Here is a 448,337-nt window from a genome sequence, read left to right as displayed (position 1 = left end):
CGCGGCGGCCTTGGACATGCCGCCCTCCTGGGCCACGATCCAGAAGTAGTACAGGTGGCGGTAGCTGTAGGTGAGGCTCATGTTCAGCTTGGTTCGATGCGAGATTGCCCGATATTCTGCTTTATTGCGCGCCCCAAAGGCCCTAGACTGCAAGCTCCCTTCAACTGGCCCCAAGGAGCCTTGCATGAAATGCCCCAACTGTGTGGATGTGGAACTGCTGCTGAGCGATCGCCAGGGTGTGGAGATCGACTACTGCCCGCAATGCCGCGGCGTCTGGCTGGACCGTGGCGAGCTCGACAAGCTGATCGAGCGCAGCCTGAGTCCGTCGCCCGGGCGCGCGCGCCATCAAGACGCCCCGCTGCGCCAGCCCGATTTCCAAGACTCCGACTTTCGCAAGCGCAGCGGCGGCGCTGCGCCGGGGGGACTGGGCGCCAAACTCGGCGGCTTGGCCGGGCTGGGTGGCCTCGGTGGTGGCCTGCCGGGTGGCTTTGCGGCTGGAAGCAAGCAGAAAAAGAAAAAATCGTGGCTCAGCGATATTTTTGACTGAAGCCCGGCCCTGTCTAGCCCATAGCCGGGACGGGGCCGACGAAAAAAAACCTGGCTCTAAAGGAGCCAGGTTTGAAAGCCTTTTTGCTGTCACACACAAAGGCACCCGCTCAGGGAGGAAAAGCGGGGAGCCGGGATTAACCAGCCCAGCGCAAGTGTAAACCAAGTTCAGCACAAGCATCAACTCGGGCTGCCAAAAATCCCCTATTGCGGAAATATGTATGCGCTATTGAGGGGGCTGGCTTTCGGGGCGGGTGCCGGCGCCGGCGCGGGGCGTGCGTGCGCTGCCCGCCACGAGGTCGAAACGAAACAGGCGGCACTCGATCGGGCCGTTCCACAGCGGCACCCGGCGCGAGGGTTTGAGCCGCATCTGTCCCGGCAGCTGCGGGTCGGGGGTCAGCAGCCAGGCGGTCCAGCCGGCGTAGTGTTTTTTCCAGTGGCTGGCCAGTTGCGCGAAAAAATCGGCGTTCTCCTGCCCATCGGCGTGGCGCGCGCTTTCGCGGCCTGCACCCTGGGCGGGGCCCGGGGGCGAACCCGGTTGCGCTCGCGCCCGCTCCTGTGCCGGCTGGCCGGCCACCCCGGCGGCAGCGATGCGCTCGCCATAGGGCGGGTTGAGCAGCATCACCCCGGGCGTGGGGCATGGCGGCAGGCGCTCGAGGGCGTCGCCGCCGCGCCACTCGATGGCATGCGCCACGCCAGCGCGTTCGGCGTTGCGGCGCGCAAAATCGACCATGCGAAAGGCCACGTCGGAGCCAAACACCAAGGGCTGGCCACCGGGCAGGGGGCGCTCGGCGGCCTCGGCTTGCTGGCGCAGCGCCTGCCAGCGTTCGGGCCGGTGTGGCAGCAGGCGCTCGAAACCAAAGCGGCGCAGTTTGCCCGGCGCGATCTGCAAGGCGCGCTGGGCGGCCTCGATGGCCACCGTGCCGCTGCCGCAGCAGGGGTCGTAGAGCGGCTGCGGCTGACCTTGGGCGTCCAGGCCAGTCCAGCCGCTGGCGGCGATCATCGCGGCGGCCAGCGTTTCTTTGAGCGGCGCATCGCCCGTGTCGCTGCGCCAGCCGCGCTTGAACAGCGGCTCGCCCGAGGAATCGATGTAGAGCCAGACCTGATCCGGCCCCAGGTGGGCGTGCAGGCGCACCTGGGGTTGCACGGTATCGACGCTGGGGCGCTGGCCAAAGCGCTCGCGCATGCGGTCGCAGACCGCGTCTTTGATGCGCAGGGCGGCAAAGTTCAGGCTCTGGAACGGGCACTGGTGGGCCGTGAGCTCGACCTTGAAGGTCTGCGCGGGCGTGAACCACAGCTCCCACAGCACCTGGTGGGCGGCTTGGTAGAGCGCGTCTTCGTGCGGGCAAGGTTGCAGCGCCAGCCGCACCAGCACGCGCTGGGCCAGCCGGCTGTGCAGGTTGAGCCGCAGCACATCGTCCCAGGTGCCGGTGAGCTCGACGCCGCCGCGCTGGCGCTGCGCGCTGGCGGCCGCCGCTGGGCAGATGGCTTGCACTTCGGCCAGCAGGAAGTCTTCCACCCCGGCGGGGCAGGGCAGGAACAGGGTCAGGTTGTGCATGGTGGGCTGGGGCCGTTCAGAGCGCGCGGCGCAGATGGGTGGGGGCGATGCGCAGCGCCTCGCGGTATTTGGCCACGGTGCGGCGCGCGCAGGCGATGCCTTGGGCCTTGAGCAGGTCGGCGATCTGGTTGTCGCTCAGGGGTTGCTGGGGGTTTTCGGCGGCGATGAGCTGCTGAATCAGGGCGCGCACGGCGGTGCTGGAGGTGTGGGCGCCGGCCTCGGTGGCCAGCGCGGAGCCAAAAAAGTATTTGAATTCGAAGGTGCCTTGCGGCGTGGCCATGAACTTGGCGCTGGTCACGCGGCTGATGGTGGATTCGTGCAGCCCGACCTCGTCAGCGATTTCGCGCAGCACCAGCGGCCGCATGGCCAAGTCGCCGTGGCGGAAAAACTGGTGCTGGCGTTCGACGATGGCCGTGGCCACGCGCAAGATGGTGTCGAAGCGCTGCTGCACGTTTTTGATGAACCAGCGCGCCTCTTGCAGCCGCTGCTGCAGGCCGGCGTGGGCCTCGCCGCCCCGGCCTTGGCGCAGGGCCAGCGCGTAGGCGTCTTGCAGGCGCAGCCGCGGCAGCACCTCGGGGTTGAGCGCGACCTTGAAGCCGCTGCCTTGCACCGTCACGATCACGTCGGGGCGCAGCTGGTGCGGCTCGAGCACGGCAAAGCGACGGCCGGGCTTGGGTTCGAGGCGGGCGATGAGGCCAAAGGCGGCGCGCACCAGCGCTTCGCTGCAGCGGCACAGCTGCGCCAGGCGGCGGCTGTCGCGCCGCGCCAGCAAATCGAGCGGCTGCTGGCAGATGGCCAGCGCGGTGCGGCTCTCGGGGCTGTTGCGCAGCTCCAGTATCTGCAGCTGCAAGCACTCGGCCAAGTGGCGCGCGCCCACACCGGTGGGCTCCATTTGCTGCAGATGCTCGAGGGCCTGCTGCAGCGCGTGCAGCCAGTGTGTGAGCCGCGGGTCTGGCGCTGGTGGGTCGGGCGGCCCAGCGCGGTTGCTGGTGGCGGGTGCGCTTGCAATGAGGGATTTGCTGGCCTTGATCGCCTCAAAGGCGCGCTCCTGGGCGCACAGCGCCGCAGCCAATTCGTCGAGCGCATCGGCCAGGTAGCCGTTGTCGTCGAGCGATTCGATCAGCGCGTGCAGCGCCAGCGCCACGCTGGGCTCGAGCCGCAGCGCCCCGGCTTGTTGGTGCAGGTGCTGCGCCAGCGACTCGGGCGCGCGCGCCCAATCGGGGCCCGAACCGTCGTCGGCGTCGGGCGCGGCGCCGTTGCGCAGCGCGCCCGGTTCGCCCCAATCGAGGCCCTCGCCCTGCGCTCCCAGCTCGCCCGGTTCGCCGGCCTCGGCTTGCGCGCCCATTCCCAGCGCCGCTGCCTCGCCATCCCAGGCGGCTTCGAAGGCGGTGTCGAGCGCCGGCATTTCGTGGGCTGATACCTCGTGGGCCGATACCTCGTAGGCCACAGCCGAATCCATGCCGGATTGCGCATCCGCTTCGGGGCTGGCTGCGGCCCAAGGCGGCTCGGGCGGAGCGAGCGCGCTGGCTTCGGGCGCGCCGCCTAGGCCGTCATCGGAGGTGGAAGCTAGGCCACGGTCGGGGCTGCCATCGAGGCTGCCATCGAGGGAGTCGCTTGGCGTGTCGTCCGAGGTATCGCGCTCCAAAAAGGGGTTGTCGTCGAGCATCTGCCCCAGCTCTTGCTCCAGCTCCAGCGTGCTCAGCTGCAGCAGGCGGATCGATTGCTGCAGCTGCGGCGTGAGCGCCAGGCTCTGGCTCAAGCGCAGCGACAGTCCTTGCTTCATGGCGGCAGCGTGCTCAAAGGCGGAAGTGCTCGCCCAGATAGACCCGGCGCACCTCGGGGTTGGCCACGATCTCGGCCGGGGTGCCTTGGGCCAACACGCGGCCGTCGCTGATGATGCAGGCGTGGTCGCAGATGCCCAGCGTTTCGCGCACGTTGTGGTCGGTGATCAGCACGCCGATGCCGCGCTCTTTCAAGTAGCCGATGATGCGCTGGATCTCGATCACGGCGATCGGGTCGATGCCGGCAAAGGGCTCGTCGAGTAGGATGAAGCGCGGGTCGGTGGCCAGGGCGCGGGCGATCTCGACCCGGCGCCGCTCGCCACCCGACAGCGCCGGCGCGGGGGCATCGCGCAAATGGCCCACGTGCAACTCGTCGAGCAAGGCCTCGAGGCGCTGCTCGATGCGCTGCGGCGACAGCGGCCGGCCGTCGGGGTCGCGCTGCAATTCCAGCACCGCACGCACGTTCTCGGCCACCGTGAGCTTGCGAAAAATCGAGGCCTCTTGGGGCAGGTAGCCCAAGCCCATTTGGGCGCGGCGGTGGATGGGCAAGCCGTGGATCGCCTGTCCGTCCAGAAAGATGGTGCCGGCGTCGGGCCGAATCAGCCCCACGATGAGGTAGAACGAGGTCGTCTTGCCGGCGCCGTTGGGGCCCAGCAGGCCCACCACCTCGCCGCTGGCCACGCGCAGCGACACGTCTTTGACGACTTGGCGGCGGCCGTAGCTTTTTTGCAGCCCGCGCACGTCCAGGCTGCTGCGCGCTGCATCCGCCTTCACCGGCGCGGCTCCAGTTGCGGGCTGGGTTGCAGCGGCGGGGCGGGTGCGCGAGGTGTGGTGGCGGGTGTGGTGGCGGGTGTGGTGGCGGGTGTGGTGGCGGGTGGTGCCTCCGGCCGGGGCGTGATCACGGCACGCACGCGCCCCAAGGGGTTGTCGGGGGTGCGCGCCGCCGTACCGCCCTCGACCGAGAAGCGCTCGGTTTGGCGGTTGATGACGATCAGGCTGCCGCTGGCTTGGTCGCTTAGCGCGCCAGCGCGCAGTCGGCGCAGCACCGCCTGGTCGATCAGGCGCAGCACACCGGTGGCGCTGTCGTACTCGATGCGCAGCGCCTCGCCTTCGAGCAGTTCGTTCAGGCCCGGGCGCTGCTGGCGAAAAAACGCGCGTTGGCCTGCGGCGCCTTGCAGCACCCCGGACTGGTTGCCTTGGGCATCCTGGCGCAACTCGGCGCGTTGCCCGCGCAGCAGCAGCGTGCCTTGGGTGATGACCACGTTGCCGGTGAACACACTGACCATCCCGGCTTGATCGTGGTTGAGGGCATCGGCCTCGATCAGCATGGGTTGCGCCGGTTGTGCGCCCTGTGCCGGCTGCGCGTGCAAGCCGGGGGCCAGACCCAGCGCCAAGGCGGCGCTCAAGGTCAAGCGCGCCAGCACTTGGCGCAGTGGCATGAGGCGATTGGAAGCGCAAAAGGGGCGCGGCACGGAAATTGCATAAGCCATAGCCAGCATTGTAGCCACGCCTGCGCTACTTGGCTTAGTCGGCAGATTTGCACTGCCGCAGCGCGCAGGGCCAAGGCTGGCCGTGGCTGAAGGCGGCGGTACTCAGATCACAGGCGGTAGCCAGAGCCAAAGCCCGACTTATTAAGCCCGACTCCTTGAGCCCAACCCGTTGTGCCCGCCGCCAAACTTAAGACCGCCCTTGGCCCGCCCGCACCCGAGCGATCAGGGCGTCGGCAATCTGCACCGTGCGCTGGGCTTGGCCCGGGATGTAAAAGCGCCCGGCTATGCCCAGCGCCGGGGTGCCCTCGACCTGGTAGGCGTCTTGCAACTGGGTGGCGCGGCGCACCCGCCCGACCACGGCGAAGGAGTTGTAGGTTTGGGTGAACTGGGCCCGATCGAGCCCGGCGCTGGCCGCCCATTGGGCGATGGCTTCGGCGTTGTGCAGGCGCTGGCGCTGCGGGCCGTGGACGGCTTGGAACACGCGCTCGTGGTGGCTGTCGAGGCGGCCCATGGCTTCGAGGGTGTAATACAGGCGCTGCAGCGGCTCAAAATCGGGCGTAAAGCCCACCGGCACATGCCGCACCAGCACATCGGCGGGCACGGTCTGCTTCCAAGCCTTGAAGACCGGCACGAAGTTGTAGCAGTGGATGCAGGTGTAGGCGAAAAACTCCAGCACCTCGATGCGCCCAGCCGGGGCATCGACCGGCGCCGGCTGGCGCAAGCGGCGGTAGTGCGTGCCTTCACGAAAAGCCCCGGCAGTGGGTGCAGACACCGTTTGGGCGGCAAGGGGCAAAGCGCTGCCGGCGGTGGCAAGGCCGCCCAAGCCCATCAGGGCTTGAGAAAAGAGTCGTCTGTGCATGGTGCGTCCTCGGTTTGGATAGGGCACAAAAAAAGGGCTGCGCGGTCGTGCTCTGATTGGGGGTTGGACTGGGCCCTTGAAGTTCCGCGGTTTTACCAGCTGTTGCAAACCTGGGGGCAGGCTTTAGCGCGCCACGCGCACCAGCGCGGTTTCCACGTTTTGCGCTTGTAGGCGCTGGCCGATGGCGTCGGCTTCGGCTTGGGTGGCAAAGGGGCCCAGCCGCACCCGGAACATGGTGCGGCCATTTTGTTGGCGCTCGCTCACGCTGGCATCAAGGCCCAGCATGGCGAGTCGGGCGCGTTGGGCCTGCGCCTCTTCGGCGCTGCCAAAGGCGCCGGCTTGGACGAAGTAGCTGATGCCGGCGGCGGCAGCAGTTGCGGGAGTGGCGGCGGCAGCAGCGGTGCGTTGCTCGATCAACTGAGCCAGCGGGTCGGCAGCGGGCGCGGGTGCGGCGGCAGCGGGAGTGGGTGCGGCGGCAGCGGGAGTGGGTGCAGGTGCCGCGGGAGGGGCCGCAGCCGCATCCGGGGATTGCAGCGCAGCCGGCGCGGCCGGCCGGGTCGAGAGCCCGGCGTTGGGGTTCCAGTTGCGGTTTTGTTCGGCCTCCAGTGCCGCAGACCCGGCCGGCCGCTGCGTGTTGCGGTCCTCAAGCGGCGTTTCCGAGCGTGTGACGTAGAGCGCCACCAACAGCGCCAGCGCCAGCCCCAGCATCAGGCCAGCGGCGAAAGCAAGGAGACTGCCGCCGCGATGGCGGGAACGGAGCGCGGTGTACATCGGGCGATTTGCGGTGCGAGAGGGGTGGGTGGAGGCGGGTTTCACATCTTCGTGGGCGCGCTCACACCGAGCAGCGCCAAGCCATTGTGCAACACTTGCGCGGTCGCCGCCACCAGCGCCAGCCGGGCGTGTTTGAGCAGCGGGTCATCGACCAAAATCCGCTCGACGTCGTAGTAGCTGTGGTACATGGCGGCCAGTTCGCGCAGGTAAAAGCTCAGGTCGTGCGGGGCAAAATCGGCGGCGGCGTTGCTCAGCATCTCGGGGTAGCGCGCCAGCAGGCGCAGCAGCGCTTGCGCTTGCGGGCTTTGCAGCGGGCTCAGGTCGGCCGCTTGCAGCTGCTCGGGCGCACCGCCCCAAGCCGCCAGCACCGAGCAGATGCGCGCGTGCGCGTACTGCACGTAATAGACCGGGTTGTCGTTGTTTTGTTGCAGCGCCAGATCGACGTCGAAGGTGTATTCGGTGTCGGGCTTGCGCGAGAGCAGGAAAAAACGCACGGCGTCGCGGCTGGTCCACTCGATCAGGTCGCGCAGCGTCACGTAGCTGCCGGCGCGCTTCGATATTTTGACCTCTTGCCCGCCGCGCAGCACGCGCACCATGGTGTGCAGCACGTAGTCGGGGTAGCCGCTCGGGATGCCGACCCCGGCCGCTTGCAGCCCGGCGCGCACGCGCGCGATGGTGCCGTGGTGGTCGCTGCCTTGGATGTTGATGGCGCGCGCAAAACCGCGTTCCCACTTGCTGATGTGGTAGGCCACGTCGGGCACGAAGTAGGTGTAGCCGCCCTCGGTGCGGCTGCCGTCGGCGCCAATGGTGGCGGACTTGCGCATGACCCGGTCTTTGTCGTCGCCAAAATCGGTGCTGCGCAGCCACAGGGCGCCGTCTTGCTCGTAGGTGTGGCCCGATTCGACCAGGCGCTGCACGGTTTGCGCCACGCGGCCGCTGCTGTAAAGGCTGGACTCGAGGTAGTAGTGGTCGAAGCGCACCGCCAGCGCCTGCAAGTCCAGGTCTTGCTCATGGCGCAGCCAAGCCACGGCAAATTCGCGCATGCCGTCGAGGTCGGATGGGTCGCCGCTGGCGCTGTAGCTGCGGTCGTCGGCGCGCACGCTCTGGCGCGCCAGAAAACCGGCGGCGATGTCGGCGATGTAGTCGCCGTTGTAGGCGGCCTCGGGCCAGTCGGGGTCGCCCGGCTTCAGCCCCTGGGCGCGCAACTGCACGCTGCGCGCCAGCGTCTCGATCTGCACCCCAGCGTCGTTGTAATAAAACTCGCGCTGCACCTGCCAGCCTTGGGTTTGCAGCAGGTTGCAGATGGCGTCGCCCAGCGCCGCTTGGCGCGCGTGGCCGACATGCAGCGGCCCGGTCGGGTTGGCCGAGACGAACTCGACCAGCACGCGCTGGCCGTGCTCGGGCTGGTAACCAAAGCGCGCCCCGGCTTGCAGCACCTCGCGCACCACCTGCTGCTGCGCCGCCGGCTGCAAGCGCAGGTTGATGAAGCCCGGGCCGGCGATTTCGAGCGCCTGCACCCAGCGCGCAAAAGCCGCCGTGCCTTGCAAGGCCGCAACCAACTGCTGCGCCAGCTGGCGCGGCTGGGTTTTGAGCTGCTTGGCCAGCGGCATGGCGGCGGTGCAGGCCCAGTCGCCGTGCGCGGCGAGCTTGGGCGATTCGAAGCGCGCCAAGCTGGCGGCACCGGGGGCGAGGCGTTCCAGCTCGAGCGCCAAGGCGGCGAGCAGTTCGGATTTGACACTGAGCATAACCCTTGATTTTAGGCCTTCGGCGCCGTTGTACCTAAAAATGTGCCTCAAAATGCACCGAAGCCAGCGGCTGGCCGCAGCCCCTTTGCTTCATGGCTGAAATCGGCGTTCACTACGCGTTCATCAAACACCTGCATGTGCTCAGCGTGGCCTGCAGTCTGGCGCTTTTTGCGGCCCGATGGCTGGGGGGTGTTGCGGCAGGCGCCTTGGCCCATGCGCCCAAGGGTGCGCGGCCTGAGCGTGGCCATCGACACGCTGCTGCTCGTGGCCGGGCTGGCGTTGTTGCTGGGCCATGTCAGCCCTTGAGCATCCGCCCCCTCAGCCGCTCAGCCCCTCAGCGCTCGAACATCGGAAAGAGCACGTTGTTTTCCAGATGGATGTGGTGCATCAGATCGTCCACCAAACGCTCGGTGCCGGCGTACAGCGCGCGCCAGGTGGTGCAGGCGCCGGGCGGCGGGGTGTGGTTGCAGGTCAGCTCGGCGAGGCGCTCGAGCCTGGCACCGTGTTCGAGGTGCTCGTGGCGCATGACCGCAATCGGGCCCCGAATCGGCGCCTGGCCACTGCGGCGCAGCAGCGGAAACAAAATCTGCTCCTCTTTGGCCATGTGGTTTTCGAGCTCGGCTTGCATCTGCTCCAGAAAATCGGCCAGCCCGACGGGCACCGCAGGATGCGTCTGGTGCACGGCCTCGACCCGGCGCGCCATCCGCGCCAGTTCGGGCAATTGTTGCCGGTGGGTGTCGTGGTAGCGCTCCAGAATGCGGTCGATCAACTGCGCCGGGTCGCTGCAGGGGGCCAGCGGCGCGCTCTGGCGCTGCAGCGCTTCGAGCTGCTCGAGCAGGGCCGGCAACTCGTGGGTGCGCTCGGCGCAGGCCAAGGCCAAGGTGCGTTCGCCTTGGCAACAGAAATCCAGCTTGTGCTGGCGCAACAAGGCCGTGGCCCCGGGTATGGCCAGCGCGATCTGGCCCAAGGTTTGCTGCAGCAGCGGGTGCGCGATCGATGGGGTGTGCATGATGTTCCTTGCTTGAATAACCAAGCTTTATTGTCGGGAAAAAACCTGCATCCAGGGGGCGTAGGCCCTATCCTCCCAAAGTCGTATCGGCCCCTTCCGGAGCTCAGCCTCTCAGCCCGCGCGCCAAGGCGGCGAGCAGTTCGGATTTGACACTGTGCATGGGGGGATTTTAGGGCTTGTCGGGTGCGGCCGCGCCGGTGGCCGCCTCGGTGGCTGTACCGGGCTTTGGCAGCGCCGCCGCCGCTGCGGCCTTGACGGCCTCGGTCAGGCGCTGCGCGCTGAGCGGCTCGTGCGCCCAGTGGTGCCAGTACAAGGCCACCGCCACGCTGGCCCCGGGCAGCAGGTCCACCAGCGGCACCGCCGTGGCCGCCCGGCGCAGCAGGTGCAGCTCGGGCACCATGCCCCAGCCCAGCCCGAGGTCGATCGCTGCCTCGAAGGCGTCGATGGCCGGGGCGAAGTGGCGCGGGTAGTGCGCTTGGTGCAGGCCGAAGTGTTGCGCCAGAAAGCGGTCTTGCAGCGCGTCTTTGCGGTTGAAGATCACCGCCGGCCACTCCAGCAGGCGGTGCACCGACACCGCCCCTGCGGGGCTGCGGCTGCGCTGCGCTACCTCGGGCGTGGCCACGCAGCGGTAGCGCATGGTGCCCAGCGGCTCGGCCATGCAGCCGCGCATGGCCTGCGCCAGCGTGCTGACGCAGCCGATCACCTCGCCGCTGTGCAGCGCGTCGTGGGTGTGGTCCTGGTCGTCGATCCAGACATCGAGCAGCAGGCGCTGCTGCAGCAACAGGGGCGCGACCCCGGGCAGGAACCAGCTCGCCACCGAGTCGGCGTTGACGGCTACCGACAGGCTGTGCCAGTGCGTGCGCCGCTGCGGCTCGGGGGCCGCACCGGCGATCGCGTTCAGCAAGTCGGCCTCCATCAGCTGCACCCGTTTGGCGTGCGCCAGCAGGGTCTGGCCGGCGGCGGTGGCGCGCACCTGCTTGCCGCGCACCAGTAGGCGCTGGCCGAGCGCATCTTCGAGCGCCTTGAGGCGCAACGACACCGCTGCCACCGAGAGCGACAGGCTGCGCGCCGCAGCGGCAAAGCTGCGCTGCTCCACCACGGCGCTCAGGGCTTGCAGTTGGCGTGGGTCGAGCATGGGCGGTTGGGCTGGGAGTAGCAAAGGAGGTAGGCGCGTGGCGCAGCGCGGAGCCGGTGCACCGCGTTAAGTGTAATTTAAGCGAATCAATTTAATTTAAAACCCTTAAATTGCGCTGCGGCTTGCGGCACACTGCAAGGCAACCCAGCCGGCGTTGCGCGCGCCAGCCGCCCCCGATTTGTAGGAGTGCCGTCTTGACCCTGACCCTGTCCACCCCGGCTTTTTTTGCCGGCCTGCTGCTGAGCCTGTCGCTGATCATGGCGATCGGGCCGCAGAACGCCCACGTGCTGCGCATGGGGCTGCAGCGCCAGCACGTGGGCCTGACGGTGGCGGTGTGCGTGCTGGCCGACTTGGTGCTGATCGCGCTCGGGGTGCTGGGGCTGGCGCAGTTGGGTGGCTTGTCGGACAGGCTGCACGGGGCGCTGGTGGGCGCCGGCGTGGTGTTTTTGCTCATTTACGGCTGGTTGGCCTTCCAGCGCTGCCGGCAACCGCTCGGCGCGGCGGCGCCTGTGGCCGCATCAGGGGCCACGGTTGCGACCGATGCGGGCACGGGCTTGGTAGCGGGTCAGGCCAACGCAGCGGCCCCGATCACGCGCCGCCAAGCGGTGCTGGCGGCCTTGGTTTTTTCATGGCTCAACCCGCACGCCTGGCTGGACACGGCGGTGCTGATCGGCACCGCCTCGCTAGCTTGGGGGGCTGCCGGCACCGACTTTGGCTTGGGTGCGGCCACCGGCTCGGTCCTGTGGTTTTTGGTGCTGGGCGGGGCGGCATTTTGGCTGGGGCAGCGCCTGCAGTCGCTGCGCCTGTGGCGCGCCCTCGATGGGCTGGTGGCGCTGATGATGTGGGGCATGGCGGCGCTGCTGCTCTACAGCCTGTTTTGAGCGATTACACTTAAATGTTGCGGCCGCCGCCAGACGGGGCGTGCCCATTCGTTCTTATTGGAGCCCTAACCCCATGTCCACCGCCCGCACCGCCGTCGGCCGCCTGCACGTAGCCAGCGCCTTGTACGAATTTGTCAACCAGCAGGTGCTGCCCGGCACTGGCGTCGATCCGGTGGCCTTTTGGGCCGGTTTCGATGCCATCGTCGCCGATCTGGCGCCCAAAAACGCCGCCCTGCTGGCCGAGCGCGAGCGCCTGCAGGCCGAGCTGGACCGCTGGCACCGCGCGCACCCCGGCCCCATCGCCGACCTGCCCGCCTACCGCCAGTTCCTCGAGGGCATCGGCTACCTGGTGGCGCCGCCGGTGGGCGTGCGCGCTAGCACCGCCAATGTGGACGCCGAACTGGCCCTGCAAGCCGGGCCGCAGCTGGTGGTGCCGATCCTGAACGCGCGCTACGCGCTCAACGCCGCCAACGCGCGCTGGGGCTCGCTCTACGACGCGCTCTACGGCACCGACGCCATTTCTGAGGCCGGCGGCTGCGAGCGCGGGCGCAGCTACAACCCGCTGCGCGGCGCGCGCGTGATCGCGTTCGCGCGCGACTTCCTCGACCAAGCGGCGCCGCTGGCGATCGAATCGCACAAAGACGCGCGCAGCTACCGCGTGCAAGGCGGCCAGTTGCAAGTGGCGCTCGACGACGGCGCGCACACCGGCCTGCGCCACCCCGGCCAGCTGCTGGGCTACCGCGGCCAGCCCGAGGCCCCCAGCGCCCTGCTGTTGCAGCACCACGGGCTGCACTTTGAGATCGTGCTCGATCGCAGCACCGCCATCGGCGCCACCGACCCGGCCGGCATCGCCGACGTGGTGCTCGAAGCCGCGCTGTCCACCATCCTCGACCTCGAGGACTCGGTGGCCGCCGTCGATGCCGAAGACAAAATCTTGGGCTACCGCAACTGGCTCGGCATCCTGCAAGGCACGCTCACCGAAAGCTTTGACAAAGGCGGGCGCACGCTCACGCGCGGCCTCAACCCCGACCGCTACTACACCCGCGCCGATGGCAGCGGCGAGCTGCGCCTGCACGGGCGCTCGCTGCTGTTCGTGCGCAACGTCGGGCACCTGATGACCAATCCGGCCGTGCTCTACACCGACGCCCAAGGCGTGCAGCGCGAAATCCCCGAGGGCATCCTCGACGCCGTGCTCACCACCACCATCGCCTTGCACGACCTGCAAGGCCACGGCCGCCTGCCCAGCGGCGAGGCGGTGCGCAACAGCCGCAGCGGCAGCGTCTATATCGTCAAACCCAAGATGCACGGCCCGCACGAAGTGGCTTTTGCCGCCGAGATCTTTGGCCGCGTCGAGCGCCTGCTGGGCCTGCCCGACAGCACCGTCAAGCTCGGCATCATGGACGAAGAGCGGCGCACCTCGGTCAACCTCAAGGCCTGCATCGCCGCCGCAGCCAGCCGCGTGGCCTTCATCAACACCGGCTTTCTGGACCGCACCGGCGACGAGATGCACAGCGCCATGCAGGCCGGCCCCATGGTGCGCAAGGGCGAGATGAAAGCCAGCGCCTGGATCACCGCCTACGAGCGCAACAACGTGCTCGTGGGGCTGGGCATGGGCCTGCGCGGGCGGGCGCAGATCGGCAAGGGCATGTGGGCCATGCCGGACCTGATGGCGGCGATGCTGGAACAAAAAATCGCCCACCCCAAGGCCGGCGCCAACACCGCTTGGGTGCCCAGCCCGACTGCAGCCACCCTGCACGCGCTGCACTACCACCAGGTCGATGTGGCCCAGGTGCAGCAGCAGCTCGAGCGCACCGACGCCGACGCCGAGCGCGACACCCTGCTCACCGGTTTGCTCACCGTGCCCGTGGCCACCAGCCCGAACTGGAGCGCCGCCGAACGCCAGCAGGAGCTGGACAACAACATCCAAGGCATACTGGGCTACGTGGTGCGCTGGGTGGACCAAGGCGTGGGCTGCTCCAAGGTGCCCGACATCAACGACATCGGCCTGATGGAAGACCGCGCCACGCTGCGCATCAGCAGCCAGCACGTGGCCAACTGGCTGTTGCACGGCATCGTGACCGAAGCCGAGGTGCGCGCCAGCTTTGCCCGCATGGCGGCCAAGGTCGATGCGCAAAACGCCGCCGACCCGGCCTACCGCAGCCTGCTGGCCCACCCCGACGGCGCCGCCTACCAAGCCGCGCTCGACCTGGTGTTCAAAGGCTGCGCCCAGCCCAGCGGCTACACCGAGCCGCTGCTGCACGCTTGGCGCTTGAAAGTGAAGGCGGGTTGAGCTTGTAGGCTCCGGTTCGCGCCGGGTGGATCTGGGCGCTTCTGAGCGAATAGTTGGCCACCGCTTGGGACCTGTCGAGCTGAACCAGCCTCAGTCCACCCAAGCCCCCCACACCGACAGCGCCAGCAGCGCGCCCATGCTGCGGTTGAACCACAACCGCCGCTGCCCTTCGGTGAGCCAGCGGCTGAGTCGGTCTCCCGCCAGTGCCCAGGCGCCCACGCAGGGCAGGTTCACGGCGCTGAACAGCAGGCACAGCAGCACCACACCGGCCACGCCTGCGCCCGTCGGCACGTAGGCGCTGAAGAATCCCAGCACCATCACCCAGACCTTGGGGTTGACCCACTGGAACGCGGCCGCACCCCAGAAGCCGAGCGGTCGCGGGGCCTTGCCGGATTCGCTTGCAGCCGCCACCGCCCCGCTGTGGCTGGTGGCCACCCGCCACGCCAGATAAAGCAGGTAGGCCGAGCCCAGCCATTTCATGGCTTCGTGCCACTGCGGGTGCGCCACCATCCATTGCTTTAGGCCCGCGCTGGCCAGCAGCAGAATGACCAAAAGCCCCACGGACACGCCCAGCAGGTGCGGCAGCGTGCGCCGGAAGCCAAAGTTCACCCCGGAGGCCAGCAGCATGGTGTTATTGGGTCCCGGCGTGATGGAGGTGGCCAAGGCAAACAGCGCGGTGGCGGTGAGGGCGGACAGGGTGAGGTCGAACATGGTGTGGCTTCTGTGTGGAAGGAGCCAGTGGAAGGAGTGCCAGTATCCGGCAGCACATTAGTACAATCAAAAAATTGTCCTATATACAAGCCGCCCCCCACCTTAAAGGCACACCATGCCCGCCGCCCCCCACCGCCAGCAAGGTGTACCGCGAGTTGGAACGCCGCGGCTTGGTGGTGGGCGAAACCGGACGCGGCACCTTCGTGCGCGAATGGCAGGCCGATGCCGAGCGCCACGCCCTGACCGAGCGCCGGCTTGAAGCTGCCATGCCGCGCCCAGCTCCTATCGACCTGGCCTTCAACTACCCCGACACGCCCAACGCAGGTGCCTTGCTAGATGCCGCGCTGCAGGCCCTGCGCCAACTGGGCCAGATGCCCCGCCTCATGGAGCCGCAAGCCGTCGGCGGTGGCCTGCCCGAGCGGGTCGCCGTGGCGCGTCACCTGGCCGAGGTCGGCGTGGCCGTGCCAGCCGAACAGGTGCTGCTGGTGGGTGGCGCCCAGCAGGGCTTGGCATGCGCCGTCATGGCGCTCCTGCAGCCCGGCGATGTGGTGGTGGTGGACGAGCTCACCTACCCCGGCTTCACCAGCCTGGCGCAGACCCAGGCGCTGGAACTGCAGCCGCTGCGCTGGACCGATGCTGGCCCCGACCTCGACCACTTGGCGCGCGTGTTGCAGCAGCGCCCAGTGAAGCTGGTGTTCACCATGCCCACGTTGCACAACCCCACCGGCTGGGTCATGGACTTGGCCAGCCGCGAGCGTCTCGTGACACTGGCGCGTGCCCACAAGGTGTGGTTGCTGGAAGATGCCTCCTACGCTTTTCTGGCCAGCGCCGCGCCGCCGCCGCTGGCCGCACTGGCGCCCGAGCGCACCGTGTATGTGTCCAGCCTGAGCAAGAGCGTGGGCGGTGGCGTGCGGCTGGGCTATGTGGCCTTGCCGGCGCAGTTGGTGGCACGCTGTGAACGCACGCTGCGCGCCATTGCCTGGAGCCAGCCTACGCTCATGTCGGCCCTTGGGGCGCACTGGCTCGATACCGGCTGCGTGCGCCGACTGGAACAGGACAAGCGCAGCGCCGCCCGCGCCAAGCAGCAATTGGCGTTGCGCTGTCTGGCGGGGCTTAAACTGCAGTCGCATCCCGATTCGTTTTTCGTGTGGGTGCGCCTGCCCGAAGCGGTGCGCGCCGAGCCGCTCACCATGCGGTTGGCTGAGCTGGGCATTGCGGTCACGCCGTCGTCAGCATTTGCGGTGGCGGTCAGCTATCCGCACGCCATTCGGCTGAACCTAGGTGCTGCCAGCTTGGAGGTGTTGGCGTGTGCCCTGCCGGTGGTGCGCGATACCATAGAAGCCATGGAGCTGGCCTGAAAACAGGCCCTGTGGCTGCACGTACTAGAGGGCCAGCACGGTGCGGCGGAACAGCGCGCTCAGCTCAACGCCCTCGTCGGTGGCGCGGCGCTGCAGCTCGATGCCGCCGTCGGTAGCCGCGAGTTGGCGCAGCAGCAGCCATTCGATCGCGTCGTGCAGCAGGCGCTCGGCGTCCACGGCCTGGCCGCTGTCGCGCGTGCGCACCCGCAGCAGCGCGCAAGCCTGAACCGGGTCGCGCTCTAGGCACAGCTCGAGGTGCTCGCCAAAGCGTTGCGCCCAGTCCACCATCGCGTGGCACAGGCTGTAGCCCAGCGTCGGGTCGATCAACAGCTCCACCGGCTGCAGCTGCAGCTGCAGCGTCAGCCCTTGGGCCACCCATTCGTCGCGCCGGTCGTCCAGCGCGGCCTCGATCACTTGCGCCAGATCGATTTTTTCGTGGGTTTGCCGCGCCTGCCCGCTTTGCAGGCGCAGAATCTGTTGCGCCTGCTTGGCGCATTGCTGCAGCCGCAGGGCCGGGGTGGCCAGCACGCGCATTTCGGCGGCACTCAGGCGCTCGCGCTGGCGCAGCAGCTCGAGCCCGCGCAGCACCCGGTCCGCCGCTTCGGCGGCTTGGGTGCTCAATGCTGCGCTGAGCTCGGGCCAGTGCTCGGCCATGCGCCACACCGGGCCTGGCGCAGCGGGCGGCGGCTCGCTGGCGCTCGGGCTTCGGGTGGTGGGCGCTGCGTCTGAATCGGATAAGGTCATGGGGACGCACTTCGGGGGCGGTTAGGCTGGGGCAAGCTGGGGCAAGCTGGGGCAACCTAGGACGAGGCGTACGGGCCCCAGCGCACCCTTGCAGCAGAGTTTGCCACAATACGCCCATGAGCCTGTCCCCCGCCCCCTACCCCCTGTCACGCCCGCGCCGCCTGCGCCGCGACGCCTTCAGCCGCGACTTGGTGCGCGAACACCACCTGACGGCGCACGACCTGATCTACCCGGTGTTCCTGCTCGACGGTGCCAACCGCTGCGAGCCGGTGGCTTCCATGCCTGGTGTGGAGCGGCTGAGCCTCGACCGGCTGCTGCCGGTGGCCGAAGAATGCGTCGCGCTGGGCATTCCGGCGCTGGCGCTGTTTCCGGTGATCGACCCGGCGCTCAAAACCCCCGACGGGCGCGAAGCCCTCAACCCCGACGGGCTGGTGCCGCGCGCGGTAGCGGCGCTAAAAAGCCGCTTTCCGGCGCTGGGCCTGCTCACCGACGTGGCGCTGGACCCCTACACCAGCCACGGCCAAGACGGCTTGCTCGACGACAGCGGCTACATCGTCAACGACGCCACGGTGCAGGTGCTGGTGCAGCAGGCGCTGTGCCAAGCGGCGGCCGGGGTCGATATCGTGGCCCCGAGCGACATGATGGACGGGCGCATCGGCGCCATCCGCCAGGCGCTGGAGGCGCAAGGGCACGTACACACGCGCATCATGGCCTACAGTGCCAAATACGCCAGTGCCTTTTATGGCCCCTTTCGCGACGCCGTGGGCAGTGCCGCCAACCTTGGGCGCGCCGACAAAAAGGTCTATCAGATGGACCCCGGCAACAGCGACGAGTCGCTGCGCGAAGTGGCGCTCGACTTGGCCGAAGGGGCCGATATGGTGATGGTCAAACCCGGCATGCCCTACCTCGACATCGTGCGCCGGGTGAAAGACGAATTCCGCGTCCCAACCTTTGCCTACCAGGTGAGCGGCGAATACGCCATGCTCAAGGCGGCGGCGCAAAACGGCTGGCTGGCGCACGACGCCGTGATGCTCGAGAGCCTGCTGGCCTTCAAGCGCGCCGGCGCCGACGGCGTTCTGAGCTACTTTGCGCGCGAGGCGGCGCGGCTGCTGCAGCGACAATAAGGCCATGCAACACCTCTTACCCCGCCAAGCTTGGGAATGGCTGCAAGCACGCCGCGCGGCAGATGCGGAGCCGCTGTTCGTCGATGTGCGCATGGAGGTCGAGTCGCTCTACGTCGGGCGCCCGCCCGGGGTGGTGCAGGTGCCGTGGTACGAGTACCCCGAGCTCAAGCCCGACGCGCAGCGCTTCGTGCAGCAGGTGGAGCGCGAAGCCGGCAGCAAAGAGCGCCCGCTGTTGCTGATCTGCCGCAGCGGCAAACGCACGCTCGAAGCCGGGGCGGCGCTGGAAGCGGCCGGCTTTAGCGAGGTGGCGCACGTGTTGCACGGCTTTGAGGGCGACCTCGACGCCCATTTTCACCGCTCCACGCGCAACGGCTGGCGCTTCGACGGCCTGCCGTGGGAGCAAATGTGAAGCCGGTTTTGACCGCGTTGACTGCGCTCCGTGGCTGAAGCGGCGCTGGCACCCTTGGGGGCGCTGCAGCCAGAGCCCGGCCTTGGCTTGGCGCCAGCGGCACCAGAGCCGGGCGCGCTGGCGGCGCCTGCCGCTCCTGCCGCCCAATCTGCCACGGCAAACCGCTGCCTGCAGGTGCTGCAAGAAGTGTTTGGCTACCCCGCCTTCCGGGGCGCGCAAGCCGAGATCGTGGCGCATTTGAGCGACGGCGGCGACGCGCTGGTGCTCATGCCCACCGGCGGCGGCAAATCGCTGTGTTACCAGGTGCCGGCAATCGTGCGCCAGCGCGCCGGGCTGGGGCTGACGGTGGTGGTCTCGCCGCTGATCGCGCTCATGCACGACCAAGTGGGCGCGCTGCTCGAGGCCGGTGTGGAAGCGGCTTACCTCAACTCCAGCCTGAGCCCGCAGCAAGCCAGCGAAGTCGAGCGGCGCATGCTCAGCGGGGAGCTCACGCTGCTCTACGCCGCCCCCGAGCGCTTGGCCACGGCGCGCTGCATGGCGCAGCTGCAAGCGCTGTACGAGCGCGGCGCATTGAGCCTGTTCGCCATCGACGAGGCGCACTGCGTGAGCCAATGGGGGCACGATTTCCGGCCCGACTACCGCGGGCTGGTGGCGCTGCACGAGCGCTTTCCCGGCGTGCCGCGCATCGCCCTCACCGCCACCGCCGACGCGCTCACGCGCGCCGACATCGTCGAGCAGCTGCGCTTGCAACAGGCGCGCGCCTTCGTGAGCAGCTTCGACCGACCCAACATCCGCTACCGCATCGTCGAGAAAAAGGACAGCCTGCAGCAGCTGCTGCGCTTCATCGAGCGCGAGCACAGCAGCGTGGTCAACGGCCAGCGCCAGCACGACGCGGGCGTGGTCTATTGCCAGTCGCGGCGCAAGGTCGAAGACGTGGCGGCGCAGCTGGCGGCGCACGGCCTGCAGGCGCTGCCCTACCACGCCGGGCTCGATGCGGCCATGCGCCAGCGGCACCAAGACCGCTTTTTGCGCGAAGACGGGCTGATCATGGTCGCCACCATCGCCTTTGGCATGGGCATCGACAAGCCCGACGTGCGCTTCGTCGCCCACCTCGATTTGCCCAAAAATATCGAGGGCTACTACCAAGAGACCGGCCGCGCCGGCCGCGACGGTGTGGCCGCCAACGCCTGGATGGCCTACGGCCTGCAAGACGTGATCCAGCAGCGCAGCCTGATCGACGCCAGCCCGGCCGCCGACGAGTTCAAGCAGGTCATGCGCGGCAAGCTCGACGCCCTGCTGGCCTTGGCCGAGGCCAGCGACTGCCGCCGCGTGCGCCTGCTGGGCTATTTTGGCCAAGGCGCGCAGCCCTGCCACAACTGCGACAACTGCCTCGCGCCGCCCCAGACCTGGGACGCCAGCGAGGCGGCGCGCAAGCTGCTATCGTGCATCTTCAGGGTGCAGCAGGCCAGCGGCGGTGCCTTCGGGGCCGGGCACCTGATCGACATCCTGCGCGGCAAGCTCACCGAGAAGGTGCAGCAGCACGGGCACCAGCGCCTGAGCACCTTTGGCATCGGGGCCGAGTTGGGCGAGAGCGAATGGCGCAGCCTGCTGCGCCAGTTGATCGCGCGCACGGCGGTGTGGGTCGATGGCGCGCACTTCAACACCTTGCGCTTGGGCGAGGGCGCGCGCGCCGTGCTCAAAGGCGAGCAAAGCGTGAGCCTCAAGCTGCAAACCCACACCCGCACCGCCCCGGCCAGCACGGCGCGCGCGCGCAGCGCCGCCCACACGCTGCCGCTGGCGGCGCGCGAAACGCTGGCCGCGCTCAAAGCCTGGCGCGCCGAAGTGGCGCGCGAGCACAACCTGCCCGCCTACGTGATCTTCCACGACGCCACGCTCGAGGCGCTGGCGCAGCGCCTGCCGCGCACCTTGGCCGACCTGCAAGGCATCCCCGGCCTAGGGCAGAAAAAACTGCAAGCCTACGGCGAGGAAGTGCTGCGCGTGCTCGAGCGCCGGCTTTGAAGGCGGTCACGCTGGGTGCTTCGCGCGGCACCACTGGCGGCAACCCCAAGCCCGCCCAAGGTGCGCGGACTTTTGCGGTTCATAATAAAATTCCGAGAATTTCACACGCTTTTCATTAAATTCATGTTGCGCTTACAGGCCGCCCGTAAGGCCCACTCCCACACAGCCCAAAAAACAGATTTGGAAAGGCCCCTAAGCGGGGTTTTTCCACATTTGTTTTTTAGTCTTAGGAGTTGATAGCATGAACGCACCTGCGCCACCGGGCTTGGCCCTGAACGCACCCGATTGGGTCCAGCACACCCGCCTGCAGGCTTGGGTGGCCGAAATCGCCGCCCTGTGCCAGCCCGAGCGCATCGAGTGGTGCGACGGCTCCGAGGCCGAATACGACCGCTTGTGTCAGCAGATGGTCGCGGCCGGCACCCTCGAGCGTCTGAATCCTGCCAAGCGCCCCAACTCCTACCTCGCCCGCACCGACCCCTCCGACGTGGCGCGGGTCGAAGACCGCACCTACATCTGCTCCGAACGTCCCGAAGACGCCGGCCCGACCAACAACTGGATGGCCCCGGCGCAGATGCGCGCCACCTTGCAACCGCTCTTTGCCGGTTGCATGCGCGGGCGCACGCTGTACGTGATCGCTTTTTCCATGGGGCCGCTGGGCTCGCCGATCTCGCACATCGGCGTCGAGCTTTCCGACAGCCCCTACGTGGTCGTCAACATGCGCCACATGACGCGCATGGGCCGCGCCGTGTACCAGGTGCTGGGCCGCGACGGCGAGTTCGTGCCCTGTGTACACACCGTCGGCGCGCCGCTGCAGCCGGGGCAGGCCGATGGGGTCTGGCCCTGCAACCCGGCCACCAAGTACATCGTGCACTACCCCGAGACGCGCGAAATCTGGTCCTATGGCTCCGGCTACGGCGGCAACGCGCTGCTGGGCAAAAAGTGCTTAGCGCTGCGCATCGCCTCGACCATGGGGCGCGCCGCCGCGCAAGGCAGCGGCAGCAACCCCGGCTGGCTGGCCGAGCACATGCTGATTTTGGGCGTGACCAACCCGCAAGGCAAAAAGTACCACGTCGCCGCCGCCTTCCCCAGTGCCTGCGGCAAAACCAACTTCGCCATGCTGATCCCGCCCAAGGCCTTCGAGGGCTGGCAGGTGAGCACCGTGGGTGACGACATCGCTTGGATTAAGCCCGGCGCCGATGGGCGGCTGTACGCCATCAACCCCGAGGCCGGCTACTTTGGCGTCGCCCCTGGCACCAACACGCTCACCAACCCCAACTGCATGCGCAGCCTCGAGCGCGACGTGATTTTTACCAACGTTGCGCGCACCGACGACGGCGACGTCTGGTGGGAGGGCATGGGCCCAGCCCCGGCGCATGCCATCGACTGGCAGGGGCGCGACTGGACGCCGCAAGGGGCCCAAGCCAGCGGCACCAAGGCGGCGCACCCGAATGCGCGCTTCACCGTGTCGGCCACCAACAACCCGGCGCTCGACGCCGCTTGGGACGACCCGGCCGGGGTGCCGATCGACGCCTTTATCTTTGGCGGCCGGCGCAGCGACACGGTGCCGCTGGTGACGCAGGCGCGCGACTGGAACGAGGGCGTGTACATGGCCGCCACCATGGGCTCCGAAACCACTGCCGCCGCCTTTGGCGCCCAAGGCGTGGTGCGGCGCGACCCCTTTGCCATGCTGCCCTTTTGCGGCTACCACATGGGCGACTACTTCCAGCACTGGATCGACCTCGGGGCCAAGCTGAGCGCCAGCGGCGCCAAGCTGCCGGCGATTTTCTGTGTCAACTGGTTCCGCAAAGGCGCCGACGGAAAGTTCGTCTGGCCCGGCTTTGGCGACAACATGCGCGTGCTGCACTGGATGCTGCAGCGCCTCGAAGGCCAGGCGCAAGGGCAGGAACACGCCTTTGGCACCAGCCCGCGCTACACCGATTTGAACTGGGACGGGCTGGCTTTCAGCGCGCAGCAGTACGAGGCCGTGAGCGCCGTCGATGCACAGCAGTGGCGGCAAGAGCTGGCCAACCACGCCGAGCACTTCGACAAACTGGCGCAGCGCCTGCCGCCCGAGCTGTGGGCAGTCAAGGAGCGGCTGGAGCAGCGCCTAGAGGCCGAGGCGGTGGCTTAATTTCTTGGGCCCACGAAACCCGCTCAGCCCGCTGCGGCGGATTGCCGATCCTGTTGCATGCGCAATTCAGCCTGCAAGCGGGCGTCGTGTTGTGCCAGCGCCAGGAAGCGGGCGTCGGCGCGGGCCAGAGCGCGACGACGCGCCCACTGGTTCAAGGCCCAGGCAACGCGCTGGCTCATGCGGCCTGTGGTGCCGGACAGCACCAAGCAGCCGACAAACAGCAGCGCCCACAAAGCCATCCACGCCCACAGCAGGAACCCGTCTGCTTCGGTGTTCAGCCACCTTGAGCTGGCCAGCGCCAGCAAGGCCACGCCCGCCGCGAGCCCCAGCACCGCCAGCGGGCGCAACCAAAAGCGCTGTGACACGGTGTGCTGTACAGCAGGGTTTGGTGTTGCTGTGGCGGGCGCCGTTGCCGACAGGCGCGCCGAATCGTTGGTCGATGAAGACATCGTCACACTCCTTTTGCTGCAATGCAGCATAAACAGGCCCCGATATTAGGGTAAACCCTAGATGTCTGCCAAGCCTTTTTGCAAATCCTTACAGCTTGATTCCGATTGGCGGCTCTGGCACGGGAGCGGGCCGTATCCGGGTGGCCCCCGATGGGGGCAGAGGCCTACCTTATGCAAATCCAGCTGTTGAGCGATTTGCACCTCGAGGTCCAGCCCGCCTGGCAAGCCCGCCCGGCCCGTGGTGCCGATGTGTTGGTGCTGGCCGGTGACATCGGTTCTTACCAGCGCGCTCCAGTGTCCCCAGCCGTGCCTGCGGGCGCAGCCGCGGAAACCGTTGCCCATGCGCCGCCCCTGCCGTGTGCGCTGGCGGCTCCGCCCCGGATGCGCGAACCCGATTGGGGGTTGCGCCGCTTCTCACCCTTGCCGCAATACGCCGGCTGGCCCACGCCGGTGCTGTTTTGCCCTGGCAACCACGAATACGATGGGCTCGATTTCGACGCCACCCACGAGGCGCTGCGCGCCTGCTGCGAGCGCCTCGGCATCGTCTGGCTGGAGCGCGAGCAGTGGTTTTACCAGGGCGTGCGCTTTGTCGGCACCACCTTGTGGAGCGACTTTGACGCGCTGGCCGAACTGCCCCCCAGCGGCCGCGGCCTGCCCGCCGACCCGTTGGCGCGGCGCCTCAAACTGCGCGAACGCGCCTACCGCGCCGCCAACCACTACCTGCGCAAAATGCACACGCTGCGCCACGGCCAGGGTTTTGACGCCGCCGCCATGCGCGAGCAGGCGCTGCGCTGTCAAGACTGGCTGCGCGCCGCCTTGGCGCAGCCGCACGCGGGGCCGACGGTGGTGGTGACACACTTTGCCCCCAGCCTGCGCAGCCACGACCCGCGCTATGGCATCAACCCAGGCACCGCTGGTTTTTGCAACACGCTCGACGAACTGCTGCCGCTGGCCGACCTGTGGCTGCACGGGCACCTGCACTGCGCCCAGGACTACCGGGTGGGGCGCTGCCGGGTGGTGGCCAACCCGCTGGGGTATGCGGAAAAAAACGAACAGGCTGGGTTTTTGCCTGAGCATCTGATCGAGTGCCCCATGCCGCACCCCGTTGCCGACAGAGCTTAGCGCCTGCCGGCGCCCAGTTTGCGCGCCTCGCTTGGCCGGGAGCGGGAATGGGGCAAAATCGGCCGATCAACGGGTCTGGAACGGCCCACGAAAGGAGCCTGAATGCGTGTCGTGGTCCTTGGGGCGGGCATCATCGGTACCTGCAGCGCTTGGCATTTGCTGCAAGCCGGGCACGAGGTCACGCTGGTGGACCGGCAAAGCGATGCCGCGCTGGAAACTAGCTTTGCCAACGCGGCCCAAATCTCGGTCGGCTACAGCGTGCCCTGGGCCCACCCCGATACCCCCTTGAAGGCGCTGGGCTGGATGCTGCAGAACCAAGCGCCGTTGTTGTTGCGGCCGCAGTGGGATCGGGCCCAGTGGTCGTGGCTGTTGCGTTTTTTGCGCCAGTGCACGCACGGCGCCTTTGCCCACAATCTGCGGCAACTGGTGGCGCTGGCGCGCTACAGCCAGCAAGCGCTGCAAGACATTTGCGCGCAAACCGGCATCGAGTACGCGCGCAGCCAGCGCGGCATTGCGCTCTATTGCACCGATGCCGCCAGCCTGCAGGGCGCCGAGCGGGTGAGCGCCATGGTGCGTGCGCTCGGGGTGCCACGGCGCGCGCTCAACCGCGACGAGCTGCTGCAACTCGAGCCGGCGCTGCAGCCCTTTGCCGAGCGCTTGGTGGGTGGCTGCTACACGCCCACCGACGAACACGGCGATGCCCGGGTTTTCACCCAGGCGCTGGCGGCGCGTTGTCAGGGCGCAGGCGCGCAGCTGCTGTACGAGCAGCACATCGAACACCTGGCGCTCGAAGGCGGCGTGCTCAAGCGCGCGGTGCTCAAGCACCAGCACACCGGCGTGACCCGGGTGCTGCAGGCCGACGCCTTTGTGCTGGCTTGTGGCAGCGATTCGGTGGCGCTGGCGCAGCCGCTGGGTTTGAAGTTGCCGGTCTATCCGTGCAAAGGCTACAGCGCCACGCTGGCGCTGCTGCAACCCGAGCGCGCGCCCAACATTAGCCTGATCGACGATGAATGCAAAATCGCCGTCTCGCGCCTCGGGGACCAGTTGCGGGTGGCGGGCACGCTCGAGCTGGCGGGCATGGACCGCGCGCTCGATACGCCGTTGGCGCGGGCCCGCTGCGCCCGTCTGTTGCAGCGCATCGAAACGGTGTTTCCTGGGGTGGCCGACACGCGCTTGCCCGAGGCCGGTGGCCAGCCGCAGTTTTGGTGCGGTCTGCGCCCCACCACCCCCAGCAATGTGCCGCTGATCGGCCCCAGCCGCATCCCGGGGCTGTGGCTCAACGTCGGGCACGGCACCCTGGGCTGGACGCTCGGCCCCGGCTCGGGCCGCGCGCTGGCGCTGCGCATGAGCGGCCAAAATCCAAACATAAATTGGGTAAGCGGATTAAATGGTTGATCTTACCTTTGCATGAGAGTGAGACAGACCGGCATCTCATCGGATTATCTGGTTGATGCTTCACCTACTGCTGGTGCATGTTTCCTTCGCTAATTCCAGCAAGAACCCCACACGCCTCAACTTCCCGGTCATCGTTGCAACTCGCTCTCAGTGAAACGAGTTGTTTCTCAAGCGCTTGCAGAGCGGTTATCTGCGACCGCACATGAGAGATGTGATCATCGAGCAAGGCGTTGACGGCGGTACAAGGCTGATGAGGGTCGTCCTGATAGCTCTGTAGTTCGTGAATCTCAGCCAGTGACAGGCCCAGGATTCTGCAGCGACGGATGAAGGCCAGCCGCTCAACGTGTTTCTCGGTATAGACACGGTAACCGTTCTCCTGCCGACCAGGCGGCGGCAACAAGCCCTGCCGTTCGTAGAAGCGGATCGTCTGTGTATCTACCCCTACTGACTGTGCCAACTGACCAATACGCATCGGGTTCCTCCGCAACGGATTCTCTACGCTATTGACATTATAGCTACTATATAGTTTTAAATGAAAACCCGATCACATTCAAGTGGAGTCATATCATGAGTAAAAACTGCGGAGGCCCCTGTGGCGACCATGCAAGGCCTGCGGCGGATACCGATATACAGGCCTCCTCCGAGGCGCCAGGGAGATGGGTCAGTGTTTATGCCGTGCCGAAGATGGACTGTCCATCAGAAGAACGAATGATTCGCCTAGCCCTGAACGGCTTTGAGGAGATTCGGGCGCTGTCCTTCGACTTGTCGAACCGCCGGCTGAAGGTCGTGCATGACGGCGAGGTCGAGCCCGTCACCTCGAAACTGAAGACCTTGGGGCTAGGCGCCTCGCTTCAGGAAACCGTCGCTGCAAATCCGGAGACCATCAAGGCCGCCGAGTTTTCGGCAGCTTCTGCTAAGCAAGAATCCGGGACCCTGCGCTGGTTGCTCGGCATCAATGCACTTCTGTTCGTGGTGGAAATGACTGCCGGTCTGATGGCTCAGTCAACTGGCCTCATTGCAGAGTCCCTGGACAATTTTGCTGATGCGGCAGTGTACGGACTCGCTCTTTATGCGGTTGGGCATAGCGTGAAAAGGCAGGTCCGTGTTGCGCACGTTGCTGGTGTGGTCCAACTGGTTTTGGCTGTTGGCGTACTCGTAGAGGTCGTGAGGCGCTTTGTATTCGGTAGTGAGCCTGAATGGCTGGTGATGATAGCCATCGCATTCGTCGCATTGATTGCCAATACCGCCTGTCTGCTGATGGTATCCAAACATCGAGGGGGCGGAGCTCATATGAAGGCTAGCTGGATATTTTCGGTCAACGACGTGGTGATCAACCTGGGGGTCATCACCGCCGGCGCCCTGGTCGCGTGGACCGGGTCCAATTATCCGGATCTGATTATCGGCACCATCGCGGGGGTCATTGTACTTAACGGTGCCAGACGCATTCTGGCGTTGAAGGGTTAAATAATGTTCATTATTGGCAAAAAGCTCTCGCCGTATGCCCTATTGTCCATATCGGGCCTGCTGGCAGCGTCTGATCAGGCTGTAAAGTGGCTGGTGCAGCAATCAATGGCCTATGGCGAGTATGTTTCGGTGACCCCGTTCTTTAACTGGGTGCACCTATGGAACACCGGTGCCGCATTCAGTCTTTTTGCGAATGGTGGAGGCTGGCAGCGCTACTTTTTTATCGGAATCGCGGTAGTGGTCTCGATTTTTCTGATCAAGCTGATCCTTGAAAATCGTCATAAAGGAGAAGCCATCGCTTACAGTCTTATCCTCGGTGGCGCCATGGGCAACCTGATTGACCGGGTCTTTCGCGGCTATGTTGTGGATTCCTTTGATTTCTATTGGCGAGACTGGCATTGGCCGGCCTTCAACCTGGCTGATATTGCAATTGTCCTCGGTGCCTTACTTTTAGTTTCCAGCAGCTTGTTGGGTAAAAAAGCAAACACCAATGCCGAGCCGGATGGATCTGACTGACACCTACGCCTATACAACACCATGACCGAACTTCCCGACAACATCCTTCACCTGCCGCAATACCAAGTACTGGGCTGCAAATCAACCGACGACGAAATGCACTTCCAGGTGGACGTGCCCGATCCCATCGCCTGCGAGGAATGCGGCGTGCAGGGTGAGTTCGTACGGTTCGGCAAGCGTGACGTTCCCTATCGTGATCTGCCCATCCACGGCAAGCGGGTCACTCTCTGGGTGGTCCGCCGCCGATACACCTGCCGGGCCTGCAAGACAACATTCAGGCCCCAGCTACCGGAGATGGTGGACGGATTCCGTATGACACTGCGGCTGCATGAGTACGTGGAGAAGGAATCCTTCAGCCACCCCTACACCTTTGTGGCGGCACAGACCGGCCTGGACGAGAAGACGGTGCGCGACATCTTCAACGCCCGCGCCGAGTTCCTGGGGCGCTGGCACCGCTTCGAGACGCCCCGCATCCTGGGCATTGACGAGCTATACCTGAACAAGCGCTACCGCTGCATTCTGACCAACATTGAGGAGCGAACCCTGCTCGACCTGCTGGCCACCCGCCGCCAGGACGTGGTGACCAACTACCTGATGAAGCTGAAAGACCGGCAGAAGGTCGAGATCGTCAGCATGGACATGTGGAACCCCTACCGGGCAGCGGTCAAGGCTGTGCTGCCCCAGGCCCGTATCGTGGTCGATAAGTTCCATGTGGTGCGCATGGCCAACGATGCCCTAGAGAGAGTGCGCAAGGGCCTCAGAAAGGAGCTGAAACCGTCCCAGAGCCGGACTCTCAAGGGAGACCGGAAAATCCTGCTGAAACGCGCTCACGAAGTCTCAGACCGGGAGCGCCTCATCATGGAGACCTGGACAGGCGCGTTCCCGCAACTGCTGGCCGCCTACGAGCACAAGGAGCGCTTCTACGGCATCTGGGACGCCACCACACGGCTCCAGGCAGAAGCCGCCCTGGACGAGTGGATAGCCACCATCCCGAAGGGCCAAAAGGAAGTCTGGAGCGATCTGGTCAGGGCAGTGGGAAACTGGCGCGAAGAGACCATCACCTACTTCGAGACGGACATGCCCGTCACCAACGCTTACACGGAGTCCATCAACCGACTGGCCAAGGACAAGAACCGTGAAGGGCGCGGTTACTCCTTCGAGGTGATGCGGGCACGAATGCTCTACACCACGAAGCACAAGAAGAAGGCACCGACTGCGAAGGTCTCTCCTTTCTACAAGAAAACCATCGGTTACGGACTGCCGGACTTCGCAGAGGAACTCAACTACGGAGTCGATCTATCAACCATCTGAGGGTGGTATCAGATTGATGGGGTGAAGGTGCCCCATCAACCATTAAATCCGTATACCCCATAAATTTTTCGTTTTTAGGGCTTGATTGACGCCTTGGGGTGGCGCACAATGAAAAGATTTGCCGGATAGCTTAAAATAAACGTTCAAGGAGTGACAGGGTGGCCAAACGGTTTTTAATCGTGGATGACAGTCGCGTCTCGCGCATGATCATCAAAAGCAAAGTGGCCTCACTTGGTGTGGACTGGGAGCTGCAGGAGGCCGTTTCGGGTGACGCCGCACTGGAGCAGGCGCTACACTGGCAGCCCGATTTCGTCACCATGGATGTAAACATGCCTGGCCTGAGTGGTTTTGACGCTGCACAGCGACTGCGCGAGCTCTATCCCCAAGTGGCCGTGGTCTTGCTCACAGCCAATGTCCAAGAAAGCAGCCGCGAACGCGCCAATCTGCTGGGGGTGCATTTTGTCTCCAAGCCGGTGACCGAAGCCGCTATAGAGCAGGTGGTGCGGCATTTTCAGGCGGCGGCATGAAGCTGAGCGAACTTGAACACGATGCCTTGGTCGAGGTCTTCAACCTCGGTGTCGGGCAAGCGGCCAGTGCCCTGAGCCAACTGGCCGGTGAGCCGGTGCTGTTGACGGTGCCCAAAGTCGAGCTGTTAAGCAAGCAGGCCGTGCTGGACCAGTTCAGCTCCGACCCGGGTGCACGCATCAGCGCTGTGCGCCAAACCTTCGAAGGCGAGCTGTGCACCGAGGCCCTGCTCATGTTCCCGGCTGCGCAGAGCTTGCGCCTGGTGCAGATCATGGTCGGCGAAAACCTGCCGCTCGAAGACTTGGGCGAAATGGAGCAGGAGGCGTTGGCCGAAATCGGCAACATCTTGCTCAACTCGGTGCTGGCCAGTGTGTCGGACCAGCTTGAGCTGGTGCTCGAGGGCTCCTTGCCCGAGGTGGAGCTGGGGGTGGTTTCTGACGTCTTGCTGACCGAGCACGACCACAGCCGGCCGTTTCTGAGCCTGCAGGTACGCTTCGAGATCGCTTCCAGGCGCATCGAGGGTTACCTGGTGTTTGTGCTCGACGTCTGCTCTGCTGCGTTGCTCGAGCGGAAATTGGCTGCGCTGATCAAGCGCTTGCAGTGCGAATGATGAGCAAGATTGCCGCGCCTTCCACATTGGGCTTCGAGTGGGTTTTGGGCAACGTTCAGCTCGGCGTGCTGGTGCTGGACACTGCGCTCCAGGTGCGTTTTGCCAATCCTTGGCTCCTGCGACGGGCACGCTTGCCAGCGAACCAGGTTGTAGGGCGCGAGCTGTACGAAGTCTTTCCGGGCTTGCGTGGCAGCCACTTCGCGTCGCGCCTGCAGCACTGCCTTAACACAGGTTTTCCGGTCTTGCTCTCGGAATCCTTGAATCCAGCCGAGCTGCCTCTGTATGCCACCACAGGCCCAGCGACGCCCGAAAAGCGGCTCAAGCAATCCATCCAGATCATGCCCATGCCCGCCGAAGTGGCGCAGGCGGCGGGCGAGCGCCTGGTTTTAATCCAGGTCAGCGACGTGACGCCGGCGGTGGCGCGCGAACGCCTGCTCAAGCAGCAGGCTGAGCGCATGCACGCCATGGCGCACCTCGATGCGCTCACCGACATCGGCAATCGGCGCCATTTCGACCTCATGTACGCCCGTGAGTGGCGCCAAGCGCTGCGTGCGCGCAGGCCGCTGTCATTGGTGTTGTTCGATGTCGATCACTTCAAAAGCTACAACGACCATTACGGCCATGTGCAGGGCGATGCTTGTCTCAAGGCTGTGGCGGGCGTGATCGAGTCCTTGGCCATCCGACCGCTCGACGTGGTGTGCCGCTACGGTGGCGAAGAAATCGCCATGCTGCTGCCGGAAACCGATTTGTACGGAGCGCTGCAGCAGGCGCAACTGGCCCTAGACAGGGTGCGCGAGCGCGCCTTGGAGCATGCAGGCTGCGAGCGCGGTGTGCTCACTTTGAGCGCAGGCGTGGCGTGCGAATTGCCTGAGCCCGGCCAAGCTGCAGACACCTTGTTGCTCATGGCCGACCGGGCGCTGTACCAAGCCAAAAGGCAGGGGCGCGACCGGGTATGTACTTTGCAACTGGCTGACATCCTCCAAACCTGATGCGGTGCAGCCAAGCTCTGCGTTAAACAATGCATGTACCCACTCCTGACACCGTGCGCGCCGCGCTGGGGCGTTTTGCCACCGGCGTGACGATCGTTACCACCCGCTCCAGCACCGGCCAACCGCTGGGGCTGACGGTGAACTCCTTCAACTCGGTGTCGCTGCAGCCGCCGCTGGTGCTCTGGAGCTTGGGGCTGCGCTCTGGTGCCCTGCCGGTGTTTATGCAGGCCCAGCACTACGCCATCCATGTGCTGAGCGCGCAGCAGCGCGATTTGGCGTTGCGTTTCGCGGCGCAGGGGGTGGATCGTTGGCAGGGGGTGGAGTTTGCGGAAGGCTTGGGTGGCGTGCCCTTGCTGCCCGGGGTGGTGGCCAGCTTTGAATGCCGCAGCCGCAGCCGCTACGAAGAGGGCGACCACGTGATTTTTGTGGGCGAAGTCGAGCGCTGTCAGCACCGCCTCGAGGTGCGCCCCCTGCTCTACCACGGCGGGCGGTTTTACACCGAGCACCCGCTGTAGCGCGCCACCCGGGCGGCGGCCATGGCCACGGCGGCGCTGGCGAGCAAAAAAAAGCCAGCTCGAGGCTGGCTGGGTGCTTGCGCTGCAGGGTGCTCTTGGTGGCGCCTTGGTGCGAACCGGCTGATGCGCCGGAATGGAAGTCCAAGCTTCGAATTGTGATGGGTACGACGCGTCTCTTCTGCCCTTTGTTGCCCGCAGATTTGGTTGCTGCGGGCAACGAACCAATTGATTTTATGCGTGCGCACCACGATTGTGCATAGGGACTTACCCGGGGCGGGCGTCCACATCAGGGTCGTCGTCGCGCAGCGCAAACTCGCCACGCAACCAGGCTTGACGAATCGCCTCGGCCTCGGCCCAGCGCCGCTGCGGCACCATGACGCGCGCCGGAATCGCCTGCGCCAGCAGGGAGTAAGTCTGCACCATCTGGTCGTCGGCCACTAGGGTGGGCACGCCGCAGGCTTGCAGCCGGCCTTGCAGCAGCCACGCCTCGGTGGCCACGGCAAAGGTGGTGAGCGTTTGCCAGTCGCCTTGTTCGGGGTCGTAGGGGCTGTTGTCGGGCATGGGGCGCTGCTGGGGTTAGAGTGGATTGTGCGCTAGCATGGAGGCCATGATATCCGCCCCCCCAAGCGATGCCTTCGACTACCTGATCGTGGGCGGCGGCTCGGCCGGCTGCGTGCTGGCCGCGCGCCTGAGCGAAGACCCGGGAGTGACTGTGGCGCTGCTGGAGGCCGGCGGCGAGGGCCGCGACCTGGCCATCCGCCTGCCCGCCGGGGTGGTGGCGCTGCTGCCTGCACGCCCCTGCAAATACAACAACTGGGCGTTCGAGACCGTGCCCCAGCCGGGCTTGCTCGGGCGCTGTGGCTACCAGCCGCGCGGCAAGGCGCTCGGCGGTTCGTCGGCCATCAACGCCATGCTGTATGCACGCGGCCACCGCAGCGACTACGACGACTGGGCCGCCGCCGGGGCAGCGGGCTGGTCGCACGCCGAGGTGCTGCCCTTTTTCATGCGCAGCGAGCACAACCAGCGCGGCCCCAACGGCTGGCGCGGCGTCGGCGGACCGCTGCATGTGGCCGATCAGGTCAGCCCACGGCCGATCACGCACGCATTTGTCGAGGCCTGCGCGCAGCACGGCATTGCGCCCAACCCGGACTACAACGGCGAGCGGCAGGATGGGGCTTTCTTGTTTCAGGTCACGCAGTTTCACGACGCGGTCCGGCGCGGCCAGCGCTGCTCGGCGGCGGCCTTTGTGCACCCGGTGCTGCAGCGCCCCAACCTGACGCTGCTCACCCGCACCCACGCCACCCGCGTGCTGTTCGAGGGCCGGCGCGCCGTAGGGGTGCAGGCGCGCCAGCGCGGCCGCAGTGTGAGCTTGCGCGCGCGGCGCGAGGTGGTTTTGTGTGCCGGCGCCTTGCAAACGCCGCAGTTGCTGCTGCTCTCGGGCGTCGGGCCGGCGGAGGAATTGCTGCGGCACGGCATCCCGCTGCTGCACCGCCTGCCCGGGGTCGGGCAGAACCTGCAAGACCACCTAGACCTGACGCTCTCGTACCGCAGCGACCGCACCGATCTGTTTGGCATCGGCCTAGGGGCCGCTTGGCAGCACTTGACGGCTTGGCGGCAGTGGCGCCGCGACGGCAGCGGGCCGCTGAGTTCGCCCAGCGCCGAGGGCGGTGCCTTCTGGCGCTCACAGCCCGAGCTGGACCGCCCCGATCTGCAGCTGCACTTTTGCGTCGGCATCGTGGACGATCACGCGCGCAAGCTGCACTGGGGCTACGGCTTTAGCTGCCACGTCTGCGTGCTGCGGCCCCATTCGCGCGGCCGGGTGGGCCTGCACAGCGCCGACCCGCTGGCCGCGCCGCTGATCGACCCGGCCTACCTGTCCGATGCGCGCGATCTGCAACTGCTGGTGCAAGGCGCGCAACAGATGCGCGAGATTTTGCTGCGCAGCCCCTTGCAGCCGTGGCGCGGTACGCCGCTGTTCGACGAGCAGTTGCAGGGCCAAGCGGCGTGGGAGCAGCTGGTGCGCAGCCGCGCCGACACCATCTACCACCCGGTGGGCACCTGCCGCATGGGGGCCGACGAGGGTGCGGTGGTGGATGCGCAGCTGCGCGTGCACGGCCTTGCGGGGCTGCGCGTGGCCGATGCCTCGATCATGCCCACGCTCGTCGGCGGCAACACCAACGCGCCCTCGATCATGATCGGCGAGCGCGCGGCGGCGTGGCTGCGGGCAGAATGCGGTGCCTGAGTGCGTTCGCTGCCGCGTGCATCGGCGCAAGGCAGGCCATTGGGGCTGTGTCACCGATCAGGTGCGCAAAATGCGCGCACGCAATCAAATTTATTTGATGTAGCGCAAACAGGCCCCCTGCGCTTTTGGCTAGCATACGCTCCCTGAGCCCGCTCATGGGGGCTCGGATTCGACCCATGGAGACACTTTGATGACCGCCCCTACCCGCCGCCGCATCTGGGCCCAACTGTTGCTCACCATCGCCGTGGCCTTGATGCTGGTCTGGACGGCGGTGATCGTCTGGCAGGGCCATGTGGCGCGCCAAGCGGCGATCGAGCAGGCGCGGGTGTTCACCGCCAGCCTGCACGACGCCACCATGGCCGGCCTGACCAGCATGATGATGACTGGCACCATCGACCAGCGCCATCTGTTCCTCGAGCAGCTCAACGCGCTCGGCAGCATCGAGGACGTGCGGGTGGTGCGCGGGCCCGGGGTGGCGGCGACTTTCGGCCCCGGCACCGACGCCGACCTGCGCCCCGACGCTGCCGAGCAGTGGGTGATCGAGACCGGGCAGGAGTACGCCGAGGTGCTGCAAGACGAACGCGGCGAATTTCTGCGCGTGATCCGGCCCACGCTCAACTCCACCAACTACTTGGGCAAAAACTGCATGACTTGCCACGCCGTGCCCGAAAACGCGGTGCTGGGCACGGTGAGCATGCGCGTGCCGCTGGCCGAAGTGAACCAGCAAATGGACACCCAGCGCTGGCAATCGATCCTGCTGGCGCTGCTGACCAGCATCCCGGTGCTGCTGCTGATCTACCCGTTCATCAACCACATGGTGACCAAGCCGCTGCGCCGTTCGGTCGCTTTGGCGCAAGACATCGCTGGCGGCGATCTGTCGCAAGAGGTGGTGGTGGACTCGCGCAACGAAATCGGCCTGCTGCAGACGGGTTTGCGCGACATGACGCTGAGCCTGCGCAAGCTGGTCGGGCGCGTGCAAGCGGGCACCGATTCGATCCTCGCGGCTTCCGGCGACATCGCCAGCGGCAACAACGACCTGTCGCAGCGCACCGCCTTGCAGGCCGACTCGACCGAGCAGATCGTGGGCGCGCTGGAGCAGCTGGCCGAGGTGGTGGGCCAAAACGCGGCGCACGCGCGCTCGGCCGATGCGCTGGCGCAGTCGGCCTCGGCGGTGGTCGGGCGCGGCGGCGAGTCGGTGCGGCAGGTGGTGCAGACCATGGAGGCGATCGAGGCCTCTTCGCGCAAGGTCGCCGACATCATCGCCGTGATCGACACCATTGCCTTTCAAACCAACATCCTGGCGCTCAACGCCGCAGTCGAGGCGGCGCGTGCGGGCGAACAGGGGCGTGGCTTTGCGGTGGTGGCCGCCGAGGTGCGCGCGCTGGCGCAGCGTTCGGCGCAGGCGGCGCGCGAGATCAAGGCGCTGATCGACGCCTCGGTGCAGCAGACGTCGGCCGGCACCGCGCAGGTGCACCGCGCCGGGCAGGACATGGCCGAGGTGGTGCGCTCGATCCAGGCGGTGACGCAGCTGATCAGCGACATGGCCTCTGCCGGCGCGCAGCAGGCGCAGGGCATCGAGGGCGTCAAGCGCTCGGTGTCCGAGATCAGCGACGTGACGCAGCAAAACGCGGCGCTGGTCGAGCAGGCGGCGGCGGCGGCCAGTTCCTTGCGGGAGCAAGCGGCCGAACTCGATCAGCTGGTGGCCACCTTCAAGCGCTGAGGAGGGGCTGAGGGGCTTTTTTGCCGCTGCTTGGCTGCTGCTTGGCTGCTGCTTGGTGCTGTCTAGCCGCGCCAGAAAAACAGCGCGCTCATCACCAGCCCGGTGCACACCACCACCGCGCGCACGGTGCGCATAGACAAGCGCCGGGCGTGGCGCGCCCCCACATAGCCGCCCAAGGTGGCGGTGGCCATCATCAGCAGCGCCGGGCCCCAAGCGATCACGCCGGCCAGCACGAAGGTGAGCACCGACAGCAGCGACAGCACCAGCGAGTTGAGGTTTTTGAGCGCGTTGGCGGTGTGCAGGTTTTTTTCGCCGCTGGCGCTGTAGAGCGCCATCAGCAAGATGCCCAGCCCGCCGTTGAAATAGCCGCCGTAGGTGGCCACCGCCAGCAGCCCGGGGTTGCGCCAGCGCGGCTCTGCACTGGCCGACGCCGCAACTAGGTGGCGCGCCAACCAGGGGCCAAGCAGAAACAGCGCGGTGGCAAAGAGCAGCAGCCACGGGATCAGGCCGCGAAACACCTCGGCCGGTGTGACCAGCAACAGCAGCGCCCCCAACACGCCGCCGGCGGCCGAGAGCAGGGTTTCGCGCAGCAGCCGCCGGCGCGGCAGTTGCGCCAGTTCGGCCCTGAAGCCCAGCGTGCTGCCCAAATAGCCCGGGCTCACGGCCAGGGCGCTGGTGGCGTTGGCCACGATCGGCGGCAGCCCGGCCACCAGCAGCGCCGGCAGGGTCAAAAAACTGCCGCCGCCGGCGATGGCGTTGAGTGCGCCAGCGGCAAAACCGGCGCCGGCGAGCAACAGGGCGATGCTGAGGGTGTCCATGGGTTGATTGTGCCTAGCGCTGCCTGCGAGCTCAGCCTCTCAGCCAAAGCGGCCTAGGCGAGGGCCGCTGGCTGGTGATGCGGATTGTGGCAGGGGCGGTGCTGGGGCGGTGAGTGCGGTTTAAGGCAGCGGCTCGACCGCAACCGGTACCCGCGCGGCCAGCGCGCACATCAGCTCGTAGCCCAAGGTGCCGGCGGCGTGCGCCACCTCGTCGATCGGCAGCAGCGCGCCGCAGCGGCTGCGGCCCCAGAGCGTGACTTCATCGCCCGCGTGGCACGGTCCCAGCTGCGCCTCGACCGGGCCCAGATCGACCGCCAGCATGTCCATGCTCACGCGCCCGACCAAGCGCGTGCGCACGCCGCGCACCAGCACCGGGCCGCCGTGGGCGTTGTGGCCGGGCGCATGGCGCGGGTAGCCGTCGGCGTAGCCGCAGGCCACGATGCCGATGCGCATGGCGCCGGGGGCGGTGTAGGTGGAGCCGTAGCCGACGGTTTCGCCGGCGGCCAGCTCTTGCACCGCGATCAGCTGGCTGGCCAGCGTCATGGCGGGTTCAAGCGCCCAGTGCGCGGCGCTGTGGGTGGGGAAGTCGGGCGAGCTGCCATAGAGCGCGATGCCGGGCCGGGTCCAGTCGGCGGCCAGCGGCTGTGCCTCGGGGCCGCTGCCCAGCCGCAGTGCCAGCCCGTGGCGCAGCAGGGCGGCGCTGTTGCACAGGCTGCGCTCGCCGGGCAGGTCGTGGCTGGCGCGCACAAAGGCCTCGAGCTGGTGCTGCACGCCCATCTGGCCGGCGCGCTGGCCGTCGGCGTCGCTGAAGTGCGTCATCAGACTGATTTCTTCGACCTGGGGCAGGTGGCTCAGGCGCGTGTAGGCGGCGCGAAAGGCCTCGGGGCGCAGGCCGAGCCGGTTCATGCCCGAGTTCATTTTTAGGAACACGCGCTGCGGTGTTTCGCACTTGTGCGCCGCCAGCCAGTCGATCTGCTCGCTGCGGTGCACCACGTGCCACAGCTGCAGCCGCGAGCAGGTTTCGAGGTCGCGGGGCTCAAAGGCGCCCTCGAGCAACAAAATGGGGCCGCGCCAGCCCAAGGCGCGCAGCCGCTCGGCCTCGCCCAGGTCCAGCAGCGCCAAGCCGTCGGCGGCGCGCAGCGCGTCAAACACGCGCTCGATGCCGTGGCCGTAGGCGTTGGCCTTGAGCACCGCCCACACCCGGGCCGAGCCACCGGCGCGGCGGCAGCGTTGTAGGTTGTGCTGCAGCGCAGGCAGGTGGATGGTGGCGAGGATGGGGCGCGGCATGGTGGGGCTGCAATCAGGCCATAGAGGCTTCGGAGGCCTCGGCGGTCTCGGCGGCGGCGCTGAGGGCCTCGTCGAGCGCCTCGACCCAATGCCGCACCGGCGTCTGGGTGCCGCTTTGCAGGTGCGTGATGCAGCCGATGTTGGCCGACACGATCTGGTCGGCCCCCAGCTCGCCCAAGTGCCCGAGCTTGCGCTCGCGCAGCTGGCCCGACAAAGCGGCTTGCAGCACCGCATAGGTGCCGGCTGAGCCGCAGCACAGGTGCGCCTCGGTGCGCGCCGTGTGCACCTCAAAGCCGAGTGCGCGCAAGCCCTGCTCGACGCCGCCGCGCAGTTGCTGCCCGTGCTGCAGGGTGCAGGGCGGGTGGTAGGCCAGCTTGGGGCGTGGCCGTGCGGTGGCGGGCACGTGGGCCAGTTTGCGTTGCAGCGCCGGCACCAGATCGGGCAGCAGCTCGCTCAAGTCGCGCGCCAAGGCGCTCACCCGCTGCGCCTTGGCGGCGTAGGCCGGGTCGTGGCGCAGTTGGTGGCCGTAGTCTTTAAGCAGCACGCCGCAGCCCGAGGCGTTGCTGACGATGGCCTCCACCGGTTGCGTGCTGTCGGGGCGCACGTAGGGCCACCAGGCGTCGATGTTGGCGCGCATGTGGACCAAGGCACCGCTGTGGTCATCTAGGTGCAGCCGCAGCGCGCCGCAGCAGCCGCCTGCGGGCAGGCGCAGCACCTGCACCCCGGCGGCGTCGAGCACGCGCGCGCTGGCGTGGTTGATGCTGGGCAGCATGGCCGGCTGCACGCAGCCTTCGGGCAGCAGCACGCGGCGCGGATGCGCCCGCTGTGGCCACGCACCTGCGGGCAGGCGCTGCGGCACCTTGGCGCGCAGCGCCGCCGGCAACAGGGGGCGCATGGCTTGGCCTAGGCGCATGGCCGGCGCAAACCAGCGCGACGTCAGCCCCTCTTTGAGCAGCCAGCGCAGGGCGCGCTGGGGGCTGCTGCGCGGCACCTGCGCGGCCACCACCTTGCGCCCGACGTCGAGCAGCTTACCGTATTCGACCCCGCTCGGGCAGGTGCTTTCGCAGTTGCGGCAGGTCAGGCAGCGGTCTAGGTGCTGCTGCGTGCGCTCGGTTGGGGTTTCGCCTTCGAGCACCTGCTTGATGAGGTAGATGCGGCCGCGTGGGCCATCGAGCTCGTCGCCCAGCAGCTGGTAGGTGGGGCAGGTGGCGGTGCAAAAGCCGCAGTGCACGCACTTGCGCAAGATCTCCTGCGCTGTCAGACCGTCGGGGGTGCCTTGGTAGGGCGGAGCGAGTTGGGTTTGCATCGCGGGCGGGGCGGGCTAATAAGGGGGTGGAAAAGGCGCGATGGCGCTCAAAGGGTTAAGCACGCGGGGATCACAAACCCCAGCCCCACTGGCCGGGGTTGAGCAGGCCGTCCGGGTCGAATTCGGCCTTGAGGCGCTGGTGGATGGCTTGCAAGGCCGGGGCCGGGGGGGTGAGGCGCATGGCCGCCTGTGTGGCAGCGGCATTGTGGTCGGCGTCAGCCACCGCTGCGCTTTGTGGGCTGCGCCACAGGGTGGCGTGGCCACCTTGGGCCTGTGCCCAGGCGCGCAAGGGGGCGGCCTGGTTCAGCGGGGCCCAGACCCAGCGCAGCCCGCCGTGCCACTCGATCAGGGTCGGCCAAGGGGCATCCAGTGTGGCGCTGGTGGGGGCCACGCTCAGGCGCCACAGGGCGGCGTCGGGCGCGGGGGGGTGGGTGAAAAAAGGCAGGGTCTGCTCGCGGCAGGCCTGCCAGTCGGTGGCACAGGCGGCGGGGTCGAGCTGCTCGCCGCGGGCCGCGGCCAGCATCTGCGGGCAGGCCGCGGCCACGGCGGCTGCGGCGCCGCGCAGGCGCACGTAGAGGTGTTCGGGGGCGTGCGCGGCGCTGAGGTCGCGCACCCAGCAGCTGGCGTTGAGCGGCAGCGGCAGGGCGCGCCAGCGCGCCAGCTGCTCGAGCGCCGCCGCCTGGGTCAGCTCGAAGCGCAAGGTGGCCTCGGCCGGCGCCAGCGGCAGCACCTTGAGCGAGACCTGGGCCAGCACCCCCAGGCTGCCCCAGCTGCCCGCGAGCAGGCGGCTGAGGTCGTAGCCGGCCACGTTTTTCATCACCTGGCCACCAAACTCGAGGTACTGGCCACGCCCGTTGAGCACATGCACCCCAAGCACGAAATCGCGCAGCGCCCCGGCACTGGCACGCGCTGGGCCGCTCAAGCCAGCCGCCACGGCACCGCCAAGCGTGGCCCCAGGGCCAAAGTGCGGCGGCTCAAAAGCCAGGCACTGACCCTGCGTGGCCAGCAGCGCTTCGATCTCGGCCAGTGGCGTGCCGGCGCGCGCCGTGAGCACCAGCTCCGAGGGTTCGTAGGCCACGATGCCGCGGTGAGCGCCGGTGTGCAGCGCGAGTGCATTGGGCGCCGGGGGCAGGCACAGAAAGGCCTTGCTGCCACCGCCGACGAGGCGCACGGGCCGGCTTTCTAGGCGCGCCGCCTGCAGGATGTCAATCCAACTTTGGAGCGCGGGGGCCAAGGCGCTGGCGGCGGTCTCTGGGGGGGCTTGCATGGGCGCAATGGTAACGGGCCGCAAACGCCCGCCGTGTGATATTTTTTAATGCCCGGCATCAGTCCCAGTACAGCGCTGCGGGCAGGCCTGGGGTGTCGACGCGGCGCGCAAACACCGCCCCCGATTGGGGATGGCGCTCAATCTCAGCGACGCTGCGGCCCGAACGCATGGAGGTGACAAACAGGGTGTGCCCATCGTGTCCACCCAGGCACACGCCGGTGGGGTACAGCGCCGGCACGGGCAGATCGAGCACGGTGCGCCCGTTGCCGTCCAGGCGCCGCACCCGGCCAGAAGCGATCAGGGTCACCCAATAGTGGCCGGTTTGGTCGAGGACGCCGCAGCGGGGCAGGCCCTCGAAGGGCGCGGTATCGGGGCTGGGCGGGGCGCTCGATGGGTCGGGCGGCATGGCGTAGCGAGTCAGCGGCATCGGGGTGCTCAGTTCGGGTGGCCAGCGACCAGGCAGCGACAACGCCGCTTGCACCACTTCACCGCGGCGGGTGTTGCACCAGGTCACGCTGCGGCCATCTGGGGCCCAGCACAAGCCGAGGCCGTCGCCCACTTGGTGCCGAATCGGCTCCAACGGCGGCGGATTGGAGCTGCGCGCGCGCAGGCAGTACAGGGTGCTGGAGTGCGCCGCGCGATGGGTGGCGTCGCGGGTTTGCGCCACCAGCCACAGGCGGCCCCAGGGGTCGCAGGTGCCAGCGCGCCACAAGGCCTCGGCACCGACCGAAGGCAGCACAGCCAGCAAAGTGGGGATGTCGAGCCAAGAGTGGGCGTGGTAGACGCCATCGGCCAGCAGCAGCAGAAAGCCGCCACTGCGGCAAGGCGTCAGCCCAGTGATCGGGCTCGCAAACCCCCAGTGCTCTGTACGGCCGCTGGGCACGTGCAGCCGCCAGGCGCGCTTGAGCGGCGGGTCGATCCAGTACAGGCGCTCCTCGCGGGCGCTCCAGAAAGGCGCTTCGCCCGCGGCGCACAGCACATCGCTCACCACTTGCCAGTCGGTGCCGCTGGTGTCGGCCATGCTTTGCATCCTTTCCCTTGTTTGAGCTACGGGCTACACTAGCCCCATGTTGTGGGTCAAAGCCTTTCATATTATCTTCGTAGCCAGTTGGTTTGCGGGCCTTTTTTATTTGCCGCGCATTTTTGTCAACTTGGCGCTCGTTGAGCCCGACAGCGTGGCCGAGCGCGATCGCCTGCTGCTGATGGCGCGCAAGCTGCTGCGCTTCATGACACTGCTGGCGCTGCCGGCCTTGGGGTTGGGGCTGTGGTTGTGGGTCGGGTATGGCATAGGTTGGGGTCCGGGCAACGGTTGGATGCACGCCAAATTGCTGGTGGTGGTCGTGCTGTTGGCCTACCATGGCTATTGTGCCCAGCTGCTGCGCGATTTCGAGGCGGGCCGCAACCGCCGCAGCCACGTCTGGTACCGCTGGTTCAACGAAGCGCCGGTGCTGTTGCTGGTGGCGGGCGTGTTGCTGGTGGTGCTCAAGCCTTTTTGAAGCCGGTGGCACAAGCGCCTGCTGCTTTGGTTTGCCCAACGGCCTGACCCAACGCGCCCGATGAACACCCTCGGCTCCCTGTCGTCGGCCTCTAGGCCCTACCCGTTGGCGCTGGTGTTGGTGCTGCTGTACGCGGCGCTGGTGGTTTACGCCAGCCTCTACCCATTCAGTGGCTGGCGCTACCAGGGGGTGGCGCTGTGGGCGTTTTTGTTTGCCCCTTGGCCGGCCCACTGGACGGGTTTTGATGTGGCTGCCAACCTGCTGGCCTACGTGCCGCTGGGGCTTTTGCTGACCCTGGCCGTTGCGCGCAGCGGCAGCGCGCGCCTGGCGGCCAGCGTGGGCTTGCTGCTGCCGTGCCTGTTGTCGCTGGCACTCGAGAGTGCCCAAGGGCTGCTGGTGCAGCACCGGGTGCCTTCGCAAGTGGATTGGATCCTGAACACGGTGGGTGCGGCCTTGGGGGTGGGGCTGGCGCTGTGGCTGTTGCGTTCGCGCTGGCCGGCGCGCTGGAACGCCTTTCGCCAGACCGGACTGATGCCGCAGACCCACGGTGCGCCGGCGCTGTTGGCGCTGTGGCCGCTGGCCTTGGTCTACCCGACTTCGGTGCCCTTTGGTCTGGGTCAGGTCTGGTACCGGCTCGAGGGCACGCTTTACGCGTGGGCCGAGGGCAGTTTTTTGCAACCTTGGCTGCCTGTGCCTTTGCCCGAGCCGCCCCTGAGCCCGCTCACCGAGGCGATTGTGGTGGCCTTGTGCGTCTGGGCGCCGCTGCTGCTGGGCTATGCGGTGCTGCGCCGGGTTGGGCAGCGTTTGCTGTTTATGCTGCTGGCGCTGGCGCTGGTGCTGGGGGCGTTGTTGCTGTCTGCCAGCCTGACGTGGGGGCCAGCGCACGCCTGGGCCTGGCTCACGCCGTCGGCGTCTTTGGGGTTGAGTTTTGCTGTGGCGCTGGCGTTTTTGAGCCTGGCTTTGGGACACCGGGCTGCGGCCGTTTTGTCGCTGCTGGCCTGGGTGTTGGCGCTGACCTTGCTCAACCGCGCGCCCGCTGAGCCGTATTTCGCCCAGTCGCTGCAGCTGTGGGAGTGGGGCCGCTTCATCCAGTTGCACGGCCTGACGCAGTGGCTGGGGGCGCTGTGGCCCTTTGCGGCGCTGTGGGTGGGCTTGCGGCTGGCCTTGCGGGCCGCGCCAAGGCAGGTCTACAATCGCCGCGCATGAACCCCGCCACACCCGCGCCAAGCTATTATGAGCGCCATATTTTCTTTTGCCTCAACCAGCGCGACAACGGCCAAGCCTGCTGCGCCGCGCTCGGCGCCCAGCAAGCCTTTGACCACTGCAAGGCGCGCGTCAAGGCCTTGGGCCTAGACGGCCCGGGCCGGGTGCGGGTCAACAAGGCCGGTTGCCTAGACCGCTGCGCCGGCGGGCCGGTGGCGGTGGTCTATCCGCAAGGCACGTGGTACACCTACCTAGACCGCGCCGATCTGGATGAGATCATCGACTCGCATCTGTGCGACGGCGTGCCGGTGCAGCGCCTGTTGCTCGATCCCGAGGTCGGGCGCTGAGAAGCCCAGCGCTGCAGCCCGCATGAACGCGCACACCCAGACCCGTCTGCTCCCGGGCCCGCAAGGGGCGCTGGAGGTGGCGATCGACGAGCCGGCGCAGCCCCGTTCCGGTGGCGGACTCGCGCTGATCGCGCACCCACACCCGCTGTTTGGCGGCACGCTGCACAACAAAGTGGTGCAGACGCTGGCGCGGGCGCACGTGCAGCAGGGCTGGCGGGTGTTGCGCTTCAATTTTCGCGGTGTTGGGGCCAGCGCCGGTGTCCACGACCACGGCGTGGGCGAGACCGACGACCTGCTGGCGCTGCTGCAACTCGAGGCCGCGCACGGGCCGCTGGCGTTGGCCGGCTTTTCTTTTGGCGCCTACGTGGTGCTGCGCGCGCTCGAGCGCTTGCCGGCGCAGCGCTTGCCGCAATCGGTGCTGCTGGTGGGGGCGGCGGCCAGCCGCTTCGAGCTGCCCGTGCTGGCGGCTGAACTTCACGAGCGCACGGCGCTCATACACGGCGAGACCGATGACACGGTGCCCTTGGCCGCCGTGCTCGACTGGGCGCGGCCGCAAAGCCTGCCGGTCACCGTGGTGCCCGGGGTCGAGCATTTTTTTCACGGCCGCCTCGGCTTGCTCAAAGCGCTGACGCTGCGGCATTTGCGCGCCTGCGAGCCAGCTTTCTGATAAGCCATGTGGCCGATAGCGGCCACGACGGCGCTCCTCGCGCCTCTAGGCCGATCACAACCGAACCGACTATTTGCCCACCGCCTCACCATGACGCTGCCCTTACTGAATCGCGTGTTCCTTTACGTTCTGCTGTGCGTGGGCTGGCTGCTGGGCGCGGCCAGCCCGGCTTGGGCCAGCAGCCCGCAGCCGCCCGAAATCGCGGCGCGCGCGTTTGTGTTGCTCGACGCCACCAGCGGCCAGGTATTGGCCGAGCGGGAAGCCGACCGCGAGGTCGAGCCGGCCTCGCTGACCAAGCTGATGAGCGCCTATCTGGTGTTCGAGGCGCTGCGCGCCGGCCGCATCGAGCGCACGCAAACGCTCACCGTGAGCGAGCGCGCCTGGCGCATGCCGGGCTCGCGCCTGTTTGCGCCCCAAGGCGCGCAAGTGCCCGTCGAAGCCTTGCTCAAGGGCATGATCGTGCTCTCGGCCAACGACGCCACCGTCGCCTTGGCCGAGGGCGTGGCGGGTTCGGTGGAGCGCTTTGTCGAGCGCATGAACCAGCAGGCGCAGGCGCTGGGCCTGACGCGCACGCGCTTTGTCAACCCCGAGGGCATGAGCGCCCCCGGCCACCGCAGCACGGCGCGCGACCTGGCGCAGCTGGCGGCGCGCCTGAGCCGCGACTTCCCCGAGTTCATGCCCTACTTTGCCATCCAGCGCTACCACTACCCCGGCGCGCCGGCGGTCAACGTCAACAACCGCAACCTGCTGCTGCTGCGCGACCCCACCGTCGATGGCATGAAAACTGGCCACACCGAGGCCGCGGGTTACGGCATCGTGGCCAGCGCGCAGCGCCCCTTTGCCGCGCTCGGCCCCGGGGATGCCGGGCAGCGCCGGCTGATCGCCGTGGTGCTGGGGGCCAACAGCGAAAACGCCCGCGCCGCGCAGAGCCAGACCCTGCTCAACTGGGGCTACGCGGCCTTTGAGGCGGTGCGCCTGTTTGCGCCCGGCCAAGTGGTGTCGCAGCCGCCGGTGTGGCAGGGCCGCGCTTCCACGGTGCCGCTCGGTCGCCCTGAGGGCGTGGTGGTCACGGTGCCGGCCGGGCAAGCGGCGGGTTTGCGCACCGAGCTGCTGCGGCCCGAGCCGCTGCTGGCGCCGCTGCTCAAAGACCAGCCGCTGGGCACGCTGCGGGTGCGCAACGCCCGTGGCGACGTGGTGGCCGAAGTGCCGCTGTTCGTGCTCGAGGCGGTGCCGCAAGCCGGCCTGCTGGGGCGCTTCTGGGGCGCGCTGCGGCTCTGGATCCAGTAGCCGAGCGTGTCAGTAGCCGAGCAACGCGCTCGGGTACGCGCTGGTCAAGCGCCGCGTTTCGTGGCAGACTGGGGCCGTACACGTGGCAGCGCTGAAGGCGGGGTCGAGCCTTGGCGGCTGGGCGCGTGTGGTGCCCACAACCCCAAGGAGCAAGCATGACTGCCATGATGAAAGCCGCCATCTTCGTCGAACCCGGCCGCATCGAGCTGGCCGACAAACCCATCCCCGCGGTGGGGCCCAACGATGCCTTGGTGCGCATCACCACCACCACCATCTGCGGCACCGACGTGCACATCCTCAAAGGCGAGTACCCGGTCGCCAAGGGGCTCACGGTGGGTCACGAGCCGGTGGGCGTGATCGAAAAACTCGGTTCGGCCGTGATCGGCTACCAAGAGGGCCAGCGCGTGATCGCCGGCGCCATCTGCCCCAACTTCAACTCCTACGCCGCCCAGGACGGGGCGCCGTCGCAAGACGGCAGCTACTTGGTGCCGTCGGGGCGCTGCGGCTGTCACGGCTACAAGGCCACCGCCGGCTGGCGCTTTGGCAACATGATCGACGGCACCCAAGCCGAGTACGTGCTGGTGCCCGACGCCCAAGCCAACCTGGCCCCGGTGCCCGAGGGCCTGAGCGACGAGCAGGTGCTGATGTGCCCCGACATCATGTCCACCGGCTTCAAGGGGGCCGAGAACGCCAACATCAAAATCGGCGACACCGTGGTCGTGTTCGCCCAAGGCCCCATCGGCCTGTGCGCCACCGCCGGGGCGCGTTTATTAGGGGCGAGTACCATCATCGGCGTCGATGGCAACGACCACCGGCTGGCGATCGCGCGCCAGCTGGGGGCCGACATCACGCTCAACTTCAAGCAGTGCGACGTGGTGGCCGAGGTCATGCGCCTCACTGGCGGCAAGGGTGCCGACTCATCCATCGAGGCGCTGGGCCTGCAAGCGACCTTCGAGGCCGCGCTGCGCGTGCTCAAACCCGGCGGCACGCTGTCGAGCTTGGGGGTGTACTCCGAAGACCTGAAGATTCCGCTCTCGGCCTTTGCCGCTGGGCTGGGGGACCACCGCATCGTCACCGCGCTGTGCCCGGGCGGCAAGGAGCGCATGCGCCGGCTGATGAACGTGGTCGCCAGCGGCCGCCTCGATCTGGGCCTGCTGGTGACGCACCACTACCGGCTCGACGACATCGTCGCCGCCTACGACTTGTTTGCCAACCAGCGCGACGGCGTGCTCAAGGTGGCGATCAAACCCTGAGAGGCTGCGCAGAGCGGGCCGCTTTTGATGCGCTGCAACAACGGTCGCGGATTTTCGTTATAGTGCGGCACGGAACTTGGGGCGGCTGCGCGGCCTCCTAGGTTGTGCTCATTATTTTGAAAGCTCTGCGTGAAACTACTGCTTTGGGTCGTGACCCTTCTCGTTCTGGCTCTCTGGACCGGCACCATCTGGGTCTTAACCGGCTTGGCCGACTGGCTGGCGGCGCAAGTCGCCACCGGCGAGGCCGCCAACTTGGCCGACATCATCGCGCAGTGGCCGGTGCCGCCCGAGTTGGCGCCGTGGATCGGCGAAGCGTTTTTGCTGCCGCTGCGCGACCTGTTCGCTTGGACCGTGGGGGTGCTGGAGTCGCTGCTGCCCTTCCTGCCGGGCTTGGTGGGGATTTTGTCGGTGATTTTGTGGATCGTCTGGTTCATCGTCACCGGCCTGATCGTGGTGCTGGCTTTGCTAGGCCATTGGGCGCTGAGCAAGGCACAGCGCTTGCGCACCAACCTGCGCACCACCTGAAGTTGCCCGCTCCGCCCGCATACCTGCCCGCGTTTGGCGCCAAACCCCGCTTTTCGCCTTTAGCCACGCTGCTGCCCGCATGAACCACGGCCCCGAAAACTGCCCGCGCACTTGGGCGCAGCGTTGTCGTGCTTGGGCCGAAGGCTTGGGGGCGGGGGGGCTGGGCGCTGCGGCATCGGGCCCGGCAGAGGCGCCGGGCGCACCAGCTGCAGTGGGTGCTGAAGCTTCTGCGCGGGGCGCGCCGGGCATCAGCATCGCCGAGTTGGTCGATCTGCACGGCCATGGCGGCTCGCGGCCCTTGTTGCTCATGCTGCTGGCGTGCCTATGCCTGCCTCCCATCATGGGCTTGGGCACCGCCATGAGTGTGGCCATCATCGCCATTGCTTGGCAGTGGGGGCAGCCCACGGCAGCGGCGTTGCCACAGCGGCTGGCGCGCGCGCGCCTGAGCCCCGCCTGGAGCCGGCGCACGCTGCACGCGCTGGCCTGGTTGCACGACTGCGCTGCGGCTTGGATACGCCCGCGCCTGACGTGGTTGGCGCACCACAGCTTGAGCGGCCTGTGGGCGCTGTGGATCGTCTGGATGGCGCTGCTGATCTTTATACCGTTGCCTTTGGGCAACATCTTGCCCGGCCTGAGCCTGATCGCGCTCTGCTTGGGCTGGATGCACCGCGACGGCCTGCTGCTGCTGCTGTCGCTGCTCGTGGGCGCCATCGGCAGCGCCTATGCCTCAGGCATCGTGGCGGTGGCCGTGCTGGCGGCTTGGCGTGCTTGGGGGTCGGTCTATCCACCTTTGGCTTGACCGCTGCGCGCCTTTCGTGCTACATTCACGGGCTTTTCGGCATTTGGCCGAGAGGGTCAGCCGTTTTTCAAACGTTTAGGGACGTTTTTTTCAATGCCAACCATTAATCAACTCGTGCGCCAGGGCCGGGAGGTCGAACAGACCAAATCCAAAAGCCCGGCCATGGAAAACTGCCCGCAGCGCCGTGGCGTCTGCACCCGCGTCTACACCACGACGCCCAAAAAGCCGAACTCGGCCTTGCGCAAAGTCGCCAAAGTGCGCCTGACCAATGGCTTTGAGGTGATTTCGTACATCGGCGGCGAAGGCCACAACCTGCAAGAGCACAGCGTGGTGCTGGTGCGCGGCGGCCGGGTCAAAGACTTGCCCGGCGTGCGCTACCACATCGTGCGCGGCTCGCTCGACTTGCAAGGCGTGAAAGACCGCAAGCAGTCGCGCTCCAAATACGGCGCCAAACGGCCCAAAGCCAAATAAGCCGCAGCCCAGAGGCTGTAGCTTGTGTTTCGTTGCCCAAGGCCAGCGCGCAGCGCGTGTGTCTTGAGCGTCTAGGCCCCAAACGCACGCCGTGTGCGCGGGTCAAGTAAGTGGGAGCCGCGCATGGCTCTCGCGGCAGCACCCAAGGGTGCGGCCAACTGAAGTTTTTAAGGTGTAAAAATGCCACGTCGTCGCGAAGTCCCTAAACGTGAAATCCTGCCGGACCCCAAGTACGGCAATGTCGAGCTGTCCAAGTTCATGAACGTGATCATGGAAGGCGGCAAAAAAGCGGTCGCCGAGCGCATCATTTACGGCGCGCTCGAGACCATGGAGAAAAAATCCGGCAAAGACCCGCTGGAGCTGTTCACCACCGCCATCAACAACGTCAAGCCGATGGTCGAGGTCAAGTCGCGCCGCGTCGGCGGTGCCAACTACCAGGTGCCGGTCGAAGTGCGCCCGGTGCGCCGGCTGGCGCTGTCGATGCGCTGGATCAAGCAGGCCGCACGCAAGCGCGGCGAAAAATCGATGGCCTTGCGTCTGGCCAACGAGCTGCTCGAGGCCAACGAAGGCCGTGGCGGCGCCATGAAGCGCCGCGACGAGGTGCACCGCATGGCCGAGGCCAACAAGGCCTTCAGCCACTTCCGCTTCTAAGCCACGCCGGCCTGCTGCCGTCCGTCTCGCAAGCGGCGCACCTTTCAGGCCCCCTGCTTATCGCCCACCCCCAAAGCCCGCCGCACTCGACCACCCGAGTGGGCGGGCTTGGCCCGTATCTTTCGGAGATTTTTTCATGCCCCGCACCACGCCCATCGAGCGTTACCGCAACATCGGTATCTCGGCCCACATCGACGCCGGCAAGACCACCACCACCGAGCGCATCCTGTTTTACACCGGGGTCAACCACAAAATCGGCGAGGTCCACGACGGTGCGGCCACCATGGACTGGATGGAGCAAGAGCAAGAGCGCGGCATCACCATCACCTCGGCAGCCACCACCTGCTACTGGAAGGGCATGGACCTGTCCTACCCCGAGCACCGCTTCAACATCATCGACACCCCGGGTCACGTGGACTTCACGATCGAAGTCGAGCGCAGCATGCGCGTGCTCGACGGTGCCTGCATGGTCTATTGCGCCGTGGGCGGCGTGCAGCCGCAGTCCGAAACCGTTTGGCGCCAGGCCACCAAGTACAAAGTGCCGCGCTTGGCCTTTGTGAACAAAATGGACCGCACCGGCGCCAACTTCTTCAAGGTCTACGACCAAATGCGCCTGCGCCTGAAGGCCAACCCGGTGCCGGTGGTGATCCCGATCGGGGCCGAAGAGCACTTCAAGGGCGTGATCGATCTGCTCAAGATGAAGGCCATCATCTGGGACGAAGCCTCGCAAGGCATGAAGTTCGAGTACCAAGATATCCCCGCCGAGCTCGCCGCCAGCGCCACCGAATGGCGCGAAAAAATGGTCGAAGCCGCCGCCGAGGCCAGCGAAGAGCTGATGAACAAGTACCTCGAAGAAGGCGACTTGAGCGAGGACGAAATCAAGCTCGGCATCCGCACCCGCGCCATCGCCTGCGAAATCCAGCCCATGCTGTGCGGCACCGCGTTCAAGAACAAAGGCGTGCAGCGCATGCTCGACGCCGTGATCGACTTCCTGCCCTCGCCAGTCGATATTCCACCGGTGGTGGGCAGCGACGAAAAAGACCAGCCCATCAGCCGCAAGGCCGACGACGGCGAGAAGCTCTCGGCGCTGGCCTTCAAGCTCATGACCGACCCCTTCGTCGGCCAACTGACCTTTGTGCGCGTCTATTCGGGCGTGATCAAAAAAGGCGACACGGTCTATAACCCGGTCAAGGGCAAAAAAGAGCGCATCGGGCGCATCGTGCAGATGCACGCCAACAACCGCAACGAGGTCGAAGAAATCCGCGCCGGCGACATCGCCGCCTGCGTCGGCCTCAAAGAAGTGACCACCGGCGAGACCCTGTGCGACCCGGCGGCCGTGATCACGCTGGTGAAAATGGTGTTCCCCGAGCCCGTGATCGCCCAAGCAGTCGAGCCCAAAACCAAGGCCGACCAAGAGAAAATGGGCATCGCCCTGAGCCGCTTGGCGTCCGAAGACCCGTCGTTTCGCGTCAAGACCGACGAGGAATCGGGCCAGACCATCATCGCCGGCATGGGCGAGCTGCACCTCGAGATCATCGTCGATCGCATGAAGCGCGAGTTCGGCGTCGAGGCCAACGTCGGCAAGCCGCAGGTCGCTTACCGCGAAACCATCCGCGGCACGATCGAGGACAGCGAAGGCAAGTTCGTGCGCCAGTCGGGCGGCAAGGGCCAGTACGGCCACGTGGTGCTCAAGATCGAACCGCAAGAGCCGGGCAAGGGCTTCGAGTTCGTCGATGCCATCAAGGGCGGCGTGGTGCCGCGCGAGTTCATCCCGGCGGTGGAAAAGGGCGTGGTCGAAGCGCTCAACACCGGCGTGCTGGCCGGCTACCCGGTGGTCGATGTCAAGGTGACGCTGCATTTCGGCTCCTACCACGACGTGGACTCGTCGGAGCAGGCGTTCAAAATGGCGGCGATTTTCGGCTTCAAAGAAGGCTGCCGCAAGGCCCAGCCGGTGATCCTCGAGCCCATGATGGCGGTCGAGGTCGAGACGCCCGAAGACTACGCTGGCAACGTCATGGGCGACTTGTCCAGCCGGCGCGGCATGGTGCAGGGCATGGACGATATGGTCGGTGGCGGCAAGGTGATCAAGGCCGAAGTGCCGCTGTCCGAGATGTTTGGTTACTCGACCACGCTGCGCTCGATGTCGCAGGGCCGCGCCACCTACACCATGGAGTTCAAGCACTACTCCGAAGCGCCGCGCAACGTGCAAGAGGCCATCATTTCGGCGCGCGCCAAGTAAGTTGTCGCCAAGCGGCGCTGCCCCCTCTGCTTGGGCGGCGGCGCCCTTGGCCCCGGTCTGAGTTGCCCCTTTGGGTGAGGCGGCGTTGCCCGTGACGCCGCCGCCAGCGCAGACCTTAAACCCGCACGGGCTTTGTTCTTTTTTGATTGAAGGATTTTTGCATCATGGCAAAGGAAAAATTCCAGCGGACCAAGCCGCACGTCAACGTGGGCACCATCGGTCACGTGGACCACGGCAAAACCACGCTCACGGCGGCCATCACCACCGTGCTGGCGGCCAAGTTTGGCGGACAGGCCAAGGCCTACGACCAAATCGACGCCGCTCCTGAAGAAAAAGCGCGCGGCATCACCATCAACACCGCGCACGTCGAATACGAGACCGCCAGCCGCCACTATGCCCACGTGGATTGCCCCGGCCACGCCGACTACGTCAAAAACATGATCACCGGTGCCGCCCAGATGGACGGCGCCATTCTGGTCTGCTCCGCCGCCGACGGCCCCATGCCCCAAACCCGCGAGCACATCCTGCTCGCGCGCCAAGTCGGCGTGCCCTACATCATCGTCTTCCTCAACAAGTGCGACATGGTGGACGACGCCGAGCTGCTCGAACTCGTCGAGATGGAAGTGCGCGAGCTGCTCGACAAATACGACTTCCCCGGCGACCAGACCCCGATCGTGCACGGCTCGGCCAAACTCGCCCTCGAAGGCGACAAAGGCGTGCTGGGCGAGCAAGCCATCATGAAACTGGCCGACGCCCTCGACACCTACATCCCGCAGCCCGAGCGCGCCGTCGATGGTGCCTTCCTGATGCCGGTCGAAGACGTGTTCTCCATCTCCGGCCGCGGCACCGTGGTCACCGGGCGCATCGAGCGCGGCATCATCAAAGTCGGCGAAGAGATCGAAATCGTCGGCATCGCCACCACCCAGAAAACCACCTGCACCGGCGTCGAGATGTTCCGCAAGCTGCTCGACCAAGGCCAAGCGGGCGACAACGTCGGCATCCTGCTGCGCGGCACCAAGCGCGAAGACGTGCAGCGCGGCCAAGTGCTGTGCAAGCCCGGCAGCATCAAGCCCCACACCCACTTCACCGGTGAGGTCTATGTGCTCTCCAAAGACGAAGGCGGGCGCCACACCCCGTTCTTCAACAACTACCGGCCGCAGTTCTACTTCCGCACCACCGACGTGACCGGCTCGATCGAGCTGCCCGAAGGCAAAGAGATGGTCATGCCGGGCGACAACGTCAGCATCACCGTCAAACTCATCGCCCCGATCGCCATGGAAGAAGGCCTGCGCTTTGCCATCCGCGAAGGCGGCCGCACCGTGGGCGCCGGCGTGGTGGCGAAGATTTTGGATTGATGCGAACCCGGACGAACCTAGCAGGAAACACCGACCATGAGCAAGCAAAAAATCCGCATTCGCCTCAAAGCCTTTGACTACAAGCTGATCGACACCTCGGCGGCCGAGATCGTCGAAACCGCCAAGCGCACCGGGGCCATCGTCAAGGGCCCCGTGCCCCTGCCCACGCGCATGAAGCGCTTCGACATCCTGCGCTCGCCGCACGTCAACAAAACCAGCCGCGACCAGTTCGAGATCCGCACCCACCAGCGCCTGATGGACATCGTGGACCCAACCGACAAAACCGTCGATGCGCTGATGAAGCTCGACCTGCCGGCCGGCGTCGATGTGGAGATCAAGTTGCAATAAGGCAACGCACACAGGGTCTGTGGCAGCGGGGTTGGGCAGCCACCCACGCCGCAGGCCTTGTGTGAAATTTTTCAGCGGGTTATAATTCAAGGCTTCGCTCGTGTTTGGGTGGCCGCAGCTGTGCGGCCATGTGAAACAAGGGCGGGGTTTTTAAATCGTTTGCACCGGCAAAGGCGCCTTCAAGGGCGCTGCGCTGGTTTCTAAGCTCCGGCCAATTGCAGTCGGACACGCGCACAACGCGGAAATGGAGAAAAAATGAGTCTGAGCAACTCCCTGGGGTTGTTGGGCCGCAAGGTGGGCATGATGCGCCTATTCACCGACGATGGGGACGCCGTTCCTGTCACGGTGGTGGATGTGTCGAACAACCGCGTGGCACAAGTCAAAACCCAAGCCAACGATGGCTACGATGCCTTGCAACTGGCCTACGGCAAGCGGCGCGCCTCGCGCGTGAGCAGGCCCGCCGCTGGGCACTTGGCCAAAGCCGGCGTCGAAGCCGGTGAAATCCTGCAAGAGTTCCGCGTCAGCGCCGAACTGGCCGGCAAATACGCCGCCGGTGCCGTGCTGCCCGTGGCCGAGCTCTTTGCCGCCGGCCAAAAGGTCGATGTGCAGGGCACCTCGATCGGTAAAGGCTTTGCCGGCACCATCAAACGCCACAACTTTGCCTCGCAGGGCGCCTCGCACGGCAACAGCCGTTCGCACAACGTGCCGGGCTCGATCTCGATGGCGCAAGACCCCGGTCGCGTGTTCCCCGGCAAAAAAATGACCGGCCACATGGGCGACGAGACCGTGACCACGCAGAATTTGGACGTGGTGCGCGTTGATGTCGAGCGCCAGCTGCTGCTCATCAAGGGCGCAGTGCCGGGTTCCAAAGGCGGCTTCGTGACCGTGCGTCCGGCCGTCAAAGCAGCGCCCAAAGGAGGCAACTGATGCAAGTCGAACTCCTCAATGAGCAAGGCCAAGCCGCTTCGCACGTCGATGTGCCCGAAACCGTGTTCGGCCGCGACTACAACGAAGCGCTGATCCACCAGCTGGTGGTGGCTTACCAGGCCAACGCGCGCCAAGGCACGCGGGCGCAAAAAGACCGCGCCATGGTCAAGCACAGCACGCGCAAGCCGTTCAAGCAAAAAGGCACCGGCAACGCCCGTGCCGGCATGACCTCCTCGCCGCTGTGGCGTGGGGGCGGCCGCATCTTCCCGAACAGCCCGGACGAAAACTTCGGCCAAAAGCTCAACAAGAAGATGTACCGCGCCGGCATGGCCTCGATCCTGTCGCAGCTGGTGCGCGAAGGCCGTCTGGCCGTGGTCGATTCGATCACCCTCGAAGCGCCCAAAACCAAGCTGCTGGCCGCCAAGTTCAAGGCCATGAACCTGCAATCGGTGCTGCTGATCGCCGATCAGGTCGATGACAACCTCTATCTGGCTGCGCGCAACCTGCCCCACGTGCTGGTGATGGAGCCGCGCTACGCCGATCCGCTCTCGTTGGTGCACTACAAAAAGGTGATCGTCACCAAAGGTGCCATCGACCAACTCAAGGAGATGTTCGCATGAGCAACATCCAGTTTGACGAAGGCCGCCTGATGCAGGTGCTGGTGGCGCCGATCGTGTCGGAAAAAGCCACCGCCACGGCCGAAAAAACCAATGCGGTGCTGTTCAAGGTGCTGCAAAACGCCACCAAGACCGAAATCAAGGCGGCGGTGGAGCAGATGTTCAACGTCAAGGTCAAGGCCGTCAACGTGCTCAACCAAAAAGGCAAGAGCAAGCGCTTTGGCAAAACCATCGGTCGCCGCGACCACGTGCGCAAAGCCTACGTGACGCTGCAAGCCGGACAAGAAATCAGCTTTGGTGGGGAGGCAGTCTGATCATGGCCGTCATCAAGATGAAACCGACCTCCCCCGGCCGCCGGGGCATGGTCAAAGTCACGCGCGAAACCCTGCACAAGGGCGAGGGCTACGCACCGCTGCTGGAGCCCAAGTTCCAAAAAGCCGGGCGCAACAACAACGGCCACATCACCGTGCGCCACCGGGGGGGCGGCAACCGCCACCACTACCGCGTGGTCGATTTTGTGCGCAACAAAGACGCCATTCCGGCCAAGGTCGAGCGCCTCGAGTACGACCCCAACCGCAGCGCCCACATCGCCCTGCTGTGCTACGCCGACGGCGAGCGCCGCTACGTGATCGCCGCGCGCGGCGTGGCCGTGGGTGCGACGCTGCTGTCGGGACCCGAGTCGCCGATTCGCGTCGGCAACACGCTGCCGATCCGCAACATCCCGGTGGGTTCGACCATCCATTGCATCGAGATGCTGCCGGGTAAGGGCGCGCAGATCGCGCGTTCGGCCGGCGCCTCGGCGGTGCTGCTGGCGCGCGAAGGCATCTATGCCCAAGTGCGCGTGCGCTCGGGCGAAGTGCGCAAGGTGCACGTGGACTGCCGCGCCACCATCGGCGAAGTCTCGAACCCCGAGCACAGCCTGCGCCAACTCGGCAAGGCCGGCGTCAAGCGCCACATGGGCATCCGCCCGACCGTGCGCGGCGTCGCCATGAACCCGATCGACCACCCGCACGGCGGGGGCGAAGGCCGCACCGGCACCGGTATGCCGCCGGTTGATCCGTGGGGCAACCTGACCAAAGGTTACCGCACCCGCAACAACCGTCGCACGCAGACCATGATCGTCTCGCGGCGCAAGAAGTAAGGAGCTGACGACATGACGCGTTCACTCAAAAAAGGCCCCTTCGTTGACCATCACCTGATGGCCAAGGTCGAAAAGGCCGTCGCTACCAAAGACAAAAAGCCGGTCAAGACCTGGTCGCGCCGCTCCATGATCCTGCCCGACTTCATCGGGCTGACGATCGCCGTGCACAACGGCAAGCAGCACGTGCCGGTCTATATCACCGACCAGATGGTGGGCCACAAACTGGGCGAGTTCTCGCTCACGCGCACCTTCAAGGGCCACCCCGGCGACAAGAAAGCCAAGAAGTAAGGACACGCACCATGGAAACACGCGCAATCGCTCGCGGCGTCCGCCTCTCGGTGGACAAGGGCCGCCTGGTGGCCGACCTGATTCGAGGCAAAAAAGTCGATCAGGCGCTGCACATTCTGAACTTCACGCAAAAGAAGGCCGCTGGCATCGTCAAGAAGGCGCTGGAGTCGGCCATTGCCAACGCCGAGCACAACGACGGCGCCGACATCGACGAACTGAAGGTGAAAATCATCCACGTCGAGCAAGGCACCACGCTCAAGCGTTTCTCGGCTCGCGCCAAGGGCCGCGGCAACCGCATCAGCAAACCGACCTGTCACATCTACGTGACGGTGGGCACCTAAACCGACAGGAAACGCCATGGGACAAAAAATCCATCCGACCGGTTTTCGCCTTTCGGTGAGCCGCAACTGGGCCAGCCGCTGGTACGCCAGCGAACGCGACTTCGCCGGCATGCTGGCCGAAGACATCAAGGTGCGTGAGTACCTCAAAGCCAAGCTGAAAAACGCCGCTGTGTCGCGCGTCGTGATCGAGCGCCCGGCCAAAAATGCCCGCATCACCATCTACTCGGCGCGTCCGGGCGTGGTCATCGGCAAAAAAGGCGAGGACATCGAGAAGCTGAAAAAAGACCTGGCCGCCAAGCTGGGCGTGCCGGTGGCGGTGAACATCGAAGAAGTGCGCAAGCCTGAAGTCGATGCCAAACTCATCGCCGACTCGATCACGCAGCAGCTCGAAAAGCGCATCATGTTCCGCCGCGCCATGAAGCGCGCGATGCAAAACGCCATGCGTCTGGGCGCCCAAGGCATCAAGATCATGTCGGCTGGGCGCCTGAACGGCATCGAGATCGCACGCACCGAGTGGTACCGCGAAGGCCGGGTGCCGCTGCACACGCTGCGCGCCGACATCGACTACGGCACCTCGGAAGCCAAAACCACTTACGGCGTCATCGGCGTCAAGGTCTGGGTCTATAAGGGCGACAACTTGGGCCGCAGCGATGCGCCCACGCTCGACAGCACCCCGCGCCCCGACGACGAGCGCCGCCCCCCGCGTGGCCCGCGCCGCGATGGCCGCGGTGACAACCGCCCCGACGGCCGTGGCCGCCCAGGCGCTGGCGCCGGTGCGCCGCGCCGTGCCAGTGGCACCGCAGCCGATGGCGCTGCCAAACCGCAGGCCTAAGGAGAAATAACACATGTTGCAACCTGCACGCCGTAAATACCGTAAAGAGCAAAAAGGCCGCAACACGGGCGTCGCCACCAGTGGCGCCACCGTGGCCTTTGGCGATTTCGGCCTGAAGTCCACAGACCGTGGCCGTCTGACGGCTCGCCAGATCGAGTCAGCCCGCCGGGCCATTTCGCGCCACGTCAAACGCGGTGGCCGCATCTGGATCCGCGTCTTCCCCGACAAGCCGATCTCCAAAAAGCCAGCCGAAGTCCGGATGGGCAACGGCAAAGGGGCGGTCGAGTACTACGTGGCCGAAATCCAGCCCGGCAAGGTGCTCTACGAAATCGTCGGTGTACCCGAGCAACTGGCGCGCGAGGCTTTCGAGCTGGCTGCCGCCAAGCTGCCGCTGCGCACCACCTTTGTGACCCGCATGTTGGGTCAGTAAACCGGAGCACCGCATGAACACCGCCGAACTGCGTCAAAAAGACGAAACCGCCCTGCTAGCCGAGGTCAAGTCGCTGCAAAAAGCGCACTTCAACCTGCGCATGCAAAAAGCCACCCAGCAGCTCAACAACAGCGCCACGCTGGGCGAAACCCGGCGCGCCATTGCCCGCGCCAAGACCATCTTGGCACAGAAACGCGCTGCCGCCCAACAAGGAGCGAAACCATGAGTGAAGCCACAACGGGTGCCGCACCGGCCCTCAAGCGCACCCTGATCGGTAAAGTGGTGAGCGACAAGCGCGCCAAGACCGTGACCGTGCTGGTCGAGCGCCGCGTCAAGCACGAGCTCTACGACAAAATCGTGATCAAGTCGAGCAAGTACCACGCGCACGACGAAGAAGGCGCCTACCACATGGGCGACGTGATCGAAATCACCGAGAGCCGGCCGCTGTCCAAAACCAAAAACTGGGTCGTGACCCGCTTGGTGCAAAAAGCCGGCTTGGTCTAAGCCCAGCCTGGTTTAAGCCCGGTTTGCTTTAAGCCTATTGGGTCGCTTCGGGCCAGCCCGAGCAGAAACCAACCGACAATCTCGGTTGGTTTTTTTGTTTCAACTCACCGGAGCGCCACCATGATCCAAGTCGGAGACCGACTGCCCGCCCTCACCTTGATGGAATACCACGAGCGCGAGGGCGAGGGTTGCAGCATAGGCCCCAACAAGGTCGAGCTCGCCAGCGCCACGGCGGGCAAGACCATCGCCCTGTTCGCGGTGCCCGGGGCCTTCACCCCGACCTGTTCGGTCAGCCACCTGCCGGGCTACCTGCAGCGCGGCGCCGAGTTCAAGGCCGCAGGCGTCGATGAAATCTGGTGCGTGAGCGTCAACGACGCCTTTGTCATGGGGGCTTGGGCGCGCGATCAGGGCACCGAAGGCAAAATCCGCTTGCTCGCCGACGGCGACGCCGCGCTGGCCAAGGCCACCGGCCTCACGCTCGACTTGAGCGGCCGTGGGCTTGGGCTGCGCAGCCAGCGCTACTCTATGCTGCTGCAAGACGGCGTGGTCAAGGTGCTCAACGTCGAGGGCGCGGGCAAGCTCGAGGTCTCGGACGCCGACACACTGCTGGCGCAACTGCGCGCGCTTTGAAGCCTGCCTAAGCGCTGGTCTGCACCGGGCGGGCTGGCGGGACTGGCCGTGGCGCGGTCGCTCGCCCTCCGGCCACACTTTCTGCCCGGATTACACCAGAGGCCAGTTGACCAGTGCGTAGCTCAAACCGGCTGCCACCGCGTAGCAGCCCGCAGCGAGCGCCCACTGCGCCGAGCCGTCTGGGCTCGCGGGCTGTGCCTGAGGCAGCACTTTGTCGCCCGTGACCATGGCCGCCACCAGCGCCTCGCGCTTGACCAGCTTGTAGTACACCAGTGCCAGCAGGTGCAGGGCGACCAAGCCGATCAGCAGCAGCTTGCCAACCTCATCGTGGTAGTTGCTGGCCACATCGACCCACTCGGGGCTGGCCCAGGCCACCCACGGGCCAGAGTAAAAGATGGCGTCGTCGGTGAGCAGGCCGCTAAACACCTGCAACAGCAGCACCAGCAGCAGCGCAAACACCGACAGCGCACCCAGGGGGTTGTGGCCGACTCGGTGCTCGAGTGGGCTGCGTCCGCTCAGATAAGCCCAAAGCGAGCCCGGCGTATAGATGAAGCTCGCAAAGCGCGACCAGCGCCCGCCCACAAAACCCCAGAGCAGGCGAAACAGCAGCAGCGAGAGCACGAAGTAGCCCAGCCACAGGTGCCACTCCATCCACAGCCCGCCTACGTTACCGGTGACGATCAATCCCACCACCGTCAAGGTCAAAGACCAATGAAACAGCCTTGTCGGCCCATCCCAAACGCGAACCCGATGCATCGGTTTGACCCACTAAAAACCAGAGAAAATCAGTCGGAAAATGCCGCTGTCACAAAAGCGTGACGATGCTAGCATAGACTTATTGCATCTTGTGACGTTGCTTGCAACCCGTCTCACGCCACCTATCACCAGAAGGTCCCATGAAGCCCAAGCTGTACGCCACCGCCTTTTTAGCTGCCGCCCTGCTCGCTACCGCTGGTTTTGCACAAGCCCAATTCCGCACCCCGCAAGGCGCCATCGACTATCGGCAAGGGGCGTTTGAGGTCATGGGCCACCATTTTGGCCGCGTGGGCGCCATGGCCAACGGTCGCGTGCCTTTTGACGCCGCTGTGGTGCAGCAAAACATGGCCATTATCATGACGCTGTCGCGCCTGCCTTGGGCCGGTTTTACCCCCGAAACCCAAGGCCTGCCCAGCAGGGCCAAGCCCGTGGTGTGGACCGAGCGCGCGCGCTTCGATGCCGCTGCTCAAGACACCGCACGCGCGCTCACCGCCTTGAACGCCGCTTCCATGACCAACGACCTGGCCGCCGTGCGCCGTGCCTTTGGCGAAACCGCCGCCTCGTGCAAGGCTTGCCACGACAATTTCCGCGATTAAACCCATCAAGGACGCTGGGTGGGCTTTAGCGCTGGGCCAACAAGCCTTCCACAAAGGCGTTGAGCGCAGTGGCATCGGTGGGCCCCAAATAGCGCTTAACGATGCGCGCCTGCCGGTCGAGCACAAAGGTGGTGGGCGTCAGTCGCACCTCGCCCCAGTCGCGCGCCAAGGCGCCGTTGTGGTCGAGCGCCACCTTAAACGGCAGCTGCCGTGTGCGCGCAAAGTTGGCGACCCATTCCGGCGGGTCGTGGCTCATGGCCACCGCGATGGTGTCAAAGCCGCGCTCGCGGTGCCGTTGGTACAAGGCCACCAGATCGGGCATTTTTTGCACACAAGTTACGCAGGTCGTGGCCCAGAAGTTGACCAGAGTGACTTGGCCGCGCAAATCGGCATCGGTGACCGTGCTGCCGTCGAGCAGCAAAAAGCGCGAAGCCGGTGCCGCATTGCTGGCGCCGCAGCCACTCAAGGTGAGCGCTGCAGCGGCTGCCAAACCCCATTGAAACTGGCGCCGGTTCAGGCGCGGTGTAAGCGTGTGCATGGTGCGTATCCTGTGGTCAACGAGCCGGCGCCGCAGCGGAGCGGGCTCATGTTTAGAGCCGTACTGTAGCGCCATAGCCACTTGGGTGACGCCGCAGGTGCAAAAGTTCGACGCACGCACTGGTGCAAGCCCACGACGCAAGCAGCGGCGCATCGCATAATCGCCCCCATGAACGGCATCATCGTCATCGCCCACGCGCCGCTGGCATCGGCCTTGCGCGAGTGCGTGCTGCACGTGTTCCCCGATGCCGCGCCATGCCTGCAGGCGCTCGACATTCCCGCGCAGCAAACGCCCGAGGCCAGCCTGGAGCAGCTGCGCGCGCTGCTGCGCGAATCCGGCGCCAGCGATCACCTGTTGCTGACCGACCTGGTGGGGGCCACGCCGTGCAACGTGGCCAGCCAGTCCACCGACGGCGTGCACACGCGGCTGCTGGCCGGGGTCAACCTGCCCATGTTGCTGCGCGCGGTCTCGTACCGCCATGAAGCGCTGGACACCCTGTGCGAGCGCGCCCAGCAAGGGGGCACCCTGGGCGTGCTGATGTTGCCAGGCATCCCCGCGCAAGCGCAGCAACGATCCCATACCAGCCCGACCCATGCTCAAAACCAGCGCGACCATCAGCAATAAACTCGGGCTGCACGCCCGCGCCTCGGCCAAGCTCACCAAGCTGGCCGGGCAGTACGCTTGCGAGGTCTGGATGAGTCGGGGTGGGCGGCGCATCAATGCCAAGAGCATCATGGGTGTGATGATGTTGGCCGCGGGCTTGGGGTCGCAGGTGGAAATCGAAACCGATGGCCCCGACGAGCAAGAGGCCATGCAGGCGCTGTTGGCCTTGATCGACGACAAATTCGGAGAGGGGGAATGACTTTCAGCGTGCATGGACAAGCGGTTTCGCGTGGCGTGGCGATCGGCCGCGCGGTGCTGGTGACCTCCAGCCGCATCGACGTGGCGCACTATTTTGTGGCGCCCGAGCAGATGCGCGCCGAGCTGGAGCGCTTGCGCGAGGCGCGCGATGCGGTGATCGCCGAAATCGAGCGCGTGCAGCGCAGCCTGCACGAGAGCGCCACCCTCGAGGCGCACCCCGAACTCACGGCCTTGCTCGATGTGCACCTGATGCTGCTGCAAGACGTGCAGTTGCAAGAAGGCGTGGCGCACTGGGTGCAAGAGCGGCGCTACAACGCCGAATGGGCGCTGACGGCGCAGCTGGAACTGGTGGTCAAGCAGTTTGACGAGATGCAAGACCCCTACCTGCGCGAGCGCAAGGCCGACTTTGAGCAGTTGGTCGAGCGCATGCTGCAGCACATGCGCGGTTCGGTCTCGCCGATGGCGGTGGGGCTGCCTGCCACGGCGGCGCAGATGGTCAGCCAAAACACCAAAGACCCGCTGGTGCTGGTGGCGCACGACCTCTCGCCGGCCGACACGCTGCAGTTCAAGCACAGCGTGTTTGTGGGCTTCGTCACCGATGTCGGGGGCAAGACCAGCCACACGGCGATCGTGGCGCGCAGCATGGATATTCCGGCGGTGGTAGGCGCGCGCGGCGCCAGCCAGATGGTGCGCCAGGACGACTGGGTGGTGATCGACGGCGACGCCGGGGTGCTGATCGTCAACCCCTCCGACATCGTGCTGGCCGAGTACGGCTTCAAGCAGCGCCAGGGCGAAGTCGAGCGCCAGCGGCTGGCGCGCATCAAAAACACCCCAGCCGTGACGCTCGACGGCGAGCGCGTGGAATTGCTGGCCAACATCGAGCAGCCCTCGGACACGCTGCCGGCGCTGGCCGTGAGCGCCGTGGGCGTGGGGCTGTTTCGCACCGAATTTTTGTTCATGGGTCGCGCCCACGGCAAGCTGCCCGACGAAGACGAGCAGTACGAGGCCTACCGCGCCGCCGTCGAGGGCATGCACGGGCTGCCGGTGACCATTCGCAGCGTGGATGTGGGGGCCGACAAACCGCTCGACCGCAGCCGCGTCGACGAGCACCTCAACCCGGCGCTGGGGCTGCGCGCGATCCGCTGGAGCCTGTCGGAGCCGGCCATGTTTCTGACGCAAGTGCGCGCGGTGCTGCGCGCGGCCGCCCACGGCAAGGTCAATTTGCTGATCCCGATGCTGGCGCACCTGCGCGAGGTGCAGCAGGTCAAGGCGCTGCTGGCCAAGGCGCGGGCGCAGCTCGACGCCAGCGCGGCCGTGCATGGGCCGGTGCGCTTGGGCGCGATGATCGAAATCCCGGCTGCGGCCTTGGCGCTGCGGCTGTTCATGAAGCACTTCGATTTTTTCTCGATCGGCACCAACGACCTGATCCAGTACACGCTGGCCATCGACCGCGTCGATGAAAGCGTGGCGCACCTGTACGACCCGCTGCACCCGGCGGTGCTGCAGCTGGTGGCGGGCGCGATCGCGGAATGCCGCGACCAGGGCAAACCGGTGAGCGTGTGCGGCGAAATGGCCGGCGACCCCACCATGACACGGCTGCTGCTGGGCTTGGGGCTGCGCAGTTTTTCCATGCACCCGAGCCAGATTTTGGCCGTCAAGCAACAGGTTTTGCGTGCCGACACGCGCAAGTTGCGGCTCTGGGCGCAGCAGGTTATCGAGAGCGAAGACCCGGCCGTGCAGATGGCCAACTGAGGTCGGTTGCTTTAGGCTGTGGCCTGCAACGGTTTTGGCTCAATAGACCAGATTGCGTTTTTATCAATCGACTCCGTTTTGCGCTACACTGCAGCTCGATTGAAGTCAAGGACTGCAGGCTTCGCGGCGGTCGGCGTCAGGGATGCCGATATGCCAAAGCCCTCACGGAGTGGAAATGACCCCAGACACCGCCCTGCCGCTGCCAGATCAGCAGGCAGCGCCTGAACGCGACGATTTGTTGCACTGCCTGATCGTGCTGGCGCGCCTACACGGGCAGGCGCTGACGCGCGACGGCGCCTTGGCTGGCTTGCCCACCCCAGACGGGCGGCTGACGCCATCGCTGTTTGAGCGCGCCGCGCACCGCGCTGGCCTGAGCAGCAAGCTGGTGCGCCAGCCCATCGCCAAACTGCGCGCCGAGCTGCTGCCGGTGGTGCTGCTGCTCGATGAGCAGTCGGCCTGCGTGTTGCTCGAGCGCAGCGCCGACGGGGCCAGCGTGCGCGTGATTTTCCCCGAGCTGGGCGAGGCCGCGGTCGATCTGCCCACGGCTCAGCTCGAGGCCCGCTACAGCGGCCGCGCCCTCTACGCCCGGCCGCGCACCCGCTACGACGCGCGCACCCCAGCGGTCAAAGCGGTGCGCGGCGAACACTGGTTTTGGGGCGTGATCGCCGAAAACCGGCGCCTGTACCGCGACGTGCTGCTGGCGGCGTTCTTGACCAATCTGTTCGCGGTGGCGATGCCGCTGTTCATGATGAACGTCTATGACCGCGTGGTGCCCAACCAGGCCTTTGACACCCTGTGGGTGCTCTCGGCCGGCATCGCCATCATCGTGCTGGGCGACCTGATGCTCAAGGTCATGCGCAGCCGCTTCGTGGACTTGGCCAGCAGCCGCGCCGACGTCAAGCTGTCGGCCTTCATCATGGAGCGCGTGCTGGGCATGCGCATGGAGCAGCGCCCGGCCTCGGCCGGCTCCTTCGCCGCCAATTTGCGCGCCTTCGAGTCGGTGCGCGACTTCATCGGCTCGGCCACCGTGGTGGCTTTTATCGACCTGCCCTTTGCGCTGATCTTCTTCCTCGTGATCGGCTGGATCGCGCCCATGATGCTGATCCCCTTGTTCATCGGCGCGGCGGTGTTGCTGCTCTACGCGCTGGCCGTGCAAGGGCGCATGCACACCCTCACCGAAACCACCTACCGCGCCAGTGCGCAGCGCAATGCCACCCTGATCGAGGGCTTGGTCGGTTTCGAGACCCTCAAAGCACTGGCCGCCGAAGCCCCGATCCAGCGCAAATGGGAACAAAGCGCCGCCCTGCTGGCGCGGGTTGGGGCGCAGCTGCGGCTGCTCTCGGCCAGTTCCGGCCACACGGCGGCCTTTGTGCAAGGGTCGGTCACGATCGCCATCGTCATCCTGGGGGTCTATCTGATCGGTGCGCGCGAGCTCACCATGGGCGGGCTCATCGCCTGCTCGATGCTGGCCTCGCGCGCCATGGCGCCCATCGGCCAGGTGGCCGGATTGCTGGTGCAGTACCACACCGCTTCCACCGCCCTGAGCTCGCTCGAAGAGGTGATGCAGCGCGAAGTGGAGCGCCCCGACGGCGCCAACTTCATCACCCGCGGCCGAATTGAGGGCGCGATCGAGTTCAAAGACGTCTCGTTCAACTACCCCGGCCAGAGCAACGCCTCGCTGCGCAACGTCAGTTTTCGCATCAAAGCCGGCGAGCGCGTGGCCATTCTGGGGCGCATCGGCTCGGGCAAAACGACGCTGGAAAAGCTCATCCTCGGCCTGTACCGGCCCACCAGCGGCGCGGTGCTGATCGACGGCATCGACTTGCGCCAGCTCGACCCGGCCGAGCTGCGCCGGCACATCGGCTACGTGCAGCAAGACGTGATGCTGTTTTACGGCAGCTTGCGCGACAACATCACGCTGGGCGCGCCGCTGGCCGACGACGCCGACGTGCTCAAGGCCGCCACCCTCAGCGGCATCGTGGAGCTGGTCAACCAGCAACCCGAGGGTTTCGACATGCTCGTCGGGGAACGTGGCGAATCGCTCTCGGGCGGCCAGCGCCAAGGGGTGGCGATCGCCCGCGCGGTGATCAACGACCCGTCCATTTTGCTGCTCGATGAGCCCACCTCCTCGATGGACCACTCGAGCGAGGAGGACATCAAAAAACGCCTGCAGCAGTTTGTACCCGGCAAGACCGTGGTGCTGGTGAGCCACCGAACTTCTTTGCTCGATCTGGTTGAACGCATCATCGTCATGGACGCAGGCCGCATCGTCGCCGATGGCCCCAAAGAGCAGGTGATTCAGGCGCTGCGCCAAGGCCGGATCGGAAAGGCGGCGTGATGAGCGACCTCGAGCAAAAAACCTTTGAGCGCATCGGTCAAGCGACCAAGGCCGGTGAGCGTGTGGGCAACCCCTTGTTTGGCAAGGTGGCGCAGCGGCTGGCGCGCGACGATGCGCCCGCTGGCGACGCGCTCGACTGGGCCGCAGACGCCGATTGGGCCCAGTTGCAACAAGAACCCCTGCGCGCGCGCCGCCTGTTGCGCTGGAGCGCCGTGCTGGTGCTGCTGCTGGTGTTGTGGGCTTCGGTGGCCAAGGTCGATCAGGTGACCCGCGGCGAAGGCCGGGTGGTGCCCAGCCAGCAGGTGCAGATCGTGCAAAGCGTCGATGGCGGGGTGGTGAACGAAATCCTGGTGCGCGAAGGCCAGGTGGTGGAGGCCGATCAGGTGCTCATGCGCGTGGATCCGACGCGCTTTGCGGCCAACTTGGGCGAAACCCGGGTTTCGCAAATGGCGCTCGAAGCCCGGGCCGAGCGCTTGCGGGCGCTCATTCAAGGCCGCGGCTTCAACCCGGCCGTGGAGCTGGAGCGCGAGGCACCGGCCATCGTGGCCCAAGAGCGCAGCCTGTTCGAGTCGCGCCGGGCCGAGATCAGCGCCCAGATTTCGATCACCCAAAGCCAGTTGCTGCAGCGCCGGCAAGAGCTCACCGAGGCCCAGTCGCGGCGCGACTCGGCCGCCAGCAGCCTGAGCCTTGTGCAGCGCGAGCTGACCGCCACGCGCCCGCTGGTGGGCAGCGGCGCGGTGTCCGAAGTCGAGGTGCTGCGCCTGGAGCAGCAGGTCTCGCGTCTGGTGGGCGAGCGCGACCAAGCGGCGGCGCAGATCTCGCGCGTGCAGGCGGCCATCACCGAGGCCCAGCGGCGCATCGAAGAAGTGCAGCTCACGGCGCGGAACCAGATGAGCGCCGAACTCTCCGACACCATGAGCCGCCTGTCCACTCTGGCTGAAGGCGGGCGCGCGCTCGAAGACCGGGTGGTGCGGGCCGACATCCGCTCGCCCCTGCGCGGCACGGTCAGCCGCCTGCACGTCAACACCTTGGGCGCGGTGGTGCAACCCGGGCGCGAGGTGGTGGAAATCGTGCCGCTGGATGACGCCCTGATTCTGGAAGCGCGCATCGCACCGCGCGACATCGGCTTTCTGCGCCCCGGCCTCGAGGCGATGGTCAAGTTCACCGCCTACGACTTCGCCATTTATGGCGGCCTGCAAGCCGATGTTGTGCACATCGGCGCCGACACCGTGATCGACGAGCAGGGCAACGCCTTTTTCGTCGTGCGCTTGCGCACCCGCCAAGCGACGCTGGGCGAGGGCCTGCCGATCATCCCCGGCATGGTGGCGCAAGTCGATATCCTGACCGGCAAACGCACGATTCTGAGCTATCTGCTCAAGCCCGTGTTGCGGGCCAAAGAAAACGCCCTCTCCGAACGCTGACACCATACGCCAGGGATCCGCATGAGCCAAGCCTATTTTTTGGTCCATTCCGCTGCCGCCAATCAGGCCTTGCCGACCCCATCCGAGCGCTGGGTGCAGGCCTTTGCCGAGGGGCGGTGGGTGACTTGGAGCCATTTGCTGGCGCTGGTGCGTCCGGGCGATACGGTCTGGATGCCGGTGAGCCAGCCGCAGTGGCCGGCGCGCATCGCCGAATTGCTGGTGCAGCGCCCCGGCTGCTTGGTGGTGGTGCTCAGCAGCGTGCCCGAAGACGCTGAAGGCTTGCGCGCGCTCGATGCCGGTGCCCGCGGCTACTGCCATTTGCAGGCCGTGCCCGAGCTGCTGCGCGAAGTCGAGCAGGTGGTGGTGCACGGCGGGCTGTGGGTCGGGCCCAGCCTGGTGCAGCGCCTGGTGGCCGCGACGCGCGAGCTGGTGCAGCGCCACCCGGGTTCGGGCAGCGGCGCGGGTTGCGACTTGTCGGCCCTGTCTGAGCGCGAGGCGCAAGTGGCGCGCGCCGTGGCCTTGGGCAAGAGCAACAAAGAAGTGGCCGAGCAGTTGTTCATCTCGGAGCGCACCGTCAAGGCCCACTTGGGGGCCATTTTTGACAAACTGGGCGTGCGCGACCGCGTGCAATTGGTGCTTCGGCTGCAAAGCAGCTTGCCGGCCGACGTGCCCGGGGTACGCCCATGAGCCCGCATCCCGCGCTGCAGCCCGATGAGGGCCCGGTGCCGCCGCAGCCGGCAGACCAGCAGGGCCAGCGCGAGCTGGCCGATTCGGACAGCGGCTTGGCGCGCGTCACCGAAGACCTGATCGACATCCTGATTCTGCGCGGCCTGATCCAGTTCACCGACTTTCCGCCCGCCGCGCAGGCCAAGCTGTTGTCGCGCCGCCAGACCCGCGCCACCCTCAGCCGTCGGCTGCGCTTGCTCGACGAACACGGCGACGAGACGCTCTGAGGCAATCGGGCTCCGCTGCAGTCTGTGCCAGCGTGCCGCGTTAAGATCGACGCATGGTGTGGCTGGAGCAATTTTTCGCGCTGCTGGCGGGCTTGGCTCGCGGGCTCGGGCGTTGGTGCCTGAACTGGTGGCGCATCATCCACTTGGGGGCGGTGATTTTGGTGTTGGCGCTGTCGCCCTCGAGCTACAGCCGGCAGCGCTGGCCGGTGCTTGCCACGCACGTTTACCAAGCCACGGCGCCGGTGCTGCTGTGGTTCATCGCCTTGTCGGCGCTGTTTGGCGTGGTGCTGATCCGCATCGTGGTCGTCACGGCCACCGGCATGGGGCTGTCGCAGTACGCGGTCGAGATGGTGGTGCGGGTGCTGGTGCTCGAGCTCATCCCGCTGGCGGCGGCCTTGTTCGTGGCCTTGCGCTGCAGCATCGGGCAGGCCGAGGAAATTCTGAACTTGCGCCGCCAAGGGGTGTTCGAGCAATTGCAAGCCGAAGGCAAAGACGCCCTGCACTGGCTGGTGTTGCCGCGGGCGCTGGCTGGTATCTTTGCCGTGTTTACGCTTGTGGCCTTGAGCGCGCTGGTGTCGCTGCTGTTGGCTTATCTGAACATCTACGGCCTCAGCCCCTGGGCCCTCGACGCGTACCTGCACCTGGTCGGGCGCGTGTTCAGCCCCGAGGTGACGCTGATCTTCGCCTTCAAAACTTTTTTCTTTGCCCTCACGGTGGCACTGGTGCCGCTGGCTTCGAGCCTGTACGATCCGGTCGATCCCGGGCAGCGGGCCAGCACCGAACTGCAGCTCCTGATGCGCCTGTTCATGGCCTTGCTGCTGATTCAGTTGGTTTCGCTGCTGGGCAACTACGCCTGAGAGGCTGACGGAAACCATGAGCACCGAAGACACCGACACCGTCGAACGCACCATCCGCCAGGCGCGCGTGCAGCACGTCGAGTTCAAGGCTGCGGTGCTGCTGGCGCTGCTGCTGGCGCTGTTGCTGGGATCGGCCGCGTTTTTGCTGTACGCACGCGGTGCCTTCGAGCCCACCCAAGAGCTGGTGCTGATCGCCGACGACTCCGAGGGGGTGACGATCGGCATGGACCTGACCTTCTCGGGCTTTCCGATCGGGCGCGTGCGCCGCGTCGGGCTGGGCGACGACGGCAGCGTGCGCATCTGGGTCGATGTGCGCAGCAGCGAGGCGCGCTGGTTGCGCGAAAGCAGCGTCTTCACCCTCGAGCGCAGCCTCGTGGGCGCGACCCGTTTGCGCGCCTTCACCGGCATGATGGAAGACCCGCCGCTGCCCGACGGCGCCGAGCGCACGGTGCTCAAGGGCGACGCCATGGCCGATTTGCCCCGCATCGTGATCCAAGTTCGCGATCTGATGCACAACCTTCAGGGCATGACCGCCGAGCAGGCGCCGCTCAACGCCAGCTTGCGCAACGTGCAGCGGGCCAGCGAAACGCTCACCGGGCCGCAAGGCGCGCTGGGGCTGCTGGTGGGCAACCCCGAGGACCGCGCGCGCTTCATGCAGGTGATCGACGAGAGCAACGCCTTGCTGCGCCGCCTCGAGGCGGTGGCCGCACGCGCCGAGTCGCTGGTGGGCAACGCCGACCAGCGCGTGTTCGGCGCCGACGGTCTGATGACCGACACCCAAGCGGCGGTGCGCCAGATCGAGGGGCTGTTGGCCGATGCCCGCCAGTCGCTGCAAAAGGTCGATGCGGTGCTGGTCGAGGCCCAAGGCATCGCGCAAAACACGCGCGCCGCCACCGTCGATCTGGACCAGTTGCGCGTCGAGGTGGAGGCCAATTTGCGCCGCATCGACGCCTTGCTCAGCGACCTCAACCGCCGCTGGCCGCTGGCCCGCGACACCGAGTTGAGGGTGCCCTGAGAGGCTCAGAGGCAATCGTTCATGCCCGCCTTGACGCACCCAAACACCGCCTGAGCCCCTGATGTTTACACACGTTTTAACCATTGCAGACCAAGCCCGCGCCGTGGGCCGAAGGTTCGGTCTGTGGGCCGTGCTGGGGTTGCTGGTGGGGCTGCTGGCGGGCTGTGCCGCCGGGCCGCGCGTGCCCGATTGGCAGATTGAAGCCCACGGGGCGCAGCAGCGCGCCATTCGGGCCGAGCTTGAGGGCCGCCAGCGGGTGGCCGAACTGGAGTGGCAGCGCGCCCGCGAGGCCGCCCAGCGCACCGCGCGCGCCGACCAGATGGCGCGCTTGGCCCTGAGCCGCTGTGCCGTGGCCCAGGCAGCCCTCGATCTGGCCGAGCGCTGCGAGGCGGCGCAGCCCGTGCTGCCCCGCGCCGGCGCGGCCGAGCAAGCCTACGCCCGCTACCTGCTCGGGCAGGCGCAGGCCGCCGACCTTGAGTGGCTACCGAGCGCCCACCGGCCGACGGCGCGGCGCTTGCTCGAGCCTGCCGCCGCCGGCGAAGCCGTGGCGCTGTTGCGCGCCATCGACGACCCGCTGGCGCGCTTGGTGGCGGCCAGCGTGTGGCTGCGCGCGCAGCGGCTCGACCCCGAGGCGCTGGCGCTGGCGGTGCAGACGGCCTCCGAGCAAGGCTGGCGCCGGCCCCTGCTGGCGTGGCTGCGCGTGCAGGTGGACATGGCGCAGCGCCGTGGCGAGGCCGAGCTGGCCGCAGCAGCGCAGCAGCGCATCGAGTGGCTGTTGGCTGCCCCCGCCGCACCAGCCACCCTCGCACCAGCCACCCCAGCGCGCAGCGGCCCCTGAACGCCATCCGCGCGCGGTTGCGGAACCTTTAGCCCGCTTTCGTGCCAAAATCACAGGGCTGATGCCCAAGCGGATGGCCCGATCCGGGCCTATTTACTTTATTGCATTAACTGGGCCGCTATGAAAACCAAATTTCACTTAAACAAAAGGCCGTCGATGCGCCCTGCATACGGTGCCGGCGCCAGAGCCGAGCTCGGCGTGGCGGTGGCGCTCATCGACGAACGCTACCTGCTCTGGTTGGCCAAGCAGCAGCCCAACCCACCCAGCGAGGCGCTCCATCGGGGCTTGTACCAAGCGGTGTTTTCGCAACTGGCGCGGCACTGTGGCGCCGAAGCGGCCGTGTTGCGCAGCTACCTCTACACCGACCAGCAACCCAGCGAGCTGTGCGACGACCTGGTGGTGCGCATGGTGCCGGCCCACGCCAGCGACGGCGGCGCCGCGCTGGTGCGCGCGTTGGGTTTGGAGCTGACGCAACTGGCCAGCCGCGGCGGCTGCGCCATGGCGCTGCTGGCCAGCGACGACGAACGCCTCATCCCCTACATCGACGAAGCGCAGTGGCGCGGCCTCAAGGTGGTGATGGTGACCGACGCCTCGGCGCAGGACTTCGGCCTGCTGATGGGCCAGGACCCGAGCTGGGCACGGCTGCTGATGCAAGCCGATCGCCGCGTCAGCCTCAACGAGGCCGCTTGGGCGGCCCTGAGCCACGGGCAGTCTGAGGGCTTGGGCTATGTGCCCAACCGCGCGCCGCCAGCCGACCGGCGCGAGTTCGAGCGCGAATCTGAACACGAACACGAGCCCGAGCACGGCTTCGCCTTGGCCGAGCCGGCCCATGCCGACCAGCAGCCCGATGGCGCGTGGCTCGAGCAGGTGCAGCAGGTGATCGACGAATGGTGGCGCGAAGAGACCCCGCATGCGCGGCTCGACCTGTACGAAGAAATGCAAAACAGCCACGGCGTGCCGCCCGAGACCGACCGCCATCTGCTGCTGCGCGTGCGCCGCGGGCTGGGTCGCACGCTGAGCTTTCCCGAGAAAAAAGCGATGCGCGAAATGATCCGTGCGGCCGTGCTGGCGCAGTCGCCCGTGGCCGATGAAGCCGTTGACCTCTGACCCAACGCCGCCATCGGTCGCATCGGATGCCGACGGCCAGCAGCTGGCCGCGTGGCTGGCGAGCGTGGCCGGGCGCTACTTGCTGGCGTGGGAGCAGGAGCGCTTTGATGAAGCGGTGACCGACTGCTTCGGCTACCACGCCCTGCAGTTGGGCTTGCCGCAGCTCGATGCCTTGCGCGCCAACCGCATGCCCAAGCGCTGGCTGGCGGTGCTCGAGCCGTCGATGGCCACGGCGTGGCAGCGCCGGTCTGATCGGGACCATGAGGGCGCCCCGCTGCCACCCTGCAGCGCACGCGTGGCGCTGGTGACACACGCGGCGGCGCTGCCCTTTGCAGAAAACACGCTCGATTTGGTCGTTTTGCCGCACACGCTCGAGTTCAGCGCCGACCCGCACGCCGTGCTGCGCGAGGTGCAGCGGGTCTTGCTGCCCGAGGGCCGCTTGGTGGTCTGTGGCCTGAACCCGTGGAGCCTGTGGGGCTGGGGCCAGCTGCGGGCGCGCCTGTTGGCGCGCGTCGGGCTCAAGCGCTCGCGCTGGGCGCGGCCGTTCCTGCCCGAAGCCGGCGAGTTCATCGGCCACCGCCGGTTGCGCGACTGGCTGCAACTGCTGGGGCTGGAAGTCGAGTCGTGCCGCATGGGCTGTTACCGGCCGGCGCTGCAGTCTGAGCTCTGGTTGCAGCGTTGCAGTTGGATGGAGCGGGCCGGGGCGCGCTACTGGCCCATTTTGGGCAACGCCTACTGCATGGTGGCCGTCAAGCGGGTGCGTGGGCTGCGTTTGCTGGGGCCGGCCTGGAGGCCCAAGCGGGTCGCGGCCGAGCAGGTGGCGGTGGCCCGTCAGGCCAGCGCCGCCCAGCTGGATGGCGAAGGCCAATCGCCCGCATGAACAGCGTGGTCATCTACACCGATGGGGCCTGCAAGGGCAACCCCGGCCCGGGTGGCTGGGGCGTGCTGCTGCGCAGCGAGGCCGCGGTCAAAGAGCTGTACGGCGGTGAAGCGCAGACCACCAACAACCGCATGGAGCTCACCGCCGTGATCCAAGCCTTGCAAGCCCTCAAGCGCCCCTGCCGCGTCACCCTGTGGCTGGACAGCGAGTACGTGCGCAAAGGCATCACCGAATGGCTGCCGGGCTGGAAGGCCAAGGGCTGGAAGACGGCGGCGCGCCAACCGGTCAAAAACGTCGATCTGTGGCAGCAGCTCGACGCCTTGGTGCAGCAAGGTGGGCATGCAATCGACTGGCGCTGGGTTAAAGGCCATGCCGGCGACCCCGGCAACGAGCGCGCCGATGCCTTGGCCAACTTGGGCGTGGCGCAGGCGCGCGCAGCGGCCCGTTAGCTGGCTTTGCGCAGCGCGGTGGGCTCGAGCGGCAGCAGCACCGGTTTGCAGAGCATTTCGATCAGCACCAGCACCCGGCGTTCGCCCTCGGCGATTTGGTACACCCCCTCGAGGCCGACAAAAGGCCCTTGGGTGACGCGCACCCGTTCGCCGGTTTGGAACAAAGGCACCACTTGGCCGCGCAGATGGCTTTCGTGCAGCCGCAGCTGCTCGACCAGCGCGCCGGGCACCTTGGCCGGCTCGCCGCCAAAGGTCACCAAGCGGCTCACGCCCACGGTGGAGCGGATGGGGCCCCAGCTGCGGGATTGCAAATCGGTATCGAGCTCGATGAACAGGTAGCGGGGAAACAAGGGCTCGTCGCAGGTGTCGAGCTTGGCGCGGCGCAGCTTTTCGGTGCGCAGCAGCGGCAGGTAGCAGCAAAAACCCTGGCGCTCAAGATGCTCCAGCGCACACAGTTCCCTGCGTGGCTTGGTGTGTACAAGATACCAGTGCAATGCCAACCCTCCGAAAGCCGTTTTATGCGCCAGATTTTAGCTGGGCAAGCCTGACGCCGCAACGAAAGACCCCGCAACCAAGACCCTGCATCGCCCAAGTAAAATGCGGGAATTGTGCTCGGCTTGTGCGCCGGTGCATCGGCTCGATGGGTTCCCTCGCCCCCATCTCGAAAAAAAAGGACTGTCATGACTTTGCTCCTATCGGGTGCGCCCAACGGGCGGCCCTTCCCTGTGCCCGCCTTGTCCGTTCCATCCGCTCCATCCGCTTCGGTTGCGGCGCTGCAGCCATGACGGCGGCGCTACCCAAGGCGGTGGTGCTGCTCAGCGGTGGGCTCGATTCGGCCACCGTGCTGGCCCTGGCGCGCGAACGCGGCTTTGCCACCTGCGCCCTGAGCTTCGACTACGGCCAGCGCCACGCCCACGAGCTGGACTTGGCGCGGGCGCAAGCGCGGGCCCAAGGGGCGCACCAGCACGTCACGCTGCCGGTCGATCTGCGCGCCTTTGGTGGCTCGGCCCTGACCGAAGCCGCCCTCGAGGTGCCCAAGCACCGCTCGCTGGCGGCGCTGGCGCAGGGCATCCCCAGCACCTATGTGCCGGCGCGCAACACGGTGTTTCTGAGCCTGGCGCTGGCCTGGGCCGAAACCCTGGGCAGTACAGACATCTTCATCGGCGTCAACGCGCTCGATTACTCCGGCTACCCAGACTGTCGCCCGGCCTTCATCCAGGCCTTCGAGGCCATGGCCAATTTGGCCACCCGGGCCGGGGTAGAGGGTGCGCAAAGGGTGCGCATCCACGCCCCCTTGCAGCACCTGGGCAAAGCCGAGATCGTGCGCGAGGCGTTACGCCTAGGCGTTGACATGGCGCAGACTTGTAGCTGCTACGACCCGGGGCCACAGGGCCTGCCCTGCGGCGCCTGCGACGCCTGTCTGCTGCGCGCCAAGGGTTTTGCCGAGGCGGGCTGCCCCGACCCTTTGCTGCAGCGCTTTGGCGCGCACCCGTGAAGCGGTTGGCCTTATGCTGAATCTCCAACACTGCGCTCAAGCCGGCTTCGAGGCCGCCCGGCAGTTGCATGGCCGCCCAGCGCAGCACCCGCAGGCGCGCCTGCATGGCCACAGCTTCGTGGCGCGGCTGCGCGCCCACGCCGCGCCCGGCTGGGCGCTGTGCCCGGGCACCGAAGTCGAACAGCTGCAGCAGCACCTGGAGGCGGTGACGGCGGTGCTGGACCACCGCCTGCTCAACGACTGCCTGCCCGAGCCCGACGACGCCGCGCTGGCGCGCTGGCTGCAGCAGCGCTTGCACCATGATGGCTTGCAAGGGGCCCAGATCGGGCTGCAGAGCACGCCGCGCAGCGGCTGCACGCTCGACGCCACCGGCCACGTGCACATCTGGCGGCGCTACCGCTTCGAGGCCGCGCACCAGTTGCCCCGCGTACCCGCTGGCCACAAGTGCGGCCGCATGCACGGGCACGGCTTCGAGGCGCTGCTCCATGTGCGGGCAGATGGGGGCGAGGCGGTGGCGGCCGATGCCATCGAGCGCGCCTGGGCGCCGCTGCAGCAGCGCCTGCACCGGCAGTGCCTGAACGACATCGCCGGGCTGGAAAACCCCACCAGCGAGGTGCTGTCGGCGTGGTTGTGGCAGCAGCTCGTGCCGGCGCTGCCGGCCTTGAGCCGGGTCACGGTATACGAGACTGCCTCGTGCGGCGCCCGCTACGACGGGCAGCGCTACCGCATCTGGAAAGACCTGACGCTCGACAGCGCGCGGCGGCTGCGCCAGGCCCCGGCCGAGCACCCTTTGGCTGCCCTGTACGGGCACACCTACACGCTGCGCCTGCATCTGGGCGGTGAGCTCGATGCGGTGCAGGGCTGGACGCTGGATTTTGGCGACGTCAAGCGCCTGTTCGACCCGATCTTCAAGGCCCTCGACCACCAGCCTTTGCACGAGTTGGCCGAGCGCGCCGCGTTGCCCGACTGCGATTGCGCGAGCCTTGCCGGCTGGATTTTGCAGCAGGGGCGGCGCGAGCTGGCGGCGTTGGAGCGGGTCGATCTGTACCAGACGCCTGGCTGCGGCGCACAGGTGCGGCTGCCATGAGCTACAGCGTCAAAGAGATTTTTTACACCCTGCAAGGCGAAGGGGCGCAGAGCGGCCGCGCCGCGGTGTTTTGCCGCTTTGCCGGCTGCAACCTGTGGAGCGGGCGCGAGGCCGACCGCGCCAGCGCCCAGTGCCGCTTTTGCGACACCGATTTTGTGGGCACCGACGGCGCCGGCGGTGGCCGGTTTGCCAGCGCGCAGGCGTTGGCGCAGGCGGTGCGCAGCCACTGGCGCGGCGGCAGCGGCGCAGGAGCGGGGCGGCCGCTGGTGGTGTGCACCGGGGGCGAGCCTTTGCTGCAGCTCGACGCCGCGCTGATCGAGGCGCTGCACAACGAGGGCTTTGAGATTGCGCTCGAGACCAATGGCACGCTGGACCTGCCCGCGGGCCTGGACTGGGTCTGCGTCAGCCCCAAAGCCGGCACCGAGCTGCGCGTGCGGCGCGGCGACGAGCTCAAGCTGGTCTATCCGCAGCCCGGGGCCGAGCCCGAGCGCTTTGCGGCGCTGGATTTTGCCCATTTCTTTTTGCAGCCGCTCGACGGCCCGCAGCGCGCCCAGCACACCCAGCAAGCGATCGATTACTGCATGGCGCAGCCGCAGTGGCGCCTGTCGCTGCAAACGCACAAGTGGCTGGGTATCCCCTGAGAGCCTCTGAGGCTGGGGCTACTTTAGGGCGGGGGGCAGTTCTGCGGGGGCGGGCGGCGGGCGGGCTGGGTGCGCTCTTGCTTAGGCGTCCTTCGGCCGCAATGGCGCTGCGAGCGCACCCAGCCCACCCGCCGCCCTTGGGTGTGGCCAGAGCCGTCCGCCGCCTACCGCCCTTGGGTGTGGCCTGCCGCCCGCCGCCGGCCGCACTTGGGTGTGGCCGTGCTGGCGCTGGCCGTTAAACTCTGAGCCCACCCCGCGCGGCGCACGATGGCAGCCGGGGCCGTTGCCGCCCACCCCCCTTCCCGCCCAGAAAGCCCCATTTTGTACGCCCTGTTTGACGAAGCCGGCAAGTTGCTCACCGGCCGCATCCTGTCTGAATCCGATGCCGCGCTGCAAGTCGAGCTTGAATCGGGCAAGCGCGTCAAGGTCAAGGCCGCCTTGGTGCTGCTGCGCTTTGCGCAACCCGAGCCGGCGGCGTTGCTGCAGGCGGCCGAGGCCCTGCGGCCCCAGATCGAGCTCGAGCTGGCGTGGGAGTTTGCCCCCGAGGCCGAGTTCGGCTTTGCCGAACTGGCGGCCGAGTATTTTCAAGACCCGCCCACGCTGGCGCAGCAGCTCGCGGCCTTGCTGCGCCTGAGCGAGGCCCCGCATTACTTTAGGCGCGCCGGCAAAGGCCGCTACAAAAAAGCCCCGGCCGAGGTGGTGCAGCAGGCGCTGGCGGCGATCGAGAAGAAAAAGCAGATTCAGGCCCAGACCGAGGCCTGGGCAGCCGATCTGGCTGCGGGCCAGTGCCCGCCGGCGGTGGCCCAGCAGCTCTACAAGATCCTGTTCCGGCCCGATAAAAACGCGCCCGAGTACAAGGCCGTGGTGCACGCCGCGCGCAGCACCCACACCGCCCCGCTGCTGCTGCTGCAGCGCGCCGGCGCCATCCGCAACGCCTACGAATTCCATTGGCAGCGCTTTTTGTTCGACCAGTTCCCCAAGGGCGTGGGGTTTGGGCCGCTGCCGCCCTTGCCGCCGCTGCCCGAGGGCTTGCCGCTGGCGGCGGTGCAGGCGTTTTCGATCGACGACTCGGGCACCACCGAGATCGACGACGCCCTGAGCCTGCAGGGCCTGGGCAGCGCCGTGGTCACGCTGGGCATCCACATTGCGGCGCCGGGGCTGGCGATCGAGCCCGGCAGCGCGCTCGACGAGGTGGCGCGCCAGCGGCTGTCCACGGTCTATATGCCGGGGCACAAAATCACCATGCTGCCCGATGCCGTGGTGCAGGCCTACACGCTGGATGCCGGGGGCGCGCGCCCGGCGCTGTCGTTGTATCTGCGCCTCGATGCCGCCACGCTCGAGCTGCAGGGTTTCGAGACGCGCATCGAGCAAGTGCCGATTGCGCACAACCTGCGCCACGACCAGATCGACCAAGGCGTGACCGCCGCTTGGCTGCAAGACCCCGAGGCCGAGGCCGGCGCGCCGCTGCCGCAGGAGGTGCTGGCGTTGCGAGCCGAATTGGCTTTTTTGTACCGGCTGGCGCTGCACTGCAAAGCCCGGCGCGAGCTGGTGCGCGGCAAACCCGAGACCTTCACCCGGCCCGACTACACCTTTGAGCTGCAAGATGTGCCGCCCGAGGGCCCGACGGGTGAGGAGCGCGTGCAGATCGGCACCCGCAGCCGCGGCGCACCGCTGGACTTGATGGTGGCCGAGGCCATGATCTTGGCCAACAGCACTTGGGGCCAGTGGCTTGCCGACTGCGGCGTGCCCGCCATTTACCGCAGCCAAGCCAGCTTGGCGCCGGGCATCAAGGTGCGCATGGGGGCCAAGGCGCTGCCGCACGCCGGCTTGGGGGTGGCTTGCTACGCCTGGAGCAGCTCGCCGCTGCGCCGCTACACCGATCTGGTCAACCAGTGGCAGCTGCTGGCCTGCGCGCGCCACGGCAAGGCGGCCGCGCTGGCGGCGCCGTTCAAGCCGCGCGACACCGCTTTGCTGGCCATCATCAGCGCCTTCGATGCCACCTACACCAGCTACGCGCAGTTTCAAAACGCCATGGAGCGCTACTGGACGCTGCGCTACGTGCAGCAGCAGCAGATCGGCGAACTGAGCGCCAGCGTCATCAAAGACGGCTTGGTGCGCGCCGACACCCTGCCGCTGGTGCTGCCTGCTGCCGGCAGCGCCGGCCTGGAGCGCGGCACCCCGGTGCGGGTGCGGCTGGGCAGCATCGACCTGATCGGGCTCGAGCTCTCGGCCAGCGTGATCGAGCAGCTGGCGCGCACCGCGCCGGGCAGCCCCGAGGCCGATGCGCTGGAAGAGGACGGCGAGGACGGCGCGCCCGAGCTGGCACCGGCGCTGGCGCTGGCGCTCGACCTCGACGAGGGTGCCGAGCCCGAGGCCGAGGCGCAGCCCGAGGCCGAACCCGAGGTACTGCCCGAGCCCGCTGCCTCTGCGCCCCTCAGGCGTAGCTGACCCAGGCGGCCTGCTCGGGCTGCGTCAGGTGGGGCAGGGTGTTAAAGCTCACCAGCGTATGGCGCTTGGGGTTGAAATCGAACTCGGTGAGCGCGGTGTTGCGCAGCCGCAGGTTGAGCTCGATCGCGGTCTCGGGCGTGGTGCCCAGCACCTGACCGACGGCGGTGGCGATCGGGCCGCCGCTGCTGACGATCAGCACCCGACCCGTGTGCAGGGTGCGCACCCGCTCCAGCACGGCGTTGACGCCAGCGACGAAATCCGCGTGGCTGCCCATGCCGCGCGGCGTCAGCACGCCGGCCGACCACTGGCGCAGCGCGTCGCGCAGCAGCCGAAAATGCTCGCGGTAGCCCTGCGGGGTGTGCGCCGGGGCGCTGGGGTGGGCGTGCAGGGCCTCGATCAGGGCGGCGCTGTCGTACTCGTTCAGCTCGGGCCACTCATGCGGCTCGAGGCTGCTGCCCAGCCCCTGCGCGATGCCCGCCCAGGTTTGGCGATGGCGCAGCAGGGTGCCGGTGTAAACGGCGTCGAAATGCAGGCCGTGCGCGCGCCAGTGCTCGCCTAGGCGCTGGCTTTGGTGCTGCCCGAGCGGACTGAGGCGGTCGTAGTCGTCGCTGCCAAACGAGGCTTGGCCGTGGCGCACCAGGTAGAGGGTTCCCATGGGGGCGATTGTGGTGCTTTATGGCGCCGCCAGTTGACGCCTGATGCCTCCAGCGCGTCGCCGAGGCGACCGGGCCCCGTCAGCCCGGCTGGCCCAGCGCCTCCCAGCGCTCCAGCGCCTGCAGCAACTCCTCGTCGATGGCGGCGTGGCGCTGGGCCAGGGCGGCGGCGCGGTCTGGGTGGCGCGCGTAGAGCAGGCCATCGCCCAGCTCGGCGGCTATGGCTTTTTGCTCGGCCTCCAGCGCCTCGATGCGCGCCGGCAGGGCTTCGAGCTCGCGCTGCTCTTTGTAACTGAGCTTGCGCCGGGCAGGGGCGGGGTTGGCTGCTGGCTGGGGCGCGCTGCGGGCCGGCGAGGGGGCGGCCGTGGGGCTGGATGCAGGGGGGGCTTGGGGGGAGCCTTGTGCCGGCCCTGCAGCGCGGGCCGCACTGGCGCTGCCAAGGCCGCTGCTGCCCGCCAGGCTCGACGTGCCCATGCCGGCCGCACCGCTGCGGCCCCAGACCGGCGCGGCGCCGTGCACGCGCATCGATTGCGCGATCCAGTCCTCGACCCCGCCCTCGTACTCGCGCCACTGGCCCGCGCCCTCATAGACGATGGTGCTGGTGACCACGTTGTCGAGAAAGCGCCGGTCGTGGCTGACCAAAAACACGGTGCCGTCGAACTCGGTCAGGAGCTGTTCGAGCAGCTCCAGGGTTTCGATGTCGAGGTCGTTGGTCGGTTCGTCGAGCACCAGCACGTTGGCCGGGCGCGCAAACAGCCGCGCCAGCAGCAGCCGGTTGCGCTCGCCACCCGACAGGGCGCTGATGGGCGCACGGGCGCGCGCCGGGGCAAACAAAAAGTCGCCCAAGTAGCTGCGCACGTGGATGCGGCGCGTGCCGATCTCGATCCACTCGCTGCCCGGGCTGATGAAGTCTTCGAGCGTGGCGTTGAGATCCAGCGCGTCGCGCATCTGGTCGAAGTAGGCCACTTCGATCCGGCTGCCGCTGCGCACTTGGCCGCTGTCGGGGGCGAGCTGGCCCAAAATCAGCTTGAGCAGGGTGGTTTTGCCGGCGCCGTTGGGGCCGATCAGCCCCACTTTGTCACCGCGCAGCACGGTGGTGGAAAAGTTGTCGATGATGCAGCGGCGCTCGGGGCCATCGCCAAAGTATTTGCTCACGCCCTCGAGCTCGGCCACCAAGCGGCCACTGCCCGGCCCGCTGTTCACATCCAGCCGCACCTGCCCGACGGCAGCGCGGCGCTGGGCGTGCTGGGCGCGCAGCACCTGCAAGCGTTCGATGCGCGCCTGGGCGCGGGTGCGCCGCGCCTCGACGCCTTTGCGGATCCACTGCTCCTCTTGCGCCAGCAGCTTGTCGGCGCGGGCGTTGAGCAGCGCCTCTTGTGCCAAGCGCTGCGCTTTGAGGCGCTCAAAGGCGCTGTAGGCGCCGTCGTAGCTGTGCAGCAGGCCGCGGTCGAGCTCCACCGTGCGCGTGCAGACGCGGTCCAGAAAGTCGCGGTCGTGGCTGATGAGCAGCAAGGCGCCACGAAAATCGCGCAGCAGCTCGGCCAGCCAGCCGATGGCGTCGAGGTCGAGGTGGTTGGTGGGTTCGTCGAGCAGCAGCAAATCGGGCAGCGCCACCAGCGCCTGCGCCAGCGCCACGCGCTTGCGCACGCCACCCGAGAGGCTGCCGACGCGCTCATCGGCCTGCAAGCCGAGCCGGCTCAGGGTTTGGGCTACGCGCTGCTCCCAGTTCCAGCCGTCTAGGGTTTCGATTTCGGTTTGCAGCGCGTCGAGGTCGCAGCCGCTCTCGTGCGCCAGATAGCGCTGCAGCAGCTCTTGCACGCGCTGCAGGCCCACGCTCACGGCCTCGAACACGCTGGCCTCGGGGTCGAGCTCGGGCTCTTGCGGCACGTAGGCCACGCGCAGCCCGTTTTGGCGCTGTATCTGGCCGTCGTCGGCGCGCTCGAGGCCGGCGATGATTTTGAGCAGCGACGATTTGCCGCTACCGTTGCGCCCCACCAGTCCGACGCGCTCGCCGGCTTGGAGCGAAAAATCGACCCGGTTGAGCAAGGGCAGGTGGCCGTAGGCGAGGCTGAGGCCGTTGAGGGTGATCCAGGTCATGGGGCGGTGGGCTTGAGGGAGGCGTGGTCAGGGGGGCTTGAGGGTAACAGTTTGCCGCCGCTCAGTGGCGGTGCTGGTGGTGGGTGTCGGGGTAGTGCGGGTGGCGGTGCGTGAGGGGCTCGTGGCGGTGCCAGTGCCGGTGCCCGAGCAGGCCGGGGTTTGCGCTGGTGCTGGCGCTATCGTGCGTGTGGTCGTGGTGAGCGTCGTGCAGGTGCCAGTGTTCGTGTTCCTGCGCCTCATGCTGGTGCCGGTGCGCGTGGCGTTCGCCCAGGTGCAGCCAGACGCCGACGGCCATGAGCAGTCCGGCGCCCCAGAACAGCCACGTGGTCGCCTCGCCCAGCAGCAGCAGCGCCACCGCCACGCCGATGAAGGGGGCGGTGGCAAAGTAGGCGCTGGCGCGCGCCGTGCCCAGGTCGCGCAGCGCAAGCACGAACAGCACCAGGCTCACGCCGTAGCCCAGCAGCCCCACCAGCATGGCGGCCAGCGCAGCGCCCACAGGCGGCCACGGCGCCCCCAGCGCCAGCGCCCCGGCCGTGCTTACCAAACCGGCCACCAGCCCGCGGCTGCCGGCGATGAACACGGCGTCGGCGGCCGCGACCTTGCGCGTCAGGTTGTTGTCGATGGCCCAGCACAGGCAGGCCACAGACACCAGCAGCGGCCCCAGCCAGGCGCTAGCGGCCCCAGCGCTTGGGCCGTTGCTCAGGGCTGCTGCGGCGGCGCTGGGTTCGGCCGGCCAAGCCAGCAGCAGCCCGCCGGCGACGATGGCCAACATGCCGGTGACCACGCGCGCGCTGGCGTGCTCGCGAAACACCAGCCAGGCCAGCAGCGCGGTGTACACCGCCTCAAGGTTGAGCAGCAGCGAGGCGCTGGCGGCGCTGGTGTGCTGCAGGCCAAACATGAGCGTGGCGGTGCCGATGACGCCGCCGATGGCGATGGCGCCGCCCAGCCAGCCCCAGTCGCGCCCATGCAGGCCTGGGTGCCGCCAGCCGCGGTCGCGCAGCAGCCGGTACAGCAGCAGACCCAGCCCAGCCCCGAGGTAGAGCAAGCCGCCGAGCAGCAGCGGCGGCAGGGTGTCGAGCAGCTGCTTGGCCAGCGGTGTGCTGGCGCCAAACAGCAGCGCCGAACCGAGCGCGTAGGCAATGGCGCGGTTCATCGGGCGTTGGGTGGCTCAGAGGCTGAAAGGCAATCGGGCATGACCGGGTTTGACTCTTGGTTTTCACTCAAGCGCAGCAGGCGCCCGCTGTGGGTGAGGAACACCGCCAACTGCACCGGCAGGGCGTCGTCGTAGAGGGCGCGGTAACGCTGCAACTGGGCGCGCCAAGTATCCAGATCGCCGTTGCGCTGTGCGCTGGGCTCGTGCTCGGTGGTTTTGTAGTCGACGATCCAGCGCCTGCCTTGGTGCACGAACGTGCGATCGATCACGTGCAGGGGGTGGGGGCTGTGGCCGCTGCTCGGGGGCTGTTCATTGCCCGGTTCAGGGCCGGGTTCGAAGGCGGGTGCTGGGGGCGGTACTGGGGTGAGGTGGACAACGCTGCCGATGGCGCATTCGCTGGCCGCGTCGGTGTGGGCCGAGAGCAGCCAACGGCCGTCGGCGCTGCTCAGGGTGGTGTGCAGGTGCCGCTGCACCCGATCCGCTGCCGCCGTGGCCTCGGGCGCGCTCAGGCCTTGGGCACGCAAGCTCTGCTGCATCGCGCCGTGCAGCGGTGGCAAGCGCGTGCTGGGCCATGCCTCGGGCCCATCGTGGGCGATCAGCTCTAGGTAGCGGTGCACCAACGTGCCGATGGCGGAGGCTGTGTCTGGGCTGGCTGACGCCGGACGCCGGGGTAGGGTGGCGGCTGTGGGGGCTGTGGGGGCTGTGGGGGCTTCGGTTGCCGGGGTTTGGGGCGCCGCGGCAAGGGCTGGCCCTGCAGTGGTGTTTGACGTGGAGGGGTGCGCCAAGGCTGCAGGCCAGCCGGGCTGCTTCAACCGCTGCAGTCGGTGCGCGTACTCGGCCAAGGTGGGTCGCGCCGGGCCGCTGGCTGCTGCCGCATCCGCATCGGCATCCGCCTTTGGGCTCGCCCCAGCATCCGCATTCGTATCGGTGCCATTCCCGACGCTGGCATCAGAACCGCACGGCTGCAGTCCCGAGCGCCAGGCGCGCACGAACTCGCTTTCGGCCACTGGCCACAGCAGCGCCAGCAGGCTATCGGGTGCGGGCTTGCCCAAGGCATCGCCTTTGGGGTTGGGGGTGGCGCTGCCGAGCAGGTGCAGCTGGCGCCGGGCGCGTGTGGCGCCGACGTAGAGCAGGCGCTTGGCCTCGTTGCGCTGGCGCTCGTTTTCCAGCGCCAGCAGGTAGTCGTAGATCGAGGGGCCGTCGTGCCCGGCCTCGGGCTGGGTGGCCAAGAGCAGGCGCTCGTGGCCTTGGTCGTCGAGCACCTGGTCCCACAGGAGCAGCGCGCGGTCGGCGCCCTGGGCTTTGCGCTGCAGCCCGGGCAGGATCACGGTGTCGAACTCCAGCCCCTTGGCTTTGTGCAGCGTCATGAGCTGCAGCGCGGCGCCGTCGGGGTCGGGCGCGGCGTAGAGCCGCTCCAGTTCGGCCTCGATGCGCTCGAGCTCCAGCACGCCGTGGCGGGTGCAGCGATCGAGCACCTCGAAGTAGGCTTGGGTGTCGTTCAGATCGGCTTCCTGCGCCAAGGTGAGCGGCCCCCCCAGCGCCTGCCACACGCCCTCGACCCAGCGCCGCGGCCGCTGCTGGCCTTGGTGCGCCAAGGCCAGCCCGAGCACCTCGCGCAGGTGCGCCAGCCGCTGCTGCCCGTCGGCGCTCAAGCGCGCGCAGCGCACTCCGTCTTGCAGCAGGTGCCAGACGCTGTGGCGTGGCGCGTCGGCGGCCAGCAGGTGCAAATCGGCCAGGGTCAGGCCGCACCAAGGCGCGCGCAGCAGCGCCAGCCAGTGCACGCGGTCGGCCAGGTGGTGCAGCGCGCGCGTGAGGATGAGCAGGTCTTGAATCGGTTGGCGCTCGGCCAGCGCTTCGATCTCGACCGCCTGAAAGGCCAGCCGCTGCGGCAGCGCGCGCAGCGCCGGCACCAGCGCCTCGAGGTGGCGGCGCGCGCGCACCAGCACCGCGATGCTGCCGTCGGGGTCGTCGGCGCGCGCTTGCGCGATCAGCGCCAGCACCTGCTGCGCTTCGCGCTCGGCGCTGCTGCCGGGTTCGTCGTCGGGTTGCGGTTCGCCTTCCCCCTCGTTGGCCTGCGCGCTGGTGGCGCGGTTTTCGATCAGCGGGTGCCACTGCACGCGCGCCAGCGGGTGCCCGGTGCGGGTGGGACTGGCCGGGGCGAAGCGCACGGCGCCACGGCGGTGGTCGTCGTGAGGGCCAAAGACGTGGGCAAAGGTCTGGTTGACCCAGCGCACCAGCGGCGGCTGCGAGCGGTTGTTGCGGTACAGGTGCAGCGGCTGCGGCTGGATGGCGCCCAAGCCGTGCGCGCGCACCTGCAAAAACAGCCCGACTTCGGCTTTGCGAAAGCGGTAGATCGACTGCATCGGGTCGCCCACCAGAAATAGGGTGCGGCCGTCGCCGGCTTGCCAGCCGGCCGTCAGGCGCTCGAGCAGCTCGACTTGCAGCGGGCTGGTGTCTTGGAACTCGTCGATCAGCAGGTGGCTGATGCGGTGGTCGAGCTGCAGTTGCAGCTCACTGGGTTCCTCGGCGCGGCCCAGGGCGTGCAGCGCCTGCAGGGCGATTTCGGCGAAATCCACTTCGCGCGCCTGCTGAAACACCAGCCAGAGCTGTGCTGCCGCCACCTTGAGCACGGCCAGCAGGTCGGCGATGAAGGCGCGGTCGTTGCCGCCGTAGTGCGGCTCGGGCAAGCGCCGCACCCGCGCAAGCGCCGCCGCCGCCGCTTCGGGCAGCGCCTCGAGGCCGCACTTGAAGGCCGCCGCCAGCGCCTTGTTGCCGGCGCCGCTCAAGCCGTAGGCGGCCGGGATTTTCTGGCGCGGGCCGCCTTTTTGCGTCAGCAGCAGCTCGGCTAGGCCACGCCACAGCGGCAGCTCGGCGCTGTCACCGCGCAGCGGCTGCTGCCAGTCGGCCACGGCTTGCAGCGGTTGCTGGGCAGCTGGATTGGGCGCCTCGGTTGGGGCCGCGTCTGCGTCTGGGGTGCTGCGCTGTTGCAGCGCGTGCGCGGCGGCCCAACGCGCAGCCGTTTGCAGCGCCGCTTGCCAGCCGGCGGGCAGCAGCGCCACGAGGCGGCGCAGTTCGTCGTCGATCAGGTCGCGCAGCGCGGCCTCGGCCTGCTGCAGGTCGGCGCCTTGGTGGCACAGCGCCAGCCAGGCTTCGCGCCGCGCCAGCATGGCTTGCAACAACTCGCCCAAGCGCGCGGGTTGGTGGTCGAAGCGCTCGAGCACGCGCTCTAGGCAATCAGCCAGCGGCCCATCGGCATCGAGCAGGCGCAGCGTTTCTTGCGCGGCACGGCGGTAGTGCGGCTGGGCGTCGGCGGCGATGCCGGGCTGGCTGCCCAGGCGCGACAGCAGCGGCATCTGGCGCGCCAGCTGGCCGCACAGCGCATCCAGGGTGGTGATGCGCAGCCGCGCCGGCTGCTGCAGCAGGCCCCACTGGCGCTGGCGCTCGTGCTGCAGCACCTGAAGCCCGAGCTCGTAGGTGCGTTGGCGGTGCGCCTCGGTGGGCGGATGGCCCAAGGCGGCCAGCTCGAGGCTGCCCACGATGCGTTCGCGCATCTCCGCCGCCGCCTTGTGGGTGAAGGTCAGGGCGACGATCTGCTCGGGTTCCTCGACGTGCTGCAGCAGCGCCAAGAAGCGCTGCGTCAGCAGCTCGGTTTTGCCGGCCCCGGCCGGGGCTTCGACGATGAAGCTGCAGCTGGGGTCGATGGCCCGTTGGCGGTTGGCCTTGTCCAGCTCCAGCAGAGCGGCGTCGTCTGGCACAGCGGGATCAGCGGGTGTGCCGGTGTCTGGCCGGGCCTCGGATGTGGAAGTGGGCAGCGGCGCGGGTGCGGCGGGGTTCATGGCTGGGGCGTGGGCCTAGGGCGGGTGGTTCGGCGGTCTGGGTTGGGCTGCGGCTGCGGGCGTGGTTGCAGCTACGCCATGGGCGCGCCTGCGGTAGCTTGGGCCTGCAGCGCCAGCCACTGGCTGCGGCGCTCGCTCAGGCGCAGCAGCGGCAAGACCTCGCAGTGGCGCAGCTGCGCCGGGTCGGCCAAGCGCACAGCGGCGTCGCCGGCGCGCACTTCGGCGGCCAGCGCCTGCAGCCGCTCGCGCCAGTGCTGCAGCACCGCTTCCCAGCCGGGGAAGCGCGTGGGTGGGTAGCGCGCGCGGTTGCGGCTGCTGTCCCAGCGCAGGGTGCTTTGGGCGCTGGGCTGGGGGTGGGCGGCGTCGTCGGCCACCAGACCGGCCCAGCCGGGGTCGGCGGGCCGCACCTTGGCAAACAGGGCGCCAGCCACCTGCCCTGGGGGCAGCGTGGCGCAGGTGGCGTAGAGCGGCAGTTGCGGTTCGCTCAGGCGCTGGCTGGACCAGTTGCGGGTGTCGATGCTTGGGCTGCTTTTGTAGTCGATCACCAGCAGCCGGCCGTCGTCGAGCTGGTCGATGCGGTCGATTTGCAGCTTGAGCTGCAAGCTGCACAGCTCCACGGTCTCGTTTTTTTCGATGCCCACCACCGCAAAGCCGCTGCCCCGGGTGCGCTCGATCTCGAGCCAGCGCTGCAGCAGCCGCTCCAAGCGGCGCTGCTCCAGGGCGCGCCGCCGCGCCGACAACGGCGGCTGGTCGGGTTTGGCTAGGTAGTCCTCGAGGGCACCGCAGCAGGCTTGCTCGATGGCGGCTTGGCACGCGGCCGCGCTCAGGTCGTGCAGGGTGGTGGAGTCGCGCAGCGCCTGCCACAACCGCGCCAGCGCGGCGTGCATCAGGCTGCCGCGCTGGCGTGCGTCGAGGTCTTCGGCGGCATCGGGCAGGCCCAGCGCCGCGAGCCGGTATTGGTAATAGGCCCAAGCCGGGCACAGGGCTTGGGCCCGCAGCAAGGCGCTGCCGCCACGCGCCGCTTCCTCGGCGCTCATGGGCGGTGCCCAGGCATCGTCTAGGGTGGTGTGCGCCGCCAGCGCTTGGCCGCTGCGCAGCGCCTGCGCGCTCCAGTGCGGGTTTGGCGCTGCCTCGCAGGTGCTGGCGCTGGGCAGATCCGCCAACAAGGGGCTGGGCTGGCACGGGGCCGCCTCGGCGCTGCGCGGCCACGACAGCCACAGCGCCGGCGCGGTACACAGCAGCCGCTGCTGCACCTGCTGCGCAAAGGCGTATTGCACGGCGGCACTGGCGTTGGGGCTGGCGGCGCGGCGCTGGGCGGCATAGGGCAGCAAAGGGTTGGGCTGCGGCGGCGGCGGCCACGCGGCGGCGTGCAAGCCCAGCACCCAGACCGCGTCGAAGCGCAAGCCGCTGGCTTCGAGCGCGCCCAGCACCTGCAAGCGCGGCTGGCCCACGCTTTGTGGCTGAAAAATGCGCTCGCGGCACAAGGCTTGCAGGCGCTGCACGCAGCCCCCCAGGCGCAAGGGGCCGCAGCAGGCGTCGAGGCGGCCCAGTTCGGCCAGCGCCTCTTGCCACGCCTGCAGCGCCTGGAACTCGGGGCTCGAGAGGCTGCGCCGGTGCAGCCAGCCGGCCTGCTCCAGCCAGCCGGGCAGCAGCTCCGCCCAGTGCGAGGGCGGGTGGCTTTGGCCAGCGGCACGGGCGGCGAGCTGCTGCAGGTGCTGCAGGTGCTGCAGGCACAGCGCTGGTGCGGGCTGGGCGCTGGGCCATGGGGCAGGCGCGTTGGGCTGATCGAGTTGATTGGGCTGGGTGGGCTCCGATGGCGCTGGGTCGGGACCCTGCCAGCGCCCCCGCTGGGCCGTGGCCCAAGCCAGCACCTGCCCCAGCGCCACCCGTGCCGGCAGCGCGCTGCGCAGCCGCGCATCGAGCTGCGCGCGCACCAGCGCCTCGTCGGGCGCCGACCAGTAGGGGTGGCGCAGCAGCGCGCCGACGTCGTTCAGGCTGAGCTCGTCGGGCCGCGCCAGGCACTGCAGCAGCGCCAGCGCCCCCCCCACCAGCGCCTGCTCGGCCAGCGGCGCGCCCAGCGACAGGTTGAAGGGCGGCGCGGCTTGGGCGCGCTGCGGGTGCAGCAGCTCGGGGGCCAATACGTCTTGCAGCGTGTCGTGCAGCTGCAAGCGCAGCGCGCGCAGATCGGGCGCGACGATGGCGATGCGCCGCTGCGCATCGAGCGCCAGCTGCGCCTGCGCCCACTGCGCGGCGGCCAGGCACTCGGCGGCGGCGTCGGGGTAGCTGCGCAGCTCGATGCGCTCGGCAGCGGGCTCATCGGCCAGCTGTTGCACCTGCAGCCCCAGCCGCTGCAGTTGCTGCAGCAGCGCTTGCAACAAAGGGCTCAGGCGCGGAAAGCCCGCCAGCAGCAGGCGCTGAGGCCAGCCCGGCCCGGCAGGCGCTTGATCTAGGCTGGCCAGCGCGTCCACGGTGGCGCGGTCGAGCTGCTCGGTGGTGGCACAGCCCTGCGCCGCGCACTCGGCCCAAAAATCGCTGCGCCACAGCAGGTACTGCTGCGCTTCGGCCGCCAGCGGCGGCGCGCCCACCTCAACGTCCCAGACGAGCTGCAAAGCCAGCGCCTGCTGCGCCGACTGCGCCAGCGCGGGCAAGTCAAACAGATACGGCGCTTCGGGGCCTAGGCGCTGCGCGATCAGGCGCTGCCAGAGCTCGCGCTCCTGCCAAGCGCTCAAGGGGGTGCGTGCCAACTCGGGGATGGGCGGCGTGCTGCGCAGCAACCACTGTTGACGCAGCGCCGCCAGCCACTGGCCCAGGGTGCGGCAATCCAGCGCCTGCCAACTGCGCTGCCCTTTGGCGGCCTGCCATTGGCCATGGCGCTGGCGCAGTTCGGTGGCCAAGCGCGTGGTGGCGCACAGCACCAAGGACGAATCGGTGCAAAGCGTTTGCAACCAAGCGGGGCACGGCTCCGCTGGCCTTGCGGATGAAGTGGCTGCGGTGGATTGATGGGTGCTCATGGGGGCGCTGCAGCTGGGTGCCAAGGCCTAGAGGCCTTGTGGCTGAAGGCAGTGTAGCGTCTGCGGATGCACGCGTTAGCACTCGGCAGGGCATCGATTGAAACGAGTTGGCCTATTGATCGGGGTTGGCAGTGGCGGGCATAGGGGGAAAGAACCGAGTGAGGCATTTTGGGCCTGAATTTAAAGCGGACAACAGACTTGCACTTGGGCTGCTCGGGTGCAAAGCATTCTTGCCGCTTGTGCCCACTGTGTGCGCACACCGGCGCGCTGTGCTGTTGCAGAATGGCGGGAAATCAACGGCACGGTGCGTTGTTCCTAGGGTTTACACCCGTTTTGCAAAAAATGGCCTGGCGTTTGCTTGGATCCTTGCATCCCTAGCCTGTGCCCACAAATTTTTAGGAGACAACTACCATGCAAGCAAAAATCATTCGAACTGCAGTGTTGCTCGGCGGCCTGCTGGCTGCCGGGGCTGCCGCAGCCCATCCTGGCCACGGCGGCCACACGCTGACAGACGGTCTGGCGCACGCTTTTGCGCTCGATCACCTGTTGGCGGTGCTGGCCGTGGGGCTGTGGGCCGTGCTGGCGCTGCCGGTCGGCAGAGCCTGGCAAGGCCCGACGCTGTTTTTGCTGGCGCTGCCGCTGGCGGCGCTGCTCGGACTGACGGGTTTCATGCTGCCCTTCATGCAGTGGGCGCTGGCGCTTTCGGTGTTGTTGTTCGGGGTGTTGCTGCTGCTGGCCGCCACGCGCCAGCGCCTGCCGCTGGGTGTGGGGCTGACCTTGGTGCTTTTGGCTGGGCTGTTGCACGGTTTGTCGCACGGTTTTGCAGCGCCTGGCGCCGGCCTGGCTGCTTATGCCTTGGGTATCGTGGCGGCCACCGCAGCGTTGCACGGCGCGGGTATGTTGTTGGGCCTGGGCGTGCAGCGCTGGTTGTCCGAGCGCAGCCGCCAAATAGCGGTCACGGGTTTGGGCGGGGCCATGCTGGCTGGTGGCGGCTTGCTGTTGGCGGGCCATTTGGCGGCCTAAATCAACTGTGTGCCAAGGCATGCGCCATGCATGAAGCCAGCCTCGCCGGGGGCGTGTTGCAACTGGTCGATGACTGCGCGCAGCGCGAGGGCTTTGCCCGTGTGCTTGAATTGCGCCTCGAGGTTGGGCAACTGGCTGGGGTCGATGTGGCGGCGCTGCGCTTTGCCCTCGACTGCATCGCGCCGGGTACGCGGCTCGACGGCGCACGCATCGAACTGATCGAGACCCCGGGGCAGGCTTGGTGTTTGGGTTGCAACTCGCGTGTGCCGATCGCCCAGCGCGGCGACCCCTGCCCGGCCTGCTCGAGTTACTTGCTCGAGCCCACCGGGGGCATGGAATTGCGCGTGCTCGACTTGCAAGTGAGCGATGATTGACCTTGCGGGTCTGCGCGGTCCACCCCTTTGATGAGATATTGTGCCCGCCAATCGCCCCCAACCCAGGAGATTTGAACCATGTGTGTCGTATGTGGATGCAGCCAGACCCGGCGCAACGAAGCGTCCGCGCAACTGAACAAGCCGCTGACACAAGCGGGCACCCAAACCACGTCCGCCGCCGTCGATGCCCCTGTGCCCGAAACGGGTCCGCGCATCGACCCGCGCAGTGGCGACCTCGACTACGGCGCCGGTGCGGCCAGGGTCTCGGTGCCTGGTCTGAGCCAAGCGCGGGCGATCAAGCTCGAGCACGACATTCTGGGCGCCAACGACCGCATCGCCGCGCACAACCGGGAGCACTTTGCGGCCCACGGGGTGCTGGCGTTGAACCTGGTGTCCAGCCCCGGATCGGGCAAAACCACCTTGCTCTGCGCCACCATCGAGGCGCTGCGCCAGCGCCACCCGGCGCTGCCGGTGGCGGTGATCGAAGGCGACCAGCAGACCGCCTTCGACGCCGAGCGCATCCGCGCCACCGGCGCGCCCGCGATCCAGATCAACACCGGCAAGGGCTGCCACCTCGACGCGCCCATGGTGGCGGCGGCTTTTGCGCAACTGCACAAGCACAGCCATGAGCAACGCCATGCCCATGTTCATGAACACGGCCACGATCATGGCCACCAGCACGCGCACGGCGTCAGGCACAGCCATGCACACGCCCACGGCCACGAACACACCGCTCCCAGCCTGCTGTTCATCGAAAATGTCGGCAACCTGGTCTGCCCGGCGCTGTGGGATCTGGGTGAGCGCGCCAAGGTGGCGATCCTGTCCGTCACCGAGGGCGAGGACAAGCCGCTCAAGTACCCCGACATGTTCGCCGCCGCCCGGCTCATGATCCTGAACAAGATCGACCTGTTGCCGCATGTGCAGTTCGACGTGGCGCGCTGCATCGAGCTGGCGCGGCGCGTCAACCCCAGCATCGAGGTGCTGCAGGTGTCGGCCACCACCGGCGCCGGCCTTGACGACTGGTTGCACTGGCTTGAGCACGAGCTGGGCCACGACCACGACCACGAGCACGGGCACGGGCACGGGCATGAACGCGGCGCGGGCCACAGTCACGCCTCTGAGCAGGCCCTACGCGAGCGCGTGGCGCAGCTCGAAGCCGAATTGGCGCAGTTGCGTCACACGGCGGCGGCACCCGGGTGAATCGCCTAGGCGCCCAGCGCTTGAGCATCTGACCTTTCATGCCCACCCCGATGAGCCGCACCGCCACCCCTGCCCCCTCAGCTGCCACCGTGCTGGCACTGGGGGCGTGGCTGAAAAACAGCGCCTGTCTGTGCCAAGGTGGCCGGGTGCAGTGGACGGCGGTGCACGGTGACCTGAGCGACCCCCAATCCTGTATGGCGCTGCGCGCCTCCGCGCTGGCGCTGATACGGCAGGCACGCGCCAGCGGCGGCCCCCCCTTGGCGGCGCTGGCGCACGACTTGCACCCCGACTTTTACAGCAGCCAACTGGCGCAGGAGCTGGCGGCCGAACTCGGTCTGCCGGCGGTGGCCGTGCAGCACCACCGGGCCCACATCGGCGCCGTCATGGCCGCGCACGGCTTGGACGAACCGGTGCTCGGGCTGGCGCTGGACGGCTTTGGGCTGGGCAGCGACGGCGGCGCCTGGGGTGGCGAGCTGCTCTGGCTTGAGGGCGCCCAGTGGAAGCGCCTGGGCCACCTGCACCCACTGGCGCTGCCCGGGGGCGACCAGGCGGCGCGCCAGCCTTGGCGCATGGCGGCCAGCGCCTTGCACGCCTGCGGCCTAGGCGCACAGATCGGCGCGCACTGGGGCGCTCGTGTGGGCGCCAGTCGCGCCGCCACGGTGCAACAGATGCTGGCGCGCGGCCTGAACTGTCCGCTCAGCAGCAGCGCCGGGCGTTGGTTCGACGCCGCTGCGGCCGCGCTCGGCCTGTGCCTAGAGCAAGACGACGAAGCCCAAGCCGCCGTGGCCTTGGAGCAGGCAGCGGCACGGGCGCTGGAGCGCGGCACGCCCCTGCCCGATCTGCCTTTGCCCGGTCTGCTGCCCGGAGCCGCAACGCAATCGGCAACCGGCGTCGGAACCGGCTTCGACGCCACCGCCACACCCCTGACATCCTCGCAGATCCTCGATCTGCGCCCGCTCTGGCTGGCGCTGCACGAAGCGGCCGCACCCTTGCGGCTCGGGCGCACCGCCAATGCCACCCTGCCCACTGCTCCTGATAGGGCCGCTGCCCCGCCCAGCGCCCATACCGCCCCCGCCCCCTCCATCGCCGCCCAAGCCGCCCTCGCCGCCGCCTTCCACCTGCGCCTGGCCGACGGCCTGGCCGACTGGGTGCTGGCCGCCGCCCGCGCACGCCAGACCCGCAGCGTGGCGCTGGCTGGTGGCTGTTTTTACAACCGCATCTTGCGCCAGCGCCTGCAAGCGCGCCTAATCGAGGCCGGCCAGCACGTGTATCTGCAAACCGCACAAGGCTGCGGCGACGCCGGGCTGGCGCTGGGCCAAGCCTGGGTGGCCGCGCAAGAGCTGGCCGCTGCCCCTTGCCCTGCATCCTTTTACCAGGAGAACCCCCTATGTGTCTAGCCATCCCCGCCTTGCTGGTCGAGCGCCTGAGCGACGACCAAGGCCTGATCGACCTCGGCGGCATCCGCAAGAGCGTCTCGCTCGCGCTGGTGCCCGAAGCCGTGGTGGGCGACTACGTCATCGTCCACGTCGGCCACGCCATCGGCTTGCTCGACCCCGAAGAAGCGCAGCAAACGCTGGCCATTTTTGCCGAACTCGAGCGCAGCGCCGACAACACCGACGCCGCCGTCGCCCGCGGCCGGCTGGTGCCCGCGCCATGAAATACATCGACGAGTTTCGCGACGGCGCGCTGGCGCGTCAGATCGCGGCGCGCATCAGCGCCGAAGCCGACCCGCTCCACAGCTACCGCTTCATGGAGTTTTGCGGTGGCCACACGCACGCCATTTCGCGCTACGGTGTGCTCGATCTGCTGCCGCCCAATCTGCGCATGATCCACGGCCCCGGCTGCCCGGTGTGCGTGCTGCCCATCGGGCGCCTCGACATGGCCATCGACTTGGCGCTGCGCCAGCCCATCACCCTGTGCACCTACGGCGACACCCTGCGCGTGCCGGCCTCTGAGGGCGCCTCGCTGCTCAAGGCCAAGGCGCGCGGCGCCGACATCCGCATGGTCTATTCGGCCGCCGACGCGCTCGAACTGGCGCGCCAGCAGCCCGAGCGCGAGGTGGTGTTTTTTGCCATCGGCTTTGAGACCACCACCCCGCCCACGGCGCTGGTGCTCGATCAGGCCGAGCGCACCGGCTTGCGCAACTTCAGCGTCATGTGCAACCACGTGCTCACGCCGCCGGCCATCCGCGCCATCCTCGACGGTGCCCACGCCGACGAGGGCGCCACGGCCGAGATCGAAGGCTTTGTCGGTCCGGCGCACGTCAGCATCGTCATCGGCTCCGAGCCCTATGCCCGCTTTGCGCGCGACTACCGCAAGCCGGTGGTGATCGCCGGCTTTGAGCCACTTGACGTGCTGCAAGCCATTTTGATGCTGGTGCGCCAGGTCAACCAGGGCCGGGCCGAAGTCGAAAACGAGTTCACGCGCGCCGTCACTCCCACCGGCAACCTGCGCGCCCAAGCGCTGATGGAACAGGTGTTTGAGCTGCGCCCGAGCTTCGAGTGGCGCGGGCTGGGCAGCTTGGCGCACTCGGCTTTGCAAATTCGGCCGCGCTACAGCGCCTACGACGCCGAGCAACGCTATGGCCTGCAATACCGCAGCGTGGCCGACAACAAGGCCTGCGAATGCGGCGCCATTTTGCGCGGCGTCAAAGAGCCGCGCGAGTGCAAGATTTTCGGCACCGTCTGCACCCCCGAAAACCCCATCGGCTCGTGCATGGTCTCGAGCGAAGGCGCGTGCGCGGCGCACTACACCTACGGACGTTTTCGCGACATCCCCATTGTGGCCGCCGTGCCCACCCAAGCCGACGAGGTGCCAGCTTGAGCGCCCCCCCCGATACCCCAGATACCCCCGACAACGCCGCGCGCAAACCCTACCAGCGGCCACTGGACATCAAGCGCGGCCGCATCGACATGGGGCACGGCGCCGGCGGCAAGGCGGCGGCGCAGTTGATCGAAGAGCTGTTTTTGGCCGAGCTCGACAACCCGTACTTGCGCCAGGGCGACGACGGCGCCAGCCTGCCCCTGCCCGGCTTTGACCCTGCCGCTGGGCGCTTGGTCATGGCTTGCGATGGCCATGTGGTGTCGCCGATCTTTTTTCCGGGGGGCGATCTGGGCAGCTTGGCGGTGCACGGCACCATCAACGACGTGGCCATGCTGGGCGCGCAGCCGCTGTACCTGAGCGCTTGCTTCATTATCGAAGAAGGCTACCCGCTGGCCGATTTGCAGCGCATCGTGCGCTCCATGGGTGCGGCCGCGCGCGCTGCCGGCGTGCCGGTGGTCTGCGGCGACACCAAGGTGGTGGAGCGCGGCAAGGGCGACGGCGTCTTTATCAGCACCACCGGCGTGGGTGTGGTGCCAGCTGGCGTGTCGATCAGCGGCCGCCAGGCGCGCCCAGGCGACGCGGTGCTGCTCTCGGGCCCCATCGGCGCGCATGGCGTGGCGGTGCTGTCGCAGCGCGAATCGCTGGCTTTTGCCACCAGCGTGCAGAGCGACAGCGCCGCCTTGCACACCCTAGTGGCCGCAGTGCTCGCCGCTGCGCCGGGCGCCGTGCGCGTGCTGCGCGACCCCACCCGCGGCGGCCTGGCCACCACGCTCAACGAGATCGCGCGCCAATCGGGCGTGGGCATGGTGCTCGACGAAGCCGCGATTGCGGTGCTGCCCGAAGTCGATGCCGCGTGCGAGCTGCTCGGGCTCGACCCGCTCTACGTCGCCAACGAAGGCAAGCTGGTGGCCATCTGCGACCCGGCCGCCGCACCGGTGGTGCTGGCCGCCATGCGCGCGCACCCGCTGGCGCGCGAGGCCGCGCAGATCGGCAGCGTGCAGGCCGACGCGCAGCAGTTTGTGCAGATGCGCACCCGGTTTGGCGGGCGCCGCGTCGTCGATTGGCTCAGCGGCGAGCAGTTGCCACGCATCTGCTGAAGGGCTTAAGGGCACGCCTCATTGCCTCACCGGGACTGGGCTTGGGCATTGTGGCGGCTGCCGTACCGCCTATGTTTTGGTATCGGTAGCGGCCAGCGCAGCACCGCGCCGCTGCGGCGCACTCGCTGGCAGCGCCGGCATGCCCCAGGCCAGCAGCAGCCACAGCAGCGTCAGGGCGGTGCAGGCCAAAAACAGGCCGTCGATGCCCCACAGCGCCAGCAGCGCCCCACCGGCCACCCCGCCGACAAAAAACCCAAGCGATTGCAAGGTGTTATAGACCCCGAGCGCGGCCCCGCGCTGGCTTGCGCTGGCCAGGCGCGACACCAAGCTGGGCTGGCTGGCTTCGAGCGTGTTGAAGCCTATGAAAAACAAGAACAGCAGCAGCGCCAGCAGCGCCAGCGGCGGCGCGCCCAGGCTGGCGCTCCACCACAGACCCAACTGCGCCAGCGCGATCAGTCCGATGGCGCCCAGAAACACCGCGCGCAGATAGCCGCGGCGCTCGAGCCTAAACAGCAGCGCGCCCATGACGCCAAACGCCGCCAGCACCGCCAGCAGATAGACCCAGCCGTGCTTGGCCGCCTCGAGCCCGGCTTGCAGCAGCAGCGCCGGCAGCGCCACCCACAGCGCCAGTTGCACCGCGTGCAGCATGAACACGCCCAGGTTCAGGCGCGCCAGCCGGTGGTCGAGCAGCACCGTGCGCAGGCTGGCGCGCGCCGCTGTCGGCAGCCGCGGTGGCTCGGGCGGCACCACCCGCGCCACCACCCACATGCCCAGCACCGCCAGCACAGCCGTGAGTGCAAACAAGCCGCCCAAGCCCACGGCGGCCACCAGCGGCGGTGCCACCACCAGCGACAGGGCAAAAGTGAGCGCGATGCTGATGCCCACCAGCGCCATGGCCTTGGTGCGAACGGCGTCGCGCGTCAGGTCGGCGAGCAGGGCGGTGACGGCGGCCGAGATCGCGCCGGCACCTTGCAGCGCCCGCCCCAGCGTCAGCCACTCCAGCGTCGGCGCCCAAGCCGCCACCAGGCTGCCGATGGCAAACAGCGCCAAGCCGGCTTGGATGATGCGCTTGCGGCCCCAGCGGTCGCTGGCCATGCCCAGGGGGATCTGCAGCAGCGCCTGCGTCAGGCCATAGATGCCCAGCGCCAGCCCGACGCGCAGCGGGTTGTCGCCACCGGGGTAGTGCACGGCCTCGAGCGCAAACACTGGCAGCAGCAGAAACAGCCCCAGCATGCGCAGCGCAAAAATCGCCGCCAGCGCCGCGCTGGCGCGGCGCTCAGGTGCCGTCATGCGGCTCGACAGCTCGGGCGAATCTGCAGGGTCGGCGGTGTCGGCGGGAGCTGAGGCGGTTGGCAAAGGGCTAGGGTATGGGTGTCAGCCGGATTGGAGCGCGCTGCGGTAGGCGCCGCAGCCAATCAGCAAGTCGTCGCTGAGCGGCAGCACAAAAGACGATTTGCCGCGCACGTCGCCGGTCAAGGGGTTGACGATATTGTATTCAACCCAGCCGCCACCCTCTTCGGCTTGGGTCCAGATGTCGCGCATGAAGCGTTCGGCGTCTATGCCCGGCGCATCGTGCACCCGGGTGCCGGTCTTGGCGCGGTTGGCGCCCATGACGCGGTACACCCCGGCGCGGTCGAGCACAAAGATGTAGAGGTCGCGGTCGATGAAAGTGCCGTCTGGACGGTAAAAGTCTTCGCTGGCGCGGGCATAACCCACCTGCTGCACGTGGGCATACGCGCGCTCCACCAGCTGGCGCGCCAAGTCGGCGGTGCCTTGGGTCAGGTGCAGGTGCTGAACCGCTTGCTCGAGGTCGGTGGTGTGCGACTGCAAATCGGCGGCGTGGTGCGCGCTGCGCTCGACCATGGCGGCGTTGTCGTTGGTCACGCTGTCGAGCTGCGTCATGGCTTGCGCCACCTCTTTGAGGGCCGCCGCCTGCTGGTTGCTGGCCACGGCCATGGCGTCGATGCGTTGGGTGATGTCGCGGATGCCGCGCACCAGCTGCTCCATTTCGGCGTTGACGCCGTTGATTTCGGTCACCGAAGTTTGCACGCGGCTGGTGGATTCGGCGATCAGTTGGCGCACCTCGCCGGCTGCGGTCTGGCTGCGCTGGGCCAGCGAGCGCACTTCGGAGGCTACCACGGCAAAACCGCGCCCGGCCTCGCCGGCGCGCGCGGCCTCGACCGCCGCATTGAGCGCCAGGATGTTGGTCTGAAAAGCGATGCTGTCGATCACGCCGATGATCTCGTTCATGCGCTTGGAGGTGTGTTGCAGCGTGCCCATGCCTTTCACGGTCTGGTGCATGAGGCCGCTGGCGTGTTCGGTTTGTTGGTGCAAACTGGAGCTGACGCGGCTGACTTCAAGCACGCCTTCGCTATTGCGGGCGACGGTTTCGGTGGCCTCGCGGATGTTGGCGCTGGCTTGCTCCAGGCTGGCCGCTTGCGACTGGGTGCGGTCCGACAAGCTGCTGGCATCTTTGACCAAGCGCTCGCCCATGTGGTTGAGCACGGCCGCCACGCTGCGCACGTCGGCTACGATCGCCGACAAGGTGTCGAGCATGCGCTTGAACTGCTGCGCCATGTGTGCTATTTCGTCTTGGCCGCCGATTTGCATGCTGCCGGTCAGGTCGCCGCGGGCGGCGCGCTCAGACACGCCGGTGAGCTGGCGCAAGCCGTCGAGCGTGGCCATATACAGCGACGCCATGCCGTAAACCAGCGCCAGCAGCACCAGCACACTGGCCAGCACCAAGCCTGCCAGCTGCCACAGCAGCCGGCTTTGGCGCAGCTCGAGCTGCTCTTGCAGTTGTGCAGTCAGCTGGCGGTTCAAGTCCATTTGTGCCACCAGCAACAGGCCGCCTTGCTCCAGGAGTGGCTGCGCTGGGCCATCAAGTGTCCCGGTGCCTATGCCCGCGCGCACGCGTGCGCTGTAGTCGGTAGCGGCGGCTTGCAGGGTTGGCCAAGCGGCCGGTACGGGCTGCCCGAGGGAGCGCAAGGTAGCCAGGCGCTGTTCGATCTGGCCCAAAACAAGGTTGATGTTTTCAGTCTGTACCCCCAGTCGCATGGCGCGCGCGATCAGCTCGGCGTTTACCCCCTGGGCCTCATGCTGCAGCAGCAGCGCAGCGCCTTCGTGGCGCACATGCGCGCTGGCTTGCAGCAGCGGCAACTGGCGCTGCACCAAGGCATCGACGAGGAAGAACACGGCGCGCTCGCCGTCGAGCAGCAGGGCCGAGATTTCGCCGTTGAGCAAGGCAAAATCGTGCAAGCGCTCCATTGCGCTTTGGTGTGCGCTGTACCAGTCGCTGGCACTGCGCGCGGTGGGCGTGAGGTTGATCAGAGTTTGGATATCGTCGCGCAGCGGCTGCCACTTTTGTATTAGATCGGCAGCGCCATGGCGTTGCACCTGCTGCTCCAATGCCTGCAATGCGGGGCGCAGTTGCGTGCGCGCGGCATCGAGCGCGGCCGTGGCAGGCGCATGGCCGGCCAGCAGCAGATACCCCTGACCTTGCTGTTCGAGCAAGGGCCGCGCCAACCCCATCAGGCTTTGTTGCAGTTCCAGCCCTTGCAGTTGGCGTTGCGTGTAGCTGCGCTCGCCCCAGAGGTTGTAAATGATGAATGCCCCCGCTAGCGCGAGCGGCACCAGCAGCACCGCGGCCATCACCAGCAGCTTAAAGCCCATGGGCAGGCGCTGCATCACCCACACACCGGGACGCAGCACAGACGGAAAACGCAGGAGAGCAGACATAAAGCGAGGCCTGATCAAAATAGACTGATCGCTATTTGATCACAAAACCCTAGATTCGGGCGCTGGTATCAAATGACTTCGGGTTTGTCCGCAGTGCGCGCTGGTTTTTGGGGTGCCCGAGCCCGATCCGAAGCCCGTCTTTAGGCCAGCGCAGCGCGCATCTGCGCGATCACGGCGGCATAGTCGCGCTGGCCAAAAATGGCGCTGCCGGCGACAAAGGTGTCGGCGCCGGCGTCGGCCACGCGGCGGATGTTGCTGGCCTTGATGCCGCCATCGACCTCGAGCCGGATGTCGCGCCCGCTGGCCTCGATGCGCCGGCGCGCCAGCTCGACCTTGCGCAGCGCCGAATCAATGAAGCCTTGGCCGCCAAAGCCGGGGTTGACGCTCATGATCAAAATCAGATCCAGGTCGTCGATCACCCAGTCGAGCACGTCCAGCGGCGTGGCCGGGTTGAACACCAGCCCGGCCTTGCAGCCGCGCGCCTTGATGGCTTGCACGCTGCGGTGCACGTGGGTGCTGGCGTCGGGGTGGAAGCTGACCAGATCGGCCCCGGCGTCGATGAAGGCGCCGGCCAGCGCATCCACCGGTTGCACCATCAGGTGCACATCGATCGGCACCGGGGTGCCGTCGGGCTTTTGCGCGTGGGGCTTGAGCGCCTGGCAGACCATGGGGCCAAAGGTCAGGTTTGGCACGTAGTGGTTGTCCATGACGTCGAAGTGGATCCAGTCGGCGCCAGCGGCGATGACGCTGCGCACCTCCTCGCCCAAGCGGGCAAAGTCGGCCGACAAAATGGAAGGGGCGATGCGGTAGGTGCTCATGGCTGGGGCGGCGGCTGGTGGGAGGGCGAGGTGGGTAGGGCGAGCTGGGCAGGACGAAAGCAGCGCAATGTCAAACTGAAATGGCGTAAACGTTTTATTGTCGCACGAGCCTGCTCGGCCTGCTGGCGTGCATGGATTTGTGCCACCACTTGGCCACAGATCGGTGCATGAAGGCACAATCAGGGCATGTCACGCTATCAATTCACTTGCGAAGTCGAGCCCGAGTACGTGCCGGAGCAATCCGACCCGGCCGCGCCGCTGTACCTGTTTGCCTACACCGTGACCATCCGCAACAGCGGCGAGGTGGCGGCGCAGCTGGTGGCGCGCCACTGGGAGATCGAGGACGCGCGCGGCCAGACCCAGACCGTCGATGGCTTGGGCGTGGTCGGGCAGCAGCCGCTGCTGCAACCCGGCGCGGCCTTTCGCTACAGCAGCAGCGTGCCGCTGCGCACGCCCATGGGGCTGATGAGCGGGCACTTCTTTTGTGTCGCGGTCGATGGCCAGCGCTTCGAGGTTCCGGTGGCGGCCTTTGTGCTGCGCGCCGAGGGCGTGGCCGGCTCGTCGTCGCTCCACTGAAGTTTGCAAGGCTGAGGGGGACGCATGGCGCTGGGCGAATTCGAGCTGATCCGGCGCTATTTTCAGCACCCCTTGGCGCAGCCCGGCGCGCACGCTGGGGTGCGGCTGGGCAATGGCGACGACTGCGCGCTGCTGCAGCCTAGCCCGGGCCAGGTGTTGGCGGTCTCGACCGACATGCTGGTGGCGGGGCGGCATTTCTTCCCCGATGTGGCGCCGCGCGCGCTTGGCCACAAGGCGCTGGCGGTGAACCTGAGCGACCTGGCGGCCATGGGCGCGCGGCCGCTGGCTTTTGCGCTGGCGCTGGCGCTGCCCAAAATCGACGAACCGTGGGTGCAGGAGTTTGCCGCCGGCCTGCTGGCTTTGGCCGACGCGCACGGCTGCGCGCTGGTGGGAGGCGACACCTGCGCTGGGCCGCTCAACGTGTGCATCACGGTGTTTGGCGAACTGCCACCGGGGCTGGCGCTGCGCCGCAACGCCGCTTTGGCGGGCGACGACCTGTACGTGAGCGGCAGTTTGGGCCAAGCGCGGCTGGCGCTGGAGGCTTTGCGCGGGCGTTGGCGCCTGCCCGAGGCGGCGCTGGCGCGTTGCCGCCAGCGGCTGGAGTGGCCCGAGCCCCGGCTGGCGCTCGGGCAGGGCTTGCGCGGGTTGGCGCACGCCGCGATCGACTTGAGCGATGGCCTGCTGGCCGACCTCGGGCATGTGCTGCGTGCCTCGGGAGTGGCGGCGCAGCTCGATGTGCCCGCCCTGCTGGCCAGCCCCGCCGTGGGCCCCGACGTGCGCGCGCTCGCTTTGGTGCAGCCCGCGCTGGCGCTCACCTGCTTGCTGGCTGGGGGCGACGACTACGAGCTGCTGTGCACCGCGCCGGTGGCGGCGCGCCCGGCGCTGGAGCGCCTCGGGCGCGAGCTCGGGCTGGAGTTGAGCCGCATCGGCCGCATCGTGGCGGCCAGCGACGCGGGGCCGCAGTGCAGCTTGGTGGATGCGCGCCTGCAGCCCTACGCGCTGCCGCCCGGGGTCGAGCTCCAGGGTTTCGATCACTTTGCTTGAGCGGCGGGACTTGGCTGTGCCTGTGCTTGGCCCTCGCCCAGCGCGCTCAAGCGGCCAGGCGGCCAGGCGGCCAGGCGGCCAAGCCGCAAGGGGGCTGCCATATTCGGAGACTGCGGCGTGTTGTGCCCAGCGACGCAGACTGGTGCCGCTGACGGTGCCACAATGGCGCCATGAGCCCGAGCACAGCCCGCCCCCAAGCCGCCCCTGCCCCGGATGAGGAGGAAACCCGGCCGCCGCGCGCTTCGGCTTCGGTGCTGTTGCTGCGCGAGGGTTGCGATGGGCTGCAGGTGCTGCTGCTGCGCCGCCACTCCGGCACCGAGGTCTTGGGCGGCTACTACGTGTTTCCGGGCGGCAAGCTCGATGCGGCCGATTGCACGCCCGACTGGCTGCCGGTGCTCGACCAGCCCGAGGCCGATTTTGCCCACCAGCTCAACGAGCCGCACACGCCCAGCGCACAGGCACGCGGGCTGCATCTGGCGGCGCTGCGCGAGCTGCACGAGGAGGCCGGGGTGCTGCTGGCGGCGCCTGCGGAAAGGGCACGCTCCCTGGGGTGCTGGCCACCCCTGGATTTGCAGAAGCGCCTTGAACCAGGCCTGCCTTGGCCCGAGGCGCTGCACGCGCACGGCTTGCAGGCCCACACGGCGGCCTTGCGCCCGTGGTCGCGTTGGATCACGCCGCGCAGCCCGGTGGTGGGCACGGCGCGCTTTGACACCCGGTTTTTCCTCGCCCTGCTGCCACCGGGGCAGCAGGCGCAGCCCGATCAGCGCGAGGCGGTGGAGGCCCTCTGGCTGGCCCCGCGCGAGGCCCTGCAGCGCCACTGGGCACACGAGCTGGAGCTGATCGCGCCGCAGCTGATGGCGCTGGCCGAGCTGGCGCGCTTCGACAGCGCGGCGGCGGCGTGGCAGCAGGCACTGGCGCGGCGCGCCCCGTGCATCGAGCCCGCCCCCTTTGCCGAAGGCGCGCTGCGCGGCCTGTGCTACCCCGGCGACCCCTGCCACCCGCAGCCCGAGCGCCTGCTGCCGGGCCCCACCAGGCTGCGCGTGCTGGGCCGGCGCTTTGAGCCGGTGGATGGCTTTGAGGGCTGGTTTGCATGAATCCCGAGCCCCATTCTCCGGAGCCTGTGGCGCAACCCGCCCCGCCCAGCCCACCCCCGCACCCCGCACAGCCCACCACGGTGTCCGAGGCTGCCATCGAGCCTCTGCGCCCGCCGGGGCTGCGTTTCATGTTGGCGCATCCGGCGCACGCGCTGGCGCTGGGCTTTGGTGCCGGTCTGAGCCCGCGTGCGCCCGGCACCGTCGGCACCTTGCTGGCGTGGGCGCTGTTCGTGTGGGTCAGTCTGCTGTGGCAGCCGCCCGCTTGGGCCTGGGGGCTGATGATTGCGGCCGCGCTGCTGCTGGGCTGGTGGGCCACGGCCATCACGCTGCGCCAAAGCGGTGCCAACGATCCGGGCTACATCGTGATCGACGAGATCGTGGCCTTTTGGCTGGTGCTGTGGCTGATCGCGCCGGCTGGCTGGCTGGGGCAGTTGCTGGCGTTTGCGCTGTTTCGATTTTTTGACGCCGTCAAGCCCGAACCGGTGGCTTGGGCCGACCGCGCCTTTAAGGGCCGCGGCTGGGGCGGGGCTTGGGGGGTGATGTTCGACGATCTGGTGGCGGCTTTTTGCACGCTGCTGGTGTTGGCTTTGTGGCGGTTTTTGTTTTTTTGATGCCGGTTGAGTTTGAGGGGGACGCATGAACACGCTGGAGCCGCAACTGATTGACGTGTGCCAACAATTGGGGGCGGCGCTGCGCGCGCGCGGCTGGCGCATGGCCAGTGCCGAGAGCTGCACCGGCGGCCTGATCGCGGCCACCTGCACGGGCCTGAGTGGCGCCAGCGATTGGTTTGAATGCGGTTTTGTCTGCTATTCCAATGCCGCCAAGAGCGCGCACTTGGGCGTGAGCCCAGCGCTGATCGAGCAGCACGGCGCTGTGAGCGAGCCGGTGGTGCGCGCCCTGGCCGAAGGGGCGTTGTGGCACTCGCTGGCGCAGGTGAGCGTGGCGGTGAGCGGCATCGCTGGGCCGTTGGGCGGCAGCGCTGGCAAGCCGGTAGGCACGGTGTGTTTGGGCTGGGCCACCCCGGCTGGGGTGCGCAGCCAGACGCTGCACTTCGAGGGCGATCGCGCGGCGGTGCGTGCGGCGGCGGTGCGCTGTGCGCTGCAGGGGTTGTTGGAGCAGGTTGCCGGTGGTTGATTTCTGCGGCGGAGGCGGTGGATTGGGGTGGTAGGGCTTGGCTGGCTGCGGCGGGGCGCTGCGGCCGGCGGGGGCATTATTTGCTCAGGCGCCGTGGCACTTCTTGAATTTTTTGCCGCTGCCGCAGTGGCAGGGGTCGTTGCGGCCGGGTTGTTCGGTTTTGCGCTGTGGCGACACGCGCGGGCCTAGGGTGAGCGCGATTTCGCGCAGGTCGTAGGCGGCCCACAGGGCGGCGCCGTAGGCGTCCATGCGCTGCTGGCTGACGCTGGGCGGGGCGTTGTCGTCGAGGGGGCTCAGGGTGGGTGGGTCGAGGTCGTCGCCGCTGAGGGCTTCGATGCAGTCCAGCGCTTCCTCCATCCACTCGGCCAGTTCGCGGTCGCGCGGTGGCTGCCATTCTTCGGGCCAGGTCTGCACCACGGCCATGAAGCCCATGGCCCACAGCTGCGCGAAGGCGGGGATGTGTTGCTCTTCGCCGAGGTCGGCGCAGAATTCGGCGCGTTCTTCGGGGCTGAGTGATTGCACGACGGCGCGCAGGTCGATCAGCTCGGGCGCGTAGGCGAGTGGGTCGTCGAGGGCATCGACGGGCGCATCCAGCGCAGCCTGCACCTGCTCCCAGCGGCGCTGCCACAGCTGCAGGAAACGCTGGTGCTGCGCCGGGCTCTGGAACAGCTTTGGCCCGAAGTAGCCGCTGTCGGGGTCGGCCAGCACGGCGGGCAAGTACTCGTCGGCTTCGATGCGGCGACGGCAGCACAGCAGCCCGGCCATGTAGCCCTCTAGGAATTCCCACGAGGGCCCGCCGTCGTTGCACTGGCTGAGGTGCATCAAAATCTCGTCGAGTTCGTCGAGATCTTGTGGGCTGAGATCGGTTTGGGTGTCGCTGTTGGTATCGCTGGCGTGGGCTGGGGCCCAATCTGTGGCTGGCTGGCCGTCGGCGGCTGCGGCATCCGGCGCGTTTGCGGCTGGCGCAAGGGGGGCTTCGGTGGGGCGGAGGGTGTTCATGGGGGGCCGGGTGGCTTGGGCTTGTAGGCAACCAGTGTAGCCGCTGGGCTCGTTTATCGGCCCATTCTGCCTCGCCCCTTTGCGCCCCAACATTCCCGCCTTTGCGCCGCATGCACCCAAACCGAACCGAGGGTGCGCCCAATCGAGCCTCTGGCTTCAGTCGCGCATCAGCGCCTCGATGGCGTCTGGCGCTACGGGCACGGCGCGCGTGATCAGCTCGCAGCCGTGTTCGGTGACCACGGCATCGTCCTCGATGCGTATGCCGATATTCCAAAACGCTGGCGGCACGTCGTCGGCGGGGCGCACGTACAGGCCCGGTTCGAGCGTGAGCACCATGCCGGGGCGCAGGATGCGGCTGGGGCGGTCTTTGATGGTTTCGCCGCTGAGCGGGTCGGTGCGCTCGCTGACCTGGCCGATCTCGCCCGGTTCGACGTAGCGGCCCACGTCGTGCACGTCGAGCCCGAGCCAGTGGCCGGTGCGGTGCATGTAAAAACGAAAGTAGTGGCGCTGCTCGATCACGTCGTCGAGCGTGCCCACTTTGGTGCCATCGAGCAGGCCCAGATCCAGCATGCCTTGCGCCAGCACGCGCACGCTGGCCTGGTGCGGGTCGGTGAAGCGCTGCCCGGGCCGGGTGGCGGCGACGGCGGCTTCTTGCGCCGCCAGCACCAGTTGGTAGGCGTCGCGCTGCGGCCCGCTGAAGCGGCCGTTGGCGGGGAAGGTGCGGGTGATGTCGCTGGCGTAGCCGTCGAGCTCGCAGCCGGCGTCGATCAGCACCAGCTCGCCGGGGCGCACCGGCGCGGCGTCGGCGCGGTAGTGCAGCACGCAGGCGTTGGCGCCGGCGGCGACGATGCTGCCGTAGGCCGGGCCTTGGGCGCCGTGGCGGCGAAATTCGTGCAGCAGTTCGGCCTCGAGGTGGTATTCGCGCAGCGCCCGGCCGCCACGCAGCCAGCGGGCGCATTGCTGCATGGCGCGCACGTGGGCGCCGGCGCTGATCTGCGCGGCGCGGCGCATGAGTTCGAGTTCGTGCGCGTCTTTGAACAGGCGCATCTCGTCGAGCAAGGCGCACAGGTCGCGCTGGGTGTCGGGGCACAGGGCGCCGTAGCGCGCGCGCGCACGCACTTTGTGCAGCCAGCCGTCGATGCGGCCTTCGAGGCCGGGGTGGGTGGCGAAGGGGTAGCACAGGCTGCTGCGGTTTTCGAGCAGCGCGGGCAGGCGGGCGTCGAGCTCGTCGATCGAGTGGGCGGCGCTGACGCCGAGCGCGGCCGGGGCCGCTTCGGGCCCTAGGCGGTAGCCGTCCCAGATCTCGCGCTGCAGGTCTTTGGGCTGGCAAAACAGGGTGCTGTGGCCGTGCTCGTCGAGCAGCAGCCAGGCGTTGGGCTCGGTGAAGCCGGTGAGGTAGTAAAAATAGCTGTCGAAGCGGTAGGGGTGCTCGTTGTCGCGGTTGCGCTTGCGCTCGGGCGCGGTGGGGATGAGGGCGATGCCGCCGGGGCCCAGCTGGGCCGCCAAGCGAGCGCGGCGCGCGGCATAGGCGCCAACGTGGGCGACTGGGGCGTAGGCCGGGGTGGATGCTGCGGGGGCAGCCGGGTCAGCATCGGGGCTGGTAGCGGGGTTGTCAACGGGATCGATGGCTTGGGGGTGGGTGGCGTTCATGTGCGGGGTTGTGCTTCGAGGGCGGCCAGGCGCTCCGGGGTGCCGACGTCGGCCCAGGGGTCGAGGTACAGCTCGGCGCTCACCAGGCCATTGTCCATGGCCCGGCGCAACAGCGGTGCCAGGGCGGCACGAATGCCCTGCGGGTTGCCGGATTCGATGGCGAGCCAAGGCGGGGCAAAGAGCGCGCGCCGGTACAGCGCCAGCCCGCTGAAGGTGTGGCGCGCCCCGGGGTGCGTGGGTGGCAGGTTGAGCGCCAGCGGGTGGCTGCAAGGGTCGGGGTTGGGCCCGAGGCCGAAGTCGCCGCCCGGGTGCTGCGGCGGGTTGGGCACCAGCCACAGGTGCGCCAGCCGGCCGCTGGCGGCAAAGCGCTGCAAGGCCGCGGGGTCGAAGGCAAAGCGGGGCGCGTAGGCGTCGGCGGCCACGGCCCAGAAGCAGTCGGCCAGCGCGGGCAGCGCGCGCGCGATGCCGCCGGCGGTTTCGAGCGCGCCGCCAAAGTCGCGCCCTTCGTGCGAATAGCTCAGGGCTAGTCCAGCGCCCGGATCGGGCGCTTGGGGGTGGCCGGCGCTTTGGGCCGCAGCAGGCAGATCTGCTGTGGCCAAAGCGGGTGCGGGGCAACGCCAGACCTGGCCCAAGCGCTGCGGCAGCTGCTCGCCCAACCAGGCGGTGTTGATGACGGCGTGGCGCACGCCAGCGCGCGCCAGCGCGTCCAGGTGCCAGGCGATCAGCGGCTGGCCGTGCAGGGCCAGCAGCGGCTTGGGGGTGCGGTCGGTGAGTGGGCGCATGCGCTCGCCGCGGCCAGCGGCCAGCAGCAGCGCGGTGGCTGGCGCGGGCGCAATGGGGGCGGGCTGCGGTATCGTCATTGGGGCTCTGGTTGAAAGAACTCAAAGCGGTTGCGGCCTGCATTTTTGGCGCGGTACATGGCTTGGTCGGCCTCTTGCAGCATCTGCTCGACACTGCCGTTGTCGGCGCGCAGCCGCGTGACGCCCATGCTGGCCCCCACCTGCAGCCGCAGGCCGTTGATCTGCATCGGCTCTTGCAGCGTTTGCAGCACGCGCTCGAGCGGCAGCGGCCCGTGGTTTTCGCGAAACAGCAGCACGAATTCGTCGCCGCCCAAACGAGCCACGGTTTCGTCGGCGCGCACCACCTGGCGCAGCCGCAGCGCCACCTCGGCCAGCAGCTTGTCGCCCACCGCATGGCCGTGCACGTCGTTGACCGGCTTGAAGCCATCGAGGTCGAGCATGGCCAGCGCCAGACCGCTGCCGTTGCGCTGGCTGTAAGCGATGGCCTGCTGCAGCCGGTCGCGCAGCAAGCGCCGGTTGGGCAGGCCGGTGAGCATGTCGTGGTTGGCCAGGTGGTCGAGCTGCTGCTCGTGCGCCTTCAGGCCAGAAATGTCAGAAAAAACGGCCAGATAGTGCGTGATTTCGCCCGCCGCGTTGCGGATGCACGACGCCGCCAACCATTGCGCATACAACTCGCTCGAGCGGCGCCGGTTCCAGACCTCGCCTTGCCAGCGCCCGACCTGCGCCAGCGTGTCGAGCATGCGGGCAAAAAATTGCGGTTCGTGCTGGCCAGAGCCGAGCAATTTGGGCGAACGGCCTAGCACCTCTTCAGGTGGATAGCCGGTGATGGCGGAAAAAGCGGGGTTGACCTTGACCAGGCGGCGGCGCGCATCGGTGACAAAAATACCGCTTTCGCTGGCATCAAACACCCTATCAGCAAGGCGCAGCCATTCTTGATCGCTGTGGGTGCGCGTGACATCGTGGGCGTAGCCGTGCCACAGCAGGCTGCTGTCGGGTTGGCGGTGCGGCTGCGCGGTGACTTCGATCCAGCGCAAGCCGCGCTCGGGGTGCGGCAGCCTGAAGGTGGTGTGCAGGGTCTCGAGCTGGCGTTCGGATTCGGCCATGTCACGCAGCAGCTGCACCCGGTCGCGGGTGCGCAAGCGTGCCATCAAATGGGCGATGTCGGTTTGCAGCTGATCGCGCGCCAGGCCGCACACGGCCTCGACACGCTGGCTCAGGTAGTGGCAGTGGGGACGGCCGTCGGCGTCGTGGCGGTAGGTGAACAGCACCCCGGGAACGTTCGCCGCCAGGTCGCTCAGTTGGCGCACCAGGGTTGCGCGCTCGGCTTGGGCGCGTTCGCGTTCGGCGATTTCTTGCTGCATTTGCGCGCTGGCGGCCTGCAGTTGCTGGTGATCGTGCGCCAGTTGGGCGCGGGCCTGTTCGAGCTCGGTGGTGCGCGCGAGCAGTGCGCGGTGCGGCGCCCGGACGGTTTCTGCAAACAGGGCCTGATAGAGAAAGCCGTAGGCCAGCAGCATGAAGGCGTAGCCGCTGATCAAGTAAGGGTCGGTCGAGCCGGTGCCGTGCAACAGCAGGGCACTGTTGGCCAGCAGCGCCAGCGTCGCGCCCAGAAAGCCGCTGGCATTGAACCGGCGGGGTTGGCGCAGCAAGCTGAGCAGGCGCAAGGCACCCAGCACCAGCAGGACGAGCAGCAGCCCAAGCACCCAGCGCTGGTGCATCGCTGGGCCGATGGCATCGGCGCCTTGCTCTAAAAACGCAGGCCAGCGCAACCCGGTGCCAAAGAGCAGCACCAAGCCCAACATCGCCACCGAGCTCGCCAAAGCCAGCATCGCGGCATGCCAGCGCGCTTTGCGCGAGGGCGGGCGCGCGGACCAAGGCTGCCAAACTGCATAAATTATGGCCAGCGCAGCCACTAGGCGCGAGGCCAGCGAAAAATCCAAGGCGTATAGGTTGGCGGAGTCGTAACCGGGCACCGTGGCGGTGAGCAACAAGTGCAACCCGTCGAGCAGCGCCACGCCCAAAAAGGCGCTGGCCAACAGCTGGGCGCCGCGTGGTGCGCTGCCCGCCGGTGCCGACCAGACAATGGCAAAGATCAAGGCAGCCAAACACACCGCGACCATGTCGAGGGTCAGTCTGAACTTGAGATCGAACTGCGGCCAATCGGCAAACTGCGGCAGAGGCAGCCAAAACAAGGCAAGGCATGCAGCACCCAACAGCACCAGCGCACGCAAGGCGGCGCGCGTTTCGGAGCGGTGAGAGGGGTGAATGGTCGGCATGATTTCAAAATACTACAGAAATGGACCAGATTTTTTGAGTTTTTTGCTGCTTTTATTAGCATTTTACTGCTCAAAGTTGGTTTTTTTATAATGTTTTAGTGCGATTCGGGGGCTTTTGGGTGGCTTGGGTTGTGGCGGCGGCCACGGGCGTGGGGGTGCGCGCAGGCGGCTTTTAGGGGCACGGCTGCAGCGCGTTGGGCGGCCAGATGGCCTTGGCTTCGAGCTGGCGGCGCTCGGCGGCGCTGATGGGGTTGAGCACCAGCGTGTGCACGATCGATTCGGGCCGTTCTTGCAGCACGCGGGCGTCGGTGACGCCGCGCGCGCGCAGTTGCGCCAAGGCGCGTTCGGCGCCCTCGCGTGCGCTGAAGGTGCCCAGCGCCAGTCCGGGCGCCAGTGGCGCGGCCAGGCTGCGGTGCTCGATCTGGGCCAGTGTCAATTCGGCCCGGCGCTGCTGCAAGGCGCGCTCGTTTGCCAGCGGTCCGACATAAACCAGCCAGCGCGGCGCGATGCGCACCTCGTTCAAGCTCCAGCGGCCTTGCAGGTCGGCGCGTTCGCTCAGGGCGGCGCGAATCAGCGCCGCCTGCCCGCTGCTCAAGCGCCTGACTTGCCAGCAAGCGTTGCCCGCGGTCGGCACCGTGGTGGCGGGAGCCGGAGGAGGCGGCGGAGCAGGGGCCGGGGTAGGGGTAGGAGGGGCAAGAACGGGTGCTGGCGCTGGTTCGGGCGCGGGCGCGAGTGCGGTTTCTACGCCGGGCAGTATCAAGGTCTCGGTGGGCTCGGCGGTGGCTTGTGCAACAGCAGCTGGAGCAAGCAAGGGCTCGGGCAAGGGCTCTGGCGCGGGTGCGGGTGCGGCCGCGGTCAGCGCGGCCGCGGGCACAGAGGCATTGAGCACGCGCAGCGCCTGCGGCTCCACCTGCTGCGCCAGCCGCTCGGGTTCGCGCGCTTGGTGCGGGGTCAGCCCGAGCGGCGCCAGATGGCCTTGGCCATAGGCCCAGAGCAACAGGTTGCCCAGCAGCAGCCACAGGGCCAGGGCTCTCAGCACGGGCGCACGCTCACTTCGTGTTGCCAGACCGCGCTGCGCTCGCTGGCCGTGGCCAGCCACAGCGCTCCGTCGGCGCGTACGCCGTCGGCCACGCCTTCGCGGCCGTCGGAGAGGCGCACCGGGCGCCCCATCAAGGCATCGCGGGCGGCGTAACGCGGCACCAGGTGGGCAAAACCCTGGGCCTCAAAATCCAGCGCGTGGCGCAGCAGCGGCGGCGCCACGCGGCGCAGCCAGTGGCCCACGCCCTTGGGGGCGTCGGGCATCAAATCGAGCAAGCCCGCAGCGGGCAGGGCCGGCATGCCGGGGCCAAGCACCGCATCGGGCGGAAGCGCCGGCGCCACCAGGTTCAGGCCCACGCCGATCACCGCGTAGCGCTGCACGCCCAAGGACACGGTCTCGACCAGCACACCGCCGAGCTTGCGGCCTTGCCAGCACAGGTCGTTGGGCCACTTGATCTGCACCTGCGGGTGCAGCGCCTCGGCCAGCGCCACCCCCACCGCCAGCGACAGGCCCGACCATTCGGCGGGCTGCAGCGGCAAGCCGAGCGAGAAGGTGAGCGCCGCGCCGGGCTGACCGAGCCATTGGCGCCCCTGGCGGCCCCGGCCCGCGCTTTGCTCGGCCGCCACCAGCAGCAGCGGGTGCAGCGCGCCGTCGCGGGCGCGGCGCATGAGCTCGGAGTTGGTGGAGTCGATGCGCGGCAGCACCTCGACCGCAAAGCCCGGACACAGCGGCACCACGTCTTGCCACACCGATTCGGCGGCGGCGTGCAGATCGGCCAGAAGGCGGGCGTCGGTCATGGGAGCAAGGGCGCGGGCGGGTCGTGAAGGGCGGGCTGAGCGAGATGAACGGGCAGGTGAGCGGGCAGGAGATCGGTCGGCGGCGCAAGATTTGGGCGCTTCATGGAAAAGGGCCAAAATTTTGCTAAGGTTAACTCATGCATGGGCGCGCGTGCGCGCATGAGAACGGATTGTAGAGATGATGACCACGAGCAACAGCCACAAAACCCTGGTAATCGCCGAAAAACCCTCGGTCGCACAAGACTTGGTGCGCGCCCTGACGCCGCTGGCGGGCAAGTTCGACAAGCACGACGAGCACTACGAGAACGAGCGCTACCTTGTCACCTCGGCGGTGGGGCACTTGGTGGAGATCGCCGCCCCCGAGACCCACGAGGTCAAGCGCGGCAAGTGGAGCTTTGCCCACCTGCCGGTGATCCCGCCGCAGTTCGACTTGCGGCCGATCGAAAAAACCAAGTCGCGCCTCAACGCCGTGGTCAAGCTGGCCAAGCGCAAAGACGTGACGGCGCTGATCAACGCCTGCGACGCCGGGCGCGAGGGCGAGCTGATCTTCAGGCTGATCGAGCAGTACGCTGGCGGCGCCAAGGGGCTGGGCAAGCCGGTGCAGCGGCTGTGGTTGCAGTCGATGACGCCGCAGGCCATCCGCGACGGCTTTGGCGCCTTGCGCAGCGACGCGCAGATGCGCCCGCTGGCCGACGCCGCGCGCAGCCGCTCCGAGGCCGACTGGCTGGTGGGCATCAACGGCACCCGCGCCCTGACCGCCTTCAACAGCCGCGACGGCGGTTTTTTCCTCACCACCGTGGGCCGGGTGCAGACGCCGACGCTGGCGGTGGTGGTCGAGCGCGAAGAAAAAATCCGCGCCTTCAAGAGCCGCGACTACTGGGAGCTGCACGCCAGCTTTGATGCCCAAGCCGGCAGCTACCCCGGCAAGTGGTTTGACCCGGGCTTCAAAAAACCCGCTGGCGACGCCGCCGACCCCGAGCTCAAGGCCGACCGCCTCTGGAACGCCGCCGCCGCCGAGGCCATCGCCGCCGCCGTGCGCGGCCAGCCGGCGCAAGTGAGCGAAGAATCCAAGCCCAGCACCCAGGCCTGCGGGCTGCTCTACGACCTCACCAGCTTGCAGCGCGAGGCCAACGGGCGCTTTGGCTTCAGCGCCAAAACCACGCTGGCGCTGGCGCAGAGCCTGTACGAACGGCACAAGGCCCTGACCTACCCGCGCACCGACAGCCGCGCCCTGCCCGAAGACTACCTGAGCACGGTGCAGCAAACCGTGGCCATGCTCGCCGCCAGCCACCTGTCGCACCTGGCGCCGCACGCGCGCACCGCACTCGACCAGGGCTACATCCGGCCCAGCAAGCGCGTGTTCGACAACAGCAAGGTGAGCGACCACTTTGCCATCATCCCCACCCTGCAGGCGCCCAGCGGCCTGAGCGAAGCCGAGCAAAAACTCTACGACCTGGTGGCGCGGCGCTTTCTGGCGGTGTTCTTCCCGCCAGCCGAGTTCCAGCTCACGACCCGCATCAGCACCGTGCATCTGGCGGCGGCCAGCCACGCCTTCAAGACCGAGGGCAAGGTGCTGCTCAAGCCGGGCTGGATGGCGGTCTATGGCAAAGAGGCCGCGGACGAGGCCGATGGCGCCCAAGCCGGCGACAAGGGCCAGCGCCTGGTGCCGGTGCAGCCCGGCGAAACGGTGCAGACCGCCGAGGCCGCGGTCAAGGCGCTGCAAACCCGGCCCCCGGCGCGCTACAACGAAGCCACCCTGCTCGGGGCCATGGAAGGCGCAGGCAAGCTGCTCGACGACGAGGAGCTGCGCAGTGCCATGGCCGACAAGGGGCTGGGCACCCCGGCCACGCGCGCCGCCATCATCGAGGGCCTGCTGAGCGAAAACTACCTGCTGCGCGAGGGCCGCGAGATCATTCCCACCGCCAAGGCGTTCCAGCTCATGACGCTGCTGCGCGGCCTGCAGGTGCAAGAGCTGTGCAAGCCCGAGCTCACCGGCCAATGGGAGCACAAGCTGGCGCTGATGGAGCGCGGGCAGCTGAGCCGCGCCGACTTTATGCGCCAGATCGCCGAACTGACCGAGCGCATGGTGCGCCAGGCCAAAGAGTACGACCGCGACAGCGTGCCCGGCGACTACGCCACCCTGCGCACCCTCTGCCCCAACTGCGGCGGCGTGGTGCGCGAAAACTACCGCCGCTACGCCTGCACCGGGCCCGGCGCGGCCGAGGGCGCGACCGAAGCCGCTGCCGAGTCCGGCCAGGGCTGCGGTTTTTCTTTTGGCAAGTCGCCCGCCGGGCGCACCTTTGAGCTGGCCGAGGCCGAAGCCCTGTTGCGCGACCGGCGCATCGGGCCGCTGCAGGGCTTTCGCTCCAAGGCCGGTTGGCCCTTCGTCGCCGAGTTGGCGCTGGCCTTCGACGCCGAGGGGCAAAACTGGAAGTTGGAATTCGACTTTGGCGACGACAAAAAGGCCGAAGGTAGCGGCGAGCTGGCCGACTTCAGCGCCGCCGAGCCGCTCGGGCCCTGCCCCAAGTGCGCCAGCCCGGTCTATGCCCACGGCAGCCAGTACGTGTGCAGCCACGCCGTGCCCAGCACGCTGCAGGCCGAGCCGAACTGCGACTTCAAGAGCGGGGCCGTGATCTTGCAGCAGGTGATCGAGCCGGCGCAGATGAGCAAGCTGCTGCACAGCGGCAAGACCGATTTGTTGCAGCGCTTCGTCTCGAACAAAACCCGGCGCGCCTTCAAAGCCTATCTGGTGTGGGACGCGGCCGCGGGCAAGGTGGGCTTCGAGTTCGAGCCCCGCCCTGCCGGCAAAACAGCGGCGCGCAAGCCAGCGGCGGCCAAGCCCACCCCAGCAGCCAAGGCCGAACCGGGGACGGCGGCCGTGCCTGCCAAGGCGGCTGCGGCGGCCAAAGGCACCCGTGCGGTCAAGCCCGCCGCTGCGCGCAAAACAACGGTGCGCAAGTCGGCGGTGCGCAACAGCACAGGCTCAGCAAACTGAAAAAAGCGGTCGGGTTTTAGGCCGCCTTTCATCGAAGCTCAATATACTCGGTGCAGTTGTTGCACCGCAGCGTGCAACGCCTGAAACAGCATGGGCCGCTGGAGGCCACGCAGCGGCCACAAACTGGAGTTTACGCTTTGGATCTCGCTACCCTCATCGGACTCATCGGCGCGATGGCCATCGTTATGGCCGCCATCATTTTGGGCGCCGACCCCGGCGGCTTTCTCGATCCGGCTTCGGTGCTGATTGTGATCGGTGGCAGCGTGTTCGTGGTGCTGTCCAAGTTTAGCCTGCAGCAGTTTTTGGGGCCTTCAAGGTTGCCGTCAAGGCTTTCAAGTTCAAGCTGCCCGCCACCGACGCCCTGATCGAAGAGATTCTCGAAGTCTCGCGCATCGCGCGCAAAGACGGTTTTTTGGCGCTCGACGGCCACGACACCGAGGTCACGTTTTTCAAAATGGGCATCCAGATGATGGTCGATGGCCACGCGCCCGAGGTCGTGCGCTCCAAGCTGGAAAAAGAGCGCCTGCTGACGCTGGACCGGCACCGCTGGGGTGCCAAGGTGTTCTCGGCCATGGGCGACGTGGCCCCGGCCATGGGCATGATCAGGCACCCTGATCGGCCTCGTGCAGATGCTGGCCAACATGGAAGACCCGGCCTCGATCGGCCCGGCGATGGCGGTGGCTTTGCTGACCACGCTCTACGGCGCCATTTTGGCGACCATGATTTTTCTGCCACTGGCCGACAAGCTCAACCTGCGCATGACCGAAGAGGCGCGCATGAACGCGATGCTGATCGACGCCGTCACCGCCATACAAAGCGGCAGCAACCCGCGCGTGGTCGAGCAGCTCGTGAACAGCTACCTGCCGCCCAAGCAGCGCAAGGCCGAGGACTGAGCCGTGGCCATGGAGGAACCCGAAGAGGAAAAGCGCTCCATGCCGGCTTGGGTCATGACCTTTGCCGACCTGATGTCGCTGCTGATGTGCTTTTTTGTGCTGCTGCTCTCCTTTGCCGAGATCGACGCCACCAAATTCAAGCAGATCGCCGAATCGCTGGAGCAAGCCTTTGGCGTGCAGCGCGAGGTGCCGGCAATGGAGATCCCCATGGGCACGAGCCCGGTGTTCGACCATTTCTCGCCGGGCCGCCCCGAGCCCACGCTGCTCGACGAGGTGCGCCAGCAAACCCAGCAAGATGACCCGCGCCTCAAAACCCACACCGCCCAGGTGTTGGCGCAGCTCGAGCAAGCCACGCAGCAGCAAGTTGCACGCACGGCACAGCAGCTGGCGCAAGCGCTGGAGCAAGAAATACAGGCCGGAAAGCTGCAGCTGTTGCAGGAAGAAAACCGGCTCATCATCCGCATCGAGGAGCGCGGCTCCTTTGGTTCCGGCTCGTCGCAGTTGTCAGGTGAGTTTCAGGGCATTTTGGGCGATATTGGCGATTCGCTGGCGCAAGTGCCGGGCCGGATTTCGATCGAGGGCCACACCGACAACATCCCGATGCGCTCGGCGCGCTATGCCTCGAACTGGGATCTGTCGGCGGCGCGCGCGGCCTCGGTGGCCAACGCCTTGCTGGCCAAGGGCGCGGTGGCGATGGATCGCCTGCGCATCAGTGGGTTGGCCGAAACGCGGCCGGTGCAGGACAACCTCACGCCCGAAAACCGGGCACAGAACCGGCGCGTCGAGATCGTGGTCGATCTGGAGCAGCCCATTGCCCAGTACCAAGCCAAGGTGCTGAGTTTGCTCGAGCAGGGGCGCGCCGAGGAGGCGTTCCAGGTCGGCTGGCAGTAGGCTGGCAGAGAGCGGGGCCGGCAGCGCTTGGGCCGCTGGTTGCGGCCGGTTTAGCGCCCTTGCGAGTCGGCAAACACGGTTTGGCTCTTTTGCACCCGCATCAGGCGCGTGAGCTCGTCGCCAAAGTGGCGCACCAGCAGCTTGAACCCGGCATATTGCACCGGGTCGAGGTCGTCGCCGGCGGCACCACCGTCGGCCCACAACACGCCGACCGAGCGCTGGTTCACGTGCACCGCCCCCCACAGCGCGCCGCTGTCGAGCAGCTCGGGGCGCAGCTTTTCGGGCAGCAGGGCGCGCAGCCCGGCCACGCGGCCGCGTTCGGCCATGTAAAAGCCGTTGGGCTGTGAAAATACCTTGGCGATCAGGTTGTGCCCATCCAGCGCCAGGCTGTAGCGGCGCGGCTCGATCTCGGAGCCAAAACCGCGCGCCAGAAAACACACCAGTTTGTCGCCCTGCGCCATCTTCAAAAACAGCGCGTAGCGCTCCAAACCCAAGCCGTCGGCCAGGCTGAGCTTGAAGGCGCGAAAGAAAGTGCTCAGGTCGGCGTGGCGGCCGCTGCGGCAGTCTTCTACGAACAGGTCGATCAGGTTGCGGGCGCGGCTGCCGGGCTCGATGGAGCTGGGGTGCTGGAGCGGGGGCTTTGGGTGTGGCTCGGGCGCTGGGGCTGGGCTGGGGGCTTTGAGGTGAGCCGGCTGTGGCACGCGAGCCGTTGGCTCAAGTGGCGCGGGCTTGCGCACGGACTCGGCCGCTGGAGCGGCGGCGCGCACGCGGCGCTGGCGGGGTTTGGGTGGCCACAGCAGACGCGCGGCCGGGGCGGCGCAAAAGGCCCACAAATGCGGTTCCTGGCTGGCTTGCACGGCGGCGCGCCGGGTCGCGTACAGCACCTGGTCGAGCTTAAGGTGGCGGTGCGCCGAGAGCGCCTTAAACAGGAGGGTGCTGCGTCGGCTGTACCAGTCGTGCATGAGCTCGTGCGCCAGCATTTGCAGCAGCGAAGGCAGGGTGCTGGGCCGGTGCAGCCAGCGCCCGATTTCGGGCAGGATTTCAGGCGGGTTGGTGCCCATCCAAGCCAGCCGGGCAGCGCGGCCGAGCAGCGCTGGCTCTACCGCATGCAGCAAGGTCGCGCTGTCGGCCTGAAACAGACCCAGATCCACGGCTACGGCGGCGCTGAGCTGCGTCAGCGTGCAGCCCAGCAGCTCCTGCTCGACCCGTGCCGGGCGTTCGTTGTCCTGCACCCGCTGCGCCAAGGTGTCGGCCAAGGCGGGCGCCGCCACTGCCAGCAGCCACTCGGCCACGTTTTGTGCCTGCACCGCGCCCATGCGCGCCAAGCCGGTGTTGCCCGGCTCGATCTGGGCAAACTGCAGTGCCAAATGCCCAGCTAGGCGGCTGGTTTGCAACGCTTCGGCCAAGCGCAGATGGCCCGGTTTGTCCAGCTGCAAGCGCTGCTGGCCCAGGGTGTCGATCAGCTTGTAGAGGCGCGTGAGGCCCAGTATGCCCACAGCGTGAGCCAGGTCGCTGACGCGCTGGCCCTTGGGCATTGCACTCTGCGCATGGCGCATCACCGCCAAGCCCAGCGGCAGGTCGCGGTTCAGGGCCTCGAGCAAGCGCGGACTGGGCAAGTCTGGGTCCTGCAGCGCCTTGAGCACCTCGGGCGGGCTGACCAAGGGCAGCTGCACCGCCGCTAGGCGTTTGCGCCAGGCGGACAATCCCAGCGGGGCTGCAGGGGCGGGTGGGGTGTGTGGGCTGCTCATCTTGGGGCGGCATTGGGCTGCCGGCTACTGTAAGCCATTGTGCGCCCGGTTTATGATGCGTCGCGACCTACAACCTGTTTTTTGGAGATGCGCATGAGCCTCAAGCTGTATTTTTCGCCCGGAGCCTGTTCTTTCGTGGCACACGCCGCGCTCGAGTTGGCTGGCGCCACCTTCGAGCCGGTGTTGCTCAAGCTGCACCGCGGCGAGCAGCGCAGCCCCGAGTTTCTGGCCCTCAACCCGCACGGTCAGGTGCCGGTGTTGGTCGATGGCTCCGACGCCATCAGCCAGATCGTGGCCATCGTGTTGCACCTGGACCAGCGCTTTCCCCAGGCGCAACTGTTGCCGCCTGCGGGCTTGGCGCGCACCCGGGCGTTGGAAAAGCTGCTGTGGATGAACAACACCGTGCACCCGACCTTTGGGCGCTTTTTTGCCCCCCAAAAGTTCAGCGACGACGCCGCCTGCCAGGCTTTGATCAAGGCGCACGCGCCGGCGCAGTACCGCCGGGAATTGGCCGACATCGAGCAGTGGGTGGCGCACAAAGCCACGCCGTGGCTCGGCGGTGAGCAGCCCGGCGCGCTCGACGCCTATGCGCTCACGCTGCTGCGCTGGGGCGGGCTGGCGGGGATCGACCCGCAAAGCCTGCCCGCCACTTGGGCGCTGGTGCAAGACTTTGCTGCCCTGCCGGCGGTGGCGCGGGTGATCGAGCGCGAGCGCCTGACGCTCAATCTGTATCAGTCTCAGTCGTAACGGCGGGCGTCCTCGATCACCTTGCCGTCGTTGGGCAGGGTGCCGGGGGCCAGCAGCTCGACTTGGCCGCGCAGCTTGGTGACTTCACGCAGGCTGTGCGCCAACGCCTCGGCCAAGTCTGCAGATGCGGCAGCAAAGTCCGGCCGCAGCTCGGCGCGCAGCAGCATCAGGTCGTCGGCCATCTGGCCGCTGACCACCAAGCGCCCTTTGTGCAGCTCGGGGTGGCGGCGTAGCACCTCGGCCACTTGCCCCGGGTGCACGAACATGCCCTTGATCTTGGTGGTCTGGTCGGCGCGGCCCAGCCAGCCTTTGATGCGCACGTTGCTGCGTCCGCTGGGGCACGGACCGGGAAGAATAGCCGACAGGTCGCCGGTGCCAAAGCGCAGCAGCGGGTAGTCGGGGTTGAACACCGTGACCACCACCTCGCCTACCTCGCCATCGGGCACGGGTTCGGCGGTGCCCGGGCGCACGATCTCGAGCAGCACCTGCTCGTCGAGCACCAGGCCTTGGCGCGCAGCCGTTTCGTAGGCGATCACGCCAGCGTCGGCGGTGGCGTAGCACTGGTAGGCGGCAATGCCGCGTTCTTGCAACCAGTCTCGCAGCGACGGCGGAAAGGCCTCGCCCGAGACCAAGGCTTTGCTGATCGACAGCTTTTGCCCGGCTTGCTCGGCTTTTTCAACCAAGATGCGCAAAAAACTCGGGGTGCCGGTGTAGGCGCTGGGGCGCAGGTCGGCAAGCGCTACCAGTTGCTGCTCGGTGTTGCCCACGCCACCCGGGATCACGGCGCAGCCCAGCGCCTGGGCGCCGCTTTCCATCATCCAAGCGCCGGGTGTGAGGTGGTAGCTAAAGCAGTTGTGCACCAGCTCACCGGGCTCGAAGCCCGCCGCCACCAGCGCCCGCGCCACGCGCCAGTAGTCGGGCGCCAAGCCTTCGGGTTCGTAGATCGGGCCGGGCGACTGATAGACGCGCCGCGCGGTGGCCGCTTGGCGCAGGCCCAGCCAGCCGATGGTGGAAAAACCGCCGAAGGGGTCGCCACCGGCGGCCCGGCTGGCTTGCTGGCGCGCCAGCAGCTCGCTCTTGCGCAGCAGCGGCAGTTGCGCCAAGGCGCTGCGGCTGCAAATCGCCTCGGGGCTGACGCCGGCCAGCAAATCAGCATAAGCCGCGCTGTGGGTCTGCGCATGGCGCACGTGCGCCGGCAAAGCCGCCAGCAAAGCGGCCTCGCGCTCGGCTGGGGCGCGGGTTTCCAAGGCGTCGTAGTGTGCAGGCATGGCGGCAGGGCTTTCTGTGTCGTTTTGATCGCTCGGGCCGGGGCTCAAGCCAGCCAGCGCTTGCGCCGTTTGTAGCTTTTCACATCTTTGAAGCTCTTGCGCTCGGTGCCGCCCATGCCGAGGTAGAACTCTTTCACGTCTTCGTTGTTGCGCAGGTCGTCGGCCTTGCCGTCCATGACGATGCGCCCGCTCTCCATGATGTAGCCGTAGTCGGCGTAGCGCAGCGCCATGTTGGTGTTTTGCTCGGCGATCAAAAAGGTGACGCGCTCTTTCTGGTTCAGGTCTTTGACGATCTCGAACACCTCTTCGACGATCTGCGGCGCCAGCCCCATGGAGGGTTCGTCGAGCAGCAGCACGCTGGGGTTGGCCATCAGGGCGCGGCCGATGGCGCACATCTGCTGCTCGCCACCCGAGGTGTAGGCGGCTTGGCTGGTGCGCCGGGTCTTGAGGCGCGGAAAGTAGTTATAGACCTTCTCGAGGCTGGCCGCGATCTCGGCCTTGCCGCTGCGGGTGTAGGCGCCGGTGAGCAGGTTTTCTTCGATCGTCAGGTGGGCAAAGCAGTGGCGCCCTTCCATCACTTGCACCACGCCGCGTTTGACCAGGTCGGAGGTGCTCAGGATGTCGATGCGCTCGCCGCGCAGCTCCACGCTGCCCTTGGTGACTTCGCCGCGCTCGGCTTTGAGCAGGTTGGAGATCGAGCGCAGGGTGGTGGTCTTGCCGGCGCCGTTGCCGCCCAGAATGGCGGCGATCTGGCCGTCGGCCACTTGCAGCGAGACGCCCTTGAGCACCAAGATCACGTGGTTGTAGATGACCTCGATGCCGTTGACGTTGATGACGATGGAAGGCGTGCTCATGGGTAAACCTCGACAGGGGGGAAACGGTTGGCGGTAGGGCAGTCGGCTGGCCGCAGCGCTCCAATCAGAGCGGGTCGGCCAAGCGACTGCGGGCTGCCTAGGTGCACGGCCAGAGCACCCGCCATGGCAACCCGGCAGCCCCCGCGCTGCGCTGCCAACCCAAAGGCGACAGCGGCAGCGAGGGGCAGCCGGCTTAGCAGCCCGGCTCGGTGCGGCGCGTGATGTTGTTGTCGCGCGCAAAGGCCTCGGCCGAAGCCGTGATCATGGGGTTGATGACGGTCATGTCGGCTTGCAGCCAGTCCGAAGACCAGTCAAAGCCGGTGCCGTTCCAGGTGTGGATGCGCATCAGAGCCGTGCCCACGTGGTTGCGGCACGAGGTCACGATCGGGCCGCGCAGCACCCCGGCAAAGCCGAGCTGGTCCAGCCGCGCTTGGGTGATGTTGAGGTTCTCGTAGCCCCAGCGCGCTTGCTCGCCGGTGACGTGGCGGCCACGGCCAAAACGCTCTTGGGCGCGGAACACGCCTTCGACCGCCAGCATGGCGCCGACCACGCCGCGCATGTAGAGCACGTCGCCGACTTCGGCGCGCGGGCCGGTGCCTTGGCCACGGTCGTGCACCTGGGCCAGAATCTGGCGCACCACTTCGGAGTCACGCGCTTGGCCGTGCTGCATCATGACGGCGCTGAAGCCGCGGGCGTCGGCGCCGATGTCGCGCAGATCGGGCTCAGCCCCGCTCCACCAGAGGCCAAACATGCGGTCGCGCGGAAAACCGGTGGCCACCGATTGGCGGATCGCGGTCGTGGTCATCACGCCCCAAGTCTGCAGGATCACGAAGTCGGGCCGCTGCTGGCGGATTTGCAGCCAGATCGCGCGCTGCTCCACGCCGGGAGGCGGCACCGGCAGCGCCAGCACCGTGAAGCCGTGCATTTCGGCGCGGCGGTTGATGATCGGCAGCACCTCGCGCCCAAACGGGCTGTCGTGATAGACCACGGCGATGGTCTTGCCGCGCAGGCGGTCCCAACCACCAGACCGGTTGGCGATGTGTTGCAACACCACGTCGCCAGCGATCCAGTAGTGGCCCAGCAACGGGAACACCCACGGGAAAATGGCGCCGTCAGCGGTGTCGCTGCGACCGTAACCCGAGGTGATCATGGGGATCCTGTCAACCGCCAAGCGCGGCATGAGCGCGAAGGTGATGCCGGTCGAGAGCGGCTGGAACACCGTGGCACCGCCGTGGCGGGCCTTGAGGCGCTCGTAGCACTCCACGCCGCGGTCGGTGGCGTAGGCGGTTTCGCATTCTTCGACCAGCGTTTGCACGCCATTGATGCCGCCGCGCGCGTTGACCAGCTTCATGTAGTCGGCGAAGCCGTTGGCAAACGGCGCCGCGTTCGGGGCCACGGCGCCGGTGCGGCCGGTCAGGCTGGGGAAGAACTGCACCGGCGCTTGGGCCATGGCCAAGCTGGTGGTGAGGGCACTGGTCAGCGCGGCCACTGCCACCACGGCCGATAGTGCGAGTTGTCGCAATCTCATGGAATGTCTCCTTAAACCAACACCTAACTCACACAAGGACGAGGGCGGCGGGCGAGGTGTCGGGCGCCAGCCACCAAAGGAAGCAACTCAATGTGGGAACGGCCACAGACGCAGTTTGTGGCGCGCCATGCTCCAGTACTTGGCCAAGCCGTGCGGTTCTTTGATCAGAAACCAGACGATCAGGGCGCCAAGGATCATGAACTCGGCGTGGCCCACCATGGCGGTCGAGATTTCGACCCCGAACAGGCGGCCGATCCAGGGCAGCAGCTGGTTGAGCACGATCGGCGTGATGACGATGAAGGCGGCGCCAAAGAAGCAGCCCATGATCGATCCCAGGCCGCCGATGATGACGATGAACAGCAGTTGGAACGAGCGGTTGATGTCAAACGACAGCGGCTCCCAAGAACCCAGGTGGACGAAGGCCCACAGCGCCCCAGCGACGCCGATGATGAAGGAGCTGACGGCAAAGGCGGTGAGCTTGGCGTACATCGGGCGGATGCCGATCACCGAAGCGGCCACATCCATGTCGCGGATCGCCATCCACTCGCGCCCGATCGGGCCGCGCACCAGGTTTTTGGCCAGCAAGGCAAACACCACCACGAAGCCGAGCACGAACAGGTACTTGTCCATCGGCGTGGCAATCTGCCAGCCGAACACGCTCAGGTTGCTGACTTCGGCGGTGCCGGCCGGGCTGTCGAGGGTGAACCAGCGCACACGCACAAACAGCCAGTCAAAGAAGAACTGCGCCGCCAGCGTGGCCACGGCCAAGTACAAGCCCTTGACGCGCAGGCTGGGGATGCCAAAGATGATGCCCGCCAGCATGGCGAAAAAGCCGCCCGAGAGCAAGGCCACGATCAGCGGCATGTCCTCGACACGCATGAAGACGTTGTAGGCCATGTAGGCGCCCACGGCCATGAAGGCGCCGGAGCCGAGCGAGATCTGGCCGCAATAACCCACCAGAATATTGACCCCGATGGCGGCCAGCGCCAGAATCAGAAACGGCACCAAGATGGCGCGAAACAGGTACTCGTCGGCCAGCATCGGCACGCCGATGAAGGCGAAGGCGATGATGGCGATGATGGCGATGCGGTCTTGCTTGACGGCAAAAATCTGCTGGTCGGATTTGTAGGTGGTCTTGAACTGACCGTTTTCGCGGTAAAACATGATGGTTCCGTTCTTCCTGAGCGAGTTTTATACGCGGTCGATGATTTTTTCGCCAAACAGGCCCTGCGGTCTAAACAGCAGCACCACCATCGCCAGCACGTAGGCAAACCAGATCTGGATGCCACCGCCGACCATCGGCCCGATATAGACCTCGGCCAACTGCTCGCTCACGCCGATGATCAGGCCGGCCACGATCGCGCCCGGGACTGAAGTCAGGCCGCCCAAGATGATCACCGGCAGCGCCTTGAGCGCCACGAAGGTGAGGGCGAACTGCACCCCCATCTTCTCGCCCCAGATCATGCCGGCCACCAGCGCCGTCAAGCCAGCCATGAACCAGACGATGACCCACATCCGGCCCAGCGGAATGCCGACCGACTGCGCCGCTTGGTGGTCATCGGCCACGGCGCGCAGGGCGCGTCCGGTGCCGGTTTTCTGGAAAAACAGCGTCAGCAGCGCGACCATGGCCATCGCCATCAGGGCCGTGACGAGGTCGTCTTGGTTGATCAGCAAGCCGCCGGGGAACAGGCCTTCGAGGATGAAGATCGGCTCGGCCGGCAGACCAAGGTCGATGGCGTAGATGTCGCTGCCAAAGATGGTCTGGCCAAAACCGTCGATGAAGAAGGTGATGCCCAGCGTCGCCATGAGCAACACCACCCCTTCTTGGTTCACCAGGTGGCGCAGCACGAAGCGCTCGACCGCCCAAGCAAAAATCAGCATCAGGAACGCGGCGATGGCAAAAGCCAAGACGTTGGCCAACAGCAGGCTCTCAAAGCCCAGCCACTCGGGCAGCCATTCGGCAAAGCGCGCCATGGCCAGCGCGGCAAACAGCACCATCGCGCCTTGGGCAAAGTTGAACACGCCCGAGGCCTTGAAGATCAACACAAAGCCCAGCGCCACCAGCGAGTAGAGCACGCCGTTCATCAGCCCGGCGATGATGGTTTCGAGGAAAAATCCCATGTCTGGTCTCCTGTTTTAATGGCTGGTGCCGAGGTAAGCGCTGATCACGTCGGGGTTGGCGCGCACCTCGTCGGGCACACCGTCGCCGATCTTTTTGCCGTAGTCGAGCACCACCACGCGGTCGGAGATGTCCATCACCACGCTCATGTCGTGCTCGATGAGCACGATGGTGGTGCCAAACTCGTCGTTGACGTCGAGCACAAAGCGGCACATGTCTTGTTTTTCTTCGACGTTCATGCCCGCCATGGGCTCGTCGAGCAGCAGCACCTGCGGCTCCATGGCCAGCGCGCGCCCGAGGTCCACGCGCTTTTGCAGCCCGTAGGGCAGCTGCCCGACCGGGGTTTTGCGGTGGGCCTGGATTTCGAGGAAGTCGATGATGCGCTCGACCTTCTCACGGTGCTCGCTTTCCTCGCGCTCGGCCGGGCCCCAGCGCAGCGCTTGCAGAAGCAGGTTGCTTTTGATGCGCAGGTTGCGCCCGGTCATGAGGTTGTCGATCACGCTCATGCCCTTGAACAGCGCCAGGTTCTGGAAGGTGCGCGCCACCCCCAGTTCGGCCACTTGGCGGCTGTTCATGTGCTTGAAGGTCTGGCCGCGGAAGGTGATCGAGCCCTCTTGCGGCTTGTAGACGCCGTTGATGCAGTTGAGCATCGAGCTCTTGCCGGCACCGTTGGGGCCGATGATGGCGCGGATTTCGTGCTCGCGCACGTCGAACGAGATGTCGCTCAGCGCCTTCACGCCACCGAAGCGCAGGCTGATGTTGTGGACGTCGAGGATGACGTCGCCGATTTTTTTCTTGCTCATGCCAAACTCCGTAGTCCCCGTGCCCAGTGCAGGATGGTGTGCTTCATGCGGCCGCCTTGACGTTTGCGTAGGTCTGCACGTCGAGCAGTTTGAGCGTGGCGCTCACTTTGCCGGTGCGCCCGTCCTCGAACTTGACCTGGGTTTCGATGAACTGCTCGGCCTTGCCGCCGTAGAGCGCATCGACCAGTACGCCGTATTTCTCGCCGATGAAGCCGCGTCGCACCTTGTTGGTGCGGGTGAGCTCGCCGTCGTCGGGGTCGAGCTCTTTGTGCAGCACCAAAAAGCGGTGGATCTGGCTGCCCGCCAGCAGCGCGTCGCGGCTCAGGTCGGCGTTGACTTGCTCGACGCAGCCCTTGATGAGCTGCAGCACTTCGGGCTTGCCGGCCAGGTCGGTGTAGCCGGCGTAGGGCAGGTTGCGGCGCTCGGCCCAGTTGCCCACGGCCTCGAGGTCGATGTTGATGAACACGCACACGCGCTCGCGCCCGTCGCCGTAGGCAACCGCCTCTTTGATGTAGGGGAAGAACTTGAGCTTGTTCTCGACGTATTTGGGTGCGAACAGGGCGCCGTCGTTGGCCCCGCCCTTGATGCGGCCCACGTCTTTGACGCGGTCGATGATTTTCAGGTGCCCGCTGGCGTCGATGAAGCCGGCGTCGCTGGTGTGGTACCAGCCGTCGGGGGTGAGCACCTCGCGCGTGGCTTTTTCGTTTTTGTAGTATTCCTTGAGCAACCCCGGCGATTTGACCAAGATTTCGCCGTTGTCGGCCAGCTTGATCTCGACGCCGTCGATCGGCACGCCCACGGTGTCGGCGCGCACCTCGTGGTCGGGCTGCAAGCAGACGAACACCGCCGTTTCGGTGGAGCCGTAGAGCTGCTTGAGGTTGATGCCGATCGAGCGGTAAAAGGTGAACAGATCGGGGCCGATGGCCTCGCCGGCGGTGTAGGCCACGCGCACGCGTGAAAACCCGAGCGTGTTGCGCAGCGGCCCATAGACCATCAGGTTGCCCAGCGCGTACAGCAGCCGGTCGGCGGCGCCGATGCTTTTGCCGTCCATCAGCGCCGGGCCGACCTTTTTGGCGTGCTCCATGAAGCCGTTGTAGAGCTTGCGCTTGAGCGCGCCGGCGTCTTCCATTCGAATGGTGACGTTGGTGAGCAGGCCCTCAAACACCCGCGGCGGCGCAAAGTAATAGGTGGGGCCGATTTCTTTGAGGTCGATGGTCACGGTGGCGGTCGATTCGGGGCAGTTGACCACGTAGCCGCACGCCAGCCACTGGGCGTAGCTGAAAATGTTTTGCCCGATCCAGGCCGGCGGCAGGTAGGCCAGCACCTCTTCGGTTTCGGTGAGTTTGTCAAAGCGCGCCCCGGCGACGGCGCGATCGAGCAGCGAGGCGTGGGTGTGCACTACGCCCTTGGGGTTGCCGGTGGTGCCCGAGGTGTAGAACATCGCCGCCACATCTTCAGCGCGGGCCTGCTCGGCTTCGTTTTTGAAAAACTCGGGGTGCTGCTGCACAAACACGGCCCCGGCGGCGATCACTTCTTGCAAGCCGGCCAAGCCGGGTTCGTCGTAGTTGCGCAAACCCCGTGGGTCGTCGTACAAAATGTGCTCGAGCAGCGGGCACTGCGAGCGGATTTCGAGCATTTTGTCCACCTGCTCCTGGTCTTCGACGACCACGAAGCGCACCTCGGTGTTGGTGATTGGGAACACGCATTCGCCCGCCACCGCGTCTTGGTACAGCGGCACCGGCACCGCACCCAGGGCCTGCGCCGCCAGCATGGAGGCGTACAGGCGCGGCCGGTTGGCCCCGATGACGATCAGGTGTTCGCCGCGGCGCAAGCCCAACTGGTGCAGGCCGGCGGCGATGTGGCTGGTCAAGTCGGCCATGCCGCGCCAGTCGATGCTCTGCCAGATGCCGTATTCTTTTTCGCGCATCGCCGGCGCGGTAGGGCGCTTGGCGGCGTGCTCCAGCAACAAACGCGGGAAGGTGGTCTGCATGTCGTCTCCTCTAATCTGGCGGCCCGGCCCATGAGCGGGCTTCATATCGGCTTGAATCTGTTGCGCACTGTACGCCAGGGTTTGACGCCATGTTGTCCTTGCGACGACAATCTAGGGTGCGGCCCTGCTAGGACTTACCCTAGGGTGTGTGGCGCGACTGGAGGCAGCGATGGTTTATCGGGATGCTTTGCGGCAACGGGCGCGGACTTTGAGCGATGCGGAGTTCGCGGCGATCGTCTGGGTGCCGCGCCTGAGCGCGGATGAACGCGAGCGCGTGCGCAGCGAACTGATGGTGACGCTGGCGCAGCCGGGCGACTCGATTTGCCGCGTCGGGCGACCGGTGACGTTCTGGTTCGGGCTGGTCGAGGGCTTGCTCAAGATGAGCAACGACGACAGCCTGGGCCCGATCATGACCTTTGCCGGCTTGGCCCCCGGGGGCTGGTTTGGCGAGGGCACGGCGCTCAAGCGCGAGCCCTACCGCTACAACGTGCAGGCGCTGCGCAAGAGCTTGGTGGCGGGGCTGCCGGTCGAGACCTTTCACTGGCTGCTGGATCATTCGATCGGCTTCAACCGCTTTGTCATGTGCCAGCTCAACGAGCGCTTGGGGCAGTTCATCGCCGCGCGCGAGATCGACCGCCTGAGCGAGCCTGAGGTGCGGGTGGCGCGCAGCTTGGCCAATCTGTTTCACCCTGGGCTGTTTCCGGGTGTGGGGCAGCTGTTGCGCATCACGCAGCAGGAGCTGGCTTATTTGGTCGGGCTGTCGCGTCAGCGCGTGAACCTGGCGCTGGCGACACTGCACGAGCAGGGCCTGATCGAGGTCACGTATGGCGGTTTGCGGGTGCTCGACCTTGCGGCGCTGCGCGCCTACGCCCTGCCCAGCGAGGGTTGATCGGCACGGTTCGGGCCGGTGCGGTGTGAACCGGTGCGCCGGCGCACTACACTCGCTGCCATGCAAGAGAGTGTGCGCATCAACAAACGGCTGGCCGAAATGGGCCTGTGTTCGCGGCGCGAGGCCGACGAATGGGTGGCGCGCGGCTGGGTGACGGTCAACGGCCAACCGGCCCAGACCGGGCAGGCGGTGACGGCGGCCGACCAGATTGAGGTGGCCCCGGCGGCGCGCCAGCAGCAAGACGAGCGCGTGACGATCGTGCTGCACAAGCCGGTGGGCTACGTGAGCGGCCTGCCCGAAGACGGGCACCAGAGCGCCGCCGTGCTGGTGCAGCCCGGCACGCGCTGGCGCGAGGACCGCAGCCCGCGCCGCTTTGCGCCCAGCCACACGCGCGGACTGGCGCCAGCGGGCCGGCTGGATATCGATTCCACCGGCCTGCTGGTGCTGACGCAAGACGGGCGCGTGGCCAAGGCGCTGATCGGGGCCGATTCCGGGGTGGAAAAAGAATACCTGGTGCGCGTGCAATGGGCCCCCAACGGCCCGCAGGGGCCGGGGGTGGTGGCGCAAAACGTGCAAGCGGTGTTTGCCCCGGAGCTGCTGCAGCGCCTGCGCCACGGGCTGCAGATCGATGGCCGGGTGCTAAAAGCCGCGCAGGTGCAGTGGCAAAACCCGGAGCAGCTGCGCTTCGTGCTGCGCGAGGGCATGAAGCGCCAAATCCGGCGCATGTGCGAGCAAGTCGGGCTGCACGTGGTGGGCCTCAAGCGCGTGCGCATTGGGCGCGTGCAACTGGGGCAGTTGCCGCTGGGGCAGTGGCGCTATCTGGGGCCGAACGAGCGGTTTTGATCGTCGGGTTGGGCGGCGTGGGAGCGGGGCGGGTGCTCTGGGTAGGCGCTGGGGCGCTGGGGGCAGCCGGCCTCATACCGTCCGCTGCGCGGCCAGAAATCGGCCAACTTCCCCCAGCGCCCCAGCGCCCCAGCGCCATGGGAGTGGCTGGTTTACTGCTCCAAGATCGCTTCTTCCGTGTAAATCTGGTCGGGCTCGAGGACGGGCGGCGGGGTGCGAGGCTGGTAGTGCAGGGCCTGCGCCACCCAAGGGCCGCTGGTCATCGCGGGGCGCAGGTCCACCAGTTGCTGCTGGATCATGAAGAAAGCCAAGATGGCAAACATCAGGTGATTGAAGGCGGCGGCGGGGTTTTGCAGGTGTGCGCGCTTGAGGCGTCGCAGAGAGAGTGTCGGGGCCATGGCAGCTTCCTTTGGGCGTATGCGCTGGATGCTACTGTGCTTAAGGCGTTCGGACAAGTTTAAGGTTAATGCGTGGGTGATGTGGGGGCGGCGGTGGCAAGACGTGCATGGCTTTTGGTTGCATGTAACGTCGCCGTTGTGTATAGTGGCAAGACCACTTGAATGAGGGCTTTCACATGGGAACCGCGCATGTCAATGCACGCGTCCAAAAGCACCGCGACGCGATGCCCATGGCGGGCTTGCGCCCGGTGCAAATCTGGGTGCCCGAAACACGCCGCCCCGACTTTGCGCAGGAATGCCGCCGCCAAAGCTAGCCTTGCTCAAGCGTGCGCGGTTGGGCTGTGGATAGGCTGCACCGCGAGGCGCAAGCCCATGGTCTTGAGTATCGCCGACAGGCTGCGAAGCTCCGGATTGCCCTTGGCCGACAGCGTGCGGTAAATGTGCGTAGTGTTGAGCTGCGCTTGCTCGGCCACTTTCGAGGCGCCGCCAAACGCTTTCGTCATCTGGCGCAGCGCGATCAACAGCTCGCCTTGGTCGCCGTCCTCGAGGATGCTGTTCAGCAGTTCGACCGCATAGGCCGGGTCTTGGCGAAAGGCTTCAGCCATCGCGTCGTCATGTGCTCGATCTTTCATCGCCTTTTCTCCTGCTTCAAGTTGCTTCGCTGCCAGTCCTTCCAGTATGCGCACGCCTGTGCTATGTCGGCGTCCTGCGAACGCTTGCTGCCGCCGCAAAGCAGCAAGACCACAGTTTTCCCGGCTTGCGCGTAATAGACGCGGTAGCCTGGCCCTACGTCGATACGAAGCTCCCACACACCATCTCTGCATGGCTTGTGGTCGCCGAAATTGCCCAGCTCGAGGCGGTACACGCGTCGGTCAATGGCGATCATTGCCTTGATGTCCTTCACCTCGTCGCGCCAGTCTGCGTACACGTCGCGGCCGTCGTCGGTGATGTAGTGCCTGATCTCGAACATGGCTGATTGTCGCTTAAAAGCGAAACACGGTCAAGCTGTTTGGGCTATCCACAACCGTGGGGCGACCATGACTTCGAAAGCGGGGTGGGGGTTGGGGCGCTGGGGGCAGCCGGCCTCATGCCGTTTAGCTGCGCGGCCAAAAATCGGCCAAAGCCCCCAGCGGCCCCAACTCATGATATCGACCGGCCGCCTTGGGCGCCCCACGCCCAGCTAAGCCTGACATCAGGCACATAGTCTGCCCCCGATTTTCCTGCTGCAAAATGGGCGCAACGTGCAGGACACTTGGTTGCATGTAACGTCGCCGTTGTGCATAGGGCCCGGCAAAACCTAGCGCCGCAACATCGCCACGCTGCGCTGGGCGCGTGCCAAGTTACGCCGCCAACAGGGGACACCTTTGTATGGCGGCCAGCTCCTTTTGCAGGGACTGTTTGGCAATGGCGGTGTCGTAGGCGGCTTGGCCGCGCAACCACCAGCCGTCGCTCAAGCCAAAGTAGCGGCAAAGCCGAAGGTCTGTGTCGGCCGTGACGGCGCGTTTTCCCGCCACGATTTCGCCGATCCGCTGTGCAGGCACGCCGATGTCTTTGGCTAGGCGGTACTTCGTAAGGCCGAGGGGCTTGAGAAACTCTTCTTCAAGCATCTCGCCGGGCGTAACGGGCGGCACGGTGCGCATGGTGTTTCCTTCAGTGGTAATCGATGATCTCAACATCTGCGGCCCCATCCGCGGTCCAAACGAAGCACAGGCGCCACTGCTGATTGATTCGTATGCTGTGCTGTCCTTGACGATCGTCTTTCAGCGCTTCCAACCGGTTGCCGGGCTGCACCTTCAGATCGTCCAGCACCGCAGACCAGTCCAGCTGCGCAAGCTTGCGCAGGGCAGGCCGCTCAATGTTCACCCAGCGCTTGACGCGCTCGCCCTCAAAGAGGGCTTGCGTGTCTTTGCACTTGAAGTTTTTGATAGGCACGGGTGCCGATATTAACGCGGAGCGTGAGTAGTGTCAAGACCGAGCTGCGCACGCCACATGGAATCAGGGTGCGTTGCGTACTAGGCCGAGCCGTGCCATGTGCCAGAAAATCGTTCTCCGACCACGGTGAACCTCCGTGGGGGTAAGGGCTGGGGCGCTGGGGGCAGTCGGCCTCATACCGTCCGCTGCGCAGCCAAAAATCGGCCAACCGCCCCCAGCGCCCCAGCCCCGCGCGCATCGTTGCCTGCCCCAATTTCGACCTCCATTATGATCGTCAGGGATGTGGCAGCTAACAATCCAAGGACGCGACCTTTCTCGGTGATTGGTCTCTCTGACTTGCTCTCCATCGAAGACCAGATCATAGGCAATGGCTTCGTACCGAAGGGATACGTCGGGTTTTTGGATCATCTTTCCGTTCTTAAGGACACTCTGAAAAACTCAAAATCAGGTCAGCCAGCAGGCTGATGCATTCCACCAGCTGAGATTTCGAGCGATTTAAGCCAGCTTGATTCCAGCCTCGCCTTCAAAAAACGCTGTTTTTATCTTTTCTGTGCCATTTCTCCAGTTTTTGGACGCACTCATGCCTGCGCACCCATCAGCTTGTGTCGCGCCATCCACAGATTGGAGAGCGCAAACAGCGTCTTGATCTGCAAGGTGTTCTTCATCAAGCCCCGATAGCGCACCTGCTTGAAGCCAAACTGGCACTTGATGACCCGAAACGGGTGCTCCACCTTGGCGCGTATCTTGGCCTTGATCTGCTCGACTTTGTCGATCAGCGCATCCACCAGCTTATTCTCTGTGTCCAACTGCTTGCGCTTGCCGGGGCGCATGGCGATGTGCCACTTGCAGCCGGCCTTGGCTTCAGGGCGCTGGTCTGCGCCTTGGTAGCCTGCATCCCCGTATGCGTCCGTCTCTTGGCCGTGCAACAGGCTGTTGCCTTGGGTGACATCGGAGACGTTGCCCGAGGTGCCACAGACGGTGTGCACCAGACCCGAGTCGGCATCGACGCCGATGTGGGCCTTCATGCCAAGGTGCCACTCGTTGCCCTTCTTGCTCGAATGCATCTGAGGATCACGCGCTCGGTCTTTGTTCTTGGTCGAGCTCGGCGTGGCGATGAGGGTGGCATCGACGGCGGTGCCGGCTTTGAGCAGCAGGCCGCGTTGTTCGAGCAGTTCGTTGACGGTGGCCAAGATGCGCTCGGCCAGCTGGTGCTGCTCCAGCCGGTGACGCTGACTTGGGGTTTTGCCAAAGCGAAGAATGGTGCTCTCATCGGGCAGTCGGCCAAAGGGGCTCAACTGGGCAAACTCGCGGTACAGCGGGGTGTCGAAGAAGGCTTCTTCCATGGCCGGATCGGACAGGCTGAACCACTGCTGCATGAAGTGTACGCGCAGCATGGTCTCGAGGACACGCGCTGTAAAGGGTCGCAAAGAGGGCTGGGGCTGGCAGGGGCTGTTGGCCGATTTTTGGCCGCGCAGCGGACGGTATGAGGCCGGCAGCCCCTGCCAGCCCGGGCCCTAGCCAACCAACCCCACCCGCCCCAACGCACCCCAAGCCAACCAGCGTCCCGAGCCATACCCAAGCCAACGCCCCCCAGCAACTTGAAATCCCCCCACCAGCCCCAAACTAGCAAACCGTTGCGCCCAGCGCACACCCAGTCCCTCGAATCCTTTCACTGCTACCAAAACCCCATCCGCACCCCATGAGCACCCATCACGCATTCCAGACCGAAGTGGCCCAGTTGCTGCATCTGGTCACGCATTCGCTGTATTCCAACAAAGACATCTTCTTGCGCGAGCTCATCTCCAACGCCTCCGACGCCTGCGACCGGCTGCGCTTTGAGGCGCTCGACCACGCGGCGCTGTTTGAGGACGCACCGACGCTGGAAGTGCGCGTGGGCTTTGACGCCGAGGCCAAAACCCTCACCATCAGCGACAACGGCATCGGCATGAGCGAGGCCGAGGCGATCGAGCACCTGGGCACCATCGCCAAGAGCGGCACCAAGGCCTTCATGAGCCGCCTGAGCGGCGACCAGCAAAAAGACGCGCAACTGATCGGCCAGTTTGGCGTCGGTTTTTATTCCGGCTTCATCGTCGCCGACCGCATCACGGTCGAGAGCCGCCGCGCCGGCTTGCCACCCGAGCAAGGGGTGCGCTGGGTCAGCGCGGGCACGGGCGAGTTTGAGACCGAAGCCATCACCCGCGCTGAGCGCGGCACCTGCATCACCTTGCACCTGCGCGACGACGCCAGCGAATACCTCACGCGCTGGAAGCTCAAGGGCATCATCGCCAAATACTCGGACCATATCAGCCTGCCGATCCTGATGCGCAAAGAGGAGTGGGACGCCGACAAAGGTGAATCGGTGCTGCGCGACGAGTGGGAGCAGGTCAACGCCGCCAGCGCGCTCTGGACGCGGCCCAAAAAAGACCTGAGCGAACAGCAGTACAGCGATTTTTACCAAGCCATCAGCCACGACTACGAAGCGCCGCTGGCCTGGAGCCACAACCGCGTCGAGGGCACAACCGAGTACACGCAGCTGCTCTACATCCCGGCCAAGGCCCCGCACGACCTCTGGAACCGCGACAAAAAACCCGGCGTCAAGCTCTACGTGCGGCGCGTGTTCATCATGGACGAGGCCGAGGCGCTGCTGCCCAGCTACCTGCGCTGGGTCAAAGGGGTGATCGATTCGGCCGACTTGCCGCTCAACGTCAGCCGCGAGCTGCTGCAAGAGAGCCGCGACGTCAAAGCCATACGCGAGGGCAACACCCGGCGCGTGCTGGCGCTGCTCGAAGACTTGGCGCAGCAGGGGGTGGAGCCCGCCGCCGCCGATGCAACCGACGCCACGGCTGATGCCGAGGCCGCGCCATCCAACGACAAATACCGTCGCTTTTACGCCGAGTTTGGCGCCGTGCTCAAAGAAGGGCTGGGCGAGGACTTCGGCAACCGCGAGCGCATCGCGCGCCTGCTGCGCTTTGCCTCCACCCAAAGCGACGCCGTGGCCGTGAGCCTGGCCGACTACAAAGCGCGCATGAAAGCGGGCCAGAAAGCGATCTACTACCTCACGGCCGACAACCTAGACGCGGCCAAGAGCAGCCCGCAGCTCGAGCTGTTTCGCAAAAAGGGCATCGAGGTGCTGCTGATGACCGATCGGGTCGATGAGTGGGCGCTGTCGTTTTTGCACGATTTCGACGGCACCGCGCTGCAGAGCGTGGCCAAGGGCGCGGTGGATTTGGGTCAGCTGCAAGACGAAGCCGAAAAGCAGGCCACCGAGGCCGCCGCCGAGCAGTACAAGCCCTTGCTCGAGCGCCTGAAAACGGTGCTGGCCGACAAGGCGTCCGACGTGCGCATGACCGCGCGCTTGGTCGATTCACCCGCTTGCCTGGTGGTGGGCGAGGGCGAGCTGTCGAACCAGCTCACGCGCATGCTCAAGGCGGCCGGGCAAAAAGCCCCCGATGCCAAGCCGATACTGGAGCTCAACCCGGCGCACGCGCTGGTGCAAAAGCTCGAGCAGTCGGCGCAGTTCGACGACTTGGCGCACATTTTGTTTGACCAGGCGCTGCTGGCCGAAGGCGGGCTGCCGCAAGACCCGGCCGGCTACGTGCGCCGCGTCAACGCCTTGCTGGTCTAGGGGAGGCTGGGGGCCGCCCGCTCAGCCTCTTACTCCAAGGTCGCCGCGTACTCGATGATGGCGCGGTGATCTGGGGCCAGCAGCTTGTAGCGGATGCCGTCGTTGGCGAGCAGGGTGCGCATCTGGCTGTCGATCTCGCGCGCTTGGGTTTCGTCCTGCAGGCGGCCGCTGCGGATGTATTTTTTGTCCAGGTCGCGCTGCACAAAGATGTTGATGTTGTCAAACTGCCGGTACCAAGCCATGATCTGGGCGTGGGTTTTTTTTACGTCGCAGATGTTGTCGGCGTAGGTCTGGTTGTAGTACAACAGTTGCGGCAGCGAGCCCTCGGTGACCAGGTACTGCACTTGGCCGTTGAGCACCTCGAGCATTTGAAACTGCTCCAGCGCCAAGGCGTACTGGTTGCGCAGCGCGGCGAAATCGCGCTGCCAGACGCGGATTTTGGCGATCTCGGGCACCATTTCCACCGTTTTACCCATCAGGTGCAGCTTGAGCACGATGCTGGATGAAAACAGCGATTTGTCGCAGCTCGGCCCGCCGATGATGTTGATCACCTTGGTGCGGTACAGGCGCATCTTGTTCTCGGGCTGGATCGGGTCGACGTAGGTGACGCTGGTGCTCATGTGTGTCTCCGGTAAAAGGGGGAAACTGAGTGCACAGGTGCCAAGCCCGACGCCTGCGCAAGTGAGGGGCCGCAAAACGCGCATCCTACCACTGGGCGCGCTGGGGTGCGCGCCGCCTTTGCTACACTTGATCGGCCGCAAACCCTACCCCGCCGCGCCCGCGCCAGAGCAGCGCGCTAAGGAAGCCCCTCGACGTGATCACCGAACCCGAATTCCAGCACCTGGCGGCCCAGGGCTACAACCGCATCGCCCTGAGCGCCGAGACGCTGGCCGACCTCGAAACCCCGCTCTCGCTCTACCTCAAACTGGCGCACGGTGGCCCCGAGGCTGGGCGCTACAGCTTTTTGCTCGAATCGGTGGTGGGTGGCGAGCGCTTCGGGCGCTACAGCTTCATCGGCCTGCCGGCGCGCACGGTGTTGCGCGCCAGCGGTTTCGGGGCCGCAGCGCGCACCGAGGTGCTGCACGACGGGGTGTTGGTCGAACAGGCCAGCGGCAACCCGCTCGATTTCATCGCCGCCTACCAGCAGCGCTTCAAGGTCGCCCTGCCGCCGGGCTGGCCGCGCTTTTGCGGCGGGCTGGCCGGTTACTTTGGTTACGACACGGTGCGCCACATCGAGCACAAGCTCTTGCACAGCTGCCCGCCAGACCCCTTGGGCTGCCCCGACATCTTGCTGCTGCAGTGCGAACAGCTGGCAGTGATCGACAACCTCTCGGGCCGCTTGCACCTGATCGTCTATGCCGACCCGGCCCAGCCCGAGGCCTACGCCTTGGCGCGCCAGCGCCTGCAAGCGCTGCTGGCGGCGCTGCAACGCCCAGTAGCCGCGCCGGCGCTGCAGCCCAGCCCGGTGCAGCCGCCCGAGCGCGCCTTTGCCCGCGCCGACTACCTAGCCGCCGTGGCGCGGGCCAAAGAGCTGATCGCCGCCGGCGACTTCATGCAGGTGCAGGTCGGGCAGCGCATCAGCCAGCGCTACGAACAAAGCCCGCTGAGCCTGTACCGCGCCCTGCGCTCGCTCAACCCCAGCCCCTACATGTATTACTACGATTTTGGCGACTTCCAGGTGGCGGGCGCTTCGCCCGAAATTCTGGTGCGCCAAGAGCGCGTGCCCGAGGGTTGCAAGGTCACCATCCGGCCGCTGGCCGGCACGCGCCCGCGCGGGGCCACGCCGGAGCTGGACCGCGCCGCCGAACAGGAACTGTTGGCCGACCCCAAAGAGCGCGCCGAACACGTGATGCTGATCGACCTTGCGCGCAACGACATCGGGCGCATCGCCCAGACCGGCAGCGTGCGGGTGAGCGACGCCTTTGTGATCGAGCGCTACAGCCACGTGATGCACATCGTGAGCAACGTCGAGGGCCTGCTGCAGCCGGGGTTGAGCAACATGGACGTGCTCAAAGCCACCTTCCCCGCCGGCACCCTCACCGGCGCGCCCAAGGTGCACGCGATGGAGCTGATTGACCAGCTCGAGCCCGTCAAGCGCGGCCTCTACGGCGGCGCCTGCGGCTACCTGAGCTATGCCGGCGACATGGATTTGGCCATCGCCATCCGCACCGGCATCGTCAAAGACGGGCAGCTGCACGTGCAGGCGGCGGCTGGGGTGGTGGCCGATTCGGTGCCCGAGCTCGAGTGGAGCGAGACCGAACACAAGGCGCGCGCGCTGCTGCGTGCGGCCGAAATGGTGCAGGAGGGATTTGAATGAGCCAGACCCACGCCAGCGCGCCGGTTTATTGCTCCCACATGGCCGAGGTGCGCGCGCACATCGACGCCCTTGACGCGCAGATCGTGCCCCTGCTGGCGCTGCGCTGTGGCTACGTGGCGCAAGCTGGGCGCATCAAGCAAGACCCGAACCTGATTTACGACCAAGAGCGCATCGACGCCATCCTTGAGCGCGTGCAGGCGCAGGCCAGCGCGCTCGGGGCCCCGGCGCAGGTGCTGGAGGCGGCCTACCGGGCCTTGATCGCGGCCAGCATCGAGTTCGAGCGCGCCGAATTTGCGCGTTTGCGCGCCCAACCGGCACAACCCTAGGATGGCTGCTTCATGCTGCTGATGATCGACAACTACGACAGCTTCACCTACAACCTGGTGCAGTATTTGGGCGAGCTCGGGGCCCAGGTGCTGGTGCGGCGCAACGACGAGATCGGGCTCGAGGAGCTCGAGCAGCGCGTGGCAGCGGGCGAGATCGAGCGCTTGGTGGTCTCGCCCGGCCCCTGCTCGCCGGCCGAGGCGGGGGTGTCGGTGGCGGCCATCCAAGCGCTGGCCGGGCGCGTGCCCATTTTGGGCGTCTGCCTGGGGCACCAGGCCATCGGGGCGGCTTTTGGCGGGCGCATCGTGCGCGCGCAGCAGCTCATGCACGGCAAAACCAGCCTGATCCACACCACCCAAGAGGGCGTGTTCGCTGGCTTGCCGGCGCAGTTCACCGTCAACCGCTACCACTCGTTGGCGATCGAGCGCGCCACCCTGCCCGAGTGCCTGGCCATCAGCGCCTGGAGCGACGACGGCGAGATCATGGGCGTGCGCCATCGCAGTCTGGCCATCGAAGGCGTGCAGTTTCACCCCGAGAGCATTTTGAGCGAGCACGGCCACGCCTTGCTGCAAAACTTTCTGGCGCAGCGCTGAAGACCTGAAGCCCTGCGCAACCCTTTCCCTTCCAGATTGCATCCACCATGGACACCGTGCTCCCCGCCCTCACGCCGCAGCAGGCGCTGCAGCGCGTCCTTGAACGGCGCGAGCTTTTGCCCGCAGAAATGCGCCAGCTCATGCAGCAGATCATGCAGGGCGCCGTGGCGCCGGTGCCGCTGGCGGCGCTGCTGACCGGGCTGCGCATGAAGGGCGAGAGCAGCGGCGAAATTGCTGCCGCCGCACGGGTGATGCGCGAATTCGTCACCCCGGTCGAGCTGGCCGATCGGCGCCATCTGGTGGACATCGTCGGTACCGGCGGCGACGGCGCACAGACCTTCAACATCTCCACCTGCGCCATGTTTGTGGCCGCCGCCGCCGGCGCGCGCGTGAGCAAGCATGGCGGGCGCAGCGTCAGCAGCCAATCGGGCAGCGCCGACGTGCTGGAGGCGCTGGGCGCGCAGATCAACCTGAACCCGCCGCAGATCGCACGCTGCGTCGAGCAGACCGGCGTCGGCTTCATGTTTGCGCCCAACCACCACCCGGCCATGAAGCACGTGGCCCCGGTGCGGCGCGAGCTCGGCGTGCGCACGCTGTTCAACATCTTGGGGCCGCTCACCAACCCGGCCGGCGCGCCCAACATCCTGCTGGGCGTGTTTGCCCCCGAGCTGGTGGGCGTGCTGTTGCGGGTGCTGCAAGACCTGGGCGCGCAGCACGCGCTGGTGGTCTATGGGCAAGATGGGCTGGACGAAATCAGCCTCGGGGCCGCGACCCGCGTCGGCGAGCTGCGCCACGGCGCCCTCCGCGAATACGAGCTGCACCCAGATGATTTTGGCTTGGCCATGGCCAGCCACCGAAGCTTGCGCGTGCAAGGTCCGGCGCAGTCGCTGGCCCTGCTGCGCGCGGTGCTCGACGACCAACCCGGCGCAGCGCGCGACATCGTGGCCCTCAACGCCGGGGCCGCGCTCTACGCTGCCGACGTGGCCGAATCGATTGCCGACGGTTTGCAGCGCGCCCGCGCCGCGCTGGCCAGTGGCGCCGCCCGCGCCAAGCTCGAGCAGTTCCTCGCCACCACCGGCGCGCTGGCCGCCGGCACCTGAAAGCTGGAGCCCCTACTCATGAACGACATTTTGCAGCGCATCGTCGCTACCAAGCGCGAAGAAATCGCACAGGCGCAGGCGCGTCACCCCTTGGCCGTGGTGCGTGCCGACGCCGAAAGCCGCCTGCTCACGCGCGACTTCACCGGCGCCTTGCGCGCCAAGCTGCGCGCCGGCCAGCCGGCGGTGATCGCCGAAATCAAAAAAGCCAGCCCCTCCAAGGGCGTGCTGCGCGAGCCCTTTGAGCCGGCCGACATCGCGCAGAGCTACGCCGCCAACGGCGCCGCCTGTCTGTCGGTGCTCACCGACCGCGACTACTTTCAGGGCAGCCCAGACTACCTCAAGCAAGCGCGTGCCTCCTGCCATTTGCCGGTGCTGCGCAAAGACTTTCTGATCGACCCCTACCAAGTGTACGAATCGCGCGTGCTCGGCGCCGACGCCGTGCTGCTCATCGCCGCCTGCCTGTCCGACGAGCAGATGGCCGAACTCGAGGCGCTGGCGCACAGCCTGCACATGGCGGTGCTGGTGGAGGTGCACGACGCGCCCGAGCTCGAGCGCGCGCTGCGCCTGCGCACGCCGCTGATCGGCATCAACAACCGCGACCTGCGCAGCTTCGAGGTTCGGCTCGAGACCACGCTCGAGCTGCGCCCCCACGTGCCGCCGCAGCGGCTGCTGGTGAGCGAGAGCGGCATCGGCACCCGCGCCGACGTGCTGCGGCTGCGCGACGGCGGCGTTTCGGCCTTTTTGGTCGGTGAAGCCTTCATGCGCGCCCCCGATCCGGGGCAGGCGCTGGCCGAGCTGTTCGACCCCGGGCCGTGAGCGCGCTTGGCAGCGCAAACTCGGCACAGCCGCAGGGATCGCTGAGCGCTTGGGCGCCGCAAGATTGGTCCCTCGCTCCCGACTGGCAGCCGCTGTGGCAGGCATTCCTCGCCAGCCCGCATGGGCAGCAGCTGGGCCAGCGCCTGCAAGAGCAGATCGATGCCGGGTTGCAGCTTTATCCGGCGCATCCCTTGCGCGCGCTGGCACTCACGCCGCTGGAACAGGTGCGGGTCGTGATCTTGGGCCAAGACCCCTACCACGGGCCGGGTCAGGCCGAAGGGCTGGCCTTCTCGGTGCCAGCGGGTCAGCGGCCGCCGCCTTCGCTGCGCAACATTTGGGTCGAATTGAAGCGCGAAGCGGCGTGCTGCCAACCCGCTGACCAGCCGGTGCACCAAGGCAGCCCGCAGCTGGGCAGCAGCCTCGAGCCGTGGGCGCGCCAAGGCGTGCTGCTGCTCAACACCACCCTCACGGTGCAGGCCGGGCTGGCCGGCAGCCACGCCGGCTGGGGCTGGGAGCGCTTCACGCACGCCGTGCTGCAGGCTTGCGCCGCCCACGGCCGGCCCAAGGCGTTCCTGCTCTGGGGCCGCCACGCCCAAGCCGCCGCAGAAAGCGCGGCCCTCGACCGCCAGCCGCACCTGTGCCTGCGCGCCAACCACCCCTCGCCGCTGGCGGCGCGGCGGCCGCCGCAGCCCTTCATCGGCTGCGGCCATTTTGGCGCCGTGAACCGCTGGTTGTTGCAACGCGGCGAAAAAAGCATAGACTGGTGCTGAAAACGCTTTGGCACCGTGGCATAATGCGGGGCTTGCTGGAGGGGTGCCCGAGTGGCTAAAGGGGGCAGACTGTAAATCTGTTGGCTTACGCCTACGCTGGTTCGAATCCAGCCTCCTCCACCAGCAAAGCCGATGCGGCAAACCGGAGCTCGAGCAGACTGTGGCTGCTGCGTCCGGCCCAAGCGGGGCTCGATGCGGGAGTAGTTCAATGGTAGAACCCCAGCCTTCCAAGCTGATGACGCGGGTTCGATTCCCGTCTCCCGCTCCAGCGCCGGTGCTGTATAGGCTGATGTTTTTTGTGGGTGGCCGCAAGGCCGCTACGCCCATGTGGCTCAGTGGCAGAGCACTCCCTTGGTAAGGGAGAGGTCGGCAGTTCGATTCTGCCCATGGGCACCAAGTCTTTGGTGTGTTTTTAATCATTTCGGCATTCTTCAATTCGGAGCTGTAGCATGGCAAAGGAAAAATTCCAGCGGACCAAGCCGCACGTCAACGTGGGCACCATCGGTCACGTGGACCACGGCAAAACCACGCTCACGGCGGCCATCACCACCGTGCTGGCAGCCAAGTTTGGCGGACAGGCCAAGGCCTACGACCAGATCGACGCCGCCCCTGAAGAAAAAGCGCGCGGCATCACCATCAACACCGCGCACGTCGAATACGAAACCGCCAGCCGCCACTACGCCCACGTGGATTGCCCCGGTCACGCCGACTACGTTAAGAACATGATCACCGGTGCCGCGCAGATGGACGGCGCCATTCTGGTCTGCTCCGCCGCCGACGGCCCGATGCCGCAAACCCGCGAGCACATCCTGCTCGCGCGCCAAGTCGGCGTGCCCTACATCATCGTCTTCCTCAACAAGTGCGACATGGTGGACGACGCCGAGCTGCTCGAACTCGTCGAGATGGAAGTGCGCGAGCTGCTCGACAAATACGACTTCCCCGGCGACCAGACCCCGATCGTGCACGGCTCGGCCAAACTCGCCCTCGAAGGCGACAAAGGCCCGCTGGGCGAACAAGCCATCATGAAACTGGCCGATGCGCTCGACAGCTACATCCCGCAGCCCGAGCGCGCCGTCGATGGCGCCTTCCTGATGCCGGTTGAAGACGTGTTCTCCATCTCCGGCCGCGGCACCGTGGTCACCGGGCGCATCGAGCGCGGCATCATCAAAGTCGGCGAAGAGATCGAAATCGTCGGCATCGCCACCACCCAGAAAACCACCTGCACCGGCGTCGAGATGTTCCGCAAGCTGCTCGACCAAGGCCAAGCGGGCGACAACGTCGGCATCCTGCTGCGCGGCACCAAGCGCGAAGACGTGCAGCGCGGCCAAGTGCTGTGCAAACCCGGCAGCATCAAGCCCCACACCCACTTCACCGGTGAGGTCTATGTGCTCTCCAAAGACGAAGGCGGGCGCCACACCCCGTTCTTCAACAACTACCGGCCGCAGTTCTACTTCCGCACCACCGACGTGACCGGCTCGATCGAGCTGCCCGAAGGCAAAGAGATGGTCATGCCGGGCGACAACGTCAGCATCACCGTCAAACTCATCGCCCCGATCGCCATGGAAGAAGGCCTGCGCTTTGCCATCCGCGAAGGCGGCCGCACCGTGGGCGCCGGCGTGGTGGCGAAGATTTTGGATTGATCTGGATTGATTGCGCATAGGGGTATAGCTCAATTGGCAGAGCGTCGGTCTCCAAAACCGAAGGTTGTAGGTTCGATTCCTACTGCCCCTGCCACCTGACCGGCGTGCGGTCGGAGTTGGTTTTACAAAGCCCGCCGAAGTCGCAAGACCTCTGGTGGGCTTGCGTTTCTGCAAAGAACGCATTTTTAGGACTGGATTTCATGGCATCCCCCGAAGTAGAGACCGTCAGCAGTGGCGCCGACAAGGCCAAGCTGGGTGCTGCCGCCGCGCTGGCCGTGGCCGGCTTTGCGGCCTTTTTCTGGCTCGAAACCCAAGGCGCCTGGGTGCAGTGGGCGGCGCTGCTGTTCGGGCTGGCCGCCGGCGCGGTGGTGTTCTTCATTTCCGAGCCCGGACGGCAGTTGATCGGCTACGGCCAAGACTCGTGGCGTGAAACGCAAAAAGTGGTCTGGCCGGCGCGGCGCGAAGCGATCCAGATGACCGCCTACGTGTTCGCTTTCGTTGTCGTCATCGCGCTCTTTCTCTGGCTGGCCGACAGCCTGATCAGCTGGGTGCTGTACGACCTGATCCTGGGCTGGAGATAAGCCATGAACGCTGCCGAAACTCCCATTCTCCCCGATCCATCCTACAGCGCCGCGCCTGCCGAAGGCATGCGCTGGTACGTGGTGCACGCCTATTCCGGCATGGAAAAGGCGGCCGAGCGCAACATCCTCGAGCGCGTGCAGCGCGCCGGGATGCAGAGCAAGTTTGGCCGCATTTTGGTGCCCACCGAAGAGGTGGTGGAGATCAAAAACGGCGTCAAGCGCACCACCGAGCGCAAGTTTTTCCCTGGCTACGTGCTAGTCGAAATGGTGCTCGACGACGACACCTGGCACTTGGTCAAGAACACCGCCAAGGTCACCGGTTTCGTGGGCGGCGCCCGCACCCGCCCAACCCCGATCTCAGAAGCCGAGGTGCAAAAGATCATCGGCCAGATGCAAGAGGGCTCCGACAAGCCACGCCACAAGGTCGAGTTTGTCACCGGCGAATACGTGCGTGTCAAAGACGGCCCCTTCACCGACTTCAACGGCACGGTCGAAGACGTCAACTACGACAAAAACAAGGTGCGGGTCTCGGTCACCATCTTTGGCCGCGCGACCCCGGTCGAACTCGAGTTCAACCAGATCGAAAAAGCCTGAGTCGACTCGGGGTCAGTTGCCCCGTGGAGGTTTAAGGCAGCGTTGGAACTCGAGGGCTTTGCTGGGGTCGAAGCCCAGTCGCAGGCAGCGGTGCCTTACACTGTGCCTGCTTGCCCCTAGCCGATCCCAAGGAGTTTAACCCCGATGAAACGTGTAATGCTGCTGATTCTGACCAACGTGGCCGTGATGGTCGTGCTGCTGGTCATGACGCGACTGCTGGGCTTGGATCAATTCCTGACCGCGCAGGGCCTGGACCTGTTTGCGCTGGCTGGGTTTTCGCTGGTGATCGGTTTTGGTGGCGCCTTCATCTCGCTGCTGATCAGCAAGCCGATGGCCAAATTCAGCACCAAGTGCCAAGTGATCAAACAGCCGCGCAACGCCGACGAGGCCTGGCTGGTGCACACGGTGCAAAAATTTGCCGACAAGGCCGGCATCGGTATGCCCGAAGTGGCCATCTACCAGGGTGCGCCCAACGCCTTTGCCACCGGGGCCTTCAAGAATTCGGCGCTGGTCGCGGTTTCCACCGGCTTGCTGCAAAGCATGACGCGCGACGAAGTCGAAGCCGTGCTCGGACACGAGGTGGCGCACATCGCCAATGGTGACATGGTCACGCTCACGCTCATTCAAGGCGTGATGAATACCTTCGTGGTGTTCCTGAGCCGCGTGATCGGCTACATCGTCGATCGCGTGGTGCTGCGCAACCAGAGCGAGGCCCCCGGCATTGGCTACTGGGTGACGACGATCGTGATGGACATCGTGCTGGGTATCTTGGCGGCGATCATCGTTTCGTGGTTCAGCCGCCAGCGCGAGTTCCGCGCCGACGCCGGCGCCGCGCAACTGATGGGGCGCAAACAGCCCATGATCAACGCCTTGGCGCGCTTGGGCGGGCTGCAGCCAGGCCAGCTTCCCAAAGAGATGCAGGCCATGGGCATCAGCGGCGGCGGCATGCGCAAGTGGTTCTCGAGCCACCCGCCGATTGCCGAGCGCATCGCGGCGCTGCAACAACAACAAGGTTAAAACCGAGGCGGCTTTGCCTTTGCGCAAAAGCGCCAAGCCGCAGGCGCTTGGCCTTCGGCTGCAAGCTCTCAGATTCTGAAACCGCAGGCGCTAGACCAGCCCTCTGCTGGTGTTCATCCATAGGTTACCGCCTCGCGCCGCGCACCCCGGTCGGGTGCTGGCGCCGGCTGTCCCAGCGCGTGGCAGGCCAACGCTTCGGCCACGCGGATACCGTCCACCGCCGCCGACAATATCCCGCCCGCGTAGCCCGCCCCTTCGCCGGCCGGGTACAGGCCGCGCACGTTCAGGCTTTGGTAGTCGTCGCCGCGCGGGATGCGCAGCGGCGACGAGGTGCGGGTTTCCACACCCGTGAGCACGGCGTCGGGCAGGTCAAAGCCACGGATCTGCTTGCCAAAGGCCGGCAGGGCTTCGCGCAGCGCCTGCAGCACGCAGTCGGGCAGCACATGGGCGAGGTCGGTGGGGTGCACGCCCGGCTGGTACGAGGGCTGCACGCTGCCAAAGGCGCTGCTGGGGCGCTGGGCCAGCAGGTCGTCCACGCGCTGCCCCGGAGCGCAGTAGTTGCTGCCGCCGGCCACAAAGGCCCGCGCCTCTAGGTCGCGCTGCAGCACCACGCCGGCCAAGGGGTGCACTTGGCTGCGCTCGGCCAGCGCTTTTGCCTGCTGCGCGTACAGTGCACCGCGCTCGGGGCCAAAAGCGGCAGCCCAAGCCGCGCTGTCGGCAGGAAATGCTTGCGGAAAATCGCGCGGCTCGATCGCCACCACCAAACCGGCGTTGGCGTTGCGCTCCTGGCGCGAATATTGGCTCATGCCGTTGGTGACCACGCGCCCGGTCTCGCTGGTGGCGGCGACCACGGTGCCGCCCGGGCACATGCAAAAGCTGTACACCGCGCGCCCGTTGCGCGCGTGGTGCACCAACTTGTAGTCAGCCGCACCGAGCAGCGGGTGGCCGGCGTGCCGGCCCCAGCGCGCGCGGTCGATCAGGTTTTGCGGGTGCTCGATGCGCACCCCGATCGAAAACGCCTTGGCCTGCAGCACCACGCCTGCGTCGTGCAGCATGGCAAAGGTGTCGCGCGCGCTGTGCCCCAGCGCCAGCACCAGGCGCTCACAGGGCAGCTCGGTTTCGGCGCCCGTGGCCTGATCGTGCACGCGCACGCCGCGCAGCCGCAGGGCTTGGAGTGCGAGTGCGTCGGCAACTGGTGGCAGGCTCCCCGGCGTGGCACGGTCGGGTTCATCGGGAAAATCGGGCGAATCGGGCTCCAGCAGCAAGGCGCTCACGCGCTGCTCGAAACGGATCTCGCCGCCCAAGGCGATGATCTGCTCGCGCAGCGCCTGCACCACCTTGACCAGCCTGAAGGTGCCGATGTGCGGGTGCGCTTGGTACAGGATCTCGGGCGGTGCGCCGGCGGCCACGAACTCCTGCAGCACCTTGCGCCCGAGCCAGCGCGGGTCTTTGATCTGGCTGTAGAGCTTGCCGTCTGAAAACAGGCCCGCGCCGCCTTCGCCAAACTGCACGTTCGATTCGGGCTGCAGCTGCTGTTTGCGCCACAGCCCCCAAGTGTCGGCGGTGCGTTGGCGCACCGGGCGGCCGCGCTCGAGCACCAGCGGTTTGAGCCCCATCTGCGCCAGCGCCAGCGCCGCAAACAGGCCGCAGGGGCCAAAGCCCAGCACCACCGGGCGCCGCTCGGGGCGTGTGGGCCAGCCAGCCGGGGCGCAGGCCGGGGCGTGCCAGCGCATGTCCGGGCTGGGCTGGATGTGGGGGCGGCCGGCGAGGCGCTGCAGCAGTTCGGCCTCCTGCGAGGGGTCGGCCAAGGCCAGATCGACCACATAGACCACGCGCAGCTGCACCGAGCGGGCATCGAAGCTGCGCTTGTGCACCTGCAAGTGCGCGATCTGTGGCTCGGGCACACCCAAGGTCTGCGCCGCCAGCGCGCGCAGCGCCGCCAGTGGGTGCACCGCGTCCGGGTTGGACTCTGTGGGCACAGGCAGGGCGGACAAATCCAGTTTGAGTTCAGACAGGCGCAGCATGGCGGGCTCGTTTTGATCAAGCAACGGGATCGGGATCATACGCCGGCTCGAGGCGGCTGGTCTATGTGGAGGGTACAAGTGGTGGGCACAATCCGGGATAATCAAGCCCGTGAAGCCTGCCAGACCGCCGCTGGCGCAAGGCCCGAAAGGGCGCGCTGGAGGAACGTCCGGACTGCACAGGACGGCGCAGCAGCTAACGGCTGCCCACCGCGAGGTGAGGATCAGAGCAACAGAGACGAGTCCCCAAGAACCATCCGCTGCGGCGGCCGGAGCCTGGGGGGTGAAACGGGCAATCTCTGCGCGCAGCAACACCAAGTAGGCCAGCGTTGACGTGGTTCCGCGGAGCTGGCGGGTAGGTGGCACCGAGCCGTGTGGGCGACCCACGGCCCAGAGAAATGGCGGTCACGCGGCGGGCAACCGCCGCGCACAGAATCCGGCGTATCGGCAGGCTTCACACTTTTTTCAGGCGGGTTGCGGCAGCGTCGAGCGCTCCGGCGGGACCGGTGCATCGGCCGCAAACACCTGCCCCTTGCGGCTGGCCTTGGCGTTGTACATGGCCAGATCGGCAGCGCGCAGCAAGCCGTACAGTTCGCTGCCGTCATCGGGCGTGAGCGCCACGCCGGCAGAAGCCGACACCTGCAAACGCTGGGCCCCGTAATCGATCGGTGCTTCGAGCCCATGGCGCAACCGCTCGACCATGGCGTCGAGCTCGGGCCGCGCCGGGCACTGGGCGAGCAGCACCACGAATTCGTCGCCACCCAAACGCACGGCCAAATCGCGCTCGCGCGTGTGCAGGCGCAGGCGCAGACCGATTTCACGCAGCACCTGGTCACCCGCCTCGTGGCCTAGGGTGTCGTTGATGGGCTTGAAGCGGTCGAGGTCGAACAACACCAGCGCGTGGCGACCGGGGCGGCGCAACAGGGCGTTGCCGATCTCATCCAGCCCGCTCCGGTTGTAGAGGCCGGTGAGCGTGTCGGTCAGGGCGGCCTTTGCCAGGTGCAGGCTGCGCTGTTCAAGCTGGGTGTTTTGCTGCTGCACGAAGCGGATGCGGGCGCTCAGGGCCGCCGCAAACACCAGCGACTGCGCCACGATGCCGATCTCGAGGCTGTTGTACAACCAAAACAGCTGCTCCGACCAACCCCAGTTGACCGCCACCACCGTGCCCACGGCCATGAAGGGCAACAGGCTGCCGGCGAGGTACCAGCGCGCGGGGCGGTAGCCACGTTGCCACTGGCGCGCCGCGATCAGCGTCAGGCACACGCTGCCCACCACCGCCACGGCCTCGTTGAGGTGCTGCGCCCACACGGTATGCCCCAGCACACCCAGCAGCAAGGCCAAGCCGCAAAGGCAAACGAAGCCCAGCAAGAAGCCGTCGATGCGCCGCTCCTTGCCGTGGCTGTTCAAAAAACCGCGGGCAAAGGCGGCGCAGGCGGCCAGCCAGAGGGCCGGAAAAATCACGTAGCTGTGCTCGATCCACCACGGGTTGGCAGGCCACAGATACTGGGCGGCGTGGCCGTTGAAGCTCAACAGAGATAGGCCGGCGAACGCGGTCATGAAACCGAAAGCCAGCAAAACCGGGTCGCGCAAAGCCAAGTAGAGCGCCAGCATCGCCGCCAGCAGGGTGAGCAGCATGCCGTAGATGACGCCGTCGAACAGGCGCTGGTGCTGGCGGCTCAGGTGGTAATCGTCCGCGTCCCACAGCGTGGGGGTCATGTACTGGGGGATGCTCGATTGCACCCGCAGGTACAGCGTGTAGGTGCCGGGCTGCGGCAGGGCCACTGGAAAAACGGCGCGCTCGCTGCCCAGAACCCGGCTGGAAAACGGGTGGATCAAGCCGGTGGTGAGCGGCGCCGCCAAGCGCTCGCCGGTGGCCGTGAGCGGCCCGTAAAAAGTGACGTCGCGCAAGGCGGTGGTGGGCAGTTCGAGCAGCCAGTGGCCGTCGGGGCTGGGTTGCACCACGTCGATGCGCAACCACCACACGGTCGGGCCGTGGGCACGCAACAACTGCTCTGGGTAGTGCCAGGACGCAGCTAGCGCCGGCTGGCGCACCTGCTCAAGGCTCAAGGCACCGGTGGGGTCGGCCAACAAGGCCACGCGCCCTTGCAGGTGCAGGCCGTTTGGCAGGCGCTCGAGCACCACGGCGGTAGCGGGCGGCCCTGATGCTCCAGGCGTTTGTGCCAAGACCGGCGTGCCGATCAGCAGGCCAGCTGCCAGCGCCAGCAGACCAGCGGCCAGCGCCAGCAGAGCAGCGGTATGGGCCAGCAGCGCATTGCTGCGCGCCAGCAGCCCCGCGCCCAGCGCAAACAGCCAGCCCAGCGGGCGCACACCCACGCAGCGGCGCGCTGGGCGCGGCCCGCTGTGTTTGGGTTGTAGGATGGCGCTCATGCTTAACCGCGCAATGTACCGCTTTCAAAGGCTGCAGGGAAGCGAATTTTGCCACCTAAGCTGGCATGGCCGCCCTAGGCAGGCAGCCCACGATACTGCCTACACTTCGGAGTATGATGAAGCCGAAAAACAACAAGAGGTGGTGAGTTGGGACGATCGAACGCGTTGTGGGCCGTCTGCTCGGTGTGGGCAGGCAGGCGTTGCGTGCTGTGGCTGTTGCTTGGGTGCTTGGTTTGGGGATCGGGCACCGCTTGGGCGCAGCCCGGTCTGAATGGGGCCAGCGCTGCGGTGGCCGATGCGCGGCCGCTGCTCACGCTGGGGGTGTTTGCCTACCGGCCCAAGCCCATCATGCTCCAGCGTTTCACCGCCTTGGGCGATTTTTTGAGCGCCAAGGTGCCGGGCTACCGTTTCGAGGTGCAGGCCTTGAACGGAGACGAACTGGAGCAAGAGATCGAGGCCGGGCGGGTCGATTTCGTGCTCACCAACCCGGTGCATTTTCACCTGTTGCGCGAAGGCGGTCGCTTGTCGGGTTCGCTGGCCTCGATGGTGCTGCGCCACGGCGACACCCCCGTGCACGGCATCGGCGGGGTGATCGTGCGCCTGCCCGATCGCACCGATTTGGCCACGCTGACCGATCTGCGCGGGCGCCGCATCGCGGTCTCGGGGCGCGAGAGCCTGGGGTCGTACATGGCCCCGGCGGCCGAGTTGCTGCAAGCCGGGGTGCCGCTGCATGAGTTACACATCGTCGAAACCGGACAGCCGGTGGATCGGGTGGTCGAAGCGGTGCTGCAGCGCGAGGTCGATGCCGGCTTTGTGCGCACCAGCGTGCTGGAAGACTTGGAGCGCGAGGGCAAGCTGCAGCCAGGGCAATTGGTGCACATGAACCCGCAGCAGGTACCGGGTTTTGCGTTGCGTCTTTCGACCAATCTGTACCCGGAATGGCCCTTCTTGGCCGCTGTGCATGTGCCGCCCGAACTCTCGCACCAGGTGGCGCTGGCGTTGATGGACTTGCGCCCCCACGACCCGGCTGCACTGCAGGCTGGGCTGTACGGCTTTAGCATCCCGGCCGACTACGCTGCGGTGGAGCGGGTGATGCGCGAGCTGCGCATGCCGCCTTTTGATCAACTGCCGACGGTGACCTGGGCCGACGTCTGGCTGCGCTATCAGCTCTGGATCGTGGCTTTGGGTCTGAGTGGCAGCTTGGTGCTGCTGCTGGCGCTGGGGCTGGGGTTCAATACCCGGCGCCTGGTGCGCATCAGGCGCGAACTGCAGGCGGATCGGGCCTTGCTGCAGCAGCAGCGCGAGGCGCTGGACCGGCTGGCGCACTACGACCCCCTGACCGGGGTGCCGAACCGGCGCCTGCTCGAAGACCGGATGCAGGTGGCGCTGGCGCGCGCGCGCCGTCAGGACAGCCGCTTGGCGGTGTGCTACCTCGATCTGGACAATTTCAAACCGATCAACGACCTGCTCGGCCACGCCGCCGGGGATCGGTTCCTGATCGAGATCACGCGCCGCTTGCAGCAAGGTTTGCGCGCCGCCGATACCCTGGCCCGGCTGGGCGGCGACGAATTCGTGCTGCTGTTGGCCGATTTGAGCCACGAAGACGAGTGGCAGCCGGTGTTGCAGCGCATGCTGGAGGCGCTGCGGCAGCCGGTGCAGATCGATGGCCACGCGGTGGCCTCGAGCGCCAGCGTGGGGGTGGTGCTGTTTCCGGCCGCGCCCGACGACCCGGCCGACCCCGATACCCTGCTGCGCCACGCCGATCAAGCCATGTACCAAGCCAAGCAAGAGGGGCGCGACCGCTACCGGGTGTTCGATCTCAAGGCTTGAACAGCCCCAGCGCATCGATGCGCTGCAGGTGCGCCAGCAGCGAGCGCCGCGCCACCGGCCACAGGTGCGCAGGCACATCGGCATAGACCACGGGCAGCCAGTCGTCGACTTGGCCCTTGGGCAGCGCCCGCATGGCCGACAGCACCCGCGCCTCTCGCTGCAGGCGGTGCCGGCGCAGCCGCTCGATGGCTTGCAAGGGTTGCGTCAGCGCATGGCCGTGTGCGGGCAGGATGTGGGTCACGCCCGCGTCCAGGCACAGCGCCGCCAGGCTATCGAGCGCATCGAGGTACGCGCTCATGTCGCCGTCGGGCGGTTCGATCACCGTGGTGCTGCCCTCGAGGATGTGGTCGCCGCTGAACAACAGGCCGTCGCCTTCGAGCAGCAGGCACAGGTGGTTGGCGGCGTGGCCGGGCGTGTGCAGGACGCGCAGCCGCAGCGGCGCCGAGCGCCCGTCGGGGTGGGGCAACTCCAGCACCTCGCCATCGTGCAGGGTGCGGTCGGGGCGGAAAAAACTGTGCTCACGCGCCGTGGGGGCGCTGGGCAGGCCCAAGATCGGCGCGACTGGCGCAGAAGGGTGCGCTGGGCGCTGCGTCGAGGGGCCTTGGCGGCACAGCGCCTGCAGCGGCACGGCGGCGGGCGAGTGGTCGGGGTGCGAGTGCGTGCAGACGATGGCGCAAATCTGGCCGGCGGTGGCATGCCACAGGCGCTGCACGTGGCTGGCATCCAGCGGGCCGGGGTCGATCACCCAGTAGCCGCTGGTGGGCGCGCCGATCAGGTAGCTGTTGGTGCCGGGGCCGGTCATCAACCCGGCGTTGGGGGCCGTCAGGCGCAGCACATGCGGCCGCAGCGCCACCGGCTGTTCGTGTTGCCAGTCGGGCGGGTCGTGCAAGGGCAGGGGGTGGGTCATGGTCGGATCAGGGAATGGTGCGCGGTTTGTGCGGGTGGCGCGGCAACAAGTGAAGGGCGGCAATGGGTGGCAAAGGTGTGCAATCGTAAGGGCTGTAAATTTGGGTCTGGCGGCTAGGCAGCGCGGCACCATAAGGCTGATAATGACACCATTGTCAACTGCCAAGGAAAAACCATGCGCTTCGTCCCTTATGCCGCCTACACCGCTTTGGCCGCCGCTGTGGTGCTCACGGCCGGCTGCGCCACCATGACCGAAACCCAGCAAGGCGCCGCTCGCGGCGCCGCCATCGGTGCCGTGGCCGGTACCGTGATCGGCGCCGCCGCCGACGGCCGCGACGGTGCGCTGCGCGGGGCCGTGATCGGCGCCGGCGTGGGCGCCATCGGTGGCCACATTTGGTCCACGCGCATGGAAGAGCAGCGCCGCGCCATGGAGGAAAGCACGCGCGGCACCGGGGTCGAGGTCACGCAGACGGCCGACAACCAGCTCAAGCTCCACATCCCGAGCGATGTCTCGTTTGCCGTCGGCCGCGCCGACATCCAGCCCAACTTCCGCCCGATCCTCGACACCTTTGCCCAGGGCATGCTGCGCAACCCGCAAGCGCGCGTGCGCATCATCGGCCACACCGACAGCACCGGCACCGACGCCATCAACAACCCGCTGTCGATCAACCGCGCCGCCAGCGTGCGCGACTACTTGGTGGCGCGCGGTGTGCCGATGGGCGCGATCAGCATCGACGGCCGTGGCGCGCGCGAGCCGGTGGCCAGCAACGACACCGCGGCCGGCCGGGCGCAAAACCGCCGCGTCGAGATGTTCATGGCAGAGGCCGCGCGCTAAGGCGCAGTCGCAGCCCGCAGCGGCCGGCAAAGGCCCGAGTGGGGGTCCCAAGTTGGGCGGCGGCTGGCCGATAATGCGCCCATGCGCATTCCGTTCACCAAAATGCAGGGTGCGGGCAACGACTTTGTCGTGCTCGACGAGACCCGTGGCCGCTTGGGCCTCACGCCGGCGCAGTACCGCCTGCTGGCCGACCGGCACTTTGGCGTCGGGGCCGACCAGATTTTGAGCGTGCGCGCCGCGCCGCACGCGGGCGTCGATTTCGCCTACGCGATCCACAACGCCGACGGCGGCGAAGTGGAAAACTGCGGCAACGGCGCGCGCTGCTTTGCGCGCTACGTGCACGAGCGCGGCCTGAGCCCGCGCCCCACGCTGCGGGTGCAAGCCGCCGCCGGGGTGCTGGAGTTGCGCTTGGGCAGCGACGGCCGGGTCGGGGTCGATATGGGGGCGCCGGTGTTCGAGCTCGAGCGCATCCCTTTCGACGCTGCGGGTTTGCAGCCGCGTGCGCAGGGTGGCTGGCAGGTGTGGCCGCTGGCGCTGCCGGCCGATCTGTCCCCGACCCCTCAACAGGAGCAGGTCGAGCTGTCGGTGCTGTCGATGGGCAACCCGCATGCGTTGCTGCGCGTGGCCTCGGTGGCCGAGGCGCCGGTGGCGCAGTGGGGGCCTTGGCTCGAAAACCATCCCCGCTTCCCGCGCCGCGTCAACGTCGGCTTTTTGCAAGTGCTGGGGCGCCAGCAGGCGCGCTTGCGGGTTTATGAACGCGGGGTGGGCGAAACGTTGGCTTGCGGCACCGGAGCCTGTGCGGCGGTGGTTGCCGGCATCCGGCATGGCTGGTTCGACGAAGCCGTCGAGGTGCAGTTGCCCGGCGGCACTCTGCGCATCGAATGGCCGCTGTCGCGCCACGGCCTGGCTGCTTCCGTGCAGTTGATCGGCCCGGCTGAGACGGTGTACGAGGGGGTGATCGATCTGCCGGACCTGCCCGAGCGGCCTTGAACGGTCTTGCAGGTCTTGACAGGCCTGCAGCGGCTGGGCGCTTGGCGGAAAATCGCGTCTTTATGCCTTGACGCGCCATCCTCCACCGCCCAGGGCGTTGCCAAGGCGCGCCCGGTTTTATCATCAAAGGAAATTGCCTGTGCAGCCCGTACCCCCCATCACCGAAGACGACATCGCTCAGTTTCTGCTCAACACGCCCGATTTTTTTGAGCGCCATGCCGAGGTGCTGGCGCACGTGCAGCTCACCAGTCCGCACAGCCAGCGCGCTGTCAGCTTGCAAGAGCGTCAGGCCGAGCTGCTGCGCGAAAAGATCCGCCACCTCGAACTCAAGGCGGCCGACATGATTCGCCATGGCTCCGAGAACGCGCGCATCGAGGGCTTGTTGCACCACTGGACGCGCCGCCTGCTGGCGGTGCCCAATGCCCCCGATCTGCCCGAGGCGTTGCAAAACGGCTTGCTGGCCGATTTTGCCTTGCCCCAGGTGGCACTGCGCCTGTGGGATTTGAGCCAGACCCATGCCGGGGCACCGTACTGCCTCGGGGTGACACCCGCGGCGCGGGCCTTGGCCGATTCGCTGCAGCAACCCTACTGCGGCCCGAACCGGGATTTTGAGGTGACGCAGTGGCTGCTCCCCACGCAAGCGGCGGCTTCGTTGGCCCTGTTGCCTTTGCGCACCGCTGCCAGCCAGCCTTGCTTTGGCCTGCTGCTGCTGGCCTCCGACGACCCCTTGCGCTTCCAAAACGATATGGGCACCGATTTCCTGCAGCGCATCGCCGAGCTGGCGGCAGCGGCCCTGAGCCGCCTGCGTGCGCCGATCGGCACCGCCTGAGAGACACTGCGGCACGAGAGGGCATCGTGGCGCGCCAGCCCCCCATGCGCAACCCGAAACAGGCGCCAGCAGGCGCGGCGCTTCCGTGCGGATCGATTGGTCCCGAATCGGCCCCCAACTTGAACTCGACCGATGCCGACTGGCTGGCGCGCTACCTGCTGCACATCCGGGTCGAAAAACGGCTCGCGCCCCGCACCCAAGCGCTCTACGCCACCCACTTGCAAGGGTTGGCGCAGCGCTGTGCAGCCGAGGGTTTGGGTTGGGCCAGCGTCAGCCCAGCCCATGCGCGGCGCTGGGCGGCGCAGTTGCGCGCCAGCGGTCGGCAGCCGCGCGGCATCGCGCTGGTGCTATCGTGCTGGCGCGGCTTTTTTACCTGGCTGGGCCGCCAAGAGGTGATCGCGGCGCACCCGCTGCAGGCGGTGCGCGCGCCCAAGGCGGCGCAGCCCTTGCCCAAGGCATTGGACGTACACGACGCGCTGCGCTTGGCCGCGCACCTGCCGCAGTCTGCCGGCCCTGCCCGCAAAGAGGGCCGCGCTGAAGGCACAGAAAGCGAAGCAGCCGCTGGCCCAACGGTGGCCGCCACGGCACCTGACTGGCAGGTGCTGCAAATCCACTGCCTGGTGGAGTTGCTCTACGGCAGCGGCTTGCGCATCGCCGAAGCGCTGGGGCTCGACGTGCGCCCGAGCAGCGCCGCACTGGGCTGGGTCGATGCCCAAGCGGGCGAGGTGCAGGTGCTGGGCAAGGGCGGCAAGTGGCGCACGGTGCCGGTGGGCGCCGCTGCCTTGCAGGCGCTGGCGCAGTGGCTGGCGGCGCGTGCGCAGGCGGGGCTGGACGCAGGTGCGGCGGCCTTGTTCGTGGGTGCGCGCGGCGCGCGGCTCACGCCCCAGGTGGCGCGGCGCAAGCTGCAAGCGCTCGCCGCCAGCGCGGGCTTGGCGGGCCGGGTGCACCCGCACATGCTGCGCCACAGCTTCGCCAGCCACGTGCTGCAATCGAGCGCCGACCTGCGCGCCGTGCAAGAGCTGCTCGGGCACGCCAGCATCGCCAGCACCCAGATCTACACCCGGCTCGATTTTCAGCACCTGAGCCGCGCCTACGAGGCGGCCCATCCGCGCGCGCGCAAAACTGCGCCAAAAAGCTGAAACTGCACTACACTGACCGGTTGATCGGTCTGGTGCCTGGCGCTTGGTGCCAGCCCCGATCCATCCCGTCCGATATAGGCTGGGCCTTGTCGGCCCCTGTTTTGCTGCTGTGAGCCATCCATGTCCTTGATTCCCGCCACCATCCTGACCGGCTTTCTGGGCTCGGGCAAGACCACCCTGCTGCAGCGCCTGCTCACCGAGGCGCATGGGCAAAAAATCGCCGTGATCGAAAACGAATTTGGCGCCGAAAACATCGACGCCGAGATTCTGGTCTCCGACACGACCGAGCAGATCATCCAGATGAGCAACGGCTGCATCTGCTGCACCATCCGCGAAGACCTGCGCAGCACCCTGAGCGACCTAGCCGAGAAAAAGCGCCGGGGTGAGCTCGATTTCGAGCGCGTGGTGATCGAGACCACCGGCTTGGCCGACCCGGGGCCGGTGGCGCAAACCTTCTTTATGGACGACGAGGTGGCCGAGAGCTACCTGCTCGACGCCGTGATCACGCTGGTGGATGCGGTGCACGCCGGGGCGCAGCTCGACGCCCACCAGCAGGCGCGGCGCCAGGTGGGTTTTGCCGACCAGATCTTCATCAGCAAGGCCGAGCTGGTGAGCCCGGGGGCGCTGGCGGCCCTGCAGCACCGGCTCAAACACATGAACCCGCGGGCCCCGATGGAGGCGGTGCATTTCGGCCAGGTGGCGCTGAGCAAAGTGCTCGACCTGCGCGGCTTCAACCTTAACGCCAAGCTCGAGATCGACCCCGATTTTCTGCGCAGCACCGAGCCAAGCGAGCATCAGCCCGAGCCGCACGATCACGTGCACGGCCCCGACTGCGACCACGAACACGGTCACGAACACGGCCCCGACTGCGATCATCCCTCGCACCGACACGAAGCCTCGCACGGCCATCACCACCACCACGATGACGACGTGCAGAGTTTCGTCTATCGGGCGCAGCGGCCCTTTGACCCGGCGCGGCTCGAGGATTTCCTCGGCGCCATCGTGCAGGTCTATGGGCCCAATATGTTGCGCTACAAAGGCGTGCTGCACATGCAAGGCACCCAGCGCAAGGTGATTTTTCAGGGCGTGCACCAGCTCATGGGCTCCGACCTGGGGCCCGAGTGGAAGCCCGACGAAGTGCGCCAGAGCAAGATGGTGTTCATCGGCATCGACTTGCCGCGCGACATTTTGGTGCAAGGGCTGGAGCAAGCATTGGTTTGAACACCACCGGGCACCGCAGGAGACCGCCGCCATGAATCCGAGCAACCGCTACGCCAATTGGCCCTACGCCGCTGCAGCGGCTCCGGTGCCGACGGCCCAGGCCACACCTGTAGCTGCAGCCGCATCCGGCGCCAAAACCGCCCCAGAGCCAAGACCCAAAGCCGCCCCTGGTCTGGCCGTACAATCCGGGGCTTTTGTCGCCCCTGCCCCCGGTCCAGCGCCGGCTGCGGTGCCTGCTGGCGCTGCTGGGGGCCCAAAACGCGCATCGGCCGCCATCGCGGCCCCAGAGAGGAAACCTGTAGTGAAAGACCCCGCCCCGATTGCAGAGGCAGTGGAGACAGCTGCCGCCGCGCCTGCCAAGCGCCCCACCAAGACTGGCCTCAAGGCCGGTGTCAAAACCGACCAACCGGCCGCCCCCGATGAGGTGCTCAAGGCCGGCAGCGAAGTGCGGCAACCGTCGGTCAACAAGCGCGCCACCCAGGCCGCCATGCAGGCCCAGATGAGCCAAACGGTGGAGCCCTCGCACGACCCGGGGGCCGCCAAAGCGGTGTTCAGCCCCAGCCCCGAGCGCGTGCTGGTGGCCATCACCCCCACGACGCCGAAAAAAAACCCCAAGCTGAGCAACAACTGGAAAACCGTGCCGCTCGAGCAGCTCACCGACGCCGACGTGCTGGCCATGCCCGATGCCGAGTACATGAACGAGGTGCAGCTGGCCTACTTTAAGCGCAAGCTGCAGCAGCTCAAGCACGACATCCTGGTCAACGCCGGTGAAACCACCGAGCACCTGCGCGAAGACACCTCGGTGGTACCCGACCCGGCCGACCGCGCCACCATTGAGGAAGAGCATGCGCTCGAGCTGCGCACCCGTGACCGCGAGCGCAAGCTATTGAAGAAAATCGAGCAGTCGATCGCTCGCATCGACTCGGGTGACTACGGCTACTGCGACGAAACCGGTGAGCCGATCGGCGTCGGCCGGCTGTTGGCGCGCCCCACAGCCAGCTTGTCGATCGAGGCGCAGCAGCGCCGCGAGCTCAAGCAAAAGCTGTTTGGCGATTAAAGACGGCGCTGGCAAAGCGGGCGCAGTGACCGGGCCGCCATGAGTCAGAATGCCCCACCTCCGCGAAGCTGGTTGGATCGCGTCGGCGCGATCGTTCGGCCTTCGACGCCGCCCAGCGCGTTGCCCGAGCCATCTGCTGCCGCAGGGGGTGATTCCGAACGCCAATTGCTCAAGGCCGCCGTGGCGCGCAAGCGCCGCAACGATGCGGTGCGCAACGACGAACTCAACCACTTGCGCGAGCTCATGCGTGCGCGCTGGGCGGCGCACGAGCGGGACGGTTTGCCAGCCCCGAGCTCGGGCTTGAGCGACCTGTCAACTCTGTCCCCTTTGTCGTCCTCGCTGCAGCTCGATGTCGGGCCGGGTGCGTTCAGAAACCGTACCATCAACGAGATCGCGCGCATCGAGTCGCAAATGTCGCAGCACTGGTTGCAGCGCGGTCTGGGGCCGGAGGCTGGCGGCGCACGCATAGTCTCCACCCGCCTAGCGCAAACCCTTGAGCGCGATTTGTCGCAGTCAAAGCATTTGCGCGCACGCGCCAAGCCAGCTGCGGCATTGCCGATCGATGTCGTAACCGAGGATCAGCCGTTCACGGTGCAGGAATTGTCAGCCGCCCTGAGCGAGCCCGAGCTGACGCAGGCGGCGCAGGCCTTTGCACTAGGCAAGGATGCTGCGGTGGAGCGCGCCCTGCGCGCCCTGATGGTGCAAAAACCGCTATCACTTGCGGCGCGGGTGGCCGCGATGGCTTTACTGGATTTTTTCCATGCGCGCGGCGAGGTTGAGCCCTTTGATGAACTGGCTGCAGAGTTTGCCGATCGCTTTGGTACCCCGGTGCCACGCTGGCCCACCGAGGCCGGGCGTGTGCTGCAACCGTCCACGCAAACGGAGCCATCAGGCACGCAGGACGGCAGCTGGGTGTGCCCGTTGTTTCTCGATCTTCAGGCCGTGGCGGCACTGGAGCAAACCATGGCCGCTCCGGGTTCGCCCAAGTGGTTGGACTGGACCGGTTTGCTCTCGGCCGACCTGCCAGCGGCCCGGGCTCTGCTGGTGCTGGTGCAGGGGTGGCTGCAGCGCCCGCTCGATCTGCGCATGGTCGGGGCGGCGGTGTTGCGCCGTCGCCTCAAAGCCAGCACGCCCTCTGGCCGCAGCGAAAACGATGCCGTGTGGTGGCAGTTGCGGCTGGCGCTGCTGTGCCTGATGCGCCGGCGCGACGAATTCGATTTGGCCGCACTCGACTACTGCGTCACCTACGGCGTGTTGCCGCCGGAGTGGGGGCAGCCCCAGTGCCGCTGCGTGCCTGCCGACAGCTTGCCGGCTGCAGCCGCCGCCCCGGCCCGCGCGGGAGCAGTGCCCCCGCTGTCGCCGTCGGCGGCTGCAACGGGTGCCGCCGAGCCCCTGGCATGGCCCGATCTGCCAGCAGAGCGGGCCAACGCACAAGCCGAATTTGGCCTCACGCACCATGCCGATTGGCCCGCCGCCTTGACCCTGTTGTCGCAAGCCGCGCCCACCCTGTCGGGCCAGCTGGGTGCGGGCAACGCCGATCTGCTGGGCGCGCTCGACGCTGCGCTGGTGCAACACCCGCCCGGTACGCCCTTCATACTCGACTGCCGAGGCCTCCTGCGCGTCGATCTGGTGGCCGCCAGCGCCCTGATGCAGTGCCTGCTCACGGCGCGCCAGCGCGGCGTGGCGGTGGAGCTGCATGGGCTCTCAAGGCTGTTGGCCGCTTATTTGCACACGGTGGGCATCAATGAAGTCGCCACTTTGCGCTTGAGACAATATTAAAGCCTTGTACATGAACACTCCATCCCACGACCCCGCCCTGCTCTACGGCACCACCATCGTCTGCGTGCGCCGCCTCACCCCGGCTGGGGTGCAGGTGGCGATCGGCGGCGATGGCCAGGTCACGCTCGGCCACATCGTGGTCAAGGGCACGGCGCGCAAGGTGCGCAAGCTCTACCGCGACCAGGTGCTGGCCGGTTTTGCCGGCGCCACCGCCGACGCCTTCACGCTGTTCGAGCGCTTCGAGGCCAAGCTGGAAAAGCACCAAGGCCACTTGCAGCGCGCCGCCATCGAGCTCACGCGCGACTGGCGCACCGACCGCGTGCTGCGCCGCCTCGAAGCCATGCTGGCCGTGGCCGACCGCAGCGCCAGCCTGATCATCACCGGCAACGGCGACGTGCTCGAGCCCGAACACGGCATCGTGGCCATCGGCTCGGGCGGCGCCTATGCCCAAGCGGCAGCGCGCGCGCTGCTGGCGCACACCGAGCTGGGCGCCGAAGCGATCGTGCGCGAGTCGCTGCAGGTGGCGGGCGAGCTGTGCATCTACACCAACCTGAACCACACCGTCGAGGTGCTCTAAGCCATGTCCTTTGCCATGACCCCGCAGGAGATCGTCTCCGAGCTCGACGCGCACATCATTGGCCAAACCGCCGCCAAGCGCGCCGTGGCCATCGCGCTGCGCAACCGCTGGCGCCGCCAGCAAGTCGAGCCCAAGCTGCGGCCCGAGATCACGCCCAAAAACATCCTGATGATCGGCCCCACCGGCGTGGGCAAGACCGAGATCGCGCGCCGGCTGGCGCGGCTGGCCGGGGCGCCATTCATCAAGGTCGAGGCCACCAAGTTCACCGAAGTCGGCTACGTCGGCAAAGACGTGGACAGCATCGTGCGCGATCTGGTGGACATCGCCGTCAAGCAAGCGCGCGAGCAGGCCGCGCTCAAGGTGCGCGCCCGCGCCGAAGACAACGCCGAAGAGCGCCTGCTCGATGCGCTGCTGCCTGCGCCGCGGCACGAGGGCCCGTTGTCGAGCGAACCCGAGCGCGACAACGCCACGCGCCAGGTGTTGCGCAAAAAGCTGCGCGAGGGCTCGCTCGATGAGCGCGAGATCGAGATCGAGCTCGCCGCCACGCAGCCGCAGCTCGAGGTCATGACGCCGCCGGGCATGGAGGAAATGGCCGAGCAGTTGCGCGGCGTGTTCTCGCAACTGGGCGCCCACAAGCGCAAGACGCGCAAGCTCAAAATCGCCGAAGCGCGCCGCCTGCTGATCGACGAAGAGGCCGGGCGGCTGCTCAACGAAGAAGAGATCAAGCTGCAAGCGATCCAGAGCGCCGAGCAAAACGGCATCGTGTTCATCGACGAGATCGACAAGGTCACCAGCCGCAGCGACGGCCAGTCGAGCGCCGAAGTCTCGCGCCAAGGCGTGCAGCGCGACCTGTTGCCGCTGGTTGAGGGCTGCACGGTGTCGACCAAATACGGCCCGATCAAGACCGACCACATCCTGTTCATCGCCAGCGGCGCCTTCCATCTGAGCAAGCCCAGCGACCTGATCCCCGAGCTGCAAGGGCGCCTGCCCATCCGGGTCGAGCTGCAGTCGCTCACCGTGGCCGACTTCGAGGCCATCCTCACCCAGACCCACGCCAGCCTGGTGCGCCAGTACCAGGCGCTGCTGGCGACCGAGGGCGTGACGCTGGTCTTTGGCCCGGACGCGATCACGCGGCTGGCGCAGATCGCCTTTGATGTCAACGAGCGCACCGAAAACATCGGCGCGCGCCGCTTGGCGACGGTGATGGAGCACCTGCTCGACGAGGTGAGCTTCGACGCCACGCGCCTGAGCGGCACCGAGGTCGTGGTCGATGCCGCCATGGTCGATGCGCGGCTGGCGGCCTTGAGCCGCAACGAGGACTTGTCGCGTTATATTTTGTAGCGTGCGGCGCCGCTTGGGCGTAACATGGGGGCATGGAGACCAGCCTCAGGCGCTGCGGCCGCAGCCATTGCCCACCCGGTGCCGTGCCGCCGGAGTGCTTGCTGCGCCAGACGCGGCTGCAGGCCGTGCGCGCGACCCTGCTGATCCCGCTGGTGGCGCGCGCCCACGGCGCCCGCTGCTACCCTTGGCTCGACTGCCACGACGCCGACGCGGAGCATCTTTTAAGCTGCCTGCAAAGCGACGCCGAAACGCTGCTGCAAGATCGGCTGGTGGTACTCAATGTGCTGTGGCGCACGCACGTGCTCAAGGCTTGGGGGCGCGAATTTTTTGCCCGCCATCCGCATGCGGCCGGCGTGAACTTGGGTTGCGGTCTGTCGAACCATTTTCAGTGGTTCGACAACGGCCACAACCGCTGGCTCGATGCCGATTTGCCCGAGGTGCTGGCGCTGCGCGAGCAGCTGCTGCCTGGGCAGGGCGAGCACCACCACAACGCCGGCATCGACCTCTCCGGCGATGGCTGGTGGGACGCGCTGGAATTGGACCGCTGGGCCGCCGGCGCCCCGCTGTGGCTGCTGTGCGAGGGGGTGCTGATGTACCTGCCGCCCGAGCGGGTGCGCGCGCTGCTGCGCGAGTTTGCCCAGCGTGCCCCGCCCGACTCGGTGCTGGTGCTCGACGCCATGTCGCACCGGGGGATCGGGCAGTCGCACTGGAGCGCCAGCGTAGGGCCCACGGGGGCCGAGTTCCGCTGGGGCCTGCAGCATGGGGGCGAGCTGCTGCAAGCGCATCCGCGCCTGCGCCAGGCCGGGATGCGCAGCGTCTCGGAATGCTACGGCGCCGCCGGTGCGGCCTTCGAGGCGCTGTGCCTGCCCTGGACCGGCGCGCCCCTGTACGCGATGCACGCGCTGCGCGTTTGAGCCCGAGGGCGCGGCTTGGCAGGCGCCGCGCGGCCACCGCCTCAGCCGCAAGCGCGGCATGGGCCCCGTGGCCGGCCAAAAGCTTCATAAAAAACTTTTGATGTTTCGTGTAAGCCTTTAATTAGGCTCGATTTTTGCTGCCTATTGGTATCTCGGTCTGGTGCTAGGCGATTGATTTCATTTGAAAAAATTGTAACGCCGGCTAGGCGTGGGCGGAATTTGGTGCTACAGTGGTGAAAAGTGTGTTTTTGTGGTGATAAGTGGGTCATAAGGCCATTCCGCTGTGTTCCAAGGTGCTTCCTCTCTCAGTCTCGACGCCAAGGGTCGCTTGGCGGTGCCCACGCGGCACCGCGAGGTGCTGGGCGCGTGCGCCGCTGGGCAGCTCACCATCACCAAACACCCGCACGGCTGCCTGATGCTGTTTCCGCGCCCGCAGTGGGAGCAGTTTCGCGAGCGCATCGCCGCGCTGCCGATGTCGGCGCAGTGGTGGAAGCGCATTTTTTTGGGCAACGCCATGGACTGCGAGCTCGACAGCGCCGGGCGCGTGCTGATTGCGCCCGAGCTGCGCGCCGCTGCCGGCCTGCACAAAGAGGCGGTGCTGCTGGGCATGGGCAACCACTTCGAGCTCTGGGACGCCCAAGCCTACGCGGCCCAGGAGGCGCAGGCGATGCAGGGCGAGTTGCCCGAGGCCCTGAAGGACTTTTCTTTCTAAGGGGCCGCTGGTGCAACCGCCCCTAGCCCATTGCACCGTCTTGTTGAACGAAGCAGTCCAAGGGCTGCACGTGCAAGCAGACGGTTGCTACATCGACGCCACCTTTGGCCGCGGCGGCCATGCGCGGGCGATTTTGGCGCGTCTGTCGGCGGCTGGGCGGTTGGCGGTGTACGACAAAGACCCGCAGGCGATCGCCGCGGCGCAGCAGCTGGCGGCCAGCGACGCCCGGCTGCACGCGGTGCACCACCAAGGTTTTGCCGCGCTGGCCGAGCAGCCCGAGGCCAGCGCCGACGGCATCTTGATGGATCTGGGGGTGAGTTCACCCCAGCTCGACGACCCCACCCGGGGTTTTTCTTTCCGCCACGACGGCCCCTTGGACATGCGCATGGACCCCACCCGGGGCCAGAGCGCGGCCGAGTGGCTGGCCACGGCAGAAGTCACAGAAATAGCAGAGGTGATACGTGAATACGGCGAAGAACGGTTTGCTCAATCGATTGCAAAGGCGCTTGATCGTCGCCGACAGGAACGGGGCCCTATTGGAACCACCGCCGAGCTGGCCCAAATCGTGGCTGGCGCGGTCAAAACCCGCCAGCCGGGCAAGGACCCTGCAACGCGCACATTTCAGGCTATTCGGATTTTCATCAACGCCGAGCTTGAGGAGCTGCAACACGCGCTGAAGGCGGCGCTGCGCGTGCTCAAGCCCGGCGGTTGGCTGGTGGTGATCAGCTTTCATTCGCTCGAAGACCGGCTGGTGAAGCAGTTCATGGCCCAGCACGCCAAAGACGCCTACGACCGGCGCCAGCCGCTGGCCGCGCCCAAGGCCTTGGCGCTGGCGCAGGTGCAGCGCGTGCTGCCCAGCGCCGCCGAGGTGGCGGCGAATCCGCGCGCGCGCAGCGCCGTGTTGCGCCTGGCCCAGCGAAGCGCGCTGGCGTGGGAGGCGTTGCCGTGACGCGCCTCAACCTCGTGCTGCTGCTGGTGCTGCTGGCCAGTGCCCTCAGTTTGGTGCATCAGCAGTACGAAGCGCGCCGCCTGTTCGTGGCGCTGGAGCGCGCCAACGCCGCCGCCGACCGCTTGGCCTCGGAGCACGAGCAGCTGCAGGTGCAAAAGCGCACCCTGGCGGCCCCGGCGCGGGTGCAGCAGTTGGCCAGTGAGCGCCTGCAGATGCGTCCGATCCACCCCGGCATCACCGAGGTGCTGGCCCTGCCCGTGGCGGGTGCGGCAGGCGGCGCCGCCGGGCCGGTTCAGCGCCTGCTCGGGCCGGTGACGGCGCCCGCCACTCCCTTGGCCCAGCCGGAGCCGCGGCCATGAAGCGCGCCATCGCCTACGGCTCCAGCCCCTTGCTCACCAGCGCCACCCCGGTCTGGCGCAGCCGCCTGATCGTGGCCGGCTTTGCGCTCGTCTTTTTGGGCTTGGGCGCACGCGCCGCTTACGTGCAGGTGTTTGGCAACGAATTTTTCCAGCGCCAGGGCGAGATCCGCTTCGAGCGCACGCTGGAGCTGCCGCCCAACCGCGGCCGGGTGCTGGACCGCAACGGCCTGATTCTGGCCACCAGCGTGGTGGCGCAAAGCGTCTGGGCCATTCCAGAAAACATCGACCGCCAGCACCCCAAGCTGCCTGAGCTGGCGCGGCTGCTGGAGCTGCCGCCGGCCGAACTGCAGCGCCGACTCGACCGGCACCCGACCTTCGTCTGGCTGCGGCGCCAGCTCGACGAAGCGCGGGCGGCGCAGGTGCGCGCGCTGGGGATCGAGGGCATCCACTTTCGCAAAGAGTACCGGCGCCAGTACCCAGAGGGCGAGGCGCTGGCGCACGTGGTGGGCTTTACCAACGTCGAAGACGTGGGCCAAGAGGGGGTCGAGCTGGCCTTCAACGCCCACCTGTCGGGGCAGCCGGGCTCGCGCCGCGTGCTGCGCGACCGCTTTGGGCGCGTGGTCGAAGACGTGCGCGAAGTCATCCCCCCGGTCGATGGCCGTGACCTGCAGCTGTCGATCGACAGCCGGATTCAGTTTTTTGCCTTCCAGCGCCTGCGCGAGGCGGTGCAACAGCACCAGGCGCGCGGCGGCAGCATCGTGGTGCTCGATGCCCAAAGCGGCGAGGTGCTGGCGCTGGCCAACTACCCGAGCTTCAACCCGAACCAGCGCCGCAACCTGAGCGGCGAGCAGGTGCGCAACCGCGCCCTGACCGACACCTTCGAGCCGGGTTCGACCGTCAAGCCTTTCATGGCTGCGCTGGCGCTGGAGAGCGGGCTGGCGCGCCCCGACACCCTGATCGACACCGGTGAAGGCCGCCTGACCATGGGTCGCTTCACCATCCGCGACATCCGGGGCTTGGGCGTGGTCACGCTCAACGAGGCCATGAAGGCCTCGAGCAACGTGGCCATGGTCAAGCTGGCGCAGCAGATGCAGCCGCGCCAGATGTGGGAGGCCTACACGCGCATCGGTTTTGGGCAGCGGCCGCAGTTGCCGTTTCCGGGTGCCGTGAGCGGTCGCCTGCGCGCCTACGAGAGCTGGCGCCCGATCGAGCAGGCCACCATGAGCTACGGCTACGGCCTGTCCACCTCCTTGTTCCAGCTCGCGCAGGCCTACACCGTGTTTGCCACCGACGGCAAGCTGCTGCCCGTGACCTTGCTCAAAAGCCAGCAGCCGGCGCAGGGCGTGCCGGTGATGAGCGCGGCGAGCGCGCAGGCGGTGCGCCACATGCTGGCGCTCAGCGCCGGACCCGGCGGCACCGCGCAGCGCGCCCAGACGGTGGGCTTTTCGGTCGGCGGCAAGACCGGCACCTCGCGCGTGCAAGAGGGCGCGGGCTACGCCGCCAACCGGCACCGCAGCTTCTTTGTCGGGCTGGCCCCGGCGCAACAGCCGCGGGTGGTGGTGGCGGTGATGATCGACGAGCCGACCGAGGGCGGTTTCTTTGGCGGCGTGGTGGCGGCGCCGGTGTTTTCGGCCACCGTGCAGCAGACCCTGCGCGTGCTGGGGGTGGCACCAGATGTGGACGTGCGGCCGCACATCGTGGCCGATTTGGTGCAGGAGCCGGGATGATTCAACAATTTAAGCAGGCGAGCGAGGCCGTGGCTTGGTTGCAGGCCCTAGGGGCGCAGCGCTTGGTGAGCGACAGCCGCCAGGTCCAGCCCGGCGACGCCTTTGTGGCATGGCCCGGCAGTGGCCACGATGGCCGCCAGTTCGTGGCCGCGGCGCTGCAGGCCGGGGCCGTGGCCTGCTTGGTCGAAGCCCAAGGGCTGGAGGCGTGGGACTGGAGCGATGCGCGCATCGCCGCGCTGCCCGGGCTCAAGGCCGCCGCCGGTCCGGTGGCGCACCACTTCTACGGTGCCCCCAGCGAGCGCCTGCGCGTGGTGGCCATCACCGGCACCAACGGCAAGACCTCGAGCGCCTGGTGGTGCAGCCAATGGTTGCAGGCGGTGGGCGAATCGGCAGCGCTGATCGGCACCCTGGGCACCGGCATGGCGGGCACTGAACTCACCAGCACCGGCTTCACCACGCCGGACCCAATGACGCTGCAAACCCTGCTGCGCCGCTACGCCGACCAAGGGCTGCACACGGTGGTGATGGAGGCCTCGTCGATCGGCCTGGACGAAGGCCGGCTCAACGGCGCTAGGCTGCACACCGCAGTGTTCACCAATTTGAGCCAAGACCATCTCGACTACCACGGCACCATGGAGGCCTACTGGGCCGCCAAGCGCGCGCTGTTCGACTGGCCCGGCTTGCAGGTGGCGGTGGTGAATATCGACGACGCGCACGGGCGCGAACTGGCGGCCGATCTGGCGCAGCGCCCCGGGCTCGATCTGTGGACCGTATCCACCGAGCCCGCAGCGCAGCGCCCGGCGCGCCTGCGCCTGCTGGAACGGCGCTGGAGCACGACCGGCATCGACTTCGTGGTGCAAGAGGTGAAGGTGGGGCAGGAGGGTCGGCCGGTCGAGGCACCGGAGCCGGGCGCTGAGCGCATCAGTCTGTCGCTCGATGTGGTGGGCGACTACAACCTGAGCAACCTGCTGTGCGCGCTGGCGGTGCTGCGCGCCAGCGGCCACACGCTGGCCGCTGCGGCCCAAGCCAGCGCCGCGCTGCAGCCGGTGCCCGGCCGGATGCAGGCCGCTTGGACCGACGGCCCGGCCAGCTTGCCGCTGCTGCTGGTCGATTACGCCCATACCCCGGACGCGGTAGAAAAAGCCTTGCAGGCGCTGCAGCCGCTGGCCGAGCACCGCGGCGGGCGCCTGTGGTGCGTGCTGGGCTGCGGCGGCGAGCGCGACCGCAGCAAGCGCCCACTCATGGCCGCAGCCGCCGAGCGCGAAGCGGCGCGGCTGGTGCTCACCAGCGACAACCCGCGCGGCGAAGACCCGCTGCAGATTTTGCTCGAGATGCAAGCCGGCCTGACCGAGCCGGTTCGCGCCATCGTCGAGCCAGACCGCGCCGAAGCCATCCAGGAGGCGGTGGACATGGCCGACGCGCGCGACATCATCTTGCTGGCCGGCAAGGGCCACGAGGATTACCAAGAGATCGCCGGCGTGCGCCACCCGTTTTCAGACGTGGTGCAGGGCCGGCTGGCGCTGCAGCGGCGCTGGCAAAACGAGCAAGGCGAACAGGGCGAGCAGGGCGCGCCCGAAGGGAGCCCGGCGTGAACGGTTTGGCTGAATTGCTGCTGCAACTGCGCGGTGCGCGCGCGGTGGGCGCCGTGACGCAGCCGGTGCTGCGCGTGCACACCGACAGCCGCACCCTGCGCCCCGGCGATCTATTCGTGGCTTTGCGCGGCGAGCGCTTCGACGGCCACGACTGGCTGGCGCAGGCGCGCGCCGCCGGGGCCGTGGCTGCTGTGGCCGAGCGCGGGCTGGCGCAAGCCGGCCTGGCCGGCGTCGAAGTGCCCGACGCTCGCGCCGCCTTGGGCGAGCTGGCGCAGCGCTGGCGCGCGCGCTTCGATCTGCCGCTGATCGCCGTCACCGGCAGCAATGGCAAGACCACGGTGACGCAGCTCATCGCCGCCATGCTGCGCGCTGCCGTGGGCGAGGCGGCGCTGGCCACCGAGGGCAATTTCAACAACGACATCGGCGTGCCGCTGACGCTGCTGCGCCTGCGCCCCACGCACCGGCTGGCGGTGCTGGAGCTGGGCATGAACCACCACGGCGAGATCGCCGCGCTGGCGACGCTGGCCCAGCCCACGGTGGCGCTGGTCAACAATGCCCAGCGCGAGCACCAGGAGTTCATGCACGGCGTCGAGGCGGTGGCGCGCGAGAACGCCAGCGCGCTGGCCGCCCTGCCGCCCGACGGGGTGGCGGTGTTCCCGGCCCACGACGCCTACACGCCGCTGTGGCAGCAGATCGCGGGTGCGCGCCGGGTGGTGTGCTTTGCCGATGGGCTGGGGGGGCTGGCTGGGGCTGGGCTGGGCCGGGGTTCGTCAGTCGCAGGCTCTGATTCCTCACCCCAGCCCAGCCCAACCCCAGCCAGCACGAGCCACAGCTTGCGCCCACCCGAGGTGCAGGTCCAGGCGCAGTGGGCCGACGGAGCTTGGGCGCTTGACATTCACACCCCCGCCGGACCTTTGCAGGCGCGCTTGCGGCTGGCTGGGCGGCACAACGTGCACAACGCGCTCGCGGCCACGGCCTGCGCCCTCGCTGCCGGGGTGCCGCTGGCGGCGATCCAAGCCGGGCTCGAGGGCTTTGAGCCCGTGGCCGGGCGCTCGCGCGCGCTCACGCTGCGCTGGGGCGCACAGGCCCAGACGCTGATCGACGACAGCTACAACGCCAACCCCGACTCGGTGCGCGCCGCCATCGACCTGCTGGCCGAGCTGCCCGGGCCGCGCCTGCTGCTGCTGGGCGATATGGGCGAGGTGGGGGCGCAGGCGCTGGCCTTTCACGACGAGGTGCTGCGCCACGCGCTGGCGCGCGGCATCGAGCAGGTGTTGGTGACTGGCGACTGGATGCAGCGCGCCGCTGCCGCCTTGGATCCGCAGCACACAAACACCGCGGCCGCTGCGGGCCTTGAAGTCACATCGCCCTCAAGCGCTGCGGCCAGCACCATGCCCTTGCCCCACAAGCGCCTGCAGGCCTTTGGCCACTACGAGGCGCTGCAGGCCGCCGCGCTGAGCGCGGCAGCGCAAGCCGCCAGCGTGCTCGTCAAAGGCTCGCGTTTCATGCGCATGGAGCGGCTGGTGCAGGCGCTGCAAGCCGCCAGCCAGGCGCAGGACAGCGTGCAGCCCAGCGCGCAGACGCAAACGTCACCGCAGACACCAAAAACCACCACGGAGGGCGCACCCCATGTTGCCTAGTCTGGCCCTCTGGTTGCAGGGCCTGAGCCCCGACCTCGATTTCTTGCGCGTGTTCCAGTTTCAGACCTTTCGCGCCGTCATGGCCGCCATCACCGCCATGTTGGTCGGGTTGGCGGCCGGGCCGATGTTCATCCGGCGCCTGACCGAGCTCAAAATCGGCCAGCCCATCCGCGGCTACGCCATGCAGAGCCACCTGAGCAAAAGCGGCACCCCGACCATGGGCGGCGTGCTGATCCTGTTTGCCATCACGGTCTCGACCCTGCTCTGGTTCGACCCCAGCAACCGCTTCGTCTGGATCGTGCTCGGCGTCACGCTCGGCTTTGGCGCCATAGGCTGGATCGACGACTGGCGCAAAGTGGTGCACAAAGACCCCGAAGGCATGCGCGCGCGCACCAAGTACTTCTGGCAGTCGGTGATCGGGCTGGTGGCGGCGTTCTACCTCGTGTTTGCCATCTCCGAGGGCAGCAACCAGCGCGTCTTTGAGCTCTTCATCGGCTGGGTGGCCTCGGGCTTCACCATCGACCTGCCGCACCAAGCCGGGCTGATGGTGCCCTTTTTCAAGCAAATCAGCTATCCGCTGGGCGTGGCCGGTTTCGTGCTGCTCACCTATTTGGTGATCGTCGGCGCCAGCAACGCCGTCAACCTCACCGACGGGCTCGACGGGCTGGCCATCATGCCGGTGGTGATGGTCGGTGGCGTGCTCGGCATCTTTGCCTACGTCACCGGGCACGCGGTGTTTGCCAACTACCTGCTGCTGCCGCACATACCGGGCACCGGCGAGGTGCTGATCTTTTGCGCCGCCATGGGCGGGGCCGGGCTGGCCTTTCTGTGGTTCAACACCTACCCGGCGCAGGTGTTCATGGGCGACGTCGGCGCGTTGGCGCTTGGGGCGGCGCTGGGCACCATCGCCGTGATCGTGCGCCAAGAGATCGTGCTGGCCATCATCGGCGGCGTGTTCGTGGCCTCGGCGCTGTCGGTGATGCTGCAGGTGAGCTGGTTCAAGTACACCAAATGGCGCTACGGCCAAGGCCGACGCCTGTTCAAGATGGCGCCGCTGCACCACCACTTCGAAAAATCCGGCTGGCGCGAAACCCAGGTGGTGACGCGCTTTTGGATCATCACCATGCTGCTGTGCCTGATTGGCCTCTCAACCCTGAAGCTGCGATGAACCCCCCTGTGCCCACCCCTGCCACCCCGGCCACGTCCGCCAGCGCCCCAGCGCATGCGGGGCTGGAGCCGCTGCGCCCGCCAGTGGGCGCGGCCACGCCGTGGTTGCAGCGCGCCTTGGCACCGGCCACGCAAGCGCTGGCCGGCCGCCCGGTGCTGGTGCTGGGCTTGGGCGCATCCGGTCTGGCGCTGGCGCGCTGGTGCGCGCTGGCCGGGGCCCAAGTGACGGTGGCCGACAGCCGCCCCAGCGCCCCCCAAGCCGCCACGCTGGCGGCCGAGCTGCCGGATGCGCAACTGCGGCTGGGCACGCGCTTCGATGCCACCCTGTTTGCCTCTGCCCCTTGGGCAATGGTCTGCCGCAGCCCCGGCATTTTGCCCAGCGACATGGCCGAACTGAGCGCCGCCGCCCAAAGCGCCGGCACCGCCATCGTCGGCGAGCTGTGCCTGTTTGGCCAAGCGCTAGCAGCGCTGGGCGGCGCTGCAGAGGTGGCCGAAGCGGCTGCAACCGCCCATGTGGTGCGGGTTGGACAAGGCCGGGGTGAGGAATCGGAACGTGCAGCAGACCAAGGCGGCACTGAAATGGCTGCAACCGCCCATGTGGCGCGGGTTGGGCAGGGGCGGGGTGAGGAATCAGAGCCTGCGACTGACGAACCCCGCCCCTGCCCAGCCCGCGCCACAACCCCAACAAGCGCAAACCACAACTACCGCCCCTACCTGCTGGCCATCACCGGCACCAACGGCAAAACCACCACCACCGCGCTCACCGCGCACCTGCTGCAAGCCGCCGGCTGGGACGTGGCCGTGGCCGGCAACATCGGCCCCAACCTGCTCGACGTGCTGCGCCAGCGCCTGCAAGCGCAACACCTGCACGAGCTGCCTCAGGCCTGGGTGCTCGAACTCTCCAGCTTCCAGCTCGACGCCGTAGAGGGCTTCGAAGCCAGCGTCGCCACCGTGCTCAACCTGAGCGAAGACCACCTCGACTGGCACGGCACCATGGCCGCCTACGGCGCCGCCAAAGCGCGCATCTACGGCCAGCGCGCCCTGATGCTGCTCAACCGCGACGACGCCACCGTCATGAGCTGGTGCCCGGTACCAGCCCACGCCGCCAGCGCCAGCCCAGCCCCAGCCAGCCGCCGCCGCACCCCAGCGCCGCCGCTACGCCCCTACCAAAGCTTCGGCACCGACGCGCCACAACGCCCCGGCGACTGGGGGCTGCAGAGCGTCAACGGCCTCACCTGGCTGGTGCGCGCGCTGGCCGACGACGAGAACGCCATCGCACCCCGCCGCCGCACCAGCGCCAACGCAAAAGCCAACGCAAAAGCCAACGCAAAAGCCAACGCAAAAGCCGATGCGAACGCGGATGCGAACGCACACCCCGCCGCCACCCCGCGCCTGCAACTGCTCATGCCCGCCGACGCCCTGCGCATCCGCGGCCGCCACAACGCCAGCAACGCCTTGGCCGCCTTGGCCTTGGCCAGCGCCGCCGGCGCCGAACTCGCGCCGCTGCTGCACGGCCTGCGCGACTACCGGGGCGAGCCGCACCGGGTCGAGCCGGTCGGGATCGTGGCCGAAGTCGAATACATCGACGACAGCAAAGGCACCAACGTCGGCGCCACCTTGGCAGCCCTCAACGGCCTCGGGGTCGAGCGCAAACTGGTGCTCATTTTGGGCGGCGACGGCAAAGGCCAGCACTTCGCCCCGCTGGCTGCAGCCGTGGCGCGCTACGCCCGCGCCGTGGCGCTGATCGGGCGCGATGCCGCCACCATCGAAGCGGAACTGGCCGATTGCGGCGTGCCACTGCAGCGCTGCGCCAGCTTGCCCGAAGCGGTGCGCTGGTGCGCCGCGCAGGCCCGGCCCGGCGACGCGGTGCTGCTCTCGCCCGCCTGCGCCAGCTTGGATATGTTTCGCGACTACGCCCACCGTGCCCAGGTGTTCGTGGCCACGGTGCGCGAGCTGCAGCAAGAGGAGGGCACACCCGCATGAGCCGACAACCCTCGGCTGCGGCCAGCGCAGCGCGCAACGCCCCCCATGCCGGCTGGCAAGGCTGGCTGGGCTGGTGGCGCGCCGACACCACCGCCGGCGAGCTGCCGGTGCGGCTGGCCAGCGTCGATCACGCCCGCAGTCGTCACCACACCGCCGTGCGCGAGCTCGGCTTCGACCAGGTGCTGCTGTGGGTCGTGGTGGCGCTGCTGTGCTGGGGTTTGGTGATGGTCTATTCGTCCACCATCGCCATGCCCGACAACCCGCGCTTTCGCAACCTCGAGCACGAGCATTTTTTGATCCGCCACCTGATCGCCCTCGGGGTGGCCACGGTGGCGGCGCTGTTGGCCTTTCAGGTGCCCATGAAGCGCTGGCAGGAATGGTCGCCTTGGTTGCTGGCGGGCACGGTGGTGCTGCTGATCGCGGTGCTCATTCCCTTCATCGGGCGCGAGGTCAACGGCGCGCGGCGCTGGATTCCGCTCGGACTCATGAACTTCCAGCCCTCCGAGCTCGCCAAGCTCACCATCGCGATGTACGCCGCCGGCTACATGGTGCGGCGCATGGAGGTCAAGGAGCGCTTTTTCCGCGCCGTCCTGCCCATGTGCGTGGCGCTGGGCCTGCTCGGGGTGCTGCTGCTGATGCAGCCCGATATGGGCGCCTTCATGGTGATCGCCGTGATCGCCATGGGCATTTTGTTTCTCGGCGGCGTCAGCGCGCGCATGTTCTTCCTCGTCTCGGGCCTGCTGGTGGGCGTGTTTGCGCTGCTGATCGTGAGCTCGCCGTGGCGGCGCGAGCGCGTCTTTGCCTACCTCGACCCCTTCAGCGTCGAACACGCGCTGGGCAAGGGCTACCAGCTCACGCACTCGCTCATCGCCTTTGGCCGCGGCGAGTGGTTTGGCGTCGGTCTCGGGGCCAGCATCGAAAAGCTGCACTGGCTGCCCGAAGCGCACACCGATTTTTTGCTGGCCGTGATCGGCGAAGAGCTGGGCTTGGTCGGGGTGCTGCTGCTGATCGCGGTGTTTTGGTGGCTGGTGCGGCGCCTGATGCAGATCGGTCGCCAGTCGATCGCGCTCGAGCAGGTGTTTGCCGGCTTGATGGTGCAGGGCATCGCGCTGTGGATCGGCTTTCAGGCCTTCATCCACATCGGCGTCAACCTCGGCGCGCTGCCTACCAAGGGCCTGACGCTGCCCTTCATGAGCTTTGGCGGTTCAGCCATTTTGCTGAACCTGATCGCCATCGCCATCGTGCTGCGCGCCGACCACGAAAACCGCAAACTCATGCACGGAGGCCGGCTGTGAACCGCGCCCCCTGCGCCCTGATCATGGCCGGCGGCACCGGTGGCCACATCTTCCCCGGCTTGGCCGTGGCCGAAGCGCTGCGCGCCCAAGGCTGGCGCGTGCACTGGCTGGGCGCGCCCGACAGCATGGAGTCGCGGCTGGTGCCCGAACGCGGCTTTGCCTTCGAGCCGGTGCAGTTTGGCGGCGTGCGCGGCAAAGGGGCGCTCACGCTGGCTTTGCTGCCGCTGCGCCTGCAGCGCGCCTTTTGGCAGAGTTGGCGCGTGATGCGCCGGCTGCGCCCCGACGTGGTGCTGGGGCTGGGCGGCTACATCAGCTTTCCCGGCGGCATGATGAGCGTGCTGGCCGGCGCCCCCTTGCTGCTGCACGAGCAAAATTCCGTCGCCGGCATGGCCAACCGCGTGCTGGCGCAGGTGGCCGACCGCGTCTTTACCGCCTACCCCAAGGCCTTGGCCAAGGGCGAGTGGATCGGCAACCCGTTGCGCGCCGCTTTCACTCAGCAGCCGGCCCCAGCGCAGCGCTTTGCCGGCCGCAGCGGGCCGCTGCAGCTGCTGGTGGTGGGGGGCAGCCTCGGGGCCAAGGCGCTCAACGAGGTCGTGCCGCAGGCGCTGGCGCGCATCGTGCCCGAGCTGCGCCCGCAGGTCACGCACCAGAGCGGCGCCACACAGATCGAGGCCCTGCGCGCCGCCTACGCCAGCGCCGGTGTGCAGGCCACGCTCACGCCCTTCATCGACGACACCGCCAGCGCCTTTGCCGCCGCCGACCTGGTGCTGGCGCGCGCCGGCGCCAGCACGGTGACCGAACTGGCGGCGGTGGGCGCGGCCTCGATCTTGGTGCCCTTTCCCCACGCCGTCGATGACCACCAGACCCACAACGCGCGCTTTTTGGTCGATGCCGGCGCCGCTTGGCTGCTGCCGCAAGCGCAACTGCAAGCCGAAGACCTGGCGCAGCGCCTGCAACACCTGAACCGCACCGAGCTGCAGCAGCGCGCCGAGCGCGCCCACGCCCAAGCGCGCACCGGCGCCGTGGCGGCGTTGTTGCAGGCCTGCCAGCAATACGCCCCCCACACACCATGAAACACGCCATCCGTCACATCCACTTCGTCGGCATCGGCGGCTCGGGCATGAGCGGCATCGCCGAGGTGCTGCTCAACCAGGGCTACGCCGTCTCGGGCTCCGACCTGGCCGCCAGCGCCAGCACCGAGCGCCTGCAGCGTCTGGGCGCGCGTGTGCACATCGGCCACGCCGCCGAGCAGATTGCCGGCGCCGACTGCATCGTCACCTCCACCGCCGTCAAGCCCGACAACCCCGAGGTGCAGGCAGCACACGAGCGCCTGCTGCCGGTGGTGCCGCGCGCGCTCATGCTGGCCGAACTCATGCGCATGCAAAAAGGCATCGCCATCGCCGGCACCCACGGCAAAACCACCACCACCAGCTTGGTCACGAGCGTGCTGGCCGCCGCCGAGCTGGACCCGACCTTCGTCATTGGCGGGCGCCTCAACAGCGCCGGCGCCAACGCCCGCCTCGGGGCTGGCGAATACATCGTGGTCGAGGCCGACGAGTCCGACGCCTCGTTTCTCAACCTGTTGCCGGTGCTGGCCGTGGTCACCAACATCGACGCCGACCACATGGAAACCTACGGCCACGACTTCGGTCGCCTCAAGCAGGCTTTCGTCGATTTTCTACACCGCATGCCGTTCTACGGCGCGGCCATCGTCTGCATCGACGACCCGCACCTGCGCGCTCTGCTGAGCCAGATTCAGCGCCCGATCACCAGCTACGGCCTGAGCCCCGACGCCCAGGTGCGCGCCGTGGATGTGCGCGCCGTCGGCGCCCAGATGCACTTCAGGGTGCAGCGGCGCAACGGCGTCGAGCTGCCCGATCTGGAGGTGGTGCTGAACCTGCCGGGGCAGCACAACGTGCTCAACGCGCTGGCGGCGATCGCGCTGGCGGCCGAGCTCGACCTGCCCGACGCCGCCCTGCTGCAGGCGCTGGCGCAGTTCAAAGGCGTGGGCCGGCGCTTCCAGCGCTACGGCGAAGCGCTGCTGCCCAGCGGCGGCACGGCGACGCTGATCGACGACTACGGCCACCACCCGGTGGAAATGGCGGCCACGCTGGCGGCGGCGCGCGGCGCCTTTCCGGGCCGGCGCCTGCTGCTGGCGTTTCAGCCGCACCGCTACAGCCGCACGCGCGACTGCTTCGAAGACTTTGTTCGCGTCATGGGCGCGGCCGACGCGGTGCTGCTGACCGAGGTCTATGCCGCCGGCGAAGCGCCGATCGTCGCCGCCGACGGCCGTGCGCTGGCGCGGGCGCTGCGGGTGGCGGGCAAGTTCGAGCCGCTGTTCGTGCCCGAAGTCGGGGCGCTGGCGCAAGCCATTTTGGACAACGCCCGCGACGGCGACGTGGTGCTGTGCATGGGCGCAGGCTCCATCGGCGCGGTGGCGGCGCAGGTGCGCGCGCTGGCCGATGCAGCCCCAACCACGCCCCCCGGCACGGTCCAACCCAACACACAGCAGGAGCCCGCATGACGACCCCGAACCCCACCCCAATCGACCCACGCGCGCTGGGCAAAGTGGCGGTGCTGCTGGGCGGCTTTTCGGCCGAGCGCGAAGTCTCGCTGATGTCGGGCCAAGGCGTGCTCGCCGCCTTGCGGCACAGCGGCGTTGACGCCCACGCCTTTGACTTGGCCGGGCACGAGCTGTCCGAGCTCAAGCGCGCCGGCTTTGCGCGCGCCTTCATCGCCCTGCACGGGCGCTTTGGCGAAGACGGCACGGTGCAAGGCGCGCTCGAACTCATGGGCATTCCCTACACCGGGCCGGGCGTGCTGGCCTCGAGTCTGAGCATGGACAAGCTCATGAGCAAGCGCCTGTGGCGTGCCGAAGGCTTGCCCACGCCCAACTGGCGCCAGGTGCGCAGCGCCGCCCAAACCGAGGCCGCGCTGGCGGCGCTGGGCGCGCCCATGATCGTCAAACCGGCGCGCGAGGGCTCCACCATCGGCCTGAGCAAGATCAGCCACCCGAGCGAGTGCGCCGCCGCCTACGCGCTGGCCGCGCAGTGCGACCCCGAGGTGCTGTGCGAGCAGTACATCGCCGGCGACGAGGTCACGGTGGCGCTGCTGGGCCAAGGCGAGGCGGTGCAGGCGCTGCCTTTGATCCGCATCGTCGTGCCCGGCGGCAACTACGACTACGAGCACAAATACTTCAGCGACGAAACCCAGTACCTGGTGCCCAGCGGGCTGCCCGCAGCCGAAGAAGCGGCGATCCAGCAGCTGGCCGTGCAGGCCTACCAGAGCCTAGACTGCCGCGGCTGGTCGCGCGTCGATGTGATGATCGACGCCGCCAGCCGCCGCCCCTACCTGCTGGAGCTCAACTCCTCGCCCGGCATGACCGGGCACTCGCTGGTGCCCATGGCGGCGCAGGCGGTGGGCATCAGCTACGAAGCGCTGTGCCTGCAGCTGCTGGCCAGCGCCAGCCTCGACAACCCCTTGCCCGCCGCCGCAGCCCTGACCGCAGCCCAGTCTGCCGCGCAGTAAAGCCATGAACCCGACCCCCGCCCCGCCGCTCGACGTGCGCCTGATGGACGGCGCCGCGACCGCCCTGTTGCTGCTCGCCGCCGTGCTGGCGCTGGTGGCGCTGGGCGGCTGGCTGCTGCGCCAGCCGCTCTGGAGCCTGAACACCGTGGTGGTGCAAGGCCAGGTGCAGCACCAGCGCGCCGCCGCCTTGCAGGCGCACCTGGCCGGGCGGGTGCAGGGCAATTTGCTCACGATCGATTTGCAGCAGGTGCAGCAGCTGTTGCAGGGCGCGCCGTGGGTGCGCCACGCCGTGGTGCAGCGGCAGTTGCCCAACCGCCTGCGCGTGACCATCGAAGAGCACCAGCCCGTGGCTTGGTGGGGGCAGGCTGGGGGCACGCGCTTGCTCAACGAGCACGGCGAGGTATTCGAGGCCGAACCCGATGAGGCGCAGGGCCTAAATTGGAGCGTCTTGTCTGGCCCGGCCGAGCGCGCCCCGCAGGTGCTCGAGTTCTACCGCGCCGTGCAGCCCGTGCTCGCACGCCAGGGCTGGGGCATCGCGCAGCTGGCGCTCGACGAGCGCGGCAGTTGGCGCGCCGTGCTCGACGACGGCGTGCGCATCGAGATCGGACGCGGCAGCGCCGCACAGCTGCTGCAGCGCTTCGAGCAATACGCCCAGACCGTGCCGGCGCTGCTGCAGCACTACGGCGGGCGGCCGCTGGAAAGCGCCGATCTGCGCCACCCCGACGGCTACGCCCTGCGCATCCGGGGCGTGAGCACGCTGGCCGAACTGCAGCTGCCGCCGATCCAAGCCGCTGTCAGAGCGGAACCCGCGGTGCGCCCCGCAGCCCCCACCCCTTAAAAAATAGACCGCTATGCCCAAAGAATACAAAGACATCGTCGTCGGACTCGACATCGGCACCGCCAAGATCATGGTCGCGGTGGCCGAGGTGTTGCCCGATGGGGCGCTCAAACTGGCCGGCTTTGGCGTGGCCCCCAGCAACGGCCTCAAGCGCGGCGTGGTGGTGAACATCGACGCCACCGTGCAGAGCATCCAGCAGGCGCTCAAAGAGGCCGAACTGATGGCCGACTGCCGCATCGCCCGCGTCTATACCGGCATCACCGGCAGCCACATCCGCGGTCTGAATTCCAGCGGCATGGTGGCGATCCGCGAGCGCGAAGTCACGCCCGCCGACGTGGCGCGCGTGCTCGACACCGCCAAGGCCATCCACATCTCCACCGACCAGCGCCTGCTGCTGGTCGAGCCGCAAGAGTTCGTGATCGACGGCCAAGAGGTCAAAGAGCCGATCGGCATGAGCGGCATCCGGCTCGAGTCGCGCGTGCACATCGTCACCGGCGCCCAGAGCGCGGCCGAAAACATCCTCAAATGCGTGCGCCGCTGCGGGCTCGAGGTCGAGCAGCTGCTGCTCAATCCGCTCGCCTCCAGCCTGTCGGCGCTCACCAACGACGAAAAAGAACTCGGCGTGGCGTTGCTCGACATCGGCGCCGGCACCACCGACGTGGCGATCTTTGCCGGCGGCGCCATCCGCCACACCGCCGTGATCCCGATCGCCGGTGACCTGATCACCAACGACATCGCCATGGCCCTGCGCACCCCGACCAAGGACGCCGAGGACATCAAGGTCGAGAGCGGTTGCGCCAAGCAGCTGCTGGCCGACCCCGAGCAGCAAGTCGAGGTGCCGGGCTTGGGCGACCGCGGCCCGCGCCTGCTCAGCCGCCAGGCGCTGGCCGGCGTGATCGAGCCCCGGGTGGAAGAGATTTTCGCGCTGGCGCTGCAAGTCATCCGCGAATCGGGGCACGAGGAGCTGCTCTCGAGCGGCATCGTGCTCGTCGGCGGCAGCGCCGCCATGCCGGGCATGGTCGAGCTCGGTGAAGACGTGTTCCTCAAGCCGGTGCGCCGGGGCAGCCCCAGCTACCGCGGGGCCTTGAGCGACATGGTGGCGCAGCCGCGCGCCGCCACCGTCATGGGTTTGCTCGAAGAGGCGCGGCTGGCGCGGCTGCGCGGGCACAAGGTGGCGCAAAAAAGCGGCTCCATGGGCAATGCCATGGGCCGCATCAAAGACTGGTTTGTAGGCAATTTCTGATTTTTTGGGCGTTTTTCCTGGACAAGCAAGGAGTAAAGCAATGAGCATTGAAATGATCGAAGTCGAAGAGTTCAACCGCGGCACCCAGATCAAGGTGATCGGCGTCGGCGGCGGCGGCGGCAACGCGGTCGAGCACATGATCCGCTGCCGCGTGCAGGGGGTGGAGTTCATCTGCGCCAACACCGACGCGCAGGCGCTGAGCAAAACCGCCGCGCACCGCGTGATCCAGCTCGGCCAAACCGGTCTGGGCGCGGGCAGCAAACCCGACAAAGGCCGCACCGCCGCCGAGCAGGCCGAGGCCACGATCCGCGAGGCCATCGAGGGCGCGCACATGCTGTTCATCACCGCCGGTCTGGGCGGCGGCACCGGCACCGGCGCGGCGCCGATCATCGCCAAGGTCGCCAAAGAGATGGGCGTGCTTACCGTGGGCGTGGTCACCAAGCCCTTTGACTGGGAGGGCGATCGGCGCACGAAAAACGCCGATGCCGGGCTGATCGAGCTCGAAGCGCACGTCGATTCGCTGATCGTGGTGCTCAACGACAAGCTGCAAGAGGTGCTGGGCGATGACATCACCCAAGACGAAGCCTTCGCCGAAGCCAACGACGTGCTCAAAAACGCCGTCGGTGGCATCGCCGAGATCATCAACGTCGAAGCGCTGGTGAACGTGGACTTCGAGGACGTGCGCACCGTCATGGGCGAGCCCGGCAAAGCGATGATGGGCACGGCCGTGGTCAGCGGCCCGGACCGGGCGCGCATCGCCGCCGAGCAGGCCGTGGCCTGCCCGTTGCTCGAAGGGGTGGACATGAAGGGCGCCAAAGGGGTGCTGGTGCTGATCAGCGCCGCCAAGGGCTCGCTCAAGCTCAACGAATCCAAGTTGGCCATGAACACCATCCGCGCCTTTGCCGCCAGCGATGCCAACGTGATCTACGGCACCGCCTACGACGAGTCGTTGGGCGACGCCATCCGCGTCACGGTGGTGGCCACGGGCCTGAACCGCGCCGGTGCGCGCCAGCCGCTGACCGTGGTGCAGACGCCCACCCGCGGCCTGCGCACCGGCACCGACGACGTGCCCTTCATCCCCACCCTGACGACGCCGGTGGGCGGCAGCGGCTTTGGCAACGCGGCGCGCGGCACGGTGCACACGCGCGCCGGCAACGCCGAAGTGCCCAAGGTCTGGCAGCGCCCGCACGACCGCAGCTCGGCCGCTGCGCGCGTCGAGGCGCTCTCGCTCGGCGGCATGGAAGACCACGACATCCCGGCTTTTCTGCGCCGTCAAGCCGATTAAAAGCGCAGCTTGCGTTTGCTTACCGCTGTAACAAAGGGCTTGCGCCGCTGCGGGCGGCTTGGGCGCGCAAAAAATTTACAATGCGCCCAATGATCTTTCAGCGCACCCTCAAAACCCTGACACGCGCCGTGGGCGTCGGACTGCACAGCGGCGAGCGTGTCGAACTCACGCTGCGCCCGGCCGCGCCCGACACCGGCATCGTGTTTCGGCGCACCGACCTCAACGAACCGGTCACCGTCCCGGCGCGCGCGACCTCGGTTTGCGACACCCGGCGCGCCTCCACGCTGGCCAGCGGCGGCGTGCGGGTGAGCACGGTCGAGCACCTGATGAGCGCCTGCTGCGGCCTAGGGGTCGATAACCTGATGGTGGACATCACCGCCGAAGAGGTGCCGATCCTCGACGGCTCGGCGGCTTCGTTCGTCTATCTGCTGCAAAGCGCGGGCATCGTGGCCCAGGCAGCACCGCGGCGCTTTTTGCGCGTGCGCCGCCCGGTCGAGGTGCGTCAGGGCGAAGGGCGGCACCTCAAATGGGCGCGGCTCGAGCCCTACCACGGCTACAAGCTGAGTTTCGAGATCGAGTTCGAGCACCCGGCCGTAAACGCCAGCGCGCAGCAGGTCGAGTTCGAGCTCGGGCGCGACCCCTACGCGCGCGAAATCGCCCGCGCCCGCACCTTTGGTTTTGCGCGCGATGTCGAGGCGCTGCGCGGGCAGGGGCTGGCGCTCGGTGGCGGGCTCGACAACGCCATCGTCATGGACGACGTGAAGGTGCTCAACGCCGACGGGCTGCGCTGCGCCGACGAGTTTGCCAAACACAAGATTCTCGACGCCATGGGCGACCTGTACCTGGTGGGGCAGCCCATGCTGGCCGCCTACAGCGCCTACCGCAGCGGGCACGAGCTCAACAACCGCCTGCTGCGCGAGTTGTTGGCGCAACCCGATAGCTACGAGCTGCTGAGCTTTGAGAGCGAGCGCAGCGCGCCGCGCGGCTTTGCGCAGCTGGCACCGGCCTGGTGAGGACCGACCCGCCATGATGGTCGTGCGCATTCTGATTTTTATGCTGCTCGGTGCCAGCGCACTGAGCTTCGTGCTCTACCTCATCACCGGCCAGATCAAGTACCGGCGCTGGGGCTTTGCCCTGTTCAAGTGGACCATGCTGGCGATCGTGGTCTTCTTTGGCGTGCTGTTCGTGTCGCAGTTCGACTGGTCCTTGAGCGGCTAGGTGGGCGGCCAGGCCGCTCGCACCGCTTTTTTAGTAGCTGCGGCCGCCCTTGTAGCTGGCGTGCGCCCGCGCCTGCAGCGGGCTCACGCGCGCGATCGCCGCCTGCGTGCGCGCCACTTGGGCGTGCGTGATGCACAGCCCGAGCGCGTCGGCGGCGTCGGGGCCGGGCAGGCTGGGCAGCTGCAGCAGGCGGCGCACCATCTCTTGCACCTGCGGCTTGGCCGCCTTGCCGTGGCCGACCACGGCTTTTTTGAGCTGCAAGGCGGTGTATTCGCTCACCGGCAGGCCGGCGGCCACCAGCGCCGTCAGACAGCAGCCGCGCGCCTGCCCCAGCAGCAGCGTGGCCTGCGGGTTGACGTTGACAAACACGATCTCGCACACCGCCGCCGTGGGCTGGTAGCGCTGCACCACCTCTTGGATGCCGGCAAACAACACCCCCAGCCGCTGCGGCAGCAGGGCGCCCGCGCCGCCTTGGGTGCGGATGGTGCCGCTGGCCACGTAGAGCAAGTCGCTGCCGTGGGCGTCGAGCACGCCAAAGCCGGTGGCCTGCAAGCCGGGGTCGATGCCGAGGATGCGCATGGGGGGCTTGGTGCCACGCAGCCGCTCAGGGCAGCTGCACATCGCCCATGCGCGCCAGCACGGTGGCGCTGCGCTGGTCGATGAAGCCGGCGCGAAACTGGCGCTGGAAGCGCTTGGGGGCGGGCAACAACACCGCCAGCCGCGCCGCTTCGTGGGCGCTCAGCCGCGCCGCCGGCTTGCGAAAGTAATGCCGCGCCGCCGCTTCGGCCCCAAAGATGCCCTCGCCCCACTCCACGCTGTTGAGGTAGATTTCTAGAATGCGCTCCTTGCTCAGCAGCAGCTCGAGCATTTTGGTCAGCACCAGCTCCTGGCCTTTGCGCAGCAGCGTGCGCTCGCCCGAGAGCAGCAGGTTTTTGGCCAGCTGCTGCGTGATGGTCGAGCCACCCACCAGGCGCGCGTTGCGTCCGCGCGCCTCGGCCGCGGCCTGACGGCGCAGGTTGAGCTCCCAGGCCGCTTGCAGCGCCTGCCAATCGACGCCGAAATGGGTTGCAAATTCGGCGTCCTCAGAGGCGATCACGGCGCGCTTGAGGTGCGGCGAGATGGCCGCGTAAGGCACCCACTGCTGCGCCCAGCGCAGCTCGCCGTCCTGCTGCGCCAGGCGCCAAGCTTCCGAGCGCTGAAAGGTGGTGCTCACCGGGTCGATCAGCACCATGGTGGCGATGCGCAGCAAAAAAAACACCTGCAGCGCCAGCGCCGCCAGCAGCAGCCACAGCAGCCAGCGCAGCGCAAAGCGCTTCCAAGTGGGGCGGGTAGTCATTGGCTACCGACCCGGGTTTGCACGGTTTCATCGCGGCTGAAACGAAAGCGCGACACCACCACGATCTGGTCCGCCTGGCGGCGCATGGCGCTGGTGAAGGAGCCAAACGAGAGACTGTGCACGATGGCTTCGGCGCGGCTGTCCAAGGCCGGCTGGCCCGAACCTTGCACCACTTCGGTGTCCAGCACGCGCCCGTCGTGGTTCACGGTGATCGCCATGGTCAGCTCGCCAAATAGCTTGTGCCCTTGGAGCTGCGGAAAGTTGGCGGTGCCGTGGTCTTCGATGCGGCGGCGCAACTGGTCGTAATAAATGGCATAGACCGCCTCGCGCGTGGCGGGGCCGAGGTAGCGCTTGCGCGGGCGCTCGTTTTGTTCGTTGACGCGCTGCTCGATTTCGGCCAAGGCCTTGAGCAAAGCCAGCCGGCGCTCTTCTTGGGCCAGCGCCTGTGGGTCGGCTTGCGCCTGCGCGGCGTTCAAGGGGGCGAGGGTGGCCACTTGCTGGCGCAATTGGGCCAGCATCCGGGTCTGTTGCACTTGCATGTCTTGCAGGCGGCGTTGTTGCTCTTGCAGCGCGTCGCCGCTGCGCTCGATCACGGCCGGTGGCAGCGGGGAGGTGGCACGCCCGGCGTCGGCCTCGCCACCACCGGCCAGGTTGGCTTGGGCAATGGCCTGCGCCCGCTCGGGGGCTTGCGGCGCGCGCGCATTGACCAGCACCACATCGAGCGGCGTGTCGTGCCAGACCCGTTGCAGGCCCTGCGGGTGCACGATCTGCACCGTCAGCACGGCCGCGTGCGCCAGCAGCGAGACCGCCAGCGCCAAATGCAAGGTGCTGATCGAGCCCAAAAAACGCCACAGCTTCACGGTGCCGGCGCTCCTTGTGCGAACGCAGGCAGCGGCAGCTGACACAGCTCGCGCAGCAGCGCCGCCAACGAGCGGCCAGCGGCGTGCAGCAGCTCGTGCCCCAAGGCGGCGTCGGCGGCGGCGGCGTTGCCCACCGCGCCTTCGGGGTGGTAGTCTTGCATCTGCCAGCCCAGCTTGGCGCTGCGGCCGTTGCCCAGAATGGGCCAGCGCTGTGCCCGTTCTTGCGAGCTGGAGGGGAAGTGGCGCGCCTGCTGCATGCGCACCAGCTGCGGGCGCAGCGCCAGCATCATCGAGGTCTCGAGCTGGCCGGCGTGGATGCCAAAGCGGCGCTCATCGGCGCTAAAGTGCAGCAGCAGGTCTTGCCCCTGCGCGTCGAGCAAGGGCAGGTTGAACCAGCTGGCGCCATAGACCAGCAGCCCGCACTGGCCGCGCAGCTCGCGTGCCGCCACCTCCAGCAAGCCGTTGTGGCCGCCGTGGCCGTTGAACAGCAGCAGCTTGCGCACCCCGGCGCGGGCCACCGATTGCCCCAGCTCCAGCCACAGACGCAGCACGGTGTCGGGCTGCAAAGTCAGGGTGCCGGCAAAGCGCTGGTGCTCGCTGCTGTAGCCCACCGCCTGCGTGGGCAGCACATAGACCGGCCAGAGCGGCTCCCAATGCGCCGCCGCCGCCGCCAGCACGCCTTCGACCAAGTCGGCATCGACCGACAGCGGCAGGTGCGGGCCATGCTGCTCGATCGCCGCCACGGGCAGCAGCGCGACCGTGCGCGCCGGATCCAGCGCGGCGAAGTCGGGGCTGCACAAATCGGCCCAGCGCGGCAGATGGGGGGCGGTGCTCATGGCGGCATCTTAACGCGCCTTAGGCTGGGCGAGGCCCGAGCGAAGCCCAATCCCGAGCCCAGCGAACCTTATGTCTCCAGCAACTGCTGCACATGCGCGCGCAAGGGGCGTGGCCGGGCGATGCCAAAGCCTTGCACAAAATCGACGCCGTACGCGGCGAGCAGGTGTTTTTGCGATTCGCGCTCTACGCACTCGGCGATGGTCAGCAGGCGCATGGTTTTGCAGACCTCACAGATCGAGCGCACGATCTGCTGATCGACCCGGCTGGTTTCGATGTCGCGCACAAAAGAGCCGTCGATCTTGAGGTAGTCGGCCTCCAGCGCCTTGAGGTAGTCAAAGGTGGCCAAGCCGGTGCCAAAATCGTCCAGCGAGGTGCTGGCGCCATGCTGGCGCAGGCGCTGGAACAGCTCCACCGCCTGCGGGCGCTGCGCGATGCCAGCGGTTTCGGTGATTTCAAAACACCATTGGCGCGGGCTCAGGCCGCTGGCTTCAATGGCGGCGACGATGTCGTCGAACAAGCCGGGGTCCGAGACCGATGCGCCCGACAGGTTGACCGACAGCTTCCAGTTTTTGTTGCGCTGCTGGGCCAGCGGGCGCACCTGCGCGGCAGCCTCGATGAGCACCCAACGATCGAGTGCCGCCGCCAGCCCGTGGCGCTCGGCCATCGGGAAAAACGCGGCCGGCGACATCGGGCTGCCGTCGGGCAGGGTCCAGCGCAGCAGCACCTCGGCCCCCGCTTCTTCTTGCTCGCCCAGGGCGCGCCGGATCGGCTGGCAGGCCAGCCACAGGCCCGTGGTGGCGCCCTCTTGCGGCTGGCGCAGCAGCTCGCGCAGGTGGTCGAGGCACTCGAGCTGCTGGCGGCGCAGGCGCAGCAGGTTTTCGGGCCGGGCCGGGTTGCGGGTGGCGGCGGTGCTGCCGTTCCAGCCCACATGCGTGGCTTGGGCCAGCAAGGCCAGCCGCTGCTCGGGCTGCAAGGGCTGCCCATCGTCGTCGAGCCGGCCGATCGCCAGTTGCAGCCGGGTCGATTCCCCCGCCACCCCGTAGCGTTTGCCGTCCAGAGCCTGCTGTATGCCCTCCACCAAGCCCTTGCTGGCCCAACCGGGCCGTAGGCACAGCACAAAGAAGCCCTCTTTCATGCGGCTGATCTGGCTGCCGCTGGGCGCCAGTTGCCCCAAGGCGATCGAGATGTCGCGCTCGACCGAGCGCGCCAGCGCCAGATCAAAGCGGTCTTCGATCTGGCTCAGGTTGCAGGCCTCCACGCCCAGCAGGTCGGGGTGCGGGGCGCTTCGGCGCAGGTGCTCGAGCAGCCCGGTTTCGTTCAGCCGCCCGGTCACCGGGTCGGTGTGCGCCGAGCGCCGCAGGGCGCGTTCGAGCAGACGGCGCTGCGCCATCACGGCCGAGACCAGAAAACCCACGGCGGCCAAAAATATCAGCAGCACGGTCTGGTCGATGATCCAAGTGAGGGCGTACGCCTCCGCTGCCGGGTAGTTTGGGGCCAGCGCCACCATGGTCACCGAAGCCGCAGCCGTGGCCCAGTGCACCAGCAGCGGGCGGGCACCAAAGGCGGCCCACGCCACCAGCCCCAAAAATAGGTAGCGCATCGCTTCGGCCGAGCCCAGGTTGGCGCGGTCGGCCACATGGGCCAGTAGCCCAAACGACACGAACAGGCTGCACCACAGCACGGTCTGGCGGTCTAGCAGGCGGCGCCATGGGTAGGCGCGGTGCTTGAGGGCGTTGAGCGACAGTTGGGTGGCGCGCCCAAACATCAGCAGGCCAAACACCTGCGACAGCGCCATCAGGATCATGACCTCGTAATCGGCCCAGGCGGGGGTGTCGAGCAGCAGAAACTGCCAACTGCCCAGCAAGGTGAGCACGGCGCTGGCAGGCAGCACCGCCAGCAGGTGAAAGCTGGCGGTGCGCAGCAACGGGTTGTGGCTTTGGATGCGCGGGTAGAGCAGGCGCAGCGCAACCCAAGCCAGCAGCAGCGCCAGCACCAAGGCACCGACGCCGATCAGCGACTCGAGCGTGCCGATGCCGTGCCAGCCGTGCCAAGCCGCCACCCCCAGCGCAAGGGCCGGGATCATGGCCGGTCCGTAGGCGAGCACCGCACCCAGCGCCACGCCGTTGGCGGGCCAGATCAGGCTCATCCCGAGCCCTTCAATGGCGAAGTGGAGCGACAGCTCGGCCACCAGCATCCACAGCAAGGCGCACAGCAGGCCGCGTTGCAATGTCTTGGCCTGCGCCGCCCAGCGCCCCGCAGCCGGGTGCCCGATGGCGCTGGGGCGGGCGGTGTCGTCAGGGCGGGTGGCGGTCATGCGCAAAAAAATAGCGTTGAAGTTGCCATTTAAGCATATTCAGGCCGCAGGCGCGTGACAGGAGGGCCGCGGCGCAAAGCGTTTAGCATAGCCCCCATGAACCGCCCCGCCGCGCCCGCCCGACCTGCCAGCGCCCGCTCTGCCGCTGCCGCCACGCCATCGCTGGCCCGTCCGGCTGTGCCCGCCATGGCGGCGGGTGCGGCCTTGCAGTGGCTCGAGCCGGCCAGCGTGCAGCAGCTGCGCGCCCTGTTTGGGCCGGGGGCGGCGCTGCGCATGCCGCTGCTGGACAGCCGCACGCCGGCCGGCTTCCCCTCGCCGGCGGCCGATTTTCAGCACGAGCGCGTCGATCTGCTCGAACACTTGGCGCTCGACCGGCCCTACACCTTCATGGCGCGCGTGCGCGGCGTTTCGATGAGCGGCCGGGGCATCGACGACGGCGACCTGATCGTCGTCAACCGCCAGCTCACGCCGAGCCATGGCCACATCGTGGTCGCCTTGGTGGACAACGAGCTCACCGTCAAGACGCTGCAGCGCCAGTCTGGCAGCACCCGGCTGGTGGCGGCGCACCCGGACTACCCCGACATCGTGCTCAGCGAGGGCCAGACGCTGGAGGTGTGGGGTGTGGTCACGGCCACCATCAAAAAAATGGATTACTGAGCGCAGCGCTCTGAGTGCCGACCTTGCCTATGTCCACCCAAGCCGCTGCCCCAGTTGCCGCCCCCCCGGCACGCCAGCACCCCGGCGCCTTTGCGCTGGTCGATGGCAACAACTTCTATGCCTCGTGCGAGCGGGTGTTCGAGCCGCGCCTGATCGGCCGCCCGCTGGTGGTGCTGTCCAACAACGACGGCTGCGCCATCGCCCGCTCCGAAGAGGCCAAGGCGCTGGGCATCGCCATGGGCGCGCCGTGGTTTCGCATCCGCCACCTCGAGCAGCAGGCCGGTCTGGTGGCGCTGTCGGCCAATTTTTCTCTCTACGGCGACATGAGCCAGCGCCTGATGGAGGTGGCCGCCGCACTGGGCTGCGGGCAGGAGATCTATTCGATCGACGAGTGCTTCATCGACCTCGCCGGCGTGCCCGACGCCAGCGCCCGCGCGCGCCAGACGCGCGAGCGCATCCAGCGCTGGCTCGGCTTGCCGACCTGCATCGGCATCGGCGCCACCAAAACGCTGGCCAAACTCGCCAACCACATCGCCAAGAGCGCCGAGCGCAAACCCGGCAGCTACCCGGCGCGGCTGGCCCAGGTCTGCAACCTGCTCGAGCTCAGCGCGCGCCAGCGCGACTGGCTGCTGCAGCGCACGCCGGTGGCCGAGGTCTGGGGCGTGGGGCCGCGCTGGGCGGCGCAGCTGCAGGCCCACGGGGTGCAGACGGCGCTGCAACTGCAGCGGCTCGACCCGGCGCTGGTGCGCCAGCGCTGGTCGGTGGTGCTCGAGCGCACCGTGCGCGAGCTGGGCGGGCTGGCTTGCATCGGGCTCGAGCAAGCGCCGGCGCCCAAGCAGCAGATCGCCTGCACCCGCAGCTTTGGGCAGCCGGTGACCGAGCTCGACGACCTGCGCCAGGCCCTGAGCCACTTCTGCAGCCGCGCCGCCCTCAAGCTGCGCCAGCAAGGCAGCCGCGCCGGCGCGCTGCTGGTGTTCATCCGCACCAGCCCTTTCAGGCCCCAAGACGCACCCTACGCGCGCTCGCTGGTGCTGCCGCTCAGCCCGCCCAGCGACGACACCGTGCGCTTGGTCGGTGCCGCTTTGCAGGCGCTGCAGGCGCTGTACCGGCCCGGTTACCGCTACGCCAAGGCCGGGGTGATGCTGCTCGATCTGCAAGCGGCGCCGCCGCAGGCCACGCTCGACTGGGGTGCGCCAGATGAGGACGGCGGGGACGGCGAGGGCAGTGGGCGCAGCCAGCGCCTGATGCAGGCGCTCGATACCGTCAACGCCCGCTTTGGTGCGCAGGCCCTGCGGCTGGGTTCCTCGGGTGGGGGTGGCGGCCCGCCGGCGCCGGGCTGCGCCGAGCCTGCCGCGCGCCCCTGGCAGATGCGCCAGCAGCGCCGTTCGCCGCGCTACACCACGCGCTGGGACGAGCTGTGGCAGGTGCGGGCCTGAACTGTCATCCACACGGTGTAGGCTGACAGCCGTTTGATGCACGCCACGCCGCCACTCCCCATGACCCCAGACACCGCCGCCCCCGCCCCCGACCGCCACCCATGGGCGGTGTTTTTGGTTTTTTTGCGCCTCGGGCTTACGTCCTTTGGCGGCCCGATCGCGCATCTGGCCTATTTCCGCACCGAATTTGTGCAACGGCGGCGCTGGCTCGACGAGCACGAGTACGCCAGCCTGGTGGCGCTGTGCCAGTTTTTGCCCGGGCCGGCCAGCAGCCAGGTGGGTTTTGCGCTGGGCTGGTCGCGCGCCGGGTATCGCGGCGCCTTGGCGGCGTGGTGTGGCTTCACCTTGCCTTCGGCGCTGCTGCTGGTGGCTTTTGCGTTTCTGCTGCTGCACCACGGGCAGGGGCTGCCCGAGGGCCTGTTGCCGGGCTTGGTGGTGGCGGCGCTGGCGGTGGTGGCGCAAGCCGTCTGGGGCATGGGGCGCAGCCTGTGCCCCGATGCGCCCCGGCGCGCGCTGGCCCTGCTGGCGGCGCTGGCGGTGTTGCTGTGGCCCAGCGCCTGGACGCTGATGGGCGTGATCGTGCTGGGCGCAGCGGCCGGCCGTTGGGTGCTGGCGCCAGACCCCAGCGCGACGGCAGCAGAAGGCACACAAGGCCTGCAGATCGCGCTCGGCCGCCGCACGACTTGGGTTTGCCTCGCCTTGTTTGCGCTGATTCTGCTGGCCTTGCCGCTGGGGGCTTGGGCCAGCGGCAGCTTTTGGGTGGCGCTGGCCGAGGTGTTTTACCGCAGCGGTGCGCTGGTGTTTGGCGGCGGCCACGTGGTGATGCCGATGCTGCAAGCCGAGGTGGTGCCCAAAGGCTGGGTCGATCTGCAGACCTTTTTGGCCGGTTACGCGGCGGCGCAGGCGGTGCCCGGGCCGTTGTTTACCTTTGCCGCTTTCCTAGGTGCAGCGGCGGGCGGCTGGCTGGGCGCCGTGCTGGCGCTGCTGGCGGTGTTTGCGCCGGGCATGCTGGTGCTGCTGGCGGCGCTGCCGCACTGGCAGCGTCTGCGCCAGAGCGCGCAGGCGCAAAACGCCATCGCTGGCGTCAGCGCTGCCGTGGTCGGGCTGCTGCTGGCGGCGCTGCTGCAGCCGCTGCTGGCCGGGGTGGTGGCCAGCGCTCAAGATGCAGCCCTGCTGGCGCTGGCCGCGCTGGCGCTGCTGTGGGGCAAGTGGCCGGCGTGGTTGGTGGTGCTGGGCAGCGGCGCACTCGGGGCGCTGACGGCGGCTGCGTTTTAGCCCGGCGGCACGCTGTCGGCAAAGCTCGGGCGCTGCATCAGTTTGGCCTGCAACCGGGCCAGGTTGGGGTGGGCGGCGCGCCAGTCGATGTGCGCAAAGCGAAAATCCAAGTAGGCCAGCGCGCAACCCGTGGCCACATCGGCCAGCGTAAAGTGCTGGCCGTGGCAAAAAGGCTGCTCGCCCAAGCGCGCGCTCATGGCGCGCAGGCCGTGCGCGATCTTGCCCAGCTGGCGCTCGATCCAAGCGGGGCTGCGCTGCGCGGCCGTGCGGCCTTCCCAGTGCCCCTCCATGCGCGCGGCAAAGGCGGCGTCGCTCACGCCGTCGGCCAGCACCTCCCATACTTTTACTTCCAGTCGCTCGCGCCCGTTGGCCGGAATCAGCTTGCCCACCGGCGAGAGCGTGTCGAGGTATTCGACGATCACGCGCGAGTCGTACACCGCCGTGCCGTCGTCAAGCAGCAGACACGGCACCTTGCCCAGCGGGTTGTGCTGGTGGATGCGGGTGTCGGCGGCCCAGACGTTTTCGTCGGCCCAAGCGCAGTCGAGCTTTTTTTCGGCCAGCACCACGCGCACCTTGCGCACGTAGGGGCTGGTCAGCGATCCGATGAGTTGCATGGGTACTCCTTGAAGGTTCGAGATGGGCACGGGGCACGGGGCTGAGGCGGTGGCGCCAGCGCCCGTGGTTAGAATGATTATCGGCCTGCTGCCGGGTTTTGCCCCTTACAGCCTGGCTTTTTGCCCTTGCCCCACTGGAGTTTGCCTGCAACATGAAAAGCGTGCCTGAAACACCCTGGCACCGCCTGCCGCCCGACGAGGTGCTCGGGCGGCTGGATGCAAACCCGCAGCAGGGCCTCGAGGCACCCGAGGTGCAGGCGCGCCAGCGCAGCCACGGCCCCAATGCGCTGCCGCCACCCAAGGGGCGTGGCCCGCTGCTGCGCTTTTTGCTGCAATTTCACCAGGTGCTGGTGCACATCCTACTGGTGGCCACGGTCATCAAGCTCGCCGTGGGCGCTTATACCGACGCGGCGGTGATCTTTGGCGTGATCTTCCTCAACGCCGTGATCGGCTTCGTGCAGGAGGGCAAGGCGCTGGGCGCGCTCGAGGCGCTGGCGCGGGCGCTGACCACCGAGGCCACGGTGCTGCGCGGCGGGCAGCGCCAGCGCATCGACGCGCGCGCGCTGGTGCCCGGCGACATCGTGCTGCTGGCCTCGGGCGACAAGGTGCCCGCCGACCTGCGCTTGCTCGGGGTGCGCGAGCTGCGCGTGGCCGAGGCCGCGCTCACCGGCGAGTCGCTGCCGGTCGAAAAAAGCGCCGAGCCGCTGGCCGCCGACACGGTGCTGGCCGACCGCCGCAACATGGCCTATTCCTCGACCCTGGTGCACTACGGCACGGCCACCGGCGTGGTGGTGGCCACCGGCACCGGCACCGAGATCGGTCGCATCTCGCAGCTGCTGGCGCAGACCGACGTGCTGGCCACGCCGCTGACGCAGCGCATCGCGCGCTTCAGCCACTGGCTGATGTGGGCCATCCTGTCGCTGGCGGCGCTCACCTTTGCCGTCGGCACCTTCGTGCACGGCAAGCCGCTGGTCGATATGTTCATGGCGGCGGTGGCGCTGGCGGTGGCCATGATCCCCGAGGGGCTGGTGGTGGTGCTCACGGTCACGCTGGCCATCGGTGTCAGCCGCATGGCCCGCCGCCACGCGATCATCCGCCACCTGCCAGCGGTCGAGACGCTGGGCAGCACGACCGTGATCTGCTCCGACAAAACCGGCACCCTCACGCGCAACGAGATGACCGTGCAGCGTCTGTGGGCCGGCGGCGCCGGTGCCGAGGTCAGCGGCGTGGGCTACGCGCCGCAGGGCGCGCTCAGCCGCGACGGCCAGCCGCTGCCGGTGCTGCCGCCGGCGCTGCATGAGCTGCTGCGCGCCGGCCTGCTGTGCAACGACGCCGTGCTGCGCGAGGATGACGGCGGCTGGCGCATCGACGGCGACCCGACCGAGGGCGCGCTGATCGTGGCCGCGCGCAAGGCCGGCCTGCTCGAGGCCGCCGAGGCGGCGGCGCACCCGCGGCTCGACGCGCTGCCCTTCGAGTCGCAGCACCAGTACATGGCCACGCTGCACGGCGGCGCGCCGCCGCAGCTCTACCTCAAGGGCGCGGTCGAGGCGGTGCTGGCGCGCTGCAGCCACGCGCTGGCCGCCGACGGCAGCCTGCAGCCGCTCGACCCCGACGCCGTGCACGCCCAAGTCGAGGCCATGGCCCGGCTGGGCCTGCGCGTGCTGGCTTTTGCGCGCCGCAGCGGCCAAGGCTTGGCGCACATCGGCCACGATGATGTGGCCGGCGGCCTCGAGTTCATCGGCCTGCAAGGCATGATCGACCCGCCGCGCGCGGAGGCGGTGCGCGCGGTGCAGGCCTGCCACACCGCCGGCATCCGCGTGAAGATGATCACCGGCGACCACGCGGTCACGGCCGCGGCCATCGCCGCCGAGATCGGGCTCGATCCGCACGCCAGCCGCGAGCACCCGCCGCGCGCACTCAGCGGCCGCCAGCTCGAGGCGCTGGACGCCGCCGCGTTCGAGGCCGCAGCCGCCGACACCGCCGTGTTTGCGCGCGTCACCCCGGAGCAGAAGCTGCGCCTGGTGCAGGCGCTGCAGGCGCGCGGCGAGGTCGTGGCCATGACCGGCGACGGCGTCAACGACGCCCCGGCGCTCAAGCGCGCCGACATCGGCGTGGCCATGGGCATCACCGGCACCGAAGTCTCGAAAGAGGCCGCAGCGATGGTGCTGACCGACGACAACTTTGCCAGCATCGAGGCCGCGGTCGAAGAGGGTCGCGGCGTGTTCGACAACATCGTCAAGTTCATCAGCTGGATTTTGCCCACCAACGCCGGGCAGGGGCTGGTGATCATCGCCGCCATTTTGGCCGCGCAGCCGCTGCCCATCCTGCCGGTGCAGGCGCTGTGGATCAACATGACCACCGCCGTGCTGCTGGGCCTGACGCTGTGCTTCGAGCCGCGCGAGGCCGGCATCATGCGGCGCCCGCCGCGGCGGCCCGAGGCGCCGATCCTCAACCTCGAGCTGGTGCTGCGCATCGTGCTCGTCGGTGTGATGCTGATGATCGGCGCGACCGTGCTGTTCCACCACGCCATCGCGCGCGGGCTGTCCGAGTCCGAGGCGCGCACGATCGCGCTGGCGGTGTTCGCGGTCGGGCAGTCGTTCTACCTGCTCAACATGCGTTCGCTGCGGCTGTCGATGTGGCAACTCGGGCTCATGAGCAACCCTTGGATTTGGGTCGGCATCGCGGCGATGATGGGCTCGCAGCTGCTGCTCACCTACGTGCCGCTGATGAACACGCTGTTCCACACCGCGCCGATCGCGGCCGCGGAATGGCTGCCGGTGCTGGCCGTGGGCCTGACGATCTATGCCGTGATCGGTGCCGAAAAACTGCTGCGCAAGACGCTGGAAGCGCGCGCCGCGAGAGGCTGAAGGCGCGCGCCGCAATGAGCGCAGGAAGCGCCTGCGAACCCACCTGTTGCAAAATACCCATCCGTGGCCCACGCCGCCCCCCAAGGAGCCTGTCATGCAAATTGTTGTCGATGTGCCCACTCACTACCTGGACGCCATGCACCGCGCCCCCGACGACTTTGCCCTAGAGGCCAAATTGGCCATGGCGGCGAAATTGTTCGAGATGAAGCGGCTGTCTTCCGGCATGGCGGCGCAGTTGATCGGTATGGACCGTGTGAGCTTTCTGGCGCAACTGCACCGCTGCGGCGTGCCCCTGATAGACCTGAGCGTTGACGAACTGGCCTCGGACGTGGATCATGCCTGAGCGCCAAGGCACGGTGGTCACCAACACCACGCCCTTGATCGCCTTGGCCGCCGCCACCGGCAGCTTAGACGTGCTGCGCTGTCTGTACCACCGGATCGTCGTGCCTTTGGAAGTGGCCGAGGAGGTGCGCGCTGGTGGTCGGCACGCTTTTGGGGCCGGTGCATTCATCAACGCGAGTTGGCTCGACATACAGGCTGCGCCGGTCAAATTGCTGCCCCTGTTGCAAAACTCACTGGACTGCGGTGAGGCTGCAGTCATACAGACCGCGCTGAACTTGGAGCTGCCGCTGGTGTGCATTGATGAAGCCGTGGGGCGCCGGGTGGCGCGGCTGTGCAACTTGACCCTTACCGGGTCGATAGGCATCTTGCTCAAGGCCAAGCAGCAAGGCTACGAGGTGGACATGGCCGCCGCCCTGCAGCGCATGCGCACCCAAGGCATCTGGCTTAGCGACCGAGTGGTGCAGTTTGCACTGACGCATTGAAGCGTCTTGTGGTTGTGTGGCAGGCTTGCGGCCTTGACGCGGCTGGCGGGGATCGAAACCACAACCCTCAGCTTCGAAGGCCGGCACACTGGCCACTGAGCCACAGCAGCCCATGTCAGCCCCAAGCCGCGCTTTTACAATCGCCAGCACCATGCAAGCCACACCCCCCCTCGAATTTTCGCCCCTCACCGCCCTGTCGCCGCTCGACGGGCGCTACCAGCCCAAGCTCGACGCGCTGCGCCCGATTTTGAGCGAATACGGCTTCATGCGCTGCCGCGTGCAGGTCGAACTGGTCTGGCTCGAGCAACTGTGCGACGCCGGATTGGCCGGCACGGCGCCGCTCAGCCCCGAGGCGCGCGCGCACCTGCGCGCCATCGTCGCGCGCTTTGGCCCGGCCGACGCCGCCGCCATCAAGGCGATCGAAAAAACCACCAACCACGACGTGAAGGCGGTCGAATACTGGATCCGCGGCAACCCCGATCTCGGCGTGGCCGGCGCCTTTGCCGGCTGGCCGCAGCTGCAGGCGCTGGGCGAGTTCGTGCACTTTGCCTGCACCAGCGAAGACATCAACAACACCAGCCACGCCCTGCAGCTGCAAGCGGCGCGCGAGCAGGTGCTGCTGCCCGGGCTCGATGCCATCGTGGCGCAGTTGCGCGACCTGGCGCAGCGCTGGGCCGCAGTGCCCATGCTCAGCCGCACCCACGGCCAGAGCGCCAGCCCCACGACGGTGGGCAAAGAGCTGGCCAACGTGCTGCAGCGCCTGCAAAGCGCGCGCCAGCGCATCGCCGCCGTGCCCCTGCTGGCCAAGCTCAACGGCGCCGTGGGCAACTACAACGCCCACCTCGCCGCTTGGCCCGATTTCGACTGGGAAGCCTTTGCCCGCCGGGTGGTCGAAACCCCCGCCGCCAGCGCCGACACCGCAAGCGCGCCAAATGCCCCAAATGCCGCCATCGGCTTGGGCCTGAGCTTTCAGCCCTACAGCACCCAGATCGAGCCGCACGACTACATGGCCGAGCTGTTCGACGCCGTGGCGCGCAGCAACACCATCCTCATCGACCTTGCGCGCGACCTCTGGGGCTACATCAGCTTGGGCTACTTCAAGCAAAGGCTCAAGGCGGGCGAGATCGGCTCCTCCACCATGCCGCACAAGGTCAACCCGATCGACTTTGAAAACGCCGAGGGCAACCTCGGGCTGGCCAATGCGCTGCTGCGCCACTTGAGTGAAAAACTGCCCATCAGCCGCTGGCAGCGCGATTTGAGCGACTCCACCGTGCTGCGCAACATGGGCGTGGCGCTGGGCCATGCGGTGCTGGCGCAGCAGTCGCTGCGCGTTGGGCTGGCCAAGCTCGAGCTCAACCCCGCTGCCGTAGCCGCCGACCTAGACGAGGCTTGGGAGGTGCTGGCCGAGCCCATCCAGACCGTGATGCGCCGCCACGGCATAAGTGGCGCCTACGAAAAACTCAAGAGCGCCACCCGCGGCCAAGCGGTCACGCGCGCCGCCTTGCACGAGCTGATCGAATCGCTCGAGCTGCCGCCCGACGACAAAGCGCGCCTGCTAGCCCTCACCCCGGCCGGCTACACCGGCATGGCCGAGGCGCTGGCGCGGCGGGTGTGATTGGGTTTTGGCGGGCTTTGAGTGTGGCGCGGCTGGCGGGGATCGAACCCACGACCCTCGGCTTCGGAGGCCGATACTCTATCCACTGAGCTACAGCCGCGCAGAGCCTTCCATTCTAGCAGCCTAGCGCACCCCCAAAGACACCCCCAAAGACACACGCCCAAAGCCCCACCTAGATCCAAGGCAAGCTGGGTGGTCAAAACGCAGCCCCGCGCGCATAAAAGGCCCGATGGGCTGTGCTAGAATTACGGTTGTGGCCCGGTAGCTCAGTTGGTAGAGCAGCGGACTGAAAATCCGCGTGTCGGCAGTTCGATTCTGCCCCAGGCCACCAATAATGAAACCCCAACCTCTCTCGGTTGGGGTTTTTTCTTATGTACTCCCGCCAGACCCCGCGAACACGCGCGGAACGCTGAGTAAGTTTGCGGACTTCGACAGTCCTGCTGCCTGCCTACCTCTGGCCACATGGCGCTCTCTCCGGGCCAGTCCTCTCTCCTTTCTAGCCAGCTAAAAACTGCCCGAAGTCCGCAGGCGTCACGCCTTCGACCTTTGTAAATCAACGGGTTGCGCGTTGATTGATCAAGCGGTTGTTTTTTGGCATTGGTAAGCAATCGGTGATTTCGCCCTTGGCTGGCACGTTCATGCGCTCAACTATCGTTTGCAGTTTGTCAGAAGTCGATATACAATTCTGACAAACGGAGTCTGACCATGAGCCATCTTGCTGAAACCATCTTGTCTGCTGCACAAGCCTTGCCCGAAGGCGGCTTGCTGTCGGCCAAAGAGTTCCTGCATCTGGCCTCCAGAGCTGCGGTGGATCAGACCCTCACCCGTTTGACACGCGAAGGCAAGCTGATGCGCGTTGGGCGAGGCGCCTACGCCGCACCGGTGATCAGCCGCTTTGGTGCGCGCCCCCCTTCGACCGAAGCCGTGGTCAAGGCCATTGAGTCCGCCAGCGGCGAGGTGATCGTTGCCAACGGAGCCACCGAAGCCAACGCACTGGGTTTGACCACCCAGGTGCCGACCCGTGAGGTATTCCTGACATCGGGGCGCTCACGCAAATTGCAGCTCGGCAACCGAACCGTTGAACTCAAGCATGGCAATCGGTGGCAGCTGGTTCTGGGTGCGCGTCCGGCCGGCATGGCGATCCGTGCTCTTTCCTGGCTGGGCCCGGAGCAAGCATCCTCGGCACTGAAGATGCTGCACACCAAGCTACCACCAGCGGAATGGGCAGCGATGCGCTCTGCCCGAGCCGTCCTGCCCAGTTGGATGGCGCGTGCGGTGAGCGAGATCAGCGAACATGCCTGAATCCTGGTTTGAACTCAGTTCCGCTGACCAGTCCGAAGCCCTTGAGGTGGCCGCAGGTCGGAGTGGCAGGCCAGCACACCTGCTTGAAAAAGACATCTGGGTCGTCTGGGCTTTGTCTGCAATTTACAACTCGCCGCTGGGCAACACACTGACCTTCAAGGGCGGCACATCGCTGTCCAAGGTGTACAAGGTCATCGACCGTTTCTCTGAAGACATCGATCTGACTTACGACATCCGCGAGCTGGTGCCGGATCTGTTGCGCGATGGCAATCCCATTCCGGCGTCAGCGAGCCAGGAGAAAAAGATCACCAGTGCGGTGCGCAGCCGCTTGCCGCAATGGATCGAACAAACTGTTCAACCCGTTATTGAGCAGGCGTTGGTGGCCAGCGGGCTGCAAGCCGAGCTGAGCCTGGCCGGCAAGGACAGTGACAAGCTCATCATCACTTATCCGGCAACCAAGAAGGGAACAGGTTACGCCGCAGCCACGATCCAGTTGGAGTTTGGTGCGCGAGCCACCGGTGAACCCCATCAGCGACATCACGTGGCCTGCGACATCACCCCGCTCATTGACGGGGTGAGATTTCCGACAGCGCAGCCTCTGGTGATGGCGGCAGAGCGTACCTTTTGGGAGAAGGCGACGGCGGCTCATGTGTACTGCCTGCAAGGGCGGCTGCGAGGAGATCGCTATTCACGCCACTGGTATGACCTCGCCGCTTTGGCCAAAACGACGCACTTCGCTTCAGCGGCCAGCGATCACGAGCTGGCGCGGCAGGTGGCCGAACACAAGTCCATGTTCTTCGCTGAGAAAGATGTCGACGGCGGAAAGGTCGATTATTTCCAGGCGACCTCGGGGGATCTCCGGTTGATCCCGCAGGGGCCGTCACTGGACGCGCTGGCGAAGGACTACGCAGCCATGCTGGAAGATGGACTGCTGGCTTTTGAACAGCCCACCTTTGAAACAGTCATGGCGAGCTGCGCATCGATTCAAGATGAGATTAATCGTCTGGCTCGGCGAGACTGACAACGCGGCACACGGACTGAGTCTGCGCCCGCTGCTCATCCCATAACAGCGGCGTCCCCGACGCGAGATCAAACAGCGTCACCTCTGACGGCAGCGTTTCATCCAGGATGGCGGCCACGATGTCCGGCGCCAGCGTGGTGAGGTTAACCATCCGGCTCACGTAAGCCCGATCCATACCCTCGCGCTCGGCAACCTCCGTCAGGTTTTCTGCTTCCCCAGACTCCAGCATCGCCAACCAGCGGTGACCACGCGCCAGCGCCATTTGGATGGGTGTCGGTTTGTCGTTGATGGGCCTGGGCTTCAAGGTATTGCCAGTTCGATGGCGTGTTCGACCAGCAGGTCACCGTCTGGGAGGCACTGACCCGGGTCGCCCGCTGTGGCCGGGCGGTGCCTTTCCTGCAAGGTGGCATCGTGCGTCTGGTGCGTGACGAAGCCCGGCTCTTGCCGGTGGCGCTCTTCAGTCCCCGCAACATCGTCAAGAACAGCCTCAAGATCCAGTACGTAATGCCGGGTGAGGAAACCGCCGACGCGGTGACGGTGGAGTTTTTCAGCAGCCGCACCTGGAAGCCCGATGAAGTGACGGTGAGCCTGGCTGGCTCCAGCAGCACCAATCCGGCCAAGCTGCGGCTCTTTGGTTGCACCACCGAGGCCCATGCCGTTCGCGAGGGGCTGTATCTGGCGGCGGCCAACCGCTACCGCCGGCGCATCATCACCTTGCGCACCGAGCTCGAAGGGCTGATCCCCACCTATGGTGATTTGATCGCCATTGCCCATGACATGCCCAGTTGGGGCGCGGGCGGCGAAATCGTCGCCTGGGATGCCGACACCCACACCGCCACGCTGTCCGAGCCTGTCCATTTCACGGATGGTCAGCCGCACACACCACACGTGATGGCATTGCGCCGTCGCGATGGCGGGGTCAGCGGCCCCCATGCGGTGATGCCGGGCAGTGATGCACATCAGGTGCTCTTTACAGACCTGCCCGACATCCCCATCGAAACCGGCCTGTCGGCCGAGCGCACCCATTTTGCCTTCGGGGTGGCCGAGCAATGGAGCCTGCTGGCCCGGGTGATCGCGGTGCGCCCGCGTGGCGAGCAGGTGGAAATCACCTGTGTGGCCGAGCACCCGGCAGTGCATAGCGCCGATGGCGGTGTCGACAGCAGCACCGATCCAATCTGAAAGGAATGAAGATGAACGAACCCCACCTGATGGATGGCATGGTGGTCATGCCCCATGACGAATTTGAAACCCTGCTGGAACGTGCCGCCGAGCGTGGGGCGCGTCACGCCTTGTCCGATGTCGGCTTGGATGGCCCCGATGCCGCAAACGACATCCGTGAGCTCAGGAATCTGCTCGACGCCTTCAACGAGGCCAAGAAAACCGCCGGTCTCACGCTGGTCAAGATGCTGGTCACCGGTCTGGTGCTGGCGCTCCTGGCCGGCACCATCGTCAAAATCAAACTCTTCGGAGGCCCGCAATGAGCCCAATCTTCACCACCTTGGCCCCCGGCGTCTTTGAAGCCGGTGCCAAACTGATCGATCGCCTGATCCCCGATCCGGCCCAGCGCGAGCAGGCCAAGCTCGCCTTGTTCCAGGCCGAAGGTCAGCAGGCCTTGCAGGAAATGCAGGTCAGCCTCTCGGCCATCCTGGACGAAGCCAACTCAGCCGACCCGTGGACCAGTCGGGCACGCCCGACCTTTCTGTACGTGATCTACGGCGTGATCCTGCTGTCGGTGATCTGCAGCATCATCGGCATCTGGTGGCCCGCCGAGGTGTTTCAGGCCGCTGAAAACCTGTCCAAGCTGCTCAACGCCGTGCCGGAAAGCTTGTGGTGGCTCTTCGGTGCCGGCTACCTTGGCTACACCAGCGCGCGCAGTTTCGACAAGTGGCGTGGTGTGCCCAGGTAGGCATACCGATAGGCGATTGATCGCCAGCGCCTGCAAACGTAAATCATTGACCCCGTCTTCATTGGCTGCCCTCTTGGGTGGCTGGTGAAGGCGGGGTCTTTTGTCGTTTGTGCGCCAGAAATCTGCACAACACCCGCCAGATGGCCTTGGCTTTGTTCGCGAACAGCGCCTTCATGGAGGCATGTTCACCTTGCCCCACGCTCCATGGCCTCGCGCCTGCTGACCTCGCCACAAGCCGCCGAGCGTCTCGGCCTGCCCGTGCAGGCGCTCTACAAGTTGCGCGATGCCGACGAGGGTCTGGCCATCACCCAGACCGGCCTGCAGGTCGGCTACCAACTCGAAGACATTGCGGCTTACGAGCGCCGCGAAATGCAGGCCCTGGTCGAGCAGGTGCTGGCCACGGCAAGGCCGCTGCCGCTCATCCGTGCCATGGCGCAGTTGCTGCGATCGCCGCCGCCAGAAGAGGGGCTGCCGGCCCCTGCGCCCAATCCGCGGCCATCCCATAAGCCCCTCACGTCCGCCGCGCCTACCACGGCGCCCCCAAATACGCCCGCCGTTTCGCCGCCAACCCCTCAAAAACCCACACTTGCTACACCAGTTACACCAGCCACATCGGCCTGGTTCCTGGTGCGCAGCAAACCCCGGCAGGAATCGGTGGCACTCACTCACCTGGCACGCCAGGGCTATGAGTCCTACCTCCCGCTGTTCGCCACCGAAAAACTCGTCCGCCGCAAATCCACTGTTGTGCAAGAGCCGATGTTTGCGCGCTACTTGTTTGTGCGGCTCGACACATCAGGTCACGAAAGGGGACGGGGCCAGAGCTGGAGCCCGATCCGCTCCACCGTGGGCGTGAGCGAATTGGTGTGCTTCGGCAGCCGACCCGCGCGGGTCGATGACGCCCTGATCGCCACCCTGCGCGAGCGCGAGATCGCACAGCAAGCCAGCCCGACCACCTTGTTCGCCCATGGCGACAGCGTGCGCATCACCGAAGGCGCCTTTGCCGGACTGGAAGCGATCTACCAGATGAACGACGCTGAAGGCCGCGCCATGGTCCTGCTGGATCTATTGAGCAAACCCGTTGCCATGACCATCGACGCAGTCGGTCTGCGCAAGGTGGGGTGAGGCATGACCGCCCATTGCCTGCCTGCGCGACTTTATCTGGACGATCTGCGCCGCATGACCTTGATACGGCTTGGCCTTCGAAGCAAACATGACTGAAACAAAAAAGCTCCGAGAGATCATGACCTTGACTGAAAACCAAACCTTCCGCGCCGCCCAGTACGTGCGCATGTCCACCGAACACCAGCAGTACTCCACGCTCAATCAGGCCGACAAGATCCGCGAGTACGCCGACAAGCGCGGCATTGAGATCGTGCGCACCTATGCCGACGACGGCAAAAGCGGTCTCTCCATCGGTGGCCGTGCCTCCCTGCAAAAGCTGATCGCCGATGTCGAATCGGGCAACACCGATTTCAACCTGATCCTGGTCTACGACGTCAGCCGCTGGGGCCGGTTTCAGGACGCGGACGAATCCGCCTATTACGAGTACATCTGCAAACGCCAGGGCATCAGCGTCGCCTACGTCGCCGAGCAGTTTGAGAACGATGGCTCCCCCGTCTCCACGATCGTCAAGGGTGTCAAGCGCGCCATGGCCGGCGAATACAGCCGCGAACTCTCGGCCAAGGTATTTGCTGGTCAGTGCCGCCTGATCGAGCTGGGCTTTCGCCAGGGTGGCCCGGCCGGGTTTGGCTTGCGCCGGGTGCTAATCGACCAGAGCGGCACCATCAAGGCCACCTTGAAACCGGGCGAGCACAAAAGCCTGCAAACCGACCGGGTGATCCTGGTGCCGGGCCCGGCGCAGGAAGTGGCCACGGTCCACCAGATCTACCGCTGGCTGGTCGAGGATGACCTGCCCCTGTCTGAAATCGCCCAGCGCCTCAACGACATCCCCATCTACACCGATCGTGATTGCCCCTGGACCTACAGTACGGTGCGTCAGGTGCTGACCAACGAGAAGTACATCGGCAACAACGTCTACAACCGCCACTCCTTCAAGCTCAAGAAAAAGCACGTCGACAACCCGCCCGAAATGTGGATCCGCAAGGAGGGCGCATTTGAAGGCATCGTGCCCCTGGATACCTTTCTGGCCGCACAGGAGGTGCTGACTGAACGCAGCAAACGGCTGACGGACGAGGAATTGCTCAACCACTTGAAGGCGCTCTACGCCGAGTGCGGTCGCCTGTCGGGCTTCATCATCGACCAGGTGGCCAACGGCCCCTCGGCCAGTTTGTACACCTCCCGCTTTGGCAGCCTCATTCGCGCCTACGAATTGATTGGCTACCGCCCACCGGGTGGTACTGAGCATCTGGAGATCATCCTGGGCGAAACCCACATCCCGGCCCTGGTGGTCGACGTCAGCGATGAAGACGCCTTCATCATGAGCCTGGCGGAGAACATCGCCCGGCGTGGCCACCGGCCCCTGGAAATCCTGGCCGACATCGAAATCCTGCGCAAGAGGGGCTACGACGCCGACACCATCATCCACAAAACCGGCCTCTCGCCCAAGTACGTCAAAGACATCGTCTTCCTGCTCGACCAGGGCGAAGAGCGCCTGATCGAAGGCGTGCAGCGCGGCGCCATTCCGCTCACCACCGCCCTTGAAATCGCCCGCGCCAAGGATGATGACGAAAACCTGGGCGAAATGCTTCAGGAAGCCTATGAGAATGGCCAGCTCAACCGGCGCCAGATCATCGAGACCAAGCGCCTCGTCGAAAAACGCCAGGCCTACGGCCCCGGCTCCCCCGATCCTGCCCAGATCAAACCGCCCGCCTCCAGCTACAGCCTGGTGCGCACTTACCAGCGCGAGGTGGAACGGCAACGCAAGATGGTGCTCAAGGCCGAGCACGCGCACCAGCGCCTTCTGCTGGTCGTCCAGGGCCTCAAAAAGCTCTTCGCTGACGAGCATTTCGTCAACCTGCTGCGCGCCGAGGGACTGGACACTTTGCCCAAGTATCTGGCCGAGCGCATCGACAACCTGAATGGAGCCACCGCATGAGCCCCGCTATGAATGCACAACCCAACATCACGCCGATGTACCCCGGCATCCACCAGGCCGACGAAACCGAAGAGGGGCCGAACTTGCCGAAGGCCCCGCTCAACACCTTGCTCGGCTTCGATCTGGAGACTTACCAGATCCCGTTGGACACCCTCATGCCCAGCAAGCGGATTCAAGATGGGGTGATGAGCACCCGTAAGTACAAACAGGTCGTTTCCTCCATCCATGAAATCGGGCTGATCGAACCCTTGTCGGTCATCCAGCATGACCCGGCCAAACCGGAATTCATCCTGCTTGATGGCCACTTGCGGGTGCTGGCACTGAAGGATCTCGGTGTCCACGAGGCCCCCTGCCTGATCGCCAAGGACGACGAGACCTACACCTACAACCACCGCATCAACCGGCTCTCCACCATCCAGGAGCACTACATGATCCGCCGCGCCATCGATCGTGGCGTCAGCAAGGAACGCCTGGCCCGTGCCTTTGGCGTGAACCTGAGCTCCATCAATCGGCGCATCAACCTGCTCGAAGGCATCTGCCCTGAAGCGATTGCCCGCCTGCAGGACAAGCAGTTCACGCCCGACGTGACCCGGGTACTGCGCAATATGAAAGCCGCACGGCAGGTGGAGGCGGTGGAACTGATGGTCGCCAGCAACACCATCACCGTGGCGCATGCCGATGCCTTGCTCAAAGCCACGCCACCCGAGCAGCGCACCGACTTCAAGCCCACCGAGCGCGACAAGCAACGGGCGCCCATCGAGCAGATCGTCAAACTGGAAAAGGAAATGAGCCAGGTCCAGACCCAGTACAAGGACGCCGAAGAAAACTACGGTCATTGCCGCACCGCAATACCGAAGGGTAAAATGCTGACATTAAAAATAACCTTCGGAGGTGGTCATGCACTGGTATCTCGTCCATACCAAGCCCAGGCAGGAAAAGTGCGCCCTGGAAAACCTCCAGCGCCAAGGGTTTCAGTGCTATCTGCCCACCCTTCCGTCCGAAAAGCTCCGCCAGGGTGTGCTGACGGTTGCTGACGAACCCCTGTTTCCGCGCTACCTGTTCATCCGCCTGGGCCAGGGCGACTCAGCGCCAAGCTGGGCGCCTATCCGTTCGACCAAAGGCGTCAGTCGGCTCGTCAGCTTCGGGGTAGAGCCGGCCAAGGTGGCCGACTCGATGGTCGAAGCCCTTCGTGCGCAAGAAGCTTCCGTCCAGGCCGAGCCCGAGCGCCTCTTCAAGCCGGGCGAGCGCGTGCGCCTGACGGAAGCACCGTTTGCAGGTATCGAAGGCATCTACCAAATGGCCGATGGCGAGCGACGCGTCATGGTGTTGATCGAACTGCTCTCCAAGCAAGTCCGGGTGCGGGTTGCGCCGGCCCATCTGCGCAAGGTCGGCTGAAGCGCTGCCGAAACATTTCTCAAAGTCATGACGGTGTGGCATAATGCAGCCATCCGTTAGGATTTTTGCAGCACTCCGCTGCTTATAAAAAGCCTCGGATTCCCCCTGTTGGATCTCGCAGACCGCGCTTGCTGATCGTGAAACGGCATGGCGGTAGCGTGCCTAAAGCGCATTGAGCCACATCTCCCATAGCCTGAATTTTGCCGGTCTTGCAGCTGGGACTGGCTGCTGCCGTCTGGGCGGGCGCATTTTTAGTCTGATGCGATGTATTGGCGCAGACTATCTGGATAGTCAGTTCCCCATTAAATCCATGCGAATTTTTCGAGTTCGACCATGATTCAAGCAAAGCCAGTAATTCTTTGCGGCGGCTCCGGCACCCGGCTTTGGCCGCTTTCTCGAGCTGGTTTTCCGAAACAGTTTCTTTGCTTGACCGGGAATGAAAGTTTGTTCCAAGACGCGACAAAACGCTTGATGGCCCTTTCCTGCGAGGATGTTGACATTTGCGCGCCTTTGATTGTCACCAACGAAGAACACCGATTTCTGGCATTGGAGCAGTTGCTTGAGATCGGCGTTGAGCTTGGTGCGGCTTTATTGGAACCGATAGCCAAAAACACCGCCCCAGCGTTGACTCTGGCCGCACTGGCCGCTGTGGAGAACGGTGATGACCCCGTGCTGGTCGTCACCCCCGCAGACCAGACTGTGGCAGACGCTGAAGCGTTCAATTGCGCCATGCACGACGCAATACGTCAGGCGGCAGAGGGCGCCATCGTGATCCTGGGCGTCACCCCCGACCGCCCCGAAACCGGTTACGGCTACATCCAGGCCGTTGTTCCGTCCACGTCCACCTTGGTGGTCGAACGCTTTGTCGAAAAACCTGATGAAGCCACCGCCAGGCAGTACCTGGCAGAGGGTGGCTATTACTGGAACGCCGGCATGTTCGTGCTCAAGGCGTCCGTCTGGCTCCAGGCCATCGAAAGCTTCCGGCCCGACATCGCGGCCACCACCCGTGCCGCCTGGGCTCTGCGCAGCAGCGATGCCGCATTCGTAAGGCCTGGCAAGGCCGAGTTTGCCGACATTCCCAGTGACTCCGTTGACTACGCCGTCATGGAGCGCTGCCCGGGAAGCCGCTTCCCCATCCTCATGGCCCCGCTCAACGCCGGCTGGAGTGACCTTGGCGCTTGGGACGCGGTGTGGAGCGTATTGCCCAAAGACGAAAAGGGCAATGCCCATGTGGGCGACGTGCTGGCCACAGATAGCAGCAACACCCTGGTGCATGCCACCAACCGCCTGGTGGCTTTGGTGGGTGTGAAAAATCTGGTGGTGGTGGAAACGCCCGATGCCGTGCTGGTGGCTGACCGGTCGCGCAGCCAGGATGTGAAGCACATCGTCAACGCCCTTCAGCAGCAACAGCGCGAAGAGCACACACTGCACCGCAAGGTGCACCGCCCCTGGGGCTGGTACGACAGCATTGACGAGGGCGGCCGCTTCAAGGTCAAGCGCATCCAGGTCAAGCCCGGTGCAAGCCTCAGCCTGCAGAAACACCATCACCGCGCCGAGCACTGGGTGGTCGTCAGCGGCACGGCCGAAATCACCTGCGGCGACAGAAAACTGCTGCTCACCGAAAATCAGTCGACCTACATCCCGTTGGGCGAATTGCATCGCCTAGTTAACCCCGGCACCATTCCGTTGGAAATTATCGAGGTGCAGTCGGGCAGTTACTTGGGAGAAGACGATATTATCCGATTTACAGACGACTATGGCAGGGCTTGAGCATTAACCCCTGTCACTACTAATATGACAAAGACCATGACAAACTCTATAAAGACTGCTCTCATCACAGGGGTCACTGGGCAGGATGGTGCCTACCTTGCCGAATTCTTGCTGGGCAAGGGCTACATCGTGCACGGCATCAAGCGCCGCACATCGCTCTTCAATACCGACCGGATCGACCACCTCTTCCAGGATCCTCATGAAGCCAATCAGCGTTTTATGCTGCACCACGGGGACATGACTGACTCTTCAAGCCTCACTCGCATCATTCAACAGACCCAGCCCGACGAGATATATAACTTGGCGGCCCAGAGCCATGTGGCTGTCAGCTTCGAGGAACCCGAATATACTGCCAACAGCGACGCCCTAGGCGCTTTGCGTATTCTTGAAGCCATGCGCATTCTGGGCTTGGAAAAAACCACCCGTTTTTACCAGGCCTCCACCTCGGAGTTGTACGGTCTAGTTCAGGAAATTCCGCAGAAGGAAACGACCCCCTTCTATCCTCGCAGTCCATATGCCGTAGCCAAACTCTATGCTTATTGGATCACCGTCAACTATCGTGAAGCCTATGGTATCTACGCCTGTAATGGAATCCTGTTTAACCACGAAAGCCCGATTCGTGGCGAAACCTTTGTAACCCGCAAGATCACCCGTGCCTTGGCTCGTATCAAGCTGGGCATTCAAGATTGCCTCTACCTCGGCAACCTCGATTCCAAGCGTGACTGGGGCCACGCTAAAGACTATGTTGAGATGCAGTGGCTGATGCTGCAGCAGGACAAACCCGAAGACTTTGTGATCGCAACCGGCGTGCAGTACACAGTGCGCGAGTTTGTCGATGCCGCTGCCCAAGAGTTTGGCATGCAAATTCGATGGGAAGGAACCGGTGAAAACGAAAGAGGCTATGACTCTGTAACGGGTCAGTGCACAGTGGCTGTCGATCCACGCTACTTCCGGCCGACAGAGGTCGAAACTCTGCTTGGCGATGCCACAAAGGCGCGCCAGAAGCTCGGCTGGGTGCCCAAGATTACTTTTGCTGAACTGGTCAGCGAAATGGCCCGTTCCGACATGCTGCAGGCTGAGTTTGACCTGAAGGTCAAGGCACACGGCCACAAAGCGCTACGCAACCAGGGCTGATCGCGGTGGCCAAAGCGCGCATTCTGCTCACCGGCGGCCGTGGCATGGTCGGCTGCAATATCTTGGAGCACCCGCTAGCTGCTCAGTGGGACTTCATTGCACCCGGCAGCCACGAGCTGGACCTCACCGACTTTGCCGCCACGTGTCGCTTCATGGCGGACGTCAAACCCGATGCCGTGATTCATTCAGCCGGTCGGGTTGGAGGGATCCAGGCGAATATGGCGTATCCGGTCGACTTTCTAGTGACCAATGTGGACCTGGGTCGTAACGTAATCATTGCTGCCCGCGAAGCTGGCGTTAGCAAGCTGCTTAACCTTGCCAGTTCGTGCATGTATCCACGAAATGCAACCAACCCGCTGGGCGAAGACCTCATTCTCAAGGGCGAACTCGAACCCACCAACGAAGGCTATGCGATTGCCAAGATATTCGCCACACGTCTCTGCCAGTACATCAGCCGTGAAAACCCAAATTTTCAGTACAAGACGCTGATTCCCTGCAATCTTTATGGCCGACACGACAAGTTCTCACCTACGAATTCACACCTGATTCCTGCCATCATTCACAAGGTTCATCAGGCGAAACTGAAGGGCCTAACTGCGGTTGAAATCTGGGGCGATGGCACGGCGCGCCGTGAATTTATGTACGCTGGCGATTTGGCGGATGCTGTGCTGCATGGCCTCGCCAGCTTTGAAAAGATGCCGGATCTGATGAACATTGGCTTAGGTCATGACTTCAGCATCAACGAGTACTACGCCGCCATTGCCGAAGTCATTGGCTGGCAGGGAGGCTTCGTTCACGATCTGTCCAAGCCCGTCGGCATGAAACAAAAACTGGTTCGCATCGACAGGCAGCGCAACTGGGGCTGGATGCCGACCACCAGTCTGCATGAAGGCATCCGTAAAGCATATCAATATTATCTCCAGGAAAGCATCCATGAGCTTTAAGTACCCACTCGCCACTGCCACTTGGGACCAGGCTGAATACGACGCTCTGCAGCGGATCATCACCTCGGGCATGTTCACTATGGGGCCGAACGTGTTCGAATTCGAAAAGCAATTCGCCAACTACCTGGGCGTCAAGCACTGTGTGATGGTCAACTCGGGCTCGTCGGCCAACCTGCTGATGGTGGCAGCACTCTTCTACTCGAAGAACCCCGACCTTGCGATTAAGGCAGGAGATGAGGTGATTGTGCCCGCCGTGTCGTGGAGCACCACCTACTACCCACTGTACCAGTATGGACTGAAGATCAAGTTCGTGGACATTGACCTCGAAACACTGAACTTCGACCTCGACGCACTGCAAAATGCCGTGACCGACAAGACGCGGCTAATCATGGCGGTCAACCTGCTGGGCAATCCCAATGATTTCGCGCGCATCAAGTCCATCATTGGGTCGCGCAAGATCACGCTTATCGAAGACAACTGCGAATCCCTCGGAGCGTACTTCGAGGGCAAGCAGGCCGGCACCTTTGGTGTGATGGGTAGTTATAGTTCCTTCTTTTCCCACCACATTTCAACAATGGAAGGTGGGCTCATCAGCACCGATGATGATGAGCTCCATCACATCCTGCTGTCTTTGCGCGCCCATGGCTGGACCCGCAACCTGCCCAAGTTCAACCATGTCTGCGGCGAGAAGAGCGACGACCCGTTCAAGGAGTCCTTCCGTTTTGTATTGCCCGGCTACAACGTCAGGCCACTGGAAATGTCTGGCGCGCTGGGTATCGAGCAGGTCAAAAAACTGCCGATGCTGGTTAGAGGGCGTCGCAAGAATGCGGCATTGCTGCAAGACGCCATTGGTAATCATCCGCGGGTGATGATTCAAAAAGAGATTGGTGAAAGCAGTTGGTTTGGTTTCAGCTTGGTCATTCGCCCGGGTGCGGATATGACACGACAGCAACTGGTAAATCGCTTGAACCAGCTGGGATTTGAAGTTCGCCCCATCGTCGCTGGTAACTTCGCGAAAAACGAAGTAGTCAAGTATTTCAATTCAACAGTAGCAGGGCCCCTCGTCAATGCAGAGCACATTGACAAAAATGGACTTTTTGTAGGCAATCACTACTACTCCATTGCAGAAGCTATTGCCCAACTCAAGAGTCTATAAATATGAAAGCAGTCATTCTGGCCGGTGGTTTGGGAACCCGGATTTCCGAGGAAACGAATGTCCGCCCCAAGCCCATGATTGAAATCGGCGGCAAGCCGATTCTGTGGCATATCATGAAGATCTACTCAGCCCACGGCGTGAATGATTTCATCATATGCTGTGGATACAAGGGCTATATGATCAAGGAGTACTTCGCCAATTATTTTCTGCACATGTCGGACGTCACCTTTGACATGAGCAAGAACAGCATGGAAGTGCACCAGCGTAGCGCCGAGCCCTGGCGTGTCACCCTTGTCGACACCGGCGAGGAAACCATGACCGGTGGACGGCTCAAACGCGTAGCTCCTTATTTGCAGGACGAAGATGCCTTTTGCTTTACGTATGGCGATGGCGTAGGCGATGTAGATATCGCCGAATCGATCGCCTTTCACAAAAAACAAAAAGTTAAGGCAACGCTAACTGCCACCTTGCCGCCAGGCCGCTTTGGGGCTCTTGACTTTGACGGCGACAAAGTCCGCAGCTTCAAAGAAAAACCAAAGGGCGACGGAGCGATGATCAACTGTGGCTTCTTTGTACTGTCCCCGGAAGTAATTTCTTACATCGAAGGAGACAGCACCAGCTGGGAACGTTATCCGCTAGAAAATCTAGCTGAACAGGGGCAACTGGCCGCGTACAAGCACGAAGGTTTCTGGCAGCCCATGGACACGCTGCGCGACAAGAACCTTCTGGAAGAGTTGTGGAATAGTGGCAAGGCGCCCTGGAAAGTCTGGAAATAGGTCTCGTAGCCAACAAGTCAGGAACTCAATATGAATCAAGTCAAAGAAATGAAGTCATGCGAAGTATGCGGGAACACCGCGATTCGCTCCGTGCTGAATCTCGGGATGCATCCGCTCTGTGACGATTTGGTAGCCATCGGTGATAGCCGTGTCTGCAAAGAGTATTCGATCGAGATCTTGTATTGCGAGCAGTGCGGTACGGCGCATCAGCGTTTCCAGGTTCCAAAGCAGGAACTGTTCCCCAAGACCTATCACTACCGCTCCCGCTTCACTGCTGATGTGCTCAACGGCATGTCCGCGCTAGTGGACACTATAGAGCAACGCTTGGGTGGACTGGATGGCAAAGTCGTGTTCGACGTTGGCTGCAACGATGGCAGTCTGCTTGATTTCTTCCAGGCCAAAGGCGCTACAACCATTGGCTTGGAACCAACCGATGCCTACTCTGACGGGCTGAACAAAGGGCACGAACTCTACAACGATTTTCTGACGGTGGAGTCCGCGCAAAAGATTCACGCCAAGTATCCGAAGATCGACGTGATTACCTTTACCAATGTATTCGCCCATATTGAGGATTTACGCAGCTTGATTGTTGCACTGAAGGTGCTGATGACGGACAAGACCCTGCTGGTCATTGAAAATCATTATCTGGGTGCAGTGCTTGACCGGCATCAGTTCGATACTTTTTATCACGAGCATCCCCGTACCTACAGCCTTCGCTCTTTCATGCAAATAGCGAAGAATCTTGGTGCAGTGCTCAGTGGTTTCGAGTTTCCAGCGCGCTACGGTGGCAACATTCGCATCTTCATGAACGGGCCGGCGCAGAATCAGGACAAGAGTGCTATTGATGCAGTTATTCAAAAGGAAGCGCAGTATGGAGTCCGGTTTGCCCAGCTGGCAGCCAACATAGAGGAGTGGAAATCCCTGACCCGGACTCGAATCCAGAAACTGGTGGCGCAGCACGGCCCGTTGACGGCCAAGGCATTTCCAGGGAGGTCGGCGATTATGGTGAAGCTGCTGGGCATCGACAAAGAGGCGATAGCTACAGTCTATGAAAAACCGGGCTCAATGAAAATCGGTCACTATGTTCCGGGAACACGCATACCGATCAAATCCGACGAAGACCTATTTGGAACCGGTGCTTTCCCGCCGGTTATCGTGAACCTTGCATGGCACATCGGAACGGAGATTACTAGCTATCTTCGGAAGACCGGATTTCAGGGTGAAGTCTTCAATATTCTTGACCCCAAAGATTTTCCCTAGACCACGCAACGATGTTGACGATCGCAGGCTCTGGCTTTGGTCTTTATGGCTATCTGCCCGCAGTGATTCGGACCCTCGGCGGTCCGGTCTTGCTGCCCAAGCGCTATGAGGAAAAAGTCCGCAGTCGGCCAGAGCTGAACTCCTGTTTGAGTGACATTCGCTGGATCGCAGACAGTGAGGAAGCCCTCAAGCAGGCCACTGGCGCTGTGCTTGCAACCGTTCCAGCGCATCAGGGGAAACTGCTGCTGGATATCGGCAAATTGCCGAATCTTCGTACGCTGGTGCTGGAAAAGCCGGTCGCCATCAGTCCACTGCTCGCAGGTCAGATACTGCAGACACTGTCCCGCGAAGGCCGGCGCTATCGGATCGGATACACATTTTTGCATGTGCGGTGGGCAGAAGATCTGGAGTTCGAGAAAAAATCAGACCCATTGGCCGAGATCACGATCAACTGGGAATTCATGGCACACCATTTTCGCAATGGCCTAGAAAACTGGAAGCGTTCACACAGTGAAGGGGGCGGAGTATTGCGTTTCTATGGGATCCATCTTCTTGCATTGCTTGCAAGCTATGGCTATGACAGCATACAGCATTCGGAGCTTTCAGGCGAGAGTCCGACACAACCCGAAAGATGGGAGGCGCTGGTTTCAGGGCCCGGGCTGGCGCGATGCCATATCACGGTCGACAGCCGATCCCCTACAAGTCGTTTCAGCGTTGTCAAAACTACCTTGGAGCAAAAAAAAACACTGGTCGATCTGGTCGATCCGTTTCAACTTGAGACGCAAGTAGACAATGCGGGAGCCGACTCACGCGTTGGAGTACTGGTACGACTGCTGGACTCTTTCCAGACTCCGGATGGTATCTACCGAAATTTCGCCGAAAGCGTCAACCGGCTCTGGCATGACGCCGAGATTGCCGCGCAGGTATGAAGGCTATGACAAGCGAACAAGCCTCTAGCACCTGGCGTACGATGCTGGTTCAGCTGGGCACGATTTCCGGTGTGCGTTCACTGGTGATCATCCTGCAACTTGTCAACATCAAGCTCTACGCAAGCTATCTGACGGCGGAACAGCTCGGGATCTACTTTTTTCTGCTGACGGTGTCGTATGCGGCCAATGCTGTGCTTTTTGTTCCGCTGGATTACTTTCAGCAGGCGCGTCTGAAAAAAGTGATGGAGGAAACAGGCGGTGTTCGTGCGCTGCTGCGGCTGAACCTGCAAGTAACAAAAGCCTACGGGCTGCTTGCGCTGGCAATTTGCATCTTCTGTTATCTATTCAGGGTCGAGTACTTTTTCTACACCATCATCGCTGTCTGTATAGCGTGGACGCTGTATGCCGTTCAGGGTTTGCGCAACACACTGAACAATCTGGGGCACATCCAAAGTGTGTTAGCCAATGTTGTGCTAGAGGCGCTGCTTCGGGTCGTATTCTTTCTCGCGCTGACACAGTTCTTGCAGGCCGATGCGTTGGCACTGAGCCTAGCATGGATCGCATCGCTGATCATCGCAGCGCTGCACCTTGCCGCGAAAGCCGGCGGTCTCGGACTGACCAGAGGAGATCAGGGCGAGCTATTTCATCTTGCCGACATTCTGCGGGTTTCTGCGCCAATATCAGTCCTTGCCGTCTGCAACTGGCTGCAGCTGCAGGGCTACCGTCTGGTGCTGGTGCCGCTCGGATTCGTGGAGGAGGTCGGAATATTCGCCACCCTTTCCAGCATCGGCGGTGCAGCCGTGGGTGCACTCAATCAGATATACAGTCAGCAATTCACGCCGCGCCTGTATCAGACGTCGGGCACTTTCCTCAACCGATATCTCTTGGGGGCGGGTGTTGTGCTCGGTGCAGTAGCGCTGGTTGTTTTATTGCTGGGTGCGTTCGCCGCAGAAAATCTGACTACCGCCCAGATTGCAGGCCACTGGCCGCTGATGCTGTTTGGCATTTTCACCGAAGGCAGCAATCTCTTCACCAGCGCGCTAGTGGTGTGCATTACGCTGACCGAACGCACGACGAGCATACTTCGGCCATCGGTATTGGGGCTGGGCGCAACCGTGCTCGGTTTCGGACTTTTGCTCAGCAGCGGACACCTGAGCATGTATTCCATCGGCTTGCCCCTGCTGATGTCACAGTGGATTGCCGTCTTCTACATGTACACAAGTTACCGGAAAGCTGCGAAGCCATGAGGAAATCTAATGTCACCGTTGTACTGCAGGTCTATAACGAAGCAGAACGGCTGGAGGCCTGTCTTAAGAACTTTACATGGGCCGAAGAGCTCATTGTGCTGGTGAAAGAGTCAACTGACCGGACTCTGGAGATAGCGCAGAAACATGCAACCGAAGTGATCAGATTGCCATTCAGTTCCACTAGTGAAGACTACGCCAAGAATTTTTCAAATCGCGGAACCTGTGACTGGTTGCTGTTCCCGACGGCCTCCAGCCTTATCCATCCTGAACTGGTCGAAGAAATCGTCAAACTGACCTGTGACAAGCAGTTTCCTTACGACGTAATCGGCCTGCCCTACGGGATTTACTGTATGGGTATTCGCAGTGAGCGTTCCCCCTGGTTTGATTTGCACAAATACACGCTGATACGGCGCTCCGTGCTTACATTGAGCAACGAAATGCACCGAGAAGTCGGCTATCGCAGCGACCGCATTTATGACATGCCCCTGATGGCGCCTGATCAAATTTTTTATCACTGTACCAACAAAGACCCGGACGATCTTTTCCTGCGGCATCTTCGTTACACAAAATACGAGGCACAAAGCAACAAAACGGAAGGACGTGGCCAGGCACTGCGGCGCGCGTTCTATGAACTCATCAAGTCGGTTTTCAACGGCTTGTTCAGGCGCAGAACATTTATGCTGGGGTGGGATGGCATCGCGCTGTCATTGGCGTACATCAGCTATTTCCTGATGAAGTTTGTCTATGTTTGGGACTCTTATCGCGAAAACGGTAGTAAGACATATCCACGGCTCAGCCAGGAGGTTCAAGCCCTTTGGGAAGCACAGGTGGGGTCTCCAGCGAGCCACGGGAAAGCTGTCAAATGAACGCCACCAGATCCGTTGCAAGCACGTCTGAAGCATCCGTACCGACGATCACCGTGATCGTGGCAGTATTTAACGGTATCCCAACTCTCCAGAAATGTTTCGACAGCATTCGCGGACAAACCTATTCGCATGTTCAAACCGTGGTGATTGATGGCGGATCGAATGACGGCACGGTGGAGTTGTTGCGTGAAAATGAAGCCAACTTCTCATACTGGATTTCCGAGAAAGACAAGGGCATATACGACGCGCTCAACAAAGGCGTCCGTCAGGCTCTAGGCGACTGGATTTGCATTCTGGGTGCGGATGACTTCTTTTATGCACCCGACGTGCTGGAAAAAATGGCCGCGCAGCTGCGAAAGTTGCCACCAAAAATCCGGGTTGCCTATGGCCAGATCATGCTGCTGGACGAGTCCGGGCATGAGTTGTTTGCGATTGGAGAACCTTGGACTCAGGCAAAAAGGGATTTGCGCCAAATCATGCCGCTGCCTTACGTTGGGCTGATGCATCGGAAGGAGCTTTTTGTCGAACATGGCGAGTTTGATCTTTCCTTCCGGATTGCCGGTGACTACGAATTGCTTCTGCGCGAACTGATTCAAAATGACGCGCACTTTGCGCCGAACCTGATCATGGTGGGTATGAAGCAGGGTGGCATCAGCAGCAAACCCAGAAACGGGTTTTATGCAATGCTGGAAGGCCGGCGTGCTCAGAAAATGCATGGCATCCGCTGGCCGGGACCCAAATGGCTCTTGGCCATGTTCAAGATTTTCTGCCGCATGCTGCTGTGGGAAATTCTTGGCGGCAAACTGACGAACAAACTGGTTGTAATGAGTCGCAGTCTCAGAAAAAAACTGTGACGCTGACTTTCAAATTGAAATAGCCCGAGGTTTCCATTCATGACTTCAATACAAGTAAAACATCTGCACACCGCACAGGACGTGGTACATGCAGACCTTGATTACATTTGCACTGGCCTCGCGGCGGAATTTGGCGTCATGTCCGGAAAGCGGGTGCTAATTACCGGGGGGGCTGGCTTTCTGGGGTATTACCTCCTGCAGGCAGCGCTGCACTGGAACAGATTGAATCCCGCAAGAGCGCCGGTCCATCTCACGATTTATGAAAACTTTATTCGCGGCGTACCAGCTTGGCTGACTGCGTTATCTGGGAATCCGCAGCTAGCGGTCGTCCGTCACGATATTACGCACCCCTTGCCCACGGACATGGGTGACTTTGAGTTCATCATTCATTCGGCTTCGATTGCGTCACCAATTTTTTATCGCAAATACCCGATCGAGACGATGGACGCGAATGTGGGTGGCCTGCGTTCCCTGCTGGATTACTGCATGAAGCAGAAGGCCAGAGGCAAACCCGTGGAGGGTTTTCTGTTCTATTCGACCAGCGAAATATACGGCGACCCGACGTCGGAAAATATCCCGACACCGGAAACTTATCGTGGCAACGTGTCCTGCACCGGTCCACGCGCCTGCTACGACGAATCCAAGCGCTATGGAGAAACCCTTTGTGTGAATTTTGCCCAGCAGCACCAATTGCCAATCAAGATCGCCAGACCGTTCAATAACTACGGGCCAGGGTTGAAAATCACTGACCGGCGCGTATTGCCGGACTTTGCGCGCGACGTACTCAACAGCCGCGACATCGTCATGCTGTCCGACGGTTCACCTACCCGAACCTTCTGCTACGTCGCGGACGCCATCGTTGGCTACTACAAGATTCTTATCAACGGCAGAGCCGGTGAGGCCTACAACATTGGTGTGGAGGCACCAGAGATATCCATGCTGGACCTCGCGGACCGTGTGGTCGAAATGGCCAGTGAGCTCTTCGGGTACAAGGGCAAAGTGGTCCGCCAATCCAGCACTGATCAGAACTATTTGGTTGACAACCCCAGTCGTCGCTGCCCAATGATTGGCAAGGCGCGCCGGGAAATTGGATACGACCCAAAAATCGATATCGACAACGGCCTGAGGCGCACCATGGTCTGGTACGGTGGCAATCGTGAAGCAGAGGATGCATGATGAAACTTTCAGTAGTGGGTACGGGTTATGTGGGCCTGATTTCTGGTATTTGTCTGGCCGACAAAGGCCATCAGGTGACTTGCGTCGATGTTGACCAAGCAAAAGTCGATAAGATCAATACGGGAGTTGCCCCGATCTATGAGGCAGGGCTTGAAGAGCTCATGAAGCGCAACGTGGGGCAGCGTTTCGGCGCCACGTCCAATTTGCGGCAAGCAGTTCTGGATTCACAGATTTCCATCATTGCAGTCGGTACACCGTTCAATGGCGATGAAATCGACTTGATTTATATTGAAACGGTGGCGCGCCAGATCGGCGAAGTGCTGAAAGACAAGAACAGCTATCACCTGGTGCTGGTCAAGAGCACAGTGGTGCCGGGTACGACCGATAACGTGGTACTGAAAATCCTGGAGCAGGCTTCCAGCAAGAAAGCCGGTAAGGATTTTGGCGTTGGCATGAATCCGGAATTCCTCCGTGAGGGTGAGGCCATCTCCGATTTCATGAATCCTGACCGCATTATTCTGGGTGGTATAGACGAGAAAAGTATCGCCCTGCAGCGCGAGCTGTACGCCGTGTTCGAGAGTGTGGACAAACTGGAAACCAACTGCAAGACGGCGGAGATGATCAAGTACACCGCCAACTCGCTGCTAGCAACCATGATCTCGTTTTCCAACGAGATTGCGAACCTGTGTACCAAGGTTGGCGACATCGATGTGACTGAAGTGACAAAGGGCGTGCATCTAGACCGCCGTCTCTCACCCATTGTGGAAGGCAAGCGAATAACTCCGGTCTTTACCACCTATATCGAGGCGGGCTGTGGTTTTGGCGGAAGCTGTTTCCCGAAAGATGTGAAAGCGCTGGTGTCCTATGGCGCCCAGCGTGGCAGCCCGATGCAGTTGCTCAAAGCCGTCATTGACATCAACAATGTCCAGTATCAGCAGATCAACAACATACTGAAAAAGAATTTCCCCGAGCTCAAGGGTACGCGGGTGGCCGTGCTGGGTCTGGCCTTCAAGCCGGGGACGGACGACATCCGCGAATCACCCTCGATTCCAGTTATCAACTACCTGCTCAAGGCGGCTGCCAGCGTCAAGGCGTTCGACCCAATTGCGACCCATGAGGCGCAGAAGCAGTTCAGGAACGCACCGATCCACTACTGCAATACGTTGGCAGAGACCATTGAAGACGTGGATGTGGTCATCCTGATGACGCGTTGGTCTGATTTTAAGGCTTTGCCTGATATGATTAACTGCCTGAGGAAACCGCCACTGCTGATAGACGGACGGCGCATGTTGAGCAAAAAATCGGTTCCGCGCTATGAAGGGATCGGTCTGTAATGAATCTGCCATTCGCAACCTATGAATCGGGCGAATATCTGTCAAAAAATCCAAGCTGGGATATTGAGGACAGCGCTTGGAAAGCGAGTGCGGTAGAAAAGATTCTCAGGTCAAACCACCTCAAGCCGGGCAGTGTGGTGGAGGTGGGTTGTGGCGCGGGTGGGATTCTGGCTGCTATGCAAGCATCTATGCCTCAAGCACAGTACTTTGGTTATGAAATCGCGCCTTCGGCTGCCGGCTTCTGGGAAGCCTACAAAAGCAAGCCGATTGTCTTCAAGGTTGAGGATTTTCTGACCGCAACCACCCGCCACTTCGACGCGCTGCTGTTGCTTGATGTGGTTGAGCACCTGCCCAATCCATTTGAATTTTTGACAGCGCTCAAGAACCGTGCCGATTATTTCGTATTTCATTTTCCCCTCGATCTCAGCGCCTTGAGTGTGTTGCGTGAAAAGCCGCTGCTTCATGTGCGCGACAAGGTGGGGCATATCCATTACTTCACCAAGGGCCTGGTGCTTTCCTTGTTGAGCGAGTGTGGCTATCAGGTCATGGACTGGAGTTACACCGGTGCGGCTTTCAACGCCCCGCAGAGCAACTGGAAAACCAGAGTGGCCCGCTTGCCGAGGCGGATTGCTTTCGCACTGAACCGGGACTGGGGTGTGCGGCTGCTCGGCGGGGATACGCTGATGGTGCTTGCACGGCCCGCCTGAAGATGCTCTACATCCACGCAACAAACGTTCATGCCGGTGGAGGGCGGGTGTTGCTGAATGCGTTGCTGCAGTCTTTACCAGCTGGTTTGCCGGTGATCGCCCTGTTGGATGAGCGGATGAAGCTGGCCGAGGGCTTGCCCTCCGGTCTGAGTGTCCGGCGTGTGGTGCCGACAGTGTGGCGGCGACTGGTATCAGAACGGTGGCTTAACCGCAATGCGCAAGCCGATGACACGGTACTTTGCTTTGGCAATCTGCCACCGCTATTCAAGCTGCGGAGTCGGGTGTTTGTCTTTGTCCAGAACCGCTATCTGATAGAACAGTCCAGTCTTCGAAATTTTGGCTGGCGGGTGCGTCTTCGCCTTCTGCTAGAACGGTTTTTGTTGTCGGCGGGGGCTCAGCATGTCAGCGGCTACATAGTGCAGAGCACCAGCATGGAGCGCTTGCTGACAAAGCGCCTCCTGCTTGGCATGGTCAGTGTGCAGGTTTGGCCCTTTGTTGCCGACAGCACAGGCTATCGGCGCACGATTAGCCCAACAGCCACAGGTTCGGGGAAAACGGCTTCGACCCAGTGGGACTTTGTTTATGTAGCCTCCGGCGAGCCGCATAAGAACCACCGGAGACTGGTAGAGGCGTGGACTCTACTGGCTGAGCAGGGTCATTTCCCTTCACTGGCTCTGACGCTGGATCCGCAGGCCGACCCGGTGCTGTGTGACTGGATCAGAGCACGTACCGAAGAGCGGGGCCTGCAAATCCGGATTCTCGGGACAATTTCGCCCGATGCAGTACTTAGTCTCTACCGAGACTCTGGCGCATTGATATTTCCTTCCCTGCTGGAATCTTTCGGGCTGCCGCTCATCGAGGCCCGGCAGGCTGGGCTGGCGGTGTTGGCTTCGGAGCTTGACTATGTGCGTGATGTGCTGGACCCGGAGGAGAGTTTTGATCCGCTGTCCCCGACATCAATAGCGCGTGCCGTCGGCAGGTTTCTCGGGAAACCAGCGCAAGAATTGCCGCTGATGAATGCGCAGGAGTTTCTGCAAAAAATTCTGGAAATGGGCAAATAAATTGAGGCTTCTAGTACTCAGCCAGTATTTTCGCCCCGAGACATTCCGGATCAATCAGGTGGTGGACACGCTGGCTATGCGGGGTTGCGACGTGACCGTGCTGACAGGGCAACCAAATTACCCGGGCGGGAAAATCTTTCCAGGATACACCGCTTGGCGCGCATCCGTCTCGGCCACTGATGGCAGTGGTACCGTTGTCCGGGTTCCACTGATACCGCGCAGTGTGATACCGAAGCTGGGGCTGGCGCTCAACTATCTTTCGTTTGTACTGAGTGCTTCGGTTGTCGGTTCCTGGTTGGTGCGACGAAAAAAGTTCGATGTGATTTTTGTCTATGCGCCTTCGCCGATTCTGCAAGCCCTGCCTGCGCTCCTAATCGGCTGGCTCAAAGGCTGTCCGGTTGTGCTCTGGATTCAGGATCTTTGGCCTCAGAGTCTGTCGGCGACCGGCCATGTCAAAAACCGGCTGATCCTCTGGCTGGTTGAAAAAGTTGTTCGCTTTATTTACCGGCGTTGCGACCTGCTTTTGGTGCAGTCCCGTGGATTTATCGGGCCGGTTCGAGCCTTGTCTGGTGCAACGCCAGTGAAATATTTCCCGAACTCCGCAGACTTCAGCCCTGCTTCCGCAACCGGTATGCCAGACATTACAAACCTGAAAGAAGGCTTCTGCGTGGTGTTCGCGGGCAATATTGGGTCAGCGCAGGCAGTTGATGTGATTGTGGAGGCTGCAGCTCTGCTGCGTGACCGGCCTGAAATCCAGATTCTGGTGGTGGGTGACGGCAGTTTGCGACCTTGGATGCTGGAGCAGCAGGAAGCTCGAGGACTTCAGAACCTGTTGCTGCCCGGAAGATTTCAAGTGGAAGCCATGCCAGCGCTGATGCGGCGAGCCTCGGTGTTGCTCGTTACGCTGAAGAAAGATGAAATCTTTGCTGCCACCATACCGAGCAAGGTGCAGGCCTATTTGTCAGCGGGCAGGCCGGTGCTGGCCTGTCTGGACGGTGAGGGTGCGAAGCTGATTCAGGACGCGGGTGCCGGGCTGACCGTGCCGGCGCAAGACGCGGCCGGGTTGGCAAAAGCCATATTGCAGCTTTACCAGATGACACCACGAGAACTCGACACGCTGGGCGAAAACGGGCAAAAATATTTCATGACGCACTTTGAACACAATAAGCTGATGGATGAACTGCTGGCGATACTGAATTCACCCAGCACACAAGGGAGTGACGCATGAAAGTCTTGGTACTGGGTGCCAGCGGCATGCTAGGCAATGCGGTTTTTCGTTTTCTGGCTGGGAGCGAAAACATTTCGGTCACTGGGACTGTGCGCTCCGTTGCCAGCGTCGAGCTGTTCAAGCCGGAACTGCAAGAGCATCTGGAATCTGGCGTGGATGTTGAGCGTGAGGAGGTATTGGCGCGGCTGTTTGAACGGGTGATGCCGGATGTCGTCATCAACAGCATCGGGCTGGTCAAACAACTGGCTGATGCGGATGATCCATTGAGCGCCCTGCCTATCAATGCCATGCTGCCGCACCGGCTGGCGCGGTTATGCCAGACCGGGAATGTGCGGCTAATCCAGATCAGCACTGACTGTGTATTTTCTGGTTCAAAAGGAATGTACCGGGAGGAAGATTTCCCCGATGCTAGTGATTTGTATGGACGCACCAAGTATCTGGGGGAAGTGGATTACCCACATGCGATTACGCTGCGCACCTCCATCATCGGCCACGAGCTGCATAACGCTCATGGCTTGGTCGAATGGTTTCTGTCGCAACAGGCGAGAGTCAAGGGCTACACCGAAGCGGTCTTTTCCGGCTTGCCGACCTTTGAGCTGGCCCGGGTGATTCGCGAATTCGTCATCCCGCATCCCAGCCTACACGGCGTCTACCACGTAGCCGCCGAGCCTATATCAAAACACGATTTGCTTAATATCATTAATCGTGAGTATGGCAAAAATCTACAGATCGAGCCTGATAACCAAGTCAAAATCAATCGATCTCTGGATGCCTCACGTTTCAGGGAAGCCACGGGTTATGTGGCGCCTGCATGGCCAGATTTGATCGCGAAAATGCGCGAGTTCCGGTGAAAGGAAAGACATTGTTCAACAACAAAACCCTTATGATCACTGGTGGCACCGGTTCCTTTGGACAGACGGTGCTAAAGCGTTTTCTGGATACGGATGTCAAAGAGATCCGCATTTTCAGCCGGGATGAAAAAAAACAGGAGGACATGCGCATTGTTCTAAATCACCCCAAGCTGCGGTTTTACATCGGCGATGTGCGCGACGAGACAAGCTTGCGGCAGGCCATGAAGGGTGTGAACTACGTTTTCCATGCGGCGGCATTGAAGCAAGTTCCGTCCTGCGAGTTCTACCCGATGGAGGCCTTGCGCACCAACGTAATGGGCACTGAAAACGTGCTGAATGCAGCGACTGATGCGGGTGTTGAGCGTGTGGTGGTCTTGTCCACCGACAAGGCGGTCTATCCAATCAACGCCATGGGTATTTCCAAGGCGATGGCCGAGAAGGTGATGGTCGCCAAAGCCCGGCTGCAGCAACTTGGAGAGACCGTCTTTTGCGCCACGCGCTACGGCAACGTGATGGCTTCGCGTGGATCTGTCATTCCGCTTTTTGTATCGCAACTCAAGGAGGGGCGGCCGCTGACAGTCACCGACCCGAACATGACCCGTTTCCTGATGTCATTGGAAGACTCTGTGGACCTGGTGCTGTATGCCTTCACCCATGGTCAGCAAGGTGACATTTTTGTGCAGAAGGCGCCTGCCTCAACCGTGGGAGACCTTGCACAAGCACTGAAAGAACTGTTTGGCCATCCCGAAAAGCAGACGCAGGTGATTGGAACGCGGCACGGTGAGAAGCTTTACGAATCGCTGATATCGCGTGAGGAGATGGCGCACGCCATCGACATGGGTGGTTACTACCGCATTCCTGCCGACAACCGCGACCTGAACTATGCCAAGTACTTCAGCGAGGGTGAGACCGATATTTCCACGCTGGACGATTACACCTCGCACAACACCAAGCGTCTGAACGTTGAAGAGGTCAAGTCCTTGCTGCTGACTCTGGACTACATCAAGGACGAGTTGCATGCTTAAAGTCATGACCATCGTCGGCACCCGGCCAGAACTCATCAAGATGAGTCGGGTGATCGCCGAATTCGACCGCCACACCCAGCATGTGCTGGTACACACCGGCCAAAACTACGACTACGAACTGAATCAGGTTTTCTTTGACGATCTGGAAATCCGTAAACCTGACCACTTTCTGGAAGCTGTGGGAGACAACGCGGCGCAAACCATTGCAAGGGTGATCGAGAAAGCCGACGAGGTGTTGGCCACTGAGCAGCCGGACGCTGTGATGCTGTATGGCGATACCAACTCCTGCTTGGCGGTAATTGCGGCAAAACGGCGGAAGGTACCGGTGTTCCATATGGAGGCAGGTAACCGGTGTTTCGACCAGCGCGTACCCGAGGAACTCAATCGCAAGGTGCTAGACCACCTGAGCGACATCAACTTGGTGCTGACCGAGCATGCGCGGCGCTATTTGATAGCGGAGGGCATCCGACCTGAAACGATCATCAAGACCGGATCGCACATGCGTGAAGTCTTGGATCACTACATGCCCAAGATCCAGGCCTCTGACGTACTCCAGCGTATGCAACTTGAGCAAGGGCGTTACTTCATCGTCAGTGCGCACAGGGAAGAAAATGTGGACTCGGAGGAGAACCTTCGGGACTTGCTGGTTACCCTGAACGCACTGGCAGAAACCTACGATGTGCCTGTGATCGTCTCGACCCATCCCAGAACCCGCAAGAGGCTCGACGCCCTGTCGGGAGTGGAACCTGATGCCAGAATTCAATTCATGAAGCCATTTGGCTTCTGTGACTACATTCGGCTGCAGATGGAGTCGTTATGCGTGATTTCCGACAGCGGAACGATCACAGAAGAAGCGTCTTTGTTGAATCTGCCTGCCATCACGATTCGCAATGCACACGAGCGCCCTGAAGGGATGGATGCCGGTACCCTGATCATGGCGGGCCTGACAAAAGACCGTGTCCTGGATGCGGTTCGAATCACAGTGGCGCAACACACTCGTGAGAAAGCCGCTGCACGCCCCGTGCAGGACTACGAAAACCCTTCGGTTTCCAAGCAAGTGCTTCGCATCGTGGAAAGCTACACCGATTACGTGAACCGAACGGTGTGGCACAAGGCCTTGTGAACCCATGACAACGTTGGTGACGGGCGCGAACGGGTTTGTTGGTTCTGCGCTTTGCGCAAGATTACGTAAAGACGGTACGCCTGTGCGAGGAGCCGTGAGATCGTCGAATGCGCGGCCCGGTGGAACTGAGGGCGTCACGATTGACGGCCTCGCTTCGGACACCGACTGGTCGGAAGCCCTGAAAAACGTGGAACAGGTCGTGCACTTGGCCGCTCGCGTGCACGTCATGAGCGACAAGAGCTCGGACCCATTGGCAGAGTTTCGTCGCGTGAATGTCGAAGGCACAGCTGCTCTTGCACGCCAGGCAGCGGTCGCGGGGGTGAGGCGCTTTGTTTATCTAAGCTCAGTCAAGGTGAACGGTGAATTCACGGAAGCGGGGCATCCGTTCACTGCAGATGATGCGCCTGCACCAGAAGACCCCTACGGCGTCTCCAAGCACGAGGCCGAGCAGCTGCTCCGACAGATTGCCGCTGAAACGGGCATGGAGGTAGTGATCATTCGGCCGCCTCTGGTGTATGGACCGGGCGTGAAAGCCAACTTCGAGTCCATGATGCGTTGGTTGGCGCTCGGTGTGCCGCTGCCACTGGCTGCTGTGACACGCAACCGCCGCAGCCTGGTGGCGCTGGACAACCTGGTGAACTTGATCGTGACGTGCTTGCACCACCCTGCAGCAGCCAACCAGACATTCCTGGTGAGTGACGGTGAAGACCTTTCAACGGCACAGCTGCTCAAGCGTATGGGTTCCGCGATGGGGCACCCGGCACGTCTGTTTTACCTGCCACCTGCACTGTTGCAGCTGGGGGCGACCGTATTGAATAAGCCGGGTATATACCAGCGCCTTTGCGGCTCATTGCAGCTAGACATTACCAAAACCCGCCAGCTGTTGGACTGGACTCCACCGGTGTCGGTGGATGAAGGGCTGCGGCGTGCCGCTGAAGGCTTTCCCCCATGAAGCGTTTATTTGACTTGATTGTGGCGTTGGCGGCGGCAGTGTTTCTTGCACTGCCGATCATGATGACGGCACTGGCCGTTCGTCTGACTTCGCCAGGACCCGCTCTTTACTGGAGCGACCGTGTGGGCCGCCACAACCGAATTTTCATAATGCCCAAGTTCCGCAGCATGCGCATCGACACACCAGCGGTGGCCACGCACTTGCTGCAGAACCCTGAACAGTGGCTCACACCCATCGGCTCTTTTTTGCGCAAATCCAGTCTGGACGAATTGCCCCAGTTGTGGAGCATCCTGAAAGGCGACATGAGCTTCGTAGGCCCCCGCCCGGCGCTGTTCAACCAAGATGACCTAATTGCGCTGCGCACAGAAAAGGGCGTGCACGAACTGGTGCCCGGCCTGACCGGGTGGGCGCAAGTCAATGGAAGGGATGAACTGCCGATTCCTCAGAAGGTGCAGCTGGATGTGGAGTATCTGGAGCGCGGATCGTTGCTTTTCGATATGAAGATACTTTGGTTGACAGCGTTGAAGGTTCTGGCAAGGGATGGAGTGTCACATTGAAGAAAAACACAGATCATCTTGAGGACTCAGGACTCAGGACTCAGGACTCAGGACTCAGGACTCAGGACCCAGGGGGATGGACGCCATGAAACAGCCTCTGTTTAAGCTGGCCGTCCCCATCCTGGCCTTGCCACGAGCAGCGAAGCGATTCGTCGCTTTGTCGGTCGATCTGGGCCTCTGCGTCCTGACCGTTTGGTTGGCTTTCTATCTGCGGCTGGGGGAGTTCGTTGCCTTGTCTGGCACCGCGTTGTGGGCGGTGGCTGCCTCAGTAGGCATAGCCCTACCCATCTTTGTGGTGTCTGGCCTGTACCGCGCCATCTTCCGCTACAGCGGCTGGCCAGCCTTGCTGGCTGTTGCCCGCGCAGTGGGCATTTACGGCTTGCTCTATGCCTCCATCTTTATGGCCATTGGCGTGGCCGGGGTGCCCCGCACGGTGGGCATCATCCAGCCGATTCTGTTGCTGTTGTTCGTGGGTGCATCGCGTGCGCTGGCCCGGGTCTGGCTGGGTGATCAGTATCTGAGCATCCTCAAGCGTGCTTCCCGCCCCAAGGTGCTGATCTACGGCGCAGGCACCACCGGCCGCCAGTTGGCTGCTGCCATGGCCAACAGCCACGAAATGCAGGTGGCGGGGTTCTTGGATGACGACGACCGCCTGCATGGCCACGTACTCAACGGCCAGCCCATTTACAACCCGGCCGACCTGGACAACCTGGCCACCACGCTCAATATCAGCGACGTGCTGCTGGCCATGCCCAGCTTGAGCCGCAAGCGCCGCAACGAGATCCTGAGCCAGATCCGAAGTGCTCACGTGGCCGTGCGTACCCTGCCCAGCGTGACCGACCTGGCCCAGGGAAAGGTCAGCATCTCGGATTTGCGGGAACTGGACATTGACGACTTGCTCGGCCGCGAACCTGTAACGCCCAATCACATCCTGCTGGTCAAGAACATCGTGGGCAAGGTGGTGTTGGTGACGGGCGCGGGCGGCTCCATTGGCAGCGAACTGTGCCGCCAGATCCTGGCGGTGAACCCCGCCAAGCTGCTGCTGATCGAGCAGAGCGAATTCGCCCTGTACGCCATTCACCAGGAACTGGAAGAGAAGCTAGCTGGGCTGGACGGCGTTACGCCACCCGTTCTGGTGCCTCTGCTGGCCTCGGTGCAGGACGATGACCGCATGCGCGAGATCATGTCCACCTGGCACCCGGACACGGTCTACCACGCCGCCGCCTACAAGCACGTACCGTTGGTGGAGCACAACCCGGCCGCAGGCATCAAGAACAACGTGTTGGGCACACTGCGTACCGCCCAGGCCGCGGCGGAAAACGGCGTGGCCGACTTCGTGCTGATCAGCACCGACAAGGCCGTGCGCCCCACCAACGTGATGGGGGCCAGCAAGCGCTTGGCCGAAATGGCGCTGCAGGCGCTGGCGGCCCACCAGGCGGGCAAACCAAGTGGTACCAAGTTCAGCATGGTCCGCTTTGGCAACGTGCTGGGCTCGTCGGGTTCGGTGGTGCCAAAGTTCCGCCAGCAGATACGCGACGGCGGGCCCATCACCCTCACGCACCCAGAAGTCACGCGCTACTTCATGACCATCCCGGAAGCGGCTCAGCTCGTCATCCAGGCCGGCGCCATGGCCAAGGGGGGTGATGTGTTTGTGCTGGACATGGGCCAGCCCGTGAAGATCATGGACCTGGCCCGGCGGATGGTGGAACTCTCGGGCCTGACGGTGAAAGACGAACAGAACCCCGAGGGCGACATCGAGATCGCCGTGACCGGCCTGCGCCCCGGCGAGAAGCTCTACGAAGAACTACTGATCGGCGACAACCCCAAGCCCACCGTGCACCCCCGCATCATGAAGGCCCACGAAGAGTTCATCCCCTGGGCCGAATTCGAGGCCAAGCTCACCGCCCTGGAAATGGCTCTGAACGTGAACGACGTGGGCGTGATCCGCCTGATGATGCAGCAACTGGTGGCCGGATACATCCCCAGCGACGACATTGTCGACTGGGTGTACTTGGAGCAAGAGGCTGAAGCAAAGGCGATTGCATGAAGACCAATGTTCATCACTTGGTTGGTTGGAAGTTGTTTTGCGCGAAGTGTCGCGAGGGGGAGGACAGGTTTTGCCCGGTGGCCACTAGACGGCAACTGAACCGCTTCTACGCAAGGTATCGCTTGGCTACACACTTTGAAGCCGTGCATGCACATGGGTACAGCGAAAAGGCACTGCGCGGCTACACCGCTGGACTGCGTTTGCTTGCGGCTTACAGTGCCGCCGAACTGCTTGGCGAAGCCATTGGGAGCAACGTTACATCTTGGAAGATCCCCGATTCCGCCTTGGCGGCAGCGTTACGAAAAGTTCTGTTTCGACCTTCTGCGGATTCCAAAGGACTGTTCGCACAAGAAGGATTGCGAAAAAAGCTCCAGCTGTTCATGGACGGTGATATTGATATCCGCATTCCTGCTACAGCTTTACGTGTCATGGTGGCCCACGGAAGCTTCACGCCGACAGGAACGGACTCCCTGACAAAGGCGGGTGCCGAAGCGCTACAGCGACTGTCTGATGTTTTACTGCAGGAGTGCGAGCGGCGTTTTGGCGCCTGGTTGCATGAGATGCTGGCGCAGCGTGATGAGGCCGCATGACTCCGCGCGCTTCCGCACCAACCCGCAGGCGTTATTGAGGAAAGTTCGATGGAGTGCTAAACTCCACCACCAAAATTCAACGCCCAACTGTTCTCAGTTGGGCTTTTTTGTTGCCGGATTTCGCGACGCCACGCGGGTCAGAACAACCGGTGTTGGTCACCCGCATGGGTTCTGATGCGAGCAGGTCAGAGTCAAACTGACTTGCCCTCATTGACGGCAGCGGTGTGGCGACACCTGGGAAAGTTGGCGCAGCCGAGGAAGGGGCGTCCTGCGTTGGGGCCTGATTTGGCTGTGCGCTGAATCAGTGCCCCGCCGCATTTCGGACAGGTGGTGGTGCTGCTGTGGCGCTGTTGCAACGACGCGATGTGGGCGTTTCGGGTAGCCCAAGTCTTGGGCAGCATCCCGGTACGAAGCGCCTCGATCAACTGGGCCACTTCCTCATCCGAGAACAGCACGGTCTGCTTGCTCTGGATGTAGGTCGCGTAGCCCTCGGTCATCACATTGGGTGGCATCTGGGTTTTGAGCTGCGCCTCGCCCCAGAACATCACGACCGAATGCAGCTTGTCGTGGTCGACGCCCAGAAACTCGGCCAAGACTTTGGTGTGCCGATAGTTCTGGTGCAACGGGTTTTGAAACTGGTGCTTTTTGTCGTAGAGGCTCTGGGTCCACTGCTTGCCGTGCTCGTCGCCAAAGATCCAGCCGTTCATGTTTTTGGCCTCGACGACAAAAAGACCGAAGCGCGAGACGATGACGTGGTCGATTTGCGTGCTGCCGTTGGCCGTCGGAATCGTCACGTTGTTGATCGGGTGATAGATCTTGTCGTCTAGGAACAGCCGGTGCGCCAGCGCCCCCTGCGCTTCTCCCAGCCAGCCTTTGAACACCGACAGCAATGACATCTGCACTCCTTTGGGGTCTTGTGACGGCATCGATGATGCCAAACGATCCAGTTCAGGCCATCTTTACTCGTCGATGGCACCAGCGGGGTTGGGCTTGGTGGCTGCGCCAGCCTGCAAGCCAGCAAAAGCGCGCGCCACGGCTTGCACGATGGACGGCCAGATGCCGGGTTCGGCCAGCAAGGGCAGCTCCTTGGCCAGCACATTCGACAACTGGCCTTGATTGGCCTCGATCGAGCGAATGACGCGATCGATCTGCGCGTCAGGCATCTCGACGATGTCCTTGATCGCCGCCCGGGCCCGGGTGTGGCTGCGCAGGTAGCGCGACTGATTGCGCATGTCCACCCGGATGGTGCGCGCCAGCACATCGGCCAGATAGACCACGTGGGGCGTCAAATCCAGGTAGCGCCAGACCGGCCGCGCCACCGCCTCACCCGTGAACACGAAATTCGATCGAATGCCGTCGGGGTAAAGCGTCTGTTGCGGGCCAAACGCGTATGCCCCAGACAGAGCGCCCATCAGCGGGCTCGAGACCGTATCGAGGATGCGGTCGTATGCGCGCCGCTCTGCAGCGTCGCTGGTGATCAGCGACGAGAGCGGCAGGATCATCGGCTCTTTGACGACCCCGTCGCGGCGCAAGGCGTCGTTGACCAAAAACCGATGCACGCGCCCGTTGCCATCGGCCAGCGGGTGGATATAGACAAAACCAAAAGCCAGCACGGCACTGCGCAGCAGCGCCGACTGGCCCTGGGTGCGCTGCCAAAAGGCGCTGAGCCCGTCGAGCATGGCCCGTACCTCGTCTGCCGGCGGGGCCACGTAGTGCACCAGCTCTTGGTAACGGTGCACCTCACCCACAAACACCGGCGACTGGCGGATGCCGCAGCGCTGCAGCGTGGTGCGCTGGCCCAGAATCTCGGACTGCAGCTGCGCCAACGCGGCCTCGTCGAGTGGCAAGGCCCCCTGTCCGGTGCGCCGCGCCAGCACATCGGCAAAGCGCTGGATGCGATCGGCTTGATTGGCCTCACCCTCGATGGCAAAGCTCGATTTGCTTTCGCGCAGCGTCATCCAGACCGCCGAGCGCACGAGCAGATCTTCCCCAAACTCGAGTTCGAGCTCGTGCAGCAAGTGCGCAATATCGATCGCCAGCGCTGCCGCAAAAGCCCCGGTCTTGCGCACGATGGGGCAAAAGGCGGGCGTTCCGGGCAGGTTGTCGCGCACGCGCCAGCGGCGGTTGGGTGCAGAGCACTCGGGGGTTGCGGCCACCAGTTTGCGCGCATCGAGCACGTCCACATAGGGGCCGGCGATGGGCAGGCGCACATCCAGTTGACGCCCGGTGAGCCATTCGTACAAAAAACCCGCCTTCCTAGCGTATAGGCCACTGGGTTCGGCCTCAATCCAGCGCACCAGTTCGCCTGCATCGACCTGCGCGCACAAGCGCCAGAGCAGTTCCAGGTGCAAGACCTCGTGCTTGAGGTGGAAGGTCAGATGCCCACGCAAATCCGCGCTGGGCCGCATGGTTTCGACAAAGGTCTCGGTCTGGGTGCCATCGGCCAACTGCACCGTGGTGCGCCGGCCTCCGATGCGGCTGTGCAGCGCCAAGGGCATGACGAGCTCGAGGCCATATCGAGCCACCAACCAAGCGCCCCCGAGCAGGTTTTGCGTTTCCATGGCCGATTATGCGCAAAAAGGTGCTTGGGCGCTCAAAAACATGTTTACAAGCAGGAAGTCGCTCAAAAATATTACAGTGGCCGCTGGGGGGGGAGTCGGCACATGTCAACCATGGTGTAAACTGTCAACCAAGTCGTCAACCAAGCAATGATCGGAGTCTAGCAGTGAGCCAGAGGATGTCGAACGCGCCGGTGTACTACGCGCTCGCGCAGGCGCGCTTCAACCCTGTTGCCGCGATGTCCAAGTACGTGGATCAGATCCAGGATCGTCTGCGGCGCGAGGGCTATCCGTTGTTCGAGTCGCAACAGGTCACGCACTTGGTTGTGCCGGGGCCCGGCCTAGCGCTGCAAGCAGAGCCGCAGGTTGCGCAGGCGCCTCAGTGGCTCCTCACCCGCGGTGATCGAACGGCTGGGTTCATTCTCGCACCGTCGGCCATCACCTACCACACCACCCACTACGATACGCACAATGTGTTCATCCCGGAGTTGCTGCGCGGCTTGGCGGCCGTGCATGAGGTGGCAACCCTCGAGCACGTCAGTCGGTTGGGCCTTCGCTACCTAGATGCCGTGTGGCCTCGCGCCGGTGAGAGCCTGGAGCAGTATCTCGTCAGCGGATTGCATGGGTTCGAGTTCAATGCCGAGCTGCGCTACGGACTGACGGAAGCCGTCTTTGGCACGGACTCTGGCCCACTGGTGCAGACCGGGACGCTCGTGACCCGGGTGCACAGGATGGCTGCTCCCTTGGGGTTCCCGCCGGACATGCAGCCCAACGGCTTGATGATCGATCCGAAATTCGATCTGAAAGAGCCTTGGGCGCACGCGGTCATCGATACAGACCATTTTGTCGAAGGCCGCATGCCGATCGATCTGGACAAGCTGGGTGAGCAGTTGCTCTCGCTGCATGCGACCATCAAGTCTGCCTTCGGAGCGACGACGACGGATCATGCACGCGCCGCGTGGGCCTGAACCAGACTAAACAGACGCCATGTACACCTCGACCCCGTCTTCCAATCGAACGGTGCCGCTCGCCTCGCCTATCGGGGCCGCTGCCACAGCCTTTGCGCTGATCGGCTTTGCAGCGGGTGGCAGTGGCAGCGTTTTCGATATCTCTCACGCTAGGGAATGGCGCAGGATGTTGGAGGCGCGCGTTCCCATCCACATCGATGTGGGGATGACTGACGACAGCCAAGAGCAACGCCCTGACCTGCGGTCTGCCTCTGAGCACCTCGGCAACATCCGCCAGGTGTTGAACTCGGCCATCGCCGATCTGGCCACGGTGTTCGGCGTATCCAGGCAAGCGGTCTACAAGTGGATCGGCGGCGAGGCAACACCCGAGCCTGACAAGTTCGAGCGGATTCGCGCCCTCAGTCATGCCGCCGACGCTTTCCGAGACGCCCGAGTCGCCCGTGCGCCTTCCATGCTGAAGATGAAGGCCTTTGAGGGCCGGTCCCTGATGGATCTCGCTGCTGCCGGGCAGCTCTTACCATCGCACATCCAGTCGCTGATCGCCGAAGCCCAGGCTATGGATGCGGCCTACGACCGATCAGGCTTGGCGAAGTCGAAAGCGCAGCCCTCGGATGATTGGCGTACCGAGATGTCCATTCCCGGGTCCCTCGAGCGATAGGATTGGGGGGCGATGGATGCTGCCGCGCGATACCGACTGGCGACAGGGCGATCTTCTAAGCTGCGAGGCCGCTGCTGCATTGGAACTGGTCAGCGCGAACGACCAAGGGCGCCGCGTCATCGTCATCACCCATGATTGCGACTTTTGGAGCAAGGTTTATGGGAAGCGTTTTAGCCTTCCTGCGCAGAAGTGGGGCGAACGGGCAGAAATTGCCACGAAATTGCCACCAGGCTGCACTGGAAATGAAAGAGCACCCGCTTGATGATCTCTTAATCAATTGATTTGCAGGGAAATTTCTGGTCGGGGTGAGAGGATTCGAACCTCCGGCCTCTACGTCCCGAACGTAGCGCTCTACCAGGCTAAGCTACACCCCGTGTGTGGACTGTGCACCTTGCAACGCACCCCGTGCCTAGGCGGCGGTTTGTGCTAAGAGCGGCGCTCCAGCAGTGCAGCCGCCCATTGTATCAAAGCCTCGCGGCCGGGGCTGGTCGGTAGGGTTTGGGCGGCGGCGATGGCGCGCTGGGCTTGGGCTTGGGCAGCCAAGCGCGCGTCGGCCAAGCCGCCGCTGCGGCGCACGATTTGGATGATCTCGGGCAGCTGGGCGCTGTTGCCTTGCTCGATGGCGGCGCGGATCAGGGCCGCTTCGCTGGGGCTGCAGCGTTGCAGGGTGCAGATCAGGGGCAGCGTGACCTTGCCTTCGCGCAGGTCGTCGCCCAGGCTTTTACCCATTTCATCGACTTCGCCTTCGTAGTCGAGCACGTCGTCGATGACTTGGAAGGCGGCGCCGAGCGACTGCCCGTAGTCGGCGCAGTGGGCTTCGGTGGCGGCGTCGCTCTGGGCCAGGATGGCGGCTAGGCGGGCGCTGGCTTCAAACAGTTTGGCGGTCTTGGCGCGGATCACGCGCAGGTAGGCGGCTTCGTCGAGCGCGGCGTCGTGCATCTGCATCAGCTGCAACACCTCGCCCTCGGCGATCACGTTGGTGGCGTCGGCGAGCACGTCCATGACGCGCATCAGCCCGGCTTGCACCATCATCTGGAAGGCGCGCGAGTACAAAAAATCGCCCACCAGCACGCTGGCGGCGTTGCCAAACAGGTGGTTGGCGGTGTCGCGGCCGCGGCGCAGGGCCGACTCATCGACCACGTCGTCGTGCAGCAAGGTGGCGGTGTGGATGAACTCGACCACCGCCGCTAGGCTGTGGCGGCGGGCGTCGGTGCAGCCCAGCGCTTGGCACATCAGCAGCAGCAGCGCCGGGCGCACCCGTTTGCCGCCGGCGCCGATGATGTATTCGGCCACCTGGCCCACCAGCAACACCTCGCTGCCCAGCTGTTGGCGGATCACGCCATCGACCACTTGCATGTCATCCGCGACCAGCGCCAGGGCAGGAGCAGGGGAGGCGGTGGCAGGGGTGTGGGTGGCGGAAGGGGGCACGGCGCTCAATGAATCGGGTGCTTTGCGTAGCGATGAAAATATAGTCAGGATTATAAAGAGGCCCTCAGGCCTGATTGAACGGTGCGGCTAAAGCCGATCTGTGCTATCATGGCGGTCTTTGCCAAAAACAGCTGCCTGCGGGTGGTGTTGCTTTGGCTGCTGGCGCTTTAGGTCCGTAGCCAGCGGGGTGGATGCAGCTTTGGGCTGCAGTCGGCTCAAAAGACGAATCATGGACCGGGTTTGCGAGGAGGCTGGGCGCCCGTGCCGGGTGCTTGGCCGTTTGAACTCGATGGAGTAATTCTACATGGCGAAGAAAATCGTCGGCTTCATCAAGCTGCAGGTGCCAGCTTGTAAGGCCAACCCCTCCCCCCCGATCGGTCCGGCGCTGGGTCAGCGCGGGCTCAACATCATGGAGTTCTGCAAGGCCTTCAATGCCCAAACCCAGGGCATGGAGCCGGGCTTGCCGCTGCCGGTGGTCATCACCGCGTTTGCCGACAAGAGCTTCACCTTCATCATCAAAACCCCGCCGGCCACGACGCTGATCAAAAAATCGATCAAGCTCGACAAAGGCTCGCCGGTGCCGAGCAAGCAAAAGGTCGGCAAGATCACCCGGGCCCAGCTCGAAGAGATCGCCAAGACCAAGATGAAAGACATGAACGCGGCCAGCATCGATGCCGCTGTGCGCACCATCGCCGGCTCGGCCCGCTCGATGGGCGTGATCGTGGAGGGCGTGTGAGATGGCAAAGCTGAGCAAAAAACAAAAAGCGCTGCAAGGCGTGGTTGACTCCACCAAGCTGTACCCGGTAGCCACCGCGCTGGGCATGGTCAAGCAGCACGCCACGGCCAAGTTCGATGAGTCCATCGACGTGGCGGTGCAGCTGGGCGTGGACGCCAAAAAATCCGACCAAGTGGTGCGCGGCGCCGTGGTGCTGCCCAACGGCACCGGCAAGACCAAGCGCGTGGCGGTGTTCGCCCAAGGCGCCAAGGCCGACGAAGCGCGCGCCGCGGGCGCCGACGTGGTGGGTTTTGACGACCTCGCCGCCGACGTCAAGGCCGGCAAGCTGGACTTCGACGTGGTGATCGCCTCGCCCGACGCCATGCGCGTGGTGGGTGCGCTGGGCCAGATTCTGGGTCCGCGCGGCCTGATGCCCAACCCCAAGGTCGGCACCGTGACGCCCGACGTGGCCACGGCGGTGCGCAACGCCAAGGCCGGGCAGGTACAGTTCCGGGTTGACAAAGCCGGCATCGTGCACGGCACCATCGGCCGGCGCTCTTTCGACGACGCCAAGTTGCTGGGCAACCTGCAAGCCCTGCTCGAGGCCCTGAACAAGGCCAAGCCGGCTTCGTCCAAGGGTCAGTACCTGCGCAAGGTGGCGATTTCGTCCACCATGGGCCTGGGGGTGCGGGTCGAGGTGCCCTCGATCGCGGCGGTGCAAGCGGCCTAAATCCGGGCGGCTGTGCCGACACAAAATTCCCGGTTGCTGCGGCGCCCCCTCGGGGGTGCGGCGGTGGCCGTGGGTGGTGGGTCTGGGGGCGCGCAACGCACCGCCAGAGTCATCCAGGACCGCTGGTGCGCGGCCGGGCTTGCCCGGGTTGCGCTTAATTTCTGCACCGAAGCCAGCGCAGATGGCGATCCCGCCGCGAACGGAAAATTTTTTCCCGCAACGGTTGGTCGCTGCAATCAGGTGCATGGCCAAGGGCGCAAAGCCCGCAACCATGCTTTTTTGAGGAGTTGACCTTGAGTTTGAACCGCAGTGAGAAGCAGGCCGTCATCGACGAGGTGGCGGCGCTCGCAGCAAAAGCTCAAACGCTCGTGATGGCGGAATACCGTGGCATCAAGGTCGCCGACCTGACCCAGTTGCGTGTCAAAGCCCGCAGCGAAGGTGTGTTTCTGGGGGTTCTCAAGAACACCCTGGCACGCCGCGCAGTGGCTGGCACCGGCTTTGAGGCAGGCGCCGACCAGATGTCCGGGCCGCTGATCTATGGCTTTTCCCAAGACGCCGTGGCCGCCGCCAAAGTGGTGGCCGACTTCGCCAAGACCAACGACAAGTTGGTCATTCGCGGTGGCGTGTTTGCCGGCAAAGCCCTGGACGTCAATGGCGTGAAGCAACTGGCCAGCATTCCCCCCAAGGAAGTGCTGTTGGCGCAGTTGCTGGGCTTGATGCAATCCCCGATCTCGCGCACTGCGCGCGTACTGGCCGCCGTGGCCGAGAAAAAAGGCGAGGCCGTGGCGGCCTAAGCGCCCCCTTAGCCCGACCCCAACCGTTTGTTAGGAAATTTGAAAATGGCATTCGATAAAGACGCATTTCTGACCGCTCTCGACAGCATGACGGTCATGGAACTCAACGAGCTGGTGAAAGCCATCGAAGAGAAGTTTGGTGTGAGCGCTGCCGCCATGGCCGCTCCCGCTGCGGGCGGTGGCGCTGCCACGGCCGCCGTGGCCGAAGAGAAAACCGATTTCGACGTGGTGCTCAAAGAAGCTGGCGCCAACAAGGTGTCGGTCATCAAGGCGGTGCGCGAAATCACCGGCTTGGGCCTGAAAGAAGCCAAAGACCTGGTCGATGGCGCGCCCAAGACGGTCAAGGAAGCCATGCCCAAGGCCGACGCCGAAGCCGCCAAGAAAAAGCTCGAAGACGCGGGCGCCAAGGCCGAGCTCAAGTAAGCCGTTGCCTTCAAAGGCTGGAGAGCCCCTCAGTGGGCTTTCCAGCCTTTTTGCGCTCGAGGTGGTTGCGGTGGTCGGCACCGCCCTCGAGCGTCAGAGCGCACAGCCAAGGCCGCCGCCCCAGCGGTTTTGGCTGTGTCTTCTCAAGCCCGGAGATCTCATGGCTCAAACGTACTCATTCACCGAACGCAAACGCATCCGCAAAAGCTTCGGCAGCCGCGAAAACGTGCTGGAAATCCCCTACCTGTTGCAGATGCAGAAGGACGCCTACACCGCCTTTTTGCAGGTGGACCAGCACCCACGCAAGCGCGCCCCCGAGGGCTTGCAAGCGGCATTCGAGTCGGCGTTCCCGATCGTCTCGCACAACGGCTACGTCGAGATGAAGTTCGTCGAGTACAACCTGGCCCGGCCGGTGTTCGACGTGCGCGAGTGCCAAACGCGCGGCCTGACCTATGCGTCGGCGGTGCGCGCGCGCGTGCAGCTCATCATCTACGACCGCGAATCGTCCACCAGCCAGTCCAAGGTGGTCAAAGAGGTCAAGGAGCAAGAGGTTTACATGGGCGAAGTGCCGCTCATGACCGACAAGGGCTCGTTCATCGTCAACGGCACCGAGCGCGTGATCGTCTCGCAGCTGCACCGCTCGCCGGGCGTGTTTTTTGAGCACGACAAGGGCAAGACCCACAGCTCGGGCAAACTGCTGTTTTCGGCCCGCATCATCCCCTACCGCGGCTCGTGGCTCGACTTTGAGTTCGACCCCAAAGACCTGCTGTTTTTCCGCGTTGACCGCCGGCGCAAGATGCCGGTCACCATTTTGCTCAAGGCCATTGGCCTGAACCCCGAGCAGATTTTGGCCAACTTCTTCGTCAACGACCACTTCCGCCTGATGGAAAGCGGCGCCCAGATGGCGCTGGTGACCGAGCGCCTGCGCGGCGAGGTGGCGCGCTTTGACCTCACCGACCCCAGCGGCAAGGTGGTGGTGGCCAAAGACAAGCGCATCACGGCGCGGCACACGCGCGAACTCGAGCAGGCCAAGGTCACGCACATCAGCGTGCCCGAAGACTTTTTGCTCGGGCGCGTGGTGGCGCGCAACATCATCGACCCCGAAAGCGGCGAACTGCTGGCGCGGGCCAACGACGAACTCACCGAGACCTTGCTGAAAAAACTGCGCAGCGCCGGCATCACCGATCTGGCGTGCATTTTCACCAACGAGCTCGACCAAGGCGCCTACATCAGCCAGACCCTGCGCAGCGACGAAACCGCCGACGAGTTCGCCGCCCGGGTGGCGATCTACCGCATGATGCGCCCCGGCGAGCCGCCGACCGAAGACGCGGTGCAGGCGCTGTTTCACCGCCTGTTCTACAACCCCGACACCTACGACCTGTCGCGCGTCGGGCGCATGAAGTTCAACGCCCGCGTCGGGCGCCCGAGCAGCACCGGTGCCATGGTGCTGTCGAACGAGGACATCCTCGACGTGGTCAAAATTCTGGTCGATCTGCGCAACGGCAAGGGCGAAGTCGATGACATCGACCACTTGGGCAACCGGCGCGTGCGCTGCGTGGGCGAGCTGGCCGAAAACCAGTACCGCACCGGCTTGGCGCGGATCGAAAAAGCGGTGAAAGAGCGCCTCGGCCAAGCCGAGCAAGAGCCGCTGATGCCGCACGACCTGATCAACTCCAAGCCGATTTCGGCCGCGCTCAAAGAGTTCTTTGGCGCCTCGCAGCTGAGCCAGTTCATGGATCAGACCAACCCGCTGGCCGAGATCACGCACAAGCGCCGCGTGTCGGCGTTGGGCCCGGGCGGCCTGACGCGCGAGCGCGCCGGCTTCGAGGTGCGCGACGTGCACGTGACGCACTACGGCCGCGTGTGCCCGATCGAAACCCCAGAAGGCCCGAACATTGGCCTGATCAACTCGCTGGCGCTGTATGCGCGCCTGAACGAGTACGGCTTCATCGAAACCCCCTACCGCCGCGTAGTGGATGCCAAGGTGACCAAGCAGATCGACTACCTGTCGGCGATCGAAGAAGGCAAGTACGTGATCGCGCAGGCCAACGCCGCGCTGGACGCCGAAGGCCGCCTGAGCGACGAGCTGGTGAGCGCACGTGAAAAGGGCGAGTCGATCCTGACGCCGCCCGAAACCGTGCAGTACATGGACGTGTCGCCGGCGCAGATCGTGTCGGTGGCGGCCTCGCTGGTGCCGTTCCTCGAGCACGACGACGCCAACCGCGCGCTCATGGGCGCCAACATGTCGCGCCAAGCGGTGCCGACGCTGCGGCCCGAAAAACCGCTGGTGGGCACCGGCATCGAGCGCGTGGCGGCGATCGACTCGGGCACCGTGGTGGTGGCCAAGCGCGGCGGGCGTGTCGATTACGTCGATGCCTCGCGCATCGTGGTGCGCGTGGCCGACGCCGAGGCCGTGGCCGGTGAGGTCGGGGTCGATATCTACAACCTGATCAAGTACCAGCGCAGCAACCAGAACACCAACATCCACCAGCGCCCGATCGTGAAAAAGGGCGACCTGATCCACGCCGGCGCGGTGATCGCCGACGGCGCCTCGACCGACCTGGGTGAGATCTCGATCGGCCAGAACATGCTGATCGCCTTCATGCCCTGGAACGGCTACAACTTCGAGGACTCGATCCTGATCAGCGAGCGCGTGGTGGCCGAAGACCGCTACACCAGCATCCACATCGAAGAACTGGTGGTGATGGCGCGCGACACCAAGCTCGGGGCCGAAGACATCACGCGCGACATCCCCAACCTGGCCGAGCAGCAGATCAACCGGCTCGACGAATCCGGCATCATCTACGTCGGCGCCGAGGTGCTGCCCGGCGACGTGCTGGTGGGCAAGGTCACGCCCAAGGGCGAAACCACGCTCACGCCCGAAGAAAAACTGCTGCGCGCCATTTTTGGCGAAAAAGCCTCGGACGTCAAAGACACCTCGCTGCGCGTCGATCAAGGCTCGCAGGGCACGGTGATCGACGTGCAGGTGTTCACGCGCGAAGGCATCCAGCGCGACAAGCGTGCGCAGCAGATCATCGACGACGAGCTCAAGCGCTTCCGCCTCGACCTCAACGACCGCTTGCGCATCGTTGAGGCCGACGCCTATGACCGGATCGAAAAGCTGCTGCTGGGCAAAACCGCCAACGGCGGCCCCAAGCGCTTGGCCAAAGGCGCCAAGATCGAGCGCGCCTACTTGGCCGAGGTGGACAAGTTCCATTGGTTCGACATCCGCCCCGCCGACGACCAGGTGGCGGCACAGCTCGAGTCGATCAAAAACGCGCTCGACTCCACGCGCCACAGCTTCGATTTGGCCTTTGAAGAAAAGCGCAAGAAGCTCACCCAAGGCGACGAGCTGCCGGCGGGCGTGCTCAAGATGGTCAAGGTCTATTTGGCTGTCAAACGCCGCTTGCAGCCCGGCGACAAAATGGCCGGCCGCCACGGCAACAAGGGTGTGGTCTCCAAGATCACCCCGGTCGAAGACATGCCCTACATGGCCGACGGCACGCCGGTCGATATCGTGCTCAACCCGCTGGGCGTGCCCTCGCGCATGAACATCGGCCAGGTGCTCGAGGTGCACTTGGGCTGGGCCGCCAAGGGGCTGGGCCAGCGCTTGGGCGATATGTTGCAGCGCCAGGCCGCCGCCGCCGAGGTGCGCCAGTATCTTGAGCAGATCTACAACCGCACTGGGCGCAAGGAAAACCTGGCCGACCTGAGCGACGACGAAGTGCGCGCCATGGCGGCCGAGCTGAGCAAGGGCGTGCCCTTTGCCTCGCCGGTGTTCGACGGCGCCTCCGAGGCCGAGATCTTCGACATGCTCAAGCTCGCCTACCCCGACGACGTGGCCAAGGCCAAGGGCCTCACCCCCACCCGCACCCAGGCGCAGCTGTACGATGGCCGCACCGGCGACGCCTTCGAGCGCGTGACCACCGTGGGCTACATGCACTACCTCAAGCTGCACCACTTGGTCGATGACAAGATGCACGCGCGCTCCACCGGCCCGTACTCGCTCGTCACCCAGCAGCCGCTGGGCGGCAAGGCGCAGTTCGGCGGCCAGCGTTTCGGTGAGATGGAGGTCTGGGCGCTCGAAGCCTACGGCGCCAGCTACGTGCTGCAAGAGATGCTCACCGTCAAGTCCGACGACGTGCAGGGCCGCACCAAGGTCTATGAGAGCATCGTCAAGGGCGAGCACGCCATCGACGCCGGCATGCCGGAGTCGTTCAACGTGCTGGTCAAGGAAATCCGATCCCTCGGCATCGACATCGAGCTCGAGCGCGGCTGAACCCTGAACCCGTAAAGGAAACCCGGATATGAAACACTTCCTCGACCTGTTCAAGCAGATCACCCCCGACGAGCATTTCGATGCCATCAAGATCGGGCTGGCCTCGCCCGAGAAAATCCGCTCCTGGTCTTTTGGCGAAGTCAAAAAGCCCGAGACCATCAACTACCGCACCTTCAAGCCCGAGCGCGACGGCCTGTTCTGCGCCAAGATCTTTGGCCCGATCAAAGACTACGAGTGCCTGTGCGGCAAGTACAAGCGCCTCAAGCACCGCGGCGTGATCTGCGAGAAGTGCGGCGTCGAAGTCACGCAGACCAAGGTGCGCCGCGAGCGCATGGGCCACATCGATTTGGCCGCGCCCTGCGCCCACATCTGGTTCCTCAAGAGCCTGCCCAGCCGCCTCGGCATGGTGCTCGACATGACGCTGCGCGACATCGAGCGCGTGCTCTACTTTGAAGCCTACGTGGTGGTCGATCCGGGCATGACGCCCCTGAAAAAATTCGCCATCATGAGCGAAGACGACTTCGACGCCAAAGAGCGCGAGTACGGCGACGAGTTCGTGGCCAAAATGGGCGCCGAGGGCATCCAAGAGCTGCTGGCCAGCATCGACATCGACGGCGAGATCGAGCGCCTGCGCAACGACCTCACCGGCTCCGAGCTCAAGGTCAAGAAAAACGCCAAGCGCCTCAAGGTGCTGGAGGCCTTCAAAAAATCGGACATCAAACCCGAGTGGATGGTGCTCGACGTGCTGCCGGTGCTGCCGCCCGACCTGCGCCCGCTGGTGCCGCTCGACGGCGGCCGCTTTGCCACCTCCGACCTCAACGACCTGTACCGGCGCGTGATCAACCGCAACAGCCGCCTCAAGCGCCTGCTCGAGCTCAAAGCGCCCGAGATCATCGCGCGCAACGAAAAGCGCATGTTGCAAGAGGCAGTCGATAGCCTGCTCGACAACGGCCGCCGCGGCAAGGCCATGACCGGCGCCAACAAGCGCGCCCTCAAGTCGCTGGCCGACATGATCAAGGGCAAGGGCGGGCGCTTCCGCCAAAACTTGCTCGGCAAGCGGGTCGATTACTCGGGCCGCTCGGTCATCACCGTGGGCCCCACGCTCAAGCTGCACCAGTGCGGTCTGCCCAAGCTGATGGCGCTGGAACTGTTCAAGCCCTTCATCTTTGCGCGCCTCGAGCAGATGGGCATCGCCACCACCATCAAGGCGGCCAAAAAAGAAGTCGAAGCCGGCACGCCGGTGGTCTGGGACATCCTCGAAGAGGTGATCCGCGAGCACCCGGTGCTGCTCAACCGCGCCCCGACGCTGCACCGCCTCGGCATCCAAGCCTTTGAGCCGCTGCTGATCGAGGGCAAGGCGATCCAGTTGCACCCGCTGGTGTGTTCGGCCTTCAACGCCGACTTCGACGGCGACCAAATGGCGGTGCACATTCCGCTGTCGGTCGAGGCGCAGATGGAAGCGCGCACGCTCATGTTGTCGTCCAACAACGTGCTGTTCCCGGCCAACGGCGAGCCCTCGATCGTGCCCTCGCAAGACGTGGTGCTGGGCCTGTACTACACCACCCGCGAGCGCATCAACGGCCGCGGCGAAGGCATGGTCTTTGCCGACATCGCCGAGGTGCAGCGCGCGCTCGACGCCGGCGTGGTCGAGCTGACGGCGCGCGTCAGGGTGCGCCTGACCGAGCACCTGAAAAACAAAGAAGACGGCCAGCTGGTGCCGGTCACCAAGCTGGTGCAGACCACCGTGGGCCGTGCCCTGCTGAGCGAGATTTTGCCGCGTGGCCTGCCCTTCGAGCTCATCAACAAGGCGCTCAAGAAGAAGGAAATCTCCAAGCTCATCAACGCCTCGTTTCGCAAATGCGGCCTCAAAGAGACGGTGGTGTTTGCCGACAAGCTGCTGCAAAACGGCTTCAGGTTGGCCACCCGCGCCGGCATCTCGATCGCCATCGACGACATGCTGGTGCCGACCGAAAAGCACACCATCATCGCCCGCGCCGAGTCCGAGGTCAAAGAGATCGCGCAGCAGTATTCGTCGGGTCTGGTGACTGCGGGCGAGCGCTACAACAAGGTGGTGGACATCTGGGGCAAGGCCGGTGACGACATCTCCAAGGTGATGATGGAGCGCCTGAAAAAGGAAAAAACCATCGACCGCCACGGCAACGAGGTCGATCAGGAGTCGTTCAACTCGATCTATATGATGGCCGACTCGGGCGCGCGCGGTTCGGCGGCGCAGATCCGCCAGCTCGCCGGCATGCGCGGCCTGATGGCCAAGCCCGACGGCTCGATCATCGAAACCCCGATCACGGCCAACTTCCGCGAAGGCCTGAACGTGCTGCAGTACTTCATCAGCACCCACGGCGCGCGCAAGGGGCTGGCCGACACGGCGCTGAAAACCGCCAACTCGGGCTACCTGACGCGGCGTTTGGTTGACGTGACGCAAGACCTGGTGGTGACCGAAGACGACTGCGGCACCGGCAACGGCACCCTGATGCGCGCCATCGTCGAGGGCGGCGAGGTGATCGAGTCGCTGCGCGACCGCATTTTGGGCCGCACGGCGGCCGACGACGTGCTCAACCCCGAAACCCAGCAGGTGGTGATCGCGGCCGGCCAGATCGTCGATGAAGACGGCTGCGACCTGATCGACTCGCTGGGCATCGACGAGGTGCGCGTGCGCACGGCCCTGACCTGCGAAACCCGCTTTGGCCTGTGCGCCAAGTGCTACGGCCGCGACCTCGGCCGCGGCGGCCCGGTGAACATCGGCGAAGCGGTGGGCGTGATCGCCGCGCAGTCGATCGGCGAGCCGGGTACGCAGCTCACCATGCGCACCTTCCACATCGGCGGCGCGGCCTCGCGCGCGGCGGTGGCGTCCAGCGTCGAAGCCAAGTCCAGCGGCAGCGTCGGCTTCAACGCCACCATGCGCTACGTCACCAACTCCAAGGGCGAGCTGGCGGTGATCGCGCGCTCGGGCGAAATCGTGATCCACGACGAAAACGGGCTGGTGCGCGAGCGCCACAAAGTGCCCTACGGTGCAATTTTGGCGGTGCGCGCCGACCAAGCCATCAAGGCCGGCACCATCTTGGCCAACTGGGACCCGCTCACGCGCCCGATCATCACCGAGTTCGCCGGCACGGTGAAGTTCGAGAACGTGCAAGAGGGCATGACGGTGGCCAAGCAGGTCGATGACGTGACCGGCCTGAGCACGCTGGTGGTGATCGACCCCAAACGGCGCGGCGCCACCAAGGTGGTGCGGCCGCAGGTCAAGCTGATCGACGCCAGCGGCAACGAGGTCAAGATTCCGGGCACCGACCACTCGGTGACCATCGGCTTCCAAGTCGGCGCCCTGATCCAGGTGCGCGACGGCCAAGACGTGGGCCCCGGCGAGGTGCTGGCGCGCATTCCCGTTGAGGGCCAGAAAACGCGCGACATCACCGGCGGTCTGCCGCGCGTGGCCGAGCTGTTCGAGGCGCGCTCGCCCAAAGACAAGGGCATCTTGGCTGAAATCACCGGCACCGTGAGCTTTGGCAAAGAGACCAAAGGCAAGGTGCGGCTGCAGATCACCGACCCCGACGGCAAGGTGGCCGAAGAGCTGGTGCCCAAAGAGAAAAACATCCTGGTGCACGAAGGCCAGGTGGTGAACAAGGGCGAATCGATCGTCGATGGCCCGGCCGACCCGCAAGACATTCTGCGCCTGCTGGGCATCGAGGAGCTGTCGCGCTACATCGTCGATGAGGTGCAAGACGTCTATCGCTTGCAGGGCGTGAAGATCAACGACAAGCACATCGAGGTGATCGTGCGCCAGATGCTGCGCCGCGTGGTGGTGAGCAACCCGGGCGACTCGAACTACATCGGCGGCGAGCAGGTCGAGCGCTCCGAGATCCTCAACACCAACGACGCGTTGATGAAAGAAGGCAAGACCCCGGCGAGCTACACCAACGTGTTGCTGGGCATCACCAAGGCCTCGCTGTCGACCGACTCGTTTATCTCGGCGGCCTCGTTCCAAGAGACCACGCGCGTGCTCACCGAAGCCGCGATCATGGGCAAGACCGACGAGCTGCGCGGCCTGAAAGAGAACGTGATCGTCGGGCGCCTGATTCCGGCCGGCACCGGCATGGCCTTCCACCAAGCGCGCCACGCCAAAGAGCGCATGGACGACGAAGAGCGCCGCGCCATCGCCGAGGCCGATGCGGTGGCGTTGGCCACCAGCTTGGCCGAGGCCGACGGCGACAGCCGCGCGGAGTGAAGCCGGCGCTGGCCGACCAGCTGGCTGCTGCCGCCCGCCTGCTGGCGGCGGTGGCCGCTGGCCAGTCGCTCAGCACCGCCTTGCCGGCGCTGCCCCCCAGCCTGCGGCCGGGGGTGCAGGCGCTGGTGTTTGATGCGCTGCGCCATTGGGGCCTGTCGATGGCGCTGCGGCGGCTGCTGTGCCGCCAGGCGCCGCCGCCTTTGGCCGCGGCCTTGCTCGAGCTCACGCTGGGCTTGCTGGATGCGGCGGCTGAGGCGGCAGAGGCCAGCGCGGTGGCGGGTGCAGATGCCGCCATTCCTGACACTGCTACAGCCGCAGCAATCGCTGTCAATCAAGCCCTCCCGCGCCATGCAGCCGCAGCACCCCAGCGCCAGCCCCTAGGGGCGCCGGCGCGGCCGCTGTACCCTGCCCACACGCTGGTCGATCAGGCCGTGGCCGCCTTGCACCCGCTGCGCCTGCCGCCGGCGCTCAAGGGGCTCATCAACGCTTGCCTGCGCCGCTTCGTGCGCGAACGCGCCGCGCTGCGCGCGCAAGCCCTGCACGACCCGGTGGCGCGCTGGAACCACCCGTTGTGGTGGCTCGAGCGGCTGCAGCGCGACCACCCCCAGCACTGGGAACAGATCGTGGCCGCCAACCAGCGCGCTGCGCCGATGGTGCTGCGCGTCAACCGGCGCCGCTGCAGCCGCGCCGACTATCTGCAGCACCTGCAGCAGGCAGGCCAAGAGGCCACGCCATGGGGCGCCGACGGCGTGCAACTGGCGCAACCGCTGCCCGTGGAGCAGCTGCCGGGCTGGGCGCAGGGTTGGGTGTCGGTGCAAGACGGCGCCGCGCAACTGGCGGCGCCCTTGCTGCTGGGGGCGGTGGACGCAGCGGCACTGGGAGCGCCCAGCCAGCCAGAGCCGAGCGCGCAAGCAGTGGCATCTGCAGGGCTGGGGGCGACCACACCCCGGCTGCGCATTTTGGATGCCTGCGCCGCGCCGGGCGGCAAGACCGCGCACCTGCTCGAAGCCGCCGACGCCGAGCTGTGGGCGCTCGACCTCGACCCACAGCGCTGCGAGCGCATCGCGCACAACCTGCAGCGCTTGGGGCTGCAGGCGCAGGTGCGCTGTGGCGACGCCGCCGACCCCGGCCCATGGTGGGACGGCCAGCCCTTTGACGCCATTTTGCTCGACGCCCCGTGCAGCGCCAGCGGCATCGTGCGCCGTCACCCCGATGTGCTCTGGCTGCGCCGCCCCAGCGACATCGCGCAGCTGGCGGCACAACAGCGTCGCCTGCTCGAGGCCCTGTGGCCGCTGCTGCGCCCCGGCGGGCACTTGCTCTACGCCACCTGTTCGGTGTTTGTGCCCGAGAGCGAGGGCGTGGTGCAAGCCTTTGTACAACAGCACAGCGATGCCCAGCGCCTGCCGGCGCCGGGGCAGCTGCTGCCCGGCTGTGGTGCCAGCGCCACAGCCGGCGCCAACGCAGCAGCGCACGCCAGCGGGTCGATCGGTGACAATCTGGCGCGTGAAACCGATGGATTTTTCTACGCCCTGTTGCGCAAACGCGCCTGAGGCCGCCCGTCCTGCGGCGGCGCGGGGGGCGTTGCCTTGCGTACGCCCGGTGCCGGCTTGGCCTGTCCGCACACGGCGCGCCGTGCTGCACTGGCTGCTGGCCCTGTGCTGCCTGAGTTTGGCTGGCACCAGCTGGGCCAGTGCGCCGCTGCCGGTGCAGCTGCTGCGCGATGCCGAGGGCCTGAGCTTGAGCGCGCGCCTGGCGCCCGAGCTGCCGACCGACCTCGAGGCGGTGTTGCTGCGCGGGGTGCCGGTGCACTTTGTCTGGCAGGCCGAGGTGCGCCAGCCGCGCTGGTACTGGACTGCGCGCTACTTGGGCTCGGTGCAGCGCGTGGTGCGCGTGGCCTACCAGCCCCTGACGGGGCGCTGGCGCGTGAGCGTCAACTCCGGTCCGGTGGGCGAGGCCGCCTTGGGTACCGCGTTGCACCAGAACCTCGACAGCTTTGCCGACGCGATGGCTGCAGCCACCGCAGTCTCGCGCTGGCGTTTGCTGGGTGCCGCCGAGCTGCCCGCCAGCGGCGCGCTGCGGGTCGATTTCGAGTTCCGGCTCGACGACCGGCTGCTGCCGCGCCCGTTCCAGCTCGTGGCGCCACAGAATGAAGGTTGGTCGGTGCTCTACCGCCATACCCTGCGCTTGGATGCAGGCGGAAACTGAACCCCGCCCTCGGCCGATGCCACACCCATCCAGCGCATGAACGCCACCTCCATCCGACCTCTGGGCGCCGCCGCCCGGCGCTGGTTGGCGGCGTTGCTGCTCATTTTGGTTGGCGGCGTGGTGATGGTGTTGTTTTTCATGCTCACCGTGGCCACCGACCACCGCGCCTTCGAGGCCGACGGCTACGTCTATCTGGTCTGGCTCAACGTGGGGGTGGCGGGCCTGCTGGGCGTGCTGCTGCTGTGGCTGGCCTACAAACTGGCCAGCCGCTGGCGGCGCAAGCGCTTTGGCAGTCGCTTGCAGGTCAAGCTGGCGGCCATTTTTGCCTTGGTCGGTTTCCTGCCCGGTTTGCTGATCTACGTGGTCTCGTACCAGTTCGTGTCGCGCTCGATCGAGACCTGGTTCGACGTGCGCGTTGAAGCCGCGCTCAGCGCCGGCCTCAACTTGGGGCGCACCACGATCGAGACCTTGGCCGCCGATCTGGCCTCCAAAGCGCGTGGTGCCGCCCTGAGGCTGGGCGAGCAAAGCGACGTGGCGGCCGCACTCAGCCTCGAGGGCCTGCGCGTCCAGATGCAGGCCCACGACATGGTGCTGTGGAGCGCCACCGGGCGCGCCATCGGCTCGGCGGGTGAATCGCGCTTCGAATTGTTGCCTGCAGCGCCCGCGCCCGAGCTGTTGCGGCTGGTGCGCGCCCAGCGCTCGATCACCCGCATCGAAGGTCTGGAAGAGCTCGAAACGCTGGAAGAGCCGCAGCAGGTGCTGCAGTTGCCGGCCGCGCAGCTGCCGCGCATCCGCGTGCTGGTGCTGGTCGAGCCGCACGGCTTTGGCATCGGCCTAGAGCCGCGTTTTTTGCAAGTGGTGTCCATCTTGCCCGCGGCCTTGGTGGCCGACGCCTTGTCGGTGCAACTGGCCAACCGCGAATACCAGGAGCGGGCGCTGGCGCGCGAGGGCTTGCGCAGCATGTACATCGGCACCCTCACGCTGGCGCTCTTTTTGGCCACCTTTGGGGCCGTGCTGCTGGCCTTGCTGCTGGGCCAGCAGCTCATGCGACCGCTGCTGGTGCTGGCCGAAGGCATGCGCGATGTGGCGCGCGGCGACCTCACGCCCAAACAAGCCCTGCCCACCAAAGACGAACTGGCGGGCCTGACGCGCAGCTTTGCCCACATGACGCAAGAGCTGCTGGAGGCGCGCCAAGCGGTGCAGCGCAGCATCGGGCAAGTGGATGCCGCGCGCGCCAACCTGCAAACCCTGCTCGACAACCTGAGCGCGGGCGTGGTGGTGCTCGACGCGCAGCAGCGCCTGCTGAGCGCCAACCCGGGTGCCATGCGCATCTTGCGCGTGCCGCTGAACGCGCACTTGGGGCAGGGCCTGCACGCCGTGCCCGGCTTGCGCGGTTTTGCCGATTTTGTGCAGCAGCAGTTCGACCGTTTTCTGGCCGACTCGGTGCAGCACGAAGGCCAGCACTGGCAGCAACCGGTCGATCTGCAACCCGGAAACGAGGCCAACGCCGCGCAAGAGGGCCAGCGCCAGGCGCTTACGCTGATCGCCCGCGGCGCCTTGCTGCCCAGCGGCGAGCAACTGCTGGTGTTCGATGACGTGTCCGAAATCATCTCGGCCCAGCGTGCCCAGGCTTGGGCCGAGGTGGCGCGGCGGCTGGCGCACGAGATCAAAAACCCCTTGACGCCGATCCAGCTCGCCGCCGAGCGGCTGGCCATGAAGCTGCAGCCCAAGCTCGAGGGCGCCGAGTTGGTGCTGCTGGACAAATCGGTCAAGACCATCGTCGATCAGGTCGACGCCATGAAGCGGCTGGTGAACGAATTCCGCGACTACGCCCGTCTGCCCGCCGCGCAGCTGGAGCCGCTGGACCTGAATGCCCAGTTGCGCGACATCGTGGCCCTCTACGAAGCCGCCGACGTGCCGGTGCGGCTCGATTTGCAAGCCGGCCTGCCGCCGGTGTTGGCCGACGCCCAGCAAGTGCGCCAGGTGGTACACAATCTGGTGCAAAACGCGCAGGACGCCACCCCGCCCGGCGCCCCCGCCGTGCTGTTGCGCACCCGTGCCTCCGACGGTGGGCGCTGGGTGCGGCTGCAGGTGCTGGATCACGGGCCGGGCTTTGCCGAGGCCATCCTCAAGCGCGCCTTCGAGCCCTACGTCACCAGCAAGGCCAAAGGTACCGGGCTGGGGCTGGCGGTGGTAAAAAAAATCATCGACGAACACGGTGGCCGCATCGACATCGGGCACTGGCAAGACGATGAGGGGCAGGGCGGGGCGCAAGTCTCGCTATCATTGCGGGTTGCAACTCTGCAACAAAATTGAGCATTGCACGGGAAGGCAAGCGGGCAGCATGGCAAACATCTTGGTGGTTGATGACGAACTCGGCATACGCGAGCTGTTGTTCGAAATTTTGAACGACGAGGGGCACGCGGTCGAGCTGGCCGAAAACGCCGCGCGGGCGCGCGAGTTGCGGTTGGCTGCCCGCCCCGATCTGGTGTTGCTCGACATCTGGATGCCCGACACCGACGGCGTCAGCCTGCTCAAGGAATGGGCCGCTGGCGGGCTGCTGACCATGCCGGTGATCATGATGAGCGGGCACGCGACCATCGAAACCGCGGTCGAGGCCACCCGCATCGGGGCCATGGCCTTTTTGGAAAAGCCCATCACCCTGCAAAAACTGCTGCAGACGGTGCAAAAGGGCCTGACCCGGGTGGTGGCGCGCCCGGCCGCGACGACCACTCGGCCAGACCCCGCGTTGCCCACCGCCAGCGAGCCCTTGCTCGAGGCCGCACCGCGCCTCGTGGGAGCGCGCACGGCCGATGACGAATCGGGCACGCAGCGCTTTGATTTCGATGCGCCCTTGCGCGAGGCCCGCGACGCCTTCGAGAAAGCCTACTTCGAATTTCACCTGAGCCAAGAAAACGGCTCCATGACCCGGGTGGCCGAAAAAACCGGGCTCGAGCGCACCCACCTGTACCGCAAGCTCAAGCAGCTCGGGGTGGATTTGAACAAATCCAAGCGCGTGGGCGAGTAGCGCCCGCTGCACCGTGGGCGTAAGCGCTGCCGAGCTGCGCGGTGCAACGGGGCGAACCGAGCAGTCTATGGCTCAAGCTCCTGGGGGTACGGGAACTATGCCCCCAAGGCTGCGCTCCCATGCGGCCAGCGTTTACATTAGTCTGCATGTTCAAGTCTTTAACTGTTTTGCTGCTCGGGCTCTGCCTTGGGTGGGGTGCATGGGCGCAAGCGCCTGCGGCGCCGCTGTGGGCTGGCGCGACCGCCGGCGCGAACTTGTCCGGCGCGCTGGTTTCGGCGCCGGTGGTCACGCCCGAGTCGCGCACCGCGCTGCTGGTGCACGCGCCGCAGGGGGTGGCGGCGGGGCAGCCGCTGTGGCTGGGTTTGCAGATCGAGCACGCGCCGGGCTGGCACAGCTACTGGAAAAACCCGGGCGACTCCGGCCTGCCCACCGAATTTGAGTGGACGCTGCCCGCCCACGTGGTGCCCGGCGCCATCGCTTGGCCTACGCCGCGCAAGTTCCCCATCGGTGAGCTGGCCAACTACGGCTACAAAGACACGGTGTTGCTGCCGATCCCGCTCGAGGTGCGCCCCGGCTTTGCGGCCGACTCGTTGGCGCTCGAGGTGCTGGCCACGTGGCTGATCTGCCGCGAAGAATGCATCCCGCAAGAGGCGCGCTTTCAGGTCCGCATTCCGGCGCAAATGGCCACGGTGGCGCATGCGGCCGCCTTCGAGGCCGCTTGGGCCGCGGGGCCGGTGGCGCTGCCCGCCGGGTCCAGCCAGTTGGCCGTAACCGAACAAGCGCTGCAAGCCACGGTGCACGGGCTGCCCGCCGCGTGGCAGGGGCGCGCGCTCGAGTTTTTCCCCGAAATCGGGGCCCTGATCCAGCCTGGTGCCGCTTGGCAGCAGCGTTGGGAGGGCGCGGTCTGGCACGCCAGCATCCCGCTCAACCCCTTTCGCTCCGCTTCGCCCGCAGCCCTGCCGGTGGTGCTGGCGCTGGCCGACGCGCCGCCGGGTGCGGCTGGGGTGCGGCTGGAGCTGGCGGTGCCCGGCGGCTGGCCGGCCGTGGCGGCGCCGGCCGGCGTCTCGGACGCGTTGGCTGCCGCGCTGGCCGCCGAAGCTGCGCGCGCCACAGCCCCAGCAGCCCCCGGCCTGACGCTGTGGGCGGCGTTGCTCGGGGCCTTGATCGGCGGCATGATCCTCAACCTCATGCCCTGCGTGTTCCCGGTGCTGGCGCTCAAGGTGTTGTCGTTTTCGCAGCACGCCGATGACCGGCGCCGCCTGCGCCTGGGCGGGCTGGCCTACACCGCCGGCGTGGTGTTGTCGTTCTTGGCGCTGGGGGCGCTGTTGCTGGGGCTGCGCGCCGCCGGCGAGCAGCTGGGCTGGGGCTTTCAGCTGCAAAACCCAGCCGTGGTGGCGGCGCTGGCGGCGCTCTTCACCCTGATCGGGCTCAACCTCGCCGGCCTGTTCCAGTTTGGCCCCATGCTGCCCAGCGCGCTCGCCAGCTTGCGGGTGCGCAACCCCAACGCCGACTCCTTCCTCACCGGCGTGCTGGCTACGGCGGTGGCCTCGCCCTGCACAGCACCCTTCATGGGGGCCGCGCTCGGGCTGGCCGTGACGCTGGCCCCGGCGCAGGCGCTGGCGGTGTTTGCGGCGTTGGGTTTAGGGATGGCGCTGCCCTACTTGGCTGCCACTTGGGTGCCGGCGCTGGTGCGCGCCCTGCCGCGCCCCGGGCCGTGGATGGAGACCCTGCGCCAGTGGCTGGCCTTCCCGATGCTGGCGACCGTGGTCTGGCTGCTGTGGGTGCTGGGCCATCAGGGCGGCATCAACGCCGCCGCCGGCCTGCTCATGCTGCTGCTGCTGCTGGCTTGGATGCTGTGGGCGCTGGGCCGCGGTGGGCTGATGCGGCGCTGGATGGCCCCACTGGCGTTGCTGGGCCTGCTGGGCGGCCTGTGGCTGCTGGGCCCGCAGTTGCAGTCACAGCCCGGCGCCACCGCTGGCGTGGCCAGCGCCGCCCAAGCTGTGCGCAGCACCCCGACTGCCGTCGAAGGCGTGTACTGGCAGGCCTGGAGCCCGCAGCGCGAGGCCGAGTTGCTGGCCCAAGGGCGCACAGTGTTCGTCGATTACACCGCCGCTTGGTGCGTGAGCTGCCTCTACAACAAGCACAATGCGCTCGCCGACGAGTCGTTTTTGCGTGACGTGGCGGCGCGCAATGTGGTGCTGTTGCGCGCCGACTGGACGCGGCTCGACCCCGCCGTGACGCAATCGCTGGCCCGGCTCGGGCGCAACAGCATCCCGGTCTATGTGCTGCACGCCCCGGGGCGCCAGCCCTTGCTGCTGTCGGAGATTTTGACTGTGCAAGAATTGCGAGACGCCTTGGCGCAACTGTGACCGGATGCACCCCATGCGCCCCTTATCCCCCTACTCAAAGCGGCATTGGCTGCCCTGACCATCATGCTCTTTAGCGCCTGCTCCCCCGCCAACCCCTCCCTGCAAGTGAGCCTCGACGAAGGCCGGGCGCTGCTCGAATCGGGCGGTGCGGTGCTGGTCGACATCCGCGAACCCTCCGAGCACGCCCACGGCGTGGCCCCGGGCATGGTGCTGCTGCCGATGTCGCAGCTGCCCGCGCGCCTCAACGAACTGCCGCGCGACCCCGCCAAGCCGCTGCTCTTGATCTGCAACACGCAAAACCGCTCGGCGCGCGTGGCCGAGCAGCTGCACGCCGCCGGCCTGACGCACGTGCGCTTCGTCGATGGCGGCATGAGCGGCTGGGCGCGGCGCGGCTGGCCGATGGTGCGCCCGGGCAGCGGCGGCTGAGCGATTAAGGGAGCGGGCATGAACGACACCGAACTGATCGCCCTGCTGCGCCGCAGCCACACCATTGCCGTGGTGGGCCTGTCGCCACAAGCCGAGCGGCCCAGCCACCGGGTGGCGCAATACCTGCTACTGCAGGGCTACCGCGTGCTGCCGGTGAACCCGATGGCCGCCGGGCAGCTGATTTTGGGCCAGCCCTGCCACGCCAGCCTCGAGCAAGCCGCCGCCGCCTTGGCGGCCGAGGGGCTGCGCCTAGACATCGTCGACGTGTTTCGCCAAAGCGCCGAGGTGCCGCCACTGGTCGAGGCGGCGATCGCGCTCGGGGCGGCAGCGCTGTGGCTGCAGATCGGCGTGACGCACGCCGAATCGGAGGCCCGCGCCGCCGCCGCTGGGATGCAGGTGGTGAGCGATCGCTGCCTGAAAATCGAGCATCAGCGCTTGCTCGCGCCGGGCTAGGCGGGCACCGCTGCGGCCAGCCGACTAGCCAGCGCGCCGGCAAAATTTCGGAAAATCAGATATACCTTGATCGCGAGCTGGCTTGGGCAGCATGGTTTCAGTTGCGTCGCGAAGGCCAGCGCTTGACCAAACTGGCCGTGGCGGCAGCGGTGGCCCAAGCCCAGGCCGCCGACTACGAGGGCGAGGACGAGCGCGCCTTTGTCCAAGGCATCGCCACCCTCGTGAGCCTGCAGGCGCAGCGGCTGACGCAGCTTGTGGCCGACGCTGCGCGCTGGAAAGATGAGTATCTTTAATCGATGCCGACCCTTGTCATTGCGCGACAATCGTCGCCATGAACACGCCCTACGCCCCTTTGCAAAACGATACCTTTTTGCGCGCTTGCCTGCGCCAAGCCACAGAGCACACCCCGATCTGGCTCATGCGCCAAGCCGGGCGCTACCTGCCAGAGTACCGCGCCTCGCGCGCGCGCGCCGGCAGCTTCATGGGCTTGGCCACCAACCCAGACTACGCCACCGAGGTCACGCTGCAGCCGCTCGAGCGCTATGCGCTGGATGCGGCGATCTTGTTCAGCGACATCCTCACCGTGCCCGACGCCATGGGGCTGGGCCTGAGCTTCACCCAGGGCGAGGGGCCCAAGTTTGAGCGCCCGCTGCGCACCGAGGCCGACGTGGCGGCGCTGGCGCTGCCCGACCTCGAGCGGCTGCGCTATGTGTTTGACGCCGTGACCTCGATCCGGCGTGCGCTGGCGGGCCGGGTGCCGCTGATCGGCTTTAGCGGCAGCCCTTGGACGCTGGCCTGCTACATGGTCGAAGGCGGCGGCAGCGACGACTACCGCCTCGTCAAGACCATGCTCTACCGCCGCCCCGATTTGCTCGAGCGCGTGCTGGACCTCAACGCCGACGCGGTCGCAGCCTATTTGCGCGCGCAGATCGAGGCCGGGGCCCAGGCGGTGATGATTTTCGACAGCTGGGGCGGGGTGCTGGCCGATGGCGCCTTTCAGCGCTTCAGCCTGGCCTACACCGCGCGCGTGCTGGCGCAACTGCCGCGCGAGCACGCCGGGCAGCGCATCCCGCGCATCGTCTTTACCAAAGGCGGCGGCCTGTGGCTCGAGCAGATGGCGGCGCTGGACTGCGAGGTGCTGGGGCTGGACTGGACCGTGAACCTGGGGGCGGCGCGCGCGGCAGTGGGCGGGCAAGCCGGGGCGCCGGGCAAGGCGCTGCAAGGCAACCTGGACCCGAACGTGCTGTTTGCCGCGCCCGAGCAGGTGGCGGCCGAGGCGGTGCGGGTGCTGGAGCAGTTTGGTGCCCCGCACACCGACCCCAACCAGCCCGGGCCCACGCACATCTTCAACCTTGGGCACGGCATCAGCCAGCACACCCCGCCCGAGAGCGTGCAGGCGCTGGTCGAGGCGGTGCACGGGCATTCGCGCCAGATGCGCCAGCGCGCTTGAGGCCGGTTGGTTCATTTCGCACAACGGTGGCGCTGTTTGGGTGCAAGCCGCGCAAGGGCGGACATTGGGCGCCCTTCATCTTGGGCTGCGGCCCAAGCGGTGGAGGCAAAAACGGTGACGCAGGAGGCGGTTCGGCTAGCACAAAAAGGGCCATGAGTCCGCCCGATTGCGTGCCTTATGCACAAATACCGCATCGGCACCCAGACCTGAGCACAAACCCCAATACCCTCCCTGTGTCTCTGGGGGCGCGATGCAAGTTGTTGATATGATTGGTTCTTGAGCGGCTGCCCGTTTTCTGGGCAGCGCAGACAAGGCTTTGATTTGCAAGGTCTTGGCGGCCCGATCCAAGGGCTATCCACAAAGTTATCCACAGATGCGTTGAGCAACTGCCGCAACCCCAGACGAATCAGCCACTTGGGCCCATTTTCAACACCATGACTGAACAGTTAGCGCCAACTGCAGCCTGCTGGGTCGAGGTGGTGTTGGCCACCCCGGCCCACAGCGGGTTGGGCGACAGCCTGAGCTACTGGAGCAGCGAGCCGTTGCAGCCGGGGGCGCTGGTGCGGGTGCCGCTGGGGGTGCGCGAGGTCTTGGGCATCGTCTGGCAGGTGCACGAGCAGCCGCCGGATGGCCTGAGCGCCGACAGCTTGAAGCCGGTGCGCGAATCTTTTGCCGCTCTGCCACCGTTGCAGGCCAACTGGCGCGCCTTGATCGCGTTTGCGGCGCGCTACTACCAGCGCGGCTTGGGCGAGGTGGCGCTGGCGGCGCTGCCGCCGCAACTGCGCGAGCTCGACGGCGCGGCCTTGCTGCGCCGCCTAAAGAAACTCGATGCCGCAGCCTTGGGCGCAGGCGTGGTTGCCGGTGCCGGTGCCGGTGCCGATGCGCAAGAGCGTGCCGGCACCCAAGAGCCGGGGCTAGACCCGGCAGCGGCGGTGCCAGCCCCCAGCCCCGAGCAAGCCGCCGTGCTCGATGCGCTGGCGCAGAGCACGCAGCCGGTGCTGCTGTTTGGGGCTACCGGCAGCGGCAAGACCGAGGTCTATTTGCGTGCAGCGCAGGCGCTGCTGCAGCAAGACCCGCAGGCGCAGGCGCTGGTGTTGGTGCCCGAGATCAACCTGACGCCGCAACTGGAGGCGCGCTTTTGCGAGCGCTTTGGCGCGCACGGGGTGGTGGCGCTGCACAGCGGCCTGAGCCCGGCGCAGCGCTTGCGCCACTGGTTGGCGGCGCACCGTGGCCAGGCGCGCATCGTGCTGGGCACGCGCATGGCGATCTTTGCCAGCCTGCCGCGCCTGCGCCTGATCGTGGTCGATGAAGAACACGACCCGAGCTACAAAAGCCAAGACGGCGCACGCTATTCGGCGCGCGATCTGGCGGTGTACCGCGCCCGGCTGGAATCGGGCACGGCGCGCTGCCAAGTCATTTTGGGTTCGGCCACGCCCGCGCTCGAGAGCTGGCACGCGGCCGAGCAGGGGCGCTACCAGCGGCTGCAGATGCCCGGGCGCATCGCCGGGGCGGCGCTGCCGCGCTTGCGCCTGCTGGACCTGAACCAGCAGCCCAAGCAGTGCCTGATCGCCCCGCCGCTGCTGGCGCAACTGGCCGCGCGCGCCGCCCGCGGCGAGCAAAGCCTGGTGCTGCTGAATCGGCGCGGCTACGCCCCGGTGCTGGCCTGCCACGCCTGCGGCTGGAAAAGCGACTGCCCGCACTGCAGCGCGCACGCCGTGTTTCACAAGCTCGACCGCAGCCTGCGCTGCCACCACTGCGGCCACGCCACCCCAGTGCCGCGCGCCTGCCCGGCATGCGGCAACCTCGACATCGCGCCGGTCGGGCGCGGCACCGAGCAGGTCGAGGAACACTTGGGCGCGCTGCTGGCCGAGGCGCGCCGCCCCGACGGCAGCCCGGTGCGGGTGGCGCGGCTGGACGCCGACAGCACGCGCGCCAAAGGCAGCCTGCACAGCCGCTTGGCGGCGATGCACGAGGGCGAGGTCGATGTGCTGGTGGGCACCCAGATGGTGGCCAAAGGGCACGACTTTCGCCGCATCACGCTGGTGGCGGGCCTGAACGTGGACAGCGGCTTGTTTTCAAGTGACTACCGCGCCCCCGAGCGCCTGTTTGCGCTGCTGCTGCAAGCCGCGGGCCGCGCCGGGCGCGACGCCGCCTTTGTGGCCGCGCAGCAGGCCGAGGTCGAGCTCTGGGTGCAGACCTGGTACCCGCAGCACCCGCTGTTTGCCGCGCTGGCGCGCCACGACTACCCGGCCTTTGCGGCGCAGCAGCTGCGCGAGCGCGCCAGCGCGCAGATGCCACCGTTCAGCTTTCAGGCGCTGCTGCGCGCCGAAGCCCGCAGCCAGGCCACGGCACAGGGGTGGCTGCAAGCCGCTGCTGACGCTGCCCGCAGCGCCAGCCTGCCCGGTTTGGCGCAGAGCACGCTGTACCCGCCGCTGCCGCTCACGGTGCAGCGCGTGGCGGGCGTTGAGCGCGCGCAGATGCTGGTCGAGAGCCCCTCGCGCCCGGCGCTGCAGGCCTTTTTGGCAGCTTGGCAGCCGCTGCTGCACGCGTTGCGCCGCCAGCCGCCCGGGCGCGGTCTGCTGCGCTGGGCCATCGATGTGGACCCGGTCAGCCTGTAGCCGCAACCGGCCCCAGCCACGCCACCGCCGCCGCAAAGCTCAGAAACGACAGCGCGGTCGAGTACAAAATGATGCGCGCGATGCGCCCGCTGTCGGCGCCGAAGCGCTCGGCCAGCAGCACCACGTTGCTGGCGCTGGGCAGCGCGGCCACCAGCACCATCACCGTCAGGGCAAAGGGATCGAGCCCCAGCCCGAGCGCCATCGCCCCGGTGCCCGCCAGCCACACCAGCAGCGGGTGCAGCAGCAGCTTGAACAGCGCCAACTGCAGCGGTTCGAGCAGCGCGGGCTGAGGCTTTGGTGTTTGCAGGGGCTGAGCTTGCTCACCCTGCGCCGGCGCAGAGGCTTGCAGTTGCGCGCGCGCCAGCACGGCGCCCAGGGTGAACAGTGCCACCGGTGCCGCCGCGTCGGCCAGCAGCCACACCGTCTGCTGCAGCGGCCCCGGCAGCTGCAGGCTGTAGGCCGAGGCCAGCGCGCCGAGCACGATCGCCCACGGCATCGGGTTGGCCAGCACGCCGCGCAGCGCCTGCCCGGCCGCCGCCAGCGCCCCGCCGGCCTGACCGCCCAGGCGCGAGAGCGCAATGCACAGCGAGCTGGTGATCACCATATCGACCACGATCAGCCCCATCACCGTGCCCACGCTGTGCGGTCCCAGCAGCGCCGCCAGCAAGGGCACGCCCATAAAGCCGGTGTTGGGGAAGGCCACCACCAGCGCGCCAAAGGCGGCATCGTTCCAGCCCAAGCCGCGCCGCCTAGAGAGCGCCACCACCAGCCCCACCAGCAGCAGCGCCACCAGCAGATAGACAACCAACACCGCCGCGTCCAGCAGCTGCCCGATCGGCGTCGTGGAGCCGAAGCGAAACAGCATCGCCGGCAGGGCAAAGTAGAGCACGAAGGCGTTGAGCCCTGGAATCGCGCTCAGGGCCAGCCAGCCCCGGCGCGTGGCCGCGTAACCGGCCAGCACGAGCGCGAAAAAGGGAAAGGTGACGAGCAGGATGTCAAACACGGCGCGCTATTGTCGCTGCAAGCGGCCCTGGGGGCAGCGGTGGGCAAGCTGCGCGGGCTGTGGCGCTGGGGGCGGTTGGCCGATTTTTGGCCGCGCAGCGGACGGTATGAGGCCGACTGCCCCCAGTGCCACAGCCCCTCCCCCCACGAAAGCTCACCATGTGCGGACACAGAGAACGGCCCGAACTTGTGCGCCACGCACCCTGATTCCACGCGCATTGGGATCAACCGAGTGCCATGAGGGGCTTAGGCTTAAGGCAAAGGCAGGCGGCAGGCAGCGCCGGGCGCATATGATCGCCCCTTGGCCAAAACCGCGCAGCACAACCCAGCCCCCCAGCCCCCCAGCCCCCCAGCCCCCAGCCCCCATGTCCTCCGGCCTCAACCCCGCCCAGCTCCAGGCCGTCGCGCACCAAGGCGGGCCGTGCTTGGTGCTGGCCGGAGCCGGCTCGGGCAAGACGCGCGTGATCACGCACAAGATCGCGCGCCTGCTGCAGCAGGGCATGGCGCCCGAGCGCATCGCCGCCATCACCTTCACCAACAAGGCGGCGGCCGAAATGCGCGAGCGCGCCCGCGCGCTGGCGGGCCGCGCCGCGCAGCAGGTGCTGATCTGCACCTTTCACGCCCTCGGCGTGCGCCTGTTGCGACTGGACGGCGCGGCGCTGGGCCTCAAACCGCAGTTCTCGATCCTCGACAGCGACGACGTGGCCTCGCTGCTCAAAGACTGCGGCGCCAGCACCGATTCGGTCACGGCGCGCCATTGGCAGTGGACCATCAGCGGCTGGAAAAACGCCGGCCTCGACGCCGCGCAGGCGCTGGCGCAGGCCGGCGACGAGGCGCAGCGCCAGATCGCCCTTGTCATGGCCAAGTACCAAGAGCGGCTGGCGGCCTACCAGAGCGTGGATTTCGACGACCTGATCGGCCTGCCGCTGGCGCTGCTGCAGCGCCACCCCGAGGTGCGCGCGCGCTGGCAGGCGCAGCTCGGTCACGTGCTGATCGACGAATACCAAGACACCAACGCCACCCAGTACGAGCTGCTCAAGCTGCTGGTGGGCGCGCGCGCCCAGTTCACCGCCGTGGGCGACGATGACCAGTCGATCTACGGCTGGCGCGGCGCCACGCTGGACAACCTCAAGCGCCTGCCGCAGGATTTTCCCGCTCTGCAGGTGATCAAGCTGGAGCAGAACTACCGCTCCACCGGCGCCATTTTGCGCGCCGCCAACCACGTCATCGCCCCCAACCCCAAACTCTACCCCAAGCAGCTGTGGAGCGATCTGGGCGAGGGCGAGCCGGTGCGCCTGCAAGCCTGCGACCACGAGGAGCACGAGGCCGAGCGCGTGGTGGCGCGCATCCAGAGCCTGCGCGGCCCGGCCTCGGGCAGCGCGCACAAGGCCTACAAAGATTTTGCCGTGCTCTACCGCGCCAACCACCAGTCGCGCCCGCTCGAAACCGCGCTGCGCAAGGCGCAGATTCCGTACCAGGTCTCGGGCGGCACCGGGTTTTTTGAGCGCGCCGAGATCAAAGACCTGTGCGCTTGGCTGCGCCTGCTGGCCAACCCGGACGACGACCCGGCCTTCCTGCGCGCCGCCACCGCCCCTAAGCGCGGCATCGGGCACCAGACGCTGCAGCAGCTGGGTGCCTTTGCCAGCCAGTACAAACTCAGCCTCTACGAGGCCCTGTTTGCGCATTCCCTGAGCGCAGCCGTGCCAGCGCGCGCCCTCGCCACCCTGCACGAGTTTGGGCGCAGCCTGAATGACTTGCAGTACCGCGCCCGCCACTGCCGCGGCCAGGAAGCGGCGGCGGCCTTTTTGGCCGACTGGCTGCAAGGCATCGGCTACCAGCAGCACCTGCTCGACCACGCCGACAGCGCCCAGCAAGGCAGCGCCCGCTGGAGCAACGTGCTCGATTTTTGCGACTGGATGGCGCAGCGCTGCGCCGACCCAGCCGCGGGCGACGCGGCGGCGCCGGGGCGCGCACCGCAGACCATGCTCGATGTGGCGCAGACGGTGGCCCTGATCACCACCTTGCAAGACCGCCAGCAAGAGCAGGACGTGGTCACGCTCTCAACCCTGCACGCCGCCAAGGGGCTGGAGTGGCCGCATGTGCAGCTGGTGGGCGTCAACGAGGGCCTGCTGCCCATGCGCCCCGACGACGAAGACGCCGCCGCGCTGGCGCAGCGCCTGCAAGAGGAGCGGCGGCTGATGTACGTGGGCATCACACGGGCCCAGCACACGCTGGTGGTGAGCTGGCTCAAGCGGCGCAAAAAAGGGCGCGAGACGGTGCCGGCGCAGCCCAGCCGTTTCATTGCCGACATGCAGCTCGACAGCGCCCCGGTGCGCGAAGACCCGCGCGCCAAGCTGCGCGCGCTGCGCGCCGAATTTGCCCAGCGCGTCCAAACGCCACCCGGAGCCGGTACAGCCCCGCCGGTTTCGCCCTAGTGGAAACAACCGATGGCCAGCGCAAATAAGATTCACTAGAATAAACGAACCCCATTTCGCGCACACGCCATGAAAGTTTTTATCACCTATTGCTTTCGAGTTTGTGCGGGCCTCGGTCTAGCGGGCTTTGGCTTGGGCTTGCTGGCTGCCGCTGCCCTGCCGGCGCAGGCCCTCGAGCGGCCGCGCGAGCGCGTGGTGCTCACCGTCACCGGCCAGATCGGCGCGACCAATCAGGGCTCGGCGGCGGTGTTCGATATGGCCATGCTCGAAGCCTTGCCACAGCACCGTTTTGCCACCCGCACGCCGTGGGAGCAGGGCGTGGTGCGCTTCAGCGGCCCGCTGCTGCGCGACGTGCTGGCGCTGGTGCAGGCGCGCGGCCAGCGGCTGCACGCCACCGCGCTCAACGACTACCGCATCACCATCCCCATACAAGACGCGCGCGACTTCGATGTCATCATCGCCACGCGCATGAACGAGCAGCCGATGCCGGTGCGCACGCGCGGCCCCTTGTTCGTGATCTACCCCTTCGACTCCGACCCCCGCTTGCAAAATGCGCGTTTTTATGAGCGCTCGATCTGGCAATTGCGATCGATCGAAGTGATCGAATGAGCCTTGCAGTCGGCACAGTCCCATCCACCGGCGGCCGCCGTTTCGGTTTTTGGCTGGCGCTCACCACCTTCGTCATGGCGCTGGGCTTGAGCGTCATGATGGTGGCTTTTGTGCGCCAGACGCAAGCGGTGGCAGACACGGCGCGCCTGCAGGCCGACTCCATCACCGCCCTCACGTTTCAGCTCGAGCGCGAGTTTTTGCGGCTGCGCCACCAGCTCCATCTGAGCCTCGTGCAACCCGACCAGACCGACTGGGCGCAGCTGCAGGTGCGCCACGAGATTTTTGCCAGCCGCGTAGGCCTGCTGCGCGATGGCGCCACGATCGCGGTGTTGCGCCAGCGCCCCGAGTTCGACGCCATCGCACCCAAAATCAAAGCCTTGCTCGAGCGCGCCGACCCCTTGCTGGCCGACCCCGAGCGCCACCAGCCAGCCTTGCAGCAGGTGCTGCAAGAAATGGAGGTGCTGGGGCCCGAGGTGCAGGCGCTGAGCCTGGCGGCCAACAGCCTGATGACGCACCTGATGCACGACAAGCTCGAGCAGGTGCGCACGCAGCAGCGCTGGATCAACCTGCTCATGGCCTTTCAGGTGCTGCTGCTGCTGCTGGCCGCCGCCGCCTTGTGGGGGTGGCACCGGCGCCAGCAGCGCGAGCGCGCGCAGCTCGAAGCGCTCAATGACGCGCTGCAGCAGGCCAAGACCGCCGCCGAGCAGGCCAACCGCGCCAAAAGTCAGTTTGTGGCCAACATGAGCCACGAATTGCGCACGCCGCTCAATGGGGTGCTGGGCATGCTCGATTTGTTGCTCGACAGCCCGCTGCCGCCGGCGCAGCGCGAGCAGTTGCGCACGGCGCAGCAGTCGTCGGCGCATCTGTTGTCGATTTTGAACGATCTGCTGGACCTGTCGGCGCTCGATACCGGGCAGATCAGGCTGCAGCCGGAACCGGTCGATGTGGCCGCTCTGGTGCGGCAGTGCCACGGCTCGCTGCGCGCGCTTGGCGAAGGCAAAAATCTGCACCTGCCGCTGAGCATAGGCCCCGATCTGCCGCCCTGCGTGCTGACCGACCCCAAGCGCGTGCGCCAAGTGGTGCTCAACCTGCTGGGCAACGCCATCAAGTTCACACCCAGCGGCAGCGTGGCCGTGGCGCTGGACTGCCGGCAGCACAGGGGCTTGGCGCATTGGACGCTGACGGTGCGCGATACCGGGATCGGCATCGACCCAGCGCTGCATGAACAGATTTTTCAGCGCTTCGCCCAGGCCGACCGCAGCAGCACCCGGACCCAAGGCGGCAATGGGCTGGGGCTGGAGATTTCGCGCACGCTGGCGCAGTTGCTCGGGGGCGACATCGCGCTGCGCAGCGCGCCGGGGCAGGGCTCGGTGTTCAGCTTCACTTGGGTGGCACCCCTGTGTGCCGACGCTGCGCTCCCACAGGCGCCTGAGCCCCAAACGACGGCCCTGCCCGCACGGATGCAGCAACCGACTGCCTTTGTGTCCGAGACGCCACCCCCAGAGGGCAGGGGCCGGCGCGTGCTGGTGGCCGAAGACCACCCGGTGAATCGCAAGTTTCTGGCCCTGTTGCTCGAGCGCATGGGCTTGCAGCCGACCTTTGCCGAAAACGGTCTGCAGGCGCTCGATCTGGCGGCGCGCCACGATTTTGATTGGGTGCTGATGGACATCCACATGCCCGAGATGGACGGTCTGGCTTGCGCCCGCGCCATTCGCCAGTTGCCCGGCGCGCGCGGCCGCGTGCCGATCATCGCTGTTACCGCCGACGTCATGAACGAGGCCGGCGAGCAGGCGCGGGCGGCGGGCATGGACGCTTTTTTGAGCAAACCGCTGCAGCGCTTGGCGCTGGAGCAGGCCCTGAACCGCCTGAGCGCCAGCCGGATGCAGACGAGCGCGGCCTAAACCGCGGCCGCCTTCACCAGCCCAGCCCCAAGCGCAGCGGCAAGAACACCGCCATGCCGCAGACGATGGTGCCCAGCACGCCGCCACGCCAAAAAAACCAAGCCACCCCGGCGGCGGTGGCAAACAGGCGCGCATCCTGCCAGGTGTCGATCAACTGGCCTTCCAGCAGCAGCACTTCGGGCGCCACCACGGCCGCCAAGGCGGCGATCGGGGCGTAGAGCAGGCCGCGTTCGGCCCAGTGCGGCAGCTTCCAGTCGCGCTCGCTGATAAAGAAAAAGCTGCGCGTGATCACCGTCACCACCGTCAAGGCGGCGATGGCCAGCAGGGTGGGCCAGTCGAAATCGCTCATGGTGCGCTCGGTGGGTTGGGTGGGATAGGCGGCTGCGGGCGCAGCGCGCGCGGGCCGTGGGCCTCGATCAACAAGCAAAAAGCCACTGCGGCGGCGATGGCCACCACGATGTGCAGCTTGAGCGGCAAGGCAAAAGCGGCCACCGCCGCCGCCCCCGCGACCCCGGCCGCCACCACTCGCAGCGTCGATGTGGCGAGCGAGCAGCCGACCCCGATCAAAGCAAGAATGCCGGCAAAGCCCAGCCCCCAAGCCACCGGTATGGTGTGCGCCAGCGCCACCCCGAGCAAACTGGCGCCCATCCAGCTGAAGTAATTGACGCAGCAGTGGCCGGCCAAGTAGGCCATCTGGCGCTGTTTGGCTTCGAGCGTGGCGCCGACGGCGTGGTAGCGGCGCACAAAAAACACATAGCTCATGTCGCCCGTCAGGTAGCCGGTGACCAGGCGCTGGCGCAGCGGCTGGTGCATCATGTAGGGCCGCAAATGGGCCGAAAACACCACGAAGCGCAAATTGACGCAAAACGCCGCCGCCAGCACCACCCACAGCGGCGCGCCCGCCGTCAGCAGCGGCAGCACCGCCAACTGGGCGCTGCCGGCAAACACCAGCAGCGTCATCAGCACCGCCTCGAGCTGGCTCAGGCCCGCCGCCACCATTGCCACCCCGGTCATCAGCCCCCAGGCCGCGACCCCGGCGGTGACGGTGGTCTGCTCGCGCACGCCCTCAGCGAACTCGGGCCAGCGGCGGATGTCGGTGCGCCAGAACATTTCAGCCAGCGCCGCCAGCGCCGCCCAGCACGGTGCCCACCGCCAGCGCGTGCCCGGCCAGAAAAGGGGCCGCCGCCAAGCGCTTGCCGCCGGCGCGTTGCAGTTCGGTCAGCACCAGCACGCCGGCGCCGGTCTGCACCTGCACGCCGCTGGCGTCGGCGGCCAGCACGGTGCCGGGTGCGGCCGCTTGGGGGCCGGTCGGGGCCGTTGGCAGCGCGTGCGCGCCCCAGACCTTGAGCGTGGCGCCCCCGAGCAGGGTGCTGGCCCCGGGCGCCGGATCGAAGGCGCGCACCCGGCGCGCGATCTGCGCTGCCTCGTGCCGCCAGTCGATCAGGGCTTCGGCCTTGTCGATTTTGTGCGCGTAGCTCACGCCCACTTCGGGCTGCGGCTGCGGCTGCAAGCGGCCGGCCTCGGCCTGCTGCAAGGCTTGCAGCACCAGCTGCGCGCCCAGCTGCGCCAGCCGGTCGTGCAGGCTGGCCGCGGTGTCGTGGGCGGTGATCGGCAGCGCCTGGCGCAGCAGCATGGGGCCGGTGTCGAGCCCGGCGTCCATCTGCATGATGGTGATGCCGCTCTCAAGGTCGCCGGCTTCGAGCGCGCGCTGGATCGGGGCGGCGCCGCGCCAGCGCGGCAGCAGCGAAGCGTGGATGTTCAGGCAGCCCAGACGCGGCAGCGCCAGCACCCAGGGCGGCAGCAGCAGCCCATAGGCGGCCACCACCGCCACGTCGGCCGCGGCTTGTTGCATGGCGCTGCGCGCCTGCGCGGCGTCATCGGGGTATTTGCCGTCCAGCCGCAAGCTGCGCGGCTGCGCCAGCGCCAAGCCGTGTGCCAGCGCCACCTGCTTGACGGCCGAGGCCTGGGGTTTGAGGCCACGCCCGGCCGGGCGGTCGGGTTGCGTGAGCACCAGCGGCACCTCATACCCGGCGGCCAGCACGGCGCGCAAGGCCAGCGCGGCAAATTCCGGCGTACCGGCAAACAACACACGCATGCGGCTCCTAGGATTCAGAGCGGCACCGCACGGCGGCCCGTGCGTGCGCTGGGGCGCTCGGCTTCGCCTTCGCCGTCGCGCCCGGCTTTGAGCAGCTTGGCCTTGATGCGGGTGCGCTTGAGCAGCGACAGGTATTCGACAAACACCTTGCCCTGCAAATGGTCCATCTCGTGCTGGATGCACACCGCCAGCAGCCCCTCAGCCTCGAGCTCGCGGCTGTGCCCGTGGGCGTCGAGCGCGCGTACGCGCACCGCCAGCGCGCGCTCGACGCCGTCGTACACGCCCGGCACCGACAGGCAGCCTTCGTCGCCCTTGCGGGTTTCGGGGCTGGCCCATAGCAGCTCGGGGTTGATCAGCACCAGCGGCTGGTCGCGCGCCTCGCTCACGTCGATGACAATGACGCGCTCGTGCACATCCACTTGGGTGGCGGCCAGCCCGATGCCGTTGGCCTCGTACATGGTGGCAAACATGCGCTCGAGCAGGGTGCGCACGCGCTCGTCCACCGCCGCCACCGGCTGCGCCACGCGCAGCAGCCGTGGGTCGGGGTACTTGAGGATGGGTAAAAGTTCGGCTGGGTTCATCGTGGAATGGGGCGCGGGGCCGCTAACAGGGGCCACAAAATATCGTTATTTTCGCCACTTTTGGCGGTCGCTGCACGCGACATGCGGCTATTATGATTGCTTCATGGGCTAAGGCTGAACCAGCGTGCTTAAAGCACAATCGGTCCTAGTCGTTTCCTGCCATTATCACCACCCAACGGTCGCAGCATTCGGCGCTGGCGGACCATGGGTAGCCAACGGGGCTCCAGACATGCAAGCCACACCTGCACCTGCCGCTTTACATCGCACCGTCAACTGCAGCCGGACCGTGCCCGCGCTTGCCTTGCTGCTGGCCAGTGCGTGGGCAGGCGCGCAAACTTTTCCCAACCTGCCCATCAGCCCGGCCCAGCGCGACACCGCGCAGCAAGTGGCCCAAGCCGGGGTGCCGCTGTCGGCGTTGGCGCCCAATGCGCCCGAGCGCCACACCGTGCGCCGCGGCGACACGTTGTGGGACATCTCGGCCCTGTTTTTGCGCCAGCCCTGGCGCTGGCCCGAACTGTGGGGCATGAACCTCGAGCAAATTCGCAACCCACACCTGATTTTTCCCGGTCAGGTGCTGGTGCTCACGCGCGTGGGCGACCGCGCCTTCTTGGCCATCGACGCCGGCGCAGCGCCGCCTACGGTGCGTTTGTCGCCTCGGATTCGTGCCGAGGCTTTGGGCGAGGCCGCCCTGCCCGCCATTCCCGCGCAGGTGATCGCTCCGTTCCTCAACGACTCGCTGCTCTTGAGTGCGGACACCCACGCCCGCGCTCCGCGCATCGTAGCCGCCCTAGAGGGCCGTACCCTGCTCAGCCAGGGCGATCGGGCCTACGCCCGGGGACAGTTTGGTGCGCTCGACGCGCTCGAGGGCGCGCCGTTGTTGCTCACCGAGCCCAACCCGGTGCAACGCATCTACCGCAACGCCGAGCCCCTGATCGATCCCGATAACGGTGAAAAACTGGGTTACGAAGCGCAACTCATCGGTACGGCGCAGCTGCTGGGCAGCGAAACCGTGCGCATGCACACGCGTGCCGATGGCCAGACCGAACAACGGGTGGAGCCGGCCGCGCTCGACATCACCGCCGCCCTGACCGAAATCCGCATCGGCGACCGGCTGGTACCCACACCAGCGCAGACCACCCCCACCAGCTACGTGCCCCGTGCACCACAGATGCAGCTGGCTGGGCGCATTGTGCGCACCCACGCCCACGCGCAGCGCTTGGCCGGCCAACACCAAGTGGTGGTGCTCAACCGCGGTAGCCGCGATGGGCTTGAGGTGGGCCACGTGCTGGCCCTGCAGCGCAACGCCGCGCCCGTGGTCGACCGCACCGACAGCGCACGCGCCACGCTGCAGCTGCCGGTCGAGCGCAACGGCCTGATGATGGTGTTTCGCACCTTCGACCGCGTCTCCTACGCGCTGGTGTTGCAGGTGAGCGATGCGGTGCGCAACGGCGACCACTTCGCTACACCCTAAAAACCCATGACTGCCCAGCCCGCAGCCGATCCAGCCACCGCAGACACGGCTGCCGAACTGGCCGCCTGGCTGCGCCTGACCACCACCGCCGGGGTGGGCGCGGCCACCGCGCGCAAGCTGCTGGCGGCCTTGGGCTCACCCCAAGCGGTGTTTGCGGCCGAGGCGCAGGCGCTGCAGGTGCTGGTGGGCGAACGGCTGGCCGCTGCCTTGCGCAGCCCACCGGTGCACGGCAGCCGCATGCTCGAGCAAACCTTGGCCTGGCTGGCCGGCGCGCCCAACCGCTACTGCCTCGGCTTGGGGCACCCGCACTACCCGGCGGCGCTGCTGCAGACCCCCGACCCCCCGGTGCTGCTGTACGTACAAGGCCAATTGAGCGCGCTGGCGCAGCCCTGCACCCTGGCCGTGGTCGGCAGCCGCAACCCCACGCCGCAGGGGGCCAGCAACGCCCATGCCTTTGCCAAGCAGTTGGGGGCGCAGGGGTTTTGCATCGCCTCCGGGCTGGCGCTGGGCGTGGACGGCGCGGCGCACTTGGGCGCGCTCGAAGCCGGTGCGCCCACGGTGGCGGTGGTGGGCACCGGGCTGGACCGGGTCTATCCGCGGCAGCACCGCGAACTGGCGCAGCGCATCGCCGACCACGGCGCGCTGTTGAGCGAGTACCCGCTGGGCACGCCGCCGCTGGCACCCAATTTTCCGCAGCGCAACCGCCTGATTGCCGGCCTGAGCCTGGGCACGCTGGTGGTGGAGGCGGCGTTGGAGTCGGGCTCGCTCATCACCGCCGAACTGGCGGCGCAGTACGGCCGCGAGGTGTTTGCCATTCCGGGCTCAATCCACGCGCCGCAATCGCGTGGCTGCCACGCCCTGCTCCGCCAAGGGGCCAAACTGGTCGAGACGGTGCAAGACGTGCTCGACGAACTGCGGCCGCAGCGCATCCCGACCCAACCCACGCAGGGCGTATTGGCCTTGGGCGCGCGCGAGCCAGCAAAGCCCACAGCGCCAGCCGGCGCAGCTAGGGCGGGCAAAGCGGCGCCGGGAACTGCGGGGCAGCCGGTCGAGGCCGAAAACGCGCTCTTGCAAGCGCTGGGCTACGACCCAGTCGGGCTCGACGCCCTGCAGGCGCGCTGCGGCTTGCCCACGGCCGAGCTGCAAGCGCAGTTGCTCGAACTCGAGCTGTGCGGGGTGGTCAGGCGCCTGCCCGGCGGCCTGTTTCAGCGCCAAGCGCTGGCTTGAGGTGCCAACTTAAATTTGCGCCCCGGCGTTCGGGTCGTCCGGGTTTTCCACCGTCTGCGCCACGGGCTTGATCAAATCCTCGCGCTTGATGCCCAGCGCCATGGCCACGCCGGTGGCCACAAAGATCGACGAGTAGATGCCGAACAAAATGCCGATGGTCAGCGCGAGCGCAAAGTAGTGCAGCACCGGGCCACCAAACAGCAGCATCGAGATCACCATCGCCTCGGTGGTGCCGTGCGTGATGATGGTGCGGCTCATGGTGCTGGTGATGGCGTGGTCGATCACCTCGCGCGTGCTCATCTTGCGCTGGCGCTTGAAGGTTTCGCGGATGCGGTCGAAAATCACCACCGACTCGTTGACCGAGTAACCCAGCACGGCCAGCACGGCGGCCAGCACGGCGAGCGAAAACTCCCACTGGAAGAAAGCAAAAAAGCCCAAGATGATGACCACATCGTGCAAGTTGGCGACGATGGCGGCGATCGAGAACTTCCACTCGAAGCGAAAAGCCAGATAGACCGTGATGCCGATGATCACGAACAGCAGCGCCAGCATGCCGTCGGTGACCAGTTCCTGCCCCACCTGGGGCCCGACGAATTCGGTGCGGCGCAGCTCCACGGTGGGGTCGTGTGCGCGCAGCGCCTGCAGCACCGACTGGCTTTGCTCACCCGCGCCCACGCCGGGCAACGGCGGCAGGCGCATCAGCACCTCGCGCGCGCTGCCGTAGTGCTGCACCAAGACCTCTTCGTAGCCCAAGCCGGCGAGCGCACCGCGCACCACCTCGAGGTCGGCGGGCTGCTGGTAGGCCACTTCGACCACCGTGCCGCCGGTGAACTCGACCGACAGGTTGAGCCCGCGCGTGACCAAGAAAAACACCGCCAGCGCAAACAGGGTGAGTGAGATCGCGTTCAGCAGCAGCGCATGGCGCATGAACGGGATGTCTTTTTTGACGCGGAAAAATTCCATTTCTTGCAACCTCTGGCGGTTTAGTCGGCGGCTGCAGAGCCGGGTTTGGGCGCGCCCGGTGCCGGCGGCTGCCAGACCGTGCCGATCGAGATGGTTTTGAGCTTTTTCTTGCTCCCGTACCAAGCGTTGACCAGCCCGCGCGAGAAAAACACCGACGAGAACATGCTCGTCAGGATGCCGATGCAGTGCACCACCGCAAAGCCGCGCACCGGTCCAGAGCCAAAGGCCAACAGTGCCAACCCGGCCAGCAGCGAGGTGACGTTGGAGTCCAAAATGGTGCCCCAGGCGCTGTCGTAGCCGTTGTTGATCGCCATCTGTGGCGAGGCGCCGCGGCGCAGCTCTTCGCGGATGCGCTCGTTGATGAGCACGTTGGAGTCGATCGCCATGCCCAAGGCCAGCGCCATCGCCGCCATGCCCGGCAGCGTCAGGGTGGCTTGCAGCATCGACAGCACCGAGACCAGCAGCACCAGGTTGAAGGTCAGGGCAATGCTCGAGAAAGCGCCGAACAGGCGGTAATAGAGCACCATGAAAATGAGCACCACTAGGAAGCCGTAGAGCACGCTCTCGAAGCCCATGCGGATGTTCTCGGCCCCTAGGCTCGGGCCGACGGTGCGCTCCTCGATGATCTCCATCGGCGCCGCCAGCGCGCCCGCGCGCAGCAGCAAGGCCACGCTCTGCGCCTCGAGCGAGGTCATCTGACCCGAGATCTGCACCCGGCCGCCGCCGATCTCGGTGCGGATCACGGGCGCCGTGACGACTTCGCCGCGGCCGCGCTCGAACAGCAAAATCGCCATGCGGTTGCCGACGTTGGCGCGCGTGACGTCGCGGAAGATGCGCGACCCGGCGGCGTCGAGCGACAGGTGCACCGCCGGCTCTTGGGTCTGGCCATCGAAGCCGGCTTGGGCGTCGGTCAGGTTTTCACCGGTGAGCACGACTTCGCGCAGCGTGATCACGGCGCGCCCCTCGCGGTCGAGGTGGCGCTCGGAGCCCAGCGGCACCGGCCCCTCGCCGCGTTCGGCGGCGCGCCCGGCCGGGCTTTCATCGACCATGCGCAGCTGCAGCGTGGCGGTGCGGCCCAAGATGTCTTTGGCGCGCGCGGTGTCGAGCACACCGGGCAGCTGCACCACGATCCGGTCTGCCCCTTGCTGCTGAATCACCGGCTCGGCCACCCCAAGCTCGTTGATGCGGTTGCGCAGCGTCAGGATGTTTTGCTGGATCGCCTTGGCCTGGATGGCGCTGCTGGCATCGGCGCTCAGGGTGCCGATCAGCTTGATCTGGCCATCGACCAGCTGACGCTCGAAGCTCAGGTCGGCGAAGTTTTCGCGCAGGGTTGGCAGCGCCGCTTCCAGCGCCGCCTCGTCGCGAAAGCGCAAGGTCACCGCCAGGCCTTCGCGGCTGATGCCGGTGTGGCGGATGTTTTGCTCACGCAGCGTGGTGCGCAGGTCGCGCGCCAGCGACTCGGCGCGCTGCTCGAGGGCCCCGGGCATGTCAACCTGCATCAGAAAATGCACGCCGCCGCGCAAATCCAAGCCTAGGTACATGGGTTGCGCGTTGAACAGCTGCAGCCAGCGTGGGGTTTGCGGCACCAGATTCAGCGCCGCCACGTGCGTGGGCTGGGCCGGGTCGGGGTTGAGGGCGCGGTCGATGGCGTCGCGCGCCTGCAACTGGGTTTCGGCGCTGTCGAACAAGGCCTGGATGGTCTGGTCTTGGAGCACCAGCGAGCGGGCGCTGATCTGGCGCTCGGTCAGCGCCTGCTCGATGCGCGTCAGGGTGGCGGCGTCGATGCGCACGCCGTGCTGGCCAGAGGAAACCTGCACCCCCGGGGCTTCGCCGTACAGGTTGGGCAGCGCGTACAAAAGGGCGATCAGCAGCGCCACCACGATGGTGACGTACTTCCACAGCGGGTATCGGTTCATGAGCGGGCGGCCCCGTTAAAGCCCAAAAGCCGGGCGCACGGGCCCAGCCTTTGGATGAAAAAACACGGCAAGGCCGTTTACTGAACCGTGCCCTTGGGCATCAACTGCATCACAGCGCTGCGCTGGATTTGGACTTCGACGCCGGTGGTCAGTTCCAAGGTGACGAAATCGTCGCCCAGTTTGGTGATGCGGCCCAGCATGCCGCCCGCAGTCACGACTTCGTCGCCCTTGGCCAGCGCGGCGACCATGGCCTTGTGCTCTTTGGTGCGTTTCATTTGCGGCCGGATCATGATGAAGTACAGCACCACGAACATCAGCACCAGCGGCAGCAGGCTGACCAAAGTGCTGGTGGTGTCGCCGGCGGCGGCCTGGGCGTAGGCGGGAGAAATAAACACGGTGGCTTTCCTGTGTGAAAGGGGTGGGGGTTGCGGGCGGGCCACGTGGGGCCCGTGTCAACCGCGCATTCTAAACCCCCAGCGCAAATGAGCGCTCAGCTTTTGCTGACGCCGTGGCGTTGCGGGCGCAACGAAGCGTATCCGGCCGCTGCCTGGCCTGCTCTAGACCGCTGCCGGGCGCACCGCCGGCACCGGCCGGATGCGCAGCGCCAGCCACACCCCCAGCAACAACAACACCATGCCGGCCACCGTCAGGCCCTGCGGCCACTCGCCGCGCCACCAGAAAATGTAGATCAGCGCCGCCACGGTCTCGAACACGATCAGCTGCCCGGCTAGGGCGGTGGGCAGGCGCTTGCTGGCCTGGTTCCAGCACAGAATGCCGCACCACGAGGCAAACAGCCCCAGCGCCAGCATGAGCCAGAGGAAAAACAGCGGATCCGGCCCTAGGGGCATGGGGAAGGTGCTGCCGCTGAGCGACATCCAGCCCCAGACCAGCGCAAAACCGACCAGGGCCATGGGCAACGTGGCCAGGCCCTGCGCCGTGGCCCAGACGCGCGGGTTGCGCTCCGGGTGCTGGCGCAGCCAATCGGCGTTGCGCAGCGGGTACCAGGTCCAGCACGCCAGCGCGCCCAGCGCCAGCAGCGCCCCCAGCGTGTAGGCGCTGAGCGAGGCGTCGGGCTGTTGCAGCAGGCGCGTCATCTCGGCCTGATTGACCAGCGCAATGCCCAGCAGCATGATGCCCAGCGGCAGCAGCAGGCGCCGCCAAGGCAGCAAGCCGTCGCGCGCGGCGTTGCGCTGGTTGGCGGCAATGGCGATCACCACCGGCAGCGTGCCGATGATGAGCGTGGTCAGCGGCCCACCGGTGCCCTGGATCGAGCTGGCAAGCAAGGTGTAGTAGGCTAGATTGCCCACGGCGGCCAGCTTGGCCGCTGCCAACCAATCGGCGCGCGTCAGGCGGCGCAGCGCGCCCCAGTCGAGCCAAGCCAGCGGCAGGCACAGCAGCCCAAACGCCAAGTAGCGCGCCATGGCCAGCAAGGCGGCCGGGTACTCGGGCAGCAAAAGCGGCACCAGAAACACCAAGCCCCACAACATCCCCGCCAGCAAGGCGAAGGCCACCCCGAGCCCCATAAGGCCTCCCGTTAAACCAAAGCAGCAAGTGTAAGGGGCGCTGGACGCCAAACAGCGGGCGTGGCGCGTTCAGCGCCGGGTGGAGGCGCCGGGTGCGGGCGCATCGGGTGGCAGCTGCCCGGCAGCGCGCCACTGCGCCAGCAACTCGCTCCAGCGCAGGCGCACGGCGGCCAAGTGTCGCGCCTTGACGTGGCCAAAACCCTTGATGCCTTCGGGCAGCGCCGCCAGTTGCAGCGCCAGCGCCTTGCGCGCGGGGTTCAGATTCGGCAGCAGTTCTTCGATCAGCTCTTGGTACTGGCCGATCAGGGCGCGTTCCTCGCGCCGCTCGGCGCTGCGGCCAAAGGGGTCGAAGGCCGTGCCGCGTAGGCCCTTGAGGCGCGCCAAGCCCTTGAAGGCGGTGAGCATCCACGGCCCGAAGGCACGCTTGATCGGCAGGCCGCGCTCATCGCGGCGCGCCCACAGCGGCGGCGCGAGGTGAAAGCGCAGCGCAAAATCGCCCTCGAACTGGGCCCCGATCTGGCGCAAAAACGCGGGGTCGCTGTGCAGGCGCGCCACCTCGTATTCGTCTTTGTAGGCCATGAGCTTGAACAGGTTGTGCGCCACCGCCTCGCTCAGGGCGCTTGTGCCCGCACCCAGCGCCGCGGCCTCGGCCTGCTGCACCCGGCGCACGAAGTCGCTGTAGCGCTGCGCGTAGGCCGGGTTCTGGTAGGCGCGCAAAAATTCGCTGCGCCGCTGCAGCAGCGCCTCGAGGCCGGGGCGCGGGTGCAGCGCGATGGCTTGCGCCGGCGCCAGCAGCGCCTGCAGCCGCGCGCCGTCGTGCGCCGCCCAGCGGCCCCATTCGAACGCGGCCAGGTTTTTGGCCACTGCCACGTCGTTGAGCTCGATCGCCCGCCGCAGCGACTCGCGCCGCAGAGGCAGCCAGCCTTTTTGCCAAGCAAAACCCAGCAACAGCGGGTTGAGGTAGAGCGCGTCGCCCAGCAGCCGCGTGGCCAAGGCCTCGGCGTCGAGCGGCGCCACGGCCTCGGGGCCGAGCAGGCGCTCAAGCGTGGCTTGGCACTGGCTGGCCGGGTTGTGCCAGTCGGGTTGGCGCACAAAGGCCGCCGTCGGGCTCACGTGGCCGTTCAGGGCCACCCGCGTGCGCCCCGGCCCCACGCGGGCCAGGCTTTCTTTGCTGACGGCGACGATGGCGTCGCAGCCCAGAATCAAATCGGCCGCGCCGCTGCCGACGCGGGTGGTGCAGATGTCGCTCTGCTGCACAGCCAGCAGCACATGGCTCCAGGTGGCGCCGCCCTTTTGCGCCAGGCCGGCGGCGTCTTGCGTGACCACGCCTTTGCCCTCGAGGTGCGCCGCCACCCCCAGCAACTGGCCGATGGTGATGACCCCGGTGCCGCCGACCCCGGCCACCACGATGCCATAGACGCTGCCCGGCCCGGCGGCATCAAAGGCTGGCAGCGGCGGCTCAGGCACATCCCCCAGCGCTTCGGGCGCCGGCAGCGCACCCGCCGGGGCGCTTTTGCGCAGTTGCCCGCCCTCGACCGTGACGAAGCTCGGGCAAAAGCCCTTGAGGCAGGAAAAATCCTTGTTGCAGCTGCTCTGGTTGATCTGGCGCTTGCGCCCGAATTCGGTCTGCAGCGGCTCTATGCTCAGGCAGTTGCTCTGCACGCCGCAATCGCCGCAGCCCTCGCACACGGCCGGGTTGATGAGCACGCGCCGCGCCGGGTCGGCCAAGGTGCCGCGCTTGCGCCGGCGCCGCTTTTCGGTGGCGCAGGTCTGGTCGTACAAGATCACGGTGGTGCCGGGCAGCTGGCGGAATTCGCGCTGGATGCGGTCGAGCTGGTCGCGGTGCTCCACCGCCACCCCGGCCGGCAGCCGCAGCGTGCTGCCGCCCACGGTGGTGTGCAGGGCGCCGCGGTATTTCTCGGGCTCGTCGGTGACCACGGTCAGGCGCGCCACCCCTTCGGCTTGCAGGCTGTGCGCGATCTGCAGCACGTGGTGGCCTTCGGCGCGCTCACCCAGCGGCTGGCCGCCGGTCATGGCCACGGCGTCGTTGTAGAGCAGCTTGAAGGTGATGTTGACATTGGCGGCGATGCACTGGCGGATCGCCAGCAGGCCGCTGTGACAGTAGGTGCCGTCGCCCAAGTTGGCAAAGACGTGCGACTCGTGGCTGAAGGGCTGCTGCCCGACCCACGGCACGCCCTCGCCCCCCATCTGCGTAAAGCCGATGGTGGAGCGGTCCATCCAGATGGTCATGAAGTGGCAGCCGATGCCGGCCATGGCGCGCGAACCCTCGGGCACCCGGGTGCTGGTGTTGTGCGGGCAGCCGGAGCAAAACCAGGGCTGGCGCTCGGCCAGCGGCGTGTCGGCATGGAGCACCTGCAAGGCGCGCGCCTGGCCCTGCAGGCGCTCGAGCTGCGCCTGCACCCGCGCCGCCACTTCGCTGCCCTCGGGCAGCAGGCCGTGGCGCGCCAAGCGCCGCGCCAGCGCTTGGGCGATCAGCGCCGGCGTCAGGTCGGCGTTGGCGCGCAGCAGCTGGTTGGCGCTCGGGTTGGGCATCGACCACTCGCCGCCGCTGTGGTCGGCCCCGACTTCGTCGAACTTGCCCAGCACGTCGGGGCGTACGTCGGGGCGCCAGTTGTAGAGCTCTTCTTTGAGCTGGTATTCGATCACTTGGCGCTTTTCTTCCACCACCAGAATCTCGCGCAGCCCGGTGGCAAACTCGCGCGTGGTCTGCGCCTCCAGCGGCCAGACCACGCCCACCTTGTGCAGCCGCAGCCCGATGCGGCGGCAGGTGGCGTCGTCGAGCCCGAGGTCGCGCAGCGCCTGCCGGGTGTCGTTGTAGGCCTTGCCGCTGGCGATGAGGCCGTAGCGGTCGTGCGGGCCCTCGATCGCGTTGTGGTTGAGCCGGTTGGCGCGCACATAGGCCAGCGCGGCGTACCACTTGGTGTCCATCAGGCGCGCTTCCTGCTCCAGCGCCGCGTCGGGCCAGCGGATGTGCACGCCGCCGGGGGGCAGCTCGAACTCGGGCGCCACGATGCGCACCCGATCCGGGTCGATCTCGGCCACGGCGCTCGACTCAACGATCTCTTGGATGGTTTTCATGCCGGCCCAGACGCCGGCAAAGCGGCTCATGGCCCAGGCGTGCAGCCCGAAGTCGAGGATTTCTTGCACGCTGGCGGGGAAGAACACCGGCAGCCCACAGGCCTTGAAGATGTGGTCGCTCTGGTGCGCGGCGGTCGAGCTTTTGGCGACGTGGTCGTCACCGGCCACCGCGATCACGCCGCCCCAAGGCGTGGTGCCGGCCAGGTTGGCGTGCTTGAAGACGTCGGCGCTGCGGTCCACCCCTGGGCCTTTTCCGTACCACAGGCCAAACACGCCGTCGTGGCGCTGGCTGCCGGGCGGTGCAAACCCGAGCTGCTGCGTGCCCCAGACCGCGGTGGCGGCCAGTTCTTCGTTGACGCCGGGCTGAAACACGATCTGCTGCGCGGCTAGGTGCGCCTTGGCTTTCCACAGCGCCTGGTCGTAGCCGCCCAGCGGCGAGCCGCGGTAGCCGCTGATGAAGCCGGCGGTGTTGCGGCCCAGTTGCCAATCGCGCTGGCGCTGCAGCATGGGCAGCCGCACCAGCGCTTGCACCCCGCTCATGAAGGCACGCCCGTGGTCCAGCGTGTATTTGTCGTCTAGGCTGACGCTGGCAAGGGCGCGCCGAACCGCTTCGGGCAAGGGTGCGTTCATGGGTTTGTCTCCTGTCGCCAAGGCCGGCCGGGTAGGCCGCCAGTTACCGTTCACCCGCCGCCGTGGTGGGTGCGCTGCGGAAACCCCCAGGATCGCTGGTGGCTGCCGGTTGGCTCAGATTGTCGCCAAAAAAACCGCCCTACGGGCGGCTCGGGCTTAGGCGTTTACCCTTGACCCATGGGGATTAGCCCAGATGCTGCGCCAAAAAAGCCAGCGTGCGCTCGCGTGCCAGTTCGGCCGAAGGGGCGTGGTGGGCGCCGCGTTGGTCGCAATTGAAGCCGTGGTGGGCGTCGTAGGTGTGCACCTCCACCTGGGGATGGCGCGCCTTGAAGGCCTGCACGGTGTCGAGCGGAATCCAGCTGTCTTGCTTGGCAAAGTGCGCCAGCATCGGGCAGCGGGGTTGCAGCTCGGCGTCGGCGCCTACCGTCATGCCGCCGCCGTAGTAGGGCACGGCAGCCGCCAGGCCGTTGAGCTGGCAGGCGCTGCGCCAGGTGAGCAGCCCACCCCAGCAGTAGCCCACGATGCCCACTTTCAAGCCCGTGGCCAGCACCAAGGTGTCGATGGCGGCTTGGATGTCGGCCATCACGCCCGGTGCGGGCAGGGCATCGACCTGCAGCTTGAGGGCAAAGCCGGCCTGCATGTCGGCGTCGGTGTAGCCCAGTTCCACCCCCGCTTGCACCCGGTGAAAGGTCGATGGCGCCAAGGCCACGTAGCCGGCGGCTGCGTAGCTGTCGGCCACCGCGCGGATGTGTGAATTGACGCCGAAGATCTCTTGCAGCACCACCACCGCACCGCGCGGGGCGCCCGCGGGCTGCGCCATGTAGGCGGGGCAGACAAAACCGTCGGCGGCTTTCAGATCGACGAATGCGCTCATGCGGGTCTCCTGGGCTGGGGTTGAGGTTGCATCATGGGTGGGGAGCGCAAAGCTCATTCGCCCCCCGAGGCGGAGGCGGATTAGGAGTCGGAATCGGGCTCGGAATCGGACTCGGGTTGGGCGGCGTGCTTGACGAAAGTCACCGGCACCGGGGCGTGCTGCAGCATCTGCTGCGACACCGAGCCCAGCAAGGTGCGCCCGAGCAGCCCGCGGCCGTGGCTGCCCATGATCACGCCATCGCAGCCTTCCTCTTCCAGCACCTCGAGCAGCAGCGCCACCGGCTCGCCCATGCGCACGTGGGTGCTGTAGGGCAGTTGCGCGGCGCGCACTTGGGCTTCGGCTGCAGCCAGCAGATCTTGCCCGGCGGCCTCGGCCAGGCGCTCGATGGCCTCGGCGTCGTGCAAGGTCACCAGTTCATAAAAAGTGGCCGGCTCTTGCACGTTGACCAGCACCAGCTCGCAGGCCAGCCCGGCCTGCGCCATGCGCACGGCGTAGGCCACCGCCTCGAACGACAACTCGGAACCATCCACCGGGATCAGCCATTTCATGCCATGCACTCCATATGATTGTTTGGCCTCAACTGTAGCGCATCGCTGGCCGCCTTCTGGCGGTTGTGCTGCGTCGCGCAAATTGCAGCGTGTGGCGGCGCGTTGTGCGCGGTGCAGCGACAATGCAGCCGATGCCCGACTCCTCTGCACCCAGCGCCCGCCCGCCTTTGGGTTTGGCCGCCTTGGCCCCGTTGCAGCAGCGCCCCTTCGCTCTGCTGTGGATCACTTGGCTGACGGCCAACATCAGCCTGTGGATGAACGACGTGGCCGCCGCTTGGCTCATGACCACGCTCACCACCTCGCCTGCGTGGGTGGCGCTGGTGCAGACCGCCGCCACGCTGCCGGTGCTGCTGCTCGGGTTGCCCAGCGGCGTGCTAGCCGATGCCCTTGAGCGCCGCCGCTTGCTGCTGCTGACGCAGGTTTGGGCGGCGCTGGTGGCGCTGCTGCTGGTGCTGACCGTCAAGCTCGAGGCGCTCACGCCGGCGCTGCTGCTGGCGCTGGTGTTTGCCAATGGCATCGGGCTGGCGCTGCGCTGGCCGGTATATGCCGCCCTGATGCCGCACCTGGTGCCGCGCGCCCAACTGCCCGCTGCGCTGGCGCTCAATGGGGTGTCGATGAACGTCTCGCGCATCGTCGGCCCGCTGCTGGCCGGGTTGATCATTGCGGCGCTGGGCAGCGAGTGGGTGTTTGCGCTCAATGCGCTGCTGGCGGTGGGCTGCGCCGCCCTGATCTGGCGCTGGCGCAGCCCCGTGTGCCCCAAGCCGGCGCCGCGCGAGCCTTTCTGGAGCGCGCTGCGCGTTGGGGTGCGCTTCGTCGCCGAATCGCCGCGTTTACGGCTGGCTTATCTGCAAGTGGGGCTGTTTTTTTTCCATTCGGCGGCGCTGATCGGGCTGCTGCCGCTGCTGGCGCTGCGCTTTGAGGGCGCCAGCGCCAGCACCTTTACCTGGCTGCTGGCGGCCATGGGCAGTGGCGCTATTTTGTCGGCGCTGTACCTGCCGCGCCTGCGCCGGGGGCACAGCCGCGCGTTCATGGTCTGGGCCGGCATGGCGCTGCAGGCGCTGGCGATGCTGGTGGTGACCTGGGCACCGGGGCTGTGGGCGGCGCTGCTGGCCATGTTCGTGGCCGGCATGGCGTGGATCGCGGTGGCCAACACGCTCAACGTGGCGGCCCAGTTTGCGATGCCCGACTGGGTGCGCGCGCGCGCCATTTCGGTCTATCAAATGGCCCTCATGGGCGGCGCCGCCTTGGGCGCGGCGGCGTGGGGCAAGCTGGCGCACTGGGTGGGGGTGCCGCTGTCGGTGTCGCTGGCGGCGCTGTCGGCGCTGTGCTTGGCCACCCTGACCTTGCGCTGGAGCCAGCGCTCGCGCCTGCTCGAAGACCCGGGGCCCGAGGGCGCTGACCGGGAGGCGGAGCCGCCGCTGCAATAGCGCTGCTGCCACCACGGCCTGCTAGAGCGTGTCGAAATCCTGCGGCGCGCCAAAGTCGCCCACCACCACGGTGTGGGTAAGCAGGCGCTGGCCGTGCCAGCGGTGCAGCAGGTAGCCGGGCGGCTCCAGCCGGTAGCGCGCGGGTTGGTCGGCGCGCAGGTCGAGTGCGATCTGGTGCGCCGTCGAGGGTGCGCTGATGGCCAGCGTGTGCGCCACCCGCGTGACCGTGACGCGGTGCAGGTGGCCGCACAGCAGCGCCTGCACCTGCGGGTGTTGCCACAGCAGCGCTTCGAGCGCATCCGCGCCTTGGCGCAACGCCATGTCGTCCATCTCGGCCAGCCCGGTGGCGTAGGGTGGGTGATGCAGCAGCAGCAAGGTGGGCTGGGGGCTGGCCGCCAGCGCCTGCTCCAGCCAGTGCAGCCGCTGCGCGCACAGTTCGCCGTGCGCGCAGCCTTCGGCCACGGTGTCGAGCGCCACCAGGCGCAGCGCCGGGTGCTCCCACACGTACTGCACAAAGGTGGGGTGCAGGCGCTGGCAGGCCTGCAGCCAGTCGGCGCAGGCTAGGCGCAGCGCCGCGCGCTGGTCGTGGTTGCCCAGCAGCGGCAAAACGGGCACGCCCAGCGTGCGCAGCGGCTGCACCAGCTGGCGCAGCAAGGCGTAGTCGGCGGCGCTGCCGCTGTCGCTCAGGTCGCCGCTGAGCAGCAGCAGATCGGGGGTGGGCTGGCGCGCGCACAGGTCGTGCACGCAAGCGCGCAGCAGCGCGGCGGTGTCCACGCGCGCGCCTACGGGCGGCGCGGCGCGCAGGTGCAGGTCGGAGAGCTGGGCGATCAGCATGGGGCTTTGGCGGCGATGCTTTTATCCGCCCTGCCAGTCTATCAGCGCGCGAAGCGTTTGCGCGTGAGCGCCAGCGCAATCCAGAACGCGGCCACGGCGTAGAGGGCCAGCACGGCCAAGTGCAGCGCGGCGTCGCTGGGCCATTGGTTCAGGAACAAGGGCCGCACCAGCGCCACGCCGTGGGTCAGCGGCAGCAGCTCGGAGATGGCATACACCACGGCGGGCAGTTGCTCGCGCGGAAAAAACACGCCGCTCAAAAACATCATCGGCGTCAGAAAGAGCGTGAAGTAGTAGGTGAAAAAATCGTAGCCCTGCGCCAGCGCATTGAAGATCAGCGCCAAGCAGCTGAAGGCGATGCCCAGCAGCAGCAGCACCGGCAGCGCCAGCCAGAGCTTGGGGGCCTGGCTGATGCCCAGCAGCAGAATCACGCCCAAAATGGCGCAGACGGTGAACAGCGCCTTGAACGCCGCCCAGAGCATTTCGGCCAGCACGATGTCGTCGAGCGTGACCGGCGCGTTCAAAATGCCGTCCCAGGTTTTTTGCACCTGCATGCGCGAGTAGGCCGAGTACAGGGCCTCGAAGCTGGCGGCGTTCATGGCGCTCATGCAAATCGCGCCGCTGGCCAGAAACAGCAGGTAAGGCACGGCCAGCGGCAGCCCGTCGGGGCCGCTGACGGTGACCTGCCCCACCAGCATCCCCATGCCGTAGCCAAAGGCCAGCAGCCAGATCAGCGGTTCGGCGATGTTGCCCACCAGGCTGGGCAGCGCCAGCTTGCGCCAGACCAGCAGGTTGCGCTGGAACACGGGCCAAAAGCGCCATGACAGCTGCGGGGCGCGCCAGTGGCTGCGGTTGCGAGCGGGCAGGGCGCTCATCCTTGCTGCCGGGTTTGGGGTGTGCGCCGTGACAGGGTGTTTGAGGTGGGTTGTAGCGGCATCGGAAGTTGGGTTCACGAAATCGGGGGGTGGGTCACAACTTATTGGGTCACAACTTTGCACTTGGCCGGACTGAGGGGTGGGTTTTATTTTATGGGTTTCGCTCGTCGGCAAGGGGGTGGGGTAAGGGCTGGGGCTGGGGCGCTGGGGGCGGCCGGCCTCATGCCGTCCGCTGCGCGGCCAAAAATCGGCCGACCGCCCCCAGCGCCCCAGCCCCATCAGAGCATGGGCGTGAAAATCGCGTTGTGAGCATTGCTTGCAATGCATGCATCGACTACACTGCTCGTAGCGCTGCTTCAGAACCCGCCATGCCTACGCTCACCATCCGCAATCTCGACGACCGCCTCAAGCAGCGCTTGCGCCTGCGCGCGGCGCAGCACGGGTGGTCTATGGAGCAAGAAGCGCGTGTGATCTTGGCTCAAGTCTTGGAAACGCCCGCACAGAACGACGGCGCGGCTTGGTTGCAGCGTGTGCGCCAGCGCTTCCAAGGTGTGGCTGGAGACGATTGGCAGCCGAGCGATCGGCGCGAAGGCACCGAGCGCGAACTCCCCCACTTTGACCCATGACGGCGCGCTACCTGCTGGACACCAACGTGCTGTCGGAGCTGATGCGCCCTCAACCCGATGCCGCCGTGCTTGCTTGGATGGAGCGCCAGACGCCAGCCGGTCTGTACACCAGCGCCATCACCATGGCCGAAATTGAGGCTGGGCTGGCACTCATGCCCTCAGGGCAACGCCAACGTGCGTTGCAGGCGGCGGCCGCCACCATGTTTGAGCAGGACTTTGCCGGCCGCTTGTGGGCCTTCGATGCCGCTGCCGCGCAGGGCTACGCGCAGGTCAAAGCGCAGCGCCACCGGGCGGGCCGTCCCATCGGCCACGCCGATGCGCAAATAGCCGCCTTGGCGCTGATTCACGAGGCCACCCTTGTGACCCGCAACCTGACCGACTTTGCTGGCATTGAAGGCCTCGGCGTTCTCAACCCTTGGGCAAGCAGCTGCGCATAAAGAAAATCGGTGTCAGGCCACAGGACGCAGCCCGAGAAAGACCTCGGCGCCGGTGTCGCTGTATGCGCTGTGCTCAAAGGGCAGCGCCAGCGGCTCGAAACCGGCGGCGGCGATCAGCTGCAACCACACGGCTCTGGGGAACAGCCCCATCCAGTGCCGGTCGTGCACGGCTTGGGTGGCGCCGTTTTCGTCTCGCAGCAGGTAGGCCATGTCGGCGACGTAGCGCTCGGCGTGCGCGTCGGGCATCCAGCGCCATTCGAGGTAGCGCAAGCCGCGTCCGTTGCCGTCGCTGCCGCCGCTTTCGGTGCCGGGGGTGAAGGTCTCGAGCACAAAATCCGGCTGCAACAGCGCCACCCCACCGGGGGCGGTGTGGGCATAAGCCGTGGCGATGACACTGGCCAGATCGGCGCGCGTGCTCATGTAGCTGATGGCGTCGTGCACCAGCACGCAATCAAAGACGCGCCCGAGCCGCAGCGTGCGCATATCGCCCTGAATGTGCGTGCACTCCGGGTTCAGGCGGCGGCTCAAAGCGAGCATGGTCGGCTCCAGATCGACGAGCGTGCAGGCCAGCGCCGCCTTCAAGTGGGCGGCATTGTGGCCACCGCCGCTGCCCAAATCGAGCAGGGTTTGAGGGCGCCGCTGGCAGTGGGCCTCGAACAAACGCCGGTAAAAGGCGGCCTCTTCGAGGTAGTCGGCCACCGGCGTCAAGAGCGGATACCAAGGCGCCAGTTCGCGGTAGAGCTTGGGCATCTGAATGGGGCTGGTCGGGTGTGGCTCAGACATAACCCCGCTTTATACACAGACTTGGGCCATGCATTTTGAGCTTAACCGAGTGTCATGAGGGTATGCACCCGATTTGCCCGCAGCCGATCAAGGTTGGGTGCCATCTTGGGTAGCCGGTTGCCGGGCTGCGAAAGTTGGTTGGTGCGTAGGTGCTCCGGCAGGGCGCCAGCAACGCCGCTGCATCAGTGGCGGTAAACCGCTTTGCGGTCGCCGATGCGCAGCACAAGGATGCGCAGTGCTCCGTCCTCGATGTGGGCGATGATGCGCCAGTCGCTCATCCTTCTTGCCGGATCTGGCGCCCGGTGAGCTTGAGGAACAGGTCTTCGAGGTTGGCGGGGCGGTGCAGGGTGTGCAGCTGCGGCCAGTCGTTGAGGGCGGCCAGCAGCGGGCGCGCGTCGAGGGTGTAGAAAAACACCGTCTCGCCGCTCACCTCCACCCGCTGCGCCAGCCGCGCCAGCGCCGACTGCGCCAGCGCCTGCACCTCGTGGTTTTGCTGGGCGTAGACCTCGACCACATCGGGTTCGAGGTGCTGCGCGATCAGCTCGCGCGGGCGCCCTTCGGCGATTTTGCGCCCTTGGTCGATGACCACCAGGCGCTGGCACAGGCGCTCGGCCTCGTCCATGAAGTGGGTGGTGAGCAGGATGCTCTTGCCCTGCTTGAGCAGCTGCTGCAGCCGCTCCCACATCAGGTGCCGCGCCTGCGGGTCGAGCCCGGTGGTGGGCTCGTCGAGCAGCAGCAGGCGCGGGTCGTTGATGAGCGCGCGCGCCAGCGACAGGCGTCGCTTCATGCCGCCCGAGAGCTCGCCCGGCTTGGCATCGGCCTTGTGCGATAGCGCGGCAAAATCGAGCAGCGCCGGGATGCGCGCCGCCAGCGTGGCCCGGTCGAGGCCGAAGTAGCGCCCAAAGACGCGCAGGTTTTCGGCGCAGGTGAAGTCCGGGTCCAGCGTGTCGAACTGGCTCACCACGCCCATCTGCGCCTTGATGGCTTGGGCGTGCTCGGGCATGGTCAAGCCAAAGGCCTCGACGCGGCCGCTGTCGGCGTGGGTCAGGCCGAGGCTGATGCGCAAGGTGGTGGTTTTGCCGGCGCCGTTGGGGCCGATCAGCCCCAAGCACTCGCCGGGCTCAATCGCAAACGAGAGCTCATCGACCACCGCCGCGCCGCCGTAGCGCTTGCAGAGACCATCGACAGTGAACAGGGCAGTCATAGTGCGAGCATTGTGCCGCTTTTGCTTCGCCTTGCCAGCAGGAACACCCGCAACCACTTTTCTGTGATTGCGCCACCTCATGCCCGCACCTGGTACAGGCACAAGCCCAAACCACCTTCGACTCCTTGCTTGTCTAGGCCTTCGCGCTGGTCTGTAGGGCCGCGTCAGGTCAGGTCGGCCTTTGGGGGCTGCGCCAACTGCGCCAACTGCGCCAGCTTGTCGCGCCAGACTTTGCGCACAAAGGGGTCGGCCACGGTGTATTTGCCGTGCGTTGGGCGCAGGATCAGGTTGGCGCTGACCATCTTGTCCACGATGTTTTGCACCTGCGAGGTTTCCACGACGCTGCTGGTGCGGTCGGCGTAGGCGGCCAGGGCGTCGACGCCGAAGAGGCCGGTGGCGCCGTCTTCCGGGCCGGTGGCAATGCGCTCGAACACGGCTTTGCCGAGTTCGCCGAATTCCTCCACCGCCTTGAGTTCCACGTCGGCCGCTGCGTCGGCTAGGGTGGCGCAGATGATGCGCAAGGCGGTGTCCGGGTCGGTGCCGTGGGCTTGCTGTAGCTGCCGCAGTGCCTTGAGCAGCTCTTCGGGCCGGTGGCCCATGGTCTGGAAGCCTTGCCAGGCGGTGTCTAGGCTGGGCAGCACCACGCCGGGGGTGGCTGCGATGCGCTGCAACTGCCACTGCACAAATTCGCGGTCCAGCACCAGGTAAGACACCAAGTGAGCGCCGGCAAAGGGCTGGGCGCGGCGCGAGGTCATGTCGGCGAGCAGCGATTTGTGCGAACCGGTGCCGATGAAGAGTAAACGACCCGGCATGCCGGGCCTGGCGTTGACGGCGTCGCGCGCGGCCTTGAGCGCGTGCAGTAGGGCAAAGCCTTCTTCTGTCCCAAGGGTCTGCTGCACTTCGTCCACGATCAGCACGACGTTAATATGGGCGGTGTTGACCAGCTCTTCAAAGGCTTGGGCTAGCGTGGCGCCACCGGGCTGGCCGACGTCGTCGAGCTGGAAACCAAAACTGAAACCCGCCGCACCCAGGTTGAGTCCCTTGAAGCGTTGCAGCAGACCGGAGCCCGGCGTCTGCAGTTGGCGCAGCGTGTTGCGCACGGCTTCGTGAACCAGGGCCGACGGGTTTTTGGTGCGGTCGACCCAGAGGTCCACGTAGATGACCAGCGCGCCCCGGGTTTCGAGCGCGGGGATGAGGTCTTGCCTCAAAAAGGTGGTCTTGCCCACCCGGCGGATGCCCGAGAGAAAAACGCCCGAGCGGGTGCTTTCGTCCAGCGGGCCGGGGTTGAGCAACTGCTCGGCCATTTGGGCGGCGTAGGTCTCTCGATGGAAAAGGCCGGTGGTGTCGGACATGTTATCTCCAAGGTTGATTGCCGGATAATTATCCGCCATGGATAATTAGATGTAAAGCCCGCGATTGTACGGATGGAGCCACCGCTTGGGCGGTAGGTGTCCCCCTGCCTTCTTGGCCGGGCTTAGAATTCCGTCCTTTGACCCTGAGCGCCCCATGCCCAATCCCCATGCCCAGCCCGGCCAACTGCAAGCGGCACTGGCCCCGCACCACGCATGGCTGCAGTACGCCTTGCCCAAGCAGGCCCTGACCGAACTGGCCGGCGCCTTGGCGCGGCGCCCACTCGGTGCCGCCACGCAGTGGGCGATGCGCCGCTTTGCCGCGCGCTACCGCGTGGACATGAGCGAGGCGCTGCAGCCCGACTTTGGCGCCTACGCCACCTTCAACGACTTTTTCACCCGCGCCCTCAAGCCCGGGGTGCGGCCGCTGGCCGAATCGGGGCTGTTGTGCCCGGTCGATGGCGCCGTGAGCCAGCTGGGCCGTATCGAGGGCGACCGCATCTTCCAGGCCAAGGGTCAGCACTACCGCAGCATCGCGCTGCTGGGCGGCGACGCGCAGCTGGCGGCCGGCTTCGAGCACGGCGAGTTCGCCACCCTGTACCTGAGCCCGCGCGACTACCACCGCATCCACATGCCCTGCGCCGGGCGCCTGAAACGCATGATCCATGTGCCGGGAGCGCTGTTTTCAGTCAACCCGGCCACGGCGCGCACCGTGCCGGGCCTGTTTGCGCGCAACGAGCGCGTGGTCTGCGTGTTCGAGGGCGCGCACGCCGGGCGGCGCTTCGACTTTGCGCTGGTGCTGGTGGGGGCCACCATCGTCGGCAGCATGGCCACCGCTTGGCACGGCGTGGTCAACCCGCCGCGCCCGGGCCTGCTGCAAGACTGGCGCTACGAGGAGCGCGCGATCGAGCTCGAGCGTGGCGCCGAGATGGGGCGCTTTTTGCTGGGCTCGACCGTGGTGCTGCTGTTCCCGCCCGGCTTGTTGCGCTGGAACCCAAGCTGGGCGGCCGACCAGCCGGTGCGGCTGGGGCAGCAGATGGCCGATTGGGTTGTATGAGGGCGCGCCTAGGGCAGCGCTTTAGATGCACCCAGGGGTACGAAGGCCACTATAATGGGCCGCTCTCGACCCCGTCGGCGCAGCGGGGTCACACCAACAATCGGGATGCCATGACTGCCTACACGCTACGGGCCGCGTTGCTCAGCTTGACGACCCTCGTTTTTTTGACGGCCTGCCAAGGCCCCGCTGCGCCCGCTGCCGAAGCCCCACCGCCGTGGGTGAAAACGGTGCCGATCGAGGCCTCGGCACCGGGCGAGCGCCAGTTTTCGGGCACGCTGCGGGCGCGCCACGAAACGCCGCTGGCTTTGCAGGTGGGCGGCCGGGTGCTGACGCGGCCGGTGCAGGCCGGCCAACACGTGAGCGCCGGCCAGACCCTGCTGACGCTGGACGCGCACGACCTGCTGGCCAACGAAGCCAGCGCGGCGGCGCAACTGGCCAGCGCCGAAGCGGCGCAGCGCCATGCCGAGCGCGAGCTGGAGCGCCAGCGCCAGCTCGTGGCGCAAGGCTTTGTGAGCGCGCAAACCCTAGAGCGCTTCGAGCTGGCGCTGCGCGAGGCCGTTGCCCGCGTGCAGGCGGCGCGCAGCCAGACGGCGGTGGCGCGCAACCTGCGCCAGCACACGCAGTTGCGCGCCCCGGCGGCCGGGGTGCTGCTCGACCTCAGCGCCGAACCCGGCCAAGTGCTGGCTGCTGGCCAGAGCGTGGGCACGCTGGCGCACGCGGGTGAGCGCGAGATCGAGCTGTTTTTGCCCCAAGGCCTGAACGCGCCGCGCACGGGTTATGCCGTGTTGCCCGACGGCGCGCGCCAGCCGCTGCAGTTGCGTGAAGTGGCCGGCGCGGCCGACCCGCTCAGCCGCACCTGGCGCGCGCGCTACCGCATCGTGGGCGCGCTCGACCCGGCGGTTTGGCCCTTGGGGGCGGTGGTGCGCGTGGCGCTGCAGCCCGAAGGCCACGCGGCCACCGCCGAGGCGGCGCTGCAGCGCGTGCCGCTGGGGGCGCTGGACGAACGCGGCGGCGGTGCGCAGCTGTGGCGCGTGGCCGAGGGCCGGGCGCAGCCGGTGCCGGTGCGCGTGCACCGCATCGACGCCACCCACGCCCACGTCAGCAGCCCGCTGGCGGCCGGTGAGGCGGTGGTGGCGCTGGGCACGCACCGCCTCAGCCCGGGGCTGGCGGTGCGGGAGTTGCCACGGTGAGCTTTCCCAACCTGTCGGCGCTGGCGGTGCGCGAACGCGCCGTCACGCTGTTTTTCATCCTGATCGCGGTGCTGGGCGGCCTCTACGCCTTCCTCTCGCTCGGGCGCGCCGAGGACCCCTCGTTCACGGTGCGCACCATGATGGTTTCGGCGCTCTGGCCCGGTGCCACGGCCGAAGAGATGCGATCCCAAGTGGCCGACCGGCTCGAAAAACGCATCCAGGAAGTGCAGAACCTGTACCGCATCGAGAGCACCATCCGGCCCGGGCGGGTCGATCTGCAGGTCGAGTTCCAAGACTACACCCCGAGTGCGCTGGTGCCCGAGCTGTTCGACGAGGTGCGCCAGCGCATGAGCGACGAAGCGCCCCGGCTGCCGCGCGGGGTCGTCGGCCCGTTGATCAACGACGATTTCGGCGACGTGTATTTCGCCCTGATCGCGCTCAGCGCCCCCGGGCTGCCCCTGCCTGAACTCGCACGCAGCGCCGACACCTTGCGCGACCGCCTGCAGGCCTTGCCGGGCCTGCAAAAGGCGCTGCTGCTGGGCGAGCGGCCGCAGCGCGTGTTCATCGATTTCGACCTCGCGCGCCTGCACCAACTCGGCCTGGCGCCGCAGGCGGTATTCGAGGCCATCGACGCCCAGCTGCAGTTGCTGCCGGCGGGCGCGCTGGAGCTGCAGGGCGCGCGCGTGCTGCTGCGCCTGCCCGCCGAGCTGACCGATGCGCAGCAGCTCGAACGCGTGCCGCTGCGCGTGGGCGGGCGGCTGCTGCAATTGCAGGACGTGGCGCAGGTGCGCCTAGGCCACGAGGAGCCGCCCAGCTACCTGGTGCGCGCCCACGGGCAGGATGCCGTGCTGCTGGGCGTGGTGATGCAAAAAGGCGAAAACGGGCTGGCTTTCGGCGCCCGCCTGGCCGACTTTGTGCGCCTGCAGCAGGCCGAGCTGCCGCTGGGCATGGAGCTGCGCGTGCTCACCAACCAGACCGACGCCATCACGCAGGCGGTCGATCTGTTCCAGAAAAAATTTCTGGCCGCCATGGCGGTGGTGATGGTGGTGAGCATGCTGGCGATCGGCTGGCGCGCCGGGCTGGTGGTGGGGATTGCGATCCCGCTGACGCTGGGCCTGACCTTTATGCTGATGAAGTTCACCGGCATCAACCTAGACCGCATCACGCTTGGGGCCCTGATCATTGCGCTGGGGCTGTTGGTCGATGACGCCATCATCGCCATCGAGATGATGATCGTCAAAATGGAGCAGGGCTGGGATCGCGTGCGCGCCGCCACCCACGCCTGGAACGCCACCGCCGCCCCGATGCTGTTTGGCACCCTGGTGACGGTGGCCGGTTTCGTGCCGATCGGCTTTGCCCAGTCGGGGGTGGGCGAGTACGCCGGCAACATCTTTTGGGTGCTGGCCTACGCGCTGCTGGCTTCGTGGCTGGTGGCGGTGGTGTTCACACCCTACCTAGGCATCAAGCTGTTGGCGCAAGCCCAGCCCCATGGCGGCCCGGGTGGCCCGGGCGGCGGCCACGGCGGCAGCGCGCACTACCAGAGCCGCGGTTACCAGCGCCTGCGTGCGCTCATCACGGCCTGTGTGAGCTGGCGCAAGAGCGTGGTCGCGGTTACGCTTTTGCTGCTGTTGCTCAGCGCCTGGGCCATGGCGAACCTGGTGCAAAAGCAGTTTTTTCCCGGCTCCGACCGGCCCGAGGTGCTGATCAGCGTGCAACTGCCCCAAGGCAGCCCGATCGCCCAGACCGACGCCACCGTGCGCCGCCTCGAAGCGCTGCTGGTCAACCACCCCGACGTGCGTTCGCTCTCGGCCTACGTGGGGGCCGGTGCGCCGCGGTTTTTCATCTCCGCCAACCCCGAGCAGCCCAACCCGGCCTTTGCCAAGCTGCTGGCCATCGGGGCCGATGCGGCGGCGCGCGAGCGCATCATGGCCGATCTGCAGGCGCGCATCGAGGCCGGCGAGTTTCCCGAGGCGCGGCTGCGCGTGTCGCGGCTGCTGTTTGGCCCCCCGGTGCCGTGGCCGGTGAGCTTTCGCATCGTCGGGCCAGAGCCACAGCAACTGCGCGCCATCGCACAGCAGGTGCAGGGCATCATGCAGGCGCACCCGCACACCCTCAACACCCAGCTCGACTGGGATGAGCGCGCCTTGGTGCTGCAGCTCGAACTCGACGCGCAGCGCCTGCGCCTGCTCGGCCTGACGCCGCGCGAGCTCAAGCAACAGCTCCAGTTCCAGCTCGATGGCGTGGTGGTGAGCGAACTGCGGCTGGGCACGCGCACGGTGCAGGTGCAGGCCCGCGGCGCCCGCGACGGCAGCCCCTTGTTGCCCGAGCAGATCGAAATCCGCAGCCTCGACGGCCGCTTGGTGCCGCTGGCGCAGATCGGCCGCTTCGAGCTGCGCCACGAGGAACCGCTGCTGCGCCGGCTCAACCGCGAGCCCTTCCTGGCGGTGCAGGCCGACGTGCGCGGGGCGCAACCGCCGACCGTCACCGAAGAGTTGTGGCAGCAAATGGCCGCGCTGCGCGCCGAATTGCCGCCGGGCTACCGCATCGACATCGGCGGTTCGGTGGAGCGCGCCGGGCTGGCCAACCAGTCGATCCAGCAACTGTTCCCGCTCATGGTGGCGCTGATGCTGATCTTCATCATGCTGCAGATGCGCTCTTTTTCCGGCACCTTCGTGGTCGTGGCCACGGCCCCGCTGGGGCTGGTGGGGGCGGTGCTGGCGCTGCTGCTGTTTGCGCAGCCCTTTGGCTTCGTGGCGCTGCTGGGGCTGATCGGGCTGGCGGGCATTTTGATGCGCAACACCATGATCCTGACGCAGCAGGTGCAGGACAACTTCCACGACGGACTCGAGGCCGAGGCGGCGGTGGTGGAAGCCGCGGTGCAGCGCGCGCGCCCGGTGATCCTGACCGCGCTCGCTGCCGCGCTGGCCTTCGTGCCCCTGACCTTCGACAGCTTCTGGGGCCCGCTGGCCTACGTGCTGATCGGCGGCGTGGCGGTGGGCACCGCCATCACCTTGCTCTACGTGCCCGCGCTGTACGCGCTATGGCTGCGCATCGGCCACGCGCCGCCGCCGTCTGCGGCGCCGGTTGCGAAGGCTTAGACGTTAAACAAAAAATTCATCACGTCGCCGTCGCGCACGAGGTAGTCTTTGCCTTCGGCGCGCATTTTGCCGGCGTCTTTGGCGCCTTGCTCGCCGTTGCAGGCCAGGTAGTCGTCGAAGGCGATGGTCTGGGCGCGGATGAAGCCGCGCTCGAAGTCGCCGTGGATCACGCCCGCTGCCTGCGGTGCCGTGGCGCCGATGCGCACGGTCCAGGCGCGCACCTCTTTGGGGCCGGCGGTGAAGTAGGTCTGCAGGCCCAGCAGTTTGAAGCCGGCGCGGATGAGCCGGTTCAGGCCCGGTTCGTCTTGCCCCATTTCTTGCAGAAAGACGAGGCGGTCGGCGGGCTCCATCTCGGCCAGTTCGGCCTCGATCTTGGCGCAAATGGCCACCACCGGCGCGTTTTGCGTCGCGGCGTAGGCTTGCAGCTTGGCCAGCAAGGGGTTGTTTTCGAAGCCGTCGTCGGATACGTTGCCCACGAACATGGCCGGTTTGGCGGTGATCAGGCACAGCGGCTTGAGCAGCGCCTGGTCGTCGGCGCTCAGCGCCAGCGCGCGCACCGGCTGGCCTTGGTTGAGTGCGGCCTGCACCGGGCCCAGCAGCGCCAGCAGCCGGGCGGCGTCTTTGTCGTTGCCGCTGCGGGCGGCTTTGCTGGCGCGCTGCAGCGCTTTGTCCACCGTGCCCAGGTCGGCCAGGCAGAGCTCGGTCTGGATGACTTCGATGTCGGCCACCGGATCGACGCGGCCGGCGACGTGGATCACGTTCGGGTCTTCGAAGCAGCGCACCACGTTGACCAAGGCATCGGTCTCGCGGATGTGGGCCAGAAACTGGTTGCCCAAGCCCTCGCCTTGGCTGGCGCCGGCCACCAGACCGGCGATGTCCACGAATTCGACGATCGCCGGCACGATGCGCTCGGGCTTGACGATGGCCGCCAGCTGCTGCAGGCGCGCGTCGGGCACCTCGACCACGCCGACGTTGGGCTCGATGGTGCAAAAAGGGTAGTTCTCGGCCGCGATGCCGGCCTGCGTCAGGGCGTTGAAGAGGGTGGATTTGCCGACGTTGGGCAAACCGACGATGCCGCACTTGAGACTCATGGAAGCCCTAAAATGACAAAAAACAGAAGCCGCCGATTTTACCGGTGCCGCCAGCCTGCCAGACTCCCTCTGTCCCCGCTGCCCCGCTTTTTCCTTTACCGGGATTTTTTTGCGCCATGCCGCTCGACCCGCACGACCCCAGCCTCTGGGAGCTGCCCGCTGCCCTGGAGCCGATGCTGCCCGATGTGCGCCTGCAGATCGACCCAGACCCGGTCGAGGCCATGCCGGCGCTGCGCCGGCGGCTGGCGGCGCTGCTGCTCGAGGGCGCGCAGGCGCATGATTTCGCGCGCCGCTTGACCTTCATCGAAACCGGGCTGCGCCTGACGCTGCAAAACCGGCCCGACGACAGCCTGCTGGTGCTGGTGCAAATGCTCTCGGATCGGCAATACGGCTACTGCGCCACCCACGCCTTGCTCGCAGCCAGCGCCTGTCTGCTGGTGGCGCCGCTGCTGCCGATCGAGGAGCCGCAGCGCGGCGCGCTGCTGCGCGCGGCCCTGACCATGAACATCGCCATGGCCGAGCTGCAAGACCTGCTGGCCACCCAGGCACAGCAGACCACGGCCTACCAGCGCGAAAAAATCAGCGCCCACCCGAGCGACTCGGCGGCCCTGCTGCGCGCCTTGGGCGTGACCGACGCCGACTGGTTGCGCTGGGTGCAAGACCACCACGAAGCGCCCGACGGCAGCGGTTACCCGAGCCAGAAAACCGAGCTCGATCTGGGGCAGCAGTTGCTGCGCCTGAGCGATCTGTTCGTGGCGCGCATCAGCCCGCGCAGCACCCGGCGCGGCATGTGGCCCAAGGTGGTGGTGGGCAACCTGTACCTCGAGGCTGAAGCCAGCGCCAGCCCGCTGGGTGCTTGCTTTGTGAAGCAGTTCGGCATGTACCCGCCCGGTACCTTGGTGCGGCTCAAAACCGGTGAGACGGCGCTGGTGGTGCGGCGCGGGGCCAAGGTCAACGCCCCGCTCGCGTTGGCCATCACCGGGCCCGACGGCATGCTGCTGAGCATCCCGGTCAAGCGCGACACCCAACTGCCCCTGTACGCCATCACGGCCCCGGTGGCGCCCGAGGATCTGCGCATCCGGCTCGATCTGGCGCGCCTGCTCAAGCGCATTTGAACGCTGGGGTGGTTGGGGTGTGGTTGGGGTGTGGCTGGGGTGTGGCTGGGGTGTGGCTGGGGTGGCCGCAGGGCCGGCCGCTTACTGCCACGCGCCCCAGCGCCCGTAGCCGGGCATGCCCTCGTGCAACGTCAAGCCCGCGCCCTGGCGCACGATCGCGTTCATGCCAAAGGTGACCGCGCCCAGCAGCCGCCGGTCTTGGCGGTAGCTGTGCAACAGGCTGCTCACCGCGTCGCCTTGCTCGATGCCGGTGGCCGGATCGACGTCGGGGATGGAGCAGCGCGCGCAGGGCTTTACCGGTTGCAGCCAGACTTCGGCTGTTTCGCTGCTTGTTGCGCTGGCGGTGCCCACGCCGGCGCGGGTCGCCACAGGAAAACGCAGTTCGGCCAGCCGGTCTTCGTCGTGCGCCTGCAAGCCGCCCAGCAGCAGGTTGGGGCGAAAGCGCTCCACCCCCAGCGCTTCTTGCCCGAGCAGGCGCCGGCGCTGGTTGAGTTCGTCCAGCGCCGCCGCGCTCAGCAGCAGCAGCGGGTGGCCGTCGCTGAAGGTGTTGGGGGCCTGAATGCCGCCGGTCCAGCGCACATCCGAAGGCCGCACGCAATCCGGGTCGAAGCGCACCAGCCGCAACCGAAGCCCGAGCTGGGGCCGATCGGCGAGCAAAAAATCGCTGAACCACTGCGCCGCCACGTCGCCCATGTCGTAGGCGTCGAGTTCGTCGTCCCAGACCCGCACCCTGCACGGCGCTTCGGCCGCATCCAGCGCCAGATGGAGCGACAACATGCCCGGCGCCTGCAGCTCGAGCTGCCCGAGCCTGAAGCGCGGCCGCACCAGCGCCAGCCGCGGCAGCTCGCGTTGCGACAGGAATTCGCCGCGCTGATCGACCACCATCCAGGTGCGGTCCCAGAGCAGCCCGGTGGGCAGCAGCTCGGCTTGCGCCAGCCGCACCCCGGCACAGGATTTGATGGGATAGACCCAGAGCTGTTCGATCGTCAGGGGCAGCGGCGTTTCGGTGTAGGGGGGCTGGGTCATGGGCGTAGCTCGCTAAAGTGCAACATTGTCCAATAGCCGACAATAGCCGGCAATATGCATCCTCACACTTTGTTGGAATTGGGCAGCGCACTGCTGAGCCGCGTGCTGCGTTTTGAACACCCGGCCGACGCCACCGTGGCCGAGTTTTTTCGCCAGCAAGGCGCGCTGGGCAGCCGCGAGCGCGCCCTGCTGGCCGACGCGGTGTTTGCCGTGCTGCGCGACCGCCCGCGCCTGCAGTGGCTGGCGGCGAGCCACCCGGGGCGCACGCCGCAGCAGGAGCGCCCGGCGCGCCCGCAGCGCCCCAACCACGCCGCGCAGCCGCAAGGCACGGCGCAAACGCGCGCGCTGCTGCTGCTGGCTTGGACCGGCCCGCCCGAGCGCCTGCAAGCCGCCTGCACGCTCGAAGAGTGGGATTGGCGCACGCAGGCGCTGGCGCGCCAGCTCGATGCCAGCGCACCGCCCGCCTGCCGCCACGGCCTGCCCGATTGGCTGGCCGAGGCGCTGCGCGCGGAACTGCGGCTGCAGCGCGCGGGTGCGGTGCTGGGCCAGCCCGAATCCGAGGCGGCAGTGGAGCCAGAGGCAGAGGCAGAGGCAGCAGAAGCAGAAGCAGAAGCAGAAGCAGAAGCAGAAGCAGAATTCCAAGCCGCCGCACAGGCCTTGCGCCAGCCGGCGACGCTGGACGTGCGCGTCAACCTGCTCAAAGCCAAGCGCCCCGCCGTGCTGGCGCTGCTGCAAGAGGCCGGCTTGCAGGCCACCGCCACGCCGCACTCGCCCTGGGGCATCCGGCTGGAGGGCAAGCCCGCGCTGCAGCGGCTGGCGGCTTGGAGCGAGGGCCAAATCGAGGTGCAAGACGAGGGCGCGCAGCTGCTGGCGCTGCTGCTCGAGCCCAAGCGCCTCGAGACGGTGATCGACTTTTGCGCCGGCGCCGGCGGCAAGACGCTGGCCCTAGGCGCCTTGCTGCGCAACACCGGCCGCCTGTACGCCTTCGACACCTCGGCGCACCGGCTCGATGCCCTCAAGCCGCGGTTGGCGCGCAGCGGCATCGACGCCGTGCACACGCTGGCGCTGGCCCACGAGCACGACCAGCGCTTGCAGCGGCTGGCGGGCAAGGCCGACCGGGTGCTGGTGGATGCGCCCTGCACCGGCTTGGGCACGCTGCGGCGCCAGCCCGATCTGATGTGGCGCCAGAGCCCGTCCGACGTGGCGCGGCTGGCCGAGTTGCAAGGCCGCATCTTGGCGGCGGCGGCGCGTCTGCTCAAGCCCGGCGGGCGGCTGGTCTATGCCACCTGCAGCCTGCTGCGCGCCGAAAACGAAGCCGTTGCGGCGGCTTTCAGCCAAGCCGAACCCGGCTTCGAGGCCCTGCCGGCGGCGCCCATCTTGGCGCGCTGCGGCGTGGAAGGTGCGCAGCAGCTCTGCCGCGGCCCCTACTTGCGCCTGTGGCCGCACCGGCACGGCTGCGACGGTTTTTTTGCCGCCGTCTGGCAGCGCCGGGATTAAACAAAATATCCGGGGAACGCCGGCGCGGGTTCTAGAATCCTACACTTGGTCCGGCTGGGCCATCGCGTGCGCTGGCCAGCTGTGCTGGCGCAGAGTGGGCTGTTTCTGTCTGGTGTACGGGCGGTGTGTTGGTGGCCGTTGTTTGAAAGGTTTGCGGTGTCGATTGAATCGTTTTGGGGCGCGTCCTTGCATTTTCTGGTCCATGGCCTCACCGGGGCGGCGTGGTGGCAGGCGCTGCTGCTGGGCTTGGTGTGCACGCACCTGACCATCGTCAGCGTCACCTTGTACCTGCACCGCCACTCGGCGCACCGCGCCCTCGACCTGCATCCGGCGCTGGCGCATGGTTTTCGCTTCTGGCTCTGGCTCAGCACCGGCATGAAAACCAAAGACTGGACCGCCATCCACCGCAAGCACCACGCCAAATGCGAGCAGGTGGGCGACCCGCACAGCCCGGTGGTGTTCGGCATCAAAAAGGTGTTCTGGCAAGGGGCTGAGCTGTACCGCGCCGAAGCGCAAAACCCCGACACGCTGGCGCGCTACGGCCACGGCACCCCAGACGACTGGATCGAGCGCCGGCTCTACAGCCGCTGGCCGCAGGTCGGCATCGTGCTCATGCTGCTGCTCTACGTGTCGCTGTTCGGGGCGCTGGGGCTGGCGCTGTGGGCCATGCAGATGGTCTGGATTCCGTTCTGGGCCGCTGGCGTGGTCAACGGCATCGGCCACTACTGGGGCTACCGCAATTTTGAGTCGCCCGACGCCAGCGCCAACGTCTCGCCGTGGGGCATTGTGATCGGCGGCGAGGAGCTGCACAACAACCACCACACCTATCCAACGTCGGCCAAGTTCTCGGTCAAGCCCTACGAGTTCGACCTCGGCTGGGCCTACATCCGCGCGCTGTCGGCGCTGGGCTTGGCCCGGGCGCGCAAGACGCCGCCCAAGCCGGCCTTTGGTGCCGTGCGGCCCGTGGCCGACGCCGACACGCTCGAAGCCCTGATCGCGCACCGCTACGAGGTCATGGCCGCCTACGCGCAGCAGATGCGCGCCGCTGTGGCGGCCGAGCTCGCCGGCCTGCAAGCCCGGCGCTCCGACGCCTCGGCGCTGCGCGCGGTGCGGCGCTGGCTGCACCGCGACGACGCGCAGGTGCCGCCGCAGCACCAAGCCCAGGTGCAGCAGGTGCGCGCCCAGCACCCGACGCTGGCGCAGATGCACGCCATGCGCGAAGAACTGCGCTTGCTCTGGAACAACACCGCGCGCTCGCGCGAGCAGCTGGCGCAGGATTTGCACGCTTGGTGCCAGCGCGCCGAGGCCAGCGGCATAGCGGCGCTGCGCGAGTTCTCCGAGCGCTTGCGCGCCCTGCATCCCGCGCCCGCGCTGGCCGCTTGAGGCTGCACGCCGCACACCGCACTGAAGGAGTCGATGCAATGGGTTTTCCGTGGCTGCTGGCCTTGAAACTGGTGCCTTGGGGCGACGTGATCGAGCACGCGCCCAAGGTGCTCGCCGGCGCGCGCCGTTTTCTGGACAAAAGCCGCTCGGGCTCCAGCGCGGCCAGCGTCAACCCCGTGCCCACGGGCAACGGCACGCCGCACGAGCGCCTGCAGGTGCTCGAGGAGCTGTTTCACCAAATGCAAGCCGATCAGGCCCAACTGGCACAGACCAACGCCGATTTGGCCGAACAAAACGCGCGCCTGATCGATCAAGTCGAGCGCTTGCGCAAGCGCAGCCGCTGGCTGGTGGCCGGCGGCGGCTTGCTCACGCTGGGGCTGGTGATGCTGGCTTGGCAGGCTTACTGAGGCGGGTTGAGGGGTTCAAACGTGGCATCGCAGCCGCTGCCGGCAGCGATCCAGCGCCGCGCCAAGCGGTTCCACAGGCGCGCCCACAGGCTCAGGGGGGCTGCGCTGGCTTGGTCTGACTGGGTGTGGTCGTGCCCGGCGCTGCTGGCCAAGATGGCGCCGCAGCGGTAGCGCTGCTGCCCCGCTTCCCAGCGCAACAAGCGGCAGGCGCCGCGCACGCGCAAGCTGAGCACCATGCCCAGCGGACACGGCTCAGCCAGGCAACACAGGCCGCAGCCGTTGCAGGGCTGGCCTAGGGCAGGCTTGGCCGGTGCCTGCGGTTCGACCTGCAGCAGCTGCCAGTGCTTGGGCATGGGCGGTGGCCTTTGGTGCGCTGCGGGCTCAGGGCTTGGAGCTTGGAGCTCAGGCCGTGGCCCGCGGAGGTGGCGCCGCGCCGCGCGCCAGCACCGGCGCCAAGGCGATGCCGGTGTGGCTGCCTTGGCACACCAGGTCTTCTGGGGTGCCTTGCGCCACCAAGCGGCCGCCATCTTGCCCGCCTTCGGGGCCGAGGTCCAGCACCCAGTCGGCTTCGGCGATCAGGTCCAGGTCGTGCTCGATCACCAGCACGCTATGGCCGCCATCCACCAGCCGGTGCAGCACGCGGATCAGGCGCTCCACATCGGCCATGTGCAGCCCCACCGTGGGTTCGTCGAGCACGTACAGGGTGTGCGGGATTTTGAGGCCGCGGCGCGTCAGATCGTGGCGCACCTTGCTCAGCTCGGTCACCAGCTTGAGCCGCTGCGCCTCGCCACCCGAGAGCGTGGGCGAGGGCTGGCCCAGCGTCAGGTAGCCCAGCCCCACGTCGTGCAGCAGTTGCAGCGGCTGGGCGATGGCCGGCATGGCGGCAAAGAAATCCAGCGCCTGATCGACCTCCATGCGCAGCACCTCGGCGATGCTGCGGCCGCGCCAGCTCACGGCCAGCGTGTCGGGGTTGAAGCGCGCGCCGTGGCAGACCTCGCACGGCAGCTTCACGTCGGGCAAAAAGCTCATGGCGATGGTGCGCAAGCCTTGCCCCTCGCAGTGCGGGCAGCGGCCGGCGCCGGTGTTGAAGGAAAAGCGCGCCGGCCCGTAGCCGCGCGCCCGCGCTTCCAGCGTGTCGGCGTAGAGCTTGCGGATGGTGTCCCAAAAGCCGATGTAGGTCGCGGGGCAGGAGCGCGGCGTTTTGCCGATCGGGGTTTGATCGACTTCGAGCACGCGCTCGATGCTTTCGCAGCCGATCAGCGCCTGGCAGCCCTGCCAAGCCGGGCGCTCGCCCGCGTCCCAAGCGCGCCGCCCGGCCTGCGTGCTGCGCAGCTGCACCGCGCTGGCGGCGTTGGCCAGCAAGACCTCGCGCGCCAGCGTGGACTTGCCAGACCCACTCACCCCCGTGACCGCCACCAGCCGCCGCAGCGGCAGCTGCAGCGTGAGCTGCTGCAGGTTGTGGCGCTGCGCCCCCTTGACCAGCAGCCAGTCGGTGGCCGGCAAGGAATCAGCGTGCGCGGTGAGGCCGCCTGTTGCGCCGGGTGGGCTGGGGGTGGGGGCCGGCAAGGAATCGGAACGTGTGACTGAGGCCACCCACCGCCGCGCCTGCAGCGGATGGCGCATGGCGTGTAGCAGGTAGCGCCCGGTTTGCGAATCGGGGGCGGCCATCAGGTCGGCCACGGTGCCTTGGGCCACCACCTGGCCGCCGCGCACCCCGGCGCCCGGGCCGATGTCGATCAGGTGCTCGGCGCGGCGTATGGTGTCCTCGTCGTGCTCCACCACCACCAGCGTGTTGCCTTGGCGGCCGAGCTGTTGCAGGGCATCGAGCAAAATTCGGTTGTCGCGCGGGTGTAGGCCGATGGTCGGCTCATCCAGCACATAACACACCCCTTGCAGACTGGAGCCGAGCTGTGCCGCCAGCCGGATGCGCTGCGCCTCGCCACCGCTCAGCGTTGGTGCGCCGCGCTCCAGCGCCAGGTAGCCCAGCCCGACTTGCTGCAAAAACCGCAGGCGGCCCAAAATTTCGGGCAGCAGATCGCGCGCGATCTGCGCCTCCCGCGCCGACAGGGTTCCGCCCTCGGGCAGTGCCTGCACCCAGGCGTGCAGCGCGTGCACGCTCAACCGCGCCAGCTCGGTGATGGTTCGGCCTTGGAACTTCACGGCGCGCGCCACCGGGTTCAGACGGCTGCCGCCGCAAGTGCCGCAGGGCTGGTCGCTCAGGTCGTCGAAGTCGGGTTCGCTCAGGCTTTGCTCGCGGCCCTGGCCGTCGTCGGGCGGGCGGCTGTCGTCGAACGCCGCGCGCTGCTGGCGGTTCAGCTGCACCCCGGTGCCGACGCAATCCGGGCACCAGCCGTGCTTGCTGTTGTAGGAAAACAGGCGCGGATCCAGCTCGGCGTAGCTGCTGCTGCACAGCGGGCAGGCGCGCAGGGTCGAGTAGCCCTCGATCTGCCCCACGCCGGCGCCGCTTCCCCCGGCCGCCAGCGCGTGCGCCAAGCTGCCCGGGCGGGCGGCATCGTCTGGGCCGCCGATGCCGCTGAGCACTTGCAGCACGCCCTTGCCGTGTTCGAGCGCGCACTCGATCAGCTCGCGCAGCGCGGCCTCGTGCTCGGGCTGCACCTCGAGGCTGCCCACCGGCAGCTCGATCTGGTGCTCGCGAAAGCGCTCCAGCTTGGGGAAGCCCTGCGTGGGCACGAACTCGCCATCGACGCGCAGGTGGCTGTAGCCGCGCTGGCGCGCCCAGTCGGCCAGCTCGGTGTAGAGGCCCTTGCGCCCGCGCACCAGCGGCGCCAGCAAGCCGATGTGCTGGCCACGAAAGCGGCCCATCAGCTGCCCTAGGATCGCCGCCGGGCTCTGCGGCTGCACCGGGCTGTCGTCGTGGACGCAGTGCTGGGTGCCCAGCTTGACGTAGAGCAGGCGCAGGTAGTGCCAGACTTCGGTCACCGTGCCGACGCTGGACTTGCGCCCGCCGCGCGACAGCCGCTGCTCGATCGCCACCGTGGGCGGGATGCCGTGCACGGCATCGACTTCGGGCCGCCCGGCCGGTTGCACGATGCTGCGCGCGTAGGCGTTGAGGCTTTCGAGGTAGCGGCGCTGGCCCTCGTTGAACAAGATGTCGAAGGCCAGCGTCGATTTGCCAGAGCCGCTCACGCCGGTGATGACGCTGAAGCGCCCGCGCGGAATGGCCAGCGAGAGGTTCTTCAGGTTGTGCTCTTTGGCGTTGACGATCTGGATCGACGGGGCGTGGTCGCGAGTTGCGGCGGCTGGTGTGAGGTTTGGTAGCCACGGTGGCGGGGGCTCTTGTGCGCGCAAGCCCTCAGCCTCGGCGTAGGCGCGCAGGGCGGCGGCGGTGTGGCTGCTGGGGTGCAGGCGCACCTCTTCGGGGGGGCCTTGGGCCACCACCAGGCCGCCGTCGGCACCGGCGTCGGGCCCGAGGTCGATCAGCCAGTCGCTGGCGCGGATCACGTCGAGGTTGTGCTCGATCACGATCAGCGAATGGCCCGCGTCCACCAGCTTACGCAGGGCGCGCATGAGCTTGGCGATGTCGTCGAAATGCAGCCCGGTGGTGGGCTCGTCGAACAGCAGCAACTGCCCCAGCGGCGGTGGGATTTTGGTGCGCGCTGTCGCGGTGCTTGCGGCTGCGGAGCTTGCGGTCGCGGAGCTTGCGGCCGCGGTGTGCGCGGCCGGGCTGGCGGGCTGCTGGGTGGCCGCGCCCGGCCGGGCAGGGCGGCGCCGGGCGGCAGCGGCGGTAGCTGCGTCGGTCTGCGCCGCGATCGCTAGGTGCGCCGCTAGCTTGAGGCGCTGCGCCTCGCCACCGCTGAGGGTGGGCACGGGTTGACCGAGTTTGAGGTACTCCAGTCCCACATCCACCAAGGGCTGCAGGGCGGCGCAAAAGGCGCGCTCCAGCTTGGCTTGGGCCGGATCAACGGCAGGGGGGCTGTGGCGGCTCGGGTCGCTGGATTGGTTTGCGGGCTGGGCGGCGATTTGGTCGGCTGCTTGGTCAGTGGCTTGGTCAGTGGCTTGGTCGGCCTGCGGCTCGGTGCTGTGGTCTGTACCCACACCCACACCTAAGCCAGAGCCAGAGCCAGAGCCAGAGCCAGAGCCAGAGCCAGAGCCAGAGCCAGCACCCGCACCAAACAGTTGCAGCGCCTCGCTCACCGTGAGCTCGAGCAGGTCGGCGGCGTTCAGGCTGCGGCCGCCGCGCTGCAGGCAGACTTCCAGCACCTCGGGCCGGTAGCGCTTGCCCAAGCAATCGGGGCAGCGCAGATAGACGTCGCTCAAAAACTGCATCTCGACGCGCTCGAAACCGCTGCCGCCGCAGCCCGGGCAGCGCCCGTCGCCGCCGTTGAAGCTGAACTTGGCGGCGGTGTAGCCGCGCTGGCGCGCCAGCGGTTGCGCCGCCAGCAGCGCGCGCAGGGCGCCCCAAGCGCCAAGGTAGCTGGCGGGGTTGGAGCGCGCCGTCTTGCCGATCGGCGACTGGTCGATGAACACCACCGCGCTCAAGCGCTCGGCCCCCAGCAGGGCATCGTGCGCCAGCGGCGCATCGGTGGGCTGGCCAAAATGGCGCTGCAGCGCAGGCGCCAGCACGTCCTGAATCAGGGTCGATTTGCCGCTGCCGCTCACGCCCGTGACGCAGACCAGGCGCTGCAGCGGAAAATCGACGTCGATCGCCTGCAAATTGTGGGCGCGCACGCCGCGCAGCTGCAACCGCGGCGTGCTGGCCGTGACCATGCGCTTGAAGCCAAAACCCACCTGCTTGCGCCCGCCCAAGTAGGCGCCGGTGAGGGTGTCGGCGTGGCCCAGGGCGCTGGGCGGGCCGTCAAACACAATCTGGCCGCCGCGCGCGCCGGGGCCGGGGCCCATGTCGATGACGCGGTCGGCGGCGAGCATGAGCGCCGGGTCGTGCTCCACCACCACCAGGGTGTTGCCGGCGTCGCGCAGGCGCTGCATGGCTTGCAGAATGCGCCCCATGTCGCGTGGGTGCAGCCCGATGCTGGGCTCGTCGAGAACGAACAGGGTGTTGACCAGCGAGGAGCCCAGCGCCGTGGTCAGGTTGATGCGCTGCACCTCGCCGCCGCTCAGGGTGCGGCTTTGCCGATCCAGCGTCAGGTAGCCCAGCCCGACCTCGCACAGGTATTGCAGCCGGGTGCAAATTTCGTCGAGCAGCAGCTTGAGCGCGGGCGCGCCATGAGGCGCTGCCGCAGCCGGGGAGGAAGCGGCAGAGGAATCGGAACCAGAAGTAAACGAGCCCGCCGCCCCGAGGATGGGCGCTTCCGTGGCTGGGGGGGTGGCGGGTGAGGAATCGGAGCCTGCGACTGACGAACCCGCCACCCCCCCAGTCGCGGCAGCGCCCCCACCCGCAACAAAGCCAGTCCGCGACCCCGCCAGCCGCGCAAAAAACACCCGCAAACGCTGCAGCGGCAGGCGCATCAGGTCGTGCAGACACAGCCCCGGCAGGGCTTCGAGTTGGGCGCGGCTCCAGGCCACGCCGGGCGGCATGAAACGCTGTTCGGGTGGCAATACCGCGTCGGCGTCGGCTTGGCTGCCCAGGCGCCACAGCAGGCCCTCGGGCTTGAGGCGCGCCCCTTGGCAGGCCGGGCATTCGGTGTAGCTGCGGTATTTCGACAGCAGCACCCGAATGTGCATCTTGTAGGCCTTGCTCTCGAGGTAGTCGAAAAAGCGCCGGATGCCGTACCACTGGCGCTTCCAGTCGCCGCGCCAGCCGGGGTCGCCTTCGAGCACCCAGTGGCGCTGCGCCGGGCTCAGGTGCATCCAAGGCGTGTCGCGCGGGATGCCGGCCGCCTCGGCGTGGAGCAGCAGCTCGTCTTGGCATTCTTGGTAGGCCGGGGTCTGGATCGGTTTGATGGCGCCGGCGCGCAGGGTGCGTTTTTCGTCCGGGATCACCAGCCCCCAGTCGATGCCAATGACGCGGCCAAAACCGCGGCAGCTGGGGCAGGCGCCCAGCGCCGAGTTGAAAGAAAAATGCGCCGGCAGCGGCTCGGCGTAGCGCAAATCGCTCTCGGGGCAGTGCAGCCCCGTGGAAAAACGCCACACCGTGGGCGCAGCGGATGCGTCCGAAAGGGTGGGCGAGTCCGCGGCCGAGTCCGAGGCAGAGGCTCTAGGTGCCAAAGGCGCGCTGTCTGCACTCGGGGCATCTTGCAGATAGACGTTCAAGCGCCCGGCGCCGTGCTGCAGGCAGCGCTCGATGGCCTCGAGCACGCGCGCGCGCTCGGCGCGGCTGAGCAGCAGCCGGTCGGCCACCACGTCGAGCACCTGCACCGGCGCGCTGTCGGGGTCGCTGCCGGCCTGCTGGCGCTGCCCCAGCACCCGGGTGTAGCCGCTGGCGCTGAGCCACTGCTCCACCTCTTGCGCGCTGCTGCTGGCCGGCAGCTGCACCGGGAAAGTGAGCAGCAGGCGCGGCTCTTGCCCCGTGCGGGCGTGCTCTTGCGCGCTGCGGCGCAGCAGCTCGGCGTAGAGGGTGTCGGGGTGGTCGGCGCGCACCGGCAGCGCCGTCTGGCGGTCGTAAAGCTGCGCTGCGCGCGCATAGAGCAGCTTGAGGTGGTCGTTGAGCTCGCTCATCGTGCCCACGGTGGAGCGCGAGTTGCGCACCGGGTTGCTCTGGTCGATGGCGATGGCCGGCGGCACGCCCTCGACCCGATCGACCGCCGGGCGGTCCATGCGGTCGAGGAACTGGCGCGCGTAGGCGCTGAAGGTCTCGACGTAGCGGCGCTGCCCCTCGGCGTACAGGGTGTCGAACACCAGGCTGGATTTGCCCGACCCGCTCGGCCCGGTGACCACCGTCAGCTCGCCGGTGCGCAGATCGAGGTCGAGGTTTTTGAGGTTGTGCTGGCGCGCCCCGCGAATGCGGATCAGCCCTTCGGGCGCGGGCGGCACGGGTTCGGGCGGCAGCAAGGGCCTTGCAAGCGCTTAGGGCTTGACGATCAGCACCGGCACCTTGGCGTAGGTGAGCACTTTTTGCGCCACGCTGCCCAGTATCAGCGCCTTGACGCCGGTGCGGCCGTGCGAGCCCATGACGATCAGGTCGCAGCCTTCGTCTTGCGCGGTTTCCAAGATGCCTTCGTAGGTGCTGTTGCGCTCGATGGTGTCGGCGGCAAACGCCACGCCCTGCGCTTCGCAGCAGCTCTGAATATCGCCCAGCGCGCGGTCGGCGGCGGCTTGCGCTTCGCCCATGTAGGCTTGCAGGCCGGCGGCCGAGGCGTCGCCGATGCCGATGTAGGGGAAGGGGTCGATCACGTACAGCCCGACCACCGAGGCCCCGTGCACCTTGGCCAGAGCGGCGGCAAATTCGGCCGCACCATGCGCCAGTTTGGAGCCATCAGAGGGCACCAGGATTTTTTTGAACATCGCGACTCCATGCGTTGAGCCGTTTGCACGGCGGGGCCATCATCTTAACCAAGCTGGGGCGGTGCTGGGCTGGTTGCCGGGTCGCTGGCTGATTGCGCCAGGCGCTGCCCGATGCGTTGCCAGCACACCAGCTGCTCGGCGGCGCTGGCCGTGCCCCAGCGCGCGATTTCGTCCAGCGTGCGCCAGCAGCCCAGGCACAGGCCGCTGGCGGCGTCCATGCGGCAGACGCCGACGCAAGGCGAGGGCAGGCCGTGGCCGGCGCGGGCCGCGCGCAGCGCCGCAGCCAGATCGGGGCGGCGCGGCGCGGTGGCGGTGGCCGATGGGGAGGCAGGATCGGTGGCTGGGTCGGTGGCTGGGTCGGTGGCGGGGTCGCAGGCGGGGGCGGTGGCGGGGGCGCTCATGGGCGCATGGTAGCGCCAAGCACCCGCCTAGGCGCAGAGGGGGTATTTGGCCCTAGGCACTGCCCGCTGCGCGCCGCGCCAGCAGCGCCCGTGCCACCCGCGAGCCGCTGGGGCGCCCGAGTGCGGCGCTGATGTACGCGCCGGCATCGACCAGCGCCTCGAGATCGACGCCGGTGTGCACCCCCATGCCGTGCAGCAGATAGACCAGGTCTTCGGTGGCCACGTTGCCGCTGGCCCCGCGGGCGTAGGGGCAGCCGCCCAAGCCGGCCACCGAGGCATCGAACTGCGCCACCCCCAGCTGCAGCGCCGCCAGCGTGTTGGCCAGCGCCTGACCGTAGGTGTCGTGGAAGTGGCCGCTCACCTCGTGCAGCGCGTAATGCTGCAAGGTGGCCTCGAAGGCGCGCTGCACCTTGAGCGGCGTGCCCACGCCGGTGGTGTCGGCCACGCCCACGTGCTGCACCCCGATGCTTTTCATCAAGCGCGCCAGCTGTCCCACCTGCTGCGGCGCCACCTCGCCCTCGTAGGGGCAGCCCACGGTGCAGCTCATGGCGCCGCGCACAAAAATGCCGGCGGCGCGCGCGGCTTGCACCACCGGCGCAAAGCGCTCGATGCTCTCGGCCACGCTGCAGTTGATGTTTTTCTGGCTAAAGGCTTCGCTGGCCGAGCCAAAAACCACGATCTCGTCGGGCCGGTCGGGCAGCGCCGCCTCTAGGCCCTTGAGGTTGGGCACCAGCACGGCGTAGCGCACGCCGCTCTGGCGCACCAGGCCGGCCATCACGGCGTGGTTGTCGGCCATCTGCGGCACCCACTTGGGGCTGACGTAGCTGGTGACTTCGATGTGGCGCAAACCGGCCGCCTGCAGCCGCTGCACCAGCTCGATCTTGACCGCAGCGGGCAGCGCTTGGGCCTCGTTTTGCAGCCCGTCGCGCGGCCCGACTTCGACCAGATGCACTTTGGGGGGGAGGTTCATGCGCGGCTCCGATAAGGGTGGATGCAGCTCAGGCGGGCACGAAGCGCAGCAGCTCGGCCCCTTCGCTCACCTGGTCGCCGGGGGCGTAGAGCAGTTCGGCCACGGTGCCGTCGGCGGGGGCGGATAGGGTGTGCTCCATTTTCATGGCCTCCATCAGCGCCAGCGGCTGCCCTTTTTTGACCGCTTCGCCTGCGCTCACGCAAAACGACAGCACCTTGCCCGGCATCGGGGCGCTCAGGCGGCCGCCCTCGGGGGCGTGGTCGCCGGCGTGGGCGAGCCGGTCGATCTCCACGATCTGGGCCGCGCCCTGAGGCATAAAAATGTGCACCTGCTCGCCCAGCATATAGACGCTGGCGCGGCTGCTGTGCCCGCCAAAGCCCAGCTCCAGCGCCCACGGGCTGCCAGCGGGCAGTGCATGAAAGCGCAGTGGGCCTGCGCAGTCCGCTGCAGCGGCTGCGGGCGCAACCGCCGCAGCGGCCTCGGCATCAGCCTGCGCCGCCTGCACCGCCGGCGGCTCCAGGCACAGCTGCACGCTGGCGTCGCGCGCATAGACCAAGCTGGCCGCCACCGGCTGGCCCCGGTACTCGAAGGCCAGGCGGCGCCGGGCGGCGTCGGCGCTGGGGTGGCTGCACCAGCCGTCGCGGCGGCTGAAGGGGTCGGGGGTTTCTAGGGCGCGCTCGTCGAGCAGGGTTTGCGCCGTGGCCGCGGCCACGGCCAGCGGCAGGCCGACCGGGTCTTGGTCAAAAAGCCGCGCGGCCTCGCGCGGGATCAAGGCGGTGTCGAGCCGGGCTTGGGCAAACGATGGGCTGCGCACCACGTGGCGCAAAAATTGCACGTTGGTCGCCAGCCCGACGATGTGCGTCTGCGCCAGCGCCGCGTCCAGCCGCGCCAGCGCCTGCTCGCGGGTGTCGGCGTGCACGATCAGCTTGGCGATCATCGAATCGTAAAACGGGCTGATGGCGTCGCCCTCGCGCACGCCGTCGTCGAAGCGCAGCGGGCCGCGCTCAAAGGCGCAGTGTGCCGGTTTGCGGTACACCGCCAGCGTGCCGGTCGCTGGCAGGAACTGCTGGTCGGGGTTTTCGGCGCAGATGCGCGCCTCGATGGCGTGGCCCTGCAGACGCAGCTCGTGCTGCTGCAGCAGCAGCGCCTCGCCGGCGGCCACGCGCAGCTGCCACTCCACCAGATCGACGCCGGTGATGGCCTCGGTCACCGGGTGCTCCACTTGCAGGCGCGTGTTCATCTCCATGAAGTAAAAACGCATCGCCTCGGGCTGCGCGTAGTCGGCCTGCTCGACGATGAACTCCACCGTGCCCGCGCCCACGTAGCCCACCGCCTGCGCCGCTGCCACCGCAGCCTGCCCCATTTGCTGGCGCAAGGTGGGGGTGAGGCCCGGCGCCGGGGCTTCTTCGAGCACCTTCTGGTGCCGGCGCTGCACCGAACAGTCGCGCTCGTGCAGATAGACGCAGTGGCCGTGTGGGTCGGCAAACACCTGGATTTCGATGTGGCGCGGGCGCTGCACGTATTTTTCGATCAGCACCGCGTCGTCGCCAAAGCTGCTGCGCGCCTCGCGTTGGCAACTGGCGAGCGCGGCGGCAAAGTCGGCGCTGGACTCGACCGCGCGCATGCCCTTGCCGCCCCCGCCGGCGCTGGCCTTGATCAGCACCGGGTAGCCGATGCGGTCGGCTTCGCGCTGCAGCAGCGCCGGGTCTTGCGCGGCGCCGTGGTAGCCCGGCACCAGCGGCACGCCGGCTTGCTCCATCAGGCGCTTGGACTCGGCCTTGAGCCCCATGGCCTCGATCGCGGCCGCCGGCGGCCCGATGAACACCACGCCCGCCGCGGCGCAGGCGCGGGCAAAGTCGGCGTTTTCGCTCAAAAAACCGTAGCCGGGGTGGATGGCTTGGGCGCCCGTGGCTTGGGCGGCGGCGATGATGCGCGCCCATTGCAGGTAGCTGTCTTTGGGCGCCGAGCCGCCGATGTGGATCGCCTCGTCGCAGGCGGCTACGTGCTTGGCTTGCGCGTCGGCGTCGGAATATACGGCCACCGTCTGCACACCGAGGCGGCGCGCAGTGGCGGCCACGCGGCAGGCGATTTCGCCGCGGTTGGCGATCAGGATTTTCTTGAACATGCTGCGTGTCCTCAGTCCAACCAATTGGGCTTGCGTTTTTGTAGGAACGACTGCACGCCCTCGCGCCCTTCGGCGCTGGCGCGGATGTCGGCGATGGCCTCGACCGTGCGCGCCACCAGCGCCTCGTCCAGCGGCGCTTGGGCAATGTCGTGCAGCAGCCGCTTGCAGGCACGCACGGCGGCCGGGCCGTTGGCGCACAGGGCGCCCACGAGCTCATCGACGCGCGCATCCAGCGCCTCGGGCGCCACCACGGCGTGCACAAAGCCGATGCGCAGCGCCTCGGCGGCATCGAAGCGTTCGGCGCTCAAAAAGTAGCGCTGCGCCGCGCGCGCGCCCATGGCGCGCTGCACGTAGGGGCCGATGGTGGCCGGAATCAGGCCCAGCTTGACTTCGCTCAGGCAAAAATGGGCGCCCTGTGCCGCCACCGCCATGTCGCAGGCCGCCACCAGCCCCATCCCGCCGGCGTACACGTCGCCCTGCACCCGCGCCACGGTGGGCTTGGGGCAGTCGTGTATGGCGCGCAGCATGGCCGCCAGCCGCCCGGCGTCGGCCAGGTTTTCCTCGTGCGTGTAGTCGGCCATGCGGCGCATCCAGTGCAGATCGGCCCCGGCGCAAAAGGCCGGCCCCTCGGCCGCCAGCACGATGGCGCGCACGTCGTCGCGCGCGCCCAGGGTTTGAAAAGCGGCGCTGAGCTCGGCGATCAGCTCCTCGTTGAAGGCGTTGCGCAGCTCGGGCCGCGTCAGCACCACGGTGGCGCGCGCACCGCGCACCGTCACCTGCAAGTGGGCCATGCTCTGCGCCCCCTTACATGCGAAACACGCCAAAGCGCGTGTCGGCTATGGGTGCGTTGAGCGCTGCCGACAGCCCCAGCGCCAGCACCCGGCGCGTGTCGGCGGGGTCGATCACGCCGTCGTCCCACAGGCGCGCGCTGGCGTAGTAGGGGTGGCCTTGGGTTTCGTACTGCTGGCGCAGCGGGGCTTTGAAGGCCTCTTCGTCCTCGAGCGTCCATTGGCCGCCCTTGGCCTCGATGGCGTCGCGCTTGAGCGTGGCCAGCACGCTGGCGGCCTGCTCGCCGCCCATGACGCTGATGCGCGCATTGGGCCACATCCACAAAAAGCGCGGGCCAAAAGCGCGCCCGCACATGCCGTAGTTGCCGGCGCCAAAGCTGCCGCCGATGATCACCGTGAACTTGGGCACCGCCGCCGTGGCCACCGCCGTCACCATCTTGGCGCCGTGGCGCGCGATGCCTTCGTTTTCCACCTTGCGCCCCACCATGAAGCCGGTGATGTTTTGCAAAAACACCAGCGGCACCTTGCGCTGGCAGCACAGTTCGATGAAGTGCGCGCCCTTTTGCGCCGATTCGCTGAACAAGATGCCGTTGTTGGCCACGATGCCCACCGGCATGCCCTCGATGTGGGCAAAGCCGCAGACCAGCGTGCTGCCGTACAGGGCCTTGAATTCGTGGAATTCGGAGCCGTCCACAAGGCGGGCGATGATCTCGCGCACATCAAAGGGCTTGCGCGTGTCGGTGGGCACGATGCCGTGCAGATCGGTGGCCGGGTAGCGCGGCGGCTGCGGCGTGCGCAGCACCGCCTCGGGTTGCTTGCGCCGCCCCAGGTGCGCCACCGCTTGCCGCGCCAGCGCCAGCGCGTGCAGATCGTTTTGCGCCAGGTGGTCGGCCACGCCCGACAGGCGTGCGTGCACGTCGCCGCCGCCCAAGTCTTCGGCGCTCACCACCTCGCCGGTGGCGGCCTTCACCAGCGGCGGCCCGCCCAAAAAGATGGTGCCCTGGTTTTGCACGATGATGGATTCGTCGCTCATCGCCGGCACGTAGGCGCCGCCGGCGGTGCACGAGCCCATCACCACCGCGATCTGCGCGATGCCCTGCGCGCTCATCTGCGCCTGGTTGTAGAAAATGCGGCCAAAGTGGTCCCGGTCTGGGAACACCTCGTCTTGGTTGGGCAGGTTGGCGCCGCCCGAATCCACCAGATAGATGCAGGGCAGGCGGTTTTGCTGTGCGATTTCTTGCGCGCGCAGGTGTTTTTTGACCGTCAGCGGGTAGTAGGTGCCGCCCTTGACGGTGGCGTCGTTGCACACCACCATGCACTCGATGCCGGCCACGCGGCCGATGCCGGTGATCAGGCCGGCGCAGGGGGCGTCGTTGTCATAGACATCGAGCGCGGCCAGCGGCGCCAGCTCCAGAAACGGGGTGCCGGGGTCGAGCAGGGTTTGCACGCGCTCGCGTGGCAGCAGCTTGCCGCGGGCGGTGTGCTTGGCGCGCGCCGCCGCGCCGCCGCCCTGCGCGATCTGCTCCAGCCGCTGGCGCAAATCGGCCACCAGGGCGAGCATGGATTCTTGATTGGCCAAAAACTCGGCGCTGCGGTTTTTGAGCCTAGTCTCCAAAACGGTCATCGGGGCGTCTCCTAACTTTTTAAGCCCCCATTGTGCACCGAGAGGCTGGGAGGCTGGGAGGCGATTGTTCCTGCCCGTCTTGCACAGCCAAACACCCCCTGCGGCGTTGCGCGGCGTTGCACATGTGCGCCGCAACTCGCGGCTTATCGCCCCAAAAACCGCTGCGCGTCCAGTGCCGCCATGCAGCCAGTGCCGGCGCTGGTGATGGCTTGGCGGTAGATGTGGTCTTGCACGTCGCCCGCGGCGAACACGCCGGGCACGCTGGTCTGGGTGGCAAAGCCGTTTTGCCCGCTTTGGGTCACGATGTAGCCGTCTTTGAGCTCGAGCTGGCCTTTGAACAGTTCGGTGTTGGGACTGTGGCCGATGGCGATGAAGCAGCCGTGCAGCGCGATGTCCTGGGTCTGCCCGGTCTGCACCTGCTTGATGCGCACCCCATTCACGCCGCGCTCGTCACCCAGCACCTCGTCAAGGACATAAAAAAGCTTGAGCTCGATGCGGCCCTCGGCCACTTTGGCCATGAGCTTGTCCACCAAGATCGGTTCGGCGCGAAAAGCGTCGCGCCGGTGCACCAGCGTTACCTTGCTGGCGATGTTGGACAGGTACAGCGCCTCTTCCACCGCCGCGCTGCCGCCACCCACCACGCACACCTCTTGGTCGCGGTAAAAAAAGCCGTCGCAGGTGGCGCAGCCGCTCACGCCGCGGCCCATGAAGGCTTGCTCCGAGGGCAGGCCGAGGTATTTGGCCGAGGCCCCGGTGGCGATGATCAGGCTGTCGCAGCTGTACTGGCCGCTGTCGCCTTGGAGGCGAAACGGGCGCTGGCTCAGGTCCACGCTCTGGATGTGGTCGAACACGATCTCGGTCTGGAAGCGCTCGGCGTGGGCCTGAAAGCGCTGCATCAGTTCCGGGCCCTGCACCCCTTGGGCGTCGGCGGGCCAGTTGTCCACGTCGGTGGTGGTCATGAGCTGGCCGCCTTGGGCCATGCCGGTGATCAAGAGCGGTTTGAGGTTGGCGCGCGCGGCATAGACGGCGGCGGTGTAGCCGGCCGGGCCGGAACCGAGGATCAGGACTTGGGCGTGGCGGGGGTTCATGGTGTGGGCTCTCCGGGTGCAGTGGGCTAAAGGTGAGTGTATCGTAGCAGCAAACTCAAATGCAGGTGGGGGTATGTATTTTTGACCAGCGGGCGGCCTCGGTTAAGCTAGCGCCTGCACATGAGTACCCCTGTCAACACCCTCAACAAAGACGCAGCGCGCAGCGCGGCCCGCGGCATTCGGCGCTTCACGCAGGAGTTTGCCCTGCTGCTGGGAGCGGCCGGGCTGCTGTTTTGGTGGCTCGCGCTGCTGAGCTACAGCCCCGGCGATGCCGCTTGGTCCACCTCGGGCGTGGCCTCGGCCAGCGTCAACTGGGGCGGGCGCGCCGGCGCCTGGCTGGCCGATTTCAGCTACCTTTTGCTGGGGGCGTCGGTGTGGTGGTTGGTGCTGGCAGCCTCGCATATCTGGCTGATGGGGTTGGCGCGCTGGTTGCGCGTGCCTGCTGCTGCCGGGCCCAGCAGATCTGTGGCGCGGCCCGATACACCGCTGGCCGCTTTGCGTGCTCGCTTGCAGCAGCCGCCGTGGCCTGGGGTAGCGTTTGGCGCCGGGCTGTTGTTGCTGCTGGCGACCAGCACGGTGCTGGAGTGGAGTCGGCTGCACCGCTGGGATGCGTGGCTGCCGGGTGAGTCCGGTGGCCTGTTGGGCAGCCTGCTGGGGCCGCCAGCGCAGCTGTGGCTGGGGCAGACTGGGTCGGCCTTGCTCGCCATCTGCCTGTTGCTGGTGGCTATGGCGGGGGTGTTTCGGTTTTCTTGGGCCGAGGCGGCCGAGGGTTTGGGACGCTGGGTTGACGACGCGGTGCAGCGCTGGCGCCTGCGCCGCGAGGCCAAAGAAGACCTGCGCATCGGCCGCCAAGCCCTGCGCCAGCGCAGCCTCGAGGAATCGGAATACGAGCAGTTGCACCCGGCGCACCCGTTGAGCGTGCAAGGGGATGAGCGAGCCGCCGTTGACCCAAGCTTTGGCAGTGGCCTCAGCCCCGGCGCGCAAGACGACGATACCGACGCCGAGCCGTTGTTGGAGCCGCCTCTACACAAGCCAGCCGCCGCTGCGGGGGCCAAACCCGCCGCCAAACCCGCGGCCAAGGCGTTGCAGATCGAACCCGTGCTCACCGAAGTGCCACCCAGCAGCCGCGTGGTCAAAGAGCGCCAGCAGCCGCTGTTCCACGATTTGAGCGACACCAAGCTGCCGCAGATCGACCTGCTCGACGCCGCCACGCGCCAGTCGGCCAGCGTGGCCCCCGAAACGCTGGAGATGACCAGCCGCCTGATCGAGAAAAAGCTGGGCGACTTTGGCGTGCAGGTGCAGGTGGTGGCGGCGCTGCCCGGGCCGGTGATCACGCGCTACGAGATCGAGCCGGCCACCGGCGTCAAGGGCTCGCAGGTGGTGAATCTGGCGCGCGATCTGGCGCGCTCGCTGTCGCTGGTGAGCATCCGCGTGATCGAAACCATCCCCGGCAAAAACCTGATGGCGCTCGAGCTGCCCAACGCCCGGCGCCAGACCATCCGCCTGAGCGAGATTCTGGGCTCGCAGGTCTATCACGACGCCAAAAGCCTGCTCACCATGGGGCTGGGCAAAGACATCGGCGGGCACCCGGTGGTGGTCGATCTGGCCAAAATGCCGCATTGCTTGGTGGCCGGCACCACCGGTTCGGGCAAGTCGGTGGGCATCAACGCCATGATCCTGAGCCTGCTCTACAAGGCCGACCCGCGCGACGTGCGCCTGCTGCTGATCGACCCCAAGATGCTCGAGCTCAGCGTCTATGAGGGCATCGCGCACCTGCTGGCGCCGGTGGTCACCGACATGAAGCAAGCCGCCAACGCGCTCAATTGGTGCGTGGCCGAGATGGACAAGCGCTACCGCCTGTTGAGCAAGCTCGGGGTGCGCAACCTGGCCGGCTACAACGCCAAAATCGCCGAGGCCGCAGCGCGCGGCGAGCCCATCGGCAACCCCTTTAGCCTCACGCCCGAGCAGCCCGAGCCCTTGCAGCGCCTGCCACACATCGTGGTGGTGATCGACGAACTGGCCGATCTGATGATGGTGGTGGGCAAAAAAATCGAGGAGCTCATCGCCCGCTTGGCGCAAAAAGCGCGCGCCGCCGGCATCCACCTGATTTTGGCCACCCAGCGCCCCAGTGTCGATGTGATCACCGGCCTGATCAAGGCCAACATCCCGACGCGCATCAGCTTTCAGGTCAGCAGCAAGATCGACAGCCGCACCATTTTGGACCAGATGGGTGCCGAGGCCCTGCTGGGCATGGGCGACATGCTCTACATGCCCAGCGGCAGCGGCTACCCCAGCCGCGTTCATGGCGCCTTTGTCAGCGACGACGAGGTGCACCGCGTGGTGGCTTGGCTCAAGGCGCAGTGCGGCGAGCCCGATTACATCGACGGCGTGCTGGAAGCTCAGACCGACGCCGAAGGCGGCAGCGGCAGCGAGGGCGAGGGCGACGCCAGCGCGGGCGGCGAAACCGACCCGCTGTACGACCAAGCGGTGGCGATCGTGCTGCAAGACCGCAAGGCCAGCATCAGCTACGTGCAGCGCAAGCTCAAGATCGGCTACAACCGCGCCGCGCGCCTGCTCGAAGACATGGAGCGCGCCGGGCTGGTGAGCGCCCTGACCAGCAGCGGCCAGCGCGACATTCTGGTGGGCGGGCGCAGCGCCGATTGAGCGGCTACAGAGGCTGCGGCCACAACTCCTTACACCTGCGCCGCCGCTGTCTGCAACCGCTGCGCCGGCTTTGCATCAAAATGGGTACCATGCACCGACACCCCTTTACGCTCCCCGGCCTGGCTCGCGCCATGGCCACATGGGCCACGCTGGCGGCCTTGGCCACCCTGCCCGTTGCGGCGGTGGCAACCCCAGCGGCCAGCAGCCCGGCCACCCCGGCAGCCACCACCGCCGCCACCCCCGGCACCGCCTTGGGCGACTTGCAAGCCTTTTTGCAGCAGACCCAGCAAGGCCGCAGCGCCTTCACCCAGACCGTGACCGGCCCGCGCCCGGCGCCCGCTCCCGACGCCTTGGCGGCCGCCGCCGCCCCGGCCGCGCGGGTGCAAATCAGCCACGGGGTGTTCGAGTTTCAGCGCCCGAACCGCTTTCGCTTTCATTACCAGCGGCCGTTTGAGCAGCTCATCGTCGCCGATGGCCAAACCCTGTGGCTCTACGACCCCGATCTGGCCCAAGTCACGGCGCGGGCGCAGCGCGAGGTGCTGGGCCAAACCCCGGCCGCCCTGCTGGCCTCCGGGGCCGACCTGCGCACCCTGCAGCAGGCCTTCAGCCTGAGCAACGCCCCCGACGCCGACGGCCTGCGCTGGGTGCAGGCGTTGCCCAAGGGCGCCGACGCGCCGCTGCAAGCGGTGCGCATCGGCTTTCGCGGCGGCCAGTTGGCGGTGCTCGAGATTCTGGACCGCTTCGGCCAGCGCTCGCACATCGCCTTCGAGCGGCTCGACACCCGAAGCGCGTTCCGGCCCGGCCACTTCAGCTTCAGCGTGCCGCCCGGTGCGGCGCTGATCCGGCCCGAATGAAGCCCCGGCCACGCTGAGTTCTATGCAGGCCGGCACCCGCCCACTAGCAGAGCGGCTGCGCCCGCAGACCTTGGCCGACGTGATCGGCCAAGCGCACCTGCTCGGGCCCGGCAAGCCGCTGCGCGTGGCTTTCGAGACCGGGCAGCCGCACAGCTGCATCCTGTGGGGGCCGCCGGGGGTCGGTAAAACCACGCTGGCGCGGCTCATGGCGCAGGCCTTCGAGGCCGAATTCATCGCCATCAGCGCCGTGCTGGGGGGCGTGCGCGACATCCGCGACGCCGTCGAGCGCGCCCAGCAGGCGCGTGTCGGCCAGCCGCCGCGCGCCACGCTGGTGTTCGTCGATGAGGTGCACCGCTTCAACAAAAGCCAGCAAGACGCCTTTTTGCCGCACGTCGAAAGCGGGCTCTTTACCTTCATCGGTGCCAGCACCGAAAACCCGAGCTTCGAAGTCAATTCGGCCCTGCTCTCGCGCGCTACCGTCTATGTGTTGCAGCCCTTGAGCGAGGCCGAGCTCGAGCAACTGCTCGAGCGCGCCCAAGCCCACACTGGCCTGCCGGCGATCGATCCGGCCGCGCGCCAGCTCCTCATCGGCCACGCCGACGGCGACGCCCGGCGCTTGCTCAACACCCTCGAGACCGTGGCCGTGGCCGCCGGCGCGCAACGGCTGCCGGCCATAAACGCCGACTGGCTGCTGGGCCTGCTGGGCCAGCAGCTGCGCCGCTTCGACAAGGGCGGCGACGCCTTCTACGACAGCATCAGCGCCCTGCACAAAAGCGTGCGCGGCTCCGACCCCGACGCCGCCCTATACTGGCTGGTGCGCATGCTCGACGGCGGCGCCGACCCGCGCTACCTCGCGCGGCGGCTGATCCGCATGGCCAGCGAAGACATCGGCCTGGCCGACCCGCGCGCGCTGCGCATCGCGCTCGACGCCGCCGAAGTCTATGAGCGCTTGGGCAGCCCCGAAGGCGAGCTGACGCTGGCCCAAGCCACGCTCTACCTCGCCGTGGCCCCCAAGAGCAACGCCGCCTACAGCGCCTACAAAAGCGCGCGCGCCTTGGTGCAGCGCGACGGCAGCCGGCCGGTGCCGCTGCGCCTGCGCAACGCCCCCACGGCGCTCATGCGCACGCTCGAGCACGGCCAAGGCTACCGCTACGCGCACGACGAACCCGACGCCTTCGCTGCCGGCGAAAACTACTTCCCCGACGGCCTGCACCCGCCCCCCCTGTACGAACCGGTGCCACGCGGCCTCGAGATCCGTATCGGCGACAAGCTGCGCGAGCTGCGTGCGCGCAATGCGGCCGCTTCCAAGCCCTGAGCCAGCAAGCCCGCGCCGTTTTACAGCAGCAGCCGCATGCTGCGCGCCGTTTCCTGCAACACCGGCAGCACGCGCTTGAGGGCCGTCTCTTGGCTTTCGTTGTTGATGGGCATGGTCACGCTCAAAGCGCCCAGCAGCTGGTCTTTGTGGTCGTACAGCGCCACCGAAACGCCACGAAAATTCACCTCGAGCTGCTGATCCGAAATGAACCAGCCTTGCAGTCGCGCCTGCTCGAAACAGGCGCGCAGCCGATCCTTGTCGCTTAAGGTGTGAACCGTGTAGGGGCGCAGGGTTTGCCGCTCCAGCCACGGGTTCCAGTGCGCGGGCCCGAGCATGCCCAGAATCACGATCCCGGCCGCTGTCACGTGCGCCTGCACCCGCGAGCCCAGCATATAGCCCGAATGGGTGTGGCGCAGGGTGCCGCTGCGTGCCAGATAGACCACGTCGTTTTCATCCAGCACCGCCACATACGAGGATTCCCCAGTGCCCGCCGTGACGCGCTGCAAATAGGGCTGCACGGCGCGCGGCAGCCGGGCCGAATCCAGGTAGGCGTGCGACAGGCGCAGCACGCGCGGCGTGAGCCAAAACAGCTTGCCGTCGGTGGCCACATAGCCCAGATGCACCAGCGTGAGCAAGTGGCGGCGGGCAGCGGTGCGTGTCAGGCCGCAGCGCTGACCCGCTTGGCTGGCCGTCAGGCGCGGGTGCTCGGAGTCGAACACCTGCATGATCGACAGGCCTTTTTCCAGTCCGGCGATCCAGTCCCGGCGCTCGAGGGTTGCGGCTGCGGTGTGGGGTTGCATGGCGGGTGGTGTTTCGCTCGTGGGGTATGGTGGCACGAGTTTTGATCGATGATCGTTCGATTATGAGCGATCAGCGCAAATGGCGAGCGCTCGGGGTGGTCACTTGCCCAGCAAACTCGCTTACAGTGCCAAATATACAGAGGAGCACCGCCCATGAACGAAATCAGCAGCCTGGCCACCGGGATGCGCGAACCCTTGCTGGCCTTTAGCAGCGACGAAGCCAACCCGATCGGGCTCGATGGCATCGAGTTCATCGAATACGCCACCAGCAAACCGCAGGCCTTGGGGCAGGTGCTGGAGATGATGGGTTTCAAGCCCGTCTCGCGCCACCGCTCGCGCGAGGTGTTGCTGTACCGCCAAGGCGGGCTCAATGTGGTGGTCAATGCGCACACGACGCAGGGCCGCGACGGCCGCTTGCCCGACACCTCGGGCGTTGCCAGCCTGTCAGCCATTGCCTTGCGCGTGCGCGATGCGCGCGCCGCCTACCGCTACGTGCAAGACAAAGGCGCTTGGCCGGTGCCCACCCACGCCGAAGTGATGGAGCTCAACATCCCGGCCATTCACGGGGTGGGCGGGAGCCGGATTTATTTTGTCGATCGCTACCGCGAGTTTTCGATTTACGACGTCGATTTCATCCCGGTGCCCGGGGTCGAGCAACACCCGCCGGCCACCGCCGGGATTCATTTTTTTGGCGTCGTTCAGTACATTGGGCCCGAGCGCAGCAACGACTGGATCGAGTTTTATACCGAACTGCTCGGGGCACGCCTGATTCCCGACGAGGAGCGCTTTGGTATTTTGCCCAAAGGCAAGCTCATGCGCCTGCCCGCCATCCACCCCGGGGCGGAATTTTTGTTGCAGCTGATCGAGCCCGAGCCCAATGTGATCGATGTCGATGAGCGCCTGCAACGCATAGGCTTGGGCGTACCCGATGTGTTGCAGGCGGTGCAGCAGTTGCGCCGCAATGGGGTCGAGTTTGTGGAGACCGAGGCCGCGCACAGCGAGGCGCGCGGGGCCATCAGCAAAACCTATCTCGGCGCGGTGGTGTTCGAGCTCGTCAAAAGCACGCCGGGGGTGCAGCCATGAGCGCTGCCCAAGCTGCGCGGCAGGTGCCCACCGCCTTTGGCATGGACACCATCACGCTGCCGGGCACCCTAGAGGCCAAGCTCGAAGCCATGCAGCGCGCCGGTTTTGAGCAGGTGATGCTCAAAGCCAACGACTTGGTGGGGCACCCGGGCGGGGTCGAGGCGGCGGTGCGGGCGGTCAAGGCCAGTGGCTTGCGCGTGACCGGTTTTCAGGTGCTGCGCGATTTCGAAGGCTTGTCGGGCCATTTGCACGATTACAAGGTCGAGGTAGCCAAAAGCATGCTCGAACTGTGTGCCACGCTCGAGAGCCGCTTGCTGCTGGTGTGCTCATCCACTTCGGTGCACGCCAGCCACGACCTCGACCATTTGGCCGCCGATTTGCGCAAGCTCTCGATGCTGGCGCTGCCCTTGGGCATCAAAATCGCCTACGAGGCGCTGTCGTGGGGGCGGGTGGTGAACCAGTTCACCACCGCGTGGGACGTGGTGTGCCGCGCCGATGCGCCCAATCTGGGGCTGGGCATCGATTCGTTCCACATTTTTGCCGCCGGCACGCCGATCGAAGAAATCGACTACATCGACCCGGAAAAAATCCTGCTGGTGCAACTGTCCGATTTCATGTGGCAAGAGACCAAAACCTTTGCCGAGCGCATAGCCACGGCGCGCACCTTCAGGGTGTTCCCGGGCGAGGGGGTGCACAGCCAGCAATTGGTCGATCTGGTGCTGCGCCTGAATGCCCTGCGCTACACGGGCGATTACAGCTTCGAGGTCTTCAACGAAGACTACCTGCAAATGCCCTTGCCCAACGTGGTGCAGCAAGCCAAGCGGTCGTCGCTCTGGCTGGCCGACGATGTGCTGCGCAGCTCGGTGCCTTTTCCCAACAGCCTGCGCTTGCGCGCCTGATCGGCCTTTTTTACGGATTTTGAAGCGGGGCTGTATTCAGGCTTCGAGTTGCGCCAACGAGCGCAGGGTCTGGGCGTCGGTGCTGGGGTAGCCAAAATACTCCAGATAGACCGGAATTTGCTCAAACAGCATGTCGGTGCCGATCTGGATCGGGCAGCCCCGTTGCTGTGCAGCCGCCAGCAGCGGCGTCAGGGTTTGCGCCATCACCACATCGCCCACCAGCGTCTGCGGGGCCAGACGCTGCACATCCAGCGGCAGCGGGTCGTCTGGGTTCATGCCCAGCGGGCTGGCGTTGATGACGGTGTCCATCCCGGCCGGGTCGTTGTCGGTGACTGCAACCCGCGTGGCCGGGAAATAGGTTTGCAGGCGCTGCGCCAGCGCGTGCGCGCTCTCGGCCTGGCGGTCGTGCAGGCGCAGCATGGCCGGCTGGTGTGCCGCCAGCGCGGCCGCAATGGCGCTGCCCACGCCGCCGCAGCCCACGATCAGCACCTTGCTGCCCTTGATCGGGTGTCCTTTGCGCAACAGGGCGCGGCTGAAGCCCTCGCCGTCAAACATATCGCCCAGCAGGCGTCCATCGGCCCCCTTTTTGACCGCGTTGCAAGCCCCGGCCACCATGGCAGCCGGGCTGGCGACATCGACCAGATTGAGCGTGGTCATCTTGTGCGGCATCGTCACCAAGGCGCCGCGGATGTTGCGCAGCGCAAAAATGGCGCGCAAAAACTGCGGATAGTCCCGCGCTTCGCAGGCCAGCGGCACCACCACCGAGTTTTCACCGATCGAGCGAAAGTAGGGGTTGTAGATCTGCGGCGACTTGAAGCTGTGCGTGGGAAAGCCAATGTGGGCGATGATTTCAGTGTGGCCGTTGATCATGAAATGGGTCTCCTCGGGCTTTTCATTCTATGCACGACGCTGGCGCCCACGGGGAGCAACGGGCGGCAAACGTACGAAGATCGCGCTGAATCGGATGAAGATCGCTCGAAATGGGTGTTAACCCTTATTTTCGAGAGTGGATCAAAGTCGGAACCCCTCAAAAAATGGGCGAAAAATCTAGGGTATTCCATGATTTCGATCGATAGTCGTTCGCCAAAGTATGCTCACCGATCGGCGCTTTCTGGCGGCACCTTCCTAGGCTATGCGGCATCGCATAGAGTACCCTACAAGACTTGGGGCAAGCCATCGAGTGGGTGCCGGCAGGTCTGAGTCACCGCGTCCCTTGTCGGTTTATTCGGTTCAATTTTTCAGGAGACACACATCATGTCGCTCGACAAACGTCAATTCATGGGTGCTACGCTCGCTGCGCTGGCCAGCGCCTCGATGAGCAAGCTCGCCTTGGCCCAAGCGCCCTTTCCCACCCGCGACCTCAACGGCATCATCCAGTTTGGTGCCGGCGGTGGCACCGACATCAGCATGCGCGGTTATGCGCCGCACGCCGAGCGCGTGCTGGGGCGCAACATCGTGCTCTCGAACCGCCCGGGCGCGGCCGGCGCGATCGCCGCCAACTTCGTGCGCCAGCAACCGGCCGATGGCTACACCCTGCTCATGGGGGCCGAGCCGCAAGCGCTGTTTCGCGTCATGGGGGTGGCCGACTTCGATTACAACGAGTTTTTCCCGGTCAACATTGCCGCCATGGCCAACACCATCTTGTTGGTCACGCGCCCCGATGCGCCGTGGAACACCATGCAGGATATTTTGAGCTTCGTGCAGGCCAACCCGCGCCGGGTGCGCCAATACCTGTCCGGCATTGGCACGGTGCCCTTTACCGTCAACCTGATGATCTCCAGACTGACGCGTTTCGAGACCCTAATGGTGCCCTTCGACGGCGACGGGCCAGCCATCGCTGCCCTGCAAGGCGGCCACTTGGACATTGGTTTCCTCACCTCGGCGGCCGCGATTGAGCACGTGCGCGCTGGTCGCCTCAAAGCCTTGGGGGTGTTGAGCGACCAGCCGTTCCAAGGGATCGCTCCCATGACCAACGCGCCATCGCTGGCTGGTTTGCCGCGCTTCTTGCCTTGGGGTGCTTGGTTTGGGGTGTTCGTGCGGCGCGAGGTGCCCGATGCCGCCAAGGCGCGGCTGGTGGCGGCTTTCCGCGAAGCGGGCAACAACCCCGACTACCGGCGCATGATGGAGGGGCGCGGCAACACCATGCTCAACCTCGGAGGCGACGAGGCGCAGCGCTTCATCAACCGCTGGACCTCGACCACCGCCTGGCTCTACCAAGACGCTGGCCAAGCGCGGGTGAACCCGGAAACGCTGGGCATTCCCCGGCCACGCTGATCGCGTTGGCAAGCGGGCGCGCGGCTTGCTGCGCGCCCATTTCATTTTTTGTAGCGGGTGCTGTGATGTCAGATACCAAGCCTAGGGTCGTGGGCGAAGTCTTTTTTGTGCTGCTGCTGCTGGCGGTGAGCCTGTTTTTGCTCTGGTCGGCCTACACGATCTCGGGCTTTGAGTCTTTTGCCTCGGCAGGGGCGGTGCCCATGGCCGCTGCGGGACTGATGGCGGTCTGCGCCTTGGTGATCTTGGTGCAGACGCTGCGCCGCCCACCCGGCGAGCCAGAGGCCGGCTTGGTGCGCCGCCTGATGGTGCAAGTCACCCCCCCGGCTCTGCTGTTCATGCTGGTGCTCATCGTCTTGTACGTGGTGCTGCTCGAGCAACTGGGTTTTTTGTTGGTCTCTTTTTTGTTTTTGTACGCCTCGATGTTTGTGCTCGGCAGTTTCCGCTGGTTTCTGAACCTGGTGGTGAGCGTGGGCACGCTGGTGGTGATCTACATTGTGTTTGAAGAGCTGTTTTCGGTCGTTTTGCCGAGTGGTCGCCTGTGGCAAGGGGTGTTTCAATAATGGAACTGGTGCACGCCTTCTTTGCCTCTTGGATCGACCCGTGGCTGTTGCTGCTGGCCGCGATCGGCACCTTTGCCGGGATTTACATCGGCGCCATACCGGGCCTGTCGGTCACCATGGCGGTGTCGATTCTGGTTTCGTTCACCTTCAAGTGGCCGATACATGACGCGCTGGTGCTGATTTCCGGCATCTTTCTGGGTGGGGTGTATGGCGGCTCGCGCAGCGCCATTTTGCTCAACATACCGGGCGCGCCGGCGGCCGTGGCCACCACGCTGGACGGCTACCCCTTGGCCAAAATGGGCGAAGCGGGCAAGGCGATCGGCCTGTCCACCGTCATGTCGGTGATCGGCGGTTTTGTCGGCATTGCGGTGCTGGCGATCGGGGCGCCATTGATTTCCGATCTGGCCCTGATGTTCAGCCCGCGCGATTACCTGCTGCTGGCCGTGATGGGTTTGTTGCTGGTGGGCGGGCTCACGGGCGACTCGATGGCCAAAGGCGTTTTTGCCGCCGCCCTCGGGGTGCTGATCTCGACCGTGGGGCTGGACCCGCTCACCGCCGAGGCGCGCCTGACTTTCGATTCGTTGCAGCTGTCGGCGGGCATCAACTTCATTGCCGCCATGATCGGGCTGTTTGGCGTGGCCGAGGTGCTGGCGCAGATGCATTACCTGCACGTCAAGGCGGTCAAGCAAAACGTGAGCAAGATCATCCCGTCTTGGGCGCTGGTCAAGCAGCACTTTCCGCTTTCCATGCGCAGCTCGGCCATCGGGGTGGGCATCGGGGCGTTGCCGGGTGCCGGTGGCGACATTGCGTCCTTGATGGCTTACGACCACGCACGGCGCTCGACCAAAAACCCCTCGCGCCCCTTTGGTCAGGGCGCCTACGAAGGGGTGGTGGCACCCGAGAGCGCCAACAACGCCTCGGTCGGCGGGGCCTACATTCCCATGATGACGCTGGGCATTCCGGGCGATGCCGTGACGGCGGTGATCATCGGCGCCATGTTCATCCACGGTCTGCGCCCTGGGCCGCTGCTGATGACCGAGACGCCCGATTTGTTCTGGTTCATCGTCGGCTCGCTCGTGCTGGCCAACATTTTCTTGCTCATCTTTGGCCTGACCGGCATCCGCATTTTTGCCAAGGTGGTCGAAACACCCAAGGCCTTTTTGTTGCCGGTGATCTTGATTCTGTCCGCCGTCGGCGCCTACGCGATCAACAACAACCCGGTCGATGTGTACTGGATGCTGGGCTTTGGCGTGCTGGGTTACCTGATGAAGATTTACGGCTTCCCGGTGGCGCCGGTGATCTTGGGGATCGTGCTGGGGCCCTTGTTGGAGCGCAGTTACCGCCAGTCGATCCTGATGACGGGCGAAGACCCGGTGCTGTTCTTCACCGAGTTTTTCACCTCGCCGATCTCCGTCATCCTGCTGCTGGCCTTGGGCTTTAGCTTGCTGGTGAGCACGCCGTGGTGGAAGCGCTGGCGCAGCCGGGGTAAGTAGGCGGTGTGTGTGGGCGGGGGCAGCCCATCAATCGCCTTCCGTCGGCACACCGGGTAGGGCCTGCAACTCGCGCTCAATCTGTTCAATGCTGGGCAGGCCGGTTTGCAGTTCAGCCGGCAACGATTCCAGCAGCTTGAACTCGGCCACGCCCATGGGTTGGGTCTTGTCGCCCAAGGCATACTCGGCTACCACTTTGTTCTTGCTCTTGCACAGCAGCAGGCCGATGGTGGGTTGGTCGTGCTCACCCTTGATCTGGCGGTCCACCGCAGTGAGGTAAAAACCCAGTTGCCCCAGATGCTCGGGCTTGAACTGGCCGCCTTTGAGCTCGATCACCACGTAGCAGCGCAGCTTCAGGTGGTAGAACAGCAGGTCGATGAAGAACTCGTCGCCCCCTACCTCCAGCAGCACCTGCCGCCCCACAAAGGCAAAGCCTGCGCCCAGCTCGAGCAAAAACTGCGTCACATGCTGCACCAGCGCTTGCTCGATGGCGCGCTCCTGTGCATCATCGTGCAAACCCAAAAAATCAAAGCGATAAGGGTCCTTCAGCGACTCGCGCGCCAAGTCGGAGAGCGGCGCTGGCAGGCGCTCGGCAAAGTTGGTGATGGCTTGGCCTGCGCGGGTGTGGGCGCGGGTTTCGATCTGCATCACCAAGACGTTGCGCGACCAGTTGTGCTCAATCGCCTTGGTGGCATACCAGCGCCGTGCCGCGCTCTCGGTCAACTTGTCCAGTAGGGCAAGCTGGTGGTACCAAGGCAATTGTGCAAGCACCGCTTGCACAAATTCAGCCTCGGGCCAAGCTTGGGCAAAACTGCGCATGTACTTGAGGTTGCGCGGCGAAAACCCCTTCATGTCCGGGAAGGCGGTGCGCAAATCGTGCGCCAGCCGCTCGATCACCTTGGCGCCCCAGCCCTCGCGGCTTTGGCGCTGCAAGATGTCGCGGCCTATCTGCCAGTACAGCAGCACCAGCTCGCGGTTCACCGCCAGCGCGGCGCGCTGCTGAGCGCTGTGGATGCGGATTTTGAGCTCGGCCAGCCAGTCGGCATAGCCCGCTGGCGGCGCGGTGATGGCAATCGGGCGCTCGCTCATGCCAGCACTCCAGCGCTCAGGGCCCAGCAGCGCAGCGCCGACCACTGGGCTGCGCCGGGTTGTGCTGCATCTTCAAGTTCCCAGTCCATCTGTGTCCCTCCGCTGCGTAAACCGGATGCCGCTCATCCGTTTCCATCCGTCCCCGTCCATTCTAGGCCACCCACCCCCGCTAAAATCAAAGGTTTGCACCCACACCCCCACAGCGCACCATGGCCGACGACACGCACCTGCCCGCCGACGAAAACCACCTGATCTCCGAGCGGCGCGCCAAGCTGCAGGCGCTGCGCCAAGCGCAGGCGGCTGGGGGGCCGGTGGCGTTCCCCAATGACATCAAGCCGCAGCAGCGCGCCGAGGCCTTGCACGCCGAGTACGGGGCCTTGAGCAAAGAGATGCTCGAGCCGCTGCAGGTGCGCGCCAGCGTGGCCGGGCGCATGATGCTCAAGCGCGTGATGGGCAAAGCCAGCTTTGCCACGCTGCAAGACGGCTCCTTTGGGCCCACCGAGGGGCGCATCCAGATCTACCTCAACGACGCCAGCGTCGGGGCCGAGCAGCACGCCGCCTTCAAGCACTGGGATCTGGGCGACATCGTGGCCGCCGAGGGCACCCTGTTCAAAACCCGCACCGGCGAGCTCACGCTGCAAGTCGAGCGGCTGCGCTTGGTCACCAAGAGCCTGCGGCCGCTGCCCGACAAATTTCACGGCGTACACGACCAAGAGCTCAAGTACCGCCAGCGCTACGTCGATCTGATCACCGACCCGCAAGCGCGTCGCCGCTTTCTGGCGCGCAGCCTGGCCGTGAGCAGCCTGCGCGAGTTCATGCTGGCGCACGACTTTCTCGAGGTCGAAACGCCCATGCTGCAGCCCATACCGGGCGGCGCCAATGCGCGGCCTTTCGTCACGCACCACAACGCGCTCGAGCAGGACATGTACCTGCGCATCGCCCCCGAGCTCTACCTCAAGCGGCTGCTGGTGGGCGGTTTCGAGCGCGTGTTCGAGATCAACCGCAACTTCCGCAACGAAGGCATCAGCGTGCGCCACAACCCCGAGTTCACCATGATGGAGTTCTACGCGGGCTACTGGAACCACCTCGACCTGATGGTGTTTACCGAGCAGATGATCCGCCACGTGGCGCAGCGTGTCTGTGGCGGCACGCGGTTGCAGTACCAAGGGCGCGATGTGGATTTGGGCGCGCCGTTCGAGCGCCTCACCATCCGCGAGGCCATCGCCAAGTACAGCCACGCCGGCGCCCACGCCGACGACCGCGCCTGGCTGCAAACCCAGTTGCAGCAGCTCGGCCTCGACCCAGTCAAGCAGCGGCTGGCCGAGCGCAGCCTGGCCGGTTTGCAAGTCATGTACTTTGAAGAAACCGTCGAGCCGCAGCTGTGGCAGCCCACCTTCATCTGCAACCACCCGACCGAAATCTCGCCGCTGGCGCGCGCTTCCGACACCGACCCGAGCATCACCGAGCGCTTCGAGCTCTACATCAGCGGGCGCGAAGTGGCCAACGGCTTTAGCGAGCTCAACGACGCCGAAGACCAAGCCGCGCGCTTTGCCGCCCAAGCGGGCCACAAAGACGGCGGCGACGACGAGGCCATGTACTACGACGCCGACTTCGTGCGCGCGCTCGAGTACGGCATGCCGCCGGCCGGCGGTTGCGGCATCGGCATCGACCGCTTGCTGATGCTGCTCACCGACAGCCCCAGCATCCGCGACGTGATTCTGTTCCCGGCGCTGCGCCGGGAGGGCTGAATCAGGAGGGGCAGAGGGGCAGGGTGGCCTAGCCTTGCCAGCCTCTCAGCGCGCCTCAACGGCTTAAGCCGCCTCCAGCGCCAAGCGCATTTTTTTCAGCGCCGCAGCCTCGATCTGCCGTATGCGCTCGGCGCTCACGCCGTATTCGGCCGCCAGTTGGTGCAGCGTCATGCCGCCGCTGCCGTCGTCGGCCACCTTGAGCCAGCGCTCGCTCACAATGCGGCGCGCGCGTTCATCGAGCTGCCCCAGCGCCTGCTGCACGCCCTCGCTGGCCAAGTGGTCGCGCTCGCGCGCCTCCAGCACCGCACTCGGTTCGTGGCCGTTGTCGGCCAAGTAGGCGATCGGGCCGTAGGCCTCCTCGCCGTCGTCGCCCGGGCTGGGGTCGAGCACCACGTCGCCGCCGGCGAGCCGGGTCTGCATCTCGAGCACGTCGGCGCGGCGCACCTTGAGCTCGCGCGCCATCGCGTCCACCTCGAACTCGCTCAGTTGCTCGCGGTGCGTGTCGGCATCGCTCGCCTGCGCCTTGAAAGCCTGCTTCATGCTGCGCAGGTTGAAAAACAGCTTGCGCTGCGCCTTGGTCGTGGCCACGCGCACCATGCGCCAGTTTTTGATGATGTATTCGTGGATTTCGGCCTTGATCCAGTGCAGCGCGTAGCTCACCAGCCGCACCCCCTGCTGCGGGTCGAAGCGCTTGACGGCCTTCATCAGCCCCACGTTGCCCTCTTGGATCAGGTCGGCGTGCGGCAGGCCGTAGCCCAGGTACTGGCGCGACACCGACACCACCAGCCGCAGGTGCGACATCACCAGCCGCCCGGCGGCCTCGAGGTCGTTGTGCTGCTGCAGGCGTTGCGCGTAGTCGTGCTCTTCCTCGGCGGTGAGCAGCGGCAGGCGGTTGACGGCGCTGATGTAGGCGTCTAGGTTGCCCAGCGGGGGCAAGACCAGCGCCGAGGTGCCCGTCCAGCCCACGGGGGCGGAGGGCGCGAGTTGGTAAGGCGTAAACGGTGCAAGGGCGGTGCTGCTCATGGGGGCATCTCCTTTGATAGTCAAGCCGTGCGGCTCTGGCCGATAGGGCAACAATTGAATATTAGCACTCTATGGCGTTGAGTGCCAAGAGCGGCGGTGGCAAGAACCCAAAAAGACACTGCCGAAGCAGGAACAGTGCAGCCCCGAAGCAGGGCGCGCCAGCAAGCCAGTCGGTAGGCTCCGTAGGCGGCCAGACTCAGGCTGGCGCAGTGGCGCTGCGCGTTTGGGCGCGCCGCTGTGCCATCTCGCGACCCATGCCCGCTTGGTCGTAGGCTTGCAGGCGCTTTTGCGCTTCCGGGTAGGCCAGCGATTCTTCGAGCAGCAGGTGATCGAGGTACAGCGCCTCGAACACCTCCAGCGCGTGTTGCAGCTCGGCGTGGTCAAACCATTGGCTGCCCGTGCTCAATGCAGAGATGGCGGGTGCGATGTGCAGCCAGTTTTCTTCCAGCCAGCCGTGGTCTTGTACCAAGCGGCGCGCGGCGGCAGCCAGTTCTTCGTCGCGGCTGGCCAGCAGCACCGGAAAGATGTGGGCCTCTTCGTCCAGATGGTGTTGGCGCGCTTCGCCGTTGAAAAAATCCAGCACTGTGCGCGCCTGCCGGCGCCCGGCGGCGTCGAGCGTCTGTGTCTGGCAGGCCTCGACCGTGGCGCGCAACAAAACCAGATGGCGCTGCAACTCGCGGTGGGATTGATCCAAAAAGTCAAACAGGGCGATTTGGGAGCGGGGGCTTATCATAGGGCGCTTCCTCCGATTGAATTCTTTTGCATTATCCTGCGCGTTGCGCGCAGCTTGGTTTGATCAAGCGCAAACAAGCGCGGTTTAGGCGAGTGGAGAAAAATGTTTGCATCTGACTTTGAACCTTCTCCTGGGCATGCGCGGGCCGTTTGGCCTTTGGGGGCAGCACACCACGCGTGGGGGCGCTTGGCCCTTACAGGGCTGATTCTGGTGCTGGCACTGTGGCTCAGCGCTGCCCAGGCGCAAGCCAGCCCGGTGCGCACCCAGGTGTTGGCGCAGGGGCTGGAGCACCCGTGGGCGCTGGCCTTCATCGGCCCCGAACAGGTGCTGGTGAGCGAGCGCGCCGGGCGCTTGCGCGTGGTCGGCTTCGACGGCCGCATCAGCGCGCCGCTGCAGGGCCTGCCCGACATCGACGAAGGCGGGCAGGGCGGCCTGCTCGACGTCATCACCGACAGCGCCTTTGCCAGCAACCGCACCATCTACTTTTGCTATTCCGAACCAGCCCCGGCCGGCGGCGGCAACTCCACGGCTATGGCCAGCGCGCGCCTGTCGGCCGACTTGCGCCGCCTCGAGCAAGTGCGCGTGCTGTTTCGCCAAAGCCCCAAGGTCGGCAGTCGGCACCACTTTGGCTGCCGCATCGTCGAGGCGCCCGACGGCCATCTGTTCCTCACGCTGGGCGACCGCTTCAGCCGCATGGACGATGCGCAAACGCTGGACAACCACCACGGCAAGGTGGTGCGCGTGGCCAAAGACGGTTCGGTGCCGCGCGACAACCCGCTGCTGGGCCGCGCCGGCGCCCTGCCAGAAATCTGGAGCTGGGGGCACCGCAACCCGCAGGGGGCGGCTTGGGGGCCGGATGGCCAACTGTGGATTCACGACCACGGCCCGCGCGGCGGCGACGAGCTCAACCGCGTGTTGCCGGGGCGCAACTACGGCTGGCCGGTGATCACGCACGGCGTCAACTACATCGGCACGCGCATAGGGGCCGGCATCACCGAGCACCCCGGCATGGAGCAGCCGCTGGTGCACTGGACGCCCTCGATCGCGCCCTCGGGCATGGCGTTTTTGCGCAGCAACCGCTACGGGCCGCAGTGGCAGGGCAATTTGTTCGTGGGCGCGTTGCGCGGCCAGCACCTGCTGCGCCTGCAGCTCGAGGGCACGCGCGTGCTGGCCCAGCAGCGCCTGCTCGAAGACCTGGGGCAGCGCATCCGCGACGTGCGCGAAGGCCCAGACGGCCTGCTCTATGTGCTCACCGACGAGCGCGACGGCCAGCTGATCCGCCTGCTGCCGCCTTGATGCCCGGCGGCCCGGCTGCGCTTGCCTACACAATCGGGGTTTGCGCCCTTGCACCAGCACGCCCCACCCGCCATGAACACCGATCCGTCTCCCGTTGAGCATTTGCAGGCCCTGTTCGAGCAGCAGCGCGCCGCCTTTGCGCGCGCGCCCATGCCCACCTTGCACCAGCGCCTAGCGGGCCTGCACGCGCTGCGCAGCGCCCTCGTGCGCCACCAAGAGGCGCTGATCGCGGCCGTGCACAGCGATTTTTCGGCCCGCTCGCGCCACGAAACCCTGCTGGCCGAAATCCTCACCACGCTGCAGGGCATCGCGCACACGGCGCGACACTTGCGCGGCTGGATGAAACCGCAGCGGCGCAGCGTCAGCGTGCTGTTTGCGCCGGCCAGCAACCGGGTCTATTTCCAGCCGCTCGGGGTGGTGGGGGTGATGGTGCCGTGGAACTACCCCATCCAGCTGGCCCTGCTGCCGCTGGTGGGGGCGCTGGCGGCGGGCAACCGCGTCATGCTCAAGCTCTCGGAGTTCACACCGGCCACCAACCAAGCCCTGCGCACCCTGCTGGCCGAGGCTTTCGAAGAAGACACGGTGGCCGTGGTCGAAGGCGCGCTCGAGGTCTCGAGCGCCTTTGCACAGCAGCCTTGGGACCATCTGCTGTTCACCGGCTCCACGGCGGTGGGCAAGATCGTGATGGCGGCGGCGGCGCGCAACCTGACTCCGGTGACGCTCGAGCTCGGCGGCAAGTCGCCAGCCCTCATCGCGCCCGACGCCGATCTGGCGGTGGCGGCGCGGCGCATCGCTTTTGGCAAGCTGCTCAACGCCGGCCAGACCTGCATCGCCCCCGACTACGTGCTGCTGCCCGCTGGCCAAGAACAGGCTTTTGCGCAGGCCATGCAAGCGGCGGTGGCGCAGCTCTACCCCACTTTGCGCGCCAACCCCGACTACAGCGCCATCGTCAACCAGCGCCAGCACCAGCGCCTGCAGGCTTGGCTGGAGCAGGCGCGCGCCGGCGGGGCGCAGGTGATCGAATGCAACCCGGCCGCCGAAACCTTCGAGGGCACGCGCAAAATGCCGCTGCAGCTGCTGCTCGGGGTGCCCGAAAGCGCCACCGTGCTGCAAGAGGAGATTTTTGGCCCGCTGCTGCCGGTCATCGGCTACGCCAGCTTGGACCAAGCGCTGGCGCACATCCGCAGCGGCGCGCGCCCGCTGGCGCTGTACCTGTTCAGCCACGACCGGCAGGTGCAGCAGCAGGTGCTCGAGCGCACGCACAGCGGCGGCGTCACCATCAACGACACCCTCATGCACGTGGCCCAAGACGAGCTGCCCTTTGGTGGCGTGGGCGCATCCGGCATGGGGCAGTACCATGGCCACGAGGGCTTTCTCACCTTCTCCAAGGCCAAGGGCGTGCACGCCAAGGGGCGCTTCAACAGCGGCGAGCTGGTCTATCCGCCCTACGCGCCCGCTGGTGGCGGCTGGCTGCTGCGCCAGTTGTTGCGCTGGTTTATACGCTGAGCTGTGCGCTGAGTTATGCGCTGAGTTATGCGCTGAGTTATGCGCTGAGCTTTTCCGGCACGGCTTGGGTTTGCGCTTCTGGCGCCGTGCGCTGCCCGCTGCGCTGGGGCCAGTGCACGATCTCGAGTCGGCCGTCGTGGTGCTCGACCAAGGCGGTGAGGCTCTCGACCCAGTCGCCGTCGTTGCAGTACAGCGTGCCGTCGATGTCGCGGATTTCGGCGTGGTGGATGTGGCCGCAGACCACGCCATCGAAGCCGCGCTTGCGCGCCTCGGCCGCCACCGCGCGCTCGAACTGCTGGATGTAGTTGACCGCGCCCTTGACGCTGTATTTCAGGTACTGCGACAGCGACCAGTACGGCAGCCCGATCCGGGCGCGCAGCGAGTTGAAGCGCGTGTTCAGGCGCAGCGCCAGATCGTAGAGGTTGTCGGCCAAGTAGGCCAGCCACTTGGCGTACTGGATCACGCCGTCGAAGTGGTCGCCGTGGATCACCCACAGCTTTTTGCCGTCAGCGGTCTGGTGGATCGCGTCTTCCACCACCTCGACGCCGCCAAACTGGTGGCCGATGAAGTGGCGCGCCAACTCGTCGTGGTTGCCCGGCACGTAGATGACCTTGCAGCCCTTGCGCGCACGGCGCAAAATCTTTTGTACCACGTCGTTGTGGCTCTGCGGCCAGTACCACTTGCGGCGCAGCTGCCAGCCATCGATGATGTCACCCACCAGATACAGCTTTTCGCTCGGGTGCGCCTTCAGGAAGGCCAGCAGCGCCTTGGCTTGGCAGCCGGCGGTGCCGAGGTGAAGGTCGGAGATGAACACCGTGCGCAGGCGCCGCCCCGAGGCGTGCAGTGCGTCGTCGCCGTCGCCGTCGTCGTCGGCCGGGTGCGGATGGGCCAACGCAGACGCCGCCGCCGAATCGGCAGCCGCCCCGGCAGACCACAGTCCTTGCAGGTGGGTGTCGGGGGCAAAGCCGCTGCGCATCAGGCCCCCAGCAGGTGTTTGCGGTAGCGCGGCGGCAGGTCGGCCAAGCGCATCATCATCGGCAGGTCGGCGGTGTTGAAGTCCGGGTCCCAGGCCGGCGGGCCCAGCACCTTGGTGCCCAAGCGCAGATAGCCTTTGATGAGCGCCGGCGGTTCGACGACCAAGGTGGAATCGAGGCGCTCGATCGGCAGCGGCAGGCGCGGGCGCACATGAAACTCGACCGAAGCCAAGTGCTTGAGGCTCAGCTGCCGCCAGATGCTGGCCGCCGCGTGGCCGCCGCCCGATTCGGGGGTCATGGGGATGCTGGCGCAGCCGATCATGGTGTGCAGCCGGTTGCGCGTCATGAACTCGCCCAGCGCGCTCCAAAGCGCCAGAATCACGCCGCCGTGGCGGTGCTCGGGGTGCACGCAGCTGCGCCCGAGTTCCACCATCTGCTCGCGCAGCAGCCGCAGCCGCGTCAGGTCGAATTCGGTTTCGCTGTAAAAGCCGCCCACGCGCTTGGCTTGGGTGGGCGTGAGCACGCGGTAGGTGCCGATCACCTGCTCGCTGGCGGCGTCGCGCACCAGCAGGTGCTCGCAGAAGTCGTCGAACAGATCGATGTCGTGCCCGGGCAGGGTCTGCGGCAGGCGCGCGCCCATCTCGAGCGCAAACACCTGGTAGCGCAGGCGCTGCGCGGCGCGCACTTCGTCTAGATGGCGGGCCCAGCTGACATGGAGGGGGGCGCTCTGGCAAGCCGCTGGGCGCGGCGCCACCGGCGGCAGGCCCAACCCTTGGGGTTGACGCAGTTTTTCCAGCACAGACAGATCGGTCATGGATGAAAGCTCCTTTGCCTGGCGATTCTTTGGCTGCCGTGTGTCCTGCAAATGGCACTGGCATGAATTAATCGTGACAGCTGCCAAAAATCGGGCATTCATCAATATTTCATGGGCTTGCAGCAACAGTGACACGCTCAGGCGGCAGCGACGGTTCGGCCGACTTGCAACACGTGCTGGCGGTGGCGCAGCAGATCGGGCGCCACCTCGACGGCTTTCTGGTGGTGGTCAACAAATCCACCGTTCCCGTGGGCACGGCGGCGGCGGTGTCGGAGGCGATTGCCAGCGCGTTGCGTCGCCGCGGGCGCAGCGGCAGCCCTTTTGCGGTGGTCTCAAACCCCGAGTTTCTCAAGGAGGGGGCGGCGATGGAGGACTTCACGCGGCCCGACCGGATCGTCATCGGGCTGCCCGCCGGGGCCGAGGGCGAGCGCGCGGCAAGCAACGGCAGCAGCAGGGCGTGGCCGCGTTGTTGTGAGGGGTTTGCTCAACAGCGCCCCGCGTTCAAGCCGGGCGTGTGCCTGCGCTTTTTGTGAGCATTTGCAACCACAAATTTTCGGTCTGCTGCACGATCTGGCCCCAGTCCAGCGCCTCGGTGCGCGCGCGGGCGGCCCGCCGCAGCGCCTGCACAAGCTCGGGCTGTGCCGCCAGCAGCTGCGCGTGCTCGATGAAGCGTGCGCTGTCGCCAAAGGGTGCCAGCAGACCGCTTTCTTGGTGCCGGATCAGCTCGGCCGGGGCGGCGTAGTCGTAGGCCAGCACCGCCAGGCCGCTGGCCATGGCCTCGGGGATCACGTTGCCGTAGGTCTCGGTCTGGCTGGGGAACAAAAACACGTCGGCGCTGGCGTAGTGCTGGGCCAGGTCGGTGCCGGTGCGCATGCCGCACACCAGCGCCTGCGGGCACAGCGCCTGCACGTGGGCGCGCTCGGGGCCGTCGCCCACCAACACCAGCTTGCAGCGCGGCTGCACCTGCTGCATGGCGGCAAAGGCCTGCGCCAGCAGGTTCAGGTTTTTCTCGGCCGCTAGGCGGCTCACAAAGAGCACCACGCAGTCGTCGTCGGCCGCGCCCCAGGCGGCGCGCAAAGCCGGGTTGCGCTGCGCCGGGTTGAAACGCTGCGTATCGACCCCGCGCCCGACCACCCGCAGCCGCTCAAAGCCCAACGCCTGCAACTCGGCCTTGAGGCTGGCGGTGGGCACCAAGGTGCAGTCGGCGCCGTTGTGAAACTTGCGCAGATAGGCCATGATTGGCTTTTGCAGCCAACCGACGCCGTAGTGGCGGCTGTAGGCATGAAAATTGGTGTGAAAGTCGGTGCTCACCGGCAGCTTGAGCTTGCGCGCCGCTTGCAGCGCCGACCAGCCCAGTGGCCCCTCGGTGGCGATGTGCACCAGATCGGGCCGGCGCAGCGACCACAGCCGCAGCAGCGCGCTCTTGGCCGGCAGACCAAAGCGCACCTGCGGGTATTTCGGGATCGGCAGGCTGCGCATCAGCACCTGCTCCAGGCCGGCTTGTGCGCTGGGCTGATCGGTGCCGGCTTGGCGCGAGCGCACCACCTGCAGGTCGTGACCGCGCGCGCGCAGACCGTGCACCATGCGCTCGAGCGTGAGCGCGACGCCGTTGACTTCGGGGCTGTAGGTCTCGCTCACCAGCGCCACACGCAGCGAGCGCGGCGTGTGCGGAAAATCTTCGATCAGGAGCGGGCAGGGGTCGGGGGCGTTCATGCGCCACATGCTGGGCGCAATGCGTAACAGGCGCGTGACGCATTGATGAAGTAATCGTGACAAATCAGGGTTTGTCTGCGCTTGCGGTGCGCGCGCTTTTGCGGCACCATGCGTCATCTAATCTTCATCAAAACGACATAAACAGCGAGCACAATGCGCAGCCTCAGGCCAGTCGTTGGGATTGGCTGCATGTTTTTTACGCTTAACCAGGAGCCTACTCTCATGGCCTTGAAGAAAACCTTGCTGGCATACACGCTGGCTTTTGCGGCCGCCACCAGCGCCGTGGTCGCACACGCACAAGCGCCGGCTGCCGCCCAGCCGCGCACCGAAATCCAGATGTGGATGGGCCTGACCGGCGTCAACGGCGAGTTGCTCAGCCGCTTTGGCGAAGACTTCAACCGCAGCCAGAACGAGTACCGCGTCGTGGTCTCGTTCCGTGGCCAGTACCCCGAGCAGCGCGCCGCCGCCATGGCCGCTTTTCGCGCCGGCAACCCGCCCCACATCATGCAGATGTTCGACGCCGGTTCGGGCGACATGATCCAGTCGCGCGGCGCCATCATCCCGGTGTCGCAGGTGTTCCAGCGTGCTGGCATCGCCTTCAACCCAGCCGACTTCATCGCCCCGGCGCGCGGCTACTACGGCCTGCCCAACGGCGAGCTGCTGTCGATGCCGTTCAACGTCTCGACCGCCGTGCTGTTTTACAACCGCGACGCCTTCACCCGCGCCGGCCTCGACCCCAACCGCCCGCCGCGCACTTGGCCCGAGATGATCGCCGCCGCCAAGCAAATTCGTGAGCGCAACGCCGCCGAGTGTGGTTTCACCACCACTTGGCTGGCTTGGATCATGCTCGAGCAGTTCAACGCCCGCCACAACCAGCAGATCGGCACGCTGGACAACGGCCGTGGCGGCGCTGCCTCCGAGCTCACGGTGAACAACGCGCTCAACCAGCGCATGGTGCAAACCCTGATCGACCTGCAGCCCACGCGCGCCTTCTCCTACGGCGGGCGCTCCAACGACGCTGCGGCCAAGTTCATCAGCGGCCAGTGCGCCATGCTGCTGCAGTCTTCGGGCGGTTTGGCCGCCATCCAGCGCGACGGCCGCTTTGCCCTGGGCACCGCCCAACTGCCGCATTGGCCTGACGTGCAAGGCGCGCCCTTTGCCACCACCATCGGCGGCGCCTCGCTGTGGGTTTTTAACGCCCCCAACCGCACGCCGCAAGAGATGCGCGGCATCGCCATGTTCCTCGACTTTTTGCGCTCCGACCGCGTGATGACCGAGTGGGCGCGCACCACCGGCTTCCTGCCGGCGACCAACAGTTCGTTCCGCGCCATGCAGCAAGCCGGCTTCTTCACCCAAAACCCCGGCCGCGACGTGCCCATCCTGTCGCTGATCGAAGCGCGCCAAGGCCAGTTCACCCAAGGCTACCGCTTTGGCCGCTGGACCGAAATCCGCGACATCTACCACGAAGAAGTTGAGCGCGCCCTGCAAGGCCGCCAGACCGCCGCCCAGGCCCTGCGCAACTTCGAGCGCCGCGGCAACGCGCAACTGCGCGCCTTTGAGCGCTCGGTCAACTAAGATCCAAACACGCACTATTGCCTCCCAGCCTCTGAGCTTTAACCCCGCCACTTAGGCGGGCTCGGGTAATCGAACCGCGCCCGCCCTTACAGCCCGCCCCCCACCCGGGGCGGGTTTGCTTATGCAAAGAAAAGTCATATTCCCCAACCGCTGGCTGCCCTACGCCCTGCTGGCGCCGCAGCTGGTGGTGACCCTAATCTTCTTTATCTGGCCCAGCCTGCAGGCGCTCATGATGGCGTTTCAGGAGCAAGACCCCTTCGGTCTGTCCGTGCGCTTTGTCTGGTTCGACAATTTCGTTATGGTCTTGACCGACCCCGAGTACTACAACACCTTGGTGCGCACGCTGGTGTTTGCAACGGCGGTCACGCTGTTGGCCATGGTGCCGGCGCTGCTGCTGGCGCTGGCCGCCGACGCCTTGCTGCGCGCGCGCAGCGCCTACACCACCGCGCTCATGATCCCCTACGCCATCGCGCCGGCCATTGCCGGGGTGCTGTGGTTGTTCATGTTCAACCCCGCCATCGGTGTGGTGGCGCACACCTTGCAGGTGCTGGGGCTGGACTGGAACCCCACGCTCGACGGCAACGACGCCATGCTGCTGGTCATCATGGCCTCGGCTTGGAAGCAGGTGGCCTACAACTTTTTGTTCTTTCTGGCGGGCTTGCAGTCGATTCCACGCTCGCTGCTCGAGGCCGCAGCCATCGACGGCGCCGGCCCATGGCGGCGCTTTCGCACCATTGTTTTTCCGCTGCTCTCGCCCACCACCTTCTTTTTGCTCGTGGTCGGCTTGGTCTATGCCTTTTTCGACACCTTTGGCGTCATCCACGCCGTCACCGCCGGCGGCCCGGCCACCGACACCACCACGCTGGTCTATAAGGTCTATACCGACGGCATGATCGCGCTCGACCTCGGCGGCTCGGCGGCGCAGTCGGTGCTGCTCATGCTCATGGTCATCGGCCTGACCACGCTGCAGTTTCGCTTCCTCGAGCGCCGGGTGCACTACTCATGAACAACAGCCCATCGCACTCGCTGCCGGGTCAGGCGCTGGCGCACGCCGTGATCTGGATCGGCATCGCCATCACGGCGCTGCCGCTGTACATCGCTTTTGTCGCCTCCACCCTCAGCAACCCCGACATCGCCCAAGCCCCCATGCCCCTGTGGCCGGGCGACCAAGGGTGGGAGAACTACCGCACGGTGATCATCGAGGGCATGCAGGGCGGGCATTTGTCGCCGCCGGTCTGGCTCATGCTGTTTAACAGCTTGATCATGGCGCTGGTGATCGCCGTGGGCAAGATTTCGGTCTCCATCATCTCGGCCTACGCGGTGGTGTTTTTCCGCTTCCCCGGGCGCATGTTCTGCTTTTGGCTGATCTTCATCACCCTCATGCTTCCGGTCGAGGTGCGCATCTTGCCCACTTACGAAGTGGTCACCGATCTCGGGCTGCTCAACACCTTTGCCGGCCTGACGCTGCCGCTCATCGCTTCGGCCACCGCCACGCTGCTGCTGCGCCAGTTCTTTCTCACCCTGCCCGACGAGCTGGTCGAGGCCGCCAAGATGGACGGCGCCGGCCCGCTGCGCTTTTTCTGGGACGTGGTGCTGCCGCTCACCCGCACCCAGCTGGCGGCGCTGTTCGTGATCATGTTCGTCTATGGCTGGAACCAGTACCTGTGGCCGCTCATCATCGTCACCGACCAGAACCTCGACACCATCGTCGTCGGCATCGCCAAGCTCATCGGCACCGGCGACGCCACCACCGACTGGAACCTGGTCATGGCGACCACGCTGCTGGCCTTACTGCCTCCGGCACTGGTGGTGTTGTTGATGCAAAAGTGGTTCGTCAAAGGGCTGGTGGACAGCGAGAAATAACCTCCGAAAATACGAAAAATTATGGCTACGCTGGCACTCAATCAAGTCAAAAAAAGCTACGGCATCGGTCCGGGCGCGCTCCAAGTCATCCACGGCGTCGATGCGCAGATCGCCGACGGCGAGTTCGTGGTCATCGTCGGCCCCTCGGGCTGCGGCAAAAGCACCCTGCTGCGCATGGTCGCCGGGCTCGAGTCGATCAGTGCCGGCACGATCCAGATCGGCGAACGTGTCGTGAATAATGTGCAACCGGCCGAGCGCGACATCGCCATGGTGTTCCAGAACTACGCGCTCTACCCGCACATGAGCGTGTTCGACAACATGGCGTATGGGCTGCGCATTCGCGGACTGTCGGCGCCCCAAATCCGCGAGCGTGTGGCTGCCGCCGCCCGCATCCTCGAGCTCGCGCCGCTGCTCGAGCGCAAACCCAGCCAGCTCTCGGGCGGGCAGCGCCAACGCGTGGCCATGGGGCGCGCCATCGTGCGCCAGCCGCAGGCTTTTTTGTTCGATGAACCGCTCTCCAACCTCGACGCCAAGCTGCGCGCCCAGACCCGGCTCGAAATCCAGAAGCTGCACCGCGAACTGGGCATCACCTCGCTCTTTGTCACGCACGACCAGGTCGAGGCCATGACGCTGGCGCAGCGCATGCTGGTCATGAACGCCGGCCGGGTGGAGCAATTTGGCACCCCCGAAGAGGTCTATGAGCGCCCGGCCAGTCTGTTCGTGGCCGGCTTCATGGGCGCGCCGCCCATGAACCTGCTGCGCCACGCCAGCGGCGTGCGCCCCGGCACGGTGCTGGGCATCCGGCCCGAGCACCTGGTGATTGGCGACAGCGGCTGGGACACGGTGGTCGATTCGGTCGAGCTGCTCGGGGCCGAGCGCCTGATCCACGCCCGCCTTGGGGATGAGTTGCTCACCATCCGGGTCTCGGCCCAGCGCGCCATCCCCGACCTCGGTCAAGCCCTGCGCGTGCAGCCGCAGCCCGAGTTCATCCACACCTTCGACGCCGCCACGGGGCTGTGCCGTTCTTGATGCGCCCATGAACCCAGCCAACCCCACCGGCCTGCCCGACTGGCCCTATCCCTACTGGATCGCGCACCGCGGCGCGGGCAAAGAGTGTCCCGAAAACACCTTGTGCGCCTTTGAGCACGGCAGCGCCTGCGGATTTTCTATGTTCGAGTGCGATGTCAAGCTCAGCGCCGACGGCGTGCCCTTTTTGCTGCACGACGACACGCTGGAGCGCACCACCAACGGCCGCGGCCCAGCCGACGCGCTGCCTTGGGCCGAACTGGCGCAGCTCGACGCCGGCGGCTGGCATTCGAGCAACAGCGCCGGCGAGCCCTTGCCCACGCTGGCCACCATCGCCGCCCACTGCCTGCAGCAAGGCGCGGCGCTGAACATCGAAATCAAGCCCATGCCGGGGCAGGAGGCCGCCACTGGCAGCGCCGTGGCGCTGGCCGCGCGCGCGCTCTGGCAGGGCCAGCGCGTGCCGCCGCTGCTCAGCTCCTTCCAGCCCGCTGCCTTGCAAGCGGCGCAGCAGGCCGCGCCCGAGCTGCCGCGCGCGCTGCTGCTCGATACCCTCTGGAGCGGCTGGCCCGAGGTGGCGGCGCAGCTCGGCTGTGTGGCCATCGTCTGCCAGCATCGGCTGCCAGACGCGGCGCTGATGCAGCAGGCGCGCGCCATGGGCTGGCGCGTGCTGTGCTACACCGCCAACCGCGCCGCCGACGTGCAGCGCTTGCGCGCACTCGGTGTCGATGGCCTGATCACCGACGAAATGCACTGGGCGCGCAGCCAGAATCTGGATTAGCCGGGGCTCGGCCGGGGTTCAGCGCAAGCATTGGCGTATCATCGGCGCGCATGAGCTTGCTGGCACTCGACGTGGGCAACACCCGCCTGAAATGGGCGCTGTATGAGCAGCCCGTCATGGGTGCGCGCATGCTGGCGCACGGGGTGCAGTTCCTTGAAAACATCGACAAACTGACCGAGGGCGACTGGATCAACCTGCGCCCGCCGCGCATGGTGCTGGGCAGCGTGGTGGCCTCCGATGCCATCAAGCGCCGGGTCGAAGCACAGCTCGAAATCTGGGACGCCGCGCCCGAATGGGTGGTGCCCAGCGCCGCCGAGGCCGGCGTGATCAACGGCTACGACCATCCGGCCCGCTTAGGGGCCGACCGCTGGGTGGCCATGATCGGCGCGCGCCAGCGCCTGCTGGCGCGCCAGCAGCTGCGGCCCTGTGTGGTGGTGATGGTCGGCACCGCAGTCACGATCGAGGCGCTCGACGCCGAAGGGCGTTTTCTGGGCGGTTGCATCCTGCCCGGGCACGGCATCATGCTGCGCGCGCTCGAATCGGGCACCGCCGGCCTGCACGTGCCCACCGGCGTGGTCAAGCCCTTTCCCACCAACACCAGCGACGCTCTCACCAGCGGCGGCACCTTCGCCATCGCCGGCGCGGTGCAGCGCATGGTTGACCAGCTGGCCCAGCACTGCGGCCAAACCCCGGTGTGTTACATGACCGGCGGCGCCGCTTGGAAAATGGCCCCCAGCATGAGCGTATCGTTTGAGCTGGTCGACACCTTGATCTTCGACGGCCTGCTGGCGATCGCGCATCAGCGCGCGTCCGACCGCGCCAACCAGCGCCTAGCCAGCTCCACCCAGTAGCTGCCGCCGAGCGCGATCAGCTCGTCGTTGAAGTCGTAGCGCGGGTTGTGCAGGGTGCAGGGCCCGGCGTCGTGGCCGGCGCCGTAGCCATCGCGGTGCGCGCCGTCGCCGTTGCCTATAAAGGCGTAGGCACCCGGTTTGGCTTGCAGCATGTAGGCAAAATCTTCTGCCCCCAGCGTGGGCTCTTGGGCCAGCACCTGCTGCGGCCCCACCAGGTCGAGCATCACGCTGCGCGCAAACTCGGCCTCGGCGGCGCTGTTGATGGTGGGCGGGTAGTTGCGGTGGAACTCAAACGTGGCCGTGGCCCCAAAAGCCGCCGCCGTGTGCTCGCACACCGTGCGCATGCGCTGCTCGATTAAATCCAGCAGCTCTAGGCTGAAGGTGCGCACCGTGCCCTGCAGCACGCAGTGGTCTGGCACCACGTTGGTGGCTTCGCCGGCGGCGATCATGGTCACGCTCAGCACCCCGGCCTCGATCGGTTTTTTGTTGCGGCTGATGATGGTCTGGAACGCCTGCACCATCTGGCACGCCACCAGCAGCGGGTCGATGCCGTTGTGCGGCAGCGCCGCGTGGCAGCCCTTGCCGTGCACGGTGATTTTGAACTCGTTGCTCGAGGCCATCACCGGCCCCGGGCTCACGGCAAAACTGCCCACCGGCATGCCAGGCCAGTTGTGCAAGCCAAACACCGCCTGCACCGGGAAGCGCTCAAACAGGCCGTCAGCGATCATGTGCCGCGCCCCGCCGCCGCCTTCTTCGGCCGGCTGGAAGATGAACACCACCGTGCCCTCGAAGTCACGCGTCTGGCTCAGGCACTGGGCGGCGGCCAGCAGCATGGCGGTGTGGCCGTCGTGGCCGCAGGCGTGCATGCGGCCCGGGTGCCGGCTGGCGTGGGCAAAGGTGTTGAGCTCGGTCATGGGCAGCGCGTCGAGGTCGGCGCGCAAGCCCACGGCGCGGCCACAGGCACCGCCATCGCGCCCGTGCAGCAGCCCCACCACCCCGGTGCTGCCCAAACCGCGCACCACTTCTAGGCCCCAAGCGCTCAGGCGCTCGGCCACCACTTGGGCGGTGCGGTGCTCCTCAAAGCACAGCTCGGGGTGCGCGTGCAAATCGCGCCGCAGCGCGGTGAGCTGCTCGGCCTGAGCCACGATGGCGGGGTTGAGTTTCATGCTTGCCTCCTTGCAATAGGCTCGAAGGCGATGTTAGCCCAAAGCCCGTGGTCGCGCCCAAGCGTGCCCGCTTAAACCCCGACGCCTGGCTGCAAGCCTAGGCCCCAGCCAACCAGTGCGCGTGATGCTTACTCTAGGCCGTCCACCAGATCGATGTAGCGTTGCATCGCTGCGTCGGTGCTGGTGCCCTTGAGCGCCGCCCAAGCATCCCATTTGGCGCGCCCGACCAGATCGCCAAAACCCGGCTTGGCGCCGCTCACGTCGCCTTCGGTGGCTTGTTTGTACAGGGCGTAGAGCTTGAGCAAAGTGGCGTTGTCGGGCCGTTGCGTGAGCTCTTTGCTGGCCGCCACGGCGGCTTCGAATGCGGATTTGAGATCGGTGTTCATGACGGTAATAGTACGATCGTTCGTGCTTTTTGTCAACCGTAAGTGCGCCAGCGAGCCCCCCTCACGACCGCATCTGCTGCTGCCAAGACAGCAATTGACAAGCAATTGACACCAGTCAGCGCCGGTTATGATCATTCATCTGTTTTTATAGCTCCGCGCAGCCCACCCACATGGCCATCCTTGTCACCGGCGGTGCCGGATTCATCGGCAGCAACTTCGTGCTCGACTGGCTGGCCCAGAGCGACGAGCCGGTCGTCAACCTCGACCTGCTCACCTACGCCGGCAACCTCGAAAACCTCGCCAGCCTGCAAGCCGATGCGCGGCACCAGTTTGTGCACGGCAGCATCGGCGACCGACCCTTGGTGCAGCGCCTGCTGGCCGAGCGCCGGCCGCGCGCCGTGCTCAACTTCGCCGCCGAAAGCCACGTCGATCGCTCGCTGCACGGCCCGGGCGCCTTCATCCAAACCAATGTGCAGGGCACCTACGAGCTGCTCGAGGCCGTGCGCGGCCACTGGGCGGCGCTGCCCGCGACCGAGCAAGCCGCCTTTCGCTTCCTGCACGTAAGCACCGACGAGGTCTATGGCAGCCTCGAGCCCGGTCAGCCAGCCTTCACCGAGCAGCACCCCTACCAGCCCAACAGCCCCTACAGCGCCAGCAAGGCCGCCAGCGATCACCTGGTGCGCGCCTGGCACCACAGCTACGGCCTGCCGGTGCTCACCACCAACTGCTCCAACAACTACGGTCCCTACCACTTCCCCGAAAAACTGATTCCGCTGCTCATCGTCAAGGCGCTGGCCGGCGCGCCGCTGCCCATCTACGGCGACGGCCTGCAGGTGCGCGACTGGCTCTACGTGCAAGACCACTGCAGCGCCATCCGCCGCGTGCTCGCCGCCGGGCGCGTGGGCGAGGTTTATAACGTGGGCGGTGGCAACGAAAAAACCAACCTCGAGATCGTGCACAGCGTCTGCGCCTTGCTCGACGAGCTGGCCCCGGCGCAGGCGCGTGGCGTGCGCCACCACCACAGCGGCGTGCCGCTGCAGCGCTACGCCGAGCTCATCGCCTTCGTTGCCGACCGCCCCGGCCACGACCGGCGCTACGCCATCGACGCCAGCAAAATCGGGCGCGAGCTCGGCTGGCAGCCGGCGCACACCTTCGAGACCGGGATCCGCCAAACCGTGCGCTGGTATCTGGACCACCCCGACTGGGTGGCGCACGTGCAAAGCGGCAGCTACCGCGACTGGCTGCGCCAGCACTACGGCCAAGCGCAGGAGGCCCCATGAGCCACCCACCGCGCATCCTGCTGCTGGGCAAAAACGGCCAAGTGGGCTGGGAGCTGCAGCGCAGCCTGGCGCCGCTGGGCGAACTCATCGCCCTCGACCGCCACCCGTGCCCGAATCCGCTCGACCCGCACGCGCCGCGGCTGTGCGGCGATCTGGCCGACCTCGAAGCGCTGGCGCGCACGGTGCAGCAGCTGCGTCCGCAGGTGATCGTCAACGCCGCCGCCTACACCGCAGTCGACAAAGCCGAGAGCGAGCCGGCGCTGGCGCAGCGCATCAACGCCGACGCGCCGGGCCTGCTGGCGCAACTGGCGCACCAGAGCGGGGCTTGGCTGGTGCACTACAGCACCGACTACGTGTTCAACGGCAGCGGCCACCTGCCTTGGGCCGAGGGCAGCCCGACCGGCCCGCTCAACGTCTATGGCCACAGCAAGCTGGCGGGGGAGGGGGCGATCCTCGCCGCCGGGCGTCGGCACCTGATCTTTCGCACCAGCTGGGTCTATGCCGCCCGCGGCGCCAACTTCGCCAAAACCATGCTGCGCCTGGCGCAGCAGCGCGAGCGCCTGAGCGTGGTCGATGACCAATGCGGCGCCCCCACCGGCGCCGAGCTGATCGCCGACGTCAGCGCCCACGCCGTGGCCCTGGTGCTCAGAGGCGCTGCCGAACCCGGCACCTACCACCTCGCAGCCGCTGGCGAAACCACTTGGCACGGCTACGCCAGCGCCGTGATCGAGCAGGCCCGGCGCTTGCGCCCCGAGCTCGACTGGCGCGTGCAGGCCATCGACGCCGTGCCCAGCAGCGCTTTCCCCACCCCGGCGCAGCGCCCGCACAACTCGCGCCTCGACTGCGCCTTGCTGCAAAGCCGCTTCGGCCTGCACCTGCCGCCGTGGCAGCAGGGCGTGCAGCGCATGTTGGCCGAGGTGCTGGCGTGAAAAAATCAAACCCCGATACAGACACCATGACCTCTCGCAAAGGCCTCATCCTCGCCGGTGGCTCCGGCACCCGGCTGCACCCGGCCACGCTGGCCATCAGCAAACAGCTGCTGCCGGTCTATGACAAGCCGATGATCTACTACCCCTTGAGCACCCTCATGCTCGCGGGCTTGCGCGAGGTGCTCGTCATCAGCACGCCGCAAGACACCCCGCGCTTTGCCCAGCTGCTGGGCGACGGCGCGCAGTGGGGCATGAGCCTGCACTACGCCGTGCAGCCCAGCCCCGACGGGCTGGCGCAGGCCTTCCTCATCGGCGAGCGCTTCATCGACGGCGCCCACAGCGCGCTGGTGCTGGGCGACAACATCTACCACGGGCACGACTTCCAGCCGCTGGTGCGCGCCGCCAGCGCCCAAACCCAGGGCGCCACCGTGTTCGCCTACCACGTGCACGACCCCGAGCGCTACGGCGTGGTCGAATTCGACGCCCAAGGCCGCGCCCTCAGCATCGAAGAAAAACCGGTGCAACCCAAGAGCAACTACGCCGTCACCGGCCTGTATTTTTACGACCCGCAAGTGGTGGAGATCGCCAAAGCCGTGCGCCCGAGCGCGCGCGGCGAGCTCGAAATCACCGCCGTCAACCAGGCCTACCTCGAACAAGGCCAGCTCAACGTGCAGACCATGGGCCGCGGCTACGCCTGGCTCGACACCGGTACCCACGACAGCCTGCTCGAAGCCAGTCAATTCATCGCCACGCTCGAGCGCCGCCAGGGCCTCAAAGTCGCTTGCCCGGAAGAAATCGCTTGGCGCAACGGCTGGATCGACGCCGCCCAGCTCGAGTGCCTCGCCGCCCCCTTGCGCAAAAACGGCTACGGCCAGTACCTGCTGGCGTTGCTCGGTGCAGGCCGTCGGTTCTAGCCCAAACCCTCAGCTCCAAAAACCCAGCCCCAGCCCGCCCCAAGCCCTCATGCCCTACACCGTCACCCCCACCGCCTTGCCCGGCGTGCTCGTGCTCACGCCCAAGGTCTTTGGCGACGCGCGCGGTTTCTTCTACGAGAGCTTCAACCAGCGCGACTTCGACGCCGCCACCGGCTTGGCCGGCGTGCAGTTTGTGCAAGACAACCACAGCCGCTCGGCGCGCGGCGTGCTGCGCGGCCTGCACTACCAGCTGGCACCCCAAGCGCAGGGCAAGCTGGTGCGCGTCACCCACGGCGCGGTCTATGACGTGGTGGTGGATTTGCGCCGCAGCTCCCCCACCTTTGGCCGTTGGGATGGGGTTGAGCTGTCGGCCGACAACCACCGCCAGCTCTGGGTGCCGCCGGGTTTCGCGCACGGCTTTCTCACCCTTAGCGAATCGGCCGAGTTTCTGTACAAAACCACCGCCTACTACAGCCCGGCGCACGAACGCAGCTTGCTTTGGTATGACGCGGCCCTGGGCATAGAGTGGCCGCTGACGCAGGCCGGGGTCGAACAGCCGCTGCTGGCGGCCAAAGACGCGGCAGCGGGCACCTTGGCGCAGGCAGATTGCTTCGACTGAACGGGCGGCGGGGTGTTGGCTGGTCCAGCCCCCCCGTGCAGCCCGCCCGTGTATGCTGCCCCCAAAAGGGCTGCGGTGGTGATTACTTCAACCCAGCCAACTCGCGCAGCACCTGCACCTTGTCGGTGCGCTCCCAGGTGAACTCGGGTTCGTCGCGGCCGAAGTGGCCGTAGGCGGCGGTTTTGCTGTAGATCGGGCGCAGCAAGTCCAGCATCTGGATGATGCCGCGCGGGCGCAGGTCGAACACCTCACCCACGATGTGGGCAATTTTGTCGTCGGGGATCACGCCCGTGCCTTCGGTATAGACGGTCACGTTCATGGGCTTGGCCACGCCGATGGCGTAGGCGACCTGAATCTGGCACTGCTTGGCCAGCCCGGCGGCGATGATGTTTTTGGCCACGTAGCGCGCGGCGTAGGCGGCCGAGCGGTCAACCTTGGTCGGGTCTTTGCCGCTGAAAGCGCCGCCGCCGTGCGGGCAGGCGCCGCCGTAGGTATCGACGATGATCTTGCGCCCGGTCAGGCCGCAGTCGCCTTGCGGGCCGCCGATGACGAAGCGCCCGGTGGGGTTGATGAGGTAGCGCGTGTTTTGCAGCCACTCGCGCGGCAGCACCGGCTTGATGATTTCTTCGACGCAGGCCTCGATGAAGGCCGGCAGCATGTGCTTGCCGTCGCTCATCTCCGGGCTGTGCTGGCTCGAGAGCACCACGGTGTCGATGCTGTGCGGGCGGCCATCGACGTAGCGCATGGTGACCTGGCTCTTGGCGTCGGGACGCAAGAAGGGCAGGCGGCCGTCTTTGCGCAGCTGCGCCTGGCGCTCCACGATGCGGTGCGCGTAGTAGATCGGCGCGGGCATCAGCACCGGCGTCTCGTCGCAGGCGTAGCCAAACATCAGGCCCTGGTCGCCGGCGCCGGTGTTGAGGTAGTCGTCGCTGGCGTGGTCCACGCCTTGGGCAATGTCGTTGCTCTGCTTGTCGTAGCAGACCATGACGGCGCAGCCCTTGTAGTCGATGCCGTATTCGGTGTTGTCGTAGCCGATGCGCCGGATGGTGTCGCGCGCGGTCTGGATGTAATCGACATGCGCGTTGGTGGTGATCTCGCCGGCCAGCACCACCAGCCCGGTGTTGGTCAGCGTTTCGGCGGCCACGCGCGAGCGCGGGTCTTGCTCAAAGATCGCGTCCAGGATTGCGTCCGAGATCTGATCCGCGACCTTGTCCGGGTGGCCTTCGGAAACCGATTCGGAGGTGAAAAGAAAGTCGTTCGCCATTTGTTGCATACACTCCAAGGATTGCGCTTGGGCGATTCGCCCGGCGCTGGAAGTGCTGCGGCGAACGCTTTAGCAGGATTTATGAATCGCCCGCAAGTTGTTCTATAACTCGGCGATGCACGAATTGTAACGACACTGGTTCTATCGACACCCGATGCTGTTTTTTTTCAGGCTCATGGGGCGGCTGCCGCTGCCGCTGCTGCACGCGCTGGGCTGGCTGCTGGGCTGGCTGATCTGGCTGCTGGGCCCCACCTACCGCCAGCGCTGGCGCGACCACACGGCCCAGGCCGGGCTGGCCGGGCGGGTGCGCTGGGCCTCGGTGGGCGCGGCCGGGCAGCAGATGGCGGAGCTGCCGCGCATCTGGTTTGGAGCCCCGGTGCCGCTGCATTGGGACGGGGCGCAGCACATCGAAGCGGCTCTGCGCGAGGGCCGGGGGCTGCTGTTCCTGACGCCGCACCTGGGCTGCTTTGAGCTCACGGCGCAGGCCTATGCGCAGCGCTTTGGGGCGCAGCCTGAAGGGCAAAGCGGGGGGCAGGCGAACACCGGCGCGGCCGCTGTGCGCCCAATCACCGTGCTCTACCGGCCGCCGCGTGTGGCGGCGCTGCACCCGGTGCTACAAGCGGCGCGCGAGCGCCCCGGCCTGCACAGCGTGCCCACCGACCTGAGCGGGGTGCGCCAGTTGCTCAAGGCGCTCAAGCAGGGGCAGACCGTGGGCCTGTTGCCCGACCAGGTGCCGCCCGCCGGCATGGGGGTCTGGGCGCCGTTTTTTGGCCGCAACGCCTACACCATGACGCTGGCGGCGCGGCTGGCGCAGGTGCCGGGCACGCAGGTGCTGCTGATCTGGGGCGAACGGCGGCGCTGGGGCCGCGGCTACGTGTTGCGCGTGCGCCCGTGGCTGGATGTGGTGGGTGCTCCGCTGGCACACGAGCCGCAGGCCGCGGCGGCGCAGATCAACCAAGCCATGCAGGCGGTGATCGGGCACTGTCCGGCGCAGTACCTGTGGGGCTATGCGCGCTACAAGGGCTAGTCCGGGGGTGGGGCCGCAGCGGGGGCCTCCGGGTGCGCCCAATCCCAAATCTGGATCGCGGTTTCCTCGAGCCCGAGCTTGCTGCTAGCCGAAAACAGCTGCGCGCTGCCGCCGGCGGTTTGCAGGCGCGCCACCGACAAGGCTTTGGCGGCCTCCTGCCGGTTGAGCTTGTCGGCCTTGGTCAGCAGCACCCTGAAGGCCAGCCCATCCTCGACCCGCGGACGGATGACTTGCAGCAGCGCTTCATCCAGTTCGGTCAACCCCAGGCGCGCATCGCACAGCAGCACCACGGCGCGCAGGTTGGGCCGGCTCACCAGGTAGTTGGCCATCACCTCTTGCCAGCGCCGCTTGGCCGCTTGCGGCACCGCCGCGTAGCCGTAGCCAGGCAGGTCGGCCAGCACGGCGTCGGTCAGGCCTTGTTTGCCGAGGGCAAAGAGGTTGATGCTCTGCGTCCGCCCGGGGGTTTTGGAGGCAAAAGCGAGGCGCTTTTGCTGCGTCAGGGTGTTGATGCAGGTGGACTTGCCGGCGTTGGAGCGGCCCACGAAGGCGATCTCGGGCAAAGTGGAGTCGGGCAGGTGCTGCAGTTGCGGCGCTTCGGTCAAGAAGCGCGCCGTGTGCAGCCATGCCATGGCGGTCTTGCCGGCTTCAGAGAGAGGGGTCACTGGAGTAAAGGGTGTGGTTGTTTGAAGCGGGCAGCATACGGCATTGTAGAATCACGCACAAAATCTCCTGTGCTCGTGGCTGCGTGGGCACTTTCCCCCTTTTTTGCCGTTGACCTCCGAATCCGACATGAAATCTTTCGTCACGCTCATCGGGGCCGCCGCGTTGGCTGCTTTCTCGTTCACTGCCTCGTTTGCGCATGCCCAAGCAGCGCGCTCTGATTCGGTGCCCAACTTTGCCCGCGGTGAACAAATTTACATGCAGATGTGCATGGCCTGCCACGGCGTGGCCGGCAACTCGACCATGGCCGAAAACCCCTCGCTGGCCGGTCAGTTGCCCGAGTACCTGATCAAGCAACTGCGCGACTACAAATCGGGCAAGCGCCAAAACGCCATCATGTCGGGCTTTGCAGCGGCACTCACCGACGACGACAAGCGCGACGTTTCGCACTGGCTGGCGCGCCAAACCCCGGCCCCCAACTACGCCCGCGACCCCGAACTGGTGCGCGAAGGCGAGCGCATCTGGCGCGCCGGCTTGGCCGACCGCAACATCGCCTCGTGCATGGCCTGCCACGGCCCGGCCGGGCGCGGCATGCCGGCGCTGTACCCGCGTCTGGCAGGCCAGCACGCGCGCTACACCGCCGACCAAATGAAACAATTCCGCTCCGGTGCGCGCGGCAACAGCCCCGAAATGGCGCGCATCGCCCGCCACATGACCGACCGCGAGATCGAGGCCGTGTCCGACTTCATTGCTGGCTTACGTTAAGGCCCGGGCCTATAGCGCATCACACTTTCTGGGCCCCTCCCAAATCGAGGGGCTTTTTGCTTAGTCTCCTGCACCGATCGCTCTAGAGCCGACAATCGCTGCGATAGACGGGAACTTGCTGCGCCCAGCGCGCCACTAAGTCACGCCCAGCTCGACCGAGCCCCACCCCCACACTGGTTTGCAACTGATGAGTGTTTCTACTGCTGGCATCGTCATCGAGCGTGGCTCGCCGCTGGTGCGCGATCTGATCGAGCTGTTGTCGTCGATGCGCTTTGCCATCGCGTTGCTGACGGTGATCAGCATCGCCTCGGTCAGCGGCACCGTGGTGCTGCAAAACGAGCCCCTCAACAACTACATCAACCAGTTCGGCCCGTTCTGGTATCGGGTGTTCGAGATCATGGGCATTTACACCATCTTTAGTACGTGGTGGTATGCCCTGATGCTGCTGTTCTTGGTCACCAGCACCTTGTTGTGCGTGGTGCGCACCTCGCCCAAGATGCTGCACGACATTCGTCAGTTCAAAGAGGACATGCGCGAACAAAGCCTCAAGGCCTTCCCCTTCAAGGCGCGGGCTGAACTCGCCGAAGCGGGTGAAGCGGCGGCGCAGCGCATCGGCCAAACCCTGCTGGCTTCGGGCTGGAAAGTGAAGCTGCAACGGCGCGAGAGCGCCGCCGGCGTGGGCTGGATGGTGGCGGCCAAGGCCGGGGCGTGGAACAAGCTCGGTTACATCCTCACGCACTCAGCGATCGTGATCATCTGCGCCGGGGCCTTGCTCGATGGGCGCCTGATGGTGCAGTTGCACACCCTGTTTTTGGGCAAAACCACCTTCGAGGGCGGCGGCCTGATCTCGGAGGTGCCCGATCAGCACCGCCTGAGCGACTGGAATCCCACCTTCCGGGGCAGCATTTTGGTCACCGAAGGCGCCAACACCGGCACCGCCATCATCCCGCAGCCGGGCGGGGTGCTGCTGCAAGAGCTGCCGTTTTCCATCGAGCTCATAGACTTCATCGTCGAGTACTACGACACCGGCATGCCGCGCCTGTTTGCCAGCGAAATCCTGATCCACGACAAGTACACCGGCGAGATCATCCCCAAGCGGGTCGAGGTCAACCACCCCGCGCACCACCGCGGCATCACCATCTTCCAAGCCAGCTACGACGACGGTGGCTCGCTGGTGCAGCTGCGCGGCCTGCCCATGGGCGACGGTGCCGAGCCGTTCACGGTCGAGGGCCGCATCGGGCAATCGACCACCTTGCACCGCGGTGGCGAGACCTTCACGCTCGAGTTCACCGACTTCAGCCTCTACAACGTCGAAAACTTGGCCAACACCCAAGCCGCCGCAGACGCTGCTGTGGGCGGTGGCTTTAGCTTGCGCAATGCCGTGACGCAGCGCTTGGGATCGGCGCACCGCACCGTGGTTGCGGCCGATTTCCAAAACGTCGGCCCCAGCTTCACCTACCGCTTGCGCGACGCGGCCGGCCAAGCGCGCGAGTTCCACAACTTCATGTTGCCCATCGACCTCGACGGCCGGCGCGTGTTCGTGCTGGGCGTGCGCGAGACCGAGGCCGATGACTTCCGCTACCTGCGCATCCCGGTAGACGACCGCGACAGCATCGACGGTTTCATACGCTTGCGCGCGGCGCTGGCCGACCCGCAGCTGCGGCGCGAAGCGGTGCGCCGCTACGTGGCGGCGGCGGCAGCCGGTCAGCGTGCCGAGCTGCAGCAGGCCCTGATGCAGTCGGCGCAGCGCGCGCTGGATTTGTTTGCCGGCCAAGACCCCGAAATCGAGCACCTGCCACGGCGCGACATGCCGGTGTTGGCTGGGCTGCAAGCGGTGTCGGCTTTCCTCGAGGTCAACGTGCCTGAACCCGAGCGCGAACGCGCCGGCGAGCTGATGTTGCGCATCCTCAACGGCAGCCTGCTCGAGCTATACCAGATCACGCGCGAACGCGCCGGCCTGACTCCAGCCCCGTTCAACGAGCAGACCGCGAGCTTTCTCACCCAATCGATGTTGGGCTTGAGCGATTCGTTCTTTTACCCCGCGCCCCTGACCTTCATGATGACCAGCTTCGAGCAGGTCGAAGCCAGCGTGTTTCAGGTATCGCGCGCACCAGGGCGCAACATCGTCTACTTTGGTTGCTTGTTGCTGACGCTCGGCATGATCGCCATGCTCTACGTGCGCGAGCGCCGGGTCTGGGTCTGGCTGGCGCCTAAACCCGACTCCGACACTCTGGATGCCACCATGGCGATGTCGTCCAACCGTAAAATCTCCGACAACGACCGCGAGTTTGAGCAATTGCGCCGTCACCTGTTTAATCAAGCACCCGAGGCCACCTCATGACTGCTGCCACACAGACCATTGAACTCAAGAAGAGCGGGCCATCGCAGCCCATGCGGCCGGGTTATTTTTCCCGGCTCAAGGCTTGGGACTGGATTTTTGCCGCCATGGTGGTGGGCGGCCTCACCTACTGCTACTTCCTGTTTCAGCCGTACCTCGACCGCTACGAGATTTTCGTGCTGCTGCTCACCGCCCCGAGCTGGATCGCGCTGGCTTGGTTCTGGCGCCCGATCAGCTACCTGAGCGTGGTGGTGGCGGTGCTGTCGCTCACCGCCATAGAGCTCTATCAGGTCGATGGCGTAGGCGTTTATGCCCGCGCCGAAGAGGTGTTTCTGCTCAAGTTCTTCTTGGCCAGCCAGACCGCCGTGTTGCACATGAGCCTGCTGCTGCTGGCCAGCACCGTGTTTTACTGGGTGGGCTTGCTGGCAAAGAAAAACGGTGCCGGGTTCGAGGAAGTCGGTGCCAAGATCGCCTGGGTGGCGGTCACCATGGGCTTGGTGGCGTTTTGCGTGCGCTGGTACGAGACCTACCTGCACAACACCGGCTTGGGCTACATCCCGATCAGCAATTTGTACGAAGTGTTCATCATGTTCGGCTGGATGACCACGCTCTACATCCTCTACTACGAAGACCGGTACCAAACGCGCAAGATCGGTGCTTTCTCGATGCTGGTGGTCAGCGCCTCGGTGGCTTTTTTGCTCTGGTACATGGTGACGCGAGAAGCGCACGAGATCCAGCCGCTCATCCCGGCCCTGCAAAGCTGGTGGATGAAGCTGCACGTGCCCACCAACTTCGTGAGCTACGGCACTTGGACCATCGCGGCCATGCTGGCCTTTGCCTATCTGCTCAAGCAAAGCACCTTCAAGTTGAGCTGGCTCAAGCTGACGCCGGTTTGGCTGCTGGCCGCCGTGTTTTTGCTCGAGCCGTTTTTGTTCGGGGTTTACACCGTGGCGCCGGGTGAGACCAACTACGCTGCCGCCGTGGGCATGAGCAACTTCTGGGCGGTCTACGTGGGTGTGGCGGTCCTGATCATCGGGTTCATCGTCATGGCGCGCGACCGCTTTGCGGCCAAGCTGCCAGCGCTCGAGGTGCTCGACGACATCATGTACAAGTGCATCGCCATTGGGCTGCTGTTTTTCACCATCGCCACCATTTTGGGCGCGCTGTGGGCGGCTGAAGCGTGGGGCGCGTACTGGAGTTGGGACCCCAAAGAAACCTGGTCGCTGATCAGCTGGTTCACTTACGCCGCCTGGTTGCACATGCGCTTGGTCAATGGCTTGCGCGGCACGGTGGCGGCCTACTGGGCGATCGCCGGCTTCTTTATCACCAACTTCACCTTCTGGGGCGTGAACATCTTCCTGAGCGGCCTGCACAGCTACGGCGCGCTCTGAATCGTGCAATGATCGCGCCCTGAGGCGCAAAAGCCAGCGAGGCCGCATTTTTGTTGCGGCGGCGCTGGCTTTCGCTTTTGCCTCCAGCCGCCATGGCCGGCGCTTGGTGTGGGGTTTGGTACTAGAGCCCGAGCTCGGGCCCAAGCTGATCGGCCAGCGTTTCGCGCCGGCGTATGAGGCGTGCGTTGCTGCCACTGACCAGCACCTCGGCGGCGCGGCCTCGGCTGTTGTAGTTGCTGGCCATGCTGGTGCAATAGGCACCGGCCGAGCACACCGCCAGCCAGTCGCCGGGCTGCACGGCCAACAGGCGGTCATGGCCGATCCAGTCACCGCTCTCGCACACCGGTCCGACCACTTCGTAGCACTGCACCGCTTGGGCCGGACGCAACTGCAGCGGTACGATGGCGTGATAGGCCTGATACAGCGCCGGCCGCGGCAGGTCGTTCATGCCGGCATCGACGATGAGGAAGTTTTTGGCCAGTCCGGGCTTGAGGTAGAGCGCCTCGGTCAGGCACACGCCCGCATTGCCCACCAGCGAGCGCCCCGGCTCGAGCAGCAGCTTCAAGTTGCCAAAGCCGCGCGCCTCCATGCGCTGCAGCACGGCGGCGAACAAGGCGTCGGCCGCCGGTGGGCACTCGTCGAGGTAGGTGATGCCTAAGCCGCCACCCAAATCGAGGTGTTCGAGCGCGATGCCTGCGGCCTGCAGGGCTGCCACCAGGTCGAGCACACGCTCGAGCGCGTCGAGGTAGGGCGCGCTGTCGGTGATCTGCGAGCCGATGTGGCAGTCAATGCCGACGATGCGCAAGCCCGGTAACGACGCCGCGCGCCGGTAGGCGCTTAGGGCTTCGGTGTGCGCGATGCCAAACTTGTTGCTTTTGAGCCCGGTCGAAATGTAGGGGTGGGTGCGGGCGTCCACGTCGGGGTTCACGCGCAGGCTCACCGGCGCTTGCCGCCCCAGCGACAGCGCCTCAAGGTTCAAAACTTCGATCTCGGGCAAGCTCTCGACGTTGAAGCAACCGATGCCGGCCTGCAGCGCCTGGCGCATCTCGGCGCGGGTCTTACCCACGCCCGAAAACACGATGCGCTCAGGTGCCACGCCGCTGTGCAGCGCCCGCTGCAGCTCGCCGCCCGAGACGATATCGAGCCCGCAGCCCGCTTGCACCAAGGTCTGCAGCAGGGCCAGATTGGGGTTGGCCTTGACGGCGTAGCAAATGAGCGCCGCGCGCCCCTGCAAGGCGCGATGGTAGGCGCCCAGCGCGGCCAGCAGCGCGGCTTGGGAATAGACGAACAGCGGTGTGCCATGCTCGCGCGCCAGCTCGGCCAACTCCAAGCCTTCCACCTGCAGTTGGCCGTCGGCATAATAGAAAAAGGGTGCGCCCGGCACCGTCGGTGCCGCAGGGTAGGGGGCTGACATGGGTGTATTCAGTGTAAAGAGGGGCAATGCCGTTGTAGGCGGGCAGGCGCGCTGGCGCGCTTAACTTTGGCTGGCGGCTGCCGCAGCGCTGGGCAAATACAGCGGCCCCTTTTGGCCGCACCCCGGCAAGGCGAGCAAAAGCAGCCCCAGGCAGGCGCTTAAGCACAGCAGCCGCAGGTGAGAGGGTAAAGCCGCTGTGTGCTCACCAGGCTTCAAGCCTACAATGCCGTTTGAATCATGCATGGCGCGATTGTAATGAACGACACCGACTATTTAAACCACGCCGAAGCCCTGCTGCGGGCGGTCGAGCGCTGCTGCGACCGCATCAACGACGAATCCGAGGTGGACATCGACAACCAGCGCGTGGGCGGCATGGTCACGCTGGTGTTTCGCAACGGCAGCCAGATCGTCATCAACCTGCAAAAACCCCTGCACGAGGTGTGGATGGCGGCGCGCAGCGGCGGCACCCACTACCGCTTCGATGGCCAGCAGTGGCTCGACACCAAAGGGGCGGGGGAGTTTTACGAGCGCCTCTCGCAAGAAGCCAGCGCCCAAGCCGGGGCGGCGCTGCGCTTCAGTTCGGGCGGGTAAACAAGTCCAAGATGTTGCGCCGGTCCTCTGCCGTCATGGGCGGGGCGATTTCGGCCGCGCCCTCTGGCGCGGTGTCGGCGTCGGCCATGCCCAGCGAGGCCACGCCTTGTCCTGGGCCAGATTCCTCGTAGTACCACTCCCCTCCGGCCACCATCAGCCCGGCGGGTGCGTTGGGCTGTTGCACCGGCACCCCGGCCAAGGCCTCGCGCATGAAGTCGATCCAGATCGGCAACGCCAGCGAGCCGCCGGTGGCGTTGCGCCCCAGGTTGCGCGGTGTGTCGTGGCCCATCCAGGCCACCGCCGACAGGGTTGGGTGAAAGCCGGCAAACCAGACATCGACCGCGTCGTTGGTGGTGCCGGTTTTGCCGTACAAGTCGGGGCGGCGCAAGGTCGATTGCACCCGTGCCGCCGTGCCGCTGCGCGTGATTTCACCCATGAGCTGAGTCATGACGAAGGCATTGCGCTCCGGGATCACACGCTGCGCGTGCTCGAGCCCGCGCGCCGGCGCTTGCATCAGCACCTTGCCCTCGTGGTCGGTGATGCGGGTGATGAGCACCGGTGGGGTGTAAAAACCCCCGTTGGCGAACACACCGTAGGCGCTGGCCAGTTGCAGCGGCGTGACGGCGCCCGCACCCAGCGCCATGGCCAGATACGGGGGGTGGCGCTCGGCCTCAAAGCCAAAGCGCGTCAGCCACTGCTGGGCGTTGCTCGGCCCCACTGCCTTGAGCACGCTGATCGAGGGGATGTTGCGCGAGCGCGCCAAGGCCGTGCGCACGGTCATCGGGCCCTCGAACTGGCCGTCGTAGTTGCGCGGCTCCCAGGCCCGGCCGCCGGTGGCGGCGGCGCTAAAAAACAGCGGCGCGTCGTTGACCAAGGTCGAGGCCATGACGCCGTGTTCGAGCGCGGCCGAATAGATGAAAGGCTTGAGCGCCGAGCCCGGCTGGCGCTGCGACTGGATGACGCGGTTGAACTGGTTGCGATCGAAGTCAAAGCCGCCGACCAAGGCGCGGATTTCGCCGTTGCGCGGATCGATGGCCACAAAAGCGGCCTCCACCACTGGTTTCTGGGTGATGGCCCAGCGTTGCTGCGCGTCGCGCACCAGCCGCACCACCGCGCCGGGGCGCAGCTGCAGGTGCGGCGGCGCGTTGGTGGCCAGCCCGGAGCGCACCGAATCGAGGCCGGTGCCTGTAACCTCGATCGGGGCCACCTCGCCGCGGCTGAGCAGCACCCGGCGCGCGCTGGCTTCGAGCACCACGGCGGTGACAAAGCCGTTGAAGTCGGGGATCGCTGTCAACGCCGCGTCGATGGCGGCTTCGCGCGCAGCGGCCTCCGCAGGCAGCTCGATGAAGCGCTCGGGGCCGCGGTAGTGCTGGCGACGTTCAAAGTTGATCACGCCTTGGCGCACCGCCCGCACAGCGGCCCGCTGCTGGTCGGCGTCGATGGTGGTGTAAACCCGCAAGCCACGCGCGTAAGCGGCCTCACCGTACTGGGCAAACACCTGCTGGCGCACCATTTCGGCCACGTGGTTGGCGTGGATGAACTGCTCGGGGTCGAGGCGACGCAGCTGCAGCGGCTCATCCCGGGCGGCTTGCGCCTGCTCGGCCGTGATAAAGCCATTGGCCAGCATCTGGTCGATGATGTGCAGTTGGCGGATGCGAGCGCGGCGCGGGTTGCTGATCGGGTTGAAGGCCGATGGGGCTTTGGGCAGGCCGGCCAGCATGGCTGCTTCGGCAACTGAAAGCTGGGCCAGCGGCTTGCCAAAGTAGGTCTGCGCCGCCGCCGCAAAACCATAAGAGCGGTGCCCAAGGAAGATCTGGTTCATGTAGATTTCCAGAATTTCTTCCTTGGTTAGCAGGCGTTCGAGCTTGAACGTGAGCAGCACCTCGTAGAACTTGCGCAAAAAGGTGCGGTCCTTGGTCAGGAACATGTTGCGCGCCACCTGCATGGTGATGGTCGAGGCGCCTTGGCTCAGGGGGTCGAACACATTGGCCAGCGCCGCACGCGCCACACCGCGAAAGTCAACCCCGCCGTGCTCGAAAAAGCGCTCGTCCTCGATCGCCAGCACGGCTTGGATCATCACCGGCGGGATTTCGGCAAAGGGCGTCATGTTGCGCCGCTCCTCGCCAAACTCGCCGATCAGCTCGCCGTCGCGTGCATAGACGCGCAGGGGCAATTTGGGGCGGTAGTCGCTCAGGCTGGTGACATCGGGCAGCTTGGGGTAGGCCAAGGTCACGGCGAGGCCCAGCAACACCGCGCCCGCAAACGCAGCCACTACCGATGCGACGATGGCGGTAAACGCCATCGACCTCACGCGGCGCGACCAGCCTACAGGCTTTGTGCGGGTAGAAGCGGCCCGATGCGGGTCGGGCTCAGGCGAGCGAGGCGAGGTGGCGGACATGAATATTTTGCATCTAAGGTATCGGATTATAAAAAAAGCAGCCTGATCGTGCGCTCGGATGGCTTAGAGTCTGTCAAAGTTTGTAAACTTACTTGCCTTGTGGCTACACTGTGCCAACTTGGCGCATCGTTTTTTTCAACGGCAGCCCAGGCCAGTGGTACTTAAACCGTCTGCTTGATGCTAGGTTTGATACATGTCCCTTTTTGTGTCGAACCGTAACCGCTCTTGGGGGTGAATTTGGTCTCAATCAGAACGCTATTTCGTCGGGAACCCGCTCCCTTGCTGGGGATCGACGTCAGCACAAACTCACTCCGGCTGGTTGAGCTGCAGCGTGATCCCTCTGGTCGCTGGGAGGTTCTGCACTGCGCCGTAGAGCCCTTGGAGCGCGGATGGGTCAAGGAAGGCAACATTGAGCAATTTGACCAAGTGGCATCTGCACTCAAGCGGTTGGTCAAAAAGTCGGGCAGCAAAACCCGCAGCGCCGCGTTGGCCTTGCCGGGTTCGGCCGTGATCACCAAAAAAATCAACCTGCCTGCTGGGTTGAGTGAGGCAGAGTTGGAGCTTCAGGTTGAGTCTGAGGCGGCGCAGTACATTCCGTTCCCGCTGGCTGAGGTCAGCCTCGATTTTTGTGTTGTGGGTCCGGCGCCCAAGATGCCCGATTTTGTCGAGGTGCTGCTGGTGGCTTCGCGCAAAGAGAAGGTCTCAGACCGTCAAGGCCTGGCCGAGGCGGCCGGCTTGGTGCCGGTGCTGCTTGATGTGGAGTCGTTCGCTTCAAGGTTGGCGGCCGCTCGGGTGATCGAGGCATTGCCGAATCGAGGGGAAAACATGCTGGTTGCCCTGTTCGAGCTGGGCTCGCAAAACTCGAGCTTGCAGGTCATTCGCAACGAAGACATGGTCTACGAGCGCGAGCAGAATTTTGGTGGCAATCAGTTGACGGCGTGGATCGCTCGACACTACTCGATCTCTCCTGAAGAAGCCGAAAGCAAGAAGAAATCCGCCGCCTTTGCACCCGATTACCACGAAGCCGTGCTCTCGCCCTACCAGAGTCAGCTAGGGCAAGATATAGGCCGCGCCCTTCAGTTTTTCTTTACCAGCACCCCGCACAACAAGGTGGATTACGTGTTGCTGTCGGGTGGGGCGGCCGCGGTGCCTGGGATCGAGGTGGCAGTCATGAATCAAACATCCTTCCCTTCCAAGATTGTCAACCCTTTTGAAGGCATGTCGCTATCGGCTGCCTCAGTCTCGGCCAAAGGGGCGGATAGCAGCACGGCGTTTTTGGTGGCCACGGGCTTGGCTATGCGCAGGTATTCTTCATGATCGCTATCAATTTATTACCCCACCGCGAAATTGCGCGCAAGAAAAAGCGCGAGCAGTTTTTCGTCAACCTGGGTTTGGCGATAGGTGCAGGCCTGGTTCTGGCGGCTCTGGTCTATGGTTTTTTCCAGCTGCAGATCAGTGGGCAGCAGGAGCGCAACCAGTTCATCCAGGCCGAGATCCAAAAGCTGGATGTCCAGATTCGCGAAGTGGCCACCTTGCAGCAGGAGCTCGATGGCCTCAAGTCGCGCCAGGCTGCCGTAGAGAGCTTGCAAGCCGGGCGCAATTTGCCTGTGCATTTGCTCGACGAGATGGTGCGGCTGCTGCCCGAAGGCGTGCACCTGACGGCGCTGCGCCAAGAGGCTGCAGCCATCACCTTGACCGGGGTGGCTCAATCGCAGGAGCGGGTGTCCGAGTTGCTGCGCAATTTTGGCGGTCGCAGCCCATGGCTCACTCAACCGCATCTGGTCGAAATCACTGCTGCAACGTTGGCCCTTGGGCCGCGCGATCAGCGCCGCGTGTTCAATTTTTCGGTGCGTTTGACCCTTAGCCCCAATACGCAAACCAGCCCGCAAGGTTCAACACCGGCGCAACCCGGCCAGACGCAGCCAGCAGGTCAATCGCCTGCACCGGCGGCCACTGGCGGTCGAGTCTAAGCGCAGCCGCATTGAGAGGGCCTGAACCGATCATGAGCAAAAAAACCAAATCCGCCTCGTTCGACTTTGCCCGTTGGCAACAAGATGTGCGGTCCCAATTCAGTGGTCTCGATCCCAACGACCCCTCGCGCTGGCCCGCCATGCCGCGCCGCTTGCTGCTGCTGGTGGTGGCGTTGGCGGTGCTGGTGGGCCTGTGGTTTGTGGTGCTAAGCGGCATGCGCGCGCAGCTTGAAACCGAGCGCCAGCGCGAGGCGCAGTTGCGCACCGAATTCACGAGCAAAGTGGCCCAGGCGGCCAATCTGGATGCATTGCGGGCCCAGCTCGAACAGGTGCGCCTTTATGTGAGCCAGCTCGAGCGCCAACTGCCCAGCCGAGCCGAGATGGATGCCTTGCTCTCCGACATCAACCAGGCCGGCATCGGGCGCGGTTTGCAGTTCGAGCTGTTTAGGCCCGGGCAAGTTGAGCTGCGCGACCACTACGCCGAACTGCCGATCGCGGTGCGCGTCATCGGCAGCTACCACGACATCGGTATGTTCGTCTCGGATGTGGCGCACCTGTCGCGCATCGTGATCCTCCACAACCTGAGTCTGGCGCCGGCCCCCAACCGGCCCGAGGTGCTGACCATGGATGCCACCGCCAAAACCTTTCGCTACCTCGACCCCGAAGAGGTTGCGCAGCGCCAGCGCGAACGGCAACAGCAACAGCGCGCCGCCGGGGGCCAGCGATGAGTACGGCCCGGTTTTACCCCTTAGGCTTGCTGCTGGCAGCGGCCTTGGCGCTCACTGCCTGCACCCCCAGCGGCGACGACCTCTCGGCTTGGATGGAGCAGCAGCGGGCCGCCGCGCAGCCCAGTGTGGCGCCGGTTCTGGCACCCCAGCCCCACGTACCGCAAACCTATCAGGGGCTGGGCACTGTCTCGCCCTTTAGCTCCGACAAACTCACGGTGCTGCTGCGCGCCGAGGCCGCATCGCCCGCCGTATCCGGTTTGTTGGCGTCCGAGATGCGCCGCCGCAAAGACCCGCTGGAGGCGGTGCCGCTCGACACCATCACCATGGTGGGTTTGTTGCGCCGCGGCAACGAAACCGTGGCACTGGTGCGCTCAGAGGGCTTGATCCACCAGGTGCGCCGCGGCAACCACATGGGGCAAAACTTCGGACGCATCACCGCCATCAGCGAAACCCAGATCGCCCTGCGCGAAATCGCTCAAGACCCGGTCGGCGAATGGGTAGAGCGCACCACCACATTGCAGTTGCAAGAAGGCACCGGCCAATGAACCCGACCCCTCACACCCGATTTTCCCCCAGCCTGTCGCGGCCCGTCCGCTATGCCTTGTTTGCCTGCACCTTGCTGATGGCGGGCTGGGCGCAGGCGCAGTTGGCCATTCAGTCGCTCACCGTGACGGCACAAGGTGGCGGCGGCGAGCTCGTGCGCATCCAGACCAACGAACCGCTGCGCCAACTGCCGGCGGGCTTCAGCATGCAAGCGCCGGCGCGCATCGCGCTCGACATACCCGGGGCCAGCAACGCCACCGGTCAAAATTTGTTTGAGCTCAACCAAGGCAACCTGCGTTCGGCCAACGTGGTGCAGGCGGGCGACCGCACGCGCATCGTGTTGAATCTCAGCCAGCCGGTGGGCTACGAGCTGCGCATCGAGGGCAACACCTTGCTGGTGCAGTTGCAGCCGGGCGCGCAGGCGGCCGCTCCGGTGGCAGGGGGCGCGCTGGGTGCGGCCTTTGCCCCAGCCGGCCCTGCTGCGCGCACGCAGCCGCTGGTCGATATCGACTTTAGGCGCGGCGCACAAAACGCCGGGCGGGTGCTGGTCGAGCTGGCCAGCAGCCAGACCGGCGTCGATGTGCGCCAGCAAGGGCGCAACCTGGTGGTGGAGTTCCAGCAGAGCTCGCTGCCCGAAGGCCTGCGCCGGCGCCTCGACGTGACCGACTTTGGCACCCCGGTGCAAACCATCACCGCCACCCAGATGGGCGACCGGGTGCGCCTGCTGATCGAACCCACCGGCAACTGGGAGCACAGCGCCATCCAGACCGACAACCAGTTCGTGCTCGAAGTGCGTGAGGTGCGGCAAGAGGCCACCCGTCCAGGCCAAGAGCGCACCTTCACCGGCGACAAAATCTCGCTCAACTTTCAGAACATCGAAGTGCGCTCCTTGCTGCAAGTGATCGCTGACTTCACCGACTTCAACATCATCGCCTCTGAAGCGGTGACCGGCAGCCTGACCATGCGCTTGCAAGACGTGCCTTGGGATCAGGCCCTAGACACCGTGCTGCAAGCCAAAAACCTGGGCCAGCGCCGCACCGGCAACGTGATTTGGGTCGCGCCCAACGAACACATCATTCAGCGCGAGCGCCAAGAGCTCGAGGCGCAGGTGCACGTGCAAGCCCTGGAGCCGCTGCGCACGCAGTTTTTTTCCCTCAGCTTTGCGCGCGCACCAGATGTGAAGGCGCAGTTGGTGGGCACGGGCACGGGTGCGGCTGCTGGAGCCGGTGCCGCTGCGGCCGGCGTGGCCGCTGCTGCGGCCGCGGCGGCCGGTGGTACAGGTGCAGCAACAGCTGCCAGTTCACGCATTTTGTCCAACCGCGGCAGCGTCAACATCGACAGCCGCACCAACCAGGTGTTTGTCACCGACGTGCCCTCGGGCCTCGAGCGCGTGACCGACTTCATCCGGCGCATCGACGTGCCGGTGAGCCAGGTGCTGATCGAAGCCCGCATTGTCGAAGCCGATGACACCTTTGGCCGCTCGCTCGGGGTGCGGTTGGGGGGCGCAGATTTTCGCGGCGTGCGCGGCGGTACCCCGGGCTATGGCTTGGGCAGCAACCGCATTGCTTTCGGCGCCAGCCTTGATGGCGTGACCGCCACCACCGGACAATTTGGTGCGCTCACTGCTGCCAACACCACTTTTGTAAACTTGCCGGCTCTGGCCCTTGCCGGTGTTGCGCCGGCGGCTGTGGCGGCGACTTTGTTTAGCCCCAGCGCCAACCGTTTTTTAAACTTAGAAATATCGGCTCTGCAAGCCGATGGCCGCGGCCAAGTGGTGGCCAGCCCACGCGTCATTACCACCAACCAAAACCTCGCCACCATCGAGCAGGGGGTGCGTGTTCCCTTCACAAGAAACAACGACGAGGGTGAACCCACCACTGAATTCATTAACGCCTCTTTGAAGCTAGAAGTCACGCCGCAAGTCACACCCGATGGCAGCGTGATCATGCGCGTAACAGTCAACAGGGACAGTCTGGGCATAGTCACACGAGACGGCCAAGCCATCAACACCAGAAACGTCAGCACAGAGGTGTTGGTGGAAAATGGCGGCACTGTCGTTATCGGGGGCATTTTCGAGACCAGCGAGCGCAACACCCTGAACCAGGTGCCCGGCTTGGGCGAACTGCCTTTGGTCGGTCATTTGTTCCGCTCGACAGCCCGCCAAACCGAGCGCCGCGAGTTGCTGGTGTTCCTGACACCTCGGGTTTTGACCACTGGCGCCGCCTTACGCTGATTTTGATAGGGACATGAAAATGTTTAAATTGATTTCGCGCACACGGGGCGGGTTCGTGCAGCTGTTGACTTTGGGCGGGCTTACGCTCATGCTAAGCGCGTGCGGTGGCGGTGGCGGCCGCCGGGGGCGGCTCGCCGGGGGGCTGTAATGAACGCACCGGCCCCACCGGCCCCAGTTGCGTTATCGCTGGGCGGCTTGACTCAGGTCCAGTTGGCCGTGGGAGCTAGCACCGCCAACCCGATCCCGGTCAGCGGCGGCACGGGCCCTTACACCGCCCTCAGTGCGAACGAAGGCGTGGTGTTGCCGCTATTGTCAGCCAACAGACTGAGCCTTATGGGCCGTGCAGCTGGCACCGCCACCGTTACCGTGCGCGACCAAGCTGGCGCCGTTGTGAGTTTGGCGGTCACGGTGGCTCCTGCGCTGGTTTTTGCTACCAATGCGCCCGATTCGATCACCGTTGGTTTGGGTGCAGCGGCTGCGCGCACCTTCAGGGTCGAGGGTGGGGTCGCGCCTTACAGCATCGCAGGCAACAACAACAATGTGGCGCTGGTGACGGCGCAAGCCGATGGCAACTGGAGCATCGAAGGCGTTGCGCCGGGCACGTTGACCGTGACGCTGCGCGATGCGACCGGTGCGCAGCTGTCGCGCGCGGTCACGGTGGCGACGTTGCCGCTGGCGGTGTCATCAGACAGCTTGACCCTGCCGATTTCGATACCCGCCACAGTGGTGTTGACCGGTGGCCAGCCACCTTATCGGGTGCAGGGCGGCATTCCAGCGGCAATCACGGTCACTGGACCTGCTGGCGCAAATGCCAACGAGTTCCAAATCGTAGGCAGTTTGGTCACTTCCGATGTGGCTGTGGTGTTCGCCGACGCCGCGAACCAAACGGTGCACACCACGGTCAACATTACTGATGCAACCACGGGTCTGAGGTTGTCGTCGTCGGCGCTGCGGGTGTCTGAGGTGGACGATCAGCCTATCAACCTGACCGTTTTTGGGGCGGTCGGGCAGTTGCAAGCCTTTAGCTCGCACCTCAACCTGCTTGCGCCGCGCATTGTGGGCGGCATGATCGTGGTGGAAGACGGCATGCAGGGGCGCTGTGTGACTGCGTCAACAGTCGTCACCATCACCGTTGTGGACAGTTCACGTTCAGTTGCCACTTCCGAAATTACAATACAGGATGTGGGGCCGTGTCCGCCATTGCAGTTCTCATTGCAGCCAAGCTCGGTGACGCTGAGTTCATCTGCAACGACAGCAGCGGTACAATTCGTCGGCGGTACAGCACCTTTCACGGTTGCTAGCTCCAACACGGCTGTCGTGACTGCTGGTGTACCTGATGCCAATCGCGTGCTCACCCTAAACCGCGGAACCACACCCGGAACCGCAGTGGTCACGGTGACCGATGCCAATGGGCAGCGTTCAGTGGTCACCGTAACCAACAACCCGTAGCGCATTGGCATTGATCATTCTCATCGGCCTGCCCGGTTCGGGCAAATCCACGGTTGGGCGTTTGCTGGCGCGGCGCTTGCAACTGCCCTTCGTGGATTCGGACCACGCCATCGAGCAGCGCTTGGGTTGCAGCATCCGCGAGTTTTTTGAGCGCGAGGGTGAGGCGCGCTTTCGCGACGTGGAGCAGGCGGTGCTCGACGAGCTCACCCAGGGGCCGCCGTGTGTGCTCTCGACCGGCGGCGGGGCCGTGCTGCGCCCGACCAACCGCCACTGTCTGCGCGAGCGCGGGCAGGTGTTTTATTTGCGCTCGGCGCCCGAAGATGTGTTTAGGCGCGTGCAGCACGACCGCAGCCGGCCGCTGCTTCAGGTGGCCGACCCGCTGCAAAAGCTGCGCGAGCTGCACACCCAGCGCGACCCGCTGTACCGCGAGACCGCGCATTGCGTGGTCGAAACCGGTCGGCCTTCGGTGTCGTCGCTGGTCAACTGGATTGCGGCCAGGCTGGAGTTGCAACCCGCACCCCTCAACCCTGCACATGCATCAGACGCTTCACATTGACCATGTCCCTACAAATTGAACTCGGCGAGCGCAGCTACCCGATCCTCATCGGCAGCGGCCTGCTGGACGCCGCCGCTTCGTGGGACGGCCTGCCCGCCGCCGCGCAGGCGCTGATCGTCACCAACACCACCGTGGGGCCGCTTTATGCCGCCAGGCTGCAGCAGGGCTTGCAGGCGCGCTTTGGCCGCGTGCACCTGGTGCAGCTGCCCGACGGCGAGCAATACAAAAACTGGGATGCGCTCAACCAAGTTTTTGACACCTTGCTGCAGCAGGCTTGTGACCGCAAGACGCTGCTCTTTGCCCTGGGCGGCGGGGTGGTGGGCGACCTGACCGGTTTTGCGGCCGCTTGCTACATGCGCGGCGTGCCCTTTGTGCAGGTGCCCACCACGCTGCTGGCGCAGGTGGATTCGTCGGTGGGCGGCAAAACGGCCATCAACCACCCGCTGGGCAAAAACATGATCGGCGCTTTTTACCAGCCGCTGCGCGTGGTCTGCGATCTGCACACCTTGCGCACCCTGCCGGCGCGCGAGATCAGCGCCGGGCTGGCCGAGGTGATCAAGTACGGCCCGATCTACGACCTCGATTTTCTGACCTGGATCGACCACCACCTCGACGCCCTGCGCCAGCTCGACCCCGCTGCCCTGGCCTACGCGGTGCGGCGCAGCTGCGAGATCAAGGCCGCTGTGGTAGGGCAAGACGAGCGCGAATCGGGCTTGCGCGCCATCCTCAACTTTGGCCACACCTTTGGCCATGCCATCGAGGCCGGGCTGGGCTACGGCCAGTGGCTGCACGGCGAGGCGGTGGGTTGCGGCATGGTGCTGGCGGCGCGGCTCTCACAGCGCTTGGGGCTGCTGTCGGCTGATCGGGTGCAGCATCTGGCCGATTTGATCGCGCGCGCCGGCCTGCCGGTGCGGGCGCCCCGGTTGGAGCCCGACCCCGCCGCCAACGCCGCGCGCTACCTCGAGCTGATGCGGGTGGACAAAAAGGCCGACGCCGGCCAGATCCGCTTCGTGCTGGTCGACGACGCTGGCGCGGCCCATCTGCGGCCGGTGGACGACGCTCTGGTGGTCGAGGTGCTCGAGGCCGGCTGTGCCTGAGCTCCAGCCCTACGCCTGCCACCCCGAGCGCAGCCGTGGCCGGCGCTACCCGCAGGCGCCGGCGCCCACGCGCAACGACTTCCAACGTGACCGCGACCGTGTCATCCATAGCAGCGCCTTCAGGCGCTTGGTCTATAAAACTCAGGTGTTTCTGAACCACGAGGGCGATCTGTTTCGCACCCGGCTGACGCACTCGCTCGAGGTGGCGCAGTTGGGGCGCAGCATCGCCCGCGCGCTGGGGCTGCACGAAGACTTGGTGGAGGCGCTGGCGCTGGCCCACGACCTGGGCCACACCCCCTTTGGCCACGCCGGCCAAGACGCGCTCAACGCCTGCCTGCACCAGCTGCCGCCCGAGCCCGACGCGCCCGAGGACCAAGCCACGCCGCACGAACCGGTGGGCGGCTTCGAGCACAACCTGCAAAGCCTGCGCGTGGTCGATACCCTCGAGCAGCGCTACCCGGATTTCGACGGCCTGAACCTGTGCTTCGAGACCCGCGAAGGCATACTCAAACACTGCTCGCGCGCCAACGCCGAGCGCTTGCAGCAGCTCGAGCCCGGCGGCGTGGGGGCGCGCTTTTTGCTCGGGCACGCGCCCTCGCTCGAGGCGCAACTGGCCAATCTGGCCGACGAGATCGCCTACAACGCGCACGACATCGACGACGGCGTGCGCTCGGGCTTGCTCACGCTCGAGCAGTTGGGTGAGGTTGAGCTGTTTGAGCGCCATCTGCGTGCCGTGCGGCAACAGTACCCGGCGCTCAACGCCAAGCGCTTGCTTTATGAAACGATCCGGCGCATGCTGACCGAGCAGGTTTATGACGTGATCGACGCCAGCCGCGCCGCCATTGCCGAAGCCGGCGTGCAGTCGGTGGACGAGGTGCGGCTGTGCCCGCCCTTGCTGCGCTTCTCGGCCCCCATGCGCGCCCAGACCGGCGCGCTCAAGCGCTTTTTGATGGCGCAGCTCTACCGCCACCCGCAGGTGCTGGCGCAGACCGAGCGCGCGCGCCTAGTGGTGACCGAGCTCTACCTGATCTACCACCAAGACCCGCGGCAGCTGCCGGCCCAGGCGCCCGGCGCCCTGCCCATCAGCCTGCGCCGGCGCGTGGCCGACCACATCGCCGGCATGACCGACCGCTACGCCATGCGCGAGCACCTGCGCCTGACCGGGCAGAGTCTGTTCGATTAAGTAGGCAAGGGCCGCACCCCAATGGCACGCCAACCCCGCCTGAGCCTGAGCGGCTGGCCGCACCTGTTGATCTGGCGCGCGCACCCGGGGCTGGAGCTGTTCCACGACGCTGCCGATCGGCAGGTGTTTTTGCAGCTGCTGACCGAGGCCGTGCGCGCGCAACCGCTGCAGTGGCATGGCTATGTGTTGCTGGCGCAGCAGGTGCGGCTGCTGCTCACGCCGCTGGCCGACGGCGCCGTGTCGCGCACCATGCAGGCGCTGGGGCGCAGCTATGTGCGCCATTACAACCTGCGCCACGACCACACCGGCACGCTGTGGGAGGGGCGCTTTCGCGGCACGGTGCTGCAACCCGAAGCCGAGCTGCTGCCCGCGCTCTTGAGCCTAGACACGCAAGCGCAGCGGCAGGGGCAGGCGCGCACGGCGGCCGAAACCCCTTGGAGCAGCCACGCCCACTACGCCGGGCTGCGCCACGACCCAGCCTTGAGCGCGCCACCGGCCTATTGGCAACTGGGCAACACCCCCTTTGAACGCGAGGCCGCCTACGTGGCCCTGGTGCAGCAGGGGCTGAGCGAGGCGGCGCAGCAGCGGCTCGAGCAAGCCGCGCTCAAAGGCTGGGTGCTGGGCAGCCCGGCTTTCGTGGCGCAGTTGCAGCAGCTCACGCCACGGCGGCTGCAGCCGGCGCAGCGCGGGCGGCCGCGGCGGGTGGGGTAGGGCGCGATTGCCTCTTGAGAGAGCCTAACCCGCGTTGGCAAAAGGTTGCCAATTTATAATTAATCGGCTACTATTACAGCGAGTATTCCAGCAACAAAAGGCGCCGCTATGGACATCACAGCAGACACCATCGACCACGCAAGCCTAGCCCTCCTCGCGCAGGCCGGAGCCGTGCGCGCTGCCGCGGTCATCGGCCACGGTGGCGGCTGGGGCGTCATCGTCAAGTGCGGCAACACCGAGCGCGCGCTCGCCGCGCGGCGCGGGGCCGTGCGGACCTTTCGCAAGTTTGAAACGCTGGTCTGCTACCTCAAGCAGATCGGAATTTCCCAATACCACGTCAACGCCGCCGACTTTGACCCCCAAGCGATCAAGGCCAGCCGCGCGCGGCCCGATGCCTCTGAACGGATGCGCAGCGCCTTCGAGGCCAAGGCGCACACCGATTGGGTGCGCGAGAAGGTGGCCGAAACGCTATCCGACCCCCGACCCAACATCGGGCATCGCCAAGTCATGGATGAGGTGCAGGCCCTGATCGAATCCAAGCGCAAGCAGCATGCCAGCAAAGCCACGGCTTGAATGGCGCCCGCAGGCCAGCGCCGATCTGCTGCAGATCGTGGCCACCATTGCCAACGACAACCCCGATGCCGCCCAAGCGCTGAAAGACGAGATCGAGGCCAAGGTCGGCAAGCTGCCCGACCACCCCAAGCTCTACAGGCCCTCGGTTCGCGTCAAGGGTCTGCGCGAGCTGGTCGTGCGCAGCAATTACATCGTGTTCTACCGCGAGTCGCTCGAACGGGTAGAGGTTGTGAACGTGATCCATGCCCGCAGGCAGTTGCCGCCGAAGGGTGGCAGGGCTTGAATTTCAGGGTCAAAAAATCGAAACAATCGGGATGAAGGGGTGGCGCAAAAGCCGGGCGCGTGCAGGATGGTGGGCAATCTTAGGAGGCGAAGCCGGGCTTCATTTTAATCTGTCCCCAAATTAAATCAAACAAGCTAAGCTAATGAGAAATTAGGGTCAGACCCCATTTGTTGTGCTTGCCAAAGCCCGCGCTTTGCCCTATGCTCGCTCCCAGTCATTAACCGATTAGGAGTTTGCCGTGTCGTTTAGCCTTGAAATCGACCAGTTGCGCCAGTATGGCCTGTACGACCCTGCGCACGAGCACGACGCCTGTGGCGTGGGTTTCGTGGCCCACATCAAGGGGCAAAAAAGCCACACCGTGGTGCAGCAGGGCTTGCAGATACTGGCCAACCTCGACCACCGCGGTGCCGTGGGTGCCGACGAGCTCATGGGCGACGGCGCCGGCATTTTGCTGCAACTGCCCGACGCCCTGTACCGCGCCGAACTGGCGGCGCAGGGCTGTAGTCTGCCGCCGCCGGGTGAGTACGGCGTGGGCATGGTTTTTTTGCCCAAAGAGCACGCCAGCCGCTTGGCCTGCGAGCAAGAGCTGGAGCGCGCCATCCGCGCCGAAGGCCAGGTGCTGCTGGGCTGGCGCGACGTGCCGGTGAACCGCGCCATGCCGATGTCGCCCACGGTGCGCCAGACCGAGCCCGTGATCCGCCAGGTGTTCATCGGCCGCGGCACCGACGTGATCGTGCAAGACGCGCTCGAGCGCAAGCTCTACGTGATCCGCAAAACCGCCAGCGCGCACATCCAGGCGCTGGGCCTCAAGCACGGCAAAGAGTATTACGTGCCCAGCATGAGCAGCCGCACCGTGGTCTATAAGGGCCTGCTGCTGGCCAACCAGGTGGGCGACTACTACCTCGACCTGCAAGACCCGCGCTGCACCTCGGCGCTGGCGCTGGTGCATCAGCGCTTTTCGACCAACACCTTCCCCGAGTGGCCGCTGGCGCACCCCTACCGCTACGTGGCGCACAACGGCGAGATCAACACCGTCAAGGGCAACTACAACTGGATGCGCGCGCGCGAGGGCGTGATGAGCTCGCCGGTGCTGGGGGCCGACCTGAACAAGCTCTATCCGATCAGCTTTGCCGGCCAGTCCGACACCGCCACCTTCGACAACTGCCTCGAGCTGCTGACCATGGCCGGCTACCCGCTGGCGCAGGCGGTGATGATGATGATCCCCGAGCCTTGGGAGCAGCACGGCCAGATGGACGCGCGCCGGCGCGCCTTTTACGAGTACCACGCCGCCATGCTCGAGCCCTGGGACGGCCCGGCCTCGATCGTCTTTACCGACGGGCGTCAGATCGGCGCCACGCTGGACCGCAACGGGCTGCGGCCCTCGCGCTACTGCGTTACCGACGACGACTTTGTGATCATGGGCTCGGAGTCGGGCGTGCTGCCCATCCCCGAGAGCCGCATCGTGCGCAAATGGCGTTTGCAGCCGGGCAAGATGTTCCTGATCGACCTCGAGCAGGGCCGCCTGATCGATGATGAAGAGCTCAAAGCCAACCTGGCCTACAGCAAGCCTTACCAGCAGTGGATCGAAAACCTGCGCGTGCGCCTCGACGACGTGACGCAACCGGTGGCCGGTGCCGCCGAGGGTGGCGAGGTGCGCCTTGCCGAGTCGGCCCGGGCCGCGCTCGAGCACAGCGACGCCACCCTGCTCGACTGGCAGCAGGCCTTTGGCATGACGCAAGAGGACATCAAGTTCCTGATGGCGCCGATGGCGCTCAACGCCGAAGAGGGCATCGGCTCCATGGGCAACGACAGCCCGCTGGCGGTGCTCTCGAGCAAGAACAAGCCGCTCTACCACTACTTCAAGCAGCTGTTTGCGCAAGTCACGAACCCGCCGATCGACCCGATCCGCGAAGCGATCGTGATGTCGCTGGTGAGCTTCATCGGCCCCAAGCCCAACCTGCTCGACATCAACCAGGTGAACCCGCCGCTGCGGCTCGAAGTCAGCCAGCCGATTTTGAACCCGGCCGACATGGCCAAGCTGCGCGGCATCGAGCGCCGCACCGGTGGCAAGTTCAAGAGCAGCACGATCGACATCTGCTACCCCGTGGCTTGGGGCAAGGAGGGGGTGGAGGCCAAACTGGCTTCGCTGTGCGCCGAGGCGGTGGACGCGATCAGGGGCGGCAGCAACATCCTGATCTTGAGCGACCGCGCCGTGAGCGCGCAGCAGCTGCCCATTCCGGCGCTGCTGGCGTTGTCGGCGGTGCACCAGCACCTGGTGCGCACGGGGCTGCGCACCAGCGCCGGGCTGGTGGTGGAAACCGGCTCGGCGCGCGAGGTGCACCACTTTGCGCTGCTGGCCGGCTACGGCGCCGAGGCTGTGCACCCGTGGCTGGCGATGCAAACGCTCGAGGCGATCCACCACGAGCTCAGCGGCGATCTGTCGGCCGACAAAGCCATTACCAACTACGTGAAAGCGATCGGCAAGGGCCTGTCGAAGATCATGTCCAAAATGGGCGTGAGCACCTACATGAGCTACTGCGGCGCGCAGCTGTTCGAGGCCATCGGCCTGAGCAGCGCCACGGTGGACAAGTACTTCAGCGGCACACCCAGCCGCGTCGAGGGCATCGGGGTGTTCGAGATCGCCGAAGAGGCCATCCGCACCCACCGCGCCGCCTTTGGCACCGACCCGCTGCTGGCGCAGATGCTCGATGCCGGCGGCGAATACGCTTGGCGCGCGCGCGGCGAAGAGCACATGTGGACGCCCGACGCCATCGCCAAGCTGCAACACGCCACCCGCGCCAACAACTTTTCCAGCTACAAAGACTACGCCCAGATCATCAACGACCAGACCCGGCGCCACCTGACGCTGCGCGGGCTGTTCGAGTTCCGCGTCGATCCGGCGCGCGCCATCGCCATCGACGAAGTGGAGCCGGCGCGCGAGATTGTCAAGCGCTTTGCCACCGGCGCCATGTCGCTGGGCTCGATCAGCACCGAGGCCCACGCCACGCTGGCGGTGGCCATGAACCGCATCGGCGGCAAGAGCAACACCGGCGAGGGCGGCGAAGACCCAGCGCGTTACCGCGCCGAACTCAAGGGCAGCGCGATCGGCAGCGGCCAGACGTTGGCTTCGGTGATCGGTGCCGACAAGGTGGAGGCGCACCTGCCGCTGCAACCGGGCGACAGCCTGCGCTCGCGCATCAAGCAGGTGGCCTCGGGGCGCTTTGGCGTCACGGCCGAATACCTGGTGAGCGCGGACCAAATCCAGATCAAGATGGCCCAAGGCGCCAAGCCGGGCGAGGGCGGGCAGTTGCCGGGCACCAAGGTCTCGGACTACATCGGCTTTTTGCGCCACTCGGTGCCGGGCGTGGGGCTGATCAGCCCGCCGCCGCACCACGACATCTACTCCATCGAAGACCTGGCGCAGCTCATCCACGACCTGAAAAACGTCAACCCGCGCGCCGACGTCTCGGTCAAGCTGGTGTCGGAAGTGGGCGTGGGCACCATCGCCGCCGGGGTGGCCAAGGCCAAGGCCGACCACGTGGTGATCGCTGGCCACGACGGCGGCACCGGTGCCTCGCCTTGGTCGTCGATCAAGCACGCCGGCAGCCCGTGGGAGATCGGGCTGGCAGAAACCCAGCAGACCTTGGTGCTCAACCGCTTGCGCGGGCGCATCCGGGTGCAGGTCGATGGCCAGATCAAGACCGGCCGCGACGTGGTGGTGGGCGCCTTGCTGGGGGCGGATGAGTTTGGCTTTGCCACCGCGCCGCTGGTGGTCGAGGGCTGCATCATGATGCGCAAATGCCACCTCAACACCTGCCCGGTGGGCGTGGCCACCCAAGACCCGCTGCTGCGCGCCAAGTTTGCCGGCCAGCCCGAGCACGTGGTGAACTACTTCTTCTTCGTGGCCGAGGAGGTGCGCCAGATCATGGCCCAGCTGGGCGTGCGCCGCTTCGACGATCTGGTGGGCCGCGCCGATCTGCTCGACACCCGGCGCGGGCTCGAGCACTGGAAGGTGCAGGGGCTGGATTTTTCGCGCCTGTTTTACCAGCCGCCGCTGCCCGCTGCGGTGCCGCGCCGGCACACCAGCACCCAAGACCACGGCTTGGGGCAGGCGCTGGATGTGCGCCTGATCGAAAAATCGCGCCCAGCGATCGAGCGCGGCGAGCGCGTGCAGTTCATCGAATCGGCGCGCAACGTCAACCGCACCGTGGGCGCCATGCTCTCGGGCGCGGTCACGCGCGTGCACCCCGAGGGCCTGCCCGACGACAGCATCCGCATCCAGCTCGAGGGCACGGGCGGGCAGTCGTTTGGCGCCTTTTTGTGCCGTGGCATCACGCTGTATCTGATCGGTGACGCCAACGACTACACCGGCAAGGGCCTCTCGGGCGGGCGCATCGTGGTGCGCCCGAGCATCGAGTTTCGTGGCGACGCCGGGCGCAACATCATCGTCGGCAACACCGTGCTTTACGGCGCCACCAGCGGCGAGGCGTTTTTGCGCGGCGTGGCCGGCGAGCGCTTTGCGGTGCGGCTCTCGGGCGCCACGGCGGTGGTCGAGGGCACCGGCGACCACGGCTGCGAATACATGACCGGCGGCACCGTGGTGGTGCTGGGCGCAACCGGGCGCAACTTTGCCGCCGGCATGAGCGGCGGCGTGGCCTATGTGCTCGACGAAGACGGCCAGTTTGCCCAGCGCTGCAACACCGCCATGGTGCGGCTCGACAAAGTGCTGCCAGCGGCCGAGCAAGAGGCCGCGGGCCAGCGCGGCATCTGGCACCGCGGCCAGACCGACGAGGCGCAACTGCGCGCCCTGATCGAAGCGCACCTGCGCTGGACCGGTTCGGCCAAGGCGCGCCAGATTCTGGACCACTGGGCCGACAGCCGCAGCCGCTTCGTCAAGGTCATGCCGACCGAGTATCAGCGCGCTTTGGGCGAGCTGCACGCGCGCGCTCAGGCCGCTGCCAGCGCCGCCCCAGCCGCCTTGGCCCCAGCAGCCACGGCCTGAGCCTGCTGCCCCACTCCAACCTAGTTTAGCGAGCACCGCATCATGGGAAAAATCACCGGCTTCATGGAGTTCGAGCGCCTCGAGGAAGGCTACCAGCCGGTAGCCGAGCGCCTGAAAACCCACCGCGAGTTCGTCATCGCGCTCGACGACGCGCAGGCCCAGCGCCAAGCCGCGCGCTGTATGGACTGCGGCACGCCGTTTTGCAACCACGGCTGCCCGGTCAACAACGTCATCCCCGATTTCAACGATCTGGTCTATCGCGCCGACTGGCAAAACGCCAGCGCGGTGCTGCACAGCACCAACAACTTCCCCGAGTTCACTGGCCGCATCTGCCCGGCGCCGTGCGAGTCGGCCTGCACGCTCTACATCAACGACGACGCGGTGGGCATCAAGTCGATCGAGCACGCGATCATCGACCGCGCCTGGGAGCAGGGCTGGGTGCAGCCGCAGCCAGCGGCACAGGCCACGGGCAAAAAGGTGGCCGTGGTCGGCTCGGGCCCGGCTGGCTTGGCGGCGGCGCAGCAGCTGGCGCGCGCCGGGCACGCGGTCACGGTGTATGAGAAAAACGAGCGCGTGGGCGGCCTGCTGCGCTACGGCATCCCCGACTTCAAGCTCGAAAAATCGCACATCGAGCGCCGCGTGGCGCAGCTGCAGGCCGAAGGGGTGGAGTTCCAGACCGGCGTGCTGGTGGGGGCTATGCCCACCGAAGGCGCCGGGGCCAAGGTGCTCAACGAGGCCAAGCGCAGCCTCGCCGCGGCGCAGTTGCAGGCCGACTACGACGCCGTGCTGCTGTGCGGCGGCAGCGAGCAAAGCCGCGACCTGCCGGTGCCGGGGCGCGAGCTCGACGGCGTGCATTTTGCGATGGAGTTTTTGCCGCAGCAAAACAAGGTCAACGCCGGCGACAAGCTGAAAAAGCAGATCCGCGCCGACGGCAAGCACGTGATCGTCATCGGCGGCGGCGACACCGGCTCCGACTGCGTCGGCACCAGCCGGCGCCACGGCGCCGCCAGCGTGACCCAGTTCGAGCTGCTGCCCATGCCGCCCGAGCAAGAAGACCGCAACCTGACTTGGCCCTACTGGCCGATCAAGCTGCGCACCAGCTCCAGCCACCTAGAGGGCTGCGAGCGCGCCTTTGCCGTCTCGACCAAGGCCTTTACCGGCAGCAAAGGCAAGCTCACCGGCCTGACCACGGTGCAAGTGGAGCTGCAAGGCGGCAAGCTGGTCGAAATCCCGGGCACCGAGCAGCAGCACAAGGCCGATCTGGTGCTGCTGGCCATGGGCTTTACGCACCCACTGGCCAGCGTGCTCGAGGCCTTTGGGGTGGACAAAGACGCGCGCGGCAACGCCCGCGCCCACACCGAGGCCAGCGGCGGCTACGCCACCAACGTGCCCAAGGTGTTTGCCGCCGGCGACATGCGCCGCGGCCAGTCGCTGGTGGTGTGGGCGATCCGCGAAGGCCGGCAAGCGGCGCGGGCGGTGGACGAATTCCTGATGGGGCACTCGGACTTGCCACGCTGAGCCTATCAGCCCCAGGCGGGTTGGGAGCGCGAGCTTTCCCTTATGATCGCTCCACTCCCTCTATATGAATCCCACCGCTCCACCCCCTCTGGTCGAACTGCAGCACGTGCGCTTTGGCTACGGCCCGCGCCCCATCCTCGACGGCCTGTCGCTGACGGTGCCGCGTGGCCGCGTCACGGCGGTGCTGGGCGCCTCGGGTGGCGGCAAAACCACGGTGTTGCGCCTGATCGGCGGCCAGCAGCGGGCGCAAGCCGGGCAGGTGCGCTTTGACGGCTTGGATGTCGGCGCGCTCGACCTAGCCGGCCTGTATGCGGTGCGCCGGCGCATGGGCATGCTGTTCCAGTTCGGGGCCTTGTTCACCGACCTGAACGTCTATGACAACGTGGCGTTCCCGCTGCGCGAGCAGACGCGGCTGTCCGAGGGGCTGATCCGCGACATCGTGCTCATGAAGCTCGACGCCGTGGGCCTGCGCGGCGCGCGCGACCTGCTGCTGTCTGAAATCTCGGGCGGCATGGCACGCCGCGTGGCGCTGGCGCGCGCGATCGCGCTCGACCCCGAGCTGGTGCTCTACGACGAGCCCTTTGCCGGGCTGGACCCGATCTCGCTGGGCACCATCGCGCGCCTGATTCGCCAGCTCAACGACGCCATGGGCCTGACCAGCATCCTGGTGTCGCACGATGTGCACGAAACCCTGGCCATTGCCGACCACGTGGTGGTGCTGGCCCATGGCCGTGTGGCCGAGCAGGGCAGCCCACAGCAGGTGCGCGAAAGCACCGACCCGCTGGTGCACCAGTTCATCCACGCCGAGCCCGAGGGGCCGGTGCATTTTCACTACCCGGCCGCCACGGTGGCCGACGATTACGGCCTGGGCACGCCCCCAAGCCGCTCTTCCCGCTCCTCCCGCCCTGCCGACGGAGGCCGCCGGTGACTCAAAAAACGCTCTCGCACATCGGTTTTGCGGTGCGCCAGTGGCTCGCCAGCCTAGGCTTTGGCGCGCGCTTGCTGCTGCGCCTCTTCGTGCTGCTGCCGGCGGTGCTGCGCCGCTACCCCTTGCTGCGCGACCAAATCCACTTTTTGGGCAACTACTCGCTGGCCATCATCGGTGTCTCGGGCCTGTTCGTGGGCTTTGTGCTGGCGCTGCAGGGCTACTACATCCTGAACCAGTTTGGCTCCACCGAGGTGCTGGGCTTGCTGGTGGCCTTGAGCCTGATCCGCGAACTCGGGCCGGTGATCGGGGCGTTGTTGTTTGCGGGCCGTGCGGGCACCTCGCTCACGGCCGAAATCGGCCTCATGAAAGCCGGCGAACAACTGAGCGCCATGGAGATGATGGCGGTGGACCCGATCGCGCGCATTCTGGCGCCGCGTTTCTGGGCCGGTGTGATCGTGCTGCCGGTGCTCGTCACCGTGTTTAGCGCCGTCGGCATCTTGGGCGGCTGGTTGGTGGGCGTGCATCTGCTGGGTGTCGATGCTTCGGCTTATTGGGGCCAGATGCAGGCCGGGGTCGATGTCTGGAGCGACGTGGGCAACAGCCTCGTCAAGGGGCTGGTGTTTGGCATCGCGGTGACGTTCATCGCGCTGCTGCAGGGCTATCTGGCCACGCCCACGCCCGAAGGGGTGGCGCGCGCCACCACGCGCACCGTGGTCATGGCCTCGCTGGCGGTGCTGGGGCTGGACTTTGTCCTGACGGCGCTGATGTTTGGAGTGTGAGGGGAAAACGCATATGCAAAGCTCGGTCAAAGATGTGTGGGTGGGCCTGTTCGTGCTGCTGGGGGCGCTGGCGTTGCTGTTTTTGTCGCTGCAGGCGGCCAACTTGTTGCAGATCAATTGGCAGCCCACCTACCAGGTGACGGCGCGCTTTGACAACATCGGCGGCCTGCGCGCCGGGGCCACGGTGCGCAGCGCCGGGGTGCCTGTCGGGCGGGTGCAGGCCATCACCTTCAACGACCAGACTTTTCAGGCCGATGTCACGCTGGTGCTTCAAAAGCGCTATGCTTTTCCCAGCGACAGCTCGTTTCAAATCCTGACCAGCGGCCTGCTGGGCGAGCAGTACGTGGGCATCGTGCCCGGCGGCGCCGACGAAAACCTGGCCGATGGGGCCACGGTCACGTTGACGCAGTCGGCGATCGTGCTCGAAAACCTGATCGGACAGTTTTTGTTCAACCGCGCGGCCGATTCCGGTGCCGACGGTGCCGCTGCCAGCCAGTGAGCGCGCAGCGATGGGGTGGGATGGATAAAGCATCAATGGAGGGATCGAAAAAATGAACCGTTTACAGGGCGTGAAAAATGTGCAGGGCGTGCAGATTGCGCATGGTGCCGCACACCCCCCGCCGCGCGCCGGGTGGCTGGGCCTAGGCTGCGCAACCTTGGCGCTGATGGTCTTGAGCGGCTGCGCCACCGGCCCCGACGCCAACCCCCAAGACCCGCTGGAGCCGCTCAACCGCCAGGTGCAGCAGTTCAACGACGCCGTGGACCGCACCATCGCGCGCCCCATCGCCGTCGCCTACCGCGACACCGTGCCCTCGCCGCTGCGCACCGGGGTCAACAACTTTTTCAACAACCTGCGCGACGTTTGGTCGTTCGTCAACGCCAGTCTGCAGGCGCGGCCGCAAGAGGCGGTGGAAAACTTCACGCGGGTCAAGATCAACACTTTCTTTGGCTTTGGCGGCGTGCTCGACATCGCCACCGAGGCTGGGGTCGAGCGCACCCCGCTTGATTTTGGCCACACCTTGGGGCGCTGGGGCGTGCCGCCTGGCCCCTATCTGGTGCTGCCGCTGCTGGGGCCCTCCACCTTGCGCGATGCCGTGGGCCAGGTGGTGGACCAAAACGCCGACCCGATCGGTACCGTGGAGCCCAGCGCCGACCGCGGCGCACTCACGGTGTTGCGCCTGACCGACAACCGCGCCGACCTGTTGCCCGCCACCGACATGGTGGACCGCATCGCGCTGGACCGCTACAGCTTCATCCGCGATGCGTTTTTGCAACGCCGTGCGGCGCAAATCCGCACCGATGAGTTCCCCGATGAGGAGGAGCCCGCGCCCGAATCAGCTCCCGCTCCCGCCCCCACTTCGGTGCCGGCACAGTAAGCGATGCAAGCAACTGCAACATCTGCGCCCTGAAACCGGCCGGACCGGCTTGGGCGCTGCACAATACCCGTCATGAAACACGACTTGCCACCACTCACTCTGCCCGCGGCCTCGCGCCGCGCTGCGCTCTACGCCCTTGGTGCCCTTGGAACCCTCGGGGTGGTGGGCGCTGCCCTGCTGGCGCCTGCCCGGGTGGCGGCGCAAACCCTCGAGGCTCCCGATGCGCTCATCATGCGCGTGGGCCTCGAGGTGCTGCGCCAGATCCAAGCCGACCCGGTGTTGCGCAGCGGCGACATCGACCGCATCATGGCGCTGGTGGATGGCCAGCTGATGCCGCACGTCAACTTTCGCCGCATGACCGCCTCGGCCGTGGGGCGCTTCTGGCGCCAGGCCACACCCGAGCAGCGCACCCGGTTGCAAGACGAGTTCAAACTGTTGCTGGTGCGCACCTACTCGGGTGCCCTCAGCCACGTGACCGACCAAACGCTGGTGCTGCGCCCCAGCCGCTTCACCCCGCAAGACACCGAGGTGGTGGTGCGCACCGAGCTGCGCGGGCGCAGCGAACCGATCCAGATCGACTACCGGCTCGAGCGCACCCCGCAGGGCTGGAAGGTATTTGACTTCAACGTCATGGGCATCTGGCTGGTGGACACCTACCGCAACCAGTTCACCACCGAGATCAACGCCCGCGGCATCGACGGCCTGATCGCGGCGCTGACCGAGCGCAACCGCGCCGGTGCGGCGGCGGCGCGCACCTGAGCCCCCCACGCGACCATGCCCATGAGCACGGCCCCCAGTGCAGTCTTGGCCGCGCCCCGCAGCCTGCCCGACTTGCCGCAGCGCCTGACGCACGAGCAGGCCGATGCCTACGTGCAGCGCTGTCTGGCGGTGATGGAGTCCGGCGGCGCTGTCCCTGTGTCCCCAGCCACCGCCGTTTCGCCCGCGCCAGCCCAGACTGCCGCCGCCCTCTGGTCGCTCGATGCCGCTGCCTTGCAGCACTTCGATTCGTCGGCGCTGGCGGCGCTGCTGGCGGTGGCGCGCTTGCTGCAGGCGCGGGGCGGCCGCCTGCAGGTGCTGCACATGCCGCTGCGCCTGCGCGAACTGGCGGCCCTTTACGGCGTGAGCGAACTGCTGGCCGCTTAAGGCTATAAAATGGCCGGTTTAGCCGCGCCACCTCATGCCCCTTAGCTCTGCCACTGCCGCCGTATCGTTTCAGCAGGTCTCGAAGCGCTACCGCAGCGCCGGCGCCGAGCTGCAGGCGCTCGACGGCGTGAGCTTTGACATCGAGCCGGGCGAGTTTTTTGGCCTGCTCGGCCCCAACGGCGCCGGCAAAACCACCCTCATCAGCATCTTGGCCGGTTTGGCGCACGCCAGTAGCGGCCGCGTGACCGTGCTCGGTGCCGACGTGGCCAGCGACTACGCCACCGCGCGCCGGCGCCTGGGCGTGGTGCCGCAAGAGCTGGTGTTTGACCCCTTTTTTACGGTGCGCGAGGCGCTGCGCTTTCAGTCGGGCTACTTCGGCATCCGCGGCAACGAAGGCTGGATCGACGAGCTGCTGGCCGGCTTGGGGTTGGCCGACAAGGCCAACGCCAACATGCGCCAGCTCTCGGGCGGCATGAAGCGGCGCGTGCTGGTGGCGCAGGCGCTGGTGCACCGCCCGCCGGTGATCGTGCTCGACGAGCCCACCGCCGGCGTCGATGTCGAGCTGCGCCAAACGCTGTGGCAGTTCATCTCTGGGCTCAACCGCCAAGGCAGCACGGTGTTGCTCACCACCCACTACCTCGAAGAAGCCGAGGCGCTGTGCGGGCGCATCGCCATGCTCAAAGACGGGCGGGTGCTGGCGCTGGAGCGCACCTCGGTGCTGCTCAAGCGCGCCAGCAGCGCCAAGGTGCTGCGCTTCAAAACCGACCAAGCCTTGCCGCCGGTGCTGGCGGCGCAGGCGCGGGTGACCGGGCGCGTGGTGCAGTTGCCGGTGCCCGACGCGGCCGCGCTCGAGCGCACCTTGGCCGAGTTGCGCCTGGCCGGCCTGCAGCCCGACGACCTCGAAATCAGCCAAGCCGATCTGGAAGACGTGTTCCTCGACCTGATGCGTGCGGGGGTGGCGTCATGAGCGGCTGGCAGACCCTGTTTTACAAAGAGGTGCTGCGTTTCTGGAAAGTGGGCTTTCAGACCGTGGCGGCGCCGGTGGTCACGGCGCTGCTGTATCTGCTGATCTTTGGCCACGTGCTGCAAGACCGCGTGCAGATGTTCGAGGGCGTGCTCTACACCAGCTTTTTGTTGCCCGGCCTGATCATGATGAGCGTGCTGCAAAACGCCTTTGCCAACAGTTCATCGAGCCTTATCCAGAGCAAGGTCATGGGCAACCTGGTGTTCGTGCTGCTCACGCCGCTGTCGCACTGGGCCTGGTTCGTGGCCTACGTGGGCTCGTCGATCGTGCGCGGGCTGGCGGTGGGTGTGTGCGTGTGGCTGGTCACGGTGTGGTTTGTGGGCGTGTACATCGCTTATCCGCTCTGGATTCTGGTGTTTGCCGTGCTCGGGGCCGGGCTGCTCGGGGCCTTGGGCGTGATCGCCGGGCTGTGGGCCGACAAGTTTGACCAGATGGCGGCGTTTCAGAACTTCCTCATCCTTCCGGCCACGTTTTTGAGCGGTGTGTTTTACTCCATCCACTCGCTGCCGCCGTTTTGGCAGTTCGTCAGCCACCTGAACCCGTTTTTCTACATGATCGACGGCTTTCGCTACGGCTTCCTCGGCCAGGGCGATGTTTCGCCATGGCTGTCGCTGGCGGTGCTCGGCGTTGCTTGGGTGCTGGTCGGCGGGCTGGCGCTGCATCTGCTCAAATCGGGCTATAAGCTGCGGCACTGACGCGCCGGCGCCCGTACTTCGTTATCCTATCGTCGGCCGCATTTTTTGGTCCATTCCCCAAGAATTCCGCCCCAAAGCATTCAGCCCCCAGCATTCCACACCAGGCACCCGAAACCATGACCGCGCAAGAACTGCAAGCCCTCATCGCCGCCCACCTCGACTGCCTGCACCTCGAGGTCAACGGCGACGGCCGCCACTGGTACGCCGTGGTGGTTTCGCCCGCCTTCGAGGGCAAACGTCTGATCGCGCGCCACCAGATGGTCTATGCCGCGATGGGCGAGCGCATCCGGCGCGACGAGGTGCACGCGCTCTCGATGCAGACGCACACCCCGGCCGAATGGTCGGCGCAACAAGCCAGCCCGGCTTAATCGACTGCGCGCGGCCAGCCCCACCCAGGCGCTTCCCAACCCTCCACCGCCCACCCCCACCCATGGACAAACTGCGCATTCAAGGCGGCCAGCGCCTGCACGGCGAGGTACCGATCTCGGGCGCCAAAAACGCCGCCCTGCCCGAGCTCTGCGCCACCTTGCTCACCCACGAGCCGGTGATGCTGCGCAACGTGCCGCGGCTGCGCGACGTGGCCACCATGCGCCGCCTGCTGGAACACATGGGCGTGCAGGTGCAGACCCACGGCGAGCGCGGTGGCCTGACGCTGCAAGCCGGCGCGGCACTCGAGCCGCTGGCCCCCTACGAGCTGGTCAAGACCATGCGCGCCTCGGTGCTGGTGCTTGGGCCGCTGCTGGCGCGGCTGGGGCGGGCGCGGGTGTCGCTGCCGGGCGGCTGCGCCATCGGTTCGCGCCCGGTCGATCAGCACATCAAGGGCTTGCAGGCCATGGGGGCGCAGATCGCCATCGAGCACGGCTACATGGTGGCGCAGCTGGCACCGGGCCAGAGCCGGCTGCGCGGCGCGCGCATCGCCACCGACATGATCACCGTCACCGGCACCGAAAACTTCCTCATGGCCGCCACCTTGGCCGAGGGCGAAACCGTGCTGGAAAACGCCGCCCAAGAGCCCGAAGTCACCGATCTGGCCGAGCTGCTGATCGCCATGGGGGCGCAGATCGAGGGCCACGGCAGCAGCCGCATCCGCATCCAGGGCGTCGAGCGCCTGCACGGGGCCGAGCACGCGGTGGTGGCCGACCGCATCGAGGCCGGCACCTTTTTGTGCGCCGTGGCCGCTTGCGGCGGTGCCGTGCACCTGCGCCACGCCCGCGGCGAGCACCTCGAGGCGCTGATCGAAAAGCTGCGCGAGGCCGGGGTGTCGGTGCAAGCCAGCGCCGACGGCTTGCAGGTGCAGTCGCCCGGCGCGGCGCTGCTGCGCGCGCAGAGCTTTCGCACCACCGAATACCCGGGCTTCCCGACCGATATGCAGGCCCAGTTCATGGCCCTCAACGCCGTGGCGCAGGGCAGCAGCAGCGTCACCGAAACCATTTTCGAGAACCGCTTCATGCATGTGCACGAGTTGCAGCGGCTCGGGGCCAAAATCCGCATCGACGGCCGGCTGGCGCTGATCGAAGGGCTGGGCGGCAGCGGCGCGCACCTGTCGGGCGCCACCGTCATGGCCACCGACTTGCGAGCCTCCGCCAGCTTGGTCATCGCCGGGCTGGTGGCCGAGGGCGAAACCGTGGTCGATCGCATCTACCACCTAGACCGCGGCTACGATCAGATGGAGCTCAAACTGCGCGCCCTGGGCGCCCAAATCGAGAGGATCGCATGAGTGCCGACCGCATCACGCTGGCCCTGTCCAAAGGCCGCATCTACGACGAAACCCTGCCGCTGCTGCAAGCCGCCGGCATCGAGGTGCTGGAGCACCCCGAGCGCTCGCGCAAGCTGATCCTGCCAACCAACCACCCGGCGCTGAATGTGGTGCTGGTGCGCGCCTCCGACGTGCCCACCTACGTGCAGTACGGCGGCGCCGACTTGGGCGTGTGCGGCAAAGACACGCTGCTCGAACACGAGGCCGAGTGGGGCGGGGCGGCCAACGTCGGGCTGTATCAGCCGCTCGATCTGCAGATCGCGCGCTGCCGCATGAGCGTGGCGGTGCGCGCCGATTTCGACTACGTGCGCGCCGTGCGCCAAGGCGCGCGCATCCGCGTGGCCACCAAATACGTGGCGATCGCGCGCGAGTTTTTTGCCAGCAAAGGCGTGCACGTCGATCTGATCAAGCTCTACGGCAGCATGGAACTGGCGCCCCTGACCGGGCTCGCCGACGCCATCGTCGATCTGGTCTCGACCGGCAACACGCTCAAGGCCAACCAGCTGGTGGAGGTCGAGCGCATCATGGACATTTCCTCGCGCCTGGTGGTCAACCAGGGAGCGATCAAGGTCAAGCGCGCGCTGCTGCGGCCGCTGCTCGATGCCTTTGCGAAGGCGACAGCCCAAGACACCGCGCACGCCACCGCGCAAAGCTCCGCGACGGGGGTGCTTGCATGATGACCACGCCCGCCGCACCTGCTGCAAACACCACGCCTTTGCAAGCGCGCCCGCTGCGCCTAAGCACGCAGCAGCCCGACTTCGAGGCCCAGTTCGCCCAGCGCCAGCACTGGTCGGCCGAGGCCGACGCCGCCATCGAGCAGCGCGTGCAGGGTATCGTGGCCGACGTGCGCGCCCGCGGTGACGCCGCCGTGCTCGACTGCACGCGCCGCTTCGACCGCCTACACGCCCCGAGCATGGCGGCGCTGGAGCTGCAGCCGTCGGAACTGCAAGCCGCCTTTGAGCAGATCCCCGCCGCCCAGCGCGAGGCGCTGCTACAAGCGGCCGCGCGCGTGCGCCGCTACCACGAGGCCCAGCTGCGGGCCTGCGGCCAGAGCTGGAGCTACCGCGACGCCGACGGCAGCCTGCTCGGGCAAAAGGTCACGCCGCTGGAGCGCGTGGGCATCTACGTGCCCGGCGGACGCGCCGCGTACCCGTCCTCGGTGCTGATGAACGCCATACCGGCCCAGGTGGCGGGGGTGGTCGAGATCGTGATGGTGGTGCCCACGCCCGACGGCACCAAAAACCCGCTGGTGTTGGCCGCCGCCCACGTGGCCGGGGTCACGCGCGCCTTCACCATCGGTGGCGCGCAGGCGGTGGCGGCGCTGGCCTATGGCACCCAGAGCATCCCTAAGGTGGACAAGATCACCGGCCCCGGCAACGCCTACGTGGCCAGCGCCAAAAAGCATGTGTTCGGCCAGGTGGGCATCGACATGATCGCCGGCCCGAGCGAGATTCTGGTGCTGGCCGACGGCAGCACGCCGCCCGACTGGGTGGCCATGGACCTGTTCAGCCAGGCCGAGCACGATGAGCTGGCGCAGTCGATCCTGCTCTGCCCTGACGCGGCCTACCTCGATGCGGTGCAGGCGGCGATCGATCGCCTGCTGCCCGAGATGCCGCGCGCCGCCATCATCGCTGCCAGCCTCAACGGCCGCGGCGCCCTGATCCAGACCCGCAGCCTCGAAGAGGCCTGCGCCATCAGCAACCGCATCGCGCCCGAGCACCTCGAGCTGGCCTGCCGCGAGCCGCAGCGCTGGGAGCCGCTGCTGTTGCACGCCGGTGCCATTTTCATGGGCGCCTACACCAGCGAAAGTCTGGGCGACTACTGCGCCGGCCCCAACCACGTGCTGCCCACGGCCGGCACGGCGCGCTTTTCCAGCCCGCTCGGGGTCTATGATTTTCAAAAACGCAGCAGCCTGATCGAGGTCAGCGCCGCCGGCGCGCAAACGCTGGGCCGCATCGCCAGCGTGTTGGCGCACGGCGAAGGCCTGCAGGCGCACGCCCGTGCGGCCGAGATGCGGCTGCACCTGTCCACCAGCGGCTAAGGCGCCCTGGGGGCACCAGTCAAGCCGGTCAGCGCTTCGGTGGCTTGGTCGGCTCGGGGGCTTTGGGCATCAAGGCGCGCTGTGCTCGGCGCGCCACTGCGCCACCACCGCCTCGAGCTCACAGGCGCGGCGCAAGGCGGTCACGCCCGCAGGTAGGCGCGGCGAGCGCAGCACCGGGGCGTTGCCGCCCACCCACAGCGCCACCGTGCTGGGCAATTGTGCGCGCAACTGGCGCAAGGCGGCCAGCACCTCATTGGGCGGGTGGGGCGAGCTGAAGCTCAAGGCCACGGCGTCGATCTCCAGCTGCTGCGCCGCCGCCAGCACCTCGAGCACCGGGGTATTGGGGCCCAGCGGCAAGCGCTGGCAGCGCTGCAGCGCCAGAAAACACTCGGCCATCAGCAGCCCCAAGGCGTGGTGTTCGTTGGGTAGCGTGGTGAGCAACACCCGGGGTGGGGTGCCGCTGTGGCCTTGCTGATCGAGCTGCACCAGCGCCTGGCGCAGCACCGATTGCACGATCTCGCTGTGTAGGTGCTCTTGGAACACCGAAATGCGTTCGTCCAGCCACGCCTGCCCCACGGCCACACTCAAGGGCACGATGAAATCCTCGATCGTCTGCCCCAGCCCGTGGCGCAGCAGCTGCTCGTGCAGCCGCAGGCGCAGGGTCTCGGTTTGGTTGGCTTGCAGCGCGCTGAGCCACTGCTGGCACAGCACGGGATCCAGCGCAGGGTGGGGTGAAGGGGGTTGGCCGGCGTGCTGCGCCTGCAACCGCTCCTGCAGCCGGGTTTGCAGCTCGGCCTCGGGTAGGGGCACCACCTGGTGCGGTCGCTGCCCAGCATCCAGCAGGCGCTTGATCAGGCGCAGGCGCTGCAGCTGGGCTTCGTCGTAGCGGCGCTCGCCATGGGCGTCGCGGCTGGGGGTGGGAAAGCCATAGCGGCGCTCCCAGACGCGCAGCGTGTCTTTGCCCAAACCGGTTTGACGCTCCATGTCTGCAATAGACAAAATGAGCGGGGCAGGTGGGGGTGCAAGGCGTTTGAGCATCGATTGAGATCATGCCACAAAAGCTCGATGGATTGTGCTTTGTGGACCAATCTATGACAATTTTCTCTTTATTTTATGCAGGTTATGCTCGTGTACGGTGCTCGATCGAGGGCTGCAACGGGGGTGTGACGCGGGCTTGTACCGGCATTTTGTGGCCCTCGGTTGCAGAGCAATCTTTTTTCGCGCATACTACGTTTGTCTAAGACAAAACAGGATCTGCAATGCCCTCTACCGACCACGCCAGCCATCAGCCCGCACCTCAAGTCAATGCGCTGCGCGTGGCCGTGGTGGGTTCGGGCATCGCCGGGCTGGCGGCTGCCTATGCGCTGCGCACGCACGCCCACGTGACCCTGTTCGAGGCCGGGCCCTATTTTGGCGGCCACACCCACACCGTGGACGTGACCCTGCCCGGCCCCGATGGCGCCGCCTGCACGCATGGCGTCGATACCGGTTTTCTGGTCTACAACGAGCGCACCTACCCGCGCCTGATTGCCCTGCTGGCCGAGCTCGGGGTGCCGTCGGCGGCTTCGGATATGTCGTTTTCGGTGCAGGTGCCGCAGGGCGCGCGCTGGCTGGAGTGGAGCGGCACCGATTTGGGCACTGTGTTTGCGCAGCGGCGCAACCTGCTCGACCTTAGCTTTTGGGGCATGTTGCGCGACCTGCTGCGCTTCAACGCCCTGTGCACGCGGTTGGCGCAAAGCGGCGACCAAGCCGAGGCCATGCAGCAGTCCTTGCAGGATTTTTTGCAGCAGCACCGCTTTGGCGCCGCCTTTCGCGACTGGTACCTGCTGCCCATGCTGGGCTGTATCTGGAGCTGCCCCACCGACCAGATGCTGCAATTTCCCGTGGCCACCATGGTGCGCTTTTGCCACAACCACGGGCTGATTCAAATCCGCAACCGGCCGCAGTGGTTTACCGTGCGCGGCGGCGCGCGCCAGTATGTGCAAAAAATCGTCGCCAGCCTGCCCGATGCGCGCCTCAACGCCCCGGTGCAGCGCATCGAGCGCGACGAGCACGGCGCCTGGCTGCACAGCCCGGCCGGGGTCGAGCGCTTTGACCGGGTGGTGGTGGCCACCCACACCGACCAAGCGCTGGCGCTGCTCGATCAGCCCAGCGCCGCCGAGCAAGCCGTGCTGGGCGCCATCCGCTACCAGCACAACCGCGCCGTGCTGCACACCGACACGGCGGTGCTGCCGCAGCAGCGCAGCGCCTGGGCGGCGTGGAACTACGAGCGCGCCGCCGACGCCGGCAGCGAAGCGGCCCGCGTCTGCTTGCACTACCTCATCAGCCGCTTGCAGCCGCTGCCCTTTGCGCAGCCGGTGCTGGTGTCGCTCAACCCGGTGCGCGCCATCGATCCGGCCAAAGTCATCCGGCACATCGACTACGCGCACCCGGTGTTTGACCAAGCCGCCATCGCCGCCCAGCGCCGCTTGGCCGAGCTGCAAGGGCAGCAGCACACCTGGTTTTGTGGCGCTTGGGCCGGATACGGTTTTCACGAAGACGGGCTCAAATCCGGCCAAGCGGCGGCCCAAGCCCTGCTGCGCGCCGCCGCGTTTGTGCAGGGTGCGCCGCGTTCAGCGCAGCCGCGCGCTCCCGCGCAACCCAGCCCCGCGCTGCACGAGGTACCGGCGTGAACGCGGCGCCGCAAGCCTACGTCGGCTTCGGCCAGGTGCGCCACACGCGCTTGCGCCCGCGGCGCAACGCCTTTGTCTATCCCACCTTCTTTTTGCTGCTGCCCATGCGCGACTTGGCGCTAGCCGCGCCCGCGCTGGCGCGCAACCGCTGGGCCCCGATCAGCTTTTACGACGGCGACCACGGCGACGGCCGCACCCCACAGCAGGGCGGGGCGCTGGCGTGGGTGGATGAGCTGCTGCGCGCACACGGCATCGACGACGCCGACGGCCAAATCTGGCTGCACTGCTACCCCAGGGTGTGGGGTCACACCTTCAAGCCGGTGAGCTTTTGGTACTGCGAGCGCGCCGACGGCAGCCTGCGCGCCGTGCTGGCCGAGGTCAACAACACCTTTGGCGAGCGCCACTGCTACCTCCTGGACCAGCCGCGCGAGGGGCAGGAGTGCCGCGCCAGCAAGGTATTTCACGTCTCGCCCTTTTGCCAGGTGCAGGGCTGGTACCGCTTTAGGTTCATGCGTCGCCTGGATGGCGCGCAGCCGCGCACGGTGGTTCGCATCGACCACGACGACGACGCCGGCCCCTTGTTGCAGACCAGCGTCAGCGGCACCCTGCAAGCGCTCGATGCCGCCAGCCTGCGCCAAGCGCTGTGGGCGCACCCGGCGCTGACGCTGCTGCTGCTGCTGCGCATCCATTGGCAGGCGCTCAAGCTCTGGCTCAAGCGCACCGGTTTCCAGCGCAAGCCCGAGCCGCCCAAAGCCTTCGTCAGCCAATAAAACCCCGTCATCCGATCTAGCCCACCCAGCCCCAAGAGCGTCTGCCATGAACACCCAATCGACTCCCTTTCAAGACCCGTCGGCCAGCACCTTGTCGGCGGCATGGGGCGCTTGTGCGAGCAACGCCGGTTGGCCCGGTGCTGCGAGTTCGAGTTCGAGTTCGCCTTTGGCGGCGAGCCAATCCACAGCCAAGCGCCCGCCTTGGGCGGCACGCACCTTGCAGCGGCTGTTGCAGCAGCTCGGGCACGGCCGGCTGGCGGTGCATTGGCCCGACGGGCAATGCGCACACCATGGTCCGGGTTCGGAGCGCGAACCCACGGTTGAGGTTCGGGTGCACGACTGGGGCGTGTGCGCCGCAGTGCTCAAGTCGGGAGACATCGGTTTTGGCGAGGCCTACTTGGCGGGCCAGTGGGACACGCCCGATTTGGCCGCCTTGCTGCGCCTGCTGCTGCGCAACCGCGTCGTGATCGAACGCCTGATCCACGGCCACTGGGCCGGGCGGCTGCTGCACCGGGTGCGGCACTGGCTCAACCGCAACACGCGCGCCAACAGCCGCAAAAACATCCAAGCCCACTACGACTTGGGCAACGATTTTTACCGCCTCTGGCTCGACGCCGGCATGAACTACTCCAGCGCCTGGTTCCAGGGCCAGCCCAGCGGCAACCTCGAGGCCGCCCAGCGCGCCAAGCTGCGCCGCGCCCTGCACATGGCCGGTTTGCAGCCGGATCGGCCGGGCCAGCGCGTGCTCGAAATCGGTTGCGGTTGGGGCGCGCTGGCCGAGCAGGCGGCGCACGAGTTTGGCGCCCACGTCACCGGCATCACCTTATCGGACGAGCAACTGGCCTACGCGCAACAGCGCTTGCAGGCCCAAGGGCTGGCGCAGCGGGCCGATCTGCGGCTGCAAGACTACCGCGACCTGCGCCTAGGGACCGACGAGGCGCCGTTCGATGCCATCTGCTCGATCGAAATGGTCGAGGCCGTGGGGCGCGCATACTGGCCCACCTACTTCGACACCGTGGCTCGGTTGCTCAAGCGCGGCGGGCGCGCCTGCATTCAAAGCATCGTCATCCGCGACGAGCTCTACGGCGCCTACGTGTCCTCGACCGACTTCATCCAGCAGCACGTGTTCCCCGGTGGCTGCTTGCCCAGCGCCGCGGAGTTCAGGCGCCAAGCGGCAGCGGCGGGGCTGCGGGTGGTCGATGAGCTGGCTTTTGGCCCCGACTACGCCGAGACTTGCCGCCGCTGGCACCGCGCCTTTTTGGCGCAACGCGATACCGTGCGCGCGCAGGGCTTCGATGGCCGCTTCGAGCGCCTGTGGACCTTTTACCTCGCCTACTGCGAAGCCGGCTTCGACGAAGGCGACATCGACGTGATCCAGTTCACGCTGGAGCACGCACCATGAGCGCGCACTCTTCAAACCGCCTGCTGGCCCAGCCCCAACCGCTGGCGCCCGAGCAAAACCAGCGGCGCGCGCTCTTGCGCCAGCTGCTGCTGCCCGCAGCGGCGGCTGTGTGTGCTGGCAGCTGGAGCCGCGCGGCATGGGCCCAAGGCGCCTCACCGATTGAGCCGGCCGCCGGTGAGCCCTCGCCCGTGCCGGGCTTGCGCTGGTCGGGGCAGGGTCTGTTGCGGGTCTGGGGCTTTGAGGTTTACCGGGCGCGGCTGTGGGTGGGGCCGCGCTTCAACCCCGCCGACCATGCCTCCGACGCGCTGGCGCTCGAGTTGGAGTATCTGCGCGCCTTCAGCGCCGCCTCGATCGCCAGCCGTTCGATCGAGGAGATGCGGCGCCAGCAGCCCATCGCCCCCGACCAAGGCGAGTGCTGGCAGCGCGCCTTGCAAACCGTGCTGCCCGATGTGCGCGCCGGCGACCGCCTGCTGGGTGTGTACCGGCCGGGGCAAGCGGCCCAGTTTCGCCAGCCCAACCGGGCGCTGGGCGAAGTGGCCGACCCGCTGTTTGCGCGGCTATTTTTTGGCATCTGGCTGGCTCCGACCACATCCGAGCCCGGCTTGCGCGCCGCCTTGCTCGGCTTGCCGGCGCGCGGCTAAACACAGGCCACCGCCGTGCCACCTGCCGCCACGCCCGCGCTTAGCCAAGCCTCCCTTGCGGCCGACGCGCAGGCGGACGCCACACCCGCTGCTGCCCCCGCAGCCCCCGATTTGCGCTGGCCGGGCACGCTGGCCTACGGCGCGCTGGGCTTTCCGCTGGCTTTTGTGGCGCTGCCGCTGTACGTGCTGCTGCCGCACCACTACGCCACCGAGTTTGGCGTGGCGCTGGCCACGCTGGGGGCGCTGCTGCTGGGTGCGCGCCTGTTCGACGCCTTGGTGGACCCGTGGCTGGGCCGCGCCAGCGACCGCCTCTACGCCCGCTCGCCGCGGGTGGTGCTGGGCACGGGGCTGGTGGCGGCGCTGGTGCTGGTGCTGGGCCTGACGGCGCTGTTTTTCCCGCCGGTGCGCGCGCAGCAGGCCCTGCTGCTGTGGGCGTGGGTGGCGCTGGTGCTGTCGTATCTGGCGTTCAGCTGGTTGAGCATCTGCCACCAGTCTTGGGGGGCGCGGCTCGGGGGCGATGCGCCCACGCGCGCGCGCATCGTCGCTTGGCGCGAAGGGGCTGGGTTGTGCGGCGTGGTCACGGCGTCGGTATTGCCCACCTTGCTCGGCCTGCCGGTGATGGTGGCGGTGTTTGCCGTGGCGCTGGCGCTGGCGTGGTGCGCTTGGGCGCTGGCGCCGCGCCCGGCCTTGGGCTGGTTGCGCCATGGCGTGGGTGCGTCCGAGCTCTGGCTGCCGTGGCGCCAGCCGGGCTTTAGGCGCCTGATGGCGGTGTTCATCTTCAACGGCATCGCCAGCGCCATTCCGGCCACGCTGCTGCTGTTTTTTATCCAAGACCGCTTGCAGCTCAGCGACGCCATGCAGCCCCTGTTTTTGGGAAGCTACTTCGTGGCCGCGGCGCTGGGGCTGCCGCTGTGGGTGCGGCTGGTGCGGCGCTGGGGGCTGGTGCGCACGTGGCTGGGCGCGATGGTCATGGCGGTGGCGGTGTTTGGCTGGGCGGCCACCTTGGGGGCGGGCGATTGGCAGGCCTTTTTGCTCATCTGCATCTTGTCTGGGGTGGCGCTGGGCGCCGACCTGACGCTGCCGCACGCCTTGCTGGCCGGCCTGATCCAGCGCCAAGGCGACCACGGCGCCCGCGAAGGGGCCTACTTTGGCTGGTGGAGCTTTGCCGCCAAGCTCAACCTGGCGCTGGCCGCTGGCTTGGCGCTGCCGCTGCTGGGCTGGTGGGGCTACGAGCCGGGCGACAGAAGCGCCCAGGGCTTGCAGGCCCTGTCGTGGGCCTACGCGCTGCTGCCCTGCGCCCTCAAGCTCATGGCGGCGGCCCTGCTGTGGTTTTTTTGGCGCCGCGACCCGCTGCTGATGCAGGCCTAAACCGACGCAACCCACGAACCCCACGAACCCCACGAACCCCACGAATGCAGCCCATGAACCCAAAAATCACCGACTGGAACGGCCGCACCGTGTGGCTCGTGGGGGCCTCGAGCGGCATCGGGCGCGCGCTGGCCAGCGCCTTGCACGAGCGTGGCGCGCGCGTGGTGCTGTCGGCGCGCCAGGCAGCGGCGCTGCAAGAATTTGTCGCGCAACACCCCGGCAGCGTGGCTTTGCCGCTGGATGTGTGCCAGCCCAAGCAGGTGCAGGCGGCCGCCCAAAGCCTGCTGCAATCCGGCCCCATCGATCTGGTGTGCTACCTGGCCGGCCACTACCTGCCCATGCGCGCCCACGAGCTCGATCTGGCCCAGGTGTTGCGCCATCAAGAGGTGAACCTGAGCGGCGTGTGGGTCCTGCTCGATGCGCTGCTGCCGGCCCTGCTGGCGCGCCGCGCCGGGCACATCAGCTTGGTCAGCAGCGTGGCCGGCTTTAGGGGCTTGCCCAAGAGCCTGGCCTACGGCCCCACCAAAGCAGCCCTGATCAACCTTGCCGAAACCCTGTACCTCGACTTGCAGCCCCAAGGGCTGGGTGTGAGCCTGATCAACCCCGGCTTTGTCGCCACCCGCCTGACGGCGCAAAACGATTTCAAAATGCCCGCGCTGATCGAGCCCGAGCAGGCCGCAGCCGCGATCTTGCAAGGCTGGGCAGCGGGCGAATTTCACATCCACTTCCCCAAACGCTTCACGCGCCTGATGCTGCTGCTGCGCCTGCTGCCCTACCGCTGGTACTTTGCCGCGGTGCGCCGGGGCACGGGTCTGTAGATTGTTTTACCCCCGCACCCAGCCCCACCATGAACCCCCACGATCACGCCGTCGCCGAACTGGTGCTTTTTTACGAGCAGCTCAGCCCCGCCAGCCTAGGGCAACTGGGCCGCCACTACGCCCCCGATGCGCGCTTCAAAGACCCCTTCCACGAGGTGCAGGGCGTGCCCGCCATCGAGGCCATCTTTACCCAGATGTTTGCGCGCTTGCAGCAGCCGCGCTTTGTCGTGGGCACCTGCGTGGTGCAGGGCGAGCAGGCTTTTTTGCTCTGGGATTTTGAGTTTCGCTTTGCTGCGCGCGGCCAAGCCGCCAGCGCCGGCGCGCTGCAGACCATCCGTGGTTGCAGCCACCTGCTGCTGGGCCCCGACAGCCGCGTGCGCCTGCACCGCGACTACTGGGACGCCGCCGAAGAGCTGTACGAAAAGCTGCCGCTGCTGGGCGCGCTGATGCGCTGGCTCAAGCGCCGCGCCGGGGCTTGAGCGGTTGTGCTGGCCCGGTTACCCAGCGCTTTTCCGGGCTGCGGCCATCGCCGCACAGCGCGCATCGCGCTGCAAAGCGGCCACAAAAGCCTGCCCAATGGCCCCGCTGGCCCCGCACACCACGGCGCGGTAGGGTTCGGGCAAAGATTGCATGGAAGGGTGTTGCATGGGTTGGGAGGGAAAGCGCACCGGCTCGAAGCCCAAACCTTGGCGCTGTGATCAGGGCGCAGCCGTGTGCTAGAGCCAGCCGCGCTGGTGTACTTCGGCCACCATGCGCTCAGCGGCTAGGTTCAGCGTGTCGGTGTAGGTGCGCCCGGCGTCGAGCGCGGCCCAGAGCAAGAGGGGGTCTTCGACATAATCGTGCACCATCTGGTTGCGCAGGGCGCGCATGGTGAACCAGGCGTCGGCCGAATCGATTAGGCCCAAGCGCTCGGCGCGGTCTAGGTTGTCGGCCACCGAGGCCACCCGTTCGCCCAATGCGGCCAGCAGTGCAGGCAGCAGTTTGTCGCCCAAGGTGTCTTGCAAGCGCCCAAAACGGCCCACAAAAGCCTCGACGCAGTCGGCCAGCGCGGGGTGGTCCTCAAGTCGGCTGACGGCTTGGGCATCAAAACCGGCCACAAACAAGCGCTGTCGGGTATCGAGCAGATGGTGCGCTTCCTTGCCCACGACCCGGCACAAAAAACGCAAGCGCTCGCGCTGCGCCGCATCGGGCCTCACAGCAGCACCCCTTGGCTGCGCGCGATCTGGTGGATCGGCAGCTGCTTGAGGCCGGGGGCGTCGATCAGCACATCGACCTTGCGCCCGTGCAGCGCGCGCGATACGCGCCCGGCCAGTTGCGCCGCCAGCAAGGCCGGGTTGGCTGGCAGGCTGGGCAGCTCGAGCAACAAATCCACGTCGCCGCCGCGCAAGTGATCGTGCAGGCGTGAGCCGTAAAGGCGCACCCGGGCCTGTGCACCCGCCAGCTCAAGGGCCTGGGCGCGGATGAGGTGGGCGTGCTCGGCAGACAGGCGCATGGTGCGGTGCTTTCAAGCTCAGGTGGGTTGCACCGCCACCCGCTCCACCACCTCGGTCAGCGCCGCCACCAGCGCCGCGCACTGCTCGGGCGTGCCCACGGTGATGCGCAAAAAGGCGTCGATGCGCGGCGCGGCAAAGTGGCGCACCAGCACCGCGCGCTGGCGCAGTGCGGCGGCCAAATCGGCGCCGCGGTGCGCTGGGTGGCGCGCAAACACAAAATTGGCCGCCGACGGCAGCACCTCAAAGCCCAGCGCCTCGAGCTGATCATTCAGCCAGGCGCGGGTGTCGATCACGCGCTGGCAGTTGGCTCCAAAGTGGGCCTCGTCGGCCACCGATGCCAGCGCGCCGGCCAGCGCCAGCCGCCCCAGCGGGTAGGAGTTGAAGCTGTTTTTCACCCGCTCCAGCGCCTCGATCAGCGGCGCTTGGCCCAGCGCGTAGCCCACGCGCAGGCCGGCCAAGGCGCGGCTCTTGGAGAAGGTCTGCACCACCAGCAGGTTCGGGTATTTGGGCACCAGCTCGGCGGCGCTCTGGCCGCCGAAGTCGATGTAGGCTTCGTCCACCAGCACCACCGCGTCCGGGTTGCCGGCCACGATGCGCTCCACCCCATCGAGCGCCAGCAGCCGGCCCGTGGGGGCGTTGGGGTTGGCAAAGATGATGGCGCCGGCGCGCTCACCGCCAGGGTGCGGCAGGTAGTCGTCGGGGGCTAGGCTGAAGTCGGGGCGCAGCGCGATGGTGCACGCGCTCAGGCCATAGAGGCGGCAATAGACCGGGTAAAAGCTGTAGCTGATGTCGGGCAGCCACAGCGGCCGCTCGTGCTTGAGCAGCGCCATGAAGGCGTGCGCCAGCACCTCGTCCGAGCCGTTGCCCACAAACACCTGCTCGGGCAGCAGGCCGTGGCGCTGCGCCAGCGCGGCCTTGAGCGCGGCGGCGTTGGGGTCGGGGTACAGGCGCAGGCCCTCGTCGGCGGCGGCGCGCATGGCCGCCAGCGCCAGCGGCGAAGGCCCGTAGGGGTGTTCGTTGGTGTTGAGCTTGACCAGATTGGCGATCTGGGGCTGTTCGCCCGGCACGTAGGGGGTCAGGCCGTGCACCACGGCGCTCCAGTAGCGGCTCATCGGGGGGGTGGGGCAGAGGTGTAGTGGGGCTGGAATGGTATCATGGCAGTCGGGATTTCCCCCTTTGCTCCCGTTTTACCACCGCCGTGCAACCCTCCGAAACCAGCAGCCCCATGCGGCAAGCCGACGTCACCCGCCAGACCCTCGAGACGCAGATCCGCGTCGCCCTCAACCTCGACGGCAGCGGCGTGGCCAGCTTGCGCAGCGGCATCGGCTTTCTGGACCACATGCTCGAGCAGATCGCGCGCCACGGCCTGATCGACCTGACCGTGGAGTGCGAAGGCGATTTGCACATCGACGGCCACCACACCGTCGAAGACATCGGCATCACCATCGGCCAGGCGCTGGCGCGCGCCGTGGGCGACAAGCGCGGCATCCGCCGCTACGGCCACGCCTACGTGCCGCTGGACGAAGCCTTGAGCCGCGTGGTGGTCGATTTTTCGGGCCGCCCGGGCCTGCACATGGACGTGCGCTTCACCGCCTCGCGCTTGGGCGAGCTCGACACCCAGCTGGTGTACGAATTTTTTCAGGGGCTGGTGAACCACGCCGGCATCACGCTGCACATCGACAACCTCAAAGGCGTGAACGCGCACCACCAGTGCGAGACCATTTTCAAGGCCTTTGCCCGCGCCCTGCGCGCCGCGCTCGAGCCCGACCCGCGCGCGCCGGCCGCCATGCCCTCGACCAAAGGCTGCCTATGAGCCCGGCCGCCGCCGTTGCGCTGGCGCCGTCTGTGGGCCAGCCGCACAAACACCCAAGCAATCCCCAGCCATGAAGCCGCAAACCGTGGCCGTGGTCGATTACGGCATGGGCAATCTGCGCTCGGTGGCGCAAGCGCTGCGCGCCGCGGCGCGCACGCTCGAGGCGCCGTTCGAGGTCGTGGTCACCGGCAGCGCGCAGGTGCTGCGCGAGGCCGACCGCGTGGTGCTGCCCGGCCAAGGGGCCATGCCCGACTGCATGGCCGAGCTCGAGCGCAGCGGCTTGCTGCCGGCACTGCAGCACGCCGCCGCGCACAAACCGCTGTTTGGCGTCTGCGTGGGGATGCAAATGCTGCTCGATCACTCCGAAGAGGGCGACACCCCCTGCCTGGGCCTGATCCCTGGCCAGGTGCGCCGCTTCAGGCTGGATGGCCAGAAGCACCCCGACGGCAGCCGCATCAAGGTGCCGCAGATGGGCTGGAACCAGGTCTGGCAAGGCCCCGTGGGCGCAGCCCAGCCGCATCCCCACCCGCTGTGGCACGGCATCCCCGACGGCAGCCACTACTACTTCGTGCACAGCTTCTACGCCCAGCCCGCCGACCCGGCGCACGGCGTGGGCCGCACCGACTACGGCGGCCCCTTCGTCAGCGCCTTGGCGCGCGACAACCTCTTTGGCACCCAGTTCCACCCCGAAAAGAGCGCCGACCAAGGGCTGGCCCTGTACCGCAACTTTTTGCGCTGGGTGCCCTGAACGCGCCGCGCTGCCCCCAATTTCAAGACCAGCCCAGCAAGCGCCAGCCACCAGCCGCCCGCCCGCATCAAGCCCTCATCTTCTACTCAAACCCCTCAGCCACCAGCCCCCCGCCATGTTGCTCATCCCCGCCATCGACCTCAAAGACGGACAATGCGTGCGCCTCAAACAAGGCGACATGGAGCAGTCCACCGTGTTTGGTGACGACCCCGCCGCCATGGCGCGCCACTGGGTGGGCTTGGGCGCGCGCCGGGTGCACTTGGTGGACCTCAACGGCGCCTTTGCCGGCAAGCCCAAAAACGAAGCCGCCATCCGCAGCATCTTGGCCGAGCTCGGCGACGAAGTCGATGTGCAGCTGGGCGGCGGCATCCGCGATCTCGACACCATCGAGCGCTACCTCGACGCCGGGCTGCGCTACGTCATCATCGGCACCGCAGCGGTCAAAAATCCCGGCTTTTTGCACGACGCCTGCAGCGCCTTTGGCGGCCACATCATCGTCGGGCTCGACGCGCGCGACGGCAAAGTGGCCACCGACGGCTGGAGCAAACTCACCGGGCACGACGTCGTCGATCTGGGCAAAAAATTCCAAGACTACGGCGTCGAATCCATCATCTACACCGACATCGGGCGCGACGGCATGCTCAGCGGCATCAACATCGAAGCCACCGTGCGCCTGGCGCAAGCGCTCACCATTCCCGTGATCGCCTCGGGCGGCTTGGCGGGCCTAGACGACATCGAGCGCCTGTGCGCGGTGCAAGACGAAGGCGTGCAAGGCGTGATCTGCGGGCGCTCGATCTACAGCGGCGACCTCGACTTTGCTGCGGCGCAGCGGCTGGCCGACGCCTACCCACGCTAAAAGCGGCCCCGCCCCATGCTCGCCAAACGCATCATCCCCTGCCTCGACGTCACCGGCGGGCGCGTGGTCAAGGGCGTCAACTTCGTCGAACTGCGCGACGCCGGCGACCCGGTCCAAATCGCCGCGCGCTACAACGAGCAGGGTGCCGACGAACTCACCTTCCTCGACATCACCGCCAGCAGCGACGGCCGCGACCTGATCCTGCCGATCATCGAAGCCGTGGCGGCGCAGGTGTTCATCCCGCTCACCGTGGGCGGTGGCGTGCGCAGCGTGGCCGACGTGCGCCGCCTGCTCAACGCCGGGGCCGATAAGGTCAGCTTCAACTCGGCCGCCATCGCCGAGCCCGAGCTCATCGCCCAAGCCAGCGGCCGCTACGGCGCGCAGTGCATCGTGGTGGCCATCGACGCCAAGCGCCGCAGCGCCGCCGAACAGCAGCGCCCCGGCCCCGACGGCGCCCCCCTAGGCCCCGGCTGGGACGTGTACAGCCATGGCGGGCGGCGCAACACCGGGCTCGACGCGCTCGCTTGGGCGCAGCGCATGGCCGATCTGGGCGCAGGCGAGATTTTGCTCACCAGCATGGACCGCGACGGCACCCAAGCCGGCTTCGACCTCGAGCTCACCCGCGCCGTGAGCGCCGCCGTGCCCGTGCCCCTGATCGCATCGGGCGGCGTGGGCACGCTGCAACACCTGGCCGACGGGGTGCAACAAGGCGGCGCCGACGCCGTGCTCGCCGCCAGCATCTTCCACTACGGCCACTACACCGTGGCCCAAGCCAAACAGTTTATGGCCGCTCAGGGCATAGCGGTGCGGCTGTAACCGGGCTGGGCGCAGCGTCCTCATACACCTGCTCCAGCGTCAGCTCTAGGTCCACGCTCTGCAGCTGCACCGTTTGGCCCGGGCCACAGGGGTGCAGCACCCACAGGCCGGCTTCGTTGCGCCTGAACACATCGACGCTGGGGTGCTCGGGGTCGATCAACACATATTCGCGCAGGCTGTTTAAGCTGCGGTAAAAAGCAAACTTGAGCCCACGGTCGTAGGCAGCGGTGCTGGGCGATAGCACCTCTATCACCAGCAGCGGCTCGGCTTTGGCGTCGCTGCGCGCGGCGTCGGCACCCGAGCAGGTCACGAACACATCGGGGTACACGTAGGCGTCGGCGGCAGCGATCTGCAGCTTCATGTCCGATATGTAGGTGCGGCACGGGCTGGCGCGCAGGTGCTGCTTGAGCGCCGCAGCCACGTTCAGGCTGATGGTCACATGCGCATCGCTGGCGCCGGCCATGGCAAACACCTCGCCGCGCACGAACTCGTGCTTGAGCGGCTGCTCGCGCTCCCACAGCAGGTAGTCGGCGCCGGTGAAGGGGGTTTTTTCCAGTGCAATCATGGGTGCATTGTGCGCCAAAGCGGGGGGTTTGTGTGCCATCAAGCGTGGCCTGCACTCGATTTTTAGGTGGTTCCGGTGCCGGTGCCGGTGGCGCTGGCACTGTACCCCCAGCGCCGGGGCGCAAAGCCGCTCGGTGTGGTGAGCTCGAACATCTCGTCGTGGATGCGCGCGGTGTACAAGCCGGCGGCTTGGGCCGCTTGCTCCACTTCGGGCTGCCAATCGACACCGGCCAAAATGCCCAGGCGCGCCTTCCCGGCCAGCTCGGGCAGCAGCAGCGGCAGGGTTTCGATCTGCCCAAGTAGCTGCTCGATGGCCTCAAAGCTCACGCGGCTTTTTACTTCGACCAGCACCACGCTGTTGACGTCGCCGTTGGCCCAAGCCAGCACATCGTATTCTTGCTCGCGCCCCAAGCGGCGCACGCGGTGCCGGGGCGAGATGTTTTCCATGCCAAAGCGCTCGGTGAGCAGCCGCTCCATCGAGGGCAGCGCCATGCCTTCGGTGAAGTAGCCAAACTTGTCGCCCAAGCCGGCGATCTGCTGCCCGAGCTGATCGAGCCGGCGCCCGGTTTGCTTCATGCGCTCGTCGGTGTCTTTCATGCGCGCGTCGGTGTCTTTCATGCGCATGTCGGTTTCCCTCATGCGCATGTCGGTCTCGGCCGACTGCTGCGCCAGCGCGCGCAACATGGCGCGCAGATCGTCCCAACTGGTGTGTTCGGTTTCGGTTGACATGCGCTTGGCCTCCGCAAAAATTAACGTCTTTCACGTTAGCGCTGCGAAAGAAAATCGTGGTCTCTGATATCAAGCGTGGTCTGCCCCTGATGGCACTCGGTTAAGCCGTTGAGTTCATATACCGCGCTGCTCCCTCTATGCATGAGCAGCGCCCACATCGACACCCAGCACCTCGCCGGTGCTCCAGGTGGTGCGCAGCCGGTAGGGCTCAAGGGCGGCCACCGCCTGCAGCTTGGGGTAAAAATAGGTGCACATGGCCGCAGTGTAGGGCAATGGTTGCTCTATGGCAAGGGGCCTGATTCACCCACGAAAAATCATAAAACACCACCCGGTGTAAAGCTCGCAGTCTTCCCAAGCCACCGCCGCTGTCAGCGCCGGCAAAAAACCTGCCACTCCTGACCGTGCGCCCTACTGGGCTTCACAAATCGGGCGCACGCGGGCCAAAGTGGCATCGAGCACGGCCACGGCGGCCACCGCCCGGTTGAGCCAAGCGGCCTTGATGGCGTCGTCTTGGGGGTAATCGTGTGCCAGCTGGTTGCGGATGGCGCGCAGCTGTGCCCAATCGTGAGCGTGCTCGATCAGGCCCAGTTTTTCGAGCCGGTTCAATTTGTCGATCATGGGCCGGTCTTCGAGCGCTTCTTGCAGCACATCGAGCACCGCCGGGAGCAGGCGTGCGCCCATGGTGTCTTGCAATTTGGTGAAGCGCAGCAAAAACTGATCCCAGTCTTGCACCGCTTCGTCATCGTATAAGGCCAACTGGGCTGCGCTCACAGGCAGCAGCGGCCGCAGAGCGGTTAGGGCGTGTTCGAGGTGGTGCCGGTGGCGCTGGCACTGTTGCCAAGCATCGTTCAGGCGCAAGCGCGCAGCGTCGCTCACAGCAGTTGGCCTTGAGAGCGTGCGCGCTCAAATATTGGAGCACGGTTCGTGCGACCGGGGTAGTCGATCAGCAGGTCGATTTTTTGTTCGCCCAACTGCGCGTAGGCATCCGCCAGAAACCGGCTGTGCGCCGCCACGATCTGCGCCGGGTCGCGCAGCTCGGTTTCGAGCAGCAAGTCGATGTCGCCGCCGCGCTGGCGGTCGTCGAGGCGCGAGCCAAACAGCCGCACCTGCACGCTGGCACCAAAACAGGCGCGCGCGCTGTCCAGCAGAACCCGGCGTTGTTCAGGGCTTAGGCGCATAGGGGGGCTATCGTGGCAAGAGCAGGGCAGGGTGGGTTGTACACCCATTCTATGATTTTCGCTAGTGGAAATCGTGGGAATAGTGCTCTGAGCACGATTTTGGGCCGGGGCAATCGTGCTCTGACCACGATTTTGGCGCGGGCCACTGACGCGGGCTAGAAGAACAGCTCGGAGTGAGTCCCGCTGCGAACGAAAACCACCAAGCCATTCTTGCCCGAGTCGTCGAGCGTGTAGATCAGCAGGAAGTCGCCGCCGATGTGGCACTCACGATGGCCTGCCCAATCACCCGTGAGCGCGTGGTCGAGCCACTCGGGCGTCAGCGGTTGCGAAGCGAGCGCGGCGGCTCTTGATGATCTCGTTGGCCTCGGCGATGGCGATGCGGCTGGTGGCGTTGGGCGCCTTGAGCGCGAACGGCAGCTCCTTGTCGGCGACTACACGGGTCAGGAACACCCGGATCGCATCGGAGACGGTCAGGCCCATCGAGGCCAGCGTCTCTGCAGCCTGCGCCTTAATGTTCTCATCCACGCGAACGTGAATCATAGTGGTGGTAGCAGCCATGATGGCCTCCTATTTTGACGGTCTGAGATACATTGTATCGCAAACGGCTGGCGCAAGGCAACACAGGCCGACTTCAACACCCTATGGCGTGGAAATCGTGCTCTGAGCACGATTCCCGAGCCGCGCCCTGCGCCAGAAAACCTAGTGGTAGTCCTGTTCCAGCTGATGACGCACGGCCAGCACTTGTACGCAGGTTCGGGATTCGATTTCGTAGAGCGCCAAATAGCCCGTGGAGCCGGCCACTGGCGTGAACCGCACTTGGTAAGGCAGATGGGTCACGACTGGTGCACAAGCGCCTGGCGTCGGGCATCGATGCGGCCTTGAATCCGATCAAAAACCTCAGCGGCAGGGCGCGATTGGCCCGTGCGCTGGTACTCCTGCCAAGCCCCCTCGCCACGGGCCAGAAACTCGGCCTGTATGCGGCGGTAATTAACCGCACTGCGCACCGCTTCTTCAACGAAAGCGCTGATGGATTCGTTGCACAGAAAATCCAGAACAGAAAATCGTGGTCAGACCACGGTATTGGTACATGTTGCACGAATACCGCACGGTGTTGCTGCGCCCGCGTCTGCGCAGCGCCCACGGCCTAGGCCCCGAGCAGATCGACGACTTGCTGACCGAGATCGTTGCCAACGCCATCTGGCGCGATCCGGCTGCGTTTGCAGCCTCAGAGGCCGCGCCCGACCCCGGGGATCAGCACCTATGGGCACTGCTGGCACTCGAACCCGCAGCGCTGCGGGTCAGTGGCGACCGATTGCTGCTGCAAAAACCCAAGGCGGGCGCGGATCGGGGCCCTTCGTCTGTTGCAGCCGCGCCACACTTGAGCGAAAAACCGCTCCCAAACGCGCCGCGCGGCCCCGCTTTCTGGTGCAATAGAGCCCAGCCCCCAGTGCATCACCGGGGGTCGGCCAGGCAGCTTCGCCGCCACGGGCCCCATCCGTTTAACTTTGGAGCACTTTTCAATGAAAAAGACCCTGATTGCCTTGGCCGCTCTGGCCGCCGCCGGCGCCACCTTGGCCCAATCCAGCGTGACCGTGTACGGTCGTTTGGATTTGGGTATGTCGTCGGTTGATACCACCAGCGGTACCGCTGCAGCAACCGAAGCGTTCACCTTGGCTGGCGCTCAAGACACAACGACCGGTAGCCGCTTGGGCTTCCGCGGCACCGAAGACCTCGGTGGCGGTCTGCGCGCTGGTTTTGTGTACGAAATCGGCATTAACGCTGATCGGCAGACCGAAACGGGTGTGGACAATGCGCGTGGCAACCTTGATCTTGGCAACGCCCAAACCCGCTTGGCCAACCTGAGCCTGAGCGGCGGCTTCGGTACCGTGGTTGTCGGTACCTTCCTGAATGCCTTCGATACCGTGCGCGGCATGAGCCCAGCTCACAACTCCATTCCGGGTGGTCAGTTCACCCAGCAGCACGGTACAGCGCTGGTCCACCGTTTCGACAGCCGCACCCAAAACGCTGTTGCCTACGTGTCGCCAAATTTTAGCGGCTTCACGTTCTCCGCTGGCATGGTCAACGAAGAGTTTACTGCTCAACCCTCTGGTGCTGCAGGCGACTCAAGCCGCAAATACGATGGCTTTATTCTTGGTTTGAACTTCACGCAAGGTCCCTTGGCTGCTCAGTTTGCCTTCGGTAATCTCGATGTGGGCTACCATGCTCCGTTGGGACTCGGTAGTTCGCAGGCGGGTGCAGCTCTCAATGCTGAGGTGCAAAACTGGGCTTTGGGCGTACGCTACACTTTGCCACAAGTTGTGTTGTCGTTCGTCTATGAAGACAGTGAATTGAGCGCGCCGGGTGCAACACTGCGCGACTTCAACGCTTGGGAAATCGGTGCCCGCTTCCCGATGGGCGCGTTTGCTCCATTCGTAATCTATGGTCAAGGTGAGATCAACACTTCGGCTGCGCTTGCTAATACTGGTATTGGTTCGTTACCAGCAATTCTGCGTGCTTCTGGTGACGGCGGCAATGCCGGCTCCAACGACACCAGCGCCTGGCAGATCGGCACCACCTACAACCTGAGCGCTCGCACTTGGGTCTATGCGGCCTTCGGCGAGTTCCAACGTGACCGTGCCGACGGCACCAACAACCGCAAACAAGACGGCTACGCCATCGGCCTCGTCCACACCTTCTGATCCCGCTGGGCTGCGGCGCGCTCAGTGGCTGCGACCGCGCAGCACCTAGTCAGCACCAGCCCACGGCCCCAAGCGCCGGCTCTGCCAATCGGCAAAGCCAGCGCCTAAAGCCAGATCAAAAGCGTTCCAAACCCCCAGCGCCTTCGGGCCTTGGGGGTTTTTTGCGTGGGTGTGGGTGCATAAAGCGCAGCCACCCCGCGCCCATGCGTCCACGCTTGCTCCAAGCCCTCGCGCCACCAAGGCCGGGGCTGGGCTGGGCCGGGGTTCGTCTTCGCAGGCGTAGAAATTCTCGGTCTGAATCCGATAGCACACACGTGTATATCTCAAACCGCGATATACTCACCCATGAAAATCATCAGCAACAGCGCCCTGCGGGCCTTCGCTGCCGAGCATCCACAGGCCCAAGCCCCCTTGCAGGGATGGCGGCGGGTGATTGAAAAAAACCGCTTTGCCAACTGGGCCGAACTCAAAGCGGCCTTCAATGCGGTGGACAAGGTGGGCGCGCTGGCGGTATTTGACATCGGCGGCAACAAGTACCGCCTGATCGCTTACATCCGCTTCGAAAAGCAGATTGTGTACATCAAGGCGGTGCTGACCCACCGGGATTACGACCAAGGAGCCTGGAAATCATGAATGCCCCCATCGACGTGAAACAACTGCTCCCTGTCTGGGAGCAGTTCCGCGCGGCCACGGACATCGCCCCCATCCGCGACGAAGCACACTGCGCGCGCATGACCGACATGCTCGAAGCCCTGCTGGATGAAACCCAAGGCGATGAAGCCCATCCCGCCATGGGCTTGGTGGATATCGTGGGTGAGCTGATCGCCGACTACGAGGCCGCACAGCACCCTCTGCCACAGACCACCGGCGTGCAGGCCCTCAAGTTTCTGATGGAGCAGCACGGCCTCAAGCAGAGCGACCTGCCCGAAATTGGCAGCCAAGGTGTGGTCTCGGAAATCCTGAGGGGCAAGCGCGATCTCAACATGCGCCAAGTGCGCGCCCTCAGCGCGCGGTTCCAAGTTTCGCCTGCGAGCTTTGTGTAGAACCCGAAATCGGGGTCACCCCATCATGGCACTCGGTTAAGCCAAAAACATGCGAATCGGAGTCAAGTACCGATTCACGTGGGGCTGTGGCGCTGGGGGCGGTTGGCCGATTTTTGGCCGCGAAGCGGACGGCATGAGGCCGACTGCCCCCAGCGCCACAGCCCCTCCCCCCTACGGAACCCCCATGTCATCATGCTTGTCGCCGCTATAGAACCCGGCTGCTCCTGACTTCAAAGTCATGAACTTTGGTGGTAGCAGGCTGTTTGGGTCTTGTTGCGCTGGCCCTCAGGAATGCTTTATTGGGCTGCGAGCTTTTTCCTTGGTTGTTCTGTTGATTTCCAACTCCAAAGCCTCCAGCCGTTTAGCGCTCGCGTAGATCGTCAGTCATACGCTGCCGTGCCTTGTTCGTAGCGGCGCAGGGCATCGATCATCCAGGCTGGCATCGAGGCCTTGGCGCTGCGCAATGCCTCGAACTCAAGCTTCGGCAGCTTGGCGGCGATGCGCTCAAAAGTGGCCGGCGTGACTTGCCCACGGCCGAGGTACCAAAGCGCGGCCAACGCTTGGCCCGCCGGTCGCCCGGCCAGTGCGAGCTTGCGCGGCGCGACGTGCTGCAGCCGCACCTGCAGCTTGCCCAAGTGCACGGTGTGCGACGCGCCGGTGGTGCAAAACACGGGCTGCGCAGGCACCTGCGTGCTGAATCCCAAACGACGAGCAGCCTCGGCCCCGTGCACCTCGATGGTTGCGCCCTCAGTGGCTGCGATAGTCTGCGCCACCGCCTCTGGCGTAGGCATGGTTTTCAAGCCAAAACGGCTGGTCTTGGGCGCGGTGTAGAGCCCTCGGCCCAGGCGCTCAACGAACCCAGCCTTGGTCAGGCGCATCAGGGCCTGATCAATGGATGCGCGCGAACCCAACCCTGCAAACAAGGCTGGGGTAAAAGGTGCTCCAGCAGGCTGGGCAGCGATGCGCTCGCGGATGGCTTGTGGTGTGCTCATATCGGCCTCAGTGTCAGATAATTTACCAGAAAATCTAACAGCGTGCACGGTGCAAACAGCGTGCATGGGGTTCGGTAAAAAATCGGGGTCAGGCCATCATGGCACTCGGTTAAGCCAATATTCGCTCCGGCCCAGCCCAGCTCCGGCCAGCCAGCCACCACAAAGCGCACAAGCCATCCCACCCGAAGGAAATGTCGGTGTCAAGCCAAGATTGCTGATCAAACAGCCGTGACCTTGCCCAAGTCGGCAAAGTTGGAAATCTTGACTGCGCCGTCGGGAAAGCGCGCCACCACCTCCAGCTCGCCGCCCATGGCCTCGATGTGGCTGCGCAGCGTAGAGATGTACATATCGGTGCGCTTTTCGATCTTGGCCACTGCGGGTTGCTGGACGTGCAGTACCTCGGCCAGCATCTTTTGCGACAACCCGCGCGCCTGCCGCAGTTCGTTGAGCGGCATTTCTGCCAGCATGGCCTGCGCCTTGGCTTGGACGCGAGCGCGCGCTTCGGACGTCATCTGTGCGCGCAAATCAGCAAATTTGTTAGCCATTGATCAACCCTTCCTTTCGCAGTTCATCCAAGCGTTCATCGTACAGTCGGTCAGCCACGGGGATATTGACCTCGTACCAGCGTTCGTCAGCGGTTTTGTCGCCACCGATCAGCAAAAACTGCACCGAAGCTGCCAGGGAGACCTGCTCGGCCTCGGTTAAGGTGTTCCACCAGCGGCCGAACTCATCGGTGTATTCGATATCCCAAGTCATGCGCCGAGTATGCCTCGGATGGAATATGTCGTCAAGTGGGAAGCTGCGGACAGACCAAGATTTTCCGGCCCCAGCCCTAGCTGGCCAGCCCCCTCGGCAGAGTTGAGCACATACCATCGTGATCAGCGATTTGTGCGATTTGGCGACGCGCGCTATACTTGTATAAATTCATCCAAAGGAGCATGAAGCATGCTTGCCATCCGACTACCCGCTGAGGTGGAAAGCCGCCTTGAAGCGCTGGCGCGAGCCACCGGCCGCACCAAGACCTTCTACGCCCGCGAGGCCATCCTTGAGCACCTAGACGACCTCGAAGATTTGTACTTGGCCGAGCAACGCCTGATCGATATTCGCTCAGGCAAAACCCAGACCGTGCCTCTCGAAGAAGTGATGAAGCGCTATGGCATGGAAGGTTGAACTCGACCCCGCCGCCGAGCGCGAGCTTTGCAGAATCGACCCGCAGGTAGCGCGGCGCATCCTTGTTTTTTGCATGGGCGTGTCGCCCATCTCGACGACCCCCCCAGCATCTTCGTGCCTTGGGGGTTTTTTGCGTCTGCGTGGGCGCTCAAAACGCAGCCACTGCGCGTCCATGCGTCCCGCCCGCGCCGCCAGTCCAGCCAGACCACGACCCTCGTGCGGCCGGCTCACTGCAGCAAAGCCGCCCCGGCCAGCAGGCTGAAGTGCATAAGATGTTGCAATGCAGCATAATGGCCTCATGACCCAAGCCCCAAGCCCCACCAAACCCCTGCCCATCGACCTCGCCTTGCAAGGCGGCGGCTCCCACGGCGCCTTCACTTGGGGCGTGCTGGATCGGCTGCTGCAAGACGAAACGCTAGAAATCGCGGCCATCAGCGGCACCAGCGCCGGGGCCATGAACGCGGTGGCGCTGGCCGCCGGTCTGATGGAGGGCGGGCGCGAGGGCGCGCGCAAAACCCTGCGCGCCTTCTGGACCCAGGTGGGGGCGCAATCGCCCTTTGCGCTGCTGCAGCCGGCCATGGGTGGCTTCAGTGCGTGGACGGCGCGCCTGCCCGGCGTGCAAGCTTGGCTGCAGGCCAGCCAAGAGTCGATGCGCTGGTGGAGCAAGGCCATCGGCCAGCCGTTTTCGCCTTATCAGTTCAACCCGCTCGACCTCAATCCGCTGCGCAGCATTTTGGAGCGCACGGTCGATTTCGAGCGCGTGCGCGCTTGCACCAAAACGCGCTTGTTTATTGCCGCCACGCACGTGCACACCGGCGCCTTGCGCGTGTTTCGCCAGCACGAGCTCAGCGCCCAGGTGGCGCTGGCCTCGGCTTGCTTGCCCACGCTGTTTCAGGCCGTGGAGATCGACGGCGAACCCTATTGGGACGGCGGCTACGCCGGTAACCCCTCGCTCATGCCGCTGATCGACGAGAGCCCGGCCGACGACTTGCTGCTGGTGCAGATCAACCCGATGCTGCGCAGCCAGGTGCCGCAGAAGGTGGCCGACATCATGGATCGGGTCAACGAGATCACCTTCAACGCCAGCCTGCTCAAAGAGCTGCGCACGATCCAGCTGCTGAAAAACCTGATCGAGCAAGACGGCCCGGCGGCCTCGCACCCCGGGCGCGACCCGCTCATGGCGCGCATCGCCGCGCTGCGCACGCACCGCATCGACGGCGGCGCGGCGCTGGTCGAACTGGGGGCGGCGTCTAAAGTGCGCACCGACCCGCCCTTCTTGCTCGACCTGTTTGCACGCGGCCACAGCGTCGCCGACGCCTGGCTGCAAGCCCACCGCGCCGACATGGGGCAGCGCGCCACGCTCGATTTGCGCCGCGAGTGTGGGCTGGTGGGTGACTGCGACACGCTCTGAAAGGGCGGAGCGCCAAGCTGCCACAGAGCGCAACTTGGGCACTGTTTGAGCGCCCGCTGCGGCCTCAATGCCCGCCGGTGGCGCGGTACAGGGCGACCCGGTTTTGCAGCAGGGCAAAGCGCAGCTGCACCAGTTGCTGTTCAGCGGCAAAGGCGCTGCGCTGGGCGTCGAGCAGTTCCAGTTGGCTGGCGCTGCCCAGCGCCAGCAGCCGCGCGCTCAGGTGAGCGCGCTGGCTTTCGGCCTGCCACAAAGCCTGTTGCGCGGTGTATTCGGCCTGCATAAAAGTTTGGCTGGCGAGCGCGTCGCGCACCTCCTTGAATGCGCTTTGTATGGCCTGCTCGTACTGCAGCAGGGCGATGTCGCGCTCGGCTTGCGATGCCGCCAAGCGCGCCCGGTTGGCGCCGTAGTCGAACAGCGGCAGCAGGGCTTGTGGGGCCAGCGTCCAGCCCCAACTGCCGCTGGCAAACAGGCCAGCCAGTTCGGTGCTGGCGCTGCCGAGCTGGGCGGTGAGCGCGATGCGCGGAAAGAACGCCGCGCGCGCCGCCCCGATCTGCGCTTGGGCGGCAGCGAGCCGGTTTTCGGCGGCGCGCACATCGGGGCGCTGCAGCAGCACCTCGGAGGGCAGGCCGACGGCCACCGGCTGCAGCAGCGCCAGCGTTTGCTTGCCGTTGGCGCTGCTGGTGTCGTTGGGTAGGGGAGCCGGTGTGCTGGTGCTGGGGTCGTGCAGCGGCCCCACCAGCTGCTGCAACTGGTGCAAGGCCAGCTGCAGCTGGCGCTGCTGGCGCGCCTGCGCCACCCGCGCGGCTTGCACCAGCGCCTCGCTGTGCTGGCGCTGCAGGGCCGAGGCGGTGCCGTGTTGCAAGCGCAGCTGCACCAGCCGCAAGCTGGCCTCGTGGTTGGCCAGGGTGCGCTGCGACACCTCGAGCAAGGCGTGTGCGCTTTGCACCTCGAGCCACGCTGCCACCACCCCAGACACCAAGCTCACGCGCACCCAGCGCTCGGCTTCGGCCGATGCCAGGTACTGCGCCCGCGCGGCCTCCGACAGGCTTTGCAGCCGGCCAAAAAAGTCGATTTCCCAGCTGGAAACCAGCAGCCCGGCGCGGTACAGGTTGCCCATGGCGCCATCACCGCCCGCGCGTTGGGCGTCGGCGGCGGCGGCCAGCGTAGGGCCTTGGGCGGCGCGGCGCTGCTGCCATTGGGCTTGCAGTTGCGCCATTTGGCGCTGGGCGATGCGGGCATCGAGGTTGTGCTCCAACGCTTGCTGGATGAGGGCGCGCAGTTCGGGGTGCTGCACCCAATCGACCCAGGGCAGGGGGGCGCTGGGGAGCGTGGCGGCGCTTGCGCTTGGTTCGGCCGTGGCCCAGTCGGGTGGCAAGGGCAGGTCGGGGCGCTGGTGCGGTTGCAATGGCGCGCACGCGCCTAGGGCCAGCGGCAGCGCCAAGGCCAGCGCCAAGCGGGTGCTGTGCAAGCGGGGGGTGTAAATATTGGAGGTTTTATTCATGGCCTGCTCCTAGGCTGGTGGCGCGGTTTGAAGCGCCAGCGCGGGGTTCACCCAGGGTGCGCACCAGCACATAAAACAGCGGCACCAGCAACACGCCCAGCACCACGGCGCTGACCATGCCGCCGACCAAGGCGGTGCCGATGACCTGCTGGCTCAAGGCGCCGGCGCCGCTGGCCAGCATCAGGGGCGTGACGCCGGCGATGAACGCCGTCGAGACCATGACGATGGCGCGCAGGCGCAAGCGCGCCGCCACCAGCGCCGCCTCCATGGCGCTGCGGCCTTGGGTTTGCAGGGTTTTGGCAAATTCGACGATCAAAATCGCGTTCTTGGCCGACAAGCCGACGATCGTCACCATGGCGATCTGAAAATAAATGTCGGCCTCGAACCCGCGCCACAGCAGCGCCAGCAGCAAGCCGACTGCCCCCAGCGGAACCACCAGCAGCACCGCCAGCGGCAGTTTCCAGCTGCCGTACAAAGCCGCTAAGCACAAGTACACGGCCAGCAGCACAAAACCCAGCACCACCAAGAATTGCGCCCCGGCGCGCTCTTCTTCGAGTGACTGGCCGGTCCACTCAAAACCAAAACCGGGCGGCAACTGCTGCGCCAAGCGCGCCATTTCGGCCATGGCTGCGCCGCTGCTCATGCCCTCTGCGGCTTGGCCGTTGATGCGCATGGCCGGAAATCCGTTGTAGCGCACCGTTTGTGTGGGCCCTTGCACCCAGCGCGTGCTGGCAAAGCTCGACAGCGGCACAGCCTGCCCGTGGCGATTGGGCACCGTCAGGCGCAGCACGTCGTCAGGCGTCATGCGCGCCGGCGCGTCGGCCATGACGATGACGCGCTGCAGCCGCCCTTGGTTGGGAAAATCGTTCACGTAGGCCGAGCCCAGCGCTAGGCCCAGAGTTTGCCCGATTTGCTCAAAGCCCACCCCCAGCGCGGCAGCGCGTTCGCGGTCGATGTCCACCTGCAGCTGCGGCGCGGGCTCGAGCCCGTCGGGGAACACCTGCGCCAACACCGGGCTTTGCGCGGCCAGCCCGAGCAGCTGGTTGCGTGCCGCCAGCAAGGCCTCGTGGCCCATGCCGCTGCGGTCTTGCAAGCGAAAGCTAAAGCCCGAGGCGCTGCCCAGCTCCGGGATGGGCGGCGGGCTGAGCGGAAAAATCACCGCGTCGCGCACGCCCGACAGGGCCATGAAGGCGCGCCCGGCCAGTGCCTGCGCACTGCTTTCGGGTGCGCTGCGCTCGCTCCAGTCGGTCAGGGTCACGAAGGCCAGCGCGGCGTTTTGGCCTTGGCCCGAGAAGCTGAAACCCAGCACGCCCACCATGCTCTCGACCTCGGGCTGCGCAAGCATGAACTGCTCCACTTGCTGCATCACCGCTTGGGTGCGCTCTTTGGAGGCCCCGGGTGGCAGTTGCACATTGACCAGCAGCGAGCCCTGGTCTTCGTTGGGCAGAAACGACGCCGGCAGGCGCTGGTAGGCCAGCAGCGCCAGCGCGATCAGCAGCGCGTAGACGAGCATGGTGCGCCCGGGCCGGCGCAAAATCCAGCCGAGTGCGACCAGATAGCGCTGCGTGCCGGCGTCAAAGCGCCGATTGAAAGCGCCAAAAAACCCGCGCTGCGCGCCGTGTTGCGGCAGCGCCTGCTTGAGCACCAGGGTGCACAGCGCCGGGGCCAGGGTGAGGGCCAGAAAGGTGGACAAGCTCACCGACAGCGCCAGCACCACGGCAAACTGGCGCAAGATGTTGCCCATGGCGCCATCGAAAAACGCCAGCGGCACGAACACCGACAACAGCACCGCCGTGGTGCCGATGATGGCACCCGAGATCTGCTTCATGGCCTTGATCGCGGCCTGGCGCGCGGCCAGCCCTTCTTCGCGCATCAGGCGCTCCACGTTTTCGACCACCACGATCGAGTCGTCCACCACGATGCCGATCACCAGCACCATGGCAAACAAGGTCAGCACGTTGATCGAGTAGCCCAGCGCCAGCAGCCCGGTCATGGCCCCCAGCAGCGTGATCGGCACCACGATGGCCGGAATCAGGGTGTAGCGCCAGCTCTGCAAAAACAGAAAGATCACCGCCACCACCAGCACCAGCGCCAGCGCCAAGGTGAGCACCACTTGCTGCACCGACAGCGCGACGAAGCGCGAGGTGTCGTAGGGGATGGTCCACTGGATGCCCGCGCCCAAGTGCGGTTCGAGCCGGGCGAGCTCGGCGCGCACCGCTTGGGCGGTGGCCAGCGCGTTGCCATCGGCGGCGAGCTGGATGCCGATGCCCAAGGCCGGCTGGCCGTTGAGGCGAGCGCTGGTGGCGTAGAGCTGGCCCCCGAGTTCGACCCGGGCCACATCGCGCAGGCGCACGGTGGAGCCGTCGGGGTTGGCGCGCAGCAGCAGGTTTTCAAATGCGGCCACGCTGCTCAGTTGGCCATCCACGCGCACGGTGGCCACCATGCTCTGCCCGGCCACGCTCGGCAGCGCCCCGATTTCGCCCGCCGCCACCTGCAGGTTTTGGCTGCGGATGGCGCTGAGCACGTCGGCGCTGCTCAGGCCCAGGCTTTGCAGCCGCACCGGGTCGAACCAGACCCGCAGCGCCTGCTCGGAGCCAAACAGCAGCACCCGGCCCACGCCGGGCACGCGCTGCAGCGCGGGCACCAGGGTGCGCGCCGCTTGGTCGCCCAGCGCGTACAGGTCGGGCTGCGCGTCGCTGCTGCTGAGCATCATGAAGAGCAAAAAGTTGTTGTTCACCTCCTCGACGCGCACGCCTTGCTGCACCACGCTGGCGGGCAGGCGCGGCAAGGCGCGGTTGAGGCGGTTTTGCACATCCACCTGCGCCATGCGCACGTCGCTGCCTTGCTCAAAGCTTAAGGTCAGGCTGCCGCTGCCGTCGGCTTGGGCCACCGACTCCATGTACATCAGGCCGGGCGAGCCGTGCATTTCGCGCTCAATGATGGCCAGCACGCTGTCTTCGAGCGTCTGCGCCGAAGCGCCCGGAAAGGCGGTGGCGATCTGGATCGCCGGCGGGGCCACCGCCGGGTACTGCTGGATCGGCAGTTGGGTCAGCGACAACGCGCCCGTGGCGGCGATGAAGAGCGCGATCACCCACGCAAAAATGGGGCGGTCTATAAAAAAACGCGACATATGCGGCCCTGTGCTTTAGCGTGAGGTGGCTGGCGCTGCCGGAGCCTGCCAGGGCACTGGGCGCACCGTGGCACCAGGGGCTGCGCGCTGAAAGCCTTCGACGAGCACGCGCTCGCCGCTGGTCAGGCCAGAGAGCACCAGCACCTGCCCGCGCTCCGTAGGCCCTACTTGCACCGGGCGCATAGCCACTTGGTCGGACGCATCGACGATCAAAACGTGTGCCCCAGCGGGGCCGTGCTGCAGCGCTTGCAGCGGCAGCGCCACCGCCGCCGCTTGGGTTTGTGCCAGCCGCACGCGCACAAACAGGCCCGGCATGAGCAGGCCGTCTGGGTTGGGCACCACGGCGCGCAGCGTCACTTGGCCGCTGCTGGGGTCTGCATTGAGGTCGGTAAACAGCAGGCGCCCGGGGTGCGGGTGCAGGCTGCCGTCTTCGAGCACCAGCGTTACCTGGGCGGCTGCGGCGCTGGCGCGCTGCTGCTGGCCGCCTTGCAAGGCGCGCTGAAGCGCCAGCACCTCGGTGGCGCTGCGGGTGAAGTTGACGTAGAGCGAGTCGGTCTGCTGAATCAGCGCCATGGGGGTGGCGTCGCCTTGGCCGACCAGCGCCCCTTCGCTCACCAGGGCGCGGCCCACGCGGCCCGCGATCGGGGCCGTTACGTCGGCATGGCTGCGCTGGATGCGCGCCGTTTGCACCGCCGCCTGGGCTTGCTCGAGCTCGGCTTGGGCCAGCTTGAGCCCGATTTCGGCGTTGACCAACTCTTGCTGGCTGATGGCTTGCTCGGCCGCCAGCGGGCGGTTGCGCTCCAGCACCGACCGCGCTTGGCTGAGCTGGGCTTCGGCCCGGCTCTGCTGGGCGCGGGCGCTGGCTAGGGCGGCGTCGGCGCTGGCGGGGTCGATGCGAAACAGCACCTGGCCGGCGCGCACTTGGCTGCCTTCGGTGAACAGCCGCTGCTGCACGATGCCGCTGGTGCGGGCCCGCACCTGGGCCGTGCGCTGCGCTTCGAGGCGCCCGGGCAATTCGACTGTCAGCGCCGTGGCGGCACTTTGCACCTCGATCACCGCCACTTCGGGTGCGGGCGGTGCGGCGGCGGCCCCGGGCGCAGAGGCGGTTTCGCTGCAGCCCGACAGGGCCAAGCCGAGCAGCCCCAGCAGCCCCAGCGCCAGCCAGCGCGCAGTGGGTGTCGAGGTGGGGGTGGGGAAAAAAGGGCGCGCCGGTGCACGCAAGCGGTGGGTGGAGGCGGGCATGGGGATGGGGTGAACGGGTGTAAACAAGGGAAAGCCAATGCGACAGCGCCGTAATATACATCCAAACATGTACGTATGTATGTGAAAATCGCCCGACCTCGGCTAAAATAGCCGCCACACCGCCGCCAGACATGCCCCGCAAAACCAAAGCCGAAGCCGAACTCACCCGCCAGCGCTTGCTCGACGCGGCCGAGCTGCTGTTTCTCGAGCGCGGCGTGTCGCGCACCCCGCTGCACGAGATCGCGGCGGCGGCCGGTGCCACCCGGGGGGCGATTTACTGGCACTTCAAAGACAAGGCCGAGCTCTTCAACGCCATGATGGAGCGCGCCACGCTGCCGCTGGAGCAGGCCTTTGCCGACCTCGACCGGCAAGGGGTGGACGCGCTGCTGCGCTTGCGCGACCTGTATGCGGCCCTGTTGGGCGCCCTGAGCGCGACGGTGCACGATGCGCGCACACAGCGCGTGTTTGCCATTGCCACCCTGAAGATCGAGTTCGTTTCCGAGCTCGCTGCGGTGTTTGAGCGCCGCCGCGAGTGCCTGCAGCAGGCCGTTGCGCAGACGCAGCAGGTGCTGGAGGCGGTGTGCGCCGCCACCGGACGCGCCCTGCCCATGCCCGCCGATCAGGCCGCCGAAGCCCTGTTTGTGGTGTTCGACGGGCTGATATCCAACTGGCTGATCGACCGCAGCCGCTTCGATTTGCAGCAGCTGGGAGAGCAGACGCTGCGCGTGTTTTTCCGCGGCTTGGGGCTCGACGACTTGCTCAACCCTTGAGCAGCTTAAACACGGCGGTGCTGGCGCGCCAGTTGGGGGCCCAGCGCAGTTCGCGCCCCTCGTGCAGGCCAAAGCAGTCGCTCACATGCAACCCCAAGCGCTGCGCCAGCACCTCGAAGTCGGTGTAGGTGCCGACACGGATGTTGGGCGTGTCGTACCACTGGTAGGGCAGGCGTTTGGTTACCGGCATACGGCCTTGCAGCACGCGCAAGCGGTTGGGCCAGTGGGCAAAGTTGGGAAAGGCGACGATGGCGGCGCGGCCCACGCGCGCGGTCTCGCGCAGCATGACTTCGGTGTTGCGCAGGTGTTGCAGGGTGTCGATCTGCAGCACCAGGTCGAAGCTGTCGTCTTCGAACATCGCCAGCCCGTCTTCGAGGTTGAGCTGCAGCACGTTGATGCCGCGGCGCAGGCACAGCTGCACCTTGGCGTCGTCGATCTCGACGCCGTAGCCGCTGCAACCCCGGTGCTGGCGCAGGTGCGCGAGCAAGGCGCCGTCGCCACAGCCCAGATCGAGCACGCGCGCGCCCGTGGGCACGAGGCGGGCGATGGATTCCAGCAGCAGGCGGTCGCTCATGGGGTGGCCCGCCCGCTGTGTTGCCCCAGCCCGGCCCCCGCCAGCCCCAGGGTGGGGGCGATTTGCTGCTCGAAGTAGCTGCGCACGGCGGCGTGGTAGCGCGGGTCGTCGAGCAAAAAGGCGTCGTGGCCGTGCGGCGCGTCGATCTCGGCGTAGCTCACGTCGCGCTTGTTGTCCAGCAGCGCCTTGACGATCTCGCGCGAGCGCGCCGGGGCAAAGCGCCAGTCGGTGCTGAAGCTGATGAGCAAAAAGCGCGCCTCGGTGCGCGCCAGTGCCGCGCTCAAGTGCCCGTCGTAGTCGCGCGCCGGGTCGAAATAGTCGAGCGCCCGGGTGATGAGCAGGTAGGTGTTGGCGTCGAAGTAGTCGCTGAACTTGTTGCCTTGGTGGCGCAGGTAGCTCTCGATCTGGAACTCGACCTCTTGCGTGCTGTAGCGGTAGGCCAGGCGCTCGAGCGCATCGAGCGTGGCGGGGTCGGGGGCGTCGGTGGAGTCTGAGGGTTTGGAGGCGCCGGCGGCATGGGTGAGATCGGCCAAGGCCTGCAGGCGGCGGCCAAACTTCTCGTTCATCACATCGTCGCTCAGGTAGGTGATGTGGCCGATCATGCGCGCGATGCGCAAGCCCCGGCGCGGCTTGGTGCCGTGGCGCAGGTAGTGGCCGCTGTGGAAGTCGGGGTCGGTGACGATGGCGCGCCGCGCCACTTCGTTGAACGCGATGTTTTCGGCCGTGAGGTTGGGCGCGCTGGCCACCACCACCGCATGGCGCACGCGCCGTGGGTATTGCAGCGTCCACGACAGCGCCTGCATGCCGCCCAAGCTGCCGCCGATCACGGCCGCGAGTTGCTCGATGCCCAGCGCGTCGAGCAAGCGCGCTTGGGCATTGACCCAATCCTCGACCGTGACCACCGGGAAGTCGGCGCCCCAAGGCTGACCGGTGGCCGGATTCAGGTGCGTGGGCCCGGTGCTGCCAAAGCAGGAGCCTAGGTTGTTGACGCCGATGACGAACCAGCGCTCGGTGTCGATGGGCTTGCCGGGGCCGATGAGGTTGTCCCACCAGCCTTCGCTTTTGGGAATGGGGGCGCCGTTGGCGTCGGCGTGGCGGCCGGCCACGTGGTGGCTGGCGTTGAGGGCGTGACACACCAGCACGGCGTTGGAGCGCGCGGCGTTGAGCTGGCCATAGCATTCATAGACCAGATCGAAGGCGGGCAGCACGGCGCCGCTGCTCAAAGGCAGCGCCTGACTGAAGTGCAGCGTTTGCGGGGTGGCGATCACGGTCTGTAGAAATGCGCTGGCAAAGGAGTCCCCAAAGGGAAAAAGCTTGGCGCGCAGTATAGGGGATGGGTGGCGGCTGTTGTGGCTTCGCAACGAAAGCGGGGCGCCAGCCACCCAATCTGTGCTCGAAGATTAGGGCTTTCCCGATTTTGCGGCGTTTGGGCCAAAACTTCTTGGTCTTTTAGAGCGGGAGGCGCATAATCTGGCCTCGCAGAGCACCCACGGGTGGGCTGCGCTTTCCAGGTGATCGGTTTTTTCGCGTGCCACTGCAGCCAGCCAAGTGCTATCTTCGTGCCAACGGGGTGCCAATCGCTATTGTTTTTTTTGTGTTTTCAGGAGTCCCGGTTCAATGGGCAACAAACTGTACGTCGGCAATCTTCCCTACACGGTGCGCGACGAAGATTTGCAAAAGGCTTTTGGCGAGTTCGGCCAAGTAAGCAGCGCTAAAGTCATGATGGAGCGCGACACCGGTCGCTCCAAAGGCTTTGGTTTCGTAGAAATGGGCAGCGATTCTGACGCCCAATCGGCGATCGAAGGCATGAACGGCCAGTCGCTTGGTGGCCGCAGCTTGGTGGTCAACGAAGCGCGTCCGATGGAGTCGCGTCCGCCCCGCAGCGGTGGCGGCGGCTTTGGCGGCGGCGGTGGTGGTGGTGGTTACGGCGGTGGTGGTGGCGGTGGTCGTCGCGAAGGCGGCGGTGGCGAAGGCCAGTTCCGCAGCCCCTACGGCGGCGGTGGTCGTCGCGAAGGCGGCGGCGGCGGTGGCCGCGGCTACTGATCACCCACCCCTGATCGCTAAAACCGCAGCAACTGGTCGCTCGCGACCAGCCTGAGCGTTTTATCAACCCCGCAAGCCTGCTTGGTTTGCGGGGTTTCGTATTTCTGGCTCGTTGTAAGGCTTATTGGGTTGTCTTTTTGGGGCTGCCCTATTGAGCGGGGGGCGCCAGGGTGGCGCGCACTTGGCCCTGCAACTCGAGCTGGCCCGTGCCTTGGTTGTACTGCATGCGCTGGGCCCGGAGCAGGTGCGTTCCACGCCGGATTTCGACGGGCTGATCCGACTCGATCCGGTTGGCTTGGGTGTAGAGCGTCAGCGCTTGGCTGCGAAATTCTTGCTCGGGCACGGCGGCTTGCGTGGCGGTGGCGGCGCGCGCCGGACGCAGCAGCACCACGTTGCCGCTGAGGCGGTGCACGGTGCGGTCGGTGGTGCTCTCAAGGCGATCGGCTTGGGCAAAGCTCAAGTGGCCTTGGGCGTCGCGCTGCTGCAGGCGCACTTGCTCGACCACCAAGCGCGCGGCGCCCGGATAATGGTGAAGCTGTACGCCTTCGATTTTGAGCAGCAGCTGCCCGTCGGGGCCGAAGTCGCGCAGCAAAAAATCCTGCATCACGGCGCCGGGGCCCGTTACCGGCGCGCGCGCCGCGGGCGGTTCGGCCGGCGCGGGGCTCTGGCCAATGATCCAGTAACTGCCCAGCGCCAGCAGGCCCATGAGGATCACGGGCAGGTACAGCGAGGCGTGGTCCCAAGCGCGCTTGAGCAGCCGCGCCGGGTCGCGCCCCAGCGCGCGGGCTGGCACGGTTGCAAGCACAGGCGCGGGCCCCAAGCTAGGGCGGGGGTTCAAGCACCGGCCTCCTGCAGCAAGCGGGCGTAGTGGCCGCTGGCCACCAGCAGCAGGTCGCAGAGCTCGCGCGCAGCGCCGTGGCCGCCTGCCGCTTGCGTGGTGTGGTGCGCCACCTGCCGCACCTCGGGGTGGGCCTGCGGCGGCGCCACCGCCAGCGCGCAGCGGCGCAACAGGGGCAGGTCGGGCCAGTCGTCGCCCATGGCGGCGGCCTCGTGCCAGCCCAGGCCCAGCGTGCTCAACAGGCTTTCGGCGGCGGGCTTTTTGATTTCACAGCCCAACCGGCTGTGCTTCACGCCCAGCGCCTGCAAGCGGGTGCGCAAGGGGGCCGAGTCGCGGCCGCTCACCACCGCCACCTCGATGCCGGCGCGCTGCAGCAGCTTGATGCCGTGGCCGTCGAGGCTGTGGAAGCGCTTGAGGGTCTCGCCCGCGTCGCTGAAGTACAGGCCGCCGTCGGTGAGGACGCCGTCGATGTCGAAAAACACCACCCGTATGCCTTGGGCGCGCAGCAACACAGCGGGGTCGAACTGCAGGCTGGGGCGCAACGCCGGCAGGGCGGGGTCGATCGAGGGGGCCGGCTGCGCCGCGACTGGATAGGGTGTAGAGGACATGAAGTGGGCTTGGCGGTGGGCGTAGGAATCAAATCACCTTGGCGCGCATCAGGTCGTGGCTGTTGAGGGCGCCGCACAGGCGGCCAGCGTCATCGACCACCAGCACGCTGGTGATGCGGTGCGTTTCCATGCGCTCGGCGGCCTCGACCGCCAGCGCCTGCGGGCGCACGGTGTGCGGGTCCGGGTGCATGATCTGTTCGGCGCGCAAAGATTGCAGGTCGGCGCCGCGCTCGATCAGGCGGCGCAAGTCGCCGTCGGTGAAGATGCCCACGGGCACGCCGTCGGCGTCCACCACGGCGGTGGCCCCTAACCCTTTGGCGCTGATCTCGCGCATGATCTCGGGCAGGCGCGCCTGCAGGCCCACGCGCGGGGCTTGCTCGGCCGGGCGCATCACGTCGGCCACTAGGGTGAGCAGCTTGCGCCCGAGCGCGCCGCCGGGGTGCGAGCGGGCAAAGTCTTCGGCCTTGAAGCCGCGCGCGTCCAGCAAGGCCACGGCGAGCGCGTCGCCCATCGCCAGTTGGGCGGTGGTGCTGGCGGTGGGGGCGAGGTTGTGCGGGCAGGCTTCTTTGGCCACGCTGGTGTCGAGCAGCACGTCGGCGTGGCGGCCTAGGTTCGAGTCGGCGCGGCCGGTCATGGCCAGCAGCGGCACCCCCATGCGCTTGATCAGCGGCAAGATGGCGCTGAGCTCCTCGCTCTCGCCGCTGTTGCTGATGGCCAGCAACACGTCGGCGCTGGTGATCATGCCCAAGTCGCCGTGGCTGGCTTCGCCTGGGTGCATGAACAGCGCCGGGGTGCCGGTGGAGGCCAGGGTGGCGGCGATCTTTCGCCCCACGTGGCCGCTTTTGCCCATGCCGCTCACCACCACGCGGCCACGGCAGGCCAGCATGCGCTCCACCGCCTGCACGAAGCGGGTGTCGAGCCGCTGGGCCATGTCGTGCAGCGCCTGCGCCTCGATGGCCAGCGTGTCGCGCGCCAGTTGCAGCAGGCGCTGCGCGGACGCCGGGGCGCTGGTGTGCGCGGGGTACTCGGCTTGATCGGGGTGGGGCAGCAAAGCGGGGGCGGCGTGGGGTTGCGTCTGGGCCATGTTTGGATTATCAACCAGAGCAAATCAAGAGGCGCTGGCGCATCGGTTGGGCTGCGGTTTTCGCTTCATAATCGTCGGATGGACACTTCCGCTTACCTCAAGGCCCACATTCGCACCGTGCCCGACTGGCCGGCCCCCGGGGTGCAGTTTCGCGACATCACGCCGTTGCTGCAAGACCCCAAGGTGTTTCGGGTCTTGATCGACGTTTTTGTGCACCGCTACATGGCGCGCGGCCAGCGCCCCGACGTGGTGGCGGGGCTGGACGCACGCGGTTTCATCATCGGCGCGGTGCTGGCCTACGAGCTGGGCGTTGGCTTCGTGCCCATCCGCAAAAAGGGCAAACTGCCCTACACCACCGTGCAGGAAAGCTACGAGCTGGAATACGGCAGCGCCACCGTGGAACTGCACACCGACGCGGTGCAAAAGGGCGAGCGCGTGCTGCTGATCGACGATCTGATCGCCACCGGTGGCACCATGCTGGCAGGCAAGCGCCTGCTGGAAAAGTTCGGCGCGCAGGTGCTCGAGGGCGCGGCGATCGTGGCGCTGCCCGGGTTGGGGGGCGTGCAGCGCTTGCGCGACAGCGGCTTGGCCCTGCACACTTTGGTCGAGTTCGACGACGCCTGAGCCGATTTTCGCAAGCCCGATTGGCGCTCAGTAACTGACAGAAATTTTTGCTATATTAGCACCATTTTATGGAGTTTGCATGAATACCTTTGAGCAATCCCCGTCCCAGGCCAAGCGCGGCGCTGCAGGTGCCGCTGGCGGCAGCGCCGAATACCTGAGTTTTAGGCTCGGTGCCGAGGAATACGGCATCGACATCCTGCGGGTGCAAGAAATCCGCTCGTTCGAAGAGCCCACGCGCATTGCCAACTCGCCGCCGCACCTCAAGGGCGTGGTCAATCTGCGCGGCGTGATTGTGCCGGTGGTCGATCTGCGCATCAAGCTCGGCTGCGAGAAGATCGAATACAACAGCTTTACGGTGGTGATCGTGCTCAACGTCAAGGGCCGGGTGGTGGGCGCGGTGGTCGATTCGGTTTCCGATGTGCTGGAACTGGCGCACGACCAGATCCGCCCGGCGCCCGAGATGGCCAACGCTGCGGTGGACACCACCTTCATCACCGGCATTGCCAGCGTGGGCGAGCGCATGCTGATTTTGATGGACATCGAAGCCCTGATGGCCAGCGCCGACATGGGGCTGATCGACAGCCGGGCCTGACCATGGACGGCACCGCCCTGATGCGCCTGTTTTCCATCCGCTTGCGCATGATCGGCGCGATCGGGGTCGTTTTTGCTTTGCTCATGCTGCTGGGGGCGGCTGGTTGGTGGGGTATTCAGAGCCTGATCGGCGTGCAAAACGAGCTGCTGCAACTGGCTCAGCAAGGCGCGCAGACCGAGCAGGCACGCGCGGCGCTCGAGCTGCTTGCGGCCGAGGCGGCCAGCAGCGCCAGCTGGGCGCTGTGGTTGTTTTTGGGTGTTTTGTGCTTGGCCGTGCTGGTGGTCATGCCCTCGACCCTGCTCAATATGGTGAGCATCACGCGGCCGCTGGAGCAGGCGCAGGGGCTGGCGGTGGCGATTGCCCGCGGCGACCTGAGCACCACACCCGACCTGAACGGGCGCGACGAAATCGCCGAGCTCATGCGCAACCTCGCCGACATGCAGGCCTCGCTGGCGCGCACGGTGGGCGAGGTGCGCCAGGCGGCCGAGAGCATCCACCAAGCCAGCAGCGAGATCGCCAGCGGCAACCAGGACCTGAGCCAGCGCACCGAGCAGACGGCCAGCAACCTGCAGCAAACCGCCAGCAGCATGGATCAGATCACAGTAGCTGGGCAGCAATCGAGCCAGGCGGCGCAGTCGGCCCTGGGTTTGGCGCAGGACAATGCCAGCGTGGCCGAACGGGGCGGAGAGGTGGTGGGCCAGGTGGTGCGCACCATGGATGCAATCAACCAAAGCAGCCAGAAGATACACGACATCATCGGCGTGATCGACGGCATTGCCTTCCAGACCAACATCTTGGCCCTGAATGCGGCAGTAGAGGCGGCACGCGCTGGCGAGGCTGGCCGTGGTTTTGCCGTGGTGGCAACCGAGGTGCGCTCGCTGGCCGGGCGCAGCGCGGCAGCAGCGCGCGAGATCAAGCAGCTCATAGGAGCCAGCGTCGAAACCGTTGCAGCCGGCTCCAAGCTGGTGCACCAAGCCGGCACCAACATCCGCGAAATCGTGGCCAACGCGCACAAGGTCTCGGCTTTCATCACCGAGATCAGCAGCGCCAGCGGCGAGCAGGCCAGCGGCCTGTCGTCGGTCAACGGCGCAGTGGCCCAGCTCGACCAGATGACACAGCAAAACGCCGCTTTGGTCGAGCAAAGCGCCGCAGCCGCCCAAGCCTTGAGCGACCAGGCGCAGCGCTTGAGCGAGCTGGTGGCGGTATTTCGTTTGCAAGACGCCGCGCACCCCGGCCACCCGCCGCTGCAGCGCACCGCGACCCGCGGGCATGGAAAAGCCTCGGGCTACCAGGGCGCAGAGCGGCGCTTGACCATGCCTGGGCGGTGAGCTAGGGCGGAGTTGCTATCTATTTATAACGTCGAGGATTTTTAGATGTCTCAAAACGCTTACGCAGCCGAGCTGCAATCCCGCGGCCTGTTGGGCACGGTGCAGCGGCGCCTGAATGGTGCTTTTGCTGGTATTTTGCTGCTGTTTGCAGTGGTTTTGGCTGCTACGGTCTGGAAGGCAGAGCTGGTGCGTGACTTGAGCCAGCAAATGCGGGTCAAAGCCAGCAAGCTGGAGCTGGCCAGTGAATGGCTGGCCAACATACGCCAAAATTCAGCACGCTCGCTGGCGGTGGCAGTGTCGCCGGGCACCGAGGTGCTCGAGTTTTTTCGCGCTGCCATGGCCCAAACCATGCGCGACACCACCGCCACCCAAACGGAATTCTTGGCACTGGCTGAGGGAGACGCCGACTCGCTGCAGCGCGCCGGCGTGGTGGTCGAAGTGCGCACGCAGTGGCTGGCTGCCCAAGATGCCGTCAACCAGCTCAAGGCCGCCGGCGACGATGCCGCCGCACGGGCGCTGATCGACAGCCAGTTTTTGCCCCTCACCAACCGCTACGTGGAGGTCACGCAGGCGCTGGTCGATGGTGAGTTGGCGTCGATGGCGGCGTTGCAGGCGCAGATTCAGGCCGAATTCCGAGCCCTGTACCTGTTGGTTGGGGTGCTTTTTGTGGCGGCTCTGCTCATTTCTGTGCTGTTGGCGTGGCGCATCGGGCGCTCGATCGGCGCCCCGATTCAACAAGCGGTGGAGTTGGCGCAAGCGGTGGCCCAAGGGGATTTGACGCGCAGCGTAACCAGCAACCGCACCGATGAGCTGGGCGATTTGTTGCGGGCATTGGCAGCCATGAAGGTGTCTTTGCTCGACATCGTTGGCAAAGTGCGCCAGGCCAACGACAGCATTGGAACCGCATCCGAAGAAATCGCCAACGGCAACCAAGACTTGAGCCGGCGCACCGAGCAAACCGCCAGCAACCTCGAAGAAACCGCCTCCAGCATGGAGCAGCTCACGGCCACGGTCAAGCAGACAGCGGATTCGGCGCGCCAAGCCAACCAGTTGGCAGCCAGCGCGGCGCAAGTGGCACAAAAAGGCGGCGCGGTGGTGGGGCAGGTGGTGCACACCATGAACGACATCAGCTCCAGTAGCCAGAAAATCTCTGACATCATCGGCGTCATCGATGGCATCGCGTTCCAGACCAACATTTTGGCGCTCAATGCCGCAGTGGAAGCGGCGCGGGCGGGCGAGCAAGGGCGCGGCTTTGCCGTGGTGGCCTCTGAAGTGCGCAGCCTGGCTGGACGCAGCGCCGAAGCCGCCAAAGAGATCAAGGCCCTGATTGGTGCCAGCGTCGAAAAGGTGGACAGCGGCAGCCGCCTGGTGCAGGAGGCGGGTGCTACCATGAACGAAATCGTCACCAGCGTGCAGCGCGTGAGCGACATCATCGGCGAAATCACGGCCGCAGCGGCCGAGCAGAGCGAGGGCATCGGTCAAGTGAACGTGGCGGTGAACCAGCTCGACCAGATGACGCAGCAAAACGCCGCGCTGGTCGAGCAAAGCGCAGCCGCCGCCGAGAGCCTGCGCGACCAGGCCGGGCGCTTGGCTGAGGCGATCGGCTCCTTCCGCACCGGCGCCGAGGGCGGCTCTGCGGCGCAGGCCGGCGCGTTAGCGCTGCGCGCGCGCCCAGCCGCCACGGCGACAGCGGTCGAAGGGAGTGCTTTGGCTGCAACATCCGGCCGAGCGCAGCCCCCCGCTAGGCAGTCCGCAGGACGCAGCGCTTTTGCGTCCGGGCCCGCCGCCGCCCCACTGCCCAAGCCGCAAGCGCACCCGAGCGCCTCGGCCAAGGCGCTGCCCGCAGCTGCGCCGGCCGCTGCCAAAGCCCAGGCCTCAGCGCCGGCCCGCAGCCCAGCCCAACCTGCCCCGTTGGCCCCCAAGGCCTTGCCCAACCGCAACAGCGCCAAAGCCAGCCCCAAAGCGGCCAACAACACCGAGGGCGAGTGGGAGAGTTTTTGAAGCCTTGATGGGTTAAAGTCGGGCCATGGTTCCTCATCTAGTCACTGCCCTGACCGGCCCCATCAACGAGCTCGAGCAGCGCGTGCTCGAGTCCACCCCCGTGATCGAGCGCTGGTTCCGGCTCGAGTGGATGGAGCACACGCCGCCGTTTTACAGTTCGGTCGATATCCGCAACGCCGGCTTCAAACTGGCACCGGTGGACACCAACCTGTTCCCGGGCGGCTGGAACAACCTCACGCCCGAGATGCTGCCGCTGGCGGTGCAGGCGGCGATGGCGGCGATCGAAAAAATCTGCCCCGAGGCCAAAAACCTGCTGCTGGTGCCCGAAAACCACACGCGCAACATGTTCTACCTGATGAACGTGGCGCAGCTGCAGAAAATCTTTTATCAGGCCGGCCTCAATGTGCGTCTGGGTTCGCTCAGCCCCGAGCTCAAAGCGCCCGTGACCATCGACCTGCCCAACGGCGAGCAGGTGCGCATCGAGCCGCTGCTGCGCCAGGGCAAGCGTGTCGGGCTCAAGCACTTCGACCCCTGCACGGTGCTGCTCAACAACGACCTGAGCGCCGGCGTGCCCGGCATTTTGGAAGACTTGCACGAGCAGTACCTGTTGCCGCCGCTGCACGCCGGCTGGCATGTGCGCAAAAAAAGCCAGCACTTTGCCGCCTACGAAGCGGTGGCCAAGCGCTTTGGCAAGCTGCTGGGCATGGACCCGTGGCTCATCAACCCGCTCTTCAACCACTGCGGGCAGGTCAATTTTGCCGAAGGCACCGGGATGGAGTGCCTGCAGAGCAACGTCGATGCGCTGCTGGGCAAAATCAAAAAGAAGTTCAAAGAATACGGCATCCGCGAGAAGCCCTTCGTCATCGTCAAGGCCGACAACGGCACCTACGGCATGGGCGTGATGACGGTGCGCGACGCCTCTGATCTGTCCGACCTCAACCGCAAGACCAAGAACAAGATGGCGGTGATCAAAGACGGCCAGCCGGTCTCGGACGTGATCATTCAAGAAGGCGTGCTGACGCACGAGCGCGTCAACGACGCCGTGGCCGAGCCGGTGGTCTATATGATGGACCGCTACGTGGTGGGCGGTTTTTACCGCGTGCACGCCGAGCGCGGCACCGACGAAAACCTCAACGCTCCCGGTTCCAGCTTTGCACCGCTGGCCTTCGAGAAAAGCGCGCAGCAGCCCCAGCCGGGGCAAAAGCCGGGGGCCAGCGTGCCCAATCGCTTCTACCTCTATGGCGTGATCGCCCGGCTGGCGATGCTGGCGGCGAGTTACGAGCTCGAAGCCACCGACCCCATGGCCGAGGAGCTCGACTGATGCGTGCGCAGCCCCGGCGGCTGCTGTGCGTGGCCGACGCGCTGGCCGGCTTCAAGATCGCCAAGGACAGCACCTTTGCCATGCTGCGCGAATGCCAGCGCCGCGGGCACGAGTTGGCGGTGTGCACAGCGGCCGATCTGCACTGGCAAAGCGGCGGCCCGGTGCAGGCGTGGGCGCAAGCCCTCGAGCTCACCGGCCACCCGAGCGACTGGTACCGGGTGGGTGCCCGCAGCGCGCTGGCGCTGCGCGACTTCGACGCCGTGCTGATGCGCGCCGACCCGCCCTTTGACAGCGAGTACTTCTACGCCACGCACCTGCTGCAGCAAGCCGAGCGCGAGGGCGCGCGCGTGTTCAACCGGCCGCAGGCGCTGCGCGAACACCCAGAAAAGCTGGCGCTGCTGGAGTTTGCCCAGTACGCCCCGCCCACGCTGGTGACGCGCTCTGCCGCGGCCATCCGCGCCTTTCACGCCGAGCAGCGCGACATCATCTTGAAGCCGCTCGACGGCATGGGCGGCATGGGGATTTTCCGCGTCGGCCCCGACGGGCTCAACCTCGGTGTCATCATCGAAACCCTGAACCGCCACGGCCAGTGCACGGTGATGGTGCAGCGCTTTTTGCCCGAAATCGCCCAGGGCGACAAGCGCGTGCTGCTGATCGGCGGCGAGGCGGTGCCCTTTTGTTTGGCGCGCATCCCACAAGGCGGCGAGGTGCGCGGCAACCTGGCCGCCGGCGGCAAAGGCGTGGCGCAGCCCCTGAGCGAGCGCGACTGGGCGCTGGCCCGCGCCATCGGCCCGCAGCTGGCGGCGCGCGGCTTGTTGCTGGTGGGCCTGGATGTGATCGGTGACTGCGTGACCGAAATCAACGTCACCAGCCCGACCTGCTTTCAGGAAATCACCGATCAAACCGGCTTCGACGTGGCGGCGCGCTTTGTCGATGCGCTCGAGCAGGCGCTGGGGTAGGCGCCGGGGTAGGCGCTGGGGTAGGGCGGGCGCTGTGGTGCTGGGCCCGCACGGTACTGCGGTTCAGACCCCGTCCAGCGGCAAGCCATCGACAAACACCTTGAGCTCGCCGGCGGCAAACGCGGTCCAGCGTTCGTCGCGCGTCAGCGGCGTGGTCACGACCACGGCGGCGCGGTCGCCGGGCTGGTTGACTTCGGCAAAGTTCACGGTCCAGTCCTCGTCCATCAGGGTGGCGTGGGCGAAGGGGTGCTGGCGCACCAGGTAGTGCAGCTGCGTGCTGCAGTGCGCCCACAGCGCCTGGCCGTTGGAGAGCAAAAAGTTGAAGCTGCCGTGGCGCCGCACCTGGGGCAGCAGCTCGCGCAGCGTGAGCGTGAGCTCGGGCACGCTGGGCAGGCTGGCGTGGGATTTGGCCAGCTCTTGCAGCAGCCAGCAAAAAGCGCGCTCGCTGTCGGTGTCGCCCACGGGGTGAAAGTGGCTGTGCAGGTGCGGGCGGTAGTCCTTCAGGTCGCCGTTGTGCGCAAACACCCAGTGCCGGCCCCAGAGCACGCGGCAAAAAGGGTGCGTGTTTTCCAGCCGCACCGCGCCTTCGGTGGCTTTGCGCACGTGGGCGATGATGTGCGTGCTCTTGAGCGGGTACTGGCGCAAAAAATTGGCCATGGGCGAGTGCGCGGCGCTTTCGCAATCCACAAACAGGCGCAGCCCCTTGCCCTCGAAAAAGGCGATGCCCCAACCGTCGCCGTGGTGGTCGGTGGCGCCGCCGCGGCGCTGCAGGCCGCTGAAGCTGAATTGGGCGTCGGTCGGGGTGGCGCAGTTGAGTCCGAGCAGTTGGCACATAGGCGTGTAGCGTAGCACGGCGCGCTAGGGTGCACGACGGCAATCGCGCCTGCACGCCAAGCGGCGCGCCTACAATCGCAGGCATGAACTTCGTCGAGATGCTGCATGCGGCCGAGCGCCGCCACCAGTCGCTGCTGTGCGTGGGCCTAGACCCCGACCCGGCGCGCTTTCCGCACGCTTGGCGCGGCGACCCGGCGCGCATTTACGACTTTTGCGCCGCCATCGTTGATGCCACCGCCGACCTAGCGCTGGCCTTCAAGCCGCAGATCGCCTACTTTGCCGCGCACCGCGCCGAAGACCAGCTCGAACACCTGCTGGCGCACATCCGCGTGGCGGCGCCGCACGTGCCCATCATCCTCGACGCCAAACGCGGCGACATCGGCAGCACCGCCGAGCAGTACGCACGCGAAGCCTTCGAGCGCTACGGCGCCGACGCCGTGACGCTGTCGCCCTTCATGGGCTTCGACTCCATTCAGCCCTACCTGCACTACCCCGGCAAGGGCGTGTTTTTGCTCTGCCGCACCAGCAACCCCGGCGGCGACGAGCTGCAAAACCAGCGCTTGGCCGATCTGCCCGGACAGCCGCTGCTGTATGAGCACATCGCTAGCTTGGCGCAGGGGCCGTGGAACCTCAGCGGCCAGCTCGGGCTGGTGGTGGGCGCCACCTACCCGCAAGAGATCGAGCGCGTGCGTGCCTTGGCGCCGACGCTGCCGCTGCTCATTCCCGGTGTGGGCGCGCAGGGCGGCGACGCCGCCGCCACGGTGCGTGCTGGCTGGCGCGGCGACGCCAGCCGCAGCCAAGCGCTGATCGCCGTCAACTCATCGCGCGCCATTCTGTACGCCAGCGCCGGCGACGATTTTGCCGTGGCCGCGCGACGCGAGGCCGAGCGCACGCGCGCGCTGCTGCAGGCGGCCCGGCCGTTGGGGCTGGGTTAGTCCAACACCACTCAATCGAGCAAGAACTCCATCTCGATGCCGGCGATGCACAGGCGGTCGTGGTGCGTCAGCGCCTTGGCCTGCCGCTGACCCAGCGTCTGGCCGTTGAGCACGGCGGGCGCGCCATCCACCCAGGTGAGGGCAAAGCTCGAATCGGCCAGACGGGTGATGGCAGCCACCGCCAGCCCCGGTTTGCCCAAGGTGGTGGTGGGTTTTTCGAGCGCCATTTCTTTGCCCGCTGCAGGGCCGCTTAGCACGCGCAAGCGCGCCCGCTGGGCTGGTGCGGGCGCCGCCACCAAAACCGCCTCATAGGTCGCAGTCGCAGCCGCCATAGAACCAAGCTTAGGTGGCACCCCAGCCAAGTCCTCAGACACCAAGCGCATTTGGCAGCGGCCGATTTCGATCAGGTCTTCGGGCCCCAAGCGCACGCTGTCGATGGCGTGGCCATTGACGTAGGTGCCGTTGGTGCTGTGCAGGTCGATCAGTTCGACGCCGTCGGGGTGCAGAACGAACACCGCGTGCTCGCCGCTCACGGCGAGGCTATCGACGACGATGTCGTTGTAGGGGCGGCGGCCCAGCGTGGTGCGGGGCTGCTCGAGCCGCACCAGCAAGGGCGCAGCGCCATCGAGGCGGATGCTCAGGGTGGGCATGGTGGGGTTGCGTCTGGCATTTCAACCCCCCATGCTACGCCAACTCAGCCTCTCAGAGCAGGCGCTTGAGCAGGCGCGCCATTTCGGAGGGGTTGCGCGTGATGGTGAAGCCGCATTCTTCCATGATCGCCAGCTTGGCGTCGGCGGTGTCGGCGCCACCCGCGATCAGCGCGCCGGCGTGGCCCATGCGCTTGCCTGCGGGCGCGGTGACGCCGGCGATGAAGCCCACCACCGGCTTTTTCATGTGCTGCTTGCACCACAGCGCCGCCTCGGCCTCATCGGGGCCGCCGATCTCGCCGATCATGATCACGGCGTCGGTGTCGGGGTCGTCGTTAAAGAGGCGCATGACGTCGATGTGCTTGAGGCCGTTGATCGGGTCGCCGCCGATGCCCACGGCGCTGCTCTGGCCCAGGCCGATTTCGGTCAGCTGCGCCACCGCTTCGTAGGTCAGGGTGCCCGAACGGCTGACGACGCCGATGCGCCCCTTGCGGTGGATGTGACCGGGCATGATGCCGATCTTGATTTCGTCGGGCGTGATCAGGCCTGGGCAGTTGGGGCCCAGCAGCAGCGTTTCTTTGCCGCCGGCGGCCACTTTGGCCTTCATTTTGTTGCGCACCATGAGCATGTCGCGCACCGGAATGCCTTCGGTGATGCAGATCGCCAGATCGAGGTCGGCCTCGACCGCTTCCCAGATGGCGTCGGCCGCGCCGGCGGGCGGCACGTAGATCACAGACACGGTGGCGCCGGTTTGGGCGGCGGCCTCTTTGACGCTGGCGTAGATCGGGATGTCAAAAATGCGCTCGCCGGCCTTTTTGGGGTTCACGCCGGCGACGAAGCACTGCTTGCCGTTGGCGTATTCTTGGCACTTTTCGGTGTGGAATTGACCGGTCTTGCCGGTAATGCCTTGGGTGATGACCTTGGTGTCTTGGTTGATCAGGATAGACATGGTGCGTTTCCTTGTGCGCGCTGCAATGGTTGAGGCGCTCAGGCCTGGACGGCAGCAACCACCTTTTGGGCGGCTTCGGCCATGGTGTCGGCGCTGATGATGGGCAGGCCCGATTCGGCCAGCATCTTCTTGCCCAGTTCTTCGTTGGTGCCCTTCATGCGCACCACCAGCGGCACGCTCAGGTTCACGGCGCGGCAGGCGGTGATGACGCCGGTGGCGATGGTGTCGCACTTCATGATGCCGCCAAAGATGTTGACCAAGATCGCCTTGACGCGGTCGTTCTTGAGCATGATCTTGAAGGCCTCGGTGACCTTCTCGGGCGTGGCGCCGCCGCCGACGTCGAGGAAGTTGGCCGGCTCGGCACCAAACAGCTTGATCGTGTCCATGGTGGACATGGCCAGCCCGGCGCCGTTGACCAAGCAGCCGATGTTGCCGTCGAGGCTGATGTAGGCCAAGTCAAACTTCGAGGCTTCGATTTCTGCCGGGTCTTCTTCGTCGAGGTCGCGCAGGGCGACGATCTCGGGGTGCCTAAAGAGCGCGTTGGCGTCGAAGTTGAACTTGGCGTCGAGCGCGATCAGTTGGCCGTTGCTGCTGCGGTTGAGCGGGTTGATCTCGACCAGCGAGGCGTCGGTCTCCATGTAGCAGCGGTACAGGTTCTGGCAGATCTCGACGAACTGCGCCTGCGAACCCGCCGGCATACCGATGCCTTGTGCCAGTTGCGCGCCTTGCTCGGGCGTGAGGCCAACGAGCGGATCGACAAAGACCTTGACGATTTTCTCGGGCGTGGCGTGCGCGACTTCTTCGATGTCCATGCCGCCTTCGCTGGAAGCGATGAACGCCACCTTTTGCGTGCCGCGGTCGGTCACGAGCGAGAGGTAGTATTCCTTTTGGATATCGGCGCCGTCTTCGATGTAGAGCCGGCGCACTTTTTGGCCACCTGGGCCGGTTTGGTGCGTGACCAGTTGCATGCCCAAGATGTCGGAGGCGCGGGCTTTGAGGTCGTCAAGGCTTTTGGCGACCTTGACGCCGCCGCCTTTGCCGCGGCCCCCGGCATGAATCTGGGCCTTGACCACCCACACCGGGCCGCCCAGTTTTTGCGCCGCTTCCACGGCTTCTTGCACCGTGAAAGCGGGGATGCCGCGCGGCACCGGAATGCCGAATTGGCGCAAGATATCCTTGGCTTGATACTCGTGAATTTTCATGAAAAGCGCTCTCTGTAAGAGTCAAACACAACACGTCCGCCCTGAGGGCAAGGTAGCGTGGGCATGTAAATCGGCCACGGTTACGGTGCAACAGGCCATAGGACACACGAAAGCCACACTGTATCATGCACCTGTGCCGCCAGCCTGATGCGAAACTGACGCCGTGGCGGGTTGGTGCCCCTAAAGTTCCTCCTTTGTCCCTCGTTCGGCCCTCTTTTTTTAATCCGCTCATGCCCCACATTTTTATAGACGGCGAGGCCGGCACCACCGGTTTGCAAATCCGCCAGCGCTTGGCCAATCTGCCGGCTGTGCAGCTGCTGAGCATTGCGCCCGAGCGGCGCAAAGACCCGGCCGTCAAGCGCGAGCTGATGGCGCAGGCCGATCTGGTGATTTTGTGCCTGCACGACGACGACGCGCGTGCCTCGCTGGCCCTGCTCGACGCGCTCAAGGCCGAGGGCGGCGCTGCCCCACGGGTGATCGACGCCTCGAGCGCGCACCGGGTGGCGCCGGGCTGGGTCTATGGCTTTGCCGAGCTCTGCCCGGGCCAAGCCGAGGCGATCCGGCGCGCCGAGCGCGTGAGCAACCCGGGCTGTTACGCCACCGGCGCCATCGCGCTGCTGCGGCCGCTGCTCGACGCCGGCTTGATTGCGCCCGATGCGGCGCTGTGCCTGCCCAGCGTGAGCGGCTACAGCGGCGGTGGGCGCACCCTGATCGAAGCCTACGAGTCCGGCCAAGCGCCCGCTTTTGAGCTCTATGCGCTGGGCTTGCAGCACAAGCACCTGCCCGAGATCATGGCCCACAGCGGCTTGCGGCGCGCGCCGTTGTTCGTGCCGGCGGTGGGCAACTTTGCCCAAGGCATGCTGGTGCAGCTGCCGCTGCACCTCGACGCCTTGCCTGGCCAAGTGCGCGCCGCCGACCTCGAGCAGGCGCTGCGCGCGCACTATGCGGGCTGCGACTGGGTGCGCGTGGGCACGCCCAGCCCCAGCGCCAAGCTCGACGCCGTGGCGCTGGCCGGCAGCGATGCGCTTGAGCTGTTCGTGTTTGCCAACGAGGCCCAGCGCCAAGCGCTGCTGGTGGCGCGGCTGGACAACCTGGGCAAAGGCGCCAGCGGCGCGGCGGTGCAAAACCTGCGCCTGATGCTGGGCGTTTGAGGCGTTAAGACGCGTTTCATTGCGTTTCATTGCGTGTTCAGGCGTCGAGCAGCACAGGGCCGTCGGGGCCGAGTTCCAGCCTAGCCGCCTGGCTGCGCACCAGTTCGTCGATGCGCTGCTGCACCCACGGGCGCAAATGCTGCCCCGCGCCGTGGCGCCGGTGCAAGTGCTGCAGATAGGGCGTGCCTTCGGCCCAAGCCAAAAAATCGGCCAGCGCGGCGCTCTGCCACTCGATCAGCCTGAACTTGAGCAGCACCTTGATCGCATACTCGCGGTGCCGCTCGGGTTGGGTGGCAAATTGCGCCAGCCGGCTGCGCGCGCGCTCCAGCGCCTGCGCCACGGCGGGCGCGCCGGCAATCAAGGCCCCGTGGCCGGGAATCACCAGCAGCGGTTGCAAGGCCTCGATGGCCTCGAGCGTGGCCGCCACTTCGGCAAAAGCGGGCTCGCCGTCGAGCTCCGGGAACACCACGCCAAAGCCGTTGGGCCACAGCGCGTCGCCGCTGATCAGCAGCCGCCGCTGCGGCTCGAACAGCAGCACCGCGTGCGGGTCGTGCCCCGGCGCGGCGTGGATCTGCCATGCGTGCCCGCCCAGCGCCAGCGCTTGGCCGGGTTGCAGCAGGGCATCAAAGGCAAAGCGCGGGCAGCGCTGACCGGTGGCGCGAAAGCTCAGGGCCGCTTCGTCCCAAGCGCGGGCGGCTTCGGCTTGGCCGGGCGGGATCCACGTCTGCACCCCGGCAAAGCGCGCCTGCAAGGCGGCGTTGCCGCCGCAGTGGTCGCTGTGCAAGTGGGTGTTGAGCAGTTGGCACAGCGGGCGGCCCTGCAGCGCCTGCTCGACCAGCGCCACGGTCTGGGCGGCGTGGCTGGCGTAGCCGCTATCGACCAGCGTGGCGCCCTCGGGGCCGTCGATCAGCACGTTGTTGGACGAGAGCCAGCCGCGCTCGAACACGCGCACGCCCGGGGGCAGGGCGTTGGCGGGCAGGGCAGTAGGAATCGGGGCGGTGGGAGTCGGGGCAGTGGACACGGTGGCGCTGGGGCTCATTTCTGGCGCAGTTCGCGGCGCAAGATCTTGCCCACGTTGCTCTTGGGCAGTTCGTCGCGGAACTCGATGTATTTGGGGCGCTTGTAGCCGGTGAGCTGCTCGTGGCAAAAGCGCAGCAGCGCTTCTTCGGTCAGGGTCGGGTCGCTGCGCACCACATAGGCCTTGATGGCCTCGCCGGTGCGCTCGTCGGGCACGCCCACGCAGGCGCATTCGAGCACCCCCGGGCACAGGGCGATCACCTGGTCGAGCTCGGCCGGATAGACGTTGAAGCCCGAAACGATCACCATGTCCTTCTTGCGATCGACGATGCGGATGAAGCCGCGCGCATCCATGATGCCCACGTCGCCGGTGCGCATGAAACCGTCAGCAGTAAACACCTTGGCGTTCTCTTCTGGCTTTTGGTAGTAGCCCGGCGTCACGTTGGGGCCGCGGATGCAGATCTCGCCCGGGCTGCCTGGCGCCAGATCGCGGCCCTCGTCGTCCTTGATGGCGATGTCGATGCTGGGCAGTGGCAGCCCGATGCTGCCGGTGAACTCGGTGCTGGTGACCGGATTGTTGGTGCCGATGGCGCAGGTTTCGCTCATGCCCCAGCCCTCGATCATGGGGCTTTTGGTGACCGCTTTCCACTGGCGCGCCGTGGCTTCCAAGGCCGCCATGCCGCCAGCCTGCGACAGCACCAGGTGCGAGCAATCGACCTGCTTGAAGCGCGGGTGGTTGAGCAGGCCGTTGAACAGCGTGTTGACGGCGGGCAGGAAGTGGAACGGACGGCTCTTGAGCACCTCGATGAACTTGCCGATGTCACGCGGGTTGGGGATCAGGGTGGCGTGCGAACCGTGGCGCAGCACCAGCAGCATCAGGGTGAGGGCAAAGATGTGGTAAAGCGGCAGCGCCATGATGTGGTTGGCGCGGCCGACGTCGCCGAGCTTGGTCAGGGCCGGGGTGAACCAGGCCTCGGCCTGCAAGGTGGCGGCGATCACGTTGCCGTGCGTCAGGATGGCGCCCTTGGACAGCCCGGTGGTGCCGCCGGTGTATTGCAAAAACGCGATCGAGTCGTGCGTGAGCGTGGGCCGCTGCAGGCGCAGGCTGCGGCCGCTTTTCAGCGCCTGTTTGAAGGGCACGATGGTGCGCCCTTCCAGCGGCAGGCGGTAGCGGGGCACCATTTTGGCCAGATGGCGCACGGCAAAGGTGAGCCAGCGCCCGTACCACCAGCCCAACAGTTCGCCCATGCTGGCCACGACCACGTGCTTGACCGGGGTGCGGCCGATCACCTCCTCGAGCACGTGGGCGAAGTTTTCCAGGATCACGATCGCTTCGGCGCCAGAATCCCGCAGCTGGTGCTCGAGCTCGCGCGCGGTGTAGAGCGGATTGACGTTGACGCAGGTGTAGCCGGCGCGCAACACCCCGGCCATGGTGATGGGAAACTGCGGCAGGTTGGGCAGCATGATGGCCACGCGCGCGTTTTCAGTCAGGCCAAGCGATTGCAGGTAAGCCCCCAGCGCCTGGCTCATCTGGTCGAGCTGAGCGTAGCTCATCCAGCGCTCCATGCAGACCGTGACCGGGCGCTGGGCGTGCTGGCGAAACGAATCCTCGAACAGCTCGTTGAGGCAGCGGTACTGCGACGCATCGATCGCGTGCGGCACGCCGGGAGGGTAGCTCTGAAGCCAGATTTTTTCCATGGGTCAAGCGGCAGGTGAGGAGGCGAGCTGGGCGCAAATTGGTGTTGCATTGTGTGCGCTGGAGCCAACAGCCGAATCAGGGCAAGCCCTTGGATGGTGTCGCGCCCGCAACAGTGGCGGGGCTCAATCCGTGGGCTCAGTGCACAAAATCAGGGAAAACCCTTATAGTTGAGCCATGTCAGTCACCGATCCAATCTTCAGCCCACCCCGCGCAAGGCCACGCGTGTGTGCTGCTTCGCGCCCAGCGGCGCCGATTGCGACCCTTGAGGCGGCGCAGCGGCCGGCGATTCTGCGCCACCTGCTGGCCTTGGACGAGCACGACCGTTATCTGCGCTTTGGTTATGCGGCCAGCGATGTGCACATCCGCCACTACGTTGAGGGTTTGCGCTTCGGCTGCGACGAAGTGTTTGGTATTTTTAACTGGCGCATGCGGCTGATCGCTATGGCCCATCTGGCTTACACGGTCCGCAGCCGCAGCGAACAATCGGCCGAGTTTGGTGTCAGTGTGGCTCCCCATGTGCGAGGGCGCGGTTACGGGGCGGTTCTGTTTGCACACGCCGTGCGTCATGCCCGCAACGAAGGCGTGGCGCAGCTGGTGATACACGCCCTGAGCGAAAACGCCCCCATGCTGGCGATTGCCCGCAATGCTGGCGCGAGCGTGCTGCGCGAGGGCAGTGAGAGCGAGGCGCGCTTGTTGTTGCCCCCGGCCGATTTCCACTCCAGCGCCAGTGAGTGGTGGCAAGATCGCCTAGCGGGCGGTGACTATGCCCTCAAAAACGCCCACTACCTACTGCGCCGCTGGGTGCGTCGTGGTCTCGGGCGTCAGCGTGCTGTTGTATCCTAGGGGCTGATCAACTACCAGGCACCCTTGTGTCCGAACCCTCTCCCAGTAGTTCGCCGCAGCGTCGGCTGCGGCACGTGGACCAGCGCGGTTTTTTTAAGCGGCTGGTGGAATTTCTCAACCCCGGCCCCGACTCCAAGGACGAACTGATCGAGACCTTGGCCGAGGCCGAGGACAACGCCATCATCAACGCCGAGTCGCGCGCCATGCTCGAAGGCGTGATCCGCATCGCCGACATGACGGCGGGCGACGTGATGGTGGCAGCCCCGCGCATGGACGTGCTCGACATCCACGCGCCTTTCAACGAGGTGCTCAACACCGTGATTTCCACCGCCCACTCGCGCTTTCCCGTCTTTGAGGGCGAGCGCGACCAGATCATCGGCATCCTCATGGCCAAGGATTTGCTCAAACTGCAGCGCGCCCCGGAGCTCAACCTGCGCGCCCTGCTGCGCCCGGCCACCTTCGTGCCCGAAAGCAAGGGCCTCAACGATTTGCTGCGCGAGTTTCGCGGCAACCGCAACCACCTGGCGATCGTGATCGACGAATTTGGCCGCGTCGCCGGACTGATCACCATCGAAGACGTGCTCGAAGAGATCGTGGGCGAGATCGAAGACGAGTTCGACGTAGAAGAAGACGAAGGCGACATCTTCACGCTGGCCGACGGCTCCTGGCGCATCAATGGCGACACCCCGATCGAGCGCCTCAACGAGCGCTTTGGCGTCGAGCTGCCGCGCAATGGCTTTGAAACCATCGGCGGTCTGGTGGCGCACGAGCTCGGCCACGTGCCCAAGCGCGGCGAAAGCCACGCCTTGGGCGGCTTGCTGTTTCGCTCCCAGCACACCCGCGGCGGCACGGTGGTCTGGTTCAAGGTCACGCGCCTCGAGGGAGCGCCTTGATGCGCGGCGCCTGGTCGGCGGCGCTGCTGCTGGCGGGTTGGGTGCAGGCGCTGGCCTTGGCGTGGCCGTTCCAGACGCTGGCGCTGGCCGGCTGGGGCCTGCACGCCGGCGAGCCGACGCCGCTGCTGCAGTGGCTGGCGCTGTGCGTGCTGGTGCTGGCCATCGTGCGCGCGCCCAGCCGGCGCCGGGCGGCGTGGCGCACCGGCCTGTTTGCGCTGGCGTGGCTGTGCGGCAGCTTTTGGTGGCTGTTCGTGTCCATGAACACCTACGGTGGCATGGCGGTGCCGCTGGCGGCGGGCGCGGTGTTTTTGCTGGCGGCCTTTCTGGCCTTGTACTACGCTGCCGCTGGGGCTCTGTTTTGGCGCTGGCGCGCGGCTGCGCCGCTGGTGCAGGCCGTGGTTTTTGCGGCCTTGTGGACGCTGGCCGAGGTGGCGCGCGGCACCTTGCTGACTGGGTTTCCTTGGGGGGCGATCGGTTACGCCCACGTCGATTCGCTGGCCGTCTTGGCCCCTTGGGTGGGGGTCTATGGCATGGGCGCGCTGGCGGCGGCGCTGGCGGCGGGCACGGTGGCTGCCTTGGTGCAACGCAGCGCCCCGGCTGTGCCTTGGGAGCGGACGGTCACGGTGCCCTCGGGGCGTGGCCTGAGCCACGGTCACATGGCGTCGCCGCTGTTGCCGCTGCTGGCCCTGTGGCTGCCGCTGCTGCTGTGGCCCCACTTGGGCAGCTGGCTGGCGCAGCGTGTGCCCACCCTGACCGCAAGCACCGGCACCCTGCCGGTGCAACTGCTGCAAGGCAATGTGGCGCAGGACAAAAAGTTTGAGCCCAAGGTCGGTATCCCCTTTGCGCTGCAATGGTACAAAGAGCAGACCGCGCTGGCGCTCGACCGGTTCGACGCCGCCGGCAAGCCCGGCTTGGTGGTGTTGCCTGAAACCGCTATTCCGCTGCTGCCACAAGAGATCGATCCGCTCTGGTGGGAGGCCTTCTTGGGCCGCATCGAGCGCAGCCAGTCGGCGGTGATGATTGGCATCCCGGTGGGCAACTGGCGCGAGGGTTACACCAATTCGGTGCTGGGCTGGACGCCGTCGCTGCAGACCTTCCGCTACGACAAATACCACCTGGTGCCCTTTGGTGAGTTCGTGCCGCCGTTTTTCCAGTGGTTCGTCGACATGATGCAGATCCCACTGGGCAACTACCGCCCTGGCCCATTGGGGCAGGCGCCATTTGCGTGGGCGGGCCAGCACCTTGGGCCCAACATCTGCTACGAAGACCTGTTCGGCGAAGAACTGGCAGCGGCCTTTCGCGGCCCCTGGCAGGCCCCCACGGTTCTGGTCAACTTGAGCAACATCGGCTGGTTTGGCAACACCGTGGCGATCGATCAGCACCGCCACATCGCGCGCCTGCGCGCCCTGGAGTTGCAACGCCCGATGGTGCGCGCCACCAACACCGGCTCCACCGTGGGCATCGACCACATGGGCCGTGTGTTGGCCGAGTTGCCGCGCCTGACGCGCGGTGTGCTGGGTGTCACGGTCGAGGGCCGCAGCGGCCTGACCCCGTTTGCGCGCTGGGCCGCGCACTGGGGCTTGTGGCCGGTGGTGCTGGCGGCGCTGGCGCTGCTGGCGCTGTGCTGGCGCCGCACCTGGGCTTAGGCGCCCCCAGGGCACTAAAATCGGCCCTTCCGCGCGCTTTTGCTAGGCACCGCTTGGGCACCCTAGGCCGCCACCATGACGTTCCAACAAATCATCCTCCAACTGCAAAGCTACTGGGCGGCCCAAGGCTGTGCGCTGCTGCAACCCTACGACATGGAAGTGGGCGCGGGCACCAGTCACACCGCCACTTTTTTGCGCGCCCTGGGGCCCGAGCCCTGGAAAGCGGCCTATGTGCAGCCGAGCCGGCGCCCCAAAGACGGGCGCTACGGCCAGAACCCCAACCGCCTGCAACACTACTACCAGTATCAGGTGGTGCTCAAGCCGGCGCCGGCCAACATCCTCGAGCTGTATCTGGGCTCGTTGCAGGCGCTGGGCTTTGACCTGAAGCAAAACGACGTGCGCTTTGTCGAGGACGACTGGGAAAACCCGACGCTGGGCGCCTGGGGCTTGGGCTGGGAGGTCTGGCTCAACGGCATGGAGGTGACGCAGTTCACCTACTTCCAGCAAGTGGGCGGCATCGACTGCCGGCCGATCACCGGCGAGATCACCTACGGCCTCGAGCGCTTGGCGATGTACCTGCAAGGCGTGGAAAACGTCTACGACCTGGTCTGGACGCCGGGCCTGAGCTACGGCGACGTCTATCTGCAAAACGAGCAGGAGCAAAGCGCCTACAACTTTGAGCACGCCGACGCCGAGTTTTTGTTTGCCGCCTTTGCCGCCCACGAGCGCCAGGCGCAGCACCTGATCCGCAGCCAGCTCGCGCTGCCGGCCTACGAGCAGGTGCTCAAGTGCGCGCACAGCTTTAACCTGCTCGACGCGCGCGGCGCCATCAGCGTGACCGAGCGCGCGGCCTACATCGGGCGCATCCGCAACCTGGCGCGCAGCGTGGCGCAAAGCTACTTCGAGAGCCGGCAGCGGCTGGGCTTTCCCATGGCGCCGCGCCCTTGGGTGGCGCAGATGGAACCCCAAGCGGCCTGATGGGCACAACAACAGGCACAAGATTCATGCACAAGCACAACCTCCTGGTCGAACTGTTGGTCGAAGAACTGCCTCCCAAGGCGCTGAAAAAACTGGGCGAAGCCTTTGCCGGCGTGCTGGCCGAGCAGCTGCAAGCCCAAGGCTTGGCCGAGGCCGATGTGCGGCTCACCTCCTTTGCCTCGCCGCGGCGCTTGGCCGCGCACATCTGCGGCGTGGCGGCGCGCGCGCCGGATCGGCCGGTGGCGCACAAGCTCATGCCGGTGAGCGTGGGGCTCGATGCCAGCGGCGCACCCACGCAAGCGCTGCTCAAGCGCCTGGCGGCGCTGGGGGCCGACGCCACAGCCGTGCCCGGCCTGCGCCGCGCCGCCGATGGCAAGGCCGAGGCTTTGTATTTGGATAGCGTGCAGCCCGGCGTGAGCTTGGCGGTGGGGCTGCAAAAGGCGCTCGACGAGGCCCTGGCCCGGCTGCCCATCCCCAAGGTGATGAGCTACCAGCCCGAAAGCCACGGCAACAGCGACAGTGCCAGCGCGGCCTTTGTGCCCGGCTGGAGCAGCGTGCACTTCGTGCGCCCGGCGCATGGCTTGGTGGCGCTGCACGGCGCCGAGGTGGTGGCGGTGCACGCGCTGGGCCTGCGCGCCGGCCGCAGCACGCGCGGCCACCGCTTCGAGGCCGCGGTGGACCCGCTGCCGCTGCCCGATGCCGACAGCTACGCCGCCACGCTGCGCACCCAAGGTGCGGTGATCGCCAGCTACGCCGAGCGCAGCCTCGAGATGGTGCGCCAGCTGCGCCAGGCGGCGGCATCGGTGGGCGCGCGGCTCGAGGTCGAGCAGGGCTGCGCTGGCCTGAGCACCGAGGAAATCGAGCAGCGCCTGCTGGACGACGCGCTGGTGCAAGAAGTCACGGCGCTGGTCGAGCGGCCCACGGTGCTGGTGTGCGCCTTTGAGCGCCAGTTCCTCGAGGTGCCGCAAGAGTGCCTGATCCTGACCATGAAGGCCAACCAGAAGTACTTCCCGCTGCTCGATGCGCAGGGGCGCTTGAGCCACCAGTTTTTGGTGGTCAGCAACATCAACCCGGCCGACCCGAGCGCGGTGATCGCTGGCAACGAGCGCGTGGTGCGCCCGCGTTTGGCCGACGCCCGTTTTTTCTACGACCAGGACCGCAAGCGCTCGCTCGAATCGCGCCTGCTGGGGCTGGCCAAGGTGGTCTATCACAACCGGCTCGGCAGCCAAGGCGAGCGCGTGGAGCGCGTGCGCGCCATCGCTGGTGCCATCGCGCAGCGGCTGGGCGATGCGGGGCTGCTGCGCCAGGTCGAGCAGGCGGCGTTGCTGGCCAAGGCCGATTTACTCACCGACATGGTGGGCGAGTTCCCCGAGCTGCAAGGCATCATGGGGCGCACCTACGCCTTGCACGACGGGCTCGAACCGGTGGTGGCCGAGGCCATCGAAGACCACTACAAGCCGCGCTTTGCCGGCGATGCGCTGCCGCGCAACCCGGTAGGCTTGTGCGTGGCGCTGGCCGACAAGCTCGAAACCCTGGTGGGCCTGTTTGGCATCGGCAGCCTGCCCAGCGGCGACAAAGACCCCTACGCCTTGCGCCGCCACGCGCTGGGCGTGCTGCGCATGTGGATCGAGCGCGATTTGCCGCTGGACTGGGCCGAGCTGCTGGCGCTGGCGCGGCCGGTGTTTGGCGACCTGATCACCGACCCCAGCGCCGCCCTGACCGAGTTCGTGTTTGAGCGCCTGGCCGGCAGCTTGCGCGAGCAGGGCTACGGCGCGCACGAGGTGGACGCGGTGCTGGCGCTGCGCCCCACGTGCTTGGCCGAGGTGCCGCGCCGGCTCGAGGCGGTGCGCGCCTTTGCCGCCTTGCCGCAAGTGGCGGCGCTGGCAGCGGCCAACAAGCGCATCGGCAACATCTTGAAGAAATCGGCCGCTGGCGCGCCCGCAGCGCCCTCTGCATCGGACGCTGGCGCGGCCCAGGTGCAGCCGCAGCTGCTGGCCGAGCCAGCCGAGCAAGCCCTGTACGCCGCGCTGCAAACCACGCTGCCGCAAACCCAGGCCCAGTTCGAGGCCGGCGACTACCGCGCCCATTTGCTGGGGCTGGCGGCGCTGCATGGGCCGGTGGATGCGTTTTTCGAGTCGGTGCTGGTCAACGCCGACGACCCGGCCGTGCGTGCCAACCGGCTGGCGCTGCTGCACACCCTGCACCAAGCCATGAACCGCGTGGCCGAGCTGGCGCGGCTGGCCTAAGCCTCTAGCGCACCGCACCACATGCCCCACACCCGCGACTCCAAGCTGATCGTCATCGACCGCGACGGCACCCTGAATCCCGACCCCGAAGACTACCTGCGCAGCCCCGACGACTGGCAACCCTTGCCGGGGGCGCTCGAGGCGGTGGCGCGGCTCAACCAGGCCGGCTGGCGCGTGGTGGTGGCGACCAACCAATCGGGCCTAGGCCGTGGGTTGTTCGACATCGCCACCCTCAACGACATCCACACCCGCATGCACAAGGCGCTGGCGCAGGCCGGGGGTCGCGTGGAGGCGGTGTTTTTCTGCCCGCACGCGCCCGAAGACGAATGCGACTGCCGCAAACCGGCGCCGGGGCTCTTTCTGCAAATCAGCCAGCGCTTTGGCGTGCCGGCGGCGCAGATGGTGGCAGTCGGCGATTCGGTGCGCGACGCCCAAGCGGCGCTGGCCGCCGGCTGCGAGGCGCACCTGGTGCTCAGCGGCCAGTCTGTGGCGCACCGCGACGGCACGCTGCCGCCCGGTTTGCCCGCCGGCGTGAACGTGCACCCCGATTTGAGCGCTTTTGCCGACGCCATCGTGGCGCGGGCAAAGGCCATAGTCCCCGATAAAACAGGCCATTCATGACCGCCATTTACGCCCTGCGTTCGCTGCTGCATTTGTTGTTCATGGCCGTTACGGTGGTGCCGTGGGCGCTGGTGGTGGTGCTGGCCGCACCTTGGGTCAGCGGCGCCCGAACCTACCGCCTGTGCGTGGCCTGGCTGGCGACTTCGGTCTGGGCCGGAGGCTGGATTTTGGGCATCAAAAACCGCGTCAGCGGCTGGGAGCACCTGCCCACTGGGGAGCAGGACGCCGCGGTGCTGCTGGTCAAGCACCAGTCGGTCTGGGAGACCTTCAGCCTGCCGGCGCTGATGCCGCGTCCGCTGGCCTTTGTGTTCAAAAAAGAGCTGCTGCGCATCCCCTTTTTCGGCTGGGCGATGGGGCGCATGGACATGATCCACATCGACCGCGCACAACGCAGCCGGGCTTTTGCCAAGGTGGTGCAGCAAGGCCGGCGCCTGCTCGGCAAGGGCACGTGGGTCATCATGTTCCCCGAAGGCACGCGCATCCCGCGCGGCGAGGTGGGCCAGTACAAGAGCGGTGGCGCGCGGCTGGCGGTGCAGGCAGGGGTGCCGGTGATCCCAATCGCCGTCAATTCCGGCCGCTGCTGGCCGGCCAAGGCCTTCATCAAGCGCCCCGGTGTGGTCGAGCTGTCCATCGGCCCACCCATCCCCAGCGTGGGGCGTGACCCCGAGGAGCTGATGCGCGAGGTGCAAGACTGGATCGAGGCCGAGATGCGCCGCCTCGACCCCGAAGCCTACGCCGGCCAGCCCTGAAACAGCCCCCGCCTTTTTTGCCCCCCGTTGTCGCTGTGAGCACGCAACTGGATTTGTTGGACGCGCCACCGTTGCGCCACCCACAAGCCAACCGCGAATGCCTGCTCAACGGGCAGCGCGTGGGCTACCACTTCGAGCGCGCGGCACGCAAGACGCTGGGCTTGCGCATCGGGCCCCAAGGGCTGACCGTGCGCGCCCCCAGCCGCTTGGCGCAGGCCGAGGTGGAGCGTTTTTTGCTCAGCAAGGCGCGCTGGATACTCGACAAGCTGCAGCAGGTGCAGGCGCACTCGGCCGCAGCGGCTGCGCCCACACCCGAGCAGCAGGCGGCGCAACTGGCGGCGCGCTGGCGCGCCGGGGCGAGCGTGGCCTACCTGGGCCAGCCCTGGCCCTTGTTGCTGGAGCCGGCAGCGGGCTTGGCCCCGGGGAGTGCGCGCCTGAGCAGCGCCGGCCTGCAGCTGGCGCTGGCCCCCGGCAGCGCGCCCGAACGGGTGCGCAGCGCCGTGCACGCGTGGTTGCAGCACAGCGCCTACGATCTATACGTGCAGCGCTTGCAGCACTTTGCCCCGCAGCTGGGGGTGCGCTGGCGCGGCTTGAAGCTCAGCAACGCCGGCACGCGCTGGGGCAGCGCCAAGGCCGATGGCAGCCTGCGTTTGCACTGGCGCCTGATCCAGCTCGAGGCGCAGTTGATCGACTACGTGGTGGTGCACGAACTGGCGCACCTGCGCGAGATGAACCACAGCCCGGCCTTTTGGCGTCTGGTGCAGGGCGTGCTGCCCGATCAGCTCGAGCGCCGGCGCGCGCTGGCGCGGGTGCGCATCGAGCCCGATTGAGACCCGACACAGGGTTGTTCGAGCTGCCGCTAGCCTACTGCACCCGCTGGGCCTGGCCCAAGCAAGTTGCGCTGCTGCGCCCAGGCCTGCAAGGCGTCGGCGGGCAGTGGACGGCTGAGGAAATAACCTTGTGCCTGGTCGCAGCCGTGCTCGTGCAGCCAAGCCAGTTGCTCGGCCGTTTCCACCCCTTCGGCCACGGTGCGCATGCCCAGGTGGTCGGCCAGTCCGATCACGGCGCGCACGATGGCGCGGTCGTCCGGGTCGGCGTGCAGGTCGCGCACAAAACTTTGGTCGATCTTGAGTTTGGCCACCTTGAAGCGCTTGAGGTAGCTCAGCGACGAGTAGCCGGTGCCAAAGTCGTCGATGGCAATCGGCACTTGCAGCCGCCGCAAGCTCTCCATGGTGGCGATGGTGCCTTGCGGGTTGATCATGGCGCAGCTTTCGGTGAGCTCGATTTCCAGCCGGTGTGCTGGCAGGCCGCTGGCGCGCAACAGAGCTCCAATCCCATCGGCCAGCCTGGAGTCGCGAAACTGAACCGCCGACAAGTTGACGGCCATCGTCAACCCATCCAACCCAGCGGCGTCCCAGCGCTGCAACTGCAGCAGCGCTTGGTGAAGTACCCACTCACCGATCGACAAGATGAGGCCTGAGGTTTCGGCCAGCGGAATGAACTCGGCCGGCGAGATCGGGCCCAGCTCGCTGTGCTGCCAGCGCAGCAGGGCTTCCACGCCCAGCAAGGCGCCATCGCCGAGCCGCACCTGGGGCTGATAGACCAGCGCCAGTTGCCCACGCTCCAGCGCCAGCCGCAAATCGGTTTGCAGGCGCAGCGTGCGGCTGCTTTGGGTACGCAATTCGGGCGCGTAAAAGCGAAAGGTGCTGCGCCCCTCTTGTTTGGCCTGGTACATCGCCAGGTCGGCGCTACGGGCCAGTTCGTCCAGCGTTTCACCGTCGCGCATGAAGAGCGCAATCCCGATCGAGAGCGTCGCCGTCACCTCGTGCTCGCCGAGGGTGAAGCTGTGGCGCGTTTGTTCGGTCAGTTTCTCAGCCACGAGGCGGGCCGACGCCGCATCGCAGCCGGGCAGCATCAGCACGAATTCGTCGCCACCCTGGCGCGAGAGCGTGTCGCCAGCGCGCAACAGGGTGCTCAGGCGCTGCGCCATCTGCACCAGCAGCTGGTCGCCCACGTGGTGCCCCAAGATGTCGTTGATGTGCTTGAAGTTGTCGATGTCGATGTACATCAGCGCCAAGGGCTGGTCTTGGCGCCGCGCCACCACCGCCGCCTGGTGGTAGCGATCCTGCAGCAGCAGCCGGTTGGCTAGGCCGGTGAGCGCATCAAAGTACGCCATGCGCTCGATTTGCTGCTCGACCAGTTTGCTTTGGGTGATGTCTTCTTTGATGCCCAGGTAGTGCGTGATGCGGCCGTTGGGCTGCACGATCGGGGCCAAGCGCGCCATTTCGGTGTAGCTGCTGCCGTCTTTGCGCCGGTTGATCAGCTCCCCGTTCCAAGGGCGACCAGCAGTGAGCGCTTCCCACATTTCCCGGTAAACCGAGGGCGGGGTTTGGCCAGACTGCAAGAAACGTGGGTTTTTGCCCAGCACTTCCTCTGGGCTGTAGCCGGTGGCGCGGAAAAATGCGGCGTTGGCGTACTCGATTTCGGCATTTAAGTTGGCGATCACGATCGAAGACGGGCTTTGCTCGACCGCCTGCTGCAATTTGATCAAGGTGTCGAGCGACTGGTAGCGCTCGATCGCCAGTCCGGCCAAGTAGGCACCGCGCTCGAGCAACGCCAATTCGCCTGGGTTGGGCGGGGCGACTTGGCGCGCATAAACGGCAAAAGTGCCCAGTACCCTGCCCTGTGCCCCCTTGATGGGCACCGACCAGCAGGCTGCCAAGCCGTGCGCCAGGGCCAAGTGTTTGTAATCGGCCCACAGCGGGTCGGTGGCGATGTCGGACACGACCACGGTTTGGCCGCTGTGCGCCGCCGTACCACACGAGCCCGCGGCCGGGCCTATGGGGCTGCCGTTGATGGCGGCTCGGTAGGGGGGCGGCAGATCGGGGCCGGCGCAGTCGAGCAAGGTGTTGCTTTTGGGTTCGAGCAGCAGCACGCTAAAAAGGCGCTCGGGCAGCAGGCTTTGGTAGCCATGCACCATGAACTCGAGCAAAGGCTGCAACTCGGTGTGGCCCAGCAGCCGCTCCAGCGTCTGGCGCTCCAGCTCGGCCATTTGCTCGTGGTGTTTGCGTGCGCTGATGTCAAGCAGCACCCCGTGCGCCCAGGTGATGGTGCCGGCTGCGTCGTACTCTATCCAGGTGCGGTCTTCGATCCAGACCCAGCGCCCGTCGGCGGTGCGCAGGCGATAATGCTGCACATAGTTCTCGATGCCTTGCAGGCGCTTGGCTTCGACCTCGGCGTTGAGCGCGTCCAA

At 66.4% G+C, this 448,337-nt stretch carries 415 protein-coding genes, 7 tRNA genes, 1 other RNA gene and 4 pseudogenes (2 of these 427 cut by a window edge); 286 read left to right on the top strand and 141 right to left on the bottom strand.

Features of this window, described 5'->3' with window-relative positions; all coding sequences use genetic code 11:
- Positions 1-81, bottom strand: the 5' end (the start) of a protein-coding gene (locus ACVMK0_RS10840) for a LysR family transcriptional regulator (RefSeq protein ID WP_476463798.1). Its footprint begins 804 nt before the window's first position; 81 of the gene's 885 nt are visible here — the first part of the coding sequence; its start codon is at positions 79-81; the stop codon falls past the left edge of the window.
- 103 nt (positions 82-184) lie between these two features.
- Between ACVMK0_RS10840 and ACVMK0_RS10835 the strand changes: the two genes are divergently transcribed.
- A complete protein-coding gene (locus ACVMK0_RS10835; RefSeq protein WP_034111301.1) occupies positions 185-547 on the top strand; it encodes a TFIIB-type zinc ribbon-containing protein in 363 nt (120 codons plus the stop codon).
- Between the two features lie 225 nt (positions 548-772).
- Here ACVMK0_RS10835 and ACVMK0_RS10830 read toward each other — a convergent pair whose 3' ends face one another.
- The 9 genes from ACVMK0_RS10830 to argP all read right to left on the bottom strand — a co-directional run bounded on the left by ACVMK0_RS10830 (position 773) and on the right by argP (position 10,894).
- On the bottom strand, positions 773-2,104 hold the full coding sequence (locus tag ACVMK0_RS10830) for a THUMP domain-containing class I SAM-dependent RNA methyltransferase (RefSeq protein ID WP_476463797.1): 1,332 nt from the start codon (positions 2,102-2,104) through the stop codon (positions 773-775).
- 16 nt (positions 2,105-2,120) lie between these two features.
- Positions 2,121-3,887, bottom strand: coding sequence for an RNA polymerase factor sigma-54 (gene rpoN / locus ACVMK0_RS10825; RefSeq protein WP_476463796.1), 1,767 nt, complete (start codon positions 3,885-3,887; stop codon positions 2,121-2,123).
- Positions 3,888-3,900: 13 nt separating this feature from the next.
- Complete coding sequence (gene lptB, locus ACVMK0_RS10820) at positions 3,901-4,659, bottom strand: LPS export ABC transporter ATP-binding protein (RefSeq protein WP_045536977.1); 759 nt, start codon at positions 4,657-4,659, stop codon at positions 3,901-3,903.
- Positions 4,656-5,324 (bottom strand): lipopolysaccharide transport periplasmic protein LptA, encoded by a 669-nt coding sequence (gene lptA / locus ACVMK0_RS10815; RefSeq protein ID WP_476463795.1) that lies wholly within the window; start codon positions 5,322-5,324, stop codon positions 4,656-4,658. Before lptA ends, lptB begins: the two co-directional genes overlap by 4 nt.
- A 238-nt stretch (positions 5,325-5,562) precedes the next feature.
- The gene (locus ACVMK0_RS10810) at positions 5,563-6,234 is read right to left on the bottom strand and encodes a thiol:disulfide interchange protein DsbA/DsbL (protein WP_045536976.1); all 672 of its coding nucleotides are present in this window, start codon (positions 6,232-6,234) and stop codon (positions 5,563-5,565) included.
- A 123-nt stretch (positions 6,235-6,357) separates the two neighbouring features.
- On the bottom strand, positions 6,358-7,005 hold the full coding sequence (locus tag ACVMK0_RS10805; protein ID WP_476463794.1) for an SPOR domain-containing protein: 648 nt from the start codon (positions 7,003-7,005) through the stop codon (positions 6,358-6,360).
- 41 nt (positions 7,006-7,046) lie between these two features.
- Complete coding sequence (argS, locus tag ACVMK0_RS10800; protein ID WP_476463793.1) at positions 7,047-8,750, bottom strand: arginine--tRNA ligase; 1,704 nt, start codon at positions 8,748-8,750, stop codon at positions 7,047-7,049.
- Between the two features lie 334 nt (positions 8,751-9,084).
- On the bottom strand, positions 9,085-9,759 hold the full coding sequence (ytfE, locus tag ACVMK0_RS10795) for an iron-sulfur cluster repair protein YtfE (protein ID WP_250960291.1): 675 nt from the start codon (positions 9,757-9,759) through the stop codon (positions 9,085-9,087).
- A gap of 169 nt (positions 9,760-9,928) precedes the next feature.
- The gene (argP, locus tag ACVMK0_RS10790; protein WP_476463792.1) at positions 9,929-10,894 is read right to left on the bottom strand and encodes an HTH-type transcriptional regulator ArgP; all 966 of its coding nucleotides are present in this window, start codon (positions 10,892-10,894) and stop codon (positions 9,929-9,931) included.
- Positions 10,895-11,094: 200 nt separating this feature from the next.
- On the opposite strand from argP, the gene ACVMK0_RS10785 reads away from it, so the two are divergent.
- Positions 11,095-11,775 (top strand): LysE/ArgO family amino acid transporter, encoded by a 681-nt coding sequence (locus ACVMK0_RS10785; protein ID WP_476464687.1) that lies wholly within the window; start codon positions 11,095-11,097, stop codon positions 11,773-11,775.
- Positions 11,776-11,848: 73 nt separating this feature from the next.
- Positions 11,849-14,065: a malate synthase G gene (locus ACVMK0_RS10780; protein ID WP_476463791.1), complete on the top strand. Its 2,217-nt coding sequence runs from the start codon at positions 11,849-11,851 to the stop codon at positions 14,063-14,065.
- A 90-nt stretch (positions 14,066-14,155) separates the two neighbouring features.
- Here the strand turns inward: ACVMK0_RS10780 and ACVMK0_RS10775 are convergent, their stop codons facing one another.
- The gene (locus ACVMK0_RS10775) at positions 14,156-14,776 is read right to left on the bottom strand and encodes a LysE family translocator (RefSeq protein ID WP_476463790.1); all 621 of its coding nucleotides are present in this window, start codon (positions 14,774-14,776) and stop codon (positions 14,156-14,158) included.
- A gap of 143 nt (positions 14,777-14,919) precedes the next feature.
- On the opposite strand from ACVMK0_RS10775, the gene ACVMK0_RS10770 reads away from it, so the two are divergent.
- The gene (locus tag ACVMK0_RS10770; RefSeq protein ID WP_476463789.1) at positions 14,920-16,134 is read left to right on the top strand and encodes an aminotransferase-like domain-containing protein; all 1,215 of its coding nucleotides are present in this window, start codon (positions 14,920-14,922) and stop codon (positions 16,132-16,134) included.
- A 24-nt stretch (positions 16,135-16,158) separates the two neighbouring features.
- Here ACVMK0_RS10770 and ACVMK0_RS10765 read toward each other — a convergent pair whose 3' ends face one another.
- Positions 16,159-16,878, bottom strand: coding sequence for a hypothetical protein (locus tag ACVMK0_RS10765; protein ID WP_476463788.1), 720 nt, complete (start codon positions 16,876-16,878; stop codon positions 16,159-16,161).
- A gap of 116 nt (positions 16,879-16,994) precedes the next feature.
- Between ACVMK0_RS10765 and hemB the strand changes: the two genes are divergently transcribed.
- The 4 genes from hemB to ACVMK0_RS10745 all read left to right on the top strand — a co-directional run bounded on the left by hemB (position 16,995) and on the right by ACVMK0_RS10745 (position 22,561).
- Positions 16,995-18,002: a porphobilinogen synthase gene (hemB, locus tag ACVMK0_RS10760; protein WP_476463787.1), complete on the top strand. Its 1,008-nt coding sequence runs from the start codon at positions 16,995-16,997 to the stop codon at positions 18,000-18,002.
- Between the two features lie 4 nt (positions 18,003-18,006).
- A complete protein-coding gene (locus ACVMK0_RS10755) occupies positions 18,007-18,411 on the top strand; it encodes a rhodanese-like domain-containing protein (protein ID WP_250960283.1) in 405 nt (134 codons plus the stop codon).
- A gap of 117 nt (positions 18,412-18,528) precedes the next feature.
- Positions 18,529-20,430 (top strand): DNA helicase RecQ, encoded by a 1,902-nt coding sequence (recQ, locus tag ACVMK0_RS10750; protein WP_231851292.1) that lies wholly within the window; start codon positions 18,529-18,531, stop codon positions 20,428-20,430.
- A gap of 241 nt (positions 20,431-20,671) precedes the next feature.
- On the top strand, positions 20,672-22,561 hold the full coding sequence (locus ACVMK0_RS10745; RefSeq protein WP_476463786.1) for a phosphoenolpyruvate carboxykinase (GTP): 1,890 nt from the start codon (positions 20,672-20,674) through the stop codon (positions 22,559-22,561).
- A 23-nt stretch (positions 22,562-22,584) separates the two neighbouring features.
- Here ACVMK0_RS10745 and ACVMK0_RS10740 read toward each other — a convergent pair whose 3' ends face one another.
- Complete coding sequence (locus tag ACVMK0_RS10740; protein WP_476463785.1) at positions 22,585-23,010, bottom strand: hypothetical protein; 426 nt, start codon at positions 23,008-23,010, stop codon at positions 22,585-22,587.
- 171 nt (positions 23,011-23,181) lie between these two features.
- Here ACVMK0_RS10740 and ACVMK0_RS10735 point away from each other — a divergent pair, with 171 nt between their 5' ends.
- Positions 23,182-24,132, top strand: coding sequence for a metallophosphoesterase (locus ACVMK0_RS10735; RefSeq protein ID WP_045536956.1), 951 nt, complete (start codon positions 23,182-23,184; stop codon positions 24,130-24,132).
- Positions 24,133-24,234: 102 nt separating this feature from the next.
- A complete protein-coding gene (locus tag ACVMK0_RS10730; RefSeq protein ID WP_476463784.1) occupies positions 24,235-25,527 on the top strand; it encodes a D-amino acid dehydrogenase in 1,293 nt (430 codons plus the stop codon).
- 64 nt (positions 25,528-25,591) lie between these two features.
- Here the strand turns inward: ACVMK0_RS10730 and cadR are convergent, their stop codons facing one another.
- On the bottom strand, positions 25,592-25,999 hold the full coding sequence (cadR, locus tag ACVMK0_RS10725) for a Cd(II)/Pb(II)-responsive transcriptional regulator (protein ID WP_003462224.1): 408 nt from the start codon (positions 25,997-25,999) through the stop codon (positions 25,592-25,594).
- A 95-nt stretch (positions 26,000-26,094) separates the two neighbouring features.
- Here cadR and ACVMK0_RS10720 point away from each other — a divergent pair, with 95 nt between their 5' ends.
- The 7 genes from ACVMK0_RS10720 to ACVMK0_RS10690 all read left to right on the top strand — a co-directional run bounded on the left by ACVMK0_RS10720 (position 26,095) and on the right by ACVMK0_RS10690 (position 31,457).
- Entirely contained in the window at positions 26,095-26,991 is an 897-nt protein-coding gene (locus ACVMK0_RS10720) for a cation efflux transmembrane domain-containing protein (protein WP_476463783.1), read from the top strand.
- A 3-nt stretch (positions 26,992-26,994) separates the two neighbouring features.
- Positions 26,995-27,507: a signal peptidase II gene (gene lspA / locus ACVMK0_RS10715; RefSeq protein WP_476463782.1), complete on the top strand. Its 513-nt coding sequence runs from the start codon at positions 26,995-26,997 to the stop codon at positions 27,505-27,507.
- A 21-nt stretch (positions 27,508-27,528) separates the two neighbouring features.
- Positions 27,529-28,818, top strand: a complete 1,290-nt coding sequence (locus ACVMK0_RS10710) for an ISL3-like element ISPpu12 family transposase (protein WP_476463781.1) — start codon at positions 27,529-27,531, stop codon at positions 28,816-28,818.
- A 179-nt stretch (positions 28,819-28,997) separates the two neighbouring features.
- Positions 28,998-29,345, top strand: a complete 348-nt coding sequence (locus ACVMK0_RS10705) for a response regulator (RefSeq protein ID WP_231851206.1) — start codon at positions 28,998-29,000, stop codon at positions 29,343-29,345.
- On the top strand, positions 29,342-29,953 hold the full coding sequence (locus ACVMK0_RS10700) for a chemotaxis protein CheC (protein WP_476463780.1): 612 nt from the start codon (positions 29,342-29,344) through the stop codon (positions 29,951-29,953). The genes ACVMK0_RS10705 and ACVMK0_RS10700 overlap by 4 nt, the downstream gene beginning before the upstream one ends.
- Positions 29,950-30,942 (top strand): sensor domain-containing diguanylate cyclase, encoded by a 993-nt coding sequence (locus ACVMK0_RS10695; RefSeq protein ID WP_476463779.1) that lies wholly within the window; start codon positions 29,950-29,952, stop codon positions 30,940-30,942. The genes ACVMK0_RS10700 and ACVMK0_RS10695 overlap by 4 nt, the downstream gene beginning before the upstream one ends.
- 29 nt (positions 30,943-30,971) lie before the next feature.
- Positions 30,972-31,457 carry a flavin reductase family protein gene (locus ACVMK0_RS10690; protein WP_045536948.1) on the top strand — a complete coding sequence of 162 codons (486 nt, stop codon included), beginning with the start codon at positions 30,972-30,974 and terminating at the stop codon, positions 31,455-31,457.
- 264 nt (positions 31,458-31,721) lie between these two features.
- On the opposite strand, the gene ACVMK0_RS10685 is transcribed toward ACVMK0_RS10690, so the two are convergent.
- Positions 31,722-32,018, bottom strand: a complete 297-nt coding sequence (locus tag ACVMK0_RS10685; RefSeq protein WP_476463778.1) for a putative signal transducing protein — start codon at positions 32,016-32,018, stop codon at positions 31,722-31,724.
- A 46-nt stretch (positions 32,019-32,064) separates the two neighbouring features.
- Here ACVMK0_RS10685 and ACVMK0_RS10680 point away from each other — a divergent pair, with 46 nt between their 5' ends.
- Together ACVMK0_RS10680 and ACVMK0_RS10675 are read left to right on the top strand one after the other, a co-directional pair.
- Positions 32,065-33,699 carry a GMC family oxidoreductase gene (locus ACVMK0_RS10680; RefSeq protein WP_476463777.1) on the top strand — a complete coding sequence of 545 codons (1,635 nt, stop codon included), beginning with the start codon at positions 32,065-32,067 and terminating at the stop codon, positions 33,697-33,699.
- Between the two features lie 190 nt (positions 33,700-33,889).
- Positions 33,890-35,419: a methyl-accepting chemotaxis protein gene (locus ACVMK0_RS10675; protein WP_476463776.1), complete on the top strand. Its 1,530-nt coding sequence runs from the start codon at positions 33,890-33,892 to the stop codon at positions 35,417-35,419.
- Between the two features lie 62 nt (positions 35,420-35,481).
- On the opposite strand, the gene ACVMK0_RS10670 is transcribed toward ACVMK0_RS10675, so the two are convergent.
- The 5 genes from ACVMK0_RS10670 to ACVMK0_RS10650 all read right to left on the bottom strand — a co-directional run bounded on the left by ACVMK0_RS10670 (position 35,482) and on the right by ACVMK0_RS10650 (position 41,118).
- Positions 35,482-36,237: a sulfite exporter TauE/SafE family protein gene (locus tag ACVMK0_RS10670; protein ID WP_476463775.1), complete on the bottom strand. Its 756-nt coding sequence runs from the start codon at positions 36,235-36,237 to the stop codon at positions 35,482-35,484.
- A 120-nt stretch (positions 36,238-36,357) separates the two neighbouring features.
- Positions 36,358-37,524 carry an alanine racemase gene (alr, locus tag ACVMK0_RS10665; RefSeq protein ID WP_045536942.1) on the bottom strand — a complete coding sequence of 389 codons (1,167 nt, stop codon included), beginning with the start codon at positions 37,522-37,524 and terminating at the stop codon, positions 36,358-36,360.
- A 13-nt stretch (positions 37,525-37,537) separates the two neighbouring features.
- Positions 37,538-38,830, bottom strand: a complete 1,293-nt coding sequence (gene glcF / locus ACVMK0_RS10660) for a glycolate oxidase subunit GlcF (protein ID WP_476463774.1) — start codon at positions 38,828-38,830, stop codon at positions 37,538-37,540.
- 70 nt (positions 38,831-38,900) lie between these two features.
- Positions 38,901-40,097 carry a glycolate oxidase subunit GlcE gene (glcE, locus tag ACVMK0_RS10655; RefSeq protein WP_476463773.1) on the bottom strand — a complete coding sequence of 399 codons (1,197 nt, stop codon included), beginning with the start codon at positions 40,095-40,097 and terminating at the stop codon, positions 38,901-38,903.
- Positions 40,098-40,155: 58 nt separating this feature from the next.
- Positions 40,156-41,118, bottom strand: coding sequence for an SMP-30/gluconolactonase/LRE family protein (locus ACVMK0_RS10650; protein ID WP_476463772.1), 963 nt, complete (start codon positions 41,116-41,118; stop codon positions 40,156-40,158).
- A gap of 46 nt (positions 41,119-41,164) precedes the next feature.
- On the opposite strand from ACVMK0_RS10650, the gene ACVMK0_RS10645 reads away from it, so the two are divergent.
- The 24 genes from ACVMK0_RS10645 to ACVMK0_RS10530 all read left to right on the top strand — a co-directional run bounded on the left by ACVMK0_RS10645 (position 41,165) and on the right by ACVMK0_RS10530 (position 58,448).
- Positions 41,165-41,593: a CopD family protein gene (locus ACVMK0_RS10645; protein ID WP_045536934.1), complete on the top strand. Its 429-nt coding sequence runs from the start codon at positions 41,165-41,167 to the stop codon at positions 41,591-41,593.
- Between the two features lie 60 nt (positions 41,594-41,653).
- Complete coding sequence (locus tag ACVMK0_RS10640) at positions 41,654-42,799, top strand: VanZ family protein (RefSeq protein WP_476463771.1); 1,146 nt, start codon at positions 41,654-41,656, stop codon at positions 42,797-42,799.
- The gene (locus ACVMK0_RS10635; protein ID WP_045536931.1) at positions 42,796-43,143 is read left to right on the top strand and encodes a (2Fe-2S) ferredoxin domain-containing protein; all 348 of its coding nucleotides are present in this window, start codon (positions 42,796-42,798) and stop codon (positions 43,141-43,143) included. Before ACVMK0_RS10640 ends, ACVMK0_RS10635 begins: the two co-directional genes overlap by 4 nt.
- A gap of 22 nt (positions 43,144-43,165) precedes the next feature.
- Positions 43,166-43,810 carry an alpha/beta hydrolase gene (locus ACVMK0_RS10630; protein ID WP_045536929.1) on the top strand — a complete coding sequence of 215 codons (645 nt, stop codon included), beginning with the start codon at positions 43,166-43,168 and terminating at the stop codon, positions 43,808-43,810.
- Between the two features lie 90 nt (positions 43,811-43,900).
- The gene (locus ACVMK0_RS10625) at positions 43,901-45,097 is read left to right on the top strand and encodes a D-alanyl-D-alanine carboxypeptidase family protein (RefSeq protein ID WP_052468505.1); all 1,197 of its coding nucleotides are present in this window, start codon (positions 43,901-43,903) and stop codon (positions 45,095-45,097) included.
- A gap of 155 nt (positions 45,098-45,252) precedes the next feature.
- Positions 45,253-46,350 (top strand): NAD(P)-dependent alcohol dehydrogenase, encoded by a 1,098-nt coding sequence (locus tag ACVMK0_RS10620; protein ID WP_476463770.1) that lies wholly within the window; start codon positions 45,253-45,255, stop codon positions 46,348-46,350.
- A 150-nt stretch (positions 46,351-46,500) separates the two neighbouring features.
- Complete coding sequence (locus ACVMK0_RS10615; RefSeq protein ID WP_144400350.1) at positions 46,501-46,875, top strand: hypothetical protein; 375 nt, start codon at positions 46,501-46,503, stop codon at positions 46,873-46,875.
- A 79-nt stretch (positions 46,876-46,954) separates the two neighbouring features.
- Positions 46,955-47,674: an exopolysaccharide biosynthesis protein gene (locus tag ACVMK0_RS10610; protein ID WP_045536921.1), complete on the top strand. Its 720-nt coding sequence runs from the start codon at positions 46,955-46,957 to the stop codon at positions 47,672-47,674.
- 93 nt (positions 47,675-47,767) lie between these two features.
- On the top strand, positions 47,768-48,145 hold the full coding sequence (rpsL, locus tag ACVMK0_RS10605) for a 30S ribosomal protein S12 (RefSeq protein ID WP_029463500.1): 378 nt from the start codon (positions 47,768-47,770) through the stop codon (positions 48,143-48,145).
- Positions 48,146-48,325: 180 nt separating this feature from the next.
- Positions 48,326-48,796 carry a 30S ribosomal protein S7 gene (rpsG, locus tag ACVMK0_RS10600; RefSeq protein ID WP_029463501.1) on the top strand — a complete coding sequence of 157 codons (471 nt, stop codon included), beginning with the start codon at positions 48,326-48,328 and terminating at the stop codon, positions 48,794-48,796.
- Positions 48,797-48,932: 136 nt separating this feature from the next.
- Positions 48,933-51,035 (top strand): elongation factor G, encoded by a 2,103-nt coding sequence (gene fusA / locus ACVMK0_RS10595; protein WP_476463769.1) that lies wholly within the window; start codon positions 48,933-48,935, stop codon positions 51,033-51,035.
- Positions 51,036-51,199: 164 nt separating this feature from the next.
- Positions 51,200-52,390: an elongation factor Tu gene (tuf, locus tag ACVMK0_RS10590; RefSeq protein ID WP_476463768.1), complete on the top strand. Its 1,191-nt coding sequence runs from the start codon at positions 51,200-51,202 to the stop codon at positions 52,388-52,390.
- Positions 52,391-52,426: 36 nt separating this feature from the next.
- Positions 52,427-52,738, top strand: a complete 312-nt coding sequence (gene rpsJ, locus ACVMK0_RS10585; RefSeq protein WP_045536918.1) for a 30S ribosomal protein S10 — start codon at positions 52,427-52,429, stop codon at positions 52,736-52,738.
- Positions 52,739-52,993: 255 nt separating this feature from the next.
- Complete coding sequence (gene rplC / locus ACVMK0_RS10580) at positions 52,994-53,665, top strand: 50S ribosomal protein L3 (protein WP_476463767.1); 672 nt, start codon at positions 52,994-52,996, stop codon at positions 53,663-53,665.
- Complete coding sequence (rplD, locus tag ACVMK0_RS10575; RefSeq protein ID WP_250961192.1) at positions 53,665-54,285, top strand: 50S ribosomal protein L4; 621 nt, start codon at positions 53,665-53,667, stop codon at positions 54,283-54,285. Before rplC ends, rplD begins: the two co-directional genes overlap by 1 nt.
- On the top strand, positions 54,282-54,596 hold the full coding sequence (rplW, locus tag ACVMK0_RS10570) for a 50S ribosomal protein L23 (protein ID WP_029463318.1): 315 nt from the start codon (positions 54,282-54,284) through the stop codon (positions 54,594-54,596). The genes rplD and rplW overlap by 4 nt, the downstream gene beginning before the upstream one ends.
- A 2-nt stretch (positions 54,597-54,598) precedes the next feature.
- Complete coding sequence (gene rplB / locus ACVMK0_RS10565; protein WP_045536911.1) at positions 54,599-55,423, top strand: 50S ribosomal protein L2; 825 nt, start codon at positions 54,599-54,601, stop codon at positions 55,421-55,423.
- A 12-nt stretch (positions 55,424-55,435) separates the two neighbouring features.
- Positions 55,436-55,711 (top strand): 30S ribosomal protein S19, encoded by a 276-nt coding sequence (gene rpsS / locus ACVMK0_RS10560; RefSeq protein WP_029463320.1) that lies wholly within the window; start codon positions 55,436-55,438, stop codon positions 55,709-55,711.
- An 11-nt stretch (positions 55,712-55,722) separates the two neighbouring features.
- Positions 55,723-56,052, top strand: coding sequence for a 50S ribosomal protein L22 (gene rplV, locus ACVMK0_RS10555; protein WP_045536909.1), 330 nt, complete (start codon positions 55,723-55,725; stop codon positions 56,050-56,052).
- Positions 56,053-56,068: 16 nt separating this feature from the next.
- Positions 56,069-56,884 carry a 30S ribosomal protein S3 gene (gene rpsC / locus ACVMK0_RS10550; protein WP_045536907.1) on the top strand — a complete coding sequence of 272 codons (816 nt, stop codon included), beginning with the start codon at positions 56,069-56,071 and terminating at the stop codon, positions 56,882-56,884.
- Positions 56,885-56,897: 13 nt separating this feature from the next.
- Complete coding sequence (rplP, locus tag ACVMK0_RS10545) at positions 56,898-57,314, top strand: 50S ribosomal protein L16 (protein WP_034110323.1); 417 nt, start codon at positions 56,898-56,900, stop codon at positions 57,312-57,314.
- Positions 57,315-57,327: 13 nt separating this feature from the next.
- Positions 57,328-57,540 (top strand): 50S ribosomal protein L29, encoded by a 213-nt coding sequence (rpmC, locus tag ACVMK0_RS10540; RefSeq protein ID WP_034110321.1) that lies wholly within the window; start codon positions 57,328-57,330, stop codon positions 57,538-57,540.
- Entirely contained in the window at positions 57,537-57,818 is a 282-nt protein-coding gene (rpsQ, locus tag ACVMK0_RS10535) for a 30S ribosomal protein S17 (protein WP_034110320.1), read from the top strand. Before rpmC ends, rpsQ begins: the two co-directional genes overlap by 4 nt.
- 120 nt (positions 57,819-57,938) lie before the next feature.
- A complete protein-coding gene (locus ACVMK0_RS10530) occupies positions 57,939-58,448 on the top strand; it encodes a redoxin family protein (protein WP_476463766.1) in 510 nt (169 codons plus the stop codon).
- 90 nt (positions 58,449-58,538) lie between these two features.
- On the opposite strand, the gene ACVMK0_RS10525 is transcribed toward ACVMK0_RS10530, so the two are convergent.
- Complete coding sequence (locus ACVMK0_RS10525) at positions 58,539-59,138, bottom strand: cytochrome b/b6 domain-containing protein (RefSeq protein WP_476463765.1); 600 nt, start codon at positions 59,136-59,138, stop codon at positions 58,539-58,541.
- Positions 59,139-59,344: 206 nt separating this feature from the next.
- Here ACVMK0_RS10525 and ACVMK0_RS10520 point away from each other — a divergent pair, with 206 nt between their 5' ends.
- Positions 59,345-59,800 (top strand): c-type cytochrome, encoded by a 456-nt coding sequence (locus ACVMK0_RS10520; RefSeq protein WP_034110313.1) that lies wholly within the window; start codon positions 59,345-59,347, stop codon positions 59,798-59,800.
- 25 nt (positions 59,801-59,825) lie between these two features.
- Here ACVMK0_RS10520 and ACVMK0_RS10515 read toward each other — a convergent pair whose 3' ends face one another.
- A complete protein-coding gene (locus tag ACVMK0_RS10515; RefSeq protein ID WP_052468504.1) occupies positions 59,826-60,338 on the bottom strand; it encodes a TlpA family protein disulfide reductase in 513 nt (170 codons plus the stop codon).
- A 168-nt stretch (positions 60,339-60,506) separates the two neighbouring features.
- On the opposite strand from ACVMK0_RS10515, the gene ACVMK0_RS10510 reads away from it, so the two are divergent.
- From ACVMK0_RS10510 to rnhA, 13 genes are all read left to right on the top strand, one after another.
- A complete protein-coding gene (locus ACVMK0_RS10510; RefSeq protein WP_034110309.1) occupies positions 60,507-60,962 on the top strand; it encodes a PTS sugar transporter subunit IIA in 456 nt (151 codons plus the stop codon).
- Positions 60,931-61,200 carry an HPr family phosphocarrier protein gene (locus tag ACVMK0_RS10505; RefSeq protein ID WP_045536894.1) on the top strand — a complete coding sequence of 90 codons (270 nt, stop codon included), beginning with the start codon at positions 60,931-60,933 and terminating at the stop codon, positions 61,198-61,200. The genes ACVMK0_RS10510 and ACVMK0_RS10505 overlap by 32 nt, the downstream gene beginning before the upstream one ends.
- The gene (gene ptsP / locus ACVMK0_RS10500) at positions 61,197-62,951 is read left to right on the top strand and encodes a phosphoenolpyruvate--protein phosphotransferase (RefSeq protein WP_045536893.1); all 1,755 of its coding nucleotides are present in this window, start codon (positions 61,197-61,199) and stop codon (positions 62,949-62,951) included. Before ACVMK0_RS10505 ends, ptsP begins: the two co-directional genes overlap by 4 nt.
- A gap of 175 nt (positions 62,952-63,126) precedes the next feature.
- Positions 63,127-65,289: a type I secretion system permease/ATPase gene (locus ACVMK0_RS10495; RefSeq protein ID WP_476463764.1), complete on the top strand. Its 2,163-nt coding sequence runs from the start codon at positions 63,127-63,129 to the stop codon at positions 65,287-65,289.
- Entirely contained in the window at positions 65,289-66,710 is a 1,422-nt protein-coding gene (locus tag ACVMK0_RS10490; protein WP_476463763.1) for an HlyD family type I secretion periplasmic adaptor subunit, read from the top strand. The genes ACVMK0_RS10495 and ACVMK0_RS10490 overlap by 1 nt, the downstream gene beginning before the upstream one ends.
- Before the next feature lie 21 nt (positions 66,711-66,731).
- Entirely contained in the window at positions 66,732-67,397 is a 666-nt protein-coding gene (locus ACVMK0_RS10485) for a response regulator transcription factor (protein WP_250961199.1), read from the top strand.
- Entirely contained in the window at positions 67,394-67,663 is a 270-nt protein-coding gene (locus ACVMK0_RS10480; RefSeq protein ID WP_476463762.1) for a hypothetical protein, read from the top strand. The genes ACVMK0_RS10485 and ACVMK0_RS10480 overlap by 4 nt, the downstream gene beginning before the upstream one ends.
- Positions 67,664-67,716: 53 nt before the next feature.
- Positions 67,717-68,520: an MlaE family ABC transporter permease gene (locus ACVMK0_RS10475; protein WP_045536882.1), complete on the top strand. Its 804-nt coding sequence runs from the start codon at positions 67,717-67,719 to the stop codon at positions 68,518-68,520.
- Between the two features lie 16 nt (positions 68,521-68,536).
- A complete protein-coding gene (locus ACVMK0_RS10470) occupies positions 68,537-69,535 on the top strand; it encodes an MlaD family protein (protein ID WP_476463761.1) in 999 nt (332 codons plus the stop codon).
- 61 nt (positions 69,536-69,596) lie between these two features.
- Complete coding sequence (locus ACVMK0_RS10465) at positions 69,597-70,373, top strand: hypothetical protein (protein ID WP_476463760.1); 777 nt, start codon at positions 69,597-69,599, stop codon at positions 70,371-70,373.
- Positions 70,374-70,529: 156 nt separating this feature from the next.
- Entirely contained in the window at positions 70,530-71,480 is a 951-nt protein-coding gene (locus tag ACVMK0_RS10460) for a hypothetical protein (protein ID WP_034114296.1), read from the top strand.
- A 43-nt stretch (positions 71,481-71,523) separates the two neighbouring features.
- Entirely contained in the window at positions 71,524-72,360 is an 837-nt protein-coding gene (locus tag ACVMK0_RS10455; protein ID WP_476464686.1) for a class I SAM-dependent methyltransferase, read from the top strand.
- A complete protein-coding gene (gene rnhA / locus ACVMK0_RS10450; RefSeq protein ID WP_476463759.1) occupies positions 72,357-72,809 on the top strand; it encodes a ribonuclease HI in 453 nt (150 codons plus the stop codon). The genes ACVMK0_RS10455 and rnhA overlap by 4 nt, the downstream gene beginning before the upstream one ends.
- On the opposite strand, the gene rfaH (ACVMK0_RS10445) is transcribed toward rnhA, so the two are convergent.
- On the bottom strand, positions 72,806-73,303 hold the full coding sequence (gene rfaH, locus ACVMK0_RS10445) for a transcription/translation regulatory transformer protein RfaH (RefSeq protein WP_476463758.1): 498 nt from the start codon (positions 73,301-73,303) through the stop codon (positions 72,806-72,808). The genes rnhA and rfaH (ACVMK0_RS10445) overlap by 4 nt on opposite strands.
- Positions 73,304-73,590: 287 nt before the next feature.
- Here rfaH (ACVMK0_RS10445) and queC point away from each other — a divergent pair, with 287 nt between their 5' ends.
- The 4 genes from queC to ACVMK0_RS10425 all read left to right on the top strand — a co-directional run bounded on the left by queC (position 73,591) and on the right by ACVMK0_RS10425 (position 78,480).
- Positions 73,591-74,304, top strand: a complete 714-nt coding sequence (queC, locus tag ACVMK0_RS10440) for a 7-cyano-7-deazaguanine synthase QueC (RefSeq protein WP_476463757.1) — start codon at positions 73,591-73,593, stop codon at positions 74,302-74,304.
- Between the two features lie 13 nt (positions 74,305-74,317).
- Positions 74,318-75,391, top strand: a complete 1,074-nt coding sequence (locus ACVMK0_RS10435) for a 6-pyruvoyl trahydropterin synthase family protein (protein ID WP_476463756.1) — start codon at positions 74,318-74,320, stop codon at positions 75,389-75,391.
- Positions 75,388-76,032 carry a 7-carboxy-7-deazaguanine synthase gene (gene queE, locus ACVMK0_RS10430; protein WP_045536870.1) on the top strand — a complete coding sequence of 215 codons (645 nt, stop codon included), beginning with the start codon at positions 75,388-75,390 and terminating at the stop codon, positions 76,030-76,032. Before ACVMK0_RS10435 ends, queE begins: the two co-directional genes overlap by 4 nt.
- Before the next feature lie 321 nt (positions 76,033-76,353).
- The gene (locus ACVMK0_RS10425) at positions 76,354-78,480 is read left to right on the top strand and encodes a ribonuclease catalytic domain-containing protein (protein ID WP_476463755.1); all 2,127 of its coding nucleotides are present in this window, start codon (positions 76,354-76,356) and stop codon (positions 78,478-78,480) included.
- On the opposite strand, the gene ACVMK0_RS10420 is transcribed toward ACVMK0_RS10425, so the two are convergent.
- The 5 genes from ACVMK0_RS10420 to ACVMK0_RS10400 form a co-directional block, all read right to left on the bottom strand.
- Positions 78,467-79,135, bottom strand: a complete 669-nt coding sequence (locus ACVMK0_RS10420) for a histidine phosphatase family protein (RefSeq protein ID WP_476463754.1) — start codon at positions 79,133-79,135, stop codon at positions 78,467-78,469. The genes ACVMK0_RS10425 and ACVMK0_RS10420 overlap by 14 nt on opposite strands.
- Before the next feature lie 79 nt (positions 79,136-79,214).
- Positions 79,215-81,230, bottom strand: coding sequence for an ABC-F family ATP-binding cassette domain-containing protein (locus tag ACVMK0_RS10415; RefSeq protein ID WP_476463753.1), 2,016 nt, complete (start codon positions 81,228-81,230; stop codon positions 79,215-79,217).
- 61 nt (positions 81,231-81,291) lie between these two features.
- Positions 81,292-82,383: a DMT family transporter gene (locus tag ACVMK0_RS10410; protein WP_476463752.1), complete on the bottom strand. Its 1,092-nt coding sequence runs from the start codon at positions 82,381-82,383 to the stop codon at positions 81,292-81,294.
- A complete protein-coding gene (locus tag ACVMK0_RS10405) occupies positions 82,380-86,219 on the bottom strand; it encodes a UvrD-helicase domain-containing protein (protein WP_476463751.1) in 3,840 nt (1,279 codons plus the stop codon). Before ACVMK0_RS10405 ends, ACVMK0_RS10410 begins: the two co-directional genes overlap by 4 nt.
- Before the next feature lie 71 nt (positions 86,220-86,290).
- Positions 86,291-89,230 (bottom strand): PD-(D/E)XK nuclease family protein, encoded by a 2,940-nt coding sequence (locus ACVMK0_RS10400; protein ID WP_082027365.1) that lies wholly within the window; start codon positions 89,228-89,230, stop codon positions 86,291-86,293.
- 411 nt (positions 89,231-89,641) lie between these two features.
- Here ACVMK0_RS10400 and ACVMK0_RS10395 point away from each other — a divergent pair, with 411 nt between their 5' ends.
- The 7 genes from ACVMK0_RS10395 to hypE all read left to right on the top strand — a co-directional run bounded on the left by ACVMK0_RS10395 (position 89,642) and on the right by hypE (position 95,747).
- Positions 89,642-90,253, top strand: a complete 612-nt coding sequence (locus ACVMK0_RS10395; protein WP_045536859.1) for a HupE/UreJ family protein — start codon at positions 89,642-89,644, stop codon at positions 90,251-90,253.
- A 26-nt stretch (positions 90,254-90,279) separates the two neighbouring features.
- Complete coding sequence (locus tag ACVMK0_RS10390) at positions 90,280-90,627, top strand: hydrogenase maturation nickel metallochaperone HypA/HybF (protein WP_045536857.1); 348 nt, start codon at positions 90,280-90,282, stop codon at positions 90,625-90,627.
- Between the two features lie 78 nt (positions 90,628-90,705).
- A complete protein-coding gene (gene hypB, locus ACVMK0_RS10385) occupies positions 90,706-91,827 on the top strand; it encodes a hydrogenase nickel incorporation protein HypB (RefSeq protein ID WP_476463750.1) in 1,122 nt (373 codons plus the stop codon).
- 38 nt (positions 91,828-91,865) lie between these two features.
- On the top strand, positions 91,866-93,224 hold the full coding sequence (locus ACVMK0_RS10380) for a Kae1-like domain-containing protein (RefSeq protein WP_476463749.1): 1,359 nt from the start codon (positions 91,866-91,868) through the stop codon (positions 93,222-93,224).
- Positions 93,215-93,484, top strand: a complete 270-nt coding sequence (locus ACVMK0_RS10375; protein ID WP_250961211.1) for a HypC/HybG/HupF family hydrogenase formation chaperone — start codon at positions 93,215-93,217, stop codon at positions 93,482-93,484. Before ACVMK0_RS10380 ends, ACVMK0_RS10375 begins: the two co-directional genes overlap by 10 nt.
- On the top strand, positions 93,481-94,650 hold the full coding sequence (hypD, locus tag ACVMK0_RS10370; RefSeq protein ID WP_045536849.1) for a hydrogenase formation protein HypD: 1,170 nt from the start codon (positions 93,481-93,483) through the stop codon (positions 94,648-94,650). Before ACVMK0_RS10375 ends, hypD begins: the two co-directional genes overlap by 4 nt.
- 89 nt (positions 94,651-94,739) lie before the next feature.
- Complete coding sequence (gene hypE / locus ACVMK0_RS10365) at positions 94,740-95,747, top strand: hydrogenase expression/formation protein HypE (RefSeq protein ID WP_082027470.1); 1,008 nt, start codon at positions 94,740-94,742, stop codon at positions 95,745-95,747.
- Between the two features lie 69 nt (positions 95,748-95,816).
- Here the strand turns inward: hypE and ACVMK0_RS10360 are convergent, their stop codons facing one another.
- The 3 genes and pseudogenes from ACVMK0_RS10360 to rpe all read right to left on the bottom strand — a co-directional run bounded on the left by ACVMK0_RS10360 (position 95,817) and on the right by rpe (position 100,303).
- Positions 95,817-97,037, bottom strand: a complete 1,221-nt coding sequence (locus ACVMK0_RS10360) for an MFS transporter (RefSeq protein WP_476464685.1) — start codon at positions 97,035-97,037, stop codon at positions 95,817-95,819.
- Positions 97,038-97,121: 84 nt separating this feature from the next.
- A pseudogene (locus tag ACVMK0_RS10355) lies at positions 97,122-98,366 on the bottom strand (methyl-accepting chemotaxis protein); the annotation flags it as partial.
- A 1,259-nt stretch (positions 98,367-99,625) separates the two neighbouring features.
- Positions 99,626-100,303, bottom strand: a complete 678-nt coding sequence (gene rpe, locus ACVMK0_RS10350; RefSeq protein ID WP_476463748.1) for a ribulose-phosphate 3-epimerase — start codon at positions 100,301-100,303, stop codon at positions 99,626-99,628.
- A 186-nt stretch (positions 100,304-100,489) separates the two neighbouring features.
- Between rpe and apaG the strand changes: the two genes are divergently transcribed.
- From apaG to ACVMK0_RS10325, 5 genes are all read left to right on the top strand, one after another.
- Positions 100,490-100,879 (top strand): Co2+/Mg2+ efflux protein ApaG, encoded by a 390-nt coding sequence (gene apaG, locus ACVMK0_RS10345; protein WP_045536841.1) that lies wholly within the window; start codon positions 100,490-100,492, stop codon positions 100,877-100,879.
- Positions 100,880-100,903: 24 nt separating this feature from the next.
- On the top strand, positions 100,904-101,923 hold the full coding sequence (gene thiL, locus ACVMK0_RS10340) for a thiamine-phosphate kinase (RefSeq protein WP_476463747.1): 1,020 nt from the start codon (positions 100,904-100,906) through the stop codon (positions 101,921-101,923).
- A 170-nt stretch (positions 101,924-102,093) separates the two neighbouring features.
- Entirely contained in the window at positions 102,094-103,017 is a 924-nt protein-coding gene (locus ACVMK0_RS10335; RefSeq protein ID WP_476463746.1) for an NUDIX hydrolase, read from the top strand.
- Positions 103,018-103,145: 128 nt separating this feature from the next.
- Entirely contained in the window at positions 103,146-103,628 is a 483-nt protein-coding gene (locus ACVMK0_RS10330) for a phosphatidylglycerophosphatase A family protein (RefSeq protein ID WP_045538035.1), read from the top strand.
- 25 nt (positions 103,629-103,653) lie between these two features.
- Positions 103,654-104,151 carry a CinA family protein gene (locus tag ACVMK0_RS10325; protein WP_045536834.1) on the top strand — a complete coding sequence of 166 codons (498 nt, stop codon included), beginning with the start codon at positions 103,654-103,656 and terminating at the stop codon, positions 104,149-104,151.
- An 84-nt stretch (positions 104,152-104,235) separates the two neighbouring features.
- Here the strand turns inward: ACVMK0_RS10325 and ACVMK0_RS10320 are convergent, their stop codons facing one another.
- The 6 genes from ACVMK0_RS10320 to ACVMK0_RS10295 form a co-directional block, all read right to left on the bottom strand.
- Positions 104,236-105,150, bottom strand: a complete 915-nt coding sequence (locus ACVMK0_RS10320; RefSeq protein ID WP_476463745.1) for a UPF0149 family protein — start codon at positions 105,148-105,150, stop codon at positions 104,236-104,238.
- 156 nt (positions 105,151-105,306) lie between these two features.
- Entirely contained in the window at positions 105,307-106,800 is a 1,494-nt protein-coding gene (locus ACVMK0_RS10315) for an aminopeptidase P N-terminal domain-containing protein (RefSeq protein WP_476463744.1), read from the bottom strand.
- The gene (locus ACVMK0_RS10310; RefSeq protein ID WP_476463743.1) at positions 106,797-107,660 is read right to left on the bottom strand and encodes a nucleotidyltransferase family protein; all 864 of its coding nucleotides are present in this window, start codon (positions 107,658-107,660) and stop codon (positions 106,797-106,799) included. The genes ACVMK0_RS10315 and ACVMK0_RS10310 overlap by 4 nt, the downstream gene beginning before the upstream one ends.
- On the bottom strand, positions 107,657-109,873 hold the full coding sequence (locus ACVMK0_RS10305; RefSeq protein ID WP_476463742.1) for a diguanylate cyclase domain-containing protein: 2,217 nt from the start codon (positions 109,871-109,873) through the stop codon (positions 107,657-107,659). The genes ACVMK0_RS10310 and ACVMK0_RS10305 overlap by 4 nt, the downstream gene beginning before the upstream one ends.
- Positions 109,874-110,045: 172 nt before the next feature.
- Positions 110,046-110,912, bottom strand: a complete 867-nt coding sequence (locus ACVMK0_RS10300) for a hypothetical protein (protein WP_476463741.1) — start codon at positions 110,910-110,912, stop codon at positions 110,046-110,048.
- Positions 110,906-111,709, bottom strand: coding sequence for a biotin--[acetyl-CoA-carboxylase] ligase (locus ACVMK0_RS10295; RefSeq protein WP_476463740.1), 804 nt, complete (start codon positions 111,707-111,709; stop codon positions 110,906-110,908). The genes ACVMK0_RS10300 and ACVMK0_RS10295 overlap by 7 nt, the downstream gene beginning before the upstream one ends.
- A gap of 178 nt (positions 111,710-111,887) precedes the next feature.
- Between ACVMK0_RS10295 and ACVMK0_RS10290 the strand changes: the two genes are divergently transcribed.
- From ACVMK0_RS10290 to ACVMK0_RS10275, 4 genes and pseudogenes are all read left to right on the top strand, one after another.
- The gene (locus ACVMK0_RS10290) at positions 111,888-114,704 is read left to right on the top strand and encodes a DNA topoisomerase III (protein WP_476463739.1); all 2,817 of its coding nucleotides are present in this window, start codon (positions 111,888-111,890) and stop codon (positions 114,702-114,704) included.
- 454 nt (positions 114,705-115,158) lie between these two features.
- Positions 115,159-115,248, top strand: a pseudogene (locus tag ACVMK0_RS10285) (hypothetical protein); the annotation flags it as partial.
- Positions 115,249-115,333: 85 nt separating this feature from the next.
- Complete coding sequence (locus ACVMK0_RS10280; protein WP_197539302.1) at positions 115,334-115,597, top strand: MotA/TolQ/ExbB proton channel family protein; 264 nt, start codon at positions 115,334-115,336, stop codon at positions 115,595-115,597.
- A gap of 9 nt (positions 115,598-115,606) precedes the next feature.
- Positions 115,607-116,488 carry a MotB family protein gene (locus ACVMK0_RS10275; protein WP_045536827.1) on the top strand — a complete coding sequence of 294 codons (882 nt, stop codon included), beginning with the start codon at positions 115,607-115,609 and terminating at the stop codon, positions 116,486-116,488.
- A 50-nt stretch (positions 116,489-116,538) separates the two neighbouring features.
- Here ACVMK0_RS10275 and ACVMK0_RS10270 read toward each other — a convergent pair whose 3' ends face one another.
- A complete protein-coding gene (locus ACVMK0_RS10270; RefSeq protein ID WP_476463738.1) occupies positions 116,539-118,236 on the bottom strand; it encodes an HDOD domain-containing protein in 1,698 nt (565 codons plus the stop codon).
- 93 nt (positions 118,237-118,329) lie between these two features.
- On the opposite strand from ACVMK0_RS10270, the gene ACVMK0_RS10265 reads away from it, so the two are divergent.
- Positions 118,330-118,983 (top strand): glutathione S-transferase family protein, encoded by a 654-nt coding sequence (locus ACVMK0_RS10265; RefSeq protein WP_476463737.1) that lies wholly within the window; start codon positions 118,330-118,332, stop codon positions 118,981-118,983.
- Here ACVMK0_RS10265 and ACVMK0_RS10260 read toward each other — a convergent pair.
- From ACVMK0_RS10260 to ACVMK0_RS10230, 7 genes are all read right to left on the bottom strand, one after another.
- On the bottom strand, positions 118,974-120,251 hold the full coding sequence (locus tag ACVMK0_RS10260) for a phenylacetate--CoA ligase family protein (RefSeq protein ID WP_476463736.1): 1,278 nt from the start codon (positions 120,249-120,251) through the stop codon (positions 118,974-118,976). The two genes, ACVMK0_RS10265 and ACVMK0_RS10260, sit on opposite strands and share 10 nt — an antisense overlap.
- Before the next feature lie 44 nt (positions 120,252-120,295).
- On the bottom strand, positions 120,296-121,105 hold the full coding sequence (locus ACVMK0_RS10255) for an ABC transporter ATP-binding protein (protein WP_045536823.1): 810 nt from the start codon (positions 121,103-121,105) through the stop codon (positions 120,296-120,298).
- Positions 121,106-121,298: 193 nt separating this feature from the next.
- Positions 121,299-122,633 carry an ABC transporter substrate-binding protein gene (locus ACVMK0_RS10250; RefSeq protein ID WP_476463735.1) on the bottom strand — a complete coding sequence of 445 codons (1,335 nt, stop codon included), beginning with the start codon at positions 122,631-122,633 and terminating at the stop codon, positions 121,299-121,301.
- A gap of 87 nt (positions 122,634-122,720) precedes the next feature.
- The gene (locus ACVMK0_RS10245; RefSeq protein ID WP_476463734.1) at positions 122,721-123,797 is read right to left on the bottom strand and encodes a branched-chain amino acid ABC transporter permease; all 1,077 of its coding nucleotides are present in this window, start codon (positions 123,795-123,797) and stop codon (positions 122,721-122,723) included.
- 27 nt (positions 123,798-123,824) lie between these two features.
- The gene (locus tag ACVMK0_RS10240) at positions 123,825-124,754 is read right to left on the bottom strand and encodes a branched-chain amino acid ABC transporter permease (protein ID WP_045536818.1); all 930 of its coding nucleotides are present in this window, start codon (positions 124,752-124,754) and stop codon (positions 123,825-123,827) included.
- A gap of 15 nt (positions 124,755-124,769) precedes the next feature.
- Positions 124,770-125,555 carry an ABC transporter ATP-binding protein gene (locus tag ACVMK0_RS10235; protein ID WP_476463733.1) on the bottom strand — a complete coding sequence of 262 codons (786 nt, stop codon included), beginning with the start codon at positions 125,553-125,555 and terminating at the stop codon, positions 124,770-124,772.
- A 43-nt stretch (positions 125,556-125,598) separates the two neighbouring features.
- Positions 125,599-127,545: an AMP-dependent synthetase/ligase gene (locus tag ACVMK0_RS10230; RefSeq protein WP_476463732.1), complete on the bottom strand. Its 1,947-nt coding sequence runs from the start codon at positions 127,543-127,545 to the stop codon at positions 125,599-125,601.
- Between the two features lie 169 nt (positions 127,546-127,714).
- Between ACVMK0_RS10230 and ACVMK0_RS10225 the strand changes: the two genes are divergently transcribed.
- Positions 127,715-128,434, top strand: a complete 720-nt coding sequence (locus ACVMK0_RS10225) for a Crp/Fnr family transcriptional regulator (RefSeq protein ID WP_045536813.1) — start codon at positions 127,715-127,717, stop codon at positions 128,432-128,434.
- Positions 128,435-128,494: 60 nt separating this feature from the next.
- Positions 128,495-129,277: a pseudouridine synthase gene (locus ACVMK0_RS10220; RefSeq protein WP_476463731.1), complete on the top strand. Its 783-nt coding sequence runs from the start codon at positions 128,495-128,497 to the stop codon at positions 129,275-129,277.
- 152 nt (positions 129,278-129,429) lie between these two features.
- Here the strand turns inward: ACVMK0_RS10220 and ACVMK0_RS10215 are convergent, their stop codons facing one another.
- Positions 129,430-129,675, bottom strand: a complete 246-nt coding sequence (locus ACVMK0_RS10215; RefSeq protein ID WP_250961232.1) for a hypothetical protein — start codon at positions 129,673-129,675, stop codon at positions 129,430-129,432.
- A 176-nt stretch (positions 129,676-129,851) separates the two neighbouring features.
- Here ACVMK0_RS10215 and ACVMK0_RS10210 point away from each other — a divergent pair, with 176 nt between their 5' ends.
- A complete protein-coding gene (locus ACVMK0_RS10210) occupies positions 129,852-129,989 on the top strand; it encodes an antitoxin MazE family protein (RefSeq protein WP_082027358.1) in 138 nt (45 codons plus the stop codon).
- A 6-nt stretch (positions 129,990-129,995) separates the two neighbouring features.
- Here ACVMK0_RS10210 and ACVMK0_RS10205 read toward each other — a convergent pair whose 3' ends face one another.
- From ACVMK0_RS10205 to ACVMK0_RS10185, 5 genes are all read right to left on the bottom strand, one after another.
- The gene (locus ACVMK0_RS10205; protein ID WP_045536804.1) at positions 129,996-130,307 is read right to left on the bottom strand and encodes a helix-turn-helix domain-containing transcriptional regulator; all 312 of its coding nucleotides are present in this window, start codon (positions 130,305-130,307) and stop codon (positions 129,996-129,998) included.
- Positions 130,304-130,645, bottom strand: a complete 342-nt coding sequence (locus tag ACVMK0_RS10200; protein ID WP_045536803.1) for a type II toxin-antitoxin system RelE/ParE family toxin — start codon at positions 130,643-130,645, stop codon at positions 130,304-130,306. Before ACVMK0_RS10200 ends, ACVMK0_RS10205 begins: the two co-directional genes overlap by 4 nt.
- A gap of 370 nt (positions 130,646-131,015) precedes the next feature.
- On the bottom strand, positions 131,016-131,315 hold the full coding sequence (locus tag ACVMK0_RS10195) for a HigA family addiction module antitoxin (protein ID WP_045536802.1): 300 nt from the start codon (positions 131,313-131,315) through the stop codon (positions 131,016-131,018).
- Positions 131,316-131,325: 10 nt separating this feature from the next.
- On the bottom strand, positions 131,326-131,607 hold the full coding sequence (locus tag ACVMK0_RS10190; protein ID WP_476463730.1) for a type II toxin-antitoxin system RelE/ParE family toxin: 282 nt from the start codon (positions 131,605-131,607) through the stop codon (positions 131,326-131,328).
- Positions 131,608-132,185: 578 nt separating this feature from the next.
- A complete protein-coding gene (locus ACVMK0_RS10185) occupies positions 132,186-133,103 on the bottom strand; it encodes an IS5 family transposase (RefSeq protein ID WP_476464684.1) in 918 nt (305 codons plus the stop codon).
- Between the two features lie 203 nt (positions 133,104-133,306).
- Here ACVMK0_RS10185 and htpG point away from each other — a divergent pair, with 203 nt between their 5' ends.
- Positions 133,307-135,232, top strand: a complete 1,926-nt coding sequence (gene htpG / locus ACVMK0_RS10180; RefSeq protein ID WP_476463729.1) for a molecular chaperone HtpG — start codon at positions 133,307-133,309, stop codon at positions 135,230-135,232.
- A 29-nt stretch (positions 135,233-135,261) separates the two neighbouring features.
- Here the strand turns inward: htpG and ACVMK0_RS10175 are convergent, their stop codons facing one another.
- Positions 135,262-135,852, bottom strand: a complete 591-nt coding sequence (locus ACVMK0_RS10175) for a hypothetical protein (RefSeq protein ID WP_045536795.1) — start codon at positions 135,850-135,852, stop codon at positions 135,262-135,264.
- 194 nt (positions 135,853-136,046) lie between these two features.
- Between ACVMK0_RS10175 and trpE the strand changes: the two genes are divergently transcribed.
- From trpE to htpX, 14 genes are all read left to right on the top strand, one after another.
- On the top strand, positions 136,047-137,549 hold the full coding sequence (gene trpE, locus ACVMK0_RS10170; RefSeq protein WP_476463728.1) for an anthranilate synthase component I: 1,503 nt from the start codon (positions 136,047-136,049) through the stop codon (positions 137,547-137,549).
- Positions 137,546-137,875 (top strand): chorismate mutase, encoded by a 330-nt coding sequence (locus ACVMK0_RS10165; protein WP_476463727.1) that lies wholly within the window; start codon positions 137,546-137,548, stop codon positions 137,873-137,875. The genes trpE and ACVMK0_RS10165 overlap by 4 nt, the downstream gene beginning before the upstream one ends.
- 21 nt (positions 137,876-137,896) lie before the next feature.
- Complete coding sequence (locus ACVMK0_RS10160) at positions 137,897-138,466, top strand: anthranilate synthase component II (protein ID WP_284738199.1); 570 nt, start codon at positions 137,897-137,899, stop codon at positions 138,464-138,466.
- Between the two features lie 47 nt (positions 138,467-138,513).
- On the top strand, positions 138,514-139,566 hold the full coding sequence (trpD, locus tag ACVMK0_RS10155; protein WP_476463726.1) for an anthranilate phosphoribosyltransferase: 1,053 nt from the start codon (positions 138,514-138,516) through the stop codon (positions 139,564-139,566).
- An 18-nt stretch (positions 139,567-139,584) separates the two neighbouring features.
- Positions 139,585-140,382, top strand: a complete 798-nt coding sequence (gene trpC, locus ACVMK0_RS10150; RefSeq protein ID WP_045536785.1) for an indole-3-glycerol phosphate synthase TrpC — start codon at positions 139,585-139,587, stop codon at positions 140,380-140,382.
- Positions 140,379-141,152, top strand: a complete 774-nt coding sequence (locus tag ACVMK0_RS10145) for a uracil-DNA glycosylase (protein WP_250960527.1) — start codon at positions 140,379-140,381, stop codon at positions 141,150-141,152. The genes trpC and ACVMK0_RS10145 overlap by 4 nt, the downstream gene beginning before the upstream one ends.
- A 37-nt stretch (positions 141,153-141,189) precedes the next feature.
- Positions 141,190-141,275, top strand: a tRNA-Tyr gene (locus ACVMK0_RS10140).
- Positions 141,276-141,346: 71 nt separating this feature from the next.
- A tRNA-Gly gene (locus ACVMK0_RS10135) sits at positions 141,347-141,420 on the top strand.
- Positions 141,421-141,473: 53 nt separating this feature from the next.
- Positions 141,474-141,548, top strand: a tRNA-Thr gene (locus ACVMK0_RS10130).
- 53 nt (positions 141,549-141,601) lie between these two features.
- Complete coding sequence (gene tuf, locus ACVMK0_RS10125) at positions 141,602-142,792, top strand: elongation factor Tu (RefSeq protein ID WP_045536781.1); 1,191 nt, start codon at positions 141,602-141,604, stop codon at positions 142,790-142,792.
- An 18-nt stretch (positions 142,793-142,810) separates the two neighbouring features.
- Positions 142,811-142,886: transfer RNA gene (locus ACVMK0_RS10120), tRNA-Trp, on the top strand.
- 106 nt (positions 142,887-142,992) lie between these two features.
- A complete protein-coding gene (secE, locus tag ACVMK0_RS10115) occupies positions 142,993-143,373 on the top strand; it encodes a preprotein translocase subunit SecE (protein WP_045536780.1) in 381 nt (126 codons plus the stop codon).
- A 66-nt stretch (positions 143,374-143,439) separates the two neighbouring features.
- Positions 143,440-143,967, top strand: coding sequence for a transcription termination/antitermination protein NusG (nusG, locus tag ACVMK0_RS10110; RefSeq protein ID WP_231851290.1), 528 nt, complete (start codon positions 143,440-143,442; stop codon positions 143,965-143,967).
- Between the two features lie 144 nt (positions 143,968-144,111).
- On the top strand, positions 144,112-144,984 hold the full coding sequence (htpX, locus tag ACVMK0_RS10105; protein WP_476463725.1) for a protease HtpX: 873 nt from the start codon (positions 144,112-144,114) through the stop codon (positions 144,982-144,984).
- Positions 144,985-145,097: 113 nt separating this feature from the next.
- Here htpX and ACVMK0_RS10100 read toward each other — a convergent pair whose 3' ends face one another.
- Entirely contained in the window at positions 145,098-147,008 is a 1,911-nt protein-coding gene (locus tag ACVMK0_RS10100) for an NAD(P)/FAD-dependent oxidoreductase (RefSeq protein WP_476464683.1), read from the bottom strand.
- A 111-nt stretch (positions 147,009-147,119) separates the two neighbouring features.
- Between ACVMK0_RS10100 and rnpB the strand changes: the two genes are divergently transcribed.
- Positions 147,120-147,465, top strand: an RNA gene (gene rnpB / locus ACVMK0_RS10095) — RNase P RNA component class A.
- Between the two features lie 5 nt (positions 147,466-147,470).
- On the opposite strand, the gene ACVMK0_RS10090 is transcribed toward rnpB, so the two are convergent.
- Positions 147,471-149,393, bottom strand: coding sequence for a diguanylate cyclase domain-containing protein (locus ACVMK0_RS10090; RefSeq protein ID WP_476463724.1), 1,923 nt, complete (start codon positions 149,391-149,393; stop codon positions 147,471-147,473).
- A 204-nt stretch (positions 149,394-149,597) separates the two neighbouring features.
- Between ACVMK0_RS10090 and ACVMK0_RS10085 the strand changes: the two genes are divergently transcribed.
- Complete coding sequence (locus tag ACVMK0_RS10085; RefSeq protein WP_476463723.1) at positions 149,598-151,223, top strand: diguanylate cyclase domain-containing protein; 1,626 nt, start codon at positions 149,598-149,600, stop codon at positions 151,221-151,223.
- Here ACVMK0_RS10085 and ACVMK0_RS10080 read toward each other — a convergent pair.
- Positions 151,213-152,142 (bottom strand): annotated as a pseudogene (locus tag ACVMK0_RS10080) (MBL fold metallo-hydrolase); the annotation flags it as partial. The gene ACVMK0_RS10085 and the pseudogene ACVMK0_RS10080 overlap by 11 nt on opposite strands.
- Positions 152,143-152,304: 162 nt before the next feature.
- Here ACVMK0_RS10080 and ACVMK0_RS10075 point away from each other — a divergent pair.
- The 27 genes from ACVMK0_RS10075 (at position 152,305) to ACVMK0_RS09945 (ending at position 182,347) form a co-directional block, all read left to right on the top strand.
- Positions 152,305-152,964 carry a YiaD family glycine zipper/OmpA-like lipoprotein gene (locus tag ACVMK0_RS10075; RefSeq protein WP_476463722.1) on the top strand — a complete coding sequence of 220 codons (660 nt, stop codon included), beginning with the start codon at positions 152,305-152,307 and terminating at the stop codon, positions 152,962-152,964.
- A gap of 81 nt (positions 152,965-153,045) precedes the next feature.
- Positions 153,046-153,954, top strand: a complete 909-nt coding sequence (gene dapF / locus ACVMK0_RS10070; protein ID WP_476463721.1) for a diaminopimelate epimerase — start codon at positions 153,046-153,048, stop codon at positions 153,952-153,954.
- Positions 153,955-154,087: 133 nt separating this feature from the next.
- Positions 154,088-154,783 (top strand): DUF484 family protein, encoded by a 696-nt coding sequence (locus tag ACVMK0_RS10065; RefSeq protein ID WP_476463720.1) that lies wholly within the window; start codon positions 154,088-154,090, stop codon positions 154,781-154,783.
- A gap of 119 nt (positions 154,784-154,902) precedes the next feature.
- Positions 154,903-155,922: a tyrosine-type recombinase/integrase gene (locus tag ACVMK0_RS10060; protein ID WP_476463719.1), complete on the top strand. Its 1,020-nt coding sequence runs from the start codon at positions 154,903-154,905 to the stop codon at positions 155,920-155,922.
- 120 nt (positions 155,923-156,042) lie between these two features.
- Complete coding sequence (locus ACVMK0_RS10055; RefSeq protein ID WP_476463718.1) at positions 156,043-157,143, top strand: CobW family GTP-binding protein; 1,101 nt, start codon at positions 156,043-156,045, stop codon at positions 157,141-157,143.
- 301 nt (positions 157,144-157,444) lie between these two features.
- Complete coding sequence (gene dksA / locus ACVMK0_RS10050; protein ID WP_476463717.1) at positions 157,445-158,200, top strand: RNA polymerase-binding protein DksA; 756 nt, start codon at positions 157,445-157,447, stop codon at positions 158,198-158,200.
- Positions 158,201-158,320: 120 nt separating this feature from the next.
- Complete coding sequence (locus tag ACVMK0_RS10045) at positions 158,321-159,979, top strand: STAS domain-containing protein (RefSeq protein ID WP_476463716.1); 1,659 nt, start codon at positions 158,321-158,323, stop codon at positions 159,977-159,979.
- Positions 159,980-159,989: 10 nt separating this feature from the next.
- Positions 159,990-160,556 carry an ATP-dependent protease subunit HslV gene (gene hslV, locus ACVMK0_RS10040; RefSeq protein ID WP_045536763.1) on the top strand — a complete coding sequence of 189 codons (567 nt, stop codon included), beginning with the start codon at positions 159,990-159,992 and terminating at the stop codon, positions 160,554-160,556.
- A 3-nt stretch (positions 160,557-160,559) separates the two neighbouring features.
- Entirely contained in the window at positions 160,560-161,897 is a 1,338-nt protein-coding gene (hslU, locus tag ACVMK0_RS10035) for an ATP-dependent protease ATPase subunit HslU (RefSeq protein ID WP_476463715.1), read from the top strand.
- 32 nt (positions 161,898-161,929) lie between these two features.
- Positions 161,930-162,811, top strand: a complete 882-nt coding sequence (locus tag ACVMK0_RS10030) for a class I SAM-dependent methyltransferase (RefSeq protein WP_476463714.1) — start codon at positions 161,930-161,932, stop codon at positions 162,809-162,811.
- A 283-nt stretch (positions 162,812-163,094) separates the two neighbouring features.
- A complete protein-coding gene (mraZ, locus tag ACVMK0_RS10025; RefSeq protein ID WP_476463713.1) occupies positions 163,095-163,523 on the top strand; it encodes a division/cell wall cluster transcriptional repressor MraZ in 429 nt (142 codons plus the stop codon).
- A gap of 10 nt (positions 163,524-163,533) precedes the next feature.
- Positions 163,534-164,472, top strand: a complete 939-nt coding sequence (rsmH, locus tag ACVMK0_RS10020) for a 16S rRNA (cytosine(1402)-N(4))-methyltransferase RsmH (RefSeq protein ID WP_476463712.1) — start codon at positions 163,534-163,536, stop codon at positions 164,470-164,472.
- Positions 164,469-164,831 carry a cell division protein FtsL gene (ftsL, locus tag ACVMK0_RS10015; RefSeq protein WP_476463711.1) on the top strand — a complete coding sequence of 121 codons (363 nt, stop codon included), beginning with the start codon at positions 164,469-164,471 and terminating at the stop codon, positions 164,829-164,831. Before rsmH ends, ftsL begins: the two co-directional genes overlap by 4 nt.
- The gene (locus ACVMK0_RS10010) at positions 164,828-166,558 is read left to right on the top strand and encodes a peptidoglycan D,D-transpeptidase FtsI family protein (RefSeq protein ID WP_045536755.1); all 1,731 of its coding nucleotides are present in this window, start codon (positions 164,828-164,830) and stop codon (positions 166,556-166,558) included. The genes ftsL and ACVMK0_RS10010 overlap by 4 nt, the downstream gene beginning before the upstream one ends.
- On the top strand, positions 166,555-168,150 hold the full coding sequence (locus ACVMK0_RS10005; RefSeq protein ID WP_476463710.1) for a UDP-N-acetylmuramoyl-L-alanyl-D-glutamate--2,6-diaminopimelate ligase: 1,596 nt from the start codon (positions 166,555-166,557) through the stop codon (positions 168,148-168,150). The genes ACVMK0_RS10010 and ACVMK0_RS10005 overlap by 4 nt, the downstream gene beginning before the upstream one ends.
- Entirely contained in the window at positions 168,147-169,790 is a 1,644-nt protein-coding gene (locus tag ACVMK0_RS10000) for a UDP-N-acetylmuramoyl-tripeptide--D-alanyl-D-alanine ligase (RefSeq protein WP_476463709.1), read from the top strand. The genes ACVMK0_RS10005 and ACVMK0_RS10000 overlap by 4 nt, the downstream gene beginning before the upstream one ends.
- The gene (gene mraY, locus ACVMK0_RS09995) at positions 169,780-170,958 is read left to right on the top strand and encodes a phospho-N-acetylmuramoyl-pentapeptide-transferase (protein WP_476463708.1); all 1,179 of its coding nucleotides are present in this window, start codon (positions 169,780-169,782) and stop codon (positions 170,956-170,958) included. Before ACVMK0_RS10000 ends, mraY begins: the two co-directional genes overlap by 11 nt.
- The gene (locus tag ACVMK0_RS09990; protein WP_476463707.1) at positions 170,955-172,940 is read left to right on the top strand and encodes a Mur ligase family protein; all 1,986 of its coding nucleotides are present in this window, start codon (positions 170,955-170,957) and stop codon (positions 172,938-172,940) included. Before mraY ends, ACVMK0_RS09990 begins: the two co-directional genes overlap by 4 nt.
- Entirely contained in the window at positions 172,937-174,235 is a 1,299-nt protein-coding gene (gene ftsW / locus ACVMK0_RS09985; RefSeq protein WP_476463706.1) for a putative lipid II flippase FtsW, read from the top strand. Before ACVMK0_RS09990 ends, ftsW begins: the two co-directional genes overlap by 4 nt.
- A gap of 23 nt (positions 174,236-174,258) precedes the next feature.
- Positions 174,259-175,308: an undecaprenyldiphospho-muramoylpentapeptide beta-N-acetylglucosaminyltransferase gene (gene murG / locus ACVMK0_RS09980; RefSeq protein WP_476464682.1), complete on the top strand. Its 1,050-nt coding sequence runs from the start codon at positions 174,259-174,261 to the stop codon at positions 175,306-175,308.
- A complete protein-coding gene (murC, locus tag ACVMK0_RS09975) occupies positions 175,305-176,759 on the top strand; it encodes a UDP-N-acetylmuramate--L-alanine ligase (RefSeq protein WP_250960548.1) in 1,455 nt (484 codons plus the stop codon). Before murG ends, murC begins: the two co-directional genes overlap by 4 nt.
- Complete coding sequence (locus ACVMK0_RS09970; RefSeq protein ID WP_476463705.1) at positions 176,756-177,763, top strand: D-alanine--D-alanine ligase; 1,008 nt, start codon at positions 176,756-176,758, stop codon at positions 177,761-177,763. Before murC ends, ACVMK0_RS09970 begins: the two co-directional genes overlap by 4 nt.
- Before the next feature lie 4 nt (positions 177,764-177,767).
- Positions 177,768-178,601, top strand: coding sequence for a cell division protein FtsQ/DivIB (locus tag ACVMK0_RS09965; protein ID WP_476463704.1), 834 nt, complete (start codon positions 177,768-177,770; stop codon positions 178,599-178,601).
- Positions 178,602-178,614: 13 nt separating this feature from the next.
- Complete coding sequence (gene ftsA / locus ACVMK0_RS09960; protein ID WP_045536741.1) at positions 178,615-179,844, top strand: cell division protein FtsA; 1,230 nt, start codon at positions 178,615-178,617, stop codon at positions 179,842-179,844.
- 40 nt (positions 179,845-179,884) lie between these two features.
- Positions 179,885-181,129 (top strand): cell division protein FtsZ, encoded by a 1,245-nt coding sequence (gene ftsZ / locus ACVMK0_RS09955; RefSeq protein ID WP_476463703.1) that lies wholly within the window; start codon positions 179,885-179,887, stop codon positions 181,127-181,129.
- A gap of 89 nt (positions 181,130-181,218) precedes the next feature.
- Entirely contained in the window at positions 181,219-182,142 is a 924-nt protein-coding gene (lpxC, locus tag ACVMK0_RS09950) for a UDP-3-O-acyl-N-acetylglucosamine deacetylase (RefSeq protein WP_476463702.1), read from the top strand.
- Positions 182,143-182,155: 13 nt separating this feature from the next.
- Positions 182,156-182,347 (top strand): hypothetical protein, encoded by a 192-nt coding sequence (locus tag ACVMK0_RS09945; protein WP_250960551.1) that lies wholly within the window; start codon positions 182,156-182,158, stop codon positions 182,345-182,347.
- A gap of 30 nt (positions 182,348-182,377) precedes the next feature.
- Here the strand turns inward: ACVMK0_RS09945 and ruvC are convergent, their stop codons facing one another.
- From ruvC to ACVMK0_RS09920, 5 genes are all read right to left on the bottom strand, one after another.
- Entirely contained in the window at positions 182,378-182,926 is a 549-nt protein-coding gene (ruvC, locus tag ACVMK0_RS09940; protein ID WP_250960552.1) for a crossover junction endodeoxyribonuclease RuvC, read from the bottom strand.
- 25 nt (positions 182,927-182,951) lie between these two features.
- Positions 182,952-183,683 carry a monofunctional biosynthetic peptidoglycan transglycosylase gene (mtgA, locus tag ACVMK0_RS09935; protein ID WP_476463701.1) on the bottom strand — a complete coding sequence of 244 codons (732 nt, stop codon included), beginning with the start codon at positions 183,681-183,683 and terminating at the stop codon, positions 182,952-182,954.
- Positions 183,680-184,543 (bottom strand): energy transducer TonB, encoded by an 864-nt coding sequence (locus ACVMK0_RS09930; RefSeq protein ID WP_476463700.1) that lies wholly within the window; start codon positions 184,541-184,543, stop codon positions 183,680-183,682. Before ACVMK0_RS09930 ends, mtgA begins: the two co-directional genes overlap by 4 nt.
- Complete coding sequence (locus ACVMK0_RS09925; protein ID WP_476463699.1) at positions 184,540-185,379, bottom strand: creatininase family protein; 840 nt, start codon at positions 185,377-185,379, stop codon at positions 184,540-184,542. Before ACVMK0_RS09925 ends, ACVMK0_RS09930 begins: the two co-directional genes overlap by 4 nt.
- Before the next feature lie 68 nt (positions 185,380-185,447).
- Complete coding sequence (locus ACVMK0_RS09920; protein ID WP_476463698.1) at positions 185,448-187,694, bottom strand: EAL domain-containing protein; 2,247 nt, start codon at positions 187,692-187,694, stop codon at positions 185,448-185,450.
- Positions 187,695-187,790: 96 nt separating this feature from the next.
- On the opposite strand from ACVMK0_RS09920, the gene ACVMK0_RS09915 reads away from it, so the two are divergent.
- The 3 genes from ACVMK0_RS09915 to chrA are packed head-to-tail and all read left to right on the top strand — an operon-like array spanning position 187,791 to position 191,062.
- The gene (locus ACVMK0_RS09915; protein WP_476463697.1) at positions 187,791-188,351 is read left to right on the top strand and encodes a LexA family protein; all 561 of its coding nucleotides are present in this window, start codon (positions 187,791-187,793) and stop codon (positions 188,349-188,351) included.
- 29 nt (positions 188,352-188,380) lie between these two features.
- The gene (locus ACVMK0_RS09910; RefSeq protein WP_476464681.1) at positions 188,381-189,787 is read left to right on the top strand and encodes a Y-family DNA polymerase; all 1,407 of its coding nucleotides are present in this window, start codon (positions 188,381-188,383) and stop codon (positions 189,785-189,787) included.
- A gap of 60 nt (positions 189,788-189,847) precedes the next feature.
- On the top strand, positions 189,848-191,062 hold the full coding sequence (gene chrA / locus ACVMK0_RS09905) for a chromate efflux transporter (protein ID WP_476463696.1): 1,215 nt from the start codon (positions 189,848-189,850) through the stop codon (positions 191,060-191,062).
- Here chrA and ACVMK0_RS09900 read toward each other — a convergent pair.
- Positions 191,059-191,676 (bottom strand): glutathione S-transferase C-terminal domain-containing protein, encoded by a 618-nt coding sequence (locus ACVMK0_RS09900; RefSeq protein WP_476463695.1) that lies wholly within the window; start codon positions 191,674-191,676, stop codon positions 191,059-191,061. The genes chrA and ACVMK0_RS09900 overlap by 4 nt on opposite strands.
- 152 nt (positions 191,677-191,828) lie before the next feature.
- Here ACVMK0_RS09900 and ACVMK0_RS09895 point away from each other — a divergent pair, with 152 nt between their 5' ends.
- The 4 genes from ACVMK0_RS09895 to purB all read left to right on the top strand — a co-directional run bounded on the left by ACVMK0_RS09895 (position 191,829) and on the right by purB (position 196,982).
- On the top strand, positions 191,829-194,543 hold the full coding sequence (locus tag ACVMK0_RS09895) for a cation-transporting P-type ATPase (protein ID WP_476463694.1): 2,715 nt from the start codon (positions 191,829-191,831) through the stop codon (positions 194,541-194,543).
- A 94-nt stretch (positions 194,544-194,637) separates the two neighbouring features.
- Positions 194,638-194,886, top strand: coding sequence for a UPF0175 family protein (locus ACVMK0_RS09890; protein ID WP_250960561.1), 249 nt, complete (start codon positions 194,638-194,640; stop codon positions 194,884-194,886).
- Entirely contained in the window at positions 194,879-195,367 is a 489-nt protein-coding gene (locus ACVMK0_RS09885; protein ID WP_476463693.1) for a PIN domain-containing protein, read from the top strand. Before ACVMK0_RS09890 ends, ACVMK0_RS09885 begins: the two co-directional genes overlap by 8 nt.
- 151 nt (positions 195,368-195,518) lie before the next feature.
- Positions 195,519-196,982, top strand: coding sequence for an adenylosuccinate lyase (gene purB, locus ACVMK0_RS09880; protein ID WP_250960563.1), 1,464 nt, complete (start codon positions 195,519-195,521; stop codon positions 196,980-196,982).
- Positions 196,983-197,006: 24 nt separating this feature from the next.
- Here the strand turns inward: purB and ACVMK0_RS09875 are convergent.
- A tRNA-Arg gene (locus tag ACVMK0_RS09875) sits at positions 197,007-197,082 on the bottom strand.
- 155 nt (positions 197,083-197,237) lie between these two features.
- Between ACVMK0_RS09875 and ACVMK0_RS09870 the strand changes: the two genes are divergently transcribed.
- From ACVMK0_RS09870 to ACVMK0_RS09860, 3 genes are all read left to right on the top strand, one after another.
- Positions 197,238-197,313: transfer RNA gene (locus ACVMK0_RS09870), tRNA-Phe, on the top strand.
- A gap of 374 nt (positions 197,314-197,687) precedes the next feature.
- Complete coding sequence (locus ACVMK0_RS09865; RefSeq protein WP_316892974.1) at positions 197,688-198,284, top strand: DUF6088 family protein; 597 nt, start codon at positions 197,688-197,690, stop codon at positions 198,282-198,284.
- Positions 198,277-199,305, top strand: a complete 1,029-nt coding sequence (locus ACVMK0_RS09860; protein ID WP_476463692.1) for a nucleotidyl transferase AbiEii/AbiGii toxin family protein — start codon at positions 198,277-198,279, stop codon at positions 199,303-199,305. Before ACVMK0_RS09865 ends, ACVMK0_RS09860 begins: the two co-directional genes overlap by 8 nt.
- On the opposite strand, the gene ACVMK0_RS09855 is transcribed toward ACVMK0_RS09860, so the two are convergent.
- A complete protein-coding gene (locus tag ACVMK0_RS09855; RefSeq protein WP_476463691.1) occupies positions 199,280-199,609 on the bottom strand; it encodes a hypothetical protein in 330 nt (109 codons plus the stop codon). The two genes, ACVMK0_RS09860 and ACVMK0_RS09855, sit on opposite strands and share 26 nt — an antisense overlap.
- A gap of 20 nt (positions 199,610-199,629) precedes the next feature.
- Here ACVMK0_RS09855 and ACVMK0_RS09850 point away from each other — a divergent pair, with 20 nt between their 5' ends.
- From ACVMK0_RS09850 to ACVMK0_RS09710, 29 genes are all read left to right on the top strand, one after another.
- Complete coding sequence (locus ACVMK0_RS09850) at positions 199,630-200,484, top strand: host specificity factor TipJ family phage tail protein (RefSeq protein WP_476463690.1); 855 nt, start codon at positions 199,630-199,632, stop codon at positions 200,482-200,484.
- Between the two features lie 11 nt (positions 200,485-200,495).
- Positions 200,496-200,786 (top strand): DUF6127 family protein, encoded by a 291-nt coding sequence (locus ACVMK0_RS09845; protein ID WP_019484518.1) that lies wholly within the window; start codon positions 200,496-200,498, stop codon positions 200,784-200,786.
- Positions 200,783-201,211 carry a holin family protein gene (locus ACVMK0_RS09840; RefSeq protein WP_476463689.1) on the top strand — a complete coding sequence of 143 codons (429 nt, stop codon included), beginning with the start codon at positions 200,783-200,785 and terminating at the stop codon, positions 201,209-201,211. Before ACVMK0_RS09845 ends, ACVMK0_RS09840 begins: the two co-directional genes overlap by 4 nt.
- Positions 201,212-201,415: 204 nt before the next feature.
- A complete protein-coding gene (rfaH, locus tag ACVMK0_RS09835) occupies positions 201,416-202,333 on the top strand; it encodes a transcription/translation regulatory transformer protein RfaH (protein ID WP_476463688.1) in 918 nt (305 codons plus the stop codon).
- 88 nt (positions 202,334-202,421) lie between these two features.
- On the top strand, positions 202,422-204,266 hold the full coding sequence (locus tag ACVMK0_RS09830) for a recombinase family protein (protein WP_476463687.1): 1,845 nt from the start codon (positions 202,422-202,424) through the stop codon (positions 204,264-204,266).
- Positions 204,263-205,300: a plasmid partitioning protein RepB C-terminal domain-containing protein gene (locus ACVMK0_RS09825; RefSeq protein ID WP_476463686.1), complete on the top strand. Its 1,038-nt coding sequence runs from the start codon at positions 204,263-204,265 to the stop codon at positions 205,298-205,300. Before ACVMK0_RS09830 ends, ACVMK0_RS09825 begins: the two co-directional genes overlap by 4 nt.
- Positions 205,212-205,661, top strand: coding sequence for a transcription/translation regulatory transformer protein RfaH (rfaH, locus tag ACVMK0_RS09820; RefSeq protein ID WP_476464680.1), 450 nt, complete (start codon positions 205,212-205,214; stop codon positions 205,659-205,661). Before ACVMK0_RS09825 ends, rfaH (ACVMK0_RS09820) begins: the two co-directional genes overlap by 89 nt.
- A 333-nt stretch (positions 205,662-205,994) precedes the next feature.
- Positions 205,995-207,431: a mannose-1-phosphate guanylyltransferase/mannose-6-phosphate isomerase gene (locus tag ACVMK0_RS09815; RefSeq protein ID WP_476463685.1), complete on the top strand. Its 1,437-nt coding sequence runs from the start codon at positions 205,995-205,997 to the stop codon at positions 207,429-207,431.
- 36 nt (positions 207,432-207,467) lie between these two features.
- Positions 207,468-208,565 (top strand): GDP-mannose 4,6-dehydratase, encoded by a 1,098-nt coding sequence (gene gmd, locus ACVMK0_RS09810; protein ID WP_476464679.1) that lies wholly within the window; start codon positions 207,468-207,470, stop codon positions 208,563-208,565.
- Positions 208,566-208,570: 5 nt separating this feature from the next.
- Positions 208,571-209,509 (top strand): GDP-L-fucose synthase family protein, encoded by a 939-nt coding sequence (locus tag ACVMK0_RS09805; RefSeq protein WP_476463684.1) that lies wholly within the window; start codon positions 208,571-208,573, stop codon positions 209,507-209,509.
- Positions 209,499-210,665, top strand: coding sequence for a DegT/DnrJ/EryC1/StrS family aminotransferase (locus tag ACVMK0_RS09800; RefSeq protein WP_476463683.1), 1,167 nt, complete (start codon positions 209,499-209,501; stop codon positions 210,663-210,665). The genes ACVMK0_RS09805 and ACVMK0_RS09800 overlap by 11 nt, the downstream gene beginning before the upstream one ends.
- Positions 210,666-210,667: 2 nt before the next feature.
- Positions 210,668-211,441 carry a glucose-1-phosphate cytidylyltransferase gene (rfbF, locus tag ACVMK0_RS09795; RefSeq protein WP_476463682.1) on the top strand — a complete coding sequence of 258 codons (774 nt, stop codon included), beginning with the start codon at positions 210,668-210,670 and terminating at the stop codon, positions 211,439-211,441.
- Positions 211,442-211,471: 30 nt separating this feature from the next.
- Positions 211,472-212,701, top strand: coding sequence for a class I SAM-dependent methyltransferase (locus tag ACVMK0_RS09790; protein ID WP_476463681.1), 1,230 nt, complete (start codon positions 211,472-211,474; stop codon positions 212,699-212,701).
- An 11-nt stretch (positions 212,702-212,712) separates the two neighbouring features.
- On the top strand, positions 212,713-213,630 hold the full coding sequence (locus ACVMK0_RS09785) for a hypothetical protein (protein WP_476463680.1): 918 nt from the start codon (positions 212,713-212,715) through the stop codon (positions 213,628-213,630).
- A gap of 5 nt (positions 213,631-213,635) precedes the next feature.
- Positions 213,636-214,877, top strand: coding sequence for a hypothetical protein (locus ACVMK0_RS09780; RefSeq protein WP_476463679.1), 1,242 nt, complete (start codon positions 213,636-213,638; stop codon positions 214,875-214,877).
- Positions 214,874-215,743, top strand: a complete 870-nt coding sequence (locus ACVMK0_RS09775; protein WP_476463678.1) for a glycosyltransferase — start codon at positions 214,874-214,876, stop codon at positions 215,741-215,743. Before ACVMK0_RS09780 ends, ACVMK0_RS09775 begins: the two co-directional genes overlap by 4 nt.
- Positions 215,740-216,597, top strand: a complete 858-nt coding sequence (locus tag ACVMK0_RS09770; RefSeq protein WP_476463677.1) for a glycosyltransferase family 2 protein — start codon at positions 215,740-215,742, stop codon at positions 216,595-216,597. The genes ACVMK0_RS09775 and ACVMK0_RS09770 overlap by 4 nt, the downstream gene beginning before the upstream one ends.
- Positions 216,598-216,636: 39 nt before the next feature.
- A complete protein-coding gene (locus tag ACVMK0_RS09765; RefSeq protein WP_476463676.1) occupies positions 216,637-217,773 on the top strand; it encodes an NAD-dependent epimerase/dehydratase family protein in 1,137 nt (378 codons plus the stop codon).
- Positions 217,770-219,107, top strand: a complete 1,338-nt coding sequence (locus ACVMK0_RS09760) for a UDP-glucose dehydrogenase family protein (RefSeq protein ID WP_476463675.1) — start codon at positions 217,770-217,772, stop codon at positions 219,105-219,107. The genes ACVMK0_RS09765 and ACVMK0_RS09760 overlap by 4 nt, the downstream gene beginning before the upstream one ends.
- Entirely contained in the window at positions 219,107-219,814 is a 708-nt protein-coding gene (locus tag ACVMK0_RS09755; RefSeq protein WP_476463674.1) for a class I SAM-dependent methyltransferase, read from the top strand. The genes ACVMK0_RS09760 and ACVMK0_RS09755 overlap by 1 nt, the downstream gene beginning before the upstream one ends.
- 2 nt (positions 219,815-219,816) lie before the next feature.
- Positions 219,817-220,875 (top strand): glycosyltransferase, encoded by a 1,059-nt coding sequence (locus tag ACVMK0_RS09750; protein ID WP_476463673.1) that lies wholly within the window; start codon positions 219,817-219,819, stop codon positions 220,873-220,875.
- Positions 220,832-222,103 carry a glycosyltransferase family 4 protein gene (locus tag ACVMK0_RS09745; RefSeq protein ID WP_476463672.1) on the top strand — a complete coding sequence of 424 codons (1,272 nt, stop codon included), beginning with the start codon at positions 220,832-220,834 and terminating at the stop codon, positions 222,101-222,103. The genes ACVMK0_RS09750 and ACVMK0_RS09745 overlap by 44 nt, the downstream gene beginning before the upstream one ends.
- Entirely contained in the window at positions 222,100-222,954 is an 855-nt protein-coding gene (locus ACVMK0_RS09740; RefSeq protein ID WP_476463671.1) for a dTDP-4-dehydrorhamnose reductase family protein, read from the top strand. Before ACVMK0_RS09745 ends, ACVMK0_RS09740 begins: the two co-directional genes overlap by 4 nt.
- Positions 222,955-222,965: 11 nt before the next feature.
- Positions 222,966-223,979 carry a polysaccharide biosynthesis protein gene (locus tag ACVMK0_RS09735; protein WP_476464678.1) on the top strand — a complete coding sequence of 338 codons (1,014 nt, stop codon included), beginning with the start codon at positions 222,966-222,968 and terminating at the stop codon, positions 223,977-223,979.
- A complete protein-coding gene (gene wecB, locus ACVMK0_RS09730; protein WP_476463670.1) occupies positions 223,972-225,102 on the top strand; it encodes a non-hydrolyzing UDP-N-acetylglucosamine 2-epimerase in 1,131 nt (376 codons plus the stop codon). Before ACVMK0_RS09735 ends, wecB begins: the two co-directional genes overlap by 8 nt.
- A gap of 4 nt (positions 225,103-225,106) precedes the next feature.
- Entirely contained in the window at positions 225,107-226,054 is a 948-nt protein-coding gene (locus tag ACVMK0_RS09725) for a UDP-glucose 4-epimerase family protein (protein ID WP_476463669.1), read from the top strand.
- Positions 226,051-226,611, top strand: a complete 561-nt coding sequence (locus tag ACVMK0_RS09720) for a sugar transferase (protein ID WP_476463668.1) — start codon at positions 226,051-226,053, stop codon at positions 226,609-226,611. Before ACVMK0_RS09725 ends, ACVMK0_RS09720 begins: the two co-directional genes overlap by 4 nt.
- Positions 226,612-226,696: 85 nt before the next feature.
- Positions 226,697-228,658, top strand: a complete 1,962-nt coding sequence (locus ACVMK0_RS09715) for a polysaccharide biosynthesis protein (RefSeq protein ID WP_476463667.1) — start codon at positions 226,697-226,699, stop codon at positions 228,656-228,658.
- Positions 228,655-229,248, top strand: coding sequence for a hypothetical protein (locus tag ACVMK0_RS09710; protein WP_476463666.1), 594 nt, complete (start codon positions 228,655-228,657; stop codon positions 229,246-229,248). The genes ACVMK0_RS09715 and ACVMK0_RS09710 overlap by 4 nt, the downstream gene beginning before the upstream one ends.
- Positions 229,249-229,439: 191 nt before the next feature.
- Here the strand turns inward: ACVMK0_RS09710 and ACVMK0_RS09705 are convergent, their stop codons facing one another.
- On the bottom strand, positions 229,440-230,144 hold the full coding sequence (locus ACVMK0_RS09705; protein WP_476463665.1) for a nuclease-related domain-containing protein: 705 nt from the start codon (positions 230,142-230,144) through the stop codon (positions 229,440-229,442).
- A gap of 63 nt (positions 230,145-230,207) precedes the next feature.
- The gene (locus ACVMK0_RS09700) at positions 230,208-231,809 is read right to left on the bottom strand and encodes a Fic family protein (RefSeq protein ID WP_476463664.1); all 1,602 of its coding nucleotides are present in this window, start codon (positions 231,807-231,809) and stop codon (positions 230,208-230,210) included.
- 176 nt (positions 231,810-231,985) lie between these two features.
- Here ACVMK0_RS09700 and ACVMK0_RS09695 point away from each other — a divergent pair, with 176 nt between their 5' ends.
- From ACVMK0_RS09695 to ACVMK0_RS09685, 3 genes are read left to right on the top strand one after another with little or no spacing between them, the layout of a single operon-like run.
- Positions 231,986-232,774 carry a TIGR04255 family protein gene (locus ACVMK0_RS09695; RefSeq protein ID WP_476463663.1) on the top strand — a complete coding sequence of 263 codons (789 nt, stop codon included), beginning with the start codon at positions 231,986-231,988 and terminating at the stop codon, positions 232,772-232,774.
- Between the two features lie 19 nt (positions 232,775-232,793).
- Entirely contained in the window at positions 232,794-233,432 is a 639-nt protein-coding gene (locus ACVMK0_RS09690; protein WP_476463662.1) for a hypothetical protein, read from the top strand.
- A gap of 16 nt (positions 233,433-233,448) precedes the next feature.
- Complete coding sequence (locus tag ACVMK0_RS09685) at positions 233,449-233,694, top strand: hypothetical protein (RefSeq protein WP_476463661.1); 246 nt, start codon at positions 233,449-233,451, stop codon at positions 233,692-233,694.
- A gap of 35 nt (positions 233,695-233,729) precedes the next feature.
- Here ACVMK0_RS09685 and ACVMK0_RS09680 read toward each other — a convergent pair.
- Positions 233,730-233,806 (bottom strand) — tRNA-Pro (locus ACVMK0_RS09680).
- A gap of 52 nt (positions 233,807-233,858) precedes the next feature.
- Positions 233,859-234,788, bottom strand: a complete 930-nt coding sequence (locus ACVMK0_RS09675) for a polyprenyl synthetase family protein (RefSeq protein WP_045536695.1) — start codon at positions 234,786-234,788, stop codon at positions 233,859-233,861.
- A 376-nt stretch (positions 234,789-235,164) separates the two neighbouring features.
- On the opposite strand from ACVMK0_RS09675, the gene rplK reads away from it, so the two are divergent.
- From rplK to priA, 16 genes are all read left to right on the top strand, one after another.
- On the top strand, positions 235,165-235,596 hold the full coding sequence (gene rplK, locus ACVMK0_RS09670; protein WP_476463660.1) for a 50S ribosomal protein L11: 432 nt from the start codon (positions 235,165-235,167) through the stop codon (positions 235,594-235,596).
- 1 nt (position 235,597) lies between these two features.
- Positions 235,598-236,305, top strand: coding sequence for a 50S ribosomal protein L1 (gene rplA / locus ACVMK0_RS09665; protein ID WP_045536691.1), 708 nt, complete (start codon positions 235,598-235,600; stop codon positions 236,303-236,305).
- A gap of 293 nt (positions 236,306-236,598) precedes the next feature.
- The gene (gene rplJ / locus ACVMK0_RS09660; protein ID WP_045538006.1) at positions 236,599-237,099 is read left to right on the top strand and encodes a 50S ribosomal protein L10; all 501 of its coding nucleotides are present in this window, start codon (positions 236,599-236,601) and stop codon (positions 237,097-237,099) included.
- 45 nt (positions 237,100-237,144) lie between these two features.
- The gene (gene rplL, locus ACVMK0_RS09655; RefSeq protein ID WP_045536689.1) at positions 237,145-237,522 is read left to right on the top strand and encodes a 50S ribosomal protein L7/L12; all 378 of its coding nucleotides are present in this window, start codon (positions 237,145-237,147) and stop codon (positions 237,520-237,522) included.
- A 160-nt stretch (positions 237,523-237,682) separates the two neighbouring features.
- Positions 237,683-241,801, top strand: a complete 4,119-nt coding sequence (gene rpoB / locus ACVMK0_RS09650; RefSeq protein WP_476463659.1) for a DNA-directed RNA polymerase subunit beta — start codon at positions 237,683-237,685, stop codon at positions 241,799-241,801.
- Positions 241,802-241,829: 28 nt separating this feature from the next.
- Positions 241,830-246,041: a DNA-directed RNA polymerase subunit beta' gene (gene rpoC, locus ACVMK0_RS09645; RefSeq protein ID WP_476463658.1), complete on the top strand. Its 4,212-nt coding sequence runs from the start codon at positions 241,830-241,832 to the stop codon at positions 246,039-246,041.
- Positions 246,038-247,591: a 16S rRNA (cytosine(967)-C(5))-methyltransferase RsmB gene (gene rsmB / locus ACVMK0_RS09640; protein WP_476463657.1), complete on the top strand. Its 1,554-nt coding sequence runs from the start codon at positions 246,038-246,040 to the stop codon at positions 247,589-247,591. Before rpoC ends, rsmB begins: the two co-directional genes overlap by 4 nt.
- Before the next feature lie 82 nt (positions 247,592-247,673).
- A complete protein-coding gene (locus tag ACVMK0_RS09635; RefSeq protein WP_250960904.1) occupies positions 247,674-248,246 on the top strand; it encodes a DUF4390 domain-containing protein in 573 nt (190 codons plus the stop codon).
- Positions 248,247-248,282: 36 nt separating this feature from the next.
- Positions 248,283-250,562 (top strand): sensor histidine kinase, encoded by a 2,280-nt coding sequence (locus tag ACVMK0_RS09630; protein WP_476463656.1) that lies wholly within the window; start codon positions 248,283-248,285, stop codon positions 250,560-250,562.
- Positions 250,563-250,590: 28 nt separating this feature from the next.
- The gene (locus ACVMK0_RS09625; protein WP_250960906.1) at positions 250,591-251,274 is read left to right on the top strand and encodes a response regulator; all 684 of its coding nucleotides are present in this window, start codon (positions 250,591-250,593) and stop codon (positions 251,272-251,274) included.
- 146 nt (positions 251,275-251,420) lie between these two features.
- Positions 251,421-253,643: a protein-disulfide reductase DsbD family protein gene (locus ACVMK0_RS09620; RefSeq protein WP_476463655.1), complete on the top strand. Its 2,223-nt coding sequence runs from the start codon at positions 251,421-251,423 to the stop codon at positions 253,641-253,643.
- Positions 253,644-253,688: 45 nt separating this feature from the next.
- The gene (locus tag ACVMK0_RS09615; protein WP_476463654.1) at positions 253,689-254,069 is read left to right on the top strand and encodes a rhodanese-like domain-containing protein; all 381 of its coding nucleotides are present in this window, start codon (positions 253,689-253,691) and stop codon (positions 254,067-254,069) included.
- An 18-nt stretch (positions 254,070-254,087) separates the two neighbouring features.
- On the top strand, positions 254,088-254,522 hold the full coding sequence (locus ACVMK0_RS09610) for a CoA-binding protein (RefSeq protein WP_250960909.1): 435 nt from the start codon (positions 254,088-254,090) through the stop codon (positions 254,520-254,522).
- A gap of 122 nt (positions 254,523-254,644) precedes the next feature.
- Complete coding sequence (locus ACVMK0_RS09605; RefSeq protein WP_197539301.1) at positions 254,645-254,815, top strand: hypothetical protein; 171 nt, start codon at positions 254,645-254,647, stop codon at positions 254,813-254,815.
- Between the two features lie 38 nt (positions 254,816-254,853).
- Positions 254,854-255,972 carry a uroporphyrinogen decarboxylase gene (gene hemE, locus ACVMK0_RS09600; protein ID WP_476463653.1) on the top strand — a complete coding sequence of 373 codons (1,119 nt, stop codon included), beginning with the start codon at positions 254,854-254,856 and terminating at the stop codon, positions 255,970-255,972.
- Between the two features lie 434 nt (positions 255,973-256,406).
- Positions 256,407-258,590 carry a replication restart helicase PriA gene (gene priA / locus ACVMK0_RS09595; protein WP_476463652.1) on the top strand — a complete coding sequence of 728 codons (2,184 nt, stop codon included), beginning with the start codon at positions 256,407-256,409 and terminating at the stop codon, positions 258,588-258,590.
- On the opposite strand, the gene ACVMK0_RS09590 is transcribed toward priA, so the two are convergent.
- Complete coding sequence (locus ACVMK0_RS09590; protein WP_045536675.1) at positions 258,580-259,593, bottom strand: AEC family transporter; 1,014 nt, start codon at positions 259,591-259,593, stop codon at positions 258,580-258,582. The genes priA and ACVMK0_RS09590 overlap by 11 nt on opposite strands.
- 364 nt (positions 259,594-259,957) lie before the next feature.
- On the opposite strand from ACVMK0_RS09590, the gene ACVMK0_RS09585 reads away from it, so the two are divergent.
- The 3 genes from ACVMK0_RS09585 (at position 259,958) to ACVMK0_RS09575 (ending at position 264,537) form a co-directional block, all read left to right on the top strand.
- The gene (locus tag ACVMK0_RS09585) at positions 259,958-262,027 is read left to right on the top strand and encodes an ATP-dependent helicase (protein ID WP_476463651.1); all 2,070 of its coding nucleotides are present in this window, start codon (positions 259,958-259,960) and stop codon (positions 262,025-262,027) included.
- A 69-nt stretch (positions 262,028-262,096) separates the two neighbouring features.
- Positions 262,097-262,636 carry a putative pterin-binding protein gene (locus tag ACVMK0_RS09580; protein ID WP_476463650.1) on the top strand — a complete coding sequence of 180 codons (540 nt, stop codon included), beginning with the start codon at positions 262,097-262,099 and terminating at the stop codon, positions 262,634-262,636.
- Positions 262,633-264,537: an ATP-binding protein gene (locus ACVMK0_RS09575; protein ID WP_476463649.1), complete on the top strand. Its 1,905-nt coding sequence runs from the start codon at positions 262,633-262,635 to the stop codon at positions 264,535-264,537. The genes ACVMK0_RS09580 and ACVMK0_RS09575 overlap by 4 nt, the downstream gene beginning before the upstream one ends.
- 13 nt (positions 264,538-264,550) lie before the next feature.
- Here the strand turns inward: ACVMK0_RS09575 and ACVMK0_RS09570 are convergent, their stop codons facing one another.
- From ACVMK0_RS09570 to def, 4 genes are read right to left on the bottom strand one after another with little or no spacing between them, the layout of a single operon-like run.
- Positions 264,551-264,886 (bottom strand): AzlD domain-containing protein, encoded by a 336-nt coding sequence (locus tag ACVMK0_RS09570; protein ID WP_045536673.1) that lies wholly within the window; start codon positions 264,884-264,886, stop codon positions 264,551-264,553.
- Positions 264,883-265,647, bottom strand: coding sequence for an AzlC family ABC transporter permease (locus tag ACVMK0_RS09565; protein WP_250960915.1), 765 nt, complete (start codon positions 265,645-265,647; stop codon positions 264,883-264,885). The genes ACVMK0_RS09570 and ACVMK0_RS09565 overlap by 4 nt, the downstream gene beginning before the upstream one ends.
- A 1-nt stretch (position 265,648) precedes the next feature.
- Positions 265,649-266,632 carry a methionyl-tRNA formyltransferase gene (fmt, locus tag ACVMK0_RS09560; protein ID WP_250960916.1) on the bottom strand — a complete coding sequence of 328 codons (984 nt, stop codon included), beginning with the start codon at positions 266,630-266,632 and terminating at the stop codon, positions 265,649-265,651.
- 14 nt (positions 266,633-266,646) lie between these two features.
- A complete protein-coding gene (gene def, locus ACVMK0_RS09555) occupies positions 266,647-267,213 on the bottom strand; it encodes a peptide deformylase (RefSeq protein ID WP_045536669.1) in 567 nt (188 codons plus the stop codon).
- Between the two features lie 286 nt (positions 267,214-267,499).
- Here def and ACVMK0_RS09550 point away from each other — a divergent pair, with 286 nt between their 5' ends.
- Both ACVMK0_RS09550 and dprA read left to right on the top strand, forming a co-directional pair.
- Complete coding sequence (locus ACVMK0_RS09550; RefSeq protein ID WP_476463648.1) at positions 267,500-268,684, top strand: LysM peptidoglycan-binding domain-containing protein; 1,185 nt, start codon at positions 267,500-267,502, stop codon at positions 268,682-268,684.
- 6 nt (positions 268,685-268,690) lie between these two features.
- On the top strand, positions 268,691-269,911 hold the full coding sequence (gene dprA / locus ACVMK0_RS09545) for a DNA-processing protein DprA (RefSeq protein WP_476463647.1): 1,221 nt from the start codon (positions 268,691-268,693) through the stop codon (positions 269,909-269,911).
- Positions 269,912-269,920: 9 nt separating this feature from the next.
- On the opposite strand, the gene secF is transcribed toward dprA, so the two are convergent.
- The 7 genes from secF to ACVMK0_RS09510 form a co-directional block, all read right to left on the bottom strand.
- Positions 269,921-270,874 (bottom strand): protein translocase subunit SecF, encoded by a 954-nt coding sequence (gene secF, locus ACVMK0_RS09540; RefSeq protein WP_045536663.1) that lies wholly within the window; start codon positions 270,872-270,874, stop codon positions 269,921-269,923.
- A 20-nt stretch (positions 270,875-270,894) separates the two neighbouring features.
- Entirely contained in the window at positions 270,895-272,790 is a 1,896-nt protein-coding gene (secD, locus tag ACVMK0_RS09535) for a protein translocase subunit SecD (protein ID WP_476463646.1), read from the bottom strand.
- Between the two features lie 77 nt (positions 272,791-272,867).
- Positions 272,868-273,185, bottom strand: coding sequence for a preprotein translocase subunit YajC (yajC, locus tag ACVMK0_RS09530; RefSeq protein WP_250960918.1), 318 nt, complete (start codon positions 273,183-273,185; stop codon positions 272,868-272,870).
- 162 nt (positions 273,186-273,347) lie between these two features.
- Positions 273,348-274,313, bottom strand: a complete 966-nt coding sequence (locus ACVMK0_RS09525; RefSeq protein ID WP_476463645.1) for a DMT family transporter — start codon at positions 274,311-274,313, stop codon at positions 273,348-273,350.
- Between the two features lie 69 nt (positions 274,314-274,382).
- Positions 274,383-278,042, bottom strand: a complete 3,660-nt coding sequence (locus ACVMK0_RS09520) for an indolepyruvate ferredoxin oxidoreductase family protein (RefSeq protein WP_476463644.1) — start codon at positions 278,040-278,042, stop codon at positions 274,383-274,385.
- Positions 278,043-278,226: 184 nt separating this feature from the next.
- Positions 278,227-278,916 carry a dienelactone hydrolase family protein gene (locus ACVMK0_RS09515; protein ID WP_476463643.1) on the bottom strand — a complete coding sequence of 230 codons (690 nt, stop codon included), beginning with the start codon at positions 278,914-278,916 and terminating at the stop codon, positions 278,227-278,229.
- 80 nt (positions 278,917-278,996) lie between these two features.
- Positions 278,997-279,464, bottom strand: coding sequence for a universal stress protein (locus ACVMK0_RS09510; protein WP_476463642.1), 468 nt, complete (start codon positions 279,462-279,464; stop codon positions 278,997-278,999).
- 131 nt (positions 279,465-279,595) lie between these two features.
- Here ACVMK0_RS09510 and ACVMK0_RS09505 point away from each other — a divergent pair, with 131 nt between their 5' ends.
- Positions 279,596-280,891, top strand: coding sequence for an MFS transporter (locus ACVMK0_RS09505; protein ID WP_231851196.1), 1,296 nt, complete (start codon positions 279,596-279,598; stop codon positions 280,889-280,891).
- Positions 280,892-280,912: 21 nt separating this feature from the next.
- Here ACVMK0_RS09505 and ACVMK0_RS09500 read toward each other — a convergent pair whose 3' ends face one another.
- On the bottom strand, positions 280,913-281,725 hold the full coding sequence (locus ACVMK0_RS09500; protein ID WP_045536653.1) for a metallophosphoesterase: 813 nt from the start codon (positions 281,723-281,725) through the stop codon (positions 280,913-280,915).
- 41 nt (positions 281,726-281,766) lie between these two features.
- Positions 281,767-282,597, bottom strand: coding sequence for an ABC transporter permease (locus ACVMK0_RS09495; protein WP_045536651.1), 831 nt, complete (start codon positions 282,595-282,597; stop codon positions 281,767-281,769).
- 368 nt (positions 282,598-282,965) lie between these two features.
- Between ACVMK0_RS09495 and ACVMK0_RS09490 the strand changes: the two genes are divergently transcribed.
- Positions 282,966-283,223: a FitA-like ribbon-helix-helix domain-containing protein gene (locus ACVMK0_RS09490; protein WP_045536649.1), complete on the top strand. Its 258-nt coding sequence runs from the start codon at positions 282,966-282,968 to the stop codon at positions 283,221-283,223.
- Positions 283,220-283,660, top strand: coding sequence for a type II toxin-antitoxin system VapC family toxin (locus tag ACVMK0_RS09485; protein ID WP_250960924.1), 441 nt, complete (start codon positions 283,220-283,222; stop codon positions 283,658-283,660). Before ACVMK0_RS09490 ends, ACVMK0_RS09485 begins: the two co-directional genes overlap by 4 nt.
- 12 nt (positions 283,661-283,672) lie before the next feature.
- Here ACVMK0_RS09485 and ACVMK0_RS09480 read toward each other — a convergent pair whose 3' ends face one another.
- From ACVMK0_RS09480 to ACVMK0_RS09465, 4 genes are all read right to left on the bottom strand, one after another.
- Complete coding sequence (locus ACVMK0_RS09480; RefSeq protein WP_052468491.1) at positions 283,673-284,443, bottom strand: class I SAM-dependent methyltransferase; 771 nt, start codon at positions 284,441-284,443, stop codon at positions 283,673-283,675.
- A 182-nt stretch (positions 284,444-284,625) separates the two neighbouring features.
- On the bottom strand, positions 284,626-284,721 hold the full coding sequence (locus ACVMK0_RS09475; RefSeq protein WP_045536643.1) for a type II toxin-antitoxin system RelE family toxin: 96 nt from the start codon (positions 284,719-284,721) through the stop codon (positions 284,626-284,628).
- On the bottom strand, positions 284,718-285,647 hold the full coding sequence (locus ACVMK0_RS09470; protein WP_476463641.1) for an ATP-binding cassette domain-containing protein: 930 nt from the start codon (positions 285,645-285,647) through the stop codon (positions 284,718-284,720). Before ACVMK0_RS09470 ends, ACVMK0_RS09475 begins: the two co-directional genes overlap by 4 nt.
- 164 nt (positions 285,648-285,811) lie before the next feature.
- Positions 285,812-286,999, bottom strand: coding sequence for an AAA family ATPase (locus ACVMK0_RS09465; RefSeq protein WP_250960927.1), 1,188 nt, complete (start codon positions 286,997-286,999; stop codon positions 285,812-285,814).
- Positions 287,000-287,153: 154 nt separating this feature from the next.
- On the opposite strand from ACVMK0_RS09465, the gene asd reads away from it, so the two are divergent.
- The 3 genes from asd (at position 287,154) to ACVMK0_RS09450 (ending at position 292,341) form a co-directional block, all read left to right on the top strand.
- Positions 287,154-288,053: an archaetidylserine decarboxylase gene (gene asd / locus ACVMK0_RS09460; protein ID WP_476463640.1), complete on the top strand. Its 900-nt coding sequence runs from the start codon at positions 287,154-287,156 to the stop codon at positions 288,051-288,053.
- Between the two features lie 110 nt (positions 288,054-288,163).
- The gene (locus tag ACVMK0_RS09455) at positions 288,164-289,243 is read left to right on the top strand and encodes an efflux RND transporter periplasmic adaptor subunit (protein WP_476463639.1); all 1,080 of its coding nucleotides are present in this window, start codon (positions 288,164-288,166) and stop codon (positions 289,241-289,243) included.
- Positions 289,240-292,341 (top strand): efflux RND transporter permease subunit, encoded by a 3,102-nt coding sequence (locus tag ACVMK0_RS09450; RefSeq protein WP_476463638.1) that lies wholly within the window; start codon positions 289,240-289,242, stop codon positions 292,339-292,341. Before ACVMK0_RS09455 ends, ACVMK0_RS09450 begins: the two co-directional genes overlap by 4 nt.
- Here the strand turns inward: ACVMK0_RS09450 and ychF are convergent.
- Positions 292,338-293,432, bottom strand: coding sequence for a redox-regulated ATPase YchF (gene ychF, locus ACVMK0_RS09445; RefSeq protein ID WP_476463637.1), 1,095 nt, complete (start codon positions 293,430-293,432; stop codon positions 292,338-292,340). The genes ACVMK0_RS09450 and ychF overlap by 4 nt on opposite strands.
- Before the next feature lie 116 nt (positions 293,433-293,548).
- Between ychF and ACVMK0_RS09440 the strand changes: the two genes are divergently transcribed.
- Positions 293,549-294,547, top strand: coding sequence for an HD-GYP domain-containing protein (locus ACVMK0_RS09440; protein ID WP_052468490.1), 999 nt, complete (start codon positions 293,549-293,551; stop codon positions 294,545-294,547).
- Positions 294,548-294,628: 81 nt separating this feature from the next.
- Here the strand turns inward: ACVMK0_RS09440 and ACVMK0_RS09435 are convergent, their stop codons facing one another.
- Positions 294,629-295,573, bottom strand: a complete 945-nt coding sequence (locus ACVMK0_RS09435) for an MOSC domain-containing protein (RefSeq protein WP_476463636.1) — start codon at positions 295,571-295,573, stop codon at positions 294,629-294,631.
- A 54-nt stretch (positions 295,574-295,627) separates the two neighbouring features.
- On the opposite strand from ACVMK0_RS09435, the gene ACVMK0_RS09430 reads away from it, so the two are divergent.
- The 3 genes from ACVMK0_RS09430 (at position 295,628) to ACVMK0_RS09420 (ending at position 298,860) form a co-directional block, all read left to right on the top strand.
- On the top strand, positions 295,628-297,070 hold the full coding sequence (locus ACVMK0_RS09430) for an RsmB/NOP family class I SAM-dependent RNA methyltransferase (RefSeq protein WP_476463635.1): 1,443 nt from the start codon (positions 295,628-295,630) through the stop codon (positions 297,068-297,070).
- 186 nt (positions 297,071-297,256) lie between these two features.
- Positions 297,257-298,453 (top strand): DesA family fatty acid desaturase, encoded by a 1,197-nt coding sequence (locus ACVMK0_RS09425; RefSeq protein ID WP_231851194.1) that lies wholly within the window; start codon positions 297,257-297,259, stop codon positions 298,451-298,453.
- Between the two features lie 38 nt (positions 298,454-298,491).
- Positions 298,492-298,860, top strand: coding sequence for a hypothetical protein (locus ACVMK0_RS09420; protein WP_045536624.1), 369 nt, complete (start codon positions 298,492-298,494; stop codon positions 298,858-298,860).
- Here ACVMK0_RS09420 and ACVMK0_RS09415 read toward each other — a convergent pair.
- From ACVMK0_RS09415 to trxB, 9 genes are all read right to left on the bottom strand, one after another.
- Positions 298,854-299,213 (bottom strand): hypothetical protein, encoded by a 360-nt coding sequence (locus ACVMK0_RS09415; RefSeq protein ID WP_045536622.1) that lies wholly within the window; start codon positions 299,211-299,213, stop codon positions 298,854-298,856. The two genes, ACVMK0_RS09420 and ACVMK0_RS09415, sit on opposite strands and share 7 nt — an antisense overlap.
- Before the next feature lie 49 nt (positions 299,214-299,262).
- Entirely contained in the window at positions 299,263-305,436 is a 6,174-nt protein-coding gene (locus tag ACVMK0_RS09410) for an excinuclease ABC subunit UvrA (protein WP_476464677.1), read from the bottom strand.
- A gap of 348 nt (positions 305,437-305,784) precedes the next feature.
- Positions 305,785-306,222, bottom strand: a complete 438-nt coding sequence (locus ACVMK0_RS09405; protein WP_476463634.1) for a universal stress protein — start codon at positions 306,220-306,222, stop codon at positions 305,785-305,787.
- A gap of 44 nt (positions 306,223-306,266) precedes the next feature.
- Positions 306,267-306,623 (bottom strand): DUF1289 domain-containing protein, encoded by a 357-nt coding sequence (locus tag ACVMK0_RS09400; RefSeq protein WP_476463633.1) that lies wholly within the window; start codon positions 306,621-306,623, stop codon positions 306,267-306,269.
- Positions 306,624-306,675: 52 nt separating this feature from the next.
- On the bottom strand, positions 306,676-307,593 hold the full coding sequence (locus tag ACVMK0_RS09395) for a hydroxymethylglutaryl-CoA lyase (protein ID WP_476463632.1): 918 nt from the start codon (positions 307,591-307,593) through the stop codon (positions 306,676-306,678).
- A 28-nt stretch (positions 307,594-307,621) separates the two neighbouring features.
- Positions 307,622-309,718, bottom strand: a complete 2,097-nt coding sequence (locus ACVMK0_RS09390) for an acetyl/propionyl/methylcrotonyl-CoA carboxylase subunit alpha (RefSeq protein ID WP_476463631.1) — start codon at positions 309,716-309,718, stop codon at positions 307,622-307,624.
- A gap of 11 nt (positions 309,719-309,729) precedes the next feature.
- Complete coding sequence (locus tag ACVMK0_RS09385) at positions 309,730-310,509, bottom strand: enoyl-CoA hydratase/isomerase family protein (protein WP_476463630.1); 780 nt, start codon at positions 310,507-310,509, stop codon at positions 309,730-309,732.
- A 13-nt stretch (positions 310,510-310,522) separates the two neighbouring features.
- Entirely contained in the window at positions 310,523-312,130 is a 1,608-nt protein-coding gene (locus ACVMK0_RS09380; protein ID WP_476463629.1) for a carboxyl transferase domain-containing protein, read from the bottom strand.
- A 143-nt stretch (positions 312,131-312,273) separates the two neighbouring features.
- Complete coding sequence (trxB, locus tag ACVMK0_RS09375) at positions 312,274-313,218, bottom strand: thioredoxin-disulfide reductase (RefSeq protein WP_045536610.1); 945 nt, start codon at positions 313,216-313,218, stop codon at positions 312,274-312,276.
- 120 nt (positions 313,219-313,338) lie between these two features.
- Between trxB and ACVMK0_RS09370 the strand changes: the two genes are divergently transcribed.
- From ACVMK0_RS09370 to ACVMK0_RS09360, 3 genes are all read left to right on the top strand, one after another.
- Positions 313,339-315,882: a DNA translocase FtsK gene (locus tag ACVMK0_RS09370; protein WP_476463628.1), complete on the top strand. Its 2,544-nt coding sequence runs from the start codon at positions 313,339-313,341 to the stop codon at positions 315,880-315,882.
- Between the two features lie 131 nt (positions 315,883-316,013).
- Positions 316,014-316,736, top strand: coding sequence for an outer membrane lipoprotein periplasmic chaperone LolA (gene lolA / locus ACVMK0_RS09365; protein ID WP_476463627.1), 723 nt, complete (start codon positions 316,014-316,016; stop codon positions 316,734-316,736).
- A 22-nt stretch (positions 316,737-316,758) separates the two neighbouring features.
- Positions 316,759-318,051 carry a replication-associated recombination protein A gene (locus tag ACVMK0_RS09360; RefSeq protein ID WP_045536607.1) on the top strand — a complete coding sequence of 431 codons (1,293 nt, stop codon included), beginning with the start codon at positions 316,759-316,761 and terminating at the stop codon, positions 318,049-318,051.
- Between the two features lie 20 nt (positions 318,052-318,071).
- On the opposite strand, the gene ACVMK0_RS09355 is transcribed toward ACVMK0_RS09360, so the two are convergent.
- The gene (locus tag ACVMK0_RS09355; protein ID WP_045536605.1) at positions 318,072-318,851 is read right to left on the bottom strand and encodes an IclR family transcriptional regulator domain-containing protein; all 780 of its coding nucleotides are present in this window, start codon (positions 318,849-318,851) and stop codon (positions 318,072-318,074) included.
- Positions 318,852-319,004: 153 nt separating this feature from the next.
- Here ACVMK0_RS09355 and ACVMK0_RS09350 point away from each other — a divergent pair, with 153 nt between their 5' ends.
- Positions 319,005-319,934 carry a VOC family protein gene (locus ACVMK0_RS09350; RefSeq protein ID WP_420834893.1) on the top strand — a complete coding sequence of 310 codons (930 nt, stop codon included), beginning with the start codon at positions 319,005-319,007 and terminating at the stop codon, positions 319,932-319,934.
- A complete protein-coding gene (locus ACVMK0_RS09345; RefSeq protein WP_476463626.1) occupies positions 319,931-320,833 on the top strand; it encodes a sugar phosphate isomerase/epimerase family protein in 903 nt (300 codons plus the stop codon). The genes ACVMK0_RS09350 and ACVMK0_RS09345 overlap by 4 nt, the downstream gene beginning before the upstream one ends.
- 36 nt (positions 320,834-320,869) lie before the next feature.
- Here the strand turns inward: ACVMK0_RS09345 and ACVMK0_RS09340 are convergent, their stop codons facing one another.
- Entirely contained in the window at positions 320,870-321,703 is an 834-nt protein-coding gene (locus tag ACVMK0_RS09340) for a shikimate dehydrogenase family protein (RefSeq protein ID WP_045536601.1), read from the bottom strand.
- A 384-nt stretch (positions 321,704-322,087) separates the two neighbouring features.
- Between ACVMK0_RS09340 and ACVMK0_RS09335 the strand changes: the two genes are divergently transcribed.
- From ACVMK0_RS09335 to ACVMK0_RS09325, 3 genes are all read left to right on the top strand, one after another.
- Positions 322,088-323,107, top strand: coding sequence for a tripartite tricarboxylate transporter substrate binding protein (locus tag ACVMK0_RS09335; RefSeq protein ID WP_197539300.1), 1,020 nt, complete (start codon positions 322,088-322,090; stop codon positions 323,105-323,107).
- 65 nt (positions 323,108-323,172) lie between these two features.
- Positions 323,173-323,667: a tripartite tricarboxylate transporter TctB family protein gene (locus ACVMK0_RS09330; RefSeq protein ID WP_476463625.1), complete on the top strand. Its 495-nt coding sequence runs from the start codon at positions 323,173-323,175 to the stop codon at positions 323,665-323,667.
- Positions 323,667-325,160 carry a tripartite tricarboxylate transporter permease gene (locus tag ACVMK0_RS09325; protein ID WP_045536597.1) on the top strand — a complete coding sequence of 498 codons (1,494 nt, stop codon included), beginning with the start codon at positions 323,667-323,669 and terminating at the stop codon, positions 325,158-325,160. Before ACVMK0_RS09330 ends, ACVMK0_RS09325 begins: the two co-directional genes overlap by 1 nt.
- 27 nt (positions 325,161-325,187) lie before the next feature.
- Here ACVMK0_RS09325 and ACVMK0_RS09320 read toward each other — a convergent pair whose 3' ends face one another.
- A complete protein-coding gene (locus ACVMK0_RS09320) occupies positions 325,188-326,246 on the bottom strand; it encodes a PDDEXK nuclease domain-containing protein (protein WP_045537980.1) in 1,059 nt (352 codons plus the stop codon).
- 209 nt (positions 326,247-326,455) lie between these two features.
- Here ACVMK0_RS09320 and lysS point away from each other — a divergent pair, with 209 nt between their 5' ends.
- The gene (gene lysS, locus ACVMK0_RS09315) at positions 326,456-327,994 is read left to right on the top strand and encodes a lysine--tRNA ligase (RefSeq protein ID WP_045536595.1); all 1,539 of its coding nucleotides are present in this window, start codon (positions 326,456-326,458) and stop codon (positions 327,992-327,994) included.
- Positions 327,995-328,057: 63 nt separating this feature from the next.
- Here lysS and rpoH read toward each other — a convergent pair whose 3' ends face one another.
- Both rpoH and ACVMK0_RS09305 read right to left on the bottom strand, forming a co-directional pair.
- Positions 328,058-329,017 (bottom strand): RNA polymerase sigma factor RpoH, encoded by a 960-nt coding sequence (gene rpoH, locus ACVMK0_RS09310; protein WP_082027346.1) that lies wholly within the window; start codon positions 329,015-329,017, stop codon positions 328,058-328,060.
- Positions 329,018-329,213: 196 nt separating this feature from the next.
- Entirely contained in the window at positions 329,214-329,750 is a 537-nt protein-coding gene (locus tag ACVMK0_RS09305) for a hemerythrin domain-containing protein (RefSeq protein ID WP_476463624.1), read from the bottom strand.
- Between the two features lie 186 nt (positions 329,751-329,936).
- Here ACVMK0_RS09305 and ACVMK0_RS09300 point away from each other — a divergent pair, with 186 nt between their 5' ends.
- Complete coding sequence (locus tag ACVMK0_RS09300) at positions 329,937-331,046, top strand: PQQ-dependent sugar dehydrogenase (RefSeq protein WP_476463623.1); 1,110 nt, start codon at positions 329,937-329,939, stop codon at positions 331,044-331,046.
- Positions 331,047-331,118: 72 nt separating this feature from the next.
- On the top strand, positions 331,119-332,552 hold the full coding sequence (locus ACVMK0_RS09295) for a coniferyl aldehyde dehydrogenase (RefSeq protein WP_476463622.1): 1,434 nt from the start codon (positions 331,119-331,121) through the stop codon (positions 332,550-332,552).
- A 37-nt stretch (positions 332,553-332,589) separates the two neighbouring features.
- Here ACVMK0_RS09295 and ACVMK0_RS09290 read toward each other — a convergent pair whose 3' ends face one another.
- Positions 332,590-333,528, bottom strand: a complete 939-nt coding sequence (locus tag ACVMK0_RS09290) for a UDP-2,3-diacylglucosamine diphosphatase (RefSeq protein ID WP_476463621.1) — start codon at positions 333,526-333,528, stop codon at positions 332,590-332,592.
- A complete protein-coding gene (locus tag ACVMK0_RS09285) occupies positions 333,528-334,340 on the bottom strand; it encodes a GNAT family N-acetyltransferase (RefSeq protein ID WP_250960951.1) in 813 nt (270 codons plus the stop codon). Before ACVMK0_RS09285 ends, ACVMK0_RS09290 begins: the two co-directional genes overlap by 1 nt.
- Before the next feature lie 149 nt (positions 334,341-334,489).
- Between ACVMK0_RS09285 and ACVMK0_RS09280 the strand changes: the two are divergent.
- Positions 334,490-334,774 (top strand): annotated as a pseudogene (locus ACVMK0_RS09280) (UDP-glucose 6-dehydrogenase); the annotation flags it as partial.
- 67 nt (positions 334,775-334,841) lie between these two features.
- Here ACVMK0_RS09280 and ACVMK0_RS09275 read toward each other — a convergent pair.
- Positions 334,842-336,053, bottom strand: coding sequence for a glycosyltransferase family 4 protein (locus ACVMK0_RS09275; protein ID WP_476463620.1), 1,212 nt, complete (start codon positions 336,051-336,053; stop codon positions 334,842-334,844).
- 222 nt (positions 336,054-336,275) lie between these two features.
- Here ACVMK0_RS09275 and ACVMK0_RS09270 point away from each other — a divergent pair, with 222 nt between their 5' ends.
- The 6 genes from ACVMK0_RS09270 (at position 336,276) to ACVMK0_RS09245 (ending at position 342,146) form a co-directional block, all read left to right on the top strand.
- Positions 336,276-337,628 (top strand): extracellular solute-binding protein, encoded by a 1,353-nt coding sequence (locus tag ACVMK0_RS09270; protein WP_045536586.1) that lies wholly within the window; start codon positions 336,276-336,278, stop codon positions 337,626-337,628.
- 121 nt (positions 337,629-337,749) lie between these two features.
- A complete protein-coding gene (ugpA, locus tag ACVMK0_RS09265) occupies positions 337,750-338,634 on the top strand; it encodes a sn-glycerol-3-phosphate ABC transporter permease UgpA (RefSeq protein WP_045536584.1) in 885 nt (294 codons plus the stop codon).
- Positions 338,631-339,491 (top strand): sn-glycerol-3-phosphate ABC transporter permease UgpE, encoded by an 861-nt coding sequence (gene ugpE, locus ACVMK0_RS09260; RefSeq protein WP_476463619.1) that lies wholly within the window; start codon positions 338,631-338,633, stop codon positions 339,489-339,491. Before ugpA ends, ugpE begins: the two co-directional genes overlap by 4 nt.
- A 21-nt stretch (positions 339,492-339,512) precedes the next feature.
- Positions 339,513-340,520 carry a sn-glycerol-3-phosphate ABC transporter ATP-binding protein UgpC gene (gene ugpC / locus ACVMK0_RS09255; RefSeq protein WP_476463618.1) on the top strand — a complete coding sequence of 336 codons (1,008 nt, stop codon included), beginning with the start codon at positions 339,513-339,515 and terminating at the stop codon, positions 340,518-340,520.
- A gap of 7 nt (positions 340,521-340,527) precedes the next feature.
- Positions 340,528-341,295 (top strand): glycerophosphodiester phosphodiesterase, encoded by a 768-nt coding sequence (gene ugpQ, locus ACVMK0_RS09250; protein WP_476463617.1) that lies wholly within the window; start codon positions 340,528-340,530, stop codon positions 341,293-341,295.
- A gap of 50 nt (positions 341,296-341,345) precedes the next feature.
- Entirely contained in the window at positions 341,346-342,146 is an 801-nt protein-coding gene (locus ACVMK0_RS09245; RefSeq protein ID WP_045536577.1) for a type III pantothenate kinase, read from the top strand.
- Here ACVMK0_RS09245 and ACVMK0_RS09240 read toward each other — a convergent pair.
- Both ACVMK0_RS09240 and ACVMK0_RS09235 read right to left on the bottom strand, forming a co-directional pair.
- Positions 342,095-343,312 carry a M20 aminoacylase family protein gene (locus tag ACVMK0_RS09240; RefSeq protein ID WP_476463616.1) on the bottom strand — a complete coding sequence of 406 codons (1,218 nt, stop codon included), beginning with the start codon at positions 343,310-343,312 and terminating at the stop codon, positions 342,095-342,097. The two genes, ACVMK0_RS09245 and ACVMK0_RS09240, sit on opposite strands and share 52 nt — an antisense overlap.
- A gap of 128 nt (positions 343,313-343,440) precedes the next feature.
- On the bottom strand, positions 343,441-343,698 hold the full coding sequence (locus tag ACVMK0_RS09235) for an acyl-CoA-binding protein (RefSeq protein ID WP_045536575.1): 258 nt from the start codon (positions 343,696-343,698) through the stop codon (positions 343,441-343,443).
- A gap of 170 nt (positions 343,699-343,868) precedes the next feature.
- Here ACVMK0_RS09235 and rfbB point away from each other — a divergent pair, with 170 nt between their 5' ends.
- From rfbB to rfbC, 4 genes are read left to right on the top strand one after another with little or no spacing between them, the layout of a single operon-like run.
- Positions 343,869-344,978: a dTDP-glucose 4,6-dehydratase gene (gene rfbB, locus ACVMK0_RS09230; protein ID WP_476463615.1), complete on the top strand. Its 1,110-nt coding sequence runs from the start codon at positions 343,869-343,871 to the stop codon at positions 344,976-344,978.
- Positions 344,975-345,907: a dTDP-4-dehydrorhamnose reductase gene (gene rfbD / locus ACVMK0_RS09225; protein WP_045536573.1), complete on the top strand. Its 933-nt coding sequence runs from the start codon at positions 344,975-344,977 to the stop codon at positions 345,905-345,907. The genes rfbB and rfbD overlap by 4 nt, the downstream gene beginning before the upstream one ends.
- Positions 345,908-345,933: 26 nt before the next feature.
- A complete protein-coding gene (gene rfbA / locus ACVMK0_RS09220; protein WP_476463614.1) occupies positions 345,934-346,821 on the top strand; it encodes a glucose-1-phosphate thymidylyltransferase RfbA in 888 nt (295 codons plus the stop codon).
- Between the two features lie 49 nt (positions 346,822-346,870).
- Entirely contained in the window at positions 346,871-347,440 is a 570-nt protein-coding gene (rfbC, locus tag ACVMK0_RS09215) for a dTDP-4-dehydrorhamnose 3,5-epimerase (RefSeq protein ID WP_476463613.1), read from the top strand.
- Between the two features lie 82 nt (positions 347,441-347,522).
- Here rfbC and metK read toward each other — a convergent pair whose 3' ends face one another.
- Entirely contained in the window at positions 347,523-348,704 is a 1,182-nt protein-coding gene (gene metK / locus ACVMK0_RS09210; protein WP_476464676.1) for a methionine adenosyltransferase, read from the bottom strand.
- Positions 348,705-348,858: 154 nt separating this feature from the next.
- On the opposite strand from metK, the gene ACVMK0_RS09205 reads away from it, so the two are divergent.
- Positions 348,859-349,731: an LpxL/LpxP family acyltransferase gene (locus tag ACVMK0_RS09205; protein ID WP_476463612.1), complete on the top strand. Its 873-nt coding sequence runs from the start codon at positions 348,859-348,861 to the stop codon at positions 349,729-349,731.
- Here ACVMK0_RS09205 and yihA read toward each other — a convergent pair.
- Entirely contained in the window at positions 349,728-350,306 is a 579-nt protein-coding gene (yihA, locus tag ACVMK0_RS09200) for a ribosome biogenesis GTP-binding protein YihA/YsxC (RefSeq protein WP_476464675.1), read from the bottom strand. The two genes, ACVMK0_RS09205 and yihA, sit on opposite strands and share 4 nt — an antisense overlap.
- Between yihA and ACVMK0_RS09195 the strand changes: the two genes are divergently transcribed.
- From ACVMK0_RS09195 to ccsB, 4 genes are all read left to right on the top strand, one after another.
- Positions 350,239-350,418 (top strand): SWIM zinc finger family protein, encoded by a 180-nt coding sequence (locus ACVMK0_RS09195; RefSeq protein ID WP_476463611.1) that lies wholly within the window; start codon positions 350,239-350,241, stop codon positions 350,416-350,418. The genes yihA and ACVMK0_RS09195 overlap by 68 nt on opposite strands.
- Before the next feature lie 102 nt (positions 350,419-350,520).
- A complete protein-coding gene (locus tag ACVMK0_RS09190; protein ID WP_476463610.1) occupies positions 350,521-351,156 on the top strand; it encodes a c-type cytochrome in 636 nt (211 codons plus the stop codon).
- A 187-nt stretch (positions 351,157-351,343) separates the two neighbouring features.
- Positions 351,344-353,497 (top strand): cytochrome c biogenesis protein ResB, encoded by a 2,154-nt coding sequence (locus tag ACVMK0_RS09185; RefSeq protein WP_476463609.1) that lies wholly within the window; start codon positions 351,344-351,346, stop codon positions 353,495-353,497.
- Positions 353,494-354,885, top strand: coding sequence for a c-type cytochrome biogenesis protein CcsB (ccsB, locus tag ACVMK0_RS09180; protein WP_476463608.1), 1,392 nt, complete (start codon positions 353,494-353,496; stop codon positions 354,883-354,885). The genes ACVMK0_RS09185 and ccsB overlap by 4 nt, the downstream gene beginning before the upstream one ends.
- 121 nt (positions 354,886-355,006) lie before the next feature.
- On the opposite strand, the gene lysA is transcribed toward ccsB, so the two are convergent.
- The gene (gene lysA / locus ACVMK0_RS09175; RefSeq protein ID WP_476463607.1) at positions 355,007-356,299 is read right to left on the bottom strand and encodes a diaminopimelate decarboxylase; all 1,293 of its coding nucleotides are present in this window, start codon (positions 356,297-356,299) and stop codon (positions 355,007-355,009) included.
- 60 nt (positions 356,300-356,359) lie between these two features.
- Positions 356,360-356,542, bottom strand: coding sequence for an LPS translocon maturation chaperone LptM (lptM, locus tag ACVMK0_RS09170; protein WP_476463606.1), 183 nt, complete (start codon positions 356,540-356,542; stop codon positions 356,360-356,362).
- A gap of 12 nt (positions 356,543-356,554) precedes the next feature.
- On the opposite strand from lptM, the gene cyaY reads away from it, so the two are divergent.
- Positions 356,555-356,890 (top strand): iron donor protein CyaY, encoded by a 336-nt coding sequence (gene cyaY, locus ACVMK0_RS09165; RefSeq protein WP_045536562.1) that lies wholly within the window; start codon positions 356,555-356,557, stop codon positions 356,888-356,890.
- Here cyaY and ACVMK0_RS09160 read toward each other — a convergent pair.
- Positions 356,874-359,192, bottom strand: coding sequence for a penicillin-binding protein 1A (locus ACVMK0_RS09160; RefSeq protein ID WP_476463605.1), 2,319 nt, complete (start codon positions 359,190-359,192; stop codon positions 356,874-356,876). The genes cyaY and ACVMK0_RS09160 overlap by 17 nt on opposite strands.
- A gap of 333 nt (positions 359,193-359,525) precedes the next feature.
- On the opposite strand from ACVMK0_RS09160, the gene ACVMK0_RS09155 reads away from it, so the two are divergent.
- The 26 genes from ACVMK0_RS09155 (at position 359,526) to hisD (ending at position 386,876) form a co-directional block, all read left to right on the top strand.
- Positions 359,526-360,605 (top strand): pilus assembly protein PilM, encoded by a 1,080-nt coding sequence (locus tag ACVMK0_RS09155; protein ID WP_476464674.1) that lies wholly within the window; start codon positions 359,526-359,528, stop codon positions 360,603-360,605.
- Complete coding sequence (locus ACVMK0_RS09150) at positions 360,602-361,258, top strand: PilN domain-containing protein (RefSeq protein ID WP_045536556.1); 657 nt, start codon at positions 360,602-360,604, stop codon at positions 361,256-361,258. The genes ACVMK0_RS09155 and ACVMK0_RS09150 overlap by 4 nt, the downstream gene beginning before the upstream one ends.
- A gap of 32 nt (positions 361,259-361,290) precedes the next feature.
- On the top strand, positions 361,291-361,986 hold the full coding sequence (locus ACVMK0_RS09145) for a type IV pilus inner membrane component PilO (RefSeq protein WP_476463604.1): 696 nt from the start codon (positions 361,291-361,293) through the stop codon (positions 361,984-361,986).
- A complete protein-coding gene (locus tag ACVMK0_RS09140; protein ID WP_476463603.1) occupies positions 361,983-362,531 on the top strand; it encodes a pilus assembly protein PilP in 549 nt (182 codons plus the stop codon). The genes ACVMK0_RS09145 and ACVMK0_RS09140 overlap by 4 nt, the downstream gene beginning before the upstream one ends.
- Positions 362,528-364,762, top strand: coding sequence for a type IV pilus secretin PilQ (locus ACVMK0_RS09135; protein ID WP_476463602.1), 2,235 nt, complete (start codon positions 362,528-362,530; stop codon positions 364,760-364,762). Before ACVMK0_RS09140 ends, ACVMK0_RS09135 begins: the two co-directional genes overlap by 4 nt.
- A 216-nt stretch (positions 364,763-364,978) precedes the next feature.
- Positions 364,979-366,211 (top strand): hypothetical protein, encoded by a 1,233-nt coding sequence (locus ACVMK0_RS09130; protein WP_476463601.1) that lies wholly within the window; start codon positions 364,979-364,981, stop codon positions 366,209-366,211.
- 4 nt (positions 366,212-366,215) lie between these two features.
- Positions 366,216-366,767 carry a shikimate kinase gene (locus ACVMK0_RS09125; protein ID WP_476463600.1) on the top strand — a complete coding sequence of 184 codons (552 nt, stop codon included), beginning with the start codon at positions 366,216-366,218 and terminating at the stop codon, positions 366,765-366,767.
- A 2-nt stretch (positions 366,768-366,769) separates the two neighbouring features.
- A complete protein-coding gene (aroB, locus tag ACVMK0_RS09120; protein WP_476463599.1) occupies positions 366,770-367,864 on the top strand; it encodes a 3-dehydroquinate synthase in 1,095 nt (364 codons plus the stop codon).
- Entirely contained in the window at positions 367,857-369,047 is a 1,191-nt protein-coding gene (locus ACVMK0_RS09115) for a deoxyguanosinetriphosphate triphosphohydrolase (RefSeq protein ID WP_476463598.1), read from the top strand. The genes aroB and ACVMK0_RS09115 overlap by 8 nt, the downstream gene beginning before the upstream one ends.
- 21 nt (positions 369,048-369,068) lie before the next feature.
- Entirely contained in the window at positions 369,069-369,758 is a 690-nt protein-coding gene (locus ACVMK0_RS09110; protein ID WP_250960969.1) for a transposase, read from the top strand.
- Positions 369,759-369,866: 108 nt separating this feature from the next.
- Positions 369,867-370,331: an antitoxin PaaA2 family protein gene (locus tag ACVMK0_RS09105; protein ID WP_476463597.1), complete on the top strand. Its 465-nt coding sequence runs from the start codon at positions 369,867-369,869 to the stop codon at positions 370,329-370,331.
- Positions 370,309-370,614: a type II toxin-antitoxin system RelE/ParE family toxin gene (locus tag ACVMK0_RS09100; RefSeq protein WP_250960971.1), complete on the top strand. Its 306-nt coding sequence runs from the start codon at positions 370,309-370,311 to the stop codon at positions 370,612-370,614. The genes ACVMK0_RS09105 and ACVMK0_RS09100 overlap by 23 nt, the downstream gene beginning before the upstream one ends.
- A gap of 238 nt (positions 370,615-370,852) precedes the next feature.
- Positions 370,853-375,616 carry a glutamate synthase-related protein gene (locus ACVMK0_RS09095; RefSeq protein WP_476463596.1) on the top strand — a complete coding sequence of 1,588 codons (4,764 nt, stop codon included), beginning with the start codon at positions 370,853-370,855 and terminating at the stop codon, positions 375,614-375,616.
- 42 nt (positions 375,617-375,658) lie between these two features.
- Positions 375,659-377,134: a glutamate synthase subunit beta gene (locus ACVMK0_RS09090; RefSeq protein WP_476463595.1), complete on the top strand. Its 1,476-nt coding sequence runs from the start codon at positions 375,659-375,661 to the stop codon at positions 377,132-377,134.
- 64 nt (positions 377,135-377,198) lie between these two features.
- Positions 377,199-378,062: an ABC transporter ATP-binding protein gene (locus tag ACVMK0_RS09085; RefSeq protein ID WP_476463594.1), complete on the top strand. Its 864-nt coding sequence runs from the start codon at positions 377,199-377,201 to the stop codon at positions 378,060-378,062.
- A complete protein-coding gene (mlaE, locus tag ACVMK0_RS09080; RefSeq protein ID WP_250960975.1) occupies positions 378,059-378,841 on the top strand; it encodes a lipid asymmetry maintenance ABC transporter permease subunit MlaE in 783 nt (260 codons plus the stop codon). The genes ACVMK0_RS09085 and mlaE overlap by 4 nt, the downstream gene beginning before the upstream one ends.
- Positions 378,842-378,854: 13 nt before the next feature.
- Positions 378,855-379,340 (top strand): outer membrane lipid asymmetry maintenance protein MlaD, encoded by a 486-nt coding sequence (gene mlaD / locus ACVMK0_RS09075; RefSeq protein ID WP_045536532.1) that lies wholly within the window; start codon positions 378,855-378,857, stop codon positions 379,338-379,340.
- Positions 379,341-379,392: 52 nt separating this feature from the next.
- On the top strand, positions 379,393-380,217 hold the full coding sequence (locus ACVMK0_RS09070; protein WP_476463593.1) for an MlaA family lipoprotein: 825 nt from the start codon (positions 379,393-379,395) through the stop codon (positions 380,215-380,217).
- A gap of 72 nt (positions 380,218-380,289) precedes the next feature.
- Positions 380,290-380,976: an MlaC/ttg2D family ABC transporter substrate-binding protein gene (locus ACVMK0_RS09065; RefSeq protein WP_052468487.1), complete on the top strand. Its 687-nt coding sequence runs from the start codon at positions 380,290-380,292 to the stop codon at positions 380,974-380,976.
- A gap of 21 nt (positions 380,977-380,997) precedes the next feature.
- Complete coding sequence (locus ACVMK0_RS09060; protein ID WP_045537964.1) at positions 380,998-381,360, top strand: STAS domain-containing protein; 363 nt, start codon at positions 380,998-381,000, stop codon at positions 381,358-381,360.
- Between the two features lie 34 nt (positions 381,361-381,394).
- Positions 381,395-382,327 carry an ABC transporter ATP-binding protein gene (locus ACVMK0_RS09055; protein ID WP_476463592.1) on the top strand — a complete coding sequence of 311 codons (933 nt, stop codon included), beginning with the start codon at positions 381,395-381,397 and terminating at the stop codon, positions 382,325-382,327.
- On the top strand, positions 382,324-383,079 hold the full coding sequence (locus ACVMK0_RS09050; protein ID WP_476463591.1) for an ABC transporter permease: 756 nt from the start codon (positions 382,324-382,326) through the stop codon (positions 383,077-383,079). Before ACVMK0_RS09055 ends, ACVMK0_RS09050 begins: the two co-directional genes overlap by 4 nt.
- Positions 383,080-383,195: 116 nt before the next feature.
- Entirely contained in the window at positions 383,196-383,447 is a 252-nt protein-coding gene (locus ACVMK0_RS09045) for a BolA family protein (protein ID WP_476463590.1), read from the top strand.
- A gap of 62 nt (positions 383,448-383,509) precedes the next feature.
- Positions 383,510-384,796, top strand: a complete 1,287-nt coding sequence (gene murA, locus ACVMK0_RS09040) for a UDP-N-acetylglucosamine 1-carboxyvinyltransferase (protein ID WP_250960978.1) — start codon at positions 383,510-383,512, stop codon at positions 384,794-384,796.
- Entirely contained in the window at positions 384,793-385,512 is a 720-nt protein-coding gene (hisG, locus tag ACVMK0_RS09035) for an ATP phosphoribosyltransferase (RefSeq protein WP_045530568.1), read from the top strand. Before murA ends, hisG begins: the two co-directional genes overlap by 4 nt.
- Positions 385,509-386,876, top strand: coding sequence for a histidinol dehydrogenase (hisD, locus tag ACVMK0_RS09030; protein ID WP_476463589.1), 1,368 nt, complete (start codon positions 385,509-385,511; stop codon positions 386,874-386,876). Before hisG ends, hisD begins: the two co-directional genes overlap by 4 nt.
- Positions 386,877-386,945: 69 nt before the next feature.
- Here hisD and ACVMK0_RS09025 read toward each other — a convergent pair whose 3' ends face one another.
- The gene (locus ACVMK0_RS09025) at positions 386,946-387,860 is read right to left on the bottom strand and encodes a MerR family transcriptional regulator (protein WP_476463588.1); all 915 of its coding nucleotides are present in this window, start codon (positions 387,858-387,860) and stop codon (positions 386,946-386,948) included.
- 326 nt (positions 387,861-388,186) lie between these two features.
- Here ACVMK0_RS09025 and ACVMK0_RS09020 point away from each other — a divergent pair, with 326 nt between their 5' ends.
- Together ACVMK0_RS09020 and ACVMK0_RS09015 are read left to right on the top strand one after the other, a co-directional pair.
- Positions 388,187-389,548, top strand: a complete 1,362-nt coding sequence (locus ACVMK0_RS09020; RefSeq protein WP_476464673.1) for an NAD(P)/FAD-dependent oxidoreductase — start codon at positions 388,187-388,189, stop codon at positions 389,546-389,548.
- Positions 389,545-390,318, top strand: coding sequence for a DUF1365 domain-containing protein (locus tag ACVMK0_RS09015; RefSeq protein WP_250960981.1), 774 nt, complete (start codon positions 389,545-389,547; stop codon positions 390,316-390,318). Before ACVMK0_RS09020 ends, ACVMK0_RS09015 begins: the two co-directional genes overlap by 4 nt.
- 69 nt (positions 390,319-390,387) lie before the next feature.
- On the opposite strand, the gene ACVMK0_RS09010 is transcribed toward ACVMK0_RS09015, so the two are convergent.
- A complete protein-coding gene (locus ACVMK0_RS09010) occupies positions 390,388-390,534 on the bottom strand; it encodes a hypothetical protein (protein WP_476464703.1) in 147 nt (48 codons plus the stop codon).
- Between ACVMK0_RS09010 and ACVMK0_RS09005 the strand changes: the two genes are divergently transcribed.
- The 5 genes from ACVMK0_RS09005 to ACVMK0_RS08985 all read left to right on the top strand — a co-directional run bounded on the left by ACVMK0_RS09005 (position 390,485) and on the right by ACVMK0_RS08985 (position 395,026).
- Positions 390,485-391,720, top strand: coding sequence for a class I SAM-dependent methyltransferase (locus ACVMK0_RS09005; protein WP_476464672.1), 1,236 nt, complete (start codon positions 390,485-390,487; stop codon positions 391,718-391,720). The genes ACVMK0_RS09010 and ACVMK0_RS09005 overlap by 50 nt on opposite strands.
- A complete protein-coding gene (locus ACVMK0_RS09000; protein ID WP_476463587.1) occupies positions 391,717-392,361 on the top strand; it encodes a chalcone isomerase family protein in 645 nt (214 codons plus the stop codon). The genes ACVMK0_RS09005 and ACVMK0_RS09000 overlap by 4 nt, the downstream gene beginning before the upstream one ends.
- Positions 392,362-392,472: 111 nt before the next feature.
- On the top strand, positions 392,473-393,729 hold the full coding sequence (locus ACVMK0_RS08995) for an MFS transporter (protein ID WP_476464671.1): 1,257 nt from the start codon (positions 392,473-392,475) through the stop codon (positions 393,727-393,729).
- Between the two features lie 53 nt (positions 393,730-393,782).
- Positions 393,783-394,547: an SDR family NAD(P)-dependent oxidoreductase gene (locus ACVMK0_RS08990; protein WP_476463586.1), complete on the top strand. Its 765-nt coding sequence runs from the start codon at positions 393,783-393,785 to the stop codon at positions 394,545-394,547.
- A gap of 29 nt (positions 394,548-394,576) precedes the next feature.
- The gene (locus tag ACVMK0_RS08985; protein ID WP_476463585.1) at positions 394,577-395,026 is read left to right on the top strand and encodes a nuclear transport factor 2 family protein; all 450 of its coding nucleotides are present in this window, start codon (positions 394,577-394,579) and stop codon (positions 395,024-395,026) included.
- Positions 395,027-395,044: 18 nt separating this feature from the next.
- Here the strand turns inward: ACVMK0_RS08985 and ACVMK0_RS08980 are convergent, their stop codons facing one another.
- The 4 genes from ACVMK0_RS08980 to hisC form a co-directional block, all read right to left on the bottom strand.
- Complete coding sequence (locus ACVMK0_RS08980) at positions 395,045-395,179, bottom strand: hypothetical protein (RefSeq protein ID WP_268747539.1); 135 nt, start codon at positions 395,177-395,179, stop codon at positions 395,045-395,047.
- Between the two features lie 84 nt (positions 395,180-395,263).
- Positions 395,264-395,743, bottom strand: coding sequence for a hypothetical protein (locus tag ACVMK0_RS08975; RefSeq protein WP_476463584.1), 480 nt, complete (start codon positions 395,741-395,743; stop codon positions 395,264-395,266).
- Complete coding sequence (locus tag ACVMK0_RS08970; protein ID WP_045536506.1) at positions 395,740-396,039, bottom strand: nucleotidyltransferase family protein; 300 nt, start codon at positions 396,037-396,039, stop codon at positions 395,740-395,742. The genes ACVMK0_RS08975 and ACVMK0_RS08970 overlap by 4 nt, the downstream gene beginning before the upstream one ends.
- Positions 396,040-396,057: 18 nt before the next feature.
- Positions 396,058-397,152: a histidinol-phosphate transaminase gene (gene hisC, locus ACVMK0_RS08965; RefSeq protein ID WP_045536504.1), complete on the bottom strand. Its 1,095-nt coding sequence runs from the start codon at positions 397,150-397,152 to the stop codon at positions 396,058-396,060.
- 113 nt (positions 397,153-397,265) lie between these two features.
- Between hisC and hisB the strand changes: the two genes are divergently transcribed.
- From hisB to hisF, 4 genes are all read left to right on the top strand, one after another.
- On the top strand, positions 397,266-397,853 hold the full coding sequence (hisB, locus tag ACVMK0_RS08960; RefSeq protein WP_476464670.1) for an imidazoleglycerol-phosphate dehydratase HisB: 588 nt from the start codon (positions 397,266-397,268) through the stop codon (positions 397,851-397,853).
- A gap of 70 nt (positions 397,854-397,923) precedes the next feature.
- Positions 397,924-398,601 carry an imidazole glycerol phosphate synthase subunit HisH gene (gene hisH / locus ACVMK0_RS08955; protein WP_476463583.1) on the top strand — a complete coding sequence of 226 codons (678 nt, stop codon included), beginning with the start codon at positions 397,924-397,926 and terminating at the stop codon, positions 398,599-398,601.
- A 115-nt stretch (positions 398,602-398,716) separates the two neighbouring features.
- The gene (gene hisA, locus ACVMK0_RS08950; RefSeq protein WP_476463582.1) at positions 398,717-399,457 is read left to right on the top strand and encodes a 1-(5-phosphoribosyl)-5-[(5-phosphoribosylamino)methylideneamino]imidazole-4-carboxamide isomerase; all 741 of its coding nucleotides are present in this window, start codon (positions 398,717-398,719) and stop codon (positions 399,455-399,457) included.
- A gap of 15 nt (positions 399,458-399,472) precedes the next feature.
- The gene (hisF, locus tag ACVMK0_RS08945; RefSeq protein WP_045536498.1) at positions 399,473-400,273 is read left to right on the top strand and encodes an imidazole glycerol phosphate synthase subunit HisF; all 801 of its coding nucleotides are present in this window, start codon (positions 399,473-399,475) and stop codon (positions 400,271-400,273) included.
- On the opposite strand, the gene ACVMK0_RS08940 is transcribed toward hisF, so the two are convergent.
- The 6 genes from ACVMK0_RS08940 to ACVMK0_RS08915 all read right to left on the bottom strand — a co-directional run bounded on the left by ACVMK0_RS08940 (position 400,239) and on the right by ACVMK0_RS08915 (position 403,302).
- Positions 400,239-400,838 carry a Uma2 family endonuclease gene (locus ACVMK0_RS08940; protein ID WP_476463581.1) on the bottom strand — a complete coding sequence of 200 codons (600 nt, stop codon included), beginning with the start codon at positions 400,836-400,838 and terminating at the stop codon, positions 400,239-400,241. The genes hisF and ACVMK0_RS08940 overlap by 35 nt on opposite strands.
- Before the next feature lie 62 nt (positions 400,839-400,900).
- Positions 400,901-401,566, bottom strand: coding sequence for a hypothetical protein (locus tag ACVMK0_RS08935; protein WP_476463580.1), 666 nt, complete (start codon positions 401,564-401,566; stop codon positions 400,901-400,903).
- A 408-nt stretch (positions 401,567-401,974) separates the two neighbouring features.
- Positions 401,975-402,442, bottom strand: coding sequence for a TM1812 family CRISPR-associated protein (locus ACVMK0_RS08930; protein ID WP_197539299.1), 468 nt, complete (start codon positions 402,440-402,442; stop codon positions 401,975-401,977).
- Positions 402,439-402,744, bottom strand: a complete 306-nt coding sequence (locus ACVMK0_RS08925; protein WP_045537948.1) for a hypothetical protein — start codon at positions 402,742-402,744, stop codon at positions 402,439-402,441. The genes ACVMK0_RS08930 and ACVMK0_RS08925 overlap by 4 nt, the downstream gene beginning before the upstream one ends.
- A 155-nt stretch (positions 402,745-402,899) precedes the next feature.
- Entirely contained in the window at positions 402,900-403,064 is a 165-nt protein-coding gene (locus ACVMK0_RS08920) for a type II toxin-antitoxin system YafQ family toxin (RefSeq protein ID WP_476464669.1), read from the bottom strand.
- Positions 403,027-403,302 carry a type II toxin-antitoxin system RelB/DinJ family antitoxin gene (locus ACVMK0_RS08915; protein ID WP_476463579.1) on the bottom strand — a complete coding sequence of 92 codons (276 nt, stop codon included), beginning with the start codon at positions 403,300-403,302 and terminating at the stop codon, positions 403,027-403,029. Before ACVMK0_RS08915 ends, ACVMK0_RS08920 begins: the two co-directional genes overlap by 38 nt.
- Before the next feature lie 962 nt (positions 403,303-404,264).
- On the opposite strand from ACVMK0_RS08915, the gene ACVMK0_RS08910 reads away from it, so the two are divergent.
- From ACVMK0_RS08910 to ACVMK0_RS08900, 3 genes are all read left to right on the top strand, one after another.
- Complete coding sequence (locus ACVMK0_RS08910; protein WP_476463578.1) at positions 404,265-405,443, top strand: porin; 1,179 nt, start codon at positions 404,265-404,267, stop codon at positions 405,441-405,443.
- Positions 405,444-405,788: 345 nt separating this feature from the next.
- Positions 405,789-406,076 (top strand): type II toxin-antitoxin system HigB family toxin, encoded by a 288-nt coding sequence (locus ACVMK0_RS08905; RefSeq protein WP_476463577.1) that lies wholly within the window; start codon positions 405,789-405,791, stop codon positions 406,074-406,076.
- Positions 406,073-406,486, top strand: coding sequence for a helix-turn-helix domain-containing protein (locus tag ACVMK0_RS08900; RefSeq protein WP_476463576.1), 414 nt, complete (start codon positions 406,073-406,075; stop codon positions 406,484-406,486). Before ACVMK0_RS08905 ends, ACVMK0_RS08900 begins: the two co-directional genes overlap by 4 nt.
- Positions 406,487-406,866: 380 nt before the next feature.
- Here ACVMK0_RS08900 and ACVMK0_RS08895 read toward each other — a convergent pair whose 3' ends face one another.
- The 3 genes from ACVMK0_RS08895 to ACVMK0_RS08885 form a co-directional block, all read right to left on the bottom strand.
- Positions 406,867-407,478 carry a DUF6088 family protein gene (locus ACVMK0_RS08895; RefSeq protein WP_476463575.1) on the bottom strand — a complete coding sequence of 204 codons (612 nt, stop codon included), beginning with the start codon at positions 407,476-407,478 and terminating at the stop codon, positions 406,867-406,869.
- Between the two features lie 218 nt (positions 407,479-407,696).
- Positions 407,697-408,023: an XRE family transcriptional regulator gene (locus tag ACVMK0_RS08890; RefSeq protein WP_045536461.1), complete on the bottom strand. Its 327-nt coding sequence runs from the start codon at positions 408,021-408,023 to the stop codon at positions 407,697-407,699.
- On the bottom strand, positions 408,016-408,234 hold the full coding sequence (locus ACVMK0_RS08885) for a hypothetical protein (protein WP_045536459.1): 219 nt from the start codon (positions 408,232-408,234) through the stop codon (positions 408,016-408,018). Before ACVMK0_RS08885 ends, ACVMK0_RS08890 begins: the two co-directional genes overlap by 8 nt.
- Before the next feature lie 189 nt (positions 408,235-408,423).
- Here ACVMK0_RS08885 and relB point away from each other — a divergent pair, with 189 nt between their 5' ends.
- Positions 408,424-408,648, top strand: coding sequence for a type II toxin-antitoxin system RelB family antitoxin (gene relB, locus ACVMK0_RS08880; RefSeq protein WP_045536457.1), 225 nt, complete (start codon positions 408,424-408,426; stop codon positions 408,646-408,648).
- A 298-nt stretch (positions 408,649-408,946) separates the two neighbouring features.
- Positions 408,947-410,059: a patatin-like phospholipase family protein gene (locus ACVMK0_RS08875; RefSeq protein WP_476463574.1), complete on the top strand. Its 1,113-nt coding sequence runs from the start codon at positions 408,947-408,949 to the stop codon at positions 410,057-410,059.
- Between the two features lie 64 nt (positions 410,060-410,123).
- On the opposite strand, the gene ACVMK0_RS08870 is transcribed toward ACVMK0_RS08875, so the two are convergent.
- From ACVMK0_RS08870 to ACVMK0_RS08860, 3 genes are read right to left on the bottom strand one after another with little or no spacing between them, the layout of a single operon-like run.
- Positions 410,124-411,560: an efflux transporter outer membrane subunit gene (locus ACVMK0_RS08870; protein WP_476463573.1), complete on the bottom strand. Its 1,437-nt coding sequence runs from the start codon at positions 411,558-411,560 to the stop codon at positions 410,124-410,126.
- Positions 411,553-414,690 (bottom strand): efflux RND transporter permease subunit, encoded by a 3,138-nt coding sequence (locus ACVMK0_RS08865; RefSeq protein ID WP_476463572.1) that lies wholly within the window; start codon positions 414,688-414,690, stop codon positions 411,553-411,555. Before ACVMK0_RS08865 ends, ACVMK0_RS08870 begins: the two co-directional genes overlap by 8 nt.
- A 15-nt stretch (positions 414,691-414,705) precedes the next feature.
- Positions 414,706-415,932 (bottom strand): efflux RND transporter periplasmic adaptor subunit, encoded by a 1,227-nt coding sequence (locus ACVMK0_RS08860; protein ID WP_082040004.1) that lies wholly within the window; start codon positions 415,930-415,932, stop codon positions 414,706-414,708.
- A gap of 131 nt (positions 415,933-416,063) precedes the next feature.
- Between ACVMK0_RS08860 and ACVMK0_RS08855 the strand changes: the two genes are divergently transcribed.
- Positions 416,064-416,702: a TetR family transcriptional regulator gene (locus ACVMK0_RS08855; protein WP_045532315.1), complete on the top strand. Its 639-nt coding sequence runs from the start codon at positions 416,064-416,066 to the stop codon at positions 416,700-416,702.
- Here ACVMK0_RS08855 and metW read toward each other — a convergent pair.
- Positions 416,692-417,276, bottom strand: coding sequence for a methionine biosynthesis protein MetW (gene metW, locus ACVMK0_RS08850; RefSeq protein WP_034111852.1), 585 nt, complete (start codon positions 417,274-417,276; stop codon positions 416,692-416,694). The genes ACVMK0_RS08855 and metW overlap by 11 nt on opposite strands.
- Complete coding sequence (metX, locus tag ACVMK0_RS08845; RefSeq protein ID WP_250961001.1) at positions 417,273-418,544, bottom strand: homoserine O-acetyltransferase MetX; 1,272 nt, start codon at positions 418,542-418,544, stop codon at positions 417,273-417,275. The genes metW and metX overlap by 4 nt, the downstream gene beginning before the upstream one ends.
- A gap of 349 nt (positions 418,545-418,893) precedes the next feature.
- On the opposite strand from metX, the gene ACVMK0_RS08840 reads away from it, so the two are divergent.
- Entirely contained in the window at positions 418,894-419,319 is a 426-nt protein-coding gene (locus ACVMK0_RS08840; RefSeq protein WP_250961002.1) for an RNA recognition motif domain-containing protein, read from the top strand.
- A 148-nt stretch (positions 419,320-419,467) separates the two neighbouring features.
- Here the strand turns inward: ACVMK0_RS08840 and lptC are convergent, their stop codons facing one another.
- Genes lptC through ACVMK0_RS08825 form a run of 3 tightly spaced genes read right to left on the bottom strand, consistent with a single transcriptional unit; the run spans position 419,468 to position 421,849 of the window.
- Positions 419,468-420,157: an LPS export ABC transporter periplasmic protein LptC gene (lptC, locus tag ACVMK0_RS08835; RefSeq protein ID WP_476463571.1), complete on the bottom strand. Its 690-nt coding sequence runs from the start codon at positions 420,155-420,157 to the stop codon at positions 419,468-419,470.
- The gene (locus ACVMK0_RS08830) at positions 420,154-420,765 is read right to left on the bottom strand and encodes a KdsC family phosphatase (protein WP_476463570.1); all 612 of its coding nucleotides are present in this window, start codon (positions 420,763-420,765) and stop codon (positions 420,154-420,156) included. Before ACVMK0_RS08830 ends, lptC begins: the two co-directional genes overlap by 4 nt.
- A 28-nt stretch (positions 420,766-420,793) precedes the next feature.
- Positions 420,794-421,849 carry a KpsF/GutQ family sugar-phosphate isomerase gene (locus ACVMK0_RS08825; RefSeq protein ID WP_082027336.1) on the bottom strand — a complete coding sequence of 352 codons (1,056 nt, stop codon included), beginning with the start codon at positions 421,847-421,849 and terminating at the stop codon, positions 420,794-420,796.
- Positions 421,850-421,927: 78 nt separating this feature from the next.
- Between ACVMK0_RS08825 and ACVMK0_RS08820 the strand changes: the two genes are divergently transcribed.
- The 6 genes from ACVMK0_RS08820 to gshB all read left to right on the top strand — a co-directional run bounded on the left by ACVMK0_RS08820 (position 421,928) and on the right by gshB (position 428,674).
- Positions 421,928-422,473 (top strand): adenine phosphoribosyltransferase, encoded by a 546-nt coding sequence (locus ACVMK0_RS08820; protein ID WP_476463569.1) that lies wholly within the window; start codon positions 421,928-421,930, stop codon positions 422,471-422,473.
- 79 nt (positions 422,474-422,552) lie between these two features.
- Positions 422,553-423,065 (top strand): chemotaxis protein CheW, encoded by a 513-nt coding sequence (locus ACVMK0_RS08815; RefSeq protein ID WP_045536431.1) that lies wholly within the window; start codon positions 422,553-422,555, stop codon positions 423,063-423,065.
- 2 nt (positions 423,066-423,067) lie between these two features.
- Complete coding sequence (locus tag ACVMK0_RS08810; protein WP_045536429.1) at positions 423,068-424,393, top strand: methyl-accepting chemotaxis protein; 1,326 nt, start codon at positions 423,068-423,070, stop codon at positions 424,391-424,393.
- Between the two features lie 45 nt (positions 424,394-424,438).
- Positions 424,439-426,394 (top strand): methyl-accepting chemotaxis protein, encoded by a 1,956-nt coding sequence (locus ACVMK0_RS08805; RefSeq protein WP_476463568.1) that lies wholly within the window; start codon positions 424,439-424,441, stop codon positions 426,392-426,394.
- Between the two features lie 25 nt (positions 426,395-426,419).
- Positions 426,420-427,715, top strand: coding sequence for a glutamate--cysteine ligase (gene gshA / locus ACVMK0_RS08800; RefSeq protein ID WP_045536427.1), 1,296 nt, complete (start codon positions 426,420-426,422; stop codon positions 427,713-427,715).
- Entirely contained in the window at positions 427,715-428,674 is a 960-nt protein-coding gene (gene gshB, locus ACVMK0_RS08795; RefSeq protein WP_045536425.1) for a glutathione synthase, read from the top strand. Before gshA ends, gshB begins: the two co-directional genes overlap by 1 nt.
- A 63-nt stretch (positions 428,675-428,737) precedes the next feature.
- On the opposite strand, the gene ACVMK0_RS08790 is transcribed toward gshB, so the two are convergent.
- On the bottom strand, positions 428,738-429,508 hold the full coding sequence (locus ACVMK0_RS08790; protein WP_045536421.1) for a class II glutamine amidotransferase: 771 nt from the start codon (positions 429,506-429,508) through the stop codon (positions 428,738-428,740).
- Positions 429,509-429,591: 83 nt separating this feature from the next.
- On the opposite strand from ACVMK0_RS08790, the gene pyrF reads away from it, so the two are divergent.
- Entirely contained in the window at positions 429,592-430,443 is an 852-nt protein-coding gene (gene pyrF, locus ACVMK0_RS08785; RefSeq protein ID WP_250960515.1) for an orotidine-5'-phosphate decarboxylase, read from the top strand.
- Between the two features lie 11 nt (positions 430,444-430,454).
- Here the strand turns inward: pyrF and ACVMK0_RS08780 are convergent, their stop codons facing one another.
- From ACVMK0_RS08780 to sucC, 3 genes are read right to left on the bottom strand one after another with little or no spacing between them, the layout of a single operon-like run.
- A complete protein-coding gene (locus tag ACVMK0_RS08780; protein ID WP_476463567.1) occupies positions 430,455-431,093 on the bottom strand; it encodes an FHA domain-containing protein in 639 nt (212 codons plus the stop codon).
- Between the two features lie 52 nt (positions 431,094-431,145).
- Positions 431,146-432,039: a succinate--CoA ligase subunit alpha gene (gene sucD, locus ACVMK0_RS08775; RefSeq protein WP_476463566.1), complete on the bottom strand. Its 894-nt coding sequence runs from the start codon at positions 432,037-432,039 to the stop codon at positions 431,146-431,148.
- Positions 432,040-432,077: 38 nt separating this feature from the next.
- The gene (gene sucC, locus ACVMK0_RS08770; protein WP_045536415.1) at positions 432,078-433,241 is read right to left on the bottom strand and encodes an ADP-forming succinate--CoA ligase subunit beta; all 1,164 of its coding nucleotides are present in this window, start codon (positions 433,239-433,241) and stop codon (positions 432,078-432,080) included.
- Between the two features lie 230 nt (positions 433,242-433,471).
- Between sucC and argC the strand changes: the two genes are divergently transcribed.
- A complete protein-coding gene (argC, locus tag ACVMK0_RS08765; protein ID WP_476463565.1) occupies positions 433,472-434,392 on the top strand; it encodes an N-acetyl-gamma-glutamyl-phosphate reductase in 921 nt (306 codons plus the stop codon).
- Between the two features lie 37 nt (positions 434,393-434,429).
- Here argC and ACVMK0_RS08760 read toward each other — a convergent pair whose 3' ends face one another.
- Together ACVMK0_RS08760 and ACVMK0_RS08755 are read right to left on the bottom strand one after the other, a co-directional pair.
- A complete protein-coding gene (locus ACVMK0_RS08760; RefSeq protein ID WP_476463564.1) occupies positions 434,430-435,431 on the bottom strand; it encodes an MBL fold metallo-hydrolase in 1,002 nt (333 codons plus the stop codon).
- The gene (locus tag ACVMK0_RS08755; RefSeq protein ID WP_476463563.1) at positions 435,428-437,107 is read right to left on the bottom strand and encodes an AMP-binding protein; all 1,680 of its coding nucleotides are present in this window, start codon (positions 437,105-437,107) and stop codon (positions 435,428-435,430) included. Before ACVMK0_RS08755 ends, ACVMK0_RS08760 begins: the two co-directional genes overlap by 4 nt.
- Positions 437,108-437,330: 223 nt before the next feature.
- Here ACVMK0_RS08755 and ACVMK0_RS08750 point away from each other — a divergent pair, with 223 nt between their 5' ends.
- From ACVMK0_RS08750 to ACVMK0_RS08715, 8 genes are all read left to right on the top strand, one after another.
- Positions 437,331-437,951, top strand: a complete 621-nt coding sequence (locus tag ACVMK0_RS08750; protein ID WP_052468483.1) for a GNAT family N-acetyltransferase — start codon at positions 437,331-437,333, stop codon at positions 437,949-437,951.
- 26 nt (positions 437,952-437,977) lie between these two features.
- Positions 437,978-438,844, top strand: coding sequence for an HlyC/CorC family transporter (locus ACVMK0_RS08745; protein ID WP_476463562.1), 867 nt, complete (start codon positions 437,978-437,980; stop codon positions 438,842-438,844).
- Positions 438,844-440,490 (top strand): apolipoprotein N-acyltransferase, encoded by a 1,647-nt coding sequence (lnt, locus tag ACVMK0_RS08740; protein WP_476463561.1) that lies wholly within the window; start codon positions 438,844-438,846, stop codon positions 440,488-440,490. The genes ACVMK0_RS08745 and lnt overlap by 1 nt, the downstream gene beginning before the upstream one ends.
- 75 nt (positions 440,491-440,565) lie before the next feature.
- Entirely contained in the window at positions 440,566-441,468 is a 903-nt protein-coding gene (gene glyQ, locus ACVMK0_RS08735) for a glycine--tRNA ligase subunit alpha (protein WP_045536405.1), read from the top strand.
- Between the two features lie 26 nt (positions 441,469-441,494).
- Entirely contained in the window at positions 441,495-443,714 is a 2,220-nt protein-coding gene (glyS, locus tag ACVMK0_RS08730; RefSeq protein ID WP_476463560.1) for a glycine--tRNA ligase subunit beta, read from the top strand.
- 21 nt (positions 443,715-443,735) lie between these two features.
- A complete protein-coding gene (gene gmhB / locus ACVMK0_RS08725; protein ID WP_476463559.1) occupies positions 443,736-444,335 on the top strand; it encodes a D-glycero-beta-D-manno-heptose 1,7-bisphosphate 7-phosphatase in 600 nt (199 codons plus the stop codon).
- On the top strand, positions 444,332-445,084 hold the full coding sequence (locus ACVMK0_RS08720) for a lysophospholipid acyltransferase family protein (protein ID WP_476463558.1): 753 nt from the start codon (positions 444,332-444,334) through the stop codon (positions 445,082-445,084). The genes gmhB and ACVMK0_RS08720 overlap by 4 nt, the downstream gene beginning before the upstream one ends.
- A gap of 35 nt (positions 445,085-445,119) precedes the next feature.
- The gene (locus ACVMK0_RS08715; protein WP_476463557.1) at positions 445,120-445,914 is read left to right on the top strand and encodes a M48 family metallopeptidase; all 795 of its coding nucleotides are present in this window, start codon (positions 445,120-445,122) and stop codon (positions 445,912-445,914) included.
- A gap of 29 nt (positions 445,915-445,943) precedes the next feature.
- On the opposite strand, the gene ACVMK0_RS08710 is transcribed toward ACVMK0_RS08715, so the two are convergent.
- Positions 445,944-448,337 carry the 3' portion of a putative bifunctional diguanylate cyclase/phosphodiesterase gene (locus tag ACVMK0_RS08710; RefSeq protein ID WP_476463556.1) on the bottom strand. It continues 90 nt past the right edge of the window, so only the last 2,394 of its 2,484 coding nucleotides appear in the window; its start codon lies off the right edge, out of view; it ends in the stop codon at positions 445,944-445,946.

It is taken from the genome of Serpentinimonas sp. SSL01 (assembly GCF_056323735.1).
Note: the sequence above shows the minus strand (reverse complement) of the source record. Positions and strands in the feature narration are given on the sequence as shown.

What these genes read in the sequence shown, in the direction of transcription:
- ACVMK0_RS10835 (WP_034111301.1), top strand. Translation starts at nt 185, where the DNA reads ATGAAATGCCCCAACTGTGTGGATGTGGAACTGCTGCTGAGCGATCGC.
- ACVMK0_RS10830 (WP_476463797.1), bottom strand. Translation starts at nt 2,104, where the DNA reads ATGCACAACCTGACCCTGTTCCTGCCCTGCCCCGCCGGGGTGGAAGAC.
- rpoN (WP_476463796.1), bottom strand. Translation starts at nt 3,887, where the DNA reads ATGAAGCAAGGACTGTCGCTGCGCTTGAGCCAGAGCCTGGCGCTCACG.
- lptA (WP_476463795.1), bottom strand. Translation starts at nt 5,324, where the DNA reads ATGCCACTGCGCCAAGTGCTGGCGCGCTTGACCTTGAGCGCCGCCTTG.
- ACVMK0_RS10810 (WP_045536976.1), bottom strand. Translation starts at nt 6,234, where the DNA reads ATGCACAGACGACTCTTTTCTCAAGCCCTGATGGGCTTGGGCGGCCTT.
- ACVMK0_RS10805 (WP_476463794.1), bottom strand. Translation starts at nt 7,005, where the DNA reads ATGTACACCGCGCTCCGTTCCCGCCATCGCGGCGGCAGTCTCCTTGCT.
- argS (WP_476463793.1), bottom strand. Translation starts at nt 8,750, where the DNA reads ATGCTCAGTGTCAAATCCGAACTGCTCGCCGCCTTGGCGCTCGAGCTG.
- ytfE (WP_250960291.1), bottom strand. Translation starts at nt 9,759, where the DNA reads ATGCACACCCCATCGATCGCGCACCCGCTGCTGCAGCAAACCTTGGGC.
- argP (WP_476463792.1), bottom strand. Translation starts at nt 10,894, where the DNA reads ATGCTCGACCCACGCCAACTGCAAGCCCTGAGCGCCGTGGTGGAGCAG.
- ACVMK0_RS10780 (WP_476463791.1), top strand. Translation starts at nt 11,849, where the DNA reads ATGTCCACCGCCCGCACCGCCGTCGGCCGCCTGCACGTAGCCAGCGCC.
- ACVMK0_RS10775 (WP_476463790.1), bottom strand. Translation starts at nt 14,776, where the DNA reads ATGTTCGACCTCACCCTGTCCGCCCTCACCGCCACCGCGCTGTTTGCC.
- ACVMK0_RS10765 (WP_476463788.1), bottom strand. Translation starts at nt 16,878, where the DNA reads ATGACCTTATCCGATTCAGACGCAGCGCCCACCACCCGAAGCCCGAGC.
- hemB (WP_476463787.1), top strand. Translation starts at nt 16,995, where the DNA reads ATGAGCCTGTCCCCCGCCCCCTACCCCCTGTCACGCCCGCGCCGCCTG.
- ACVMK0_RS10755 (WP_250960283.1), top strand. Translation starts at nt 18,007, where the DNA reads ATGCAACACCTCTTACCCCGCCAAGCTTGGGAATGGCTGCAAGCACGC.
- ACVMK0_RS10745 (WP_476463786.1), top strand. Translation starts at nt 20,672, where the DNA reads ATGAACGCACCTGCGCCACCGGGCTTGGCCCTGAACGCACCCGATTGG.
- ACVMK0_RS10740 (WP_476463785.1), bottom strand. Translation starts at nt 23,010, where the DNA reads ATGTCTTCATCGACCAACGATTCGGCGCGCCTGTCGGCAACGGCGCCC.
- ACVMK0_RS10735 (WP_045536956.1), top strand. Translation starts at nt 23,182, where the DNA reads ATGCAAATCCAGCTGTTGAGCGATTTGCACCTCGAGGTCCAGCCCGCC.
- ACVMK0_RS10730 (WP_476463784.1), top strand. Translation starts at nt 24,235, where the DNA reads ATGCGTGTCGTGGTCCTTGGGGCGGGCATCATCGGTACCTGCAGCGCT.
- cadR (WP_003462224.1), bottom strand. Translation starts at nt 25,999, where the DNA reads ATGCGTATTGGTCAGTTGGCACAGTCAGTAGGGGTAGATACACAGACG.
- ACVMK0_RS10720 (WP_476463783.1), top strand. Translation starts at nt 26,095, where the DNA reads ATGAGTAAAAACTGCGGAGGCCCCTGTGGCGACCATGCAAGGCCTGCG.
- lspA (WP_476463782.1), top strand. Translation starts at nt 26,995, where the DNA reads ATGTTCATTATTGGCAAAAAGCTCTCGCCGTATGCCCTATTGTCCATA.
- ACVMK0_RS10710 (WP_476463781.1), top strand. Translation starts at nt 27,529, where the DNA reads ATGACCGAACTTCCCGACAACATCCTTCACCTGCCGCAATACCAAGTA.
- ACVMK0_RS10700 (WP_476463780.1), top strand. Translation starts at nt 29,342, where the DNA reads ATGAAGCTGAGCGAACTTGAACACGATGCCTTGGTCGAGGTCTTCAAC.
- ACVMK0_RS10695 (WP_476463779.1), top strand. Translation starts at nt 29,950, where the DNA reads ATGATGAGCAAGATTGCCGCGCCTTCCACATTGGGCTTCGAGTGGGTT.
- ACVMK0_RS10690 (WP_045536948.1), top strand. Translation starts at nt 30,972, where the DNA reads ATGCATGTACCCACTCCTGACACCGTGCGCGCCGCGCTGGGGCGTTTT.
- ACVMK0_RS10685 (WP_476463778.1), bottom strand. Translation starts at nt 32,018, where the DNA reads ATGCCCGACAACAGCCCCTACGACCCCGAACAAGGCGACTGGCAAACG.
- ACVMK0_RS10680 (WP_476463777.1), top strand. Translation starts at nt 32,065, where the DNA reads ATGATATCCGCCCCCCCAAGCGATGCCTTCGACTACCTGATCGTGGGC.
- ACVMK0_RS10675 (WP_476463776.1), top strand. Translation starts at nt 33,890, where the DNA reads ATGACCGCCCCTACCCGCCGCCGCATCTGGGCCCAACTGTTGCTCACC.
- ACVMK0_RS10670 (WP_476463775.1), bottom strand. Translation starts at nt 36,237, where the DNA reads ATGGACACCCTCAGCATCGCCCTGTTGCTCGCCGGCGCCGGTTTTGCC.
- alr (WP_045536942.1), bottom strand. Translation starts at nt 37,524, where the DNA reads ATGCCGCGCCCCATCCTCGCCACCATCCACCTGCCTGCGCTGCAGCAC.
- glcF (WP_476463774.1), bottom strand. Translation starts at nt 38,830, where the DNA reads ATGCAAACCCAACTCGCTCCGCCCTACCAAGGCACCCCCGACGGTCTG.
- glcE (WP_476463773.1), bottom strand. Translation starts at nt 40,097, where the DNA reads ATGCAAGCCCCCCCAGAGACCGCCGCCAGCGCCTTGGCCCCCGCGCTC.
- ACVMK0_RS10650 (WP_476463772.1), bottom strand. Translation starts at nt 41,118, where the DNA reads ATGGCCGACACCAGCGGCACCGACTGGCAAGTGGTGAGCGATGTGCTG.
- ACVMK0_RS10645 (WP_045536934.1), top strand. Translation starts at nt 41,165, where the DNA reads ATGTTGTGGGTCAAAGCCTTTCATATTATCTTCGTAGCCAGTTGGTTT.
- ACVMK0_RS10640 (WP_476463771.1), top strand. Translation starts at nt 41,654, where the DNA reads ATGAACACCCTCGGCTCCCTGTCGTCGGCCTCTAGGCCCTACCCGTTG.
- ACVMK0_RS10635 (WP_045536931.1), top strand. Translation starts at nt 42,796, where the DNA reads ATGAACCCCGCCACACCCGCGCCAAGCTATTATGAGCGCCATATTTTC.
- ACVMK0_RS10630 (WP_045536929.1), top strand. Translation starts at nt 43,166, where the DNA reads ATGAACGCGCACACCCAGACCCGTCTGCTCCCGGGCCCGCAAGGGGCG.
- ACVMK0_RS10625 (WP_052468505.1), top strand. Translation starts at nt 43,901, where the DNA reads ATGACGCTGCCCTTACTGAATCGCGTGTTCCTTTACGTTCTGCTGTGC.
- ACVMK0_RS10620 (WP_476463770.1), top strand. Translation starts at nt 45,253, where the DNA reads ATGACTGCCATGATGAAAGCCGCCATCTTCGTCGAACCCGGCCGCATC.
- ACVMK0_RS10610 (WP_045536921.1), top strand. Translation starts at nt 46,955, where the DNA reads ATGAACCACGGCCCCGAAAACTGCCCGCGCACTTGGGCGCAGCGTTGT.
- rpsL (WP_029463500.1), top strand. Translation starts at nt 47,768, where the DNA reads ATGCCAACCATTAATCAACTCGTGCGCCAGGGCCGGGAGGTCGAACAG.
- rpsG (WP_029463501.1), top strand. Translation starts at nt 48,326, where the DNA reads ATGCCACGTCGTCGCGAAGTCCCTAAACGTGAAATCCTGCCGGACCCC.
- fusA (WP_476463769.1), top strand. Translation starts at nt 48,933, where the DNA reads ATGCCCCGCACCACGCCCATCGAGCGTTACCGCAACATCGGTATCTCG.
- tuf (WP_476463768.1), top strand. Translation starts at nt 51,200, where the DNA reads ATGGCAAAGGAAAAATTCCAGCGGACCAAGCCGCACGTCAACGTGGGC.
- rpsJ (WP_045536918.1), top strand. Translation starts at nt 52,427, where the DNA reads ATGAGCAAGCAAAAAATCCGCATTCGCCTCAAAGCCTTTGACTACAAG.
- rplC (WP_476463767.1), top strand. Translation starts at nt 52,994, where the DNA reads ATGAGTCTGAGCAACTCCCTGGGGTTGTTGGGCCGCAAGGTGGGCATG.
- rplD (WP_250961192.1), top strand. Translation starts at nt 53,665, where the DNA reads ATGCAAGTCGAACTCCTCAATGAGCAAGGCCAAGCCGCTTCGCACGTC.
- rplW (WP_029463318.1), top strand. Translation starts at nt 54,282, where the DNA reads ATGAGCAACATCCAGTTTGACGAAGGCCGCCTGATGCAGGTGCTGGTG.
- rplB (WP_045536911.1), top strand. Translation starts at nt 54,599, where the DNA reads ATGGCCGTCATCAAGATGAAACCGACCTCCCCCGGCCGCCGGGGCATG.
- rpsS (WP_029463320.1), top strand. Translation starts at nt 55,436, where the DNA reads ATGACGCGTTCACTCAAAAAAGGCCCCTTCGTTGACCATCACCTGATG.
- rplV (WP_045536909.1), top strand. Translation starts at nt 55,723, where the DNA reads ATGGAAACACGCGCAATCGCTCGCGGCGTCCGCCTCTCGGTGGACAAG.
- rpsC (WP_045536907.1), top strand. Translation starts at nt 56,069, where the DNA reads ATGGGACAAAAAATCCATCCGACCGGTTTTCGCCTTTCGGTGAGCCGC.
- rplP (WP_034110323.1), top strand. Translation starts at nt 56,898, where the DNA reads ATGTTGCAACCTGCACGCCGTAAATACCGTAAAGAGCAAAAAGGCCGC.
- rpmC (WP_034110321.1), top strand. Translation starts at nt 57,328, where the DNA reads ATGAACACCGCCGAACTGCGTCAAAAAGACGAAACCGCCCTGCTAGCC.
- rpsQ (WP_034110320.1), top strand. Translation starts at nt 57,537, where the DNA reads ATGAGTGAAGCCACAACGGGTGCCGCACCGGCCCTCAAGCGCACCCTG.
- ACVMK0_RS10530 (WP_476463766.1), top strand. Translation starts at nt 57,939, where the DNA reads ATGATCCAAGTCGGAGACCGACTGCCCGCCCTCACCTTGATGGAATAC.
- ACVMK0_RS10520 (WP_034110313.1), top strand. Translation starts at nt 59,345, where the DNA reads ATGAAGCCCAAGCTGTACGCCACCGCCTTTTTAGCTGCCGCCCTGCTC.
- ACVMK0_RS10515 (WP_052468504.1), bottom strand. Translation starts at nt 60,338, where the DNA reads ATGCACACGCTTACACCGCGCCTGAACCGGCGCCAGTTTCAATGGGGT.
- ACVMK0_RS10510 (WP_034110309.1), top strand. Translation starts at nt 60,507, where the DNA reads ATGAACGGCATCATCGTCATCGCCCACGCGCCGCTGGCATCGGCCTTG.
- ACVMK0_RS10505 (WP_045536894.1), top strand. Translation starts at nt 60,931, where the DNA reads ATGCTCAAAACCAGCGCGACCATCAGCAATAAACTCGGGCTGCACGCC.
- ptsP (WP_045536893.1), top strand. Translation starts at nt 61,197, where the DNA reads ATGACTTTCAGCGTGCATGGACAAGCGGTTTCGCGTGGCGTGGCGATC.
- ACVMK0_RS10495 (WP_476463764.1), top strand. Translation starts at nt 63,127, where the DNA reads ATGACCCCAGACACCGCCCTGCCGCTGCCAGATCAGCAGGCAGCGCCT.
- ACVMK0_RS10490 (WP_476463763.1), top strand. Translation starts at nt 65,289, where the DNA reads ATGAGCGACCTCGAGCAAAAAACCTTTGAGCGCATCGGTCAAGCGACC.
- ACVMK0_RS10485 (WP_250961199.1), top strand. Translation starts at nt 66,732, where the DNA reads ATGAGCCAAGCCTATTTTTTGGTCCATTCCGCTGCCGCCAATCAGGCC.
- ACVMK0_RS10480 (WP_476463762.1), top strand. Translation starts at nt 67,394, where the DNA reads ATGAGCCCGCATCCCGCGCTGCAGCCCGATGAGGGCCCGGTGCCGCCG.
- ACVMK0_RS10475 (WP_045536882.1), top strand. Translation starts at nt 67,717, where the DNA reads ATGGTGTGGCTGGAGCAATTTTTCGCGCTGCTGGCGGGCTTGGCTCGC.
- ACVMK0_RS10470 (WP_476463761.1), top strand. Translation starts at nt 68,537, where the DNA reads ATGAGCACCGAAGACACCGACACCGTCGAACGCACCATCCGCCAGGCG.
- ACVMK0_RS10465 (WP_476463760.1), top strand. Translation starts at nt 69,597, where the DNA reads ATGTTTACACACGTTTTAACCATTGCAGACCAAGCCCGCGCCGTGGGC.
- ACVMK0_RS10460 (WP_034114296.1), top strand. Translation starts at nt 70,530, where the DNA reads ATGCGCCCTGCATACGGTGCCGGCGCCAGAGCCGAGCTCGGCGTGGCG.
- rnhA (WP_476463759.1), top strand. Translation starts at nt 72,357, where the DNA reads ATGAACAGCGTGGTCATCTACACCGATGGGGCCTGCAAGGGCAACCCC.
- queC (WP_476463757.1), top strand. Translation starts at nt 73,591, where the DNA reads ATGACGGCGGCGCTACCCAAGGCGGTGGTGCTGCTCAGCGGTGGGCTC.
- ACVMK0_RS10435 (WP_476463756.1), top strand. Translation starts at nt 74,318, where the DNA reads ATGCTGAATCTCCAACACTGCGCTCAAGCCGGCTTCGAGGCCGCCCGG.
- queE (WP_045536870.1), top strand. Translation starts at nt 75,388, where the DNA reads ATGAGCTACAGCGTCAAAGAGATTTTTTACACCCTGCAAGGCGAAGGG.
- ACVMK0_RS10420 (WP_476463754.1), bottom strand. Translation starts at nt 79,135, where the DNA reads ATGGGAACCCTCTACCTGGTGCGCCACGGCCAAGCCTCGTTTGGCAGC.
- ACVMK0_RS10415 (WP_476463753.1), bottom strand. Translation starts at nt 81,230, where the DNA reads ATGACCTGGATCACCCTCAACGGCCTCAGCCTCGCCTACGGCCACCTG.
- ACVMK0_RS10410 (WP_476463752.1), bottom strand. Translation starts at nt 82,383, where the DNA reads ATGAACCGCGCCATTGCCTACGCGCTCGGTTCGGCGCTGCTGTTTGGC.
- ACVMK0_RS10405 (WP_476463751.1), bottom strand. Translation starts at nt 86,219, where the DNA reads ATGAACCCCGCCGCACCCGCGCCGCTGCCCACTTCCACATCCGAGGCC.
- ACVMK0_RS10400 (WP_082027365.1), bottom strand. Translation starts at nt 89,230, where the DNA reads ATGAGCACCCATCAATCCACCGCAGCCACTTCATCCGCAAGGCCAGCG.
- ACVMK0_RS10395 (WP_045536859.1), top strand. Translation starts at nt 89,642, where the DNA reads ATGCAAGCAAAAATCATTCGAACTGCAGTGTTGCTCGGCGGCCTGCTG.
- ACVMK0_RS10390 (WP_045536857.1), top strand. Translation starts at nt 90,280, where the DNA reads ATGCATGAAGCCAGCCTCGCCGGGGGCGTGTTGCAACTGGTCGATGAC.
- hypB (WP_476463750.1), top strand. Translation starts at nt 90,706, where the DNA reads ATGTGTGTCGTATGTGGATGCAGCCAGACCCGGCGCAACGAAGCGTCC.
- ACVMK0_RS10380 (WP_476463749.1), top strand. Translation starts at nt 91,866, where the DNA reads ATGCCCACCCCGATGAGCCGCACCGCCACCCCTGCCCCCTCAGCTGCC.
- ACVMK0_RS10375 (WP_250961211.1), top strand. Translation starts at nt 93,215, where the DNA reads ATGTGTCTAGCCATCCCCGCCTTGCTGGTCGAGCGCCTGAGCGACGAC.
- hypD (WP_045536849.1), top strand. Translation starts at nt 93,481, where the DNA reads ATGAAATACATCGACGAGTTTCGCGACGGCGCGCTGGCGCGTCAGATC.
- hypE (WP_082027470.1), top strand. Translation starts at nt 94,740, where the DNA reads ATGGGGCACGGCGCCGGCGGCAAGGCGGCGGCGCAGTTGATCGAAGAG.
- ACVMK0_RS10360 (WP_476464685.1), bottom strand. Translation starts at nt 97,037, where the DNA reads ATGACGGCACCTGAGCGCCGCGCCAGCGCGGCGCTGGCGGCGATTTTT.
- rpe (WP_476463748.1), bottom strand. Translation starts at nt 100,303, where the DNA reads ATGAGCACCTACCGCATCGCCCCTTCCATTTTGTCGGCCGACTTTGCC.
- apaG (WP_045536841.1), top strand. Translation starts at nt 100,490, where the DNA reads ATGTCACGCTATCAATTCACTTGCGAAGTCGAGCCCGAGTACGTGCCG.
- thiL (WP_476463747.1), top strand. Translation starts at nt 100,904, where the DNA reads ATGGCGCTGGGCGAATTCGAGCTGATCCGGCGCTATTTTCAGCACCCC.
- ACVMK0_RS10335 (WP_476463746.1), top strand. Translation starts at nt 102,094, where the DNA reads ATGAGCCCGAGCACAGCCCGCCCCCAAGCCGCCCCTGCCCCGGATGAG.
- ACVMK0_RS10330 (WP_045538035.1), top strand. Translation starts at nt 103,146, where the DNA reads ATGTTGGCGCATCCGGCGCACGCGCTGGCGCTGGGCTTTGGTGCCGGT.
- ACVMK0_RS10325 (WP_045536834.1), top strand. Translation starts at nt 103,654, where the DNA reads ATGAACACGCTGGAGCCGCAACTGATTGACGTGTGCCAACAATTGGGG.
- ACVMK0_RS10320 (WP_476463745.1), bottom strand. Translation starts at nt 105,150, where the DNA reads ATGAACACCCTCCGCCCCACCGAAGCCCCCCTTGCGCCAGCCGCAAAC.
- ACVMK0_RS10315 (WP_476463744.1), bottom strand. Translation starts at nt 106,800, where the DNA reads ATGAACGCCACCCACCCCCAAGCCATCGATCCCGTTGACAACCCCGCT.
- ACVMK0_RS10310 (WP_476463743.1), bottom strand. Translation starts at nt 107,660, where the DNA reads ATGACGATACCGCAGCCCGCCCCCATTGCGCCCGCGCCAGCCACCGCG.
- ACVMK0_RS10305 (WP_476463742.1), bottom strand. Translation starts at nt 109,873, where the DNA reads ATGCCGACCATTCACCCCTCTCACCGCTCCGAAACGCGCGCCGCCTTG.
- ACVMK0_RS10295 (WP_476463740.1), bottom strand. Translation starts at nt 111,709, where the DNA reads ATGACCGACGCCCGCCTTCTGGCCGATCTGCACGCCGCCGCCGAATCG.
- ACVMK0_RS10290 (WP_476463739.1), top strand. Translation starts at nt 111,888, where the DNA reads ATGATGACCACGAGCAACAGCCACAAAACCCTGGTAATCGCCGAAAAA.
- ACVMK0_RS10280 (WP_197539302.1), top strand. Translation starts at nt 115,334, where the DNA reads ATGCTGGCCAACATGGAAGACCCGGCCTCGATCGGCCCGGCGATGGCG.
- ACVMK0_RS10275 (WP_045536827.1), top strand. Translation starts at nt 115,607, where the DNA reads ATGGAGGAACCCGAAGAGGAAAAGCGCTCCATGCCGGCTTGGGTCATG.
- ACVMK0_RS10270 (WP_476463738.1), bottom strand. Translation starts at nt 118,236, where the DNA reads ATGAGCAGCCCACACACCCCACCCGCCCCTGCAGCCCCGCTGGGATTG.
- ACVMK0_RS10265 (WP_476463737.1), top strand. Translation starts at nt 118,330, where the DNA reads ATGAGCCTCAAGCTGTATTTTTCGCCCGGAGCCTGTTCTTTCGTGGCA.
- ACVMK0_RS10260 (WP_476463736.1), bottom strand. Translation starts at nt 120,251, where the DNA reads ATGCCTGCACACTACGACGCCTTGGAAACCCGCGCCCCAGCCGAGCGC.
- ACVMK0_RS10255 (WP_045536823.1), bottom strand. Translation starts at nt 121,105, where the DNA reads ATGAGCACGCCTTCCATCGTCATCAACGTCAACGGCATCGAGGTCATC.
- ACVMK0_RS10250 (WP_476463735.1), bottom strand. Translation starts at nt 122,633, where the DNA reads ATGAGATTGCGACAACTCGCACTATCGGCCGTGGTGGCAGTGGCCGCG.
- ACVMK0_RS10245 (WP_476463734.1), bottom strand. Translation starts at nt 123,797, where the DNA reads ATGTTTTACCGCGAAAACGGTCAGTTCAAGACCACCTACAAATCCGAC.
- ACVMK0_RS10240 (WP_045536818.1), bottom strand. Translation starts at nt 124,754, where the DNA reads ATGGGATTTTTCCTCGAAACCATCATCGCCGGGCTGATGAACGGCGTG.
- ACVMK0_RS10235 (WP_476463733.1), bottom strand. Translation starts at nt 125,555, where the DNA reads ATGAGCAAGAAAAAAATCGGCGACGTCATCCTCGACGTCCACAACATC.
- ACVMK0_RS10230 (WP_476463732.1), bottom strand. Translation starts at nt 127,545, where the DNA reads ATGCAGACCACCTTCCCGCGTTTGTTGCTGGAGCACGCCGCCAAGCGC.
- ACVMK0_RS10225 (WP_045536813.1), top strand. Translation starts at nt 127,715, where the DNA reads ATGGTTTATCGGGATGCTTTGCGGCAACGGGCGCGGACTTTGAGCGAT.
- ACVMK0_RS10220 (WP_476463731.1), top strand. Translation starts at nt 128,495, where the DNA reads ATGCAAGAGAGTGTGCGCATCAACAAACGGCTGGCCGAAATGGGCCTG.
- ACVMK0_RS10215 (WP_250961232.1), bottom strand. Translation starts at nt 129,675, where the DNA reads ATGGCCCCGACACTCTCTCTGCGACGCCTCAAGCGCGCACACCTGCAA.
- ACVMK0_RS10210 (WP_082027358.1), top strand. Translation starts at nt 129,852, where the DNA reads ATGGGAACCGCGCATGTCAATGCACGCGTCCAAAAGCACCGCGACGCG.
- ACVMK0_RS10205 (WP_045536804.1), bottom strand. Translation starts at nt 130,307, where the DNA reads ATGAAAGATCGAGCACATGACGACGCGATGGCTGAAGCCTTTCGCCAA.
- ACVMK0_RS10200 (WP_045536803.1), bottom strand. Translation starts at nt 130,645, where the DNA reads ATGTTCGAGATCAGGCACTACATCACCGACGACGGCCGCGACGTGTAC.
- ACVMK0_RS10195 (WP_045536802.1), bottom strand. Translation starts at nt 131,315, where the DNA reads ATGCGCACCGTGCCGCCCGTTACGCCCGGCGAGATGCTTGAAGAAGAG.
- htpG (WP_476463729.1), top strand. Translation starts at nt 133,307, where the DNA reads ATGAGCACCCATCACGCATTCCAGACCGAAGTGGCCCAGTTGCTGCAT.
- ACVMK0_RS10175 (WP_045536795.1), bottom strand. Translation starts at nt 135,852, where the DNA reads ATGAGCACCAGCGTCACCTACGTCGACCCGATCCAGCCCGAGAACAAG.
- ACVMK0_RS10165 (WP_476463727.1), top strand. Translation starts at nt 137,546, where the DNA reads ATGAGCCAGACCCACGCCAGCGCGCCGGTTTATTGCTCCCACATGGCC.
- ACVMK0_RS10160 (WP_284738199.1), top strand. Translation starts at nt 137,897, where the DNA reads ATGATCGACAACTACGACAGCTTCACCTACAACCTGGTGCAGTATTTG.
- trpD (WP_476463726.1), top strand. Translation starts at nt 138,514, where the DNA reads ATGGACACCGTGCTCCCCGCCCTCACGCCGCAGCAGGCGCTGCAGCGC.
- trpC (WP_045536785.1), top strand. Translation starts at nt 139,585, where the DNA reads ATGAACGACATTTTGCAGCGCATCGTCGCTACCAAGCGCGAAGAAATC.
- tuf (WP_045536781.1), top strand. Translation starts at nt 141,602, where the DNA reads ATGGCAAAGGAAAAATTCCAGCGGACCAAGCCGCACGTCAACGTGGGC.
- secE (WP_045536780.1), top strand. Translation starts at nt 142,993, where the DNA reads ATGGCATCCCCCGAAGTAGAGACCGTCAGCAGTGGCGCCGACAAGGCC.
- nusG (WP_231851290.1), top strand. Translation starts at nt 143,440, where the DNA reads ATGCGCTGGTACGTGGTGCACGCCTATTCCGGCATGGAAAAGGCGGCC.
- htpX (WP_476463725.1), top strand. Translation starts at nt 144,112, where the DNA reads ATGAAACGTGTAATGCTGCTGATTCTGACCAACGTGGCCGTGATGGTC.
- ACVMK0_RS10100 (WP_476464683.1), bottom strand. Translation starts at nt 147,008, where the DNA reads ATGCTGCGCCTGTCTGAACTCAAACTGGATTTGTCCGCCCTGCCTGTG.
- ACVMK0_RS10090 (WP_476463724.1), bottom strand. Translation starts at nt 149,393, where the DNA reads ATGAGCGCCATCCTACAACCCAAACACAGCGGGCCGCGCCCAGCGCGC.
- ACVMK0_RS10075 (WP_476463722.1), top strand. Translation starts at nt 152,305, where the DNA reads ATGCGCTTCGTCCCTTATGCCGCCTACACCGCTTTGGCCGCCGCTGTG.
- dapF (WP_476463721.1), top strand. Translation starts at nt 153,046, where the DNA reads ATGCGCATTCCGTTCACCAAAATGCAGGGTGCGGGCAACGACTTTGTC.
- ACVMK0_RS10055 (WP_476463718.1), top strand. Translation starts at nt 156,043, where the DNA reads ATGTCCTTGATTCCCGCCACCATCCTGACCGGCTTTCTGGGCTCGGGC.
- hslV (WP_045536763.1), top strand. Translation starts at nt 159,990, where the DNA reads ATGAACACTCCATCCCACGACCCCGCCCTGCTCTACGGCACCACCATC.
- hslU (WP_476463715.1), top strand. Translation starts at nt 160,560, where the DNA reads ATGTCCTTTGCCATGACCCCGCAGGAGATCGTCTCCGAGCTCGACGCG.
- ACVMK0_RS10030 (WP_476463714.1), top strand. Translation starts at nt 161,930, where the DNA reads ATGGAGACCAGCCTCAGGCGCTGCGGCCGCAGCCATTGCCCACCCGGT.
- ACVMK0_RS10010 (WP_045536755.1), top strand. Translation starts at nt 164,828, where the DNA reads ATGAAGCGCGCCATCGCCTACGGCTCCAGCCCCTTGCTCACCAGCGCC.
- ACVMK0_RS10005 (WP_476463710.1), top strand. Translation starts at nt 166,555, where the DNA reads ATGATTCAACAATTTAAGCAGGCGAGCGAGGCCGTGGCTTGGTTGCAG.
- mraY (WP_476463708.1), top strand. Translation starts at nt 169,780, where the DNA reads ATGTTGCCTAGTCTGGCCCTCTGGTTGCAGGGCCTGAGCCCCGACCTC.
- ACVMK0_RS09990 (WP_476463707.1), top strand. Translation starts at nt 170,955, where the DNA reads ATGAACCCCCCTGTGCCCACCCCTGCCACCCCGGCCACGTCCGCCAGC.
- ftsW (WP_476463706.1), top strand. Translation starts at nt 172,937, where the DNA reads ATGAGCCGACAACCCTCGGCTGCGGCCAGCGCAGCGCGCAACGCCCCC.
- murG (WP_476464682.1), top strand. Translation starts at nt 174,259, where the DNA reads ATGGCCGGCGGCACCGGTGGCCACATCTTCCCCGGCTTGGCCGTGGCC.
- murC (WP_250960548.1), top strand. Translation starts at nt 175,305, where the DNA reads ATGAAACACGCCATCCGTCACATCCACTTCGTCGGCATCGGCGGCTCG.
- ACVMK0_RS09970 (WP_476463705.1), top strand. Translation starts at nt 176,756, where the DNA reads ATGACGACCCCGAACCCCACCCCAATCGACCCACGCGCGCTGGGCAAA.
- ACVMK0_RS09965 (WP_476463704.1), top strand. Translation starts at nt 177,768, where the DNA reads ATGAACCCGACCCCCGCCCCGCCGCTCGACGTGCGCCTGATGGACGGC.
- ftsA (WP_045536741.1), top strand. Translation starts at nt 178,615, where the DNA reads ATGCCCAAAGAATACAAAGACATCGTCGTCGGACTCGACATCGGCACC.
- ftsZ (WP_476463703.1), top strand. Translation starts at nt 179,885, where the DNA reads ATGAGCATTGAAATGATCGAAGTCGAAGAGTTCAACCGCGGCACCCAG.
- lpxC (WP_476463702.1), top strand. Translation starts at nt 181,219, where the DNA reads ATGATCTTTCAGCGCACCCTCAAAACCCTGACACGCGCCGTGGGCGTC.
- ACVMK0_RS09945 (WP_250960551.1), top strand. Translation starts at nt 182,156, where the DNA reads ATGATGGTCGTGCGCATTCTGATTTTTATGCTGCTCGGTGCCAGCGCA.
- ruvC (WP_250960552.1), bottom strand. Translation starts at nt 182,926, where the DNA reads ATGCGCATCCTCGGCATCGACCCCGGCTTGCAGGCCACCGGCTTTGGC.
- mtgA (WP_476463701.1), bottom strand. Translation starts at nt 183,683, where the DNA reads ATGACTACCCGCCCCACTTGGAAGCGCTTTGCGCTGCGCTGGCTGCTG.
- ACVMK0_RS09925 (WP_476463699.1), bottom strand. Translation starts at nt 185,379, where the DNA reads ATGAGCACCGCCCCCCATCTGCCGCGCTGGGCCGATTTGTGCAGCCCC.
- ACVMK0_RS09920 (WP_476463698.1), bottom strand. Translation starts at nt 187,694, where the DNA reads ATGACCGCCACCCGCCCTGACGACACCGCCCGCCCCAGCGCCATCGGG.
- ACVMK0_RS09915 (WP_476463697.1), top strand. Translation starts at nt 187,791, where the DNA reads ATGAACCGCCCCGCCGCGCCCGCCCGACCTGCCAGCGCCCGCTCTGCC.
- ACVMK0_RS09910 (WP_476464681.1), top strand. Translation starts at nt 188,381, where the DNA reads ATGTCCACCCAAGCCGCTGCCCCAGTTGCCGCCCCCCCGGCACGCCAG.
- chrA (WP_476463696.1), top strand. Translation starts at nt 189,848, where the DNA reads ATGACCCCAGACACCGCCGCCCCCGCCCCCGACCGCCACCCATGGGCG.
- ACVMK0_RS09900 (WP_476463695.1), bottom strand. Translation starts at nt 191,676, where the DNA reads ATGCAACTCATCGGATCGCTGACCAGCCCCTACGTGCGCAAGGTGCGC.
- ACVMK0_RS09895 (WP_476463694.1), top strand. Translation starts at nt 191,829, where the DNA reads ATGAAAAGCGTGCCTGAAACACCCTGGCACCGCCTGCCGCCCGACGAG.
- ACVMK0_RS09890 (WP_250960561.1), top strand. Translation starts at nt 194,638, where the DNA reads ATGCAAATTGTTGTCGATGTGCCCACTCACTACCTGGACGCCATGCAC.
- ACVMK0_RS09885 (WP_476463693.1), top strand. Translation starts at nt 194,879, where the DNA reads ATGCCTGAGCGCCAAGGCACGGTGGTCACCAACACCACGCCCTTGATC.
- purB (WP_250960563.1), top strand. Translation starts at nt 195,519, where the DNA reads ATGCAAGCCACACCCCCCCTCGAATTTTCGCCCCTCACCGCCCTGTCG.
- ACVMK0_RS09865 (WP_316892974.1), top strand. Translation starts at nt 197,688, where the DNA reads ATGAGCCATCTTGCTGAAACCATCTTGTCTGCTGCACAAGCCTTGCCC.
- ACVMK0_RS09860 (WP_476463692.1), top strand. Translation starts at nt 198,277, where the DNA reads ATGCCTGAATCCTGGTTTGAACTCAGTTCCGCTGACCAGTCCGAAGCC.
- ACVMK0_RS09845 (WP_019484518.1), top strand. Translation starts at nt 200,496, where the DNA reads ATGAACGAACCCCACCTGATGGATGGCATGGTGGTCATGCCCCATGAC.
- ACVMK0_RS09840 (WP_476463689.1), top strand. Translation starts at nt 200,783, where the DNA reads ATGAGCCCAATCTTCACCACCTTGGCCCCCGGCGTCTTTGAAGCCGGT.
- rfaH (WP_476463688.1), top strand. Translation starts at nt 201,416, where the DNA reads ATGGCCTCGCGCCTGCTGACCTCGCCACAAGCCGCCGAGCGTCTCGGC.
- ACVMK0_RS09830 (WP_476463687.1), top strand. Translation starts at nt 202,422, where the DNA reads ATGACTGAAACAAAAAAGCTCCGAGAGATCATGACCTTGACTGAAAAC.
- ACVMK0_RS09825 (WP_476463686.1), top strand. Translation starts at nt 204,263, where the DNA reads ATGAGCCCCGCTATGAATGCACAACCCAACATCACGCCGATGTACCCC.
- ACVMK0_RS09815 (WP_476463685.1), top strand. Translation starts at nt 205,995, where the DNA reads ATGATTCAAGCAAAGCCAGTAATTCTTTGCGGCGGCTCCGGCACCCGG.
- gmd (WP_476464679.1), top strand. Translation starts at nt 207,468, where the DNA reads ATGACAAACTCTATAAAGACTGCTCTCATCACAGGGGTCACTGGGCAG.
- ACVMK0_RS09800 (WP_476463683.1), top strand. Translation starts at nt 209,499, where the DNA reads ATGAGCTTTAAGTACCCACTCGCCACTGCCACTTGGGACCAGGCTGAA.
- rfbF (WP_476463682.1), top strand. Translation starts at nt 210,668, where the DNA reads ATGAAAGCAGTCATTCTGGCCGGTGGTTTGGGAACCCGGATTTCCGAG.
- ACVMK0_RS09790 (WP_476463681.1), top strand. Translation starts at nt 211,472, where the DNA reads ATGAATCAAGTCAAAGAAATGAAGTCATGCGAAGTATGCGGGAACACC.
- ACVMK0_RS09785 (WP_476463680.1), top strand. Translation starts at nt 212,713, where the DNA reads ATGTTGACGATCGCAGGCTCTGGCTTTGGTCTTTATGGCTATCTGCCC.
- ACVMK0_RS09780 (WP_476463679.1), top strand. Translation starts at nt 213,636, where the DNA reads ATGACAAGCGAACAAGCCTCTAGCACCTGGCGTACGATGCTGGTTCAG.
- ACVMK0_RS09775 (WP_476463678.1), top strand. Translation starts at nt 214,874, where the DNA reads ATGAGGAAATCTAATGTCACCGTTGTACTGCAGGTCTATAACGAAGCA.
- ACVMK0_RS09770 (WP_476463677.1), top strand. Translation starts at nt 215,740, where the DNA reads ATGAACGCCACCAGATCCGTTGCAAGCACGTCTGAAGCATCCGTACCG.
- ACVMK0_RS09765 (WP_476463676.1), top strand. Translation starts at nt 216,637, where the DNA reads ATGACTTCAATACAAGTAAAACATCTGCACACCGCACAGGACGTGGTA.
- ACVMK0_RS09760 (WP_476463675.1), top strand. Translation starts at nt 217,770, where the DNA reads ATGATGAAACTTTCAGTAGTGGGTACGGGTTATGTGGGCCTGATTTCT.
- ACVMK0_RS09755 (WP_476463674.1), top strand. Translation starts at nt 219,107, where the DNA reads ATGAATCTGCCATTCGCAACCTATGAATCGGGCGAATATCTGTCAAAA.
- ACVMK0_RS09750 (WP_476463673.1), top strand. Translation starts at nt 219,817, where the DNA reads ATGCTCTACATCCACGCAACAAACGTTCATGCCGGTGGAGGGCGGGTG.
- ACVMK0_RS09745 (WP_476463672.1), top strand. Translation starts at nt 220,832, where the DNA reads ATGCGCAGGAGTTTCTGCAAAAAATTCTGGAAATGGGCAAATAAATTG.
- ACVMK0_RS09740 (WP_476463671.1), top strand. Translation starts at nt 222,100, where the DNA reads ATGAAAGTCTTGGTACTGGGTGCCAGCGGCATGCTAGGCAATGCGGTT.
- wecB (WP_476463670.1), top strand. Translation starts at nt 223,972, where the DNA reads ATGCTTAAAGTCATGACCATCGTCGGCACCCGGCCAGAACTCATCAAG.
- ACVMK0_RS09725 (WP_476463669.1), top strand. Translation starts at nt 225,107, where the DNA reads ATGACAACGTTGGTGACGGGCGCGAACGGGTTTGTTGGTTCTGCGCTT.
- ACVMK0_RS09720 (WP_476463668.1), top strand. Translation starts at nt 226,051, where the DNA reads ATGAAGCGTTTATTTGACTTGATTGTGGCGTTGGCGGCGGCAGTGTTT.
- ACVMK0_RS09715 (WP_476463667.1), top strand. Translation starts at nt 226,697, where the DNA reads ATGAAACAGCCTCTGTTTAAGCTGGCCGTCCCCATCCTGGCCTTGCCA.
- ACVMK0_RS09710 (WP_476463666.1), top strand. Translation starts at nt 228,655, where the DNA reads ATGAAGACCAATGTTCATCACTTGGTTGGTTGGAAGTTGTTTTGCGCG.
- ACVMK0_RS09705 (WP_476463665.1), bottom strand. Translation starts at nt 230,144, where the DNA reads ATGTCATTGCTGTCGGTGTTCAAAGGCTGGCTGGGAGAAGCGCAGGGG.
- ACVMK0_RS09700 (WP_476463664.1), bottom strand. Translation starts at nt 231,809, where the DNA reads ATGGAAACGCAAAACCTGCTCGGGGGCGCTTGGTTGGTGGCTCGATAT.
- ACVMK0_RS09695 (WP_476463663.1), top strand. Translation starts at nt 231,986, where the DNA reads ATGTCGAACGCGCCGGTGTACTACGCGCTCGCGCAGGCGCGCTTCAAC.
- ACVMK0_RS09690 (WP_476463662.1), top strand. Translation starts at nt 232,794, where the DNA reads ATGTACACCTCGACCCCGTCTTCCAATCGAACGGTGCCGCTCGCCTCG.
- ACVMK0_RS09685 (WP_476463661.1), top strand. Translation starts at nt 233,449, where the DNA reads ATGCTGCCGCGCGATACCGACTGGCGACAGGGCGATCTTCTAAGCTGC.
- ACVMK0_RS09675 (WP_045536695.1), bottom strand. Translation starts at nt 234,788, where the DNA reads ATGCAAGTGGTCGATGGCGTGATCCGCCAACAGCTGGGCAGCGAGGTG.
- rplK (WP_476463660.1), top strand. Translation starts at nt 235,165, where the DNA reads ATGGCGAAGAAAATCGTCGGCTTCATCAAGCTGCAGGTGCCAGCTTGT.
- rplA (WP_045536691.1), top strand. Translation starts at nt 235,598, where the DNA reads ATGGCAAAGCTGAGCAAAAAACAAAAAGCGCTGCAAGGCGTGGTTGAC.
- rplL (WP_045536689.1), top strand. Translation starts at nt 237,145, where the DNA reads ATGGCATTCGATAAAGACGCATTTCTGACCGCTCTCGACAGCATGACG.
- rpoB (WP_476463659.1), top strand. Translation starts at nt 237,683, where the DNA reads ATGGCTCAAACGTACTCATTCACCGAACGCAAACGCATCCGCAAAAGC.
- rpoC (WP_476463658.1), top strand. Translation starts at nt 241,830, where the DNA reads ATGAAACACTTCCTCGACCTGTTCAAGCAGATCACCCCCGACGAGCAT.
- ACVMK0_RS09630 (WP_476463656.1), top strand. Translation starts at nt 248,283, where the DNA reads ATGAACGCCACCTCCATCCGACCTCTGGGCGCCGCCGCCCGGCGCTGG.
- ACVMK0_RS09625 (WP_250960906.1), top strand. Translation starts at nt 250,591, where the DNA reads ATGGCAAACATCTTGGTGGTTGATGACGAACTCGGCATACGCGAGCTG.
- ACVMK0_RS09620 (WP_476463655.1), top strand. Translation starts at nt 251,421, where the DNA reads ATGTTCAAGTCTTTAACTGTTTTGCTGCTCGGGCTCTGCCTTGGGTGG.
- ACVMK0_RS09610 (WP_250960909.1), top strand. Translation starts at nt 254,088, where the DNA reads ATGAACGACACCGAACTGATCGCCCTGCTGCGCCGCAGCCACACCATT.
- hemE (WP_476463653.1), top strand. Translation starts at nt 254,854, where the DNA reads ATGAACACGCCCTACGCCCCTTTGCAAAACGATACCTTTTTGCGCGCT.
- priA (WP_476463652.1), top strand. Translation starts at nt 256,407, where the DNA reads ATGACTGAACAGTTAGCGCCAACTGCAGCCTGCTGGGTCGAGGTGGTG.
- ACVMK0_RS09585 (WP_476463651.1), top strand. Translation starts at nt 259,958, where the DNA reads ATGTCCTCCGGCCTCAACCCCGCCCAGCTCCAGGCCGTCGCGCACCAA.
- ACVMK0_RS09580 (WP_476463650.1), top strand. Translation starts at nt 262,097, where the DNA reads ATGAAAGTTTTTATCACCTATTGCTTTCGAGTTTGTGCGGGCCTCGGT.
- ACVMK0_RS09575 (WP_476463649.1), top strand. Translation starts at nt 262,633, where the DNA reads ATGAGCCTTGCAGTCGGCACAGTCCCATCCACCGGCGGCCGCCGTTTC.
- ACVMK0_RS09570 (WP_045536673.1), bottom strand. Translation starts at nt 264,886, where the DNA reads ATGAGCGATTTCGACTGGCCCACCCTGCTGGCCATCGCCGCCTTGACG.
- ACVMK0_RS09565 (WP_250960915.1), bottom strand. Translation starts at nt 265,647, where the DNA reads ATGTTCTGGCGCACCGACATCCGCCGCTGGCCCGAGTTCGCTGAGGGC.
- fmt (WP_250960916.1), bottom strand. Translation starts at nt 266,632, where the DNA reads ATGCGTGTGTTGTTTGCCGGTACGCCGGAATTTGCCGCGCTGGCCTTG.
- def (WP_045536669.1), bottom strand. Translation starts at nt 267,213, where the DNA reads ATGAACCCAGCCGAACTTTTACCCATCCTCAAGTACCCCGACCCACGG.
- dprA (WP_476463647.1), top strand. Translation starts at nt 268,691, where the DNA reads ATGACTGCCCAGCCCGCAGCCGATCCAGCCACCGCAGACACGGCTGCC.
- secF (WP_045536663.1), bottom strand. Translation starts at nt 270,874, where the DNA reads ATGGAATTTTTCCGCGTCAAAAAAGACATCCCGTTCATGCGCCATGCG.
- secD (WP_476463646.1), bottom strand. Translation starts at nt 272,790, where the DNA reads ATGAACCGATACCCGCTGTGGAAGTACGTCACCATCGTGGTGGCGCTG.
- ACVMK0_RS09525 (WP_476463645.1), bottom strand. Translation starts at nt 274,313, where the DNA reads ATGGGGCTCGGGGTGGCCTTCGCCTTGCTGGCGGGGATGTTGTGGGGC.
- ACVMK0_RS09520 (WP_476463644.1), bottom strand. Translation starts at nt 278,042, where the DNA reads ATGAACGCACCCTTGCCCGAAGCGGTTCGGCGCGCCCTTGCCAGCGTC.
- ACVMK0_RS09515 (WP_476463643.1), bottom strand. Translation starts at nt 278,916, where the DNA reads ATGAGCGCATTCGTCGATCTGAAAGCCGCCGACGGTTTTGTCTGCCCC.
- ACVMK0_RS09510 (WP_476463642.1), bottom strand. Translation starts at nt 279,464, where the DNA reads ATGAAATGGCTGATCCCGGTGGATGGTTCCGAGTTGTCGTTCGAGGCG.
- ACVMK0_RS09505 (WP_231851196.1), top strand. Translation starts at nt 279,596, where the DNA reads ATGCCCGACTCCTCTGCACCCAGCGCCCGCCCGCCTTTGGGTTTGGCC.
- ACVMK0_RS09500 (WP_045536653.1), bottom strand. Translation starts at nt 281,725, where the DNA reads ATGCTGATCGCCCAGCTCTCCGACCTGCACCTGCGCGCCGCGCCGCCC.
- ACVMK0_RS09495 (WP_045536651.1), bottom strand. Translation starts at nt 282,597, where the DNA reads ATGAGCGCCCTGCCCGCTCGCAACCGCAGCCACTGGCGCGCCCCGCAG.
- ACVMK0_RS09490 (WP_045536649.1), top strand. Translation starts at nt 282,966, where the DNA reads ATGCCTACGCTCACCATCCGCAATCTCGACGACCGCCTCAAGCAGCGC.
- ACVMK0_RS09485 (WP_250960924.1), top strand. Translation starts at nt 283,220, where the DNA reads ATGACGGCGCGCTACCTGCTGGACACCAACGTGCTGTCGGAGCTGATG.
- ACVMK0_RS09480 (WP_052468491.1), bottom strand. Translation starts at nt 284,443, where the DNA reads ATGTCTGAGCCACACCCGACCAGCCCCATTCAGATGCCCAAGCTCTAC.
- ACVMK0_RS09475 (WP_045536643.1), bottom strand. Translation starts at nt 284,721, where the DNA reads ATGAGCGACTGGCGCATCATCGCCCACATCGAGGACGGAGCACTGCGC.
- ACVMK0_RS09470 (WP_476463641.1), bottom strand. Translation starts at nt 285,647, where the DNA reads ATGACTGCCCTGTTCACTGTCGATGGTCTCTGCAAGCGCTACGGCGGC.
- ACVMK0_RS09465 (WP_250960927.1), bottom strand. Translation starts at nt 286,999, where the DNA reads ATGTCCGACACCACCGGCCTTTTCCATCGAGAGACCTACGCCGCCCAA.
- asd (WP_476463640.1), top strand. Translation starts at nt 287,154, where the DNA reads ATGCCCAATCCCCATGCCCAGCCCGGCCAACTGCAAGCGGCACTGGCC.
- ACVMK0_RS09455 (WP_476463639.1), top strand. Translation starts at nt 288,164, where the DNA reads ATGACTGCCTACACGCTACGGGCCGCGTTGCTCAGCTTGACGACCCTC.
- ychF (WP_476463637.1), bottom strand. Translation starts at nt 293,432, where the DNA reads ATGAGTCTCAAGTGCGGCATCGTCGGTTTGCCCAACGTCGGCAAATCC.
- ACVMK0_RS09440 (WP_052468490.1), top strand. Translation starts at nt 293,549, where the DNA reads ATGCCGCTCGACCCGCACGACCCCAGCCTCTGGGAGCTGCCCGCTGCC.
- ACVMK0_RS09435 (WP_476463636.1), bottom strand. Translation starts at nt 295,573, where the DNA reads ATGACCCAGCCCCCCTACACCGAAACGCCGCTGCCCCTGACGATCGAA.
- ACVMK0_RS09430 (WP_476463635.1), top strand. Translation starts at nt 295,628, where the DNA reads ATGCATCCTCACACTTTGTTGGAATTGGGCAGCGCACTGCTGAGCCGC.
- ACVMK0_RS09420 (WP_045536624.1), top strand. Translation starts at nt 298,492, where the DNA reads ATGGGTTTTCCGTGGCTGCTGGCCTTGAAACTGGTGCCTTGGGGCGAC.
- ACVMK0_RS09415 (WP_045536622.1), bottom strand. Translation starts at nt 299,213, where the DNA reads ATGCCCAAGCACTGGCAGCTGCTGCAGGTCGAACCGCAGGCACCGGCC.
- ACVMK0_RS09410 (WP_476464677.1), bottom strand. Translation starts at nt 305,436, where the DNA reads ATGAGCGAGCTCAACGACCACCTCAAGCTGCTCTATGCGCGCGCAGCG.
- ACVMK0_RS09405 (WP_476463634.1), bottom strand. Translation starts at nt 306,222, where the DNA reads ATGTTCAAAAAAATCCTGGTGCCCTCTGATGGCTCCAAACTGGCGCAT.
- ACVMK0_RS09400 (WP_476463633.1), bottom strand. Translation starts at nt 306,623, where the DNA reads ATGAGCGCCCCCGCCACCGCCCCCGCCTGCGACCCCGCCACCGACCCA.
- ACVMK0_RS09395 (WP_476463632.1), bottom strand. Translation starts at nt 307,593, where the DNA reads ATGAACCTCCCCCCCAAAGTGCATCTGGTCGAAGTCGGGCCGCGCGAC.
- ACVMK0_RS09390 (WP_476463631.1), bottom strand. Translation starts at nt 309,718, where the DNA reads ATGTTCAAGAAAATCCTGATCGCCAACCGCGGCGAAATCGCCTGCCGC.
- ACVMK0_RS09385 (WP_476463630.1), bottom strand. Translation starts at nt 310,509, where the DNA reads ATGGCCCACTTGCAGGTGACGGTGCGCGGTGCGCGCGCCACCGTGGTG.
- ACVMK0_RS09380 (WP_476463629.1), bottom strand. Translation starts at nt 312,130, where the DNA reads ATGACCGTTTTGGAGACTAGGCTCAAAAACCGCAGCGCCGAGTTTTTG.
- trxB (WP_045536610.1), bottom strand. Translation starts at nt 313,218, where the DNA reads ATGAACCCCCGCCACGCCCAAGTCCTGATCCTCGGTTCCGGCCCGGCC.
- ACVMK0_RS09370 (WP_476463628.1), top strand. Translation starts at nt 313,339, where the DNA reads ATGAGTACCCCTGTCAACACCCTCAACAAAGACGCAGCGCGCAGCGCG.
- lolA (WP_476463627.1), top strand. Translation starts at nt 316,014, where the DNA reads ATGGCCACATGGGCCACGCTGGCGGCCTTGGCCACCCTGCCCGTTGCG.
- ACVMK0_RS09360 (WP_045536607.1), top strand. Translation starts at nt 316,759, where the DNA reads ATGCAGGCCGGCACCCGCCCACTAGCAGAGCGGCTGCGCCCGCAGACC.
- ACVMK0_RS09355 (WP_045536605.1), bottom strand. Translation starts at nt 318,851, where the DNA reads ATGCAACCCCACACCGCAGCCGCAACCCTCGAGCGCCGGGACTGGATC.
- ACVMK0_RS09350 (WP_420834893.1), top strand. Translation starts at nt 319,005, where the DNA reads ATGAACGAAATCAGCAGCCTGGCCACCGGGATGCGCGAACCCTTGCTG.
- ACVMK0_RS09345 (WP_476463626.1), top strand. Translation starts at nt 319,931, where the DNA reads ATGAGCGCTGCCCAAGCTGCGCGGCAGGTGCCCACCGCCTTTGGCATG.
- ACVMK0_RS09340 (WP_045536601.1), bottom strand. Translation starts at nt 321,703, where the DNA reads ATGATCAACGGCCACACTGAAATCATCGCCCACATTGGCTTTCCCACG.
- ACVMK0_RS09335 (WP_197539300.1), top strand. Translation starts at nt 322,088, where the DNA reads ATGTCGCTCGACAAACGTCAATTCATGGGTGCTACGCTCGCTGCGCTG.
- ACVMK0_RS09330 (WP_476463625.1), top strand. Translation starts at nt 323,173, where the DNA reads ATGTCAGATACCAAGCCTAGGGTCGTGGGCGAAGTCTTTTTTGTGCTG.
- ACVMK0_RS09325 (WP_045536597.1), top strand. Translation starts at nt 323,667, where the DNA reads ATGGAACTGGTGCACGCCTTCTTTGCCTCTTGGATCGACCCGTGGCTG.
- ACVMK0_RS09320 (WP_045537980.1), bottom strand. Translation starts at nt 326,246, where the DNA reads ATGAGCGAGCGCCCGATTGCCATCACCGCGCCGCCAGCGGGCTATGCC.
- lysS (WP_045536595.1), top strand. Translation starts at nt 326,456, where the DNA reads ATGGCCGACGACACGCACCTGCCCGCCGACGAAAACCACCTGATCTCC.
- rpoH (WP_082027346.1), bottom strand. Translation starts at nt 329,017, where the DNA reads ATGAGCAGCACCGCCCTTGCACCGTTTACGCCTTACCAACTCGCGCCC.
- ACVMK0_RS09305 (WP_476463624.1), bottom strand. Translation starts at nt 329,750, where the DNA reads ATGATAAGCCCCCGCTCCCAAATCGCCCTGTTTGACTTTTTGGATCAA.
- ACVMK0_RS09295 (WP_476463622.1), top strand. Translation starts at nt 331,119, where the DNA reads ATGAACACCGATCCGTCTCCCGTTGAGCATTTGCAGGCCCTGTTCGAG.
- ACVMK0_RS09290 (WP_476463621.1), bottom strand. Translation starts at nt 333,528, where the DNA reads ATGCGCAGCGGCTTTGCCCCCGACACCCACCTGCAAGGACTGTGGTCT.
- ACVMK0_RS09285 (WP_250960951.1), bottom strand. Translation starts at nt 334,340, where the DNA reads ATGACCGATCTGTCTGTGCTGGAAAAACTGCGTCAACCCCAAGGGTTG.
- ACVMK0_RS09275 (WP_476463620.1), bottom strand. Translation starts at nt 336,053, where the DNA reads ATGAACGCCCCCGACCCCTGCCCGCTCCTGATCGAAGATTTTCCGCAC.
- ACVMK0_RS09270 (WP_045536586.1), top strand. Translation starts at nt 336,276, where the DNA reads ATGGCCTTGAAGAAAACCTTGCTGGCATACACGCTGGCTTTTGCGGCC.
- ugpA (WP_045536584.1), top strand. Translation starts at nt 337,750, where the DNA reads ATGCAAAGAAAAGTCATATTCCCCAACCGCTGGCTGCCCTACGCCCTG.
- ugpE (WP_476463619.1), top strand. Translation starts at nt 338,631, where the DNA reads ATGAACAACAGCCCATCGCACTCGCTGCCGGGTCAGGCGCTGGCGCAC.
- ugpC (WP_476463618.1), top strand. Translation starts at nt 339,513, where the DNA reads ATGGCTACGCTGGCACTCAATCAAGTCAAAAAAAGCTACGGCATCGGT.
- ugpQ (WP_476463617.1), top strand. Translation starts at nt 340,528, where the DNA reads ATGAACCCAGCCAACCCCACCGGCCTGCCCGACTGGCCCTATCCCTAC.
- ACVMK0_RS09245 (WP_045536577.1), top strand. Translation starts at nt 341,346, where the DNA reads ATGAGCTTGCTGGCACTCGACGTGGGCAACACCCGCCTGAAATGGGCG.
- ACVMK0_RS09240 (WP_476463616.1), bottom strand. Translation starts at nt 343,312, where the DNA reads ATGAAACTCAACCCCGCCATCGTGGCTCAGGCCGAGCAGCTCACCGCG.
- ACVMK0_RS09235 (WP_045536575.1), bottom strand. Translation starts at nt 343,698, where the DNA reads ATGAACACCGATCTCAAATCCGCATTCGAAGCCGCCGTGGCGGCCAGC.
- rfbB (WP_476463615.1), top strand. Translation starts at nt 343,869, where the DNA reads ATGGCCATCCTTGTCACCGGCGGTGCCGGATTCATCGGCAGCAACTTC.
- rfbD (WP_045536573.1), top strand. Translation starts at nt 344,975, where the DNA reads ATGAGCCACCCACCGCGCATCCTGCTGCTGGGCAAAAACGGCCAAGTG.
- rfbA (WP_476463614.1), top strand. Translation starts at nt 345,934, where the DNA reads ATGACCTCTCGCAAAGGCCTCATCCTCGCCGGTGGCTCCGGCACCCGG.
- rfbC (WP_476463613.1), top strand. Translation starts at nt 346,871, where the DNA reads ATGCCCTACACCGTCACCCCCACCGCCTTGCCCGGCGTGCTCGTGCTC.
- metK (WP_476464676.1), bottom strand. Translation starts at nt 348,704, where the DNA reads ATGGCGAACGACTTTCTTTTCACCTCCGAATCGGTTTCCGAAGGCCAC.
- ACVMK0_RS09205 (WP_476463612.1), top strand. Translation starts at nt 348,859, where the DNA reads ATGCTGTTTTTTTTCAGGCTCATGGGGCGGCTGCCGCTGCCGCTGCTG.
- ACVMK0_RS09195 (WP_476463611.1), top strand. Translation starts at nt 350,239, where the DNA reads ATGCAGGTGGACTTGCCGGCGTTGGAGCGGCCCACGAAGGCGATCTCG.
- ACVMK0_RS09190 (WP_476463610.1), top strand. Translation starts at nt 350,521, where the DNA reads ATGAAATCTTTCGTCACGCTCATCGGGGCCGCCGCGTTGGCTGCTTTC.
- ACVMK0_RS09185 (WP_476463609.1), top strand. Translation starts at nt 351,344, where the DNA reads ATGAGTGTTTCTACTGCTGGCATCGTCATCGAGCGTGGCTCGCCGCTG.
- ccsB (WP_476463608.1), top strand. Translation starts at nt 353,494, where the DNA reads ATGACTGCTGCCACACAGACCATTGAACTCAAGAAGAGCGGGCCATCG.
- lysA (WP_476463607.1), bottom strand. Translation starts at nt 356,299, where the DNA reads ATGTCAGCCCCCTACCCTGCGGCACCGACGGTGCCGGGCGCACCCTTT.
- lptM (WP_476463606.1), bottom strand. Translation starts at nt 356,542, where the DNA reads ATGCATGATTCAAACGGCATTGTAGGCTTGAAGCCTGGTGAGCACACA.
- cyaY (WP_045536562.1), top strand. Translation starts at nt 356,555, where the DNA reads ATGAACGACACCGACTATTTAAACCACGCCGAAGCCCTGCTGCGGGCG.
- ACVMK0_RS09160 (WP_476463605.1), bottom strand. Translation starts at nt 359,192, where the DNA reads ATGGCGTTTACCGCCATCGTCGCATCGGTAGTGGCTGCGTTTGCGGGC.
- ACVMK0_RS09150 (WP_045536556.1), top strand. Translation starts at nt 360,602, where the DNA reads ATGATCGCTATCAATTTATTACCCCACCGCGAAATTGCGCGCAAGAAA.
- ACVMK0_RS09145 (WP_476463604.1), top strand. Translation starts at nt 361,291, where the DNA reads ATGAGCAAAAAAACCAAATCCGCCTCGTTCGACTTTGCCCGTTGGCAA.
- ACVMK0_RS09140 (WP_476463603.1), top strand. Translation starts at nt 361,983, where the DNA reads ATGAGTACGGCCCGGTTTTACCCCTTAGGCTTGCTGCTGGCAGCGGCC.
- ACVMK0_RS09135 (WP_476463602.1), top strand. Translation starts at nt 362,528, where the DNA reads ATGAACCCGACCCCTCACACCCGATTTTCCCCCAGCCTGTCGCGGCCC.
- aroB (WP_476463599.1), top strand. Translation starts at nt 366,770, where the DNA reads ATGTCCCTACAAATTGAACTCGGCGAGCGCAGCTACCCGATCCTCATC.
- ACVMK0_RS09110 (WP_250960969.1), top strand. Translation starts at nt 369,069, where the DNA reads ATGGCACGCCAACCCCGCCTGAGCCTGAGCGGCTGGCCGCACCTGTTG.
- ACVMK0_RS09105 (WP_476463597.1), top strand. Translation starts at nt 369,867, where the DNA reads ATGGACATCACAGCAGACACCATCGACCACGCAAGCCTAGCCCTCCTC.
- ACVMK0_RS09100 (WP_250960971.1), top strand. Translation starts at nt 370,309, where the DNA reads ATGCCAGCAAAGCCACGGCTTGAATGGCGCCCGCAGGCCAGCGCCGAT.
- ACVMK0_RS09090 (WP_476463595.1), top strand. Translation starts at nt 375,659, where the DNA reads ATGGGAAAAATCACCGGCTTCATGGAGTTCGAGCGCCTCGAGGAAGGC.
- ACVMK0_RS09085 (WP_476463594.1), top strand. Translation starts at nt 377,199, where the DNA reads ATGAATCCCACCGCTCCACCCCCTCTGGTCGAACTGCAGCACGTGCGC.
- mlaD (WP_045536532.1), top strand. Translation starts at nt 378,855, where the DNA reads ATGCAAAGCTCGGTCAAAGATGTGTGGGTGGGCCTGTTCGTGCTGCTG.
- ACVMK0_RS09070 (WP_476463593.1), top strand. Translation starts at nt 379,393, where the DNA reads ATGAACCGTTTACAGGGCGTGAAAAATGTGCAGGGCGTGCAGATTGCG.
- ACVMK0_RS09065 (WP_052468487.1), top strand. Translation starts at nt 380,290, where the DNA reads ATGAAACACGACTTGCCACCACTCACTCTGCCCGCGGCCTCGCGCCGC.
- ACVMK0_RS09060 (WP_045537964.1), top strand. Translation starts at nt 380,998, where the DNA reads ATGAGCACGGCCCCCAGTGCAGTCTTGGCCGCGCCCCGCAGCCTGCCC.
- ACVMK0_RS09055 (WP_476463592.1), top strand. Translation starts at nt 381,395, where the DNA reads ATGCCCCTTAGCTCTGCCACTGCCGCCGTATCGTTTCAGCAGGTCTCG.
- ACVMK0_RS09050 (WP_476463591.1), top strand. Translation starts at nt 382,324, where the DNA reads ATGAGCGGCTGGCAGACCCTGTTTTACAAAGAGGTGCTGCGTTTCTGG.
- ACVMK0_RS09045 (WP_476463590.1), top strand. Translation starts at nt 383,196, where the DNA reads ATGACCGCGCAAGAACTGCAAGCCCTCATCGCCGCCCACCTCGACTGC.
- murA (WP_250960978.1), top strand. Translation starts at nt 383,510, where the DNA reads ATGGACAAACTGCGCATTCAAGGCGGCCAGCGCCTGCACGGCGAGGTA.
- hisG (WP_045530568.1), top strand. Translation starts at nt 384,793, where the DNA reads ATGAGTGCCGACCGCATCACGCTGGCCCTGTCCAAAGGCCGCATCTAC.
- hisD (WP_476463589.1), top strand. Translation starts at nt 385,509, where the DNA reads ATGATGACCACGCCCGCCGCACCTGCTGCAAACACCACGCCTTTGCAA.
- ACVMK0_RS09025 (WP_476463588.1), bottom strand. Translation starts at nt 387,860, where the DNA reads ATGGAGCGTCAAACCGGTTTGGGCAAAGACACGCTGCGCGTCTGGGAG.
- ACVMK0_RS09000 (WP_476463587.1), top strand. Translation starts at nt 391,717, where the DNA reads ATGAGCGCGCACTCTTCAAACCGCCTGCTGGCCCAGCCCCAACCGCTG.
- ACVMK0_RS08990 (WP_476463586.1), top strand. Translation starts at nt 393,783, where the DNA reads ATGAACCCAAAAATCACCGACTGGAACGGCCGCACCGTGTGGCTCGTG.
- ACVMK0_RS08985 (WP_476463585.1), top strand. Translation starts at nt 394,577, where the DNA reads ATGAACCCCCACGATCACGCCGTCGCCGAACTGGTGCTTTTTTACGAG.
- ACVMK0_RS08980 (WP_268747539.1), bottom strand. Translation starts at nt 395,179, where the DNA reads ATGCAATCTTTGCCCGAACCCTACCGCGCCGTGGTGTGCGGGGCCAGC.
- ACVMK0_RS08970 (WP_045536506.1), bottom strand. Translation starts at nt 396,039, where the DNA reads ATGCGCCTGTCTGCCGAGCACGCCCACCTCATCCGCGCCCAGGCCCTT.
- hisC (WP_045536504.1), bottom strand. Translation starts at nt 397,152, where the DNA reads ATGAGCCGCTACTGGAGCGCCGTGGTGCACGGCCTGACCCCCTACGTG.
- hisB (WP_476464670.1), top strand. Translation starts at nt 397,266, where the DNA reads ATGCGGCAAGCCGACGTCACCCGCCAGACCCTCGAGACGCAGATCCGC.
- hisH (WP_476463583.1), top strand. Translation starts at nt 397,924, where the DNA reads ATGAAGCCGCAAACCGTGGCCGTGGTCGATTACGGCATGGGCAATCTG.
- hisA (WP_476463582.1), top strand. Translation starts at nt 398,717, where the DNA reads ATGTTGCTCATCCCCGCCATCGACCTCAAAGACGGACAATGCGTGCGC.
- hisF (WP_045536498.1), top strand. Translation starts at nt 399,473, where the DNA reads ATGCTCGCCAAACGCATCATCCCCTGCCTCGACGTCACCGGCGGGCGC.
- ACVMK0_RS08940 (WP_476463581.1), bottom strand. Translation starts at nt 400,838, where the DNA reads ATGATTGCACTGGAAAAAACCCCCTTCACCGGCGCCGACTACCTGCTG.
- ACVMK0_RS08935 (WP_476463580.1), bottom strand. Translation starts at nt 401,566, where the DNA reads ATGTCAACCGAAACCGAACACACCAGTTGGGACGATCTGCGCGCCATG.
- ACVMK0_RS08925 (WP_045537948.1), bottom strand. Translation starts at nt 402,744, where the DNA reads ATGCGCCTAAGCCCTGAACAACGCCGGGTTCTGCTGGACAGCGCGCGC.
- ACVMK0_RS08915 (WP_476463579.1), bottom strand. Translation starts at nt 403,302, where the DNA reads ATGGCTGCTACCACCACTATGATTCACGTTCGCGTGGATGAGAACATT.
- ACVMK0_RS08910 (WP_476463578.1), top strand. Translation starts at nt 404,265, where the DNA reads ATGAAAAAGACCCTGATTGCCTTGGCCGCTCTGGCCGCCGCCGGCGCC.
- ACVMK0_RS08905 (WP_476463577.1), top strand. Translation starts at nt 405,789, where the DNA reads ATGAAAATCATCAGCAACAGCGCCCTGCGGGCCTTCGCTGCCGAGCAT.
- ACVMK0_RS08900 (WP_476463576.1), top strand. Translation starts at nt 406,073, where the DNA reads ATGAATGCCCCCATCGACGTGAAACAACTGCTCCCTGTCTGGGAGCAG.
- ACVMK0_RS08895 (WP_476463575.1), bottom strand. Translation starts at nt 407,478, where the DNA reads ATGAGCACACCACAAGCCATCCGCGAGCGCATCGCTGCCCAGCCTGCT.
- ACVMK0_RS08890 (WP_045536461.1), bottom strand. Translation starts at nt 408,023, where the DNA reads ATGGCTAACAAATTTGCTGATTTGCGCGCACAGATGACGTCCGAAGCG.
- ACVMK0_RS08885 (WP_045536459.1), bottom strand. Translation starts at nt 408,234, where the DNA reads ATGACTTGGGATATCGAATACACCGATGAGTTCGGCCGCTGGTGGAAC.
- relB (WP_045536457.1), top strand. Translation starts at nt 408,424, where the DNA reads ATGCTTGCCATCCGACTACCCGCTGAGGTGGAAAGCCGCCTTGAAGCG.
- ACVMK0_RS08875 (WP_476463574.1), top strand. Translation starts at nt 408,947, where the DNA reads ATGACCCAAGCCCCAAGCCCCACCAAACCCCTGCCCATCGACCTCGCC.
- ACVMK0_RS08870 (WP_476463573.1), bottom strand. Translation starts at nt 411,560, where the DNA reads ATGAATAAAACCTCCAATATTTACACCCCCCGCTTGCACAGCACCCGC.
- ACVMK0_RS08865 (WP_476463572.1), bottom strand. Translation starts at nt 414,690, where the DNA reads ATGTCGCGTTTTTTTATAGACCGCCCCATTTTTGCGTGGGTGATCGCG.
- ACVMK0_RS08860 (WP_082040004.1), bottom strand. Translation starts at nt 415,932, where the DNA reads ATGCCCGCCTCCACCCACCGCTTGCGTGCACCGGCGCGCCCTTTTTTC.
- ACVMK0_RS08855 (WP_045532315.1), top strand. Translation starts at nt 416,064, where the DNA reads ATGCCCCGCAAAACCAAAGCCGAAGCCGAACTCACCCGCCAGCGCTTG.
- metW (WP_034111852.1), bottom strand. Translation starts at nt 417,276, where the DNA reads ATGAGCGACCGCCTGCTGCTGGAATCCATCGCCCGCCTCGTGCCCACG.
- ACVMK0_RS08840 (WP_250961002.1), top strand. Translation starts at nt 418,894, where the DNA reads ATGGGCAACAAACTGTACGTCGGCAATCTTCCCTACACGGTGCGCGAC.
- ACVMK0_RS08830 (WP_476463570.1), bottom strand. Translation starts at nt 420,765, where the DNA reads ATGTCCTCTACACCCTATCCAGTCGCGGCGCAGCCGGCCCCCTCGATC.
- ACVMK0_RS08825 (WP_082027336.1), bottom strand. Translation starts at nt 421,849, where the DNA reads ATGGCCCAGACGCAACCCCACGCCGCCCCCGCTTTGCTGCCCCACCCC.
- ACVMK0_RS08820 (WP_476463569.1), top strand. Translation starts at nt 421,928, where the DNA reads ATGGACACTTCCGCTTACCTCAAGGCCCACATTCGCACCGTGCCCGAC.
- ACVMK0_RS08815 (WP_045536431.1), top strand. Translation starts at nt 422,553, where the DNA reads ATGAATACCTTTGAGCAATCCCCGTCCCAGGCCAAGCGCGGCGCTGCA.
- ACVMK0_RS08810 (WP_045536429.1), top strand. Translation starts at nt 423,068, where the DNA reads ATGGACGGCACCGCCCTGATGCGCCTGTTTTCCATCCGCTTGCGCATG.
- ACVMK0_RS08805 (WP_476463568.1), top strand. Translation starts at nt 424,439, where the DNA reads ATGTCTCAAAACGCTTACGCAGCCGAGCTGCAATCCCGCGGCCTGTTG.
- gshA (WP_045536427.1), top strand. Translation starts at nt 426,420, where the DNA reads ATGGTTCCTCATCTAGTCACTGCCCTGACCGGCCCCATCAACGAGCTC.
- gshB (WP_045536425.1), top strand. Translation starts at nt 427,715, where the DNA reads ATGCGTGCGCAGCCCCGGCGGCTGCTGTGCGTGGCCGACGCGCTGGCC.
- ACVMK0_RS08790 (WP_045536421.1), bottom strand. Translation starts at nt 429,508, where the DNA reads ATGTGCCAACTGCTCGGACTCAACTGCGCCACCCCGACCGACGCCCAA.
- pyrF (WP_250960515.1), top strand. Translation starts at nt 429,592, where the DNA reads ATGAACTTCGTCGAGATGCTGCATGCGGCCGAGCGCCGCCACCAGTCG.
- ACVMK0_RS08780 (WP_476463567.1), bottom strand. Translation starts at nt 431,093, where the DNA reads ATGCCCACCCTGAGCATCCGCCTCGATGGCGCTGCGCCCTTGCTGGTG.
- sucD (WP_476463566.1), bottom strand. Translation starts at nt 432,039, where the DNA reads ATGTCTATCCTGATCAACCAAGACACCAAGGTCATCACCCAAGGCATT.
- sucC (WP_045536415.1), bottom strand. Translation starts at nt 433,241, where the DNA reads ATGAAAATTCACGAGTATCAAGCCAAGGATATCTTGCGCCAATTCGGC.
- argC (WP_476463565.1), top strand. Translation starts at nt 433,472, where the DNA reads ATGCCCCACATTTTTATAGACGGCGAGGCCGGCACCACCGGTTTGCAA.
- ACVMK0_RS08760 (WP_476463564.1), bottom strand. Translation starts at nt 435,431, where the DNA reads ATGAGCCCCAGCGCCACCGTGTCCACTGCCCCGACTCCCACCGCCCCG.
- ACVMK0_RS08755 (WP_476463563.1), bottom strand. Translation starts at nt 437,107, where the DNA reads ATGGAAAAAATCTGGCTTCAGAGCTACCCTCCCGGCGTGCCGCACGCG.
- lnt (WP_476463561.1), top strand. Translation starts at nt 438,844, where the DNA reads ATGCGCGGCGCCTGGTCGGCGGCGCTGCTGCTGGCGGGTTGGGTGCAG.
- glyQ (WP_045536405.1), top strand. Translation starts at nt 440,566, where the DNA reads ATGACGTTCCAACAAATCATCCTCCAACTGCAAAGCTACTGGGCGGCC.
- glyS (WP_476463560.1), top strand. Translation starts at nt 441,495, where the DNA reads ATGCACAAGCACAACCTCCTGGTCGAACTGTTGGTCGAAGAACTGCCT.
- gmhB (WP_476463559.1), top strand. Translation starts at nt 443,736, where the DNA reads ATGCCCCACACCCGCGACTCCAAGCTGATCGTCATCGACCGCGACGGC.
- ACVMK0_RS08720 (WP_476463558.1), top strand. Translation starts at nt 444,332, where the DNA reads ATGACCGCCATTTACGCCCTGCGTTCGCTGCTGCATTTGTTGTTCATG.